The organism is Candidatus Accumulibacter necessarius (genome assembly GCF_036625085.1).
In genome coordinates, this window is sequence record NZ_JAZKUM010000001.1 from 114138 (window position 1) to 568957 (window position 454820).

Sequence of the window (454820 nt, forward strand, 5' to 3'; positions counted from 1 at the left end):
GGCTGACCTGACGTGAGTAGGCGGATTCGATCTGATGCTCGATCTGGAAGCGAGAGAACAGAGGGACGTCGTCGCGGTAGCGCTTGATGCGATTGACGGTCCCCGGCATTACATGTTCCATGAACTGCTGTGCCTGCTCGAAGACCTCGTCGGTATCGATCAGGATTTCGCCAATGTCGGGCTGGAAGTAGTCGCGGATGGCGCGGATGACTAGGCTACCCTCCTGGTAGATCAGGAAGGCCCCCTTCTGCTGCTGGGCCGCGGCTTCAATGGCTTTCCACAGTTGCAGGAGGTAATTGAGGTCCCATTGCAGTTCTTCGGCGCTGCGTCCGATCGCTGCCGTGCGGGCGATCAGACTCATGCCCTGCGGCACGTCCAGCTGGTCCATCACTTCGCGCAGTTCGGTCCTCTCGCTGCCCTCAACGCGGCGCGAGACCCCGCCGCCGCGCGGGTTGTTCGGCATCAGGACCAGGTAGCGGCCGGCGAGGCTGACAAAGGTCGTCAGCGCGGCGCCCTTGTTGCCGCGCTCGTCCTTGTCGACCTGGACGATCAGTTCCTGGCCTTCGCGCAGGGCTTCCTTGATCGTCGCACGACCCGCGTCTACGCCGGGTTGGAAAAAGGTGCGGGAGACTTCCTTGAAGGGCAGAAAGCCGTGCCTTTCCGATCCGTAATCGACAAACGCCGCTTCTAGGCTGGGTTCCAGGCGGGTAATGACCGCTTTATAAATGTTGCTCTTTTTTTGCTCCTTGTTGGCCGATTCAATGTCCAGATCAATGAGCTTCTGACCGTCGACAATGGCAACGCGGAGTTCCTCGGCCTGCGTTGCGTTGAAGAGCATGCGTTTCATAATTTGGGCTCCCGCGCGCTTTCACGGGGGCGGAGCCTTGTTCAGGCAGCAACAGATCAGTTGTCGGCGGGGCGCTTGGGGGGCTTTCCGGTACTTCAACCAATAGGGGTATCTCGCCGACTCGATTGCTCGTCGGGCCTTGAAAGACAAGGGCTCGGGAATCTGCCTGGGCCGCTCCACAGGTGCTAGGCGCGCGCAGTTCAAGTAGTATCGCTACTTTGTGGTGAGCGTACTTAACCAGGTGATTGACGTTGAGTGATCCTGCGCAAATGGCGCAAGCGAGGCGGCTGAGGCCTGCCGCAAAGGGCGTCGCAATAACTTCAGAATCGGCGTCGCTCGACGGTCTCACGGGTCAGCGCCTCTTTCAACTCAAGACGCAAATCAAGTGAAGTATATTCAAAATGGCCGAAGTTAGCAAAAACTCCGTTACCCATCAGCTAATCACCGAGAATGAGACCGGGCAGCGGCTCGATAACCTGCTGCTGAAGCAATGCAAGGGCGTGCCCAAGAGCCACCTCTACAGCATCGTGCGTAGTGGTCAGGTGCGAGTGAATGGCCGGCGCGTCGAGGTTTCCTATCGGCTGCAGAGCGGAGACCTGCTGCGTATTCCGCCCTTGCGGGTTGCCAGCGTCGAACAGGAAGTTGTCTCCGGCGCTGAACTGAAGGTGCATCTGCCGGTGGTGTACGAAGACGAGGGCTTGCTGGTGGTCGACAAGCCGGCCGGGATCGCCGTGCATGGGGGCAGCGGCGAGAGCTTCGGGGTCATCGAGGCGCTCCGACGGCAGCGGCCGCAGGCGCGCTTTCTCGAACTTGCACATCGGCTTGACCGCGAAACCTCGGGGATTCTGTTGCTGGGCAAGAAACGCTCGGCGCTGCTTGCACTGCACGAGATGTTCCGTGAAGGCGCGGCCGGCGGAGGACGCGGAGCCGACAAGCGCTACCTGGTTCTGGTTTCCGGCCGCTGGATGGATCCGCTGCGTCATGTTCGGCTACCATTGCTCAAGTATGTGCAGGCCTCGGGTGAGCGCCGGGTCCGCGTTTCGGAGGAGGGCAAGGCGGCGCATACGATCTTCAGGCTGCTAGCGCGCTGGGAACGCTTCAGTCTTCTGGAGGCCGAGTTGAGAACGGGACGAACGCACCAGATTCGCGTTCATCTCGCGCATCTCGGGTATCCGATCGCCGGTGACGAGAAGTATGGCGACTTCATGCTGAACAAGGCGCTGGCCAGAGAAGGGCTGAAGCGCATGTTCCTGCACGCCTCTAGGATGCGCCTGGCGCATCCGCTGGACGGCAGCGAGCTGGTCGTCGAGGCGGCTCTGCCGGTAGCGTTGAATGGCTTCGTGCAGGGTATTTCGGCGAAGGAAAGGCAGGAGTATGGCGAAAAGGTTTGAGCTGCTGGTGTTTGACTGGGATGGTACGCTGCTCGATTCTGCGGGCGCTATCGTCGCTGCCATCCAGGCCGCCTGTGGTGATCTTGGTCTGCCCGCTCCGCCGGACGAGCGGGCGCGGCACGTGATCGGACTTGGCCTGCGTGACGCCCTCGCGCACGCCCTGCCTGGTTTGCCTGAAGAACGATATCCCGAGATGGTTGAACGCTACCGCTGCCACTACCTGTCGCACGACCACGAGTTGCAGTTGTTTGACGGAGTTGAGGAGTTGATTGCCGAGCTCTCGGCGGCGGGCTTCCTGCTCGCGGTCGCGACCGGCAAGAGCCGGCACGGTCTGGACCGTGCCCTGCAGTTGAGCGGGCTGGGCAAGTATTTCCACGCGTCGCGCTGTGCCGACGAGTGTTTTTCGAAGCCGCATCCGCAGATGCTCGAGGAGTTGCTCGAAGAGTTGGCGGTTGGACCCGGGCGGGCTCTAATGATTGGCGATACGACGCACGATCTGGAAATGGCAAACAACGCTGGCGTTTCCTGCGTGGCCGTGGCTTATGGCGCGCATCCGGCGGATGCGCTGGCTGAGCAGCGGCCGCTGGCTCTCATACAGGGACTGGAGGAACTGTCCGAATGGCTGCGAACGCACGCCTGATCTGTCTCGCCGCCGATCTGGCTGACGGTGGTCCGGGGGTCCGCTTTACCGTTGACTGGCGCGGCACGGAAGAAGCGGCGTTTGCGGTGCGTTTTCAGGGTCGCGCGTTTGCTTACCTCAATCGCTGTGGGCATGTTCCGATCGAACTTGACTGGCAGCAGAACGAGTTCTTCGATGATTCCAAGTTATACTTGATGTGCGCGACACATGGCGCGATTTACTCGCCGCAGGACGGCCGCTGTCTGGGGGGTCGCTGTAACGGCAGAGGCCTGACGCCGCTACCCGTCGAAGAACGTGATGGCGAGGTTTATTTCACCCCGAGTGAGCAGATATCTTGAGTACCACTGAAAACGAACCACCCTGGGAACGGCAGTTGCTGGAAAAGGTCGCCTTCGCGGCGTTGCGGGAGCAGCGGGCAAAGCGGCGGTGGGGCATTTTTTTCAAGCTGGCCGGCTTGTCCTATCTGATTGCGGTGCTGGTCATGGTGGTTGATTGGGGCGGCTCCGAGCAGCTGGCCGACGCCAGGCACACGGCGGTCATTCATCTGCATGGCACGATCGAGGCGCAGGGGGAAGCCAGCGCGCAGAATATCAACAATGCGCTGGAAGAGGCATTTGCCGACAAGCGGACGGCCGGTGTCATCCTGCGGGTCAACAGCCCCGGTGGCAGTCCGGTCCAGGCAGGCATTGTCCATGACGAGATTCGTCGGCTGCGTACCAAGCACCCTCAGATCCCGCTTTATGCGGTGGTCGAGGATGTCTGCGCTTCCGGCGGTTACTACATCGCCGCTGCCGCGGACAAGATCTTCGTCGACAAGGCAAGCATCGTCGGTTCGATTGGGGTCTTGATGGACGCTTTCGGCTTTACCGGGACAATGGAGAAGCTCGGCATAGAACGTCGGCTACTGACTGCCGGCGACAACAAGGGCTTCCTCGACCCGTTCTCGCCCCAGGACGCGAAGCAGAAGGCGCACGCCCAAGTCTTGCTGCGCGAGATCCACGAGCAGTTCATCGACGTCGTTCGGCGCGGGCGCGGGGACAGGCTGAAGGATACGCCGGAGTTGTTCAGTGGCCTGATGTGGACCGGCAGTCAAAGTGTTGGCCTGGGTCTTGCCGATGGTCTTGGTACGGTGGGCTCGGTGGCGCGCGACGTGATCAAGGCCGACAGGATCGTCGAATTCACGATCAGGGAGAATATCGCGGAACGTTTTGCCAGGCGTTTCCGTGCCGACTCGACAGACGGTGTCGTGGGTTCCCTGCTTGGCGCTGGCCGCCTGATGTTTCGTTGATGACCGGTGACGCGACGCGTTCGCTAGGCCTGCAACAGGAAGACCGTCGGTCGGCGGTTGGTCTCCGGTAGCTGCTGGCGCCGCCAGTCGGCAACCGGGCGGGTGGTGATCTGCTCCTCTGCCAGCGTCAGATCCGTGGCAACACAGATGCGCGTGCCTGGCGCACAGGTGTTGATCAGCGACGCCAGCATTTGGCGGTTGCGGTAGGGCGTTTCGATGAAGATTTGGGTTCGTTGCTGCTGTCGCGATTCCTTCTCCAGTTCTCGCAGGCGCTTTTCCCTTTCCTGCGCTTCGCTTGGCAGGTAGCCGTGAAACGCGAAGCTCTGGCCGCTTAGTCCTGAGGCCATCAAGGCGAGCACGAGCGAGCAGGGGCCGACCATCGGGATGACCTGCACGCCCTCCCGATGGGCCAGCGCAACGAGGGCGGAGCCAGGGTCGGCGACCGCGGGGCATCCAGCCTCCGAGATCAGCCCGAGGTCGCTTCCGGACAGTGCCGGTGACAACAATTCCGGCAGGACGTTGGCCGGCGTATGTTCGTTGAGTTCGCGAATCGTGATCTGTTGCAGCGGCGAATCGCAAGGTAGTGCCTTGAGGAAGGCGCGGCCTGTCTTCGCGTTTTCAGCAACGAAGTGCTTGAGCCCGCGGGCCCTCGCAAGAACCGGTTCCGGCAGGCTGCCGAGCAGCGGACTCGGGCCGAGCGGAACCGGGATCAGATAAAGCCTGCCGGCTTTCATGAACGACTAGCCATCTCAGGCCTACGGCAATGACGGGATTACGGGCACGTTTTCGAGTCGCAGCAGATCGCAGAGCGCGATGAGCGGCAGTCCGATCAGCGCGTTGGGGTCTTCGCCATCGATCCTGGCAATCAAGGCGATTCCCAGGCCCTCCGACTTCGCGCTGCCAGCACAATTGTAAGGTTGCTCCTGGCGCAGGTAGCTTTCGATTTCAGTGTCCGTCAGGTCACGGAAGGTGACCAGCGTCGGTACGCCGCGCCGATGTGCCCTGCCACTGCTTGCGTCGAGAAGACACAGACCAGTGAAGAAGTTGACGCGGCGTCCTCGCATCGTCTGCAACTGGCGCACGGCATTTTCGTGCGTTCCCGGTTTGCCAAAAACTTGGCCGTCAAGACAGGCCACCTGGTCGCTGCCAATGATCAAGGCATCGGGGTGCAAGCTGACGACAGCACGGGCCTTCGCTTCCGAAAGACGCAGTGCACCCGCTTCCGGCTTTTCGCCTGGCAGGAGCGCCTCGTCGACCGCCGGGTTGGCGGCTTCAAAAGGCAAGCCAAGGCGGGCAAGCAATTGCCGTCGGAACGGAGAGGTCGAGGCGAGAATCAGCGGCGGTGTGGTCATCTGGGGGAGAAATGCAGCACAAACACATTGGCCAAGCGGAAAAAATCAGGATATACCTTGTTTTGAAGCGTCGCTGCTTTGACTTCAAAAGCCGAAAATAATATCATGCGCCCCTTATGTCGCGACGTGTCCTAATAGACAGCCGGAATTTTGGACGTGAAGGAGGTTCGCTGCAAGGCGAATTGCCCATCGCGACGCTGACGCGATTGTCGGATCTGTTGACTGATTCCGCCGGTTGCCTGGCTTTTAGGGTTGCGGGCAGGATTGGGACGAGCAAGCGCTCACAGTTGCTGCTTGAGGTCGATGGGGTGCTGGCATTATGTTGCCAGCGCTGTCTTGAGGCGATGGCGTACCGGCTGAAGCTGCGTAGCGTGCTGGAATTCGTCGATAGTGACGGTGATCTGACGCAGGAGGAACTGGAGGACGACTCCAGGGATTTTCTTCCCAATCAGCGAGAACTCGATGTGGCCGTTCTGATCGAGGATGAAATCCTCCTGGCGCTGCCGACCGCGCCGCGTCATGACGACTGCGCGCTGCCGGGCAGTGGGAAAGGGTCGGCGGCAGTGTCACCGTTTTCAGTCCTCGCCGGTTTGCACGGCAAGGCTTAGTGAATTTGATTCTAGGAGTCAGTTATGGCTGTTCAACAGAACAAGAAATCCCCATCCAAGCGTGGTATGCATCGTGCGCATGATTCGTTGCCCGGCGCGCCGCTGGCTGTCGAGCCGACGACTGGCGAGGTTCATTTGCGGCATCATATCAGCCCCTCGGGTTTTTATCGGGGCAAGAAAGTCGTCAAGGGTTCTGGCGAGTGATTTCTCCGGATTGGGCAGGTAGCTTTCCCGAATGGTGAGCTGCCTGCCTTTTCTTTTGTCCGTCAGCCGATGACCATTACCGTCGCTGTCGACTGCATGGGAGGGGACCACGGGCCCTCGGTGACCGTGCCGGCGGCGCTTGGTTTCGTGCGCGATCATGCCGACGTGCGCGTCATCCTGGTTGGTCTTGCCGAGAGCATTCGGCCCTTTCTTGGCGACGCTGCGGTCGGTCGCGTTGCCGTTCGCCATGCCACGGAAGTGGTCGCCATGGATGAGTCGCCAGCGCTGGCGCTCCGCAGCAAGAAAGACTCTTCGATGCGGGTCGCCATCAATCTGGTCAAGCAGGGCGAGGCGGATGCCTGCGTTTCGGCTGGCAATACCGGCGCGCTGATGGCCATTTCGCGCTTTGTCCTCAAGATGCTGCCCGGCATCGACCGCCCGGCGATCTGCGCAGTTCTGCCGACGCTTGCCGGGCACACGCACGTGCTCGACCTGGGTGCGAACGTCGATTGCAGTCCCGGCCACCTGCTGCAGTTCGGGATCATGGGCGCTTCCCTGGTCTCCGCGATCGAACACCGCGATCGACCAACGGTCGGGATCCTTAACATCGGTGAGGAAGAGATCAAGGGCAATGACGTGGTCAAGCGCGCAGCCGAACTGCTTTGGGACTCCGGCCTGAATTTTGTCGGCAATGTTGAAGGTGACGGACTCTACAAGGGCGAAGCCGACGTCATCGTGTGTGATGGCTTTGTCGGCAATGTCGCGCTGAAGGCTTCGGAAGGCCTGGCGCAATTGCTGGCCACTTTCCTGCGCCAGGAATTCCGGCACAGTCTGTTCACCAAGCTGGCCGCCGTGGTAGCCATGCCGGTGCTCAGGCGGTTCAAAAAGCGGGTGGACCATCGGCAGTACAACGGGGCTACCTTGCTCGGCCTGAAGGGCATCGTTGTCAAGAGCCATGGCTCGGCGGATGCTCTGGCCTTTACCTGCGCCCTGCAGCGAGCTGCCGAAGAGGCCCGAAGTGGTGTTCTAGCAAGGATCAGTGAACGGATGGCGCAACAACAACCGCTTCAGGAGATCGCATAGCATGTTCGCCCGAATTACCGGGATCGGCAGTTTTCTGCCCGGTCAGGCCGTCAGCAACGATGACCTCGCGCGTCGCGGCATCGAAACCAGCGACGAGTGGATTACGAGCCGCACCGGCATCAGTTTCCGTCACCTCGCCGAGGACGGCCAGACAGCCAGCGATCTGGGCCTAGAGGCCGGCCGTCGGGCATTGGTGGCCGCAGGACTCGAAGCGTCCGATCTCGACCTGATCATCGTCGCGACGTCGACGCCGGATTTCATTTTCCCAAGCACCGCCTGCCTGCTGCAAAGCAAGTTGGGCAATCATGGTGCAACAGCCTTCGACGTCCAGGCGGTGTGCAGCGGTTTCGTTTATGCTCTGACGATTGCCGACAAGTTTATCCGCTCAGGCAGTCACAAGCGGGCGCTGGTCGTTGGATCAGAGGTGTTTTCTCGCATTCTCGACTGGTCTGATCGTGCCACCTGCGTCCTTTTCGGCGATGGTGCGGGAGCGGTTGTGGTGGAGGCGTCCGAAACACCAGGAATTCTGGCCACTGCTTTGCATGCAGATGGCGCGCACCACGGCATCCTGTCGGTACCGGGCGGCGTTTGCGGCGGGCAGGTGACTGGCGATCCTTTCCTGCGCATGGACGGACAGGCCGTGTTTAAGTTTGCCGTGCGCGTTCTGGCGGAGGTGGGCGAGGAGTGTTGCGAGGCTGCCGGTATTCCTTCTTCGGGCATCGACTGGCTGATTCCGCACCAGGCCAACACTCGCATCCTCGAGGCCACCGCCAGGAGAATGAAGCTGCCGATGGACAAGGTCATCGTGACCGTTGATAGGCACGGCAATACGTCTGCTGCCTCGATCCCGCTAGCTCTCGATGAGGCCGTTCGCGACCAGCGCATTCAGGCCGGGCAGAAGGTCCTGCTCGAAGGCGTTGGCGGCGGTTTCACCTGGGGCGCTGTCCTGTTCGAGTTCTAAAGGGAGTCATCATGGCGTTCGCGTTTGTTTTTCCAGGTCAGGGGTCGCAATCGGCTGGCATGATGGCGGCCTATGGCGACTCTGCGGTTGTTCGAGCCACCTTCGACGAAGCCGCGGCAGTGCTCGGCCAGGACCTCTGGCAATTGCTTGCGGAGGGGCCGGCCGAAGCCCTGGCGCAGACGGTCAACACCCAGCCCATAATGCTGACCGCCGGTGTTGCGGTCTATCGCCTGTGGCTCGACAGGGGTGGAAAGGTCCCCGCTGTACTTGCCGGGCACAGCCTTGGCGAGTATTCCGCACTGGTTGCCGCTGGCGTTATTGCCTTCGCGGATGCGGTGCCGCTGGTGCGCCTGCGCGCGGCGGCGATGCAGGAAGCTGTGCCGGCAGGTGCCGGTGCGATGGCGGCCATTCTCGGCCTCGACGACGACAAGATTGCTGACGCCTGTGCCGAAGCCGAGGCCGCCGTTGGCGCCGGCGGGGTCGTTGAACCGGTCAATTTCAATGGGCCCGGGCAGACCGTCATCGCCGGAAGCAAGGCCGCGGTCGAGCGCGCCTGCGAAGCGTGCAAGGCGCGTGGCGCCAAGCGCGCCTTGTTGCTGCCGGTTTCAGCACCCTTCCACTCCTCGCTGATCCGGCCGGCGGCGGACAAGCTGGCCGCCCGTCTGGCGCAGTTGAGCTTTGCCACGCCGCATATACCGGTGATCAACAACGCCGACGTGGCCATCGAGTCAGACCCCGAGAGGATCAAGGATGCGCTGGTTCGTCAGGCCTACTCGCCGGTGCGCTGGGTCGAGACGATCCGCAAGATGGCGGCGATGGACATCACGACGGTGGTCGAGTGCGGACCGGGCAAGGTCCTCGCGGGTCTTACCAAGCGCTGTGCCGACGGCCTGACGAGTGTTGCACTGGCTGATCTGGCGTCGATTGAAGCCACCCTTGCCACCCTGGAGCCAGGGCAATGCTGAATGGACAGATTGCACTCGTCACGGGTGCCTCGCGCGGCATCGGTCAGGCCATCGCGCTCGAATTGGGCGCGCTTGGTGCCACCGTGATCGGAACGGCTACCAGCCCGGAGGGCGCTGCGAAAATCTCCGCGTTTCTGAGCGATGCGGGGAGCAAGGGCGAGGGCTGCGTGCTCGAAGTGCGCGATGCGACTCAGGTCGATGCGCTGATCCGCCATATCGAGAAAGCCCATGGCGCGGTCACGGTGCTGGTCAATAACGCAGGCATCACGCGTGACAACCTGGCCATGCGCCTGAAGGACGACGATTGGGACACGGTCATCGATACCGACCTGAAAGCTGTTTTCGGGCTTTCCCGGGCGGTCATCCGCGGCATGATGAAAGCCAGGCAGGGTCGGATCATCAATGTCACTTCGGTCGTCGGTCACGCGGGGAACCCGGGTCAGGCGAATTACTGTGCAGCCAAGGCAGGGGTCACCGGCATGAGCCGGGCACTGGCGCGAGAACTGGGCAGTCGCAACATCACGGTCAATTGCGTTGCGCCTGGCTTGATCGATACCGACATGACAAAGGCGCTCGACGACAGACAGAAGGATGCCATGCTGGCGAACGTTCCGCTGGGTCGTCTCGGTTCTCCGCTGGATGTGGCAGCGGCGGTGGCGTTTCTCGCTTCAGCCGGGGCGGCCTATGTCACCGGAACGACGATTCACGTCAACGGTGGCATGTTCATGGGCTGACGGAAGGGCCGGTCCCGTACGGGTGATTGCGGTTGGGTGTGAGAATTGGTAAGTTGCGGGCATTTTGTTAGAATGGCGCGTTTTGTTTTACATTTGAACCTTGGGAAGGAACCTATTGATGGAAAATATTGAGCAGCGTGTCAAGAAGATAGTCGCCGAGCAACTCGGTGTCAATGAGGCGGATATCAAGAATGAGTCATCGTTTGTCGATGATCTGGGAGCTGACTCGCTTGACACGGTCGAACTGGTGATGGCGCTTGAAGAAGAGTTCGAGTGCGAGATCCCTGACGACGAGGCCGAGAAGATCACCACCGTGCAGCAGGCCATCGACTACGTGACCGCTCACAAGAAGTAGTTGGCTGGCCGGAGTCCCTGCAGACAGGTCCGTGTAGTGGTCGTGTCCGGCAGGGAGTGCTGGTGAAAGGGAAGTTCCTGCTCACGCATGTCCTATTCGTCGGAGTTCAAGTTGGCACGTCGCAGAGTCGTCATCACTGGCCTCGGTATCGTTTCTCCTGTCGGCAACTCGGTTACCGAAGCTTGGCAGAACATCCTTGCAGGGCGTTCGGGGATTGGTCCGGTCACGCGTTTCGATGCCTCCACCTTTCCGGTGCGGATTGCCGGAGAAGTGCGGGGTTTTGATGTTGGTCAGTATCTTTCGCTGAAAGAGGCGCGCCGGATGGACGTATTTATCCATTACGGCATGGCGGCAGGGATTGAGGCCATACGGGATGCAGGACTTGACGGGCAGCCAATGGTCCCGGAGCGGATCGGCGTATCGATCGGTTCAGGGATTGGCGGTCTACCGATGATCGAAAGCACCTGCGACGACTTCGCCGCCGGTGGTGTGCGCAAGGTATCGCCCTTCTTCGTTCCTGGTTCGATCATCAACATGATCTCCGGCAATCTTTCGATCATGTGTGGCTACAAGGGGCCCAATATCTCGCTGGTCAGCGCCTGTTCGACGGGAACGCACAGCATTGGTGATGCCGGGCGTCTGATCGAGTACGGTGATGCCGACATAATGATTGCCGGCGGTGCCGAAGGTTGCGTCTCCCGGCTTGGTCTGGGGGGGTTTTGTGCGCCGCGTGCGCTCTCGACGCGAAACGACGACCCTCAGACGGCAAGCCGCCCCTGGGACCGGGATCGTGACGGCTTTGTGCTCGGTGAAGGTGCTGGTGTGCTGGTGCTTGAGGAGTATGAGCATGCGAAGGCGCGTGGCGCCCGGATCTACTGCGAACTGGCAGGATTTGGCATGAGTGCCGACGCCCACCACATCACCGCGCCGTGCGAGGATGGTGAGGGCGCGGCGCGCTGTATGACCAACGCCCTGCGGAATGCAGGCGTCAATGTGGACAACGTACAGTACGTCAATGCGCACGGAACCTCGACCCCGCTGGGCGACAAAGCAGAGACGGTTGCCGTCAAGCGCGCTTTTGGCCAGCATGCGAGCAAACTGGTGGTCAATTCAACCAAGTCGATGACCGGCCATCTGTTGGGCGCCGCGGGCGGCATCGAGGCCTTGTTTACGGTGCTGGCGATTCACCATCAGGTTTCGCCACCGACCATCAACATCTTCAATCAGGACGAGTCCTGCGACCTTGACTATTGCGCCAATGAAGCACGTCAGTTGAAGATCGACGTCGGGATCTCGAACTCTTTCGGTTTCGGTGGCACCAACGCTACGGTTGCCTTCAGGCGAATCTAGAACCGCCTCGGGGCGAGGTGCAGGAGCTGGTGGAAATTCCGATTCGTATCGGACTGCGCCGCTCTCGCCTGCTGTCCTGGCTCTTGGTCGTGCTGCATGTTCTGGCGGCCGGCAGTTTGTTCCTTACGCCCTGGCCGGCAGTGGTCAGCTACTCACTTCTGCCGCCTGTTGTGCTGTCGGCATGGCGCACGCTGCAACCTTCGACAATCGTCGGACTGCGCCTGGCGGAGAACGGTGAACTCGGGTTTCTCTCCCCAGATGGTGATTTGCGGTCGGTTACGGTGCAGCCAGACTCGGCAGTTTTTTCCTGGTTGATCGTTCTTCGCGTGCGGGACGTCGGTCAGGGTCGGTTGCACAGTCTTGTGCTATTGCGAGACAGCATGTCGGTAAAGCAGTTCCGTTTGCTGCGCGTATGGCTGCGTTGGCTGGCTAATCCTCAAGCCCACGTCGCGGACGGCGTCTGATCACCGTGTTGCGCGCGCGTGGCAGCGTTTCCGGATAATTGCGGCTGAAATGAAGCCCGCGGCTTTCGTGGCGACGTAGCGCGCAGCGGATGATCAGGTCAGCGGTCACCACCAGGTTGCGAAGTTCGATCAGATCGTGGCTGACCCTGAAATGCGAATAGAAATCGTCGATCTCGCGCGCCAGCAGGCGGACCCGGTTCTGTGCCCGTTGCAGTCGCTTGGTGGTGCGGACGATGCCGACGTAATCCCACATGAAGCGTCGCAGTTCATCCCAGTTATGAGCGATGACAATCTCCTCGTCGGGGTCGCTGACGCGGCTGGCGTCCCACGCTGGCAGCGGTGGCAGATCGCCTGCAGGCTGTTGCAGGATGTCACTGGCCGCCGCTTCAGCGAATACCAGGCATTCGAGCAACGAGTTGCTGGCCAGGCGATTGGCCCCGTGCAAGCCGGTGCAGGAAGCTTCGCCAGCGACGTAGAGACCTGCGATATCGGTGCGTGCACGCAGGTCGCTGACGACGCCACCACAGGTATAATGCGCGGCCGGGACGACCGGGATCGCCTGGCGGGCAATGTCGATACCCAGTTCGAGGCAGCGCGCCAGAATGTTCGGGAAGTGCTCGGCGAGAAAAGCCGCGGGTTTATGCGAGATGTCGAGATAGACGCAATCCAGCCCGCGCTTTTTCATCTCGAAGTCGATGGCCCTGGCCACGACGTCGCGCGGCGCGAGTTCGCCGCGTGGGTCGTGGCGGGGCATGAAACGGCTGCCGTCGGGCAGCAGCAGGCGTCCGCCTTCGCCGCGCACCGCCTCGGAGATCAGGAAGGATTTCGCCTGCGGGTGGTAGAGGCAGGTCGGATGAAACTGGATAAATTCCATATTCGCAACCCGGCAGCCGGCACGCCACGCCATCGCGATCCCGTCTCCGGTTGAAGTGTCCGGATTCGTGGTGTAGAGATAGACTTTCCCGGCGCCGCCGGCCGCGATAAGGGTGTTTCTGGCGCCCAGCGTCAACACCTCACCGCTGGTACTGTCGAGCACGTAAGCCCCATGACAGCGCTGCTCATTCAGCCCCAGCTTTCCTCCGGTAATCAGATCGACAGCGATGTGGTTTTCCAGGACGGTGATGTTTGGTTGCCGACGAATCAAGCTGGTCAGGGTGTTCTGCACCGCCAGGCCGGTGGTGTCAGCGACGTGGATCACGCGACGCGCGCTGTGACCGCCCTCGCGGGCAAGGTGGTAACCACCTTCGTCACGGGTGAAGGGAACGCCCTGTTCAATGAGCCAGTCGACCGCGCGCCGACCGTTCTCGATGACAAAGCGTGTGGCGCGTGCGTCATTGAGAAAAGCACCAGCGGTGATCGTGTCGCGGATATGGGCCTCGATCGAGTCGCGGTTGTCTAGCACGGCTGCGATACCGCCCTGCGCCCAACTGGACGCACTGTCCTCCAGGGTGCGCTTGCTGATCAGCGCTACCTTGCGGGTTCGCGCAAGCCGCAGTGCAGCGGCTTGTCCCGCCAGGCCGCTGCCAATGATGAGAACGTCGAAACGAAGCGTCAAGCGGAGATCGTCCGGCCAACAAGGGGCTGCAACTATAGCACGGGATGGTGCTGCGACAAGCCCGACGCGGCGGACTGAAGTGGGTCGGGGATCGGTGGCCGATCGTCAGCCGGGGACGGATCGGCGGGAGCGTGATCCCCCGAGTTTTCTGTGCAGAGCCGACACAGTGGCAGCAAACTGGCCTGCTTCAGACCGGCGCTGGTCGCCAATCTGCGCCACGGGGTGGCGTTTCGCCTGAGCTGGAGCGGCAGCCCGCGGCAGTTGTCGCGCCACTGCTGACGAACTGACGGCGGCGCCCTGCCGACAGCCGGCCCAGTGCCTGCCGAGTTTGCCGGCCTGATCTGCCGCTCCGGCCGGCGGGTGAAATTTATGCGCCGATTGCCTGCGCGAGCTTTTGCCGGTCCCTCAGCCAGGCGGAAAATTCGCGGCCGATTTCAGGGTGGACTTCCCCGAGGACGACGCTGGCCTGCATCAGACCGATCTTGCTGCCGCAGTCGTAGCGTTTGCCGTGATAGCGATAGGCAAGTACCTGTTCGCTGGCCAGCAGCGCAGCGATGCCGTCAGTCAGCTGGATTTCCCCGCCAGCACCACGCGGTTGCTCTCGGATCCGGTCAAACACGGCTGGGGTGAGGACATAGCGGCCGGCCACGGCCAGATTCGAGGGCGCGACGCTGGGGTGCGGCTTCTCGATCAGGCCGTCGATGTTGACCAGATCGGCGGACAGGGGCTTGCCCTTGACGATCCCATAGCGGTTGGTCTGATTCCTCGGCACTTCCTGCGCGGCCAGGATGCTGCACTGCCGCTCGGCGAACAGTTCGGTCATCTGTTGCAGGATCGGCGGCTCACCGATCATCAGGTCGTCGGCCAGCAGCACCGCAAAGGGCTCGCCGTGTACCAGCCGTTCGGCGCAGAGAACTGCGTGGCCCAGGCCCAGCGCCCGCGGCTGGCGTACATAGACACAATCCATGTCTTCGGGCTTGATCGAATGGACCAGCGACATCAGTTCGTTCTTACCCGCGACGGTGAGTTCGGCCTCGAGTTCGTAGGCGGTATCGAAGTGATCCTCGATGGCGCGCTTGTTGCGGCCGGTGACGAAGATCATTTCCCGGATGCCGGCTGCGTAGGCTTCTTCCACTGCATACTGAATCAGCGGCTTGTCCACCACTGCCAGCATTTCCTTGGGGCTGGCCTTGGTCGCCGGGAGGAAACGCGTTCCGAGACCGGCGACCGGGAAGACTGCCTTTTGAACTCTCTTCTGGACTTTCATTCGGATCACCATCCAATACGACTCGGGTTGATATACGAGCGGGGTGCCGGTTGGCCCCGCCGCTCACCTCTTTATCATTCTAGTTCAGCCCGATACCGGTCGCCGTGACTTTGTCCTCAATAATCGTTGCACAAACGATGAAGTCCTTTGCCGTCCCATCTGCCGTGCGGCGACCGCCACGCTCAAGCAAGGCGCGCGCTGCTCCACGACATGCCGCCGTACACCGCCAGCAGTGAGCCGATCACCAGCGCGATGCACAGGCTTCGGTACAGGGCGGGGTTGGCGGCCCGGTCGGCCAGCGCGAGAATGTGTAATGCCCCCCAGGCAACGAGCAGGCCGCCAATCAGCGGGATGCCGAGCACCTGCAGCTCGACCGCGTTGAGCGCCAGCATCCGGCTCTCGCGCCAAGGTACCGCAAGAAAGACGCCGAAGGTCCAGAACATGGCCGTACTGCCGGCTGCGACAATCGCGGACGCGCCGCGCGTGATCCACTTTTCCATTTAAGGTCCTTGTTTACCGGCTCGCCGGCTCAATTCGCGTGCAGGTGGTGCATCGGCTTGCGGGTCAATCGATGAAACGGGTCCGCAGCTCGTCCAGAAGATTCAGTTCATGCAGGATCTGTTCGAGCCGCACCGCAGCGTTGTGACGCGATGCGCCGGTGTATCTGGCGATGATCAGCTCGTTTTTCAGCGAGTGCTCCCAGCCGACGAGTTCCGTGACCGTCACCTGGTAGCCATGCGCTTCGAGCTGCAGGCAGCGGAGGGCATTGGTGACCAGGCTGCCGAATTCGCGGGTGTGGATCGGATGCCGCCAGAGTTCCGACAGCGATGTCCTGGCTAAGGATTCATTCTTCTTGCGGCGTAGCAGGGTGGCGACTTCGGCCTGGCAGCACGGCACGAGGACGATGAACTGCGACCGCTTCTGGAGGGCGAAGCGGATCGCATCGTCAGTTGCCGTATCGCAGGCATGCAGCGCAGTGACGATGTCGATGACTGCCGGCAGTACCTGCGAGTCGATCGCGTGATCGACTCGCAGGGCGAGGAAGGACATGCGCGTGAAGCCGAGGCGACTGGCCAGGCTGCGAGAACTTTCGACGAGTTCCTCGCGCGCCTCGACGCCGTAGATGTGGCCAGCCTGGCGGCGCTTGAAGAAGAGGTCATAGAGGATGAAGCCAAGGTAGGATTTGCCCGCGCCGTGATCGGCCAGGGTCAGGCTGCTACCGGCCGCGGAAAGTTCGGCGAGCAGTGGCTCGATGAAGTGAAAGAGGTGATAGACCTGCTTCAGCTTGCGCCGGCTGTCCTGGTTGAGCTTGCCGTCGCGGGTCAGGATGTGCAGCTCCTTGAGCAATTCGACCGACTGTTCCGGCCTGATTTCGGGGATCGCCGACAAGAATTTCCTGACGCTGGTGGGGAAGAGGGCTGCATTTTAGCGCTTTGCCGGCGCTTGTGGCCGCAGGAGGAGCAGCGAGGCGGGCGCACAGGTGGGATAATGACAACTTTCAGGCAGTCGGACCTCTCATGGCCATTCAGTGGTACCCCGGTCACATGACTTCGGCGCGCAAGAAGGCAGCCGAGACGATGGCTTCGATCGACGTCGTCATCGAGGTGGTCGATGCGCGTCTACCCGAGGCCAGCACCAATCCGATGGTGCACGAACTCCGCCTGCATCGCCAGCGTCCCTGCCTGAAGGTGCTCAACAAGGCCGATCTGGCCGACCCGTTGATCACGCAGGCGTGGATCGACTACTACAACCGCCAGGAGGGGGTACGGGCGGTGGCCGTGTCGTGCAAGAAGCCCGGCGACCTGGCACGCCTCCCCGCCCTCTGCCAGACCCTGGCGCCGCATCGCAAGGAAAGCACCAAGCCATTGCGGATGATGATAATGGGCATCCCGAACGTCGGTAAGTCGACGCTGATGAATGTCGTCCTCAAGCGCAAACTGGCCAAGGTTGGCGATGAACCGGCGGTCACCCGGTCACAGCAGACTTCGCAGCTCGACGTCCGGCATTCGATCACCGATACCCCCGGGTTGCTGTGGCCGAAGATCGAGCATCCGAGTGACGGCCTGATGCTCGCCGCCAGCAATGCCGTCGGTCGCAACGCGATGATCGACGAGGAGGTCGCGACCTTTCTTGCCGGCCTGCTGCTCGCCCGCTACCCGGCGCTGCTGGCGAAGCGCTACGGCCTCCCGGCCGAGGGCCACGCTGACATCGACGCGGTGGCGGTGATCGAGGGAATCGCCAAACGGCGCGGCCTGCGCATGCGCGGCGGCGAAGCCGATCTCGGGAAAGCGGCGAAAGTGCTGCTGCAGGACTACCGCGATGGCCTGCTCGGGCGCGTCAGCCTGGAGACGCCGATGACGCGCAGTGTCATGCTGGCGGCCGAACTTGGCCAGACGGAAAACCCGCAGCTGGCGCCGGACAGGGACTTGCCGGCCGGCCCGGAAACCGACGAGTAGCGGGGGCACGCCCGCCTGGCCGATGCTGAATTCTCTCCCCGCGCCGCTGATCGGCCTGTTCGCGTCCCTACTGCTGGCAGTCAACTCTTTGGGCTGGGTGCCCCTTCTCCTGCTTCTGGCCATGCTCAAGCTGATGCTGCCGTTCACGGCTGTCCGCCTGCGCCTCGACCCGCTGCTGGTGCGCATCGCGGAGGCGTGGATTGCATGCAACAGTGGCTGGATGGCGCTCACCCAGAAAGCAAGCTGGGATGTCGAGGGCATCGCAGGTCTCGATCCGCGCGGCTGGTATCTGGTCAACTGCAATCATCAATCGTGGGCCGACATCCTGGTGCTGCAGCACCTTCTGACGCGGCGCATTCCGCTGCTCAAGTTCTTCCTCAAGCAACAGCTGATTTGGGTGCCGGTGATGGGGCTGGCCTGGTGGGCACTCGACTTTCCCTTCATGCGTCGACACAGTGAAGAAGTCCTCAAGGCGCGTCCGGAACTGCGTGGCCGGGACCAGGAAGCAACCCGGCTGGCCTGTGAGAGGTTTTCGCTGATCCCGACGAGTGTCATGAATTTCTGTGAGGGTACCCGCTTCACTCCGGCCAAGCATCGGCAGCAGCAGTCGCCCTATCGCCACCTGCTGAAGCCCAAATCCGGTGGCATCGCGCTGGCGCTGAATGTCATGGGTGACAGGTTCCACGCCATTCTCGATGTGACCATCGTCTATCCCGACGGTGCGCCGAATTTCTGGCAGTTCCTCTGCGGCAGGATGAAGCGCGTGCAGGTTCGCGTGCAGGAACTGCCAGTGCCCAGGCATCTGGCGACTGGCGACTACGCCGGTGACCCGGCAGTTCGCGATGCCTTCCAGCAGTGGATGCAGCAACTCTGGCAGGACAAGGACGCGCAGATCGAAAGACTGCTCGACCTGGCGAAGCGCTGACGGACGACATCCTGTCGTTGCCTGTATGGCACCAGCCGGGCAGAGAATCAGCGCCGGAATGAATACGCACTTCCCTTTGCCTGACGTATCATCGCGTTCTTTCAGTTCACACGGCGCCGTTCAGTTCAGGTTGCGGCCGCCGGGTCAGGTTGACATGCCCTCCGTCCAGATCATCCGCAGCAAGCTGCATCGTCCTCGGGTCCCCGGTGACTTCGTTGCGCGCGGCGAGTTGCTGACCCGGCTGGAAGAGGGCAGCGCGCTGCCGTTGACCCTGCTTGCGGCGCCTGCCGGGTATGGCAAGACTTCGCTCATTGCGCACTGGCTGGCTGGCCGCGATGGCCTGTCCGCCTGGCTGTCACTCGACGCCGAAGACAGTGACCTGGTTGTTTTCGTCAACTATCTGGTCGCCGCTGCGCGGACGGTGTGTCCCAATGCCTGCGTTGACACGCTTGACTATCTCAACGTCGGGCAGCCACCGTCGCTGGCGGCTCTTGCCGGTTGCCTGAGCAACGATCTCGAAGCGCTGTCCGCACCGCTTGTGCTGGTGCTCGACGACTTTCATCGTATCCGTTCGTCACAGACCCATGCCTTGCTCGACCGCTTGCTGGCGCATCCGGCGGATGGGCTACACCTGGTGGTGATCACTCGTCACGATCCCCAGCTTGCGCTCGGAGCGCTGCGCGCTCGCGAGGCGATGAGCGAGGTGCGCATGGGCGACCTCCAGTTCAGTGAGCGCGAGACGGCCATCCTGATTCAACGTTGTTCCGGGCGTACGCTTGCAGGTGCATCCCTCGAGACCTTGCAGCATCGCAGCGAGGGGTGGCCGGTTGGTGTTCGTCTCGCGGCCCTGGCGCTGCGGCAGGGTATGAGCATTGATGAACTCGGGCGCGGGTTCAGTGGTGCCACACCACAGGTACAGCAGTATTTCACCGAGGAAGTGCTTTCACAGCAGTCTGACATGGCGCGCGACTGTCTGCTCAGAGCCTCGATCCTCGACCGCTTTTGTGTGCCCCTGTGCGATGAGCTGCTGGGGGTGGGCGGCCGGGTTGAAGGACAGCTGGATGGCCAGGAGTTCATCCAGCTGGTGGCGAGTGGCGCAATCCTTGGCATTGCCGTCGACGACAAACTTGAGTGGTATCGCTACCATCGGCTGTTTCAGGAGTTCCTGCAGCGCCAGCTTGGCAAACAGTATGCAGCAGTCGAGATTGCTGAACTCCATTGGCGGGCGGCAAGCTGGCTGGAATCGCAGTCGTTGCTTGAAGAAGCGATCCCGCAGGCGCTCGCCGGTCAGGGTGCGGTCGCCGCGGCGCGCCTTCTGGCCCGTCATCAAGGCGCACTCCTTGACCGGGGGCAGCGCCATCGGCTAGAGCGTTGCCTGCGCCTGCTGCCAGCGGACACGATCGAGAACGACCCCGAAATGCTGCTGCTGAAAGCCTGGTTGATTCATCACCAGGGGCGCCAGCTTGAGACTTCGGCGGTTCTGGATCGAATCGAGAGGCTCGTCGAGAGTGATGCCGGGGCGTTGGCGCTACCCGTTCTCGATCTGGTCTGCGGCAGCGTCCTGGCGCTACGCAGTCTGCAGAGCTATCTCGAGGGGCAGGCCGACCGTGCCATGGCGTGCGCTGAGCAGGCGCTGCAGCGCTTGCCTGCCGACTGCATGCAGGCACGTGTCACCGCCCAGGCGATGATTGCCGGCGCACGGCAGATGAGCGGCGACCTGGTCGGCGCGCGGCAGTGGATTCATCAGGTGCTGGCGCGTGCGTCGGGACCGATCGATACCTCGCAGGCGCCGCTGGTGGCGACGCTGTGTTTCCTCGACTGGATGGCGGCCGACCTGTCTGCGCTGCAATGGACCGCCAATCAGCGCTATAAGCTGGCCGAGACCGACATCGGCAGCGATGGCGGCCTTGGCCTCGGGCGGTACTTCCACGGTCTTGTCCAGTATCAACGCAACGAGCTGACACTGGCGGAGGCGACGCTGCTGCCGGCACTCGCGCCGCAGCAGGCGCCGCGTCTCGGCTACCGGACCGAAATCTCATTTGTCCTCGCAGCGGTCTATCAGGCGCTGGGGCAGGCCGACAGGGCGCGCGAGATCGTCGATGCAGTCTGCGAGCATCTGCTGCGCAACGGCGATTCTCCGGCGCTGTTTCGTGCCCAGGCCTGCCAGGCTGAGCTCGCACTGCGCCAGGGGCGCGTCGATGAGGCGCGGGCGTGGGCTCGGAACTTCGATCCGGGGCCGGTGCAGTTCGTCTATCACTTTTTCAATGCCCCCCACCTGACGCTGGCCCGGGTGTGGATCGCCGAAGGCACTGCCGAGAGCCGAGAGCAGGCTGCTCGTCTCCTGCAGTTGCTGGAGGCTGAACTCACAGCCAGGCATAACGTTCGCTTCCTCATCGAGGTGTTTGCCTTGCAAGCCGTACTGCAATATGCGCTGGGTGAACAGGACGCAGCCTGTGATCGGCTGGGTCGTGCCGTGGCTCTCGCGCAGCCCGGGGGCTTCATCCGGCTGTTCGTCGATCTGGGGCAGGAACTGCTGCAACCGCTCAAGCGCCTGGACCCTGGCGCAGGCAATGAGCGCTACGTCGCGCAGGTTCTTTCTGCGTTCAACGACGACTGGCTCGTGAGTGCGGGTCGGCAGCAAGTGGGTGCCGACCTCACCCGGCGCGAATTGAAGATCCTCAAACTGCTCGCTGTCAGGCTGAGCAACGTCGAAATTTCGGAGGAACTGTGCATTTCACGCGCGACGGTGAAGCGGCATACCCAGAACATCTACCGCAAGCTACGCGCATCGAGCCGCCGTGAAGCCGTGTTCAGGGCCAGGACACTCAACATTCTTGCCGACGGCTGAGCGCGCGCCATGCGTCACTCGCCGCACAAGCCTGGCCGCCAACGCTCCCCCGCGTCGCCTACCGGTCTGGCGCGTGTTCTTGCCCCGTCATGGCTTGCTCGCTTGCGGGCATTCATTGACTTAAGTCAGAAACCGGGTTGTTTGGCAAAAAATGGCCCATTTCATGGCCCTTTTGAAGACCAATTCGCCTTGTCCGTTTTTTTTTCAGTGGGATAATAATCAGTTATGCAGGTTCACATCAACAAGCTCCTCAAAAGGCATGTGTCATGTCAATGTCACTAGGTCGGGTCGTCGCCGTCGTCTCACAGAAAGGCGGGGCGGGAAAGACCACGGTGGCCATGCAACTTGGGGGGGGGTTCCACGCCATTGGTGCTTCAGTGCTGCTGGTGGACCTGGATCCGCAGGAAAGCGCGTTTCGCTGGGCCGAGTCGGCCCCTCTGCTCGATTCCGATCTGCAACTCGACGTGCGCAAGATGTCGGGTCTGGAACTGATCAAGCACGTTGCAGAACTGCAGCAGGAAGCGGATTACGTCGTACTCGACACCCCGCCGTCGATCTACCATCCATCGACTCTCGCCGCGCTTGCGGTGGCGCACCTGGCGTTGATCCCGGCGGTGCCGAGCCCAACCGACCTGTGGTCGACTCTTGCGGTCGAGCGCTTGATCCTCAATCGCATGGAGCAAAGCCATCGCCTGCACGGCTGCATTCTCCCCAATCGTGTGCAAAACACGGCGTTGGCAACGGATGTGCTGGAACTGTTGCATGAATTTACCTTGCCGATCCTCGATGCTATGCTCTGCCAGCGAAACGCTTATGCGCAAAGTGCGGTGATCGGGGCATCCGTCTTTCAGCTCGGTCCTGCCGCTGAGGCCGCACAGGAAGAAGTCCGCAAGCTGATCGCAGCCGTTCTTAAACAACTGGGAGACACCTGATGACGACACCTACACGTAACAGCAGCAACAAGACCGCTTTGCGGGCCAGCCTGAAAAAGGAAGACGCGTCGCTCGCCGAGCGTCTGGTGGCAACCGACGTTCCCATGGTCGTGCCACCGGAGCCCGAGGCTCCTGTTGCTGCCGCGCGCGAAGTCGAAGCTCCCGTTGTCGCGGCACCGCCGCGCAAGGCTGTTGCCAAGACTGCGGCCGCCAAGCCGCCTGCCAGCAAGCCCGGCAAGGCGCCAGCAGCCCAGACGACTGCCGCCAAACCGGCCGCGACGAAGTCAGTCGCGACCAAGGCCGCCACCAAACCGGCTGCCGACGTGACGCCGGTGACCGCTGCGAAAGCACCGAAGGCCAGCAAGAAGGCTGTAGCAAAAGAAGCCCCGCCGGCGGCTGGCACCACGCCTGCAGCGAAGGCGGTGAGCAAGAAGACCGCAGAGGCCAAAGCGAGCGTGCCCGAGAAGCCGGCCAAGACCGAGGCGGTAGCCGCTGCGCCAGCCCTGGCAAAGGAGCCCACAGGCAAGAAGGCCGTCAAGGCGGAGATCGAGGAAGCCGTCGAGAAGCTTGAAAAGGCGGCCAAGGAAAAGGGCGACAAACTCGTCCGCTATACGGTTGAGCTGCTGAAGAGCGAAGAGGCGGCGATCGAGGCCGTGCGCGCTGAACTGTCGAGGGCTGCGGGTTGGGCCGCGAGCAAGTCCGACATCCTGCGTGCCGGCGTACGCCTGTTTGCCGAGCAGAGGCTCGAGCAGATGAAGGAGTTGCTGGCCGCACTCTCGACCGTATCGAAAGGCAAGAAGAAGGGCTGAGGGGGTAGAGATCGGGGTGGATACTGGGGGCAATGGATGGTCTGCAGCGCTTCACCGGCAAGGTTTTTCTTGCGGGACGTCCATTGCCGCACTTGATTTTTGTAGTAGCTGACGTGGCGCCGACAATCGATCGGCGTGGGCAGCCTTAACTGAGTGGTGCTCGCAAGAGCAGATAACCAAGGGAGGTCGTATGTTTAGCAGTCTTATGCCGCAACGCAAGGAATTCTTTGAACTTCTCGCAGCGCATTCCGAACAGGTCGTCGCCGGGGCCAACGCGACGCTGCGTCTGGTCAATGGCTTGGGTGATGCGGGTGCAAACCTTGCGGCCTTGGTCGCCGAAGTCAATGAACACGAGCACAATGGGGATCAAATAAAGAACAAGGTCATCGAGCGCCTGCACCAGTCCTTCACGACGCCGATCAACCGGGACCAGATTCACTCGCTGGTCAGCGACCTCGACATGACCCTGAACGTTCTGCAGAGCGTTGCAAATGCCGTGGGCATGTACAGCATCAAGCAGTCGACGGTCGAAGCGCGCGAGATGGCTTCCCTGAGTGCCGACGCCTGCTTGCGTCTGAACCGTGCGGTCGCCGCTCTGGGAGACAAGGCTCGTGGCGCAGAGACGCTCAATCTGTGCAAGGAAATCGAGGAAATCGAGTCGAAGGCCGACAAGGTGCAGCACAAGGCGATCACCGCACTGTTTCAGGAGGGCGCCAACGTCTGGCAGACGATGAAGATGCGGGAGTTCTACTCGCTTCAGGAAGAGGTCCTCGACTGCTGTCAGGAAGCGGCGAAGATGATCGAAGAGATCCTGATCGAAAACTCCTGAGAGGTAGCCGAAAATGGAAGGCCTAAATATGAGCATCTGGACGCTGGCGCTGCTGATAGCAATTGCGCTGGCGTTCGACTTCATGAACGGGTTTCACGATGGCGCGAACTCCATCTCGACGATCGTCGCGACCGGTGCCCTGACCCCGAAACAGGCGGTGTTGTTCGCCGCGTTCTTCAACTTTGCCGCCCTCTGGGTGTTTCAGCTCAAGGTCGCGGCGACGATTGGCAAGGGGACGGTCGACCCGACCTTCGTCGATTACTACGTGATCTTCGGGGCCTTGATCGGCGCCTTGGCCTGGAACATCATCACCTGGTACTACGGCATTCCTTCGTCGTCCTCGCACGCGCTGGTCGGTGGGCTGGTTGGAGCGACGGTGGCCAAGGCCGGTTCGGGGGCGCCGATTGTCTGGGAGGGTTTTGGCAAGATCCTCGCGTTCATCATCATTTCGCCGCTGGTCGGGGTGATCATCGGTGGCTTGCTGATGGTGCTAGTCGCCTGGATCTTCCGCGGCACCTCGCCGTATCAGGCCGGGAAGTTCTTCAAGGGTGGGCAGTTGTTCGCTGCGGCCGCGTACAGCCTGGGCCACGGCGGCAACGACGCGCAAAAGACGATCGGCATCATCTGGCTGCTGATGATCACTGCCGGCGTGGCCACGAAGGACGTCGCGACGCTGCCGACCTGGGTGATCTACTCGTGCTACTTCGCGATCGCCTGGGGAACCTACCTCGGTGGCTGGCGAATCGTCAAGACGATGGGGACCAAGATCACCAAGCTCAATGCGATCAGCGGTTCGTGTGCCTCGATGGGCGGAGCAATCACGCTGGGGTTGGCGACGCTGGGTGGCATTCCGGTGTCGACGACGCATACTATCACCGGCGCGATCATCGGCGTCGGCGCGGCCACTGACGTCAAGGCGGTGCGCTGGGCGATCACCGCCAACCTGCTGGTTGCCTGGGTGCTGACGATTCCGGCCTCGGGTCTGATTGCTGCGATCTTCTGGTATATCGGTACCAAGTTCCTGTAAGCCGAGGCGCTGGCCGAACGGACGCCCCGGCAATGGGGGCGTTCGTTGAAGCGTGCCACCAGAATCAGTCAATGGTCATCACTACAGTCAATAAAGGAAGTTACCCATGTTACCGAAGAGGTCCGAGTTTTTTGAGTTGCTCGCGGCACACAGCGAGCGCGTACTGGCCGGCGCCAATGCCATGCTGCGCCTGGTCAGCAGTCTGGGGGTCAGCAAGCAGGACGTGGCGGCGCTGATCGAGGAAATCAACATGAACGAGGCCAGCTCGGACCAGATCAAGAACGACCTGATGACGATGCTGCACAAGTCCTTCGTCACGCCGCTCAATCGTGACCAGGTCTACGCGCTGACCCTGGACATCGACCGCGTGATGAACGCGGTGCAGGATGTCGCACAGGCGGTCAGCATCTACAATGTGACCGAGGCGAGCAAGGAGTCGCACGAACTGGCGTCGATGACCGTTGACGCCTGCAGTCGACTGACGCGGGCCATTGCCTCGCTGAAGGAACGGCAGCGCAATCAGGAGACGGTCAATCTGTGCCTCGAAATCGAACGCATCGAAGAGAAGTCGGTTGCGGTGATGTACAAGGCGATCAAGGCTTTGTTCGACGCTGAGGGCGATCACGCGGCAGCCTTGCGGGCGATGCGCATGCGGCAGTTCTATGCGCTGCAGGAGAAGGTTCTGCGGGCCAGCAAGAAATCGGCTCAGACGCTGGAAGAGATTTTGCTGCAGAATGCCTGAGATACAGGCGGATTGGTCGCAAGCTTGACGGACAGCATCCAGGCCTTTATGACTGCCCCACGATTCTCGATCGCCACGTGATTTTCGGGGACTGGCTGGATCGCTTGCCTGGACCGTCTCTTATTGCTCTCTCGTCCGCCACAACCAAACGCCCCGGCACAAGGGGCGTTTTCATTGTGGCCGCGCCGCTTCATCAAGCGATGGTTTCGCGGGACTTCGGTGCGAACAGTTGAATGGCAAGCCGAGGCTCGACGGGACGCTGTGCCCCCCGATTCCCTGCATCAATCCTATTTGACCAGCGTCACCGGCAGATCACTGAACTGGAGGACCCGACTGCTCACCGAGCCAAGCAATACGCTGGAGACCGCCCCCAGCCCGCGGGTTCCCATGACGATCCCGTCGCAGCCCCGTTCCCGGGCAATCTTGGCGATGGTCTCGGCGGCAGGGCCGATCTCGACCACCGGTGTAAAGCGAACGCCGGCAGCCTTGAGCACGTCGCGGTCCTGTTGCAGGGTGTCGCCACCCCTGCTTTCCTCCATGGCCTCGATTTCTTCTTTTTTCAGAACCCGGCGGACCCGCCATTCGTCGACTTCGGGCTGGACGTTGAGCAGAACGGCTTCGATCGACGGATAGATGCTCGCCAAAGACACGATGTGCCGCACGGCACGGTGAGCGGCGGCTGAGCCGTCTACTGGGACAAGCGCTTTGCGCATGGCGAATTCCTCCATCAGATGGGTTGGCCGAATAAGCTCTTTTCCAGCACGGACCATGCATCGAATGCCATGAGACTGACTATGGCATAATCAAATGGTCGCGCACAAACGAGCAACGTTACCACAAAACCGGGGTCCGGAGAGGAGCAATGTGATGCTGGATAGAGTCTGGAGCTTGCCCGTCATTCGCTTTCTGGCGGTGCCTTGGCTGTTGTCTTTGGCCCCCCCGGCCTGGGCCGCCGATGGCCCCGAACTTTTCGCTATCCCTGTGGACTTCATCCTGTTCGCGGCGACGCTGCTCGGCGTGGCGCTGTTCCATCACCATGTGCTGAAGGTGGCGCTGGGCGGTCTGGCGGTGATTGTGCTGTACAAGATCACGGTCACCGGCTTCAAGACCGGTGACGGCATCGCTGGCTTCGGGGCGCATATGGCGCACGAGTGGGTTCTGCTGGTCAATCTCTTTTGCCTGTTGGTCGGCTTTGCGTTGCTGGCACGCCACTTCGAGGACAGCGGCGTGCCGGACGTGCTGCCGAAGCTGCTGCCCGAAAGCTGGCTCGGGCCTTTTGTGTTGCTGGTGATCATCTGGGTGCTATCGGGTTTCCTCGACAACATCGCGGCGGCACTGATCGGCGGTACGGTGGCAGCCAGTGTCTTCAAGCGCCGGCTACATCTGGGTTACCTCGCAGCCATCGTCGCCGCGTCGAATGCCGGTGGTGCGGGGAGCGTCGTCGGCGACACGACGACGACGATGATCTGGATTGCCGGCATCAGCCCGCTGGAAGTGGCGCCGGCCTACGTTGCCTCTGCGGTGGCGCTGGTGGTCTTTGGCGTTCCGGCGGCTCTGCAGCAGAATCGGCACCAGCCGATCGTCCGTCACCTGCATGCCGTGCATCACGTCGATTGGGCGCGAGTCGGCGTCGTTCTGTTCATGCTGGTCGCGGCAGTCGTGACCAATGTGACGGTCAACATCAAGTTCCCGGATCTTGCCGACGATTTCCCCTTCCTCGGGGTGGCGGTGTGGATCGCCCTGCTGCTCGCTGTGCCGCTGCGCAAGCCCGAGTGGAGCCTGGTTCCGGAAGCCGTCAAGGGGACCGTCTTTCTCCTCGCGCTGGTCACCTGTGCGTCGATGATGCCGGTCGAGAAGTTGCCGCTGGCGTCGTGGCAGACGACGCTGGGGCTGGGTTTCGTTTCGTCGGTGTTCGACAACATCCCGCTGACCGAGCTGGCACTGAAACAGGGTGGCTATGACTGGGGTTTCCTTGCCTTTGCCGTCGGCTACGGGGGATCGATGCTGTGGTTCGGCTCGTCGGCCGGCGTGGCGGTGGCCAACCTCTTTCCCGAGGCAAGGTCGATCGGCAAATGGCTGCTGCACGGCTGGCATATCCCGATTGCCTACGTCGTCGGTTTCTTCGTCATGCTGCTCCTCATCGGCTGGAACCCCGGTGAGGGGCCAAAAATGTCGCCGGTCGTAGCGCCGGCCGTATCGATGACGCCAGCGAATGCAAACTGAGGAGATCCTGCCGAGAAAGGCGCCCAGGGGCGGGTGGGGTGGTGGAGCCGGCGACTGCGCCGTTCCCGACGGCCGCAGTCGGGGGGCGTCTGCGCGACGCAGGAATCAACAGGATCACTGAACTACTGGCGTGAGTACAATGGAGCGTTTCGTAATTCGTGAAGGCGAAAGGCGCCACCGCTGGATCGGCGTCGGCTGGGGTCTGGTCTTCAGCGCAGGCCTGATTGCCGTCGTTGCTTTCGACTATCAGCGGGATCCGCAGCTATCGGTTCGTGGTCTGCTGTGGTCGGTGATCATCGTTCTGACTATGGCCAATCTCGGCAATCTGTTCTTTCTGCTGCGCTACCTGCGAAAGATCCGCGACCACCATCTGGAACTCGAGCCAGGCAAGCTGCGCTTCGTCACCGGCGGCGAATGCTCGGAACTGGACCTTGCGCAGGTGGCGGCGATTCGCCTCTTCAAACGCTGGGGAAAGCTGCAGCACATCCAGTTGTTGCTCAAGAACAACCGCGGCATCCGCCTCGAAGGCTACCAGGATCTGCCGCATCTCGCTGAGCGTTTGCAGGCCGAGCTGCCGGCCGGGAAACTCCTCCGATGAGTCGGCGCAACGCATTGAAGCATCGACGATTTTTTGTGCATTTGGCGCAAGGAATGCTAGGCTGACGGGCCGCTTTGCGGGTAATCGAGACTACAATCACTGGTTTGAATCAGGGTGTGCTTTGAGTCGGTGAGCAGCCTTGCGTCTGGTCAGCTTGCGTTATCTGTGTCGGGTTTTTGACCTTTGACAAGGTCTTTTTTGCCAACGAAAGAGGAGAGTACATGTTATCCACCAACCCAATGGCGGCGCTGTTCGGCAAGTCGCCGTTCAAGCCGTTGCAGCAGCATATGCGGGTGGTCATCGAATGCGTTGCCGAAGTGCCGGCACTGTTCAACGCCGTGATCGAAAAGAATCAGACGCAGCTTGATGCCCAGAAGGACAAGATCTTTGCCAAGGAGCATGAGGCCGACGAGATCAAGAACGAGCTGCGCAACCATCTACCGAGAAGCATGCTGCTGGCGGTCGACCGGCGCGACCTGCTGGAGCTTCTGGCGATGCAGGACGCCATCGCGGACATCGCGCAGGACATCGCAGGCCTGCTGGTCGAACGTCGCATGGAGGTTCCCGCCGGCATGGCCGAGCCGCTGACACGGTTCGTCACCCGCTGCGTCGACACCTGCGAGCAGGCGCACAAGATCATCGAGGAACTCGACGAACTGCTGGAAATGGGTTTTCGCGGTCGAGAGGTCGAGCAGGTGGAAGCGATGATCCTTGAACTTGGGCACATGGAGAGTGATACCGACGTGATGGGCATTTCGCTGTCGCGCGCGCTGTTCGCGCAGGAAGACAGCATCAAGCCGGTTTCGGTGATGTTCTGGTACCAGTTGATCCAGTGGGTGGGCAACTTGGCCGACTATGCCGAAAAAGTCGGGGATCGCTTGCGGCTGATGATCGCCCGCTGATGAGCGGTATCAGGATGTGGGCGGACCGCCCCAGCCACCCAGTCACACGTTCATTGCAAAACTCTTATAGCTAAGGCTTGTACCATGGAAATCATTGCGCAACATTCAACCATATTCTACGTCCTAGCGTTTGGCTTCGGCCTCTACATGTGCTGGGGAATCGGCGCCAACGACGTCGCCAACGCCATGGGTACTTCGGTCGGTTCCGGGGCGCTCACGGTCAAGCAGGCACTGATCATCGCCGCAATCATGGAGTTTGCCGGCGCCTATCTGGCCGGCGGTGCCGTCGCAGCGACGATCTCAAAGGGCATCATTGACGGCAAACTCTTCGAGCCGGTGCCGCATCTGCTGATGTTCGGCATGATGGGGGCGCTGCTGGCCGCAGGGATCTGGCTGATGGTCGCGAGCATGCGGGGCTGGCCGGTGTCGACGACGCACTCGATCATCGGCGCGGTGTGCGGCGTAGGTGTCGCGGCGCTCGGTTTTGACGCGGTGAAGTGGGACAAGATGGGCGAGATCGTCGCCAGTTGGTTCATTTCACCGGTGCTCGGGGGGATCGTCGCGCTAATCCTGACGCTGAGCATCCGCAAGCTGATTCTCAACACCGATAATCCGATCGCCCAGGCGCGCAAGTGGGGCCCGATGTACGCCTTCCTGGTCGGCTGGATCGTCTCGCTGGTAACCATCACCAAGGGTCTCAAGCACGTCAACATTCACCTCAGCGACATGGAGGGGCAGATCCTGTCGATCGCGGTGGGCGTTGCGCTGGCGATCGCTGCCAAGGTCATGATGAACCGCATCAAGCTCGACGCCAGGGACGACCGTGATTTCCACTACGCCAGCGTCGAGAAGCTGTTCATTCCGCTGATGGTGTTTACCGGCGCGGCGATGGCCTTCGCACACGGTTCGAACGACGTGGCGAATGGCATTGGCCCGATGGCTGCCGTCGTGCAGATCATCGAAACTCAGTCGGTGAGCTCGAAGTCCGCGGTGACGCCGTTCATGCTCTTCGTCGGTGGTATCGGCATCGTCATCGGTCTGGCGACCTATGGCTACAAGGTGATGGCCACCATCGGCAACAAGATCACCGAGCTGACGCCAACCCGCGGCTATTGCGCGACGATTGCCGCCTCGATCGTCGTCGTCGCTGCCTCGGGTATGGGCCTGCCGGTTTCGACTACGCACATCGCGGTCGGCGCGGTGATGGGTGTCGGGATCGCCCGTGGTATCGGCGCCCTCGACCTGCGGGTCATCGGCGGTATCATCCTCTCGTGGTTTATCACCGTTCCAGTCGGCGCCATCCTGGCGGCGGTCACCTTCTACATTCTGCGGGCGATCTTCGGCTAGGATCACTGCACTGGTTCCAGGCGGCAGTGTCTTTGGGCTGCCGCCTGGCTATTGCCTAACGAGTGAAAGTGGCGCCATGCCGGAACTGTCAACCGAGTCCATTGAATCGCTGCAGAATTTCAAGGGAATCGACTTCCCCGGCGACATTCGCTTTCGCCAGATTCTGGTCACTGGTCCTCCCGGTGCCGGCAAGAGCACCTTGATCAGGCGTCTCGGCGGTTGGTCGGAGGAAGGCTATCTGGACCTCGCCCAGAAGCACTGGTGGAGATCGGAAATCCTCTCTGTGCGACCGCGGGAGATTCATCTCGGCATTCCCTTTTGTGGTCTGACCAACGCGGTATCGGTTTTTGATGCCCAGTTTCTCGACCGCGATCCGCTGCCGGCGGTTGCGTTCGACCGCATCGTGCTGCCGCCTCACAAACGCTATTTCTTCTCGGTTGACTGGTACCGCCGTTACGTATTCGAGTTTCTGCTGCCGCCCGCCGAGTTGGTTTTTCAGCGCCGGACGGCGCGGGCCCGGCATAGCACCCACCCGGTGGACGAACAGCTCAGCCTGGAGATCTGCATCGCACAGCTCGACGTGTTTCGCCGTCTTGCCGAGCACCTGCACAATCACGGGTTTTATGTCTATCTTCGCGAAGGGATGGAGACCCAGCCGCTGCGCTTCGTCGATTTGCGGTCGCTGCCGTGAACACAATTGCCAGGCGACGTCCCTGGGTGTTTTCCAGTCTGCTGGCGCGCTTTAGAGCGGTGGTTGCCAGACTGGGCTTCGGCTGGGGTCACAATCTCAAGCTGGGAGACGCGTATCGCCTGGGCAGCACCAAGGTGAGGGTTCCTCTCGATGGCATGCCGATCGAGATCACCCTTGGTTTGAACGACAAGAAGCTACATCTCTATCCCGAAACCCGACTCAACGAGCGGGGGCAGGCTACCCGCCAAGGGAGTAACTTCGTCATCATCGACCCGCTCTCCCATCCCGGCCAGATTGGCGGTTTTCTACGTCTCACTCCGAAGAGCTGGCTGTCTCTGGGGTCGGGGGATGTCCTCCAGCAGGCGATATTCCAATACCCTGCTGCGGTTGACGAGGAGCACCTGGTCGTCATCCATGGTCGGGACGCTCTGGTCTTTCGCAATCTGAGCGATTTGGGTGCGGCGATCGGTCCGGCGTTCAGGGAAACCAGGTGGATTCCTGAGAACAGGTTCCGGCGTCTGCGCGAGATTTTCGGCGGCCCGCTCGAACTGTTGCCGAAAGAAGATGCCTTGGGGCTCATTGAAGAGGTCAATCGGCTGTTGCAGCATGAGAGCTATCGTCCGAGAGATGACCACGGCATGCCGGGTGGGTTGCTGATGCTGCCCAGGAAGCTGACCCCGATTCTGGTTGCCGACCTGCATGCACAGATCGACAATCTGCTGACCGTGTTGAGCCAGAATGCTTTCCTCGACGCGCTCGAGGAGGGCACTGCCGCCCTGGTGATTCTGGGTGACGCGGTCCATTCCGAGGTGGACGGGCAGCTCAGGGAGATGGGAAGTTCGATGCTCCTCATGGATCTCATCTTCCGGCTCAAGCTGCGTTTTCCCGAGCAGGTATTCTACGTTCGTGGCAACCACGATTCGTTCTCAGAGGATATGTCGAAGGATGGGATTCCGCAGGGCCTGCTGTGGGCGAAGGAACTTGCCGATCGACGGGGCACGGTTTATCTGAAGGCCATGGAGGAGTTCTACCGGCGGTTACCCTACGTGGTTGCTTCACAGGACTTTATTGCTTGCCACGCCGCGGCACCCACGACCAGGGTCAGCAAGGAGATGCTGGTGAATATCCACCGTCATCCATCGCTGATCCTCGAATTGATCAACAACCGCCTGCGGCGGCCTAACCGGCCTCAGGGTTATGGCCGGAGCGATGTCAAGCATTTTCGGCGCGCGCTGCAACTCGACAAGGACACCCCCTTCATTGTCGGCCACACCCCGCTCGACCGCGAGGGGACTCTGTGGCTCAACGTCGATGGCATTAGCAATCACCACATACTGTTCAGTGCCAATCCGCAAGAGGTCGGCGTGTTCACCCGCGTTGACGACCTGATGGTTCCCCTGGTGTATCCGGTCGATGCCTTGACGCCGATCATCAACCGCCTCGAAGGCGAGCCGGGCTGATCCTGTACCGGAGATTCAGCCATGGAACAACGCCTTGTCGAAGTCGAGTCCCGGATCAGCCTGGCCGAGGATCTGATGGAAGAAGTCAATCTCACTGTTTACCGACAGCAGCAGCAGATCGAACTGTTGCAGCGGCAACTGCGCCAGCTGCAACAACAACTCCAGGACGTTCTGGCCGCTTCGGGCGAGCAGTCCCCGCGTGAGGAACTGCCGCCGCATTACTGAGCGGTGGTGAGCGTGACACCGGCTTCGGGTCGAGGCCGCCGGCGATTCACACTGTCGGCCATTTCTCGCTGAGGCGCAGCGTTCGCTGCTTCCTCAGCTTGCCGACGACGTGCATTTCGCAGGCCTTGCAGTCGAAGCGCAGGGTGAGCTTTTCGTTGCCGTTGATCAGGATCATCGGATCGGGGCGCAGTCCCTTGACCTGCTTCGGGCACAGATTGAAGCTGTAGCGCAGGCAGTGCCTGGTAATCATCAGCGATACCTCGCCCTTTTCCTGGCCGCATTCGTACGCGGGTTCGATCACCTGCACGCCGTGGCGGGCGTAGAAGGCGCGTGCTCTCTGGTTGCACACGCCGGCCAGGTAGTCAAGCGAGTGCTCGGGATAGGTCGGTGGTGGCTCGAGCGGCTGGCGGCGTGGCGGCCGCTGGTAGGCCGCGAGGCGGGCGGCGTCGAGAGCGGCAACGGCGTCACGCCGCAACTGGTTGAGCACCGTTGCCGGAAGAAACCAGTCCGCGGCGAACTCGACGACGATGCTCGTCGCGGCGTAGAGCGTGTTGCCCAGTCGGCCGAGCTGCTGGCGTACCGTCGTCCGCGCCTGTTCGCCGTCTTGCGCCACTTCCATGACGTGAGCAAGCCTGGCGGCACCGCTGACGCCTTGGTCATCGGTCATCGTCAGGGTGAAGCCCTCGGCATGGTCGGTCAGGCGCAGGCCAACCGGGACCCTGCGCTCGGCCGACTTCTTTGCCAGCTGACGTTCGAATGCCTGATCGCGATTGCGGTAAATCCGGGTGCCAACCTGAAGCTCGGGGGGAAGCGGTTTGCCGTCGCGCAGTTGCGGGAACAGGCGATAGCCGCGGTCGAATTTTTCGGCCCGGTTGATCGCCAGGCCATGGACTTCCTGCGCGGCGTCGAACCAGGTGATCCCATCACCATTGTGCAGTGGTGTCTGGCTGCTCAGCTCGAAGCTGTCGCGTCCCAGCCGGCTGACCGTGCCGATTTCATCGCCGATGAACTTGGGCGATTCAAAAGCGCCGATATCGCCCTTGCGGCCGGTCACGAAATAGTCGGTGGCGCCGCGGTTGAAGGTCTTCTCGGGCTGCGGCGTGAACAGGAAGCGGCTGTCACCCGATGAGCTGCGCCGGCGATCGGGGCGTTCGGCGAGGATTTCGTCGAGCTGCAGGCGGTAATACGCCGTGACGTTCTTGACGTAGGCGAGGTCCTTCAGGCGTCCCTCGATCTTGAACGAGCTGATTCCGGCATCGATCAGAGCGCGCAGGTTGTCCGCCTGATGGTTGTCCTTCATCGACAGCAGGTGCCGGTTGGCGGCAACGATTTGCCCCTGCTGGTCGGCCAGCGAGTAGGGCAGCCGGCAGGCCTGCGAACAGTCGCCACGGTTGGCGCTGCGCCCGGTCTGCGCGTAGCTGAGGTTGCACAGGCCGCTGTAACTGACGCAGAGGGCGCCGTGCACGAAGAACTCGAGCACGGCGCTGGTTTCTGCGGCAATGGCTCGGATCTGATCGAGCGCCAGTTCGCGCGCCAGAACGATCTGCGAAAAGCCGACGTCTGCGAGGAATCTGGCTTTTTCGACCGAGCGGATGTTGGTCTGTGTGCTGGCGTGCAACTGGATTGGCGGCAGGTCGAGTTCGAGCAGACCCATGTCCTGAATGATCAGGGCGTCAGCGCCGGCAGCGTGCAGTTGCCAGATCAGGCGACGTGCCGGTTCGAGTTCCTCGTCCTTGAGCAGGGTATTCAGTGCGACCAGGACGCGCGCATGGTAGCGATGCGCGTAGCTCGCAAGACGCTCGATGTCGGCGACCGAATTGTCCGCTCTGGCGCGGGCGCCAAAGGCTGGTCCGCCGATGTAGACGGCGTCGGCACCGTGGACGATCGCTTCGATACCGAAGTCCGCGTTCCTGGCCGGGGCAAGGAGCTCAAGGCATGGGTGGCTTTTCGGCATGCGTGTCCGCGACTGAGTCATGGCCGCATTCTATACGCTTGCGGCGTCGCCGGACGTTTCCGGGACGGCGACCGCAGCGCCAATCCACAACGATCGGCGCCTTCGATCGGCGATAGCGGTTTTCTTGATGGTTCTTGTCAACCGCTATCCGGAGCGAGCGTTATTCGGCCCATGGGTGGCATGCAGGTACACTTCGACAGGAGAACAAGATAATGGGTAGCTTAAGCAGCGAGTCTTTTGACCAGTTCCTCGATTCACTCAAGCAGGCGGGTGTGGAAATCAGCAATGAAAACGAGCTGCGCGAGCGGCTGGCTGAAGCGCAGCGCTGGCGCTTTGCTTTCGCCACCCTGGCTGCCAACGGTCGACCGCTCGGAATCCGCTTTCAGGATGGCAGTGGCGGCATCAACGAGGCAGATATCCACGATACCCTTGCACGCTTTCAGTTTCCGGAAGTTCTGCAGACCACTTTTGCTGCCAGCCTGCGGGCTCAGCACTGATCATTCGCCGGTTTCCTGCCGCGGTTACCGGCAGCATCGAGTCCGCCGATCCTTGGGTTACTCCGGGGTGTCGGGGAATTAAAAGGCCCGCCTCGCAGCGGGCCTTTTTCCTGCGCCTTTCCTCGTGCCGCACCGCCGCGATCGCTTTTTCCCGCAGCCGGGGCCGTTTCAGGTGGCCTTGGGCCGGTTATTGACCCTCTTGCCCGCCCGTAACGTTCATGCTTGTTGAACGACAGCGGCTGTGTGAGTCATAATGGCAGCATGAATGAAACGCCCCCTCTGGATCCGCGGCGTCGGCTCCGCGAACTTCTCAGCATCCCCGAGCGCGATCGCACTGACGAGCAATGGGATGAAATTATCGAGATCGAGATCACGCTCGCTCCGGGAAACCGTGAGTCGGACCGGCCTTTGGACAGACAGCCCGATCGGCAACAGGAGCGGCGCCAGGGTGCACCCGGCACCGGCCGGCGTCCGGAACAACGGAAGAGCGGACCACGGCCCCCTGGCCCGCGGCCCGACCCGCGGCCGCCCGCTGCCAGGCCTGAAACAGGCTCGGACGCCCAGCCTGAAGCCCGCTCGCCCGAAGCGCGCCCGCCGAAACGACACGTTCGACGGCCAAGGCGGACGCCCGAAACCCCCGGCGACAGCTGATTCACGGTACTTTCTCGCACGAACAGCGCTCTGTTGACGCCGGTCGCGGCGCGCGCTGCGTAAAGCTGGGGTGTGGGCGGCGCACCCTCGGTCGGCATGTGATCGAGCGATTGCTGGCAATCGCCTCACGTCGAATCAGCGACCGGTCCCGGTGTGCAGCCACAGACACTGGCCCTTGCTCGCCTGTTCGACGGCGGCCAATACCTGCTCGTGTTCGACGAGTTCATCCGGGCTGGCGCGCCTGACGATCTGCGTGCGGGCCTGGCTGCTGCACGACGTTCTGCGGGCCGCCTCAATCCCGCCCGAATGATCGTCACCGAGATCGATGATCAGACTTTCCTGGCCGCGGGTCATCGCGAGATAGACCTCGGCCAGAATCTCCGCGTCGAGCAAGGCGCCATGCAGGGTGCGTTGCGAGTTGTCGACGCCGTAGCGTTCGCAGAGTGCGTTGAGGTTGTTCTTCTTGCCGGGGTAAAGCTCCTTGGCCATGCGCAGGGTGTCGCAGATCGCGTGGCAGACCGTGTCCACGGGGGCCATGTCAAGCAGAGCGAGTTCGGCATTGAGGAAGCCGACGTCAAAGGCGGCGTTGTGGATGACCAGCTCGGCCCCGCGTACGAAGTCGAGAAATTCGGCAGCGATGTCGGCAAAACGCGGCTTGTCGAGGAGAAACTCGCGGCTGATTCCGTGCACCGAGAGGGCGCCGGTGTCGATCTCCCGTTCCGGATTAAGGTAGCTGTGGAAGTGGCGGCTGGTCAGTCGCCGGTTACGCATCTCGACGCCGGCGATTTCGATGATCCGGTGCCCCAGCTTGTGCTCCAGGCCGGTCGTTTCAGTATCGAGAAAGATCTGGCGCATGGGCCTCTCCATTGCCTGAGTTATTGGGAGTTGCGGGTGCGCTGCAATTCGTCCATGCCGCGATTGGCCAGAGCATCGGCCCGTTCGTTGCCGGCGTGTCCCGCGTGCCCCTTTACCCAGCACCATTTGATCTGGTGCCGGGCAGCCAGTTCGTCAAGGCGTTGCCAGAGGTCGGCGTTCTTCACCGGCTGCCTGTCGGCGGTGCGCCAGCCGTTTCGCTTCCAGTTGCGAATCCACTCGCTGATGCCTTTCTGCACGTACTGCGAGTCGGTATGCAGATGAACGGTTGCCGGTCGCTTGAGCGCTTCGAGTGCGCGTATGGCTGCAGTCAGCTCCATCCGGTTGTTGGTGGTGGCCGCTTCGCCTCCCCAGAGCTCCTTCTCGCGGTCTCCTGCTTGCAGCAGCGCCCCCCAGCCGCCGGGTCCCGGGTTGCCTCGGCAGCCGCCGTCGGCGTGGATGGTCACGACGTCTTCATCGCTCATGCGGTGCTTCCTTCTTGCTGACGGCGGACAGAGCCTTACGCGGCGACCTCTGCTGTTTCCAGCTCGGCAGTATCAGGCGCATGCCATGCACGCGCTTGATCGCGCGCAGGAGGTAAACGCCGCCGGCAAAGGTCCACCAGCGATCGCCGACGGATTCCATGAACTGCCAGCGCTGCAGCCAGCGTTCATGGGTGCACGGCGGCGCGTAACAGCCGAAGCTGCCCCGTTCAACCTCGAAGCCCAGCAGTTGCAGCCAGTCCTTGAGACGTCGCACCGACAGGTAATGCCCGCTCCAGGGGAAGTCGCCAGGGCAGTTGGGAAGCCGTTGGCGCAGGCCCCAGATCGAGATAGGGTTGAACCCGGTGATGATCAGTTCGCCTTCGGGAATCAGGACGCGCTCGACTTCGTGCAGAATCTGGTGCGGGTCGTCATGGAATTCGAGTGCGTGCGCCATCACCACCAGATCGATGCTGTGCGCGGCGAAGGGCAGTTGCCGCAGGTCACAGCGGACGTCAACCCTGCCTGAGTCGCTGACCACCTGGCGCAGGGGGATGCGGTTGTGGAGCAGCAGTGCGCGCTGCGGCAGACCCAGCTGGAGCGCGTGGTAGCCGAAAAGGTCGGCCACCACGGCATCGATCGTGGCTTGTTCCCAGGCCATGACATAGCGCCCTTGCGGGCTTTGCAGCCAGGTGTCGAGGCCGGGAATTGACATTTTCTGCAGTTCTTCCAAAATCCAGCAATGTTAAACGTCATTCGTATTCCGGCTTTCAAGGATAACTATATCTGGCTGCTGCGCAAAGGCGCATCAGCCGCGGTCGTCGATCCTGGCGATGCGCGCCCGGTGCTCGATCTGCTTGACCGGGAGGGGCTGTCGCTGGCCAGCATACTGGTCACCCATCACCATGCCGATCATCAGGGCGGGGTGGTGGAGCTGCTGGCGCACTATCCGGCCGAGGTCTTCGGCCCGGCGGCGGAGTCGATTACCGGCCTCAGCAGGCCGCTATCTGGCGGCGAGACGGTGCGCATCGCGGCCTGTGACGTCGAGTTTCAGGTGATCGCGGTGCCAGGACATACGCTGGGGCACATTGCGTATTATGGCGCAGGCTGCCTGTTCTGTGGCGATACCCTGTTCGCCGGCGGCTGTGGCCGTCTTTTCGAAGGGACAGCGGCGCAGATGGCCGATTCGCTGGCGCGGCTGGCGGAGCTGCCGGATGAGACGGCGGTTTATTGCGCACATGAATACACCCAGGCGAATCTGCGCTTCGCGCTGGCGGTCGAGCCCGGCAATCGTCGGCTGCAAAGACGGGTCCACGAGGTCACACGGGCTCGCGCCAGCGGCTTGGCGACGGTGCCTTCGACGATGGCGATTGAAAAGGCGAGCAACCCCTTCCTGCGGTGCGGCGAACAGGAAGTGGCAGCATCAGCGCGCCGCCGGGCGCCTGCGGCGGCCGATGAGGTGGCGGTATTTGCCGCGTTGCGCGAGTGGAAGAACAGCTTCTGAAGGCGGCTTCAGAGCGCTTGTGGTGACGCGGCGGGTCGCCTGGCTGACTGCCAGGCCCGGCCGATGGTGTCGAGCACCTTGCCGGGGTTGAATGGCTTGATGATCAGGCCACTGGCGCCGCCCTGAATCGATTCGCGGACGTTTTCCACCGTTGGGCTGTCGGTCAGCATCACGACGATGATTTCGGGGTGCATTGCCTTGATCGTCTGCAGCGCTTCGAGGCCACCCATCTCGGGCATGATCACGTCCATGCAGATGATGTCAGGCCGCAGGCGTTCGGCGAGTTCGAGCGCGCCGACCCCGTTCTTCGCTTCGCCGACGACCTGGTATTCGTTATCGCGCAGGATGCCGCGCAGCAACGTTCGCATCAGGTCGCTGTCATCGACGACGACGACCCTGGGCGGCAAAGACGAATTCATTGTCCCTGTTGCCGGGAACGGGTTGGCGTCAGCGCCTGGAGACCGCTGGTGGCCAGCGGGCGCCGGCCGCGCGATCCGCGGCTCGCTTTCAGGCGGGCAACGCCTCTTCGTGCTAAATTGACGCTTTCCCCAGCCAGCCTGTGGTCCGTTGCCATGACTGAAACAACCGCTGCATCCAGCGCGACTGCTTCCAGGAGCATCAAGAAATACGGGTTGCGCATCGCGCTGGTCTTGCTCGTCATCGGCGTGCTCGGGTTTCTGGTTCTGCCACCGGTCGTCAAATCGATCCTGGTCGACCAGCTTGCCAAGGCCTTGCAACGACCGGTGACCGTCGAAGGCCTGAGCATAAACCCCTACACGCTTTCGGTGCAAGTTGACGGCCTTGCGGTCCAGGAGAAGGACGGCAGCGGCAAGGCGGCGGGCTTTGAACAGTTGTACTTCAACGTCGAGTCCAGTTCGATCTTTCGTGGCGGGCCGGTGATCAGTGAGCTCAAGCTCGTCGGTCCGGCGTTGCGGGTCGTCCGCCTGCCTGACGGACGCTTCAACTTCTCTGACCTGATCGACGAGTTCCTGGCGAGGCCGCCGTCCGACGACCCGACGCCCGCGTTCTCGCTCAACAACATCCAGATCAGCGGCGGCAAGATCGACTTCGAAGACCAGTTGCTTGGCGAAAAGCACGTCATCAGCGATGTCACCATTGCCTTGCCCTTTGTCTCGAGCTTGCCCGCTGCCACCGAGATCTTCGTTGAGCCGGCGTTCTCGGCGTCGATCAATGGTTCTCCGCTGATCGTCCAGGGCAGGAGCAAACCCTTCGCCGAGGCCATGGAAAGCGAACTGGCGCTTGATTTTCGTGACCTGCAACTGGGCAAGTATCTCGATTACCTGCCGATACGCTTGCCAATCCAGTGGGTTTCCGGTGTGCTCGACAGTGATCTGAAGCTCAGCTTCCGGCGGCAGGCAGGTACTCCGTCGGCGCTCGCACTCTCGGGCAGCCTGGTGATCAACGATGTGGAGGTCAAAGATCCTTCCGGCGCGCCACTGGTTTCTCTCAAGCGTCTGGAGCTGCTCGTCGGTACGCTTGATCCGCTGCGGCAGCAGTTCGTGATCGACCGCGTGTCAGTCGATTCTCCCGAGATTCATGCGCGGGTCAGTCGGCAGGGAACAATCAACTGGATCGAGTTCTTCAGCCGGGAGCTCGCGGCGCGCGGGGCTGCCGCGCCCGAAACAAAAACTCCGGACAAGTCTGCGCCGCCAGAGTGGTCACTGGGTGAGCTGAAGGTGACGGGTGGCGCCCTCCGCTGGCTGGACGAGTCGCATGGCAAGCCGTTCAACGCGAGTATCGAAGGGCTTGATCTGAGCGTGCGAAAGCTCGCCCGCAAGGGTGGCACACCGGCCGAGTTCGATGCGGTGTGGCGCTTGCAGGCTGAGCCGTGGATCAAGGGCAACGCTGCTTCGGTCAAGGGAGGACGGCTCGATCTCGCGCAGCGCGAAGTGGTGATCGATGAAGTGGCCGGTCGTGGCGGCGGGCTGCTGATCCGGCGCGCTGCTGACGGCAGCATCGACTTCGTGCAGCCCCCTGCCTTGCGCGTTGTCGCGGCCTCGCAGAAGGATGCCGCGGCTCCCTGGAAGTTGACCGTCGGCAAGTTTCATGGGGAAGACATCGCACTGCGCTTCGAGGATGCTGCCGTGTCGCCGGCGGCGACGCACACGATTGAGGGGATGAGCGTCGACGCCGAGAATCTGTCCACCAAGCCCGGCAGCATCGCCAAGTTGACGACCCGTTTCAGGCTGAATGGAAAGGGCGAGATCGAGGCGGGTGGCAACATCCAGGCCTTCCCGTTTGCTGCAGACCTCAGGGTGGCGGTCAAGGCCCTGCAACTGCTCCCGTTGCAGCCTTACTTTACCGAGCACTTGAACATCGATGTCACGCGTGGCCAGGTGGCTCTGGACGGTGCCGTCCAGCTGCGTCAGGAGCCCACAGCGGCGGCAGATCGCACGGGGCTGAGTGGGGGGTTCACCGGGCAGGTGACGGTGGGCGATTTCTACGCGGTCGACAAAATCAATTCTGCCGATTTCCTGAAGTGGAAGTCCCTCTATCTGGCCAGGCTCGACCTGCGTCTGAATCCGGATTCGGTGTCGATCGGCGAAGTGGCGTTGGCCGATTTCTTCGCCCGTGTGATCATCAATCGTGAAGGCAAGCTCAACCTGTTGCAGATTGTTCGCCAGAGCGAAGCGGCACCGGTGGCGCCAGCGGTGGTTGCCGGGGAAGGCAAGGCCGTCGCACCGGTGGCTGCCACCGGCAAGTCGCCGCTGCCGGTAAAGATCGGGAAAATCACGCTGCAGGGTGGCGATATCAGGTTCAGCGACAATTTCATCAAGCCGAATTACTCGGCGAATCTGAAGAAAATCGGTGGCACCATCAGCGGGCTGTCATCGGCGGCTGACAGCGTCGCAACTCTCGAGCTGCGCGGCAGTTATGACAATATCGCGCCGCTGAACGTCAGCGGGCGACTCAACCCGCTGTCGGCTGTCCCCTATCTCGACCTGCAGGCCGATATCAAGGGCATCGAGATGACCTCGCTGTCGCCGTATTCGGCAAAGTATGCTGGCTATGCGATCGAAAAAGGCAAGTTGTCGCTGTTCGTCAAGTACAAGATCGAGAACAGGCAGCTGGTCGCCGAGAACCGGGTGTTTCTTGATCAGCTCACCTTCGGCGAAGCGGTCGCAAGCCCCGACGCCACCAAGCTGCCGGTTACCCTTGCCGTGGCCCTGCTCAAGAACCTGAGAGGCGAGATCGACATCAATCTGCCGATGGCCGGTTCGCTCGATGATCCGGAGTTCAGTGTCGGCGGTCTGGTCGTCAAGGTGATAATGAACCTGCTGGTCAAGGCAGTGACCTCGCCCTTTGCCTTGCTGGGGTCGGTTTTCGCCGGTGGCGAGGATTTGTCGCAAATCGAATTCGATGCCGGACGAGCGGCGATCACGCAGGCGTCGCAGCAGCGCCTGGAGAATCTGGCCAGGGCGTTGCTCGACCGGCCGGCGCTCCGGCTTGAAATCGAAGGGCATGCGGACTCGGAGAGCGACCCCGAGGGATTGAAGCGCGCTCGTCTGGAGCGCAAGGTGCGGGCGTTGAAACGCGAGGAACTGACCAAGAAAGCCGTCGAGAGCGGCTCGGCGGACGCGGTCGAGGTCAGTTCGAAAGAATATCCGGTATTGCTTGAGCAAGTGTACCGGGCCGAAAAGTTTCCCAAGCCGCGCAATCTGATTGGCCTCGTGAAGGGGTTGCCGGTAGAGGAAATGGAGAAGCTGATCCTGACCAACTCCACGGTCGATGAAGAGGATCTACGTCATCTTGCCGACCGGCGGGCAAAAGCCGTGCTTGACTGGCTGGTTGCGCATGAGGTTCCCTCGGAGCGTCTGTTCCAGCTGCCGGTGAAGCTCGTCGCGCCCGACGGCAAGGCGGAGTCGGCTGCACCGGGCAAGGAACGCCGGGTGGTCATGTCCTTGAAATAGGACCTCCTGGCAGTTGTCGGTCGATCAAGCCTTTACCTGAAAGAGGCGGCGCATGACTGAGGGCGGCCTGCTGTATGTCGCGCTGGCGATTGGCATCGTGGTGATCGCGCTGCAGGCGCTGGTGCTGGTACGCGCCGGGCTGGCGCGCGCAATGCTTGACTCGCGCTGGCGCGACATTCAGGGCGGTCTTGATCGATTCGAGCGCGAACTGCGCCAGGAACTGGCCCAGGGACGGCAGGAGGCGGCAAAAGCCGCGCGCGGCGACCGGGATGAGCAGTCGCTGTCGCTGAGCCGCCTGGCACAGACACTGGCTGCACAACTGGCCCAACTCGGCAAGTTGCAGGCGCAGCAACTGGAGTCCTTTGCGCAGCAACTGTCGCGCCTGACCAACAGCAATGAGCAGCGTTTCGAGAGCCTGCGGCTGGCCCTTGAGGCACGGCTCGCCGCGATGCAGAGCGACAATGCGCTACAGCTGGAAGAGATGCGTCGAACAGTCGATGAAAAGCTGCATGCGACGCTCGAGCAGCGGCTTGGTGAATCCTTCAAGCTGGTCAGCGATCGCCTCGAACAGGTCCATCGAGGGCTTGGCGAGATGCAGACGCTGGCCACTGGCGTTGGCGACCTGAAGCGGGTCCTGACCAACGTCAAGACGCGCGGTACCTGGGGTGAGGTGCAGCTGGAGGCGCTGCTGGATCAACTACTGATCGCCGAGCAATATGGCAAGAACGTGGCCACCCGGCCAGGCAGTCCCGATCGGGTGGAGTTTGCCATACGTCTGCCCGGGCTGGCGACGGGCGAGGACGAACAACGGCCGGTGTGGCTGCCGATCGATGCGAAGTTCCCGCTCGAGGACTATCAGCGCCTGCTCGATGCGCAGGAGCGAGCCGATCCGGCGGCGCTCGAGACGGCGATAAAGGCGCTGGAAGTGCGCCTTCGCGACGAGGCGAGAAAGATTCGCGACAAGTACGTCGAGCCGCCGTACACGACCGATTTCGCGATCCTTTATCTGCCGACCGAGGGGTTGTACGCAGAAGCGCTGCGGCGACCGGGGCTGGTTGATAGCCTGCAGCGCGATCTGAGAATCTGCATTGCAGGGCCGACGACGCTGGCCGCCCTGCTCAACAGTCTGCAGATGGGTTTCCGCACGCTGGCCATCGAGCGCCGCTCGTCCGAGGTGTGGGCGGTCCTGGGTGCGGTCAAGACCGAGTTTGGCAAGTTCGGCGAGGCCCTGGAGTTAACCCGGCGAAAGCTCGAGCAGGCAAGCCGGAGCATCGAATCGGCGGGCGTCCGGACGCGACAGATCGAGCGCAAGCTGAAAGGGGTTGAAGCGCTGCCGGTGATCGAAGCACAGTTGCGTCTCGGTGATCTCGAAGAGCTTGCGCCGGCAGAGGATGCACCGGCAGAGGAAGAGACATGAGCAAGCACGTTGGGCGTTTCGAGATCATGCGTGAGCTGGGTCGTGGCGCCCAAAGCATCGTTTATCTCGCACGCGATCCGCATCTGCAGCGGCAGGTGGCGATCAAGACGGTGCACTTCGCTCACCCGGATGCATCGCAGAACCGCCAGTTGCTGGCAGAGGCGCGGATGGTCAGCCAGTTGCGGCACCCGAGTATCGTTCCGATTTTCGAGGCGGCCGAGGAGCGGGGGGAGCTCTATCTTGTTTTCCAGTATGTGCCGGGCAAGAATCTTGCCGAGTACCTGAAGGCCGGCGGCGCACTGACGCCGACCCGGGCGATCGCGATCATGCAGCCGATCCTCGATGCGATCACCCACGCGCATGCGGCGGGAATCATTCATCGTGACCTCAAGCCGAGCAACATTCTGATCGACGACGAGGGGGTGCCGCGGGTGATGGATTTTGGTATCGCGGCGCGTGTTGAGGCGGTGGCGGACGATGGCGGCCAGTTGACCGGGACGCCCGCCTACATGGCGCCGGAATACATCTCGCAGCGCATGAGCAGCGAGCGGTCCGACATTTTTTCTGCTGGCCTGGTTTTTTACGAGTTGCTGACCGGTGAGCGCGCGGTTCCGGGCAATCACGTCCAGCAGGTGATGAAGCGCATAAGCAGCGAGGACATCCGGCTCCCGCCGGCAACCAGCAGCCTGTTTGACGAGCGCCTGGTGCATCTCCTGCATCGGGCGCTGGCTCGTGATCCGGAGAGCCGATACGAATCCGCAGCGCAGATGCGCGAGGCGCTGGACGACTACCTTGAGCCGGAAGCCGCGGCGGCTGCCACCGATTCCAGGCAGAGCACGATTGACTTCCTGCTGCGGCGGATGCGGCACAAGAGCGATTTCCCGGCTCTGTCTGAGTCGGTCGGGGCGATCAACCGGATTACCGCCTCGGAAAATCAGAGCATTTCCGAAGTGTCGAACGCGATCCTCAAGGATTTCTCGCTGACCAACAAGCTCCTGCGGATGGTCAACTCGGTCTACTACCAGCAGGCAGGGGGTGGCAACATCAGTACCGTCTCGCGCGCAGTGGTCGTTCTCGGCCTCGATGCAGTGCGCAGTATTGCCATCACGGTGCTCCTCCTCGAGCACCTGCAGCACAAGGACAACGCCACTCAGCTCAAGGATGAGTTCCTGCGGGCCAATCTGGCGGGTGTGCTGGCCAGGGAAATCGGCAGCAGCAGTGCCTCGCGCCAGGACATCGAGCAGGTATTCATCTGCTCGATGTTCCACAACCTGGGCCGTCTGCTGAGCCAGTATTACTTTCCCGAAGAAAGTGCCGAAATCAGGCGCGCGTTGTTGCAGAAAGGCTGCTCTGAAGAAGCTGCCGCGCTGCAGGTGCTGGGGATATCTTTCGAAGACCTTGGCGTCGGAATTGCCCAGGCCTGGGGATTTCCGAGGCTGATCGTCAACAGCATGCGCCGGCTTCCGGCGGGCAGTATTCGTCGCCCGCTCAACCCTGAGGATCGCTTGCGCGTTCTCTCGGCGCTGTCGAATGAGTTGTGCACGGTGATCGCTGATACGGCAGCCGAGCGGCAGCAGAAGGAACTACGGACGATCGCGACGCGCTTCGGCGAGGCCATCGCCCTCGACGAGCAGCAGTTGCGCAGATCCCTGGACAAGTCGCTTGAACAGATGGCGCAGTTTGCCCGCAGCATTCACCTGAATCTGCAGCAGACGCGCTTTGGCAGGCAGATCAGGGCCTGGGGCGGAGCCCAGAGCGGTTCGTCAACGGTCGAGGCGACGCCGGTCGCTGACGATGGGTTGAACGGCACGCTACTTTCGGACGTCATTCCAGCGGCGGCAGCGGGCGACCCGGTGGTCAAGCACGGCGTTGAAGCCGTTTCCGTGACTGCTACCGTCGCCAGCGAAGTGATTCTGTTGGCCGGCATACAGGAGGTGAGCAATGCCCTGGTCAGCGACTTCAAGCTGAACGATGTTCTGCGGATCACTCTCGAAACGATTTACCGGGCGAAAGGGTTCAAGCGCGTCATCCTGTGTATCCGTGAGGCGCGCAGCAATTCGATGTTGGGTCGCTTCGGCTTTGGTCCCGATGCGTTGGAGATTGCCAGGCGCTTCAGGTTTTCACTGGTGTTTGCACCGGATATCTTTCATGCGGCGCTTGCCAACGGGGTTGATATCCTGATCAGCGATACCAACGACCCCAAGATCTCGGCGCGCATCCCGGAGTGGTTCCGCAAGGCGGTGGCCGCCGAGACGTTCGTCGTTTTTCCGCTCTGCATCAAGGGGAATGCGGTGGCCATGATCTATGCCGACCGTGCCCTGGCAGGCGAGATCGTGATTTCCGAAAAGGAGCTATCCTTGCTGAGGACCCTGCGTAACCAGGCCGTCCTGGCGATCAAGCAGTCGGTCTGAAGCGGTCAACCGGTCGTGTAGCGATGAATCGTGCGGCATTGATTGCCTCTGCAGCAGCGGCGGGACGGCAGTCCTACCAGAGTTTCCACCACGGCTCCTTGCGCTCGAGGCCGCGAACATAGTATACGCTGTTGGGAAAGTTCTTTCGCATCACGCGTTCGGCGTCGTCACGCAGATCGGTGAGGCCGAGCGAGTCATAGGCCTTGACCATGATGAACAGCGCTTCCTCGGTTGCCGGCGCCTCCGGATAGTTCAAGACGGCGTACTGGGCCCGGTTGGCTGCCGCCAGATAGGCGCCGCGTTTCATGTAGTAGCGAGCGACATGCAGCTCGAGCGAGGCCAGGGCATTGACCAGGTACTTCATGCGCAGGAGCGCATCAGGCGTGTATTTGCTGTCGGGAAAGCGTGTGACCAGTTCGCGGAAGGCGTCAAACGATTCCCGGGCACCCTTGGGGTCGCGTTCCGTCATGTCCTGATTGCTGATGACCCCGAGCAGGCCGAGGTCTTCGTTGAAGTTGATCAGCCCTCTCAGGTAGTAGACGTAGTCGACGTTGGGGTGGTTCGGATGCAGCTTGATGAAGCGATCGCAGGCGGCAATCGCCGAAGCCGGCTCCTGGTCTTTCCAGTAGGCGTAGGCGATGTCGATCTGCGCCTGCTGCGCGTAGCGGCCGTAGGGATAACGCGATTCGAGCTTTTCAAAGTACTTGATCGACCTGGCGTAAGCACCCTCGTTGAGGGCGTCCTTGGCCTCCGCGTAAAGCTTGTTGGCCGACCAGCCGATGGTTTCATCCTTGCTTTCCGGGAGAAGTCCACAGCCCGCGATCAGAGACGCGACAAAAAGCGTTGCGATAACCGCTAAACTACGCATGATGAGAGATCCAGAGAAAAGAAAATCGCCGGCGGGTACGCCAAGGCAGAATATCGGGCCCGGCGATTATAGCGCAAACCTCCAAATTGCCTTGATCGTGCCCGCAGATTCCAGCGGACAACGGCTTGATCAGGTGCTCGCGCGCCTGCTGGCGCGGCATTCGCGTAGCCGCCTGCAGGGCTGGATACGCGAGGGGCGGGTCGCGGTGGGCGGGGCGCCAGTCGTTGAGCCACGACATAAACTCTGGGCCGGCGAAACCATCCAGCTCGCCGAGGCAAGCGATGAACGCGCAGAATCGTCTACGCCCGAGGATATCCCCCTGCAGGTGGTGTTTGAGGATGACAGCCTGATCGTCATCGACAAGCCGGCCGGTCTGGTTGTTCATCCGGGCAGTGGCAACTGGCGTGGCACCTTGCTCAACGCCTTGTTGTTCCATGCGCCGCAGCTCGACGTGGTGCCACGGGCCGGTATTGTCCACCGCCTCGACAAGGATACCAGCGGGCTGATGGTCGTCGCCAAGACACTTGAGGCGCAGACCGATCTGGTGCGGCAACTGCAGGCGCGCAGCGTCCAGCGCCACTATCGGGCGCTGGCGCGCGGCATCATCGACCGCTCAGGAACCGTTGATGCGCCAATCGGCCGCCATCCGACCCTTCGTACGAGAATGGCCGTGGTGAAGACGGGCAAGCCGGCGCGCACGCACTACCGGGTCCTGGAGCAGTTCGTCGCCTGCACGCTGATCGAATGCGCGCTTGAAACCGGGCGCACGCACCAGATACGCGTTCACATGACCGCCGTCGGACACCCCCTGGTGGGCGACCCTGCGTACGGCGGCGGTGCCAGCCGCGTGCCGCGGGGACCGTCGTTTCCTCGCCAGGCACTGCACGCGTGTCGCCTGGCACTGACTCATCCGCTGACGGGTCGAGCGATGTTCTGGAAATCGGAATTGCCAGAGGACATGTCGGCGCTGATCAAGACGCTGCGGCTGGCGGCCCTTGCCGCCCGTGGTCGCGAGGCGGGTGACGACGACGAAGATGGCGGTGAGGTTTGGGACGAGAATGCTGAAGTGATCGCGATTGGTTGCGATGAGACTGACGACGATGACCTGGGCGAGCAGTGACGCGACAATCCCGGCCGACGCCTTTGAGCCTTGCCCCTTGAACCCGAACTGGATCGTTCCCGACTGGCCGGCACCGGCGAGCGTGCGCAGTCTGATCACGACCCGCCAGGGCGGGGTGAGTGGTCATCCGTTTAAAAGCCTCAATGTTGGGGATCACGTGGGCGATGATCCTTTGGCGGTAGTCCGCAATCGTCAGCAGCTTGATCAATATGTGCCGGCCCCACCCTGCTGGTTACAGCAGGTGCATGGTACGACGGTCATAGATGCGGTTGCCGCTAGGCGCTCGGCCGATGTCGTGGTTGCCGACGGGGCCTTTGCACGCGACCCTGGCGTTGTCTGCGCGGTGATGACTGCAGACTGCCTGCCGGTCTTGCTCTGTGACCGGGCTGGCGCCGTCGTTGCTGCCGCGCACGCCGGCTGGCGCGGCCTGCAGGCAGGGATCCTGGAGCGGACAGTGGCCGTCATGGGCGTTCCCGGCCGAAGCCTGATCGCCTATCTGGGGCCTGCCATCGGCCCGCTGGCTTTTGAAGTTGGCAACGAGGTGCGGACGGCGTTCCTTGATGCGGATCGGGAGGCGGCAGCAGCGTTCAGGTCCGTGCCGATATCTGAACCGGGTTTCGTTGGGGGCGATCGGGGAGTGGAAAATCCACCGCGCGCCGCTGCGCCGGTGGGCAGATGGCTGGCCGATATCTACCTGCTCGCACGCCAACGCCTATGCCGTCTCGGTGTCGAGGCCATCTATGGCGGCGGCTATTGCACGGTGGTGCAGGAGGCGAGCTTTTTTTCGTACCGCCGTGACGGCGTCACGGGGCGCATGGCCTCGCTGATCTGGTTGTCGGCGGATTAGTCAAGGTCGGGCGTACGCACTTCGTCGTCTGCGCTGCCGGCCCGGGGATTCGCCGGCTCCGGCCTGCGGGCGGCGCGCCGACGCCGCGCCGGGCCACCGAAAAGCCACAGCAGCAGGGCCACCGGCAGCAGCCCGTAGAAGACCAGCGACAGGACGCCGGCGACGACACTGGTTTCGGTCAGTGCCATCAACACGGTCACGTACAGCCAAGCGATCACGATGATGTGCATGCCGACATTATAGCCGTCGAGGCGACCCGGTACTGGCGGCGGAGTGGCCAGTATAGTATGACCATGGGCTCGCCGCGTCCCGGGGCAGGGTTGTGGGCACTCTTGGCATTGACAGCGCTGATGCTGCAATGCAGAATCGGCAGTTGGCTGCGTTGATTGATCGGGGCTGCGATCGTCGCCGGGATTCCGGTCAGAGTCAGCGCCAGCTAGGTCGCCGGATGGGTGGCAAACAGTGCTCCTGCAGGGGGGGGTGCCGAAGTCGAGGTCCTGGATTTTCGGCAGGTGTTGTAATCCTGGCGGCGTAGTGCCGTCAATTGTTTCAATCGTCAACAGAAAAGGAAAGAGCTATGACGCAACGTGTTGCTTTGGTTACAGGTGCTATGGGTGGAATCGGCACGGCGATCTGCCAGGAACTGGCCAAGGCTGGCCACAAGGTGGTCGCCGCCTACCATCCGGAGTTTGACAAGCCGGCAGAGTGGACAAAGGCCATGGCGGAAGCTGGCTTCAACGACTTCATCTGCGTTGCCGGTGACGTTTCCGACTACGATTCCTGTGTCGCCCTGGCTGCCGAGGCCGAAGCGAAGGCGGGTCCGATCGACATTCTGGTCAACAACGCCGGCATCACCCGTGACAAGATGTTCGCACGCATGGAGCTGGCGCAGTGGAATGCCGTGATTTCAACCAACCTGAATAGCCTCTTCAACATGACCAAGCAGGTTTCGTCGAAGATGGCCGAACGCGGCTGGGGCCGGATCATCAACATCTCGTCGCTCAACGGCCTCAAGGGTCAGGCCGGCCAGACCAACTACTCGGCCGCCAAGGCGGGTGTGATCGGCTTCAGCAAGGCGCTGGCCGCCGAACTGGCAGCGAAGGGGGTGACGGTGAACGCGATTTGCCCCGGTTACGTGGCGACGCCGATGGTGATGGCGATCAAGCCGGAGATCCTGCAGGGCATCATCGACACGGTGCCGATGAAGCGGCTGGCCAAGCCGGAAGAGATCGGTGGCGCCTGTGCCTATCTCGCTTCGGACATCGCCGGCTTCATGACGGGTTCGACGATGAACATCTGTGGCGGTCTGTACTATCAGTAAGGGCAGGTTTTTGCTTCAGGGAGGTCAAAACAGGCTCCACTAGGGGCCTGTTTTTTTTGGCTGGCGTATAATTGTGCTGCATTGCACCAAAGAGCGTCGAGCAGCGCTCGCCGAGTCATCTGTACATGGAGGAAGGGTCGTCATGCCCGAGCAGCCGCGACTGATCAAGAAATACCCGAACCGTCGTCTTTACGACACCAAGACGAGCGCCTACATCACCTTGAGCGATGTCAAGGACCTCGTGCTTTCCCGGGAGGACTTCAATGTGCTGGACGCCAAGACCAGCGAAGACATTACGCGCAGCATCCTGCTCCAGATCATCCTCGAGGAGGAGGCGGCTGGTATTCCGTTGTTCACTACCGATCTACTCGCCCAGATGATTCGCTTCTACGGTCACGCGATGCAGGGAATGCTCGGCAAGTATCTGGAAACCAACATCAAGTCCTTCGTCGACTTCCAGAAAAAGCTGCAGGACCAGTCGCAGCAGCTCTACGGCGAAAACAGTACCCAGATGCAGAACGACATGTGGTCGCAGTTCATGAATTTCCAGGGTCCGGCGATGCAGACGATGATGGCGACCTATATGGAGCAGAGCCGGAAGATGCTCCATCAGATGCAGGACCAGCTCAAGACCCAGACCCGCACCCTGTTCACCAGCATCCCGCTTCCCGGCTTTCCGTCCGATGCCGGGAAGCCGGCGAGCGACGCCGAGAAGTAACGGACGAACAGCGGCTCTGTTTGTTCCGGTCGAACGATCAGCCTTGCTGGTCTGTCGGCATCAGACCGACAGACCCTGTCGCTCGAGAGCCCCTCGGCGCGGCTAGCGCAGCAGCGAGATGAAGGTCGCGGCGATGATCGCCGAGGTTATCACGCCACTGATATTCGCTCCAAGCGCCTGCGGCATGACGATCGCGCCCGCGTTGGCCGAGCTGGCAACCTTCTGGACGATTTTAGCGGTGGTCGGTACGCAACTGACCCCGGCGACGCCGATGATCGGATTGAATTTGCCGCCCGTCCAGAAATAAAGGATGTAGCCACCAAGCAGGCCGCCAAGGGCCGAGATGGTCAAGGCCAGCATGCCCAAGAGCAGCAGCTTCAGGACCGTCGGCTCGAGCAGGGTGTTGGCCTCACAGAGAACACCCAGCGTCAGGCCGAGGAAAAACGTCGCCCCGTAAAGGAAGACTTCGCCGAGCAGCTTGGTAAAGGGCTCGATGCCGCTTTCGCGAACCGCGACGCCAAGGAACAGCGAGAAGAACAGCGGCGCCGCGACTGGAAACAGCAGGCACAGCAGCGTACAGGCGATCACCGCGAAGGTCAGTTTCTGCGAACGGCTGATCTTCGGTCCGCGGTCGGCGGCCATGCTGATTCCCCGGATGTGTTTGGGTACCAGCCACTTGATCAGATACGGGTAGGCGCCATAGGTCAGGCCGAGATAGAGGTAGCCGACGACGGTGATCGGGACGAACAGGTCCTTGGCCAGTACCAGCGAGGTGAACAAGACCATCGGCCCGTCAGCACCCCCGATCGTTGCTACGGCCGCGGCTTGGCCGGGATTGAGGCCCAGCCAGACGGCGATCGGGAAGACGGCGATCGTCCCCAACTCGGCGAAGAGCGCGATGAACATGCTCTGGAAGGGCCTTGCCATCACGTAACCGACATCGAGCAGGACGCCGATCCCCATGAAAACCAGGCACGCGATCAGGCCATTGCTGAAGGTCAGCGTGTAGATTGGCTGTAGCCAGTCGATCTGCATGATGTTGATCAGCTCGACCGGATCGGACATCAGCGGGTCGACGAACAGCGTGCCCATCCTTTGGCCGTCGAGAAACATCACGCCGGCGTTTACCGCCGACATTCCCAGGCCCATCGGGATCATCAGCAGGGGCTCGAGAATGTTCTTCGAGCCCAGGTAGATCAGCAGGAAGCCAAGCAACATCAGGAAGATGCGACCGAACATGATCTTCGGCTCGGAGGCCACGAGCGTGGCAATGCCCTGGAACAGATCGAGAAAATGAATGCCTTCCATACGCTTCAGTCCTCGCGCCAGGCGAGCGCAGCAACGGCCCGCCGGCGCATCGAGTTGCAGACGGCAGGAGCTTGCTCCCGCCTGTTGGCCCAGCTCAGGCGATGGTCACCAGGGCCTGACCGCCCTCCACCGGGTCTCCTGGCGAAACCAGGACACGGGTCACATGTCCTGCGCGACTGGCAACGACCGGTGTCTTCATCTTCATCGCTTCGAGTACCAGCAGCCGATCGCCGACTGCGACCGTCTGGCCAACCTTTACATCAACTTCGACCACCACGCCACCCATCCCGGCGACTTCATCGCCTGCACCGGCGGCGGCCGTGGCTTGCTGCTGCGGCGCGGCCGCCGCCGGCGCCGCGCTGGTTGCGCTACCGGCGGCAGCTACCGCGGCGGGCGCTGGACCCGGTGACTGCGCTGCCTGGCCGGCTGTCAGTTCGAGGACGGTTACATCGTACTCGCGTCCGTTGACCGTCACCTTGAATTGTCTGGGCATGTCTTGCTCCTGTTATCGGGGGCCACGGCCTGCGGGCCCCGGCGTATGTGATGAATGCTGGGCGGCGCGTCCGCCGCTCGCCCAGCCATGGCTTGAGGGTGCGATGTGAAGTATGCGATGCGGTCCCATGGCGGCGAAGATGGCCGCTGACAGCGCCGCCACGTCCTCGTCGGGAACGCCCGGCCCGATCGGGCACACCGTTCCCGTCGGCATATCCACGGGCTTGGCTTTTTCGATCCGGGCGGTCAGGTACACCAGCACCTTGATCACTACGGCAACCAGCAGCGAGATGACGATGGCGATGCCGTAGACCTGGAAAGACTGGATGATGGCCGCAGTCAGCATGGTAGGGTTTCCTTTGCTCGCCGGTTACATGGGAATATTGCCGTGCTTCTTCGCCGGCCTGAGTTCACGCTTGTCGAGGATCTTGCGCAGCGCCAGCGCGACCATCCAGCGCGTGTCCTGCGGCTCGATGACGTCTGTGATGTAAAAGTTGCTCGCAGAAACGTAGGGCGAGGCGAACTCGTCACGGTATTCCTGCGCCAGCTCAGCCGCTCTCGCCTGACGATCCTCGGCCTGCTCGAGTTCCTTGCGATAGAGGATCTTGACTGCCGCTTCAGCGCCCATCACCGCAATCTCCGCGGTTGGCCAGGCGTAAACCATGTCCGCTCCCATTTCCTGGCTGCACATCGCGAGATACGACCCACCGTAGGCCTTGCGCAGGATCACCGTGATCTTCGGCGCGGTACACGAGCCGTAGGCGGAGAGCATTTTCGCGCCATGACGGATGATGCCGCCACGTTCCTGCTCGACTCCCGGCAGGAAGCCCGGAACATCGACCAGGGTGACCAACGGCACGTTGAAGATGTTGCAGGTCCGGACAAAGCGGGCCACCTTGTCGGCGGCATTGAGATCCAGCGCGCCGGCCATGACCATCGGCTGGTTGGCGACCAGGCCGACCACGACACCGCTGATGCGGGCGAAGCCGACAATGACATTGCGGGCAAAGCCGGCATGCACCTCGAGCAGCTCGCCGTTGTCCACCACCCGGCGAATGACCGCATACATATCCAGCGGTTCGGATGGGCTGTCCGGGATGCACTCGTTGATCCCGGGGTCTTCCATCTCCTCGATCGGCACAGACAGGTCATGCGGCGGGTCCTCGGTATTGTTCGCCGGCAGATAGGAGAGTATCTGCTTCACCAGGGTGATGGCATGCCGGTCGTCCTCAGCAACGAAGTGGGCGTTGCCGCTGACCGTCGAGTGCATCTCGGCGCTGCCGACTTCGGCCATCGTCGTCGCGCGGCCGGTCACCGCCTTGATCACCTCCGGCCCGGTGAGGAACATGTGCGCGTTGTTGCGCGTCATGATCACGAAGTCCATCAGTGCCGGTGAGTAGGCTGCACCGCCCGCGCAGGGACCACAGATCACGGCGATCTGCGGTACCACGCCGGACATCAGGACATTGGCGTAGAACACGTCGCCGTAGCCGGACAGGGCATCGACTCCCTCCTGAATCCGTGCGCCGCCGGAATCCTTGAAGGCGACCAGTGGCACGCCGGTCTTGAGGGCATGGCGCATGATTCGCGTGATCTTTCTCGCCTGCATCTTGCCGAGAGTGCCGGCAACGACGCTGAAGTCCTGGCTGAAAGCGGCCACCTGTCCCGGGCCCACGTAGCCGCTGCCAGCGATCACGCCGTCCGCCGGTAGAACGCGTCCCGCCATGCCAAAGGCGGTCGCCGCGTGCGCAGCGTAGAGGCCAAGTTCCTGGAAAGTGCCCTCATCAAAGAGCGTCTCAAGCCGCTCGCGAGCCGACAACAAACCTTTGGCGTGCAGCGCTTCCAGCTTCTCGGGACTGACGTTTTCGGTCAGCTTGGCGCGCTTGGCGCGCAGCTTTTCAATCAAATCCGGTCGTATCGTCATCGGGATTCCTAACAGTGTCTGAGGTAGAACTAATTCTCATTCTTGCACCAGGTCGCTGCTGGCGAGCTTCCGGCAGCGTAGTATCCATATTTTCGTGCGTGTTGGCTAGTGCCACGAAAATTGCTGGAATCGTTTCGCCGGTCGTAGTCGGTGCCTTTGGCGTCGCAGAAAGGACCGGCTGGTCCCGATCCTTTCCCGGACAGGCTGCGCGAGCATGGGCCGGCTGGCAGTTGTCCGGATCAAGGACCAAGCGCTGGCGTCTTCAGGGTAGGCGGTTTCGCAGGACGGGCCGCAGCGTTGCCGGGGCCGGGCAGCGACAGGCGGTGGGATGACAGATTGCCGGCAAGGACCCGTCTGTTGGCGTACAATGAAGGTAGGCCGGTCAAGGATCCGACGCTGCAGGGGTCAGTGCCTGAAGAAATTGAAGAGTCGCGCGCAAGAAAAGAAAAAGCCCTGATGAATCATCAGGGCATTACTTTTTTTTGCCTGGTGCCCAAGAGAGGAATCGAACCTCCACGGTGTTGCCACCACTAGGACCTGAACCTAGCGCGTCTACCAATTTCGCCACCTGGGCATTTCCAGCGAAGGCCGAATTCTATAGGAACATGAGGAAATGTCAATCATCAAACTGTCGGCTATACGCCGGCGCGACCCGTGCTTCGAGCGTGAGGTCAAGCGCTACGAGCAGCCCCTGCCGTCGCGCGAATACATCCTGCAGATTCTGCAGGAACAGGGCAAACCCGTCGCTTTCGACGATCTCTGCGTACTGCTTGATGTCCAGAAAATCGAGCTGGAGACGTTTCAGCGTCGCTTGCGGGCAATGGAGCGCGAGGCGCAGTTGCTGCGTAATCGCAAGGGCTCCTACATATTGCCCGAGCGCGCCAGCCTGATCGCCGGGCGCATCGAGGGCCATCCCGACGGCTATGGTTTTCTGATTCCCGACGACGGCAGCGAAGACCTGTCGCTCGAAGCCCGGCAGATGTCCAAGGTCCTGCATCGCGATCGCGCGCTGGTGCGCGTCGTCGGGATTGACCGCCGCGGGCGGCGTGAGGGAGTCATCGTCGAAGTGCTGGAACGGGCCAACAGCCGGGTCGTTGGCCGCGTCCTGCTGGAGCACGGAATCACGGTTGTCGTACCTGAAAATCGGCGGATCAACCAGGACATTCTGGTCGCCCCGGGCGGTGCGGTCAGCGCTCGCGCGGGCGAGGTGGTGACCGTCGAGATCATCGAACAGCCGGACCGGCACTCGAAACCGATCGGGCGCATCGTCGAGGTGTTGGGCAACTACGCCGACCCCGGCATGGAAATCGAAATTGCATTGCGCAAGCACGAGTTGCCGTTCGAGTTTTCCAGCGGTGCGCTGGCCGAGGCCGCTGTCCTGCCGGACATTCTCGAGCCACAGCAGTGGCAAGGCCGCGCGGACTTACGGGCCTTGCCGCTGGTGACCATCGACGGCGAGACGGCGCGAGACTTCGACGATGCGGTTTTCGCCGAAAAACAGGGCCATGGCTGGCGGCTGGTGGTGGCGATTGCCGACGTCAGTCACTACGTCCAGCCGGGAACGGCGCTCGATCGCGAGGCCCGGGAGCGTGGCAATTCGGTCTATTTCCCTCGCCGGGTGATACCGATGCTGCCGGAGAAGCTCTCCAACGGTCTGTGCTCTCTGAATCCGGATGTCGACCGCCTGGCGATGGTCTGTGACATGACGGTCGACGATCATGGCGAGATCACCGACTACCGCTTTTATCCAGCGGTTTTCCGCTCGCATGCGCGGCTGACCTATGATCAGGTGTGGAACTGGCTCTCAGGCGCCACGCCGCCGGAGGGCGAGGTCCACCGCAGGCTGCAACCGCAGGTGCAGACGCTCTACGACCTGTTCAAGGTGCTTGGCGAGGCACGCGGAAAACGCGGCGCCATCGACTTCGAAACGATCGAGACGATGATGCTGTTCAACGAGCACGGGAAGATCGAGAACATCGTTCCGGTGTACCGCAACGACGCGCACCGTCTGATCGAGGAATGCATGCTGGCTGCCAATGTCTGTGCTTCGGATTTTCTCCGGAGCAGGCGGCAGCCGTGCCTGTACCGGATTCACGAAGGTCCGACCGCGGAGAAGCTCGAGGCTCTGCGCAACTTCCTCAAGGAGTTCGGCCTCGGCCTCGGTGGCGGTGACGAACCGACCGCCAGGGACTATGCGCTGTTGCTGGACAGCATCAAGACCCGTCCCGATGCCCAGCTGCTGCAGACGGTGATGCTTCGCTCCCTGCGCCAGGCCATGTACAGCCCGGACAACGTGGGGCATTTCGGTTTGTCGTACGAACACTACACCCACTTCACGTCGCCGATCCGTCGCTACCCTGATCTGCTGGTCCATCGCGCGATAAAGGCAGTGCTGACGGGGACGCACTACACGCCGGGCAAGTGGGACGACATTGGGCTGCACTGCTCGATGACCGAGCGGCGTGCAGACGAGGCGACGCGCGATGTCAGCAACTGGTTGAAGTGCTACTACATGCTTGACCGAATCGGTGAGACTTTTGCCGGAACCATCGCAGCGGTGGTGCCCTTTGGCATCTTCGTCGCACTCGACGAGGTGTATGTCGAGGGCCTGGTGCATGTTTCGGAACTTGGCGAGGAATACTTCGCGTTCGACAGCGTCAAGCACCTGATGCTCGGCGAGCGGACCGGCAGACGCTATCGCCTCGGTGACCGTTTGCAGGTAAGGCTGGTGCGGGCCAACCTTGAAACCGGGCGGATTGACTTCGTGCTGGCCGACCCGACCTGATCCGGCTCAGGCGGTGACAGACCTTGTTGGACGCAGCCGCCCAGCCAGGCTGAACCCTCGCCCTGCGGTGCCATGTATTTCGATGGGCGTCTTCTGCGAAGGGCGTGCCTTGCCACACGGGCCGTCGACCGGGACGCAGGGAGCCGGGTCCATGGCTGATCGGGCCAGCCGCCGCAATTTTCTTCGCGGTCGCTTCTCGACGCCGAAGGTTGCCTTCCGTCCCCCCAGGGCCGCGGCCGAGGCTGCTTTCGTGACGGCATGCACGCGTTGCGGCGATTGTCGCCGGGCGTGCCCGAAACGGATCATTGGCCAAGGTGATGGTGGTTTTCGCGCGCTTGATTTCTTGGTCCGCGAATGTACTTTCTGCGCCGCCCCCTGCCCGACTGCTGCGATCGACCTTGGTCAGAGCTCCGATGCGTCCTGACGTCATCGCGCATCAGGCGGGCGCTGGTGAGCCGTCGCCGGAGAACCCGGCACGATTGCTGCGCGTGGTCGCGGTGATGGTCGAGGAGACTCGCCCGGGGCGAGTTGGACGGGTGAGCATGTCCAGCCATCTGGAGCGTGATCTGGGTCTCGACAGTCTGGCACGGGTCGAACTCCTGCTGCGTGTCGGCAGCGAGTTCGGCAAGCCTCTGCCCGAGGCTGCGCTCGCCGAGGCCGAAACGCCGCAGGATCTGCTGCGATTCATCGACCGCGCTGGTGCCGAGCGCTTTGCGGCGATTGACCCCGACCTCGGCATCAGCAGCGGCCCGATCAGCATTCCCGGACAGGCAGAGACGCTGGTCGAGGTTCTTGAGTGGCATGCGGAGCGTACCCCACAACGTCCGCATGTGCTGCTCTATGGCGGCGACCAGGAGGGCGAGTTTCGTGCCGATACCATCACTTATCGCCAGTTGCTGGATCAGGCGCGGCGTGTTGCCACCGGCCTGGTCTCGCGCGGCTTGCTGCCGCGGCAGGCCGTGGCCCTGATGCTGCCCACCGGCAGTGACTATCTGACCAGCTTTTTCGGCGTCATGCTCGCTGGTGGCATTCCCGTACCGATCTATCCTCCCGCGCGGCTGGCGCAGATTGAGGATCACCTGCGACGGCACGCGCGTATCCTGGCCAACGCCGAAACGGTGTTCATCATTACCGTGCCGCAAGCGAAGGGTGTGGCCGCACTCCTGCGCGCCGAGGCGCCGACCCTGACCGAGGTGCTGACCCCCGAGGATCTCGCCAGCGAACCGATGACCCTGCTTTACCGGGCGGCGCCCGAGGACATCGCTTTCCTGCAATACACCTCGGGCAGTACCGGCGATCCCAAGGGCGTCGTGCTCACCCACGCCAACCTGCTGGCCAATCTACGGGCGATGGGCGAGGCGGTCGGCGTTTGCAGCGACGACGTGTTCGTTTCCTGGCTACCGCTCTATCACGACATGGGACTGATTGGCGCCTGGTTTGGCTCGCTTTACTTCGGCATGCGGCTGGTGCTGATGTCACCGCTGGCCTTCCTGTCACGGCCGGCGCGCTGGCTGCGCGCCATCTCGCACCATCGAGGCACGCTCTCCCCGGCACCCAACTTTGCCTACGATCTGTGCGCGAGGAAGCTCGCCGACGCCGACCTCGAAGGTCTCGATCTCTCGTCCTGGCGGCTGGCGCTCAACGGCGCCGAACCGGTGAGTCCGGCCACACTGAAGGCCTTTGCCGAGCGCTTTGCCCCCTACGGCCTGCGAGCCGAGGCGATCACACCGGTCTATGGCCTTGCCGAGTGCTCGGTCGGGCTGGCCTTTCCGCCGCTTGGGCGTGGCCCGCGTATCGACCTGATCCAGCGCCAAGCCTTGGTCGACAGGAAATGTGCGCTGCCGGCGGCCAGCGACGATGTCGATGCAATGCAGGTCCCGGCCTGTGGTCGGGTTCTGCCACGGCACGAGATCCGTGTGGTTGACGAAGCCGGCGACGAGCTACCGGACCGGCGCGTCGGTCAGCTGCAGTTTCGCGGGCCGTCTGCCACCTCCGGCTACTATCGCAACCCGCTGGCGACGCAGGCCCTGTTTCGTGATGGCTGGCTGGACTCCGGCGATTTCGCGTATACCGTCGAAGGGGAGATCTACCTGACGGGCCGGGTCAAGGACTTGATCATCCGCGGCGGCCGCAACCTCTATCCCTATGAACTTGAACAGGCGGTCGGCAACCTGGCCGGCGTGCGCAGGGGGTGTGTGGCGGTGTTCGCCAGCAGGGACCCGGTGAATGCCATGGAACGTCTGGTGGTTCTGGCTGAAACGCGCGAGGACGACCCGGCCCGACGCGAGTCGCTGCGGCAGAAGATCAATGAGGTGGCCGTCGAGGCCATCGGCATGCCGGCGGACGAGGTTGTGCTGGCGCCACCAAATTCCGTCCTCAAGACATCGAGCGGCAAGATTCGGCGCAATGCCTCGCGCGATGCCTTCGAGCGTGGCTTGATCGGTGCCCGTGTCATGCCGGACCGACAGCAGATGTTGCGGCTTGTCGTGGCCGCCTGGCGCGCACGCCTTGCCGACGCCGCGGCGCGTCTGGGCAGGCGGGCCTATGGGCTGTGGTGCTGGACGGTTTTCCTGCTCCTTGCCGTACCGGTGATGCTCCTCGTTATCGCCCTGCGCGCGCCGGCGATAGGTCGTCGCATCGTTCATCGTGCAGCCCGGCTCTTCCTCTGGCTGGCGGGCATGCCTGTACCGACGACAGCAGCGGGAGACTTGCCGACCATGCCGCACCTGCTGCTGGTCAACCACTGCAGCTATTTTGACGCCCTGGTGCTGTGCGCTGCCTTGCCACCGAGCGAGATGTACAGCTTTGTCGCCAAGCGCGAGTTCGTCGAGCAGGTGGTCGTGCACGCTTTCCTGCGTGCGCTCGGCACCTTGTTTGTGGAACGTTTCGAGGCTTCACGCAGTGTCGAGGACGTGGACGAAATCGTCGCCGCTCTCCGGCGAGGTCAGAAGATGGTGATCTTCCCGGAGGGCACCTTTTCGCGGGAAGCCGGCCTCAAACCGTTTCGCATGGGCGCCTTCGTCGCCTCGGCCAGGGCCGGGGTGCCGGTACTGGTCGGCGGACTGCGCGGGACGCGTGCCGTTCTGCGGGATCGCACCTGGCTGCCGCGGCGGGGCGAGGTGAGCTTGGCACTCGGGTCGCTGCTTGGCCCGACTGGCGATGACTGGGCTGCAGCGGTGCAACTGCGCGATTCGACGCGCCAAGAGATGCTACGACTCTGCGGCGAGCACGATCTCGATCGGTGACTGTGTCGGCTTAGGTGCCCAGATCTCTTGGGGTATCGCCAATGCGCAATGGAATGTGGGAAGGCGCGCTGATCATCAACGTCCTACGCTTATGTCATTAGTGTCCGCGGTGGGCCACAACATCCGCCAGACGCCCCATTTCCTTCTGTTGATGCTCGATCAGCCTGGCCGGTTCGGCATGCCTGGTGCTTAGGGCTGTGACCACGTCGCTCTCTGCCATGAAAAATGCCCCTGTTCGTTGAAAAAAGACCATTTTCGTGGCGCTGGCGGTCAGGCGCTGGGGGCGGTTGCTCCACAATGCCGCGAATCCAGCCCGGCAACTTTCGCTCCGCTCGGTAGCAACTGGAGCAGTCGTGGAGGCAACGAAGCCTCTGGTGTAGAGGGTCCTGTAACGTCGGACTCCACATTTTCTCGCCGCAGGAGGCGACGATGAGGCGCCAGCGGCGAATTCGAGGTTTCAGTCCTTTCGATTCCAATCCCGCAACTGCCCGTCGCGACGAGCTGCATTCAGCCCGCCAGCCGCCTTCCCCGAAAGCACGTCGACTATGTATTGCTCCAACCATTCCTCCTCTTCCGGCAATCTTGACTTCTGTACTCGTACCAGCAGGTTTCGCACTCTTGGCTCCTTGTATCGAAGCTGAAGCCGTGTATTCCAGTCCGAGGACGGAAAGATTAGCGCGTCGACGAGTCGCGACGGAAGGAGACCCCTCGCATAGCAGTGAAACGCCCACTCATGGAGCGCAAGCAAATCTTGCCATCGTCCATTCTGCAAGGCGAACACTAGAACCAGCTTATCCTCAGTGGTGGGTTCGGACTGAGCATGAGTGATCGAGCATGGTGGATTGTCCTTTCGGGTTGGCTCCACAACGCGGTAAACGAGGGTGAAGTCGTCAGCGTCCCCGGAATGTCCCTGTACGATCGACTCGCTGTTTGTGCTGCACGAAGGCACTGTTGAATTTTTAATTCTGTCAGAGACGTCGCTTGGACCAATGTCTAAGCAACAAGAAGTAATGCTCCGAAGACCAACGAACTCATCTTCATTCCACTGGGCAGATGCAGCGGCGAAACACGGGAACTCCAACCGGCTGCTTGGTTTGGTCGAAAGGCTATTGACTCTGGCTCACCTTCTCCTCGCCAGGTGAAATTGTCCAGCCAGGGCCGTCAACGATCGCCACGTGGCCAGACGCATCGGCATTGGGAAATGCCACAGCAGCGATATCGCCAGGCTGCGGGATCTGTACGCTATCAAATCCGGGGATGTTCTTGCTCCGGTTTGCCCAATCCCCCGCAGATATCGGGCCTTGGCTCAACGACAATGTGCGACGAGGGCATTGCCCGAGTGCTTCCGTCAGAACATCGCAAATGAATAGGTTGCACTTGTTTCTTCCACGGCCGAATCCGACGCCAGCATCGCTGCTTCGGTCTGTCTTGCTGGCCCAATTTCTGCTCTGCAACTTGCTTCTAACCACCTCAATTATTTTGTGGCAATTGCACTGCGCTGCTAGGCCGAGCGGATCGACGTCGTTCAGAGGATTCCCGCCGACATACCCATATGTATTAACGCCCCCGGGCAACCCAATCGGATCCGATTGCACATACCTCCCGATCCCCGGATCGTAATCCCTGAAGTAGTTATAGTGCAGCTGCGTCTCCCGGTCCAAGTACTGCCCCGGGAAGCGGAGGTTGATCTTCGTCACCTGCCCGTCACCGTCTGGGTCCTCCTCGGGCAGCGCTATCCCGAAAGGCTCGGTCGTCGGCAGATTGCGCCAGATGACCATATTGGCTTCGTTCGTCGCGGCTCGCGGTGTGCCGAGGTGATCGCCATGCAGGTAGAGGATCGTCGGTCCCGCAGCAGTCACCGTGATCGGCACGACCTCGCTGGTGCGGGTTCCGCCAAGGTTGTCGGTCGTCTTGGCGGTCAGGCTGTAGCTCCCGGCCGGGACGTTGTTCCAGGCGACGGTGTACGGTGCCGCCGTGGCGCTGCCGATCAGCGTCGCGCCGTGGACGAACTCCACCTTTGCGATCGTCCCGTCGGTATCGACGCCGCTCGCCGTCGCCGCCAAAGTCACGGTGACCGGCAAGGTATGGACGGAGCCCTCGTCCGGCGCGGTAAGGCTGACCGTCGGCGGCGTGTGGATCACGGTGATGCTCACCGCATCGAGGGCGCTGGCCAGTTGTCCATCGCTGACGATCGGCTGTACGAAATAGTCGCCCGGACGGTCGGCGGTGAAGGTCGCGCCCGCACTGTTGGCGGCAGCGAGGACGGCGCTGCTGCCGACAGGCCTGCCGATCAGCGACCAGGTGTAGATGAGGGGCACTCCTTCAGGATCCAGGGAGGCGCTACCGTCGAGGACGACCAGCTTGCCCCGGGCAACACGCTGGTCTGGACCGGCGTTGGCCAGAGGCGGGCAATTGATGTTGAGCAGCACGCTGGCCGAGAACAGCCGCTTCAACATACCCTTGAAGCCCGCCGACACCCTTAGCCGCACCGGCGTGGTCTCGGTGAAGACAGCGTCGAGGGTGTAGACCTGGTCGCCAGCGATCGCGTCGCCGTTAAGCCCGTCATCGCGCAGCGGGTCGACGACCGCGACGACCGCCCCGGCGTCGCTGACGCGCTGCAGGTTGACGCTGGCGGGGATGGCAGTCGGATCGGTAATCGTGGCCGTCACGCGGACAGTCGTCGGCACGCCGGCTGCGATCGCGTTCGGTGTAACCTGCACCCCACCGATGCTCGGCGCAGCCCAGGCGGAGAATGCTGCCAGCAACAGGCCAGCGGCAGCCAGCACTTGGGCGAGCCTGGCCCACCGGAATGAACATGACGCCGCCGTCTTCAGTCTCAGCGTTGTTGTGGTAGGCACGAGCTCGATCAGGGCGAGCAAACGGCAGGTCGCGCGGTGACGCAGGTCTTGGCGGAGACTTTGCATGATCCGTCCCCTATCCTACTGAATGACGGCGAGCGGACTGCTTACGGATCGCTCGGGCAGCCATCGCACCCAGGGGCTCGGGTCGGCTGCCGGCGCCGCGGATCCCCGCGCTGGCGGCACGTCCGCCGCCAGGCCGTCGGTGCACAACAGCAGGCACAGCCCGCCAACAAGCGCTCCGACCAATCGGTACCGAGAGAAAACGTCAGTCAGCCTGCTGGGGCGACGAACGAAGCCCGGCCCGACCTGCCAGGCCCTTATCCGCGAAGGTGACCAGTGCGGTGGCATTGACCTACATCGTCGAGAAGCCTCAGGCACCTGACCCTGAAATCGTCGGCGCCAACCGTGGTTTCCATCAGGTATCTCCATTGTACTGTGGTCATAGGTAGCCGCGACGCAGCGCCGCGCGGGCGGCTCACTCGAAGAGGGCTGATGATATTCCATCGCCCTACCGTCGAGAATTGGCTTTTGAAAAGGCCCGGCGTGTCGTTCCGGGGATGGTGATCGGTCGCTCGCAGATCGCTTGTTGGCATAAGCGCGGCGAGCCTCGCCGCGCACCGGACCAAACTGCCGCAGCAGCCAGTCCACATCCAGCCACGGTGGCGGGGTTTCCCGTCCGACAACGAACGGAAAACTGCTCCAGGGCCAATCAAACAGATCGACGGGCTGGAAGCGGCTATCCTGGCCAAGGCAAAGCTACGCCCGGAGTACCAGTACCTGCTCACGGTGCGCGGGATCGGTCAGGTGCCGTCGCTGATGATTGCGCTGGAAACCGGAGACGTGAAGCGCTTTCCGACGGTGGGCGATTTCTCCTCGTATGGCCGTTGCGTTGGCAGCGAACGTCGATCGAATGGCAAGAAGAAAGAAGCGGCAACGTCAAGATTGTTCGCCCTGGTGACCGGAGCCGGCTAATGGGGGACCCCGAGTGGGCCAAAGAGCTTGACGTATGCACAAACATGCTTACACTCAGGCTGTGCGCTATACCAACGAGCCGAAGAAGCGTGTTGCGAACCTGAAGAAGCATGGCTACGACTTTGCGGACGCTCCCCAGGTCATCGAGAGCGACCGCACGGTCACCTTTGAGGATCGCCGCTTTAAGTACGGCGAGCAGCGGTTTATCACCCTGGGGATCTTGCGTGGCGATGTGGTGGTTATTGCCACTGCCGAAACGGATGAAGAAATCCGGTTGATCTCGATGCGGAAGGCGGAGCGAAATGAACAGGAAATCTACTTTGGCAACCTTTGACGACGACGCCCCAATCACACAGGGTGACATCGATGCTGGCCGGCTGGTCTTGCGCAAGCGTATCGAGGGGCGAGTGACGCCAACGAAGAAGCGCGTCACGCTGTATCTCGATGCCTCTCTGATTGAGCATTTCAAGGGAATGGCTGGCGAGCGCGGCTATCAGACGCTGATCAACGAAACCCTCAAGAGGTCACTGCAGCAATCCGATATTGAAACGATGATCAGGAAAGCCATCCGCGAGGAACTGATGAGCGGGAATGGAACGTAAGCGTCAAGCATGATCGTGATGCGAGTCTTCCCGGTCGATGGGATGACAGCACCCCGCGTGCCCTTGCTGAAGTCCTATTCCTTACGCATGGTATTCCTCCGCTTCGCCTTTGCTGACCTTGCGCGCAGAGATCAGCCGGGTTCGGCTCTCGCGCGGTGAATGGACGACCAGGACCCGTCCGAATGCGTCCATGCCTAGCGTTACGAAAGTCTGATCTCGCTATGCGCCCTGTGCTGTGTCCTGATCCGAAAGCAGGCGCCCGCACAGGTAGAGAGTGTCGGGCGAGATGTCGATTTGATCGGTCCAGGCGACCGTTCCCAAGACCACATGAGCCTTCATGAACAGTCCGCCCTCGGCCAGCGGAGCGAATGCCGGATAGCCGAGGTAGGGACGCATGTCGAGCACGCGTATCTCGCCGTTGGCGAAGACTGCTTCGAGCTGGTATTCGGGCAGGGGGGTGACACTCACCACGTCAGGCGTCATCGTAATTTCCTCAGCGCAGTGGATCGATCTTGTATGGCGTCTGACCGCTGGCAGCGATATCCAGTCCGCCATGAGCTCATCCTGGTGAATTTCAATCCAGGCCTGCACGAGCTTCATCTGGCGAGAAGGCAAGCTCCCTTCGAGCATGTTCCCGTCCGGAATACCGAGAACAATCCTGAATTCGTTGTAGCGCACGTGAATAAGTGGTGCGTGGTGCTTCTCGATGTCAAGCGCGTACATGGACACGAGAATGCCGTAAAACATGCTGATGGTCGGCGCACGCCACTCCTTCTCAGGGCGCGCGAACAGCGCCGAGGTTCAGTCAATGAACTCCGATCGTGCCACCATGCGACCGGGAAAACAAGAGACAGAATACCGAGGTGACCGAGACTCATGCGCTTGGCCCACGGCTTTCTCACGGTAAGGCAAAAGGAAAGCCCTCGAGCTTGCCGCGCCACATCGAAGTCGTGCGCAAGGATGCGAGATTGCCAGGTCCCGGAGGCGTGCTGAAGGAAGGTGTGGGAATGTTGGTCTTGATCCCGGCTGGGTTCCGGCTGGGTCCTCGAGTCGGCCGGGTCATGCGTCAGGGCTGGCAGGCGACGGTTGACGTACCAAACCTGTCATCCAATGATTTTAGGATCAATGTTTCTGCAAGAAGGAGAAGCGCATGCGGACCACAGTCGCACTCGATGATGACTTGCTCGCCAAAGCCCAGGCTCTGACAGGCGTTTCCGAAAGAACTGCCCTGCTTCGCGAGGCCCTGCGCGCCCTGATTCAGCGCGAAAGCGCGAAACGCCTCGCACTTCTCGGCGGTTCGGAGCCGCAACTGGACGACCTGCCGAGACGCCAGGCGGAGCCGGCATGATCCTGGTCGATACCTCCATCTGGACAAGAACGAAAACCTCAGCGCGGTCGTCGAGCGGAAGCCAAGAGTGCGGGGAACGAAAAATGAGTCGCGCCTACAGCGAAAAAATTTCTTCGCCCTGTTGACCGTAGCCGGCTAATGGGTGACCCGGGCTTTCCATGTGTTGTTGCATGTGCTCATGTGCAGCCAGAGCCGACGCTCACGGGTAGAATGGCTTCGTCACAGGAGGCAGAGATGAAGACGTTCGATCGCATCACCAGGGATCCGGCGATGTTGGGGGGCCAACCGACGGTGCGCGGCATGCGGCTCACGGTCAGGCGGGTAGTGGAAGCCGTGGCGCTATACCCAAATCGGGACGACCTGTTTGCCGAATATCCGGAACTCGAACCGGAGGACGTCCGTCAGGCGCTGGAGTTCGCCGCGCAGAACCTGGATGACCGGGTGATAGTCTTGGAGCTGGCTTGATCCGGCTGCTGCTGGACCAGGGGCTGCCGCGCTCCGCCGTCCGATTGCTGGGCGATGTCGGCTGGAACGTGGTACACGCGGGAGACATTGGCATGGCCCGCTCATCGGACAGCGACATTCTGGACTACGCTCGCCGGGAGCGTCGCGTCTGCGTGACCCTGGATGCTGATTTTCACGCCCACCTCGCCGTGAGCGGCGCTGCACGCCCTTCGACGGTCCGTGTCCGAATCGAAGGCTTGAACGGCTGCGCTCTGGCCGACCTGCTGAAGAAGGTGTGGCCGGTGATTGGCGATGCCCTGGACCGGGGCGCAATGGCGACGATCACTGAACGCGACATTCGCCTGCACCGCCTGCCGATCGGGCGGAGCGACGAGCAAGAACAATAGACGCCGGTGACTGCAAGCGGGTTCGCCAAAGGCCCGAAACTCCCGCAAGGACGGATGCTCACCGTATTCTCGTTGCGATCCAGTCATCCGAGGGTGGTGGAAGCAGCCGTCAATGGCCGCGCGAAACCCAGGGTTCGAAGGTGGAGTTGGAGCCACACGCGCGGCAAACAACCATCAGTCGCGCCTACAACGCGAAAGAAATTGGTTCGCCCTGTTGCCCCGATCCGTCTAATGGGTGGCCCCAATTCCTGCGCGATTCCCTGCGATCACCTCGTGATCGGCGTCGAGCGGTCGTAGAGCGTTTCGGGCGCAATGTCGATGTTCCCGGGCCATACGACAGTACCGTAATCGACCCTCGCCAGTGCAAACAGCCCAGCGTTCCTCAACCGATCGAACGGGCGCTTGTCCATGAGGAACTTCGCGTCGAATCGAAGCCATTCCCCGTTCTCGAACTCGAGGAGCAGCGTGTGATCCACGCCCGCCTCGACCTTCACCACATCCAGCAGCATTGTGCATCCCTCCTACTGCAGCGGCGCGATCCGAAATGGCTCGTCGCCCGCTATCGCCAGTTCCCAATCGGCGGCAAGCTCGTCCTTGTGGATCTCGATCCACGCCTGAACCAGCTTGAGCTGCTTCGGCGGAAAGTCGCCATCAAGCAGCCGGCCGTCGTCGATGGCGATTGAAGCGCTCTTGCCCTGGTAGCGAACGTGGATATGTGGCAGATAGTGTCGCTCATTGTCCCTGTAGAGATGAGCACCACAATTCCGTAGAACATGCTGATCGTTGGCACGAATCGCTCCGAAGGGGATGAAGACGACGTGCCCCTATCGTGCCATCGGTCATCAAGCGAGGCAAGAGAAACGTGGTCCCCGATTACCCCCGTGTTCCTTTCGGCGTTGGCATGTGAGACTCGCGCCCGGCCTGCCCCGGACCCTGCCGTCCGCGCCGTCCGGGAGCCGGCCGATGGGTGACCCCGGGAGGTTGGACGTGCAACTCGAGGTGCTAGACTGTGAGGCGTTCATTTCTGGCGGTCGCGGCCTTGGCAGGTACGATGCAGGTGACGACAATCATCGAGCGTGAGGGGGGCGAGTACGTTTTCGTCTGCCGGGAACTGGACATCGCCAGTCAAGGGCCCACAGTCGAAAAGGCACGCGACAATCTGCAGGAGGTGATCGAACTGTTCTTCGAGACGGCCGATCCCTCCGAGATCGCCATCCGCCCCGGCGAGGTGTGCGTCACCCGGCTTGAGATCGCGGTTGGTTGGTTCCGAGTCTTCTCGGCAAGGGAGTTGTGTCGGCTGCCCGGCGACCACGGTTTCGAACTGGTCGGGAGCGGCAGACCGAAGGCTGCTTGCTGCTGGCCAGAGCTTGGGGTTGACGGAACACGAGATTCATTGAACAACGTGGCGCCGGCTGGTGCATGCGCATAGGTCCAGACTGAGGCAGGACGAGCTGCCATCGCCCATCGTGGAACGACCCGTGCCATGGGCCATCCGCCCCGGTCCCGCTTGGCGGATGGCCCATGGCACTGAGTGGGGCGGGATTCGGACAACTTTTCAAGAGCCACCGGGGCGAAATTGAAGATTGACGCCCCTTGATGGAGGCTCATACACTCTTGATGGTGCCGTTGGATTTCCTATCCCTTGCAAGGAGGCTTGACCATGAGCGACAACGTCGACAATCTGGTTCTTGAGCACTTGCGCGCCTTGCGGGGTGGACAGGACCGCATCGAAAGCGAGTTGCGGGAGGCCGCCGCCCGGCTTACCAGCCTGCAAGCGAGCACTGCCGCTGGCCGACGCGATAGCGCGCACAACTACGAGGAAATCATCCGGCAACAGTCAAGTATCGATCAGATCAAGGCGCGAATTGACCGGATTGAAAGACGGCTGGAAATCGCTGGTTGAGAAATCACCGATCGGGCAAAAGAAAACCTGACCCTGCTCACCCACCTGCGTAAGGCAACAGGAAAGACCTGACCCCGAGTTGCCGCGTCGACGAGGAGGTGCAGGATTATCTTCCCGCCAAGGCCGACGCCAAGGGCGTCGAACTCGCCGATCTGGTCAACGACATGCTCAGGAAGAGAATCGAGTTGATCGAGATGGCGAGGTAACCCACCCGACGGCGATCGCCATCAGCATAAAGCGCCGCAATGCAGCCCTTTTCGATTGGGCAGCTACCCGCGCGGCGAGTGCGGGAGGTCTCTTACTTCTACCTACTCACTATCGTCGTCTCGTCAGCGCGGACTTTGACGGCTATGCGAATTCAATTCGAGCCTGGCCCCTTTTTCTTCGCTTTTTCTTCGCTTTTTCCCCTCCTTTTCGGTTTGCGGCTCGAACTGTTGCAGGTAGCGGATGAAGCGGCGCAGTGTCCCCATCCGGCGGTACCAGGTTTCGGGTGTGCCGAGCCCCCCTTTGCCCATTCGCACCCAGTCGGCCATCAGTTCAACGGTCAACGGTCCGTGGTGATGCCGATCGGCGACAAACTTCGCGAAGTCGGCCAGGAGGGTGTCCAGCGAGTGGAGTTCGAAACCAAGTCGATGGCGCTCAACCAGATAGCCGTCAACTCTCGTCTGTAGGCGGATTCGCGTGTTCATGATTCGCTCCCGGGCCACGGCAGCGGCACCGTCGAGAGCATCGGCGTGTCGAGCTTGGCATAGATGAGCGTCGTGTTCAGTGAGCGGTGGCGCAGAAGATCGGCGACCTCCTTGAGGGAACTTCCGTGCTCCACGAGACGGCACGCCAAGGTGTGGCGCAGGGCGTGCGATCCAGAATGCGGCAGGCCACTGCGTCGATAGGCGCGCGTGATCACTTTCTGGACTGCACACGATGTGATGGGTTGATCACGCGCCCCCAGTCGACGAACGAAGATGGCAGGGTTGGAAGTCGGCGGTCGCTCGTGCTGTAGATAGTCCGCAAGTGCCTGCCCGGTCTCGACTGGCAAGGGCAGAATATCCTGCCGAAATGACTTCGTACCCCTCAGCGTCAGAGTACCGGTGTGCCAGTTAATATCACTGATCGTCAAGCGGGCAATTTCTCCGGCCCGCAAGCCCAGGTCGAGGGCACAACGAGCAATGGCATAACCGCGTTTCGGCCACCGCCGGGCGAGCCTGAAGGAATTCAGGAACTGTTCAACCTCTTCCGCCGTCAGTGCGTGTGGCAAGGTCGCTAGCCGCCAATGTGCCGGCGATAGAATGACAGCAGTCACTGCATTGACTGAGTCCCCACAAGCGCTTCGATAGCGGAGATAACTGCGCAGCCCCAAGGCCAAAGTGGCCGCATTGGAGGGCGTTCGGCGAGCATCCAGTTGATCTGCAAGAAACTGTCGGACGTCGGCCGGACTCAGTCGGGCAACATCAACGACGCCGCTTCCAAATTTCTGACGCAGTAGCCGGCCTGCAATTCGCAAGTCATGTCGTCGGCTACCCGGTGACAGCCCACGCAGGTCGCGCAAGTACGCGTCGTAGCGCCGCAGTTCTTCTTCGATGTGATCGGTGGATGCAGCGTCGTCGCGTTCGGTCGACGCGGGCTGGGGTGTCTTGGCATTCATGGCAGTCTCCAAAGTGGAGCTACCACTTCAAAAGACTGGAGAAATTATGTCTACCTCGCCGCCAAGCTACTGCCAATCGTCTCGCTTCCTGCCTACCCCTGAACGTCCCTCACGACAGCGACTTTCCATAATCGCGGACTTTGCATAACGACCCACAGCGGTCTCATGACTTATAGTAATCATTCAGCCGCTCCATCCGCCATTGCCACCGTCCGGCCCAGACTTCTATAGGCAATGGATTGATCAATGCACTACGGCGCTGTTTCGGTTGCCCGGCAGGCCAACGGCGGTGGAACTTATCCCATCAAGATAATTCGACCCTGAAAATCATCTAGCCGGCCTCCCACCAAGTTGAAGCGGTGGGGTTAAAGTGAGTTTCGGAACTTGCATTAGCCACAGGAGGCTGGAGATGAAACAGAGCGGAATTGACCTGCATTCGAACAACAGCGTGTTGACGGGCGCTTAAGATCCGTCACCAGCCTGCCCGTTTTCCGTCTTCCACGCCGCTCGTCGTGCGCCACGCTCGCCGCCCGGTCGTAGCCGTAGGTTGGGCTGTGGAACGACGTCCCACAACCGGAGCAAATCCCGGGCATCTGGGCGCGGTAGAGACGCCGGCACCCCTGATCGTCTCGGGCTGGGGCTGACCGTCATGCGATGACGCGTGGTACAGTCATTGTTTTCTGGAGATCGCCTCAGTCGTCGTGCGCCGGACTTCCGGCCGACTCCGGCTCACGCGCGAAAAAAGTGATCCCTTTCCGATAGAGATGAACACTGATCTGCCCCCGTTCGCGTTGCTGATCGACGCCGATAACGTCGCGCGCGACGCACTCGCAGCAATCATCGAGGATCTCACGCGCGATGCCCGGATCGCCGTGCGCCGTGTCTATGGCGATTTCACCACGCAGCACCTCGCCGCTTGGCGCGATGTCATCGCGAACCACGGATTTCACCCAGTTCAGCAGTACCGCAACTCCGTCGGCAAGAACTCGAGTGACAGCGCGCTGATCATCGACGCGATGGATCTCCTCCATTCCGGTCGCTTTGCCGGTTTCTGCCTCGTCAGCAGCGACGGTGACTTCACGCGGCTGGCCACGCGCATTCGCGAAGACGGTCTGCGCATGTATGGCTATGGTCGCAATGACGCAGCAAAGAGCTTCGTCAATGCCTGCGAGCGCTTCACCTACGTCGAGCATCTCCTCGAACCGACCGGCCGTGCAACGCTCGCGCTCGACCGCGAAGAAGTATCGAAGGCAGTCGAGGCTGCCCCGCTGCCGACCGCCGGACTGGCAGTTGCAACAGCGGTCGCCGCGGGGACGCCCGGCACCCGCGCCGCGGTCACGGCCTCACCGCTAGATCCGCTGCGGCTGCAGACCCAGTTGTTGCGCGCCCATGCGAATGTCGCCGAGGAAGATGGCTGGGCTCTCATGGCGCGTGTTGCCCAATACGTGCGGGCCAATCAAAGCGATTTCGATCCGCGCCACTATGGTGCTAGCAGCTTCTCCCGGTTGCTCGAGGCCACCGCCGTCTTCGACGTCGTCCTGCGCACGAAAGGCAATGGTCAGACCCATTTCTGCCGGCCGAAGAAGACCCTGACGCAGCCGATCGCAACACATCACCTCAACCGCGCTGTGCCAGCGGACTACGTCCAGGCACTCAGGGACGCCGCGAGCAAGACTCAGGGACCCGACGGCTGGTCATCCGCTGTAGTTATCGGGCAACAGATGAAGGCAATGGGACGAGATCTCAAAGACAGTGGCTGCGCGACACTACACGAGGCGTTGGCTGCCGCCGGCCTGTTTGAGATGCGCGCGGCCAACGGCAGCAGGGAGTTCCGCCTGAGCGAGGTGCATCGCGGCTGAACACGGGCGCAATTACAGGGACAGGGCGCCATTACAGGCAATTACAGGGACAGCAGGCAATTACAGGGACAGTATTCTGATTAATTGTGACGATATGCGTCGCCCGAAACGCCGGTGAGCCAGGTGGCGTTTCCGACCGACGCCGCGGTCATCGACAGCGTCGGCAACAGCTCCTCTACCCGCTCGTCGCGGTGGATCTCGACGGGATAGATCGCCGCCGGACGTAGCACGATGGCGCCGTCACCGGTGGTGTCCACCAGCAGTGCGGTATCGCCTGCGAATGCGGGCTTCTTCAGGATCGACCGGAGAACCGACACCTGTCCCTTCGTGCCGCACCCTGCCTTCGGGATTCCTTTCGCAAACGGTCGCGACGCGGGACTGGCGGTAAGCGAAGACGCGATGTTCAGGTGGTAGCTGGTCGAGGAAGGCCGCCACTCGGGGCTGTTTCAGTTCTTCTTCACCGGCTTCTTGACCGCGTCACCCTTGAAGGTGTTATCGACCAGCGGCGGCGCGTCGACCTGCGGCACGTGACATTGCACGCAGTTGTATCGGCCGCCGGTGGCTTCGGCGTGCTTCTTGCCGTCGCGGTCGACGAAATGGCTGTCACCGATCTTCGGTGCCTTCTTCTTCTGGTAGGTTGCCGCCGAGTGGCAGTCCATGCACTGGTTGCCTTCGAGGTTGATCTCGTCGAAGTTTTCCACGGCATGTGGAATCACCGGTGGTTGCGTGCTGAAGGTGCGGGCGACCGGTGCCTCGGTGCCGGGCCGCTTGCCGACGTAGGTCTTGATGTCGGGCGCCTGATCGGGGGCGGCGACATCGGCGCCGCGCATCGAGGTGGCGCTGTCGGCGGCAAAGGCCAGGGACGTCAGGCAACTCGCCGCGATGGCGAGGCTGTGTTTCAGTGACTTGTTCATGATTGGCGTTCCCTCCAGGTCAAAGGATTGTGGCAATGTTTGTCGCGTGCTTCAGTGGCTGCCGGTCGCAGATGAGGTGGCCGGCGGCACTCCGCTTTCCGGTGGATTGTTGAAACGCAGGCCGAAGGTGAAGACATCTTTCGAACAGACGTCGATGCAGCGTCCGCAGTTGGTGCAGTTGGCGGAGAGGATGGCCGGGCCGACGCCCTTGCCGGCGCCTTTCAGCGCCGGACGAATGACCTGCGGTTCGGGGCAGACCTCGAAGCAGTCCATGCAATCGTTGCACTCCGCCCGCTTCGACGCCGTAATGCGCAGCGGACTCCATTTGCCGAGCAGGCTGTAGAAGGCGCCGACCGGGCAGAGGTGGCCACACCAGCCGCGGCTCATCACGAACAGGTCGAACAGGAAAATTGCCAGCACCACCGTCCACGCCGCGCCGAGGCCGAAGATCAGCCCGCGCTGCAGCATCGATACCGGGTTGACGAGTTCCCAGGCGATCGTGCCGGTCAGTATGGCCAGCAGCAGCGTCATCGCCAGGATCCAGTAGCGGCTGCTGCGCGCGACATGTGCGCTGCCCTTGATGCCCAGCCGGTCGCGCAGCCAGCCGGCGAGGTCGGTCACCGGGTTGAGCGGGCAGACCCAGGCGCAATAGACGCGGCCGCCGACGAGGAAGTAGCAGACGACAACGATCAGCGCGCCGATCAGACCCAGCCGCTCCGGTCGATGGCCGGCGAGCAGTGACTGTAGCAGCACATAGGGGTCGGTCAGCGGCAGCGTGTCGAGCGTCAGGCTGTACGCCAGATTGCCCTTGACGATCCAGATCCCGGCCAGCGGTCCGAGGAGGAAAAGGGCCAGGATCGCGGACTGGCAAATGCGCCTTGCCAGCAGCCATTGGTGTGCGCCGATCCAGCCTTTGGCGGTGACGGCTTCCGCTCCGGTCCGCCGCCTGGTCATCGGGCGGCCTCAGCGGGGAGGCGCTGGCGCACGCTGCCGGCCGCGGCATTCGCTGCCTTGCCGCCGGCAGCTCCCTCGAACCCGGGCGGCAGGCTGGGAACGACGTTGGCCGGGCCGCCCCCCGGCATTCCCGCCGGCAGTCTGTCGCTGCCCGGGTCGAAGTGGCCTTCGAGCTTCATGCCCTCGGGCAGGCGGTCAGGCAGATCGACGAGATCCTTGTCTTCGACCAGGGAATGGCCGCCGGCCCTGGTCTTCTCTTCCCAGCCGAGGCGGTAGTGCTCGCCGAGCGAGCCCTTGACCAGTTTGGCCGGGAGCACCCGGATCGACGCCTCGGCGGTGACGCAGGCATTCTCGCACTTGCCGCAGCCGGTGCAGTCCTCGGAGTGCACGGTCGGGATGAACATGGTGTGCCGACCGGTGCGGGTGTTCGGTCGCAGTTCGAGGGTGATCGCCTTGTCGATCAGCGGGCAGACGCGATAGCAGACGTCGCAGCGCAGGCCGAGGAAGTTGAGGCAGGTCTCCTGATCCGATAGAACCGCAAGGCCCATTCGCGACTGGTTGATATCCGTCAGGCGGTGGTCGAGGGCGCCAGTAGGACAAGCCTTGACGCAGGGGATGTCCTCGCACATTTCGCAGGGTCCGCTGCGCGCCGCGAAGTAGGGCGTGCCGGTGGCGACCGGCGATTCAGGCCTGGCAAGATCGAGGATGTGGTAGGGACAATCGCGCACGCACATGCCGCAGCGGATGCAGGCCCCGAGGAAGTCTTCTTCCGGGCCGGCGCCCGGCGGGCGGATAGCCAGTGGCGGCCTGGCGAGAGCTTGCTTGCTGTAGCCTGACAGCGCCAGCCCGAGGACGCCGACGCCGCACAGCAGTCGTGCGCTATCGAGCACAAACTGGCGGCGCCCCAGAGCGGGCGGATTCTCCTCGCGCGGGGCTATGCGACGGGGGTTGTCTTTTGCCTTAGGCATCAATGGTTGGTCGGAAACCGGGCGGAGGGTGAGCCGGCGGGCGAGCGCTGCGCTGTCCGCCTGGCGCTGTCTGGTGATCCGGGCTTACTCGTCGATCAGGCCTTGACCACCTTGCAGGCGCACTTCTTGAAGTCGGTCTCCTTTGAAATCGGACAGGTGGCGTCGAGCGTCAGCTTGTTCACCAGGCGGTGCTCGTCGAAGAACGGCACAAAAACCAGCCCGACCGGCGGCTTGTTACGGCCGCGGGTCTCTACCCGCAACTGGATCTCGCCGCGGCGGGTGCTCGTCTTCACCACGTCGCCCCGCTGCAGGCCGCGCTTCCTGGCATCGTCCGGATGCATGTAGATCCAGGCGTCGGGCATCGCCTTGTACAGTTCGGGCACGCGTCGGGTCATCGAGCCGGTATGCCAGTGCTCGAGCACGCGTCCGGTGCATAGCCAGAGATCGTAGTCCTTGTCGGGCATTTCGGCCGCCGGCTGGTAGGGCAGGGCGAAGATCACCGCCTTGCCGTCGGCATGGCCATAGAACTTGACCCCTTCGCCCTTCCTGACATAGGGGTCATAGCCCTCGCGGAACCGCCACAAGGTTTCCTTGCCGTCCACCACCGGCCAGCGCAGGCCGCGCGCCTTGTGATAGGTGTCGAAGTCGGCGAGGTCGTGCGCGTGGCCGCGACCAAAGGCGGCATATTCTTCGAACAGGCCCTTCTGCAGGTAGAAGCCGACGGCCTTCGACTCGTCGTTGTCGAAACCCTTGTAGGTCTGGTTGAGCGGGAACTTGTTTACCTGACCATTGGCGTAGAGCACCTCGTACAGCGTCTTCCCCTTGTACTCCGGGTTCTTGTCAAGCAGCGCTGCCGGCCACACCTCGTCGGTCTTGAAACGCTTCGAGAACTCGATGTACTGCCAGAGGTCGGAGCGTGCCTGACCCGGTGCCTTGACCTGCTGGCGCCAGAACTGCGTGCGCCGCTCGGCGTTGCCGAAAGCCCCTTCCTTCTCCATCCACATCGCCGCCGGCAGGATCAGGTCAGCGGTCATTGCCGACACGGTCGGGTAGGCATCGGAGACGACGATGAAGTTGTCCGGGTTGCGCCAGCCGGGGAAAATCTCGTCATTGACGTTCGGCCCGGCCTGCATGTTGTTGGTCGTCGTTGTCCAGTAGAAGTTGATCTTGCCGTCCTTGAGCAGGCGGCTCTGCGCGACAGCGTGCGCACCGATCCAGTCAGGGATGCTGCCGGCAGGAAGTTTCCACAGCTTTTCGCTCACCTCGCGATGCTTGGCATTGGTTACCACCATGTCGGCCGGCAGGCGATGCGAGAACGTCCCGACTTCGCGTGCGGTGCCGCAGGCCGAAGGCTGGCCGGTCAGCGAGAACGGGCTGTTGCCGGGTTCCGAGATCTTGCCGACCAGCAGATGCACGTTGTAGATCATGTTGTTGACCCAGGTGCCACGCGTGTGCTGGTTGAAGCCCATGGTCCAGAAAGAGGTGACCTTGATCTTCGGGTCGGCGTAGGCCTTGGCCAGCGCCTCGAGCCTGTCCTTTGGCACACCGGAGATTTCGTGTGTCTTGTCGAGCGTGTACTCGGCAACGAAGGCCTTGAATTCGTCAAAGGTCATCGGGCTGGCCGCGGCCGGGTTGCCCTTCGGCTTGCCGTCCTCGCCCGGATAGCCGTTGTTCAGCGCGACCTTTTCTAGCGGGTGGTTGGCCCGCAGGCCGTAGCCGATGTCGGTGACGCCGCGCTTGAAGTTGACGTTGCGGGCGACGAATTCCTGATTCACCGCGTTGTTCTGGATGATGTAATTCTACTTTGTCAGATTCGTATTCGCCTTCCTGTGATCTGCGTTTGTCATGTGCTAGAATGCCATACGTCGTGATTGTTTAATCTATTCATGGAGTTGTAAATGACAATGTCAACTCCATTACGTCGATAGCATATCTTCGCTGGTCGCTTCGGCACTCGAGCACTTCGATTCGCACTTCGCGCCCTATCTCCATTGCTTTCGAAGCCGGACCCGTTCGGTAGAAGACACCGCGCGCCGGTATCTGCACGGGCTGTTCCAGAGTTCGCGCCGTAACCTGGAGTGCATGGCGGAAACCGTATCCGACAGCCGCTATCAGCCACTGCATCATATGCTTAGCGAATCCAATTGGGATCGGCGCGCGGTGCGTCGGCAACTGGTGGTCGATGCCAACGCCCACTTCGGCTATCCCAGCGCTCTACTCCTGGACGAGAGCGCGTTCGGGAAGAAGGGAAACATGTCCGCGGGCGTGGCGCGGCAGTGGAACGGTCGCTTGGGGAAGGTCGATAACTGTCAGGTGGGCGTCTTCGCGGCGGTGACGCGCGATGGCGTAGCAAGCGTGGTGGATGCCGACTTGTATCTGCCGGAGAAGTGGGCCAAAGATACGACACGTTGCGAGGCGGTGGGGGTGCCTGAGGAGGCGCAGACGTTCCGCACCAAGGGCGAGATCGCTCTGGACATGGTAATTCGCCTGAGGCGGGAAGGCTTGCACTTCTCTTTCGTCGCCTTTGATGGCGGCTACGGGCACTTGCCCTGGCTGCTCGGGGAACTGGATGTCGAGGGAGAGATCTTCTTCGCTGAGGTGCATTCGGATCAGGCGATCTATCTCCAGGATCCCGCACCCGCGGTGGCGGCTCGTCGTTCGTCGAAGGGTCGAGCGCCCCGTCGGCTGCGGACCACGGCGGTGCCCATGACGGTGGCCGCGTGGGCAGCCACGCAGTCGGCATCCGCCTGGGGGCGTCTGTCGATCCGTGACGGCGAGAAGGGCGAGGTGATGGCCGACTATCTCACCCAGCGGGTGTGGGTCTGGGACGGCGAGGCGCCGTTGGCGAGCCGTTGGCATCTCCTGGTACGACGGGAACTCGATGGGACGAAACTCAAATTCGGCCTGTCCAATGCCAAGCCCAGGGCGTCTTTGCGCCGCTTGGCGGAAATGCAGGGAGCGCGCCATTTCGTCGAGCAGTCCTTCCGAGAGGCCAAGAGCGCCTGCGGCATGGCCGAGTATCAGGTCCGCCGCTGGCAGGCGTGGCACCATCACATGGCCCTGGTCATGATCGCCACCATGTTCCTGGCCAAGGAGCGCCTGGCCCATCGCGAGACGGCTGAACTGCTCTCCTGCCGTGACTTGATAGAGATCATGCGCCATCGGCTGCCTACCAAGATCGTCACCGACGAAGACCTCGCGGCATCCATCATCGATAGGCATCGACGGCGGCACAAAGCCATGGAATCCGCCTACAGAAAGCAAGCCGCCATGCTCTCAGCATTAGATTGAAAGACAATCTGACAAAGTAGAAGTAATTGCAGATGTAATTGAGGATCGCCAGATCGCTCTGCGGTTTGAAGATCAATTCACTGTCGGCCAGTTCAGTTGAGCGATGGCTGAAAGTCGACAGCACGTGAATCTGCACGTTCTTGCCGGTGAGACGACGATCGGTCACCCGCGACCAGAGGATCGGGTGCATCTCGGCCATGTTCGAGCCCCAGAGAACGAACGCGTCGGCGTGCTCGATATCGTCGTAGCAGCCCATTGGCTCGTCGATGCCGAAGGTGCGCATGAAGCCGGCGACCGCCGAAGCCATGCAGTGGCGGGCATTCGGATCAATATTGTTGCTCAGCAGGCCGGCCTTCATCAGCTTGGCGGCGGCATAGCCTTCCCAGATCGTCCATTGGCCCGAGCCGAACATGGCGATGTTGCGCGGGCCGCCCTTCTTGAGGGCGGCCTTGCACTTGTCGGCCATGATGTCGAAAGCCTGCTCCCAGGAAACCGCGGTGAACTCGCCGTTCTTGTCGAACTTGCCGTCCCTCATACGCAGCAGCGGTGTCGTCAGGCGGTCCTTGCCGTACTGGATCTTCGACAGGAAGTAGCCCTTGATGCAGTTCAGCCCCTTGTTGACCGGCGCATCGGGGTCGCCCTGGGTGGCGACGATGCGGCCGTCCCTGGTACCCACCAGCACGCCGCAGCCCGTGCCGCAGTAACGGCAGGTGCCCTTGTCCCAGCGCACGCCGTCATTCTTCGCCGGCGCCGCGGCTGCGAGGCCGGGAACGCTGATGCCGGCAACAATCGCGGCGGCGGCAACCGCATGGCTCTTGATAAAGTCACGACGTGTCAAAGTCAGTTTCATCTCATGCTTCCTCATCGGGATCGGGTTCGAACTGGTGATAGACCATTGCCGCCGAGAGCACCCCCGGCTGCTGATTGATCTGTGCGAACAGGTCTGCGATCGCCTGCACGGAGTCCCCTTCGATGGTGACGATCAAGCGGCCATCCTCGGTTGCGGCATGGACTTCAATGCCGTGCAGAGCCGCAAGGCCCTCGCGCAGCCGATGAAGCGCCTGTGGTCGGGCGTTGACCAGCACGCTGGAAAGGTTCATGGCTCGAGCTGCTCCCGTTCGCAGGCCGGCCGCCGCCGACTCGGGCGGGGCCTGTGTTGAGCGAACACTCTAAGCTTGTGGCTGGCGCTTTTTCTTGATGCAAATCAAGCTGAAAAAATGTTATTACGGGGACAGTATACTTAACTTCCCGAGGGTGCCGGGAGGCTCGGCATCGACGGCCGCTCCCGGCCGCGCGCTGCTGCACGCAGCCCTCAGTAACGGACAGCACTGCCTGGCTTGACACGGATTGCCGCTTCCGCGCATGCTGCGAGCGAAATGTCCCGGACCCCGATGCCAGCCAGTCTGCCGTCCCGCACGCCGTCGCCATGGGCGCCGCGCTGACCCCGGCTGGTCGCTCGCCCCGTACCCGGGCGAGACCAGCCTCCGAACCCGCACAGCGCTTCGTCGATTTCTCCATCCGCGCGTGGCTGGAGGGGTATTCCGTCGGCGTGATCGCCCATTCATCGCCGGTTGGTGGCATGCGCGCGCCGGTGTTCGTGCGTATTGGCGATTTCGACGCGCGGGCCTATCGCCTGCCTTTGCAGGCGGACTGGGCAGCGGCGGCGACGCTGGGCCGCGAACTCGCGCGCTGGCTGCTGCCGCCGCCGGTGTGGGCGCTGCTGGTCGACAGCCTGCGCGCCCTGGGCGCGGTGCCCGGCACCGGCCTGCGCCTGCGGCTGTGCCTCGCCGACGAGTTGATCGACCTGCCCTGGGAGTATCTCTACCGTCCCGACGTGACCGACCCGGCGCGGCCGCGCAGTGGCTTCCTGCTGATGGACAGCCGGCTGTCGCTGGTGCGCGAGCCACCGACGCTGCTTTCGCGCCCCGCGGCGGCGGCGCGAAAGCAGCGTGGCTTGTTCGTCGGCACACTGTGGAGCGACCACACCGATGGCTGGGGTGTCAAGCAGGAGTTCCGCAGCCTCAAGCGCTCGCTTGCGCCGCTGTCCGACCTGGTCGAAATCGACTCGGTCTGGGCCGACGATGCCGATGGCGTGCAAGCGCAACTGGCGCGCGGCTGCGACTTCTTCCACTACGCCGGCCATGTCGACATCGACGGCAGCCAGGCCAGCCTGGTCGCGCTGGTCAATCCGGCGGTTGCGCAAGCCACCGACGAGCAGATACTCGGCGGCCGCTTCGAGGACGGCTGCGCGGCTGGCGGATGGAACCGCGTCGAGCGCCTGGCACCACTGCTCAAGCACGCCGGCGTCCGCTGCGTCATGCTCAACGCCTGCAACAGCGGCTACTGGCCGGTGGCGGAGCATTTCCTGCGCGCCGGCATTGGCTGCCTGGTGGGTGTGCAAGGCCTGGTCAGCAACCTCGCTGCGCTGCACTTCGCCGAAAGGCTGTACCGTTCGCTGGCGCTCGGTTTGTCGGTAGACGAGGCGGTGTCGTGGGCGCGCCTGCACGTGATGGACGACTCGCGCAGCTGGTGGCCGTGCGACTGGGGCCGTTTCATGGTCTACATGCCGGCCGAGTCTTCGGTGCTCTTCCCGCTGGCCGCACGCAGCGGCGGTGACGAGCGCCGCGAGGCCGCCGTGGCCGCGCATGCCGCGACCGCCCTGCGCACCCAGCGGCGCGCCTCCCGGCACGACGCGCAGGCCTTCCAGCGCCAGCTCTCCGACATGGCGCAAGTCTGCGTGCTGATCCTCGGGCGCTTCACCGACGAGCGGAAGGCTGTGCTTGACGACATTCGCCGTGCCCTGACGCAACTCGACCGCGGCTACGTGCCCATCCTCTTCGACTTCGAAAAGGCACCCGAGCGCGACCTGATCGAATCAGTGCTGCGCTTCGCCGGCGTCTCGCGGTTCATCATCGCCGACCTCTCCGACCCGAAGAGCGTGCCCGCCGAGTTGCAGGCCATTGTGCCGGCGCATCCGTCGGTACCGGTCATTCCCTTGATCGAGGACTCACAGCGCGAGTATCCGGTGTCCGATCATATCCTGCGCCGTGAATCCGTCCTGCAGCCCGTCGTCCGCTACCGCGACCGGGCGCACCTGCAGCGCATCTTCGGCAGCGAGATCATCGAGCCGGCCGAACGCCTGGTCGCCCGGCTGCGGCCACCGCTGCTGGTCTGAGGGTGGCGCTGTCGGCCCGGGCCGGACCGACAGCGCCCGACCTCACTGGCTGGCAAAGGTCTCCGGCATCTGCAGGGCAACGACTTCGCCGCGCGCCGTAGCGACGCCATCGGCGTAGACCGTCGCTTCGACGACGACCTTGCGGCCCTTGATTTCCTTCACCCTGCCGCGAATTTCAAGCACCGGGCCGAGCGGCGTCGGCTTCAGATAGCTGACCTGCAGCGACCCGGTGACGAAGCGGAAGGCCGGCAGGCTGTCCATTGACCGGTTCTCGGCGCGATACATCGCCGCAGCTGCCGTGCTGGTGCCATGGCAGTCGATCAGCGAGGCCAGCAGGCCGCCATAGACAAAGCCGGGAATCGCCGTGTGCTCGGGCCTGGGCTGGAAGCGGGTGACGGTCTCGTCGCCCTCCCAGTACGTCTTGATCTGGTGGCCGTGCTCATTGAGCCGGCCGCAGCCGTAGCAATGGGCGACATTCTCGGGGTAGTAGTCCTGAAAAGCCTGCATACGATTTCCTTGTGCTCGGGTTGGGGGAGGATACTGCGATGATCAATCAGATATACGCGGTGGATTCCCGCTTGCGCGGGAATGGCGCAAGTATTGCGGTCGCAAGGCAAGAAATGACAAGCGCTCTGCGCCCCTGCAAAAGCGCTGCCGCGCCGCCGCTACAAAGCCTCGAGTTCGCGCTGATAGCGCTGCCAGTTGGCGACATAGTGTTCCGCACTGTGCAGCAGGCGGGCAACCTCTTCCTCGCTGAGCTGGCGAACCACCTTGCCCGGCGAGCCGACGATCAGCGAGTGGTCGGCAAACACCTTGCCCTCGGGGATCAGCGTGTTGGCGCCGACGATGCAGCCCTTGCCGATCACTGCGCGGTTGAGCAGCACCGAGCCGATGCCAATCAGCGAACCGTCGCCGACCGTGCAGCCGTGCAGCATCACCAGATGCCCGACGGTGACGTCGCGGCCAATCGTCAGCGGCACGCCCTCGTCGGTATGCAGCACGCAATTGTCCTGGATATTGCTGTTCTCGCCGATGCTGATCGGGTCGTTGTCGCCGCGAAGCGTCGTGTTCCACCAGATCGAGGCGTTTCTGGCCAGGTGCACGTCGCCGATGACGATCGCGTTCGGGGCGACCCAGCTTTGCGGGTCGAGCTGTGGGCGCCGGGCGCCGAGGGCGTAAAGGGGCATGGGATGGGTTCTCGCAGTGGGGTTGGCGGAGGAGAAATTGTAGCCTGTCCGGCTACTGATGGCGTAGCGCCTCGATCGGATCAAGGGCCGCCGCGCGGTGGGCCGGATAATAGCCGAAGAAGATGCCGATGCTGGCGGCGACCCCGAAAGCGACCAGCACCGAGCCGCCGGAAATGACGATGACCATGTTGCTCAGCAGATTGGTCAGCAGCGCGCCGCCGATCCCGAGGACGAGGCCGATCAGGCAGCCGGCGACCGAGATCATCAGCGCTTCAAGAAGGAACTGGGCCAGGATATCCTTCTGGCGAGCGCCGATAGCCAGCCGGATGCCGATCTCCCGCGTGCGTTCGGTGACCGAGACGAGCATGATGTTCATGATGCCGATGCCACCGACGAGCAGCGAGACCGAAGCGATCGCCCCGAGCAGGGCCGACATCACGCGGGTCGTCTCCGCCGCCGAGTCGGCAGCAGCGGCCAGGTTGCGCAGAAAGAAATCATTGTCCTGTCCTTCGCGCAGGCGATGCCGCTGGCGGAGCAGGGCGGTCATGCTCTTCTCAACCGCCGGCATCGCCTCGGCCGAAGTCGCCTGGACCATGATCAGGCGCACCGAGCCGGCAAAGGGCGTACCGAAAACCTTGCGCTGGGCGGTGGTCAGCGGAATGATCAGGGTATCGTCCTGGTCGCGTCCGTCGAGGTTCTGTCCCTTCTTGCCGAGCACGCCGATGATCACGAAAGGACTCTGGCGGATACGGATCGTCTTGCCCAGCGGATCCTCGGCGCCGAACAGATTGTCGGCTGCGGTCTGGCCGATCAGCGCCACGCGCGTCGCCGAGCGCACGTCCGAATCGCCGAAGGGGTAGCCGCTGACGATCTGCCAGGCGCGCGCATCGAGATAGGGCGGCGTCGTGCCGACCACCGTCGCGCTCCAGTTGTTCGAGCCATAGACCAGTTGCTGCGTGCCCTGGTGCACCGGCGCAACGTTCGCCACCCCATCGAGCTCGGCGATCGCCTCGGCGTCGGCGACGGTCAGCGTCGGGCCCCCGCCACCACCGCTGCGCAGGCCGCCGGCGGTAGTGGTGCCGGAGATCAGGATGTACAGATTGCTGCCCATGGTACTGATCGTCTGCGCCACCGAGTATTGCGCGCCCTGGCCGATGGCCATCATCAGCACCACCGAGCCGACACCGATCACCATCCCGAGCATCGTCAGCACGGTGCGCATGCGGTTGGCGCCCATCGCGTGCCAGGCTTCTCCGAGCATCGCTTTCAGCATGCCGCTGCGGCCAGAGCTGGCGCCGGCGTCGGCAGGTCGCTGACGATCAGGCCGTCGCGGAAACGCACCTGTCGCCGGGCATAGGCGGCGATGTCGGCCTCGTGCGTCACCAGCACGATGGTGATCCCCTCGCGGTTGAGTTCAACGAACAGGGCCATGATCTCTTCGCTGGTATGACTGTCGAGGTTCCCGGTGGGTTCGTCGGCCAGGATCAGTTGCGGCGAGTTGACCAGTGCGCGCGCGATTGCCACCCGTTGCTGCTGACCGCCCGAGATGCGGCTCGGCAGCGAAGCCGCGTAATCGCCGAGGCCGACCCGGCCCAGTTCCAGTCGTGCCCGTGCCCGCCGCGCCTCGCGCTCGAAGCCGGCATAGACCAGCGGCAGGGCGACGTTGTCCTCGAGCGTCATCCGCGGCAACAGGTTGAAGCCCTGGAAGACGAAGCCGATGGTCCGGTTGCGCAGCGCCGCCAGTTCGTCTTTGCCGAGTTGGGCGGCGTTGCGACCGACCAGGAAATAGTCGCCGCAGCTCGGCGTATCGAGGCAGCCGAGGAGGTTCATGAAGGTCGACTTGCCGGAACCCGACGGGCCCATGATGGCGACGAATTCGCCGGACTCGATCTCCAGATCGACCCCTCGCAGTGCCGGAAATGGCCCCGCGGCGGTGAGGTAGGATTTTCCGAGGCCCGCGACGCGAATGATCGCCTCGGCCATCAGAACAATCTCATCCCGACACTGCTCGGTTTGCCGCCGTTGCCCGCAATATTCTCGCCGATGATGACCTTGTCGCCGGCTTTCAACTCGCCGCCGAGCACCTCCGTATTGCGGCTGTCGGTGATCCCGAGCTGCACGCTCACCGGCTTCAGCTCGCCCTGGTCGATCACGTAGACCGTACCGCTGGCGGTGTCGCGCTTCTTGCCCTTGCCCCTCGCCTCGCCGGCGCCGCCGCTGCCACTCGTCGCACTCGAGCCGGCCGCCGGCGGCGCACCGCTGGCCAGCTTGTCGCCGTTGCTGCCGTTGGTCTCGCTGGGCTTGAAACGCAGCGCCGCGTTGGGCACCAGCAAGGCGTCCTGGCGGCTGGCGACACCGATGCTGACGTAGGCGGTCATGCCGGGCAGCAGGATATGATCGGGGTTCGAAAGCGAAACCCGCACGTTGTAGGTGACGACGTTCTGCTGCGTCGTCGGGTTGAGGCGAATCTGCTGCACCTGCCCCTGGAAACTGCGATTCGGGAAGGCGTCGACGGTAAAGCGTACCTTTTGTCCTTCGCGGATGCTGCCGATGTCGGCCTCGGCAAAGCTCGAATCGATGCGCATCTCCGAGAGGTCCTGCGCAATCTTGATCAGCGTCGGCGTTTGCAGGGTGGCAGCGACGGTCTGCCCGAGATCGACCACGCGGTCGATGACGGTGCCGGAAACCGGCGAACGGATCGTCGTGTAACGCAGGTTGACCTCATCCTTCTCGGCCGCTGCCGTCGCCTGGGCGAGCTGCGCTTCGCTCGAGCGGCGCGTCTGGATCGCCTGTTCGAGTTCCTGCCGCGAGATATATTCCTGTTCGAACAGGGCCTTCATGCGCGCTTCCGTGGCGCGCGCCAGATCGAGCGCGGCGCGCACATTGACCACGTTGGCCGCCGACTGCCGCGCCTGCGCGGCGAGCAGCCGGTCGTCGAGTTCGAGCAGCGCCTGACCCTTCTCGACCTGGTCATTGAAGTCGACATAGAGCCGGGTCACCGTGCCGGAGACCTGCGTGCCGACATTGACCAGCACCACCGGGTTAAGCGTCCCGTTGGCCGAGACTGTCTGCGTCAGATCACCCCGTTCGATGGTCTGCACCCGGTAGCGCTGTTCCAGCGACTGTTCGCTGCTCTGGCGGTACCAATAGGCACCACCGGCAGCCAGTGCGATCAGGAGGAGGGCGAGAGCGGATTTCTGGCGCGATATTTTCATGGCTTGCGGGTTTTCTGGCCAGTGCTGAGCGACAGCAGCCGGCTATCGAGGGTGCCGATCGCCCTGGCCAGCGCGGCGCGCGAGACATACCACTCGAGCACTGCCTGGATGCGTTGCAGGCGGGCGTTGGCGAGCGCGCTCTGGGCGTTGAGGACGTCGAGGATGTTGCCGACGCCAGCCTTGTAGCGGCCGAGCGCGACGCGCTCGGACTGCTCGGCGCTGGCCAGCAGGTCGGCGCTGGTGCGTATCGTCTGGGTGGCCGTCGTCAGGTTCTGGTAGGCCTCCCAGACGTCGAGCGCCACCTGCTGGCGGACGTTGTCGCGGCGGGCGGCCTGGACCTCGGTGCGCGCTTCGGCGGCGCGCACGCTGTAGGTGGTGCTGAAGCCGGAGAACAGCGGCAGGTTCACCACCAGCCCGATCGAGTTGCTGTTGGCCGAGGCGCCCCCGAGGTCTTCCCATTTCGGGCCGGCGCTCAGCGACAGCGTCGGCAGACCGGCGGCGCGCGCGTAATCGACGCCCGACTGTGCCGCTTTCAGTTCGGCTTCGGCAGCCTGGAGGTCAGGGCGGCGCTCGCGCGCTTCGGCGATCAGTGCCGCAACGTCACCCTCGAAGCTCGCTTCCGGGCTGGCCGCGGGGATGTCGTCGAGTAGCAGCGGCCGGTTGGCGTCGAGACCCATGACGTTGGCCAGGCGGCCGAGCGTGTTGCGTTGCACGCCCTCGGCCCGGATGCGGGTGAGCGTCGCCTGCGACCAGGCGGTCTGTGCCTGCAGCCGGTCGGCCGGGGTGCCGGTGCCGACCTGGTAGCGGACCTCGGCCGCCGAGAGACTTTCCCGGCTGGCCTTTTCCGATTCGCGGGCGGCTGTCACCGCCGCACGGGCCGCCTGGGCATTGTAGTAGGCCCGCAGCGCTTCGAGGAAGACATTCTGGACGGTCGCGTCGAGCGTCGAGACGGCGGCGCTCATCAACTGTCGCGCGACTTCGAGGTTGGCCGAACGGGCGCCGAAGTCGAACAGCAGCCAGGAGAGCGTCAGTGCGGCGTTGCTCTGGTTGGCGCTTCGCGCATCGACCCTCACCCGGCTGCCGGCGACGCGGCCGTCGAGGGCCGGCAGGAAATCGGCTTGCGCCAGACCGACCTGCGCCGCCTGCAGCCGCGCCGCAGACCAGACCTCGCGTGTGGTCGGATTGAGGCACAGCGCGAGGTCGACGACTTCCAGCACGCCGTAAGGGACGTCGGCCGCCAGCGGCTGGCAGGGCAGGGCGGCGCCATCGATGATCAGGGCCGGCGGCGGCGGGGTGAGCGCGCCGGTGGCGAAGGGATCGGCCACTTCGAAAGCCTGCAGCTCGCCGGCAAGTGCCGCCAGGAGCGTGGCGATGGCGAGTCGGCTGGGGAGTGTCCGGGTGTGCCGCAAAAGTGCTGGAGGTGTCGTGTAAGCCATTTTTCGCTAGTATAGCCAGCCTGGCAGCAATCTCGTGCGACGCGGGCATCCGGAAACGCATTTGCCGCTCGCGATTGCGTTAGCAAATGTTACAGGCCGCGGTGCTGGTCGGCTCGGGCAAGAACGCGCGGCACGAAGACACCCGGCGCCGCCCGAGCATCGCCCTGCCATTGCCCGCCGCCTGCGTCAGCCAGGTGAAGCGCTGTCTTGTGCCGGTTTCACTGACTGGCCATTGGGGAACACGTCATGCCGTGGATGGAAACGATCAGCCTGCTCGTTCTGCTTGCCCTCGCCTGGTTCTGGTTCGACAGCTTCCAGGCACGTGCGGCGGGGATGGCGGCGGCGCGTGCCGCCTGTGCGGCCGAGAACCTGCTGCTGCTCGATGACACCGTGGCACTCGGCGGGCTGCGCCCGGCGCGTGATGACAATGGCCGCCTGCGCCTGCGGCGTGTCTATCACTTCGAGTACAGCGATACCGGCGACAATCGCCGGCAGGGCTACGTCACCCTGCTCGGCAGCGATTTGCTGCTCCTGCACCTGCCGCATGCGCCAGCCCCCCGGCTACGGGTAGTGGCCAGTGGCAGCGAGCAAGTCCATTGACGGCTGCAACAGGATCCGGGGATACTGAAGGCCCGTGTCCACCACCCCGCCCCCATCCATACCGTGGTACGTCTGCCTCACCAAGCCGCGGCGAGAAGCGTTCGCGGTGCGCAAGCTCGAGGAGCAGGGGTACGAGGTTCTTCTGCCCCTGCTGACGCAATGGCAGAAAAGCAGGGATGGCTGGACGAAGAAGCAGCAGGTGATGTTCCCGCGCTACGGCTTTGTCCGCTGCGGCCGCCCCGGGCAAAGCATCGCCCCCATCCGCAGCACCCCCGGCGTGAGCGGGCTGGTTACCTTCGGTAACGTTCCCGCGACGCTCGATGAAGCCACCCTGGAAGCGATTCGCTCGTTGGCGGAACATCAGGCAAGGGCGCTGGATGAAACGCTGCTGCCCTTTCAGGCCGGCGACAGCGTGGCGATCGCTGACGGCCCGCTCAAGGGCATGTCGGGCATCGTTTCCGCCGTCGCCGAAGAACGGGTGACCGTGATGCTCAGCCTCCTGGGCCGCGAAAAGCCCGTGGCCATACCCACCGGCCACCTGACCCTGGCCTGAACCGCCGTGCCCGCACCCTCGCAGCCTGCCGCTCGCCTCGTGACTGCCGTGCCGTCCGGCAGGCAGCACGTTTACCTGATTTCCCACAGCCGATATCGACCATGACCTCGACCCTTGCAGCCAGAATAAGCCATCACGGCGCCGTTGATGGCGTCACCGGCTCCTGCCACCAGCTCAGCCTGCCCGACGGGCAATCGGTGCTGGTGGACTGCGGCCTGTTTCAGGGCGCCGAAACCTCGCGCGAAGGCGCCGGGGCCGAACGCCTGGACATCAGCTTCCCCATCGATCGGGTGCGCGCGCTGGTCGTCACCCATGTGCACATCGACCATGTCGGGCGCATCCCCAGGCTGCTGGCGGCCGGTTATCGCGGGCCGATCGTCTGCAGCCAGGCCTCTGCGGCGCTGCTGCCGCTGGTCCTCGAAGATGCCCTGAAGGTCGGATTCACCCGCGACCAGGCGCTGATCAGCGGCTTTCTCAAGCAAATCCGCCAGCAGACCATCGCCGTACCCTACAAACAGTGGCGCACGATCATCAGCGGCGAAGTGGCGCTGCGCGTCAGGCTGTCCCCGGCGGGCCACATCCTCGGCTCGGCCTACGTCGAATTCGATCTCAAGCGGGGCCAGGAGACACAGCGCGTCGTCTTCTCCGGTGACCTCGGCGCCCCCTACACCCCCTTGCTGCCAGCGCCCCGATCGCCCTACGGCGCCGACGTCGTCGTCCTCGAAAGTACCTACGGCGACCGCACCCACGAAAGCCGCAAGGATCGCCGCCAGCGCCTGCAGGCCCTCTGCGAACGCTGCTTTGGCAACAAGGGCAGCCTGCTCATCCCGGCCTTCAGCATCGGTCGCACCCAGGAACTGCTCTACGAACTGGAAGAGATCATCCACCGCAATCGCCAGCGTCCCGCCGCTCCGGGCGTCACCTGGGACGACCTCGACATCATCGTCGACTCGCCGCTGGCGGCGAATTTCACCGCCGGCTATGGCCAACTGCGCGAGCACTGGGACAGTGAAGCCCGGCGCAAAGTGGCCGCCGGGCGCCACCCGCTGGCCTTCGAACAGCTCACCACCATCGACGACCACGCCACCCACCTGGGGGCCGTCGAGTACCTGGCGCGTACCGCGCGCCCGGCGATCGTCATCGCCGCCAGCGGCATGTGCAGTGGCGGCCGCATCGTCAACTACCTCAAGGCGATGCTCGGCGACCCGCGCCACGATGTCCTGCTCATCGGCTACCAGGCGGCCGGCACGCCGGGCAGGCAAATCCAGCAGTATGGCCCGAAGGGCGGCCATGTCGACCTCGATGGTCAGCGCTACCCCATCCGCGCCGGCATCCACACCCTCGGCGGCTATTCCGCCCATGCCGACCAGAAGGACCTCCTCAACTTCATCGGCCGCATGCGCCACAAGCCACGGCAGGTACGCCTGGTGCACGGCGACACCGCTGCCAAACAGGCCCTCGCCGCCGCGATCAGGCAGTGCCACCCGAACATCGAAGTCATCGTCCCCTGACCGATTTCCCGTGTAGGAGCCCGATTCATCGGGCGACTTCTTCGCTCACCAACCGTGCAACCCGATCAACCCCATGCCCGAAATCTGCGACAGGGACGGTATTCGCAGTCTGGGCAGGTCTATCTGTTGACCCTGGTGACTGCCGGACGAGAGCGCGTCTTCCAGGATTTCCGCGCGGCGCGCAGGGCGGTCCGGGCCTTTGGTGAGCAAGCGGTACGCGACTACGGCACCACCCTGGCGTTTGTGGTCATGCCCGATCACGTCCATTGGCTGCTCGAGCTTGGGTCAGAGGGAGACGTCAGCGCGGCCGTGCGCGTCTATCGTGCCAAGGTCAGCCTGGCCCTGGGCCGGCGAGTCTGGCAGAAGGGATTTTACGATCGCGCACTGCGCCGCGAAGAAGATCTGGTTGCCGTCGCCCGCTATGTCGTCGGCAACCCGGTGCGTGCCGGGATCGTTGACCGTGTGGGCGATTACCCGCATTGGGATGCGGTTTGGATTTAGAAAGACGATCGCCCGATGAATCGGGCTCCTACATGGCCTGCCACCGGTTTCGGGATGCGGTGAGCATCGCCCGATGAATCGGGCTCCTACATTGCCTGCTACCCGTTTCGCGATGCGGTGATTTGGACCGCACACTGTAGGAGCCCGATTCATCGGGCGATCGTCCTTCCCCGATCGCGTATGGCGCCTACAACATTGCCGCTGCCGGGGACTTCCCGTATCATTCGTGTTCACGATTTGAACGACCACCATGACCCCGGCAGAACAGGCGCACCTGCGCATCCTCAGAATCGTCGAAGAAGCACCGCAGATCAGCCAGCGGCAGCTCGCCGAACGTCTCGGCGTCAGCCTGGGCAAGGCCAACTACCTGCTCAAGGCGCTGCTTGACCAGGGCTACATCAAGGCCGGCAACTTTCTCCGTGCCGAGGACAAGCTGAAATACGTCTACCTGCTGACGCCTGAAGGCATCGGTGCCAAGCTGCGCCTGACCCGCGACTACCTGGCCCGGAAAGAACAGGAGTACGTGGCGATGCAGGTCGAGATCGAAGACATGCGCGCCGAACTGGCCGCGCAGGAGCACATTGGATGAAGCGCGTCGCGCAGCCCTGCGGATGACCCGTGCCGGGCAACACTGCTGACTTGACGAATACCTTTGGCGGCTGCGGCCTGCCAACTGCGACCGGCAACAAGAAGCACGATTCCGGCGCTGCACGGGAACCCGCCGCCGCCAGTGGGAGGGAGACCGTCAGCGGCCAAGCCTTACCAAGTGCTGAATGCGCAAGTATTCGGGCATGGCGGTAGCGTGCCTGACTCCCCCCGGGCCCTGACCTGACCCCCGACGCTGACGAGCTTCACCTTGCCCATACAGCCGCTGGCCCAGCCACCAGACGACTGTCACCCATTCTCACCGAGCACCGAGCCACATGCCCATGACCCAGCCCGCCCACACCCCGCAAAGAAAAGTTGCCCTCATCACCGGCGTCACCGGCCAGGACGGCGCCTACCTGGCTGAACTCCTGCTCGCCAAGGGCTACGAGGTGCATGGCATCAAGCGCCGCTCATCGCTGTTCAACACTGACCGCATCGACCACCTGTACCAGGATCCGCACGAAAAGGATCGCCGCTTCATCCTCCATCACGGCGACCTCACCGACTCGACCAGCCTGATCCGCATCATCCAGCAGGTACAACCGGACGAAATCTACAACCTTGCCGCGCAAAGCCACGTCGCCGTCAGCTTCGAAGAGCCTGAATACACCGCCAACGCCGACGGCGTCGGCGCCCTGCGTATGCTCGAAGCGATCCGCATCCTCGGCCTGGAAAAGAAGAGCCGCTTCTACCAGGCCAGCACCTCGGAACTCTACGGCCTCGTCCAGGAAAGCCCGCAGAAGGAGACCACCCCCTTCTACCCGCGCAGCCCCTATGCCGTCGCCAAGCTCTACGCCTACTGGATCACCATCAACTACCGCGAGGCCTACGGCATCTACGCCTGCAACGGCATCCTCTTCAACCACGAAAGCCCGGTCCGCGGCGAGACCTTCGTCACCCGCAAGATCACCCGCGCCATCGCCCGCATCGCCCTCGGCCTGCAGGATTGCCTCTACCTCGGCAACCTCAGTGCCCTGCGCGACTGGGGCCACGCCCGCGACTACGTCGAAATGCAGTGGCTGATGCTGCAGCAGGACCATCCCGAAGACTTCGTCATCGCCACCGGCGTGCAATACAGCGTCCGCCAGTTCGTCGAATTCGCCGCCGCCGAACTCGGCATCAGCCTGCGCTTCGCCGCTGACGGCGTCGATGAGGTCGGCATCGTCGACAGCGTCAGCGGCAGCCAGGCCAAGGTCAAGGCGGGCGATGTCATCGTTCGCGTAGACCCGCGCTACTTCCGCCCGACCGAGGTCGAAACGCTGCTCGGTGACCCGGGCAAGGCCCGCGAAAGACTCGGCTGGACGCCGACCACCAGCCTGCACGAACTCGTCAAGGAAATGGTCCTCGCCGACTACAGTTCGGCCCGGCGCGACGCCCTGGTCAAGCTCGCCGGCTTCCAGACCTTCGACCATCACGAATGAGGGGTCGCCAGCATGCCTGAACCCCGGATCTTCGTCGCCGGCCATCGCGGCATGGTCGGTTCCGCCATCGTGCGGCAACTGTGCAATCCGCCGACGCGCAGCCCGGCCGCCGGCAACCCTGGCGCCGCGCCCGAGATCCTCACCCGCAGCCACGCCGAACTCGACCTCACCAATCAGTCGGCCGTCGATGCCTTCTTTGCCAAGGAACGCCCCGACCAGGTCTACCTGGCCGCCGCCAAAGTCGGCGGCATTCACGCCAACAACAGCTACCCGGCCGAGTTCATCTACCAAAACCTGATGATCGAGGCCAACATCATTCACGCCGCCTACACCCACGGCGTGCAGAAGCTGCTCTTCCTCGGCTCCAGCTGCATCTATCCCCGCCTCGCGCCGCAGCCGTTGGCGGAAGACGCATTGCTTACCGGTACCCTGGAACCGACCAACGAAGCCTACGCCATCGCCAAGATCGCCGGCATCAAGCTCTGCGAGAGCTACAACCGCCAGTACGGCACCGACTACCGCAGCGTCATGCCGACCAACCTCTACGGCCCCGGCGACCACTACGACCTGCAGAACAGCCACGTCATTCCGGCGATGATCCGCAAGCTGCATCTGGCCAGGCTCGCCGCCGAACACGACTGGCCGGCGATCGAAGACGACGAAGCCAGGCACGGCGCCATCCCCGAAGACCTCAAACGCCAGCTCCACGACACCTGCACCGGCCAGCTCGAGCCTCTCCTGACGCTCTGGGGCACCGGCACGCCCAGGCGCGAATTCCTCTACGTCGACGACATGGCCGCCGCCAGCGTGCACGTCATGAACCTCGACCGGGCCACTTATGCCGCCCACACCCAGCCCATGCTTTCGCACATCAACGTCGGCACAGGCGAGGACATCACCATCCGCGAACTGGCGACTACCATCGCCAGCGTCGTCGGCTACCGCGGTCGCATCGACTTCGACGCCAGCAAACCGGACGGCACGCCACGAAAGCTGATGGACGTCTCCCGCCTGCACGCCCTTGGCTGTCACGCCACCGTCGGCCTCGCCGAAGGACTGGCCAGGGCCTATGCCGGACTTCCGCGCCGCCTGAACCGGGCCGGCGATGCAATCCACGCAATCCGCACTTTCCACACAACGCGCTGCGAGTCATTGATGACGCCTCCTTCCTCATCGCCTGTCCATCGCCGCCAACGCAAGGGAATCATTCTCGCGGGAGGCTCCGGCACGCGCCTCTATCCGGCCACCCTGGCGGTTTCGAAGCAGCTGCTGCCGATCTACGACAAGCCGATGATCTATTACCCGCTGACCACGCTGATGCTGGCGGGAATCCGCGACATCCTGGTCATCTCCACGCCGCAGGACACCCCTCGCTTCGAGCAATTGCTCGGCGATGGCCAGCAGTGGGGGCTGAGCATCCGCTACGCGGTGCAAGCCAGTCCGGACGGCCTGGCGCAGGCGTTCATCATCGGCGCCGACTTCATCGGCAACGGCACGTCGGCCCTGGTGCTCGGCGACAACATCTTCTACGGCCACGAAATTGCCAACGATCTGCGGTCGGCCAACGCCCAGGAGAGCGGCGCCACCGTCTTCGCCTACCGGGTCCATGACCCCGAGCGCTATGGCGTCGTCGAGTTCGACAAGTCCGGCTGTGCGATCAGTATCGAGGAGAAGCCGGTAGCGCCAAAATCCCATTACGCAGTCACCGGCCTCTATTTCTACGACAACCGGGTGGTCGATGTGGCCCGCAACCTCAAGCCCTCAGCCCGGGGCGAGCTGGAAATCACCGACATCAACCGCCAGTACCTGCAGTGGGGTGAGCTCAGTGTTTCCATGATGGGCCGCGGCCACGCCTGGCTCGACACCGGCACCCACGAATCCCTGCTGGCAGCGAGCATGTTCATCGAAACCATCGAAAAGCGGCAGGGGCTCAAGATCGCCTGCCCCGAGGAGATTGCGTTCAGGGAAGAGTACATCAGCGCGGCGCAGCTGGCAGCGCTCGCCGAGCCGATGAAGAAGAACCTCTACGGGCAGTACCTGCTCGGATTGCTCAGGGAATGACACGGTCGGCGAGTCGTCATCGCTGCCACAAGGAACCCTCCTTGCCGAATGCCGCCCTTCCAACCTCCCTTTCCCGACATCGGCCCAGCCCATGAAACTTGTCCCGACCTCGCTCCCGGACGTCCTGATCATCGAACCCAGGGTCTTTGGCGACTCCCGCGGCTTCTTCCTGGAGAGCTGGAACCGCAGGACCTTTGCCGCTCTCGGTCTGAATCTGGATTTCGTGCAGGACAACCAGTCCCGTTCCGCGAAAGGCGTGCTGCGCGGCCTGCATTACCAGTTGCAGCAGCCCCAGGGCAAGCTGGTGCGGGTGACCCAGGGGGCCGTCTTCGATGTCGCAGTGGATATCCGCCGCTCGTCGCCCAGTTTCGGACGTTGGGAAGGGGTTGAGCTGTCGGCAGAAAACCAGCGCATGCTGTGGATACCGCCCGGCTTTGCGCATGGCTTTCTCGTCCTCTCCGACCTGGCCGACTTCTGCTACAAGGCCACGGCCTATTACGCACCGGAAGACGAGCGCTGCATCCAGTGGAACGATCCCGCAATCGGCATCCGCTGGCCGCTCGACGGCGAACCGACGCTATCGCCAAAAGACCGCGCAGGAACGCCGCTGCTGGCAGCCGAGGTGTACTGATCCGTCTGACCAGGCGTATTTGCAGGAGCCCGATTCATCGGGTGATGCCAACTGCCATGGACTCGGCTCAGCCGATGTGCGGCTGGCCATGCGCCGGATCAGGAAGCAGATTCAGGAGTGTATTTCCTATACTGTCCCCTTTTATCGTCCCATTTTATTCTGAGGGCTTCCGAGCGCCGCCTCGCGCCATGACCGAGGTCAGTTGAGGTTGGTGCGTGGGCCCTGCGCTAGAAGGTATTTAATATACTGTCCCTTTTATTGGTACAAGGACCACCGAGCCACGCCAGCACCCCGTAGGAGCCCGATTCATCGGGCGAATAAGGCCAATGAGTGGCTCAGGCGCTTGGCGAAACCGGCCTCGATGGCCTTCCCGACGCCTGTCCCTGACCGATAGGAAAAGAAGTCCTCAATGATGCCGGGCTACCGGATGCCTGAAGACACTCCTCGCGAGTAGCCAACACCGGGCGCCGCCACGTCACCAGGAGGACAAAGGCTTGCGCAGGACCAGCAGCGGTGCGGTGGCGGCTGCACGGCAATTGATCAACCGTCAGCAAGGCAGGAATCCACCAGCCGCAGGCGTGCTTTTGTAGTCAGCATCGTTGGCTGGCGCAGCACTTCGACACGACGGTCAGCTTCGTGAGCATGCGGGAACGAAGGCTTCCGAGCACCGCCCCAATCCTCGACAACCCTCGAAACCTCGCGCCATGACCGAGGTCAGCAGAGGTTGGTGAGTGGGCCCTGCGCTGGAAGGTATTTCATATACTGTCCCTTTTATTCGCAGTAGACTCCCATGCCTATACTGTCAGTCTTCTTCGGCATCATCGTTCGTATGTGGCATGATGACCATCCGCCGCCCCATATTCACGTCGAGTACCAGGGATTCGAGGCTTTTGTCGAAATTCGAACGGGCGAGATCAGCGAAGGGCGGCTACCAAGGAAAGCTGCGGCCCTCGTCAAGGAATGGTGCCTGCGGCATCAAGATGAGTTGATGACGAACTGGGAGCGCGCAGAGATTTGAATCGTTGCAACGTATAGCTGGAGCAGACCACGATGATTAAGGTGATTACGGCACGCTATCTTGGCAACTATCAAGTTGCACTTGTCTTCTCTGACAATAAAGAAGGGATTTTTGACGGTACAAGTTTGTTACAACGCCACGGAACGCTGATAGAAGCGCTGCGCGATGAGAACTTCTTCAAGCTCCTGTTTGTCGATATGGGCGCTTTATGCTGGCCGAACGGCCTGGAGCTCTCGCCGGCACGACTGTATGAGAACTGCAACATGACTGCAGTGGCCTGAGGCCTGGGACAAGGCCAACCAAGGCGCGGTCCATGTCGTTCTGCTGCGTGATGTATTCGAGCGTCACGCGATTTCCCAACCCCTCGTGTTGCGTTGGCTGGTGTGCCAGTTGCTCGGCAGCGCGGCGGGAACCTTCAGTATCAATAAATTCCAAATCGACCTGAAATCTCAAGGCATTGCTGTCGGCAAAGAGACCCTGCACAGCTACCTGAGCCATCGCGATGGCCACGAAGAACTGATTCAGATCTGCGCCAGTGTTGGATCACCCGGAGACCTTCGTTCGAGAAATCCGGGCCTTGCAGGATGCCGCCACGGAGTTCCTACGCGCCAGCAGGGCGCAGATCACGCTGGGCCAACCGGCTGTGCTGGAAGTCCCTGCCGGCGTGACCGTCGTTGCAGCCCGCGATTGGCTACTGGATGAAACAAGCGCGCGAGCGGCATGAAGCGAGCAACGACAATCCGTCGGGGGAGTGATGCTGCGGCTGGTGGGGCATGCAGGTTATCTTGCCGCGGCCAGGCCGGGTTTCCAGGCAAGCTGCTCTACGAACGCAACTGGGACAAGCAGCGCATCATCGATCTGTTCGGGGTCATTGACTGCCTGATGCAGTTGCCGACAGACCTTGAGCAAAGGCTGCTGTACGAAGTCTACACACTGGAAAGGAATGTCAGCATGCCCTACATCACCTCTGCAGAACGCTTCGGAATCGAGAAAGGCCGGCAGGAAGGCCGGCAGGAAGGCCGGCAGGAAGGCCGGCAGGAAGGCCGGCAGGAAGGCGAGGCTGCCCTCCTGAAGCGCCTGCTCGCGCGTCGCTTTGGCGCGCTCCCCGATGCGGTCCAGGTTCGGCTGACCACCGCGGATGTCGATCAGCTGGAAGAATGGGCGATCAAGGTGCTCGATGCCGAGTCCCTGGACGAAGTCTTCGATCAGCGCCCACAGTAGCAAGGGGGCAGCACACCCCAACCGGTTGCGATGTCGCAGGACCACCCACACGACTTCGTCATTGCCACTGGCGCGCCATACAGCGGTCGACAGTTCGTCGTCCAGTTCATCAAGTTCGCCGCCGTATCACCGGGGTGCGCCCGTGTGCTTTGCCGGTAAGGACCGAGAGCGTGTGAATTCCTGGCTGGCGAGGGTGACACTGAGGCATGGCGGTATGGAAACGGGTTATACGCAGTGCGTTAGCGCTTGCGCGGGAACGAGGGCTTCCGAGCGCCGCCCCAATCCTCGACAGCCCCCGACACCTCGCGCCATGACCGAGGTCAGCAGAGGTTGGTGAGTGGGCCCTGCGCTGGAAGGTATTTCATATACTGTCTTTAATTGTGCATTGTGGGGAGGTCGATATGAGCACCAGGTACGAAACCGATGTCGTGGCATGGGCCAACGAGCAGGCCAGCCTTCTTCGTGCCGGACGGTTGGAACTGCTCGACCGCGACCACCTCGCGGAGGAAATCGAAGACGTGGGCAAGAGCGAACAGCGCGAACTTGCGAGCCGGATGTCGGTTCTCATGGCTCATCTACTCAAGTGGCGATATCAGCCGGAGCGGCGGGGAGCCAGTTGGGAAAAGACCATCCTCGCACAACGCAAGGAGATTGCCTATGGACTGAGTGACACCCCAAGCCTGACCCCCAAGCTTCAGGAAACGCGATGGCTTGAGATGGTGTGGGCCAAGGCTGTTGCTCAGGCGGTTGGGGAAACCGGCCTCGATTGCTTTCCCGACGCTTGTCCATGGGCGATGGAAGAAGAAGTCCTCAATGATGACTGGCTACCAGATGTCTGAAGACGCGCATCGCGAGTAGCCGACCCCCGGCGCCGTCGCGTCGCCCAGCAGACAAAGCCTTGCGCAGTACCAGCGGAGGTGCGGTTGCTGCTGCAGGGCAATTGATCAACCGTCAGCAAGGCAGGAATACACCAGCTCCAGGCGTGCTTTCGTGGTGAGGACCACTGGCGGGCGCACGATTCCGACACGCTCATAGCGGCGGACCGCTTCGCGAGCACGCGGGAACGAGGGCTTTCGAGCGCCGCCCCAATTCTCGACAGCCCCCGACACCTCGCGCCATGACTAGGTCAGCTGAGGTTGGTGAGTGGGCCCTGCGCTGGAAGGTATTCCATATACTGTCCCTTTTATTCCGAACCTGATATGCACGCAGAATCTCTAGCATGGACACTAAACTAGCAGTCACACTGATTTATCTCGATATCTGCTGCTTCAACCGCCCATTCGACGATCAGAGTCAATTGCTTGTCCGGTTGCAGACTGAAGCCAAGCTCGACATCCAGCAATCCGTAAGAGAAGGGAAAATCGCCCTTGTCTGGTCAGCAGTGCTGGATTTGGAAAACACCGCAAATGCTGATATCGAAAGGAGCAAGGTCATCAATGGATGGAAACCACTCGCGGTAATCGACATGGAAGTGACACCACAAATTGAATCTCTGGCAGAAGAATTCGCCAGTATTGGTGTCAAACCCATGGATGCGCTCCATGTCGCAAGCGCAATCACCGCTGGTGCAACCTTCCTACTCACGACAGACAAGCAACTACTGAAAAGAATGGTTGTCGAACCACGCATTTGTGTCATTGACCCCGTAGATTTCATAAAAACGCAACAGGACACAAGCCATGAGAACTGATACAGAAATTCGCCATGAAGGTGTAGCGACGCTCATCAAAACCCTTGGCCCCGTCGAAGCCGAGCGATTTATCGCACTGATCAACCGGGAACGGCTTGATTACACCGAATGGCGCAGAAATCAATGGCTAGAAGAAACAGTTGCCTCCCTGGCCGATAAGGCAAGAAAACTTCGTTCGGCAAGTGAGGAATGAACCCTCAAGTTAAATAATCCCTCGTTCGGCTGATGCGGCTATTGCCCGCCGAAGGACACCAAGCAATTGCTGGCCAACTACTGCGATGTGCTCCGTTCACCCCTCCACCCCCGCAGATTGGCCACCAGCCCCCTCAGCGGTGCCTGCGGACGGACGCCGCCGTTCGTGACCGCTTTGTGCCGGGCGTCTGCTGTCCGGCGGCGATCAGACAAACTGCGCAAGCGTTTTTCCTCAACATGTTACCGATGTAATCCGAGAGACCAGGTGCGGTTTCGTTGGGTCTGAGCGTGAGGTGTATTGGACTAAGCGTCGTTGACCCCGGCCCAGCCCGTCTTGCCATACATCTGACCGACCACGATCTTCGCCAACTCGACCGCGATGCTCTGTCGCGGATTGGGGAAGAGGCGTTGCGGCCGTTGGCGGAGCGCCTGGTGGCCGATCTCAAGGACGCGCCGGACCGATTGAACCAGCACTCCCGCAATAGTTCGCGTCCGCCCGGCAGCAATTCGGTTTATCGCCAACCTCGTGGGGCCTCGGCGCGTGATCCGCCAACGGACACTGCGCCTGACGAGCCGCCGACGGCACGGGTCGACACCGGGCTGATCCCGATTTTTGACCGATCAGGCAAAGCCACCCTTGGCCATGCACTTGAAACAGCCGTGTTTCTGGAGCTGCGAGAGGAACCGAACCATGCCCTACATCACCTCGGTGGAACGTATCGGCATTGAGAAAGGCATTCAGCAAGGCATGCAGCAATGGGAGTCTGCCCTCCTCGAACGCGCCAACTCACCCGCCGCTTCGCTTCGGCCCGCACAGCGCGGAGACACTGCAACGGGGCGGCAGCGCGCAGCCGTGGCCGGTCCGTCCATTCCTGGAAATCGCCTTTGACGAATTTAGCATCGTCGCCGCCGTGACCGTCAACCAGGCCGAAGCCAAGGCCGGCGAGGTCATCGCCCCTTCATCCAGGCCAAGCGGGTTGGTGACCCGGCAAACAGCGCGCATTGCTAGGCGCCTGGACTTGATTTGCGCCGCAGCGGCTGGATCATCCACCGGGAAGAGCGCTTCCGGCGGCAGCGCTGAGGATGATGAACATTGAGACTTGTCCAGCTCTGTTCTCTTGAGAGTTTTCTATACTGTCCCCTTTTTTGCGGACGCCAGCATCCTGTAGGCGCCCGATTCATCGGGCGAATAAGGCCAATGAGTGGCGCAGGCGGTCGCGGAAACCGGCCTCGATGGCCTTCCCGACGCCTGTCCCTGACCGATGGGAAAAGAAGTCCCCAATGAGCCGCAGGCGTGCTTTTGTAGTCAGCATCGTTGGTTGGCGCACCACTTCGACACGACGGTCAGCTTCGTGAGCATGCGGGAACGAGGGCTTCCGAGCGCCGCCCCAATTCTCGACAGCCCCCGACACCTGGCGCCATGACCAGGTCAGCTGAGGTTGGTGAGTGGGCCCTGCGCTGGAAGCTATTTTATATACTGTCCCTTTTATTCCGGTACCGCACCCGCCAGCCACTTGCCAGGCCGAAATCCGCGTTTCCGAGGTCAGGTGGGCCATCGCGGAAAGAGATCTCGCCATGCTCCACGTACAGATCCGACCGCTTCGGAATAGAACGAGGACAGGAACATGGAGGCCGGGAGCTGTAGCAAAAAGGCGTCAACGTGTTCTCGGCGTCGAGAGAAAACCTATACTGTCCCCTTTTTACCTTACGTGTGGAGAGCATCACATGCAAGTAGAACGACTATTTGAGCAGGTCAAGGATCGGCATGTGCTGATTGAACTGCCCGATGCCTTCAATAATCGCCGCGTCGAAATCATTGTCCTCACTGCCGATGAACCCGTTGCGGTTCGTCGGCGCCCACACCCGCACATTGCCGGCCGAGTTCAAATCAATGGCGACATTCTCGGCAGCGTTCCCGAAATCGATTGGGACTTGCCTCGATGATCGTTCTCGACACACACATCTGGCTCTGGTGGATCAACGCGGATCAGATGCGTCTCCAATCGGCCTGGACCGCGCGTATTGAAAGCGCTGAGTCGGTTGGTGTTTCTGCCATTTCCTGCTTTGAAGTCGCCTGGTTGGCGCATCATGGCCGAATCGACCTGCCATGTGCGGAAGAGGCATGGTTCGAAAAAGCCCTCGATGGTTCGGGCATCACGCTGTTGCCGATCACCGCACGCATTGCCCGCATTGCCGTTCAGCTACCCGAACACCATCGCGATCCCCAAGACCGACTGATTATCGCCACGGCACTGACGCACGACGCCACACTCATTTCCATGGATGACAAGTTTCCACTGTATGCCGAACTCGCCGGGCATCTGCTCCGTTGAGGCCGCTGATCGCGCCCAGGTTGCGGGGCTGACCAGGCAGAATCACCCGCCTGCCACGCTCGTATCGACGTTGCAGAAAGACCCGAACGCGGCCCAGCTGTCCCCTTCTTGCCAGCCATCTGCGACCATGTAGCCGGCCAGAGCAACGCGATTCGCGTCAGGGCCGCAAAAAGCCCCTCCTCGCGCAGCGCAAGCAGAGAGCCCATGGACCACCCGTCCACCCCCGTAGGAGCCCGATTCATCGGGCGAATCAGGCCTCGGGCGAATCAGGCCTCTGGCGACGCATCAGGCGAATGAACCAAATGAGTGGCCTCCCGACGCCTGTCCCTCGGCGATGCCAGAACAAGTCCTCAATGATGCCTGGCGACCGGATGCCTGAAGACACGCATAGCGACCAGCCGCCACCCGGCGCCGTCACTTCACCAGGCAGCCAAAGGCTTCCGCAGCCCCCCGCGGCGGTGTAGCGAGCCCGCACCGCAGGGCAATTGTCCAATCGTCTGCCAAGCCCGCAACACGCCAGCCTCAGGCGTGTTTTCCTGGTCGGCAACCATCGCCCAGAAAGCCCATGGGCGACCCTGTCTGCAGCGGCACACGAGGCCCGCCGTCGGCTCCACTGAGGGGACTGCTCGGCGCAACGGGCGACCCAGCCGCCAGGCGCCAGCCAGAAGCTCCCGATCGTGCCGAGCATGTCGGCGCATGAAGGAGAGCCGCCGGGGCCAGTGCAGGTTTTCAGGTCGTTGGTAGTCTGCGGGAAATACATATACTGTCCCCTTATTAGCCTTATTAGCGAAGGCGGATTGCCATGCAAAGCACCATTGAAATAGAGTGCCCACGGGAAATCTTGTTGGGTTTGCACCTGGACGCAGACCAATTTGCCGAATTGGTCAAGGAGGAAGCCGCGATGGCCTTGTTTCGCGAGGGTCGCTTGTCGTCTGGCATGGCAGCAAACTGGCTTGGCATTCCGCGCGCCCATTTCCTCTTGAAAGCGATGCAGACAGGTGGCGCAAACCTGTTGGAAGACAACGATGACGACTTTCTCAGAGAGATTTCCTTGCTGTGATCGTTTTTTCCAATACCACGCCGTTTATTGCACTCGCCAGCATCGGCCAGTTGCATCTCTTGCCGCAGTTGTTCGGCACGGTGCACGTTGCAGAATCGGTCATCGGCGAATGCGCTGACGGCGGACGAATAGTTGTTCCCGCTTTGAGATCACTGGATTGGGTCATCCCCGTAGTAGATGAAGCGACATCGGGATTACCCGTCCTCCTCGAACTGGATCGCGGAGAAAAGCAAACCATCATCCTGGCGAGGAAGTACGCCGCGCACAGAGTGATCATCGACGAGCGCCTGGGCCGCCGCATCGCCGAGTATCTTGGGCTTAACGTGACAGGCACGCTCGGTGTGCTTGCCAAAGCCAAGTCGGCTGGCCTGATCCCGTCATTCCATGAAGCCGCGCAAGCGATGCGACAACAAGGCATCCACTACAATGCAGGGCTGATCAGTCGGGTTGCCCTGCACTTGGGCGAGGACCCCGGATCGAACTGAATGACCCGGTGCCCCCTTTTGTTGGCGCACTGCATGCAGGCCGCTGTCCGCTGCTGCTGTATCGATTTTCCAACCGCTTTCAACAGGGCAGAATCACTCGCACCCTTGAGACGAATCCAGCGAGGGTATTTAATATACTGTCCCTTTTATTCGTAAGAGATAGCCCAGGACCGCCGAGCCACGCCAGCATCCTGTAGGAGCCCGATTCATCGGGCGAATAAGGCCAATGAGTGGCTCAGGCGGTCGCGGAAACCGGCCTCGATGTCCTTCCCAACCCCTGTCCCTGACCGATAGGAAAAGAAATCCTCAATGATGCCTGGCGACCGGATGCCTGAAGACACGCATCGCGACCAGCCGCTCCCCGGCGCCGCCACGTCACCAGGAGGACAAAGGCTTGCGCAGTACCAGCAGCGGTGCGGCGGCGGCTGCACGGCAATGGATCAACCGTCAGCAAGGCAGGAATACACCAGCCGCAGGCGTGCTTTCGTAGTCAGCATCGTTGGCTGGCGCAGCACTTCGACACGACGGTCAGCTTCGTGAGCATGCGGGAACGAGGGCTTCCGAGCGCCGCCCCAATTCTCGACAGCCCCCGACACCTCGCGCCATCACCGAGGTCAGCTGAGGTTGGTGAGTGGGCTCTGCGCTGGAAGCTATTTCATATACTGTCCCTTTATTCGTGCACGTATAGCTGGAGCAGACCACGATGATTAAGGTGATTACGGCACGCTATCTTGGCAACTATCAAGTTGCACTTGTCTTCTCTGACAATAAAGAAGGGATCTTTGACGGTACAAGTTTGCTACAACGCCACGGAACGCTGATAGAAGCGCTGCGCGATGAGAACTTCTTCAAGCTCCTGTTTGTCGATATGGGCGCTTTATGCTGGCCGAACGGCCTGGAGCTCTCGCCGGCACGACTGTATGAGAACTGCAACATGACTGCAGTGGCCTGAGGCCTCGGACAAGGCCAACCAAGGCGCGGTCCATGTCGTTCTGCTGCGTGATGTATTCGAGCGTCACGCGATTTCCCAACCCCTCGTGTTGCGTTGGCGGGTGTGCCAGTTGCTCGGCAGCGCGGCGGGAACCTTCAGTATCAACAAATTCCAAATCGACCTGAAATCTCAAGGCATTGCTGTCGGCAAAGACACCCTGCACAGCTACCTGATCCATCTCGATGGCCACGAAGAGCTGATTCAGATCTGCGCCAGTGTGGATCACCCGGAGACATCCGTTCGAGAAATCCGGGCCTTGCAGGATGCCGCCTCGGAGTTCCTACGCGCCAGCAGGGTGCAGATCACGCGGGCCAATCGGCCGTGCTGGAAGTTCCTGCCGGCGTGACCGTCGTTGCAGCCCGCGATTGGCTACTGGATGAAACAAGTGCGCGAGCGGCATGAAGCGAGCAACGACGATCCGTCGAGGAGTGATGCTGCGGCTGCTGGGGCCTGCAGACCATGTTGCTGCGGCCAGCTCAAGTTTCCAGGTTGACTCCTCTTCGGGAGGTATTTCCTATACTGTCCCCCTTATCGCTCCGACTCTGCCAGGGGTCGGCCAATGAACTATACTGCAGCTATGAATTTTGAGTGGGATGAAGCAAAGAGCGACTTGTGCTTCAGAGAGCGAGGTTTTGATTTTGCTTACGCGGCGCAGGTGTTCTTTGATCCCGATCGAATGGTGCAGGCCGATACCAGATACAGCTATGGCGAGGAACGCTACCGGGTGATCGGTGTGATCGAGCAGCGATTGTTTGTGGTGGTTTACACCCCTCGTCATGACGCCATGCGCATCATTTCGGCACGCAAGGCCAACCAGCGTGAGGTTAGGTACTATGAAAACAGTTCGAGTGACGATTGATGCCGCCTCTGCAGGTGGGCTGACACTTGGGCGTATCGACCCGGCACGTGTGGACGCTACGACTGAAGAGAGCATCGCTGCACAGCGCGCGGCGGATGAATCCGAAGCCAGGCTGGATGCGGCCCGGTACGCACGCAGGGTCAGAACGCGCCTTGGTCTCAGCCAGGTCGAGTTTGCGCGGCGTATTGATGTCTCTGTCGAGACCATCCGCAATTGGGAACAAGGCAAACGCTCCCCGGCCGGTGCGGCAAAGGCATTGTTCAAAGTGTTGGACAAGGCACCCGAGCTAGCGCTGGCCGCACTCGAGTAGAACCATGGTTTCCAGATTGGCAATGATCGTTACCTGGGTGTCCCTTTAATGAGGCACACCGAAGTCGAAACCCTGCTCGGCGAGCCCGCCAAAGCCAAACTCGGCTGGACTCCCGCAATCAGCTTTGACGAACTCGTCGCCGAAGTGGTCCGCGAAGACCTCAAATCCGCCGAGCACGACGAACTCATCAAGAAGCATGGCGACAAGGCCATGGACTACTACGAGTAGACGGCAACGCTGCATGCCAGATTCCCCGACCACCCAACACCCCATACGTGTTGATAAAAACGTTCATACCTTCGCCTCGAATGGTGCAAAGAAGCGCTGGACCACCCCGTGCGCAAGGAAGTCCAGCCCGAGGACCAGCGAATCCGCCACTGGATATTCGTTCCGGAGCTGGGCAGGTATCTGCGGGCGGTGACCTTGGAAGACGGTGCTACCCTTCACAACGCGTTCCCCGACAGGAGATTCAAGCCATGAGACTCTCCTATGATCCAGAAACGATTCGCTGTACATCCACCTGAACGAAAACCCAAGCAAAGACAGCGATGAGGTTGCAGATGGCGTTGTGCTTGATCTTGACGAAAACCGCGGGCTGGTTGGCATTGATGTCCAACATGCCAGCAAGCACGCGGATATCAGCCGATTGATTCTGAGCAAGATGCCCCTCCGGGAACTGGAAGCAGCTTGACCCCCCAACTCACGACAGCCCGCACCGCCGCCGTGGTGGCGAGAGCGAACAGCGCGACCCTGCGAGCCGGCTGTCGCTTCTTCTGGCATATCTGCTCAAGTGGCGATATCAGCCGGAACGGCGGGGAGCCAGTTGCGAAAAGCCCCTCCTCGCGCAGCGCCATGAGATAGCCCATGGACCACCGAGCCACGCCAGCACCCTGTAGGAGCCCGATTCATCGGGCGAATAAGGCCAATGAGTGGCTCAAGCGCTTGGCGAAACCGGCCTCGATGGCCTTCCCCACGCCTGTCCCTGACCGTTGAAAAAGAAGTCCTCATTGATGCCTGGCGACCGGATGCCTGAAGACACGCATAGCGACCAGCCGCCACCCGGCGCCGTCACTTCACCAGGCAGCCAAAGGCTTCCGCAGCCCCCCGCGGCGGTGTAGCGAGCCCGCACCGCAGGGCAATTGTCCAATCGTCTGCCAAGCCCGCAACACGCCAGCCTCAGGCGTGTTTTCCTGGTCGGCAACCATCGCCCAGAAAGCCCATGGGCGACCCTGTCTGCAGCGACACACGAGGCCCGCCGTCGGCTCCACTGAGGGGACTGCTCGGCGCAACGGGCGACCCAACCGCCAGGCGCCAGCCAGAAGCTGCCGATCGTGCCGAGCATGCCGACGCATGAAGGAGAGCCGCCGGGGCCAGTGCAGGTTTTCAGGTCGTTGGTAGTCTGCGGGAAATACATATACTGTCCCCTTATTAGTCCCCTTGTCAGCGAAGGCGGATTGCCATGCAAAGCACCATTGAAATAGAGTGCCCACGGGAAATCTTGTTGGGTTTGCACCTGGACGCAGACCAATTTGCCGAATTGGTCAAGGAGGAAGCCGCGATGGCCTTGTTTCGCGAGGGTCGCTTGTCGTCTGGCATGGCAGCAAACTGGCTTGGCATTCCGCGCGCCCATTTCCTCTTGAAAGCGATGCAGACAGGTGGCGCAAACCTGTTGGAAGACAACGATGACGACTTTCTCAGAGAGATTTCCTTGCTGTGATCGTTTTTTCCAATACCACGCCGTTTATTGCACTCGCCAGCATCGGCCAGTTGCATCTCTTGCCGCAGTTGTTCGGCACGGTGCACGTTGCAGAATCGGTCATCGGCGAATGCGCTGACGGCGGACGAATAGTTGTTCCCGCTTTGAGATCACTGGATTGGGTCATCCCCGTAGTAGATGAAGCGACATCGGGATTACCCGTCCTCCTCGAACTGGATCGCGGAGAAAAGCAAACCATCATCCTGGCGAGGAAGTACGCCGCGCAAAGAGTGATCATCGACGAGCGCCTGGGCCGCCGCATCGCCGAGTATCTTGGGTTGAACGTGACAGGCACGCTCGGTGTGCTTGCCAAAGCCAAGTCGGCTGGCCTGATCCCGTCATTCCATGAAGCCGCGCAAGCGATGCGACAACAAGGCATCCACTACAATGCAGGGCTGATCAGTCGGGTTGCCCTGCACTTGGGCGAGGACCCCGGATCGAACTGAATGACCCGGTGCCCCCTTTCGTTGGCGCACTGCATGCAGGCCGCTGTCCGCTGCTGCTGTATCGATTTTCCAACCGCTTTCAACAGGGCAGAATCACTCGCACCCTTGAGACGAATCCAGCGAGGGTATTTCGTTGAAGTCGAAGACGCCGCCGTAAAACTCAAGCAGGAAAGAGAAGAATATACGTCGATGCCAAACTGGCACGGCTCAATGACCGCCGCAAGCAGTTTGAGGGCGAGGTATCCCGGCTTCCCGAAACGCAGCAAACAGTGCTGCGCCTGGCGCGCGATGTCGAGGTCTCCCCTTTATTCGGTACGGTGGGTGATGTGCGCATCATCGATAACGCTGTTGTTGCGCGGGCGCCGATAGGGGGCCAAGTCAAGTGCAATTCTCGGCATTTCCATCCTGCTCGGGCTGCTCGCCAGCCTGGTTGTCATCTGGTTGCTGCGTGTCTTGCGTATTGTGGTCGAAGACCCGGAAATCATCGAAGCGAAACTTGGCCTGCCGGTCTACGCCACGGTGCCGCATAGCAAATCGGAACTGGCGCTGAGTCGCAAACTTAAGTCAGGGCAGGCCGCAGGTGAGTTGCTAGCGGTCAGCCAGCCGGAAGACGATGCCATAGAAAGCCTGCGCAGCCTGCGAACCACGCTGCACTTTCCCCTGCTCGATGCACAACGGAGTTCATTACTGATTACTGGCTCCAGCTCCGCTCTTGGTAAAAGCTTCATATCGAAAAATCTGGGAGCAGTCCTCGCTCAAGCCGGCAAGCGCATCGTGATTGTCGATGCCGACTTGCGCCGCGGGCATATCAACAAAGAGTTTGCACTGGCTCGGGAGAGCGGTGTTTCGGAATACATTTCTGGTCAGGCCAGGCTGACGGACATCATCAAGCCCACCCTGATACCCAATCTATCGGTTGTCACTACCGGCCAAATCCCCCCCCAATCCATCCGAATTGCTCATGTATGAGCGCCTTGAAATGCTGCTTTCTGAACTGGGCAAACTTTTCGACGCCATCATCGTCGATGCCCCGCCAGTTCTCGCCGTTTCAGACGCAGCCATTATTGGCCGCCACGTCGGTGCAACGCTGATCGTGAAGCACCCGATTCAAGAGTTGGAGCAAGCCGTCAAACGATTGAATCAAGCGGGCGTACAAGTCAAAGGCTTCGTCTTCAATGATCTGAATACGGATCGCCAGCGCTATCGCTACGGGTACAAGGGTTACGTCTATCGTTATTCTTAAGTCAAATTGATCGTTGACCGTAGCCAGTTAGCGCACTTGACGGCTTTCTGTCAGGCGAGGGAGTAACGATCAAAATGAGTTCTATAAAAACTTACGTCTAATTATTCAAATACGGAATCGAAATGACAGCACAAAAAAAAGTAGCGTTAATCACAGGGGTCACCGGACAAGACGGCGCCTATTTGGCTGAGCTGCTATTGGGCAAGGGCTACGAAGTTCACGGCATCAAACGCCGCTCGTCGCTCTTCAATACCGACCGTATTGACCACCTCTATCAAGATCCCCACGAAACCGGGCGTAAATTCATTCTGCACCACGGTGACCTCACCGATTCCAGCAGCCTGATCCGAATCATTCAGCAGGTACAGCCGGACGAGATCTACAACCTGGCGGCCCAGAGCCATGTTGCCGTCAGTTTTGAAGAGCCGGAATACACCGCCAACGCCGACGGCATCGGTGCCCTGCGCATCCTCGAAGCCATCCGTATCCTCAAGCTGGAAAAGAAGACCCGCTTTTACCAGGCCAGCACCTCCGAACTCTATGGTTTGGTGCAAGAAACCCCGCAAAAGGAAACCACGCCTTTCTACCCGCGCAGCCCATACGCCGTGGCCAAAATGTACGCCTACTGGATCACCGTCAATTACCGTGAGGCCTACGGTATCTACGCCTGCAACGGCATTCTCTTCAACCACGAAAGCCCGGTGCGCGGCGAAACCTTTGTGACCCGCAAGATCACCCGCGCTATCGCCCGAATTGCCCTCGGCCTGCAGGATTGCCTCTACCTCGGCAACATGAGCGCCCTGCGCGACTGGGGCCACGCCAAGGACTACGTCGAAATGCAATGGCTGATGCTGCAACAGGAAAAGCCTGAAGACTTCGTCATCGCCACCGGCGTGCAATACAGCGTGCGCCAGTTCGTCGAATTCGCCGCCGCCGAACTCGGCATCGCCATTCGCTTCGAAGGTGAGGGCGAAACGAGATCGGCGTCGTCGAAGCGGTAAGCAATCCCGATGTCAAAGACAAAGCCAGGCGATGTCATCGTCAAGGTAGACCCGCGCTACTTCCGCCCCACCGAAGTTGAAACCCTGCTCGGTGATCCGACCAAAGCCCGTGAAAAACTCGGCTGGACCCCGCAAATCAGCGTGCAGGAACTGGTCAAGGAAATGGTCCTGGCCGACTACAGTTCAGCCAAACGTGATGCACTGGTCAAATTGGCCGGCTTCAAAACCTTCGATCACCGAGTTACAAGGTTCAAGTTGCAAGCAAACAAGGCAGTTGCAGCTCAAACCTTGAATCTTGAATCTTGCCCCTTGAATCTTGAGTCTTAAAATGAACCTTGAACCTAAAATCTTCGTCGCCGGCCACCGTGGCATGGTCGGCTCCGCCATCATCCGCGTGCTGGCGAGCCAGGGCCTGACCAACATCGTCACCCGCACCCACGCTGAGCTCGATCTCACCAATCAGGCTGCCGTGCGTGCCTTTTTTCGAAGCCGAAAAGCCCGACCAGGTCTATCTGGCCGCCGCCAAGGTCGGCGGCATCCACGCCAACAACACCTACCCCGCCGAGTTCATCTACCGAAACCTGATGATCGAAGCCAACATCATCCACGAGGCGTGGAAAGTGGGTGTGCAGAAGCTGCTCTTTCTCGGCTCGAGCTGCATCTACCCCAAGCTGGCGCCCCAGCCCATGCTGAAGATGCCCTGCTGACCGGCACGCTTGAACCCACTAACGAACCCTATGCCGTCGCCAAGATTGCCGGCATCAAGCTTTGCGAAAGCTACAACCGCCAATACGGCACCGACTACCGCAGCGTCATGCCGACCAACCTGTATGGCCCCGGCGACAATTACAACCTGCAAAACAGCCACGTCATCCCGGCGATGATCCGCAAGTTTCACCTAGCCAAACTCGCCGCCGAGCACAACTGGCCAGCCATCGAAGCAGATGAACAAAAGAACGGCCCCATCCCCGAAGACCTGAAAAGTGAGTTCCATGAAACTTGCACCTTGAATCTTGCCCCTTGCATCCGCCTTTGGGGCACCGGCACACCCATGCGCGAATTCCTCTACGTGGACGACATGGCTGCCGCCAGCGTCCACGTTATGAACCTCGACAAAGCCACCAACGACGCCAACACCCAGCCCATGCTCTCGCACATCAACGTCGGCACCGGCGAAGACATAACCATCCGCCAACTCGCCGAAACTATGGGTAAAGTCATCGGCTATCAAGGCCGCATCGAATTCGACCCGACCAAACCGGATGGAGCGCCAAGAAAACTGATGGATATCTCAAGACTGCGCGACCTGGGCTGGCAAGCCAAAGTAGAGCTGGAGCAAGGTTTGGCCCTGGCCCATGCCGACTTCCTGAAGCCTTAAACGGAAAGGCAATTAGATGAGCAAACTGGACTGCTGTGTTGCAAGCACCGAGTGACACCATCCACCAGCCGATAATATGGTTGAAAAGCAGCTATCCAGAAGCTCCTTCTGGGCGTAGTGAAATAATGCATCTCTGGCGATTACGAAAACGGTTGTCGAAGATTCACCCTCTAAATCAATAACTAAAATTAAGGATTTGTGAGTGTTGTATAAATTATCCTGCTGTTGCTAAGTTAGGCCTAGGTATTGGATTTTAATTCTATGGCAAACCCCATCCCTAGAAATCATTATTAATAACAAATGTATAAAAATATGGGAAGGTAGATGTTTGAAAAAATTAAAAAAGCGGGCTTACAAATACTAACCAGAAATGTAATTGGCATCATGCTGTCGATGATTTCCGTATATCTAATACTCAAGTATGTCAGTGCTGTTGAATATGCGGCAGTAGCGGCGCCTCAATTGATATTCTTCTATGCGGTAAATATTGGCATGCTCGGACAGGATGTACTGATATTGAAGTCGGGGAAAGAAGGGCCGGGCGAGCAAGTTGGTCTTATGTATCAGATTGCTGTTGTAGGCTCACTATTGACAATAAGTATTGCTAGCCTTGTACTGATTTACTACCTTGGCATTTCAAATGTAATCGTTTATTTGTTTGCGGGGTCATACCTTATAAAAGTTCTGTCTACGATACTAAATGCGTGCAAGGAGTCAAAACTTGATGTCTCATTGCAGATGAAGATGGAGGTAATTGGGCAAGTTGTTTATATAATCTCACTGGTAATATTGTTAGTTACTTTTGAAAAAGGTGTCTTTGGGATTGCGGCTGGGGTTTTTATCTCTAATTTGATAGTTTATATTGGAATAAAAAAGGGGAGCGTTATCAAGTACCATTGTGATTGGAGATGGCATGGTGCGGTAACATTGATCAAGACTGGGGCGCAGATTCAGTATAACTCATGGATATGGCAGTTCAGGGAGGCTATGATACCTGTCATATTAAAGGCTAACGGGCAAGATGAGCTGCTGGGTAGTTATGGCCTTGCTAATCAAGTAATTCAGAAATTGGGTTTTTTGCGCCAGATTGTCTGGAGATTAGCTATACCTGCCTTGTCCGGTATGGATAGAGGCGACAAACGTGACAGTGTTATAGCTCGGGCGAGCGAGTTGAATACTCTTGGAATGGCTGTGATATATATGGGTTTGGGACTTTTGTTGCCGTACTTGGCTGCAACCTATGGTAGAGACTGGTCAATGGTGTCGGTGGCCTACCTGTCGTTGGTTGTGCATTTATTACTAAATACAGTATTCACGCTATATTGTGCAGCATTTATTTCTGATTTGAAGCTGAAAGAGCTTATGGTTTTTCATAGTTCATTTGTAATGTTAAACGTGTTGGGACTTTATTATGGTTCCGCATACTTTGGGAGTTTTCAAATTGTAGCTGCAGAGTTATTATCAGGCTTGGCTTATGTGTACTTGTATGTGCGAATAAGGAAAAACTATACAAGTGTTTCAATGGGTGTTGCGCTGCTTTATTTTATTAGTGCGATGTTATCAATTTCTCTTGGCGTTATTGGTTGGTACCGAGCATCTGTCGCGGTGTTTGTTATGTTTGTGCTGATTGATCCCAACGTCAGGAGCAGCATTAAATTATTGAGCAAGAGGTGTCAATAGAATGTCAGATAATGTTTTAGTTTCTATCATAACCCCGTCATACAACAGGCTTAAATATATAAAAAATTGCGTTCGCTCAATACGGGAGCAAACATATAAAAATATAGAGCATATTGTTATCGATGGGGGTTCAAGTGACGGTACTCTAGAATATTTGGAAAGTCTATCAGGGAAGCCGGGGTTTCGATATGTATCAGAGCGTGATGATGGAATGTATGATGCAATAAACAAAGGATTGAGATTGGCGGTTGGTCAGGTTATTGCATACCTAAATACCGATGACAGATACTTTCCTTGGACAGTGCAAGTTGCGTTGGAGCAGATGAAAGATAAGGGCGCAGATGTTATTTTCGGGGATTTGTGCATAGTTGTTAATAATTCCGATTCCAGTAAGTGGTACTTGCAATTTTATCCTGAATTCAAAATGAATTATTACGTCAATTATTCGACAATTGCCCAGCCAACTGTGTTTTTGCAAAGGGATATTGTTGAAAAGTTGGGTGGATTTGGTGGCGGATTCAAGTTGATTGCGGATTGCGATTATTGGTTAAAATGCGCCCAAAGTGGGGCGCTAATATCTCATGTTGATGAAGTGCTGGCTTTGCAAATTGATCATGGAGAAACTCTTAGAGAAAAGCATTCAGAACTCCTCTCCAGTGAATTTGATAGATTAATAGAAAAGTATAACAAGAGTGGGTACAAATATAGCCCTTTTAAGAGAAGAGTAGTAAATGCGATAGTTTCAAGACTTGGAAAAATTAGGTATTTGGCAGCCATTTCATATAATTCTGGCAAGTCAGGGAGACATAAAAGGTTTATTAGCTGGTTAGGTCGTGATAGTTTATCCTTGCTTGGCATTCTAAAAGATATTTTCGCTGTCGTTTTTCCCGGTCGCGTGTCATTCATCGCCACAACTGTGGTTGGTGGCCGAAAATTACCTGATAAGATTAAAGAATTATCATAATGAGCACTTCGTTAAGATCCAAACAAGTATTTGCAAATTCAGTAAATATGGGCTTTCTCTATATTTTGCTTGCTTTTTTTATGGTGCCACCTGGTTATATTGCGATTATTATTCCAGGTTTAAGTGTATTTGGGCTGTCTTTATTTCTGGTTCTCATTTTGCTAGCGATGGTCGTAACCTCCGGAAGATTAAAAAGAATCGACAATACTTATCCCTTTTTATTCCTTCTCTTGCTAACTGCTTATCTTGTATATCCAAAATATGGGGATGTCTTTAGTGTAGGGTCACGGGGCCGTGAAACAATTGCAATCCTAGTCTTGTCATTTGTTGTTTCGGTGCTGGGCCAACAGTTGGTGCTTTTGGCTTCAAGGCCATTTCGTCTAGCCTCTTGGCTCAGAAGATCGGTAATTATTGCGGGTGTTCTTACTGCAATAATAATTCTTCTGGAGGATTGGGGAATTATTGACGACATTGATGGAGCTATGGCTTATGCTGGGTTTGGTAGTAGAGTGCATGCTGGTATATATACCGCCTTTGTAATGTTCTTGGCACTGATCGAACTGAAGTTCTTGAAGGGTGAACGCTGGTTACTCGCCCGTCTGATTTTGATGATATTCATCGCATTTCTGGCTTTTGCAAGTGTGATGTCGCTATCTAGAAATGCATGGGGTGTATTATTGCTTGCCTTTATTGTTTTCTATTATCATAGGCGTTCATGGGTTGGATTGATACGTCTAATGATTATTCCTGTGCTTTTATATTCGGTAATTCTGTTATATGCACCCGCCTCACAAAGGCTGGAAACTGAAGATTTCACAACGGGTAGGATGGTGTTATGGCTGCAATTGCTACCCAGTACATTTGACGAGCTGGTAATTGGTAGGGGTGTGGGTTATATGTGGTCCTTGACTGGATATGATATAAACAAATATGGTGGATATTCTTCAGAGTTTAATGAATCAATATACGCCCACAATGACTATCTATTTCTAGTTGCTGAGCTTGGACTTTTGGGTTTAATTATTTGGCTATTTATTATATACAGGGCTTTAAAATTGGGCCATGAATTAATGAGCGCGAAGTATGCTGCTGTACCAATTATACAGGAACAAGGACGATTGTTGCTATTTCTTGGGCTGATGATCGCATTTGTATCTGCTTTCGACACTTTGATATTCGGCCTGAGAAACTTCATGTTTGTTATATTCTTTGCTTCTGTTTCAATTGGCCTTGCTAGAAGACTGTTGGGCTCAAATTGTTAAATACAAGTTTTCGGTGAGGATAATGAAAATTTCGGTGGTAACGCCATCATATAATCAGGGCTTGTTTATTAAAAAATGTATCGAATCAGTGAGGCGCGAATCCAATTTTGCGCATGTTGAGCATATTGTCCTCGATAACTGTTCAATGGATAATACGGTGCATGAATTGCAGGTCTACCAGAGAACGCCCGGACGCGTTGATTTGAAAGTGTTTGTAGAGAAAGATGGGGGGCAAACTGCGGCTATCAACAAAGGCTTCAGTCTTGCATGTGGCGATATTGTTTGTTGGCTCAATACGGATGAGTGGTTTCATGAAGGTGCGCTTAAGCGTGTTTTGGCATTCTTTTCGAATAATCCAGAAGTCGATGTTGTATTTGGTGATTGCGATTTTGTTGACTCAAATGGTGTATTGGTTAAAAAAAAGCACGAGTATTTCTTTTCGTGTTCTATGCTGATTTATTATGGTTGTTTTATACCAAGTTGCGCTACTTTCGTTCGACGACGCGTAATTGAAGAGGGCGTGTTCCTGGACTCTGAGTTCAAGGTAACTATGGATTTGGACTGGTATGTCAGGATGGCTAAAGCAGGTTACAGATTTGCCCACTTGCCCATTTCGCTTGCTTCGTTCACTTGGCATGAAGCAAATATTAGTTCTATATTTGTTGGGCGACGGTTATTGGAAAGGCGGATGGTTCAAGACAGATATAGTGGTGTAGGTGGGCCTGCGTGGTTCAGGACCCTTTTTTATGGCGTCATGCGCTATTTCTGGCTTGCTCTTCGTGTGATACGGCGAAGGTTGGCCTAAGTGACAGAACGCGCACCCGAAGAAACATTTCTCCAGATACTCTTCGATCGCTTGAATGCATCAGGCATTCGTTATGCTGTAATGCGCAACCATGAGCCATTGCCTTACAGTTCCGGTGGCAGCGATCTGGACATCATAATTCACCCTAGTCACGGGACGCGTACCCGGGCACTCGTGCTGGAGTCCATTCATTCCGCTGGCGGCGTTCCCATCGGCATCGCGGTGTCCGTTGGTTTTTTCAAGGTGTATGCGCTTGGCAAGTCCGGTGATGCAACGGCCCCGTGGTGGGGCCTGAGATTGGATATCAACATCGGACTTTATTACCGCGGACAGCGTTTGCTGGATGAGAGCGTTGAGTGGCCTCTTATTTACCATAACACGATCCCGGTTTTGGCAGATGGTTTTGCGGGGGTGCTGGGGGTGCTGAAGGAAGCCCTAAACAACGATACATTCGCGGTCCGGTATGCGGCAGCAGCACGCGGGGCGGCACATGAACACTGGCCTCAAATTGAAGCTTTACTGGCGCCCATGGGAATGAGCGCGCTCACCAGGTTACGCGCCATGCTTCTTTCGGATGCACCTCCCGAAGAACTGCGGGGTGAATGCCGGAGGTTGAGGCAGCATGTTATTCATCATACGTTTGCCCATCAAGGACTACTGTCGTTTTGGCAGCGTGCATCCTACGAGTGGACCAAGGTGCGCCGGTACTTGAAGCCTTCGGGCGTGGTGATTGCGATCCTGGGAGTTGATGGCGCTGGTAAATCCACGTTGATCGACGCCATCCTGCCCATTCTGAATGCAGCAACACACAATGCCGTGGTTGTTCAACACCTACGCCCCACCTTGCTACCCCCGCTTGCGCGATTGAAAGGCAAGAAAAGGTTGCCACCCGGCCCGGTGTTGGAGCCCCATGGCTCGACGCCATCCGGCACGTTGGGTTCCCTGTTTCGCCTGGTTTATCTCACCATCGACTACCTGATCGGCTATTGGCTTTGGACACGGCCACAGGTTGCTAAACAACCCACGGTGGTGATTTTTGATCGCTACGCGTACGACATGGCTTTGGATCAGCGCCGCTTCCGTATCCGGTTGCCGAGTAGGGTGGCGTGGTGGTTCGCTGCTCTGGTGCCCAAACCCGACCTGATTATTTGTCTCCATGGCAACCCCGAGGTGATCGTCGCACGTAAGCAGGAATTATCACTGGAAGAAACCCGGCGGCAGTTGCTTACACTGGTTGACTTTGCAAGACGTCAACCAGGAGCCGTTCTGGTTTCGACCGAGGGGACAGTAGAGCAGGCACGTGATGAAGTACTAAACGCAATAAGACTTCGGGCAACTTCTTCTTGACGAGAATTCACAACAAGGATGGCTGTATGGACAAACAATATGAAGGATACGCAGCATCTAGATTGGATGGCGACTTCGGGGAGATGTCTTCTTGGAGGTTTGTCTATCCGTACCTCAAAAACAAGCGTGTTCTTGATGTCGGGTGCTCGGATGGTTTGTATCTGAAATATATGGCTGATGGCTCTAAAGGTATCGAGCAAGTCTCGTCCCTGGCAGAAGCTGGTAAAAACAGGGGTCTAAATATCATTAATGGCGATGTTCTCGGTTCTATTGCGGAATTGTCAGATGGCGAATTTGAGGGTGCATTATTTTCACATGTGATGGAACATGTTGACTCGCCTATTTTGTTGTTAAGGAATATTCAACGCGTTCTGGAACCGGGTGGCACGCTTGTCTTGGGTTTGCCCATTGAGAGAAATGTATTCCGCGATCTACTAAGGCTGGATTATTTTAACGGCACTCACATTTATGCTTTTAGTGTACGAAATGCGCGTAGATTGCTGGAAGAGACCGGGTTTAAAATTGACAAAATTTTTTTTCACTTGCCCAAATGTAGAGGCCCAGTAGGTCATACTATCGAGAGATTTTGGAATCTTGCAGGCTGGCCACTTCGTGAGTATTTTTCCATGGCGTACTGGATTGTCGCGAAAAAGATGTGACGGAATAGGTTATATTTTTTGTAATTCTGATGTCGCTATTTGAACTGGATTTCCGCTTCGGTTGGCGGTGGTTGCTGCCCGTTGCTGCGGGCAGCCGCTTGTATCTTTATGGTTTTTCAAACGAAGAAGTGCGGTTCTGGCGGGGAGTGTTACCGGTTTCTGAGTGCAATGCTGATACTGGCAGCGCTAAGGTGGTTCTGGTGGATGGTGTGCGCAGCAACGGGAAAATCACCCTTTCGCCAAGTGATATTCGAGCGGTATCTGTGGTCGCTATGATTGCTGGGCGGGCGCAAGCCAATCACTGGCGCTCAATCTTGCGCGAAGCCTATCCGCAGGTACGAGAGTACGGTTTGTTGCCGTCCGGGAATCCACGTGTTGTTGTGCCACTGACCTCCGCTCGTCATGCGGTCATGGCTTTGAGCCTCCATCGGCCCGGGAGACGGGTTGCGCGTTTGGGGGTGATGCTTGCGCGCACGTTGGCACGGTTCGGTTATCTGGATCTGCTGCGCGGCCGTGTTCTTCTGATCGCCACAAAGTCCCCCGGCTTTGTCCCTCATGGTGCGGTGCTGGCGGGTGTGCCTGAACGCGTTGGCCGCCAGGTTACCGATTACGCCCTGTATCTGGGCACGCCGGATGACAACCGTAAGACCGTTATAATGCCGCTGGGCGACGAACTCCCAAGCGTCATCCTCAAAGTGGCAGAAACTCCGAGGGCTTGCGCTTCACTCAACAATGAAGCCGCGGCCTTATCAGCATTATCAGACTCCCTCATTTCGAGTTTTGTGCCACGGTTGGTTGATGTGGTCACGTCAGATGCCGGGGTAACGCTTCATCAGGAATACCGACCGCGCCTGCGGGTATCTGCGCGTAAATTTGACCAATCCGTGGCCGATTTTCTTGGGCAACTGGCTTTAGTGGAGCTAGTAACGGTGCCGTTGGCGCACTATCTGGCACATGTTTCGGAATCTATGAATGAAACCTTGCCAGGCCAGGTGCTCCGTGCCTGCCGGGATTTGCACGATCGCCTTCAAAATCTGGGGGAGTCAGGTCAGGCCATTAATCTTCACCGTACTCATGGCGATTTTGCCCCCTGGAATTGCGCCTGGACTGACGAGGGGCTATTTGTATTTGATTGGGAGGCAAGCGAGGCGCGGGGCCTGGCCTTGAGCGACGCGTTTTATTACGCGATAGCCCCGGCGTTGTTGGTACAAAGTGATGCCAAAGCTGAATCAACTTTGGCGAAGGCGTTGCATGTGGGTGAAATGTTGGCAGTGAAAATGGCTAACGACAGCGGGGTTCAGCCTGATGCACGGCTTTATCTTGCGCTTTGGTTGTTAGGCCGCCATGACAAGGCTGGGCTTTACGGAGAATTGTTGGTGTTGCTGGCAAGGAGTTGGCGGTGAGCAGGCGCTTGAAGGTGTTGGTTTCGGCTTATGCGTGCAGCCCGTACAAGGGGTCGGAGCCCGGCGTTGGGTGGGGATTTGTGTCAGCCCTGGCCCAGCATCATGATTTGTGGGTGCTGGTGGAGGAAGAGAAATTCCGCGCGGACATTGAGCGTTACCTGGCCCAACACCCGGAATTTGCTAGGAATGTGCATTTCCATTTTCTGTGCAAACAGCGCAATCGTTGGCTGCGCAAGTTGTGGCCGCCGTCCTATTACTGGTATTACCGTCGTTGGCATGCACAGGTCTATGATCTGGCGCGGAAACTGCATGCCGAAGTTGGGTTTGATGTGGCACACCAGTTGACCATGGTGGGGTTTCGCGAGCCTGGATATCTGTGGGCGCTGGGCATCCCCTTCGTCTGGGGCCCAGTGGGTGGTATGGGGGGGTTTCCATGGCGTTACTTGTCGCGCTTAGGTGTCTATGGCGCTTTGTATTACCTGGGCTACAACTTGCTTAACTTGTGGCAAATGAACATTTCGCGGCGACCCCGCCTCGCTGCGCGCGCGGCTGGGGCCGGGCTCATTGCCGCCACCCCAGAAAACCAGACTGGCGCGGAACGCTATTGGCGGTGTGACAGCACCTTGATGAGTGAGGTGGGTTTGCCGCAGGTAGGCTTGGCTGTGACACCCAGTGTCCGGTTGCCGGATGAGCCCTTGCGGATTGCTTGGAGCGGGCAGCATACGCCAGGTAAAGCATTGGGCTTGGGACTGGATGCCTTGGCGGCATTGCCTAGCAGCGTGCGATGGGAGTTGCATGTATTGGGCAAAGGGCCGCGTACTACGGCATGGCAGGCCCAGGCCAGTGACCTTGGCCTAAACGATCGCTGCTATTTCCATGGCTGGCTGGAGCGCGAAGCCGCGCTGAAGTTGATGGCCGAGGCGCATGTGATGCTGATTACCAGCCTGCGCGATTTGACATCCACGGTCACGATCGAGGCCATGGCGATGGGGCTGCCCATCGTCTGCCTCGATCATTGCGGGTTTGCTGGCGTGGTGGATGAGTCATGCGGCATCAAGGTGCCGGTGACCCACCCGACAGAATCCATTGCTGGCCTGTCGCAGGCGTTGCGCCGTCTAGCTGAGGATGAGCCGTTGCGCCGTCGCTTGGCCCAAGGCGCCATGCATCGCGCCCAGGACTTCACTTGGGATAGAAAGGCTGTGGTGGTCGACAAGCTTTATCGCCAGGTTATTAGTGAATCTGCGCAGGTGGTGGCGTGAAGGTTTTGCTCGTGCATAACTTTTACGGTTCCGCCGCGCCTTCCGGCGAGAACCAAGTGTTTGAGGCGGAACGAACCCTGCTGCGGGCGCGGGGTCATGAGGTCGCGGAGTTCACTCGGCACAGTGATGAGATACGCGGGCAAGGTGCCTTGGGTGCCGTGCGCGGTGGATTGGCCACGCCGTGGAACCCGTGGATGACGTGGGCGATTCGGCGAGAAGTGAACCGGCTTCAGCCCGATGTGGTGCATGTACACAATACATTTCCGTTGATTTCACCGGGTATTTTTCATGCGATTGGCGACCGTGCCGCGCGGGTGTTGACCCTCCATAATTACCGACTGTTTTGTCCGGCGGGTATTCCCATGCGGGCCGGCAAGGTTTGCACCGATTGCCTGGATGCTCGTGGCAGCCTCCCTGCCATGCGGCATGGCTGTTACCGGGGCAGCCGTGTGGCCACGGCACCGTTGGCTTTCAGTGTGTGGCTCCGACGCGCCATGGGAACCTGGCGCGATCAGGTGGATGCATTTGTTGCCTTGTCCGACTTCCAGCGAAACACTGATGGCGGATGCCGGCTTGCCCTTGGCCAAGGTGCATGTAAAGCCCAACTTCTACCCCGGTATGCCACCGGTAATTCCTTGGCGTGAACGCGGCAACTATGTGGTGTCTGCCGGCCGGTTGACGCCGGAGAAGGGTGTGGCCACGTTGCTGAGAGCCTGGCGACTGTGGGGGCCGGCTGCACCAGAACTGCGTTTGGCGGGCGATGGCGAGTTGCGCCCTCAGCTTGAGGCCATGGCCAAAGGTTTGCCCGTGCGGTTTCTCGGCCAGCTTGGTGGTGCCGCGGCCCAGGCTCAGATTGCCGGGGCGCGCTTGTTGGTGTTGCCGTCGGAATGGTTTGAGGGCTTCCCAATGGTTGTCCGCGAGGCGTTTGCCTTTGGTACCCCGGCGGCGGTTTCCAACCTGGGGCCGTTGCCCAGCATTGTTCGGCATGGGCACAGCGGCGTGGTGTTTCAGGCGGCTTCGCCTGAGTCTTTACTGCAAGAAGTGCGCGCGTCCTGGGAGGCCGATGGCTGCTTGCAACGCCTGGGTCTGGGCGCCCGGCGCGAGTTTGAAGAGAAATATACCGAAGACGCCAATTACGCCGCGTTGATGGAGATTTACGCAGCAGGCCATGGCCGTTTCGCGTGCTGGAAGGCGGCAATGAAGGAGGTTGTTCTAGGTTATGGGGTCGAAGCGCTTTCGATTGAGGCGTGCGCGGACAGCCTTTTTTCCACAGTGCAAGGGGCGGATGTTCGGCGTTGCGCCTGGCTGGCCTGCCTGAACCCCCATTCATATGCAGTTGCATTGGATGACCCAACATTTTCTCGCGCCTTGCACGCGGCGGATTGGCTGATACCCGATGGCGCTGGCGTAGTGCTGGCTTCCCGTTTGCAGGGAGGGCGTATTACCGAGCGAGTGACGGGGTCGGATGTGTTTTTTGGCTTGCACCGGCGCATGACTGCGGCGGGTGGCATGAGCGTGTTCTTTTTGGGGGCAACCGAGGAAACGCTGGCAGCGATCCGTGCACGCATGGCAGTGGATCACCCGAAATTCGGGTTGCCGGGACGTATTCGCCGCCGTTCAAGCCGGAATATTCGGCCGAGGACAATAACGCGATGATCGCGGCAATCAACGCCAGCAAAGCCGATGTTCTTTGGGTTGGCATGACGGCGCCGAAGCAGGAGAAGTGGATTTTCGAGAATCGCGCCCGGTTGAATGTGAAATTTGCAGGCGCGATCGGGGCGGTGTTCGATTTCTATACCGGGCGGGTCAAGCGTTCGCATCCGGTTTTTCAACGCCTGGGGTTGGAGTGGCTGCCAAGGCTGGTTCAGCAACCTCGAAGGCTGTGGCGGCGGATGTTTGTGTCCGCGCCGATCTTCGTGTGGCATGTGTTGAAGCAGAAGGTTGGTTTTTTTGGGTAGAGCGGCGCTCTCGGATGGTTGGGTTACGTAAGGGGGACGCGCTGGATTGCCGCGTTGGTGCCGCCGCCTCGGAATGACGGGGCCGGGGGGTTGCCGTCATTCCGAGCGAAGCGCGGCACTCCAGCCTTTTCTCATGGAATAACGGACAGGAAAAAGCGAACAGTATAGGTTACCCCCCCAATCTATCTACCTGGTCGCTGGCGGCTTCTCGCAATTGCGACACTACCTCGCATTCCCTACCGAGTTGGGAATAGCCATCGAACTTGACCTCGTCAACGGCGCGGCCGGTTTCATCGGCATGCACACCGCGCAGAGCCTCCTGCGTCGCGGTGACACGGTCGTCGGCATCGACAACCTCAACGACTACTACGACGTTCGCCTCAAGCACGCCCGCCTGGCCTGCCTGGCGGGGCAGGGCGATTTTCGCTTCATCGAGATGGACATCGCCGACCGGGCGGCGATGGCCGCGTTGTTCGCCGGCGAAGGTTTCGAGCGGGTGATCCACCTGGCCGCCCAGGCCGGCGTGCGCTACTCGCTGCTCAACCCCAACGCCTACGTCGACAGCAACCTGGTCGGCTTCGTGAACGTGCTCGAAGGCTGCCGCCAGCACGCGGTTCAGCATCTGGTCTACGCCTCGAGTTCCAGCGTCTACGGCGGCAACACGCGCATGCCCTTCGCCGAGCGTGACAACGTCGATCACCCGGTCAGCCTGTACGCCGCGACCAAGAAGGCCAACGAGCTGATGGCGCACACCTACAGCCACCTCTATCGTCTGCCGACCACCGGCCTGCGCTTCTTCACCGTGTACGGCCCGTGGGGCCGGCCGGACATGGCGCCTTTCCTGTTCACCCGGGCGATCCTCGAAGGTCGGCCGATCGACGTCTTCAACCACGGCCGCATGCAGCGCGACTTCACCTACGTGGACGACATCGTCGAAGCCGTGCTGCGGGTGAACGACCGGGTGCCGGCGCCCGATCCCCGTACACTGCCGCCAACCCCGATCCGGCGACCAGTGATGCGCCGTATCGGGTGTTCAACATCGGCAACCATCAACCGGTCCCCTTGATGGACTTCATCGGCTGCATCGAGCAGCAGCTTGGGCGCCAGGCCGAGAAGCGCCTGCTGCCGATGCAGCCGGGCGACGTGGCGGCCACTTACGCCGACACCGCCGCCCTCGAACAGTGGATCGACTTCGCGCCGGGCACGCCGCTGGCCGAAGGCATCGCGCGCTTTGTCGATTGGTATCGCCACTACTACCAGGTTTGAAAGGAAAGTTAGCATCTCATGAAAGTCACCGTTATTGGCACCGGCTATGTCGGTCTGGTCACCGGCGCCTGCCTGTCGGAAATGGGCAACCACGTGCTCTGTCTCGATGTGGACAAGCGCAAGATCGAGATCCTCAACAGCGGCGGCATCCCGATCCATGAGCCGGGTCTGGAAGAGATGGTCAAGCGCAATGCCGCCGATGGCCGGCTGCAATTCACCACCGACATCGCCGCCGCGGTGCATCACGGGACGCTGCAGTTCATCGGCGTCGGCACGCCGCCCGACGAGGACGGTTCGGCCGATCTCCAGTATGTGCTGGCCGCCGCGCGCAACATCGGCCAGCACATGACCGACTACAAGGTGATCGTCGACAAGAGCACGGTGCCTGTCGGCACCGCCGACCGGGTGCGCGCCGCGGTGCAGGTGGTGCTGGCCGAACGCGGTGTCAGCGTGGACTTCGCCGTCGTCAGCAACCCGGAGTTTCTCAAGGAAGGCGCCGCGGTCGAGGACTTCATGCGCCTAGACCGCATCCTCATCGGCGCTGACGACGAGCGCGCCAGGTTGCTGATGCGGGCGATCTACGCGCCGTTCTCACGCAACCGCGACAAGCTGCTGCTGATGGATACGCGCAGCGCCGAACTCACCAAGTACGCGGCCAACGCCATGCTGGCGACGCGCATCAGCTTCATGAACGAACTGGCGCGGCTGGCCGAGCGCGTCGGCGCCGACATCGAGCTGGTGCGCCACGGCATCGGCAGCGACCCGCGCATCGGCACCCACTTTCTCTACGCCGGTACCGGCTACGGCGGATCTTGTTTTCCCAAGGATGTCAAAGCGCTGGTCCGTACCGGCCACGAGATGGGCATCGACCTGCGCGTGCTGACTGCGGTCGAGGCGGCGAACGATAGCCAGAAGCGGGTGCTGGTCGACAAGGTCGTTGCCCGTTTTGGCGAGAATCTGCAGGGACGCAGCTTTGCCCTCTGGGGCCTGGCCTTCAAGCCGAACACCGACGACATGCGCGAAGCGCCGAGTCGGGTGATCGTGCACGAGCTGCTGCGCCGCGGCGCGGCGATCCGGGCGTACGACCCGGTGGCGATGGACGAAGCGCGGCGTGTGTTCGGCGACCTGCCGGGGCTGAGCTTCGCCAGCCACCAGGCGGACGCGCTGCGCGATGCCGATGCGCTGCTGATCGTCACCGAGTGGCGCGCGTTCAAGAGCCCGGACTTCGAGCAGATGCGGGCGCTGCTCAAAGAGCCGCTGATCTTCGACGGCCGCAACCTCTTCGACCCCGCCCTGGTCCGCAGCCTGGGGCTCGAGTATCACGCCATCGGGCGCGGGGAAGCTTAATTTCGGGGACAGTATATGTATCTTGGCAGGCTTCTGGCCGACAGTGGGCGGATTGTTGTGGGCAGTTGAGGTGATCGGGAGGATCGTCACCTCACGGTCAGTTCAAATCGCCCGATGAATCGGGCTCCTACAGCGTAATGTGGGTAGAGGCTGCTTCAAGCCACCCCAGCGCGTTGTGCCGAGAATTCGAGAATTCGGGGACAGTATATTTATCTGGGGGTGCTTCTGGCCGAAAGTCGGCGGATTGTTGCTCGCGGTCGACGTGGCCGGGAGGATTTCCTAGGAATCGGGGACAGTATATATAACTCGAAGGGGTGCACCGCCAGTTCGCCGATTGTTGTTGGGGCGTTGGCGCTGGAGGGATAGCGGACGGTGGATGGTGAGCTGTGCGAGGTTGCAATCAGGGTGCTGTCACCTAGTCACGCTCGCAATGACGGCAGGGTTCGTCATCGCGAGCCCCAATGGGGGCGTGGCGATCCAGGGTGTCGGGGATCAAGGTCTGGGGGCGAGAGGCAATAATGAACGTGGGGTGGTACGTCCAATAACCCGTCGCACCGGCGAAGGCCGGTGCTCAGTTCGTTGACTTTTCTGGATTCCGGCCTTCTTCGGAATGACGGACCCGGATTGTTGGATGTGCCCTTGCATGGTTGCTGTTGATCATGTCTATGACTAACATGCAGTCATTGCTTGTATGAGGGGGGCGTATGGCGACCATGACGATTCGCAACATCGATGACCAGCTCAAGGCAAGGTTGCGGGTACAAGCAGCCATGCACGGTCGCTCGATGGAGGACGAGGCGCGGAACATTCTGCGCACGGCGTTGTCCGCCGAGCCCGCCAGCGGGCAATCCCTGGTGGATGCAATTCGGGCCAGGATCGAGCCACTGGGTGAGGTCGATCTGGAACTGCCGGCGCGCGAGCCGATGCGCGCGGCCGTGGACTTGGGCGCATGATCGTATTGGATACCAATGTGGTGTCCGAATGCATGCGGCCGGCACCGCACGGGAGAGTGATCGGTTGGCTTGCTCTGCAGCCGCGTTCCGGGCTATTCACTACGACCGTGGTGGAAGGTGAGATTCTCTATGGGGTCCGTGTGTTACCCGATGGTGCACGCCGGGATGCGCTGCTGCTGGCTGTGCGGGCCATCTTCGCCGAGGATTTCGCCGGCCGGGTGCTCAGTTTTGACCGTGACGCGGCTGACGTCTACGCGGAGATTGCCGCAGTGAGGAAGAAGGCGGGAAAGCCCATCAGCCAGTTTGACGCGATGATTGCCGCTGTGGTCCGTTCTCGAGGGGCATGCCTGGCAACGCGCAACACCAGGGATTTCGTGGACTGCGGCATCGAATTGGTTGATCCGTGGTTGACCTGAGGTTGCAGGTTGCAGGTTGCAGGTAATTCGGGGACAGTACACATATCTCTAGGGGCTTTTGGCCGACGGTCGGCGGATCGTTGCTCGCGGTCGAGGTGACCGGGAGGATCTCCCTCTCACGGTCAGTTCTTTCTGCAAGCGTGCCGATCCACGCGCTGGGCCCTGTGAAACAAGGGACAGCCTCTCAATCGTCCCGCGAGTTCAAATCGCCCGATGAATCGGGCTCCTACAGCGTAATTTGGCGAGTCCGGGATGGGGTCAGGCGGTACTTCGCTGGTGCGCCACGGCATTGGTGTCGCCGCCGACCTGAAAGTGGTCTGAACCTGACGATTTGAATCTGGTGAAGAAGCGCCCTGTTGCCGTGCATCTTCTTCCTGCTTTTCTTATCGCCGCTGTCGCTTCTTCCGCTCCCTCCGTCTTCTTCGGTTTTCTTCGTTATTGCTTGGCAACGCCGCACCATAGCCGGGATGAATTCCTGTCGCGAGGTTCGGGATGGGTCGAGAAGCGGAGCGTAAGTGCCTGAATTGCGGTAAGTCGTTCAAACCGGACGCGCGGAACGTGCGGCACCAGCAGTATTGCTCGGCCACCTTGTGCCAAGGGGCGAGCAAGCGGGCCAGCCAGGCGCGTTGGCTGGCCAAAGCCGAGAATCGGGGCTATTTCATGGGCGCGCAAGCCGTCGCCCGGGTACAGGTGTGGCGTGCGGCACACCCGGGCTACAGCCGGCGAGGGCCGACGGGGGAGCAACCGCCCCCGAGCTCTGAAGCGTTACAAGAAGTCTTGCCGGCCCAACCCTCTGAATCCTCGATGATTTCTTGTAACGCCCCGGAACCCGTCACAGCACCGTTACAAGATGTCTTGAGCCGGCAACCGACTGTAATCATTGGGCTTATTGCCCATTTGTGGGATAGCCCGTTGCAAGAGGACATCGCGGCGATCCTCCATCGTCTGCTACAACTAGGCGAGGATATCGAAGGAGGACGCCATGAACATTCGCAAACGCTTGCTGGTTCCGGAACGTCGGCGGGAGTTGCCGGCACATTTCAGCTGGCTCGACCACCGGCTGGTGCAGGAGCATCACATCGAGCGGGCTGAGGTCAGCGCCTGGGCGCTGTATCTCTTCCTGGTCACTGTCGGTGATGCCGACGGCCTGAGCTACTACTCGGACGCCGCACTGGCGCGACGGCTGGGCCTGGATCTTTCGCGTCTGGTGCGCGCGCGCAAGGCGCTGCTGGGACTCGACCTGATCGCGTTTGAGCCGCCGCTGGTTCAGGTCCTGAGCCTGGAAACGCCGGTGCCGATCGCTGACCGCTTCGCGCATCTGCGGGCGGTACTGCAGGGATCGACGGGAGCGCAGCCATGATCGATTACGCCACCTGGTGTGCCATCCGCGACGGTGCGGCCCGTCATCTCACCCCCGCGCAACTGGCCGAGGAACTGGGTCTCGATATCAAGACTGTCCGGCGCTGGATCGACCGGCCGTATGCCCCTCGGCAAACCGCCAGACGTGCAAGTCAGCTCGATCCGTTCAAGGGCCGCATCGTGCGCTGGCTGGAAGCGCACCCCTTATCCGCCCAGCAGGTCTTTCAGCGCTTGGGCGAGGAAGGGTTCGCCGGCGGGATCAGCATCGTCAAGGACTACGTGCGCCTGGTTCGCCCGCGTCCACGCGAAGCGTTTCTGACGCTCTCCTTCGCCCCCGGCGAATGTGCACAAGCCGATTGGGGCGAGTTCGGCACCTTGGCAGTGGGTTCGGCCCAGCGTCGCCTGTCGTTCTTTGTCATGGTCCTCGCCTATAGCCGACAGTTGTACGTCGAGTTCAGCCTGGCGCAGACGATGGAGTTCTTCCTCGGGGCGCAGATCAATGCCTTCAACGCCTTTGGCGGTGTCCCGAAGAAAGTGATGATCGACAACCTGCGCTGCGGGGTTGTGCAGCACCGGCGCGGCGAGCCGCCGGTGTTCAACCCGCGCTATCTGGATTTCGCCCGCCACTACGGCTTCGAGATCGTTGCCTGCAATGTTTGCCGAGGCAATGAGAAGGGGCGTGCCGAACGCGGCGTGGGGTACGTCAAGCATAATTTCCTGCAAGGCCGCGAACTGCCCGAGTTCGCGGCGCTCAACTCGGCGGCGGCGCTGTGGCTGGAGACGGTGGCGAATGTGCGCGTGCATGGGGAGACGCATCGCCGTCCGGTCGATCTGTGGACCGAGGAACGCGCCTTCCTGCAGGCGGTGAATCCGCGTCCCTTTGATGTCGGAAGGGTGATGACGGCGCGCGCCGATCGCCAGTTCCGGGTGACCTTCGAGGGCAATCGTTATTCGGTGCCGGCGCGCTTTGCCGGTTGTCCCGTGGTGCTCAAGGCGTATCCGGATCGACTCTGCGTTTATCGCGAGGAGCAGTTGATCGCACGGCATGCCCGCTGCTTCGATCGCCATCAGGAGCAGGCGGACCCGGATCATGCCAAGCCCCTGCTTGCGCAGCGCCGACATGCGCGGGCGCAACACGCGCTGACGCGCTTTCTGGCGCTATCCGCCGAAGCCAGGGCGTATCACGCCGGTTTGCTCGAACGGCGGGCTCATGCCGACGCGCACGTGCAGAAGATTCTGGCGCTGCTCGAGATCCACGGGGAAGCACCGGTGCTGCGGGCAATCGCCGATGCGCTGGCTTTCCAGGCGTTTAGCAGCGAGTACATCGCGCACCTGGTCGAGGCTCGCCAGCGCCAGTTGCCGGAAGCGAGCCCACTGCACTTGACACGCCGGCAGGACTTGCTGGACCTTGAATTGCCACCGCCCGACTTGTCGCGCTATCCGGTCCCGCCGCTCGATGGAAGTCCCTCATGAAATCCGAGATCCTGCTGGAGCAGGGCCTGGCGCGCCTGCAGTTGCCGTTCTTCGCCAAACATCATGCCGCGATCAGTAGCGAGGCGGCGCAGGCAGCCTGGAGCCATGCCCGCTTTCTGGAAACGTTGGTCGTCGGGGAAGTCGCTCGTCGCGATGAGGCGCTGATCCAGCGCCGGGTGAAGGCGGCTCGCTTGCCGGGGATCAAGACGCTCGATCAGTTCGACTGGAGTTTCCCGCACAAGATCAACCGCGCCCAGATTCAGCACCTCTTTCGCTTGGGCTTCCTGAAGGAACACACCAATGTGATCCTGCTCGGCGGCGTCGGTGTCGGCAAAACGCATCTGGCAACCGCCCTGGCGCACACGGCGTGCCTGCATGGCCAGACGACGCTGTTTACCAGCGCGGTCGATATCGTCAATTCGCTGGCCGCCGTTCAACTCGCGGGGGGCATCAAGCGCGAGATGGCGCGGCTCGCGAAGCCTTCTCTCCTCGTCATCGACGAACTGGGCTACCTGCCAATCGACAAGTTCGGTGCCGATGCGCTCTTTCAGGTGATCAGTCAACGCTATGAGCGAGGCTCCATGGTCTTGACTACGAATCGAGCCTTCAAGTCCTGGCCGGAGATCTTCAATAACGACAGCTCGCTGACCTCCGCTCTCCTCGATCGCCTCCTCCATCACGCCGAAACCGTCGTCATCGAGGGGCCGAGCTATCGGATGCGTGAGCCGCTCGAACACTGAAACCGCCAGCTGCCCGGCTTGCGGGTCTCCAGGCATCCGGGCATCAAGGCTCCCAGGCCTCCAGGCATCCGGGCATCAAGGCTCCCAGGCCTCCGTGTAGCCCGCCCACCCGGATGTCTCCTCCCGCGTCGTCACCAGTTCGCCCTAATCACCCCCCTCCACCAATACAACCGCAGCCGCTTTCGTATCGTCAGTTTCGCACCACTTTCACGCCGGCGGCGACAATTGGCAGCGATCCGCGCATCGGCACGCACTTTCTCTACGCCGGCACCGGCTACGGGGGGTCGTGCTTTCCCAAGGATGTGAAGGCGCTGGTCCGCACCGGCCACGACATGGGCGTTGATCTGCGGGTGCTGACTGCGGTCGAGGCGGCGAACGATAGCCAGAAGCGGGTGCTGGTCGACAAGGTCGTCGCGCGTTTTGGCGAGAATCTGCAGGGACGCAGCTTTGCCCTCTGGGGCCTGGCCTTCAAGCCGAACACCGACGACATGCGCGAGGCGCCGAGTCGGGTGATCGTGCACGAACTGCTGCGCCGCGGCGCGGCGATCCGGGCGTACGACCCGGTGGCGATGGACGAAGCGCGGCGGGTGTTCGGTGACCTGCCAGGGCTGAGCTTCGCCAGCCACCAGGCGGACGCGCTACGCGATGCCGATGCGCTGCTGATCGTCACCGAGTGGCGCGAGTTCAAGAGCCCGGACTTCGAGCAGATGCGGGCGCTGCTCAAGCAGCCGCTGATCTTCGACGGCCGCAACCTCTTCGACCCCGCCCTGGTCCGCAGCCTGGGGCTGGAGTATCACGCCATCGGGCGCGGGGAGACGTAATTCGGGGACAGTATATTTATCTCTGGGTGCTTCTGGCCGCCAGTCGGCGGATTGTTGTGGGCAGTTGAGGTGATCGGGAGGATCGTCACCTCACGGTCAGTTCAAATCGCCCGATGAATCGGGCTCCTACAGCGTAATGTGGGGCGTGCCCGCCAAGCGCTGCCCTGAGGTTGCTTCAATCCACCCCAGCCCGTCGTGTCAGCGGGGGGTATGACCAATTACCCCGCGGGTGGTTGTTGCGAAGGTGGCGCTGGAGGGGTGAGGGCGGCGGCGGGTGAGCTGTCCGAGCTTGCCATTGAGTATACCGTCACCGAATTAGCAATTCGCAAGGGTCACTGGTTACCCCATAGCCCAGTTGGCGTGATCCATTCGGGCCGCCGCGGACAGGAATGCGGTCGGCCCGTCGCAGCAGGGGGTGTTCAGGATCGCTCGACGAACACGGCGTCCAGGGTCTGTGCGTCGAGCACGTGCTTCGCCCACGCCTCCAGGCGCTCCGGTTCAGCGCCTGCGAGCTGGCTCTCAACCCAGGGCGGTAAGGCTCCGAAGCGCCAGGTCAACAACTGCTTCAGCAGCCGTGCTTCGCCTTGCTCGATTCCCTTCTCGATTCCCTGCTCGATTCCCTTTTCAATTCCCCTTTCGATCCCTTTTTCGATCCCTTTTTCGATCCCTCTCTCCATCGCCTGTTGTTCCCATTGCTCGGCAATCGTCAGCATCAGTTCACCTCCACCACTCAAAGTTTCTGTCACTACCTGGCGCAACTCGTCACCGCTCAAGCGGTCGATGCTCGCCGCCTGCGCCAGGTACCGTAAAAGTGTACGGACATAGTCCAACCCGATTGAGCTCTGCGCGAGGTCCCGCAGCAGTCCCAGAATTTCCGGCAGCCGCTCGCTCAACTCGTTCCGGAAGATGTACTTCAGGGTCAGCAGCGCCGTATGCAGCATGACCGCACCCTGCAGCTCGTCGTCCCGGTATCCGCTCAAGTCGATCAGGTGATAGATACAGGCCGGCACATAGGCGCGCAGGGCCGGAGCGTCTTCTACCTCATCGGCGAATTGCCGGCTGACGCGCCAGGTCGCCGTGCCGTGATAGACCACGACCGGTACGACAACGGGCAGGCGGCCGGAATTCCCGGCGTTCAGCCATTGTTCCCAGATCCGCACGCGGTAACGCAGGAGGTCCAGGCCGATTCGCGACTCGACGTAGCTCTTGTGTTCGAACAGCACGTGTACATAGCCGGTTCCGCCGCTGCAGAGATCAACGGTGTACAGCAGGTCCGCGGGATGCAGCGCAAGTTCCGGATCGAGAAACGAATCCTTGGCCGTGCGCAAGGTCTTCCAGTCCAGTGCCTGTCCGGCTGCCGCCGGCAGATAACGTTCCAGGAACTCCGCCGCTACCTCGGTCCGCCCGAACACCGCCTTGAAAAAGCGGTCGTGAGGGCTATTCAACGCCGTCATGTGCGATCTCCGCCAACTCGCTGAAGCTTCATCCTATCACTGTCAGGACTGACGTCGCCACTCTGAACAAGAGAAAACTCGGGGCCGGTGCACTCAACTGACCACCAGCCCTCGCAACCTGGCCTACGCGTTGCGCCAGGGGGATACGCTGTTATTCGCCACCGAATGAAGTGATTTCAAGGAATACCGTGACAGTATCCATAACTCTGGGAATACGGTGCGGAATACGGTGACAGTATCCATAACTCGAAGTGGTGCGAAGCCCAGGCAGCGAGCGGTCGGCCGGCACCAAAGGCCAGATGCTTGATCTGCTCACCGACACCCTGCAGCGGGCCGATGTAATGGGAGTCGGTGATCAGATGGTCGAAGAGTCCCTCCAGCGGCGTGCGGCGAACCGCCCGCAGTTCAACCGGGCGTAGGGCGTCGAGACGTCTTTCCAGTGGCGTTCGGTCCACCCCCGCCGGCAAGCGGCCGGCGCCGAGCGATGGCGTTGTTCGGCGGGCGGTGGCGTACCGCGGGCAGGCGGATGTGTTCGGCCCGGTGGAGGACGAGCAGCAAACTGCAGCTGAGTTCGACGAAGGCTGGTGACTGCGGCGAGGTCCGCTCGCCTCCGGCCCGATCTCGATCTCCGATGTCAGCACCTTGAAGCTGCGTCCGATGTCTGCGAGCGACCTGTAACTTGTGACCACCGCGTCGGGTGGCACTGGATTGCCACGTCGGCTGCGCCTCCTCGCCATGAGGGTGGGTATCGGTAATCGGAGCGGCGTGGCCCTGCCGGTGCTGTAGTCAGCCTTCGGCAACTTGGGTTGCCAGTTCGAGCAGTGAGACGGCCTGGATGTCGTGGGCCATTCGATAGCGTTCCTGGCCGGGATAGACGACGAACTTGCGCGCGGGGGCCAGGTCTTCACAGGCGGCATGAAAGCCGCGTTCGACTTTTGGATTGAGGCTGCGCTTGATTTCGACCGCCCATAGGCTGTTGTCCGGCCAGGCCAGCAGCAAGTCGATTTCGGCACCGCCGCTGGTGCGATAGAAGTAACCTTGTGCCTTGCCGGCAGCGGCGATGAGCAGGTTTTCCATGACCATGCATTCCCAGCTTTGCCCGACCACCGGATGTGCCAGCAGGGTTTCCTTCTCGGGGATGGCTAGCAGGGCATGGACCAGGCCGCTGTCGCGGACATAGACCTTGGGCGATTTGACCAGACGCTTGCCCAGGTTGGCATGCCAGGCGGGCAGACGGCGCACGAGGTACAAGTCCGCCAACAGGTCGAGATAGGCCGCGGCGGTCTTGGCGTCTACGCCCAGGTTGCGCGCGAATTGGGCGATGTTGAGCAGGCCGCCCTGATGATGGGCCAGCATGCCCCAGAAGCGACGCAGGGTTTCGGCGGCGATGCGAGGCCCGAACTGTGGAATATCGCGCTCCAGATAGGTGCGGATGAAATCCTGGCGCCATCGCAGGCTGCGGGCTGCATTGGCCGCGAGCAGGCTGTCCGGAAACCCACCGCGTAGCCAGAGTTCATCGGTTGGCAGATTGGGTGTTTCCAGTACGCTGAAAGGCGCCAGTTCAAGATAGCTGATGCGTCCGGCCAGGCTTTCGCCTGACTGCTTGAGCAGATCAGGTGACGCGGACCCCAGCAGCAGATATTGACCGGTTGTGCGACCTGCTCGCCGAGCGCGGTCGATCAATCCGCGCAGTACCGGAAACAACCCGGGGGCGCGATGCACTTCGTCGATGATGACCAGCTTGTCTTGATGGTCTGCCAGGTAGAGCTCGGGTTGGGCGAGCTTGGCGCGGTCCTGTTCCGACTCGAGATCAAGATAGAGTGCGTTGATCTGGCGGCCGATTTCCAGGGCCAGCGTGGTTTTCCCGACCTGGCGCGGCCCAAGCAGCGCCACGGCGGGGGTGTAGTCGACTGCGGCCTTGAGTTTGGTAGCCAGTGTTCGCTTCATCATGCTTGCAATTGTGGAACTTGGGTGCATTGATTGCAAGGCTTGAATAGGGAAACGGGGACAGTATAGTTAACTGCCCCACCAGCCCTCGCAACTTCCCCGGCGTTGCGTTAGCCGGATACGCTGTTGATCGCCACTGAATGCGTCTACAGCGGCATGCCCTTCGCCGAATGCGACAAGGTCGATCACCTGGTCAGCTGCGACCAGGAAGGTCAACGAGCTGATGGCGCACACCTACAGCCATCTCTGTCGCTTGCCGAACACTGGCCTGCGCTTCTTCACCGTAAACCGGTGCCCCTGATGGACTTCATCGGCTGTCTCGATGAGCGGGTTGGGCGCCAGGCTGCGAAGCGCATGCTGCCGATGGAGGCGGGCGACGTGGCGGCCACGTGCGCCGACACCGCCGCCCTTGAACCATGGATCGACTTCGCGCCGAGCACACCGCCGTCTGCGGGCATAGTGCGCTTGGTCGATTGGTCTCGCCACTACTACCAGGTCTGAAAGGAAAGTTTTCCTCCGAGGAAAGTCACCGTTATTGGCACCGGCCAGGTTGGCCTGGTCACCGGCGCTTGCCTGTCGGAAATGGGCAACCACGCGCTCTGTCTGGATGTGGACGAGCGCAAGAGCGAGATCCTCAACAACGGCGGCATCCCGATCCATGAGCCCGGTCTGGAAGAGATGATCAAGCGCAATGCCGCCGATGGCCGGCTGCAATTCACCATCGACATTGCCGCCGCGGTGCATCACGGGACGCTGCAGTTCATCGGCGTCGGCACGCCGCCCGACGAGGACGGTTCGGCCGATCTCCAGTACGTGCTGGCCGCGGCGCGCAGCATCGGCCAGCACATGACCGACTACAAGGTGATCGTCGACAAGAGCACGGTGCCGGTCGGCACCGCCGACCGGGTGCGCGCGGCGGTGCAGGCGGTGCTGGCGGAACGTGGCGTCGCATGTAATTCGGGGACAGTATATGTATCTCCGGGTGCTTCTGGCCGACAGTCGGCGGATTGTTGCTCGCGGTCGACGTGGCCGGGAGGATTTTCGCCTCACGGTCAGTTCAAATCGCCCGATGAATCGGGCTCCTACAGCGTAATTTGGCGAGGCCGGGATGAGGTCAGGCGACACTTCGCTGGTGCGCCGCGGCATCGGCAGCGACCCGCGCATCGGCACGCACTTTCTCTACGCCGGTACCGGCTACGGCGGATCGTGTTTTCCCAAGGATGTCAAGGCGCTGGTCCGTACCGGCCACGAGGCCACGACAGGGGGGCGTTGATCTGCGGGTGCTGACTGCGGTCGAGGCGGCGAACGATAGCCAGAAGCGGGTGCTGGTCGACAAGGTCGTCGCCCGTTTTGGCGAGAATCTGCAGGGACGCAGCTTTGCCCTCTGGGGCCTGGCCTTCAAGCCGGACACCGACGACATGCGCGAAGCGCCGAGTCGGGTGATCGTACACGAACTGCTGCGCCGCGGCGCGGCGATCCGGGCGTACGACCCAATCCTCACAAGTTAGCATATAGGCATAATCACTTATAGGCGTGCGACAGGTGCGGTTTCGGCTGCGGTTTTCGAGGTTGGGAGCGATTGGGGACGAACTTCTGGAGGTTCAGCGCGATTTCCTCGAGGATGGGCTTGAGGCGGCGAGTGGTGGCGGTTGCAGCCAGGAGCCAACGGCCTATCTGTCGCTTGATCTTGTCGATTTCCAAGGTGCGGTTGATCTTGTAGGTCGAACCGGGGTCGAGAAGGGTGTTGGTAGCGACATAGGCGGCCAGTGCATTGAGGTTGTCGAAGACCTGTCGCCGAAATCCTGGCGCGCCGCATGCCAAGACAAGCCGGAGGTATGCTCCAGTTGCAGCCGGTGCTTGATCCGTTTGAACGCCTCTTCGATCCGCCAGCGGCCGTGGTACAGCTCGGCAAACGCAGCGGCTGGAAAGGTCACTGGATCGAGGAGCGATGTCATCACCACATGCACCCGTCCGTTCGGTGTCGCCACCCGCACCAAGCGAACCGTGGTCGGCGTGGCCGGGCATTCATAGTCCCTGGCATCACGGGCATTGGGCGCGCGCAAGACGACGACCTGCTCGCTTCGACCGTGTAATTCGGGGACAGTATATGTATCTCAGGCTGCTTCTGGCCGACAGTCGGCGGATTGTTGCTCGCGGTCGACGTGGCCGGGAGGATTTTCGCCTCACGGTCAGTTCAAATCGCCCGATGAATCGGGCTCCTACAGCGTAATTTGGCGAGGCTAGGATGGGGTCAGGCGACACTTCGCTGGTGCGCTGTCGCGGCATCGGCAGCGACCCGCGCATCGGCACGCACTTTCTCTACGCCGGTACCGGCTACGGCGGGTCGTGCTTTCCGAAGGATGTGAAGGCGCTGGTCCGCACCGGCCACGAGGCCACGACAGGGGGCGTTGATCTGCGGGTGCTGACCGCGGTCGAGGCGGCGAACGATAGCCAGAAGCGGGTGCTGGTCGACAAGGTCGTCGCCCGTTTTGGCGAGAATCTGCAGGGACGCAGCTTTGCCCTCTGGGGCCTGGCCTTCAAGCCGGACACCGACGACATGCGCGAAGCGCCGAGCTGGGTGATCGTGCACGAACTACTGCGCCGCGGCGCGGCGATCCGGGCGTACGACCCGGTGGCGATGGACGAAGCGCGGCGGGTGTTCGGCGACCTGCCGGGGCTGAGCTTCGCCAGCCACCAGGCGGACGCGCTGCGCGATGCCGATGCACGGCTGATCGTTACCGAGTGGCGCGAGTTCAAGAGCCCGGACTTCGAGCAGATGCGGGCGCTGCTCAAGCAGCCGCTGATCTGCGACGGCCGCAACCTCTTCGACCCCGCCCTCGTCCGCAGCCTGGGGCTGGAGTATCACGCCGTCGGGCGAGGTGAGGCGTAATTCGGGGACAGTATATGTAACTCGAAGGGCTGGGCGGTTCGGGCTTGCGGGCTTGCAATTGAGTATACTGTCACCGAATTCCGTCCACCGTATTCGCTACCGCGGGCGGGAAAAAGGCGACAGTATACTTAATTTCGTCTTCGCCGAGCGCCAGGCATCCTCTCGCGAGCTATCGTGGCGGCGTTTTCCTGCAACCGCTAGAAACCATTGCTCGCGGCTACGCGCACCGCCGAAGTCGAGCCGGTGATCCTGGATGATCGCGACCGCTTTGACCCGGTGCTGGTGCGCGAGCCGGGTGTGGAGTACCCCACGGGAGGGTGTGGGGCGTGGTTTCCTGGGGGGCGCAGCAGCGGCTGGGCGGTCGAAGTGGGCCATCGCTATCGCTATTGGTATTGAATATACTGTCACCGTATTAGGGCGTCACCGTAATAGGGCTGATGGTCCGCCATCGTTCCAAGGTGGCCTCGGCAACGCTCCAGCGCTTGGCCAGTTCTTTCTGGGTCATCAACTTCTCTTGCATGTCAGCGTCTCTTCAGGAGTGTCGTCATGTCCCGGATTTACGCGCTGCAAGCCCAAGAAGCCAAGCGACATGATGCTGGTGGTTCGCAACGTGGTCTTTACGGCTGCCAGCGATTGACCCAAGCCGTCAGGGTTGGCATAATCTGCCAATAGCCATGAGATGGAGGTTGGCATGCCTACGCGCAATGTTGTGCTCACCGAGCACCAAGCCTCGCTGGTCGAGCAGTTGGTCACCAGCGGTCGTTACCAAAACGCCAGTGAAGTTCTGCGTGAGGGTCTTCGTCTCGTTGAGCAACGCGAGGCCGAAGATGCTTGCCGTCTTGAGGCCCTTCGGTCTGCTGTGCAAATGGGGATTGCAGACATTGAGGCTGGCCGATTCAAGACCTTTGAAGCCAAAGAATCGCTGCGGGGCCAACTCAAATTCATCACCGACAAAGCGATCGCTGCTGCATGAGCTTTGTCTGGCAGATTCGGTTGGCAGAGCGAGCCGAACTGGATTTTCTCGACATCGCCGCATGGACTGCTGAGAACTTCGGCGCTCGCCAGGCAGAGTACTACGCCGAGACTGTGACGCTGGCGATTGAGGCCTTGCATGATGGGCCAGAAATTCTGGGGGCCCAAGCGCGGGACGATATTGGATCAGGCATCCGCACCTTGCATGTGGCTCGGCAAGGCAGAAAAGGTCGCCATTTTGTGGTTTTCAAGGAAGCGGAAGGTCGAAGCATCGATGTCCTCCGATTGCTTCATGACAGCATGGACTTGGCCAGGCATGTTCCTGTGGCCGGTCGGTAATTCGGGGACAGTATATTTATATCTGGGTGCTTCTGGCCGACAGTCGGTGGATTGTGGCTCGCGGTGGACGTGGCCGGGAGGATTTCCACTTCACGGTCAGTTCAAATCGCCCGATGAATCGGGCTCCTACAGCGTAATTTGGCGAGTCCGGGATGGGGTCAGGCGACACTTCGCTGGTGCGCCGCGGCATCAGCAGCGATCTGCGCATCGGCATGCACTTTCTCTACGCCGGTACCGGCTACGGGGGGTCGTCCTTTCCCAAGGATGTGAAGGCGCTGGTCCGCACGGGCGACGATATGGGCATCGACCGGCGCGTGCTGGCGGCGGTTGCGGCGGCGAACGATACTCAGAAGCGGGTGCTGGTCGACAAGGTCGTCGCCCGCTTCGGCGAGGATCTGCAGGGACGCCAATTCGCCCTCTGGCGCCTGGCCTTCAAGCTGGACACCGACGACCTGCGCGAAGCGCCGAGTCGGGTGATCGTGCACGAGCTGCTGCGCCGCGGCGCGGCAATCCAGGCCTACGACCCGGTGGCGATGGACGAGGCGCGCCGGGTGCTTGGCGACCTGCCGGGGCTGAGCTTCGCCAGCCACCAGGCGGACGCGCTGCTGATCGCCACCGAGTGGCGCGAGTTCACGAGCCCGGACTTCGAGCAGATGCGGGCGCTGCTCAAGCAGTCGCTGATCTTCGACGGCCGCAACCTCTTCGACCCGGCCATGGCCCGCAGGCTGGGACTGGAGTATCACGCGATTGGGCGAGGGAGGCGCCTCGCGGGGTGGCTCTGGAGGGGTAGAGGGCGGCGGCAGAGGCTGGGCGGCCCGGGCTTGCTATTGGGTATACTGTCACCGAATTTGGACGACAAGACACACCTGTGTCAGATACCGCGAGAGCGGTTTGACTTCCTGGGTTACACCTTCGGGCGGTGCTACAGCCAGAAGACCGGGCGCGCCTACATTGGCACCCGGCCCTCGTCGAAGAGCATCAAACGGCTGGTGGAAAGTATTACTCAGGAAACCGACCGCAGCCGAATTCTCCTGGACGGGGAGGATGTCGTGGGACGGCTGAACCGGAAACTGATCGGCTGGGCGAACTACTTCTGCCTCGGTCCAGTCAGACCGGCGTATCGGGCGATCAACGCCCATGTCACCCAACGGCTCCGCCGGTGGTTGTGCAAGAAACACAAGGTTCCCGGCAATGGGTGGGCGCGCTACCCCAACCAGTACCTCCACGAGCAGTTGGGACTGGTCAATCTGCCGGCGAGAATCCGCGACCTTCCGTGGGCGAAAGCATGACCTGATTAGCAACGATCGTCAGCTGGGCGCATCTGGTGAGCCCGGCTGGGCTTATCCTGAACTCTGTCACCACAGGGAGGTCAGGGCCATGGCAATGAATCGAATTCAGTTTCAACGCGGTTTGTCGATGCCAGAGTTTGCTAAGCGCTTCGGAACCGAGTCGCAGTGCGCAGCAGCGCTGGAGGCGGCGCGGTGGCCGAACGGGTTTTCCTGTCCGCGCTGCGGTGGAGCGGGACACTGTGTTCTGCGCGGGGGTTCCTGCAAGGTTTTCCAGTGCAACGCCTGTCGGCATCAAACGTCGCTGATCGCCGGGACGGTGTTTCAAGGCACCAAGCTGCCGCTGACCGTGTGGTTCCTGGCGATCTACCTCATCAGCCAGGCCAAGACGGGTCTGTCGGCGCTGGCGCTGAAGCGACATCTGGGCGTGAGCTACCCCACCGCCTGGCTCATCCACCACAAGCTGATGCGGGCAATGGAACAGCGAGAAGAGCGCTATGTGCTCGAAGGTCAGGTGCAGGTCGACGACGCCTACCTGGGAGGCGAGCGTACCGGCGGCAAGGTCGGGCGCGGTTCGAAGAACAAGGTGCCCTTCGTTGCAGCCGTCTCGTTCAGTGAGGAGGGCCACCCCTTGCGTGCCAAACTCACGCTCGTTCCCGGTTTCACCCTGACGGCAATTGCCCAGTGGGCCAAGAGCAACCTCGCTCCGGGATCGACGGTGCTGTCGGATGGTCTGGCTTGCTTCAACGCCGTCATCGACGCAGGCTGCGTTCATCAGCCGACCGTTGTCGCCGGGCGAAAGCCCAAGGACCTGCCAGAGTTCAAGTGGGTCAACACGGTCTTGGGTAATCTCAAGACCAGCCTTTCGGGCTGTTATCACGCGCTTGCCTTCCGAAAGTATGGTGCTCAGTACCTCGCCGCTTTCGCCTACCGATTCAACCGCCGATTCGATCTCAGGACCTTGAACGCGCGGCTCCTGCTCGCCGCCGTAGCCTGCTCGCCGCTGCCCCAGCGCTCGATTCGGGCGGCTGACGTTCATTGCTAATCAGGAAGCATGATGTCTTGTCCGAGAGCCGGATGCGCGAGAAGCGCCTGTCCGGTTCGATGAGCGGGATGTGGAAACGGGGTTATGGCAAGGCTACTTGGGCACCGTCAGACGAAAGGGACGGAAACAGACAAGCCGAACTTATCGCCACCGCGCCACATCTCGACTCTACCCAATTAAGGTCTGTCACCAAATTAAGGTCACCAAATTAAGGCCAAAAACCACTTGTTTGTTAAAAAAGGGGACAGTATAGTTAACTCCACGGGATCACACAGACGGCCAGGAGGACGACGGTGGCGAGAATTGCGAGGGTGGTGGCATCGGGTTATCCGCATCACGTGACACAACGGGGTAACCGGCGCCAGCAGACTTTTTTCTCCGAGGACGATTATCGCGAGTACCTGCGCCTGATGTCAGCTTCGTGCGCGCGTAGCGGGACCGAGGTCTGGGCTTACTGCCTGATGCCAAACCATGTCCACCTGATCATGGTGCCGCAGCATGCCGATGGGCTGCGAAGTGCGGTGAGTGAGGCGCATCGGCGCTTCACGCTTCGGATCAACGTCCGCGAAGGATGGCAGGGCCATCTCTGGCAGGAGCGCTTCCACTCATTCCTGCTGGATGAGACGCACCTGGTGGCTGCCGTACGGTATGTCGAAAACAACCCGGTTCGTGCCGGGCTGTGCGCGCACGCCGAAGACTGGCCATGGTCCAGTGCGCGCGCACACTTGCGGGGTGAGGATGATGGGTTGGCAAGGGTTGCGCCGATGCTGGCTGTGGTTGCGAACTGGCCAGAGTACCTGAGCGAAGCGACGCATCAGTCGCTGGCCGAAAAAATCCATGCTCACACCCGGACCGGGCGGCCGTTGGGCGAAGAAGCCTTCGTCGGAGAACTGGAAGCGCGGCTCGAGCGCACGCTGCGGCCGCAGAAACGCGGTCCAAAGCCGAGATCGGAGACCGGCGAGTAGCGCGTTCTGATCGGTGCTGCGGTGGAGTTAACTATACTGTCCCCGAATTGCGCTTCGCGATTACCAGGCATTGTAGGAGGCGGCGCTCCGCCTCGCTCGCTTCTCCCGCGGCGTCGATGCCGAGGTAATGCCGCCTAAACGCGGCCATGGCGGCTGCCGGATTGGCGACGTCGTAACCGATGGCCTGCAGGGCAACCAGGGGGTCGGAAAGATCCGGGATCGGTGTCAGTGGGGGCTCGTCGCACCACAAGCCAAAGCCCGCACTCGCCAGACGTTGCCAGGGGAAATAACGACTCGGATCGACCTTTCGGCCGGGGGCCACATCGCCGTGCCCGAGGAAATTGCCCGTCGGAATCCGGTAACGTTCCTTCAAGCCCTTCAACAGCTCAAGGAGACGCACGATCTGTGCGTCCGGGTAGGGTTCGGCACCCGTATTGTCGAGCTCGATGCCGATTGACGCTGAGTTCAGATCGGTGTTTCCTCCCCACCAGGATGCCCCGGCGTGCCAGGCGCGCCTTTCTTCGTCGACCAGCTGGTAAAGGGTGCCGTCGCGTCCGATGAGGTAATGCGCGCTGACCTGGCGGGCCGGGTCGGTGAGTGTCCTGAGGGCAGGCGCGACGCTGTCGTTGCTGGTGTCGTGGATGATCACGAAGTTTGGCCGACGGGCATTGTGGTTTGGCGAAGGAACCGCAATGGCATCCGCCTCTGGACCAGTCGGAAAGCCGCCGCATCCGGCCAGCAAGACGCATGCGAAAACGAAACAAACGCCAGGTGAAAGGCGGGGAATCAACTCAGGCTCCCGGGGTCGGGGGGTCGCCGGCGAGGTGATTTGCCTCTGGCCACGTGCCGGGCTGCAGGTTGATCGACAAAAAAGGTCATCTGCTGGGCTCCACTTTGATCCGTACCTGCTTGCTTGCCGTGCAGCGGCGTATCCTTTTCGCTGGCCGCCGCACAGGCCCTGCAGTCCAGAATTGACGACGGCTGCCTTGGCCGGCGATACTTGGTGAACCCGGGTCGATTCCCCATTCTCTATCGCCACCTTGATGATCAACCGCGCCCTGCTCCTTACTCTCCTGCTTTCAGGCTGCGCCGATACCATGCTTGTGGGCTATGGTGGCGACACAAACTACCTGACCTTCGATCACCCGAATTCCGAAAAGGCCATTGCGGACGTTCGTACGAGGGCCGAAAGACTCTGCCAACAGCGGAAACAGGTGGCGATCAGGACGGCAAGCGTCTGCTCCCTGACAAAGTGCGTGACCGACTATCAGTGCGCTGATGAGGCCGATGTGATCAGGTATGGGCTATAGCGCACGGCAACGTGACGCGACCCCGTCAATGGTCAGCGCCCGGACTCCATTTGTTCGGGCCCTCGGTTGTTGGCGCTCGAGCTCTTCCATCCCCCCGCCGCTGCTCACTCGTCCATGACGACGCTGGTGTAAACCTCCTGCACGTCGTCGAGGCTTTCGAGGACGTCGATCAGCTTCTGCATGCGCACTGCTTCGTCACCGCTGAGCTGCGTTTCGTTTTCGGCCTTCATCGTCACGCCGCCATACTCGGCCTTGAAACCGGCGGCTTCGAGGGCATCCTTCACCGCCATGTAGTCATTCGGCGCGGTAATCACTTCGACCGAGCCGTCGTCGTTACTCAAGACGTCGTCGGCTCCGGCTTCGATTGCTGCATCCATCAGCGCCGCTTCGTCAGTTCCGGGAGCGAACAGCAACTGGCCGCAATGCCTGAACTGGAAGGCGACGCAGCCATCGGTGCCGAGGTTGCCGCCGTACTTGTTGAAGGCATGGCGGACGTCGGCGACGGTACGCGTCTTGTTGTCGGTCAGGCAATCGACAATCACGGCGGCGCCGCCGATGCCGTAGCCTTCATAACGGATCTCGACGTATTCGACCCCTTCGATCTCGCCGGTGCCCTTCTTGATCGCGTTGTCGATCTTGTCCCTGGGCATGTTGACGCCCTTGCCCTTGTCGATCGCCAACCGCAGACGCGGGTTGAACGACGGGTCGCCGCCGCCCATCTTGGCCGATACGGTGATTTCCTTGGCGATCTTGGAAAAGGATGCGCTGCGCTTCTCATCCTGGCGACCCTTGCGGTGCTGGATGTTGGCCCATTTCGAGTGTCCTGCCATGCTGCCCTCTTGTGATTGCTGGTCTGCTGCGGTTGTCGCCCGAGGCAACAAAACCGGCTGCAAATGGTTGATAATCAAGCCCGGCATTCTACCACTTCCCGTTCTGCCGCCCGTCGCTGTCATCATCCTCCGGAGTCGATCATGGTTACACCCCTCGTCATTGCCAAACACGAAGAGACCGAACTGGCGCTGCTGCCGGCGCTCGCCAACCGGCACGGCCTGATCACCGGTGCCACCGGCACCGGCAAGACGATCACGCTGCAGCTGCTGGCTGAGCGGTTTTCGGCGATCGGCGTGCCGGTGTTCATGGCCGACGTGAAAGGGGATCTTTCGGGTCTCGCTGCGCCGGGCAGCCTGAGCCCGAAGATGCAGTCGCGCCTTGATATGCTGGGCGTCACGGATTACGCGCCGGCGAAATGTCCGGTCGCTTTCTGGGATGTTTTCGGTGCACAGGGGCATCCGGTGCGCGCGACGATTTCGGACATGGGGCCGGTGTTGCTGGCGCGGCTGCTGAATCTGAACGACACGCAGGCGGGTGTGCTGCAGCTGGTGTTCAGGATTGCTGACGACAATGGCCTGCTGCTGCTGGATCTGAAGGATCTGCGGGCAATGATTCAATACGTCGGCGAGAACGCCAAGAGCTTCACGACGGAGTACGGCAATGTCTCGGCCGCGTCGATCGGTGCCATCCAGCGCGGCTTGCTGAACCTGGGCGAGCAGGGGGGCGAAGTCTTCTTCGGCGAGCCGATGCTGGACATTGCCGACCTGATGCAGACCGACGATGGCAAGGGCATGGTCAACATTCTCGCCGGCGACAAGCTGATGGCCTCGCCACGCCTGTACTCGACCTTCCTGCTCTGGCTGTTGTCGGAGTTGTTCGAGCAACTGCCGGAAGTCGGCGATCTCGACAAACCCAAGCTGGTGTTCTTCTTCGACGAGGCGCACCTGCTGTTCAACGAAGCGCCGGCGGCGCTCCTGGAGAAGATCGAACAGGTGGTGCGCCTGATCCGCTCGAAGGGGGTCGGCATTTATTTCGTGACGCAGAATCCGCTCGACATCCCCGATACCGTTCTCGGGCAGCTCGGCAACCGGGTGCAGCATGCGCTGCGGGCGTTCACGCCACGTGACCAGAAGGCGGTGAAAGCGGCTGCCCAGACCTTGCGGGCAAATCCCCGCTTCGATGCCGAGACGGCGATCACCGAACTCGGCGTCGGCGAGGCGCTGGTTTCCTTTCTCGACGAGAAGGGCCGGCCAAATGTCGTCGAGCGCGCCTTCATTCTGCCGCCGGCGTCGCGTATCGGTCCGCAGACTGCCGACGAGAGGCAGGCAGTGATCCGGAGCTCGGCGATCTACGGCCATTACGAGAAGGCGGTCGATCGCGAGTCGGCTTACGAGAAGCTGAAGGGCAGCGCTACCCAGGCGAACGGCGGGACGCAGCCGCCTGCCGGCGAGCCGGCGCCGGCAGCTGCCGGTGGCGGCTGGCTGGGCGGTCTCGGCGACCTGTTCGGCGGCGGCTCCGCTGGCGGCCGGACACGGGGCGGCGATTCGGTGATCGAGACGGCCGCCAAGAGTGCTGCGCGGGCGATCGGCTCGCAGGTCGGTCGCGAGATCATTCGCGGTGTGCTGGGGTCCATCCTCGGTGGCGGTTCACGGCGGCGCTGAGCGGCCCTGCGACGGGTGTGACTGATGGCCGGTCAGGCGTTGCCAGGCGGTCGTTGGCCTGTCCATCGGCAGTCTTGGTTGTGCAATTACTGTGCTGGTTGATCCCATGGCTGATATCCCGCTGCGCGAACGTCCCTTCGACACTTTCCTGAGTCATGCCCACGCCGACAAGGCGGTGGTGGACCGCGTACACGCGTGGCTGGAGCGCGCCGGGCTCAAGGTCTGGTACGACGCGACGCATCTGGGTGCCGGTGCGAAGATTGCCAGCGAACTCGGCCAGGCCATCGCCCAGTGCCGCTCGGCCTTGGTGGTGATGTCCCGCGCTTCGGTCGAATCGGGCTGGGTCGAGGATGAGTGGAACCTGGCATCGGTGGAACGTAACCGCAAGGCCACGCGTGACTTCCGGGTCATCCCGCTGCGCCTCGAGGACTGCGAGCTGCCCCGTTTTCTGGAGTCTACGAAGTGGGTCGACCTGGTCGGTCGACTGGACGAGGTGGCTGCCTGGGCTGAGGTTCTGGATGCGATGGCCGGTGACGACACCGACCTGGATGCGGTGCGGCCGCTGGATGTGTATGTCAGTCGCAGCTGGCAGCTCGGCCGCGAGCAGACCCTGGCCGACCAGGTGCTGGCCCGCCTGGCGGCGCCCGACCTGCGCCTGATCGGCGACTCGCCCGAATGGCCGAGCTTCAGCGGCGACCGTATTCGCTCGATCATGCGCAGTTGCGGCGGCGTCGTCTGCATCATTCCGAACCGGCCGCGCAGTGCCGACAACGACCGGCTGAAGTACTTCATTCGCGAGGCCCGTACGGCAGGGCAACTCGGGCTGCCGTTGCTGGTGGTGGCCGAGGACGGCGCCGACCTGCCGGTCGACCTGCCGGTGCGCTTGCGTGCCGGCGCCGATGGCGTCAATGCACACCCCGAGTTGACCACCGACCTCGCCGAGGGGGTGGAGGAGTTCCTTGAACGCTGCCGCAGCCGGCCACGCGCCGGCCATGTGTTCCTGGCCACCGATTTCGACGAGGCCGCGCGCGCGCGCAACCACCTGCTGCGCCGGGTCATCCAGCGCTGCAGTGGTCTGCGCTGCGTGGTCGGCGAGCAGGTCGGCGGCGATAGCGTGCACAGCTCGATCATCAGCCTGATTCGTGACGCGGTGTGGGTGCTGGCCGACGTCAGCGGCAACAATCTGAACACCTGTATCGAGGCCGGCGCTGCTTGCGGTGCGGCGGTCGATTGCACGCTGGTGGCGCGCAAACCCTACCAGCAGCAGCCCTTCATGCTGCGCGGCATGGAACTCAAGACCTATGACGATGCGGTGGACCTGCTGGCCATCGCGCACCGGGCGGCGAGGGCTTATCGGCGCAAGGTGCTGCGCATTGGCAACGACTGAGGAGTTGGCCACGTGCCGTCGCCGACTGCGCTGCGCCTGCTGGCTGGGCAGGTCAGCGACCTGCCGAGAGTCGCCGCAGCACGCCACTCAGCACCGCAAAAGCAACCAGCAGGAGGCCGCACAGGGGACTGAAAGGCTGGTCGAGCGAGAGCGCCAGGGCGAATGCGAGGACGTAGATCGCGACGCCGGTCGCCGTCGCAAGGAGCAGGCATTGACGCCAGCCACCACCCCAGGCAAAGGCCACCAGCGGTGGCACGAAGATCAACGCGAAGGCACCCATCACGCCCAGGCTCATGGTCGCCAGCGCCAGCGCGCCTGCGACCAGTAGATCGAAGCCGATCTGCGCGCGTCTTCCGGACAGCCCGCGGGCACGCAGGAAGTCGGGAAAGAAATGCGCCAGCAACAGGCGTTGCGAGAGCAGTCGCATGACGAACAGGGAAGCGAGCGCCAGGGCAGCGGCCGAGATCAGGTGGGACTGGTCGGTGAAGTAGAGCTGGCCGTCGAAGAGGGCTTGCCCGATACGTTCCGCCAGCGGCAGATTGCTCACCATGAGCACCGAGGCTGCCCAGCCAAGCAGGAGCAGCAAGCCATAGGCGGCCCCCTGCGTGGTGTGCGACGAGCCATCGAAGGCGTGTTTGAGACTGCCGGCCAGGCCGGCGGCAGCCAGCCCGCCGAACACCATCGGCAGGCCGGCGAGCATCGCCAGCAGCGAGCCGGCAGCCGCCGTCTGGGCAAAGGCCAGGGCGGCCAGCCACTCGCCGCGCAGGCGAAGGTAGCAGCCGAGCAGTGGCAGCAGCATGGCGAACATCAAGCCGGTCAGGAAAGGCCCGGCAAAGAGCGGGTCGAGTAGCAGGGCAGGGTTCATCCGAGGCTGATCTTCCGGTGGCAGACGGCATTGATGAAGCGTTGGTCGTGGCTGACCACGAGCAAGCCGCAGCCGGCGTCGGCGCGCCGCTGCAGCACCCGCTCGAGAAAGATCGTGCCTTCGGGGTCGAGGTTGTTGGTCGGCTCGTCGAGCAGGACGACGTCAGCCGCTGCGAGCAGGCAGGACCAGAGGTAGAGAAACTGGAGCTGTCCTCCGGAGAGCCTGTCGAGCCGTTTGCCGAGCTGTGTCGAGAGCCAGGGTGGCAGCTCCTCCGGACTGGCGCCGGTCAGTGCCAGCAGGTCGGTGGCATTGATCGGGAGACCATCGATCGCCGGCGGCTGTTGCTGCTGCAGCGAGATCTGCAAGCCGGCCGCCTTGCCGATCTGGCCCGAGAAGATCCTTGCCGATCCGGTCAGGGCAGCCAGCAGCGTCGACTTGCCGCAGGCATTGGGCCCGACGACGCCGAGGATCTCGCTGCGGGCGAGGCGAAACGAGAGCGGGCCAACCACCGGCCGGGTGTAGCCGGCGGTCAGCGCGTCGATGTCGAGCAGTGGCTTCGGCACGCTACAGCGCCCTGAGGAGGCGGTTGATGGTGTCGTCGTAGAGCGAGAAAAGGTTGGTCGCCTCGGGCGTGCCGCCGATGGTGAACGGCAGTACGACGACCGGAATTCCCGTTCGCTCGGCGATCCAGAGTGAGGGCGCGGCATGTTGGTAGGCGGCGCGGAGGACCATTCTGGCTGGCTGAGCGGTCTGCTGGGCGACGATCCCGGCCAGCCACGAGCTGGTCGGTTCAAGCCCGGGTTTTGGTTCGAGCGTGCCGGTTTCCTTCAGGCCGAGCCAGTTCTGCAAATAGGGAAAGGCCTTGTGCTGAACCAGCACCGGTACGCCGCGCAGCGGCGCAGCTTGTTTCTCCCAGCGGACCAGCGCGGTTCGCAGGCGTTCGGCGAATGCCTGGTAGTTGGCGACGTAAGCGGTGGCATTGGCCGGGTCGAGCTCGGCCATGCGTCGGGCCAACGCCTCGCCGACCTTCAGCAGATTGCGCGGATCGGTCTGGATATGCGGGTTGCCTGCAGCATGCACGTCGCCGAGAGTCCGGTCGAGCACCGGGGGGATTTCCAGCATGCTGACGAAACGTGCGGCTTCGAAGTAGCCGGGTCGGCCGAACTGGATGGCGGCGTTGCCCGACTCGCGAACGACCAGCGGTAACCAGCCGATCTCGAGATCGGCGCCGGTCGCCACCACCAGCTGCGCTGTGCGTGCGCGGGCGATCAGCGAGGGTTTGGCCTCGATTCGGTGGGGATCCTGCAGGCCGTGCGTGGCCGTGTAAACACTGACCTTGTCGCCGCCGACTTCCTGCGCCAGCGCTCCCCATTCCGGGACAGTGGCGAAGATGTTGAAGGCGGCATGCGCCGGCAGCGAGACTGCGAGCAGGATCAAGAGGGAAAAGAAACGTGTCACGATAACTCCTTGGCGGTGAATGTCGCGCCGGGCGGCAAGAGCCAGCCGACCGGCGCCGCTGGTCCTAGAACTTGTGGGCGCCATGGCTGCCCATGCTCATGATGTATTGCAGGGTCACCTGGTTGTCGGTCACTCCCTGCATCGACCGGTCCTGCGCATACTGCAGGCGCATGCGTGCGAACTCGCTCCAGCTGTAGTCGGCCATCACCGTGGCGCGCTGCGGGCGATAATCGGCGACCAGCAGGTTGTTCTCGTTGACGCCGAAATCGCGCCTGCCGGAATCGAGCCGGTCATAACGCAGACCGGCACGCCAGTTGGGCGTGAACTGATAGACGCCCTGCAGATACCATCCGGACTGGCGCGTGTCATAGTTGCTGAGGACCGTGGCGCCGCTCATCGCCGGATCGCAGGCGTTGCCGACGCCCTCTTCATCCAGGCAGTCGAGCTCGCCCTTCTCCGTTCGCCGGAAGTACTCGCCCTGCAGCTTGAAGTTGCGATCGCTCGGGTTGCCGTCAGGCGCCCACTTCCAGACGAAGTCGGCAATCCAGGTCTTCGTCGTGCCATCGAACAGGCCCTGTGCCGCGAGGCCGTTGACGTCCTCGAATTCCGCTTCGCGGTCCTTCGCCGAGGTCTGCAGATACGACAGGCCGGCGAGCCAGCTGTTGGCCACCCCGACATCGCCGCCGAACTTGACGTAGGCCGCGCCGGCGTTGGCGCCGTTCGCGTTTTCGTCCGTTCCGGGGTAAGTGGAGCCGCGGCCAGCCTCAAGACCGATCTCGACGAAGAGCTTGCTTGGTGCCACCCATTTCAGCTGAGCGCCATCCTGGGTGTAGCTGGCATGGCTGCCAAACAGCACCTGATACATCAGGGGTGCATCGGCGAAATCCCAGGCGTGCGGATGTTTGTCGTTGAGGTAGCCGATCCCCGAACGGAAACGACCGCCCTTGAGGCCCAGGCCGTGACCGATTGCCAGCGACTGGAACCAGGCCTCTTCGACCTCGACTTCGTTGTCCTGAATACCCAGCGTCAGATTGCCGCGCCAGTAGGGGTCGATGCCGGCGGTGAACACCAGTTCGCTATGATCGATCGAGAATCCTCTCTGCTCGGCGCTGTGGTCATCGCCATGGCTGTGCCCGTTGGCCGGCCAGAAGCCGGTGATTCCACGTTCCGGGATGTCCTTCATGTTCTTGTACTGGCCCTGCAGGATCACCGATATCTCGGGGTTGAAAGCACTCATCGCGGCGGCTGGCGCAGCCGGTGGCGGTGCTGTTGCCACCTGCACGGCGGTGGCTTCGGCCTTTGCTGCGGTCTTTTCGGCGTCGGCAAGGCGGCTTTCGAGCGCTGCGATGCGTTGTTCGTAGCTTTCCTTCATTTGTTTGACCTGGGCACGGATCTCGGCCAGAGCGGCGTCGTTGGCAGCATCCGCCGACGGGGCAAAGCAGAGCACCGCAGCCAGGGCGGCGGTAAGTGTGGTACGCATGACGATTCCTCCAGTGAGCACTGCACTTCACCCGGCGGGGGCTGGGCGATGGACTGTTCGGGGCAGGCGGTCAGGCGGCGGGAGGAGCGCGGGCGCATTCGCGCGGGTTCTGCGGCGAACAACGGCCATGGCTTGTCCCGGCCGGCGACGCGAGAGGGGAAAACGGCTCGGGCAACGCCTTGGCAAGCGCGGGCAGGGGTGCATCCAGCGCGTGCACGGCGAGGCAGAGGGTGCACACCGGTTCGCCCCCTTCATCGGCGGCAGGCTGCAGGTGTTCGAGTGAATGGAGAAGCGCAGCCGACTGGGCAAACAGCAGCAGGACCGCCAGGAAGGCTGCGCGGGCGAACGTCATTCGCGCGTCCTTACCGCGCCGGCAGGACGGGTGCGTCAGTGCAGCCAACCTGCAGGGAGATGATGTCCGGATTGGCAGGCTGGTCGATAGTGGCGGCGGTCTTCATGGCGGCCAATTTAAGCACAGGGGACTTCTACTTGCAACACAGTTGCAAGTAGAAGTCCCTCAAGGAAGAATGCCCGCTTGACTTCGGTTTTCAAGGCCAGCGATACTCGTGCAGCGGCGCGGCGGTTTTTGCCGGCGGTGTCCGGTGAGTGCCAGCCAGCCGGGCTGACCCAGTCAATGCGCCTTCCCAAGCAAGGCGTCTGTCGTCGAGGAGAAGATTGATGCAACCCTTGTGTTTCGTTTTGATGCCTTTCGGCAGGAAGACCATTGCCTCGGGGGCCACCATCGACTTCGACGCGGTCTATCAGGAGCTGATTGCTCCGGCCATTGCAGCGGCGGGCATGGAGGCGCTGCGCGCCGACGAGGAGGTCACCGGTGGTGTGATCCACAAGCCGATGTTCGAGCGGCTGATCCTTTGTGATTTCGCGGTCGCCGATCTGACCGGTGCCAATGCCAACGTTTTCTACGAACTTGGCCTGCGCCATGGTGTTCGCCCGGCTACCACGGTGCTGCTCTGCGCCGGCCCGATGCCCTTCGATGTCGCGCTGCTGCGCGCGCTACCCTATCAGCTTGGCGCGGATGGCCGGCCGACCGCCGTGCCGATCGCCGTCGAGGGCCTGCGCAAGCTGCTCGATGCGGCCCGGCGAACGCAGGGGGAGGCGAACCTGGACAGCCCGGTCTTCCAGCTGGTCGATGGCTACACGCCGCCAGACATTGCCCGGCTGAAGACCGATGTGTTCCGTGATCGAGCCCATTATGCGATCGCGGCACGCAACCGCCTGGCGGCTGCCCGCCGCGTCGGTAGCGCCGCGCTGGCCGAGGTGGCGAGCACCCTGGGCGACATAGGGGATCTCGAATCCGGGGTGGTCATCGACCTGTTTCTCTCCTATCGCGCACTCAGCGACTGGCAGGCAATGATTGATCTTGCCGTGCAGATGCCGGCGCCCCTGGCACGCAGCGTGATGGTCCGGGAGCAACTTGGCTTCGCCCTCAACCGTCTGAAACGTCGCGATGAGGCCGAGCAACTGCTGCGCGAGCTGATCAGGGAGCGCGGGCCGAGCAGCGAGACCAATGGTCTGCTTGGCCGCGTTTACAAGGATCGCTGGGAGGATGCGCGCACTGCCAACGATCTGCTCGGCGCTGCCGGCTGGATCGGCAAGGCGATCGAGGCTTACCTGCAGGGTTTCGAGGCCGATTGGCGCGACGCCTATCCGGGGATCAATGCGGTGACGCTGATGGAACTGAAGAACCCGCCCGACCCGCGGCGGCTCGAACTGCTGCCGGTGGTCAGTTACGCGGTCAAGCGTCGCCTGGCCAGGGGTACGCCCGATTACTGGGACCACGCGACGCTGCTCGAGCTGGCTGTTCTGCAAAAGGACGAGTCGGCGGCAACCGAGGCCGCTGCCAACGCACTGGCAGCGGTTCGTGAGAACTGGGAGCCGGAAACGACGGCGCGCAATCTGGCTCTGATACGCCAGGCACGCTCTTCTCGCGGCGATGCTGTCGCCTGGGCGTCCGTGCTCGAGGAGGCTCTCGCCAAGCGCGCTGGCGGCTGACGCGGGCTACTACGGTGACGCCGGCGGTCGCCGGTCAGCTTGCCCGGGCGGCCCGGGATTTCAGATCAGTTGCCGGCTGGCAAGCTCATCCTTCAGCCAGGCATAGCAGATCGGTGCGGCGACCAGTCCGGCAAGACCGAAGGTGCTCTCCATGAACAGCATTGCGGTCAGCAGCTCCCAGGCCTTGGCCCTGATCTGGGCGCCGACGATGCGTGCGTTGAGGAAGTACTCGAGCTTGTGAATCAAGATCAGGAAAGTCAGCGAGGAGATGGCCACCATTGGCGAGTGAGCCAGGCTGACGACGAAGATCACCGTGTTGGAAACCAGGTTGCCAACCACCGGCAGCAGGCCGGCGATGAAAGTGACGACGATCATCGTCTTGGTAAGTGGTAGGTGAATGCCAAACAGCGGCAGGAGGACGGCCAGATAAAGCGCACTGAACAGGGTGTTCAGTGCCGAGATCCTTACCTGGGCGAACACGATCCGGCGGAAGGCATCGCCAAGGCGAGAGATCCTGTCGGCCAGAGCGAGCGCCAGCGGCCCGGTGGTTTCGTCATGGTTGGCCTCGCGCAGCGACACCATGCCACCGATGACCATGCCGATGAGCACGTGCGCGAGTATGTGGCCGGTTTCCTTGCCGATCATCTGCAGTTCGGCCGAATGTTCTCGCAGCCATTGGCTGGCAGATTCACGCATCGCTTTGCCGTCTCGCGGCAGCAGGTCGGCCAGCCATGCGGGCAGCGTCGAGCGAGAGGTTTCGATGATTTCAGCCATCTTCGCCAGCAGCGCAGCGAAACTGCCTCCCTCGCTATTCATGAAGGCAATGAGCCCGAGCACTGCCCCGCTTACCGCGCCGAGTACAAGTAGTACCACCAGGCCGACAGCCAGCCCCCGGGCGCGCGCACTCGAGAGGTGTCGGGCGAAGAACGGCGCCAGCACGTGCACCAGTTCGTACACCAGCAGACCGGCAATCAATGCCGGCAACAGGTGGACCGTGAGGATCATCAGCATTGCCAGCAGGGCCAGGCAGCAGGAGACGTACTCATATGCGGTGGCTCTGCCGAGGCGGTTGTCTGGCGCAATCATGACTGCCTCCCGTGAGATGAATCGGTCGGGGTGTCAGCGCTGCTGTATTGATCGTTGAGCCACGCCAGTACGCCAAGGCCGGCCGCGCGGCCGCTGGCAAGACACGCGCTGAGGAGATAGCCGCCGGTCGGCGCTTCCCAGTCGAGCATTTCGCCGGCGCAGAACACGCCCGGGAGCTGCCGCAGCATCAGTCGTTCGTCCAGCGCTTCGAAGCACACGCCGCCGGCGCTGCTGATCGCCTCGTCCAGCGGTCGCGCTGCGATCAGGCGAACCGGCAGGGACTTGATGGCGGCGCCAAGGGACTCGGGATGGGCGAAGTTGCTTGCCGCGACGCATTCGTGCAGCAAGGCAACCTTGGCACCCTTGAGCTGCAGGCGGCTTTGCAGGTGGCTGCTCAGCGAGCGCGCCCCGCGCGGCCGTGCCAGCTCGCTGACGACACGGGCGAGGTCGTGCCCGGGTAGCAGGTCGAGGTGCAGGGTTGCCGATCCACGACTGGCGATCTCGTCGCGCAAGACGGCGGAGAGGGCGTAAATCAGGCTACCTTCGAGCCCGCTTGCGGTCAGCACGAATTCACCCTGGCGACGATGCTGGACACCCGCCGAGTCAACGAGAGAGGCGACCACAGGCTTGATTGCTGCGCCGGCAAAGCGTTCGCTGAGGTACGGGCTCCAGCCGACGTCAAAGCCGCAGTTTGCCGGACGCAGTGGTGCTACGGGTATGCCCGCCTGTTCGAGGAGCGCGCACCAGCGTCCGTCGGAACCGAGCTTCGGCCAACTGCCACCACCGAGCGCCAGGACGACCGCCGCTGCCTCGCGCTGCTGTTCGCCATCGGGTGTCGCGTAATCAAGCCGCGTACTGCCGGTGCTGGAACGTGTCCAGCCGCACCAGCGGTGGCGCACGTGGAAAACCACGCCGGCACCGCGTAGGCGCTGCAGCCAGGCGCGCAGGAGCGGCGCGGCTTTCATGTCGGTGGGGAAAACGCGTCCGGAGCTGCCGACGAAGGTTTCCACGCCAAGGCCTCGCGCCCATTCGCGCAAGGCCGCTGGACCAAAGGCGTCGAGCAGTGGCGTCAGCTGATCCTGCCGGCTGCCATAGCGGGAGCGAAACATGGCTGCCGGTTCCGAGTGCGTGAGGTTCAGACCACCCTTGCCGGCGATCAACAGCTTGCGGCCGACCGAGGGCATGGCATCGTAAAGATCGACCGTCGCTCCGCCAGCGCTGAGCGCTTCAGCCGCCATCAGGCCTGCCGGCCCACCGCCGATGACGGCGACCCGGGCAGGTGGGGAACTGCTTCGATCTTTCAAGCGACGACCAGGCGCGCTGCGCTGCTGCTGCGCCGGCTCAGCCAGTTCAGGCCGAGGGCGGGAAGGGCGGCCTGCAGTCGTTCCGGCTGGGCGGTTGCCAGAAGTATCAGTCGGCCCTGCCCGTGGGCGTCGGTGCCGGCGAGGCGCACGCACTGGCGGGCGACGGCGTCGGCGACGTCGACCAGGGTCGCCTTGTTGGCCACGATCGTTTCAAGTACCGGACACAGAAACGCGTAATGGGTGCAACCGAGAACGATCTGGTCCACCCCGGCGGCGAGCAGGGGGGCCAGATGTTGCCGGGCTTCTTCGACAAAGTCCGGTTCATCGAGGCGTAGCGTCTCCACTCTGGTGGCCCAACCAGGGCAGGCTTCGACCCTGACCTGTACTGATCCGGCGTGTCGCCGGATCAGGTCGGCCAGCCGCTCGCTGCGCGCCGTGGATTCCGTTGCCAGGACGGCGATGCGGCCACTGCGCGACAGCGCCGCGGCCGGCTTGACACCGGGCTCGACGCCGACCACTGCCAGGCCGGGAAAGGTCTCGCGAAAGGCCGCCACGGCGGCCGCGGTGGCGGTGTTGCAGGCAACGACGATGACGCGGCAGCCTTGGTCAACCAGGTGACTGCCGATCCGCAGCACACGGCTGCGGATGTAGGCGTCGTCCTTGTCACCATAGGGCAGATGCGCGGTGTCGGCAAGGTAAACCAGGTCGGCGCGGGGCAGCGCGCGGGCGATGGCTGCCAATACCGAGAGGCCGCCGAGGCCACTGTCGAAAACGCCAATCATCGAGTCAGACGAAAGCTCCGCGATGGGCCATCAGCCAGAGCTGTCCACCGGCGACGGCTGAGGCTTGTGGGGAGATGCTCTGCGGCGCCTCTAGCGGGCAGCGACGACGGCGATTTCAATGAGGAAGTCGTGATGGGCCAGTTTGGCTTCAACGCAGACCCGTACCGGCGCTGTCCCGTGTGGAATCCATCGGTCCCAGACCGCGTTGACGGCAATGGCGTCGCCGATATCCCGCAGGTAGATGGTGACCATCAGCAGGCGCGTCTTGTCGCTGCCTGCCTGTTCCAGCAGTTTTTCGATGCCGGCGAGAACCTCGTGTGTCTGGGTGGCGACGTTGCTGTCAAGCGTCTGCGGCGTCTCGACGAGGTAGATGGTGTTGCCATAGGCGCAGATATCGGAATATCGCTGCGTCGTGCCGTGCCGCTCTATCGCCATGGGTGCCTTCTCCAGAAAAGGCGAGGCTGGCCGAAAACCAAATCCCCGCCTGGCCACTCCCGGAAACTCAGGCAACCGCGACCGGGATCTTGCCGATCCTGGCCTGCCATTCCTTCGGGCCGGTGTCATGCACCGATGTGCCGCTGGCATCCACCGCCACGGTCACGGGCATGTCCTTGACATCGAATTCGTAAATTGCCTCCATGCCGAGGTCGGCGAAACCGACCACCCTTGCTGTCCGGATGGCTTTCGCGACGAGATAGGCGGCGCCACCGACGGCCATCAGGTACGCCGACTTGTGTTTTCTGATGGCCTCGATCGCCGTCGGTCCCCGCTCGGCCTTGCCCACCATCGAGATAAGGCCGGTTTCGGCCAGCATCATCTCGGTGAACTTGTCCATTCGCGTTGCGGTCGTTGGGCCAGCCGGGCCAACGGCTTCGTCACGCACGGGATCAACCGGTCCGACGTAATAGATCACCCGATTGGTGAAGTCGACCGGCAGTTTCTCACCTTTGGCCAGCATGTCCTGGATCCGTTTGTGCGCCGCATCGCGCCCGGTCAGCATCTTGCCGTTGAGAAGCAGCGTCTGGCCAGGTTTCCATGCGGCGACTTCGGCGGGGGTCAGCGTGTCGAGGTTGACTTGTGTCGAGGTCGCGGTGTTTGGCATCCAGTTGACCTTGGGCCATTCATTCAGGTCCGGTGGTGTCAGGACAGCCGGTCCGGAGCCGTCGAGATGGAAATGCGCGTGGCGGGTTGCCGCACAATTGGGGATCATGGCCACCGGCAGGCTGGCGGCATGGGTCGGGTAGTCGAGGATCTTGACGTCGAGGACGGTGGTCAGGCCGCCGAGACCCTGCGCGCCGATGCCCAGCGCATTGACCTTTTCGTAGAGCTCGAGGCGCAATTCCTCGACTCGATTGCCCGGTCCACGAGCGATCAATTCATGGATGTCGACCGGCGCCATCAGCGATTCCTTGGCCAGCAGCATCGCTTTCTCCGGCGTGCCGCCAATGCCGATGCCAAGGATTCCCGGCGGACACCAGCCAGCGCCCATGGTTGGCACCGTCTTGAGAACCCAGTCGACGATCGAGTCGGACGGGTTGAGGGCGTAGAACTTGGACTTGTTTTCCGAACCGCCGCCCTTGGCGGCGCAGATGACTTCCAGGTGGTGGCCGGGAACGATCTCGTAATGGACGACGGCGGGGGTGTTGTCGCGCGAGTTCTTGCGCGCGCCGGCGGGGTCGAGCAGGACAGAGGCGCGCAGCTTGTTGTCAGGGTTGTTGTAGGCGCGGCGAACACCCTCGTCGCACATTTCCTGCACCGACAGGCTGGCGTCCCATTTGACCTCCATGCCGACCTTGAGGAAGATGACCGCAATGCCCGTGTCCTGGCAGATCGGGCGGTGCCCTTCGGCACACATGCGGCTGTTGGTGAGAATCTGGGCGATGGCATCCTTGGCCGCCGGACTCTGTTCGCGTTCGTAGGCGGCGCCGAGCGCCTTGATGTAGTCAAGTGGGTGATAGTAGCTGATGTACTGGAAGGCGTCGGCAACGCTCTGGATAAAGTCTTCCTGCTTGATAGTGGTCATTTCAGGCTCTCTCGGTTGGGTGGCGGGGCGTCCCCCGCTGGGGATCAGTTCAGTGCTTGCCGGCAGGTGTCGACCGGCTCAGCGCCAGGGTCTGGGTCATCACCCGGTCGACCCAGACCATGGACAGTGCCGAGAGGAGGAAGACGGCATGGATGATGACCTGCCACATGATCGTATGCTGGTTCATGTTTTGAGCATTGATGAAGGTCTTCAGGAGATGAATCGAGGAAATGCCGATGATTGCGGTCGACAGCTTGATCTTGAGCACGCCGGCGTTGACATGCGAGAGCCACTCGGGCTGGTCGGGATGGCCGTCAAGGTCGAGGCGGGAAACAAAGGTTTCATAGCCGCCGATGATGACCATGATCAGCAGGTTGGCGATCATCACCACGTCGATCAGGCCGAGAACGACGAGCATGACTTCGGTCTCGTTGATGCGGGTGGCGCTGAAAAAGAGGTTGTGGACCAGATGCGACAACTCGAGCATGAAGAGATAGACATAGGCCCCCTGGGCAATGATCAGGCCAAGGTAGAGCGGTGCCTGCAGCCAGCGACTCCAGAAGATGAACATCTCGAGTTTGTCTACGGTGGGTTTCAGTGAGGACATGGTTTCAACGTTGGGCGTTTGGGATGCTTGATTCTAGCACCAAAAAAAGGCCTGTTTCCGTCGCGCTGCAAGGCCATGCCGTAAGTGGTGTGTAAGATTGGCGGGGTCTAATCCGAGGAGATTGGCGTGCCACCAGGCCATCCCTGAAGCGTATCATTTGCCTTCGGCGACGCGGAATTCACAAACAATGGGTTCTTTTCGCCACTTGCTGCATCGCTTTCTTGAATCTTCCACAAATACTGAACAGGAGACGGGATATGTCACTGAACGAGGCCCTAGACTTTTTTGAGCCCTCCGCCGAGTTTGTCAAACAGGCGACGATTTCGGGCATGGATGCTTACAAGGCACTGTGCGCCGAGGCTGAGAAGGATTACACGGGTTACTGGGGTCGCCTTGCCCGCGAGCACATTTCCTGGAAACAGCCGTTCACGCAGGTGCTTGACGAGTCCAACGCTCCGTTCTTCAAATGGTTTGCCGACGGCAAGTTGAATGCTTCGTACAATTGTCTCGACCGTAACGTCGAAGCCGGTCTTGGCGACAAGGTGGCGATCGTCTTCGAAGCCGATGACGGCGAGGTCAAGCGGATCACCTACAAGGAACTGCTGTCGCGCGTCAGCCAGTTCGCCAACGGCCTGCGGTCGCGCGGCATCAAGAAGGGTGACCGGGTACTGATCTACATGTCGATGGGCGTCGAGGGCATCGTGGCAATGCAGGCCTGTGCGCGCATCGGCGCCATTCACTCGGTGGTCTTTGGCGGTTTCTCGGCGCAGTCGGTGCGTGACCGGGTCAACGATGCTGGTGCCGTGGCGGTGATCACCGCCGACGAGCAATGTCGCGGTGGCAAGAAGATCCCGCTCAAGCCGGCGGTCGACGAGGGCATTGCGCTGGGTGGTTGCGAGTCGGTGAAGGATGTGATCGTTTTCCGGCGTACCGGTGGCGCCTGCAACATGGTCGCCGGTCGTGATATCTGGTGGCACGACGTGATCGCCGGTCAGTCCGATGTCTGCGAGCCGGAGTGGGTCGAAGCCGAGCATCCCTTGTTCCTGCTGTACACCTCGGGCTCGACCGGCAAACCGAAGGGCGTCCAGCATTCGACGGGCGGTTACCTGCTGCACGCTGTGCTGACGATGAAGTGGACCTTTGACCTGAAGCCCGACGATCTTTTCTGGTGTACCGCAGACATCGGCTGGGTCACCGGTCACACTTACATCACCTATGGGCCACTCGCCTGTGGCGGAACGGAGATGGTTTTCGAAGGCATCCCGACCTATCCGGATGCCGGTCGCTTCTGGAAGATGATCCAGGACCACAAGGTCACCATCTTTTACACGGCGCCGACGGCCATCCGCTCGCTGATCAAGGCTGCCGACACCAATCCGTCGGTTGCGCCGACGCAGTATGACCTGTCGTCGCTGCGCCTGCTGGGCACGGTTGGCGAGCCGATCAACCCGGCCGCCTGGCAGTGGTATTACAACAGCGTCGGCGGCGGTCGCTGCCCGATCGTTGATACCTTCTGGCAGACCGAGACCGGCGGCCACATGATCACGCCGCTGCCGGGCGTTACGCCGCTGGTACCGGGCTCATGCACCTTGCCCTTCCCGGGCATCCAGGCTGCCGTGGTCGACGAAACAGGCACCGAACTCGATTGGGGCAAGGGCGGTCTGCTGGTCGTGAAGAAGCCTTGGCCGGCGATGATCCGCAACATCTGGGGTGATCCCGAGCGGTTCAAGAAGTCGTATTATCCGGACGATTTCGCTGGCAAGCTGTACCTCGCCGGCGATGGTTCCATACGGGACATCAACACCGGCTATTTCACGATCACCGGTCGTATTGATGACGTGCTGAACGTTTCCGGTCACCGTATGGGAACCATGGAAATCGAGTCGGCGCTGGTTTCGCACCCGATGGTGGCGGAAGCGGCAGTGGTGGGTCGCCCGGATGACCTGACAGGCGAGGCGATCTGTGCCTTTGTCGTGCTGAAGGGTCCGCGGCCGACGGGTGAAGCGGCGAAGAAGATGATCAAGGAACTGCAGGATCATGTCGGACGGGAGATTGGCCCGATTGCCAAGCCGAAGGATCTGCGTTTTGGCGAGAACCTGCCAAAAACCCGCTCCGGAAAGATCATGCGTCGTCTGCTGCGCTCCCTGGCCAGAGGTGAAACGGCCGCGCAGGACGTTTCGACGCTTGAGAATCCGGCCATTCTGGAGCAGCTGCGGGGTGGATGATCGAAAGGCGGTCGCGCGGTCCGGCGCGTTCTGAAGCATCGGGCCGCAGCGGCGGGCTGCTCACGGCGACCCCCCGCGTGTCGCCCTGTCTGACTTTGGCTGGGCGGCAAAGTCGGACACGAGCAGAACTGGCGGCTGAGCCTCTACCAAGCGGGCCGGCGCTCTAGGTGCCGGCCTGTTCTTTTGTGCCGATCGAGGAGCAGGCATGAGCAACAGTGCGACAGAGATACTGGTCTCGGCATGCATCCGCTTCCTGCAGGCTTACCCACCATTTGATCGAATGGAGGGCGAGGCGCTGCGCTTTCTCGCCGAGCATGTCAGGCTTGCTCATTACCCGAGGAGCGCCCTGATTCTGTCGAGCGAGATGGGCGTCGCGCGTGCTCTTTACATCATGCAGCGTGGCAGGGTGCGGGTGAAGGCGGGCGCCGGGCTTGCTCACAGTGAGCATTCGCCGACCAACCTGGGTCCTGGTCAGTGCTTCGCCATCGCGGCGCTGATGGCGCAGCGGCCGACATCCAGTGCCTATACGGCTGCCGAGGACGTCTTCTGCTACGAATTGCCGGCCAGTGACTTCTTCACCCTGACCCAGAAGAGCACGGTCTTCAACCTTTTCTGCACGCAGTACATCGCCGATCTGCTCAAGCAGTCGCAGCAGCAGTTGCAGCTTCAACTGGCCCAGCGCGCTGGCGAGCAGAGGACGATGAATTCTCCGCTGGCCTCGATTGTCAAGCGGGAGCCGGTTTCGGTGGGGTTGGCAGCGTCCATCCGCCAGGTGGTCGAGTTGATGGCCGCCAGCCACCTCGGTTCGATGGTGATTGTCGATGACCTGCAGCAGCCGGTCGGCATCTTCACCCTGTCGGACGTGCTCAAGCGGATTGTCTTGCCCGGCACTTCGCTGGATCAGCCGATTTCGACGGTGATGTCGCCTGTGCTGCAGACCTTGCCGATGGCTGCCAACGCTCACGATGCGGCACTGGCGATGGCCATGCACGGCATCCGCCATGTGCTGGCGGTGGACGAGGGTGGTCGCCTGAAGGGCGTGATTTCCGAGCGCGATCTGTTCAAGCTGCAGGGGGCTGGCCTGCGACAGATCCGGCACGCGATCGATGCCGCGAGCAGTCTCGAGGTGCTGCAGCATGCTCGCGCGGATGTTCGGCAGCTGTCGCTGACGATGCTCACCGAGGGGGTCGGCGCGCAGGAGATCACCCAGTTCATTTCGACGCTGAACGACACCGTGACCCGCCGCATCATCGAGCTGAATCTCGATCGGCATGACCTCTACGGAATCGACTGGGCGTGGCTGTCTTTTGGTTCGGAGGGTCGTGACGAACAGACCTTCACCACCGACCAGGATAACGGGATCGTTTATATCTGTACCGACATCATGGATCGCGAGCTGACGCAACTGCGTTTTCTTGAGTTCGCGCGTGACGTCAATGCCGATCTCGACCAATGTGGTTTCCCGTTGTGCAAGGGGAACATCATGGCCAGCAACCCGGATCTGTGTCTGACGCTCGAGGAGTGGGAGGAAAGATTCGCGCGTTGGGTGCGCACGCCGGAGCCGCAGGCTTTGCTCAACGCGACCATCTTCTTCGATTTTCGACCGCTCTACGGCCGCTTCAATCTCGCCCACCGGTTGCGCCTTTCATTGCTCAGGCAGACGCGTGGAAATCCACTGTTCCTGCGCATGCTGGCGCAAAACGCGCTCGCCGTGTCGCCGCCGCTGGGCAGGATCCGTGACTTCGTCACCGGTTCTGATCCAGACCATCCGGGAACCATCGATCTCAAGAAATATGGTGTCCGCCTGTTTACCGATGCAGCACGGGTTTTTGCGCTGGCACATGATGTCGAGGCGACCAACACCGTGCAACGTCTCAAGCGCGCGGCTGCGGTGATGAATATTTCTTCGGATGACCTGGCTGCGAGTCTCGAGGGTTTCAACTTCATTCAGCTTTTGCGCCTGCGGCACCAGCATTTCGAGCAGGAGCACGGGCGTGCCGGAGACAATCTCATTCGACCGGAGGAACTGAACGAGATCGAGCGACGTATCCTGAAAGAGGCCTTCCGGCAGGCACGCAAGCTGCAGGCACGCCTGAAACTCGATTACCAACTCTGACCATGACCTGGTTTTCGCGAATTTTCTCCGGTCAGCAGGCCCCTGGCCAAGCACTGACAGCCAGGCAGCAGCAGCTGATCGCCGGTTGGCAGCATTTGCCTGAGGCGGATCTGCGCCGTTCGCACTATCGCTGTCGCTACGTGGTGGTGGACGTCGAAGCGACCGGAAGCAACGTCACCAGCGATCGCCTGTGTTCGATTGCCGCGCTGGCCCTGGTCGATGGCCAGATTGACTTCAATGATGCCTTTCAGCTGCTGTTGGCAGATGTCGAGCAGGGCGTCGATTCTGCACCTTCGCCGGCTGAGCAGCCGACGCCGGAGCCGACGGTCGCCGGGCCGTCGGTCGAACCGTTGATCGACTTCCTGCAGTTTGTCGGCAAGGCGCCTCTGGTTGCCTATAACGCCCCGTTTGTTGCCAGGATGATCGACGACGCGCTGGCAGAGCATTTGGGAATCAAGCTGGGCCTGCCGTGGATCGATCTGGTGTGGGTTCTGCCCGATCTCTTTCGCGATGCCAACGATGCGCAGGGCGGGCTGGACGGCTGGCTTGCACACTTTGGCGTCGACAGCATCGACCGTCACAATGCTCTGTCGGATGCTTTCGCTAGTGCTCAATTGTTGCAGATCACCATTGCCTACGCGGCACGCAAAGGTTTCGACACGCCGGCCAGTCTGCATGCGCTCGAAAAGGCGCGGCGCCACCTGCACCAGAGCGGCTAGGTTAAGGTTAGGCCGGCGATGGCTGATCACGACACGCCGTTGCGTCAATATTACGCTTCCTACACCGCCGCCTTCTTCCTTGTCGTCCTTCTGCTGGCCGTGCTCGAGCGCTACGGCATGCCGCCGCGCTGGATAGGCTACTCTTTCCTCTTTCTGACCATCCTGCTCTACGCGACTATCGGTGTGCTGGCACGCACCACCAGTGTCACCGAGTACTACGTGGCGGGCCGGCGGGTACCGGCAGTATTCAACGGCATGGCCACCGGTGCAGACTGGATGAGCTCCGCCTCGTTCATGGGGCTGGCCGGGACCTTGTACCTGTCGGGCTATCAGGGCCTGGCCTACGTCATGGGCTGGACGGGCGGTTACGTTCTGGTTGCGCTGTTGCTGGCGCCTTATCTGCGTCGTTTTGGGCAATACACGATCCCCGACTTCCTCGCCGCCCGCTATGGCGGCAATCTGGCGCGACTGGTCGGGGTCTTTGCAACCGTCCTGGCGTCTTTTGTTTACGTCGTGGCGCAGATCTATGGCGTCGGGCTGATTACCAGCCGCTTTGTTGGCCTGCAGTTCGAGATCGGGGTGTACGTCGGCCTTGCCGGCATCCTCGTCTGCTCCTTTCTTGGCGGTATGCGCGCGGTGACCTGGACACAGGTGGCGCAATACGCCATCCTGATCGTTGCCTACCTGGTTCCGGTGACCATTCTCTCCTACCAGGTGACCGGCATTCCGCTGCCCCAGTTGACCTATGGCCAGGTGCTGCAGAAGGTACAGGTTCTTGAGGAGAAGATCTTCGAGAACCCCGCCGAGGTCGAAGCGCGCCGCCTTTTTCGCGAGCGTGCCGACGGCTACTACGAACGAATACTGACACTTCCGGCTTCGCTCGAGGAGGAGCGCCGCAGCCTGTCAGTACAGATCGATGAGTTGAAGAGCAGCAATGCGCAAATGCGCGAGGTGGTCGCACTCGAGCGGCAGCGTCGGGAGTTGCCGAAGAGCAGCGAAGATGCCCGCAGCTACTGGGACGGACTGATGCGCCAGGCAGGGCTGCGTGGGGCACCACCCGATCACCACCTGACTCCCTATCCCGGCAAGGGCGACGAGGTAAACGCCGCCGCGCGCCTGAACTTCCTCACCCTGGTCTTCTGTCTGATGATCGGCACGGCTGCCCTGCCGCACGTGCTGACGCGCTACTACACCACCCCCAGCGTACGCGAGGCGCGGCGCTCGGTTTTCTGGTCGCTGTTCTTCATCCTCGCGTTGTATCTGACGGCGCCAGCTTATGCGGCTTTTGCCAAATACGAGATTTACTCGAGTCTGATTGGCTCATCGATCGCGCAACTACCGCTCTGGGTCAGTTCATGGGGCAAGAACGGCATGGTGTCGATAGAGGACATCAACGGCGACGGTATCCTGCAACTCGCTGAATTGGCGCTCAACCCGGATGTGATCCTGCTGGCGACCCCCGAAATCGCCGGTTTGCCGTACGTCATTTCCGGCCTGGTGGCTGCCGGTGCACTGGCAGCCGCCCTGTCCACTGCCGATGGGCTGTTGCTGACGATAGCCGGGGCCCTGTCGCATGACGTCTATTACAAGACCTTTCGCCCACAAGCGACAACGCAGTGGCGGCTGGTGGTTTCGAAATCCCTGCTGCTGGTGGTCGCCGTGCTGGCGGCCAGTGTGGCCTCGCAGAAGCCTGCCACCATTCTCTTCATGGTCGCCTGGGCCTTCTCACTGGCCGGCGCCGCTTTCTTCCCAGCCCTGATTCTTGGGGTTTTCTGGAAGCGGGCGACGCCGGCCGGTGCCGTGAGCGGCATGGCGATTGGTCTTCTGGTGACCGTCTATTACATGGTGAGCCTCTTGCAAAACTCACCCGGACAAATTGCTGCGCCGCACCATTCGCTCTCGGGGAGCGATTTTTTTCGCGAGGGAGGTCTCCTTGGCTGAGCGGCTAACCGTATGGCATGGTTTGCCTCATGCGGGGCGAGCGCCCTCCTGCATTCCGCGAATGCACAGCGGCCGGAGAGGGAACGCTGGCGGTCATCGTCGTAATCGCATCAACTGGTCAGCGGACAGCGCCAGGATGCCGAACATCAGGTGAGCCATCACTTTGGTGTCGCCTTTGACCCGGATGGTCTGACCGCCGAATTCATCCTTCAGCCGGGCGTTGCTCCGCTCGGCGGCGGTCCGTTCGTTGTAGCGGATCGCTTCAGCCGGGGAGAATTCGATCTTCTCTCCGCGGCGCGGATTGTGATCGATCAGGGGGACGTGGCCCAGGCTCTGGCTGTGCTCGCGCAAGTCGGCGCTGCAATAGGCCGCATCCATGAGGTCGTAAAGGTTGGTGACGCGATCGGCGCTGATCAGCGACAGCGGAATGGCGGCCAAGCTGTCGTGCATCGAGGCGCTGGAGAGCAGCGCCGCAATGGGGACGCCGCAGTCGGCGGTGTCGAGATGCAGCTTGTAGCCGCGCCAACTGTTCTTGTAGCCTTGGGCATTGCACTTCGTGCCGCGATCACACGCGGTGGGAATCTCTTCGAGCATTTGAGCCAACGTTTGCTCGCGCTGGCGCTTGATCGGGGCGGCCTTCGCAGCCGGACGTGCTTCGCCGCGCCGCGGGCGGCCTCTCTTGCGTGCCGGTGCGGGCGTTTCAGGCACGCTCGTCTCGGCAGGGCGCTCTTCCTTCGGCAACAGGGCGGCCTGTGCCGTGGCGGCCGCTTCCGATGCGGGCGTTTCCTTCCGGGACGGACGTTCGCGGGCTTCGATGGCCGTGCCGTCACGATTGAGATGCCCGATCAGCTGATCTCCCAGATGTTCCTTGATCAGGGCTTCATGCACGCGCTGGCTCAGGCCCCCTTCGGCAAACTCGTCGAAGGCGCGCGAGAAGGTCGCCTCGGAAGGCAGCGTCTTGTGTAGCGGGAAACCACAGATGCGGCGCAGCGCACGGTCGATCATCAGGCGTTCAATCAGCCCCACGGTCGTCGTCAGGCCCAACACGGCCTTGGCCACAAAGGCGTTCGCCAGCCACGCCCGTTCAAACGGCGGACGCCCTACGCCACACCACGAAACCGCCGTGAATTCCTCGATACGTACCCATTCCAGCGTGTGGATGACCTTCTCCAGCTTCGGCGTCAGCGGACCCACTTGCGCCTTCAACTCGGGCAGTAACTCGTGCTGAACCACGTGCCACCGTTGCATGATCAGCTGGGGTTGGGTAGTATTCATTTGGCGGGCGTTATGATATTGGTCTCGATAACCATATCATGCCAGAAGTGGCCGCCCGCGTCCTCCGCTTTCGCCTCCAGCCGCGAAAAAATCAGCCCTGCAGGGTGAGTTTTGCAAGAGGCTCATGGTGAGAGTGCATTTTGATGCTATCCCCTGGCTAGGTATTCAGGGGATCGGCATGGAGCCCTGGCTGGGGATTCAGTCAACCTCGGCCGGGGTGTGGGGCGTTGCCGCCGGCTTTCTGACGATCGTCGTGGTCAGCCTGCTGGGCAAGCCGCCCAGTCAGGAAACGCAGGATTTCGTCGAAAGCGTTCGTTATCCGGAGTTTGACCGCTGGTGATGGCTCGCCTGGCGCCGAGGGCCTTGCCCACGCCCGGGTTGAGCTGGCTGCCGGCAGCGAAGGAGGTTCAATGCGGCTCGGTCGCAAGCATCGGGATTACTGGCGGCGCAACCTCAAGCTGACGGCGTCTTTGCTGGCGGTGTGGTTTGTCGTCACCTTCGTCGTCAGCTACTTTGCGCGCGATCTGGCAGATGTCACCGTGCTCGGCTTTCCTCTCGGCTTCTACATGGGCGCCCAGGGCGCGCCGGTGATCTACCTGTTGATCATCTGGTGGTACGCCCGCTATATGAACAATCTCGACCGCGAGTACGGGGTGAGTGACGGTGAAAGCGAGGAGTGAGGCAAACGGGCTCCCGACCGGCGCTGATCTATCCCAAGCTCGATGGCTGAGTCCTCGGGGAGAGCAGGCGAGCGACCAATCGGTGCTATTCCAGAATCAAGGCACTGCCGAGCCCAAACATCGTCATGCTGATCAGCAAATCGAGAGCCCGCCAGGCGATGGGCTTTGCGAACAGCGGGGCCAGAAAACGCGCCCCGTAACCGAGTGCAAGGAACCAAGCAAAGCTCGCGCCAACAGCTCCTGCGCCAAAAATCCATCGTCCCTCTTCTCGTTGGCTGGCCAGCGAACCGAGAAGGATGACAGTATCCAGATAAACGTGCGGATTGAGGAAGGTAAGGGCGAGACAGGTCGCGAGGGCAGCACCGAGCGGTAACCCGGTCCCGGCGCCGACGATGAGCTGTTCCGCTTTGAGGGCACGTCGTGCCGACGCCAGTCCATAGACGAACAAACACGCCGCGCCGCCGTAGCGGGCAAGGTTGAGAAACACGGGCTGGGCTTGAATCAATGCCCCCAGCCCAGCAATACCGGCTGCGATCAGCAGGGCGTCGGCGCTTGCGCAGAGGAGCACAAGTGGCAGGATGTGTTCGCCCCGGATGCCTTGGCGAAGCACGTACGAATTTTGCGCACCAATGGCGACGATGAGGACTGTACCGGACAGGAATCCGGCAATCAGGTCAGCGGGCATGACTTGTCAGTGAAGTTGGCAATGTAGTCAGGTTATGGTGCGCCGCGAGATCAGTACAGTTAAAATTCCTGATGATTCATTAGACTGGCTAATTTATGAAGGTTGACAACGCTCAATTGGCCGCGTTTGCCGAAGCCATCCGCGAGGGCAGTTTCGAATTGGCCGCGCGGAAGTTGAACGTGACTCCGTCGGCGATTAGTCAGCGGATCAAGTTGCTGGAGGAGCGCATGGGGCAGATTCTGATCCAGCGCTCCGCGCCCTGTCAGGCGACCGTCGCCGGACGCCCTCTGCTGCGCTACGCTGAAGAACTTGCCCTCCTGGAGTCGGAGGTTCTCTCCGCACTTGGCGTCTGCGACGCCAGCGCCACAGTGGCCGTACGGATCCCGATGGTGATCAACGCCGATTCCCTGGATAGCTGGTTCGTTGAGGTGTTCGATGGGCTTGCCAGCAGCGCGGCCGTTACCCTTGACCTCAGGGTCGAGGATCAGGATCACTCGGTGACGTTGCTGCGTGAAGGCAGCGTCATGGCTGGCGTCAGTGCCAGTGCCCACCCGATTCAGGGCTGCCGGATCGAACCGCTCGGCGTGATGCGCTATCTGGCCCTGGCCTCGCCGTCCTATTTCCAGCGGCACTTTGCCGCTGGAGTCAATGCCGAATCGCTGCACGCTGCCCCGATGCTGATGTTCAACAAGAAGGATGGCTTGCAGCAGGCCTTTCTCTCCCGGCTCACGGATGCCGTCATGAAACCACCGACGCACTACGTACCCACCACACGATCTTTTGGTGAAGCGGTGTTGCGCGGCATGACCTGGGGAATGATTCCGGAACAGCTGGCAGAGGCGCATCTGAAAGCGGGGCAAGTCATCGAGCTGGCTCCGCAGCATTGGGTGGACGTGCCACTGTTCTGGCATCGCTGGCGGATTGGTTCGTCGGCCCTGGCGTCCCTTACGGAACTGGTGCATAAGGCAGCACGAAAGGCGCTGCGCCAACAACAAACCATGGACAGATAGCAGGCACGGTCACGAAAGAACGGTCCGGAGCGGCTGAAGACTGAGGGTGAGCAATGATCGAAGCGCTTTCGCGTCAGTGGTGTGAGCCAGGCGCTTCGTCCATTGGCGAATGGATTCGAATGGATCATCATCTGCACTTCCTTTCCGGGACCCGGATGCGCTGTTTGCCATGAGACGAAATGACGCACCCGGATAGCGACGATGCGGCATAGAATGACGGCCTTTGGGCAGATCTTCAATCCCCCCGAGACAGACTTGAGCGAAACGTCGAGCCTGGTCCGCACCGCCTCCGCGTACTATGAATTGCCAAGGATTGTCCGGCAGCCATTCTGGCAGACTGGTCTCTTCCTCCTGGCCGTTGCCGGCCTGCACCTGCTGGGGCTGTTGCTGGCGTTTGGGGTGGCCAGGGCACCCCAGTCTCCTGAATTTCTGCCGGTATTGACCGTGCGGGTGCTCGAGCCCGTGGCCGTAGCGGCCAGGATCGAGGAAGCGAGAAAGCGCGCTCCGCCGACAAGGGTCGTACGAGCGAGGCCGGCGCCGACAGCACCACCGCAGCGGAAAGCGTCTGCGCCGCCGCCGGTGTTGACGGCGATTGCCACCGCGCCAGCGACGGCTTCGTTTGCCGTCGCGCCGCAAGCAGCGGCAAGGTCGGAGGAGTCGCTCCCGGTGGCACCGCCGCCGGTGGTGGGGGCGCGCTTTGACGCCGATTACCTGCACAATCCCAAGCCGGCTTATCCGGCGGCGTCGCGGCGTCTGGGTGAGCAGGGGCGGGTTGTGCTGCGGGTCAGGGTGAGTGCGCACGGGCTGCCGCTGGCGGTGGAGATCAAACAATCGAGCGGCTTCCCGCGTCTGGATGAAGCCGCCCGGGCAGCCGTCGAGCGTTGGCGATTCATCCCCGCCAGACAGGGATCTGAGACGGTCGATTCCTCGGTGCTGGTGCCGTTGCAGTTTGCTCTCGAAACTTGAACAGGAAAGCGGCATGCGAATGGAGACAGGTTTGGCCCATTTCTGGGCGCAGGGTGATTGGCTGACGCACGCGGTGGCGATCCTCCTCGCCCTGCTGTCGGTGGCGAGCTGGTACGTGATTGCGGTGAAGGCTTACGGTGTCTGGCAGGCGAAGCGTTGCCATGCGCGCGCTCTGGCTTCGTTCTGGGGCGCGCCAAGCTTGCCGGCGGCCATCGAAGCGATCGGGTGCGAGGACCGGAGCGGCATTCTTGCCAGTCTGGCCATTGCGGGCGCCAATGCCGCCGAATTGCATCGCCTGCATGCCGATCGAGGGATCGGCGCCGGTGTCAGTGTCAGCGAGTTTGTCACGCGCGCGCTGCGCAGCCAGATCGTGGAGGCCCAGGCGAGTATCGAATCCGGGCTCACCTTTCTTGCCTCGGTGGGTTCGACGGCACCCTTCATCGGCCTGTTCGGGACCGTCTGGGGAATCTACCACGCCCTTGTTGGTCTTTCCGGCGCGACGCAGGTGGTCCTCGACAAGGTGGCCGGGCCCGTTGGCGAGGCGCTGATCATGACTGCGGCCGGTCTGTTTGTCGCCATTCCGGCGGTCCTGGCCTACAACGCCTGCGCCCGCGGTAACCGGCTGACGCTTGCACGGCTCGACGGGTTTGCTCACGACCTGCACGCCTACCTGACGACTGGTCTGCGCGGTCGGCCGGGTGACAAGCTGGTTGACCTTGGCGCCGTGCGCGTCAGCCGCAGCGGCTGAAGAGGGGGGGAGATGGCTTTTGGTTCATTCGACAACGGCGGCGCCAGTCAGCCAATGGCCGAAATCAACACGACGCCGCTGGTCGACGTCATGCTGGTGTTGTTGGTGATCTTCATCATCACCGCGCCGCTGTTTCATCAGGCGGTTCCGGTGGATCTGCCGCGAGTCGAAGCGAGCAGCCTCGATGACCGACCACAGGTCATTGCCGTGGCGATTGACGCCTCCGGGAAGGTTTTTCTCGATGGCCAGGCGGTCGAGCGCAGCGAGCTTGCGGCGCGTCTGGCTGAACTTGGCGCGCGCGGCGGGCAGCCGGAACTGCACCTGCGCGCCGACCGCGGGACACGCTACGAGCGAGTGACCGAGGTGCTTGCTGATGCGCAGCGAGCCGGGCTGGTGAGAATTGCCTTCGTTACCGAGCCGCCGCGCTAGGGGTGAATGCCCGGGTCGGGTCCAGGATCGTGGGGATCGTCGGCTGTCTGGTCGCACCTTGCAAGCAGCCGCTCAGCGGCTAATGCCGATCGTCCCTGCGTTGTCGGGCGGGGCGGGAGCGATCCGACAGCCCGCCCCGCTCGGGTCGTAGTCTTCCTATTTCCGGCCCTTCTTGGTCGACCCCTGGGCTTCAGAAGCGCCTTGCACGCCCAGATTGCCGCCGGTACCCAGCCCGCCCCGGACCTCCTGCGCCTTGTAGTTGCGCACCGCTCGCACCATGTTGTTGTATGAGTCGGTAAACGCCGCGACGATTACCTTGCCCTCTGCGGTGTTGGCATAGCCGCCCCCCACCCCGCCGGCGCCGCCGCCGAAAAGGGCGCCCATGGCGCCGAAGTCCATGTTCTTGGCGCTGCCTTCGGCGGCGGCGAGCTGAACGCCGGAACGGTTGTCAACCAGGGTCAACAGGGTGCTGGCCTCCTTGACGTTCATGCTGCCAGCAATGGCACCGAGGACGCCTGCGCTGCGGCTGAAGCCGCCAAGGCCCCCAGCCATGCCTCCCGCATTGTTGTTGCTGAAGGTGATTGATGGGCTCATCGAGTAGTCCGCGGATACCATCTGGCCCTTGCCGAACTTTGACCCCTTGCGTAGTTCCCCGCTATCTGCCAGGGCACGTTCCTGCATCATGTTGTTCATGGCGCGGCCACGGTCGACGACGACAAAGCAGTTGGACTGCTGGATCAACAACTTGAGGACTGGGGTGGTGGAACCCAGCTTCATCTGACCGGTCAGGACTCCGTACCACGGCGCATGGGTGTCCTCAACCACGGCGACTGTACCGAGAGAGCTGCTGCACTTCTCGAGTTGGCTGCTCGCGTTGTCGGTGGTTGAACCGGCCGCCGAACCGGTGGCCGTCGTCTTCGCATCCGGCGACCCCATCTGCATATTTGAACAGCCCGCAAGCAGGGCCGCTGCGGCCGTGGCAAGGGCAATTCGCAAGTTACGATCAGAATTCAGCAACGACATCGAAGTCTCCTCTCAATTGGTTGGTTAGTTGATTTCTGGCGCCAAGGGTCGCTGAACATCGCCAACTTCCCACAAGAGGGTGACATTATGCCAAAAAAAAGAGCGTTGACCGCAAGCCGGATTGCCCTCGTCGGGGGGCTGTGGTCAGGCGAGATCGCTGTTCTTCTGCGTGCCAGCGGCGAGAGTGACGCGGCACGCGATCCCCGAGCGACAGGCCCGACTTTCCTCGACGCCGACTGCACATGCGGGGGGCCGTGCCGGGTGTTAGAGTTCGCTCACCGGGACGGTCCGTCCCTCTGGATAAAGCAATGACGCGATGAATGCGGACGACTTGCAACTGCTGCTGACCTGCACTATGCCCTATGGCAAGTACAAAGGCCGTCTGATCGCCGATCTGCCCGGCAATTACCTGAACTGGTTTGCCCGCCAGGGTTTTCCCGCCGGCAAGCTGGGTCAGCTTCTGGCTTTGATGCACGAACTCGACCACAATGGCCTGTCTTCCCTCCTGCAGCCGCTGCGCCGGCAGTGATCTCCCTGATGCCGACGGTCCTTCCGGCCGCCCGATCCCGGGTCGCGCCCGAGTCCCATTTTCCCGCCGCAGCCAGACGACGGCCTGTCGCTTCGCCGAGGTCGGCACGTCCCGGTTGCCACGCTGGCGCAGAGAAGGTGCGGTCTGACGGTCTTGCCGGCCAACGAGCCCGTCAGGCAGATCGCCGAGGGCTGGCGGCGGCCAACTTCCGCCGCCAGCAGGCCGGTTTCTGCAAGGCTGAAATATCCAGGCGCTGGCTGCCAAAAATCTCTTGCGCCTGCGCCCAGCGATGACGGTCGTGCCGAGAAACCCCCGCAATTTGCTCAAACCACTGCTGAATGCGATTCATGGTGAGTGACTCCTCCGTAAGGGTCGATTGATCGGAATTCAAGGCAATGCAAACAAGCTTATCACAAAGCTGTACAAAACAACAGTACTTGTGGCGTGTAGAATGCGGCCGATGAATCGAATATCGAGTACCGGCGTTCCCCGGCTTCGGCATCGGGCAGTCGACGCAATCATATGGCGCGAAGGCGTGGCCCCGGCATCAACGCCTGCCAGATCGGCCTGACGATGACCAGCCGCGCCCAGGGCAAGCAATTGCTCCCCTTGACCAGCGACGAGCGGTTTGCACGATGAACCGCCCGCGGATTACCGGTGTCATTTTGGCGGGTGGCCTTGGTCGCCGCATGGGCAGTCTCGACAAGGGTTTGCTGGCGCTGCGCGGTCGGCCCATGGTCGCCTGGGTGATCGAGCGCTTCGGCCCACAGGTCGATGAACTGCTGATCAATGCCAACCAGCACGGCGAGCGTTACGCCGCTTTCGGTCAGCGCGTCGTCCCCGACCAGATCCCGGATTTCGCCGGCCCGCTGGCGGGGCTGCACACCGCGCTGCAGGCGGCCACGCATCCGCTGGTCGCCACCGTCCCCTGTGACTCTCCTTTCCTGCCGGCCGACCTGGTTGTCCGCCTGCTGCAGGCCCTGACCGTGAACGGCGCCGATCTTGCAGTCGCCCGCACCTTTGATCGGCCGCAGCCAGTTTTCTCTCTGTGCCGGCGTCAGGTATTGCCTTCCCTGACCGAGTTTCTCGCCGGTGGGGGGCGCAAGGCCGATCGCTGGCAGGCCGCGCAGAAGATGGTTGCAGTCGCTTTTGATGACCAGGCCGAGGCCTTCGAGAACATCAATACGCGTGACGACCTCGGGCGCTGGGAGGCAGGCGGATCCCCGGACGTCTCGCCATAGCCTGCTCCTCTCGGGTCACCAGGCATCGGAGTGCGCGCCAGCCTTCCCCCGGGATCGAGTTGAAGCCCCGCAACGGGAACGTCAAGGAAGCCCAACTCAGCTGTTCACACGGCCCTTGGCAAAGGCGTGTATCCTGTTCGCGTAACCACCAACGAGGAGAATCATCATGACCCTGTGCCCAATCGCCATTGTCGCCGGTTGCAGGAAATGCCCGGCGTTCTCGATCTGCCCCCTGAAGACCATCATCGGCGATGCCCCGAAGCAGGATGAAGCGCCGACTACCCAGGAAACGCAGCAGAAGAAGTAGCGGCGAGTCCAATCTCTCGGCCGGTCAGGCTTGCATGCAGTCACACACGCAGCCAACGCGGTGACCGGTGGCTCAGGGTGCTGTCGATTCTCCGTCGAGCGGGCGAAAGACTCCCTGGACAACCTCCTTGCCCTTCTCAAGCTGTACCACCTGGCCGCTGATCTCGACCGGGATGAGCTTGCCGTTGTCAGCGAGCACTTCGCTGCGCACTGACTCGGCGCCTGCCGTCCGGGCCAGCAGCTTGAAGAGGTCGCGCGTGTCCAGGTCCTTGCTGCCGGAGCAAAGCTCGCTCTGCAGAACGCCAAGAAGCTGCTGCAATCGCCGTCCGAACAGTTTTTCCGCCTGCGGGTTGGCATCGAGAATATGCCCCGTTTTGGCGTCTGAGATCAGGATGGCGTCACGCGCACTGTTGAACAAGGCCCGTCGCAGGCTGTTGGCATCGCGCAGTTCTGCTTCCTTTGACAGCAGTTGGTGCTGCAGCAGGGCGACGCTGACCAGACTGGCGACGGCATGGGCGAATAGTCGTTGCACCGAGGTCCAGGCTGAGTGCGGACCGACCCGCTCGATGCAGAGCACGCCCTGCAGTTCGCCATCGGCATGAATCGGCGAGTTGATCAAGGCGCTGATGCCGTTCATCAGCAGGTGGTCGCTGGCAAACTCCTGGGTAGACGGATGCGTCATTGCGTCATCGGCGACAATCGGCTCGCCCTGCTGCAGCGCCCGAAAGTACTCGGGGTAGGCCGCGGCCGGCAGTGTCAGACCGCTGCTGTGCCGGTCGCGGGAAAGCTCGTAGAGGTCGATGCATTCCAGGTGCTCACGTTGCGCTGTCAAACCCCACAGACTGACGCGCTCGATGTTGAGCATCTGGCCGGTGGTCGCGGTGAGATGGCGCAAGGTCTCGTCCAGGCGGTCGCCGGCAAATCCGCGTCTTGAGAGTTGCGCAAACGCGCCCTGCAGGTCAAGGGAACTCGAGAGTGGACGAAAGGGTGGCAACATAGGGGTCCAGTTGCGCCCGCCTGAGGTGGGCCGGGATGCCAAAAAGTGTCACTATGGTAGGTGCGAGCTAGCCTGTCGGGCTGTGCGGTAAGTCACGAAGCAGAGGAATCAGCCGGCCGGGGGTAGCCGAAAAACGCCTGCGGGTACTGCCGGGATGGCTTGCTATAATCGCCGCTTTGCCAAGAATCCAGCCATGCTCAAGCTCCGATCCCTCTTTCTCGTTCTCCTTTGCTTTCCGGTTCTCGTTATTGCGCAGCAATTGCCCACGCCTCCGGCGCTGGCCGCCAAGTCCTGGCTGCTGGTCGAGATGGCATCCGGGCAGCAACTGGCCGCCCAGGCGCCTGACCAGCGCCTCGAGCCGGCTTCATTGACCAAGCTGATGACGGCTTACCTGAGCTTTGCGGCCATCAAGCAGGGCACGATCAAGCTTGACCAGGCCGTGCCCGTCTCCCAGAAGGCCTGGAAGACCGGGGGGTCGCGAATGTTCATCCAGATCGGCACCCAGGTGAAGGTCGAGGACCTGTTGAAGGGCATGATCGTCCAGTCAGGCAACGACGCCTGTGTCGCCCTGGCCGAAGCCATTGCCGGCGACGAGGAGAACTTCGCGCAGATGATGAATCGCGAGGCGCAGCGACTGGGCATGAAGGGGTCGAGTTTCCGCAACTCCAGCGGCCTGCCTGACCCACAGCACTACACCACGGCGCAAGACCTGGCGATCCTGGCCGGCGCCCTGATCCGCGACTTCCCCGAGGAGTATGCCAAGTACTACTCGATGAAGGAGTTCCGCTACAACAACATCACGCAGCCGAATCGCAACCGCCTGCTGTATATCGACCCGACCGTCGATGGCCTGAAGACGGGTCATACCGAGGCAGCAGGCTATTGTCTGGTCTCGTCGGCGAAGCGCGGGTCACGCCGCCTGCTGTCGGTGGTCCTGGGCGCGGCATCGGACAGCACGCGCGCGCAGGAGTCGCTCAAGCTGCTGAATTTCGGCTTCCAGTTCTACGACGCCGTGCAGTTGTACGCGAAGAACGAGGCGGTCTCCAGCCTGAAGGTCTGGAAAGGCAAGGAGGCCACGGTCAAGCTCGGCTTTGCCAATGACCTCGTGATCGCGGTCCCCAAGGGCTTCGGACCAAAGATCAGGACCGAACTCGTCTCGCAAGAGCCGCTGATTGCGCCGATCGCGCAGGGGCAGGTGCTCGCGACCTTGAAGGTGAGCGTCGATGACAAGCCGTACGGCGATTACCCGGTGCTGGCGCTTGAAGCGGTGCCGGTCGCCGGCATCGTTGGCCGGATCGTCGATACCGTTCGTCTGTGGTTCAAGTAGCGTTCCGGGGATGGGCTGGCACCTCGCCTGTTTCGCCTTGAGCCGCCGCGGTCGTGACGAATCGGCGAGGGGCCCCGATGTCTGATGAGCGTGAAAGCCTGCTCGAATTCCCATGTTCCTTCCCGCTCAAGATCATCGGGCTGGCTGGGGACGCCATGGCGCGGGGTGTCCTCGAGGTCGTCCTGCGGCACGCACCGGATTTTGAAGCGGCAACGATGGAAACGCGTTCCTCAAGTGCCGGCCGGTACCTGAGCCTCACGTGTACCATCAATGCCACCAGTCGGGCGCAGCTGGACGCGCTGTACCGGGAACTGAGCAGTCATCCGTTGGTCACGATGGTCCTGTGAAGAACGCAGAACTGGCGCTTGCGGCTGGCGAGAACGGCTGCGCCGGCGAAGAGGTCTTGCTTTCGGCGCGAGGTGGGTTGCCGCTGCGGGTCCGCCACCTGGGTCGGACGGACTATTCGCAGACCTGGCAGGCGATGGTTGCCTTCACTGCTGCGCGCAACGCTGAAACACCTGATGAACTTTGGTGTTGCGAGCATTCGCCGGTGCTCACCCTTGGCCAGGCCGGCAAGCCGGAGCACTTGCTGCTCGACCTGGGGCTGCCGCTGGTAAAGACCGATCGGGGAGGGCAGATCACCTACCATGGCCCCGGCCAGGTCGTGATCTACCTGCTGCTCGATCTGGAGAGACGGAAGTTGAGAGTGCGCGAGCTGGTCTCGGCCATCGAGCAGGCGGTGATCGATCTCCTCGCCGCGCATGGCGTCGCAGCCGAGCGCCATGGCGGTGCGCCGGGGGTCTATGTTGGCCCGGCCAAGGTGGCGGCTCTCGGTCTGCGGGTCCGCAAGAGCTGCTGCTATCACGGCGTCAGCCTGAACGTTGAGATGGATCTGTCACCCTTCTCGGCCATCAACCCCTGCGGCTACCCCGGCATGCCGGTGACTCAGACCCGGGATCTTGGTATTTCGCTGACGCCCGCGCAGGCAGCGACGGCGCTGGTCCAACAGATTGCGGTACAACTGGAGCGCAAGCCATGAGTAGTCAGGATAAGGGTGAGGACAAGGGTCAGGGTGCGGCACGACCGCCTGGGAGGATCGCCGGGGTGAAGGAAAAGGGCGAACTGAAGACCGCTCGTATCCCGATCAAGATCGTCCCCCAGGCGCCACAGCGCAAACCCGAGTGGATCCGCGTCAAGGCCGGCAATGACGCAGGTCGCTTCGGCGAGATCAAGAAGATGCTGCGCGAGCAGAAGCTGCACACCGTCTGTGAGGAAGCCGCCTGCCCCAATATCGGTGAGTGCTTTGGTCGTGGTACGGCGACCTTCATGATCCTCGGCGACATCTGCACGCGCCGCTGCCCGTTCTGTGACGTCGGTCATGGCAAGCCGCTGCCGCCCGATGACAACGAGCCGGCGAATCTGGCCGACAGCGTCGCCCGGCTCAAGCTGCGCTACGTGGTGATCACCAGCGTCGACCGGGATGACCTGCGCGATGGTGGTGCGCAGCATTTCGTCGACGTCATCGCCGCAGTACGCCAGCGGTCACCGGGCACCACCATCGAGACACTGGTTCCCGATTTTCGTGGCCGCATGGATATCGCTCTCGACGTGCTTGGCCAGTCGCTGCCGGACGTCCTCAACCACAATCTGGAAACGGTTCCGCGGCTCTACCGGCAGGCAAGGCCCGGCGCTGACTACGCGCATTCGCTGGCGTTCATGAAGGGCTTCAAGGCCCGCTATCCGCAGGTGCCGACCAAATCCGGACTGATGGTTGGTCTGGGTGAGACCGACGAGGAGATCCTCGAAGTTCTGCACGACCTGCGTGCCAACGATGTCGAAATGCTCACCATTGGCCAGTACCTTGCACCTTCCAGCCACCATCTGCCGGTTGCCCGCTACGTTCATCCGGAGACCTTCAAGCGGTACGAGCAGGCGGCGCTGGCCATGGGCTTTACCGGCGCCGCCTGTGGGCCGATGGTCCGTTCCAGCTACTGGGCGGATGTCCAGGCACACAGTGCGGGCGTCACCTGACCTGTTACAGGCAGCGATCAGTTATAGCGGATGAAGCGCGCCGGGTAATGGGCCGTGGCCCAGGCCAGAAAAAGATACTTGACCGTCTTGCCGATCCCGACGGCCACCAGGATGCCAGGGGTCGATACGCCGGCCAGGGCACAGAAGAGCAGGGCCGGAGTCTGCGGCATCGGTGATCCGGCGATGATCAGCATGGCCAGCAGGCCCCAGTCCTGCAACCAGTCGCTGGCCGTTTGCCAGGCTTGCGTCTGCATCAGATCGGGGTAGCGCGCGACGATAAACTCCGATCCCAGGTACTGGAAGATCTCGACCAGAACGGCGGCGCCGAGGCCGCTGGCAAGGCCACAGGACAGGCCAAGGGTTCGCCAGCGCCGGGGTGACAGCAGCACCGCCGGGATCAGCACGGCGACGAAGGGGAAGCTGAAGGTGATCGTCGATCCGAAGGCAATGGCTGTCACGACCAGCGAATAGTAGCGATGCGCGACGCTGTGCATCAGCAGCCGGCGCAACCAGTCGGGAAGAACGTGAGTTTTCATTCGCCCCGGCGCTCAGGACGACCCGAGGGGCAGGCTGCCCGATGATCGCCGCGAGCGCCGGGGGGCAAGGTGATTGCCGGGCGGCTTGTGCGCGCGACCGCGGGCAGGCTATGCTTAGACTTTTCGCGCTTGATCATTGCCAATTGCCACCGAAGGGTTTCCTTTCCATGCGCCAGTTTGCACGAGTCATTGCACCAATCGTTGGAATTGTAAGCTGTCTGATCATCAGTTTGCCGGTCGTCCACCTCGATGTCGGCGATCTGTCCAGGCAGGAGACCGGCTCTGGCCCCGTGCTTTCAGTAGTCGGGTCGGCAGGGCATGCGCAGGCAGCCCGACGTCTGGCCAACCCCCCGTCCGTCGAGAAGGTCGAACGGTGAGGCTTTCCGCTGGGCGTAGCGTGCACGACATCCCTCACTGGTGGCCACCTTGAGGAGCGATCGGCGGTGAGATTTGCATTCGCGGTGCTCGCTGTGCTGATTTCCGGATTTGCCATCGGTGAATCCTTTCCTTCGCTTGGTACCCACGGCTCTTTGCCAGAGATGCCGCAAATCGTTTCCGGCAGAGCCAGCTTCTACAGCAAGGCGTTTCATGGCCGAAAGACCGCTTCCGGTGAGCGTTACGCTCACGATGTCATTTCGGCGGCGAGCAATCGCTTTCCCATGGGGTCGCTGGTGGCGGTTCGCCGTGTCTTGTCCGCCCGTTGCGTGGTGGTCAGGATCAACGACCGGATGGGACATCGGAGTCGGGTGATCGACCTGTCGCGCGAGGCGGCCGTGCGTCTGGGGATGATTGACGTGGGAGTGACCGAGGTGGAAGTTGCGCTGCTGCCGAAGTACCTGATCGGTCACGAACACGCGTGCTCGCTGGCGTTCCAGCCGCCGGTGCACCTGCATGCCGAAGAGGGGCAGGGCTTGACCAGCGTCAGGCGATGATCTGTCAACCGGCGACCTGGCGTCGGTCATCGGGGCGATTGATGGCGAGCCCAGCGGGCGTCCGCAGTTGACCTGGTTTGCCAAACTCGGGAATACTCGTGCATGGAGCACGGGATTTCCGGTGCGCTGCGGCTCGATGAGAAGGGGAGATCATGGACGAGGTTCTGGAAAGGGAGTTGCCCAAGGTCAAGAAATCCGTCGCGCTATCGGGAGTGGTTGCCGGCGATAGCGCCATCTGTTCGGTCGGGCGTGCTGGTAACGACCTCTACTACCGTGGTTACGATGTGATTGCCCTGGCCGAGCATGCCACTTTCGAGGAGGTGGCCTATCTGTTGCTCTACGGCCGTCTGCCCAGTCTCACCCAGCTCAATCAGTACAAGAAGAAACTCAAGACCTTGCGTGGACTGCCGGTGCGGCTGCGACCGATGCTGGAGAATCTTCCCGCCTCGGCACACCCGATGGATGTCCTGCGCAGCGGCTGTTCGGCCCTTGGCACGATCCTGCCTGAGGCACAGGATCACAACCCGGGTGCGGCGCGCGAGATTGCCGACCGCCTGATAGCCAGCTTCGGTTCGATGCTGCTCTACTGGTATCACTGGTCGCACAACGGCCGCCGGATCGAGACCGAGACCGATGACGACTCGATCGCCGGCCACTTCCTGCACCTCTTGCGGGGCAAGGCTCCGTCGGCCCTGCAGGCGAGCAGCCTCGACCAGTCGCTGGTGCTCTACGCGGAGCACGAGTTCAACGCCTCAACCTTTGCCGCGCGCACGATCACCGGCACCGGGGCAGACCTCTATGCAGCGATCAGCGGCGCCATCGGGGCGCTGAGCGGTCGCCGGCACGGTGGTGCCAACGAGGTTGCTTTCGAGATTCAGAGTCGCTATAACGACGCCGAGCACGCCGAACAGGACATTCGCCGTCGCCTCGACAACAGGGAGATCATCATCGGGTTCGGCCATCCGCTGTATACCATCGCCGATCCGCGCCACAAGGTGATCCGTGCCGTCGCCCAGCAATTGTGCTCGGACGGCGACAACATGGTCCTGTTCGACATCGCCAGTCGGATCGAGGCCGTGATGTGGGAGCAGAAGCGGATGTTTCCCAACGTTGACTGGTTCTCGGCTGTGGCGTACCACATGCTGGCCGTACCGACGCCGATGTTTACACCGCTGTTTGTCATTGCCCGGACCAGCGGCTGGTCAGCACATGTCATCGAGCAACGCATCGATGGCAAGCTGATTCGTCCTTCGGCCAACTACATTGGGCCGGATCCGCAGGAGTTTGTCCCGCTGGCGCGACGAAGCTAAGTATCCGACGACCTGACGACGGTGTTTTTCCGAGTACCTGTGACGGCAGCGCCGAGCACGAAGAGAAGCCTTATGAGTACGCGAATTCCCGCCTCCCGCCCTGATCCCGACCAGGTCCTGGTCGACATTGCCGACTACGTCCTGAACTTCAAGGTCGAGTCGAGGGAAGCCTTCGAGACGGCGCGCTATTGTCTGATCGACGCCCTCGGCTGTGGACTCGAAGCGCTCGCCTATCCGGCCTGCAGCAAACTGCTGGGGCCGGTTGTCCCCGGCACCGTCGTACCCCATGGGGCGAGAGTTCCCGGCACCGAGTTTCAGCTCGACCCGGTGCAGGCCGCCTTCAACATCGGCACCCTGATTCGCTGGCTTGATTTCAACGACACCTGGCTGGCGGCCGAGTGGGGCCATCCCTCAGACAACCTCGGCGGCATTCTTGCCACTGCCGACTGGCTGTCGCGGACCCGCCTTGCCGGCGGACAGGCGCCCCTGCTGATGCACCAGGTGCTCGAAGCGATGATCAAGGCCTACGAGATCCAGGGCGTACTGGCGTTGGAGAACAGCTTCAATCGCGTCGGGCTTGACCACGTGGTGCTGGTCAAAGTGGCGACGGCGGCAGTATGTACCTGGCTGATGGGCGGTGGACGCGAGCAGATCATCAACGCCGTCTCGCAGGCGCTGGTTGATGGCCAGCCGCTGCGCACCTATCGCCACGCACCGAACACCGGTTCACGCAAGTCGTGGGCTGCCGGCGATGCGACCGCGCGTGGCGTGCTGCTGGCACTCATGTCACTGAAGGGCGAGATGGGTTATCCGAGCGTGCTGACCGCCCCGACCTGGGGTTTCTACGAGGTCCTGTTCAAGGGCCGGACGTTCCGCCTGTCACGGCCCTATGGCAGCTACGTGATCGAGAACGTGCTGTTCAAGATCAGTTACCCGGCGGAGTTCCACGCCCAGACGGCTGTAGAGTGCGCGCTGGAACTGCATCCACAGGTGGTTGGACGGCTCGAAACGATCGACAGAGTGGTGATCCGCACGCACGAGTCGGCGCTGCGCATCATCGACAAGAAGGGCCCCTTGCACAATCCTGCTGACCGCGACCACTGTCTGCAATACATGGTCGCCGTCGCGCTGGTCAAGGGCCGGCTCACCGCCGAGGACTACGAGGACGAAGCGGCGGCAGACCCGCGTATCGACTCGCTGCGTGCACGGATGGAGGTCCGCGAGGAGCCGCGGTTTTCGGCTGACTATCTGGACCCGGGCAAGCGCTCGATTGCCAACGCCGTGCAGATATTCTTCACCGACGGCCGCCGGACAGCCGAACTCGTCTCGGAGTATCCGCTTGGCCACTGTCGTCGGCGCACCGAGGGAATTCCGGTGCTGGTTGAAAAATTCAGGACCCATCTGGCGCGCTGGTTTTCCCCGCCGCAACAAGGCAAGATCCTCGAGTCTTCACGCGACGTGCACAAACTGGGGATGCTGGCAGTGAATGATTACCTGGATCAGTATGTGCCTTGATGCCCGCGGCCGTCGCTGGCGCATCGCCAGGTGCCTGGCCCTATCGGCCATCGGAGCGCAATCGTTTTGCAGACTCGGGAGGAAGTGAAATGAGGGGAAACCTTGGCGCCATCGCGCTGATTCTGATCGGCATCCTGGCGCTGGCGATCAACCTGGGCCTTCTGGAAGTGGATTTTGCTCAGTTGCTGCGCACCTGGTGGCCTGTGCTGCTGATCATCGTCGGGGTCGGAATGTTTCTCGCCCCCGATACTGACGCACCCAGGAAGCGGAACTAGAGTCTGCCGATGGCCTGTATCTGCGGTTTCACGCGAGCGAGCTCCGGTTCGGCATCGATCGGTCGCTGCTCCTTGCCGCGGCACCCACACCCGGGCGCTGTCCGATGATGAACTCCGCCCTGGCTGCGGCGGTGCAAAGCCTGCGTGGCCGCCGTCGGTGGGTGGCGAGTCTGGACGGTCTGGGCGGCATTTCCGTCCCCGCCGAACGTGTGCGGACCTTGTACAGTGCCGGTGATTTTCGCGCCATGCTGCTCCAGTTGATCGCCAACGCCAGGCAGCGAATTGTGATCGCGGCGCTCTACGTGCAGGATGACGAGGCCGGCAGAGAGGTTCTTACCGCGCTTTATGCGGCCAAGTCAGCGTGTCCGGGTCTGCAGATCGCTGTCTTCGTCGACTGGCACCGCGCCCAGCGGGGGCTGATTGGCAAGGCTGCGAGTTCCGGCAATGCCGCGCTGTACAGCGAGATGGCTGACCGGCTCGGTTCTGGCGTCCCGATCTACGGCGTGCCGGTGCAGACGCGGGAGTGGATGGGTGTGATGCACCTGAAGGGTTTCATCATCGACGACCGTGTTCTTTATAGCGGCGCCAGCATCAATGATGTCTACCTGCATCGGTTTGATCGCTACCGCCTCGATCGCTACCATCTGATCGACAGTTGTCAACTGGCCGACAGCATGGCCATCCTGATGACCGGCGTTCTCCAGACCAACGCGGCGGTCTGCCGTGTGGACTCCGCCCTGAGGCCAAAAACACAATCGCTGCGCAGCGCCATCATCCGCTTTCGCCGGGTTCTCGCCAAGAGCCGCTACGGCATCGCTCCCGGCGCGGTCGGCCAGCGCGAGGTGGCGATCACCCCCTTGCTGGGTTTCGGCAGTCGTGACAACCAGCTGAATTCGGTCATTCTGCAGATGATCCACCGTGCCGAGCAGCGCCTGGTGCTGTTCACGCCCTACTTCAACCTCCCGGGGCCAGTCCGACGCGCCATCGGCGAGAAGATCCGGCAGCGCTGCCGGGTGACGATCGTTGTTGGCGACAAGACGGCCAACGATTTCTACATTCCCCCGGAGCAACCTTTCTCGACGATTGGTGCACTTCCTTACCTCTATGAAGCCAACCTGCGCCGTTTCTGCAAGGCCCACCAGGACGCAGTCGACCGGGGGCTGCTCGATCTGCATCTCTGGCGCCACGAGAAGCACACGTTTCACCTGAAGGGCCTGCTGGTTGACGACGATTACGCGCTCATCACCGGTAGCAACCTCAATCCGCGCGCCTGGCGTCTGGACCTCGAAAACGGGCTGCTGATCCACGATCCGCAGCGCCGCCTGCTGGACCAGCACCAGGCCGAGCTGGAGAGCATCCTGGCGCACACGCGCCGGCTCGACCACCACCGCGCACTGGATGCCACCGACACCTACCCGCTGCCGGTCCAGCGCATTCTCAAACGCCTCGCCCGCACTCGCGCCGATCGCCTGGTGAATCAGGTGCTGTGATGAGTGTTGTCGCCGCCTTCACTGGGTTCAGGAACTGGTCGGTCAGCACAAGCCGCTGCCATCCCTGCTAAGGCGCTGACCGAGAAACGGCAGTGAGGTGAGATCGCCTCTCTGATCAACCGCCTGCTTCCGCCGTCGCTGCGATGTAATGACTTGAGCGGAAGAGGAACCGTTTCTCGACGAGATGCCACATGGCGATCGCGCCAGTTGCTGTTATCAAAATCGCTGAAGCGAGGAATAACCAAGGGTCGTAGCTGAACCAGCCAAAATGAATCAGCAGTTGGATAAGAGGGCAATGAAGAATGTAGGCACCATACGAGAAATCGCCGTATTTTCCGAAATTGCCTACATACAGGAACAGAGAGAAGAAGATGACCGCGACGGCAAGTGCAAACGGCACGAGTATCGGCAGGGGGAAGAAGTGGTTGGTCACAAAAACTGCGACCGAAACAGTCAAGAAATATCTGATCCGGCGTTCGAACAGAGGCAAGAAATAGTAGAGGGAGGCCCCAGACATAAAGTACGAGAGCTGACCGGGCAGCTGGCGCCCAAGTTCTGCGTAAAGTTGGGATCCGCTTCGTTCGGCCATGGTCGTCATGATTTCAGCGTAAAACACCGAAGCACAGTAGGTCAGCACAAGGACCCAAAGGCGGCCAAATTTTCTGAACAACAACACGAACATGGGGACAACCAGGTAAAACATGACCTCGATCTTGATGGTCCAAAGCGCGCCATTCACGGCGGTCAATCTGTTGTTCTCGAACACCCCTGGCAGTGTGTGCTGAAAGAAGTTCATGAAAGAGCCTCTTGCAAAACTCACCCGGACAAATTGCTGCGCCGCACCATTCGCTCTCGGGGAGCGATTTTTTTCGCGAGGGAGGTCTCCTTGGCTGAGCGGCTAACCGTATGGCATGGTTTGCCTCATGCGGGGCGAGCGCCCTCCTGCATTCCGCGAATGCACAGCGGCCGGAGAGGGAACGCTGGCGGTCATCGTCGTAATCGCATCAACTGGTCAGCGGACAGCGCCAGGATGCCGAACATCAGGTGAGCCATCACTTTGGTGTCGCCTTTGACCCGGATGGTCTGACCGCCGAATTCATCCTTCAGCCGGGCGTTGCTCCGCTCGGCGGCGGTCCGTTCGTTGTAGCGGATCGCTTCAGCCGGGGAGAATTCGATCTTCTCTCCGCGGCGCGGATTGTGATCGATCAGGGGGACGTGGCCCAGGCTCTGGCTGTGCTCGCGCAAGTCGGCGCTGCAATAGGCCGCATCCATGAGGTCGTAAAGGTTGGTGACGCGATCGGCGCTGATCAGCGACAGCGGAATGGCGGCCAAGCTGTCGTGCATCGAGGCGCTGGAGAGCAGCGCCGCAATGGGGACGCCGCAGTCGGCGGTGTCGAGATGCAGCTTGTAGCCGCGCCAACTGTTCTTGTAGCCTTGGGCATTGCACTTCGTGCCGCGATCACACGCGGTGGGAATCTCTTCGAGCATTTGAGCCAACGTTTGCTCGCGCTGGCGCTTGATCGGGGCGGCCTTCGCAGCCGGACGTGCTTCGCCGCGCCGCGGGCGGCCTCTCTTGCGTGCCGGTGCGGGCGTTTCAGGCACGCTCGTCTCGGCAGGGCGCTCTTCCTTCGGCAACAGGGCGGCCTGTGCCGTGGCGGCCGCTTCCGATGCGGGCGTTTCCTTCCGGGACGGACGTTCGCGGGCTTCGATGGCCGTGCCGTCACGATTGAGATGCCCGATCAGCTGATCTCCCAGATGTTCCTTGATCAGGGCTTCATGCACGCGCTGGCTCAGGCCCCCTTCGGCAAACTCGTCGAAGGCGCGCGAGAAGGTCGCCTCGGAAGGCAGCGTCTTGTGTAGCGGGAAACCACAGATGCGGCGCAGCGCACGGTCGATCATCAGGCGTTCAATCAGCCCCACGGTCGTCGTCAGGCCCAACACGGCCTTGGCCACAAAGGCGTTCGCCAGCCACGCCCGTTCAAACGGCGGACGCCCTACGCCACACCACGAAACCGCCGTGAATTCCTCGATACGTACCCATTCCAGCGTGTGGATGACCTTCTCCAGCTTCGGCGTCAGCGGACCCACTTGCGCCTTCAACTCGGGCAGTAACTCGTGCTGAACCACGTGCCACCGTTGCATGATCAGCTGGGGTTGGGTAGTATTCATTTGGCGGGCGTTATGATATTGGTCTCGATAACCATATCATGCCAGAAGTGGCCGCCCGCGTCCTCCGCTTTCGCCTCCAGCCGCGAAAAAATCAGCCCTGCAGGGTGAGTTTTGCAAGAGGCTCGAAAGTCAGATTCGCAATGACATACCTGACCCAGGTTCCTGAAAAATACTCAGTAACGCTGTGCGAACTGACAGCGACCATGCCGAAAGCGCAAAGCATGACGACGGTGAAATACGCGGGATAGATTCGCCTGATACGCTTCATGGCGTACGACGAAAGGGAGGTTGAACGCTCGAAGCTCATGAAAATCAAGAAGCCGCTGAGCACGAAGAAGCCCTTTACCGCCATACCGGATGACAAGACTTGACTTATCACGGCCAACTCTGAAAATCCTGAGAGTTCGTAAGCGTGAACGAGGCACACCGTTCCTGCAAAGAGCAATCGCAGGAGGTCGAAGTTGTTCTCAGTCAGTCGGGAACTTAAGGGTTGTTGCATGGCTGACTTATGGGGTGCTGCAAACGGCAATAAGCCACTACGACCTTGTTGAGCCGACTCAATGAGTTGATCATTGGCTTGAGCTCCCTGTTCCAGTGCAACCATCACCAGCGGAAAATACCGGCTGATACTCGGGCACCCAGCGCATCAAGGTCTGGCGCACCTGGATGTCGTTCTGGTTGCCGCCCTCCAGCCAGGAACGCAAGCCAGGCAAGAAGTCGTCGTCGACGGCGCGGGCGCCCGCAATGCGCAACTTGGGGTGCGGCGTGGCGCGGGTCTGCTCGGCATCGGCCAGCAGTTCTTCGAAGAGTTTTTCGCCGGGGCGCAGGCCGGTGAACTCGATGCGAATATCCTTTTGGGTGTAGCCGCACAGCCGGATCATGCGGCGCGCCAGATCGACGATCTTCACCGGTTCGCCCATCTCCAGCACGAATATCTCGCCCCCGTGACCCATCGCCGCGGCCTGCATCACCAGTTGCGCGGCTTCGGGGATCGACATGAAATAGCGGGTAATGTCGGGGTGTGTCACCGTGACCGGTCCGCCGCGCGCGATCTGCTCCTGGAACTTGGGGATTACGCTGCCTGTGCTCCCGAGGACGTTGCCGAAACGAACGGTCTCGAACTGCGTATTCCCACCCTGCCGGTGCAGCCCCTCGCAGACCATCTCCGCCAGCCGCTTCGTCGCCCCCATCACGTTGGTCGGATTCACCGCCTTGTCCGTCGAAATCAACACGAAACGTTCGGCATCGAAGTGGGCCGCACACTCGGCGACCCGCAGCGTGCCCAGCGTGTTGTTGCGCACCGCTTGCCAGGCATTGCCGATCTCCATCAGCGGCACATGCTTGTACGCCGCCGCATGAAAGATAACCTGCGGTCGCCATTCCCCAAATACCTCGTCGAGGCGCTCCGCGTCCTTCACGTCGCCGGCCAGCACCACCAGCTCAACATCGGGCATGTGCAGCGCAAACCATTGTTCGAGGGTATACAGCGCATACTCGCTCTGCTCGAAGAGCAGCAAACGGGCCGGACCGAAACGCGCCAGTTGCCGGCACAACTCGCTACCGATCGAACCACCGGCCCCGGTGACCAGCAAGGTCTTGCCAGTCACCAGGGCGGAGACATGCGGCGTGTCGATCCAGATCGCCTCACGACCAAGCAGATCTTCGATCTCGATGGGCCGGATCGACGAAACAGCCACCCGCCCCCCCATCACATCCTCAATCCCGGGCACTGTGAAGACGTGCGCTCCAGCTTCCACGGCGAGGTCGGCAGCTCTCCGACACGCCTCGGCAGACGCCGAGGGCATGGCCAGGATCACGTGAGCAGCTTTTTCCGAGGCCAGGACCTCGGGCAGGCTCTCGATGCCGCCTATCACCGGATTTCCGGAAAGCTCACGCCCCCATTTGCTGCGGTCATCATCTACCAGCGCCACCACCCTCCAGTCCGGGCTGCGCTCAAGCTCGCGAACCAGCATCGCCCCACCGCGCCCGGCTCCGACGATCACCACCGGCTTGCCTTGGGCGATCAGCCCACCATAGAGGTGATGTTCCTTCCACATGCGATAGGCGGCTCGGCCGCCACCCATGTAAATGACCAGCAAGATCGGATAGAGTATCAAGAGGGAGCGCGGGACCGCCATTCCCCCATAGCGATAGAAAGCGAAAAAAGCCACCATGGCAGCCGTCGAAAACGCAACCGCGCGCAAGACCCGCTTCAAGTCCGGTAAGCTGGCAAACATCCAGATCCCGCGATAGAGGCCGGCCAGGCCGCAGGCCAGGGCATGCGCAGGTACCAGGAACACCAGACCCCATCCCAACAGGGGAACAAAGCTGCCTGGCAGATCGAGGTTGAAGCGCAGCAAAATCCCGCCAGCCCAAGCAACAATGACGGCCGAGAGATCGAACAAAAAAACGAAGAGGGAAAGAAAGGCCTTGGTCACTTGAAAGCGCAGTGAAAGCTGCAGCAAGCCTGAATCAAAGGAGAATTGTAACCTTTCCGCCAGGCTCCCCGGGGAATCATCGGGTTTCGGCGGCAGCAGAATGACCTGTCGGCCTAGTGGGAGACACCATCCCGCTTGAGTACCTTGACGACGGTCAGCCACAGGATACGGATATCGAACAGGAGCGAGCGACGAAGCAAGTACTCGGCATCCAGCGCCACCTTCTGCGGAATCGGCAGTTCGTCGCGCCCGTTGACCTGTGCCCATCCCGTCAGTCCCGGCATCAGTTCATGCACTCCGCGCTCCGTGCGCAAGGCCACCAGGTCATCCTGATTGAACAGCGCGGGGCGCGGGCCAACAAAGCTCATGTCGCCGGCAAGGATGCTCCACAATTGCGGAAGTTCGTCGAGGCTCGTCTTGCGCAGGAAGGCACCGATCGGTGTAAGCCAGGCTTCCGGATTCTGCAGCAGGTGAGTTGCCACCGCCGGCGTGCCGGTGCGCATACTGCGGAATTTTGGCATGTGGAAAATCCGGTTGTAGCGGCCCACGCGGTCGGACCAGTAAAGCACCGGACCGGGCGAGGTCAACTTTATTGCAATCGCAACCATGAGGAGCGGCAACGCCAGGACAGCGGCAGCCGGCACAGCCAGGCAAAGATCGAGCAGACGTTTCATTTTCCAAGCATCTCCGCAAGCCCGTCGGCAAGCGACACCTTTGCTCGCCAACCTAGCTCCCGTTCTATCCGTGCCGGGGAAAACCAGGCCGAACCCAGCAAGCGATCGAGAACTTCGCTGTCGAATGGCATTCGCCGTCTCGTCAGCATCTCCAATGCATCGCCACCGATGGCTGCAAAACGCAGCAAAAATGCAGGCACCTCCCAGGAACATCGTGGCATCTCGAGCGTCGACCGCAGAGCGTCGAACAACTCCCGTCCCGATGGTGCCGCATGCGAAGCAACGATATAGGTCCGCCCGGAAGCCCGCGGATCGTTGGCAACCAGACGTATCGCCGCGGCAACATCATCGACATGCACAAGGGAACGGTGATTGGCCGTTTCCGGCAACGGGGGAAACAAACCGCGCTTGACCAGCCGCCCCATGCGTTCGAGGTTCCCACGGCCGCCTGATCCATAGACCATGGCAAGGCGCAGATTGACCACGTGCATCCCGTAGCGGCCACCGGCCTCCAGCACAGCCGCCTCAGCAGCACGCTTTGCTTGCCCATAGGCGGTTTCCGGCTGCCCGGGGAAATCCTCATCGGCACAGCAGCCTCCCGGCTCGGCCATCGCCTTGACACTGGAGAGGAAGACAAAGCGTCGCACGCCCGATTGCCCCGCTGCCTCAACCAGATTGCGCGTTCCCTCGAAGTTTACTTGCCATTGAATCGTCGCATCGTCGCTCGCAAGGGAGCCAAATGCGTGCGCATAGCCAGCACAATGAAACAGCCGGTCCACACCAGAGCATGCTGCGGTCAACGCCGCTTTGTCAGCCAAGTCAGCGACAAACGCATCGGCGCATGAAATGGGTTGTCGCGACAGGCGGCGGCAAGTTGCACCGTCTGCCTCAAGTACCCTGATCAATCGTTGGCCAATGAACCCGGTTGCGCCGGTCACCAGATTCATGGCTCGACTTCCGGAACCCTGGGCAGCCGTCCCCGGTGCTTCCAGAGAAAACGCGCCATGCTCATCAAGTGCCAGCGCAGATGGCGCAGACTCCGACGACTGTCACGCTGCGCATCATGAATGACACACCCCCGTGGGCACGCCAGTACCTTCATCCCCTTCTGCCATACCCGGGCGCATATATCGACGTCCTCGTAGTAAAGGAAGAAGTGCTCATCGAAACCACCCAAATCATGGAAATCGCGGCTACGAAACAGCATGAACATTCCAGCCACCCATTCCGGAGCAAAATCCGCCTCGTCTTGCCGGACAACATAGCGACCATCGCTCCCCGCGAGTGCCTTCATGAGCAATGAACCCGGCGTCGGGAAGCGCCGCATGCTGTCTTCGATCTCCCCATCGGGTGATCTCACCAGCGGTGCCACAAGGGCTACGCGATCGTCACCGAGCGCGGCGGACAGGACAGGAAACGGATTCCGGTCGAATTCAATATCCGGATTCAACGGGCAAAAGAACGTCTGGGTGCAAGCAGCAAAAGCCGCATTGTGATTGGCGCCGAAACCCTTTGGCTCCGCATTGCTGATGACCGTCACACGAGCGTTATCCGGCAATGCCACCGATTCCGGAACATTCAAGGTCAGAATGATCTGGGCGACTTCCGGGAATGCCAGGAGCTGTCCGACGAGCCTCCCCACCATGTCGCCGTGTCCATGGCTGACGATCGAAACCGCTATCAATCAAGCACCCCTAACCGACTCAAGCAGCCAACGTAACCCTTGGGCACCGTCAAAAACGTACCGTGAAAATGCCAATGCCGTCATGCCGCCCCGCGAAGCTTCTCGAAGAGCTTCCTGTACTGCCCGTTGCGAGCGAACGATGAGACCAGTTCATCGTCGAGCAACGCGGGATAATCACGAGGCCGGAGACTGCACAGCGCCTGCGAGGCACGTTCAGGCGCCTGGGAGTCCAGCCACTCACCAACCTGCCATTGTTTGACCAGACGCGCCGCCTCGGTATTCTCTGGCGAGAAACACAGGATAGGCCGCCTGGCCTTGATATAGTCAAAAAACTTTCCGGTGATCACTTCGTCGCTGCTGGCCGGATCCGTATGCAAGATCAGAAGATAGTGCATTCCCTGCATAACAGTGAACACCTCGTCATGCGCCACGGAAGCGTTTGCTTCAACAAAAGGAAAGTCCTTGAGATCAATGCGGGACAGGCGCAGCGAGCCGTAGAAGCATAGGCGGATAGCGATCCCGGTCTTTATCGCTCCGGCGATAGCGCGGAAGAGTGGCTCAATATTTCGATACCCCTTCTCATCGTCGTCCGCCATACCGAAATAACCGATACGCAAGTCCACGGAGTCACTCGCCCCGCGAACCGGACAAGGCTCGCCGGCATATCCGTTCATCATCATCAGCCCCTTGCTCTCGAGAGGCAGCTCCGGAAACAAGCGACTCAATTTCGCGAGCATCGGTTGCGAAGCAAAAGTGATGAGATCGGCCCTCTTCAGACTGAACCGTTCGAGCCTGCGCGAAATCATCGAAGCTAAGGTACCCCTGGGCGAGAATATCGTGCTCCCGTTCCAGCTATCCCGATAATCAGCGACCAGATCGAGTCGCCCGTCAAATTTCTTCTTCAATAATCCACCTACCAGCTGCATGCTGTGGGGCGGGGTGGAGACTATCAAGGTGTCAAAGCCCCTTGATTCAATCAGTGCAACAGCGGCGCGATAGTACTTCGGCACCATGAAGAGGCCAAGATCCGGGATCACCAGGGAAGTTACAACGCGCTTGACAACCCGCAGCCGGGACAACCAGACGCTGGCCGAACCGGCAGGGTGATGTGCGATTCTCATCAGGCTGTTCTGGACCGATCTTTTCAATGGATCCGTCAGATAGGTGACACCCAGCCCGGTCAGTAGCTCTCCCAGGCCAAGATCTCCGAAGTCCGCGCCGTCGGAGGTCAGAATATTTACCTCGCAGCCCTGATCCTTCAGGTAACGAGCCAGGTGCACAACGCGAGCAACGCCACCCACGGAAGCCGCATAGGGGACAAAATACTGACAGATGATCAGCACCTTTCGGGGTACAGACAAATCAGACAAGCCGTTCGATCTCATGCAGTAGACTCCGGCCACCAACCTCGAAACTCAGTTCCTTGGCGGCACGGCCGGCAGCACGCTTGCAGGCCGCAATGGAGTCATCGGTAAGTTTTTCAAGCGACTCAGCCAGGGCGCTGGGTTCAAAGGAATCAGCAACCACCCCGAGCGAATAGTCCTGGACAATACGCGCCATCTCGGGGGATGGGCCGATCGCCACAGCCAGTCTCGCCTGAATGAACTCAAACAATTTGTTGGGCAAGGCATGCTCATAGTTGAAATTGACCGGGGGCAGAAGAAATATACCCACATCGTACTTGTTGATCGTCCGGCAGATGTCGGCCATGGGGACCGCAGGAATGAAACGGATCCGGTCATCGCCGGCGGCGCGGCAGCGCAAGTCGCGCATGCAGGCCGCATCAGTCTCGACCAACATGAAATCGAGCGTGAAACGCTTGTCGAGGTGCTTCATCACGTCAATCATCGCTTCGAGGTGCCTGGAGGGAATCGCCGCGCCGTGGTGAATCAGCCTAATCTGGCCGGGTATTGTCGGGGAGGGGAGCAATCTCTGATCCACTGGAGCATTATGAACCACGAGAGGATTGACGCTGTAATGACGGGCATATTCGTCGGCGATACCCTGGCAAACAGTGATCATCACCGCTGCCCTGGGCAGGTAGCGTCGGCAGAGCTCGTGGTGATAAGGGCCAAAGAGTACGCGCCACAACCACTTGTCCTCAAACTCCCGGGGCGAGTATTCATGGGCATCGACCAGAACCGGTGCTTTTCCGGCCAATTGGAGTGCAAGAGGAAGTGCAGCAATGTCGTTGGCAATCAACAGGTCAAAGTTTCGGCCCCGAATTGCCTTGAACCCATTGCGCACCTGCGGAAGGTTCCAGTAGTAGCTATCGAAAAGTCTGGAAAGCAGCTTGATTGCCCATGTCGCCTTTTGCAGGAGACTGGCTCGTGGACTCTCTAGCTCGATAAACTCAATGTCAGCATCCGGTCTTGGCCCAAAGCCGCACACAGTAACGCGGTAATTCCTTTCCAGAAGTCTGACCTGTCGCATTACTCTCGGATCGCTGCGGATCAGCGAAAATGAAAGTATGAATATTCTTTTCATGTTCTTCCGGATCGTTTGCGTCAGGCCAGGAAGTGGCTGTGCCATCGCGAAAAGTTGATCCAGCGCCAGACTTGCCAGGAAAACGGCTTCTTGCCCGTCGCGATCAGATCGAACTCCTTTAGAACCTCGGCTTGAAGAAGGAATGGCAACTGAAGGTCGACCCGCAGCCAGCCACGAACGGTGTCAGCCATTCCCAGAAGCCACTCCTTCTCAGGAGTTTCAAAGCCGATCTTGTCGCGTCGGTCCAGAACATCATCCGGAACGATACCCCGCATCGCCGCGCGAAAGACGTGCTTGGTTTCGCCTCTCGGCGAAATCAGGTAGGCCTCAGGCAGCGAAAGCAGCAACTCTACAAGTTCCAATGTCAAAAACGGCACCCGGCTCTCCACCGAGAAATGCATCGAATTGCGGTCGCCGTGACGCAGCAGTGCAGGCAGACCACGCCTGGTGAGAGAAAGCGCCAACTCGGCGGCCAGTCGTCTACACGACTCGCCCTGCGTCGAGCGGTCTTGCGGATGGCGACGGACAATCCCCCTTTCTTCAAGGGGAGTTGCATTCATCCAGGCAGGTACGGTCTGCATTCCACTGATCCACCGCAGGAAATCATTGAGAAGGGTTCCCTGAGTCAGTTCGGCAACGGCTCGCTTGCCCCCGGCCAGGCGGCTTCGACCGGGCCACCTGGCCCACTCATCAAGGAAATGCCAAGCCTCAGCATAACTCCCTTGCTCAACCAAGCTGCGGATGCGCTGTCCGGGATAACCGTTGTAGCCGGCAAGCATTTCATCGGCCCCCTGACCATCCAGGGTGACAGTGACACCTTGTTCCTTCGCCAGCCGGAACACCCGGTACTGTGCATAGATGCTGGTACTGCCAAATGGCTCGCCTTGAGCCTGAATCATATCGTCCAAGTCCGCTGCGAGTTCATTGGCGCTGACTACCACCTTGTGCGGCACGGCACCCACATGCTGGTTGATGCGATCGACCCATCTCTCTTCGGAGACCTCGCTGCCATGAGCGATGTAGCTGAACGTGTTGATCGGTGCATCCGGGGCCACATGGCGCATCGCACACACCACGGCCGAAGAGTCGATCCCCCCAGAAAGGGCAGCGCCCAGGGGAACGTCACTGCGCAGATGCAAACGAATGCTGTCCAGAAAGCGCTCGCGCAGTTGCTCGGCCGCTTCGGCGAAACCGAGATCGCGCCGCTCGGCGATCCGCGGTTGCCACCAGCGCACTGCTTTGGCCAGCCGTCCGCTGGCAATGTCCAGCTCAAGAACGTGGCCAGGCTCGAGGTGGAATACCCCATCCAGGAAGGTGCGGGGGCCGCTGTCGTAGTCGCCATGAACGAGATAGTCATAGGCTCGTTGCCAGTCAAGTTCGACCTTTTCCTGTTTCAGTTCCTTGATCGCAGGAATTTCCGAAGCAAACAGGAAATTGCCCTGCTCCAGCGAGTAGAAAAAAGGCTTGATGCCGAATGCGTCGCGCACACAGGTGATCGTTCCTTGCCCGCGATCGAAGACCACGAATGCGAACATGCCCACCAGACGCAGCAGGCAGCCTTGCCCCCACTGGCGCCAGGCCGCCAGCAGGACCTCGGTATCGGAATCGGATGCGAAACGATGACCCAACCGCTTCAGTTCTCCCCGCAATTCCCGGTAGTTGTATATCTCGCCGTTGAACACGATGGAAACCGCCCGATCCGCTGACTGCATGGGCTGATGGCCACCAGACGTCAGATCGATGATCGACAGGCGCGTGTGACCCAGCGCTATCGTTGCCCCCCCAAACTGGAAGGTTTCCTGCCCGTTGTCATCCGGCCCCCTAAAACGCAATGCACGGGCCGCATCACTCAACACGGCTTCAAGGCGATGGACACCATTGCGCCAGACGCCACCAAAGATGCCGCACATTGCTTCAGTCGTCCCTTAACGCTGAATAGACAATGGCGAGGAAAAGAAATAACCTCTCGCCGTTATTCAGCACGCCGCAAGAAAACGAAATAAATAAGCATATTGATAGGCGGCTTGCGCTCTCTAATTCGAGAGACTCGATGTCAGGCCGTCGTACAAGCGGACAAGCTTGGCTCTCTGACTATCCCAGCCATAGCACGAAATGATTGCTGAGATTTGATCGTCCGTTGGGCGATACTTATCGGCTTCTCGCGAAAGCCTTTGCATCGCAAGGGCAATGCTCTTCGGCGAACTTTCATCCATCTCAATGCCGACCGGAAATTTCTCAAGGAAAGATTTCAGTTCTTTCAATCGCGCGATCGCCACCGGCAGGCCTCCGACAACGCTCTCCAACAACTTGTTTGGCATGCAATAGTAATAACTCAAGCACACGTTCTGGATCGGAATCAGGCTAAAGGTTGCTGACCGGATGAATGGAACCACCAGACTCCCTGGTACGGGATCAACAAGGTGAAGTCGTTCGGATACGCCCAACTCATCGGCAAGGCGGACGAGAAGTTCTTCAGTCACCGAGTAACGTGATCCAACGAGGGCCATATGGATACCAGGCGCGTACTGCAGCGCTTCAACGCAATTCTCCAAACCTCGGTCGATGGTAACCGCTCCCACATATACGGCCAATTTTTCGCTATCTCCTAGTCCCAGATGGCTACGCAGCGTTTCGGTGCACGTGCCCCCGCTCCCCGAAGTATCAAGAGCTGGCGTATTTAGAATAACCGTGGGCCGAGCGATCCCATATTTTCGTGATAACCAGTCTGCGATGCTCTCACAGACGGTGATCACTGCTGCCGCGCGACGAATCAATGCATTTTGATAGCGATCAATAAATAACCATGTCAAACGTCTCAGCTGATAGTTGGTATGAGTTTCCAGTTCATGGGCATCATAAATAAATGGGACGTCGAGTTTTCGCGCGGCCAAATAACCTCCACTCAAGCACACCATATCATGTATATGCACAACATCTGGCTGCCAACTGACAATTGAAGCAGTGCAACTGACGGCATAATCATTCAAGTGAACAAGTGGCTCAACATAACTTGCGACCGCTTCCCGAATCTTGAATCGCAGTGTGATCTCGGCGCTGAATCTCCTAAACGACTGAAGCGCGTTCCGAAAAATTCTTCTCAATGACATCGGGAATACAACGCGAATGATGACAATAGACCGTATGGCTTGCGAGATTAATACCGCAATAATCTTTATCACTGCGAATGGCACCGACACAAGAGCCAATATCACCATTAGCTTCAGTGACCCCCAAGTCTCCCTAAGACCACAGCGCCAGCCGATTTTAAAACGATCGGCCAGCCACAGAGAATAGATCCGTAGGTGCACTAGAAACAATGCAACCAGTCGACGAGGATTTACGGCAGCACTCCGCGGCAAGGATTTGTACACCACTCCATTTTGCGTCTCAGTCAGTTGTTGCCCTACTTGACCACGACAAACGACAAGAACTTGATTACCCGCACGAACTAGGGCCTCCGCTTCGCGGATTACCCGAGAGTCGATCTTCCACTCGTGCTGCAAAGTCATTGCGATGCGCATCAATGGATTCCATCACGCCACGCGCCGGAAGCACGCAACGAAAACCATTCATTAAGACTGATCCAGCGCCACAAAGCCCAGGAATTATTGGCACTACCACTCTGATGGGCGTCCCAAAGATCTCGAAGTGCGTTTTTCTGATAGCCAGGCACTTCCAATATCGGTCCGCTAAACAAGCGATCGAGACACCATTGCTTCAACTCGCCTCGCAGCCATATATCGAGCGGTGCCGCATACCCCACCTTGTCGGCGCGCCACTGTATTTCTACAGGAATCAGGCCGTCGGCAGCCTTGCGCATGATTAATTTCTGCCAGCCGTCTTTTATCCATAAGCTATCCGGCAAGGATATGCAGTAATCCACCAAATCGTAGTCCAGGAAAGGCAAGCGAGCTTCCCGTGAAAAAGCCATCGAGTTTCGATCCGCATAGCGCAACAGTTGAGGCAGGCAGTTGTACTGCAACGCTTCGGCCAACTGCCGCCTCAGGCGTAACCCGGGGCGAGCGTCCGGAACCCCGACGTCGTACGGCCCCTTGTATAGCGCAGGACGTTTTATTCCTGCCATACCAATAATTTCCGGAAGCGAAAAAGCGACTCTCGGATTAAAACGCCTGGCACTATCCTTGAAACCTCGACTGGCCCGTCGCAAGCGCCCGTTGAATACTATTGTCTCTCGAATGGCACTCCAGTATTCGCGCTTATCCAGAAGGTCAAGTTGGAAGCTTTTGAAATAATGCTGATATCCCGCGAGAACTTCGTCGGCACCTTGTCCATCAATAAGAACGATTGTGTTGTTTTCCTGCGCCAATCGTGCGACACACCACTGCAGATATATTGAAGCTGAGAGAAACGGCTCCTCCTGGTGCCAATGCAATCTCAGTGACTCCTCCATAAGTCGTTGCGGGCTAGGTGAAACCGAAAAAGGATGGGCGCCTGCCTGCTTCACCACCGCATCGATCTGCGGCCCCTCGGAAATCGTCAAGTCATCATCGAACCTGGCTGAAAACGTATTCTGTGTGAAAGAAGTTTCGGTCTCGCGCAGCTTTGCAAGGAAACCAACCAAGGTGGACGAATCCAGCCCGCCAGAAAGACTGGAGCCAAGCGCCACGTCTGCACGCATTCGCATACGGACGCTGCGTTCGAGCAACTCACGGAAACGCTCGACGGCAGCACCTTCACCGATTGAGGCGTCAATGGGGTTATAGTCGGGCGTCCAGTAGCGCCAATGGCGCAACTGATTGCCTCCACTGTCAAAGACCATCGCATGAGCAGGAGGTAAACGCTGAATGTCCCGGAAAAATGTTTCAGGACCATCTTCATAATATGTGCCTGCCACATATTTTGCCAAGACATCTTCATTGGTTGCGTCGGAAACGCCCGGGAGGCAGAGTAGAGCCTTCATTTCTGATGCAAAGGCAACGCACCCGTCCTTGGGGCGCGCCCAGAATAGAGGCTTTTCGCCAAAGCGATCCCTGGCCACGAACAGCCGGTGCTGAACTGCATCCCACAAGGCAAATGCAAACATGCCATTCAATCGGCTTAGACACTCAACACCCCAATGCATATAACTTGCCAAAAGAACTTCCGTATCACTGCCCGTACGAAATGTGTGGCCCGCTCTGGCGAGCGTTTCCCGCAGCTCAAGGTAGTTGTAGATCTCCCCGTTATATGTAATCACGAACCGCCCGTCTTCACTCTGCATTGGCTGGTTTGCCTCCGCAGAGACGTCAATAATGGCTAAGCGACGGTGCCCAAACGCCAGTTTCTTGTCGTCGCGCACCCAAAGACCCCCATGGTCGGGACCGCGATGGATCAGGCGATCGCGCATACGAATCACCAAACCAGAATCGATTGGCGAATCACTAAGCAGAGCAACTAGACCGCACATACACGTCCCAAGAAAGGTTAGGAAATTATCAAAGCAGCGAGATTGTTGACGCTCGAAACCAAATTTTGGCGCCGAAGAGGGACACTTGCCACCGCACACGCCAAAGCTGTTATCTTACCAACCGCTTGGCTATAATGGCAAATTCATCCCGGCGCAAGACATGTCAAGCAAATCATCACCCGTGCTAGTGCTGTCGCTATCAGACATCCGGCGCGACCCGCGTGTTTTCAGACAGATCGATGTCCTTAAGGGCCAGCGCGCTGTTCTGGCAGCAGGCACCGGAATTATGGCGATCGACGGGGTCACCTCCTACACGATTCCGATCCAACGCCGAACTCCAGTCGGTCGTGCTCATGCCTTGTTCTGCCTCAAGACAGGACGTTTCGAGCAATTCTATTGGTCCCAGGGTCACGTCATTCGCGCACTTGCTGACCTTGGGCACGCGAGGTACCCCTTTGTCATTGCCAACGACATTCAAACGCTCCCGCTGGCGCTGCACCTTGCGCGAGGAGCACCCGTCCTTGTCGACCTCCACGAATACTCCCCAAGGGAACTGGAAGATCGTTGGCTTTGGCGTTTCCTGTTCCAGAAATATAGCGACTATCTATGCAGGCAGTACCTGCCGAAAGCCACCATGGTGACAACCGTTTGCGCTGGCATTGCCGAAGAATACACTCGGCAGTATGGTGCTCGCCCGACTGTGATAACGAACGCACCAAGATTCCACAGTCTTCCTGTACACAAGACTGATCCGTCTCGGATTCGGGTGATACACCACGGTGTTGCAGCCCGCTCACGCCGCATCGAAAGCATGATCGAATTGGCGAATTTGCTTGATGCGCGCTTCACGGTCGACTTCATCCTCATTCCTGGCGACGCCAAGTATATCGTGCAATTGATGCGACAGGCCGCTGGCAGCCGCAACATACAGTTTCTCCCCCGCGTAGAGATGAATCAGATCGTGCCCTTCTCTGCGCAATATGACGTGGGTTTGTTCTTGCTGGAACCAACAAACTTCAATTACCTTCACGCGCTACCGAACAAGTTTTTTGAATTCCTGCAAGCGCGGCTTGCCGTTGCCATTGGCCCATCACCGGAAATGGCCCGCATCATCTCTCAATTTGGTTGCGGCTTGGTTTCCCAATCGTTTGAACCGCAAGCTTTGGCTAAAGAATTAAACCGCCTTGATGCCGGCACTCTCGACAAAATGAAAGCTCAGTCGTCACAAGCTGCAGCCGTTCATTGTGCAGAGCGGAACGCCGACTTACTCAAGACTGCTTTCGCTTGCCTTCTTTCCGGACCAACCTGAGTCGCGAGTCATGGCTATCGAATCCAGAGTTGCAATTCTGCTCTAATTCTTGCCCGGAGCGCAACGGGAACAAGAATCCACAACCAGCGGGCAAATCGGAATGAGGTTTTGGAAAATCGAGACCTCGCGGGGACTGGCGGTTCTTCAATGACCGGCAGTTCTTCAATGACTGGCGGTTCTTCAACAACTATCTCCGGGAATACATTCGGCTTTCCATGACGAGAAAGCTTTCCCAATGACGAAATGTTTGCCGACTTGATCAATTCCGCTAACCGAGTATAGAAGATTTTGCTAACATTTTCCCAGTGAAACCGCTCTAGAAAAAAGGCAGCAGATCTCTCTGCATAGGCCATTCGGAGCGCCGGGTCCAGTGCCAGCCGGTCAATCTCCCTGACCAGTTGGAAACGATCAGCGAAATCAACCACGACACCTGCGCCAGACTCCGAGATGATTTGGCTAACATAACTCGTTCTCGACGCCAGAATAGGCAAGCCCGCCGCCATATACTGGGAAATTTTGTTCGGGCAACAATTGGAATAATTAAGTCCGGTAGGTGTGTAAGGAACAAGCCCCACATCGAATTCAGCCGCAGCCGTTACCAACTCTGTTTCGTCAATCGCTTCAAGAAATAGAACACGGATCGCATAAAGCCCCAACGAGATGGCTAGGTCGACCATCTTTTTTTTGTACTCGTTATCCGGACCTCGGAGGACAAGTATTGCCGATGGGTGCGTATGCGGCCAAGCACTGATCAGCAAATCGATCCCCCTGGCATTCGCGAATCCGCCTTGAAAAAGAAAGCGACATTCAGTTCCGGTATGCTCTCGTCTTGTTTTCTCTTGGTCTTCGGCTACACGTGAACCTAAGGGCTCAGCATTGGGTACAGATTCAAAGGGAACACCGTACAGTCGTGCCATGTGGTCCGCCAGTCCTGGCGATACGGTTTGTGCATAGTCCACATGACGGACCAGACGCCCTTCAAGCGTAACCCAGAAATCATGTTCGAAAGCCTCCTGCTCAACATCTGCGGCTGGCCAGAATTCATGTGCGTCGTATATAAGTGGAACCCCCCAGCGTTCTTTGAGAACCATACCTGCGAGTAGGGTATCCAAATCTGTCGCAATGACCGCACAAATTCCGGAAAGTTCTTCTGCATGATCGACCAAAGAATAGGTCATTTGCAGCAAGTACTTGACGTACCACCGAAACGCTACCATTCGGCCCAAATTTTCACAACCTAGAATTGCCAGCAATTCGCCATCGTCAAGTGACAAAATTGCCATCAAGCTTGAAAGCTCGAGCAGCGCAGCCGAATTATTACGCGAAAATATATTTTCCCTAATGACTCCAAGATTCCTGCTTGTTTCAATTCGAGGATACGACCAAACCCATCCTTTGTCGTCTGAACCAGACGCACTAGGTTTGTCATTGGCGACGCGGCTAATCCCCAACTGATGGATAATAAAATTTTCGCGACCGCCAGAAGCGATCCAGTTTAAACGTGGGTCGCGTTGGGGTTCATGCGCCACCAGCAGAAGAACATGGTATTTTGCATCTGAGTCTTGCTTCGAAACGGGATTCAGTTCATACATCGACAAATCATCCTAAACCTTCGTTCGCACCCCTAAAATCTGATGCAATGAACTTCTTCACGGCAAACGCCTCACTGCGAATTGCGACGGACTTAGAGTCTACCCGACCGCATTGCTGCCTTTGCCACCGAGAAAACCCATAGCCCTGAGACAAATCTTGGCTAGCGTAAATGGATTCTGCATACCGATTCCTACATATGTAAACGATATTCACCATCAATATGAACGCGATGCCAGAGTTCCAAACACAAAATGCCCCACACAACGCGCCCAAACTCCTTCTGGTTGTTTAACGCATTCTCCACTTCACTGAAGTTGTAGATACCACGTCGGCGCGCACGATCCGAAAGCAATGTATCGCGAACAAAATCTCGCGCCACTCCCTGGGTCCACTGCGTGATAGGGGTTGGAAATCCCATTTTGTCCTTACGCTCAAGAACTACCGAAGGAACAGTATTTTTTACCGCTTCCTTGAATAAATGCTTCATGCGCCCACCTGCAAACTTGATATTGGGAGGAATGCGCGCCATGAACTCGACGATGCGATGATCCAGAAAAGGCACCCGTGATTCAATGGATGCTGCCATACTGGTTCGATCCTCAACATGCAGCAACGCAGGCAATGAAGCTTTCAAATCAAAATACGTCATACGGTTGATAAGCGACCCCAGAGCATTTCGGTTGAATATCTTCAAAAAGGATTCATATGGAGAATAGTTGCCATCAAAAAGCCCTCGCGCTAACAATGTGGACATTCCCTCGCTGCGGTCAACCAGTTTGAAGTAGCGGCTATCCGATGATTCGAATAGGCCGTCCTTCCAAAGCCCTTGCAACATGGGCTTATATGTCTGCAACAAAGGCAAATTCGGTACGATGGATGCAAGCGTCACTGCATATGGGTTTCGGTTAGCCGTTTCAAAAATCGCGCCCGATAAACATTTTTCCAGGTACGCGACCAAATAACGAGCATAACCGATAAACAACTCATCACCGCCTTGTCCGCCTAACACCACCTTCACATGCTTGGCGGCCAGTTTGGAAACATAGTATTGGGGAATCACTCCCGGCCCCGCTAATGGCTCGTCCATGTAATACATGAGTTGTGGAAGCACGTCCGCCAAATCCGAGCCTGGAATGTAGACCTCGTGATAGTCCGTACCAGCAAAGGCGGCAACGGCCTTGGCGTAGGCAGTCTCGTCGAATTGAGGTCCTTCGGAAAAAGCACCCGTAAACGTCTTGATGCGCTCTCCCTTCAAGCAATCCGCTGCTATGCAAACGAGCACACTGGAATCGAGACCGCCAGACAGGTGTGCCCCCAACGGAACATCCGATCGCAAATGAATGCGGGTCGCATCCTCAATCAATCCGGCAAGATGATCGACAAACCACGCTTCCCCATGGCTGTCGTCGATCTCATAGCTGACGTCCCAGTATTGCCGTGTCTCAACCGAGAGTGAGTCGTCACCTATCTGTACAGTCATGCAACAACCCGGCTCCAATTTCTCGACACCTTTGAACAGCGTCTTTTCACCCAAACAGAACTGGAATGTCAGGTAATCCTGTAGGCCCGCCATATTGGGTGTAGCTTGGACGTAGCCGGAGGCGAGAATCGCCTTGATCTCGGAAGCAAAAATCAGCGACTTTGCGTCGAAAGCGTAATAGAACGGCTTGATCCCAATCCTGTCGCGGGCGCAGAAAAGCCGACGATTGCCGCGATCAAAGATGGCAAAAGCGAACATGCCCAGGAAACGGTCGACGCAACGGTCCCCCCATTCCCGGTAGGCATAGAGCAGCGCCTCCGTGTCAGAATAGGAGCGGATCGGATGCCCTTTGCCAATCAACTCGCGACGCAGTTCCAAATAGTTGTAAATGGCACCGTTGAAAACCACTGTCACTTGGCCATCTTCACTCGTCATGGGCTGCTTGCCGTGTTCCGGGTCAATAATCGCAAGGCGACGGTGGCCCAAATATATGCCGCAATCCAAAGCGTTGAAAGTACCGCCGCCATCGGGGCCGCGATGCTCCAGCACAGCCATCATCTGCTGCAGTGAAGAATTTGCGCGCTCCGGCGAAAGCGAGATGTCAGCAATTCCAACAAGACCACACATCTAGAGAACTCCCCGTTCATCTTTGCTTATTGAATAACGCTGCATCGTCATGTAACGGAAATCGGGCCCATGGTACGGGTGTAACAACCTTATTCGACTTTCCTTGGCACTTGCGGTGAATCTAATCTCCCAAGGTTCGGCTGATCCGCCGGAAAAGTCGAAGACATGGCTGGAAGCCCCGCGCAGCTTTCCATTGTCAAGTTCGGCTCGCAAGTCGAACCTCCTATCGTTTGCCGTGATGTATCCGTGCAAGTCTTTCGGGACCAAAGAGAAGACATAATCCGCGCCAGCAGATAGCCCGGTAACGATCCACTCCTGGTTTTGATTCGGACTCGCTGCCCCGATGTAGTCCGCCCCCTGATTGCTTGGTCCAAACATGGGTGCGTCTAAGACATTTTTTATGGCAAGGTTCAATTGTAGCGGAAAAAGCATTCTTCTATCTGGTCCAACCACCCCCACCGGATTTGCGGAAAGAAATATTCTTGGATCGGAATATGCTTCGAACCATGTCCAGGGCTCATTTCTCGCCAACATCGCCAGACCGGCATTGTCTTTATCAACGTCCAAGGGATTTGGATAGCGGACGAACCGGTGTGCTCTCTTGACAACCGCCCCGCGAGTTAGCAGGGCTCGTATCTCACTGAGCCCAAGCTTTGTGCCTTTGGCGTCAGTATAAAAAGAACCATAGGTTGGATCGACAAGAACCCAGCGTGCGCCAATTTCAAGCTCAGCCATGACATGTCCATCGTCCTTCGGGTAGTTATAGAGCCCAATCACTCTCCCCCCTATGCCTTGCACCACTGCGAGAGCCAAGAGAACGTTGACAAAATTGCCGCATGCGCCGACGCGCTCGCGAACGGCCGTATCGGGTGTCGCATCGCTTGCATAGCCAACCCTGAAGCCGGCGATGAAATCCAGGAACCTCGATATCTTCTCTTCGTCTGATGTCGCGCCAGCCGTCAGTTCATCAGACAAGGCCGCGATTCGTTGGGTAACCGGAAAACGAAAGATTCTTAGCGGATTACCCGGGTCAGTCGCCGAAAGCAATGTGCCGTCGAGTTCTTCAATCGGTCCACGACTTCCGGCGGTCGGTCGGTTTGCCGCCTCAAACTTCGAGCGTCCGCGCGTTGAATTGGGAATTCCCTTGAGTTGGTTGTCAAGGAAATGGCGATGCCGTTCCGCATACTGGTAGAAGAACCAGTCATTGGTCAGGTTTGCGATACGCCGAATTTGCTCAGCTTCATAGGACTGGTATACCGCCCCCTTGTACCAGCCGATGTCCTGCGGCCGCACGACGAACACAGCCTCCTTCCATTGACCATCTCCTTTCATGGGCCAGACTCCGGCGCGTAGAGGGGCGAAAGCAAGCTGGTTTCCACTGTCGATAGCGTGAATCTTGACTGCCATTTGGCCTTGCGAGACATCCTTGTAACGGATGACCAGCCTGTGCGCCGGCACGTCGAAGTAGTCACCAAACTCGCCGTCAGGCAGGTTCATTACCAGATAAGCATTGTGACGCGTGCCGCCCGCGTCCAGACTCGGTTCGGTGCGCAGAAGATAGCCATTACCGAACGAGCGACCTGTCTTGCCATCCACGTTTTGCTGGCCCAGCCATTCGGCGCCATGGATGTGGGCCAGGCCCACCGTATCGCCCGCCCAGCCCACATCAAGGCGCACGAAATTGCCCGTCTGCGGATTCTCCAGCAATACTTCGTCAATCAGCGGTGCTTTCGCGCCAGACAGCCAGTCGATCTGGAACAGCAGTTCCTTTCGTGGGTTCAAGTCATAACGCAGCCAGTAACCGCTATCGAAGCGATGGAGATGCTCGCGCAGTGCCCGTATTCCCGACTCGGACAGTAGCTGAATGTCGGTTGACTTCAGGTAACGGGATGCGTGGGCAAGTTCGACAACGCTCGCTAGATGAGCGTTAAGGACATGTGTGGCGTTGGGCACCTCTTCATACCAGACGAATCCCTTGCGGTCGCTGGTGGTTATCCCTCCCTCCGAAAAGGACATTTCAAATGCTCTGGCGGCTCTGAACAGCCCCGCGTTTACGCGGCTCCGGGGTGAGTAATAGTTATTTTCTCCCGCATAACGTAAAGCCTTTAGGGCATATGCCTGTAAAAATGAAGACTGCCAAGGAGCCTTGCTGAAAACATCGTTGTATGCGTTGTCAATCGGGAACGTATAGATCGCGGCTTCGCCTTTGGTCAGATAGTTCTTGCCATCGAGAAGCCACTCCAATGCGGGTTTTCGTCGCAGATCAGTCCTGGAGAAACGGGTTACTGCGTTGGCTGGGATGGCCTGTCCTAATGTTAGAGCCTGGTCCGCAATGATGAAGGGGTGATAAATACCGCCTTGTCTAATGACGCCATTCTTGTCACGGTCGAAAATTTCCGGGGGTGGCGTTTGCTGTGGCAATTGTGCAGGATAGGGCGTTATTGCCCTACCCGTTCCCACATCCTTGTCTGCCAGAGCTGCATATCCTCTCGCAATACCTGCCCACGGCTCGAACCTCTCGTCCCAGCGGGCAATCTTCTCCAGATACTCGGTGTGCTTTTCCGCATATGACCGCCCCACCCAATAGCCCAAGTCCGTTGATCGCAACGGGACAATCCAGCGCCGCCATTGCCCTGCACCGTCAAGATGCAAATCACCATCGCGAAGGTCACGGAAGGTCTGCCCTGGGGAGATGGCGCGCTGCTGGATGGTAATATCCGCCGCGCCATCGTCATAATAGTCGACGATGAGTTCATACCACTGGTCACGCAGGTTGTCTCTCCATTCATTGGGGAGGCTAAGGTAGAAATAGGTGTGCGGTGCCCCCATTTCGTCCGGCTTGTTCTCAAGTTCGCTCGGGACCAGCCGACGGACGGTTCGGCCTGACAACTGCTCAATCGGTCCCCAGTGCGTCCCGGCAAAGCGGTTAGCACCCTCTGCATCACCTTGATTCCCAACATCGACCGAGACTTCCCTCTTGCTAATGGGATCCCGCAGAGTGATCTTGTCTACTGCAAGGGGATGGTTGGGTAAGCCATACGGATTGGCGAAGCGGAACAACAAGTCTGTCTTTCGCGGGTTCAGGTCATAGCGCAACCAATAGCCCGAATCAAAAAGCGGGAGCCAGCGGTAAAGCGTGTCGGTTCCACGCTTGAGCCAATGTTGAACGTGACTCTCGCCAGTCGCATCCGCCAACTCCTTGAGCGCGAGCAACACACGCATATGGCCATTTAGAATGTGGCTCGGGTTCTCTGCTGGACTTGGGATCTCTTCAAACCAGATATCTCTGCCGGATTCAAACAGGAAGCCACCATAGCTTAGTGGTGAATACAACGCCACTGCCGCCTTGCCGGCCAATTCCAGATATTTCTTATCGCCTTTTTCCCTGTAGGCAGCAAGAAATGCCTGAATTCCAGTCGCCTGCGCGAAGGCACTTGACCACGGTGCCTTGATTGAGACGTCATTGTAGGTACTGTCAAAACCGTATTCCCAAACCCATAAGCCATTCGCCTGCTCCCTCAGATTTCTCTCAAGCCAGTTTACGTTAGCTGAAAATTTCTCGGCATTCTTTAGATTGGCGAGTCTTGGGTCATAAGTCTCGACGCCAGCGTACGCCAAAGCGTATATGGCAACCCAAGCCGGATGGTATTGCTTGCCAATGCCCACGATTTCAAGATAGGGCACTCCGTCACGGTCGAGCAGATGTACAGCGCGGTCTACATCGGTTTGACCCGACGCAGAGGTCGATAGCGGATCATGCGTTTGGTGGTAAACGCCATATCCGCCCGCGATTCCGAACAAGACAACCGCCAGTAAGGCCAATGTGCGAGAGGATAGCCACAGCCGCCAGTTTTTCATCCAGTTGCGCTCCCGTTCTCACGTAGCGAAATCTCGGGCAGGATGGCTGCAAACAGATCCGAATGCGGCCGTTGCTGCTCATTGCCACTGATCTGCGCGAGCAATTGTGGCTGCCGAACAGTCAGATCGTAAGCGTGACTGTTGATCACAATCACGTCCGCATCTCGCGGACCGGTTTTCGTGAGTTTGGCCCCGCCAGTCACGCTTTGGATAGCGCGATACCAAAACCCGCCGCGGCCAATCGCCGGCATCGCCAAGCCGATAGGGGCTCCGTGGTGCTCAGCCTGAATCAGCCGACATTGTTGCACGAAGATATGGTAATCGAGGTGCTGGCTGTGGCAGTGGCAGTGGCAGTGGCAGTGCATCAGCTTGCGCTCATTGCTTGTCTTTACTCCTGAACAGCTGGAGTGATGCGACATGGCCGCGCAGTCTCCTGAACAATGTAACCTCAGGCAGTTGCCTTAGCGAAGCAAGCTCCGACTTCAGCAAGGCAAGTTCTTCCTGCAGTGCACAACGCTCTGCCAGCGCGAGTTGCTCAATCTCGTCGAGCAACTCGCGCCATACCTGGCGTTCAACCCCGTGAAGCGAACCCTTCAACCAGTCAGGATTAAACCAAAATGGGGCTGTCACCTGTACAAACCCTGCAGTTCCGCCAAGATCTATAGCGTGGTATGCGGGCGAACCGGACTTCCCTTTTGAGAGATCGAGCCCTGCCGGTCCGCAATCCGGTTCCAGACTGAGGACCGCGTCCACCTTCGGCATGCGCACAAGCAATCCGTAGTAACTTGCTACTACTGTGCGGTGAAAGACGATTTTGGATCGCCCTGCTGGGTCCGGAATGACAACGCCAGAATAGACTTGGCCTACCCCATCTTCGATGGTCAACTGAATTGAACAGTTCGATTGACGCAGCCAATCTATTACAAGACCCGTAGGGCTTCCATACAACGGAAACTGTACGACCAATCCGCCATTGACCGACTGAACTGCCCGAGCACTTGCCGTGTATGGCCACAGATCTAACTCGGGACGCTCTACCGCTGACACCCTCACGACGCTGGCATTTCTGGGTGCAACCTGAGCCGGGGAAAGCGGCAAACCTCGTAAGCTATTGGAATATTCTCCGCGCTTGAACAGCACAAGTATCTCACTGTGCAGTCGATGGGCTCCGTTGGTTCTCAAATCTTTGTAAATCACCTTGCCAAGCATTTGAGCAAGTTTCGAGGAAAGAATTTCCGGTTGATCTACTCCCTTGCCCAGCCCACCACATTGTGGACAGATTGAATTAGACCAGCCAGCATATTCACCAAGTACTTGCCTACGGAAGCTGGTTTCGATGGGATGACATGGCGACCATGGTTCGCCGGTTAGAACCATCGAGTCTACGCTCCAGCCTTGAGGTTTGCGTTCAAGCAACTTCAACCAGTCATAAGACCGCATATGCCAATTAACGTTGTAGGTCGCACCGCAACCTGGACAGCGCGCAGTACCGTCAAGCAACTCTTCCCGAAACGGAACGGCAACCATCACGTAATGCGCCGCAACGCGAAACAACTCATTCCACGATTTCTCTTCAATCGACGCCGGCAAGTGTTCAAGCATGTCGGTGGTCAAGACCAAGTCAAATGTCCGATCTCCAAAGGAAACAGCAGTTGCGTCTCCAACCACCGTTTCAAAGTTGCAGCGAGACAAGGCCTCTTGACTCGAATCTAGACCCACTATCTTCTTCTGGGTTTCTTTGATCAGATGTCCGGTAATCTTTCCATCACCACAACCAACATCAAGAGCATTGTCTATATCATTCGGCACGAAATCGATGATGGCTTCGACCAGGTTTCTTTGGCCTAACTGCAATTCCTGATCCCAGACATCTCGTGATTCGTAGAGATTCTTGTTTTGACTCACCACTGAATCTCCCAAGTCGCCGGTTGATTAACGATACCTATTTCAACTCCTATGCCATCAGGCGGCAGGATTTTCAGTGCATAGCAACGATCATGAAGATCATAGGCCTTGGGTTCTTGGCTGGCGGCAAGATTGAGCTCTTTGAAAAGCGCAACAGAGACGACATAATCCCCGGGTCCAAGCAATAGCGGACTGAAAACAGCCTTAATACGCCCTCCCTCTTCCAAAGTACCCAAACGCATTCCGCTCCTACTGGAAATTACTTGAAGAGCGCATGCACCATCGGGTCTATAGATGGCGATCACTGCCACAGGATCTTTCACAGCTTCGGCGGCGACAAAAGTCATGGTGGCTGAGGCAACCTCGCCGCTCACAAGGGTGTGCCGGTACTCGCCCCCGGAATCAAAAAAACCGAACCCGGTAATCTTGATGGGCCCACTCCCATAGCGGTCAACCGACGATAGTACGAGCAGTTCGGATTGTGACGAGACATCCTTTGCCACTGCCTCTTCATCTCCGTCATTACTGGCCAGCATTACCCGAACAGTGCTCCATTCGGTCAGGCCACCTGACGCAACGACTTCCGTGAGATGAACAAATCTTTGCTTAATAGGGTCGAATTCGTCCAACGAGAGAGCCACCTTACTACTTGCCAGATAGACAACCTCGACCCACCTTTCGCTTGTTGCAACACCAGACCAATCAATCTGCCACGGAGCGTGAACAAAACGCCCACCCAGATCAGCAAACTTTCTCGCAGGGCAGCCATTAACAATCTCAACGTTCGACCAATTTGTCGCTCCCAACTCGACGATCATTCGCGATGGAGCTTTGTCCCTGCCGGGATGAATTGTGCCCGCAATTCGATCGCCGCAACCAAAGCGAATTTCGGAGACGGCGAAAGCCTGAGAGGGTGCGCGGCCATCCGTTCCAATCAGACGAAAGAGCGAAATGGCCGCGGACTCAGTACTCGCGGCCCTAACCATAGCCTTCGACAACGACATGCTCCGCGCACGTGTGCGAATCTCCTCGTCCTCCCTGACGCTCGCTAGATACAACTTGCTTACGCTAAGGACATCACCATCTGCCCTGACGCGGCCACGATCAATCCAGACACCACGATCACAAAGCAACTGGACTGAGCTCATGTCATGGGACACGAACAGAACAGTCGCACCTTCACTGGTCAGGTTCCTCATCCGCTGAATGCACTTGCCAACAAAATAGGCATCACCAGCGCCCAGAATTTCGTCGACTATTAGAATGTCTGGTACAACCGCGGTGGCCACCGCGAATGCCAGCCGCGCGTACATTCCGGCAGAGTATTCACGGATCGGACGGTGTATGAAGTCTTCCAACTCGGTGAAATCAACGATCTCGTCGATAGCTCTGTCTACTCGGGCTTGTGACAACCCCTGAAAGGCGAGCGCGGATCTTATGTTGTCGATACCGGTGAAATCAGGATGAAAACCTGTGCCCAGTTCCATCAGAGCTTGAACATTCCCAGCAATCTGGACCCGTCCGGAATCCGGCCGCATTTGCCCACAGATGACGCGCAAAAGGGTGCTCTTACCCGCGCCATTTCGACCAATCAGTGCTACCTTTTCGCCACGCTCAATGGACAAGCTCACCTTGTGGAGTGCGACAAACTCATCATACTTAGACTTCGGGACACGAATGCCCAATGCGTCAAGCGCCCGCCACCCAGGGTGTTGAAACCGGTGAAACGTCTTGACGACGCTATCGATAGAGATGGTCTGCTCAGACATAGTCGGAAAACACTGGTTTTAGGCGGGAAATCACCCGGTAACCAGCCGCCAGCATCACGATGCTGAACCCCAAGAAGACGAAAAATTCGGTCACCGGAATAATGCCGTCAATCAGGCAAGCACGATAAAGCTTCATTAGCCAGGCAAGCGGATTCAGAATCAGCAAAGGGCGCATCCCTGCTGGAACCATGGATTCTGTATAGCCAATTGGAGAGACCAACATCAGGAACAGAATCAGGATTGGGGTTGCTTGTTGCAGATCGCGAAAGAACACGGTTATTGTGGATGTGATCCAGACGATGCCAAGTACCATCATTATCTGAAATACTAGGATGACGGGTACCAATAGATGTGTCCAGTGCAGGTGTCCAAAATAGACGACACCGATCCAGACAAGTACAAACCCGAGTACCATGGTGACATGCCCGACTATCACATCGCGCGCAACGACCAGTTCGATCGGGAAAAGTGTATTTCGTAGGAGTCCGCGATTCGCCACAATACTTCCCGTGCCGGTGCCAAAAGCCTCGGAGAAAGCAAGAAAAGGAACGAGGCCGCAGAAGACTACCAAGACATAATCGGGCGTAGCAAGCCCGGGAACGCGCACGCCCAGAATAAATACGAATACGACTGCATACATCCCCAAGAACAGCAATGGATACAGCGCAAACCACATAGCTCCCAAGGTACTGCCTATCATCCGGGCTCGGAGGGTCTGAATGGCTGTTGCAGTGAGCAGCGCGTGGTTTTTCCACAACAACCGAATAGGGTCAGTCAATACAGTTCTCCAAGATTGCTGAAATAATACGAGGCGTCGCCGCTCCATCGCCGTATGGTCTTGAAGCCATTACTCCAATAGAGAGGTTCCGGACCGCTGCGATAATTCGTTCATATTCCGCCCCCACAACCTTATTCCAGCCCAGTTCGACCGTTTCCACCCACTCTGTCTCGTCACGCATGGTGACGCACGGAACACCATAGAAAAACGCTTCCTTCTGAACACCGCCGGAATCGGTAAGTATGACCCGTGCGGCTTGCTCGAGAGCGACCATATCGAGAAACGGAATCGGGTCGGCAACGATCACCGATCCGAGTTTGTCATCCAGGCCGTTTCCCGCAATCAGTTTGCGGGTGCGCGGGTGAAGTGGAAGCACGACCGGCATTTGTTTGGATATCTCTGCTAACGCCGAAACGATTTCAGAAAGCCGTTTGGGGTCATCCGTGTTCTCGGCACGATGGCAGGTCGCCAGGGCAAAACCGCCGCTTGCCAGGCCAAGGTCCCTGAGCACGCTACTCTGGCGTTTTGCCTGCTCGCGGTAGTAGAGGGCAACGTCATACATGACATCGCCAACGTTATGGACGCCGGTCAGAATGCCTTCATTGGCTAGGTTCCGTACTGCCGTCTCGGTTGGACAGAACAGGAGGCTCGATACACGGTCAGACACGATGCGGTTGACCTCTTCCGGCATACGCATGTTGAACGACCGCAAGCCAGCTTCCACGTGAGCAACCGGAACATGCAACTTGACGGCCGCAAGGGCCCCGGCCAGCGTGGAATTGGTATCGCCGTAGATCAACACCCAGTCCGGCGTTTCGCCCAGCAAGACCTTTTCCACCGCTTCCAGCATGCGACCGGTCATGGCACCGTGATGCCCGCCGGATATCTCCAGGTTGTATTTCGGGTGGGGGATGTCCAGTTCTTCGAAGAAGACCGTGGACATGTTGTCATCGTAATGCTGGCCAGTATGAACCAGGATTTCAGTCACCCGGTCGGCGAATTCGTTGCGCAGGCACCGGGAAACGGCTGCCGCCTTGATGAACTGGGGCCGGGCGCCAACGATGGTGACGATTTTGATCACTTGTTTAGTGCCTCGATCATCAGCACGACGATTTGGTCCTGCTCCCGCTGCGAGAGATCGGCGCTCATCGGTAGGCTCATGACCCTGCCGGCCATGGCATCCGACGACGAGACATTACTGCTGATCCTGCTCAGCGCCTGATAGGCCGACTGACGATTCAGCGGAATGGGGTAATGCACTGCCGTCGGCACCCCTGCCGTCTTGAGTTTTTCCTGAACCTGTTCGCGGTTCTCGACGAAGACGGTGTATTGCGCGAAGACACTGGTCCGGTCAGGACGCTGAGTAACCGTCGGCACCTTGCCGGCAAACAGTTCGTTATAGCGTGCACCGATTCTAAGGCGCTGTTCGACTTCCCACTCGAAGCGCTCCAGCTTGCCCAGTACCACGGCACACTGCAGGGTATCCATGCGGCCACCGACGCCTATGCGGGTGTGCACGTAACGCCTTTCCTGGCCGTGCACACGGATCTCGCGCATGGCCTTGGCCAGCTTGTCGTCACTGGTGAAGATTGCCCCGCCATCGCCATAGCAGCCGAGCGGCTTGCTCGGAAAGAAACTGGTGCAACCGATGGTGGATAGATTGCAGCTCTTTCGGCCCTTGTACTCGGCGCCAAAGCTCTGGGCGGCATCCTCGATGACCGTCAGGCCGTGCCTGTCGGCGATGGCGTTGATTTCGTCCATATCCGCCGGTTGGCCATAGAGGCTGACCGGCATGATGGCGCGGGTCCTGGGGGTGATTGCGACTTCGATCTTCCTGGCGTCGATGTTGCAGGTATCCGCTTCGATATCGACGAAAACTGGCGTGGCGCCGAGCAAGGCGATGACTTCGGCGGTGGCAACGAAGGTGAACGGAGTGGTGATGATTTCGTCGCCCGGCTTGACATCGATGGCCATCAGGGAAATAAGCAGAGCCTCGGTACCGGAGGCGACCGTAATGCAGTGTTTCGCCCCCGTGTATTCGGCCAGCTTGCCTTCCAGTTCAGCCACTTCGGGGCCCATGATGTACTGGCCGTGGTGGAGTACGCGATGGACGTTGCGCTCCAGTTGCGGGCGCAAATTGTCTTGCTGCCCGGCCAGATCGATAAAGCTTAGGGGTTTCGCCTGCTGTGGAGCCTGGAGGTATTGCTGCGGAGTGATGGTGTGCTGCGGGTAGCGTTCGCACAGCTTGCCGTCACGTGTCAGAAGCTTGATGCTGTCCGCCGTAAAGCGTGAAAGCGCACGGACAAGTTGCTCGTCCTCAGGATCCTGGCTGTCAAACACATTGCCTTCTCCCGCTAAAGAGGCAAGCCAGTGTTTATCCTGCGCGAATACTTTCAACGCGCGCCGGGCGAGAGCGGCGCAGTGACGTTTGTCGATCTGCGTATTTTGAGCTTCCGCTTTGCGCATTACCTCTCGTACCATGTTGAATTCCATGGTTTGCACGCTGCCTGCATAGAGCCAAAGTTTTGCGCCTTGATCTTTGCAATGTTGCAGGGCTGCCGCTGAAATTGGCGCAAAGGGCATGCGATTAGCGCATACGTCAAGCACGATATTGACATCGATGAGTAAGTCCATGGCTTTAAACCGGGCGCCCCTGTTCTTTGCGAATTTGTGCCCGAAGGTCAATGGCCTCCAGGCGCTCTTGGTACTCTGCGCCTAATTCCGGCAAATCTGCATCGGGTGGCAACGGCGCATTGAGAATGGATTTGTACTGTTCAAGCATGGCCTGGCCCCGCGAGATGGTTTCCGTGGGCAAATTGTATTGAGGTATTTGCGAATCTATTTCATCATCCGGCACATCGACGATCACGCGAACATAGTCATGCTTGAGGCGTAACGGTTGCGTGAATTCAATGCGACCGTGGCTATAGATGGCTTCAACTTGCATGATCCGTCCTTTGCATGAATGAGGGTGCTATCTTGAACTGCATTGCTTACGCCATTAGCGAGACTGGCCCTTGCCGCGCAAGGCTTCCGAGTCCCAAGGCGCTGTTTAGCCAGCCCTTCAGGTCGATTAACTGGATTTCCGTGGCTTCTCTCAATGCCGTGATTTCATGACGATTGCTGCGGCGAGGGCTCGCGAGGTGGTCCACTTGCCGCCGAAGACATTGATCAGCCTGCCCTGACGTTCGATGACCGATTCCCGACTGGCTGAAGAGAAATCGGATTTGCTCGCGACGATCGGACGGATGCCGGCAAAGCTGCTAATTATATCCTGACGCGACATCCCTCTACTAAAGCAACGGTTGTAGTTGGCGATGAGATAGTCGATTTCCTCGTTGCTCGGCGCGCAATGATCGGGGTCGGCCTGACTGACTTCAGTGGTGCCCAGCAGGGTGTTTTCCCCGTGCGGGAGAACAAACAGGATGCGTTTTTCGCCGGGTACCTGCAGAACGCAACCCTGCTCGCGCTTGCCGGGCACGACGATATGGCTGCCGCGGATCAGCTCAAGCCGGTAGGCACTGGTCACGCCTGACCCGGCGAGTAGTCTCTCCGCCCAGGGGCCAGCCACATTGACGACACGGTCGTAACAGGCTTCGGATCCGTTCGTAGAAACTTCTCCCGTTGCGGGGTCGACCTTGAGAACGGGGGTCCATTCGTGGATTCTGGTACCCGATTCCCTGGCTCTTTCTGCGGCCCACAAGCCGAGTTGGTAGTCATCCATTCGGGCATCCCAGTATGCGTAGGCACCCAACAACTGGTCGCGTTTCAAGCCAGGAAAGCGTTCGGCAACCGCGTCGGCACTGTACCAGCGGCCACGCGGGAACCCGGATCCCGTTGCCAGCAGATCGTAGAGCCTGATCCCCGCCCCGACCAGCCACTTCGCTCGCTCACCGTTGCGGTAGATCGGGATCAGCAACTCGAGTGGCCGAGTCAGCTGCGGCGCCTGCCTGATCCACCAGGAGCGCTCCTGCAGCGCCTCGCGAACCAGCCTCAGATGACCATGTTCGAGGTAGCGCAAGCCGCCATGCAACATCTTGCTGGAGGAGCGGCTGGTGGCGGACATCAACTGGCCTTTCTCGTACAGATCAACGGCTTCACCGCTTCGGGCAAAGGCCCAGGCGGTCATGACACCGTTGATTCCACCGCCAATGACTGCAACCTTCATTCAACCGCCAGTGTCGTCCCCGTCAGTTTGTAGGTCTTGCCCGTCACCGGGCATCGTGCGACCCCTTCTCCCTCTAGGGGCAGCCCAAGACGTTCCCCATGCTCACTTATCCAGCCGATCTGCCTGGCTGGCACACCGGCCATCAGTGCATAGGGCTTGACGTCACGATTGATCACCGCACCAGCGGCGACAAAGGCGAAATCGCCAACCGTTACACCGCAGACAATCGTACTGTTCGCCCCAAGCGTTGCGCCCCGCTTGATCGTCGTCTGGCGATACTCATCCTTGCGCGTGACCGCCGACCGCGGGTTGTAGACGTTGGTGAAGACCATGCTCGGGCCACAGAAAACGTCGTCCTCGATATGCACGGCATCGTAGATGGAGACGTTGTTCTGCACCTTGACGTTGTTGCCGATGGTCACGTCATTGCCGACGAAGACGTTCTGGCCGAAGGAGCAGCCTTCCCCGATCCTGGCCCCGGCGCAAATGTGGGCGAAGTGCCAGACGCGGCTGCCGTCGCCGATTTGAGCGCCCTGATCGACGATCGCAGATGGATGGATGGTCACGGTCATGATCAGTAATCCAGGGGCAACGCAATACGCTTGCCGTCACGAGCAGCAAGGTATGCGGCAATCAGTGTTTCGAGCGACTTGAGACCTTCACGGCCATCGGTCTCCGGCTCTGCTTCGCCGCGCATGACCTTGATTACGTTGTCGTAATACAGAGGATGGCCGAACCCATAGACCGATGTTGTCTCGTAATTGGCTGCCGAAATTTTTTCGTCTTCCGGCAGTTTCTCGGCGAATTCCCAATGCTGGATTTCGTTGACCGCGACGCCGCCGATACGCACCGTCCCTTTCTCACCCAGAATCGTGATGCTGCCTTCAAGATTCTTCGGGTAAGTGAGCATGGTGACGTTCATCGAACCGAGCGCCCCAGAGCGCCAGCGAATGCTCAAGACGCCGCTATCCTCAACCTGGATATCCCGCTCCAGCGTGGCTGTATAGGCCTGGATGCTCTCGATGGGACCGATCAACCAGTCGAGCAGGTCGACGTAGTGGCTGGCCTGGTTCATGAAGGCGCCGCCGTCGTACTCCCATGTGCCTCGCCACTTTGCGCTGTCGTAGTATTCCTGTGGTCGGGTCCAGAAGACGTTGATATTGACCATGTAGATGCGACCAAAGCGCTTCTGCTCGACAGCACGCTTGAGCAGCTGCAGCGTGGCATTGCGGCGGTTCTGCTTGACGACGAACATCCTCACTCCGGCTTCGTCGCATGCCTTGACCATGCGCAAGCCATCGTGCCACCGTGTCGCCATCGGTTTTTCAGTCATGACATGGCGACCGGACTCGGCGATTTCTACTGACTGTTGTGGATGCAGACCGCTGGGCGTCGCCAACACGACCATATCGGCAGTACTTGTCTTCAGCATTTCAGTCAGGCTTGAGTGCCCCTTCGCCGCCGTGCGCTTGACGGCCTTGTCGAGCGCTATCGGATCGACATCGCAGACGTCTACGATTTCAACGCGGTCCGCGTGTTGTTCCATGGCGCCAAAGTGGTTGGCGGAAATTCGTCCGCAGCCAACGAGGGCCAGGCGAATCTTGCGATCGGTAATGACGGGATAGTTGCGCATGGTATTCGCTGATATCCAAAGACTACGGTTGGAAGGCGGTGAAACCAGCCGCTGCTGCCTTGTAGCGGCAATGGATGCACTTCATGTTGCCGAGCGCAGGCGTCCTGCCCACGCGTCGCGTTCGCAGCCCACCTCGTGCAAGTCGGCGATAGCGTTCATGCGCGGCGGCGCTACAGTGAGCGAATCAACGGGATTGAGCAGATTTATCGAGTCCAGGCGGATTTCGTGTTCCTGCGCCACATCATCTGAGCCGGCCCATGGGCCAGGCGCCGCGGCCTCGCCGCTCTCCCAGGTTGCCAGTTCAGAGACGCTGCCCATGGAGCTAACCCTCTTAAAACCACAATTTTAGCGTAGACGCCTCAGCTTTTCGGAACGGGCGGAGAGGAAAAGCAACGATGCGTCGGTTTCCAGCCATGCTTGGATGGTAACGATGTTCTAACCAAACCGTGGCCCCGAACGGGCTGACTGGTCCATCATTCGGCGACCACCACCACTCCTCCACGCCTGCGATCACCAGCGCCGGACAGGTAACCGTTGCTGCTGGCGACGCAGTTGACGCCGCCAAAGAACATGCTAGTCGAGTCGAAGTGCGTTGCACCCGGCCAGGCGGTCTGCAGGGCGTCGGCCGCTCCGGCGGCGAGGCCGACATCCTCAAACCACAGCTTCCTGCCTTCGACATGCAGGCGGGCGGAGTTGACCGCCTCGTCGAGCGGACGCCGATAGAGCAGCAGGTTGAGCAGCGCCTGCAGGATTGCGCTGCGGATCCTGTTCGAACCGCCGCTACCGAGCGCGAAGCACGGTCGATCGCCGGCGAGGACGATGGTCGGTGACATCATCGTACTCATCCAGGTTCCCGCTGCCAGTCGATGGAAGCCGCCCGGGTTGATGTCGTCCTCGCCTAGGAAGTTGTTGACGTGGATCCCCAGCCCCGGGAGTGCATGGCCACAACCTTCGCCGTTACTGGTGGTCATCACCGCTGCCATGCCTTCGGCATCGATTACCGAAATGTGCGTCGTCGCCCCGAGGGGGTTCTCGGTGCGCAGGGAGCGAGCGCGTCCGACCCATGCCGGGAGAGCGTCACCGGCTAGCAACGAGCGGATTGCCCCCGGGTCGGTGCGAAGCAGTTCGTCGTAGCCCGTCTGGCGGAAGTCCGATACGGTCGCCAGGACCGCTGCCAGCGCGAGCTGGTGCTCGCGTGACAGGAATTCCTCTCTCCCGAGACCAAGGCCCTCGGCGATACGCATCCCGACGCCGATCAGGCCTCCCCCCGCGGCGGGCGGCGGGTTGGTCAGAACGGTGTGGGCGCCGAAGGGGACACGCAACGGCTCACGCACCACCGGGGCGTAGGCGGCGACATCCTGCGCCGTGATCAGACCGCCGTGGGCCGGGCCGAAGTGGTCGACCAACGATTCCCAGTACTTCGCCACCTGTGTGTCGGGATCGTCTTCACCAAGGGCGTGCAGGAAGTCGCCAAGTTCCGGGTTGGCCAGCCGATCGCCGGCTTTCGGCAGCTGTCCACCAGGAAGGAAGAGGCGTGCCACGGTGGGCGAGTGTCTGGTGATCGGGGCGATCAGGCCGGCAATCATCGCGATCTGAGGACTGACCCTGAAGCCGTCGCGTGCCCAGGCTGCCGCCGGTGCCACGACCTCGCGCAGTGACCGGCGGCCGGCGCGACGATGCAGGGCCAGGAGGCCGACCAGTTCGCCGGGAATTGCCGCTGCCGCTTTGCCGATGTGAAAGACCTGTGTGGCCTGTCCAAAATCGACGGTGATCGGCGCAAAGTCCAGCTTCGGCAGCGTGGCAAGTCCGCGCCCCGGCGCCGCGGCAAAGAAATCGAGCACTTCGTAGCCATCGTCGGCATCGCCCCAGAGGCAGACGCCGCCGCCGCCAAGCGATGTCAGCGGGAGTTCGGTCACTGTCGCCGCGAGCTTGGCAGCGACGATCGCGTCGATCGCGTTGCCGCCGCGGCGCAGCAGGCGCGCGCCGGCAGCCGCCGTATGCGCCTCTGACGCCGCGATTACCCCACGTATGCTGCTCATTTACGGAGAATACGCGATGGCCCGGCGATCGGGAAGCCGGCCTGAAGACTAAAGTACGGGAACAGTCTTCCTGTCTGGCCGAGTCACGGCGCGCCTGCAAAATCGCGGGCGATGGCGGCACTCAATGTCTTTGCTTCCACTAGAATGGGCGCTTTGCCAGACTGCGACCAGCAATCATGATCCGCACCCGTTTTGCGCCTTCTCCAACCGGTTTCCTGCACATCGGTGGTGCGCGCACCGCACTCTTTTCCTGGGCTTACGCCCGCCGCCACTCGGGTTGCTTTGTGCTGCGCATCGAGGATACCGACCTTGTCCGGTCAACGCCGGAAGCCGTGCAGGCGATTCTGGACGGCATGCGCTGGTTGGGCCTGAGCTACGACGAGGGTCCCTTCTACCAGACGCAGCGGATGCCTCGCTATCGCGCCGTGATCGAGGACATGCTTGCCGCCGGCAGTGCCTATCACTGCTACATGACGCCGGACGAACTGGAGCGCTTGCGCGAGGAGCAGCGCAACGGGGGGCTCAAGCCGCGTTATGACGGTCGCTGGCGGCCGGAGCCGGGCAAGACGCTACCGACTCCGCCAGCGGGTGTGCCGCCGGTCGTTCGTTTCAGAAATCCGGCTACTGGCGTGGTGGCCTGGGATGACCTCGTCAAGGGTCGTATCGAAATCGCCAACAGCGAGCTCGACGACCTGGTCATCGCGCGCGCCGATGGCACGCCGACCTACAATTTCTGTGTGGTTGTCGATGATTGGGAAATGGGCATTAGCCATGTCATCCGGGGCGACGACCACGTCAACAATACGCCTCGCCAGATCAACATCCTCCGGGCACTCGGTGCGCAGGTGCCGCTCTATGCACACCTGTCGATGATTCTTGGCGACGATGGGCAGAAACTGTCGAAGCGTCATGGCGCGGTCAGTGTCATGCAGTACGACGATGACGGTTACCTGCCGGAAGCCGTGCTCAACTATCTCGGACGTCTGGGCTGGTCGCATGGCGATGACGAGATCTTCTCGATGCAGCAATTCTGCGCCTGGTTCGATCTCGACCATATCACCGCTTCGGCAGCGCAGTTCAATAGCGAAAAGCTGAACTGGCTCAATGCGCACTACCTCAAGCGCGCCGACACGTCGCGACTCGCCGCGCTGGTGAAGCCACGACTTGAGGCGCGTGGCGTGACGGTCGCGGCCGCACCGTCGCTCGTGGCAATCATCGATCTGCATAAGGAGCGTGTCGCGACCCTCAACGAGCTGGCCGACTTCGCGCAAACGTTCTATATCGATCCGCAGCCGAAAGCAGAACTTTTGGCCAGGCACCTGACTCCCGAGGCGTTGCCGCTGCTGGCTGATTTCGTCGCCCGCCTGCCGGATATCGCCTGGGAGGTGGCCGCCATCGGCGCCCTGATCAAGGAATGCGTCACCCGACACGGTTTGAAGATGCCCAGACTCGCGATGCCAGTCCGTGTGCTGCTGACTGGTCTGGAGCAGACGCCGGCGGTCGATGCCCTGATCGCCGTCTTTCCTCGTGAGACGGTTCTTCGGCGACTGGCCGTTGCCAGGGAGGCGACCCTTCCCCAGTCTGTCCTGCGCTAATGCGGGTTCGGTGGCCCCCGGGTGACGAAGTTCAAGCCGCGCGTGGCGCTTTACAGAGGGAGTGCTACTCCCTATAATCCCGTCTTCTTTCGCGGGGGTATAGCTCAGCTGGGAGAGCGCTTGCATGGCATGCAAGAGGTCCGCAGTTCGATCCTGCGTACCTCCACCAAACGCCGAAAGAAAAAAGTTCCGGGTCCCCATCGTCTAGAGGCCCAGGACACTACCCTTTCACGGTAGGTACCGGGGTTCGAATCCCCGTGGGGACGCCACTTACGGCAGCAACGGCTCACTTGAGAAAGTTGAGCCGTTTTGTTTTGGGCAGACGCCAGGACGCGTTCAGCGGGTCACTCCGGTTGGCGGGAATCGATGCTGATAGTCACCGGCCCGTCGTTGACCAGGTGGACCCGCATCTCGGCACCGAAAACGCCAGTCTGCACGTGGCGCCCGAGGGCGCTTTCAAGCTGCCCGACAAAGCGTTCGAACAATGGTTGGGCGAGTTCTGGTGGTGCGGCGCGACTCCAGGAGGGACGATTGCCTTTCCTGGTCGACGCGAAGAGCGTGAACTGGCTGACTGCCAGGATCTCTCCTTCAGTGTCGCTGACGCAGCGGTTCATGACGCCTCCGGCATCGGGAAATATGCGCAGCCGGACAAGCTTGGCCGCGGTCCACGAGAGATCGTGGTCAATGTCGCTGGCTTCGAAGCCGGCCAGGATCAAGAGCCCCGGGCCGATCTTGCCCATCACTTCGCCGGCAACCTCAACCCGCGCCGAGGTGACCCGCTGCACGACTACCCTCATGACGGTTCAGACTCCTTGCAGACGGCCCTTCTCGCCGGCCGGCAGCCAGTGCACCGGGGAGCTCAAGGGTTCTGGCTGCAGCGTCACATGCGTGATGCCCTGCTCAGCGAGCACGTGCCGACCGGCGGCGAGGACCGTCGGCCATTGTTCCAGCGATTCGACGATGAGATGCGCCGAAAGGGCAACCCGTTTCGATGACAAAGTCCAGATGTGCAGATCATGTACTGAGGCGACGCCCGGCAGGCTGGCCAGCACCCGCCCGACCTGTTCGGTAGACAGGCTGGGTGGCACACCTTCCATCAGCGCCTGCAGGACTTCGCGCAGCAGACGCAGACTCGAAGCCAGCATCAGAGCGCAGATCAACAAGGAGAGCAGCGGGTCGGCCGTCATCCAGCCGGTCCACATGACGATTGCGCCGGAGACCAGCGCGGCGACCGAGCCGAGCAGATCCCCGAGCACGTGCAGCAGGGCTCCGCGGGTATTCATCGTCTGCTCGCCGTGCATGAGCAGCCAGGCAACAGCGATGTTGAGGGCCAGGCCGAGCGCCGCAACCAGGGTCACCGCTTCGCCGTTCACCGCCGCAGGTTCGAGGATGCGGCCGACGGCGGCGACCGAGATGCCGACCACCACCAAGACCATGAACAGCACATTGAGCAGTGCTGCCAGCGTCTCGACGCGGCCATAACCGTAAGTGTGACGTCGGGTCGGCGGCCGTTGCGAGAGCCAGGCGGCAAAAGCCGCCAGAGCGAGCGAGGCACTGTCGGTGACCATATGCCCGGCATCTCCGAGGAGAGCCAGCGAGCCTGCCCAGAAGCCGGTCACCGCCTCGACTCCGGCGAAGCCGAGCGTCAGGAGCAGGGCCCAGAGCAGGCGTGGACCGGCATCGGCATGCTGATGATCGGCATGGTCATCATGCTGGCCGTGTTCGTGGCGGTGTTGATCGCTCATGGTGCGGGCATTCTACCCGAGATCGATGCCGCGTTCGCTCAGGGATGCGGGCGGAAGACGGCACCACTCAGTACGCCGCGTACCGTTCCTGCCAGAGTCACAAGCCAGAGAATCAACAACAGACCCCAGCAGGCGATCCCGACCCATTCCACCCCCGGCAGACCGGACGCGCGCCCGAGTCGGAAGCTGGCCGAGACGAAGGCGCCGAGCGGGAAGATGAAGCCCCACCAGGAAAGCGCAAACGGCAGCATTCCCCGACGCTGAGCTGCCGCCGTCAGCAGGGTGGCCATCACCACCCACCAGGCGCCAAAGCCCCAGAACAGCAAACCCGGGAAGAGCAGCGTGCCGGTCGATATCGCGATCGGCAACTGCTCGGCCAGATTGAGAAGGCTGACCGGAATGACCGCAACTGGTGCCAGATGGATCCATACCGTCGGCGTCAGGATGCCGAACGCCGGCTTCACCAGATACTTTCGCTGCAAAGTCATTGCCAGCAGACCAAGGTACATCAGCGTACCGGCACCGAGAGCAACGACATTGACCAGTAGCGCCAGATCGCGTACGCCACCCGTCAGATGGCCGACCAGCGGGCCACCGGCAATCGGGATGACGACCAGGCCAACTGCCGGAATGAACTTGGCCGGCGTCACATGTTCCAGTCCAACGTGCTCACCATTGAACATCGCGTAGAGCACGGCGAAGCCAAGAGTGAAGGTGAGCGCCGCACCCGGCCACCAGAACCACAGTGCCAGGTTTGTCTGCGCGCCAAAGGCCATGAATTGCGCGGCGATGACCAGCATGGCAATCGAAAAGGTTGGATAGAAACTCGCCTGCACCGGATGTTGCAGTGTTGCCAGCGCCGCCCGGGGATGAATGACCCAGCGTGCCAGCCACGGCACTCCCAACGCCGAGAACAGCAGCAGGTTGAAGTAATGCAGACCCCAGGCGAGCGCTTCGAGGATCGGCCAGTGTGCGGCAAGGGCAAGCGTCGTGAGGCTCAGGACACCGGTCCCCATGACCGAGGCGAACCACCCGGGAGAAAAGTTGCGGACGATTTCGGAGAAGCTCAGGGGCGGCAACGGGGCAGTGGACATGCGATGGCGTCCTGGTGCATTAGCAAAGGCTGATTATCCTCCAGGATCCGCTTCTTTGCTGCGTTATGAATGAACGGGAAAAAATACCCCTGCCGTGCCATGGTCAGTATTGCTATCATCACATGAGCCTGATTCTCCGGAGAGAGATCGGCTGGCTGGTTGGCTCAGGAGCGCGCGCTATCCGCTGACGATATCTCGCAACCGCTCGCTACTGGCCAGCCCAAAATGCAGGAGGGAGAAGTCCATGGCAAGCCATCGTGAGAGTCGCAGCATCGCACTGCCAGCTGAATGGCTGTTCGATATTGTTGCCGATGTCGAGCGTTATCCGGAATTCCTGCCGCTGATGCGCGAAGCGAGGATCGTCGACCGTCACCAGGACACTTATCAGACCGAGCAGAGTCTGGCGCTGGGAATGCTGATGCATCGCTTCCGCACGCAGACCGAACTGGTCCGTCCACACGCGATCACCGTCATTTCCGACGATCGCTCCTTCTGCCGGTTCGACATCCGCTGGGCTTTCTCACCACTGGGCGACGACCACTGCCACGTCGATTTCGCGCTTGACTGCGCCACTCGCTCGTTGTTCCTGAGGCCGGTCATCGACATGCTGGTCCTGCCGATGGCCACCAGTATGGTCGCTGCCTTCGAGGCCAGGGCGCACGCGCTGGCAGCGAAGGCAGGCGTTGCGGACTCTGTTCGGCAGTCGACGGTGGCTTCGTCCGATCCGGACTTGACCAAGGGCGGACCGGGTGGCCTTTAGCCGCCAACCAGCCACGCCTCCCGCGTCAGCGAACAGCTCTGCGGCAAGCAGCGGACCTCGCGATGCCCACGGCCAATCACGGGTTGACGCCGGGCGCCGGAGCGACAGGCACGGCAGCCAGTTCCACCCAGAAGGCCTCGGCCAGGATCGATGGCCACTGGCTCCTCGGTACAGGACGTGAATTCTGACGGTTCTGCGACCATGGCCGGTTAAAATGCGAGGCTTCTCGAATCAAGGACTGCACCGTGAGCCAGGAGCCAACCATTAGTGCGTCAAATTCATCCGCACTCGCCAGCACCCACTTCATCCGTAACATCATCGAAGCCGATCTCGCCGCCGACAGGCACGCGCTGCGCAGATGGTCCGGTCACCCGGGCCCGGCAGCGCAGCAACTCGCCGGTCCGCTTGACCCGGCAAGGATCCGTACGCGTTTTCCACCCGAGCCGAACGGCTACCTCCACTTCGGCCATGCCAAATCGATCTGCCTGAACTTTGGGCTGGCGCAGGATTACGGTGGTCGCTGCCACCTTCGTTTCGATGATACCAATCCGGAGAAGGAAGAACAGGAATACGTCGACTCGATCGTCGATTCCGTGCGCTGGCTCGGCTTCTCGTGGGATGGCTCGGGCGAGGCGGGGGAGAGTGAGTGCAACCTCTATTTCGCCTCGAACTATTTCGACTGGATGGTCCAGTTTGCCGAATACCTGATTGCCAGCGGGCACGCCTACGTCGATAGCCAGAGCGCCGAAGCGATGCGAGCCACGCGCGGCACGCTCACCGACACCGGAACCGACTCACCGTTTCGCCAGCGTGGCGTCGAGGAGAACATGGATCTCTTCAAACGCATGCAGCAGGGCGAGTTTCCGGATGGCGCGCACGTCCTGCGCGCGAAGATCGACATGGCGTCGGCGAACATCAACCTGCGTGATCCGGCGATCTATCGCATCCGCCATGCCAGCCATCACAACACCGGCGATCGGTGGTGCGTTTATCCCATGTACACCTATGCCCACCCGATCGAAGACGCGCTTGAGAACATCACCCACTCGATCTGCACGCTCGAATTCGCCGACCAGCGGCCGTTTTACGACTGGCTGCTCGAGCGTCTCGCCGAAGGCGGCCTGTTGCAGCGCCCGCTACCGCAGCAGATCGAGTTCTCCCGCCTCAATCTGACCTATATCGTGCTCTCGAAGCGCAAGCTGATCCAGCTCGTCGAGGAAAAGCACGTCGCCGGTTGGGATGACCCGCGTCTGCCGACGCTTGTCGGCGCGCGTCGCCGTGGTTACCCGGCCGAAGGTTTCCGCCTCTTCGCCGAGCGAGTCGGCGTATCAAGGTCCGATTCCCTGATCGAGTACACGCAACTCGAAGACACCATGCGCGAAGTGCTCAACGACTCCGCCGAGCGCCGCGTCGCCGTGCTGGACCCGCTGCGGCTGATCATCGACAACTACCCGGCCGGCCAGAGCGAAGACTGCTTCGCTCCCAACCATCCGCTCAAGCCCGAGACAGGCAAGCGCGCGATGCCCTTTGGCCGGGAGCTGTGGATCGAGCGTGAAGACTTCATGGAGCACCCGAGCAAGGGCTACCATCGCCTTTACCCGGGCAACATGGCGCGCCTGCGCTACGGCTATGTTGTCCGCTGTATCGGCTGCGAGCGTGACGAGAGTGGCGCCGTCAGCGCCGTGCACTGCGAGTACCTGCCCGACTCGAAGAGTGGTACGGCAGGCGCCGACGGCTACAAGGTCAAGGGCAATCTGCACTGGGTTTCAGTTGCCGACGCCTGTCTGGCCGAGGTGAGGCTATACGATCGTCTGTTCACCGTTCCGTCTCCCGGCGCCAGGCGCGAAGACGATCCCGAAGGCGTCGAGCGCGACTTCCTCGCCGACCTCAACCCGGACAGTATCCGCGTCATCCATGCCTGGCTAGAGCCTGCCCTGAAGACTGCCCGCGCGGAAGAGCGTTTCCAGTTTGAACGTCACGGCTATTTTGTGGCCGATCGCGTCGACTCGACGGAAGGCGCTCCGGTATTCAACCGGACGGTGACGCTCAGGGATTCCTGGTCGGCACGACCCGGTCAGCGGAAATGAGGTGCAGAGCGGCTGCGGTCGGCTGATCGAGAAAACCGGCTGCGGGCGCCAGTGACCGCGACGCCGGACCTGGAGGCTCCCCTACGCCAACAGTTCCAGCACCTTCTCGGGCGGCCGTCCGAGCACCGCCCTGTTGCCGCGCACGACAATCGGACGCTCGATCAGAACCGGGTGCGCGATCAGCGCGTCCAGCCACTCCTCGTTGCTCAGGGTGCGTCCCGCGTAGTACTTCCTGAACACGGATTCGCCGCGGCGCACGAGTTCATGCGCCTGCATGCCGAGCTTGCCCAGCAATGCGCGCAGCTCTTCACGGCTCGGTGGGATGGTCAGATAGTCGATGATTTCGGCAGGAACGCCGCTTTCGGCGATCAGCTGGCAAGCGGCGCGGCTCTTCGAACAGCGCTTGTTGTGATAGATGCGGACGGGCACATCAGTCATCTGGTTCTCCCGGGCAAGAGTTGATCGGCAAATCGCCGCCTGTCGGTGTTGTGCTCAACGCCACAAACTCAACGGCGGGTCAGCAATGATCGCACGCAGGATGTCGCTGCGCGAGACGAAGCCGACCAGCGCCTCCGTTTCGTTGACGATCGGTACGCCAGCGACCTGGTGTTCGAGCATCACCTGCGCAATGCGCCGGATGTCGGTGACCGGGTCGGCCGTGACGACCGGTGTGCTCATGACGTCGCTGACCCGTTTTGTCAGCACATCCCGAACTCGCCCCTCGTCGACGTTAAGCACGGTCAGCAGATCGCGCTCGCTGACGATGCCAACCAGGCGGTAGCCCGGGTCGAGCACCGGCGCCTGGTGAATGCGCCGCGCGAGGAGGATTCGCCAGGCCCGTTCGACCGCGTCATCGCTGGCCACCGAGACCACTTGGCGCTGCATGATCTGGTAGGCATGGTAGAGCGGACCACGATCATGCTCCGCGCGCAACATTTCGCGGTAGGCTCCGATGGCCTGCACAGTCGGGGCACTGGACGGGAGTGGCTGCTCTTCCCCGGCGATTGGTTGGACAGCGGTGCTGGGGAAGACCCCTGGGACCTCACTGAGTCGTTCGAAAGTGCCGCGGAAGATGGGACCACTCAAGCCATATACTGAAAACACGCTTCACTCCTCATTTTGCGTTGCCCAAGCAGCGAAACCCCGCTCGGGGGCCGTCCCGTCAAGGTGCCTCATTCTGCGCGCAAGGCTTCGACCGCGTCCAGCCGTGCGGCGCGTGTGGCGGGCAGCACCCCGGCCAGCAGGCCGATCGCAATTGCGATGCCTTCGGCCAGAGCGACGAAACTGAGTGGGGTGTGCACCGGCAGAGCCGGTACCAGCAGATGGATCAGTTGTGCGAGACCGATGCCGAGCAGCAGGCCCAGCAGCCCGCCAAGCGCCGAGAGGGCGACGGCTTCGCCAAGAAAGAGACCGAGAATGGTGCGGCGCGGTGCGCCAAGCGCTACCAGCAGCCCGATTTCGCCGGTCCGTTCGGTGACGGCGATGGTCATGATGGTGACAATGCCGACGCCGCCGACCAGCAGCGAAATGCTGCCGAGTGCGCCAACCGCCATGGTCAGGACATCGAGGATGTTCGACAGCGTGCGCAGCATGTCTTCCTGCGTGGTGATGGTGAAATCCTCACGCCCGTGGCGCGCCTTGAGCGTTGCCTTGACCAGGGCACTGACGCCGGCGGCAGGGACGCCTTCCTCGTACGACAGATCAATCTTCATGATTCCGTCGCGGTTGTAGAGTTCGAGCGCGCGGGCGGTCGGGATGTAGGCGGCGTCGTCGAGATCGATGCCAAGGAACTGGCCCTTGGCCTCGAGGACGCCGATGACGCGAAAATGCAGACCGCCGATGCGCATCCGCGCCCCCAGCGGATTGTCGGTCCCGAACAGCTCTTCCTTGAGCTTGGCGCCGAGAACGACGAAGGCACGCGAGTTGTCGGCGTCCTCGGCCGGCAGGAACTGGCCGCTGCGGACCCGGATGCTGAACACCTTGAGCATGTCTGCGCTGACTCCGTTGACCGTCGTGCGCCGCAGACGGCCATTGGCATTCACCTCGGTATTGCCCCAGACGGTTGCAGTCATGCCGGTGACGTGCGGCAGATGCGCGAGTGCGCGGGCGTCTTCGAGCGTTAGCGGCCGTACCGAAGTCGGGATGCCGGTCGGCGAGTGGCCGGAGGTCGTGGTCTTGCCCGGCGCGATGCTGATGACATTGGTGCCGAACTGGGTAAACTCGGCGAGGACGAAACGGTGAATGCCCTCGCCGATCGAAGTCAGCAGGATCACCGCGGCGATGCCGACGGCGATTCCGAGCAGGGTCAGAAAGCTGCGCAAGCGGTGCGCGGTGATCGCGCGCAGGGCGAGTTGCAACGAGTCACGCGTGCGGATCATCGCATGCAGCTCCCGCGCTCAGCGTCTCGACAAGGACTGTACGGGATCAAGCCTCGCCGCTCGTCGCGCCGGCAGGACGCCGAAGAGGATGCCCGTGGTCAACGCCGTGCCCAGTCCAGCGAGCACTGCCCAGTCCGGCGGAAAGGCCGGAAAGGCCGGGTAGAGCTGCCGGATGATCGCCGCGCCGGCCTGGCCCAGGACGAAGCCAAGCAGGGCGCCGGCCACCGACAGCATCGCCGCCTCGGTCAGAAAAGCGTTGCGGATGGTTGCGCCGGTTGCGCCGAGTGCTTTGAGGAGGCCGATTTCCGCTGTCCGCTGGGTGACCGAGACAAGCATCACGTTCATCACCAGGATGCCGGCGACGGCGAGGCTGATGGCGGCGATGCCGGCAACCGCCAGAGTCATGGTGCCGAGCAGGCGGTCGAAGGTGGCGAGGACAGCATCCTGGGTGATGACCGTTACATCCTGTTCGCCTTCGTGACGGAGCCGGATGATGTCGGTGACCTGCACCTTGGCCGGTTCGATGGTATCCCGGCTCGTGGCTTCGACAAGGATGCGGAACAAGGTGTTGCTGTTGAACATCGCCTGTGCCAGGGCAACCGGGATGATCACCAGTTCGTCGGTGTTCATCCCCAGCCCCTGGCCGGTCGATGCGAGGACGCCGACGATGCGGAAACGACGGTCGCCGATGCGCACCAGCTGGCCGAGCGCCTCCTCGCGGGCGAACATCTCATCGCGTATCCTGGCGCCGATGACTGCTTCGGACACGCCGCGACGCCAGTCACCCGGCGGCAGGAAACGCCCCTGCGCCAGCGTCAGGCGGCGCACTTCGATGAAGTCGGCCGTGGTGCCGGCAACCATCACCTCGCGCAGCTTGCCGCCGACAGAGATTTCCGACGTGCCGACGGCCAGGGGTGCGACGCGGTGCACGGCGCTGGCTCGCCGCAACGCCTGAGCGTCATCGACGGTCAGATCGCGCGGCGTGCTGGTGATGGCGTTGCCGGGATTGAAGCCGCCGGTCTGCGAGCGGCCAGGCAGAACGATCACCAGATTGCTGCCGATTGAAGAAAACTGGTTCAGCACGTAGCGGCGTGCACCATCGCCGAGTGCCGTCAGAACGACCACAGCGGCAACTCCAATGGCCATCGCGATGACCAGGAGGAAGGTGCGCAAGGGGCTGCCGGTCGCCGCGTCGCGGGCGAAGCGGATCAGGTCGGGCGTGCGCATCGGTCGGCAGCCGTCTCGCTGCTGCGCCACCGGTCACGCTGCAGGGCGCCATCCTCCATCAGCAGTTGGCGTCGCGCGCGCGCGCCGAGGCTGGTATCGTGAGTGACGACCATGAGGGTGACGCCGCGTTGGTTGAGTTCTTCGAGCAAGCGCATGACCTCCTCTCCGGTGGCGCGATCGAGGTTCCCGGTGGGTTCGTCGGCGAGGATCAACGCCGGCTGCATGACCGTTGCGCGGGCAATCGCAACGCGCTGGCGCTGCCCGCCCGAGAGCTGATCCGGGCGATGACCGGAGCGGTTCTCGAGGCCATAGTCCCTCAGCGCGAGGGCGACGCGTTGAGCGCGCTGGGCCGGCGCGATACCCGCCAGAATCATCGGCAGGGCGATGTTTTCGGCGGCGGTCAGGCGGGGTACCAAATGAAAACTCTGGAAGACGAAGCCGATGCGCTCACTGCGTACGCGTGCCTGTTCCTCGGCCGAAAGCGTGGTGACGTCGCGCCCCTCGAGCCGGTAGGTGCCGGCATTCGGACGGTCGAGCAGGCCGAGCAGATTGAGCAGGGTCGACTTGCCTGAACCGGACGGGCCCATCACTGCCACGTATTCCCCGGCAGCGATGCAGACGTCGACGCGGCGCAGCGCATGGACCTCGCTGTCACCGAGTCGGAAAACCCGCTCGATGCCGGCAAGTTCGATCAGCGGAGCACTCATCAACTACTGGCCGCTCGCTGCCTGCCTGCCGTCGACCGAATAGTGTGCACCGGCCGCGACGCCTGCACGTTCGAGCGAGGTGACCACCCGCTCACCGGTGGTCAGACCTTCGAGCACTTCGGTAAATTCCCAGTTGGCAAGGCCAGTCCTGAGCTTGCGTTCTTCGAGCGTGCCGTCAGCCGCCGCCACCAGCGCCCGGCCGCCTGCGAGCAGCGCCGACGAGGGAATACGGATGACGTTCTCGCGAACGGCCAGGATCACTTCGATATCGGCGCTATAGCCAACCAGGAGCTTGCCCGGTGCTGCCGGGTCATCGAAGGTCGCCTCGATGTCGACGGTGCGCGCCTGTTTTTCGACCGCCGAGACATACGGCGCCACGCGCCTGACCTTGCCCGGGAAGGTCTGCCGGGGCAACGCATCGAGGCTGATCCGCACTGGCTGCCCGGCGGCGATTCGCGGCGCATCAACTTCATCCATCGGTGCCTTGACATAGAGACAGGAGTCGTCGATCAGGTCAATCGCCGGCGGCGTCGGCACTCCCGGCGGCGACGGCGTCGAGTACTCGCCAACCTCGCCAACGATCTTGGCGATGGTGCCCGCGAATGGCGCGTAGAGAACCGTCCGCCCCTGCTCGACGCGGCTCATGCTGACTCTCGCCTCGGTCTGTGCCACGTCTGCTTTGGCCGCCTCGCAGCCGGCGCGCCGGGCAAGCGCCTCACTGCGCGAACTCTCCTCTCTGGCGCCTGAAACAAAACCCTGGGCACGCAACGCTGATTGACGATCGGCTTCGCGTTCGGCGTTGGTTGCCACGGCGCAGGCTTCGCTGACGCGTCTACGAGCCGTCACCACCTGCGACGCCAGCCACGCACTCTGCGCCTGTTGATCGTCGTTCCAGAGTTTCATCAGCAGTTGGCCCTTGCTTACCCGGTCCCCCTCCTTCACCGCCAGCAGTTCGATGCGGCCACCGCTGATCGTCGACAGCCGGGTACGCTGACAAGCCTCAACCGTTCCCGCGCGGGTATTCGAGATCGTCGATTCGACGAGGCCACGTTCGATTTCCTTCAGCACGACGGCAACCGGTTTCGGTCGGGTTGCCCACCAGATGCCTGCGGCAGCCAACAGCATCACCAGAAGCGCGACAAGCAGACGGCGAAAGAGGGGCGACAGCATGGCAGGGCTCAGGTCAGCAGTTCAGAAACATGGGCCGGGCAACGGGACACGCCATCGAGGTCCGATAGGTTGCCGCTCTTCCAGCCGTCTGCCTGGACTTGCCGAACGGTCTCGTCCTCGGACCTTATTTGCTTGTGCTGCCCGACGGCGCGCTGTCGAACTCACGCAGTTTCGACAGCTTGAACTGCGTTGCCTTGTTCGAAGGATCCAGTTGCAGGGCCTGGTCATAGGAGTGGCTGGCAAGCCTGGCGTAAACATCGCCAAGGTTCTCGTGGGCGATCGCGTAGCCAGGATGAGTCCTGACGGCCATCTCGAGTACCGTCAGCGCCATGTTGTACTGCTTCTGCTGGGCGTAGAGAACGGCAAGGTTGTTGTAGGGTTCGGGCTGCTCTGGAAAGTCTTCGGTCAGCTCCCTGAAGACGCCAATTGCTTCCGCCGAGCGGCCCATCTCAACGAGGATCAGCCCTTTGAGAAATCGTCCCTGCAATTGTTTCGGTTGTTTCGCTATCTGCGCGTCGACTTTTTGCAGTGCTTCCGACGTCTGCCCCTGCTTCAACAAACGGCGAACATCGGAAAACTCGTCGGCGCTGGCCAAGGAGAACACGCAACACATGACCAGACCGAAGATCCAGGCTGGAAACGTCGCCGGCAAAGGCTTCGGAGAGTTCGAACGCATGATGAAAGTCTTTTTGGTCGGGCAGCGGATGGGCATCACAGAAGCTTCTGATTCTAACAAGAAACAACCCCAAACCAAAGTGCTGTAGCCCGCCTTGACCGGGATGCAAACGCCCGGCAAAGCATGCGGTTGCTCGCCCGGGCGTGCTTGGGGCGGCAGTGGTGCCACCGCTGGTATGCGCAGAATGAGCAGCAGATAGCCGTTGCGGGAGCGTTGAACGGCGCTTGGTCCGGATTGAAATTGCAGTGTGTGGAACGATGTGTTACAAGGAGAATTCATCGCGAAAACGTCTGCACTTCTCTTTGCCCATGGTTTTTTCGTTTTTCAAGAAGCAGCCACCGGAAAAGAAGATGGTTGCCCGGCCGGCAGCCAGTCCTCGCTCCATGGACGATAAGGGCGGTACTCCCGGCGTTCCGCCGGAAGACAAGCCCAGGGTGTCGGCTGCTGCGCCGGTCGGCTTGGCACGGGCGGACGTTCCGTTCGCCACACCGGTGGCGAGGACCGATACGCAACCGCTGGATTTGAGTGAATTCCTGTTTAGCGAGACGGCGCCAGATTTTCAGGTCGAAGCCGAAGTGGATCCGATCGATGCCGAGGCGGAAGAAGCGGCCATGCTGTATGCCAATGGGCAGGATGGTGCAGTCCGCTTACTGCTCGAGAACGCGACGCGCGCCTATCGATCCGGTCCAGGTGAGCGCTTGTGGCTGATGCTTTTCGACCTCTTCCGACTGACCGGTCAGAAGGCCGCTTTCGAGGCTTTGGGACTCGAATACGCCGAGTCGTTCGAGAAGTCCCCACCAGGCTGGCGGGAGGCCGTCGGTGGGGCGCAGGTACAGGCCAAGGTGCCGGGTACGGTGTTCTTCAAGGGTGACCTGACCGGCGACAACGACGCCGGATTCGAGGCTGTGCGCCAGGCAGTCGAGCGGAACCCGCTCCTTCGTCTGGATCTGTCAAGGGTGCGCAAGCTTGATGCTGCCGGTTGCGAGCGGCTCCTGGCTCTGATGCAACAGGCTCGCAGAGGTCGACGGGAGATTGAGTTGCTCGGCCGCGATTACATCACTGCTCTGCTCGATAACCGGGTCGTGCCCGGTCGACCGGAAGATCGGGCCTGCTGGCTGCTTAAGCTCGAGTTCTGTCAACTGCGCGGGCAACTGGATACTTTCGAGGATGTGGCGATCAACTATGCCGTGACTTTCGAAATTTCCCCACCGTCCTGGGAGGCCGGGCGGGTAACCGAGCCCGGGCCGGAGCCACTCGTTGCCGCCGTCGCCGATGCGTGGGCACCCGAGGCGTATGTCGTCAAAGGCGATGTCAAGGCCTCGCGTTTCGGCGACTTGCTCGCGTACGCTGCTGCCAACGATCCGGTGCTGATCGACTGCTCAGCGGTAACGCGGATGGACTTCCTCAGTGCGGGTGCCCTGCTCAACCTTCTCACCACGGTGAAGAGGCAGGGGAGACAGGTCATATTCCGTCATCCCAACTACCTGCTTGCCGAGTTGTTCCGCGTCGTCGGGCTGAAGGCCGTTGCCGAGGTCGTTCTCGCCAGAAATTAGGACCACCAACAGGAGTTGCGTATGGACCAGTACCACGGTACGACGATTCTGTCCGTTCGCCGCGGCCAGTGTGTTGCCATGGGCGGTGACGGGCAGGTCACCCTTGGCAACATCGTCATCAAGTCCAGCGCGCGCAAGGTTCGGCGTATCCATCAGGGCAGGATTCTGGCCGGTTTTGCCGGCGGCACGGCCGATGCCTTTACCCTCTTTGAGCGCTTTGAAGCGAAGCTGGACAAGCATCAGGGAAATCTCCTCCGCTCGGCGGTTGAACTTGCCAAGGACTGGAGAAGTGACCGTGCCCTGCGCCGGCTCGATGCCATGCTGGCGGTGGCCGACCGGGAGAATTCCTTGATCATTACCGGCAATGGCGATGTCCTTGAACCTGAATACGGCATCGTCGCCATTGGCTCGGGTGGCGCTTTCGCACACTCGGCGGCGCGCGCGCTGGTTGAGAATAGCGAACTCGACGCTGCCGAAGTGGTCCGTAAGTCGCTGCAGATTGCCGGTGATTTGTGCATCTATACCAATCAGAACTTGACCATCGAGGTGCTGGAATAATCATGTCGTCCATGACCCCGCAGGAAATTGTTCACGAACTGGACAAGCATATCGTTGGACAGGGCAAGGCCAAGAAGGCCGTGGCCATCGCGCTGCGCAACCGCTGGCGGCGGGCGCAGGTGGCCGAGCCATTGCGGCAGGAGATCACGCCGAAGAACATCCTGATGATCGGACCGACCGGTGTTGGCAAGACCGAAATCGCGCGCCGCCTGGCGCGCCTGGCCAACGCGCCGTTCATCAAGATCGAGGCCACCAAGTTCACCGAGGTCGGCTACGTCGGCCGAGACGTTGAGACGATCATCCGCGATCTGGTAGAGATTGCTGTCAAGAGTGGGCGCGAGCACGCGATGAAAGCGGTGCGCGCACGTGCCGATGATGCGGCCGAAGATCGCATTCTCGACGCGTTGTTACCGCCCGCTCGCGGCAACTTCTTCAATGACGCGCAAGCGACCGAGGACAGCGCGACACGGCAGAAATTCCGCAAGCGGTTGCGCGAGGGCGAACTTGACGACAAGGAGATCGAGGTGGAGGTCGCGGCGCCTTCAATGCAGGCCGAGATCTTTGCACCGCCAGGCATGGAGGAGCTGACGGCGCAGATCCAGGGCATGTTCCAGAACATGGGTGGCGGCCGGAAGAAATCGCGCAAGCTGAAGATTCTCGAGGCTCGCCGGATGCTGGTCGAGGAGGAAGCGGCGAAGCTGGTCAATGACGAGGAGGTCAAACTCGATGCGGTCAGGAACGTCGAGCAGAACGGCATCGTCTTTCTCGATGAAATCGACAAGATTGCCTCCCGCAGCGATACGCACGGCGTTGACGTCTCGCGTCAAGGGGTGCAGCGCGACCTCTTGCCACTCGTCGAAGGGACCACGGTCTCGACCAAATACGGGATGATTCGCACCGATCACATCTTGTTTATCGCCAGTGGTGCGTTCCACTTGGCCAAACCGTCGGATTTGATTCCTGAGTTGCAGGGTCGCCTGCCGATTCGCGTCGAGCTGGATTCGCTTTCGGTGGCCGATTTCGAGTGCATCATGACACAGACGGACGCCTGCCTGACCAAGCAGTATCAGGCGCTGCTTGCCACCGAAGGGGTGGCGCTCGACTTTGCGGCCGACGGTATCAGGCGTCTGGCAGAGATCGCCTGGTCGGTCAACGAGCGGACTGAAAACATCGGCGCCCGCCGGCTGTACACAGTGATGGAGCGCTTGCTTGAAGAGGTGTCGTTTTCTGCCAGCAAGGGAGGAGTCGAGAGGCTTGCCATTGATGCCGGGTATGTGGACAGCCGGCTCTCCGAACTGGCGCAGAACGAGGATCTGTCACGCTACGTCTTGTAGCAGACCAGCACGAAGATTGCTCGCTCAGCGCCACTCCAGCCTACTTGACCACCACGACCGGCAGATCGGTGAGGTGGACCACACGCTGTGTCACCGAGCCGAGCAGTACTCCGGTCACTGTCCCCAGACCGCGAGCTCCCATCACGATCAACATGCAGCCACGCTCTCTGGCGAAGTCGACAATCGTCGGGGCGGGCTCGCCGACCAGGATGTGCTGAGAATAGGCGACCCCGGCTGCCTCCAGCTTGGCGCGAGCGTCAGCCAGGGCGGCATCGCCCGTCTCACGGTGGTAGTCATGGATGACCGTGCTGCTGACGAAGCGGGTGACGTCTGAGGGCAGGGGGGGTTGCACGTTGATCAGGACGACTTCCAGCCCAGAGGCGTCTCTGAGCACTTCCTGGACGACATGGTCGACGGCGCGCAGGGAAGCCTGCGAGCCGTCGACGGGCACCAACCATAACGAGGGCATTGCTAGTTTCCTTTCTCCGTTTTTTCGGCGCCTGTTGCGGCCAGTTCAATGATTGCATGTGGCGCGCGTTGCCGGCTTGCCAGCCACTTGCCAGCCACGACCACCAGCAGCGCGCCAAGTCCGGACGCCAGGTAAGCGGTGTGCGGAACAATCTCTCGCCAGACTGACGGAAATGCCGGGTCAGTGACCAACATGCCACCGCCGATCCAGCCGAGAAGCGCCCCACCGGCAGTGATCACGACCGGGAATCGATCCATCAGGGCGAGGACCAGTTTGCTGCCCCAGACCACGATCGGGATCGAGACCGCTATGCCGAAAACGACGAGAACAATCGATCCGTGGGCAGCACCAGCCACCGCGATCACGTTGTCCACGCTCATCACCGCGTCGGCGACGATGATCGTCTTGATCGCTCCGGCCAGCGTGCTACTTCCCTGTACATTGCCGTGCTCATTCTCGTCTTCCGGCAGGACCAACTTGATCCCGATCCAGAACAACAGCAGTCCGCCAACGATCTTGAGGTAGGGAACGGCAAGCAGTTGGAGGGCGAAATAGATCAGAATGACGCGCAGACCAATGGCACCGAAGACGCCCCAGAAGATTCCTTTGTTGCGCTGTGCGTCGGGCAGTTTGCGGCACGCCAGGGCAATCACCACGGCGTTGTCTCCCCCGAGCAGGATGTCAATGGCTATGATCTGGAGGACCGCAATCCAGAAAGTCGGCGAAGCGAGATCGGGCATGAAGCTTATCCTGTCTTGCGGGCACGCCCGCCTGATAGTGGCTTGTTGTGTGAGTCCGTGACGCCCAGCAGTCGGCCAGGCAACGACAGGACTTGGCGTCAATAGCTCAGGATTGTCTCACACGTGGCTGCAAAGACGAATCGTCCCGGCTAGCCCGGAGCGCCAGGAAGAAACCAGAGGTCGTGAGCAGTGGCCACGCTCGCTGTGTCTCGGTCGTGCCGTTTCACAGCAACTCGAGTGGTGACGTCGAGCCGGGAGCCGCTGCCGTAGCACTGCCTTGCACCGCTGCCTGACCCAATTTCGCGAGTGCCTTGTTGGCTTCGCGCAGGCGGTTGAGCACCTTGACCAGCAAAACCTTGTTGAAGCGTTCGCGGACTTCGTCAGAACTCAAGTCCAGGGCGGCACTATTGATGTCAAGAAAAAGGGTGGGTTCCAGCGTGACCACCGTTGCTTGACGGCAGCTATCGCTTGGGTGCAGGAACGCCATTTCGCCGACCACTTCTCCCGAACCGAGGCGGCAAATCACCCGCCCGCTGGCGGAGACCTCGACAAAGCCGTCCACCACGATACCAAACCGGCGATGATGGTCGCCCTCGCGGATCAGGGTCACTTTTTCCGAAAGCTCCCGCCAGACGCTGATGCGCAACACTTCCCAGAGTTCGATGTCCTCGAATTCAGCAAAGAAGGCAACCTTGCGCAGCCTTTCGAAGTGAGTCATGTCCTGCTGCGTCTGATCTTCCTCCTGCATCTGGTAGCGTACTGCCGACAGATCCTTTGCGAACTCGGCGCCATTGCGATAGCGGCTGTAAAGATCCTTTTCTAGCGCCTTCTTGATGATCGGATCGAGGCCGGGCGGCAAGTTAGGATTAAGTGCGCAGACCGATGGCGAGTCCATGTTGACGATCTTGTAGACCAGCGTCGCGGGGTTGTTGGCGCGAAATGGCAGGCGCCCGGTGAGCAACTGAAAGAGCAGGACGCCAAGCGAATAGAGGTCAGTCTTGTGGCTGAGAGGATAGTTCTTGACCTGCTCGGGAGACATGTAGGCCGGTGATCCGACACCCATGACAAAAGTGGAGTCCTGGCCCATATCCTTGCGCAGATTCAGGCCGAGGCCGAAATCGGTGATCTTCGGGTTGTCGTTCGCATCAATCAGGATATTCGCCGGCTTGATGTCACGGTGCACGATGCCCTGGCGGAAGGCGTGGTCGAGGGCCAGGCAGCACTTGAAGATGATCCCGATCACCCGGTGCATCGGCAGCAGACGATTGATGGCGCAGAACTTGTCGAGTGCTGCGCCGTCAACAAACTCCATCGCCAGATAAGCACGTTCCGGCTCAACCACTGCGTCGTAGATCTTGACGATGTTCGGATGATCGAGGCGCCGACCAATCGAATCCTCGGTCTGGAACAGCTTGCGCAGACGTCGCGACATGGCTGCATTGTCCTCACCGAAACGGATCAACTTGATGGCGACGAGTCGGTCCAAGTCCGGATCGCGGGCCAAGTAGACGATAGCAGTCGCGCCCTTGCCAAGGGAGCGAATGACTTCATACTTGCCGATTTTTTCCAGCATGCCAGTACCAGACTCCATCCAGGACCAGTGGGGATCAAATGCTATCAGCAGAAGCGTTGCCCGGATGAAAAATTATCCATCAAATGTATTGCCGGTTACGACCAGCCCGACCAAGAAAAGACTTGAAATTGCCAAACTCGCCCCAAACTCTCTTCCGTTTTTCAGGGAGATCACCATCTATGCAAGTGAATGACAGCGTACCCAATGAGATTGGCGCCGCAGACCAGCCGCCAGACACGACCGACGCGGCGGCCGATGGCAGGTTGACTGGAGAGGAAATCCCCAGTGTCGAGCAGGCCCTCCACCAAGCGCAATTGAAGTCCGACGAATACCACGACGCGTGGCTCCGTGCCAAAGCCGAAACCGAGAATGTTCGCCGCCGGGCTCAGGAAGACATTGCCAAGGCTGCAAAGTTCGCAATCGATCGCTTCGCGCGGGAGTTATTGGCCGTGAAGGATAGCCTTGAAGCCGCTCTGGGTATCGAAACGGCCAGTGTGGAGAGTCTTCGCTCGGGCACGGAACTCACCCTCAGGCAACTGGCCGCCGCTTTCGAGAAATCAGCACTGACTGAAGTCAATCCCATTGGCGAAAAATTCGATCCGCATCGCCATCAGGCGATCAGCGTCGTTGAATCCGAACAGGAGCCGAACACCATCGTGACCGTCCTGCAGAAGGGCTATCTATTGGCTGACCGCGTGCTGCGCCCGGCGCTGGTCATCGTTGCCAAGGGAAGCAGCTTGAAATCGGCGCAATGATCCCCAGCTAGAGGGCGTGAGCAAGCCGTCTGGTGCTTGGCAAATATCAATACAAAACAAAGAGATACTGAAAGGATTGTGAAATGGGCAAGATCATCGGGATTGACCTGGGCACGACCAACTCCTGTGTTGCCGTGATGGAAAACGGCAAGCCAAAAGTCATCGAAAACTCTGAAGGCGCGCGGACTACGCCGTCGATCGTTGCCTATGCGGAGGATGGCGAGATCCTCTGCGGCGCGCCGGCCAAGCGTCAGGCGGTAACCAATCCACGGAATACCCTGTACGCCGTCAAGCGACTGATTGGGCGTCGCTTTGAAGAGAAGGAAGTACAGAAAGACATCTCGCTGATGCCCTTCAAGATCCTCAAGGCGGACAATGGCGACGCCTGGGTGGAGGTGCGAGGCAAGAAGATTGCCCCGCCACAGGTCTCCGCCGAAGTGTTGCGCAAGATGAAGAAAACCGCCGAGGATTACCTTGGGGAGGAAGTCACCGACGCGGTCATCACCGTGCCTGCCTATTTCAACGACAGTCAGCGTCAGGCGACCAAGGACGCGGGGCGAATCGCCGGTCTTGAGGTGAAGCGCATCATCAATGAGCCGACGGCTGCGGCCCTGGCCTTTGGTATGGACAAGAAGCAGGGCGACAAGAAGATCGCAGTCTATGACCTCGGGGGCGGCACCTTCGATATCTCCATCATCGAGATCGCAGAGGTCGAAGGTGAGCATCAGTTCGAAGTGCTGTCGACCAATGGCGACACTTTCCTCGGTGGCGAAGACTTCGACCAGCGTCTGATCGACTACATCATTGACGAATTCAAGAAGGAGTCCGGCGTTAACCTGAAGGCCGACGTTCTTGCCCTGCAGCGCCTCAAGGATGCTGCCGAAAAAGCCAAGATCGAGCTGTCGTCCGGCCAGCAGAACGAGATCAACCTGCCGTACATCACGGCTGACGCATCGGGCCCCAAGCACCTGACACTGAAGATCACCCGGGCCAAGTTCGAGTCGCTGGTGGACGATCTGATCGAGCGCACCATCGAGCCGTGTCGCATTGCACTCAAGGATGCCGGCTGCAAGATCGGTGACATCAACGACGTCATCCTGGTTGGTGGCCAGTCCCGGATGCCCAAGGTTCAGGAGAAAGTGAAGGAGTTTTTCGGCCGCGAACCGCGTCGGGACGTCAACCCGGACGAAGCCGTTGCTGTCGGTGCAGCGATCCAGGGCGGCGTCCTGCAGGGCGAGGTCAAGGACGTTCTTCTGCTCGACGTGACGCCCCTGTCGCTGGGTATCGAGACGCTGGGTGGCGTGATGACCAAGCTGATCAAGAAGAACACAACCATTCCGACCAAGGCGACACAGGTTTTCTCGACGGCTGACGATGGCCAGTCCGCGGTCACGATTCACGTTCTGCAGGGTGAGCGCGAAATGGCTGCCGGCAACAAGAGTCTCGGCCAGTTCAACCTCTCGGATATTCCGCCGGCGCCCCGCGGCATGCCGCAGATTGAAGTCACCTTTGATATTGACGCCAACGGCATCCTGCATGTTTCGGCCAAGGACAAGGCGACTGGCAAGGAGAACAAGATCAGGATCCAGGCCTCGTCGGGCCTCAGTGAGGCGGAAGTGCAGCGCATGGTGCAGGACGCCGAGATGCACGCGGAAGAGGATCGGAAAGCTCATGAACTGGCGGAGGCACGCAATCAGTGCGACGGTATGATTCACACCGTCAAGAAGTCGCTGGCCGAATATGGCAAGGAACTCTCCGACAGCGAGAAGGCGGTCATAGAAAAGGCGATGAAGGAAGCCGAAGAGGCCATCCGCGGCAGCGATCTCGAAGAGATCAAGGGAAAGAGTGAGGCGCTTGGGACAGCGGCACAGAAGCTTGGCGAGAAGATGTACGCCAAGCAGCAGGAGCATTCCGGTGGCGCCGAGGGCTCTGGCGGAGCTGGCGGCGAGGCAAAAAAGGACGACAGCGACGTGGTGGACGCCGAATTCACCGAAGTCAAGGACAAGAAGTAGGCATCCACCTGAAGGGCGGGGCGTATAATCGCGCCTCGCTCCGTCCCTCAATGCATTGAAGAACCCATGGCCAAACGCGACTTTTACGATATTCTGGGGGTCAATCGAGACGCCTCGGATGATGAAATAAAGAAGGCTTACCGCAAGCTGGCAATGAAATATCATCCGGACCGGAACCCGGATAACCCCAAGGCCGAGGAACACTTCAAGGAAGTCAAGGAAGCCTACGAGATTCTTACGGACGGGGAGAAGCGCGCCGCCTACGACCAATACGGTCATGCCGGCATTGATCCGCAGGCGGGTATGGGGGCTGCTGGAGCGGCTGGTTTTTCGGACGCTTTCGGCGGCATCTTCGACGAGATTTTCGGTGGCCGGCGAGGTGGCCGGTCGAACGTCTACCGTGGCGCCGATCTACGCTACAACCTCGAGATCACGCTAGAACAGGCGGCCTTCGGCACCGAAACCAAGATTCGCATCCCAACGATGGAGGTTTGCGACGCCTGCCATGGGAGTGGCGCCAAAGCCGGTACGCAGCCGAAGACCTGCCCGACCTGCCAGGGTAGCGGTCAGGTACGTCTGCAACAGGGTTTCTTCTCTATCCAGCAGACCTGCCCAAAGTGTCACGGCACCGGACGTTACATTGCCGATCCGTGCACTGCTTGTCACGGGGCTGGGCGGGTCAAGCAGCACAAGACGCTGGCGGTCAAGATTCCCGCCGGCGTCGATGAGGGCGATCGCATTCGGCTCTCGAGCGAAGGCGAGCACGGCATCAACGGCGGCCCTTCGGGAGACCTTTATGTCCAGATTCACCTCAAGGCGCATCCGGTTTTTCAGCGCGAACAGAATGATCTGCACTGTGAGATGCCCATCAGTTTTACAACCGCCGCTCTCGGTGGAGAAATCGATATCCCGACCCTTGACGGCGTAGCGAAGATTCGTGTTCCGCCGGAGACTCAGTCCGGAAAGACCTTTCGTTTGCGTGGCAAAGGCATCAAGGGAGTTCGCAGCAATGCTCACGGTGACCTGCTGTGTCACGTGGTGGTCGAAACACCGGTTCATCTCACGGAACGGCAAAAAGAGCTGTTGCGTGAGCTGGAGGAGTCCAGTCGAGAGAACTCTGCGCACCATAACCCGCGCGCAAAGTCCTGGATGGATCGGGTACGCGACTTTTTTGCAGCCACCTGAGGCGCATCGTTTCTGCCTTGTGAGGCGCGGCAGGCCTCTGCAGCGTCCGCAGCATTCAGTAGCAGTTCCATCGTGTAAGCACAGTGTCAGCTTGTTTCGCCATCCTTCTCTGGTGCTGGCCGTGGTCAGTAAGTCACGGTGGGGGACGTACACACTGGGAGGGGGGCGGCATGGGGCTTGCTAGAGCGCTGCTGTTTGGCTTGCTGAGCTGGATCGGCGGGGTTGTCGCGGGTGAGGTCGGCGTCACCGACAGGAGTATCCTGATCGGCATGACAGCCCCGTTTTCGGGCCCGAACGGGGCTTACGGGCTGGACATGAAAATGGTCATCAACGCCTATTTTCGTCAGCTCAACGATGCGGGCGGCATCCATGGCCGAAGGCTTGAACTGCGGGCGCTGGACGATGGCTACGAGACCGAGCGGGCGGTCGCCAATACCAGGGCACTGATCAGCCAGGAGCAGGTGTTTGCCTTGCTCGCGTCGTACGGATCCAGTCCAACAACGGCGGCAATGAACGAGGTTTTCGGTGTGGCCAGGGTGCCACTGGTCGGAACCATTTCCGGTGCCGATTCGATCCGGCAGTCACCCAAAGACAACCCGAACAATCGCTACATGTTCAACGTACGCGCGAGTTACGCGAACGAGACCGAAGCGATCGTCAACCAGCTGACCTCGCTCGGTTTCAAGAACATTGCCGTCCTCTACCAGAATGACGGCTTCGGCAAGTCAGGCCTCGATGGCGTCGTCGCGGCGCTCGGGAAACACAATCAGTCGCCGTCAGCAGTCGCTACGGTGGAGCGTAACTCGGTCGATGTCGGCCAGGCGGTTCAGACAATCACGAGGGCAAACCCGCAAGCCGTGATCATGGTGACGCTCTACAAGCCGACTGCGGCTTTCGTGCGGGCGATGCGGAAGGCCAATCAGACGCCGCAGTTCATGACGCTCTCGCCGGTTGGCGCTGACCTGCTGGTCCAGGAGCTCGGCGACGAAGCCCGCGGCATAGGGATTTCGCAGGTCATGCCCTACCCCTGGAACGACACCACGCCGATGGTGCGCGAATACCAGAAACTGCTCGGTAAACAGGGTAAACCCACCTACTATGGCGTCGAGGCCTACGCTATGGCGAAGGTGCTGGTTGATGCGCTCCGGAAGTCTGGCAAGGATCTCACCCGCGAAAAGCTGATAACCAGTCTGGAGAGCATGCAGAACCACGATCTGGGCGGCTACCGCGTCAGCTACTCGGCCAGCGAGCGATTTGGCTCCCGGTTTGTCGACCTGACGGTGGTTGGCAGCGGCGGCCGGGTTCTTCGTTAGGACCTCAGCAGTCTGCGGCAGCCGTGCCGGGCGAGGGGCCAGTGTCTCGTCCGATAGCGGCGGGGCAATCAGGCGCGACGCCAGCTTGTTCCCTTGACGCCATCCTCCAGGACGACTCCGGCGACTGCCAGTTCGGCGCGGATTCTGTCCGCTGCAGCGTAATCCCTGCCCTGTTTTGCGGCCGCGCGCGCCGCGATGAGTGTTTCAATGCGCTCGGCGGGCATTTCTTCACCGCTGCTCGGCGTCGCCTGCAGGAACACCTGCGGGTCACGCCTGAGCAGGCCCAGCAACCCAGACAGACCACGCAACTGGCTGGCCAGCTCGGCAGACTTGCTACGGTTTACCTCGGCAGCCAGATCGAACAAGACGGCACAGGCTTCGGGGGTGTTGAAGTCGTCATTCATTGCCGCACCGAAGCGAAGCGCATGTGCCTCGGTCCAGTCGACCTCGGAATTCCCGGGTTGCGCAGCCTTGAGCGCGGTATAGAGCCGGCTCAAGGCATGGCGGGCATCGTCGAGGTGGGCATCAGAATAGTTCAGCGGGCTGCGATAGTGCGCACGCACAATGAAGAAACGCAGCACCTCGGGATCGTACCTCTTGAGGATTTCCCTGATGGTGAAAAAATTGCCGAGCGATTTCGACATCTTCTCGTCATCGACGCGAACGAAACCGTTGTGCATCCAGTAGTTGACGAAGCGGCAGGCGTGCGCTCCTTCGGACTGCGCAATCTCATTTTCATGGTGAGGAAACTGCAGGTCCTGTCCTCCGCCATGAATGTCAAAGTGCTTACCCAGCAGCTCCGAACTCATCGCTGAACACTCGATGTGCCAGCCTGGCCTTCCATTGCCCCAGGGCGAAGCCCAGAAAGGCTCACCCTCCTTGGCCTGTTTCCAGAGCACGAAGTCGAGCGGATCCTCCTTGCCTGCGTCGACGTCGACGCGCTCACCGGCCTGCAGGTCGTCAAGCGACTTCCCCGAGAGCTTGCCGTAGCCGGGAAACTTGCGCACCGAAAAGTTCACGTCACCAGCCGCAGCTTGGTAAGCAAGCCCATTTTTTTCGAGCTGCCCAATCAGCGCGAGCATCTGCGGCACGTGCTCGGTTGCGCGCGGTTCATGGTCCGGCTTTTCCACCCCCAGCGCTGCCGCGTCCTCATCCATGAAGCGGATGAAGCGTGCGGTCAGTTCGCCTATGCTTTCGTTGTTTTCCCGCGCCCGTTTGATGATTTTGTCATCGATATCGGTGATATTCCGGACATAGCACACCTGCAGCCCGCTCGCTCGCAGCCAGCGCTGAACCAGGTCAAAAACCACCAGAACTCGGGCATGACCCAGATGGCAGTAATCGTAGACGGTCATTCCACAGACGTACATCCGCACACTGCCTGGCGTGATCGGTACGAAGTCCTGTTTTTCCCTTGTCAGCGAGTTGTAGATCTTCAGCATTCCTGGGCCCACGGCGGTCCTCCGCGGCGAGCAGATCGCGTGCGGAGTACTTTGGTTTGGTCGCGCTTCTTGTTAGAATCGTTCGGTTAAGTGACATCCAACCGCTGCGTGGCCGAGTATACCATAACGATGCGTTCGAACTTTCCGCCGCCTGTGCGGGCTTCCTTGCCAGCCGTCGTTATCGGCTGTCTCATGAGTTGCGCTGCCTTCATTGCCATGGCAGACAGCCTTTCAGATGCCCAGCGGCTGATGAAGCAGGGTGATCCTTCACGGGCACTCGAAGCGATCGAAGTCCATGTTGCGAGCAAGCCCGACGATGCCCAGGGGAGATTCACCAAGGGACTGATCCTTGCCGAGATGGGTCGTCCAGCGGAAGCGATAGCCGTGTTCGGCAAGCTCGTCGAGGACTATCCCGAGTTGCCTGAGCCCTACAACAACTTGGCTGTCCTCTATGCCCAGCAAAAGCAGTACGACAAGGCTCGTACGGCGCTGGAGATGGCCATCAGGATTCATCCGGCCTACGCCACGGCCTTCGAGAACCTCGGCGACCTTCATTCCAGGCTGGCTAGCCAAGCGTACGAGAAAGCCTTGCAGCTTGATCCGTCGAGGCGGATGACACAGTCCAAGCTGACCAGGCTTCGTGACCCGGCCGGCCCGCTATCGAACCGTGTCGGCGGACAGGGTGAGGCGATGCGGCTGACCGGCGAAACCAGCAACACGGCCAATGCCGCGGCGGCAGCAGCGTCCGCCGGCGCTGGCGTAGCAACCGCCAAGCCGACGGAAGGGGTTTCGCCGGCGGCTCGAGTCGGTGACGAGGCGGGCGTGACGAAGACCCTGCAGGGCTGGGCCAACGCCTGGTCACGCAAGGACGCCAAGGCCTATTTCGCTTACTATGCGGCTGATTTCCGTCCGCCCGGCGGAGTGGCTCGCAAGGCATGGGAAGAGGGGCGCACGCGAGCGATGAAGAAGCCGGGCAAACTCCTGGTCAAAGTCGAAGACATCAAGGTGTCGTTTGCCGACGACAAGGCGACGGTGCGGCTCAGGCAGAACTACAGTTCGCCATACCTCGATTCTTTGGTGACCAAGACAATGGTCCTCGTCAGGGCCAAGGGAAAATGGCTGATCCAGCAGGAACGCGTCGGTTGACGACGCGCCCGGAACCGTCCTGGTCGGCCAGCCGCGAGTGGCCGGGCGGTGAGCCGGGACCGTCGATGAAACCGGAAAATGAGACGGCAGCGGTACTCTATCGTGCAGTCCGCCTCTCGAAAACCACTTGTGAAGGAGTTGTGTGATGTACAGGAAACTTGCCCTGATTGCCGGCGGATGGCTTGCCGTTACGGCGCTGGCTGCTCCAAGCGTCGAAATGCAGACCAACATGGGCCGGATCGTGATCGAGCTCGATTCCGAAAAGGCACCAAAGACCGTCCAGAATTTCGTCCAGTACGTCGACGAGGGGTTCTACACGGGCACAGTCTTTCACCGCGTCATTCCTGGCTTCATGATCCAGGGCGGTGGTTTTACCGTTGAAATGGCACAGAAGCCGGCGGCCAGGAAAGTGCAGAATGAAGGCAAGAATGGTCTGAAGAACGAACGCGGAACGATCGCAATGGCCCGCACCGCAGACCCGCACTCGGCGAGTTCCCAGTTTTTCATCAATCACCGCGACAACGCGGCACTCAACTATCCCGCCTCTGACGGCTGGGGCTACACCGTTTTTGGCAAGGTCACTCAAGGCATGGACGTGGTGGACAAGATCGCCGGGGTGGCGACCGGAAGCCGCTCGATGCACCAGAATGTTCCGCTTGAGCCGGTCATCATTCAGTCGGTCAAGATCATTACCGAGAAAGGAAAACCATGATCAAGCTGCACACCAGTTTTGGCGTTATCGGTATCGAAGTGGATGCCGAAAAGGCGCCCCTGTCGGCCAAGAACTTCCTCGATTACGTTGCCGCCGGCCACTACGACAATACGATTTTCCATCGTGTGATTCCCGGCTTCATGGTTCAGGGCGGCGGTTTCGCTCCGGGCATGAAGCAGAAGCCGTGCAAGGCGCCGATCGCGAATGAAGCGGACAACGGCCTCAAGAACGACGCCTACACGGTCGCCATGGCCCGCACAGCGGAGCCGCACTCGGCGACCGCCCAGTTTTTCATCAACCTGGTGAACAATGACTTTCTCAACTTCCGTGCGCCCAACGCGCAGGGCTGGGGCTACTGCGTGTTCGGCAAGGTGGTTGAGGGGAGCGAGGTCGTCGACCGGATCAAGGCCGTCAAGACAGGGTCTTCCGGTCTTCACAGCGACGTGCCGGTGGCGGATGTCCTGATCGAGCGGGCAGAGGTTTGCTGAAACGCCATACCGCCCCTGAGCTGTCGTCGCATTGATCCTGTTCGTTTCCGATCTCCACCTGGCGCCGCAAGCTCCGGGCGTGACGCGAATCTTTCACGATTTTCTTGGCGGACGCGCGCGCGCGGCCGAGCAGTTATTCATCCTTGGCGATCTGTTTGAAGCGTGGCCGGGTGACGATTGCCTCGACGACGGCGAGGATCCGTTCGCCGGGGAAACCGTCGATGCCCTGCACCAGCTGGTGTTGGCCGGTGTCCCCGTATCGATCATGCACGGCAACCGCGATTTCCTGCTCGGTGAGCGCTTTGCTGCCCGTAGTGGTGCCCGTCTCGTACCCGACCCTTTCGTCCTGTCTTTGCCAACCTGGCAGTTCGTGCTCTCGCATGGCGATGCGCTCTGCACCGACGACCAGGAGTACCAGTCGTTTCGTGCGCTGGTTCGCCAGGCGGACTGGCAACAGGCCTTTCTCGCTCGCCCGCTGGTCGAGCGCAGGGCGATTGCCAGGGATCTGCGCCAGAAAAGCGAGTTCGCCAAGCGCGACAAGGCGGATTACCTGATGGACGTCAATGCGGTTGCGACCGAAGATTTCCTGCGACTGCATGGCTACGCAAGCCTGATTCACGGCCACACGCATCGTCCCGCGACGCACGACCACATGGTCGATGGCATCCACGTCGAGCGCTGGGTGCTGGCCGACTGGAATGAAACGCAAGGCGAATGTCTATGCTGGAACGGAGAGCATCTGGCCCGGGAGCGTTTGCGCTGATCGACTGTCGGCTTCGCCGTCGGCCAGGGCCCCCTGTCCTGCACGTCCGGCGAAGCCCCGCTGGCGCTGCAGCGGGCGACCGGCGTCTGCGGCAATGACTTCGCGCGCAGTCGACACGCTGCATCGCGTGTTTGGCTATTCCTCGTTTCGTGGTCAGCAGGCGGAGATCGTGGACCAGATCGTTGCTGGCGGTGACGCGCTGGTGCTGATGCCGACCGGCGGTGGCAAATCGCTCTGCTATCAGATCCCGGCACTCTTGCGAGAGGGTGTCGGGGTTGTCGTTTCGCCCTTGATCGCACTGATGCAGGATCAGGTTGACACATTGCAGCAGGCGGATGTGAGAGCCGCTTTCCTGAACTCTTCGCAGGATTTCCGATCGTTGGTCGATACCGAACGCCGCTTGCTGAATGGCGAACTGGATCTGATCTACGTGGCCCCGGAGCGGCTGCTCAGCGACCGTTTCATCAGCCTGCTGGAGCAACTGGTTGCTCGCCGGCAGGTTGCCCTGTTCGCCATCGACGAGGCCCATTGTGTTTCACAGTGGGGACACGACTTTCGCCCGGAGTATATCCAGCTCTCGCAATTGCACGAGCGATTTCCCACCGTACCGCGCATTGCACTGACGGCGACTGCCGATCAGCAGACGCGGCAGGAAATCATCACCCGCCTCCGCCTTGAAGACGCGAGGCTGTACGTCGACAGTTTCGACCGGCCAAACATCCGTTACACGATCGTTGAGCGGGACAACCCGCGCAAGCAGCTGCTCACGTTTCTGGGTGCCCATCACGGTGAGGCGGGGATCGTCTATTGCCTGTCGCGGCGCAAGGTTGATGAGACGGCGGCCTGGTTGAGCGCGCAGGGAATCCCCGCCTTGCCCTACCACGCGGGTCTGACGGCCGCTGACCGTCAGCGCCACCAGTACCGCTTTCTGCGTGAAGACGGCCTGGTGATGGTGGCGACGATTGCTTTCGGAATGGGCATCGACAAGCCGGATGTGCGCTTCGTCGCACACCTCGATCTGCCCAGGAGCGTCGAAGCCTACTATCAGGAAACCGGGCGCGGCGGACGCGATGGTGATCCGGCGGAAGCCTGGATGACCTACGGGCTCAATGATGTGGTGATCCACCGTCAGATGATCGAGGACTCGTCGGCGCCCATCGAACAGAAGCGCGTCGAAAGGGAGAAACTCGACAGCATGCTCGCCTACTGTGAATCGGCGAGTTGCCGCCGGGTTGTCCTGCTCAACCATTTCGGTGAGCAGGCCGAGCCTTGCGGTAACTGCGATGTCTGTCTCGACCCGCCGCTGGTCTGGGATGGAACGGTGGCAGCGCAGAAGGTGCTGTCGGCAGCGCTGCGTACCGGCCAGCGTTTCGGCGCCGGGCATCTGATAGACATTCTGCGTGGCAAGAGTACGGACAAGGTGAGGCAGTTTGGCCACGATCGTCTGCCGACCTTCGCGGTGGGTGCGGAGATGGACGACATGGCTTGGCGGTCGGTGTTCCGGCAGCTTCTCGCGGCTGGCGTGCTGGAGGCTGACGCCACGGCCTACGGTGCGCTGAAGCTGACAGACAGCGCGCGCCCGATCCTCAAGGGCGAAATCAGCCTCAAGCTGCGCCGCCGGGTCGAACGACCAAAGAGCAGGGAAGCCAGGAGCAGAGTCGCGTCGGGCAGTGCCAGCAGCGCGCCAGCAAACGCTTCGCCACTGTTTGCCAGGCTGCGCAGCTGGCGGAGCGAGAAAGCACACGAGCAGGGAGTGCCGGCCTACGTGATCCTGCACGATCGGGCGTTGCATGAGATCGCTTCGCTGCTGCCTGATTCGCCGCAGGCGCTGCTCGCGGTACCGGGAATCGGTCTTGCCAAGGCGCGGCGCTACGGCGATGAATTGCTCGCCCTGGTCAGCGGACGCCCTTGATTTCAGGCGTCTGGCGCGGGATGGGGATAAAGGCTGTCGAGTGCGACGCTCTGCCCGGAGGGCTGGACGATGCGCACATGTTCGCGTCGAAACTCGCGTGCGTGACGCAGACCGCAGGAGTGGGCGATCATTTCGATTTCCTTGTTCATGTTTCGACAGTAGGATGCTACCCGCGCTGCCTTGTCCTCGACCACGAGGCCGCGTTGCAGGCGTGGGTCGTGAGTGGTGACCCCGGTTGGACAGGTATTCGCATGGCAGCGCAAGGCCTGGATGCAGCCCAGCGAGAACATGAAGCCGCGCGCCGTATTCACGAAATCAGCTCCCGCCGCAAGCGCCCAGGCGACGCGGGCCGGCGTCACCAGCTTGCCGGCAGCGATGACCCGAATCCGTTCCTTCAGACCGCTGGCAAGCAGCGCATCGGTGACCAACGGCAGCGCCTCGTCGATCGACAGCGCCATGTGATCTGCCAGCGCCTGTGGTGCGGCACCGCTGCCACCCTCGCCGCCATCGATGGTGAGAAAATCGGGCGCCGCCTGCAGCCCCCGCCGCGCCACCGTCGCCGTGAGCTGATCCATGAAGCTGCAGCCGCCGATCGCGGTTTTAACGCCGACCGGCTTGCCTGTTATTGCACGAACATGTTCGACTCGGTCGAGCAGCTCATCGATGTTGGCGATGTCGCGGTGACGGTTCGGGCTGAGGGAGTCCCGCCCCAGCGGGATGCCGCGGATCTCGGCGATCTCGGGCGTGACCTTGTTGCCCAGCAGGACGCCACCCTTGCCCGGCTTGGCGCCCTGCGACAACTTGATCTCGAAGGCGCGTACGGTCTCGTGGGCGGCCAGTTGGCGCAGGTGGTCGTCGGACAACTGGCCGCTTGCGTCACGCACGCCGTATTTCGCTGTCCCGATCTGAAAGATGATGTCGCAGCCACCCTCGAGGTGATACGGAGAAAGCCCGCCCTCGCCGGTGTCCAGCCAGCAGCCGGCCGCCGCCGCGCCGCGCGACAATGCCTGCACGGCCGGTCTGGAAATGGCGCCGAAACTCATGGCGCTGATGTTGACCAGCGACCGGCCGGCGAAGGGTATCCGGCAATAGCCTTCGCCAATCAGGACCGCGGGTGTTGCCTGCTGCTCGTCCTCAAGCACTGGAAACGGGGCATTGACGAAAACGAGGGCACCGGGCTCATGAATCCGGTAGGTCGAACCGAAGCCGATGATGCCGCCTTCATTCTTCGCCATGCGGTATACCCAGCTGCGAGTGGCCCGGTCAAAGGGCATCTCGTCGCGGTCGCCAAGAAAAAAGTACTGGCGAAAATATTCGCCAAGGCGCTCGAAGAAGTAGCGCAGATGGCCGACCAGCGGAAAATTCCGCAACACGGCGTGCTTTTCCTGCGTGACATCCTGTACATAAAGGTAGACCAGCGCGCCGATGAAGGAAAGGGCAAGCAGGACGCCCAGGGCAACCAGCAGCAGGTCGAGCATTTGAAGCTCCGGTGGTGTTAGAATTCTATCGTTCGCCTCCTAGTGTACGGGAATTCTCATGACCTTTGCAGCCATGCTCGACGCTGAAATCGAGCGTAACGTCTCGGCGGCGCTCACTGAGGATGTCGGGAGTGGCGACCTGACCGCGCAACTCGTTCCCGTCGGCGCGGTCGGTCGGGCGACCGTCCTCTCGCGCGAGAAGTCCATTCTCTGTGGTACTGCCTGGTTCGAGCGCTGCTTCAGAAAGCTCAATCCGGCCGTCGTTGTCACCTGGAAGGCGCAGGATGGCCAGGAGGTAAGCCCTAGTCAGGTGGTGTGCGAAATTGCTGGGCCGGCGCGCGCGCTGCTCACCGGTGAACGGAGCGCGCTCAACTTCCTGCAACTGCTTTCTGCTGTGGCCACCAAGGCCCGGCAATACGCCGATCTGGTGGCAGGTACACGGGCGCAGGTGGTTGACACGCGGAAGACGGTTCCTGGCTTGCGGCTGGCACAGAAGTACGCGGTCAGATGCGGTGGCGGTGGCAATCACCGCCTCGGCCTTTATGACGGCATCCTGATCAAGGAAAATCATATCGTTGCTGCCGGCAGTATTGCTGCCGCGCTGGCTGTCGCGCGGCAGATCGCCGCGAACGCGGCCGGCAGCTGCCAGTTTGTGCAGATCGAAGTCGAAACACTGGCCGAGTTGCGGCAGGCGCTCGCCGCCGGTGCAGAAATGATTCTGCTCGACAACATGAGTCTCGACCAGATGCGCGAAGCAGTGGCGATTGCCGCCGGCGCTGCCGTGCTCGAAGCTTCGGGCAACGTCAGCCTGAAAACCGTACGTGCCATCGCCGAAACCGGTGTCGATCGGATTTCGATTGGTGGCCTGACCAAGGACGTACGTGCCGTCGATCTGTCGATGCGTTTCCAGGCCTAGCAAGCCGCAGCCGTCGCAGGAGAAGTCCGGAGCCGTTGAGCCAGGGCCCTGCGCGTTCAGGCAGCAGGATCTGTGACAGGAACAGCAGGAAAGCCGTTATATAATCCGGCCCGAGCAACGCAAAGCAGGCTGGCCGTTGCGGCTTGCGCAAAAGAATGGAGAAGAGGGTATGACGCTATTTCTGCTGTTTTACGTAGTGGCGATCACGATTCTGATCATGCACTTTACGGGATTCCTGGCCCGGCATAATCTTGAATGGCTGGTGCTGTTGCTCGCGGTTGCCGTCTTTCCAGCCGTAATTTACCTCTAACGGGGGATTCTACGCTCAGCACGTACTGCTGGAGGCGGAGCCTGCCAACCATCAGCAGACGTGATCCTTGATGAATTGCTTCACCACATCAACACTGACGTCCACGACCGCCACCCGTTGCGGCAGGTTCTCGATTCCCTCCAGGCTGGCTGGACGTTCCGGTTTGCGGCCGAGGGCCTCGACAATGGTTTCCTCGAACTTGGCTGGCAAGGCTGTCTCGAGGACCACCATCGGCATTTCGGGCGTCCGCAACTCGCTGCCGACCTTGAGCCCATCGGCCGTATGCGTGTCGATCATCAAGCCATATTTGTCATAGGTTCGACGGATTGTTGTCAGGCGATCGGCGTGCGTGCTCTTGCCTGAAACAAAACCGAACTCTGGCAGTCGGGCGAAAAAAGGTGTGCCGGACAGGTCAAAGCTGCGGCCGGCATCGACCTCGGACCACAACTTGCGAATCATTGCCGGATCGCGGCCAACAAGATCAAAGACAAATCGCTCGAAGTTGGAAGCCTTCGAGATATCCATCGAGGGGCTCGACGTGGCGCAGGTTTCGGTAGTGGCGCGTGGCCGGTAGACGCCCGTACGGAAGAACTCGTCAAGGACGTCATTCTCGTTGGTCGCCAGGACCAGGCGGCCGATTGGCAGGCCCATCATGCGCGCAATGTGACCGGCGCAGATATTGCCGAAGTTGCCGGAGGGGACCGCAAAGGCAACCTGCTGGCTGCTCTCCATGCCAGTTTCGCCAGTCGCCGCGAAGTAGCCCTTGAAGTAGTAGATGACCTGCGCGGCAACACGTGCCCAGTTGATCGAGTTGACTGCGGCGATCTGGTACTTTGCCTTGAAGGCGTGATCATTGGACACCGCCTTGACGATATCCTGAGCATCATCAAAGGTGCCACGCACCGCGATGTTATGAATATTGGCATCGTGCAGGGAATACATCTGGGCACGCTGAAACGTGCTCATCCGCTCGTGTGGCGAGAGCATGAAGACCCGCACACCTTGTTTGCCGCGCATCGCATATTCCGCTGACGAACCGGTGTCCCCGGAGGTGGCGCCGAGAATATTGATGTTCTCCCCTCGTTTTGCCAGCACATACTCGAAGAGGTTGCCGAGTAACTGCATCGCCATGTCCTTGAAGGCGAGGGTCGGGCCGTTGGACAGCTCGAGGATTGCCAGTCCCCCTTCGCCGCGTGCCGGGTCGGGCGGTTCCAGCCAGCGCAAGGGGGTGATGTCGCTGGCCTCGGTGCCGCCGCGGCCGTTGCAGTAGACTTCCGCGGTGTAGGTGCGGCGGACCAGAAGCTCCAGGTCGGCTGCCGGGATGTCGTCGATGAAGCTGGAAAGCACGGCGTAGGCCAGATCAGCATACGATAGCCGCCGCCACTGCTCGAGTTGGGCAGGGCTGACCAACGGATAGGACTCCGGGAGGTAGAGACCGCCGTCCGGTGCCAGTCCACCAAGCAGAATCTCGGTGAACGTCCGGCCGGATGAATCGGGAGTCCTGGAGGCGTGACCGCGAGTCGAGATATAGCGCATGGTGATGACCGTAATGGGAATGCGGAGAGAGGGCAGCGAACGAGCAGTCTACCATGCTCCCGGCTTGTCGCCGGAGGGTGGCGGCCTGCCGACCGGAGAACGCTCAGCCCTTGACGACGCAATTCTTGCCCGCGTGCTTGGCCGCATAGGTCGCCGCGTCTGCGCGCAGAATCGAGTGCTCGAGCGATTCGCTGGGTTGCTGGACAACGACGCCTGCACTGAAGGTCAGGACAGCATCCTGCCCCGGGATGGCATGCGTCGCGAGTTGCCGCTGAAAGCGTGCAATCGCCGCCGCCGCGTCGTTGAGTGGCGTATCCGGCATCAGTACGACAAACTCCTCGCCGCCGAAGCGGCAGAGAATATCCGAGGGGCGCAGTGCCTTGCGCAGAACACTGACCAGATGGACCAGTGCCGCGTCGCCCACTTGGTGTCCGAGGGTGTCATTCAGGCGCTTGAAGTCGTCAAGATCGATCAGCGCCAAGGCCAGTTGGCCGCCACGACGGCGCGAACGTGCCAGTTCCCGCTGGTAAGCCTCGTCAAAGCCCCGACGGTTGAGCGCGCCGGTGAGGGGGTCGGCCAATGCGGTGGCACGGGCGTCGCTCAGGGCCTGTTCGAGAACCCGAATATGCGCTTCGGCTGCCAGTAGTTCCAGCATCGCCGTCTGCGCTCCGGAAGCATTGCTGCGGCGAACGTGCGGGTAGTGCATACGGCCGCCAGTTGTTGACAGGACAGCTTGCGGCGGTATGGCAAGCGTCATGGCCAGGAGAGCGGGGCGCCGGTGCAGGCGGCCGGACGCACGCCGGGACGAATGGACCAGGGATGAGTGCTCATGCTTCAACATTTTGCTGTCTCCGACACGGATGTCTTCCAGGGTGAGTCATACCCTGATCAACGGACCCTGCTAGGAGATCTTAAGACGCATTTTACGAAAATCGTTTAGTAATATGTTTATATGGCAAAAACTAGCCGTCCTCAGGATCCCGCGCGGGGCTCGATCCGAGCAGCGAGCGAATCAGCACGATCATGAAGGACAGTAGGCCCAGAACTGCTGACCAGATCCCCTCGCCGATTCCCAAGCCCAGCAAGATACCGCCAAGGCCAAACAAGAGCGCGCGTAGGACGCCGCCGCGGCGCAGCGCCGCGTGCATTCGCTCACGGGCTGGCGTACGTTTGCCGCGGTGTAACCAGACGGGTAGTAGCTGCGTCAGGGCGCCGGTGACCATTGCCAAGAGAAAGGCGACGACAAACGCCGGCACCGCGTCTCGGCCAGCGAGAATTCCCAGACCATGGGCCATACCCAGGGCAAGGAGCAGCAGGAAGCCGCACAGTGCCCCGACCAGCGGCGCCGTAACCCCATCGGACGCAAGCGCCCTCGCTCCATAGCGCCGCAGCCAGGAGACAAGGATCCTGAACCCGACATAGGCCAGGAGGGCCGCACCGGCCAGCGCCAGCGGCAGCCAGAAGGCAGCACCGAAGCCAGCCATCAGAACCCCGCCGATGGCGTACGGCAAATCATGCTGCAGCCGTTTTGCGGCATCGGCATCGGGACCCCCCAGCACCGTGGGCAGCAGAACCTGCAGGGTGCCTAGTGCGGTCAGGCCGACAAAGCCGAGCGTATTGAGATGCAGATGCAGCAGGCGCAATTCTGGTCGCGCCTGCGGCCACCAGTTCATGGCCGGGACGAGAATCAGGGCCATGGCCAAAAAGAAAACGGCCGCGAGGTACCAGCGCCAGCCAGGGTGAGCTCGCCCGAGCGTGCGCCTGGCGCGCAGCACCAGCCATCCGCCAAGGAAGACGGTGATCACCAGCGCGCCGATTGCCGCGGTCACCGCGGCTGGCATTTCACCCCTGAAATCGAGAAAGGCCAGCCAACCTGCCAACTGCAGGCCGAGAGGTGCCAGCAAAAGGCTTCGGGGTGCCCTGCCACTGCGGGTCAGGACGGGGACGAAATGGGTGATGGCACCGACGATCAGCGGCATGATGCCGATCACGAACACCAGGTGGGTGACTGCCGCTGGCGACGCCTCGCCAAAGCGCAGCAGGACGAGCGCCGCGAGGACGGTGGCGATGGCGGAAAAACCCAGGTAGATCAGCACGACCTTTTCCTGCTCGATGAAGTGGTACCTCGACCCCGACAGGTTTCTTCCCGGCGGTTCCGCTTGCTCCTGGACGGGCTCTTGCCCGGCCTGCGGGCGCAGGACGCCGGTGTCAGGCTTTCCGGGCTAAGTCGATGACGATGGCCCCGTGCTCGCGCTGCAGGTAGCTGATTGCCAGCGTATCACCGTAGCGGCTTTGCAGTTGGGCGAGCAAGGGGAGGGGATCGTGGTCATTGCAGAAACGCATGGTTTCTCCCGGCATCAGCGCGTCGAGCGCGCCGAAAATCGCCGCATGGCGAAAACGCTTGGCGATGCCGCGGGCGTCGAAAGGATAGATGGCGTCGATGGTGGGCTGATCACAGGCATGCATGAGATTCTCCGTGGGAAGAGTGCTAGGGGAAGCAGGATTATCCGGTTCATCCTCTGCTGTGTCTTTGATGTCGGCAGGCAATACCCGCACCCATGTCATGGGAGTCAAAGCAAGGAACAAAGTGCAGGCCGTCCCGACAAGCCTCGCTGTGCCTGGCCAAACGGTTTCCTCGCACTTTGCCGGGCGTCGGCCAGAAAACCCCAGTGGGCATGCTCCACTATGGTTTCTGGGATAATTCGGAGCATGCGCCGCCAGCTGAGAAAATACCTCCCAGACCATGAGTCCATTCGCCGCAATCCTTGGTTGCGGCCGTTCCAGTCGTCCTTGCTGCACCCGCGGCTGTGGCATCTCAATCGTCACTCGGCTGCCGGGGCGGTCGCGGCCGGCCTGTTCTGCGGGTTGATTCCCGGGCCGCTGCAAATGATCGGGGCAGCGGTCAGTGCGCTGACCTTCCGCGTCAACCTCCCGTTGGCGCTGCTGGTCACGCTCTACACCAACCCTTTCACCATTGTTCCTCTCTATCTGGTGGCTTACCAGATTGGCCGTTTGCTCATCGGCGACGGTAGCGGATTCCTCGTTCCGCCCGCCTTCAGCATTGCGGCCTTTACCGATTGGACCGAGGCGATGCAGACCTGGATGCTCGCCGTTGCCAAACCGCTGGCGGTGGGCCTCATAGCTCTTGCCAGTAGCCTTGCGATCGTTGGCTACACGGCAACCAAGGCTGCCTGGCGCCTGTACCTGATCAAGGCCTGGCGACGGCGCAGACGGCAGTCCTCAAGCTGATGTGTCTTCGCAGGATGGCGCCAGGGTGAACGGTTGAGTGACGCGAGAGGATCGGCGCATTGCTCTCGGCGCAAAGCCGCCGGCCAGTCGGCCTGGTATGCAGATCCTCGTTGCCGGGTCAGTTGCCGATGTGCATCTGGTACTTGGCGCCGTTGGCAAACGAGCAGGTTCCCGCCCCCTGGTAGGGTGTGTTCATCTGATACTCGCACGACATGTACATGCCACCAGGGCTGAAGGCGCTCGCTACGCCCCGCTTTTCCTCAGTGGATACGCGTGTTGCCTCCCCGTTCAATACCTCGCCCAGGTAATTGACGATGAAACGACCCTTGCCGGTCATCATGTTGGTTACATTGCCGCTGATGACCCCGGTATGAGTCGCCTGCTGATTGACCGGATACAGCTTGACCGGGAGTGTCGCGGGCGCCGGGCCGGCTGCCGGCGGTGGCAGCGGCGTTCCGACTGGCGGCAAGGGGTAGTGGGCGTATTGAATGGTACCGTCAGGCCCCGCCATCGGGACCACATAACATGCGGACGTGACGCTCACCGCCAGCGCCAATGCCAGGAGGGTAGGCCAGGCGGGGGCCTGTATTCCGTGGGACATCGATTTCTCCCTTCACCGAGCGTTCAGATGCGAGCCAGCCGACAAACAAAGTATAGTCGACACGCCTTGCTTTGGCGTCCGGATTGGCTGCGGGTGCCGAGCACGTGCGCCATTTAGCCGCGCGCCAGTTGCAGAGCGAAGCTCTTGATGCCTCGTAGCATCATTTCAATCGACATCGCCACCAGCACCAGGCCCATCAGGCGTTCAAGGGCGACCACGAAGCGATCGCCCGCCACGCGCTGAATGCGCTCGGCAAGTACCAGTATGATGGCGCTTACTGCCATGGTGATGCAGAGGGCGCCAATCCACTCCATGCGCCGGTCTGGCGCCTGCGAGACCAGCAAGAGCACCGTGGCTAGCGCCGAGGGCCCGGCGATGGCCGGGATTGCCAGCGGCACGATCAGCGGTTCGCCGGCGGGCTCTGCTGTGTCAGCGCGCGGTGGCGGGAAAATCATCCGCAGCGCGATCAGGAACAGGATGACGCCGCCACCGATCTGCAGCGACAACTCGCTCAGGTTCATCAATTGCAGAAAGCCTTCGCCGATGAACATGAAGGTCAGCAGGAGAACGAAGGCAATCAAGACCTCGCGCAGGATCACCCATGGTCGACGCTGCGGAGCGACGTGCCGGAGCGCATTGGCGAAGATCGGGATATTCCCGATCGGGTCGGTGATCAGAATCAGCAGGATGGTCGCTGAAGCAAAGGTGTAGGTCATGGTTACAGGCTCCCGGTAGCCGTGTGGCGGTCTGAAGCCCAACCCGGCGGACGCTGCCGGCAGCGAAGCCGCCGAGTGGGATCGGCATACCGGCGGTCGGGGCGAGGGGGCTGCATCCTTGCAGGATAGCAGGCCTGCGCCAGTTCTCCGATTTCACTGCATGTCCGCATTCGTGGCCCGGCGCGCGGTTACAAGCATCAAGTCCGGGACCGAGGGCAAAAAAGCGGGGCCGAGAATTCAAGGCTGGACCTGGTCGATCAGCAGGCGCAGCTTGTGGCTGCCGGGTTTGACGCCGGTCAGCGTGCCGAAGAGGTCGCCACTCGAGCTTTGCGCCTGACCCGCCTTGACGATACGCGCCTCGATGCTAACGGTAGCGAAGTCCGAGAGCTTATTGCCGCCCGCCAGCGCCATCGAGTCATCGAAGCGGAAGCTTAGCGGCAAATCGGCGACCGTCGCCCGCATCGCAGCCAGCGGCATGCGAGGCCCCTCTTGCGAACGGGCAAAGACGAACAGCACATCGTCAGGCTTTACTTGCCCCGCTAGTTTGCCGCTCAGCGTCACCTCCCCGCTGACCGCGCCGGTAGTGGCTGCTGGCTTGCCGGCAGATCTGCCGTCGCCAGCCTGCGTGGCTGCGATCTCGCGCGCCTTGCTGACGGCAGCTTCGAGGGCTTTCGCGTCATCGGACCCCGGCTCAAGCTGGACCAGCAGACGCGACCAGTGTTCGGCGGCGGCCGCAAAGTCCTGCCGCTCGCTGGCGGCGGCGCCGGCGAGCAGAAGCGCCTGCGGTTCGTTGGCGTCAAGCTTCAGCGCCCGCTCGATGAGCTCGGTCGGCTTGCCCTGCAGGTTGCCGCCGTTGATCTGGCTGAGGACCTCGGCATAATCGGCAAGCAATGTCGCGTCCTGGTTGACGAGCGCGCCGGCACGACCGTAGGCGTTGGCAGCCTCAGGGAAGCGCCCAAGGACCTTGTATGAACGCGCCAGCATCACCCAGCCCTTGCTGTCGTCAGGGTTCTTCTTCAGCTTCTCGACCAGGCCGGCGAGCATCCCCTCCATCTGTTCCGGAGCGATGCGGGCCTGCCTCTGCAGCGGGTCAAGCGCGCGTGGGTCGCCGAGCAGGAGATAGCCGGTAGCGGCGGCGAGCGGGATGATCAGGAGCAGGGCGAAGGCGGTCTTGCGGCTGGCCTGGGTGCGGGTTGCTGCCGGCGCCGGCAGCGCTTCGACCTCGTCGAGCAGGCGGCGCTGCAGTTCTGCCTGCGCCTGCACGAAGTCGGCTTCAGCGAGCGAGCCATCCTCGCGCTCACGCTCGAGTTCGGCGACCTGATCACGAAAGATCGCCAGGTTGGCTTCCCGGCGGTCGCCGCTGCCCGAGGGCTTTGGCAGACGCCAGAGCGGTGGCAGCAGGATGGCGATGATGGCGACGACCAGCATTGCCGCGACGATGATGAAAGCGCTCATGGTTGTCCCTGGCGAGAATCCTGGTCCTGCAGCAGGGCCTCGGCCCGGCGCTGTTCTTCGGCAGTCAGCGGCGTGTCCTTGATCGCCCGGTCGCGCCGGCGCAGGTACAGCACCAGCGCCAGCAGGCCAGCGACGAACAGCAGACCGGGGCCGAACCACAATAACAGCGTGCTGCCTTTCAGCGGCGGCCGGTAGCGGACGAAGTCGCCGTAGCGGCTGACCATGAATTCCATGATCTCGGTGTCGCTCTTGCCGTCGTTGATCAGTGTGCGGATTTCGCGCCGCAGGTCCACGGCCAGTTCGGCATTGGAACCGGCGAGCGACTCGTTCTGGCAGACCAGGCAGCGCAACTCGGACGAAATGGCAACCAGGCGTTTCTCGGTCAGCTCGTTCTCAGCCCGCGGCCTGGCTTCGCCCGCGTGCAGCCCGTGCCAGCCCGTGCCAGCCAGGGCGAGCAGCAGGATCATCAGCCAGCGCTTCATTTCGACAGCTCCGCCAGCAGCGGCAGAATCCTGCCGGAGAAGACCTCGGGGGTGATCGGCCCGGTGTGTTTCATGCGGATGATGCCTGCCTTGTCGATGACGTAGGTCTCTGGTACGCCATAAACGCCATAGTCGATCCCGACACGTCCGTCCACGTCAAGCACCGACAGGGTGTAGGGGTCGCCGTGTTGTCGGAGCCAGCCGGCAGCACGCTCGATGACCATTCGCTTCTCGTCGCCGGGGGCCACCTTGTCGCTGTCGATCGCGCCGTCGCCGCGCACTTCCTTGTAGTTGAGACCGACCAGCGGCACGGTCTGGCGTTTCGCCAGTTCGACCAGCACCGGATGTTCCTGGCGGCAGGAGACGCACCACGAAGCCCAGACGTTGAGCAGCCAGACCTCGCCGAGCATTTCCCTGGGCGAGAACTCCTTGTCAGGCGTGTCGAGGCGCGGCAGCGCGAAGGCCGGGGCCGGCTTGCCGACCAGCGGCGAGGGCACGTCGCGGGGGTTGAGCCGGAGTCCGACGGCGAGCAGTACGACGAGGACGACAAAGCCGACCAGCGGCCAGAGAAATCGGTTCATCGGCAGTCCCCTAGGTGTTCTGCGGCAGCGGCGCGGTGGCGGATGGCGTCGCCGGCGACCTGGTGCGTGCCTTGATCCGATAGCGGCGGTCGCTCATGGCGAGCAGGCCGCCGAGGCCCATCAGCACGCAGCCCCCCCAGATCCAGTCGACGAATGGCTTGTGGTAGACGCGAACTGCCCAGGCGGCGTCCGGCCTCGCCTTGTCAATCGGTTCGCCAAGCGAGACATAGACATCGCGCAGCAGGCCGGTATCGATCGCCGCTTCGGTCATCGGCATCGACGAGACGATATAGAAACGCTTCTCGGGGAACATCTTGCGAAGCGTCCGGCCGTCCTTGATCAGGTCTACATCGCCGACCAGCGCCCGGTAATTCGGGCCTTGCCGTTGGCTGACGCCGTTGAAGCGGAAACTGTAACCGCCGACGCTGACTGTGTCGCCAATCTCCATCTTGACGTCCTTTTCCGCATGGTAGCCGCCGACCATCGCGACGCCGACGATGAACACCGCGATGCCGGTGTGAGCTACATGCATGCCGATGAAACTGCGCGGCTGGCGGCGCACGGCGGCCAGGAACGACTGGCCGGCACGCGTCGATTGCACGCGCTCGACAAGATTCAACAGCGCACTGAAGACAATCCACGCGGCCAGCAACAGGCTCAGCGCAACCATCGGCTTCCAGTCGCCGTAAAGGAAGGGCGCGCCGACGCCGACCACCGTCGCCGCAACGAAGGCCCAGCGCAATGTCCGCGCGAGTTCGCCGAAGCTGGTCTGCTTCCAGCGTGCAAATGGCGCCACGCCCATCAGGAATACCGCCGGCAACATCAGCGGCACGAAGACGGCGTCGAAGTAGGGCGGGCCGACCGACAGTTTGCCTGCACCAAGAGCATCGATCAGCAACGGATAGAGCGTACCGAGCAGGACCGACGCGCAGGCGACGACCAGCAGCACATTGTTGGTCAGCAGCAACGACTCGCGCGAGAGCAGGGCGAAGCGGCCGCCGAGGCCGACCTTGGGCGCGCGCCAGGCAAACAGAGCCAGCGAGCTGCCGATCACGGCGACCAGGAAGACGAGGATGAAAATGCCACGGGTCGGATCGGTCGCGAAGGCATGGACCGAAGTCAGCACGCCGGAGCGGACGAGGAAGGTGCCGAGCAGCGACAGCGAAAACGCCGAGATCGCCAGCAGCACGGTCCAGTTCTTGAAGCTACCGCGCTTTTCGGTCACTGCCAGCGAGTGCACCAGTGCCGTGCCGACCAGCCAGGGCATGAACGAGGCGTTCTCGACCGGATCCCAGAACCACCAGCCGCCCCAGCCGAGTTCGTAGTAAGCCCACCACGAGCCGAGGGCTATGCCGAGGGTCAGAAAGACCCACGCGGCGGTGGTCCATGGCCGTGACCAGCGCGCCCAGGCAGCATCGAGCTGCCCCGAGAGGAGTGCGGCGATGGCAAAAGCAAAGGCAACCGAGAAGCCGACGTAGCCCATGTACAGCATCGGCGGGTGAATGATCAGGCCTGGATCCTGCAGCAGCGGGTTGAGGTCGCGCCCCTCCTCGGCACCCGGCAGCAGTCGACCAAAGGGGTTCGAGGTCAACAGGATGAAGAGCAGAAAGCCCGCGCTGAGCAGTCCGAGAACGCCAAGCACGCGGGCGACCATGTGATCGGGCAACTGCTGCGAGCGCAGCGCAACCGCCAGCGCCCACAGCGCCAGCATCAGCACCCACAGCAGCAGCGAGCCCTCGTGTCCGCCCCAGACGGCGGCGATGCGGTATTGCAGCGGCAACAGCGTGTTCGAATGTTGCGCGACATAGACCACCGAGAAATCGTTCTGGACGAAGGCGGTGGTCAGGCAGCCGAAGGCAACCGCCAGCAGCAGCGCCAGCGCGATGGCCGCCGGACGCGCCAGCGCAATCCACTGTGCTCGGTTGGTGTGCGCGCCGATCAGTGGCAGTGTGCCCTGCGCCAAGGCGACGCACAGCGCGAGGACGAGGGCGAAGGTACCGAGTTCCGGGATCATGGGTGTCTCATCCGAATTACTGCTTGATGGTCCTGGCAGTTGCTTCCGCCGCCGCCTTGTTGGCTGCTGCCCGCTCGTGCGCATCGCCGACAGCCTTGGCGGCTTCGGGCGGCATGTAGTTCTCGTCGTGCTTGGCGAGCACCTCGCTGGCGGCGAAGACGCCATCATCGCCGAGCTTGCCCTGCGCGACGACACCCTTTCCTTCGCGGAAGAGGTCCGGCAGGATCCCCTTGTAGGCGACCATCATGTCCTTGTCGGTGTCGGTGACAACGAAGCGCATCGTGACGCCGTCGCTCTCGCGCTGCAGAGAACCTTCCTTGACCATGCCCCCGATACGGAAGCTCTTGCCTCTTGGCGCCTCGCCGGCGGCGACCTGGGTCGGCGAGAAGAAGAAGACCAGGTTGCTCTGGAAGGCGTTGAGCACCAGCGTCGCGACCAGGCCGAGAATCGCCAGGCCGCCGATGATCAGCGCAATGCGTTTGTGACGTGGTTTCAATCCCTGCTCCTGCCGGTGTTGGTCTGGCTCTTCAGCCTGGCTTCCGATTGCTCGGCACGGTACTGGCGTTTGAGGCGTGCGATCAGTCTCTTCCGACCCTGCAGCAGCAGCGTCGGTTCCGCCAGCATCAGCAGAGCCATCACCGCCACCGATCCCCAGACGTAGAGGCCGTGGCTGCCCATCGCCAGAAAGTCGGCCAGGCTGTTCCAGTGCATGTCCTTACTCCTTCTCGGCGAGCAGCGCCCGCACCCAGTCGGTGTGCCGCTCGCGTTCGAGCATGATCGTTCGTACCCGCATCAGGGCGATGGCGATGCTGTACATCCAGCAGGCCAGGGCGCAGAGCAGCATGCCCCAGAGCATCAAAGCGGCCATGCTGGGCGCTTTCGTCAGGCTGACCGACGCCCCCTGGTGCAGCGTATTCCACCACTTGACGGAAAAATAGATGATCGGAATGTTCACCACGCCGACCAGCGCCAGAATGGCGCCGGCCTTGTCGGCCCGGCGCGGATCGTCGATCGCCGCCTGCAGGGCGATGAAGCCGATATACAGAAAGAGCAGGATCAACTCGGAGGTCAGGCGCGCGTCCCAGACCCACCAGGTGCCCCACATCGGTTTGCCCCACAGGGCGCCGGTCCACAGCGAGAGGAAGGCGAAGAGGGCGCCGGTCGGTGCCAGTGCCGACGCCATCATGCCCGACAGGCGGGTGTTGAAAGCCAGGCCCATGGCCGCCCAGAAGGCCATCACCAGGTAGATGAACATCGACATCCACGACGCCGGCACATGCAGGAAGATGATTCGATAGCCTTCCCCCTGCTGTGCGTCGGTCGGTGCGACGAGGAAGCCGATCGTCAGGCCGGCGACGCCAAAGATCGCCGCCAGCGCCCAGAACCACGGAATCAGCCTGCCGGCCAGCGGGTAGAAGGTCTGCGGGCTGGCGTATCGGAACCAGTTGATCACTCTGTTACTCATCTATTCCAGGGCAACTCTAAGCGCCGCGGCCGTCGGCCACGGCGCAAAAAACACGCCGCCCAGCGCGAGAGCGCCAAGCAGCGACAGGTGGGCTTGCGGCCCGAGGCCGCTGACCGTCGCGTCGACCGCGCCGGCGCCGAAGATCAGCACCGGAATGTACAGCGGCAGCACCAGCAGCGACAAGAGAACGCCGCCGCCGCGTACCCCCAGCGTCAGTGCCGCACCGATCGCTCCAATGCCGGACAGGGCCGGCGTGCCGATCAGCAGCGACAGGGTCAATACTGCCAGCGCATCGCCGGCGAGGTCGAACTGAATGCCCAACACCGGTGCCAGCAGCACCAGCGGCAGGCCGGCAACCAGCCAGTGCGCGATCACCTTGCCGAGCACGACCAGGCCTAGCGGTTGTGGCGCCAGCGCCAGTTGTTCGAGGGTGCCGTCACGATGATCTTCGGCGAACAGCCGCGGCAGCGAGAGCATCGTCGCCAGCAGCGCCGCCACCCATAGAACGCCGGGTGCCAACTTGCGCAGCTGATCTGGTTCGGGCCCGACGCCGAGTGGAAACAGGCTGACGACGATGATGAAAAAGAACATTGCCGCGACGATGTCGGCCTGCCGCCGCATCGCCAGTCGCAAGTCGCGGCCGATGACGGCACGGATCAATATTAGCATCTTGTTAACTAGAAGCGTTGCTGCGTTGCATCATCGGCGCCAAGCCAGAGTTCACGCACCGCCGCCGCCGGGACGGCGACCGCCTGGTGGGTGGTCAGCACAGCCAGTCCGCCGCGCTGCAGGTGAGCGCCAACCAGGCCGGCGATAAGCTGGATTGCCGCCCGGTCGAGCGCCACGTAGGGTTCATCGAGTATCCACAGGGCACGCTTTTCGTGCACCAGGCGAGCGAGCGCCGCGCGCCGCTTCTGCCCCTGCGACAGATAGCGGCAAGCGAGATCCTCGCGGCCGTGCAGTCCGACCAGTTCAAGCGCATCGAGCGCGGCTTCCTCGTCGAGTGACTCCTGCGCCAGCCTGGCCGACGACAGGATGTTCTCGAGCGGCGTCAGTTCCTCCTTGATCGCGTTATGGTGGCCGAGGTAGCAAAGTTCGCTCCGGAAGGTCTCGCCGAGCTTGCCGATCGGATGGCTTCGCCAGCGGATCTCGCCACTCGCTGCTGGCGTCAGGCCGCACAACATGCGCAGCAGGCTGGTCTTTCCCGAGCCATTCATGCCCTGCAGGTAGAGCATTTCGCCCCCTTCAAGCCGGAAGCTGACGTCGGCGAACAGGCGGCGTTCACCGCGTACGCATTCCAGATTGGAAGCTTCAAGCATGCAGGAGGAGATCCGGGAAGTGGCCAAGGCCGGCGAGGGCGTATTGTGAACCCGCGAGTTTAGCCCCGGATTGACGAAAATCAAAATCGATTCAAAGGCTTTTAGTATTCTTTGCAGACACTTTTTAAGGAGTGTGGCGGTGGAACCCGGGTCTCTGGCGCTGACACTGACGTGGGACGGGAAGCAGATCGTTGCTGCCGATGTCGTCTCGACGCGGCCAGCGGTGGCGCGCGCGCTCAGTGGACTGCCGGCTGCGCGCGTCCTCGAGTTGATTCCGCGCCTGTTCGGCCTCTGCCCGCGGGCGCAGGAAGCAGCCGCACGACTGTCCCTGGCGGCGGCGCGCGGCGAACAGGCGGCGAGCAGCGCTGCGGCCCCCGCCTTGGCCGTTGCGCTCGAGGCGATCGGCGAACACCTCTGGCGGCTATTGCTCGACTGGCCGCCGCTAGCTGGTCAGCCCGCCAGGCAGAGCGAATTCCTCGGCTGGCGGCAGCGCCTCAAGAGAGTGGCCGATCAGGCGGAGGCGGCAGCGCTGGGCGGCGAGCTCGCTGCCTGGCTTGGATCGGAAAGATCGCCAGCGCTGGACGACGACGCGGCCGTGGCTGCAGGAGTCCTGTTGCCGATGCTGTCGGCAGCCGAATGGGCGGCACACATCGGTGCCGAGTCTTTTGCCGAGTTGCCGACCTTCGCCGGCCAGCCGGCTGAAACCGGGGTGCTGGCACGCCGTGCCGGCGATGCCGCGGTGGCCGGACTGCTGGCCGCTGGCCACCGCCTGCAGGCGCGGCTGGTCGCTCGCTACGCTGACTTGCGCTGGCTCGCGCAAGGTCTGGCCGACCGGCAACGTCTGGTCACCTGGCTTGATTCGACGACGCTTGGCGACGGCTGCGGGCTGGCCTGCGTCGAGACGGCACGCGGCACCTTGCTGCACCAGATCCAGCTCGATGGTGACCGGATAGGGCGGTACGTCATCGTCGCCCCGACCGAGTGGAACTTCCACCCCCAAGGCTCGTTCGTCCGCGAGATCGACGCTCGACCGGCGGCCAACCGTGCCAAAGCGGTAATGGCGGCTCGTCGTCTGGTCTTGTCGCTCGATCCCTGCGTCGCTTGCGAACTGAGGATCAGGGATGCATGAGATGTCACTGGCCATGGGTATCCTGCAGATAGTCGAGGAGGCCGCGCGCGAACAGCGGTTCGGGCGCGTCAGGTCGGTGTGGCTCGAAATTGGTGATCTGGCTGCGGTCGAGGCCGATGCGATGCGTTTCTGTTTTGACGCGGTCAGTCGCGGTACGCTGGCCGAAGGCGCCACCTTGACTGTAATCAGGGTGTTAGGCCAGGGTTTGTGCTTTAATTGTAATCAGACGGTGCCGCTGGCGGCGCTGTACGACCCCTGTCCTGTCTGCGGCGGGCACCCGGTTCAAGCAACCGGCGGTACCGAGATGCGGGTCAAGGAGCTTGAGGTCGAATAATAAACAGGAGACAGCAGATGTGTACGACTTGCGGTTGTGGAACCGGGGAGACTCGCGTCGATGGAAAGGCCTTGTCCGAGCCGGGGAACGGGCATGAAGGCAACGGCGGCAACCTGCCCCCGAAGCCACTTGGGAACGACCAGGGGCACGGTCCCTCCGGAATGATCTACAGCGCCGTCACCGCTCTCGGTGGCCATGCGCATCACCATGCTGGCGGCCGCCAGCAGGCCCATGGCCACGAACACGGCACCGGGCATGACCACCGGCACGATAGCCTGCATGAGCATGGCCATGGCGAGGTGGGTAGGGAGGCGTCGACGACGCAGTCGCGGCTGGTGCAGATCGAGCGCGACCTCCTGGCCAAGAACGACGGCTTCGCCGCCGCCAACCGTAGCCGTTTCGAGGAGCAGGGGATCTTCGCGCTCAATCTCGTCTCCAGCCCGGGTTCGGGAAAGACGACCTTGTTGTGCCGTACCGTCGAGGCGCTGCGGACAGAGCTGTCGATCGCCGTCATCGAGGGTGACCAGCAGACCAGCCGCGACGCCGAACGCATCCGCGCGACCGGTGCGCCGGCGGTGCAGATCAATACCGGCAAGGGCTGCCACCTCGACGCGCATATGGTCGGCCATGCCCTCCCCGAGCTTTCGCCGGCCGACGATTCGCTGCTCCTGATCGAGAACGTCGGCAATCTTGTCTGTCCGGCGGCTTTCGATCTCGGTGAGGCGCACAAGGTGGTGATTCTGTCGGTTACCGAAGGCGAAGACAAGCCGCTCAAGTATCCGAACATGTTTCATGCCGCGTCGCTGATGCTGCTCAACAAGGTGGACCTGCTCCCCCACCTTGCCTTCAGCAGAGAGCTGGCGATCAGCTATGCCCGACAGGTCAATCCGGCATTGCAGGTGATCCAGCTTTCGGCGACAACGGGTGAGGGCTTTGACCAGTGGCTGGCCTGGCTGAGGGCAGGCTGCACGGCAACCCAGGAGAAGAAAAGGGCGACCATGGCTTCGTTGCGGCGGCGGATCGCCGAACTTGAAGCGCGGATTTCGGCTGCGTCGGGAGGCTGACATGTCGGAGCAGACGGTTTGTCAGAACATCCGCGTCAGTGGTGTCGTTCAGGGTGTCGGTTTTCGTCCCTTCGTCTGGCGGCTGGCCAGGGAACTGGGCCTTGCCGGCTGGGTGCGCAACGATTCGCGCGGCGTCGAGATAGAGGTTCGCGGCGCTGCTGCCCAGGTCAGGAATCTCATTGAACGTCTGGAGCAGGATGCGCCGCCGCTTGCCCGGGTCAATTCGGTGGTCGCCCGCGATACGGCACCGGGCCGGATCAACGAAGGCTTCGTCATAATCGACAGCCGCAGCGGCCGGGCGGCGACGATGATCGGCCACGATACGGCCGTCTGCCGTGACTGTCTGGCCGAGATGTTCGACCCCGGCAGCCGCCGCTGGCGCTATGCCTTCACCAATTGCACCAACTGCGGACCACGCTATACGATCAGCCGCGGCCTGCCCTACGACCGGGCGCGCACCAGTCTCAAGGCCTTTGCCATGTGCCCGCGGTGCCAGTGCGAGTACCGGTTGCCTGACGACCGGCGTTTTCACGCCGAGGCCAATTGCTGCCCGAAGTGTGGTCCGCAGCTTTTCCTGCTCGATGGCGAGGGACACCGGCTCGCCGACGACCCCATCGCCAGTGCCCTGGAGCTGCTGCAGCAGGGGAAGATCGTCGCCATCAAGGGCCTGGGTGGTTTTCACCTGGCTTGCGATGCCCGCAATGCGGTCGCCGTCGCCCTTCTGCGCGAGCGCAAGCAGCGCGACGAGAAGCCCTTCGTGGTGATGGTCGCCAACGCCGCTTCGGCCGCTTCGTATGTTCAGATGGGCATCGGTGAGCCGGGTCTGCTGACCCTGCCGACGCGCCCGGCGATCCTGATCAGAAAGCGTAGCAGTTGCGACGCCGCGCTACCCGGGGTCGCCCCCGGACTGGCCTGGTTGGGCGTCATGCTGCCATACACGCCGGTACACTTTCTGCTCTTCCACGAAGCGGCAAGACGTCCGGCGGGTGTCGGCTGGCTGGAAAGGGCGCAGGATCTGGCGCTGGTGATGACCAGCGCCAACCCTGGTGGTGAACCGCTGGTGGTCGGCAACAGTGAAGCCCTGCTGCGCCTCTATGGCATTGCCGACGCATTCCTGATGCACGACCGCGACATCGTGACCCGTTGCGATGACAGCGTTGCGCGCATCACGACTGGCGGTCTGCAGTTCATCCGTCGCGCGCGCGGCTACACGCCGCGGGCGATCAAGCTGCCGTTTTCCGGACCTTCGGTACTGGCCGTCGGCGCCTGGTTCAAGAACACGATCTGTGTCACGCGCGGCGACGAGGCCTTCGTTTCGCAACACATCGGCGATCTCGACAACGCCGCCGTTTGCGACTTCCTCGACGAAAGCGTCGCGCAGCTGGTGAAACTGCTGGGTGTCGAGCCGGCGATCGTAGCCCACGACCTGCATCCCGATTTCCACTCGACGCGTTTTGCCGCCGATTTTGCCCAGCAACGCCGTTTGCCCATGCTGGGCGTGCAGCACCACCATGCGCACGCCGCTGCCGTACTCGCCGAACACGGCCTGCGCGGCAGCCATCTGGCGCTCTCGCTCGACGGCGTCGGCATCGGAACCGATGGTGCTGCCTGGGGTGGCGAGCTATTACGCGTCGATGGCGCCAGCTTCGAGCGGCTCGGTCATCTCGCGCCGCTGGCGCTGCCGGGGGGCGATCGCGCGGCCAACGAGCCCTGGCGGATGGCGGCCGCGGCGCTGCATCGTCTGGGTCGCAACGATGAGATCGGCGAACGTTTCGCCGGTCAGCAGGCCGCCCGGGCGGTGGCGCAGATGCTTGCCGGCGATATCCATTGCCCGCCGACATCGAGCATGGGCCGGATGTTCGATGCCGCCGCCGGTCTGCTCGGCATCCGGTCGGTAATGGCTTACGAAGGACAGGCGGCGATGCTGATGGAAGGAATGGCGCAGCGCTACGGCGATATTCTGCCCCTTGACCAGGGTTGGAAGATCGACCAGGGCAGGCTTGATCTGCTGCCGCTGTTTGCCGTTCTGGCGGATGAAAGGGACCCCGAACGCGGTGCCGCGCTGTTCCACGCAACGCTGGTCGCCGCCATCGAGGATTGGGTGCGCATCGTGGCTCCGGGCGAAGCAGCCGTTGTTGGCAGCGGCGGCTGCTTTCTCAACCAGGTCCTTGTGCGCGGCCTGCGCAGCCGCTTCGGCGCGAAAGGGGTGCAACTCATCGAAGCTCGCCAGGTACCGCCCAACGATGGTGGTCTCGCCGTTGGTCAGGCATGGATCGCCCTGCAGCATCTGGTGGGTGGCTAGGAGAGTCGGCGATGTGTCTCGCACTGCCATGCCGCATTGTCGAACTGCTGCCCGGGGATCAGGCGATGGTCGACGTCGCCGGTGTCTGCCGGGAGATTTCGCTGGCACTCGTTGATGCTGTTGCGGTCGGCGACTATGTCATCGTGCATGTCGGCTACGCGCTGACCCGGCTCGATCCTGACGAAGCCGAAAGGACCTTGGCGCTGTTCGCAGAGTTGGGCGAGGGGATCTCGTCCGAGGCGAACGCGGTCGGAGCGTGAGCCCGCAAGGTCCTTCGGAGATGTAGGCAGAGTGGGTCATCAGCGGATGACGCGCTTGTCCACGCCATCCTCGCCCAGCGCCTGGGCACCGACCCACCGCGAGTTGCCCGCCCCGCCTACAGCTTGAAGCTTACCCCGGTATAGACCGAGCGGCCCATGCCGGGAACCGCGATACCCCAGGGAATCGTGTTCAGCATCATCGTTGTTCCCTGACCCGTGTAGGCACCCCCGAGCGGCAGGTAGTAAAGCCTGTCGAACACGTTGTCGATGCCGACGTCGAGGCGAGCCTGCTTCCACGAATAGCTGGCGCGCAGGTTCAGCAGTCCGTAGCCGGGTGTGCCGATTTCGTTGCGCACGTCGGACAGGTGATCCTTCGATGTCGCGCCGACGAACTCGACCGCGTTGTCCCACCCACCGTAGCGGTGGCTGAGCGTCAGCCGGGCGTTGAACGGCATGATGTTGTACAGGCCGTCGCCGGTGTCGCGGTTCTTGCCGTAGGTGTACGAAAGGACTCCGTTCAGCCCGAAGTTGCCGATGTCGCTGCGCGCCAGCGGCAACTCGCCGGAGACGTCGATGCCGTAGAGCTCGGCCGACTGGTTGGCGTACTGCAGGATGACGAACTGGTTGGTCGTCGTTGCATTCGGCGGTGGACAGGTCGTCGTGTTGTTGCAGCGGATCGCGTCGATGTAGTCCTTGACCCGCGTGTAGTAGGGAGTTGCCCGGAGTTGCCAGCTGCGGTCGGTCGCATGCCAGTCCACCGACGCCGAGATCGTGTACGCAACCTCCGGATCGAGGTCGATGTCGCCGTAGTAGCCGTTGCCATCGCCGGCGAAGTTGTTCATCGCCGCCGCCATCGACCAGGTCGACCAGGTGTAGCGCTCGTACAGGTTCGGCGAGCGCGTCTTGCGTGCCACCCCGACTTCAAGGTCGGTCTGGGTGTCGAGTGCGTAGCGGGCGAGGGCGGTGAGATCCCAGTTGTTGTCGTTCTGCTTGCGGTTCTGCGCGTTGAAGGCTGCCGCATCGGCCTTCTGGTTGTTCCACATCACATTCGGGGGCATCCCCGTGGAGTTGATGTTCGGGTTGTACCCCTGCACCGGGCCGGCATCGGTCGTGACGTGTTCGTAGCGGACACCGAGCAAGGTCGTCCACTGCGCGTCGAGCCGCGACTCCCACTCACCAAATACGCCAAGGCGGTCGCGCGTACCATCGTTGATGTTGTCGAAGGTCAGCGGCCACATGCCGCCACCCGATGCCGGCCAGTAGTCGTCGAGCCGGTAGTGCTGGTAGAGGCCGCCGACGCGCAGCAGGTCGTTGACACCGAGGTTGACGTCGGCGCGGACGGTGACGCCGCTGGTGTTGCTGTCGGTCTTCATCGGCATGCCGGCGGCACAGGTCGCGCTGATCGGCGAGCAGGGCATGCCGTTCACGGCGTTGTGGCCACCGGAAGCCATGCCGTAGTAGAAGCGCTTGTCGGGGCCGAAGTCCATCAGGTGGTCCACCGTCTCGTAGTACGCGCGTGCCTCCAGTTGGCCCCAGTCGTACTGCCCCAGATAGCGCAGGTTGAAGCGGTTTGCGGTATTGCCCAGCATGTCCATCCGCTGGTTCGGGAACAGTTGCTCGGGCATGTCCTGATACGCGTACTTGAACTCCAGGCGATGATCGCGCTGCCGGTAGGCGAGTCCGAACTGGTAGTTGTGCGTCTCGTAGGCCGTCGATCCGACCTCGTCGCGAGCCAGCGTGTGTCCCGGATTGCCGGTCGCGGTGAAGTTCTTGAAGTCGCCACCGGCCGTGTAGTTGTCTGCCTTGGCCGTCGTCGCACTGAAGTTGGCACTGAGGTTCTCGTTTGCCAGCACCCCCGACAGGTTGCCGCCCCAGGCATTGCCGTTGCTGCGGTAGAACGCCCCGACCTCGCCGCTCACCAGCAGGTCCTGGCCCGGAGCAGCGAAGCGCGGCGCCAGCGATTCGGCGATGATCGTGCCGCCGATGCTGTCGCCGCCCAGGCTGACCGGCGTGACGCCGGCAATGACGCGCAGCTTGCTGACCCCGTTCGGGTCGAGATACGAGAGCGGCGGGTTCATGTGGTTCGGGCACGACGCGATCAGGTCCATTCCATCGACGATGATGCGGTTGCGGTCGTCGGCGAGGCCGCGGATCACCGGCAGGCTGGAAACCCCGCCGGCGCCCTGCAACTGGACACCCGGGACGTCGCGCAGCAGGCTCGCGGTGTCGCTGGTCGCCGGGCGCAGGGCACGCAGTGTTTCTTCACCCACCTGGCTCGCTGCTGGAACGGGCTGCAGGCGGGTGTCCTTAACGACCACCGGTTCGAGCTGTGCGGGCTGCTCGCTGCCGGCAGCAGCCACCCCGTCGGCGGCGGTAGCCGGCACCATGCTGCTTGCTCCGAGCATGGCGATCGCCGCGGCCATTTGATTGATCCGGAATTTCATGTCCACCCTTCTCACTCGTCCCTGTTGTCAGCCAGCGATTCTCGCAGAGGCGGATGACGCACGGAATGCGACATGGTGTCGCGCGGCAATCGGCCACGGTGAACCGTCCCGGCCAGCGGACCGCCGCAGCCGCAGCGGCTGCCGCCTGCCGCCTTGCTGCAATCCCTGATGCACTTGGGGGTGTGGTAATCGGGCATCTGGGCTATGCTTCGCTGGTGACCGGCGCGAGGAGACGACAGCCACTTGCTGGAGTCGCGGATGGCGGTCCGCGCCAGCGAATTGAGCGAGGTCTGCGCCTGGCAGGCAAACCGGAGGTCCCGAATGAAGTTCATCGACGAGTTTCGCGACGGCAAGCTGGCCAGGGGCCTGGCGGTGGCCATCCGACATTCGGTACGGGAGGATCGCGACTACCACTTCATGGAGTTCTGCGGTGGACACACGCACGCCATCTCGCGTTACGGGGTGAGCGACCTGCTGCCGGCCAATGTGCGCCTAATTCACGGCCCCGGCTGTCCGGTCTGCGTGCTGCCGATCGGGCGGATCGACATGGCGATCCGTCTCGCCCGTGATGCCGGGGTGATCCTCTGCAGCTACGGCGATACCTTGCGCGTGCCGGCCTCCGGTGGGCTTTCGCTGCTCAAGGCGAAAGCGGGGCTGGGCTGTCGGTCGGGCAGCCACGGCGACATCCGGATGGTCTATTCGGCGGCGGACGCGCTGGCGGTCGCCCAGCAGAACCCCGATCGGCAAGTAGTCTTCTTCGCCATCGGTTTCGAAACCACGACGCCACCGACAGCGGTCGTCATCAAGCAGGCGCAGGCGCTCGGTCTGAGGAACTTCTCGGTGCTCTGCTGCCATGTGCTGACCCCGTCGGCGATCGCCAGCATCCTCGAATCGCCCGAAGTCCGCCAGTGGGGCAGCGTGCCGCTCGATGGCTTCATCGGCCCGGCGCACGTGTCGACGATCATCGGTTCTCGGCCGTACGAGTTCTTTGCCGAAGAGTACCGCAAGCCGGTGGTGATCGCCGGCTTCGAGCCGCTCGACGTCATGCAGGCGATCCTGATGCTGCTCAGGCAGGTCAATGACGGTCGGGCGCTGGTCGAGAACGAGTTTTCCCGGGCGGTGACGCGCGATGGCAATCGCAAGGCGCAGCAACTCGTTGCCGAGGTCTTCGAGCTGCGCCGCTCGTTCGCCTGGCGCGGTCTCGGCGAGCTGCCCTACAGCGCGCTGCGCATCCGCAAGTCCTTCGCCGACTTCGACGCCGAGCGTCGTTTCGCCATCGGTTACCAGGCGGTCGCCGACCACTCGGCCTGCGAGTGTGGCGCCATCCTGCGCGGCGTCAAACGGCCGCAGGAGTGCCGGATCTTCGGTAGCGTGTGCACACCGGAAAACCCCGTCGGCTCCTGCATGGTGTCGTCGGAAGGAGCTTGTGCGGCGCACTACTCATTCGGCCGTTTTGCCGACGCGGCGGCGGTGCAATGAGCGGCGCGCGCAAGGGCTACGTGCGGCCTCTCGACCTGCGGCAGGGCCGGGTCGACATGACGCATGGCGGCGGTGGGCGGGCGATGGCGCAGCTGATCGAGGAGCTGTTTGCCAGGCGGCTGGGCAACGCCTATCTCGGGCAGGGCAACGACGCGGCCGTGCTGCCGATGCCGCCGGGCCGGCTGGTGATGTCCACCGATGCGCATGTCGTCTCGCCGCTGTTCTTCCCGGGCGGTGACATCGGCTGCCTGGCGGTAAACGGCACGATCAACGACGTCGCGGTGATGGGCGCCAGGCCGCTCTACCTGGCAGCCAGTTTCATTCTCGAGGAAGGTTTTCCACTCGGCGACCTGGCGCGGATCGTCGACTCGATGGCCAGCGCCGCCAGCGCTGCCGGTGTGCCGGTGGTGACCGGCGACACCAAGGTCGTCGAGCAGGGCAAGGGCGACGGGGTCTATATCACCACCACTGGCGTCGGTGTGGTGGTCGAGGGTGAGGACTATGCCGGCGACCGTGCCCGACCCGGCGACCGGATCATCGTTTCGGGCAGCATCGGCGAGCACGGCATGGCGATCATGGCGCAGCGCGAAAGCATCGGCTTTGCCGCGGCGATCGTTTCCGACACTACCGCGTTGCATGGCCTGATCGCCGCGATGCGCGCCAGTGGCGCCGCCATCCGTGTGCTGCGTGATCCGACTCGCGGCGGCGTGGCCACGACGCTGAATGAAATCGCCCGCCAGTCGGGAGTCGGCATGATGCTCCAGGAAAGCGCCCTGCCGGTCCAAGCCGAGGTCGCCGCCGCCTGCGAGTTTCTCGGCCTCGATCCGCTGTATGTCGCGAACGAAGGCAAGCTGCTGGCGATCGTCGCCCCCGAGGACTGCGCTGCGCTGCTCGCCGCGATGCAGGCGCACCCGCTCGGCCAGCGCGCGGCGGTGATCGGCAGCGTGCATCAGGATGCACAACACTTCGTGCAGATGACCACCGCCTTTGGCGGTCGACGCATCGTCGACTGGCTGACCGGCGAGCAGTTGCCACGTATCTGCTGATGCTGGCGCGACCTTCCCTCCGACCATGCGCATCCTCCTGCTCTGTCACGCCTTCAACAGCCTGAGTCAGCGCCTGTACAGCGAGCTCGCTGCGCGCGGCCATCGCTTGTCGGTCGAGTACGACGTCGCCGATACGGTGGCTGAAGAGGCCGTCGCGCTGTTCCGGCCCGAACTGATCATCGCGCCCTACCTTCGCCGCGCGATTCCGGAGTCGATCTGGCGGCAGCACCGCTGCCTGATCGTCCATCCCGGAATCGTCGGCGACCGCGGCCCTTCGGCGCTCGACTGGGCGATACAGGAGGGCGAGCGGACCTGGGGCGTCACCGTTCTGCAGGCGACGGGTGAGATGGACGGCGGCCCGGTCTGGGCCGCCGAGGCCTTTCCGATGCGCCGGGCGAAGAAGTCGAGCCTCTATCGTCATGAGGTGAGCGAAGCGGCGACGCGCGCTGTGATCAGGGCCGTCGAGCGTTTCACTGCCGGCGGCTTCGTCCCGATGCCGGTCGACGATACCGATCCGGCGATCCGCGGCCGGGCGCGGCCGTTGATGCGGCAGGCCGATCGCGCCATCGACTGGCAGCACGATGCGACGGCACACATCCTGGCCAGGCTCAACGCCGCCGATGGCTTTCCCGGTGTCGCCGACGAGTTGTTCGGCGAGCCCTGTCTGCTGTTCGACGGCTCGCCCGAAGACACCCTGCGCGCTGGCAAGCCCGGCGAGGTCATCGCCTGGCGCGAGACGGCGATCCTGCGCGCGACGGTCGATGGCGCGGTCTGGATCGGGCACCTTCGCCGGCGCGCTGCGGTCGATTCGCTCAAGCTGCCGGCGACGCAGGTCCTCGCCGAGCAACTGGCGACGATTCCCGAAGCCCCGCTCGACAGCTATTCCCCGTCAGCTGGCAGGACCTGGCAGGACATCCGCTACGAGGAAGCCGGGCGGGTCGGTTTTCTCCACTTCGACTTCTACAACGGCGCCATGAACACCCGCCAGTGCCGGCGTCTGCAGGCGGCTTACCGGTGGGCGCAGCAGCGGCCGGTCAGGGTGCTGGTGCTGATGGGCGGGCGCGATCACTGGTCGAACGGTATCCACCTCGCCAGCATCGAGGCGGCCGAGTCACCGGCTGACGAGTCGTGGGCAAACATCAACGCCATCGACGATCTGGCCGAAGCGATCATCACCAGCGCAGACCAGATCACTGTCGCCGCGCTGCAGGGCAACTGCGGCGCCGGCGGTTGCTTTCTGGCGCGCGCTGCCGACCTCGTCTGGGCGCGTGCCGGTGTGCTGCTCAATCCGCATTACCGCAACATGGGCAACCTCTACGGCTCCGAGTACTGGACCTACCTGTTGCCGGCGCGGGTCGGGAGCGAAGGGGCGCAGGCGATCATGCGCGACCGCTTGCCGATGAGCGCCGTGGCCGGCGTCGCGGCCGGCTTTCTCGACGTCTGCCTGACGGGCGATGCCGAGGCCTTCCGCATCGATGTCGCGCGCCGTGCTGCCGAACTGGCCGCCGCTCCCGACTTCGCCGTGCGGCTGCAGGCCAAGCGTGCGCAACGGTTTGCCGACGAGGCGGCACAGCCGCTGGCGAGCTATCGGGCGGCGGAGCTTGCCGAGATGCAGCGCAACTTCTACGGCTTCGATCCGAGCTATCACGTCGCCCGTTTTCATTTTGTTCACAAGACGCCGAACTCGTGGACGCCGCGCCATCTGGCGATTCATCGGGACCTCGGCTGGAGCGTGCCACAATGACCGCCAACCCGAAACGGCGACTACCGACGGTGCTCGTCGTCGATGACGAGCTGCGCTCACAGGAAGCCCTGCGGCGGACGCTCGAGGACGACTTCGAAGTGTTCACCGCGTCGAATGCCGAGCAGGCGCAGCGGATCATGGAGACCGAGTGGGTGCAGATCATCGTCTGCGACCAACGCATGCCGGGGATGACCGGGGTCGAGTTTCTCAAGACCGTACGCAGTCAGTGGCCGGATACCCTGCGCATCATCCTGTCCGGCTATACCGATGCCGAAGACATCATCGCCGGGGTCAACGAGGCCGGCATCTACCAGTATCTGATGAAGCCCTGGCAGCCAGAGCAGCTGCTGCTGACGCTGCAGACCGCAGCCAGCGTCCATCGCCTGCAACAGGAGAACCAGCGCCTGTCGCTTGAATTGCGCACCGCCGAGCCGGTCCTCGCCAGGCGCGTCGAAGCAAAGAACGAGCGCGCCAGACGCGAGTTCGCCCTCGACGGACTGATCCGCACACCCGGTAGCCCGCTCAATGCCGTCTGCGACCTGGTCGAGAAGATCGCCCCCTTTGACCTCTCCGTCCTGATCAGCGGCGAGTCGGGTACCGGCAAGGAAATGCTGGCGCGTGCCATCCACTACTGCAGCCGGCGCGCCGACAAGGCCTTTGTCATCGAGCATTGCGGTGCGCTGCCCGACCAGTTGCTCGAAGCCGAGCTGTTTGGCTACAAGCGCGGTGCGTTCACCGGCGCCTACGAAGACCGCAGCGGCCGCTTCCAGCAGGCCGACGGCGGCACCATCTTTCTCGACGAGATCGGCGATACCAGTCCGGTGTTCCAGGTCAAGCTGCTGCGCGTGCTTCAGGAAGGCGAGTTCCGGCCGCTCGGTGCGGCGCGCCCGCTGTCGGTCGATGTGCGGGTGGTAGCGGCGACCCATCACGATCTCGAGGCCGACGTCCGCGCCGGCACCTTTCGCGAGGACCTCTACTACCGGCTGGCGACCATGACCCTGCATGTTCCCGCGCTGCGCGAGCGCGCAATGGACATCCCGCTGCTCGCCGGCCGCTTGCTCGACGCAAGTCAGAAAGCGCTTGGCAAGACGGTCGACGGCTTCAGCACCGAGGCGCTGGCCTGTCTCGCCGCCTATCCGTGGCCGGGCAACGTGCGCGAGCTGCAGAACGAGATCCTGCGCATGCTGGCGCTGTCCGATTCGCCGCGTCTCGGTGCCGACCTGCTGGCGCCACGCATCCTGCGCACACCGGCGGTCGATCAGCAGCCGGACAACCTGCTCGACCTGATCGCCGTCGATGGCGGGCTCAAGGAGCGCATCGAGGCGCTCGAGGCACGGGTGCTCAAGGAGACACTGATCCGCCATCGCTGGAACAAGTCGCGGGCGGCGAGCGAGCTCGGCCTGTCTCGCGTCGGTCTGCGCAACAAGCTGCTGCGTTACGGGCTGGAGCGCACATGAAGATCCTCTGGCTGCAGGCGGCGGGTTGCGGCGGCTGCACGCAGTCACTGCTTGGCGCCGAGAACCGCAGCGGGATGCTGGCGCAGTTCGCCGACAGTGGCCTCGAGTTCGTCCTCCATCCCGGCCTGTCGGAAGCCAGCGGCGACGAAGCCCTGGCGCTGCTGCAGGCCGCTGCCGCTGGCCACCTGCCGTTCGACATTCTCTGCGTCGAAGGTGCCCTGCTGCGCGGACCGAACGGCAGCGGCCGTTTCCAGATGCTCTCCGGCAGCGGCCGGCCGGTGATCGACTGGGTCCGCGAACTCGCCGCCCGCGCCCAGCATGTCCTCGCCATCGGCACCTGCAGTGCCTACGGCGGTATCATCTCCGCCGGCGAAAACGTCACCGAGGCCTGCGGCCTGCAGTTCGACGGAGACCAGGAAGGCGGTCTGCTCGGCAAGGACTTTCGCGCCGCTTCCGGCCTGCCGGTGATCAACGTCGCCGGCTGCCCGACGCACCCGGGCTGGATCGTCGACACCCTGCTCTCGCTGGCTCTCGGCGCGCTGGCCGAGAGCGATCTCGACGCCTGGCAGCGGCCGCGCTTCTACACCGAGCAACTGGTCCATCATGGCTGCCCGCGTAACGAGTTCTACGAATTCAAGGCCAGTGCACAGAAACTCTCCGACCTCGGCTGCCTGATGGAAAACATGGGTTGCAAGGGCACGCAGGCCAACGCCGACTGCAATCTGCGCTTGTGGCATGGCGTCGGCTCGTGCGTGCGGGGCGGTTTTGCCTGCATTTCCTGCACCGAGCCGGGCTTCGAGGAGCCTGGGCATCCGTTCATGGAAACCGCCAAGATTGCCGGCATCCCGACCGGTCTGCCGGTCGACATGCCGAAAGCGTGGTTCGTCGCGCTCGCCGCGCTGTCGAAATCGGCGACGCCGAAACGGGTGCGCGAGAACTCGCGCTCCGATCATCCGCTGATCGCGCCAGGCATCCGCAAGAGCGGTCAAAAGTGAGCCGTCGGCTGACCATCGGCCCGTTCAACCGCGTCGAAGGCGACCTCGAAGTGACGCTCGACGTCGCCGATGGCCGCGTCGCCTCGGCGCAGGTCAGTTCGTCGCTCTATCGCGGCTTCGAGCATATCCTGCTCGCCAAGCACCCGCTCGACGCGCTGGTGATCGTGCCGCGCATCTGTGGCATCTGCTCGGTCTCGCAATCGTCGGCCGCCGCGACCGCGCTGGCTGCAGCAGCCGGCCTCGAGATGCCGCCGAATGGCCGCCTGGCGAGCAATCTGATCCTCGCCTGCGAGAACCTGGCAGACCACCTGACGCACTTCTACCTCTTCTTCATGCCGGACTTCGCCCGCGAAGCCTATCGCGGCCACTGCTGGCATGACCAGGCGGAAAAGCGTTTCAAGGCCACTGTCGGCGAAGCGCAGCGCGAGGCGCTGCCGGCGCGGGCCGACCTGCTGCGCCTGATGGGCTATCTCGCCGGCAAGTGGCCGCACAGCTTGGCGCTGCAGCCCGGCGGAACGACCCGCGCCGTCACCGCGACCGAGAAGGTTCGCCTGCTCGCCGTCCTGCGCGAGTTCCGCGCCTTCCTGAGCACCATCGTGTTCGGCGACGCACTCGAAAACGTCGCCGCGATCAGCAGTGTGGACCAACTCGCTGCCTGGGCGCAGGGTCGGCCGGCCGACTTTCCCCGTTTCCTGGAAATCGCTGGCGATCTGGGTCTCGCCCGCGTCGGACGCGCCAGCGACGGCTTTCTCAGTTACGGCGCTTACAGCCACGGCGGCGAGGATGGCCAGCCTCTCTTCGCTCGCGGCCTCTGGCGCGGCGCCTGGCAGCCATGCGACGAGGCGCTGATCACTGAAGATGTCAGCCATGCCTGGCTGCACGGTGATCGCCCGCGGCATCCGCAGCAAGGTGAAACGCGGCCGTTCACCGGCGAGTTCAGCGATCGGCCGGACGCCTACACTTGGTGCAAGGCCCCGCGCTACGCCGGTCAGGTCTTCGAGAGCGGTGCCCTGGCCCGCCAGATGGTCGCCGGCCACCCGCTGCTGCGGGCACTGGTGGCGACCGACGGCGGCAGCGTGCTGGCGCGGGTCGTCGCCCGCCTGCTCGAACTCGCCCTCGTGGTGCCGGCGATGGAGCGCTGGGTCCGCGCGCTGACACCCGGCGAACCCTTCTGCAGGCAATGGCAGTTACCCCAGCAGGCCAGTGCCGTTGGCCTCGGCGAAGCCGCGCGTGGCGCCCTCGGCCACTGGTTGCGCATCGAGCGCGGCAGGATCGCGGGTTACCAGATCATCGCCCCGACCACCTGGAACTTCTCGCCGCGCGACGCGGCCGGCGTACCCGGGGCGCTGGAGCAGGCGCTGGTCGGTCTGCCGGTGGGTGAAGGCGAAAGCGCTCCGCTCACGGTTCAGCACGTGGTGCGATCGTTTGATCCGTGCATGGTGTGCACGGTGCAATGAACGACAGCATGGCAGTGGTCTACAAGATCGACCACCTGTCGCGCTCGCTGGCCGATTTCGCGCGGATGGTCGATGTGTTCGACCGGCATCGCGTGCGCTTCAGCGCGGTCACCCACCGGATCAACTCGGCCGCCTCGATGGGGCGGCTGATGCTCAACGTGCTGCTGTCCTTCGCCCAGTTCGAGCGCAAGGAATCGTTATGCCGGAACAGTGGGGTGTGGCGCACGCGCTGATCGCCACCGATGGCATCGAACGGCGGCGGGACACCAACGACCGCCAGCGGCAGTGAGGTCGCCCAGCGCGAAGGTCTGCGCCATTGGACGATCAATGGACTGCTGCGCTTGACCCTGCTGGAGCCTGCCATCATCCACGTCATCGTGGCTGGGCAGCAGCCCTGTTGCATGAGTCTGCTTTGGTTCCAGCGCAACCTTCTGCCGACCGACTGGTTCGCCCAGCGCGAAGTGATGACGGCGTTTGATGCCTGAAATCAGGCCATCACGATCTGGGTATGCACCTCGACCTTGAGCGCACGCTTGATGGCGGCAAAGATGGCCGAGATGTTGCTCATGGTCGGGTTGCCCGACTGTGACAACATCCGGTGCAAGCTCTTGGCCGGTTTGTGAATTTCCTCGGCCAACGCCTCGAAACCAACGGTCGCGTTGACGAGATCACGCAGGATCAGCTTGGCCGATTCGGGCTCGCCATTGACGAACAGGGTGATGGCCTCGTCCAGAAGCGCCTGCGCAAAGGCCGGATCGTTCCGCACGCGCACGGCCACGATTTCTTTGAAGTCACGGGTTAGTGCCATGTTCACTTTCCTTTCTGGGTTGATGCCTTGCGGCACTTGTAGTCTTCCCACAGCGTCACCGCTCGGTCGATGTCCTGCTGCTGACGCTTCTTGGTGCCGCCGCCGATCAGGATGATGATCTTCAGACCATCCTTGGCCAAGTAGATGCGCAACCCTGGACCCCAATCGATCTTGTACTCACCAATGCCTCGAAACCACTCGATGTTGGACAGGTTACCCTGTTCCATTCCGCTCACCGCCACGCGCACCTTGGCGGCAGCAACGGCTTCCAGCGACCCGAACCACTCGGCAAAGGGACTGTCTCCATCGTCCAGAAGCAGTTCTTTGATCTGGTAGGCCATGCAAAAAATGGTAACATATAAGTTCCTATTGTGCCAGTGATGCGGAGCGGATGATGGGATGGAGGCACGACCGGTCGCCTTGGTTGACGATGAACCGCTGCGCATAAGCTGTTGCGTCTGCCAGTGCAAGAACTGCAGCTACCCGTACGCCAAACGGAGAATCGAGACAGAATTGGAGCCGAAAACCTTGAAAACAGGACATTTCGGCAGATTGTCACCCGCAGCATGTCGGGCCGGAACCCCGCGTGGCGCGGGGATTGCAAGGAAAAAAAAGGGGCCCGGAGACTATCCGAGCCCTTCGATTCGGTGGTGGATGGCTGACCATGGACCGACTGGCCTTCCGAGCTCATGAGCATTGGCGCGGGTTGCTCCGGATGGCTGCGAGTGGGTTGTCCTCGCTGATGCAGTCGATGATGTCGGCGCGGTCTTGCTCGGCCGCAGAGGCCCAGAAGACTCTCATGCGCCAGTACGCCTGTCACATGTGGTGGCCAACCTGCCCGTCGCCGTGTCGCCGGATGCCCTGCAGGGCCTCGGCATCAGCAGCGTGGAGTACTAACGCTTGACCCAGCGACGCGCATCCTTGAGGAGCAAGAGCAATTGCTGCTCGCGCAGCGGTGAGGCAATGAAACCGAAGCGCGTGGAGAACCTCGCAGCTTCCTCATCGATGGGGTGGGTGAGCATTGCCCGAATGGCAGCCTGTTCGGCAATCAGCATCGTGCGGCGAAAGGCATCCTGCACCAGGCCGAAGCCAACGCTGCGACCTTGATCCTGTGTGGAGACGGCCAGCCGCGCCAGGATCACTACCGGAACCGGGTACTGGCCCATCCCCTTGCGGATGCGCTCGGGTGCCTCCAGCGTATCGACCTGGCCGACGGTCAGACTGAAATAAGCCACCACCCGATCAGCGTCAGCCACCACGAAAGTCCTGGCTGATCCGCTGCCCTGAGCTTGCCGGGCGTGGCGCAGAAGCCAGTCTTTCGGGGCGGGCTTGCCGCAATCGAAGCCATCCAGCCGATGTTGCGCGCCCAGCGGTGCCGGGCCCTGCAAGCTCAAGCGTTCTCCCAGGGGGCTTTACGCGCGAACAGGTCGCGCAAGCCTTCGTTGGGCTGTCCCGGCTGTTCCAGCAAATCCATCAGGGCCTGGTACTGGCTGCCCGAGACCATGAACAGGCACTGCTCCAGCAGGGGCTGCTCGGCGGCCAGACGGGCGCTCTCCAGAATGAATTCGGTCAGTGACTTGTGCGCCACCTCGGCAGCACGGCGCAACAGCACTTCCTGTTCAGGCGTGGCGCGTAGCCCCAAACGGGCGGAACGGGCAGCAGGTGAATGGGCGTTAGCAGTCATGGCGGACCTCAGTTTGTTAGATCAACGATCGCAATGTCAGTACAAATGACGCACGGCATTCAATGGCAGGTGGTGAGAGGTGCCCGCGGCACCCATCGAGGAACTCGTGACCCAGCAGGTCGGCAACTCCTCAAGAGGCTCGGGCGGGCAGGCGCTTGGGTTGGCTTCGGAACGATACGGCCGCCCACGGTTCACCCGTCTGAAGTAGCGATTGCGCAGATGGACCCAGAGGGCTTGGATAGGCAGCAATGCTTGGTGGTGGGCTTCGGCCTTCTCGCGACCTGTGGTTTGTCCGAGGCGGATCACCTTTGCGGAGTACGCGGCCATTTCAATGCTCCTTGCTTGGTATTGCGCCAAAAAAATCGTTAATGTGGCACAACAAATCCGGTTCGCGCCAAATAATATGGCACTATACTGGCATGTACGCCACAACGACGCGCGGATGCCATGCCGAAAATCGTTTCCAATGCGGAGCTGAATGAAATTGCCGAACTGATCGCAGGCCACCCGGACGGCATCGGTTTGGCAAGCTTGTTGCGCGCTGTGGGCAATGGAATTTCCCGTCGCACCGTCCAGCGCCGCCTGGCCTCACTTGTCGCCTTGGCGCGTGTTGTCACCGCTGGCGAAGGCAGGGCAGTGAAATACCGGCTGGCGCCGATTGCGGGCGAGGCGGATAGCGTCATCGCGCCAATTTCCGGACAGGCCCCTGGCGAAATCTATGTCCCGGTTTCCCCCGCGGGCGAAGCCATCAAGGCCCACGTGCGCCAGCCGCTGCATCAACGCCAACCGGTGAGTTACGACCTCAGGTTTCTCGAAGCCTATCGCCCCAACGAAACGCTCTACCTGCCCGAGGTCCTGCGTGCTCAACTGCATTCGCTGGGGCGTTCGCCAGCCGAGCAATCCGCCGCCGGCACCTTCGCCCGCGACATCATGAATCGGCTGCTGATCGACCTCTCGTGGGCCTCGTCGCGGTTGGAGGGCAATACCTACACCCGGCTCGATACCGAGCGTCTGATCGAATTCGGTCAGGCCGCCGAGGGCAAGGATGCGTTCGAAACCCAGATGATCCTCAATCACAAGGCCGCTATCGAATACCTGGTGCGCGAGGTGGATCGTGTCGGCGCAAACAGCGAGACCATTCTCGCCCTGCATGCCTTGCTTTCCGATGGCCTGTTGCGGGATCCCCAGGCTGGCGGCCGGGTGCGCCACCGGGCCGTGGAAATCGGCGGCAGCGTCTATCTGCCGGTCGCGTTGCCGCAACGTCTGGAGGAGTTGTTCGGCATCGTCCTCGACTTGGCGGCGGAAATCCGCGATCCGTTCGAGCAGGCGTTTTTCCTCATGGTCCATCTGCCGTATCTGCAACCCTTCGAGGACGTGAACAAACGCGTTTCACGCCTTGCGGCAAACATTCCGCTGATCCGCTGCAACCTCTGCCCGCTGTCATTCATCGACGTGCCTACGCAGGCCTACATCGATGCCATGATCGGCGTCTATGAACTGAACCGGATCGAATTGCTCCGCGATGTTTTCGTCTGGGCCTACGAGCGTTCCTGTCAGCAGTACGTGGCGGTGCGGCAACAATTGGTCCCGCCCGACATCTTCCGTCTACGCTATCGAGCAGAGCTGACCGAAGCGGTGCGGGCGATCGTGCGTGGTGGCCAGGCAGCCAGCGCGGAGGCCATGCGTACTGCCATTCCGGTCACTGTCGCCGAGGGCGATCGAGCGAAATTCTTCGCCCTGATCGAAGAAGAATTCAAGAATCTGCATGAAGGCAATGCCATCCGCTTCGGGCTCGGACCCTTGGAGTTCGCCGCCTGGAAGCGGGATGGTTGACCATGTGCCACTGGCCTTCCGAGCTTATGAGCATTGGCGCGGGTTGCTGCGGGCCCGCAGGTGGCGACACAGCTTACGGTCACCTTGCTGGCCACATTCGCGCTGTGTGCACCAGCGCCAAAACCCACACGGTGTCGCCCTGAACTTCGTACACCAGCCTGTAGCTTTCGTGCGGAATCAGCTCGCGTGTGCCCGGAATTTGGCCAGCTTGTCCAAGGTGCGGATGGTTGGCCAAGCGGCCAGCCGCCTCAGCAAAAAGCTCATCCATCCGGATGGCTGCGAGTGGGTTGTCGTCGCTGATGTAGTCGATGATGTCGGCGCGGTCTTGCTCGGCCGCAGAGGCCCAGAAGACTCTCATGCGCCAGAACGCCCCTCCTTGGCCAACAACTGCGCGCGTCGTGCAGCGAACCGTGCATCGACATCTTCAGCGCTGGCGTACTCGCCGGCACGGATCTGTTCCCGAGCCACTACAACCTTGCTGCGCACGAACTCGTCGTACTCGCGCGCCTCACGCTGCCGCTGCACGAACTCGCGCATCAATTCACGCAGGATCTGCGAGGCAGGTCGATGGGTAGCCTCTGCCTCGGCCATGAACTCGGCACGCAGCTCTGGCTCCAGCTTCATGGTGAAAACGGCTTCTTTGGACATAACGCAACCTCGGCTATTTGACGTACTGACTAAATATATACTTCGTCAGTACGCCTGTCACATGTGGTGGCCAACCTGCCCGTCGCCGTGTCGCCGGATGCCCTGCAGGGCCTCGGCATCAGCAGCGTGGAGTACTAACGCTTGACCCAGCGACGCGCATCCTTGAGGAGCAAGAGCAATTGCTGCTCGCGCAGCGGTGAGGCAATGAAACCGAAGCGCGTGGAGAACCTCGCAGCTTCCTCATCGATGGGGTGGGTGAGCATTGCCCGAATGGCAGCCTGTTCGGCAATCAGCATCGTGCGGCGAATGGCATCCTGCAACAGGCCGAAGCCAACGCTGCGACCTTGATCCTGTGTGGAGACGGCCAGCCGCGCCAGGATCACCACCGGAACCGGGTACTGGCCCATCCCCTTGCGGATGCGCTCGGGTGCCTCCAGCGTATCGACCTGGCCGACGGTCAGACTGAAATAAGCCACCACCCGAACAGCGTCAGCCACCACGAAAGTCCTGGCTGATCCGCTGCCCTGAGCTTGCCGGGCGTGGCGCAGAAGCCAGTCTTTCGGGGCGGGCTTGCCGCAATCGAAGCCATCCAGCCGATGTTGTGCGCCACCTCGGCAGCATGGCTTGGTGGCGGGCTTCGGCCTTCTCGCGACCTCTGGTCTGTCGGAGGTGGATCAACTTTGCGGCGTGCGCGGGCAGTTCAATTCTCCTTGGCGGAATCGACCCCCGTCCACCCTGACCATCCTGCGGCGAACAGGCCCGTTGGTTGCCGCATGAAATGCGGCGAGTGACTTGCGCCAGCGGAGAATGCGGCCCATAGTCTCCGCATGAACGGCGGCGCTTGCACCTACCGCTGGCAGGTAAGCGAGTGGCCAGGCTGGCGGGCTACGACCCGGCGTCACTGGCACACTTGTTGGCCGAGGTCGCGGCCGTGCGCAGGGTCTGTTGATTGGGCTGCTGGCGCGACGATGCCACCGGTCCGATCCAGGTGGTTTCCGGCACGCCTGGTTGCCAGCGGGTGCATTTTGCAGCGCGTCGGCCGATCGGCTGGCGACCGAGACCGACTGGCTTCTTTTCTGCGGCAATCGAATGCGGGTGGACGCAGTCGCAGCTACCAGCTGAACGACTCATCAGCGTAGGCCAAAGGAGGGTTTTGCCATGGACGACGATCTGATCACCCCGGCCGTGCTCGAAAGTCTCGCCAGCAGCAGCGCCTTCCGGCGTGGCGAAGCGTATTTTTCCGTCGGCGCGGTCGGGCGATTGCGGCTGACTGATGACCGGATCGCCGCTCTGGTCGAGGGCAGCCAAAGCTATCAGGTCGAACTGCGCGATGACCGTGGCGAGCTGGCTGGCGACTGTAGCTGCCCGCGTGCCGCAGCCGGCCATTTCTGCAAGCATTGCGTCGCCGTCGGCCTGGCATGGTTGGCAGAGCAGGCCGCGCAGGGTAAGCCCGCGGCAAAGGCGGGAAAGGCCAGGCGGCGGGATCCCTGGCGTGACATCGAGGCGTATCTGACGGCGCAGCCACCGGCAGCCTTGATCGAGCTGTTGCTGGGCGTCGCCCGGCGGGATGACCAGCTTTATCAGTCGCTGCGGCTCGACGGCGAGCGCACGGCCGGAGGCGGCGATGTCGCCGCCGCCTTCCGGCGGGCAATCGACGACGCGCCGCGCCGCCATGGCTTTGTCGATTGGCGGCAGGCCGCGACCTTCGCCCGTGCCATCGACCAGGTTGCGGATTCGCTGACGGAGCTGCTCAAGCCGGACACCGCCGCCATACTGGTCGAACTGCTCGAGTATGCCATCGAGTGTGTCGAGACTGCCCTGGAAGAGGTCGATGACTCGAATGGCCAGGTCGGCGGCATCGTCTATCACCTGGGTGATCTGCACCACAAAGCCTGCGCGATGGCCCGGCCGGAACCGACAGAACTCGCCGAGCGGCTGTTCCGCCTCGAAATGACGCTGCCCTTCAGCCTGTGCAGTTTCGATGCCAATGACTATCGTGACGTTCTCGGCAAGGCAGGCCTGCGCCGCTACCGGGAACTGGCGGAGGCGGAATGGGGCAAGGTCAAGCCAGGCGACAGCAAGGACCACTACGATGTCAGTCGCGCCCGCATCACGCACGTCATGGAGCAGCTGGCCACGGCGAGCGGCGATGTCGAGGAACTGGTGGCGATCAAGTCGCGGGATCTTGCGTCCGGCCATGGTTATCTCGAGATCGCCGAAATCTGGGTCAAGGCCGGGCAGCCGGACACGGCGCTGGCATGGGCGGAACGTGGTCTGCAAGCGTTTCCCGAGCGTCCCGACAACCGTCTGCGCGACTTTCTCGTGGCCGCCTACCTCGACTGCCAGCGCAACGATGAGGCGCTGGCTCTGACCTGGGTTCAGTTCGACGAGACCCCCAGTCTGCAAACATTCAGCAAGCTGCACGAGGTCGCCGGCAAGCTCGGCATCTGGCCGGTACAGCGGGAACGGGCACTGAGCAGACTCGACGACAGCATCGCCCGCGAGGCGGCGATGACGAACCGCTGGAAGCGAACGCCGTCGGTCCCCAACCATTCGCTGCGGGTCGAAATCGCCCTGTGGGAAGAAGACCTCGATGCGGCCTGGGCGGCGGCCCATCAGGGCACCTGCGACCGCCACCTGCTGATCGCCCTCGCCGGTAAGCTGGAAGCCGAGCGCCCGGAGGACGCCGTCAGCCTTTATCGCCGCGTCGTGCCACTGATCGTGGAAGACACCAACAACGCGGCCTACGAGGAAGCGACGAGGTCGTCGTCATCGCAGCCGAAGAGTTCCGCCGTCTCAACGGCGTTCGCACTGGCCAAGCATTGATCGACGCGTTGCAAGCCTCGCCGCACTGCGACATCGACATCGAACCCGTGCGCGTACCGATGCCGGTGCGGGACGTGAGCCTGTGACGGGTTGGCTGCTCGATACGCATGTCCTGTCCGAACTGCGGCGTCCCCGGCCCGCACCGCAAGTGGCGGCCTTCGTCGCGGGGCAACCGCTCGATCTCCTTTTTGTCAGCATCGTCACTCTGGCCGAAATCCGCTTCGGCATTGAACTGGTTGCCGATGCCAACCGCCGCGCCGAACTAAACGGATGGTTGACTCCTAAGAAACAGAACGAGTTCAGATTGTTTTCATGCTGGCGCGGGCGTCGGATTGATGTCGAAGCCCAGGGCGGCGGCGCGACGCTTGAGGGCGGCGATGCTCCGCTGGCGCTGCTGTTCTTCGTAGCGCTGCTGTCCCTGGTCAACGAAGTCTTCGCCGCGGGTCAGCATGAAATACACCATGCGTGCGAGCTTGTGCGCCGCGGCGGTGTTGGCGCGGGGCTTGTCCATGCGGCTGCACAGGCGGCGATAGAATGCGCCGAGCGCGGAGTCGCTGTGTGACAGGCTCATCGCCGCCATTTTCAGCGCCTGGCGTACCCGGTTGGCCGAGTGCTTGGTTTTGGCGCAGAGGACCTTGCCACCGCTGATCTTGGTACCAGGGCACAGTCCAAGCCACGAGCAGAAGTGCTTGACGGTGGCGAAGCGACTGAGGTCGGGACCTAGCTCAGAGAGGATCTTCATGACCGCAGTCAAGCCCAGCCCATTGATGCGCGTGAGATCCACGCCAGCCCAGTTGGCGAGTATCTGGCGGGCGTCGAATTGCTCGCGCAGCTTGCTGCCCGTGCGAGGGGCCTTCCCAAGATCGACGTTGCACTGACCGAGAGCGCGCAGCAGTGCCTGCAGCTTCGAGTCACACTCGGTCAGGTGCCGGGCGATGTCGTCGTACATGGCCAGCGCCTGGCAGAGCACGAACAGGTGCTCGTCACGCCAGTTGCCGGTCAGCGCCTTGGCAATCTCCTCAGCGCTGGCCTTGACGCGGCGGTTGCGGTGCTTGGCCAGCGCCTTGGGATCGCGTTCGCCAGCCACGATGGCGCGGATGATCGCCTGGCCGGTCGTACCCATGACGTCGGTGAGCACCTCGGTGAGTTGGATGTTCATCTGCACGAGCGACTTCTGCATACGCTGAACCCAACTGGCCTGCTCGGCGAGTAGGATTTCGCGCTGGCGGGCCACCGCGCGCACGACGCACACATCGCCTTCAGGGCGCCAGGCCGCGCGCAGGAACCCCAGGCTCATCAGCTTTTGCAGCCACTGGCAATCCTGTATGTCGCTTTTACGCCCAGGAACGTACTTCATCTGCCGAGCGTCCACCAGCCAGACCTTCAGACCGCGCTGTTCGAGCACCTCAAACACCGGGATCCAGTACACGCCGGTGGACTCAAGTGCCACCGTGTCTACACCACTCGCGACCAACCAGTCGGCCATGGCGTTCAGGTCGTCGGTCATTGGGCCAAACTCGCGTACCGGGTCTTCCGTCGCGTCTCGGGGTACGGCCACCCAGTGGCTTGAAGCCCCGACGTCAATCCCCGCCGCGTGGGGAAACACTACCTCTTCATCTCGCCTGCGCATGGCCATGATGTGCTCCACGATGGTTAATGAATGGCAGCACCAGGGGAAACGTCGAAATTCGACTCGATCTCCTAAACGGGATGCCCATCGCTGCGCTCACCACTGTCGCCGACGATTCCCAGACCATGCTCACAAACGGGCTCGCTTGAGCTCACACCAATGGTAGGTCGGTCATATCGCTGCTGCCGCTAACCATGTGGGGCAACTACCATGGAGCGCAAGTGGGCGACACAAACCCTGTTTCTTCGCGAACGCCTGGCCCGCGGGCGGGGTTGGGAGACTCACAAGGTGCGGCCCATGTTCGAGGAGCGAATTCTTCCCGTCACTGAAGACATCATGTTTACTTGGCGGCTGCTGGTCGAAGAGGGCCGAAAGACTGGCCATACGTTTTCGCAGCCCGACCTCATCATTGCCGCAACGGCGCTGCATCATCCTAGATTCCTCTGTTGGGCCTTCACCGGATCTGGTGAACGCCATGATTGGCAAAGGCTTTCGGCCGATTTTTGCGACTGCGCAACAGTTCCTTTTGGGTGTCCTGGAGACGTTCTAGAAATCCAATCTTCATAGCAACTTAGCCGCCACTCCTGGCTTCAACCGAGGAATCTAGGATCATGGCCTGACGGTAGTCACGCGGGACAGCGGCGACTATGCGAAGACGCGAGTTGCGCTATTCGACCCGTGGCGCGAGTGTGAATAAGTCTCGCGCTGCGCCTGGCTTCGACGCTTTGCGTCATGCCGATCCGCAGGGCTTGCGGGGCCGGGAACGGCACGGCATGGCCCTGACCATCAGGCATTGGTCGATGGCGCAGGCGAACGTGGCAGGTCTGTTCGACCCGCATGCTGTAGTGCTTTACGGGGGGCGATCGCCAGGCTGTTCAAGTAGCCCCCGCGTTGCCAACGCCGGGATGGCACTGACGCGATTGCCGGAAAGTGCGTTGGACGGGCCCGTGGCGCAGCAAACTGTCTTGTCGGGAATGTTCTTGCCAAGTGGGCATGCGGGCAGCGTCACTACGCAAAGTCTTGCGTGTGACAGCTCCGCCACTTCACGTCGGGGGTCTTCATTTTGACTGGGTGGAACCCATCGTGCACCACCTCGCGCCCGCGGGCGTGGCCGGCTTCGTGCTTGCCAACGGCTCGATGTTGTCCAACCAGTCGGGCGAGGGCGAGATCGGCAGCCATCGTGAGGCAGAATGCCACGCATGGGCGATACCGTCACTGCCTGACGGGCGTACTGTGGAACAACAATGCGCGGTGGGAGTGACATCAGCCATGCCGAATTCCAGGCATTGCCCTCGCAAACCGTCCAGGAGTGCCACAAGCGGGAACCCAGTCCGGACTCTGTCCTGCATCGGGCCGAACGGTGGCTCCCCGCTTTCGCGGGGATGACGGCTGTCATTATCGATACCTCCATCTCCGGAAATCGCCTTAGGCCGGCCACGCCCGACGCTTGAAGCTGGTAACGCACTTGTCGAGGGCCTTGCAGGGGGCGGTCTGGATGCGCTGCATGAGTTCCAGCGGTACTTCGGGCAAGTCGAAGTCGCTCTGCAGCTTGTGCTCCATGCGCAGCCAGAGCAGGGCGGTCATTTCGGCATCGGCCAGTGCCCGGTGGTACTGGCCGGTGGCTTCGATGCGCACGTGCCGGATCAGCGTTTCGAGCCGGTGATTGGGCGCTTCGGGATAGACGCGGCGGGCCACTTTCATCGAACAGAGCAGCTCGGTCGGACAGGCTTCGCCGATGCGGTCGAGTTCGGCGCCGAGGAAACCGTGGTCGAAGGCGGCGTTGTGGGCGACCAGGGGACGCCCGGCGATGAAGTCCAGCAACCGGCGCATCACCTCTTCGGCCCTCGGGGCCTGGCGGATCATCGCGTTGCTGATGCCGGTCAGATCCTGAACAAAGGGCGGTATGCGGCGACCGCCGTTCATCAGGCTCTGGAAGCGGCCGACGATGCCCGTTTCGTCGATCACCACTGCGGCGACTTCGGTCGCCCGGTCGCCCTGCATGGCTGAGAGGCCGGTGGTTTCAAAGTCGATGATTACCCGTTCGCCCATGCTTCCTGTGGTTCCTTTCGTGGCGGTCTGAATGCCTGTGTTCGATGCCGGGAAGACGCTGCTGCCGCTTGCCGGCTTTCGATGCTGCCGAGCGCCGGCCGGTGAACTGCCGCCATCAACGTTTCGGCAGCGTCGTCACACGCTCGATCCACGGTTCGAGGCGCTGGCCGATCGCCAATTGCACCTCGTAGCGCGGCGCCTGCTGGTCGGGTGCCGGGCTGGGGGCGTTGCGCAGCGGTTCGAGCACCGGCCGCAACGCGAAGGGCACGTTGACCTGGGCGATGGCGATCTGGCTGACATGGCCGGCGAGGTGGTGATCGCCGTTGCGACCGCGCTCCGCTGGTCGCACGCTGCCACGTACGATCAGGTGGCGGCTGCGATCCGGGTAGCGGCGACGCAGGGCATCGGCATCGAGACCGGCGTCGATGGCGAACAGGCGGCTGGCATGCGTCTCCTCGAGCGCAAGACGTTTGCGGCCGGCGTCGGCCTGTTTGGCAAACTGCTCGCTGCCGGGATTGGCGGCCGCGGCCGCGGTCTGGCGGGCGGCGTTTTCCCGTGCGCGGATGACCGCCTGCTGCCACGCCGGTCCTTCGAGCTCGAGCACCAGCAGAACCTGCCGCGGCAACTGACGCGTGAAGCGCTGGCGTGCGTCGCTGGTGGCTGCGCCGGCCGTGGTGTCGAAGCCCAGGCTCGTCAAGAGAGCTGCATCCAGCCACGCTGGCTGGCCGCCGTGGCGGGCGTAGCCGTAGTCCCAGTGGTCGGGGTCCTCGTCGAGGACGCGCCAGTTCAGCTGCAGCGCCAAGCCACTGTTCTCCGCCTGCCGGTAGCCGCCGTAGGGTAGCGTCAGTTCGCGCTCGCTGAGCGTTACCCGGCTTTCCGCGTCAGCATTCCGGTTCAGGAAGGCGCCGGCGAGGGCGATCGCGTTGGTCAATACGATCAGCGCCCCTCCGGCGGCGAGGGTGTGCGCGCGTGTCCAGGCTTTCATGCGCGTTCTCCCGTGTCACTCCGACCGATGACGCCGCGTAGCCGCTTGAGTATCAGGAGAACCAGCAGCGCGGTCAGACCCAGCACCAGAAAGAAGAGATACTTGGGCATCACGTCCCACCACCAGTCGTAGAACTTGGTGTACAGGAACAGGACGAAAAAGGTGATGCCGGTGTTGACCGTTTCCGGCCAGTCGCGGCGCGTGCCGATCCAGATGGCCAGGGCGCTGGCGGCTAAGCCGGCGACCTGGTAGCCACCCTCGATCAGCTTCGGCTGCAGGTCGAGGTAGCTGATCTGGCCCCAGTGGCTCAGGATCAGCATCGGGATGAAGACCGTCAGCAGGCCGAATACGCGGTAGATCGCAGCGAAGCCGGGATAGTGGCGATGCAGCGACAGTTGCGGCAGGGCGAGCAGCAGCGCGGCGGCGACGAAGAAGTTCTCCGGCCGCTCCCCGGCGTGCAGCCAGTAGATGCCGCTCCAGGTGCCGATGCGCGCGGCGACGAAGGCGATCACGCAGGCAATGCCGGCGGCCAGCAGCAGGCGAAGGTCGCAGGCATAGGCGAGGAGGAAGGCCATCGCTGCCCAGGGCAGCAGGGCCTTGTCCGACGGCGTGATGTTGAAAATTTGGCCGATCATCGAGATGTTCAGCACGAAGCAGGCAAAGGCGACCAGCGCTGCCAGCCTGGTGAAGTAGCCGCTGGCGTCGCGCCCCTGGACCCAGACCGTCAGGCCAAGGCTGCCGAGTGCGCTGATGATCAGGATGGCGACCTGCGCGGCTTCGGAAAACCGCCCCCAGAACTGGTAGAAGAGGAAGAAGGCGCTTCCCGCCAGCGCCAGCGCACCGAGGAAGGAGGCCACCCGCATGCCGAGGGAAATCTGACTGGCGCGGTGGTCGCGGTCGATGTCGTAGGCGCTGGCGTAGGTCGCCAGCAGCGCTTGATGGTAGTCAGCCAGTGCGTGCCGCTGCGTCTCGTCGAGGACGAGCACCTGTGCCGCTTCCAGGCGCGCCAGCTCGGCCTGGAAGGCCCGGATTTCGTCTGCCCGCTGTTGCGCCTGGCGGCGCGCCGGCGGGGGCTTCGTCTGGTCGCTCATGATGGTGAGCGATTATGCCGGGTTTGTCGGGCGTCGGCCACGTGTGGATGCTGGCAGATTCTGCGGGCTGCCGGGCGGTGGCGGAGCTTCGGTCTTGCATGACACGGCCCCTGGCCAGCGAAGCACTCTGACCAGGGGCCGGGGAGGGTGACGGCGTGTCGGGGTTGCCGGATGCCGTTCAGCACCCGGAACCGACTTCGTGCAGGACTTACAGGATCTTGACCTCGACCTTGCGCGGCTGCGCGTGTTCGGCCTTGGGGATCACGAGCTTGAGCACGCCCTGGCTGAACTCGGCGCTCACTTTGCTTGCGTCGAGTTCCTTCGACAGGGAGAACACCCGCCGGTAACGCGAGAGATTGACTTCTGCGTGGCTGGCCTCAATGCCGCCCGGCATTTCGAGGTCGATCTCACCCTCGATGGTCAGGGTATCGGCTTCCACGTGCAGCTGCAATTTGTCTTTGGGCACACCCGGCAGGTCGGCGTAAAGAGTGATCCCTGAAGCATCCTCGATGACGTCCACCGGGGGCTGCAGCGCTGCTTCATCCCGGGCGCTTGGTTGCTTGTCTTGGCTATTGTCCGACATCTTCGATCCTCCTTACTGAACGGTGATCCGGCGTGGTTGGGCGGACTGCTTGCGAGCGATGCTGATGCGCAGCACGCCATCGCGGTACTTGGCGTCGACCGCATTCGGGTCAACATCGTCGGGCAGCGTCACGACGCGCCGGAAGCGACCTTCAAAACGCTCGTCGATATGCACCGTGGCTTCCTCGCCGGCTGCCTGCCGCTGGCGCTCGCCGGCGACGGTGAGCACGCCCTTCTCGATTTGTACGTCGAGGGTGGCGGGGTCGATACCCGGCGCGAAGGCGTAGATTTCGACCGACTGTGGCGTGCCGCCGACGTTCATGGCCGGAAAACCGCCGCGCGCGATGCCGCGAATACTCGGAGAAAGACGGAAACCCTGCTGCATCTCGCGCTGCAGCCGATCCAGTTCCGCCAATACGTCGCGGGGAAACAGGGAGCGATATATCATGTTCAATCCTCCATACGATGGTGAGGGGCGCCACGACCGGCGCTTCGAATCCTATCTGGGGGCTGTTCCGTAGACTTCAATATCTTGATTCCACCACGCATCAGTACTATTTTGTTGCTTATCCAGTCACGCTTTCAGATCGAGGACCATAGATGGAATTCAAGGACTACTACCAGATTCTGGGGGTCCCCCGCGAAGCGACCGCGGATGAGATCAAGAAGGCCTTCAGGAAACTGGCGCGCAAGTATCACCCGGACGTTTCCAAGGAAGTGGACGCCGAGGCACGCATGAAGGAACTCAACGAGGCCAACGCGGTGCTTTCGGACCCGGAGAAACGGGCTGCCTACGACCAGTTGGGGCGCGGTTACCAGCCTGGACAGGAATTCCGCCCGCCGCCCGATTGGGATGCCGGCTTCGAGTTTTCCGGGCGCGGTTCTGCGCCGGGCGAGGCAGCCGATTTCTCGGACTTCTTCGCCGAACTGTTCGGTCGCATGGGGGGCGCACGCGGCTTCGATCCCGGCCAGCGGGCGCACTTCCAGGCGCGCGGCGAGGATCATCATGCCAAGGTGCTGCTGGACCTCGAAGACGCCTTTACCGGCGCGACCCGGCAGATCTCCTTGCGTGCGCCGCAGACCGACGCGCAGGGGCGCGTGACGCTGGCTACGCGGACGCTGAACGTCAAGATTCCGCAAGGTGTGCATGCTGGCCAGATCATTCGCCTGGCCGGTCAGGGCGCACCGGGCATGGGCGGCGCGCCGGCCGGTGACCTGATGCTGGAGGTGCGCTTCAACCCGCATCCGCGTTTCCGTGCGCATGGCCGTGACCTGCATCTGACCTTGCCGGTCGCGCCGTGGGAGGCGGCTCTGGGCACGGTGCTGGCGGTCGACCTGCCGCAGGGCAGTGTCAAGGTGCGCATCCCGGAAGGGGCGCAAAGCGGCCGTCAGTTGCGCGTGCGTGGCAAGGGCATACCGGGTCCACAAGCGGGCGACCTGCTGCTCGATATTCAGGTGGTGCTGCCGCCAGCCGACACGGCCAGGGCGCGGGCACTCTATGAGACCATGGCGCAGGAACTCGCCTTCGATCCGCGCCGGCAAGGGAGGGCATGACGCCATGCGAGACGATGAGATCCTGATCGGCAGTCTGATGGAAAACAGTTGGCTGACGCTGGAGCAGGTGGCTGCTGCTTGCACCGTCGACCCGGGTTGGCTGATGCGCCACATCGAGGAGGGCCTGTTTCCGCACGCCGAGAGCGTCGCCGGCGTGTGGTGCTTTTCCAGCACCAGCCTCCTGCGCGCGCGGCGGATGCGGCAACTGGAGAGGGACTTCGAAGCCGTGCCGGAACTGGCTGCGCTGATGGCCGACCTGATGGAAGAGCTGGACGATCTGCGTGCTCGCGTTGGGGCTGCCGCTTCCAGATGACTTTCCCGGTGCGCGCCGGGGAGCAGCCCGCGGTGCCAGCAGGTCTCATCAGGCAGGTCGGGTGGCGCTAAGATTGCGTTAAGGATGGCAGCGTAGAGTGGCGTTCGTGCTTGTCGTCGGGGTTCCGTTGCGGGGCCGCGTCGCAAGCCGAAGACACTATCTCCCGGCAATCCTTACTGAAAGACCCATCGAATGAACAAGTCCACCGCTTTTTGCTCCGCTGCCCTCCTGGTCATCGCCTCCAGCCTGGCTGGTACCACTTTCGCTGCCGACACCAAGCCGGCCGCCCCGGCCGCCGCCGTTCCTGTTGCGGCTGTCCCGGCACGTGAAATCACCAAGGAGCAGGCCGTCGAGATGGCCCTCAAGGCGCACCCGGGCGAGGTCACCAAGGCCTACCAGGACACCAAGAAGGGCAAGCAGACCTGGGAAGTGAAAATCAACGGCACCGACGGCAAGAAATGGGAAGTTCACTACGAAATCAAGACCGGCGCCCTGGTTTCTGAAGAAGGCAAGTAGGCTGCAGGTGATCAACGCCTGATCCATTCACACGCCTCCCGGCCGTCGGTCGGGAGGCGCTGCCAGAAGATTGCGATGCGTATTGTCGATACAACTGAAGTTCCGGTTTGGGACCCTCTGGTCCGTCTCTTCCACTGGACCCTGTTCATCAGCTTCTGCGCTGCGTGGTTCACCGAGGGCGAGTTGTTCGAAGGTCTTCAGGACCGGCTGAGTGGCGAGTGGTTGCAGCTGGTCCATATCTGGGCGGGCTATACCATTGCCGGCCTGCTGGTGTTCCGCGTGCTCTGGGGCTTCGTCGGTCCGCGTTACGCGCGATTCAGCGATTTTGTTTACAGCCCTGGCATCGTCCTGGCTTATGTAAGGGATGTCCTGACACTGCGCGCGCGCCGCACCCTGGGACACAATCCGGCCGGCGGCGCGATGATCGTGGCCTTGCTGCTGGGCCTGACGGCGACGATCGTCACCGGTCTGGCTCTGTACGGCGCCGATAAGGGCCTGGGGCCGCTGGCCGCGATTCTGGCGGAGAGCAGTGATGAGGCGATCGACACGATCAAGGAGGCACACGAACTGGCGACCAACTTCACCTTGCTGCTGGTCGCAGGACATCTGCTTGGCGTCGTCTGGGAAACGCTTCTGCACCGCGAGAATCTCGTTCGTGCCATGATCACCGGCCGCAAGCGGGTCTGAGTCAGGCCGCTGAGGACCAGCCCGGGGAAGCTTCAGGACTGGGCTCCGGGCTTTGGCCAGCGGCCGAAAAGTGGCGATTGACTTCGCTTGCCGGACGGGCATACTCTCACCAGTGCTGTTGAACGTGGAACGACATCGGGGGGAGCAATCATGGCAATACTCAAGGAATTCGATGAACTGGTGGTGACATCGCGGCCCGGGCAGGCTGCTGGCGGGCCGTTGCACGAGATGCGCGAGAACTCGGTGCGTTGCCTGGGGCCGCATGGCCTGCACCGGATGGCCTACACCGAGTGGGGCGATCCGGCAAATCCGCGCGTCCTGATTTGCGTACATGGGCTGACCCGCAACGGCCGGGACTTCGACGTGCTGGCCAACGCGCTGGCCAGCGATTACCGGGTTGTCTGCCCGGACGTGGTGGGGCGCGGCCGCAGCGATCGTCTGTTCTTCTCCGACGACTACGCCGTGCCGATCTACGCCAACGACATGATGACGCTGATTGCCCGCCTGGGGGTCGAGTCGGTGCACTGGCTGGGAACCTCGATGGGTGGCCTGATCGGCATGTTTCTTTCCAGCCTGCCGGGTTCGCCAATCAGCCGGCTGGTGCTCAACGACGTCGGACCAGCGATCAGCATCGAGGCGCTGCAACGAATCGGTGAGTATCTCGGCAAATCGCCCGATTTTGCCGATCTCGCTGCGGCCGAAGCCTATGTACGGGTCGTCTGCGCCCCCTTCGGCGCCCTTACTGACGCGCAATGGCGGTACATGACCGTGGTCGGTACGCGCGCCAAGGCTGACGGCGGTTTCGAGATGAACTACGATCGCGCGATTGCCGAGCCTTACCAGAAGGCCTTTCTCGAAGCCAAGGAAATCAATCTGTGGCCAATGTACGAGGGGATTCGCTGCCCGACGCTGGTGCTGCGCGGTGCCCACTCGGACATCCTGTCGTCTGAGGTCGCCGCCGCGATGACCAGCAGGGGGCCAAAGGCGACGCTCGTCGAGGTGCCGGGAGTGGGGCATGCGCCGATGTTCCTCGAAGAGTCGCAGGTGCGTATCGTCCAGAATTTCCTGCTGTCCGCTCCGGGCTGAGCATCGCCGCCGGCATGACCGGCCCGCCTGCTCTTGGCTGGGTGGCGGGCTGGCGTCGCCGGGCTTTCCGACCATGAATGTGGGTCATCTGCTGGCCCGCGCCGAGCGCCATGTCGTCCACGAATCCGGTAGTTTTGACCCGCGGGAGATCGTGGCCTTGTCGCAGCACGGCCGAAGAACAACTACGGCAAGGCACTGAAGACCGAATCGCGGCGCCAATGGAAATCGTCAGGAGAGAACTGAAGATGGGCGGACGTTTGCAAGACAAGGTGGCGATCGTCACCGGCAGTGGTTCGGTCGGGCCTGGGTGGGGCAACGGCAAGGCGATGTCGGTACTCTTTGCGCGCGAGGGTGCCAGCGTGGTCGGCGTCGACATCGACGCCGAGGCCGCCGCGGCAACGCAGAAGATCATCAGCGACGAGGGGGGCAGCGCTATCACCGTGGTTGCCGACGTGACCTGCGGCGCCGACGTTGCGCGAGTGGTGGCGATGGCGCTCGAGGCCTACGGGCGGATCGACATCCTGGTCAATAACGTCGGCATCGCCGTTGTCGGAGGTCCGGCGGAACTCGATGAGGCGACTTGGGACCGGCTGATGTCGGTCAATATCAAGAGTGCCTATTTGACCTGCCATCACGTGCTGCCGGTGATGATTCGCCAGCATGCCGGGGCGATCGTCAACAACGCTTCGGTTGCCGTGCTCGGCTGGGCTGGCGTGAACTACGGTTTCTACGCTGCAAGCAAGGGGGCGATGGTGGCGATGACCCGCACCATGGCCATCCGGCACGCGCCCGACGGTATCCGCGCCAACTGCGTTCTGCCCGGGTTGATGAACACGCCGCTGGTGCATGCCGCGCTGACCCGCGTCTACGGTGAGGAAGGGGACATTGCCAACCTGATCCGCACGCGTGACGCGCAGTGTCCGCTGGGCCACATGGGCGACGCCTGGGATACGGCTTACGCGGCGCTGTTCCTGGCGTCCGATGAGGCCAAGTACATCACCGCCACCGAACTCGTCGTCGATGGCGGCTTGTCGGCACGCTTCGCGTAGCGCTTACACGGCGGTTTGGAGCTGAAACTGGTCCGGTAGAAGTTGCCAAAACCCGAGCCGAAAAGAACGAAAAAAGCGGAACAAAAAAAAGCGCTGAACCAGAGGTTCGGCGCTTTTCAATCTTGTCCCCGCGAGTGCCGCCAGGCCGGCATCCTGAACCTGAGTTCAGTTAGGTCACTTCCCTTCCGCATCAGGTACACCCGACATTAGGGGCACACACAACAGCGGTTTCTATGGTCTGCGACCAATGCCAATATGCATTGGTTCAAGGAATTATGACCTTGACAAACACCGCAGGGAACTCTCTTGGAGGCCAGCGTAACGTCTACTCCGACTTCAGAACGGCATCAAGTTCCGCCTCCATGAAAAAGATTCTACCCCTAAGCGCGTCCATGTCCAGCCCTATTTCAGATTCAATTTTCTGATGCTGCTCTGGCGATTCCTGATTGAGACCAAGGTGCTCGTGGGCAATATTGAGCGCGGCCATGACCGCGATTCGCTCGGCGAGATTGCTCTTGGTCTTCTCGGCAATATCGCGCATCTTGCCGTCAACATAGGCTGCCGCACTGAGCAGTGCGGCACGCTGATCAGGTGGACAGGCGACCCGGTATTCCTTGCCAAGCAGGGTGATGTCGAGGAAATTGGCGTCGTTGGGCATCGGGTCGGGGTTCTCAGGCCTTGGCTTCGGGCAGTTGTTGGGCCAGTTGCTCAAGCCGGGCACAGGCGGCTGCCATGCGCTCGGCGAGGCGTTCCTTGTCGGCCTGGGCAGCGACGAGTTGCTCGCGCAGTCCGTCATTCTCGGTCCGCAGGGTGCGGCACAGCGCGACCACCTGGACCACCTTGCTCTCGAGGGCGTTTAGTTCATTCAGCATGGGCCAGACTATAGATTCAAAAACCCTGTCCGGTCAAGGCGTAAGGGTCGCTTGTGAAGGTTGTTTGTGCCACCGGGGGTGCTTTCTGTTGCAAAGGAGGATCGCCGTCCTTCGGGCAGGCTATAATCGGCGCTTCCGCTGGTTTCAGCGGTGGAAAGTATCGTGCAAGGTGCCGCCATGCAGGTTTTCTGCAGCGGTTAAACGGGAAACAGGTGCGTGTTCGCGCAACACCATGCCTGTGCTGCCCCCGCAACGGTCAGCGAGTGTGGGCGTGTCGAAATGCCACTGGGCGAGAGCCTGGGAAGGCGACATGTCAGGACTTGCGAGCCCGGATACCGGCCTTCGCACACCACTGGACGGACGTGCCGCGGGGAAGCGGACACCGAACGCTCGGCGCTCGCGCCTGCTGTTCTCCCTCGCGCAATTCCGCGTTTATGGCTCGCCGGCTTGCGGGGACGCTTGTCGGCAACAGGGAGAAATCCGTCATGCATCCAGACCAACCGCGTGCCGCTGCCGCCGCGACGCTTACCTTGACTGTCGCTGCCTTGTTCTCGACGGCGCTTTCCGCCGCTGACCAGCAGCTCGATCCGATTGTCGTCACTGCGACCCGCCAGGCAACCCGCACCAACGAGTTGACGAGTGACGTCTCGGTCATCTCGCGCGAAGAAATCGACCAGGCCGGGGTATCAACCCTGGCGCAACTGCTGGCGCGCCAACCGGGAATACAGTACGTTGCGAATGGAGGGGAGGGGACCAACAGCGGTGTGTTCATCCGAGGTGCCAACACCAACCAGTCGATCGTGCTGATCGATGGTCAACGCATCGGTTCTGCGACCACCGGCAGCGCAGCGCTGTCGCGCATTCCGCTGAACCAGATCGAGCGTATCGAGATCCTGCGTGGCCCGGCTTCATCGCTCTACGGTGCCGACGCCATCGGCGGCGTGATCCAGATCTTCACCCGGCGCGGCGAGGGGCCGGCACGGGTGAACGCCAGTACCGGCTATGGCTCCTTCAATACCAGCGACACCACCATCGGCGTGTCGGGCGGCAGCGATCTCATGTCGTACAGCGTGCAGGCAGGCTACCTCAACACGGATGGCTTCAACGCGATCCACAACAAGCAGAGTGTCTTCTATGACCCGGATCGGGATGGGTATTACAACAGGAACCTGAGTGCCAACTTCGCCGTACGCCCGGCAAAGGGTCATGAGATCGGCGTCAATCTGCTGGCCAGCAAGGGCAGCAACCAGTACGACGGAAACGACTTCACTGCCTTGGGTCCGGCGAAGAACTACAATAACGACCAGATGGTCGGTTCTTACTCGATCTATTCGCGCAATCGACTGCATCAGGCGTGGACCAGTACCTTGCGCCTCGGCCGCAGTACCGATCAGGCAAAGGACTATGCCGGTAGTTTCCGGGCCAGCACTTTCCGCACCGATATGGATCTGGCGTCGTGGCAGAACGACATCAGGTTGCCGGTTGGTGAGGCGCTGCTGGCGGCGGAGTACACCCGTCAGAAGGTCTCCGGCACCACCGACTACACGGTCAGCGAACGGACGATTCGCTCGCTGCTGGCGGGCTGGAACGCCAGTATCGATCAGCACCGGCTACAGTTCAATCTGCGCCGTGATGACAACTCGCAGTTCGGCGGCGAAACCACAGGGTCCGCTGCGTACGGCTATCAATTTACCCCGGAATGGCGGGCGCATGTCTCGTATGGAACGGCGTTTCGTGCCCCGACCTTCAACGAGCTGTATTTTCCGGCCAGCTTCTTCTTTGCCGGCGGCAATCCCGATCTGAAGCCGGAGACCGCCAAGAACACCGAGGTCGGCGCCAACTGGGAAAAGGCCGGCCATCGCGTCTCGGCAGTGATCTACAACAATGAGCTCTCTGACCTGATTGAGTATCGACCGCCGACCTTCGCTCCGGTCAACGTCAGCGAGGCACTGCTGCGCGGCGCCACTTTCACTTACGACGGACGTTTTTCGGAGTGGGGCATGGGGCTTGCGGTTGACTTCCTGGATCCGCGTAACGAGGAGAGCGGGCCGAACAAGGGCAATCGCCTGGCGCGTCGCGCCGAGCAGCAGCTGAGCAGCTACCTCACGCGAACCCTAGGCAACTGGGAGTTTCGAGGCGAGTGGAAGCTGGTTGGCGATCGTTACGAAGATCCGGCCAACCGTATCCGCATGGGTGGCTATGGCCTGGTCAACCTTTATGCCGACTACCGTTTCGAGCGCGACTGGGCGTTGTTCGTCCGCGCCAACAACATCTTCGACAAGGACTACGAGACGGCCAATGACTACGCCACCGCCGGGGCGAACGTCTTTGTCGGTGTTCGCTACGCGCCGAGGTAGCACGCCGCATGCCCACCCGTCGCCGTGCCCTGCTGATTCTTGCCGCCCTGGCCGGGCTGTCGCAGTTGAGCATCGCGCTGGCGCTGATGGTAGGCAGCATTCCGATCAGTCCGGCCGAGGTACTGGCGTCGCTTTTTGGCGACGACGTCAGCATGACCGGCGACGTCGTCCGCAGCCTGCGTTTGCCGCGGGCACTGACCGGCTTTGCCTGCGGTGGCCTGTTGGCGCTGGCAGGTGCGCTACTGCAGGTATTGCTGCGCAATCCTCTCGCCGACCCCTACGTTCTCGGCATCTCGGGTGGCGCCGGTATCGGCGCGCTGCTGGCGATCGTTCTTGGTCTTGGCGTCGCCGGCGTCAATGGTCTGGCCTTTGTCGGTGCGCTTGGAGCGATGCTGCTGGTTTTCGGACTGGCGCATGGCGAGGGTGGCTGGACGCAGTCGCGGTTGCTGCTCACTGGCGTCATCGTCGCCGCGGGTTGTGGCGCGGTCGTCACGCTGATGCTGGCAATCGCTCCCGAGGAGCGATTGCGCGGCATGCTGTTCTGGCTGATGGGTGACCTGTCGCAGACCGGTGACCCGCGACTCGTGCTGATCCTGCTGGTGGTGGCTTTGCTGACGACGCTACCGTTTGCTCGTGAACTCAATCTGCTGGCGCGTGGCGCCGATATCGCCCAGGCGCTGGGTGTTGCCGTCGGTCCCTTGCGCCGCGGTGTTTACGTCCTGGCGTCGCTGGCGACTGCGGCTGCGGTCACCCATGCCGGGGCAATCGGATTCGTTGGACTGATCGTGCCACATCTCGTCCGGCTCGCTGCCGGCAATGATCAGCGCCTGTTGTTGCCCGCCTCGGTGCTCGCCGGCGGCAGCCTGCTGGTGATCGCCGACACCCTTGCCCGGAGTGTGCTCGCGCCGCAGCAATTGCCGGTGGGTGTGCTGACGGCGCTGATCGGCGTCCCGGTCTTCCTCTTCCTGCTCAGCCGGGCGGCACCCGGCCGGGACTGACATGACTCACCGCACACCTCTTCTGAGCACCCGTGGTCTCGACGTGGGCCTGGCTGGCCGCACTTTCTGTCGTCAGCTGACCCTGAATGTGCAGCCGGGCGAGTGCCTCGCCATTCTTGGCCGAAACGGTGCCGGCAAGTCAACCCTGTTGTCCGTGCTGGCGGGTCTGCGGCCGCCGGACGCCGGCGAGGTGCTGGTCAATGGGGCGAGCTACGGCAGCCTGGGCGCGCGCGCCAGCGCCCTTGCTCGCGGCTGGTTGCCGCAGAGCCGAAGCGAGGCCTTTTCTTCAACGGTGCTTGAAACAGCACTGGTCGGACGTCACCCGCATCTTGCGCGTTGGGATTGGGAAACGGAGAAGGATGCGCGCATCGCCCGCCAGGCACTGGCGGCGGTCGGCCTGGCCGAACTCGCACAGCGTGACATTCAGACGCTGTCGGGTGGCGAACGGCAGCGGTTGTCGATTGCCACGCTGCTCGCTCAGGCGCCGCAGCTCTACCTGCTCGATGAACCCCTGGCTCACCTCGACCTGAATCACCAGATTGCCACGCTCGAACTTTTTTCAGCACTCGCCCGTGAGCGAGAGATCGCCTGCGTGATGGTTCTGCACGAGCCCGGTCTGGCAGTTCGCTTCTGCAGCCACGCACTGCTCCTGTTCGGTGACGGATCGACGCAGCAGGGTGGCTGCGACGAGGTGATCAGCAGCGAATCGCTGAGCAGGCTTTACGGCTACCCCTTGCGCGAGGTCGGCGGCAAGGGGCAGCGCTGGTTCATGCCGGCGTAGCAGGCCAGTCGGAGGTCGCTCCGGGGTTCGCCAGGGAATCACTCACGCTCGCGCGATAGCCTACCCTGCCCATCCTGCGCGCCCCGGCTTTCTCGCCTGTTTGCGCCGGTACATGTCGGCATCGGCATACTGAACCAGGGACTCGACGTCCTCTCCATTCTCCGGGTACATTGCCAGACCGACTGCGGCACCCGCCGCTGCCCCTCGCGCGACGGAATCGATCGCCGCCAGTGGCGCGTGGAGAAGTTGCTCGAGGTTGCTGCGAGCGCTTTCGGCGTCGTGGCGATTATGGACCGCATCAAGCATGACGACGAATTCGTCGCCGGCGTAGCGCGCCACCACATCCCGGCTGCGTAGCCCGGTGAGCATGCGCTGGGCCATTTCCTGCAGGACCTTGTCACCGATGTCGTGACCGAAACTGTCGTTGATGTGCTTGAAATCATTGAGATCGATGAACAGGACCGCGAAGGGGTGCGGCTCGGCGAGCACCTGCTGTTGCGCCAGGCGGTCTTCAACGCGTCGCAGGAAGGCCTCGCGGTTGGCGAGACCGGTCAGGCGATCGCTCAGCAGTCGGGTCTGCATGGCGCGGAAGCTCTTGGCCAGGTCACCGATCTCGTCACCGCGTGCGACGTCGAATGTCGCGCTGAGGTCGCCGTTGCCGACGCTGCGTGCTGCACTCGCCAGTTCCCTGAGGTCGCGGGCGACCACCGAAAGGACCACCAGGCCAATGACGATGGTCATCAGGGACGCCAGCAAGGCAAGCACCAGCGTGCGCCTGAAATTTTCCGCGACCCCCAGCAGGAAGTCGCTGCGCGGTACGGCGACGACGATTATCCAGTCCAGCCCGGCGGCATCCTGGATGCAGGCGTAGGCAGCCTCGACCTGCTGCCGGCCGCCGGTTTCGAAGACGACGGTACGCGGTTGCGACGGGTCGGTGGCAGTGAGCAGCAGCTTCTCGATTTCCCGGTAGCTGACCACCACCAGCGGATCCTCGCTGGTGGCCACGTTCATTCGCACATTGCCACCGGCAGCGTCCTTGCGCAGGTGCGGCCCGCGCGAGCTGCCGATCAGATTGCCATCCTTCTCGACCACATAGGCGATGCCGTTCGCCGTCAGTTGCAGGGAGCGCAGAAAGTCGTTGACGCGTTGCAGCGACAGGTCGGTGGCGACGACGCCCTGGAATTCTCCTTGCGCGTTGTTGACCCGCCGCGCCAGCGTCGCAACCAGTTCCTCGGTCCTGAAATCAACATAGACCGACGTCCAGACGCGCGCGGTGGAAGTCTGGCCCGACTTGAACCATGGGCGTTCGCGTGGCTCGAAGACGCGCTTCTCGTGGACCGGGTCTTTCAGCTCGCCGGCGATCCCGGAGAAGCGATAAATGGTGCGCGCGCCGGAGCCCGTGCGGCGGAGTCTCAGCTCGGCGGCGGTTTCGGAATGGCGCCAGAGCCCGAAAAACTGGCCATTGCGGTCGCCATAGTAGGCGTAGTTGTTCGGCTCGCGATGGACTGAGGTCGCCAGCCAGAAGCGGGTGCGCAGGTTGTCGAAGTCGTCTTCAATTCTGGCCGGGGCGGGAACACCGCCGGGAAATGCGGTTTCGAGGACCGCTTCGGCACCCAGTACATGGCGTTCGGCGGCCTGCGCAATGCGGTAGACCATCTCCGACAACAGCTGGTTCGAAAGGGTATCGACCGCCGTGCGCCCTGCGGAATACGACAAGCCACCAATGGCGCCTGCGAGAAGCAGAACCAGTACGACGTACGGCACGGTGAGCATCTGCCGAAGGGAAGGAGAGCGGAACAACTGCATGGATTGTCGCCCAGACAAGTCAGTGGAAAGCATGCGCGGGGAGGTCGGGCACGCGGCGCGGAGGCACAGCGGTTGCGCCCATCGTGCAGCACGACGATGGCGGCGAAAGGTGCGAGGCCGAGAGGAAGCCTACTGCGGTCGGGGATTTCTCGCGGTGAAGGATGTCACGGATAACACGTGCGAGTCGTTCCTGTCGTGTCGCTCGCTGAACCGACGGCAGGCGGGCGACGAGCCTCTGGCCGCCGCCTCCGGACTTACCCGAAAGCGGTCGAACCCTGCTTCGGTCTGAGTCTGTGCGCGCTCATTCCGCTTTCGCGCCCGCCGCAGAAGCCGCCTTGACAGTGGGTACGTAGTCGAAGTCGGTAACCAGGATGTGGTTGTAAAACCAGCCGTTGATCAGGTACTTGACCTCATCGGCAATCTCGTCGAGCGTCATTTGCTTGGCGTTCTCAAGCAGTTCGAAAAGCATGCGGCGAAATTCGCCGTGCAGTCGCCGATGCGCCTCCAGGGCGGGGTAGTGGCAGGATGCCATCAACTCCTCTTCCTCGCGGAAATGCACCTTGACGTATTCGGTAAGCATCGCCAGCGATTTCAAGACCCGGATCTGGTCACCAGCGCCCCTGAAGGTGGCGGCAAGATCGAACAACTGCCGATGCTGCTCATCGATCATCGGCAGCCCGACCTCGATCTTCGATGACCACTCAGCCAACTCAAATTCCATCTGTTGCTCCATCTACTGTAAGGGAACTGCCCGATAGCTTTACGACTGCAGCGGTCGTGTTGCCGTGTCTATCTGTTCGGAAAGGGTCAGCCATCTGTCTTCAAGAGCAGACAGTTCCGCCGCGATCTGGTTCAGTCGCCGGCCGACACTGGCCAGCTCCTGGGCCGCCAGCGCGGTCGCCAAGCGGGCTTCCAGCGAGTGCTGTTCCGTCTGCAGTTCGAGCAGGGTTCTTTCGACCTGTCCCTGGTCACGCTGCAGCGCCTTCAACGGGCCAGGCGGTTTTTTGGCCCTGCCGCCGCCTGGCGGAGGCGCCTGCATGATCGGTTGCTTCTCCCGTTTGACGGACTCCCTGAGGCTTTCACGGCTGCGTCTTGCCTCGTCCAGCAGGTAGCGCTGGTAGTCGTCGAGGTCGCCAGCAAAGTCTTCCAGGCCACCGCGAGTGACGAGCCAGAACTCGTCGCACACCGAACGCAACAACGAACGGTCGTGGCTGACCAGCATCACCGTTCCCTCGAATTCGTTGAGGGCCATGGCCAGCGCTTCACGCGTGGCAAGGTCCAAATGGTTGGTCGGCTCGTCAAGCAGCAGCAGGTTGGGGCGCTGCCAGACGATCATGCACAGCACCAGGCGCGCCTTCTCGCCGCCACTCATCGTGCCGACCGTCTGCTTGACCATCTCGCCAGTGAAATTGAAGGTGCCGAGGAAGCTGCGCAGGTCCTGCTCGCGGTCGCTTTGTCCGCCGGCCGGGCTTTCCTTGGCCAGTCGCACCATGTGCTGCAGAGGGGTTTCGTGAGGCCGGAGGACGTCCAGTTCCTGCTGGGCGAAGTAGCCGATATTGAGCCCCTTCCCTTCGCTGACGGTGCCGCTGATGCAGGTCAGAACGCGGGCGATGGTCTTGACCAGCGTTGATTTGCCCTGTCCGTTGGCGCCGAGGATGCCGATGCGCTGGCCAGCCAGTACCGATCTGTTGACCTGGCGGACAATCACGGTCGGCGGGGTGCTGGCGGGGGCATCGATCGCTGGCGGGTAGCCGAAGCAGGCCCCCGCCATGACCAGCATCGGGTTGGGCAGGTTGGCCGGTTCCTTGAACTCGAAAGTGAAGTCGGCACTGGTCAGTACCGGCGCCAGGCGCTCCATCCGCTCAAGCGCCTTGACCCGGCTTTGCGCCTGCCTGGCTTTGGTTGCCTTGGCCTTGAAGCGGGTGATGAAGCTTTGCAGATGGGCGATCTTGTCCTGTTGTTTGAGGTAGGCGTTCTGTTGCAGGTCGATCTGCTGGGCGCGGGTTTCTTCAAAGGTGCTGTAGTTGCCGCCGTAGCGCGTCAGCTTGCCATTTTCGAGATGAAGGATGGCGGTAGTCACTGCGTCAAGGAACTCGCGGTCGTGACTGATCACGACCATCGTGCCTTCGTAGCGCTTGAGCCAGGTTTCCAGCCAGACCAGCGCATCCAGATCGAGGTGATTGGTCGGTTCGTCGAGCAGCAGGAGATCCGACGGACACATCAATGCGCGCGCCAGTTGCAGACGCATCCGCCAGCCGCCGGAGAAGCTGTCGACCGGATGGTTCAATTCGGTGGTCTTGAAACCGAGACCGAGGATCAGCGCCTGGGCGCGGGCCTGGGCATCGTGCGCGCCAGCGTCGTGCAAGGCCATGTAGGCGTGGGCCAGGCATTCGCCGTCGCCGTCGGCTTCGGCCAGGCGCACTTCCGCCTGGGCGGCGAGCAGCGTGCTGTCGCCTTCGATCACGAAGTCGGTGGCACTCTGGCTGCTTGACGGCATCTCCTGCACGACCTGCGCCAGGCGCCATTGTGCTGGGCGCGCGAACTCGCCGGCGTCTTCGTGCAGGCTGCCGTCGAGCAGTCCGAACAAGGTGGTCTTTCCGGCGCCGTTGCGACCGACCAGTCCGACCCGCTCGCCCGGGTTGACGGACACTGACGTGTTGTCCAGCACGGTCCTGGTTCCGCGGCGCAGGCTCACGCCCTTGAGGGTGATCATGCCGGTGACGCTCCGCTTGATCGTCCGGCAGCAGCCGGGCAACCGCGAGCTGTCGGCCGGTCAAAAGCAGCTGCGGAGAATCTCACCGGAAAATCACGGTCTTGTTGGCGTGTACCAAGACACGGTCCTCGAGGTGATAACGCAGCCCGCGCGCGAGGACCGCTTTCTCGATGTCCTTGCCGTAGCGGACCATGTCTTCGACCGAGTCGGAGTGATCGATACGGATGACGTCCTGCTCGATGATTGGCCCCTGATCGAGGTCTCGGGTGACGTAGTGGCAGGTGGCGCCGATCAACTTGACGCCGCGCTGGTAGGCCTGATGGTAGGGCCGGGCGCCAACGAAGCTGGGCAGAAAGGAATGGTGGATATTGATCATCTGCCCCGGGTAGCGATCACACAGCTCGGGCGGGAGAATCTGCATGTAGCGCGCGAGGACCATCGTGTCGCCCTTGACCTCGTCGTAGATGCGACCGATTTCGGCGTAGGCCGCCTGCTTGTTGTCGGGGTTGACGGGCACGTAGTGGAACGGGATGCCGTGCCATTCGACGAAGGCCTTGAAGGTGTCGTGATTCGAGATGATGCACGGAATCTCGATGTCCAGTTCCCTGGCTTGCCAGCGGGACAGCAGGTCATAGAGGCAATGCTCCTGTTTGCTGACCATGATCACGACGCGGCGCTTCACCGCCGAGTCGCTGATCTTCCAGTTCATCGACAGATCTTCCGCGAGCGGACGGAAGCGCTCGCGGAACTCGGCCAGGTGAAACGGCAATGAATCGGCCTTCACCTCCATGCGCATGAAATAGCGGCTGTCATTCTCGCCGCTGCCGTCGTCGGCGTGATAGCTTGACTCGAGGATCCAGCCTCGATGCTGGGCAATGAAACCGGAGACGCGTGCGATGATGCCAATCTGGTCCGGGCAGGACCCCGACAAGGTGTAGAAACGCTTTGATTGCATCGCGTGCTAGCCTTTCTCGGCGGTCGCACAGGCGAGAAAGGCCTTGTCGATCTCGGCGCGGAGTTCTGCATAGGACTGCGTCACCGGGAATTGGGGGAATTCCCGGATCACGTTCTCGGGCGGGTGGAAAAGGATGCCTGCGTGCGCCTCGCGCAGCATCGCCGTATCGTTGTACGAATCGCCCGCGGCGACCACCGTGAACCTGAGCTCCCTGAGGCGGCGAACCGCCTCGCGCTTCTGGTCGGGCATGCGCAGGTGGTAGCGCACCAGCATTCCGTCGGCGCCGGCTTCGAGGCTGTGGCAGAACAGCGTCGGCCAGCCTAGCTGGCGCATCAGCGGGTGCGCAAACTCGTAGAAAGTGTCGGACAGGATGATCAACTGATAGTCCTCGCGCAGGCCATCGACAAAGGCGCGTGCGCCATCGAGCGGTCCCATTGCGGCGATCACCTTCTGGATATCCGGCAGCCCGAGCCCGTGTTCGGTCAGGATGGCGAGGCGATACTTCATCAGCTTGTCGTAGTCCGGCTCGTCGCGGGTCGTGCGGCGAAGCTCCGGAATGCCGGTGCGCGTGGCGAACTCGATCCAGATTTCCGGGACGAGGACGCCTTCGAGGTCGAGACAGACGATTTGCACGGCAAGCTCCCAGGGGATGATTTTTCAGCGAAAGGCGGGATTCTACCAAATCCACGCCGCAAGGGCCGTCAGCCGGCCGTGCCGGTGGCGCTGCCGGTCACCGCGCTGGCGGGCAAACGCGCTCTGGTCTCGCCCTGCCTGACCCTTGCCTGCGGCGCCTCCGTGCCCGCTGCCAGCCTCCACAAGGTTGGACTGCCAGCAGCCCGGCGCCGGCGTCGCGGCGATGGCCCTGCCAGCCGTGGTTGGCGTGTAAAATCCACCCTGGCCAGGCGCCCGGCAGGACAGTCGGCCGCCGCATCGCTGGCGCCGTTCGACTTTCGGTGTCCGCCTGCCCCTTTGCGTTCAACCCATACCATGCGCGTGTTACTCGTCGAAGACGACCCGATGATCGGCAAGAGTGTTCAGCAGGGCCTGCGGCAGAATGGCTACACGATCGACTGGGTGCGCGATGGCCAGGCGGGCGAACTCGCTCTGGCAACCACGGATTACGAGATGCTGCTGCTCGACCTCGGCCTGCCCGGCAAGTCCGGGCTGGAGGTGCTGGCCAGACTGCGGCGTGCCGCCAATCGCATCCCGGTACTGGTGATCACCGCCCGCGATTCGGTCGCTGACCGGATCAAGGGACTCGACACCGGGGCCGACGACTACCTTGTGAAACCCTTCGATCTCGACGAACTGTCGGCACGCATGCGGGCGGTGTTGCGCCGTCACGCCGGCCGCGCCGATCCGGTGATCGCGCTTGGCGACCTGCGCATGAATCCGGCAACCCATGAGCTGACACAGAACGGCCAGCCGGTGCAACTCTCGGCGCGTGAGTTTGCGCTGCTGCGGGCGTTGCTCGAACAGCCGGGGACGCCTCTGTCGCGGGCGAAGCTCGAGGAGCGGCTATACGGCTGGGGCGAGGAAGTCGAAAGCAATGCCGTCGAGGTGTATATCCATTCCCTGCGGCGAAAGCTCGGTGCCGAACGGATCAGGAACATCCGCGGCGTTGGCTATCTGGTGCCGCTAGTTTGATGAAATCAATCCGCCGCCAGTTGCTGATCGCGCTGCTGTCCGCGATCATGCTGACCACGCTGCTCGGTGCGCTCGTCACCTACCGCACGGCGCGCGCTGAAGCCAACACGCTGTTCGACTATCAACTCCGCCAGTTGGCATTGTCTCTCCGCGACTATGCTCTCCAGAACGGGCCGCAGCATGAATTCGGGATTGACGAAGACGCGCAGGATTTCTCGATTCAGATCTGGGGCCCGGATGGTACACGCCTCTATCTCTCGCACCCTCGCCAGGAGCTTCCCCACCAGGCACCGATCGGCTTTGCAACGGTCAATAGCGGCCGTGGCGAGTGGCGTGTTTTCGGCATGCAGCAGGGAAGCCAGATCATCCAGGTGGCACAACCGATGCAGGTGCGAGACCAGTTGGCGCTTGCGGCCGCCTGGCGCACCGTGGCTCCTTCCCTGCTCATGCTGCCGATGCTCGGGGTGCTGATCTGGATGGTCGTCGGCCGCGGCCTGCGACCTCTCGACGACGTCGCGCGAGCGGTGACCACGCGCACCGCCGTCGCCCTGGATCCCTTGTCGGAAAGCCGCGTGCCGGCCGAGGTGGTGCCTCTGGTCCGGGCGCTGAACGACCTGCTGGTTCGCCTCAAGCGCGCGCTCGAGGCGCAGCGCGAATTCATCGCCGATGCCGCGCACGAGCTGCGCACGCCCTTGACAGCGCTGACACTGCAGGTGCAGCTCGCCGAGCGTGCCGACGATGCCGCGTCGCGTGCCGAAGCCTTCGCCGAACTCAAGGGGGGGCTGCAACGCGCCACGCATTCGGTGCAGCAACTGCTGACGCTGGCCCGGCAGGAGCCCGGCGGTGGTGAGCGGCCGCTGGCAGCGGTGAATCTTGCCGAGCTGGCGGCACAGGTTATCGCCGATCATCTGCTACTGGCAGAAGCCAGGCAGATCGATCTTGGGGCGATACCGTCTGCGGGCGCGTGTGTGGTCAGGGGGGAACGCGATGCGTTGCGCATCCTGCTCGGTAATCTGGTGAGCAACGCGCTCTGCTATACCCCGCCGGGAGGCAAGGTGGACCTCGCCACCGGTCAAGACGAGGTCGGACCTTTCATTGAGGTCTGCGATTCCGGCCCGGGAATTCCGCTCGAAGATCGGGAACGTGTTTTCGACCGTTTCTATCGTCGGGGGCAAGCGGGCGGACCAGGCAGCGGTCTCGGGCTGGCGATCGTCAAAACCATCGCTGATCGCCATCAGGCGCGGGTCGTCCTCGACGATTCCCGCCTTGGTGGCCTCCGCGCCCGGGTTGAATTCCCGGCAGCGGGGTCGTCTTAAGTCAGATTTAAGTCGCTGTCTTCTATCGTTCGCCCATCGGAAGTCAGGCACTTCCGTTTATCGAACCAACCAGGAGATAGTGATGCAAGCAACAACCATCAAACGCAGTCTGCTCGGCGTCACGGTCATCGCCGCTTTGGGCGTGGGCTACGCAAAATTTGGCAGCCAGGCCGTCGGCCCCGCCGAGGCAATTGCCACCCCACTGGCGCCCGCCGCCGCACCGCCGGCGCGGCTGGCTGCAGCGCTACCCGACATCAGCGCCATCGTCGACAGTGCGGGTGGGGCGGTGGTCAATATCAGCGTCAGCGGCCGGCAGAAGACAGGCATGGATCCGAACGATCCGATGTTCGAGTTCTTCCGTCGTTTCGGCACGCCGCAGCCGCAGGAGCGGGGGCCCGCGCGCGGTATGGGTTCCGGTTTCATCGTCAGCAGCGATGGCCTGATCCTGACCAACGCCCATGTCGTCGCTGATGCGGACGAGGTGACCGTCAAACTGACCGACAGGCGCGAATTCAAGGCCAAGGTGATCGGGCTGGACAAGTTGACCGATGTCGCGGTGCTGCGCATCGACGCCAGGGATTTGCCAGTCCTTCGCCTCGGCGACCCGGTGCGTGCGCGGGTCGGTGACTGGGTCGTCGCCATTGGTTCGCCATTCGGCTTCGAGAACACCGTGACTGCCGGTATCGTCTCGGCAAAATCACGTTCGCTGGCTTCCGACAGCTATGTCCCGTTCATCCAGACCGACGTGGCGATCAACCCCGGCAATTCGGGTGGGCCGCTGCTTAATCTGGAGGGCGAAGTGATTGGCATCAACTCGCAAATCTATAGCCGCAGTGGTGGTTATCAGGGGGTCTCCTTTGCCATCCCGATCGATGTCGCGATGAACATCAAGGAGCAACTGGTTCAGCATGGGAAGGTCAGTCACGGCCGAATTGGTGTCACGATCCAGGAGGTTTCGCAATCGCTGGCGGAGTCCTTCGGCCTGAAGAGTACGGCCGGGGCCCTGATCAGTTCGGTCGAGAAAGGCAGCCCGGCCGCTGCTGCCGGTCTCGAGCCAGGGGACATCATCGTCAAGCTGAACGATACCGCGATCGGGCGTTCGTCGGAGCTGCCGCCCCTGGTCGCCAACATCAAGCCGGGAACACAGGTCAAGCTGGAGGTTTGGCGGAAGGGAGCAAGCAAGGAGATCGCGCTCGCCGTCGGTGAGATTCCGGGACCAAAACTGGCGTCAGGCGACAGCGAGGCCGCCGACAAGTCCCGTCTCGGCCTTGCGCTTCGTCCGCTGACCCCGGAAGAGCGCCGGCAGGTCGACAATCCGAACGGGCTCCTGGTCGAAAACGTCAGCGGACCTGCGGCGCGCGCCGGCGTGCTGCCCGGCGACGTCGTCCTCTCGCTGAATGGACAGGCGGTCCGTGATGTGCCGCAACTGCGCAGCCTGCTCGACAAGGCTGGCAAGAATGTGGCGCTGCTGATCGAACGCGACAATGCGAAGATCTTCGTCCCGGTCGAACTCGGCTAAGGCGATGATCAACGCAGTGTTCGGCCTTCTCGGCATGTTCCGTCAAAGCGGCGATTCCGTCTAGGCCGGATGCCTTGCAGGCAGTACCTGGCAGGCGACTCCTGATGATATCGTTTCCTTGCAGCTCCTCGGTCTGGTTTGCTACCCGGAGCGGGCGACACGTCGAAGCCATCATTGGGGTCGCCTGCCTTCCTTCGTGCCCGGGAGGCTCCGTACCTGACCTGCTCCGGTTTGAGAGCTCGGAAGAACCGCAGAAACGTCTCATCGAAGGCAAGGTAGCCCCGTAGGCCAGGGCCGGCGGCGAAGGGCAGCGGCAGGGACCCAGACTCAGAGTCTGTGAAAAATTGGTGCGCCGCGCGCGCGAATCCCGAAGTCTTCAGCAAGATCGGACCACTCGCTTTCCCGCAAGGCTAAAATGGGCGCTGTAGGCTGTCACAGGCCGTCGCTAAGAAGCAGCGCCGCCATCTCCGGTGGGCTCCTGGCGCCGGCAAGCATTCCAGCAAATCACCTTCCCGAAAGACCATTCCAATGCCTTCTCCCCCTCTCGCCGGCCTTCGCGTGCTTGATCTGACGCGACTGTTGCCGGGACCTCTGGCCAGCATGCATCTCGCCGATCTCGGTGCCGACGTGATCAAGATCGAAGACACCGGCGCTGGCGATTACGCGCGCAGTGCCGGTGCCGTCCACGGTGATATCAGCTACTTCCAGCTCGTCAATCGCAACAAGCGCAGCCTGACCCTCGACCTCAAGCAGGCCGCCGGTGTCGACGCCTTCATGCGCCTCGCCGCGCAGGCGGATGTCATCCTCGAGGGCTTCCGTCCCGGCGTGGTGGACAAGCTCGGCATCGGCTACCAGGCCGTGTCGTCGCTCAATCCACGCATCGTCTACTGTGCGATCACCGGCTACGGGCAGGATGGGCCGTACCGTGACCGCGCCGGCCACGACCTGAACTACCTGGGCTACTGCGGACTGCTTGACCAGATTGGCACCTCGGGAGGCGCGCCGGCGATTCCGAACTTCCAGATTGGCGACCTGTTTGGCGGCTCACTGAGTGCGCTGGTCGGCGTCCTCGCGGCAGTCCTCGGTGCCCGGGCCAGTGGCCAGGGACGCTACGTCGACGTGGCAATGACCGACGCCGTTTTCGCACACACGCTCTTTCCGCTGCTGGCCGTGCTCGGCCTGGGCCAGGCGCTGCCGCGTGGCGAGGATGTGCTCACCGGCGGCATGCCCAGCTACGGTGTCTATGCGACCAGCGACGGCCGCTACTTCGCGGTCAGCGCCATGGAGGCGAAGTTCTGGCAGATGCTGTGCGCGGCGATCGAGCGTCCGGACCTGAAGTCCTTCGCCTTCGCGACCGGCGCCGAGGGACAGCGCATCCGCCGCGAATTGGAGGCGGCCTTCGCGCAGCGCACTTTCGCCGAATGGACGGCGCTGTTCGACCGCGTCGACTGCTGTGTCACGCCGGTCCTGCGCTTCGAGGAGAGCCTCGAAAACGAGCAGCTGCTGGCGCGCGGCATGATCGTCGAGGTCGATGGCGTCAGACAGTTCGCGCCGCCCTTCAAGATCAGTGACCTGCCTTTCGAAGCGCGTCTGCCACCACCTGCCGCGGGTGAGCACAGCGAGGAGATTCTTCGTCAGAGTGGTTTCAGCGTCGACGAGATTGGCCACTTGCGCGCGCAGAAAGTGATCTGACCGCGCGCGGCAGGATTCGCTGCGGGATCAGCCATCCTGCCGCTGCTTCCCGGATTCGGCAGGCAAAGTGACTTGATCCGGACCGGATCGGCGGACGACCTTTGCTCGTCCGAATATATTGCCGAACCAGGGTGTTTTCCCGCTCATCAAGCATTGCGCCGCGTGATGCGAATTCGGTATTATCAGGCAGAGAAACTTTCCACGAAGTTCCCACGAACTTCCCACCAAACCACTCCTACGGAGCTCGATCATGGCAAAAGCCGAAAAAGTCAAGAAAGCGAAAAAAGTCGAACAAGTTGAACAGGTCGAAGAGGCGGCCCCGGTCGTTACCCCTGACTTCGTCAAGATCACCAAGGTCGTCGGTCGGCAGATCCTCGACTCACGCGGCAACCCGACCGTTGAGGTCGACATCACGCTCGACAACGGTTTCATGGCCCGTGCCGCCGTACCCTCCGGCGCTTCGACCGGTGAATTCGAAGCCTGCGAACTGCGCGATGGCGACAAGAAGGTCTATCTCGGCAAGGGCGTGCTGAAGGCCGTTGAAGCGGTCAATACGAAGATCGCCAAACTGCTCAAGGGCAAGAACCCGCTCAACCAACGCGAACTCGACGAGGCGATGATCGCGCTCGACGGCACTGCCAACAAGTCGAGTCTCGGCGCCAACGCAATCCTCGGCGCTTCGATGGCCATCACGCTGGCGGGTGCCAGCGTCAGCAAGATGCCACTGTGGAAATACATCGGCAAGATTCACAAGAACCGCGATTTCGCCTTGCCGACGCCGATGGCCAACATCATCAACGGGGGCAAGCACGCCGACAACCTGATCGACTTCCAGGAGTTCATGATCATGCCGGTCGGCGCCGAGTCGTTCTCGCAAGGCCTGCAATGGATCACCGAGGTGTTTCACGCGCTGAAGGGCATCCTCAAGAAGGGCGGGCATGTGACGGCGGTCGGCGACGAAGGCGGCTTCGCGCCTAACCTGACCAACGACGAATCGCTCGAAGTCGTCATGCAGGCAATCGTCGCCGCTGGTTACAAGCCCGGCAAGCAGATCGCCATCGCACTCGACTGTGCTTCTTCCGAACTCTTTGATGAAGGTGGCCGCAAGGGCTACAAGTTCTGGAAGTCGAATCCCGACAAGCTGTTTACTGACGACGAGATGATTGCGGTGTACACCGACTGGTGCAAGAAGTACCCGATCGTGTCGATCGAGGATGGCCTCGACCAGAGCGACTGGGAAGGCTATGTCAAACTGACCAAGGCGCTCGGCAGCAAGGTGCAAATTGTCGGCGACGACTTCTTTGTCACCAACCCGACCCGCCTGAAGCAGGGCATCGACATGAAGGCGGCCAACGCAATCCTGATCAAGGTGAACCAGATCGGCACCGTCACTGAAACGCTCGACGCCATCAAGATGGCGCAGAAAGCCGGCTATGGCGTGATCTCTTCGCATCGCTCGGGCGAGACCGAAGACTCCTTCATTGCCGACCTCGCCGTCGGAACCGGTGCCGGGCAGATCAAGACCGGTTCGCTGTCGCGCACCGACCGCATCTGCAAGTACAACCAGCTGCTGCGCATTGAGGAGCAACTGGGCAGCAAGGCCGTCTACAAGGGCCTGAAGTCAATCAAGGGCGCCGGCTTCTAGACTGCGCCGCAAGACGGGAAAAGGCATCGCTGCGGCGATGCCTTTTTTCATTCCGGTCTGGCCCATCACAAGCCCGCCTTGTCCAGTCGTTTGATGAAGGCGAGCTTGCGCGCGTGCGCCTGGCGCAGCGACTCGAGGCGCAGCCGAAAGTCGCCGCCCCTGCCGCGCGTAGCGAGGTCTCGCAGGTCGACCAAGTGCCGCACGGCTTGATCATAGCCGGCCGCCTGCGTGGTCGCGACGAGCGTTTCGATTTCGGCCCACAGTCGGGCCTCACGCCCGACGAGGCTGTCCAGGTGCTTCTCCCTGGCGGCTGCCGCCTCCCGCTCGCGCCGTACCCTTTCCGCGGTCTGTTTCTCGGCCTCGATGCGTTTCCTCTGCTTGGTGTGCGCCGCTGCAGCCGCGAGCAGTTGCCCGACAGTCCTGCCGCTGGTCACCGGCCCTGCGCCGGCAGCGCTGCGTTGCCGTAGGAAGCGTTGCAGCAGCTCCGCGACAGCGGCCTGATCCGACTCGACGACGAGTTTCGTGATCAACTCGTCCTTTTCGGCGGTGGCCAGCGTGCCAACCCAGGCAAGAAACTCGTCACGATCGAGCGCAAGGTCCGGGAGTGGCGAACTTGCCTTCGCGGCAACGTGGAGTAAGTCGCCGTCAATACGCAGGAAGTCCGCCAGACTGTCGAGAGAGGCACTGAGTTGGCCAAGGCCCGGCGGCACCGGCGGCTCCGCTTCCTTGCTGTCGATCTCTCCCGCTTGCACCCGCAGCAGCCAGCCGAGGTAGAGCGCTCGCAGATCACCGCGTGCCAGCTCGGCACGGACCGAAATTAGCGACGAGAGCTGTCCTTCGCCCTCGACCCACTCACCGCCATCCTCGTCGTCGGAGGAGAAAGAGAGGATGACCTTGCCGGACTTCACATTGACGAAGGCGCTGTCGCTGCCGAAGTAGGCGAGGGCGGTTGCCGGATTCAGCAGGCGCGGCGGCAGGCGCAGCTTCAGGATGTGCGTGCCCCAGTTGGCGAGGTAGAGGAAGGCGTCGAAGTAACGCTCCATCCAGACGTCAGGCTGACCCTTGAAGTCGCCCCACGCATACTCGTTCACGAAACTCGTCGGCGTGATGCGCGCCCGCGTCGAGACCGCCCGCAGCTCGCCCATTTCGGCGGTGGTGAGCGGTCGGTCTATGGCCTGGAATTCGTAGTATTGGTATTCGCTCATGGGTTTGAACTGGCGGTGAAGTTGCGTCCGGATACAACGGCTGGAGTATAGGTAGCCTGAGTGAAACCCCTCAATCGCGCCTGACGGGCAGGTGATATAGGGGTGCGCGGTTTGCGAGCTGTATCGTCACCCAGAGCGATGGCCATCAGAGAAGCTTCCCGGATCGCGGTCAAGGGGCACGGTTGAAATCGCCATTGATCGCGCCGCCTGCGCTACTCCCCGAGGTCGTCGAGCTTGATCGGCTTGCTCCTAGGGCCGAGGTTGCGTGGCAGCAGCAGCGACAGCAGGCCGGCGATGAGCACGAAGGCCGACGATGCCCACAGGCAGGCGATCAGACCGTTGCTCGGTCCGCTCTGCAGACCCCACTGATAGAGGGCCCCGGACAGCACCGTGCCGGCGAGACGACCGGCGGCATTGGCCATGTAGTAAAAGCCGACGCTCATCGCGACCTTGTCGCTGTCGGTGTAGGCGAGAATCAGGTAGGAGTGCACCGCCGAGTTCAAGGCAAAAACCGCCCCGAAGATGATCAGTCCGGCGACGACGACAATGCTTGGCGCGACCCCGGCGCCGAGAGCGAGGGCGATGCCGGCCGGCAGCGCGGCGAGGACGAAGGCGAGAATTGTCGCCGTCCGCCCATCGGGCTCATGCCTCTCCTCGACGCGGCTACGCAACAGACCCGGCGTCGCCGCCTGGACGATGCCGTAACCAATCACCCAAACCGCGAGAAAGCCGCCTGACTGCCAGAAAGTCCAGCCGAGCACGCTGGAGAGGAAAACCGGCAGACCGACGACGAACCAGACGTCGCGCGCACCGAAGAGAAAAATGCGCGCCGCGGCAAGCTTGTTGACCGCGCCGTTGCGCGAGAACATCTGCCCGAACTTGGCCTTCTTGTTGGCCTGGCCGAGGCCGCCGCGCATCAGGATGGCGGTGAGGATCAAGGTCGTGCCGACCAGTGCAACCAGCAGCTTGAGCGCTGTCTGGAAGTCGAGCAGGGTCAGCAGCAGACCGCCGAGGAAGAAGCCCACCCCTTTCAGTGCATTCTTCGACCCGGTCAGGACCGACACCCAGCGGTACAGCGTTGCCGAGGCATTCTCGGGAACGATCAGCTTGACCGCGCTCTTCGAACTCATCTTGGTCATGTCCTTGGCGATCCCGCTCAGTGCCTGCGAGGCCATGACCCAGGCGACGATCAGCCAGGCCTGGGGCGCAAAGGCGAGCATCGACAACGCCACGAGCTGCGTCCCGAGCCCGATGAACAGCGTCGTCTTGAGCCCGAAACGGGCGCCGATGTAGCCACCGAAGAGGTTGGTCAGGATGCCGAAGACTTCATAGAAGATGAACAGCGACGCAACCGCAAGTGGTGTGTATCCGAGGTTGTAGAAATAGAACAGGACCAGCATGCGGGTGGCGCCGTCGGTCACCGTATCGGACCAGTAGGCGGCGGTGACCAAGACGTAGTTGCGCAGGCCGGCGCGCGCCGTGGCTGTCTTGTCGGCGGAGGGATCGCTCATGCTCTTCCTTCAATGGGGGTGGGGTGCCAGTGCAGCGAGGCCATCGCCCGCTAGGCAGCGGCGACGGCCCCGGCGACACCAATCGACCGAAGCGTGCTTACAGCGACGCCGCCAGCTTGCGTGCCAGTTCGACGTAACGGTTGGCGTAACCCCATTCGTTGTCGTACCAGGCGTAGATCTTGACCAGCGTGCCGTTGATCACCAGGGTGTGCGCCGCATCGACGATCGACGAGCGCGGATCGCCGCAGTAGTCCATCGACACCAGAGGCCGCTCTTCATAGCCGAGGATCCCCTTGAGGGCCCCTGCGGCAGCCGCCTTGAGCAGGCCATTGACCTCTTCGACCGTCGTTGGACGCTGCATCTCGAAGACGCAGTCGGTAATCGACGCGTTGAGCAGCGGTACGCGCACTGCGTGGCCGTCGAGTTTGCCTTTCAGCTCGGGGAAGATCAGCGCGATCGCCGTCGCCGAACCGGTTGTCGTCGGCACCAGCGACAGGCTCGAAGCGCGTGCGCGACGCAGGTCCTTGTGCATCTGGTCGTGCACGCTCTGGGTATTGGTCGAACTGTGGATGGTGGTGATCATGCCGTGCGAAATGCCGATCGCCTCGTGCACAACCTTGACCACCGGTGCCAGGCAGTTGGTGGTGCACGATGCCGCAGTGACGATGTGGTCACGGGCCGGGTCATAGAGCTGGTCATTGACGCCCATGACGATGTTCAGCGTATCGCCGCCCTTGACCGGCGCGGCAACGATCACTTTTTTCACGCCCGCCGCCAGGTAGGGTGACAGTTCCTCAACCGTGCGCCACTTGCCGCTGGCTTCGAGAACGATGTCCACGCCGGCCTCGCTCCACGGACCACCAGCAACATCCTTGGCGGTGCTGTAGCCAATCGTCTTGCCGTCGATCACCATCCGCCCGTTGCTGGCGCCAACCTCGTGCGGCCAACGGCGATGCACAGAATCGAATTCCAGCAGGTGCGCCGCGGAATCGACCGGCCCGTTCGGCTCGTTGATATGCACGAACTCCAGCTCCGGGCAGTCCCACGCTGCGCGCAGCGCCAGTCTGCCGATGCGACCGAAACCGTTGATGCCAACCTTGACTGTCATTTCTCGTTTCCCCGAATGGTGAGTGGTGCTCGGCTGGGCGCCCAGCGAGCCGAAGAATTGAACGCCGCGAGCGGCGTCACGGTGATATACGTTTCTATATTGCTAGAAACATTGAAATTTGTAAACTGCTCTTTTCGCGACTGACAGCCGACATCAGGAGTTCATTGCTGATGCCTTGCTCGCGGTAGTTTTCGAGGGCGGTGACCCGCGTGGTCATGCGCGCCGAGCTTTTTTCGGCTGGGGAACTCGTGCGACTGAATCAACTGGCTCCGGACCGGGCGGTGCTCACTGCCCAGGCACAGGATCAGGCCGACCTGTTTGGCGAGGTCATGCCGTGATTGGGGTCGCCGCGATCGTCGAGGGCGTCGGCGAGGTGGCCGCGCTGCCGATTCTGCTGCGACGGATCAACGACTGGCGCTCTCCGGATGTCCATTTGCAGGCGCTGCCCCCGATTCGCGTTCATCGGGATCGATTCCTGAATCGGGACGATGAGTTCCGCCGGCACTTGCTGCTGGCAGCCGCAAAGTGTGGCGAAAGCGGTTGGATACTCGTGTTGCTCGACGCCGATGATGACTGTCCGGCTGAGTTGGGGAAAGAGATTCTCGAGCGAGCAACTGCATACGTTCCGCACCGTCGGGTGTCGGTCGTACTGGCCAACAGGGAATACGAGGCTTGGTTCATCGCTGCGGCTGAATCGCTCGCTGGTCAACGCGGTTTCGCATTCAAGCCGGCTGAAGCGATTGATGCCGAAGGTCCGCGCAACGCCAAGGGGTGGATCACGGCGCACATGTGCGGCGGCAGTTACGGGGAAACGACCGACCAGCCGGCTCTTTCGGCTCGCATGGACCTGCAGCAGGCATTCGCCCGCAGCCGATCTTTTCGGAAGCTCTGCAGCGAGCGGGCAAGGCAGATGGCCTTCGCATGAACAGGGGCGATGAGACCTCGTTCGCGGGGTTCTCGATCATTTTTCGTCCAGACAGAGGTGGCCCCGTCGGATGTCGGTTTTTCGACTCTCTTGCGGAGGCTAATAGCTGTTGGGAGTGGAAACGTTTTGCGAGCTGACCATTATTTCGGTATTGTTGGAAGGATGACAAATACCGATGCCGTGGCCGCGCTCGCCGCGCTGGCACAAGACAGTCGCCTGGCGATCTTCCGACTGCTGGTACAGAACGCGCCTGCCGGCCTGACCGTGGGCCTGATCGCCGAGCGGCTGCAATTGCCCGCGCCGACCTTGTCCTTCCACCTCAAGGCGCTCACCCACGCCGGTCTGATCAGTACCATCCAGGAAGGTCGCTTTGTACGCTGTCATGCTTCGATGGAGCGAATCGATGCCTTGGTCGGCTTCCTGACCGACAACTGCTGCGGCGGGCATCCAGAAATCTGCAAGCCCCGCGCGCTGCAGGCCGTCGATTCTCCCGGCTGATTGTTCGCTGCCAGATTTTGGTTTTGATAATACTGGAAATGTAGTATCCTCAGTTGATTGATGGCTGACCGGCCTCGACACGCCCCAATCGACATGAGCAATGCATTCCCCGCTGCCCGCGCCAGCGAACGAAGCGCCGAACCCCGCAAGATGAAGAGCCTCTTCGAGCGCTACCTGAGCCTCTGGGTCGTTCTCTGCATCGTCGGCGGGATCCTGCTCGGCAAGGTTGCACCCGAGATGGCACAAGCGCTCGACCGCATGGCGGTGTACGTGGACGGCGCGCCGGTTGTGTCGATCCCGATCGCTGTCTGCCTCTTCTTCATGATGTACCCGATCATGGTCAAGATTGACTTTGCCTCGGTGATCCAGGCGGGACGCAGCGGCAAGCCGGTGTTGCTGACGCTGTTCGTCAACTGGGCGGTGAAGCCCTTCACGATGTATGCCATCGCTTTCCTCTTCCTTGGCGTCGTGTTCCGGGCGCTGATCGGTGAGGAGGCGGTCGATCTGGTCAAGCTGCCCTTTGGCCTCGACCTGCCGCCGGGCGCGACGCACGGGGCCGGCGTCGTGGTGCTGCATGAGGGCGTGAAGATGCTGGAAGTGCCGCTCTGGCGCAGCTACCTCGCCGGCTGCATCCTTCTTGGCGTCGCTCCGTGCACGGCGATGGTGCTGGTCTGGGGCTATCTGGCACGCGGCAACGACGGATTGACGCTGGTCATGGTGGCGATCAACTCGCTCACCATGCTCCTGCTCTACGGCGTGCTGGGCGGCTTCCTGCTGGGCGTCGGTCGCCTGCCGGTGCCGTGGCAGGCACTGCTGCTGTCGATCGGCATCTACGTCGCCTTGCCGCTGGTTGCCGGCTACCTGTCCCGCAAATGGATCATCCGGGCGAAAGGGGAAACCTGGTTCAAGGAACGCTTTCTGCACGTTCTGACCCCGATCACCATCGTCGCCTTGCTGATCACACTGGTGCTGCTGTTCTCCTTCAAGGGCGAGGTGATCGTCGCCAACCCGCTGACCATCGTCTGGATCGCGATCCCTCTGTTCCTGCAGACCGTGTTCATCTTCGCCCTTGGCTACGGGCTGGCACGCTGGCTGCGGCTCGCCTATGCGGATGCGGCGCCAGCAGCGATGATCGGCGCATCGAATCACTTTGAAGTCGCGATTGCCACGTCGGTGATGTTGTTCGGCCTGTCTTCCGGGGCAGCGCTGGCGACGGTCGTCGGCGTGCTGATTGAAGTGCCGGTGATGCTGATGCTGGTGGAGGTCTGCAAGCGAACTGCACACTGGTTTCCAGCGGCGCCGGCAAGGAACTGAGCGGCGAACTTCGCGTCTAGCCGGCCGATCGGCTTGGCAGCGAGTCGGGCAGACCGTAGACTGTTGGTGAATCGAAGTCTGCCACCGGACACGATTTTGGCACACTCGGCATCACCGGAAATCACCATGACCCTCCGTTGCCTGGCGCTGGGCAGGCTGCTCGGCCTGCTGTGCTCGCTCGCGCTCGCTGCCAATGCCGCCATGGCAACCGCCGCCGAGCTGCCGATCTGGATCGACCACGACGCTGCCGGTGCCCGCCGGGTTCATCTCTACTTCTTTTGGACCCGTACCTGCCCGCACTGTCAGGCAGCCCGGCCCTTCGTTGACGCGCTGCCGGCGCGCCATGCCTGGCTGGTTGTCCACAGCCACGACCTCACCGCCGATCAGGAAGCTGCCGACCGCTACGTGACGATCGCCGAGTCCTTGGGAGAGGACGCGAGCAGCGTTCCGGCGTTCCTGTTCTGTGGCCGCATGGAGGTGGGTTTCGATCGGCCGGAAACTACCGGCAAGGCTCTGGAAGACGCCCTGCAGTCCTGTCGTGAGGCCGCGACACGAGACCATGGCGACCTCATCCCCGGAGCGCAGCAGGCGCCCGGCATCGACCTGCCCGGGTTCGGCCGAATGACTCCTGACCGGTGGTCGCTGCCGGTGTTTACCCTGGTCATCGCCAGCCTGGATGCCTTCAACCCCTGCGCCTTTTTCGTTCTCCTGTTTCTGCTCTCGTTGCTGGTCCATGCCGGCAGCCGTGCGCGCATGCTGTTCATCGGCAGCGTCTTCCTGTTCTTTTCCGGCCTCATCTACTTCCTGTTCATGGCCGCCTGGCTCAACGTCTTCCGCTGGCTGGGCGAGATCGCCCTGGTCACCACCCTGGCTGGCATGCTGGCGATCGTCATCGCGCTGATCAACATCAAGGATTACTTCCGGTTCAAGCAGGGGGTTTCGCTGAGCATTCCCGATTCTGCCAAGCCCGGGCTCTACCAGCGAGTGCGCGGGCTACTGCGAGCCGACAGCCTGCCGGCCCTGACGCTCGGGACCATCGCCCTGGCGATCGCCGCCAATTCCTACGAGTTGCTATGCACGGCCGGATTCCCCATAGTCTACACCCGGCTGCTGACCCTTTCCGACCTGCCGCCGTGGCAGCATTACGCCTATCTGGCGCTTTACAACGTCGTCTACGTCATTCCGCTGATGGTCATCACCCTGATCTTTACCTATACCCTCGGTTCGCGGAAACTGTCGGAAGTCGAGGGGCGATTGCTCAAACTGCTTTCGGGGATCATGATGCTGTCACTGGGCGTGCTGCTGGTCGTTGCCCCGGCGGCGCTCAACGACCTGCGCGTGGCGCTGGCCCTGCTGACCGGCTCGGTGGGCATTGCCTGGCTGGTCCATCGGCTGACGGGGCCTGGGCGGAGGGCGAGGAACTGACGGGCGACCGGGACGGAAGGGGCTCGCGATGCGGGCAGGCATGAAAAGGGGATTGATCATCACGTCGCTACTGTTTGTCGCTGCGGCCGCCCACGCCCGCGGGCCCGTGCGGGCCAGCGAGGGCAATACCCGCGGCTGGCAGTTGATGACGCCGGAGGAGCGGATCGAGCATCAAGCGAAAACTCGTGGCTTCACGACTTACGAGGTGTGCCGCAGCTACCAGGTGGGCCATCACCAGCTCATGGAGGAGCGAGCCAGGCAGCGCGGCATGGTGCTGCCGCAAGGAAGGCGCGACATCTGCGAGCATCTGCGGCCGGTCGCGGGCTCTCACCCGCTCGCCGACTGATCACTGCCTACGCTCATGCCATCCATCGTTCGCTGGTTGTCGATTCCGCTGCTCGTCCTCGCTGCCACGGCAGGCCCTGTCTACTGGGCGTTTCCGGAAGGGCTGTCGGTGGCGCGCAGTCTGGGCATTGTCCTGGGCTGGGCAGGCTGCGGCCTGCTGCTCGCCAGCCTGCTGCTGATGCTGCGCGAAACCTGGCTGTCCCGCTGGCTGGGGGGGCTGGAAAGGATGTACCAATGGCATCACCGGACCGGCATGGCCGCTTACGTCCTGCTGCTGGCACATCCGCTGGTGCTGGCAGCCGATGCCTGGCGCGATTCTTCCGTTCTGGCGTGGCAGACACTTTCGCCCTTCAGCCAGGGTTGGGCTGTCGGTCTTGGCTGGCTTTCGCTGCTGCTCCTGATGCTCGGCCTGGCGGCGACTTTCGCGACGCGCCTTTCCTATCGGGTCTGGCGTTGGCTACATGTTTCGCTGGGGATCGGCGTCCTGCTCGGGCTTTGGCACCTGCTGCAACTCGGCATCGAAGAACCGGTACTGCCGATCCTGGCGCTGGCCAGCCTTTTTCTTGGCTGGCGGCTGATCGGGGAGGATTTCGGACTGGCCGCCCGGCCGTACCTCGTGCAGTCGGCCGCTCCGGTTGCCGACGGCATGGTTGAAATCTCCCTCAAGCCGCTGGCAGAACCGATTGCCGCAGCGGCCGGGCAGTTCGTTCTGGTCGCCTTCTTCGCCGGGCCGACGTTCCGGGGTTGCGGCGAATTTCATCCTTTCACCGTCAGTTCGATTGGTGCCGACCGTGCACTCCGGGTTGGCGTCAAGGCACTGGGCGATTGCACCCGACGCATCCAGGCCATCGAGCCGGGTGTCCTGGCGCGGGTGCATGGCGCTTTCGGGACCTTCCTGGCCGATCGGCCAGCGGCCGCGCAACTGTGGCTGGCCGGCGGTATCGGCATCACGCCGTTCCTGGCGCTGCTGCGGGCGGGTCCGGTCAGCCAGCCGACCACCCTGGTCTATCTCTATCGCGCCGAGGGTGACGCTGCTTTCCTGCCGGAACTACGCGAGCTGGCCGAACGCGATCCACAGCTGTCGCTGCAGGCTCTGGCCACCGGCAACGAACCGCCGAATCCGGGCTCGTTCCTGCCCGCGCCAGGTCAGTTGGGCGGCAGCGAGTGCTATCTGTGCGGGCCGCCGGGAATGGTTGCGACGCTCAGGCAGGCTCTGCGCACGCGCGGCATCACGCCCCGTCATATCCACTTCGAGAATTTCGGGTTCCGCTGATGCGCCGACTGTATCTGTCCGCGACGGCCGTCTTCTGGCTATTGGTGATTGTTTACTGGGCCGGGAGCCGGTGGTGGCCAGCTGTTGAGGAGCGCCCGGCAGTCATCACCGATCGGATGATTGCGCCGGCCGAGCTGGCCAGGCATGCGCTTCCCGAGGACTGCTGGATGGCGATTCGCGGCCATGTCCATGATGTCAGTGCCTACTTGCCGGAGCACCCCTCTCGTCCGAGCGTTGTCCTGCCCTGGTGCGGCAGGGAGGCAACCGAGGCGTATGACGCCAAGAACAAGGGTCGCCCGCATTCTGCGCAGGCGGACGAGTTGCTCGCCAGATACCGGATCGGCACGTTGCTTGTGGACAAGCCACGGTGAGCAGGTGCTCCCGGTACCGCGCGACTTTATCCCCGGAACGTATCGATTCCCCGGGCGTTGGGGCAGACGACCGGTCCGCGCCGGAGCGATCAGGGGCATCCTGTCACCGATGGCCGCCGCCGATTGACTCAGCGCGTCTGGGTTGCCATCGCGCTTGCCGCGGGTAGCACCTGTGCCGCGAGCCGGGTGTCCGCCTTCAGCAGGCCGATCTCGTCGCTCAGGATCTTGGCGCTTTCGGTCAGCAGCACGTCCTTGGCCTTCTTCTGCTCTTTTTCTTCAGCCAGATCGGCGCTCAGGGCACGTTCGTTGGCGAGCAGGCCATCGTCCCGACGGAGCGCTTTCTGTGCGGCTGACGGGTTGTTTCCGGCACGCAACTTCTGCTTTGCCTCCTGCTTTTCGATCTCGGCGCGACGTTCCGTCTCGTTGAGCGAAACCTGGCTGTTCTTGCGCTGGACGTTGGCTTCGGCGACATCTTCGAGGAGGTAACGAAAGGCCGGGTCTCTTGCCACGCGCGCGTCGTGCCGCGCGCGCAAGGCGGGAACAAGTGTTGTCACCTGCCCGGCGGGGGAAAACTCGGCAGCCTTGATCTGCGTCCAGGGCAGTGCATTTTCCGAGCTCGACTCGCCGAACTGCTCCGGGTCGGTCGTGCTCGGGAACGCGATGTCCGGGCTGACGCCGCGGAGTTGCGTGGTACCCCCATTGATGCGGAAGAACTGGGCGATGGTCATTTTCAGCTCGCCCAATTGCGCCTTGTCTTCCTTGGCGACCTCGTTGAGGTCGACCACCGTCTGTACAGTGCCCTTGCCATAACTCGTTTCGCCGATGACGAGGCCGCGCCCGTAGTCCTGGATCGCCGCCGCAAAAATCTCCGATGCCGACGCCGAGCCTCGATTGATCAGTACGGCGAGCGGACCGCCCCAGGCGAGGCCGCCTTGCTGGTCGCGCTCGATCCGCACCTCGCCTCGCGCGTTGCGTTGCTGGACGACAGGACCCTCATCGATGAACAGGCCCGTCAGGTCGACCGCTTCGCTCAGCGAGCCGCCGCCGTTGTTGCGCAGATCGATCAGGATGCCGTCGACCTTCTCCTTTTTCAATTGAGCCAGTAGGCGCGAGACATCACGGGTCGCACTCCTGTAGTTCGGGTCGCCTTTCCGGCGCGCGGCAAAATCCTCATAGAAAGCCGGCAGTGAAATGACACCGATCCGGCGGTTTGCTGTGCCGTCCCTGGCCTCGATGATCGACTTCCTGGCGGCTTGTGCTTCAACATTGATTTTCCTGCGGCCGAGGGAAATCAGGGTCGGCTTGCCGTCGGGTCCAGCGTTGGCAGGGAGGACGGAGAGCACCACGGTGGTGTCTGTCTTGCCGCGAATCAGGGCAACGACGTCGTCAAGACGCCAGCCGAGCACGTCCGTGATCGGTGCCTGGACCCCTTGCCCAACGCCGATGATCCTGTCGCCGACCTTCAGTTTTCCCGACGCAGCAGCCGGGCCGCCTGGCACCAGCTCGCGAATCGTTGTGTACTCGTCGCGTTCCTGCAGCACGGCGCCGATGCCGACCAGCGAAAGCCGCATGGAGATGTCGAAGTCTTCTGCCGCGCGCGGCCCCAGGTACTGGGTGTGCGGGTCCATGGCCGTCGAGTAGGCGTTCATGAAGAGCTGGAAGATATCGTCGCTCTTGAGCCTGGCGCTGCGCGTCAGGTAGTTCTCGTAGCGCTTGTCCAGCGTCGTGCGGATCGCAGCCTCGTCTTTCCCCGCCAGTTTCAGTCGAAGCCAGTCATTTTTCACCCGCTTGCGCCACAGATCCCGGAGCTCGTCTTCGCTCGTTGCCCAGGGCGCCTTCTCGCGGGAGTGCGGGTAGCTTTCCTTCAACGTGAAGACAGGCTTCTGATTGACGAGCTCGCGGGCCTGGGCTACCCGCTCGGCAAGACGCTGCCGCTGAAGGTTGAACATGGCAAACGGAATGCTCAGGTCCTGCTTGAGAATCGCGTCATCGAGTTGCGTGCGCGCACTGGCGAAGCGTTCGATGTCGGACTGGAGAAAGAACAGTCTTTCGCGATCCAGCGAGTCCACGTAGTTGGCGAAGATCCTTTCCGACATTGCGTCGTCAAGTGGTGCCGCCCGGTAGTGGTAACGCGTGAGGATCTGCGCCGACCACAGGGCCGATTGCGCTTGCTGCGGCAGCGGCATGAGCAGCGCCGGCTCGGAACTTTGTGATTCGAGTGCAGCACTCTGGGCTGTAATCAGCCAGGCAAGCAGAATGCACCATAGCTTCTTAGTCATTTACTCTCCGGAACTCCTCAGGGAAAAATGCCGGCGGCTGTTCTCTTCCACTTTCGGGGACGATTGGGCGATCCGTCTGGCAGCATCGCCCTTGTCGACACAACTGGGTTTTGAGTCGAGTCGTCGGCTGGGCCGCCGTCTGCGATTCGATGCTTTGCTCGGCGGCTTGCCAGGCGCAATGCTGAGGCAGGGCGATGGCTACTTCTTGTCCATATCCCGAGCGGCCCGGATCATGTCTGCATCGAGCACGGAAGTGTCGGTGCCATAGCAGCGGACCATCTCGATCTCCTCGAATTCCGGGGCTTCCTCGTCAGCCTCGGCAGTGCCAGAGGTGCCGGCGCCGTAGTGCTGGCCCCGCCAGCGCGCGATCAGCATTTCCTGATCGCTCAGCCCGGTCTTCATGCCCTCCGGGACATTGGCACCCAGTTCGACCAGGGCCTTGACCACCTCGGTTCGGTTGCCGCGAATGGCCATCGACAGGGGTGATGTCGGCAATGCATTGTCCAGGGTGTTGACTTTCGCCCCGCGACGGACCAGCTCGCGGACGATGTCGGCATACCCCATGAAGCACGCCACGCCCAGCGGCAAGCCGGGGTCGCCACGACCGTCGATGAACTCGACAGGAGCGCCTGCATCGAGGACCGCTTGGACTTCCTGCAGACGGCCCGTGCGAATGGCTTTCAGCAGCTCAATGGCAGCGTTCACAAGTAATTCTCCAATTTCTGAAAGTTCAACGCAGCGGGCGAAGTATCTTCCCTGTCAGAGCTCCGGTCAATTGTTAGCTCAGGCGTTGGTCACTGACGACTACGCCATCGCCGTCAACGTAGATCCACTCCCCGGGTCTGAAGGTGACGCCGCCGAAACTGACCGCCACGTTGCGGTCGCCAATACCTTTCTTGATGCTCTTCAGTGGATGGGTGTTGAGCGCTCGCAGGCCGAGGTTAATGTGGCTGATGTCTTCCGAATCACGAATGCAGCCGTAAACGACGATTCCTTCCCAGCCGTTCTTCTGGGCCAGGATGGCCAACTGGTCACCAACCAGCGCGCAGCGCAGGGAACCTCCGCCGTCGATCACCAGTACCTTGCCGTGGCCTTCGTCTGCGAGCGCTTCCCGTACCAGGGAGTTATCCTCAAACACCTTCAGGGTGACGATCTGACCGCTGAACGACGGGCGACCGCCGTAATGTTGAAACATCGGTGCGACCACTCGGACGCGACCGTCCTGAGTCCTGGCTTCGTTGTTGTCGAGCAGGTCGGGGGTCTTGAAACTCATGTGCTGGCCTTGCTTGTCGATGTGGGCGAACGGCCATGTCTGGCAACATGGCCCTGAATGGTCGCTGTGTTCAGGCGACGACCTCGGGTTCTTCTTCGAAGATGAGCTTCACTTTCTTGTCCTCGTCGAGGTCGACGGTGACGTGGCCGCCGTTGGCCAGTCGACCAAACAGCAACTCGTCGGCCAGAGAGGCCCGAATGGTGTCCTGAATGAGCCGAGCCATCGGGCGGGCGCCCATCAGCGGGTCAAAGCCCTTCGCGGCGAGATGCTCTTTCAGCGCCCCCGTGAACACTGCTTCCACCTTCTTTTCGTGCAGTTGCGCCTCGAGCTGCATCAGGAACTTGTCTACCACCCGCAGGATCACCTCGTGGTCAAGTGCCCTGAACGAGATCGTGGCGTCGAGCCGGTTGCGGAACTCGGGGGTAAAGATTCGCTTGATCTCGGCCATCTCGTCGCCGGCCTGCCGGGAAGGGGTGAAACCCATCGTTGTCTTCTGGATCGCTTCCTGTCCGGCGTTGGTAGTCATGATGATCACCACGTTACGGAAATCTGCCTTGCGACCGTTGTTATCGGTCAGCGTGCCGTGGTCCATGACCTGTAGCAGGATGTTGTAGATGTCGGGATGCGCCTTTTCGATTTCGTCGAGCAGCAGAACGCTGTACGGCTTCTTGGTGATGGCCTCGGTCATCAGTCCGCCCTGATCGAAACCCACGTATCCGGGCGGCGCGCCGATCAGGCGCGATACCGCGTGACGTTCCATGTATTCCGACATGTCGAAACGTACCAGGTCGTTGCCGAGGCAGTACGCCAGTTGCTTGGCAACCTCGGTCTTGCCGACCCCGGTCGGACCTGAAAAAAGGAAGCTGCCAATGGGCTTGGTGGGATTGCCCAGCCCGGAACGGGCCATCTTGATGGCCCTCGCAAGCGCGTCGATGGCCGCATCCTGGCCAAAAACCACCGCTTTCAGGTCACGGTCCAGGTTCCTCAGGTTGGTTCGGTCATCGGATGAGACGTGGGTCGAGGGTATGCGTGCAATCTTGGCGACGATCTCTTCGATGTCGATCTTGCCAATCAGTTTCTTCTGCCTGGACTTGGGCAGGATCCGTTGCGCAGCTCCTGCTTCGTCGATGACGTCAATCGCCTTATCCGGCAGGTGGCGGTCGGTGATGAAGCGAACCGAAAGCTCGACGGCCGATGTCAAGGCCGCAGCGGAGTACTTGATGCCATGGTGGGCTTCGAAGCGAGACTTGAGTCCCTTCAGAATCTCGACCGCTTCGGCGCTGGATGGCTCGTTGACGTCGATTTTCTGGAATCGGCGTGACAAGGCGTGGTCTTTTTCGAAGATGCCGCGGTATTCGTTGTAGGTCGTCGCGCCAATACACTTCAGCTGACCCGTCGACAGCGCCGGCTTGAGCAGGTTGGAGGCATCGAGGGTGCCGCCTGAAGCCGATCCTGCGCCAATCAGGGTATGAATCTCGTCAATGAACAGGATCGCCTGTGGGTTCTCGGTCAGTTGCTTCAAGACGCCTTTCAGGCGCTGTTCGAAATCGCCGCGATACTTCGTACCAGCCAGCAATGAGCCCATGTCGAGACAATAGACGTTCGCTTTCGCCAGGATCTCGGGAATGTCACACTCGACGATGCGTCGCGCCAGCCCTTCGGCAATTGCCGTCTTGCCGACGCCGGCTTCGCCGACCAGCAGCGGATTGTTCTTGCGCCGACGACAGAGCGTCTGGATTACCCTTTCAAGCTCGCGGTCACGGCCGATAAGCGGGTCGATCTTGCCCTGCAGAGCCAGCGCGTTGAGGTTGATGGTGTAGCTCTCGAGCGGGCCGGCTGCGGCTGGCTGCTCACTTTCAGGCTCGGCTTCCGGCTCGCCGCGAGGTGCGTTCTGTGGCACCTTGCTGATGCCGTGCGAGATGAAATTGACGACATCCAGGCGGGTGACTCCCTGCTTCTGGAGGTAGTAGACAGCATGCGAGTCCTTTTCGCCGAAGATTGCGACCAGGACATTGGCGCCATTCACCTCCTTTCGGCCAGAAGACTGGACGTGCAGTATGGCGCGCTGAATGACCCGCTGGAAGCCCAGCGTCGGTTGCGTATCGATCTCATCGTCACCGGCGATGGTGGGCGTGTGTTCGCCGATGAAGCGGCTCAGATCCTTGCGCAGCTGTTCGATGCTGGCGCCGCAGGCGCGCAGGGCTTCGGCTGCCGAGGGGTTGTCGAGCAGTGCCAGCAGGAGGTGTTCAACGGTGATGAACTCGTGACGCTTTTGCCGCGCCTCGACAAACGCCATGTGCAAGCTGACTTCAAGTTCCTGCGCAATCATTCAGTTTTCCTCCATTACGCACGCGAGGGGATGCTGGTTGTTGCGTGCGTATCCTGTGACCTGTTCAACCTTGGTGGCCGCGACGTCGCGCGGGTAAACGCCACAAACTCCCCGACCCTCGGTGTGGACTTTCAGCATGATTCGCGTCGCGTGTTCTCGATCCATCCCGAAGAATCTCTGCAGAACGATGATGACGAAATCCATGGGAGTGAAATCGTCGTTCAGCAACAAGACCTTGTACAGTGGTGGTGGCGCGAGTTGCGTGCGTTTTGGTTCGAGCAGGGAGCTGTCTTGATGCTTTGTTGCCATGCGTGAATTCTAACCAGTCTATAGGGATGCGCAATACCGCTCTTGGCCAATCTTCCGTGCCGAGACCGCGAGCTGGGTGCTGGGACGATGAAAATGCTTGACGCGTCCAGCTTGTTTAGCGTAAAAAGGATGCATGCTCTAAGTTTCTGCCGCTGGGTGGTGGTTCTGCATGTCTGAAATCATCTCTTGGTTGTCGTTGAATTAGAAGCATGCAAGTCGGGCGATACCCGGATTTAGTCTTTTTTCAAGGAAGTGGCAATATGGCAACTGGTACAGTGAAGTGGTTCAATGACGCCAAAGGTTTCGGCTTCATTACTCCGGACGATGGTAGCGAAGATCTTTTCGCTCATTTCTCCGCGATCACCATGGGTGGATTCAAGACCCTCAAAGAGGGCGAGAAGGTTTCTTTCGACGTGACGCAGGGCCCCAAGGGCAAGCAAGCTTCGAACATCTCGCGCGCTTGATTTTTTCGGGTGTGCAACAGGGACCCGCCTCTGGCGGGTTTTTTTTGTCCGCGAAACGCGGTTGCGGGCTCGCCTAGTGGCTATCCGGCAGTGAGAACCGCCTCATCGAGCCGCTTGTCGCCTTTGGTGTCTGCCCATTCGACGGCAATCCGGTCACCGGCCTTGAGGCCTTTGGCATGGAAGGCGAAAAGTGGATTGCGCGAAATCGAGGTATTCAGTTGGCCGCTAACCAGCAGATTGCCGTTGGCGCTGAGCGAAAAGGTCTGTATGAAGTGCGTTGGGACGACTTTCCCGCTCTCCGGGTCCCTGCGCTGACCGGTTTCCATCGGATGTGGCATGAGGACGCGAATCTCGGTGATGTCGCCCTGCAAAGTGGCGCGAATCTTGATTGGTTCAGCCATCGTCGGTTTCCGTTTCTCAGCCGCCGCAGCCGCCGAGCGTCACCTTGACCTCGCGACTGGCGTGATAAGTCTTGCCGTCAGCGGCTCTGACCACGATGCGTATGCGCGACGACTCGGCCATCTTCAGTTGCAGGCGGACGCGCGCCAGGGCCCCTTTCGCGAAGCTCAGACTGGCGGCCAGCGGGAGCGGATTCTTGTCGACGAAGACAGCGATGGTTTGACTGCCAGCAATGTTGCTGACCACCTCGAGCGGGACCTGCGCCCCGTTTTCGGCGATATCGACCGTCTTGATGACGATGCCGCTGCTCTCGGCCGAACCGGTCAGGCCGCTGGCCTTGATGGCATCCGGCAGGCTGGTGGCGGTGAAAGCTGGCCGGTTCCAGTCGGCGGCAAGGACGCCGGTCGGTCTCAGCAGTCCGGAAGCCAGCAGCACACCAATCGCGCCGCTGGCGCTCGCCGACTTCAGGATGATCCGGCGTAGCGGGTCGATCTTGCGGGTAGTTGCGGGCACGGTTTCAGCTCCCTGTCCAGCGTTCCGACTTGCCGCCGGTTTTCTCAAGCAGGCGAACGCCGTCGATCCGCATGCCACGATCGATCGCCTTGCACATGTCGTAGATCGTCAGCAGGCCAATACTGGCGGCGCAAAGCGCTTCCATCTCGACGCCCGTACGACCGAAACACTCCGCCTGAGCCAGGCAGTGCACCGAATTAGCCTCGCGGTCGATTTCAAAGTCGACCGTAACCCTGCTCAAGGCGATCGGATGGCACAGGGGAATCAGCTCGGAAGTGCGTTTGGCCCCCTGAATCGCGGCAATCCGCGCAACTCCGAGAACGTCCCCTTTGCTGGCCGTACCTTGCAGTACCAGGTCCAGGGTCTCCGCCCGCATCGAGATATGGCCGGCGGCTCGCGCCAGACGGTGGCTTTCGGCTTTGGCACCGATGTCGACCATCTGCGCCTTGCCTTGCGGATTGAAATGGGTGAGTGGACTGGCAGGCATGAAGGTCACCAACTCTGATGGGCAGCTTCGTATTTGGCATCAAGCCGGTCACGCTTGGTAACAATGCAGCAGGCCTGAAGCCTTTATCATACCATCATCCTTGTTTGTCCATGAGCGAGAGCCTTGTTGAACAGAATGACCCCTGCCGCCGTCTTTTTGGCCATGGCGGCTTCATTTGGCAGTTCTTCTCCAATCCTGGCCGATGACCTTCCAGATCTCGGCGAGTCGGCGCGTGCCGAGTTCTCGCCGCAGCTCGAACGGAAAATCGGCGAGCGGATTCTCAACGAGATCCGCTTGCGCGAGCCAAGCTACGTTGACGACCCCGAAATCTCCGACTATCTGAATCGACTGGGCAGTCGTCTGGTCGCAGCCAGTGCCAGTCCGGCTGCCGATTGCTACTTCTTTCTTATCCGAGATAACACCGTCAACGCGTTTGCGATGTTCGGTGGATTCATCGGCGTGAACAGTGGGACGTTGCTCACTGCCCAATCGGAGTCCGAGTTGGCCGGGGTTCTTGCGCACGAGATCTCGCATGTCACACAGAACCACCTTGCGCGTCAGATTGTCCGGGAGAAGCAGAGCTCGATCGCGATGATGGCTGCAATGGCCATCGGCGTGCTCGCTGCCCGTTCGAATTCGCAAGTGGCCAGTGCTGCGATTGCCTCGGCCCAGGCCGGTTCGATTCAGGCGCAATTGGCTTTCAGCCGTGATTTTGAACGGGAGGCGGATCGCCTGGGGTTTCAGACACTGACCGGGGCGGGCTATGATGTACGCGGCATGGGCGAATTCTTTGGCCGTCTGCAGCTGGCGGGGCGGGTTTATGAGAACAATGCGCCGGTCTATTTGCGCTCGCATCCCCTGACCGTCGAGCGCATTTCCGACATGCAGAACCGTGCGCAGGGTGCCCCCTATCGGCAGGTGGCCGATAGCCTGGACTTCCAGCTTGTCAGGGCCAAGCTTCGCGCACAAATGGGCACGCCGCAAGAGGCGGCCAGCGAGTTCGGCAAGCAGTTGCAGGAGAAGAAGTACGGATCGGAGGTCGCCACCCGCTACGGGCTGGCCTACGCGCTGTTCAAGGCGAAGCAATTGGCTGCCGCGCAGCGAGAAGTCGAGGCGCTTGCTGCGCTCAAGGCGTCGTCGCCGATGATCGCTGGCCTGGCCGCTACAATCCGTATTGCGGCTGATGATTTGCCTGGCGCAGTGGCGATCTACCGCGATGCCATGCAGCGCTACCCGCAGTCCAGGTCGCTGGTCTATGGGTACGCCGAAGCGCTGCTCGCCGCAAGGCAATACGAGCAGGGCTTGCGCTTTCTGGACTCGCAAGTCCAGACCTACGGTTCGGACTATAAGCTGTATGGCCTGCAGGCCAGAACCTTCGCCGCGAGCGGCAAGCGCCTGCAGCAGCATCGGGCCCAGGCGGAGTTCTATCTCCTGCAAGGGCAGCTCGGACCAGCCGTCGAACAACTGCAGTTCGCGCAACAGGCGGTCGATGGAAACTTCTTCGAACAGTCGGCAGTCGACGCGCGCTTGCGTGAATTGCGCAAGCTGCAGGCAGAAGAAGCGAAGCAGAAGAAGAATGGCGTTTAAAATACGCGCTCAGTTTCTTTCTGGACCAGAGGCCATGCATTTCGACCGAGAACTCGACGTCAAAGGGCTGAATTGCCCGCTCCCGATTCTGCGTACCAAGAAGACGTTATCGGAGATGTCACCAGGGGAAGTCCTGCACGTCGTGGCAACCGATCCGGGTTCAGTCAAGGATTTCGAAGCCTTCGCCAAGCAGACCGGAAATGAGCTGCTGTCCAGCGTTGAGGCGAACAAGGTCTTTGAGTATTACCTCAAGCGCAAGTAGGGGCAGGATTCGCTGGGCGGTGTCGCGGCGTCCGCCGCGATGCACCTGCCGCCAGAACGCAGAGTGATGCCTGCCAGCGGCTGTTTCGCACTGTTTGACGGCGACGCTGGAAGTGCCCTGCTGCTGACTAGCTGCTGTCGTTCGTTTCAGCTGAACACATTGGTGGACCCGGTGCCGGTGTTCGTGGCGGTGGAAGCGGCACTTGCTGCTGGTCAATGGGTTGCTCTGGCGGCAGACTATGCGCTCGGCGCCAGCTTCGAGCGGGCCATAGCGGCAGTACCTCCGGGTCGGCCGGTGTTGCGGGCCTGGGCGTTTGCCCATGCTGAACGGCTCGACGCGGAAGCTGTCCAGGCTTTCCTGGCCGGGCGGTTGGCGGCGATCCCCGAGGAGCAACGGGCGGCGGGAATTGCCGAGTTATTTGCCTCCGTCGGTCCAGGCAGGCATGCGGCGCAGGTCAGGCAGGTGTGTCGCTGGATTGCCGACGGGGACTGCTACCAGGTCAACCTCACGTTTCCTCTGACCTTCCGGATCTACGGTCATCCGCTGGCGCTCTATGCGCGCTTGCGCGCTCGACAGCCGGTTCGCTATGGCGGCTACGTCGAGATCGGCGAGGAGGCGATTCTTTCCTTCTCGCCGGAGTTGTTTTTTGAGCGCCACGGCAGCCGCGTGCGGACGCGACCGATGAAAGGGACGGCGCCGCGTGGCAACACCCCGCGTGAAGACGAGGGGATGCTCGCTGCGCTGCTCTCTTCGGCCAAGGAGCGCGCCGAGAACATCATGATTGTCGACCTGTTGCGCAATGATCTGGGGCGCCTGGCGCAGCCGGGCAAGGTGCACGTCGAAGCGTTGTGTGAGGCCGAGGCCTATCCCACCCTCTGGCAGATGGTGTCAACGGTGGCGGCAGAGTTGCCCGGGACCGGCCTGGCGGAATTGTTCGGCGCGCTGTTCCCCTGCGGTTCGATTACCGGCGCGCCGAAGATACGCGCCATGCAACGCATTGCCGAGTTGGAAGACTCGCCGCGCGGGTTGTACACCGGTGCCCTCGGCTGGTTGGCGCCCGGGGGGGACTGTCGTTTCAGCGTCGCCATTCGGACCGTTGAGGTTGACCCCGGGCGTTGCGCAAGGCTCGGCGTTGGCAGTGGCATCGTCGCCGACGCCGACCCCGACCGTGAGTATGCCGAGTGCTTGCTGAAGGCGAGGTTTCTCACCGGCTTTGATCCCGGATTTGAGCTGCTGGAAACGCTTCGCCTGGAAGCCGGCAGGTATCCCCTGCTGTCGTTGCATCTTGAACGCTTGCAGGCTTCGGCACACAGCCTGGGTTTTGCCTGCCCGTTGCAGGCGTTGTCGTCGGCGCTAGCGGCCGAAGCGCTTGCCCGACCGGCCGGCGTCTTTCGCGTTCGCCTGACCCTGGCGCATGACGGTGGCCATCAGGTTGCTGCGTCGCCGCTGGTCGAAGACAAGGGCACGCACTGGCAGGTGGTGCTGGCGGCCGAGGCGCTTTCTGCCACTGACTACCTGCTGCGCCACAAGACCACGGCGCGCGCCCGCTATGATCGCGCGCTGGCAGCACTGGCAGCCCGGCCAACGGTTTTTGATGCGATCTTTGTCAATACTCGCGGAGAGGTTTGCGAAGGGGCTCGCAGCAACGTCTTCATCGAGCGCGATGGGATATTGCTGACGCCGCCGCCAAGCTGCGGCTTGCTACCGGGGGTGATGCGCAGGCAGTTGCTCGCGTCGGGTCGGGCCATTGAACAGGTGCTGCGGCTGGATGACCTCCGCCTGGCTTCCGCCCTGTATGTGGGCAATGCCGTGCGCGGCCTGATTCCGGTATCGCTTGAACTGTGAGCGCCAGAGCCGGGCTGGGCGGAGGTCCGCCGGGAGGGCCTAGGCGCTCCTGAGGCGCTCGCGTTGCGGCTTGAGTTTTCCGAGCGTGGCAATGAAGTCCGTGAGACGTCTTCTCTCCTGTTCGACCACGGCTGTCGGAGCGCGGGCAACAAAGCTTTCGTTGGCGAGCTTGGCCTCCGCCTTGCCGATCTCGCCCAGCAGTCGCGCAATCTCCCTGTCGAGTCGCTCACATTCCACAGCCAGGTCGATCTGCACTTGCAGCATGAGCTTGGTTTCGCCCACGACGGCTGTCGGTGCGCTGGCGTCGGCCGGCACTTCGTCAACGATCTGCATCTCCGAGAGCTTGCAGAGTGCCTTGAGGTAGGGAGCGAACCTGGTGAGTGCCTGACTGTTGCCGCTGGCAAGCAGCGGCACGCGTAGCGCCGGCGAGAGGTTCATTTCACCGCGCAGGTTGCGGCAGGCGTAAGCCAGGTGCTTCAATTGCTGGACCCTGTCTTCGCTTTCCGGGTCAATTCTTTCCGCTTGCGCCTGCGGATAGGCGGCGAGCATCACCGAATCGTGCGTCTTGCGGCCAGCAATCGGAGCCACCGCCTGCCACAACTCTTCGGTAATGAAGGGCAGCAGCGGGTGAGCCAGGCGCAGGACCGTTTCCAGCACCCGCGCCAACGTCCGGCGTGTCGCACGCACTGCCTGCTCGGAGCCCTGCTGCAGCTGAACCTTGGCCAACTCGACATACCAGTCACAGAACTCGTCCCAGATGAACTCGTACACCGCGCGGGCCAGGAGGTCGAAGCGGTAGTCGGCGTAGTGCTGCGCGACTTCGGCTTCTGTTCGCTGCAACCTGCTGACAATCCAGCGGTCCGCGAAGGAGAAGCTGAGCGCCGATCCGCAGTCGTTGGGGGCGCAGGCGGACAGGCCGAGGTCGTGACTGGCGGTGTGCATCAGGACAAAGCGGCTGGCGTTCCATAGCTTGTTGCAGAAGTTGCGGTAGCCCTCGCAGCGGCCGAGGTCGAACTTGATGTCGCGACCTGGACTGGCCAGTGACAGGAAGGTAAAGCGCAGCGCGTCGGTGCCGAAAGCCGGGATACCGCCGGGGAATTCCTTGCGCGTGCGCTTCTCGATCTGTTCCGCCTGTTTGGGATTCATCAGGCCGCTGGTGCGCTTGTCGACCAGGGCCTCGAGACCGATGCCGTCGATGAGGTCGATCGGGTCGAGGACATTGCCCTTCGACTTGCTCATTTTCTGGCCTTCGGCGTCGCGAATCAGCCCGTGTACGTAGACGTGCCGGAACGGGATCCTGCCAGTGAGATGCCGGGTCATCATGACCATGCGTGCGACCCAGAAGAAGATGATGTCGAAACCGGTGACCAGCACGGTCGACGGTAGGTACAGTTCCAGCGCCGGGTTGGTTTCACCGGGCCATTGCGGCGTCCAGTCGAGTGTTGAGAATGGCCACAGTGCCGAAGAGTACCAGGTGTCGAGCACATCCGGGTCGCGCGTCAGCGGGCCGTTGTAGCCCTGCGCAGCCGCTTGAGCCCTGGCCTCTGCTTCGTCATGAGCAACGAAGAGCTGTCCGCCTTCTCCGTACCAGGCCGGGATCTGATGTCCCCACCACAATTGCCGTGAGATACACCAGTCCTGAATGTTATTGAGCCACTGGTTATAGGTATTGACCCAGTTCTCGGGGAAAAACCTGATCTCTCCCGAGGCGACGCAGGCCAGCGCTTTCGCGGCAATGCTGCTGCCGTCGGCAGCCGGTTTGGTCATCGCGACGAACCACTGGTCGGTGAGCATCGGCTCGATGACGACGCCGGTACGGTCGCCACGCGGCACTTTCAATGGATGTGGATCGATCTTCTCAAGCAGGCCCGCGATTTCAAGGTCGGCGATGACTTGCCTGCGCGCGTCGAAGCGATCCATGCCCTGATAGCGAAGTGGGGCATTGTCGTTGATCTTCGCGTCAAGCGTCAGGACCGGAATCATCTGCAACTTGTGACGCTGGCCAACGGCGTAGTCGTTGAAGTCGTGCGCGGGGGTGACCTTGACACAGCCGGTGCCAAAGGCAAGGTCAACGTAGGCGTCAGCGATGATTGGAATCTCGCGTCCGCAAAGGGGCAGGGTGACCATCCTGCCGACCAGGTGGCGGTACCGTTCGTCGTCCGGATGAACCATCACCGCGGTGTCACCAAGCATGGTTTCCGGGCGTGTGGTGGCAACGGTCAGCGTGCCGCTGCCGTCGGCTAGCGGATAACGAATGTGCCAGAGATGGCCTTGCTCTTCTTCCTGCACCACCTCAAGGTCGGAAACGGCGGTCTGCAGCACCGGATCCCAGTTGACGAGCCGCTTGCCGCGGTAAATCAGACCTTCGTTGTAGAGGCGAACGAAAGTTTCGGTGACCGTCCGCGACAGCCCGGCGTCCATCGTGAAGCGCTCGCGCTTCCAGTCGGGCGAGGTGCCGAGGCGGCGCATCTGCCGCGTGATGGTGCTGCCCGAGAACTCCTTCCACTGCCAGACTTTTTCGAGAAATTTCTCGCGCCCGAGGTCATGGCGCGAAATCCCCTGCGCGTCGAGTTGACGCTCGACGACGATCTGCGTCGCGATGCCGGCGTGGTCGGTCCCCGGTTGCCACAGCGTGTTGTCACCCCGCATGCGATGATAGCGGGTAAGTGCGTCCATGATCGCCTGGTTGAAGCCGTGTCCCATGTGCAGGGTGCCGGTGACGTTGGGCGGTGGCAGCAGAATACAGAAAGAGCGGGGTCGGGATGGATCCAGGCCGGCGCCAAAATAGCCCCTGGCTTCCCATTCGGGGTACCAGCGACGTTCAATCTCTGCTGGTTCAAAGGTCTTGGCGAGTTCCATGGGGAGCGTCGAGGGTGGCAGGAGCGCGCATTATACCGGATCGCCGTGGCGCCCCGCTTCGACGCCTACGCCTGATCAGCAGCGGCTTCGTCGCCGGTCACACGATCTTCCAGGGGCAACCGAAGCTGACCGCGTTCGGCAAGGAAATCCTGCATGGCTGTTTCGATGACCGTGTCGATTCCATGTCGCAACTGCCCGGCGGCATTGAGCAGGGTGACTTCGAGCAGCAGCGGCAATTCGCTGCTCAGTTGCCGACCAATATGGTCAGCGAGGTCCGCGGCAAGGGCCGGACGCAGGTTGTCGCCGATGCTGGCCAACTCCTCCTCTGGCGCAGGTCCGGTAGTCCGAACAACCTCGGTGAGAACGGGCAAGTCGTCATCGTCGCTGGCCGCCCGGGTAGGTGGCGACGACACGTTTGAGGTGTCTTTCGCATCAGTCGAAGCAAGGAAACTGCGCCGCCGGCGCATTCGACGTGAGATCTCCCGGCTGCTGCCGGCCGTTCCGGCGTCAGCGTTGATCAGGGAGTTGGCACGGCTGATCAGATCGCTGTCGTCGCTCATCAGGCTTTCCCCGACAGATCGAGGTAATTGACCTCGTAGCCCCGATCCGTGTAGAACCTGGCACGCTTGCGGCCGGCAAGGCGCTCTTCGTCACCCCGACCGACGACCTCGATGAGGCTGGCAAAACGGGAGAACCCGGGAGGGACCTCGGCAGAAAGGTTGACCAGACGTTCATCCTGCGTGACCGAGTCGAGCTTGCCGGCAATCACTACCAGGGTTTCCTCCGCCAACGGCGAATTGACATCCACGTGCGGGATGAAACCTGTCGGCGGGTGAGTCCACAGTTGTCGGTCAAGTGCCGAGGCGACCTCTGCATCGGGTGCGTAAACCAGCAGAGCCTTTTTCTGGGTGACCGCCTTGCCGATCAGGGCTGACGTCGCCGCGATCCGGTCCGCAGCATTGTGATAGAAGAAAACCCGCGTCAATTGAGTTTCCCTGCGCGCTTGAGCAAATAGTGCATGAGGAGAGGTACTGGTCGGCCGGTTGCTCCTTTTTCCGTGCCCGACTTCCAGGCTGTGCCGGCGATGTCGAGGTGCGCCCAGACATACTTTCTGGCGAAGCGGGCGAGAAAGCAGGCGGCGGTTATGCTGCCGCCCCAGCGGCCGCCGATGTTGGCCATGTCGGCGAAGGGACTCTTGAGCAGTTCCTGGTAGTCGTTCCACAACGGCATTTGCCATGCCCGGTCGTGTGCCTCATCGCCAGCCTGGACGAGTTCGCGGGCCAGGGCGTCGTTGTTGGCAAACAGGCCGGTCGCGACGTGGCCAAGGGCGATAACGCAGGCGCCGGTGAGCGTTGCGACGTCAATCACCGTGTCCGGTTCGAAACGTGCTGCGTAGGTGAGTGCATCGCAGAGGATGAGGCGACCTTCGGCATCGGTGTTGAGGATTTCGATCGTCTGGCCCGACATCGATGTGACGATGTCTCCCGGGCGGGTGGCGCCGCCGCCGGGCATGTTTTCCGCGGTCGGCACGACCACCGTCAGGTTGAGCGGCAGTTTCATCAGCGCTGCGGCCTTGATCGCCCCGAGCACGCCGGCTGCACCGCTCATGTCGTACTTCATTTCGTCCATTTCCGGTGCCGGCTTGAGGGAAATCCCCCCGGTGTCAAAGGTGATTCCCTTGCCGACAAGCACCACTGGTTTGTCATCGCCCTTGCCGCCCTTGTGCTGCAGGACAATCAGCTTGGCCGGTTGATGCGAGCCTTGGGCGACGGCAAGCAGCGAGTGCATGCCCAGCGTCGCCATCTCATCCTGCTCAAGAATCTGGCACTCCAACTTGTGTTCGGCAGCCATCTTCTGAGCCGTTTCGGCCAGATAAGCGGGAGTGCACACATTAGCCGGCAGGTTGGCGAGATTCTTTGCCAGGCACACCCCCTCGGCAATCGCCTGTCCCTGGCTCAGTGCCAACTCGGCAGTGGCCAATTCGTTTCGACGATCGACGACGAAAGTCAGTTTGCGCAGTGGGCGCCGAACCTTGTCCTTCTTGCTCTTGAACTGATCAAAACGATAGATTGTTTCCTGCGCGACCATGGTGGCCTGGCGTACGCGCCAGGCGGTGCTGCGCTTCCTGACAGCGGTCTCGGTCAGGAAGACGGTGCCGTCAAACGAACCAGTTTCGTTGAGGGTGCGTACGGCACTGCGTATGGCGTCACAGTACTCCTTGTCACCGAACTCTTTCTCCTTGCCTAGTCCGACCAGTAGAACCCGGTCGCAGAGCGTACCCGGCACATTGTGCAGGAGCAGTGTGGAGCCCGTCTTTCCCTCCATGTCGCCGCGGCGGATGATGTCGGAAAGATGGTTGCGCGCCGCGTTGTCGAGCAGTTCAGCGGCCAGTGTCAGCTTGCGCGGCTCGAAAATGCCGACCACGACACAGGCGCTACGTTGCTTCTCCGGGCTACCACTTTTTATGCTAAATTCCACTGACCCCTCCTCAGGCAACGCGAGCTTTTCCCCAAAAGCCGATTATCACTGCAGTTTTTCACCAAAGTCAAAAAATGATCTTCGAGCGTGCTGTTCGGCGCGAATTCACCCACTCCGCCGCCGGTGTATTCACTGCGCTTTTCGCCATCATGATGACGACCCAGTTGATCCGGCTGCTGAACGAAGCGGTGCAGGGCAGCATCGAGCCAGATGCGGTCGCTGCCTTGCTCGGCTTTGCCGCGCTGAACTATCTGCCACATCTGTTGGCGCTGGCGTTGTTTATTGCCATCTTGTTGACTCTTTCGCGCGGCTATCGCGATTCCGAAATGGTTGTCTGGTTTTCTTCCGGCCTGTCGCTGACGGCCTGGATTAGGCCGGTGATGACGTTTGCTGCGCCGCTGGTGGCGACGATCGCCGTGCTGGCATTCTTCCTTTCTCCCTGGGCGCTGTCCGAGAGTGCAGCATTCCGGAGCAAGCTGAGCACCCGAAAGGATGCGGGTCAGGTTTCTCCTGGCGCCTTTCAGGAATCGTCAAATGGCGAGCGCGTGATTTTTGTCGAAGGCATCGCTGATGACACCAGTCACGTTCGCAATGTGTTCGTCAGCGAAACCCGGTCAGACCGTCTGGGGGTCACCATGGCAGCTACCGGGCATCAGGAAATCGCCGCAAACGGCGATCGCTTCATCATTCTGCAAAATGGCCGTCGTTATGAGTTTGCCCCCGGTGCGGCAGAGTTCAGAATCCTCGAGTATGCACGCTATGCTGTTCGCCTGGAAACCAAGGAGGCGCGCGGCATAGAGCGAACGCCGCGACACCTGCCCACCCTGGAGCTGTTGTCACTCGAGTCACCGCACCATCGGGCCGAACTGCTGTACCGTCTCAGCCTGCCGATGTCGGCTGTCGTGCTGGCCTTGCTGTCGATTCCACTTTCCTTTGTCAATCCGCGCGCTGGACGCTCCGCGAACATGCTGCTGGCGATTATGGCCTACCTGATCTACAACAACCTGGTGACCATCAGTCAGGGCTGGGTGGCGAACGGGAAAATCTCGTTTGTCGTCGGCGTCATTGGCGTCCATCTGCTCATGCTTTGCCTCCTCCCGATCATGTTTTACCATCGCATTGCGGTTTCGTCGTTCCTGCGGCTGTCTCGATGAAGATCTATCAGCGTTACATAGCGCGCGAGGTTTCGGCAGCCATACTGCTCGTCCTGCTGGCCTTCCTGGCCCTGTTCGCCTTTTTCGACATGCTCGGCGAAGTCAAGAATTTTGGCCAGGGAGGGTACCAGATCCAGCATGCTTTCGGGTATGTCATGCTGCGCTTGCCGGGGCGTACCTATGAACTGATGCCGCTGGCGATCCTGATCGGCACGCTTTACGCATTGTCGGCGCTGTCTCGTCATTCCGAGATCACTGTCTTGCGGGTTTCCGGTCTGTCTACCGCGGCCTTGCTGCGGGGCTTGTTCCAGATAGCCGGCCTGTTTGCCTTGCTCACTTTCCTGATTGGCGAGTATGTGGCGCCACCTGCCGAACAGGCTGCGAATCAACTGCGGTTGAAGGAAAGAGGCCGAACGGTTCGGGATTTGCGGTCTGGTTTGTGGGTCAGGGATGAGAGGAGCTTCATCAACGTGCGCTTTGTTCTGCCGGACATGCGCTTGCAGGGCATCCGGATATTCGACTTTGACGAGCGTGCGCATTTGCGCTCGGTTACAGACGCTGCGGCCGGAGAGTATGTCGCGCCGGACGGTTGGCGATTGACAGAGGTGGTCAAGACTATCCTGCACGACGGCAGCGCCGAGGTGGAGAAACTTCCGGAGATGAGATGGGAATCAGCCCTGAATCCGGACATTCTCGCTGTCCTGATGGTTTCGCCCGACCGGATGTCGCTGCGGCATCTGTCGGCTTATACCAAACATCTGTCGGAGAATCATCAAAAGACCAACCGATATGACATCGCCTTTTGGAAAAAGGTAATCTACCCGCTGGCAGGGTTGGTCATGGTCGCACTTGCACTACCGTTTGCCGGCGGACACTACCGGGCCACTGGTATCAGTCTCAAGATTTTTTCCGGAGTCATGGTCGGCATCCTGTTTCACATGCTGAACGGCTTGTTCTCGAATCTCGGGGCGATCAATAGCTGGTCACCGCTGATGAGCGCGGCAACGCCATCGGCGTTGTTCCTGCTGGCGGCGGCGACAATGATCTGGTGGGTCGAAAGGCGCTGATTGACGCTCAGGTCATCACCAGTTGGGTACCCGCCAAGCGGTCGTGGAGAAACTGGTGATCACGGTCGACCAAGGCCCAGAGGATACCGATTCCGCCGAGAACGATGCTGGGCCAGCAAAAGAGAAAGCGTAGAAAGGCCTGCGCTGGGCGCACGGTCTGGCCATCACGGGAAACCAGCCGGATTCGCCAGGTTTTCATGGCCAGCGTTTGCCCGCCATTGCTCCAGAACCAGAGAAAATAGATCAGCAGGACGATGAAACAATGAGCCTGCAGGATGATCTGCGCTGCAATGACATGGGCGAAGGCCCCCAATAGGACGTGCGGCAGAATCAACAGTACGGCCAGTACAGCGAGCAGGAGCAGGGACTCATAGAACATGCTGGCTAGACGACGCAGAATGCTTGGCCGTCTGAGGGGTTGCTGCGTCGGCATCAGCGGCTGGTTTCCGCTTCGGATGAGGACGAGGTTCCACTGGCAGGGGTGGCTCCAGCGGCGGGCTGCGGCGGCGGACCTGCCGTTGCCGTGGTCGAAGGAGGGTTGGGGAGGCTGGCTGCCGGTGGTGCGTAGGGAGTCGGTACCGGGGCGCCGGCCGGCGTCGGGCTCGTCGGTGCCCGTCCCGGTCTAGGCACTGGCTTGCTCGCGGCTTGTTGCTTTAGTCTTTCCTTTTCTTCTTCCGGCAGGCTGGAGTATTGCTCCCACTTTTGCCTGAGTTCCTGTTTCTTCTCGGTTGGAAGCTTGTTGGCGGTCATGAAATTCTCGCGTGCCAAGCGCCGCTGTTCGGGCGTCAGCTTGCCCCATTCCTGCATCTGAACCTGAATTCGGCGTTGCTCTTCGGGTGTCATGCTGGCGAAGCGGCGCGTGATGCCCAGCCATTTTTTCTGGCGGTTGTATTCCATTGCATCCCAGTCGTCGCTCAACGGCGCAAGGATGGACTTCTGCTCCACGGTCAGTTCGGTCCACTGCGGCTGCGGCGGGGTGACAATGGCGGACGGGCTGGGCACCTCTGCCCAGGCCGCAAGCGCAAGGAAAGAACTGAGAATTACTGCGACGCTGAGCTTTTCAGCCATGCATCAAAGCCCTTGTCGGTGAAGGCAGCGATCGGCAGATCGTCTGAGAGCAGTGCGCTGTCGATCACCTCAAGCTCGGCAATGCTCTGTTCCGCATACCAGTAGGTGTAGGCGGTGATGCCGAGCACAACCATCAGGGCCAGCAACAGTTGCTTCAGACGCAGTTGCTCGACGTGTTGCTGCAGGAAGCTGCCCGCCCCGGCCAGTACGGACTGGTGGACCACCACCCTTTGTCTGGCGAGTGCGCACTGCCGCGCAACCTCCAGGCGGCTGACGGAACTCGCTGGCAGTTCGTGCAGTCCGCGGTTGAGTTGTTGTCTGATCTTGTAGGCAAAATGCATTTCGTTCATAGGGTGATTCCTTTTGCTTTCAGTGCTGCTGCCAGCGTGTGATTGGCACGCGAACAATGCGTCTTGACGCTGCCCTCCGAGCAGCCCATGGCAGACGCCGTTTCGGCAACATCCATATCTTCCCAGTAACGCAGGAGGAACGCTTCCCGTTGACGGGCCGGCAGCAATTCTATTTCTTTCTCAATTACAGCAAGGACTTGTGACTGCTGCAACTGGTCGTGCGGGGTCTGTGGACTATATGACCCAGCTTCGCTGCTGATGGTTTCGAGCGGATCGTGATCCTCCTCGTCGTTTGGCGAAAGCGACGAGAGCAATGTGGTCCAAAGCGAGCGGACCTTGCTTCGACGATAGTAGTCGCGGATCGTGTTCTGCAGAATGCGCTGGAAGAGCATCGGCAGTTCCGCGGCGGGGCGATCACCGTATTTTTCGGCGAGCTTCATCATCGCGTCCTGGACAATGTCGAGCGCGGACTCTTCGTTGCGCACCGCGAACATGGCCTGTTTGAAAGCACGACGTTCGATTGCGACCAGAAAATCTGACAGTTCGCGTTGGCTGGCCAGAGCGAGAATCCTTGCTGTTGTCGGGTCGGAAGCAGTTTCCGCCGCTGCCGGTTTTCCTGAATACCTTGACCAATCCCAGGCAAAGCTTTAACGTTGCAGCCTTTTTTCGAGCAATTTGCTTGCTGGGGCGACGGCAATGACGATGATGACCGGTGCGGAGATTGTAATCAGGTGCCTGCAGGAAGAAAAGGTCGAATATGTATTCGGCTATCCGGGCGGCGCGGTGTTGCACATTTATGATGCCCTGTTCAAGCAGGATCAGATCAAGCATGTTTTGGTCCGCCACGAGCAGGCAGCAGTGCATGCGGCTGATGGCCTGGCACGTTCGTCGCACAAGGTGGGCGTGGCGCTCGTCACTTCCGGACCTGGCGCGACCAATGCCGTGACCGGTATCGCCACTGCCTACATGGACTCGATCCCGCTGGTTGTGATCTCGGGCCAGGTGCCGAACGAGTATATCGGCCAGGATGCCTTCCAGGAATGCGATACCGTCGGCATCACCCGGCCCTGCGTCAAGCACAATTTCCTGGTCAATGACGTGCACAAGCTGGCGGTGACGATCAAGAAGGCGTTCTATATTGCCAACAGCGGTCGCCCGGGGCCGGTGGTAATTGACATACCGAAGGACGTGACCGCCGCCAAGTGCAAGTTCGAGTATCCCGAAACCATCCAGCTCCGTTCGTATAATCCGGTCGTCAAGGGGCACCTTGGCCAGATCAAGAAGGCAGTGCACCTGCTGCTCGAGGCCAAGCGGCCGATGATCTATACCGGCGGTGGCGTCATCCTGAGCAACGGATCCGAGCAGCTGACCAGGCTGACGCGTCGCCTCGGCTTTCCGATCACCAATACCCTGATGGGCCTTGGCGCTTATCCGGCAACCGACCAACAGTTCCTTGGCATGCCCGGCATGCATGGGACAGTGGAAGCCAACCTGGCAATGCAGCACTGCGACGTGCTGCTGGCCATTGGCGCCCGTTTTGACGACCGGGTGATTGGCAACCCCGAAAACTTCTCGTCCATCCCGCGCAAGATCATCCACGTGGACATTGATCCCTCTTCGATTTCGAAACGGGTCAAGGTCGACTTGCCCATTGTTGGCAATGTCCCCGACGTTCTCGAGGAGATGCTGAGATTGCTGGATGCTGCCAACGCCGGTCCCGACGGCGAGGCCCTGGCAGCCTGGTGGACGCAGATCGCTGGCTGGCGAGCCAAGGAATGCATGAAGTACAGGATGAAGAAGAGCGTCATCATGCCGCAGTACGTCATGGAGAAGCTCTACGAGGTGACAGGTGGCAAGGCGATCGTCACTTCCGATGTCGGTCAGCACCAGATGTGGGCAGCGCAGTACTACAAGTTCGACGAGCCGCGTCGCTGGATCAACTCCGGCGGTCTGGGCACCATGGGGGTCGGTCTGCCTTACGCCATGGGTGCGGCGCTGCAGCGCCCGGAGATGCAGATCGTCTGCGTCACCGGCGAAGGCTCGATCCAGATGTGTATTCAGGAACTGTCAACGGCCAAGCAGTTTCGCCTGCCGATCAAGATCATCAACCTCAACAACCGTTACCTGGGCATGGTTCGGCAGTGGCAGGAGATGTTCTACGGCAGTCGTTACTCGGAGTCCTATATGGATTCGCTGCCAGACTTCGTCAAACTGGCCGAGGCTTACGGCCACGTCGGCATCCGCGTCGAGCGGCCGGAAGACGTCGAGGCCGCACTGCGCAAGGCCTTTGTCGACCACAAGGACGATCTCGTATTCATGGATTTCATCACCGACCAGAAGGCGAATGTCTTCCCGATGGTGGCCGCCGGCAAGGGCCTGGCCGACATGATCCTGACCGAAGACCTGTAGGGGAAAGGCAAGATGAGACACATTATTTCGATCCTGCTGGAGAACGAAGCCGGCGCCCTGTCGCGAGTGGCTGGTCTTTTCTCGGCACGGGCCTACAACATCGAGACGCTGACCGTGGCTCCGACCGAGGACGTCTCACTGTCACGGCTGACCATTGTCACTTCGGGTACCGATGCTGTGGTGGAGCAGATCACCAAGCAGCTCAACAAACTGATCGATGTCATCAAGGTCGTCGATCTGTCCGAGGCTGCCCATATCGAGCGCGAGTTGATGTTGATCAAGGTTCGTGCTACCGGCAAGGATCGTGAGGAACTGAAGCGTCTGGCGGACATCTTCCGTGGCCACATTCTTGACGTGACCGAATCGACCTACGTCATTGAGCTGACGGCGAGCGGTGCGAAACTCGATTCCTTCATTCAGGCGATCGACGCCGGGTTGATTCTCGAGACCGTGCGGACCGGTGTCTGCGGCATCGGCCGTGGCGAGCGTATTCTAAAAGTCTAATCAGACGACCAGTAAAAGAGGAAACCCCGATGAAAGTTTTTTACGACAAGGACGCCGACCTCTCCCTGATCAAGGGCAAGAAAGTCACCATTGTTGGTTACGGCTCACAGGGCCATGCGCACGCGCAGAATCTCAGCGACTCCGGCGTCAAGGTGACGGTCGGCCTGCGCAAGGATGGTGCTTCCTGGAGCAAGGCCGAGAACGCCGGCTTGAAGGTCGAGGAGGTTGCCAGGGCAGTCCGGGGCGCCGACGTGGTGATGATGCTGCTCCCGGATGAGAGCATCCCGCAGGTATATGGCGCCGACGTGGCGCCAAACATGAAGAAAGGCGCTGCTCTGGCCTTTGCCCACGGCTTCAACGTCCATTACAACCAAGTGGTGCCGCGTGACGATGTTGACGTGATCATGGTTGCGCCGAAGGGTCCGGGACATACCGTTCGCTCGGAGTACCTCAAGGGTGGAGGTGTTCCATCGCTGATCGCTGTGCACCAGGATCGCTCCGGCAAGGCCAGGGACATCGCGCTTTCCTACGCGGCAGCCAACGGCGGGACCAAGGGCGGTGTGATCGAGACCAACTTCCGTGAGGAGACCGAAACCGATCTTTTCGGAGAGCAGGCAGTGCTCTGTGGTGGTGCCGTCGAGCTCGCGAAGATGGGTTTCGAGACACTGGTGGAGGCGGGCTACGCACCCGAGATGGCGTATTTCGAGTGTTTGCACGAACTCAAGCTGATCGTCGACCTGATGTACGAGGGTGGCATTGCGAACATGAACTACTCGATTTCGAATAACGCCGAGTACGGCGAGTACGTGACCGGACCCGAGGTGATCAACGAAACGTCCCGGGCCGCCATGCGGGCGGCACTCAAACGGATCCAGAACGGAGACTATGCGAAGATGTTCATCCTTGAAGGGAGAACCAACTATCCGGCGATGACCGCACGCCGCCGTTTGATTGCCCAGCACGAGATCGAAACCGTCGGCGCCAGGCTGCGCGACATGATGCCGTGGATCAAGAAGAACCGTCTGGTCGATCAGAGCAAGAACTGACCTGGTGGCTGGCTAGCCGAGGACGCAGGGGCGGCGGCCAGGTGCCGTCCGCGGCCTTCTTGCCGCTTGCCCATGTTTTTCTACGGTCTGCCAGCCGATCGCATGGCTGGCAGACCGTAGTCCCTGTCGACGGAGAGGCCCGTGCCGAGGTTCACTCGGTTTGAACTGGCCCGAGCCAGTTTCCAGTCAATCACACAATGCCCGAAATCAAGCCTCGCAAGACCCTGTTCAACCCCGAGTTGCGACGTCGAGGCATTTATGTTCTGCCGAACCTGTTCACCACTGCGGCGCTGTTCTGTGGCTTCTTTGCCATCGTTCAGGCGATGAAGGGAAGTTTTGAGCAGGCCGCGGTTGCCATCTTTGTGGCCATGGTGCTCGATGGTCTCGATGGGCGAGTGGCGCGCATGACGCGCACCCAGAGCGCCTTTGGGGCGGAGTACGACTCACTGTCGGACATGGTCTCGTTTGGTGTCGCGCCGGCGCTGGTCATCTACGCATGGGCGCTCAAGGACATGGGGCGACTCGGCTGGATCGCCGCCTTCATTTACTGCGTCGGCGCAGCGCTACGGCTGGCACGCTTCAATACCACGCTCGAAGTGATGGATCGTCGGTTCTTTCAGGGCTTGCCCAGCCCGGCCGCGGCGGCGCTGGTGACCGGCTTCTTCTGGGTCATGATTGACAAGGACATCGCGGCTGCTGACGTGCGCTGGTTTGCCTGTGGACTGGTAATCTTTGCCGGCATATCAATGGTGTCGAATACCCGCTTCTACAGCTTCAAGGACATCAACCTCCGACGCAGTGTGCCCTTCATCTTTGTTGTCGCCATCGCTCTGGGGTTTGCTGTCGTCTCCTACGACACGCCGGTTGCCCTGTTTGGTCTTTTCGTGGCTTATGGCCTCTCGGGGTATGTCCTGGCGCTGACGCGAATAGTCAGGCGCAAGCCACCGCCGGTCACCTGATACCAGCGCTGGCCATTCGGCCAGACAACGGCAATCGCCCGGCCGAGCTGTTTTCACTCTATTGACACCGTGATTCGAAACTGTCTATAGTCCTCCACATGACTTTGTACCGCCTCCCCTCCTGCTGCATCTCGCTTCGTGTCTTGCTGCTGGCAAGGCCGCTGCTGCGCGTCAAGCGCTAAGAGAACCCTCTCCCAATTTGAGCAGTTTCGGCCGGTTGCCCAGCGAGGGCTGCCGTTGCCGGGTCTTACACCCTTCCATCCGGAGTCAGGACATGAAAGAGCATCTGGTAATTTTTGACACCACCTTGCGTGACGGCGAGCAGAGCCCTGGCGCCTCGATGACCAAGGACGAGAAGCTGCGGGTAGCGCGCCAGCTGGAGCGTATGCGGGTTGACGTGATCGAGGCCGGCTTTGCAGCTGCATCACCCGGTGATTTTGATGCCATCAGGACGATTGCCAGGGTGATCACGGGTTCGACGATCTGCTCATTGGCCCGTTCCAACGAGAACGACATTCGTCGTGCGGGCGATGCGATTGCCCCGGCCGCACGTGGTCGCATTCATACCTTTATTGCCACCAGCCCGATTCACATGGAGAAAAAGCTGCGCATGACGCCCGATCAGGTCGTCGAGGCGGCAGTCAGGGCGGTACACTGGGCCCGCGAATACACGGCGGATGTCGAGTTCTCGGCCGAGGACGCGGTGCGTTCGGACGTCGACTTTCTCTGCCGGGTTTTCGGCGCCGTCATCGAGGCCGGGGCGACCACCATCAACGTTCCCGATACCGTTGGCTACAGCATACCGGGGGTATGGGGCGACCTGATGCACACGCTGATCGAGCGAGTACCGGGCGCTGAGCGGGTGGTATGGTCCACCCACTGCCATAACGATCTCGGCATGGCGGTTGCCAACTCGCTGTCGGCCGTGCTGGCCGGCGCCCGCCAGGTCGAATGTACGATCAACGGCCTTGGTGAGCGGGCAGGTAACGCCTCACTCGAAGAAGTGGTGATGGCGGTACGAACCCGCAGTGATCTTTTTCCGGTCCAGACGCGCATCGATGCGACGCAGATTGTTCCGGCGTCCAAGCTGGTGTCGCAGATTACCGGCTACCCGGTTCAGCCTAACAAGGCGGTTGTGGGTGCCAATGCCTTTGCACACGAATCCGGGATCCATCAGGACGGCGTCCTCAAGCATCGGGAAACCTACGAGATCATGCGTGCCGAAGATGTCGGCTGGGCACAGAACAAGCTGGTGCTCGGCAAGCACTCGGGGCGCAACGCCTTCAAGTCGCGGTTGTCGGCCCTGGGTATCGTGCTCGACAGTGAAGAGGCGCTGAATGCCGCGTTTACCCGCTTCAAGGAACTGGCGGACAAAAAGCACGAGATCTTTGACGAAGACCTGCAGGCACTGGTGTCTGATGAAGACCTGACGCCGGATGGCGAGCATTACAAACTGGTCTATTCTCGTGTCTGCTCTGAAACCGGCGAGACCCCGGCTGCAGATGTCACGCTGACGGTCGGTGGCGTCGAGAGGAAGGCGTCGGGGATTGGGAGTGGGCCGGTCGATGCGACCTTCAAGGCGATCGAATCGATCGCCAGCAGCGGGGCGCAATTGCTGCTCTATTCGGTGAATGCGATTACCACGGGTACCGATGCACAGGGTGAAGTGACCGTCCGCCTGGCAAGGGAAGGCCGGATCGTCAATGGCAACGGTGCCGACACCGATATCGTCATTGCGTCCGCAAAGGCCTATCTCAACGCCCTGAACAAACTGCAGTTTCCCGATCGGCTGGACCCGCAGGGCGACGTCTGAAGTCGGAGGTGGCGGCGTGCGGAAGGGGTGCGGGTTCCTCTCGTGCTCTCCGCTCTCACCCTGCTGATGGGCGGGTAAGCCTGGCATAGCCGACGCTGGCGCAAAAGAAGATCAGCGAAAGAACGGTCTCGCTGATCGCCAGCGCCTGTGCTGTTCCGTGCTCTGTGGTGGCGCGCACGATGCCCTCGGTGAAGTACAGCAGGATGAACATCGAGGCCCACTGGTAGGTGTAGCGGCGGCCGTTGAGGATGCCGAACAGTGGTAGCAGCAGCGGCAGACACTTCAGGGCCAGCCATGATCCCCCCGGCTGGATCGGCGCCAGGCGTAGCTCCCAGGCAAGACACAGGAAAATCAGCGCAATCAGGCTGCTGCAGGCTGCCAGATAGAGGCTGCGGATCATCGGCAAGCAAGTTTGAGGGCGATGGTTGCGAGTCTGCGTCCCTGAGCGAAGGCGAGCTGGCGCTCATCGTCAGTGAGTATCGGACTACCTTCCGTGCCGGCCAGATGGCTGGCGCCATAGGGAGTGCCCCCACTGCGTGTGCAGGAAAGCGCGGTTTCGGTATACGGCAGGCCGACCAGCAGCATTCCGTGGTGCAGAAGCGGCAGCATCATCGATAGCAGCGTGCTCTCCTGGCCGCCGTGGGCACTGGCGGTGGAGGTAAACACGCAGGCCGGTTTTCCGGCCAGTGCCCCGGCGGACCATTGGCTCGCAGTACTGTCCCAGAAGAATTTCATTGGCGCCGCCATGTTGCCAAAGCGGGTAGGGCTGCCGAGTGCCAGCCCAATGCATTGTTCAAGGTCGGCTGCCTCGACGTAGGGTGCTCCGGCAACAGGGACCTGCGGTTCGCTGGCGGTGCACACCGTGGAGACCTTGGGAACCGTTCGCAAACGAGCCGCCGCGCTCCCTGTAGACTCTATGCCGCGGGCGATCTGCTGGGCGAGGGCCTGTACCGACCCCCGATGGCTGTAGTAGAGAACGAGAATTTCTGGCATGGCGCTATTTTATCCGTCCGATCCGGACTCTACGCTTCCTGTGGGTTCGCTGCATGGTACTCGTCTCGCGGTGCTCGCGCGAGGGGGCGGCCGCATCAGCGTCGGCCTTGCGTTCACCACACTCACCCCCCAGGCAAGGCTGCTAATCAGACTCGATTGACAGGATCTCGACACTGCTGGTCTGTTCGTGAACACGGGTGCAATGGACCTCGCGGACGAAGACGTTTTCGTCCTCGATGACCAGGATCAGTTTCTGATGCTGTGTTGGCAAGACCCCTGATGCAACCACCAGCAACTCGCTGGAACGTAACCTCGGGATCGCCGGCAGGATGAGGACTCGAAAGTACTCGGTTCCTTCCTGGTTGGAAGGTTGCGCGAGAATGGCGGGCACGGCCCTCGGCGCCAGGATCTGCAGCCCCAGTTCAAGATGCTCCGGGTTTTCCGATACCCCCCAACGAACGATGCCAATCTGCCAGTTCGGGTCAGAGCCTGTCCGGACTGCGGCCACATCGCCGACCGACAGCGCCCCGGTGTGGCCAGAAACATGCATCACAGCATAGCCATCGGGACTTTCGTTGCCAATCAACCAGGTCGACAATTCAACGTCTGCCGCCTCACCTTTACGGCTCAGTAGCCACACGCCTTCGATGCCTGTTGCAACCAGTGTCCGGTGGTCTTGTCTGCGCCGTGGAAAGCGACGTTTTCCGGCATCGCTCCAGCGCTCCGCCAATCGGTGGAGAACGCCACGCCCTGCCGACGTGCCTGCGAACGCCGGCAGGTTGATTTCCTGCGGTAGGATGCCGGCGTCGAGTTGAGCGACCTGTGTCTTGAGCAGGAGGCAAAGGCGGGCGCAAGAAAAACCATCCAGAGGCACTGTCGGAGGAGAAAGCCTGCGCAAGCACGATATGGCCGGTCCATCGCGCGCGGGATCGATCCAGAACGTTCCCGCAGCGGCTGCGGCAGTCGTCGGAAGCGGTTCGATTTGGCCGGTAAACCGTTCAAGGTAGGCAGCGAGGAACAGCATTTCCGGTGGCGTCATCGACGGTGGCTGAGCACAGCCGAGCAGGATGGCTGAACGGTAGATGTCCCGTACACTGCGTGACAGGTCCTTGGGAACGTAGGCGTGCAATTGCAGCCGTCGCGCCGTCGCATAGGTCTGGTGCAACTGCTGCCAGGCCCCGCTTCGAGCCGGCGCGGCAATCAGGCTGCTGACCAGAATCTGTTGCGCGATCGCATTCAGGCTTCGCCAGACGGCAAGACCGGGTGCCTGACGAGGGTCAGACAGCTCTTGGCCCTTTCCCGCTTCCAGCAGTGCCAGCGTGTCATCCGCCAGCATCTGCAGCAGGTCGAGAATGCTTCGAACGATTCGGCGCTCCTTGCGGGGCACCGGCAACACCAGGTCGGTGGCGAGCGATGGCAGCAGCTGGGTGATGACCGTGGCGCTGCGCTCGTACAGCCCGTCCAGTGCTCGAGCGTGTTGCAGCGGTGTTCCTGCAAGCTCGCGCAAAGCCTTCAGATGCGATCGCAGCGACGGGAGTTCGTCGGCAGGATGAGGCGCCAGGGGCAGTTCCAGCCACTGAAGAATCGTTCGTATACCGGGCTCAGGCACAGCGTCCTTATGGGTACCAGAAGTGTTGAAAGCGGTGTCGGTCATCAGGCCACCTACCAAAGGGTTTGCGTCGTGACACTGTCAGTGTTCCCGTTGCGTGCTTCCCGGCGCTCCAGTGCAACCGCGCTGCCGACAGGGCGCAAGTCATAAAATCAATGATTTGCCAGCCAACTGCCGTGGCCCTGATTATACCTGCGAGGTGCGCATGTGGGGGCGGCGAAGTTCGCGCTGCGACAGCCAGGGTGTCGCTGGCAGATGCTCGTAGCCTTGGTCGGCTCGAAGATGCGCTTCATTTCTCGTGCTTTCTTGCTATAATTCCTCCCTTTTCCTGGATTTGGAAGAGACTGACATGGTTGTTATTCGCCTGGCCCGTGGTGGTGCCAAGAAACGCCCCTTCTACAACATGGTGGTAGCCGACTCACGCGCGCGCCGCGACGGTCGCTTTATCGAGCGCGTTGGTTTCTACAACCCGCTCGCTTCAGGCAAGGAGCAGGGCCTGTACGTTGCCATGGACCGCCTTGGTTATTGGCAGCAGCAGGGTGCGCAGGCTTCGCCGACCGTCGCGCGCCTGCTCAAGCAGTCAGCCGCCAAGGTGGCAGCCTAAGCCTTGCCTGCCGGCTGCGCGCCAGACACGACTGCGTCGGCGGTGTTGGCAATCGATGCCCCGGCCAGCGACATCATCGTTCTTGGCAAGATCACGGCAGCCTGCGGTTTGCATGGCGAGTTGCGTGTCTACCCGTTTGCCGATGATCCACTGAGCTGGGCAGCACTGCCTTACTGGTGGGTCGGGCGGGAGGGCGATTCGCCCGATCTGTGGCGTCAGACGAGACTGATCCAGTGCAGGGTCCGCAATGAACTGCTGATTGCCCGCTTGGCGTGTGCGGCCGATCGGACTGCCGCTGAAGAGATGCGTGGCCTCCTGGTGGGGGCCCCGAGAGCAGCGTTGCCGCCGACGGGCGCGGGTGAATACTACTGGGCCGACCTGGTTGGCCTGGAAGTGATCAATACCCGAGATCAATCCCTCGGGCGGATACTTGGTCTGATCGACACGCCGGCCAACACCGTCTTGCGGGTGGGCGATGGCGACAGTGCCGAAAGGCTGTTGCCCTTTGTCGCGGCAGTGGTGCTGGATGTGGGCCTGGAAGCCGGGCGCGTTCGCGTTGAATGGGAAATGGACTGGTGACTTCGTCAGCCGAAGCGCGACCACCGGTGGCGGGGCCGTTTGTTGCTGATGTGGTGACCCTGTTTCCCGAGATGTTTGTCGCCGTGACGCATTCGGGAGTGACCCGCCGGGCCCTGGAGTTGGGGCGCTGGCGCCTGCAGTTGTGGAATCCGCGTGATTTCACCCGGGACAGGCATCGCACGGTGGATGATCGTCCCTATGGCGGTGGGCCGGGCATGCTGATGATGCCGCAGCCACTGGAGGCGGCGATTATCGCCGCAAAAGCCCGTCAGCGGGCGAGTGGCGCGGTCAACAGCCGCGTCATCTGCCTGTCGCCACAGGGTTCACTGCTGACGCATGCGCGGGTGCTGCGCCTGGCACAGGCTGGCGAAGCGGTGGTACTGGTTTGCGGGCGCTATGAAGGAATTGACGAGCGGCTCATCGGCCGCTGTGTCGATGAGGAGATTTCAATCGGGGATTTCGTCCTCTCGGGAGGCGAAATCCCGGCGATGGCTCTGCTGGATGCCGTCGTCAGGCAGCTGCCGGGCGTACTGAACGACGCCGAGTCGGCAGAACAGGATTCCTTTGTCGCGGGTCTGCTGGATTGCCCGCACTACACGCGGCCCGAGGAATACGAAGGGTGGCGGGTGCCGGACGTGCTGCTGTCCGGTCACCATGAGGAAATTCGACGCTGGCGCCTGCAGCAGGCGCTGGGTCGGACGTGGGAGCGGCGCCCCGATTTGCTGGCGGGGCGGTCGTTGTCAAAATCGGAAACGCAACTCCTGGTGCAGTTTCAGGAGCAATGCGGTCAGGAAAATAAAGCGTAAATCGCATGCATGGAGTTCAAAAATGAATCTGATCGAGCAACTTGAGCAGGAAGAAATCGCCCGTCTGGGCAAGGTAATACCCCCATTTGCACCGGGCGACACGGTGGTCGTCCAGGTCAAGGTGAAGGAAGGAACGCGCGAGCGTCTGCAGGCTTACGAAGGCGTCGTGATCGCCAAGCGCAATCGTGGTCTCAACTCGAGTTTCATCGTTCGCAAGGTGTCGTCAGGCGAGGGTGTGGAGCGCACGTTCCAGACCTATTCGCCGCTGGTGGCCTCGATAGAAGTCAAGCGCCGTGGCGACGTTCGGCGTGCCAAGCTGTACTACCTGCGCGAGCGCTCGGGCAAGTCGGCGCGGATCAAGGAAAAGCTGGTCCGCAAGCAGCGCTGAACCGCTGCGTTGCCGAACTGAGCCAAGCGGGGGCAGAGTCGGGAGACTTTGCCCCCGCCTGTTTTCTGGCGACTCAGACGCCTGTGCTCACACGCTTGTCGTTCTCGATCAGCGCGTACGCCGAATGATTGTGGATTGACTCGAAGTTCTCGGATTCCACCACATAGGCATCGATCCGCTGCTCCGCGTTGAGGCAAGCCGCGACGTCGCGCACCATATCCTCGACGAACTTCGGGTTGTCGTAAGCACGTTCGGTGACGTACTTCTCGTCCGGGCGCTTGAGCAGGCCGTAGAGCTCGCAGGATGCCTGACCTTCCACGATGGCGACCAGTTCTTCAATCCACAGGTGGTCGTTGATGCTCACGGTGACGGTCACCTGCGAGCGCTGGTTGTGCGCGCCGCGCTCGGAGATCTCCTTGGAACATGGGCAGAGACTGGTGACCGGAACCGCCACCTTGATTCTTGACTCGATCCGGCCGCGGCAGATCTCGCCTGTCAGCGTCACGTCGTAATCCATCAGGCTCTGGACGCTGGACACCGGTGCCGCCTTGTTGATGAAATAGGGAAAGCTCATTTCGATGTGACCGGTCTCGGCTTCCAGCCGGCCGACCATTTCACGCAACATGGCAGGAAAGTTCTCGACCGAAATCTCCCGTTCGTGGCTGTTGAGAATCTCCACGAAGCGCGACATGTGGGTGCCCTTGAAGTTGTGTGGCAGGCCGACATACATGTTGAACATCGCGATCGTATGCTGGATGCCGCCGGATTTGTCGAGTACCTTGACGGGGTGACGGATCGCTTTGATCCCCACTTTGTTGATCGCGAGCTGGCGGGTATCGGCCGAGCCTTGCACGTCCGCCATTGCGGCCGGGGTTTGTGGGGTTTCGGGGGCGTTCATTGCTACTCCTGGTGGTTATTCTGTGCGCGGACCCGTTGCTTCGCCCGCATCCGCCATGCTGTCCTGGCTCGCTCGCACGGTCCGGACAATGCCATCCCGGTCGAGGCCGATTTCAGCCAGCAGCAGCGCCTGGTCACCGTGATCGATGAATCGATCAGGGATTCCCAGTCGCACGAGGCGAGTCGGGCTGGCGATCTCTTCGAGCACTCGGGCGATCTCGGAACCGGCGCCGCCGATCAAGGCATTCTCTTCGACGCTGATCAGCAGGGAATGTTCCGCTGCCAGGCCAAGGATCAGGTCGCGGTCGATGGGTTTGACAAAACGCATGTTGGCCACCGTCGCGTCGAGTTCTTCGGCCGCTGCCAGCGCGGGTGTCAGCATGCTGCCAAAAGCAAGCAACGCCACCTGCTTCCCGCGGCGGCGGATTTCGCCCTTGCCAACCGGCAGGTCAAGGAGCCGCTTGTCAATTGCCAGGCCGGCGCCGCCGCCACGCGGGTAGCGCACCGCACTCGGGCCGTTGAGGCGGTAGGCCGTGGTCAGCATCTTGCGGCACTCGTCTTCGTCGGACGGTGTCATCACTACCAGGTTGGGAATGCTGGTCAGGAAAGAGAGGTCGAAAGCGCCATGATGGGTAGGCCCGTCGGCGCCGACCAGGCCGCCACGATCAAGCGCGAAGACCACCGGCAGGTTCTGCAGCGCGACATCATGGATCAATTGATCGTAGCCGCGTTGCAGGAAGGTCGAGTAGATCGCGAGGACCGGTCGCAGACCCTCGCAGGCCAAGCCGGCGGCGAAGGTGACGGCATGCTGCTCGGCAATACCCACGTCGTAATAGCGTTCCGGGTAGCGTTCACTGAAGCGCAGCAGGCCCGAGCCCTCGCGCATCGCCGGGGTGATGCCGACCAGTTTCGGGTCGGCCGCCGCCATGTCGCAGAGCCAGTCGCCGAAAACCTGGGTGTAGGTCAGCTTGCCGCCGCTCGGCCCCCCGGCGATGCCGACCTCGGGCTGGAACTTCGATACCCCGTGGTAGAGAATCGGATCCACTTCGGCCAGCTTGTAGCCCTGGCCTTTCTTGGTGATGACGTGCAGGAACTGCGGCCCCTTCAGGCTCTTCAGATTCTGCAGCGTCGGTATCAGCGACTCGAGGTCGTGACCGTCGATCGGGCCAATGTAGTTGAAGCCCATTTCTTCGAACAGGGTGCCGGGTGTCAGCATGCCCTTGACGTGCTCCTCGGCCCGCTTGGCAAACTCGCGCAGCGAGGGTGAGAAATCGAGGATTTTCTCGCCCGCCTTGCGGGCGGCATTGAAGCTGCTGCCGGAGAAGAGGCGCGCGAGGTAGCGGTTGAGTGCACCGACCGCCGGCGAGATCGACATGTCGTTATCGTTGAGGATCACGAGCATGTCGGCGTCCGCCACGCCGGCATTATTCAGCGCTTCAAAAGCCTGCCCGGCCGACATCGCGCCATCGCCGATGATCGCCACCACCTTGCGCGTCTCGCCCTTGATCTTGGCGGCCAGCGCCATGCCCAGCGCAGCCGAGATCGAGGTCGATGAATGACCGACGCCAAAGGTATCGTAGGGGCTCTCGCTACGCTTCGGAAAACCGGAAATGCCGCCGTGCATGCGCAGCCGCGCCATGCCGGCGCGACGGCCGGTGAGCACCTTGTGGGCGTAAGTCTGGTGGCCGACGTCCCATACCAGGCGATCATGCGGCGTATCGAAGACATGATGCAAGGCCACCGTCAGTTCCACCGTACCGAGGTTCGAGGACAAGTGGCCACCGGTCCTGGCAACGGATTCCACCAGGAAAGTGCGCAACTCGTCGGCCAGTTGCGGCAGTTGTCGGCGGTCAAGCTTGCGCAGTTGTAGCGGACTGTTGATGGTGTCGAGAAGAGGATAACGGCTCATGGGTATTTCTTGTCCTGCAGAAGCGCCTGGTGCTGACCAGAAGGAGCAGTCAGAACTTGCGCTGAGTGATGAAATCGGTCAGTTCGACCAGGCGCTGGCTGCGTTCGCCAAACATGGCGAGGGGGACCAATGCCTGCTGCCTGAGCTCGGCAGCCAGCTCGCGCGCCCGTTGGAGCCCGAGCAGACTGACGTAGGTCGGCTTTTCGGCAGCAGCATCCTTGCCCGCCGTCTTGCCCAGGGTGGCGGTGCTGGCCGTGCAGTCGAGAATGTCGTCAACCACCTGGAACAGCAGGCCGGCACGCTTGGCAAAGCGATCCAGTGCGTCGCGCTCAGCCGTGGTCAGCGCCGTTCCGCAGAGGCCGCCGAGCAACACCGCAGAACGGATCAGCGCACCGGTCTTGAGCGCGTGCATCAGTTCGAGCTCGGGCTGGTTGAGTGGCTTGCCGACCGATTCGAGGTCGATCGCCTGTCCGCCAGCCATGCCACAGGAGCCGCTGGCCCGTGCCAGCAGGCGCACCATTTCCAGCTGCCGGTGGCTGTCGCCGAAATCCGCGCGCGCAAGGATCTCGAAGGCCAGCGACTGCAGGCTGTCGCCAACCAGCAGGGCGGTCGCCTGGTCGTACTCGACATGGCAGGTTGGCCGGCCGCGTCGCAGCACGTCGTCATCCATGCAGGGCAGATCGTCATGGACCAGCGAATAGCTGTGAATCAGTTCGACCGCGCTGGCGACGACTTCCAGTCGCTCCGCGGCGCTGTCGGTCAACTCGCCGGCGGCGAAGACGAGCAGTGGGCGAACCCGCTTGCCGCCGCTCAGGCTGGCATAGCGCATCGCCTGGTGCAGACGGTTGGGAATCGCTTCGCCAGGGGGAAGGCAGCGAGCCATGGCCGCTTCCACCTGCGCCTGGACACCCTGCATCCAGTCCGCAAAGGACGGACGAACGAGGTTGGCCGGATGAACGGGTGGCTGGCTCATCTGGCGTCGCCGGCTTCCGGCTCGAAATCATGCAGGGTGCCATTCTCGAGGATCTGGACCTGACGTTCGGCATTGCCGAGTTGCTGCTGACAGTGCTTGAGCAGTTCGCTGCCGCGTCGATACGCCGCGAGCGACTCCTCGAGCGGCAGTCGGCCACCCTCCATGCTCTGGACAATCTGTTCAAGTTCGGCAAGTGCCGCTTCGAATTTCAGGCCGCCAATGGCTGCACCTGCCTCGTCGGAGGTGACCGCGTCGACAGGGGATTCAGAGGTTGGTTGTAGCATGGGAAAGGCTCGGATCAAACCGGCGAAAATAGCCTATTAGTGGGCTTGCGGTCAAATGAAAAACATACCGGGGTGTATGTCCCCTCGGCCTGCCGCGGCCTGCACCACGGCAGACCGCGGCACGGCGCCATCGCGCTAGGGCAGGCGCAGGCTTTGCCCGGCATGCCAGCCGCGCCGCTCCGCTGGCTGCCGAAGCGCCATGGCGGTCGGATTGCGTGCTGCAGACCTGCTGAGCGGGTCTGATGCTAAACTTGCTGATCGGAAAAGGGGAGTCTGCCATGATTGTCATAGAACACCAGCCCAAGCGCGTCGAGATCACAGTCTACGCGGAATTCACGCTTGCTGATTACCAGGAGTTCGAAAGCGCGGCCAATGACGCGATCCAGTTCGAGGGGCCAGTCGATCTGCTGTTTGATCTGCGTGAAATGGCCGATTTCACGCTCGACGTGGCCTGGGAGGATATTGTCTTCGCGCGCGCACACGCCAATGATTTCAACCGCATCGCGGTCCTCACCCATAGTCAGTGGGTTGCCTGGAGCGCGTGGTTGTCACAGATGTTCGTCCGCGCCGAGATGCGCGTCTTCGACGAGGAGCCTGAAGCGCGATCCTGGCTGGCGGAAGCGGCGGGAGAGGAACCGGCGTGAGCTTTTCAACCCTGGTCAGCGCGGCCGTCCTCGCGGGTCACCTGGACGATCCGGGCTGGCGCGTCTTTGATTGCCGCCACCTCCTGACTGATCCTGAGGCCGGTAGCCGGGCCTACGCTGCCGCTCATCTGCCGGGGGCCTGCTTTCTGCATCTGGATCGGGATCTCTCGGGACCGATGAATGGCCGTAATGGGCGGCACCCCTTGCCCGATCCGCTGCTTCTCGCCGACAGGCTGGGCGAGGCGGGCGTCTCGGCCGAGACGCAGGTCGTCGCCTATGACGACGCCGGAGGCGCTTTTGCCAGTCGTCTGTGGTGGTTGCTGCGTTGGCTCGGACACGATCGCGTGGCGGTGCTCGACGGTGGCATCGATCGCTGGCTGGCAGAAGGCAGGCCCTTGGTGACCGATCTGTCGGGTTTCGTGCCAACGGTGTTGGAGGTGGATCTGCGGGACTGGGTAGTGAGCAGCGAGGCGGTACGCCGCAACCTCGACGAGCAGTGCTTCTGTCTGATTGACGCGCGCAGTCCGGATCGCTTTCGTGGCGAGAACGAAACCCTCGACCCTGTTGGCGGACACATTCCCGGTGCGCGCAACCGCTTCTTCCGCGACAACCTCGATGCCGACGGATGCTTCCGTCCGGCTGCCGAACTGCATCGCGAGTTCCTCGCGCTGCTCGCCGGCGGTGAGCCCGAACAGGTCGTCATGTCCTGTGGTTCCGGCGTCACCGCCTGTCACAATCTGTTGGCGATGGCGATCGCGGGGCTGCACGGAGCGCGACTGTATGCCGGGTCGTGGAGCGAGTGGTGCAGCGATCCGGCGCGGCCGCTGGTCTGCCCGATGACCGCTGCTTCAGCCCAGTAAGAGGTCGGCGGCAGCTTCGGCGATCTCGTCGAGCGACAGTTCCCCACCTGGACGGTACCATTGGCTCGTCCAGTTCAACATGCCGAAAAGGAACAGCCTCAGTGGCCGGGACGAGCTGCGGAGCCGGCCGCTGGCCGCCAGCTCGTCCAGCGTCGCTTGCCACGGCAACTGGTAGCGATCGCTGACGGCAGTGATTTCGGCCTTGGCCGTGGCGTCGAGCGAACGCGATTCGTAGAGCAGCATCGGTACCTGGCAATCGCCTTCGAGCAGATTGCCGAGATGGGTGCGGATCATCACCCGCAAGCGCTGCTCCGGGTCGACGAGGCCGGCGCTGGCGGCCTGCAGGCGCCGGTAGCCGGTCTCCAGCCCTTCGATCATCGCCGCCTTCAGCAGCTCCTGCTTGCTGCGGAAATGGTAGAAGGGGCTGCCAGAGCGCATGCCCACCGCCTCGGCGATGTCACGCGTTGTGGTCGCGGCAAAACCTTTCTCGACAAACAGGCGGGCCGCCGCGCTCAGCAGGGCCGCGCGGCGGTTCGCTTCGAGTGCTGCGCCTTGCCGCTTGCGGACCGCCGGCACGGTGCTCAGAGCGTCGCCGCCAGGCGCGTTCCCTGATCGATGGCGCGCTTGGCGTCCAGTTCGTTGGCCACATCGGCACCGCCGATCAGCGACACGGGCACATTGGCGGCGCGCAAGCCCTCTTCGAGATCGCGGCGCGGTTCCTGGCCGGCGCAGATGATCACGTGATTGACCGGCAGGCATTGCGGCTGGCCGTCGACGACGATATGCAGGCCGGCGTCGTCGATCCGCTCGTAGGTCACCCCGGAGAGCATCTGCACGCCACGCTTCTTGAGCAGGGTGCGGCGAATCCAGCCGGTCGTCTTGGCCAGACCGTCGCCAACCTTGGCCGCCTTGCGTTGCAGCAGCCAGACCTGGCGTTGCCCGGTGGCACGGGTCGGCGGTTTGAGTCCGCCGCGGTTGGCAAATTCCGCGTCGATTCCCCACTCGCTCTGGAAGCGTTCGAGTTCGTCCTGGTCATCGTCGGTGTGAGTCAGGAACTCCGCGACGTCGAAGCCGATGCCGCCGGCGCCGATGATCGCCACGCGTTCGCCGGCAATGCGATAGCCCTCGATCAGGTCGGCATAGGAGATCACCTTCTCGTGTTCGATGCCCTGTAGCTCTGGCCGCCGCGGCACGATCCCGGTGGCGAGAACGACGTGCTCGAAACCGGCCTCGGCCAGTTCCGGCGCCGTGCAGGTCCTGCCCAGTTCGAGCGTCACCCCGGCCCTGTCCAGACTGCGATCAAAGTAGCGCAGTGTTTCGCTGAACTCCTCCTTGCCGGGAATGCGGCGCGCCAGGTTGAACTGGCCGCCGATTTCCGGCGCAGCGTCGAACAGGGTGACCCAATGGCCCCGTTCGGCCGCGGTCAGCGCGCAGGCCATGCCCGCCGGTCCGGCGCCAACAACAGCGATCCGCTTTGGTGCGGCGGTCTTCTCGATCAGCAGTTCGGTTTCCCGGCAGGCGCGCGGGTTGACCAGGCAGAAAGTCAGCCGGCCCTCGAAGATCTCGTCCAGACAGGCCTGATTGCAGGCGATGCAGGTGTTGATCTCGTCGGCACGGCCGGCCGCCGCCTTGTTGACGAAGTCGGCGTCGGCGAGGAAGGGTCGGGCCATCGAGACCATGTCGGCAGAGCCCGAGGCGATGACCTCCTCGGCCACCTCAGGCGCGTTGATGCGGTTGGTAGTGACCAGCGGGATGCCGACCTCGCCCATCAGGCGCCTGGTGACCCAGACGAACGCCGCGCGCGGGACCATCGTGGCGATGGTCGGGATGCGGGCCTCGTGCCAGCCGATGCCGGTGTTGATGATCGTCGCCCCGGCGGCCTCGACCGCCTTGGCCAGGGTCACGATTTCATCCCAGGTGCTGCCGCCCTCGACCAGGTCGAGCATCGACAGGCGGAAGATGATGATGAAGTTGGGCCCGGTCGTCGCTCGCACGCGGCGAACCGTTTCGAGTGCGAAGCGGCTGCGGTTCTCGAAACTGCCGCCCCAGCCGTCCTCGCGGAAATTGGTCTGTTGGGCGACGAACTGGTTGATCAGATAGCCTTCCGATCCCATCACCTCGACGCCGTCGTAACCGGCAAGCTGGGCCAGACCGGCGCAACGCGCATAATCGTTGAGCGTCCGTTCGATGTCCTCCTCACTGAGCTCGCGCGGGCGGATCGGCGAAATAGGTGCCTGTACTGCCGACGGCGCTACGGCGCCACGATGGTAGGCGTAACGGCCGGTGTGCAGGATCTGCATGGCGATCTTGCCGCCCGCCTGGTGCACCGCGTCGGTGATCTGCCGGTGCTTTTCGGCCTGCGCTTCGTTCTCGAGTGCAGCCGCTCCGGGCATCACCACGCCATCCTGGTTGGGTGCGATGCCGCCGGTGACGATCAGGCCGACGCCGCCACGCGCACGCTCGGCATAAAAGGCGGCGAGACGGGCAAAGCCCTTCGGCGCCTCTTCGAGACCGGTGTGCATCGAGCCCATCAGGACGCGATTCTTCAGCGTCGTGAAGCCAAGGTCGAGCGGGGCGAGCAGGTGGGGATAGGTGTGGTGACGCATGCGAGGGGTCTCCTGGGACGGGTTGAACGTGGAGCGAGTGACCGACAGTGACTAAAAATTAAGCAAGCAATCGCTTGTTGGATTATCGGTCATTGGCTCCTTGCCCGCAAGCACTCGTCGACTGGTCTGCCTGTGGACGGCATCGGTTTCTCGCTCCCGCGCTGGGTTCGCCGGATCAGAACGAAGCCGTTGCCGAAGCGGGGGCGAGCTAAGCGACGCGAAAAGGCTCGTGCCGATCAGATGTCTGATCTGCATCGGCCACTGGCTGTCCGTTCAGCAGGGTCCCGAAAAGACCCGATGTCGTGCATTCGATCACGCCAGCCTTCGGCCGACCATGGTATCCTGCGAGGCCTTGTGCTGGTCGGGAATCCGTCCGCCAAACCACCAACGTGTCGTCACGAGGGAGAAAGCGCGTGCTGAGGGTCAATACTGCTTGGTGTGGGACAAGTCCCGGGGTTGTCGTAACAGCCCCTGCTTCGGTCCCTGCGCCGCCAGTTAGGTCGGCAAGGAGGGCGATTGCCGGCTCCGGCCGTTCATCGGTGCAGTTTGTGCTCGCCGTGTTGCTCGGCGGACTGGGGCTGTCGCCGGCCAGCGCCGCCACCGTCGGCAACGTCTTTGTCTCTTACTCCGCCGACGGCGTTCCCAGCTACGCCAGTCAACGCCTCGATTCCAGCTACCGGCTGTTCATCCGTGGTGAGAGTCCGCCAGAGAGTCGTGGCAAGCCAGGAAGAAAGCCTGCCGGCGAGAGTCAGTCCGCAGGCAAGCTGGAATTGACGCCACTGATCGAACACTACGCGCGCCTCCACGACGTGACGCCGGAACTGGTGGCGGCGGTGGTGCGCGTCGAGTCGGGTTACAACGCCCGTGCCGTGTCGCCGAAGGGCGCTACCGGCGCGATGCAGTTGATGCCGGCCACAGCTGCGCGCTATGGGGTGACCAACCCCGAAGATCCCGCGCAGAACATCGATGCCGGGGTGCGTCACCTCAAGGATTTGCTGACGCAGCACCGGGGCAACGTCGCGCTGGCACTCGCGGCGTACAACGCCGGCCAGGGAGCGGTGGCCCGGCACGGCGGCCGTATCCCGCCGTATCGTGAGACGATGCTTTATGTCCCGGCCGTTCTGGCGGCGGCAGCTCGCGGGGCCAGGCAGTGACCAGGCCCCTGGCGACGGTTCGGCAGAGCCGGGTGACACGGTCGCGCGCGTCGGCAGTCGTGCCCGCGGCTTCACGTTGCTCGAACTGCTGGTGGTGTTGACGATCATTGGCTTGCTGGCAGCTGACTTCGTTCCGAAGTCTTTCTCGCCATCTCGATCGGAAGCGGCAATAGTGTCGAAGGGGAGATCCGGCAAGGCCGGTTTTACAGGCTGGCGGCTTTTCTGCCTGAGCATTCTAGCGGGGCTGCTGCTGTCGGGCTGCGCGGCGCAGAACGCCTACCGGGAGGGGCAGACGCTGCTCGCCGAAGACCAGGTCGATGCCGGACTGGCCAAGATCCAGGAAGCGCTGGCACTGGACCCGTCTTCCGCCGAGTATCGCATCGCCTATGTGCGAGCCCTGGACCGCGAGATCAATGCCAGCCTCGGGCGGGCCGAGCGCGCCCTGATCGAAATGCGCTACGGCGATGCCGAGGCTGCCTACCGCCGCGTGCTCGCGCTGCAGCCCAGCAATGACCGGGCGCTGGCCGGCCTGCGCCTGATCGAGACCGCCCGTCGGCACGACACCCTGTACCAGGAAGCCGAAGCCGCCTGGGCGAAGCGGGACGTCGACGGCGCCCAGGGCCGGCTGCGCGCGATCCTCGCCGCGAACGGCAAACACGAGCGTGCACTGGCCCTGCAACGGCTGATCGAAGAAAACACCGCCCAGATGGCCAAGGCCTCGGCGCTGTCTGCCGCGTTCCGCAAACCGATCACCATCGAATTCAGGGACACCCCGCTGAAGATGGTCTTCGAAGTCATTTCACGCACCGCCGGACTCAACTTCGTCTTCGACAAGGACGTGCGCACCGACCAGAAGACCACCATCTTCCTCCGCAACAGCACCATCGAGGCCGCGATCAACGTCCTGCTGCTCACCAACCAGCTCGAACAGCGCGTGCTCGATGGCAACTCCATCCTGATCTACCCGAACACACCGGCCAAGCAGAAGGACTACCAGGCACTGATGGTCAAGACCTTCTACCTCGCGAATTCGGATGCCAAGACCGTTGGCGCCACGCTCAAGACGATCCTCAAGACCAAGGACATCGTCGTCGACGAGAAGCTCAACCTGGTGATGATCCGCGACAGCCTCGAAGCGATCCGCCTGGCCGACAAGCTGGTCGCCCTGCAGGACGTCCCCGAACCCGAAGTGATGCTCGAAGTCGAGATCCTCGAAGTCAAGCGCTCGCGCCTGCAGGCGCTCGGGATCAACTGGCCGGATGCCATAGCCCTGCGGCCGCTGCCGCTGGACGGGCTGACGGTGAAGGACCTGCGCAACCTCAACTCCTCGACCATCGGCGCCACGGTTGGTCCGACGACCATTCGCGCCAATCAGACCGACGCCGACGTCAACCTGCTGGCCAACCCGCGCATCCGCGCACGCAACCGCGAAAAGGCCAAGATCCTGATTGGCGACCGCGTACCGAACATCACCTCGACGATCACCGCGACGGGCTTCTCCTCCGAATCGGTGACCTACATCGACGTCGGCCTCAAGCTTGATGTCGAACCGACGATCTATCTCGACAACGAAGTCGCGATCAAGGTGACGCTCGAAGTGAGCAACATCGTCGACAAGATCACCACCAAGACCGGCACGGTCGCCTACCAGATCGGCACGCGTACCGCGACCAGCGTGCTGCGCCTCAAGGACGGCGAGAACCAGCTGCTGGCCGGGCTGATCAGCGACGAGGACCGGCGCAATGCGAGCAAGCTGCCGTTCCTTGGCGACATCCCGCTGCTCGGCCGGCTGTTCGGCAGTCACAGCGACGAGGGGATCAAGACCGAGATCGTGCTCTCGATCACGCCGCGGATCCTGCGCAACCTGCGGCGTGCCGAGCTTTACCTTGCCGAATTCGATGGTGGTACCGAAACCAGTTTCCGTGGCCGGCCCGAGGGTGGTGGTGGCGCCGGTCCGGTGGCCGCCGGGCTTGGCGGCCGCGGCGCCGCCGCGCCTGCTGCCGTCGCGGCGCCTGTCGCGGCCCCTGGCACAGCACCTGGCACAGCACCTGGCACAGCACCTGGCACAGCACCTGGCACAGCACCTGGCACAGCACCTGGCACAGCACCTGGCACAGCACCAGCAGCGCCCGCCGGGCAGAACAACCCGGCCTCGTCGGCACCGGCGGCGCTCGGTTCGCCGCCTGGCGCGGCGGTCAATCGACAGCTCCCGTCGCCAGCCAGCGCCACGCAGGGCGACCCGTTGCTTCCGCCAGACGCCCCGGAGCGCGCCCCTTGACCATTGCTTCCCGCGCGATGAAGCAGTCGCCGGCGTCGCCCCTCTCGCTGCTCTAGTTTTCTCTGAGCGCTTCCCGGGCGCGGCGCAGCGTTTCCGGCATCGGCTGCGCTGCCGTTGCCCCGGGTGCATAGCGCGAGTGGTTGCAGATGGCGAACAGGATGGCGTACGCTTCCAGGCGGCGGTCATCGACCCCTGCCGGGCGCAGGACGCGGGCCACGATCTCTTCGGTGATGGCCGCTGGGTGGACGCCATGGCGGGTAGCCAGATGCCCCTGGAGCGCACGGAACACCGCGGTATGAAAGGCGGCCGGGTCGTTCGCCGCGATCCCGCGTTCGGCCTCGGCAAGCCAGTCTGCGACGGACGGTCCTGCTGATGCCGAGGCGACCGGCGGTGGCTGGCGGGAGTGCCCTGATCGACGCCTCGCCCGCTGAATGACGACGATCAGCAGGAGCACAGCGGCGACGATGGCTGCCGCAACGGCGGCCAGGGGTGCCAGGGGCGTTACGTTGACCGGCGGTGGGTCGCTGGTTTCCGGCGCCATGGCGACGACGGCGGCTGCGGCGGTGACTGCGGTTGTCGGGGCAGCGCTCACCGGGCTCGTCGCTGGCGATATCGGGATCTCGATCGCCTGGCTCGTCAGCGTCTGATAGCGCTCGCGCCGAGGGTCGAAGTAGCTGACGCTCAGCACCGGTATCTCGACCGCCGTGGCCGTTTCGGGAATGAGCACCTGCTCACAGACCAGGCTGCTTTCGGTAAAACTCGCAACCGGAGGATAAGCGCGCACGCCCGGCAAGGAAAGCGCCGGGCAGGAAAAACCGTCAATATTTCCGGCCCCTGCGATGCGCGTCGTCAGGGTGACGGGATCGCCACTCTGGATCGCCTTCGGCGAGACTTCCCTGGCCAGGGTGAAGCGCCCGACCGCGCCGCCGAAACCGGCGGGCTTCCCCTTCGCCGGCAGCGGCAGGACGGTGAAACGGACCGGCTGCGAGCGGACGGTCACCGGGCGGGGCTCGCTGTCACCGAAAAAGGCGGCCGCACCGCTGCCCGGTGCCAGCAGGTCAAACTGCAACTCGGCCGGCCCAAGTTCGATTTCTCCGCTGCGGCTTGCCACCAGCGTCGTCGAAAACTCGTAGGCCGCGTATTCGCGGTCGTTGCGGGTGGTGCTGGCCTGTCGCGGGGGGGCATAGTCGGCGGTCCGGAAGGCCTCGCCGACCAGCCGGGGATACTGGACGTTGCGAATCGACACCGGGCCGGCGAGCAGGGTCACGGTCAGCGGTACCGCTTCGTGCACATAAGCCCGGGTCTTTTTCGGAAGGACCTCGAGGATGAACTGGTCGTCGGGAGCATCGCTCGCCGATGCCGCCGCGGCGCTCTGGCCGAACGGGCCTGTGCCAAGCAGCAGCGCCACGAGCATGGCGCGAATTACCCTCCCGCTCAGCCATCGACTCATTGCTTCACCAGTCCTTGTCCGGTTGCGCCAGCTTGCCGGCGGGATTCCCGGCATGCGGCATGCCTGCCGGCCTTTCGCGCCCGCGAGCCTCATTGAGCAGACGTTCGACCTCCGGCTGCGTCAGATCCCGGCGTGGTTTCCCCTTGCCGAGCGCATCATCGGCGCCGTCAGCCGCTTGCGCGGCGTCCGCCGTCGTTGCCTGCGGCGGGCTGGACGAATCCGCCTTTGTCCGCTCGCCCGCGGTCTTGCTGTCCTGGTCTTTGGCCGCTTCACTGGCCGGTTTTTCGTCGCTTGCCGGCGGCCGGCGGCTGCCTTCTGGCGAGACTTGCTTGTCCAGTGCCGCGAGCCGCAGCCGGACCGCGGCGAGATTGCCGGCAGCATCGGTGGCGTCCGGCTCGCCGGCCAGCGCCTGGCCATAGTCGGCCATGGCTTCGCTCAACAAACTCCTGGCGGCCTGCGGATCACTGGCCGCGAGAAGCTCGCCCTGGCGGAACCGGCTGTTGCCCCGGTTGTAGTGGATGGCTGCGGACAGATCAGGGCCAGCCGTGGCGAGGGCGGTGGCAAACTGCTGTTGCGCGCGCACGAAATCCCCCTTGCGATAGAGGCTGACGCCGAGATTGTAAGCCAGCGGCGCGGCGTCGCTGCCAAGGCTGATCGCCCGATTGAACGCCGACTCGGCGCCGCTCGGGTCGCCGGACTGCAGGCGTGCCGTGCCCTGAGACAGGGCCAGGCTGCTGAGGTCCTGGCGCAGCGTGACGGTCAGTCCGGCCACCGCCAGCAGGCCCAGCAGCGTGTTTGTGAGCGCCCGCATCATGGCTTCTGGCGCCAGGCGAGCAGAGGTTCGCCGAGCAACAGGAGCAAGGCCAGAGCGAGCGGGAACTGGAAACGCTCGGCGAGTTGCTGGCGCGTGGTCGAGCTTGCCTGCCGCTCGCTGGCAGCCAGTTCGTTTCGGTAGAGCGTCTCGAGTGCCTTCGGGTCGGTGGCAAGGTCGAAGACGCGGCCGCCGCCGGCAGCGGCGAGTTGCTGCAGGGCTTCGGTCTGCAGGCGGGTCTTGACCAGCGCGCCCTGGCGGTTCCTGACGAATTGGCCGTCGGCAAGCCGGATCACGCTGCCCGCCGGCGTGCCGGCGGCGAGGCTGTGCACCGTGATGCCGGCGTCGCCCAGGCCGGCAACGCTGCCGAGATCACCGCCGTGGTCTTCGCCGTCGCTGACCACGATCAAGGTGTTGCTGCTCCCCTGATGGGCAGCAAAGACCCGCCTGGCCTCGCTGATGACGCTGCCCAGCGAGGTGCCGCCGAGGGGAAGGGTGTCCGGGCCGGCCTCGGCGAGCATCGCGGCGAAAGTGCCGTAATCGCTGGTCAGCGGGCAGACCAGGAAGGCGCTGCCGGCAAACGCGATCAGGCCGATCCGGTCGCCCTGCAACTGCGAGAGCAATCCGGTCACCGCGTCCTTGGCCGCCGCCAGCCGGGTCGGCTGCAGATCTTCGGCCAGCATGCTGCGCGAAACGTCGAGCGCCACCAGGATGTTCAGCCCGGTGCTCTGCTGCGGCAGCGCGATCAGCCCCCACTGTGGCCGACAAAGCGCGGCAACGATCAGCAGGAAGGCAGCCGCCGGCAACAGGGCGCCGAGGACCGGTCGGCAGGCCGGGCGCTGCGCCAGCGAATCGTCGCCGGCCAGCTGAAGCAGGTCCAGCCGTCGCCGTCGGGCCGTCCGGCGCAGGAGCATCGCTGCCGGCACGAGTAGCAGGCACAGCCAGGCGTAGGCAGGGTCGGCCCAGTTCATCTCAGGGCAAGGTCCGCAGCAGGGTCGTGCGCAGGCCCAGTTCGGCCACGCCGAGCGCCAGCGCGACGAGGAGCAGCGCGGGGAACAGCTCCTCGTACGAAAAAAAGACCTTCTCTTCGATGCGCCGTTTTTCGAGCCGGTCGATGTCGGCAAACGCTTTCGCCAGGACGTCCCGATCGTCGGCCCGGAAATAGCTGCCACCGGTACTGCTGGCGATCTCGCGCAGCGTGCTCTCGTCGAGGTCGGCCTGTACCGCCCGGTAGCTTGTTCCGCCCAGGGGGTCGTCGACCGGGATCACCGCCGGACCGCTGGCACCGATACCGATGGTATGAACCCGGACCCCCAGCGTCCTCGCTGCCGCCGCCGCCAGCTCGGGGGTACTGCTGCCGGCGTTGCTGCGGCCGTCGGTCATCAGGATGATCGCCTGGCTTTTCGCCTGCCCGGCGTTGCCTTCGTCCGGCCCGCTGCGCAGGCGGTTCAGCGCCGCCAGCATCGCGTCGCCGATGGCCGTCCCGTCTTCGATCACGCCGGTCTGCAGTTGCGCCACCGCGGTCTGCAGCCAGTCATGGTCAAGCGTCAGCGGTGCTGCCGGGTAGGGACGGGCAGCGAAGGCGAGGAGGGCGATCCGGTCACCCCGCCGGCCCTGCAGAAAGCCGGCCAGGACCTCCTTCGCGATCGTCAGCCGGTTCTTCCGCGGTTCGCCGCCAGCCAGATCTTCGGCCAGCATGCTGGTCGACAGATCGAGTGCCACCACCAGGTCGACCCCCTCGCTGTGCACCTTGACTTCGCGTTCGATCAGTTGCGGTCGGGCCAGCGCCACGATCGCCAGCGCCAGCAGCAGAACGCGGAGCAGGGGAAGCGCTCGCGCGCAGCGTGCGCGCAGCGTATCGGGCAGCGCCTCGATCCGGGCACCAGTCGCCATCAGAAGGGAAGGCGCTGTGCGCTCCCGGCGGCGGCGCAGCAGCGCCCAGGGCGGCAGCAGCAGCAGCAGGAAGAGCATCTGGGGGTCGGCGAACCGCATCAGGCCGGTCCTGCCAGCGAGCCGTCGAACAGGCTGGCGGCTGAAGTCAGCGCGCCGTCGATTTCGCTCGCATCGGGTTGATGGGCGGCAAACTTGACCCGGTCGCAGAGCGCCACGAGGGGCTTGAGCAAGCCTTGTCCCCGATCGTCGAGGAAAGCGGCGGCCTGCAGCAGCAGTTCGGATGAAGTGAGCCGCTGCGCCGCGATGCCGGTCCGGTCGGCGAGCGTGCTGCGCAGCAGATCGTCGAGGCAGACGATCAACTGGCTGCCTGAGCAGGCGCCCCGTCGGTAGTCGGCGGCAAGGCGTGCCAGCACCGCGCTGGCCTCGGGTTGCCCGTCCGCCCCAGGCGACCCGACGGTGGCTTGCCGGCGGCGCAGCTTGCGTTGCAGCCAGAACGCGCTGCCGGCCAACAACAGGGCGCCGCCGGTCAGGGCGAAAGGCGGCAGACTGTCCACCGCCACCGGCCCGCGGATGTCGTGGATGGCGGCCGCCGCGGGTGGCGCGGGTGGCGCGGGCGTGCCCGGCGGGCTCTCGGCGGCGCCGAGGCCGGCCGCCGCAAACACCAGCGGGATCAGAAAGCGCCGCATGGTCAGCGACTCAGCCGCTGCCGGCGACTGTGGAAGAAGCGGCCGAGGGCCTGCAGCGGCGGCACAACGCTGTCGACGATCAGGTGCTCGACGCCGGTATCGGCACAGACCTGGTTCAACTGGATACGTCGCGTCACCGCATGCTGCCGATAGCGCTCGCGTACCTCGGCCGCAGCGGTGTCGACCAGATGCCGGGTGCCGCTCTCCGGGTCGGCGACGCGCAGCAGGCCGACCGCCGGTAACTGGTCATCGCTCGAGTCGCTCACCGAAACGGCGATCACCTCGTAATGCCGGGCAACCGCGGCCAGCGGCAGGCGAAAATCGCCCACGAGAAAATCCGAGACGACAAAGAGCAGGGAGCCACGCCGTTGCACACGTTCGAGGTAGCCGAGGGCTGCGGCGAGGTCGGTTCCCTGTCCGCCCGGGGATTGCAGCAGCGCGGCGACGAGTCGCTGCGCGTGGCGCGAACCCTTGGCCGGCGGGATGTAACTTTCGATGCGGTCGGTGAAGGTGATCAGCCCGACCCGGTCGTTGCTGCGCACGGCGACGAACGCCAGGAGGGCACAGATTTCGGCGGCCAGCGAACTCTTTGCTCGCCGGGGAGTACGGCAATCGAGCGAGGCGGACTGGTCGAGGAGGATCATGACGGTCATTTCCCTCTCCTCGACGAAGCGCTTGACGAACGGCCGCCCGCAGCGGGCCGTGACGTTCCAGTCGATGCTGCGGATGTCGTCCCCTGGCTGGTATTCCCTGACCTCCTCGAACTCGATCCCGCGTCCGCGGAAAACGCTGCGATACGCGCCGGCAAAGATGCTCGTCACCAGATGGGATGAAAGCATCTCCAGACGGCGCACGTCGGCCGCCGACCAGGACGACACTTCGCGGGGCTGCTCGCTCCTGGCCATCGGCTCACGGTACCTCGGTCTCGGCCAGCAGCCGGTTGATCAGCCAGTCGACCGTGATCCCCTCGGCGTCGGCTTCGTAGCTCGGGATGATCCGGTGGCGCAGGACTTCAGGCGCGATGTCCTTGACATCCTGGGGGACGACATAGCCGCGACCGCGCAGAAAGGCCATCGCGCGGGAGGCGAGGACCAGGTTGATGCTTGCCCGCGGCGATGCACCGTAGGTGATGAAGCGCGCGAGTTCGGCGAATCCGTAGTCCGCCGGTTGCCGCGTGGCAAAGACGAGGTCGATGATGTATTTCTCGATCTTCGGGTCGAGGTAGATCGCGTCGACCAGGGCCCGCATGCGGATGATGTCGTCGGGACGAATCAGCGGCGTCAGTTCGGCCGGCTTGCCGGTGCGTCCGGCGCGCCGCATGATCTCGCGCTCTTCGTCGCGCGAGGGGTAGGTGATGACGATCTTCAGCATGAAGCGGTCCATCTGCGCTTCCGGCAGCAGGTAGGTCCCTTCCTGTTCGATCGGGTTCTGCGTCGCCAGGACCAGGAACAGGTCGTCGAGCGGGTACGAGCTGTCGCCGATCGTTACCTGCCGCTCTTCCATCGCTTCGAGGAGCGCGCTGTGCACCTTGGCGGGTGCCCGGTTGATCTCGTCGGCGAGGACGACGTTGGCGAAGATTGGTCCCTTGCGGGTGGTGAACAGACCGTCTCTCGGATTGTAGATCAGGGTGCCGATGAGGTCGGCGGGGAGCAGGTCGGGCGTGAACTGGATTCTCTGGAAACGGGCGTCGACCAGCTTTGTCAGGCCCTTGACCACCTTGGTCTTGGCCAGGCCGGGCACCCCTTCGATGAGCACGTGCCCATTGGTCAGCAGGGCGACGAGGATCCGCTCGACGAGAAAGCGCTGACCGACGATCACCGTTTCCAGGGCAGCCATGATCCGGCCCAGGAAAGCAGCCTCCTGTTGCACCTCGGCGGTCACGGTTTCAATATCGATAGTCATCTTTTTGTTTTCAGGGGAGTGGCCGGCCCAGTCGCGGCTGGCTTGCCGGGTGGTATCTGGGTGGCATTTGGGTGTTATGTGGGTGTTATCCGGGTTCAGGAGCGTGCGCGCTGTTCATTCCGACCGAAGGGGCTTGCTCAATCCCCGCGAACGAATCGCTGACCGGCCCAGGTGAGCAGCGCGCCCGCGATACCGGCGAGCAACCAGGGAAACGACACCAGGCTGGCGATGACAATGCCGTCCACCAGCGAGATGCCGGCCAGCATGGCCGGGATGACCGGAAACGCGAAGGGGGCCGGACGAGCGTTCTCATGCCGTGCAACGAGGCTGATCAGGACGACATAGACGAACTGGATGCCGCCGGCGACCAGGACCGGTGGCGCCAGCTGGCCGGTCAGGGCGAGCGCGGCGACGACGAAGACCAGCAGGCGGCAGAGAGCCATCAGCAGGACGCTGAAGGGGTTGCCCTTGTGGTGAAAGTCATAGGCCACGATCGCCAGCAGCAGGAGTACTGCGGCCGCCAGGCCGCTCGGCTTCGGTGCCGCCGCGAGCAGCAGGAAACCGGCGGCAAAGAGCGTCAACGTGAGCAGGCGCGCGCCATTCAGCGACACCCGACCGGACGGGATCGGCCGTCCCGGTCGATGCTGCCGATCATGCCCGGCGTCACACAGGTCGTTGAGGCACATCCCCGCCAGGTAGAAGCACGACAGCGCCAGCGCCAGCAGCAGGAACGATGCGGCTTCGCAGCCGCCGCCAGCGAGCAGGCAGGCGGCCAGGACATTGGTCCATACCGTCGGCAGGTTGCTGACCCGACAGAGCGCCAGATAGGCCTTGAACGAGTTCATCGGCTAAGCGGAAAAGACATGGCGCAGCAGCAGATCATGGACGTCGGTGGCAGCGATCACGTCCTTGCCCAGCAGTTGCGGGGCGTTGCTCATGAGCAGGGGTCCGTCGGCGTCATCGTCGGTGAGGCGGCCGTGCGAGCCCTTGACCAGCGTCGCATCGAGCGGGATCACTTCCATCAGATAGCGGAAGCCCAGCAGCTTCCTGGCCAGCGTCGTGGCGATCTTCAGCCGGGGAAACGCGATCGCCGGATCGAGGAACAGTTCGCACGGGTCGTAACCCGGCTTGGCATGGATATTCACCGTCCGGGCATAGTCCGGCGCCATCGAGTCATCGCGCCACCAATAATAAGTAAACCAGCTATCCGCGGCCGCCAGCAGCACCAGCTCGCCGGAACGCTCGTGGTCAAGGCCGTGGGCTCGCTTGCCGGCGTCGTCAAGCACCTGTTCGACGCCCGGCAGGCCGGCGAACAGCTCGCGGACGCGCGCGATGTCCTTCCGGTCGCGCACGTACACATGGCACAACTGATGGTCGGCAACGGCGAAGGCGCGGCTGCTGCCCGGGTCGAGCGTCTCCCGGCCAAGGTCGACCTTCAGCGAAATCAGTCCGGCCTGCCGGAGAATACGATTCGGATGGATCGGCCGGCTGACCGGCGTGATGCCGTATTCGGAGAGGATCACGACGCGGCAGTTGCGCTCCTCGAAGAAGTCGAGCAGGCGGCCGCAGAGCGCATCGATCGCCGCGAGGTCCTTGGCGATGTCGCCCTGTGGTCCCAGTTTCTGCAGGCAGTAGTCCAGGTGCGGCAGGTAGACCAGTTGCAGGCTCGGCCGGAACTGCTCTTCGATGGCCATGGCCGCCCTGGCGATCCACTCGCTGGAAGCGATCGAGGTGGCTGGCCCCCAGAACTGGAAGAGGGGAAAGGGGCCGAAGTCGCTGGTGAAGCGCGCCCGCAAGTCCAGCGGAAAGCTGTAGCAGTCCGGCAGCTTGCGGCCGTCCGCGCAGTACAGCGGGCGTGGCGTGACGGTGTAGTCGGCGTCGGTGTTCATGGCGTACCACCAGAAGGTGTTGGCCACGGTGAAGGCGGCGTCACGACGGCGCGCTTCATCCCACAGCTTCTCCCCCTGGACCAGGCGATTCGACTGGCGCCAGAAGAGCACTTCGCCAAGGTCGCGAAAATACCAGCCATTGGCGACAATGCCGTGGCTCGACGGCAGCCGCCCGGTCAGGTAGGTCGACTGGACCGAACAGGTCACCGCCGGAATGATGGTCCGGATCGGCGCGCTGTTCGGCAGCAGGGCCGACAGCCGCGGCGTCTGCTGGCCGCTGAGCAGACGCCGGCTGAGCCCGACGACGTCAAGGACGACCGTGCGGTGCATCAAGCTGCGCCTCCAGCCAGTGAAGTTCGCGAATGATCGACGCCGTCACCGAACCGCTGCGGAGCTCGGGCGGCAGGACCTCCCAGGTGTAGGTTTCGACCTCCAGCAGCAGCTGTGGCGGCAGCAGCGGCAGGATCTCCTCGATGAACGAACGCGTCGTGCCATGGCCGCCGGCCTCGGCAACAAAGATCGGCACGTGGAAATGGCAGCGCCATTCGTCGCCGGTCGCCACCGGGTGCCGGGCGATCGCCTCGGGCAGATCCTGGTAACGCGACAGGTCGCCGTTCCGGCTTCTGACCACCACCTGATGCAGATAGCGGGGCTCGTCGAAAGGCTTCAGCGCTGTCGGCGTCGGCGCCAGGAGCCTGAGCGCCGAGGAGACCTGGACCTTGGCGATCCGTACTCCGGCAGCTGCCAGCCGCGCCAGCGAAGCGGCGGGCGTCTCGAATTCGACCGCCTGATGGCAGCAGTCATAGCAGACGCCGATCAGGTCACGCAGGTCGGGCGGCAGAGCGAGCGCGGCAAGGAAGTCGCAGACCTCGTCGGTGGTTTCCAGCAGGCATCCGGGTTCCGGCTCCAGGGCGAGGACGATCCGCACTCCCCGGGCCCGGCGCAGCGCCTGCAGATGGCTGAGCACGGTGAGGATCTGTTGTCTGACCGCCGTCAAGTCCTGCTCGCTGAAGCCGCCCTTGAGGCCGACCGGGACGGTCGAGATCGACCCGGTCATGCCCTCCGGCAACCATCCGGCGAGCAGGTCGGCCAGGCAAATGGTATAGGCCGCACGTTCCGGACGTCGCCAGTCCGGCAGGTAAACCTGTTCCTTGACCCGTTCCCCGTGGAAGGAACCGTAGGGGAAACCGTTGACCGTCGGGACAAAACAGTCGTTCTCGCGCAGCCAGTCGGTGAAGCGCCGCTTTTCCCCCGTCGTCAGTTCGACTGCCGCCCGCTGCGAAAGCCGCAGGCCGATCGGAAACGGCTGCTCCGGTGACACCGCCGCCTTCACCGCCGGGACGTGCTGTCGCAAGGCGGTGAAGGTTTCCGCCCAGCTGTCGCCGGGATGGATGTTGCTGCAGTAGGTGATCAGTCGGCCTGAAATTTTGGACATTGGCCAAGGAAGCTCTTGGGATTCTCGTAGAAGACCTGATTGACCGCCGGCTCCGGATGTCCGCGGCGACGCATCTCGTTCGCGCACTTGAGAACCGACAGCGGGTCGCTGACACTCCAGTCGGCCGAGGAATTGATGCAAATCCGGTCGGTGCCGTAGATTTCGACGGCGTCGATCGCCCGTTCGGGACTGCCTTTGGAATTCGGATACAGGGTCAGCCCGAACCAGAAACCACGGTCCTTGATCTCGCCGATCGTATGTTCCTCGGCGTGATCGATCAGCACGCGGGCCGGATCAATCCTGGGCTCCGCGCGGATGATATCCATGATGATCCGCGTCCCCTTCAGTTTGTCCTCGAGATGCGGCGTATGGATCAGGATCAGTTCGTTGCGCTCGGCGGCCAGCGCGAGTTGTTTTTCCAGCACCGCGATCTCGTTGCGGCTGTTCTTGTTCAGCCCGACCTCGCCGATGCCCAGCGCGGTTGGCCGGTCGATGTACTCCGGCATGATCGCCAGCACGTCTTCGGCAAGCTTCAGGTTCTCCGACTCCTTGGAGTTGAGGCCGATCCAGCAATAGTGCCTGATCCCGAAGCGCGCTGCCCGCGCCGGCTCGGTCACCGTCAGCTGATGGAAATAGTCGCGAAAACTGTCGGCCGAGCTGCGGTCAAACCCGGCCCAGAAAGCCGGTTCGGCGACGGTGTGGATGCCGCTGATGGCCATTTTCAGATAGTCATCGGTGGTCCGCGAAACCATGTGAATGTGCGGGTCAATTGCCTTCATGCTGCGCTCCTTCCCACGCGCCCCAGGCCTTCAGCCCGACCGCGCTGTCGAGCGGCTCGCTGGTCGGATCGCTGAGCGACAACTGAACTGCCCTGGTCCGCTCGCCCGGCGACTCGACGAGCAGTCGCAGCGTCTGCATTAACGCCTGGTAGCGGTATTCGGCCCGGGCCTCGTCAGCGCCCGCGTAGCGGTCGATCCTGTCGAGGAACGAGGCGATATCGAGCACTCGCGAGCGGTTCTCGATGAAATATAGATCGAGCACTTGAGGCGCCGTCAGCGGACGGTAGGGGTCATTCATCTGGGTTCTCCTTGGGCAGGGTGATCCGACGCTGCCGGCCGTGGTCGGATGGTCACCCCGGAAATGAAACCCGCAGTTGGCAGGCGGCTCATGGCCGTCAACGGCGTGGTGGTTGTCTGGCGTGAAGCATGGGAAATTCGATCACGCGGGCAAAAGTATATGCTGCGGCGAAGACTCCGGTCAATCAGGCGGCGAAATGGGCTCCGGTGGCAGGCGAACGCCACGGCGCCGCGGTGATCAGTTGCCGGGTGCCTTCTCCGGAGGCCGATCCAGGCCGACCCTCTGGGAAAATACGCCAGCCCTCGACGCGGCGCGCGGGCAGGGGGTACGCTCGAGCGTTCGCGCCAACTGGTTATTTCTTCTGGGCAGTGGCGCCGGCCGAGGCGCCTCCGGTGGGCTGCCCCGGTCTGATATAGACCATCTGCTTCTTCCCGTCGGCCTCGACCTGCAGGCGGACAACTTCTCCTCGTGCCAGGCTCGCGCTGACCTCGGTGGGCCCTTTTGCGTCGCGTTCCGGTTGGCCCGGGAAGAAGCCCGATACCCGGGCGTCGCCCGGCAAATCGAGCAGTGGGATCAGGGCTTGACTCAATTCGGCCTCGCTCGCCCCCGGAGTGGCGGCAACGCGGCCGATGGTCTTCAGGACTTCGGGCGTTGCCTCGATCGCACGCGGGAGGCGATGGCCTTCCGGTTGAGCCGGAATCGTGGCTGCCGCCACCGGCGGGGTGCCGCCACCGGCTCCCCACTCGAGATTCACGACGCGGGGTCCCTTCGGTGTCTCCAGGCGAATCCCGGTTGGCAGAATCTTTGCGACCGAGCCAATGTCGGGGAGCTTGTCGCCGGCCCGGACGATCTGTTGCTCGCCGTTCGGAAACTCGATCACGGCCCATTCGGACTCGCCTGGCACCATGACCACGCCGGTGAGGCGTATCCCCGACGGATCGCTGCCCGCAGCTACTGCCGTGGCGCTGGCGAATGCCAGCCCCAGGGCGATCAGGCGGCATATACGGTGGGTGTGGCGGAGCATTGGCGTGTACATGGAGTCGGGGTCAGGCAAAGCCAGCCAGGACAAGCGGGCGGGAGTGGTGGGTGACGCGGGTAGCGGGCGGCGCGCGAAGCGCGCGCCGCGTCCAGGACAAGGGGATCAGCTCCTGCGCCGGCGAGCGACACCGAGACCGACCAGACCGAGGCTCAGCAGGGCGAGCGATGCCGGCTCGGGGATGTCAGCGGTCTGGGAGAAGCGCTGGTCAAAGGAGAAAAGGTTGGCATTTTCGGTCCCGGCCGTAGCCCACACCAGAATGTTCTTGGTGACGTAGACCGAGCTCTGCCGGGCGAAGGAGTCCGAGTCTTTCAGTTTGGCCGTCTGACCTTGCCCGTCCAGATAGCTGAACTCGACGTCGATGACAGCCAGGTCGTCCGACCCGGCGGCGGTACCGACCGACTCCAGGATGAAGCTGCCGACATCCTCATTGCCCTGACCTGGCGCAGAAAACCCATAGCTGGCGCCATAGTTGTCCATGGATACGCCAGCGATTTTCAGGTTGGGATCGAGCGCGGTGACCATGAAACCGAACGAGTAGTCAACGAAGGCATAAACGCCATCGCCAGTTACCGAGAAGTTATCGCCCGAGAGGGCGAAACGCAGGCCATAGTCACCGCCGTCGTCAAGAGCCGTAACGCTGATGTTGGCGGTGTTGAAGGGGCGGCCATCAGACGAAATGACCGGTTTGTCCGTCCAATTGTCGAACCGCTTGTCACCGACGGTGATACTGCCGCCCGCAAGCAGGGCCTGCAGTGTAGTCTGAGTGTCGATGGCCTGGGCGCCGCCGGCGGCGACCGCCAGGGCCAGGGCTAGAAGAGTTTTTTTCATGAGGGTAGCTCCTTAAAGGCTTAAATCTGTAATACCCCCGGCGGGGCCGGGGGGAGGCAGAGAAGGTTATGGCTTGGGCGGCAGCGGCGCCTCGATCGCGCAGTTCAGCCGCGTGCACCTCGGGATGCAGACCTTGACGTCGGCAGGCGTGATCAGGCCGTCACCGTTGGCGTCGCGCTGATCATTCGGGCCGCTGGCTTTCTGGCCGCGGGCTTTGCTGATGATGCTGAGGTCCTTCTGGTCGATGTCGGTGTCACCATCCGCGTCGCAACGTGGGACGATGTCGCAGGCATCGCCGACGCCGTCGCCGTCAGTATCTTTCTGGTCGGGGTTGGGCACGGCCGGGCAGTTGTCGACGGAGTCGCACACGCCGTCGCCGTCGCTGTCGACACAGCCACCACCAACCGAGCGCTGCAGCACGAGCAGGGCATAGGCCTGGGCGGAATAATCATTCCAGCGGCTCGTACCGTTGGCGTCGACGTACTGTCCGCCCAGCACCTGGTGAGTCAGGATCGTGTAAGCGTAGTCGAAGTAAACCCGCTTTGGCTCAGCCGCATCGCAGTAATAGCCGTTACCACCGGCACCGAACAGCGGCACACGCGGGATGGTATTACAATCGAGGTGGACTTCACGATCTGCAAAAGCCGGCGCAGCGCCTGGCGGCAGAATGCCGATCTTGGCCGGGGTGAGGTTCGTGTCAGGAATCGGCGTTGCACCGGAATCCTCGATGAAGGAGTACGCCTTGGACGAACTCCACAGGTAGTACCAGTACGACTGCCAACCGGTCGAGGTCGGCTCTATGTTCGTGTAGCGGTAGCGGTTGCGCTGCCACTCCAGGTAGCCCTGAACGCTCGGGTCGTTCAGCGTAGCGCCGCCGACGATTTGAATCCAGGTCCCGGAGGCGGTCTGTTGGGCGGAGTTACAGTTCCCCACGTTATAGCCATGGCCGCGCTCCGTCGGCGTCAGGATTCCGCCAGCGGAGCACGCCTCGCCGGCGAGGCCATTGGCTACGTAAGCATTCTTGGCAGCGGTAGCCGCTGTATTCAGCTGAGCCAGCCTGCCAGCGTCAGCATAGCTCCCGGAGGAATAAACACTGCGCACTGACGCGAGGCCTGCCACGACCAACTGGGTAGTCGAGGAGTCGAGACAATCCAGATAGCCGTAGATGGCGCCATAGCACCAGTAACCGCCTCCATTCTGAGCCGCTATCGTGCGGTCAAATATGGTGTTGATGGCCGCCGGAACCCCCGGATTGGGGCCGCCGGTGAGCAGGTAGACCGACAGGGCCATCATGTCGGCCCCGTCACGGTAGGCATACTGGGCTGCCGTCACGTGATTAGCCAGAATCCAAGCCACGGCGCTGTCCATGCGCGTCTTGTCGGCCGCCGACGCCGCGGCGTAACCCTGGCTCAGGGCATTGGGATCGTTGCCCTGGCGCTTCTCGAGCAGAGCCAGCAGCGACAAGCCGGTGGCATCCCCGGCGCCGCCCGTGTAGGCGCCGTTGGCGTCCTGCCAGGCGAGTCCATTGTCGATGGACGTTGCCACGTCAGTGCTGAAGTTGGTAACAACGGCGTTAGCGCCGCTGCCCACCGTCAGCAAAACGGCGGCGGCAAGCGCACTTATCTTCAAACTTGATTTCATTATATTTACCCTTTCTGTCCCTGTTGCTGAAGTCCGCCCTCGTGGGCAGTGTTCCCGCGTCGTCGCACCGCCCGGATACGTAACCGGCGCTCCCGGAAGTCAAAGCAAGTTTCGTGCCCATTTCGTTTCCGACATTTAGTCGATTGATTTAACGATGAAGTGTGGTTTAGTCATCGTGCGGTGCGCGACTCAAGTGTAAGGTTTTCCGACACCCTTTTCGCTCTTTGAGGACCCAGTCGGAGATGTTGGCTGCGGCGCAGGGTTGGGATCAGGGCTGAGGCAGCCAGGACAGGCCACCCGGAAGCACGGGCGGCGCGCCCGGATCTGGCGCGCCGCACCGGAGACAATGGAAGGAAATCAGCTTCTGCGTCGGCGAGCGACACCGATGCCGAACAGACCCAGGCTCAGCAGGGCGAGCGATGCCGGCTCGGGCACGTCCTGCTGCGAGAAGCGCTGCTCGATCCCGCCCAAGGTGGCCGTGTCCGTCACGTCCATGGACCAGACGAGGAAGTTCTTCTTGACCCGGATCTCGTCCTGCGGCGCGAACGCCGCCGAGTCTGGCCAGTTGCGAGTCTGCACGTCGTCCAATACGCTGAATTCGATGAACTTGTGGGCCAGCTGGTTGCCCTGGAGGTCGTACACCCACTCCTCGACCGCAATCCCGAGGTCGTTGAGGCCGTCAACGGTCCACGTCAGAACGCTGGGAGGATTGCCGAAGTCGAGCAAGTTGTCTTTGATCTGCTTGCTCCCGATCGTCGATACGTTGAATTCGATCGTGAAATCGCGATAGGCATAGACACCGTCGCCCGTCACCGTCATCTGGTCAGTGAAGTCGATATTGATGCCAGGCCCGGGGTTGTCTCCACCGTCGGAAAGTGGCGTCACGAAGATGTTGTTGAGTTGGATTGCGCCCTGGGGATCAGACGCGCCGAAGAATGTCTGCTTCCATTGGCTGAACACCTTGTCGCCAGCAGTGATGCTGGTGACGTTATTGGGGTCGTCATAGATCAGGTCATACAGGCTAATCGCTCCTGGCACTGTGTTAACGGCCTGGGCGCCGCCGGCGGCAACCGCCAGGGCCAGGGCGAGAAGAGTTTTTTTCATGAGGGTAGCTCCTTAAAGGTTTAAATCTGTAATACCCCCCGGCGGGGCCGGGGGGAGGCAGAGAAGGTTATGGCTTGGGCGGCAGCGGCGCCTCGATCGCGCAGTTCGGCCGCGTGCACTTCGGGATGCAGACCTTGACGTCGGCAGGCGTGATCAGGCCGTCACCGTTGGCGTCTCGCTGATCATTCGGGCCGCTGGCTTTCTGGCCGCGGGCTTTGCTGATGATGCTGAGGTCCTTCTGGTCGATGTCGGTGTCACCATCCGCGTCGCAACGTGGGACGATGTCGCAGGCATCGCCGACGCCGTCGCCGTCAGTATCTTTCTGGTCGGGGTTGGGCACGGCCGGGCAGTTGTCCTTGTCGTCGCAGACGCCGTCGCCGTCGCTATCCGAGCAGGCGCCGCCGGTCGAACGCTCAAGCACCAGCAGCGCGTAGGCATGGTCGACCGCTGTGTTCCAGGTTCCATTCGGGTTCGGGAACTGCCCGCCCGCGTTCTGCAGCGACATCAGCCGATACGCATAGTCGTAGTACCAGCCCTTCGACGTTCCGAGATAGTAGCCCGCCCCGCCGGCGCCACGTGTCAGTGGCCGCGTGTCAGTGGCCGGGTCGCGATTCGCCTTACGTGCGTACCCGCAGGCGTTCAGGGCAGGCAAGGTGCCCATATCTGCCGGGTCTACGTTCGTGCCAATCGCCGCGACCTTGGACTTCTCGATGGTCTCGAAGGCCTTGGCTGACGACCACAGGGCATAGAAGTAGGCCTCCGCCCACCCCTGGTTGACGGTGTTGGTGTCGTAGTTGTAACCGTTCTGCAGCCAGCGCAGGTATTGCTGCACCGCCGGATTGTTGACGTCCTTCCCCGAAGCCATCAACTGTACGAAGGTACCCGAGCCGGTTTGCTGGCTCGACGCGCCGTAGCCGTTGACCTGGTAGCCATGGCCGGCGCAGCCCCCGGCACCGCAGGTCGCCGCTTCCCACAGGCAGCCCGAGGTGACCTTGCCGTTCGCCGCGTAGCCGTCGGAGACGCGGGTCAGGGCGGCATCGAGGCCCGGAATCCGGTTCTTGTCAGCGGATTCACCCATGGCGCTGTAGAATGCTTTGGCCGCCGCCAGCCCGGCACTGGTGAACTGGGTGGTGGACGAGTCACAGCCCGGATTGGTGTAATTCCAGAAGCCCGCACACGATCCCGCCGCAGGCGTGCCGGCACTCTGTTGCGCCAGAGCGCGGTCGACCACCGTGTCGATCGTGGCCCGCGCGGATCGACCCGCACAGTTGTAGCCCGCCGGCGCCGCAGGAACATCGGGACCGCCCGTGCTCAGGTAGACCGACAGACCCATCAGGACCTGGCCGTCGTAGTAGGAGTAAAAGCTGCCCCGGTCGCCGTAGCTGCCGTCGTCGATCAGGATGCAGGCCGCGTTTTGCGCCAGCGTCTGGTCACCCGGTACCGTCAGCCCGGCGTAGCCGGCGGGGATGGTCTCCTTCTGCAGCAGAGCCAGCAGCGACAATCCGTTGCCTGCCGTATACGCGGTAAAGTAGCTATTGGCGCGCGCGAATTGCAGGCCGGCGTCGATGGCGTCGTTGACGTCCTGCTCGAAGTTGGTCAGCGCCTGTGCGCCCGTCGCGCCCGCGAAAAGGAACGCGGCGGCCAGCGCCTTGGTGATGCTTCGTTGTTTCATGATAAGTACCCTCTCAAATCTTTCTTTTCAAGACCGCCCTGATGGGCAGCGTTCCCGCGTCGTCGCTCCGCCAGGGCACGTAACCGGCGCTCCCAAAAGACCACGCATGTTTCGTGCCTACTCTCTCTTCGCCATCTATGTAATTGATTTAGAGAAAAGGCTGGAGTCTCTCTGCAGCGGCACCGGATTGAGGTGTAAGATTTTCCGACAGAGTAATTAAAGTAAATTCAGGGACAGTATATTCAACTTCCCGGGATCACAAACACGGCCAGGAGGGCCAAGATGGCGAGAATTGCGAAGGTGGTGGCATCGGGTTATCCGCATCACGTGACACAACGGGGTAACCGTTGCCAGCAGACTTTTTTCTCCGATGACGATTATCGCGAGTACCTGCGCCTGATGTCAGCTTCGTGCGCGCGTACCGGGACGGAGGTCTGGGCTTACTGCCTGATGCCAAACCATGTCCACCTGATCATGGTGCCGCAGCATTCCGATGGGCTGCGAAGTGCGATCAGTGAGCGCAGTTCGACCGCAGGCTGCGGCCGCAGAAACGCGGTCCAAAGCCGAGATCGGAAACCGGCGAGTAGCGCGTTCCTTGCTGATCGGCGCCGCGGGTCGAGTTAACTATTGTCTGTCCCCGAATTGCCTTCGACGAACACGGCGTCCAGGGTCTGTGCGTCGAGCACCTGCTTCGCCCACGCCTCCAGGCGCTCCGGTTCAGCGCCTGCGAGCTGGGCCTCGACCCAGGCCGGCAGGGAGCCGAAGCGCCAGGTCAACAACTGCTTCAGCAGCCGTGCCTCGCCTTGCTCGATTCCCTTTTCGATCCCTTTCTGGATCCCTTTCTGAATCCCTTGCTGGATCCCTTTCTGGATCCCTCTCTCCGTCGCCTGTTGTTCCCATTGCTCTGCAATCGTCAGCATCAGTTCATCTCCACCGTTCAAAGTTTGCGTCACCGCCTGGCGCAACTCCTCACCGCTCAGTCGGTCGATACTTGCCGCCTGCGCCAGATAGCGTAGAAGCGTACGTACATAGTCCAACCCCATCGAGTTTTGCGCCAAGTCCCGCAGCAGTCCCAGAATTCCCGGCAGCCGTTCGCGCAACTCATCCCGGAAGATGTACTTCAGGGTCGAAATTCAGGGACAGTATATGAAACTTCGCGGGATCACTAACACGGCCAGGAGGACGAAGGTGGCGAGAATTGCGACGGTGGTGGCATCGGGTTATCCGCATCACGTGACACAACGGGGTAACCGGCGCCAGCAGACTTTTTTCTCCGATGACGATTATCGCGAGTACCTGCGCCTGATGTCAGCTTCGTGCGCGCGTACCGGGACGGAGGTCTGGGCTTACTGCCTGATGCCAAACCATGTCCACCTGATCATGGTGCCGCAGCATTCCGATGGGCTGCGAAGTGCGATCAGTGAGCGCAGTTCGACCGCAGGCTGCGGCCGCAGAAACGCGGTCCAAAGCCGAGATCGGAAACCGGCGAGTAGCGCGTTCCTTGCTGATCGGCGCCGCGGGTCGAGTTAACTATTGTCTGTCCCCGAATTGCCTTCGACGAACACGGCGTCCAGGGTCTGTGCGTCGAGCACCTGCTTCGCCCACGCCTCCAGGCGCTCCGGTTCAGCGCCCGCGAGCTGGGCCTCGGCCCAGGCCGGCAGGGAGCCGAAGCGCCAAGTCAACAACTGCTTCAGCAGCCGTGCCTCGCCTTGCTCGATTCCCTTTTCGATCCCTTTCTGGATCCCTTTCTGAATCCCTTGCTGGATCCCTTTCTGGATCCCTCTCTCCGTCGCCTGTTGTTCCCATTGCTCCGCAATCGTCAGCATCAGTTCATCTCCACCGTTCAAAGTTTGCGTCACCGCCTGGCGCAACTCCTCACCGCTCAGTCGGTCGATACTTGCCGCCTGCGCCAGGTAGCGTAGAAGCGTACGTACATAGTCCAACCCCATCGAGCTTTGCGCCAAGTCCCGCAGCAGTCCCAGAATTCCCGGCAGCCGTTCGCGCAACTCATCCCGGAAGATGTACTTCAGGGTCAGCAGTGCCGTGTGCAGCATGACCGCACCCCGCAGCTCGTCGTCTCGGTAGCCGCTCAAGTCGATCAGGTGATAGACACACGCTGGCACATAGGCACGTAGCGCCGGGGCGTCCTCGACCTCGTCGGCGAATTGCCGGCTGACGCGCCAGGTCGCCGCGCCGTGATAGACCACGACCGGTACGACAACGGGTAGGCGACCGGAATTCCCGGCGTTCAGCCATTGTTCCCAGATCCGCACCCGGTAACGCAGGAGGTCCAGGCCGATTCGCGACTCGACATAGCTCTTGTGTTCGAACAGCACGTGCACATAGCCGGGGCCGCCGTCGCGGAGATCGACCGCGTACAGCAGGTCCGCGGGATGCAGCGCGAGTTCAGGATCGAGAAACGAATCCTTGGCAGTCCGCAAGGTTTTCCAGTCCAGTGCCTGTACTGCTGCCGCCGGCAGATAACGTTCCAGGAACTCCGCCGCCACCTCGGTTCGCCCGAACACCGCCTTGAAGAAGCGGTCGTGCGGGCTGTTCAAAGCTGTCATCTGCGATCTCCATCAATCGCTCGAATTCTATCCTACCATCGGCAGCGCAATACGCTGACAGTAACGGCGACTGCAGTAAATTCGGGAGTAAATCCGGGGACAGTATACTCAGCCGCCCGGGATCACGAATACGGCCAAGAGGACGAAGGTGGCGCGACTTGCGAGGGTGGTGGCATCGGGCTAGCCGCATCACGTGACACAGCGGGGTAACCGTTGCCAGCAGACTTTTTTCTTCGAAGAGGATTATCGGGAGTACATGCGCCTGATGTCAGCGTCGTGCGCACGTACCGGGACGGAGGTCTGGGCTTACTGCCAGATGCGGAATCACGTCCACCTGGTCATGGTGCCGCAGCATCCCGATGCGGTGCGAAGTGCGATCAGTGAGGCGCATCGGCGCTTTACGGTTGCGAACTGGCCAGAGTACCTGAGCGAAGCGACGGATCAGTCTCTGGCCGAAAAGATCGATGCGCACACCCGGACGGGTTGGCTGTTGGGCGGAGAAGCCTTCGTCGGCGAACTGGAAGCGCACCTCGACCACCGGCTGCGGCCGCAGAAGCGCGTTCCGAAGCCGAGATCGGAAACCGGCGAGTAGCGCGTTCCTTTCTGATCGGCACTATGGGTAGAGTTGACTATACTGTCCCCGAATTGCGAAATAAAGGGACAGTATACGTAATTCCAAGAGGCGCTGATCATCATCGGCCAGCGGGTCACAATGACCCGCATGGTCATACCAATGGAGTCGCCAAGGTCACCGAGACCAGCGCGGCCACTTTCAGACAGCAGGTGAGCGAGATGCTCGATCAGGTACGTTAGCGGCATGACTGCCTCGTTATCTTTCGATGCAGAGTGTGCTTGATCCGAACGGCGCTACTTGGTCCACCCGGTCACCGGCGTCACCGGCACGAGTTCCATATCGACATAGGGCCGAAACGGCGCCTGAATCTCTTCCAGCAGGGCCGGGTCCTCGGTTTCGAGCAGCGCGAAGGTGCGTGATCCGTCGTTGGCCGCCCAGTCCTTGTGCAGCACGAGTCCGGGCGGGATGCCATCGTAGAAGCCTTGCGCCAGCTTGCCAAGTTGCGCGAAATCGTCGCCGGTGAGGCCGGGGCGGGTGCGGCTGATCAGCATATAGAACATGTGGGTGTCTCCAGGAGGATTGGTCAGTCGGATGTTGCGACCTTGACGGTGCGCGCTCTTCGCCGCCACAGCCACCAGGCGACTGCAGGCAGGGCCATCGGGATGAGCAGACCGGGACCGGCCAGCGCGCCGGGCAGCAGAGCGGCGCCATTGCCGGCGAGTACCACCGCGTAGATCGCGTTGCCGGCGGCGCAGGCGCCGACGAAGGGCCAGAACGCGACGCGTTCCGCCCCCGCGGCGATGGCCGCGGCTTCGGCCAGCACCGGCACCGGTCGGCTGAGAAACAGGACCGTCAGGGTCGGCGTCTCCGGCAGGGGCGTCCGCAGGCGGCCCAACAACAAGCGGCCGCCGGCATAGGCGAGGAGATTGCCGGCGAGCATGCCAAGCCAGGCCGAGAGCGCGCCGGCGAGGAAACCGAGGCGGGCGCCGAGCAGCGTGCCGAGGATGCTGGAAGGGACCGGCAGCAGCGCGTCGGCGGCGAGCAAACCGGCGCCGGTCAACGCGAACTGCAGCGCGTTGTCGTCGGCGGCCGACAGCCAGCGCTCGCCCGGCAATTCGCCGAGCAGGACGAAGGGCACGACCGGAATCAGCACGGCCAGCAAAACGACTATAATCAGACGCAAACGCGCAGGCATGGGGTGGGCCGGTTTCCCGCAGTCATCTCAACGCAAAGCGTCAGCGATTCTAACAGCAACCGTTAACCCTGGATAGCGAGGCGCAGCATGACGCTCAGCACTTTACCCCCTTCCGCTCGCTTCAAGCTGGAGATGATGTTTCACGGCATCCGCTACAGCGCGGCGCTGGGCAAGGCAGCCGAGCATGCCTTCCCGAACTATTATCCCTACCGCTTTCAGCCGGGCGAACCCGATCCCACCGGCACTGGCAAGGCCAGCATTCCCTACCTGCTGACCCTCGAGGATGACACGCTGATCCGCATCAAGGGCAACGGTGACTCGCCCTGGGTGGTGAGCGGCGACCGGGAGGCGGGCTACCGCCTGTGCAAGGACGGCGAGCCAGCGGTGCCGGTGCCGGTGCAGTTTACGCCGCTGCCGCGCTGGATGCAGGCCAAGACCAGCGACGGCTTTCCGATGGCCCGGACCGGCATCGAACTGCTTGGTGACATGGCGGTGATCAACCTGGCGCCCGGGTGCGAGTATTTTCTGCACAAGATCGACGGCGTTTCGATGCGCTGCGCCTTCTGCGCCTACGGCGCGCCTGACGAACGGGTGGCGCATCTCGGCCAGAAGACGGGCCAGGTTTCCTTGCCCGAGCAAACCTATGCCCGCATGCAGGAAACCCTGCGCGCCGTGCTGGCCGAGAGCGACATCCGCCACCTTTACCTGGTCGGCGGGGCATTGCCGGACTGGCGTCAGGAGGGCCGCCGTTACCTGGAAGTGGCCCGGCAGGTGCAGGCGGTCAATCAGCGGCGAATTCCGGTGTCGTGCGGCTCCGGCGCCCTGCCCGAGGATATCCTGAAGGAATTGCACACCGAGAAACTGGTCGACAATGTCTGCTTCAACCTGGAGGTCTGGTCAGAAGCCCTGTTCGCCAAAATCTCTCCGGGCAAGCACCATTTCGTCGGCTATGACCGCTGGATCCGCGCGCTCGAGCAGGCTGTGGCGCTCTGGGGGGCGGGGCATGTCTATAGCGCGATGGTCGGCGGCATCGAACTGGAACCCGAGCACGGGATGTCCGGAGAGCAGGCGGTAGCGCTGGCACTGGAAGGCGCCGAAGCCCTGTGCTCGCGCGGCATCATTCCGATCTACTCGCTGTACTGGCCGGTCGGCGGACGCGATCATCCCGATTATCTTGACCGCCTGCACCAGTACTTCGAAACCCTGAACCTGGGCTGTCACGCCATCCGCCGGAAACACGGGCTGCACATCTGGGACGGCTTCATGTGCCACCGCTGTGCCGCGATGCAACTGGAGTGCGACGTCGATCGGGCTGACGCCGGGAGCTAGTTGGGCTGACGCCCGGAGCTGGCGGGATCGCTCCGGGCCGTCAGAGACTTACAGGCCGCGATAGAGGATTTCCATGGTCAGCGTCGCGTAGGCGGTGACCAGATGGGGGTCGCTTTCCATGTAGCGGGCGCTCTCCTTGTTCACCCACGAACCGTCGGCATTCTGCAGATTGAGCAGACGCTTGGCCAGTTCCTGACGCCAGTTGACCTTGCTGCCGTCCTTCATCACCAGGGTATCGATGCCGGCAATGGTGAGCGCCTTGGCCATCGTGTGGTAGTAATAGAACAGCCCATCCTTGCCGAGGCCCGGGTTCTCGTTGAGCGAGTAGTTGCGGGTCAGCCATTCCTTGACGGCGACGACGCGCGGATCGTTCTTGTCCATCTGGGCGTAGATGAAACTTAGCAGACCGTTGTAGCTCGCGCTGCCATAGGAGCGGAAAGCCACCTTGCCATCGGCAACCGGCATTTCTCCCGCCTTGCTGTTCTCGGGGAAGTAAATGAAGCCGCCCTTGTTTTCGGCATCGCCGCTGACCCAGGGCTGGTCATTCTGGCCCGGCAGGTTCTGGCTGCGCGTGATGAACTGCGCGGCGGCCTTCCAGTTGAGGTCCTTGGCGTCCGGATCATTGGCCACGTCGCTCTTCAGGTAGCGGGTGTAGTACAGCGCCTCGAGGGCGGCGGTGGTGTTGTTGATGTCGGAATTCTTGGCACCGCGGCCGCCGTAGCCGACGCCGCCATCCAGCGGATGATCGCCCATCCCCTTCTCGCCGAAGTCGTCCTGCTGGCTGATCAGATACTTGCGAGCATTCTTCAGGATCGGCTCGTAGGCCTTGTTGTTCGCCACCATGAATGCCGTCATCGAAATCGCGGTGTTGTAGTTTGGCAGGCCCTTGCTGTAGATGCTGCCGTCAGGCTTGACGTTGGTGGCCAGATAGTCATAGCCCGCCTTGATGTTCTTCTGGTACTTCTTCTGGTAGAACTTCGAGGGGTCGCCCTGGAAAGCGGTAAGGATCAACGCGGTCACTGCCGGGTGCTCGCTTTGGGCCCAGTAACCTTCCGGGTTCTGCTTGCCAGCCAGCCAAGTGAGCCCCTTACCGATCGAATTCTCGACCTCGACTCGCAGGGAGAGGTCCGGCGTGGTTTGTGCGACGACCTTTTCGGCGGCGATCGAGCCCAGGGGCAGGAACGCCATCACAGCTAGAGGCAACAGGACCGAGTACTTTCGCATGAGAATCTCCAGTGGGGGGGTTACTTGGCAGGGGTGATGATCACCTGGACCGGGGTTCCGACGGCGGGCGCAGTTCCCTCTTTGACAAACCAGATGGCGTTGCTGTGGCCTCCCGGCGAGGCATTATCAATCATCGCAACCGGGTCATGCCAGATCGAGACGATCGAGCCGGTTTCCTGGGACATGAAGCGGTCCTGGTAAACAACGGACCCGCTATAGACCCAGTTCAGGGGCTCGACGTCTCGCGCGACGCCGCCGAACCGGTTGATCAACCATTTTTCAACCGGGATGACCTCCTTTCGGGAGCCGGTATCCGCGCTGAGGGTGATGCGTACGCGCTCGCCGCTGGGCGTTGCTGGATCGCCTTGCCCGGCCAGCGGCTTGTCCGTCGCCTCGAAGCCCAGCAGCAGGAAAGCGACCTTCAGGTTGTAGGGTTCGACCGATGTTCGCAACAGGCTTTCATGCGTTTTTCCCTTCCGGTGCACGAGCAGGTACTCGAGCATGCCTTTGTCCATGTTGACTTCGGCGGGAAAGGTGATCGAGCGCTCGGCTTTGTTGATCAGGACGTCACCGATTCGAAAAACGCCCTTGGCGGTTTCGACCGGGGCAAGCTGCGCGCCTGCGTCCCCCGGGCCGGCGGGCGCTGCCGGCGCCGCGGCATCGGCAGCGCGGCATGAGAGGGAGGCGATGGCGCCGCTGAGCAGGAGTGCACTGACGGCGATTCTGACGGGCTTCACGGGGTCTCCTGGTCGCGTAAACTCGGGGGGTGTTGCCTGTTCGGCAGACGAAAGTGAGCGGTGTCTCGCCGACTACTTGCGGGCGGTGGCGAAACTGTGCGGCATCGGCGGCGGCAAGGGTTTCACCTGGATGTCGGTGAAACCGGCCTCCTGCAGCCAGCCGGTCAATTCCGAATCGGCAAACACCCAGCCGTTTTCGGTGGTCAGCGCCATATTGACCGCGAACAGCGCGCTGAACTTCGGTCTGGTGTGGCTGCTGTCGGTCATCATGTCCATCACATTGACGATGCCGCCGGGCTTCAGGGCGGCATAGGCCTTGCCAAGAAGCGCACGGATGCTGTCCGGCGACTCCTGGTGGAACATGCCAAAGAAGTTGATGACATCGTTGCCGGCAGGGAAAGGCGTGCTGCGATAGTCTCCGGCAAGCGTCCTGACCTGTGCCGCGCAGCCCTGCTGCTCGATCAGCTCTTCCGCCACCTTGACCACATCCGGCAGGTCGAGAACGGTGCAGGCGATGGCCGGATGACGTCGCGCAATCAGGACGGAGTAGGTGCCGGGACCACCGCCGACATCAAGCAGGGTTTTGCACTGGGTCAGATCGAGTTCTTCGAGGACTGCCCGGCCGATGGCTAGCGCCCGATGATGCATGGAGAGAACGAAGGTTCGCGTCCGTTCCGCATCCTGGCCGAGGTGGAACTCCGGTTTCTCAACGGGTTTGCCGGTCCTGACCAGCGTATTGAGTTTGCCCCAGGCGGCATAGACGTCGCGATTGTAGCGAATCGCCGCGGACAGATCGCCGGGCGATCCGGGCACGAGGAAGATGGCGGTCTCCGGGGTATTCGAGTAGATCTCCGCCTCCTTGTTGAGCAGTTCCAGCGCCACGCAGGCATCGAGCAGCAGACGTGTTCCCCGCTGATCGAGTTGCAGTGCCGAGGCCAGGCTGGCTGAATCCATCGGGCCCGACTCAGCCAGGCTGGCGAAGACGCCGAGATCCGAGGCGGTAAACAGCACGCAGGAATCGAAGAAGGAACTCGTCATTCCGATGATGCGATCAGGTTTCAGCATTGAGCGACTCCGAATAGACCCCGCATTAAACCCGTCCACGGGCCGATGGTAGCGACCGGCCGCCCGCTCTCGAGGATGGCCTCGTGAGCCTGATCGGGCATCGACAGCGGGTGTCTGGCGACCTCATGACGGAAAAAGGCTGGATCAGGCTTCCGTGGCAGCGCGGCGAGTATAGCTTCTCGCCCGAGCGACGGTCAATCTTCGGAAACTCGCTGTCGCCCAGTCGCGGGCTTCAGGGCCGACTCAAACGCCGACGCGTTGACACAGGGTTCTGCCGGTCCCAGCATCTGAGAACCGCAGGACGCTGCCGGGAGTGTCGATTTTTCTTACAGTCACTTGTACCCGGCCCGGTCCATTTCTCCAGCTCGCGTCGTAGGCCCCTAATAAAATGGCGTTTTATATTTTTGGCACGATCCATGCTTCGTGCTTGGTGAGTCGCCCTGCCATGGGGTGATCCGGGATCATGGCCCGCGTACGCAGGCATCGCCACCTCGACGCCGACGCACGGCCGGGAAGTCAATCATGATCAGAGTCAAGTTGTTGGTTGGGCGAGGCGCAGCCGTTCACCAAACCGCCCCCATCCTGGGCCCCCTGCGCCTGGCCCAAGCCTGTGACCCTGTCAGGGTCCGATCCTCCGCCTTTGGGGAAAGCCATGCAAGTCCTCCAGCAGCAATTCAGCGTCAATTACTCTTTCCCGGTCATTTTTGCCGAGGATGTCTTTGACTTGCATAACTCCTTGCTGGCCGACGTGATCCGCCAGGGTGGCCACGAGCACAACCGTGCGCTGGTGGTCATCGATAGCGAGGTCGTGCGCCTGACCCCGGGTTTGCTGGAGCGAATCAGCCAGTACGGTGAGGCGTATGGATCGGTCATGTCCTTCGTCAGCCCGCCGTTTCAGATCCGCGGCGGTGAAATCTGCAAACATGAGCCGACCGAGATGGAGCGCATTCACGCGCTCGTCGAGCGGCACAAGATCTGCCGCCACTCCTTCATCATCGCGATCGGCGGCGGCGCCGTGCTGGACGTTGCCGGTTACGCTGCTGCCACCGCGCACCGGGGGGTGCGACTGATCCGCCTGCCCACCACCGTGCTTGCCCAGAACGATGCCGGCATCGGCGTCAAGAACGGCGTCAACGCCTTCGGCCGCAAGAACTTCCTCGGTACCTTTGCGCCGCCGTTCGCGGTCATCAACGACGCGACCTTTCTGCAGACGCTGTCCGAGCGTGACCTGCGCGCAGGTATTTCCGAAGCGGTCAAGGTGGCGCTGATCCGGGATCGCGATTTCTTCGATTTCCTCTATGACGAACGTGCCAGTCTGGCCCGCTTCGCACCGGCGGCGATGCACAAAATGATCGTCCGTTGCGCCGAATTGCACCTCGAACACATTGGCCACGGTGGCGACGCCTTCGAAACCGGTTCGTCGCGGCCGCTGGACTTCGGCCACTGGCTGGCTCACCGGCTGGAGGAACTGTCGGCCAGCGAAGTCAAGCACGGCGAGGCGGTCGCCATCGGCATCGCGCTCGACTCGCTGTACTCCCAGCATCTGGGCATCCTCGGCGAAATCGATCTGCATCGGATTCTGACGCTGCTGGACACCCTGGGCTTTACGCTCAGCCATCCGGCGCTGTCCTGGCTGGATGTCGAGAAAGCGCTCTGCGAGTTCCGCGAACATCTCGGTGGCGTCCTCTCGATCCCCCTGCTGGAGGGGATCGGCCGGAAGGTGGAAGCGCACGAAATCGATATCCCGCTGATGAAGCGCTGCATCACGCTGCTCGGCGAGCGTACTGCCGGCAGGGCGGGCCAGGGGGTCAGGCAGGCCTTCCCGGCGAATGCGTTCGGCCAAGCGTACGCGGGGCGCGCGCTGTCCTCGTAGCAGACGCTGGCAAGCAGCTCGGAGGGAGCTACTGGCAAACTGCCAGGGATGCCCGGCAAGGCTGCGTGCTGCGGGTTCAGCCAGCGTGACGCTGCCGCCCCGAACGTCGCAGACCGGCAACGACACGGCAAAAGTTCGCTAAATCAGCATCGGGATAAGCTCGCCCTTGCCCGGTAGGCCTATAATGCCGGCCAGGGCGCGGCCGTACGGGAGAGTGCCGGCCGCCGAATCGCGAGACGATGCGCCATCTGCCGGCAGTTCTGCCGGCATCAGCACGGGACGAATGCAGTGAATAGATCAGAAAACGGTGACTTGTGGACTGTTTGGCGGAACAGTGAAGAAGCGGTCGCGCACCCGGGCAACCCGGCTGCTGCTGGCGCGGGCCGACGCTACCGCGCCGGTGGGCGCCGCGCCCGGGGCTTCACGCTGCTCGAACTGCTGGTGGTGGTGACGATCATCGGCCTGCTGGCAGCCTACGTCGGCCCGAAATACTTCTCGCAGTTGGGCAAATCGGAGCAGGGGGTGGCCAAGGCGCAGGTCGAGGCCTTTGCGCGCGCACTCGACACCTATCGGCTCGATGTCGGTCACTATCCGACCACCGAAGAGGGCCTCAACGCGCTGCTGACCAAGCCGGCCAATGCCGCCAAGTGGAACGGGCCGTATCTGCAGAAAGCCGTGCCGCTGGATCCCTGGGGCCGGGCGTATGTGTACCGCGCTCCGGGCGCCAACGGCGACTTCGACATCACCTCCTATGGCAAGGATGGCCAGCCCGGTGGTACCGGCGATGCGGCCGACGTCAGCAATCAATGAGCGTGCGCTGGAGCCGTCATGCGCTTTGAAGTTCGTGCCCTGTCTGCCGACAACCTGATCGAGACGCACAGCGTCGAGGCGTCGGACGCGGGGGAAGCGGGCAGGCTGCTCGAGCAGAAGCGACTGCAGCCGTTGTCGATCACGGCTGCCCGCGGGTCAGCCAGCCAGTCGGCAGCGTTTCCTGGTCGCAGCAACAAGTCGTTCTCGCTGCTGTTGTTCAGCGCCGAACTGCTGGCGCTGCTGGAAGCCGGGCTAAGTCTGGTCGAGGCCTTCGAGGCGCTGCTCGAGAAGGAGTCCTCGCCGACCGCGCGTTCGGTGCTCGAACGCCTGATGCGCGACCTGCGCGAGGGCCTGCGTTTCTCGGCCGCGCTGGCGCGGCAGACCGACGTCTTCCCGCCGCTCTACGTCGGCATCGTCAGGGCCGCCGAGGGAACCAGCGACCTGCCGCGGGCCCTGTCGCGCTACATCGACTACCAGACACGGCTCGAAACGGTGCGCAACCGGGTGGTCAGTGCTGCGATCTACCCGATCATCCTGTTGGTCGTCGGCTGCGGCGTGACCCTGTTTCTGATGGGCTACGTCGTACCGCGCTTCGCGGGGGTGTATCAGGGCAGCGGCCGTTCCCTGCCCTGGCTGTCGCAGTTGCTTCTCGACTGGGGTCAGTTCGTTGGCCAGCATACCGATACCGTGTTCACGAGCGTGCTGCTGCTCGCGCTGGCGGCCGCTTACTGGCTGCGACGCTTCATCGGCAGTGGCCGCTGGATCGTTTTCCTGACACGGTTGCCAGGCATCGGCGAACGCGTCCGGATCATCGAGCTGTCACGCCTGTACCTGACCACCGGCATGCTGCTCGAAGGCGGCATTCCCATCCTGGCGGCCCTCGATATCGTCGGCCACACCGTGTCACCGAATACGCGCGCGGGCCTGCTCGCTGCGCGCGGCATCATTTCGGACGGTGGCACACTGTCGCAGGGCTTCGAGAGCAGCGGTCTGGCGACGCCGATTGCCCTGCGCATGTTGCGCGTCGGTGAGCGATCGGGTCAACTGGGAGCCATGCTGACCCGCTCCGCCTTGTTCTACGAAGGCGAGAGTTCACGCTGGATCGAGCGCTTCACGAAGGTTTTCGAGCCGGTGCTGATGACCGCCATCGGTCTGCTGGTCGGCCTGATCGTGATCCTGCTTTACATGCCGATTTTCGACCTGGCGGGGACGCTTCAATGAACGCACCCGGTCTTGGCGTCCGCGACAGCTTTGATGACGCAGTCCTGCAGCAGGCCAGGCGTCTGGCGCTGGCATCGAGGCGGCCGGTGGTCACCGAACTCGAGGCGCTGACCGGCATCGAGCCGCGGCAGGTGGTTGATCATCTGGCGCAGCGTTTTCGCCTCGCGGTGATGGATACCACGGCGATGCTGGCCTGCGCGCCGGCTTTCGACCTGCTGCCGATGGTCAAGGCACAGACGCGTGGCTGCGTGCTGCTGCGCTCGCCGCAGGCGGCTGCCGACAGTCAGATCATCGGCGTCATCCCGGACCCCTTCGATACCGACTGCATGGTCTGGCTGAGCAGCCTGGCCGGCACGCCGGTGCACTATTGCCTGGCGCTGGCCGCAGACATCCAGGCCTACCTGTCGAAGCATGAGGAGTCAGTGCACGCGGTGCGTTCGCTGGTGCACGAGGCGGGCAACGCGCCCGAGCGCCGCACGGCCGAGGTCCTCAGTTTCGCTTCGGTCAGCGAAGCCTCGAGCCCGGCGGTGAAGCTGGTCAACTCCACCGTCTATGACGCGGTCAAAGCGGCGGCGAGCGACATCCACCTGGAAAGCACGCCCAGCGGCATCGCCATCAAGTACCGCCTCGACGGTGTTCTCGATACGGTGGCGCAGATCAGCGGCGTGGCGCTCGCCGAGCAGGTGATTTCCCGACTGAAGGTCCTGGCCGAACTCGATATTGCCGAGCGGCGAACGCCGCAGGACGGCAGTTTCCGGGTCGAGGTGGCGGGGAGGGACATAGACCTGCGGGTGTCGATCATGCCGTGCATCCATGGTGAGGACGCGGTCGTGCGTATCCTCGACAAGCGCGGCGTGATCGAGGCGCATGGTTCGCTGACGCTGAATTCGCTGGGTTTCGATGAACTGTCGCTGAAAGCGCTGCGGCGGCTGGTCGAGGAACCCTACGGCATGCTGCTGGTCACCGGACCGACCGGTTCGGGCAAGACGACGACACTCTACGGGGCGATCTCCGAGATCAACAACGGTCGCGACAAGATCATCACCATCGAAGACCCGGTCGAATATCAGTTGCCCGGCGTCCTGCAGATTCCGGTCAATGACAAGAAGGGGCTGACCTTCGCGCGCGGCCTGCGCTCGATCCTGCGTCACGACCCGGACAAGATCATGGTCGGGGAGATCCGCGACCGCGAAACCGCCGAAATCGCCGTCCAGTCGGCTCTGACCGGGCATCTGGTGCTGACCACGGTACACGCCAACAACGTCTTTGACGTCTTCGGTCGTTTCACACACATGGGTATCGACCCCTACGCCTTTGCCTCGGCGCTCAATGGCATCTGGGCGCAGCGCCTGCTGCGCGTCAATTGCCAGCGCTGCAGTGAAGCCTACACGCCGAGCGAGGCCGAAATCGAGCGCTTCCATCTCGACGCCGGCGACCTGGCGCGCTTCGCCTTCCGGCGCGGTAACGGCTGCGGTGACTGTCGCGGCACCGGCTATCGCGGCCGCAAGGCGGTGGCCGAGATCCTCAATCTGAACGATGAGTTGCGCGAACTGATCATCGAAAAGCGACCGATTCGGCAGTTGAAGGAAGTGGCCTACCGGAACGGAACCCGTAGTCTGACCGAAGCCGCCCTGCGCCTGGTGGCACGGGGCGAAACCACGCTCGAAGAGTTGCGCCGTGTCACGCTCTCCGGCTAGGCGCCTGCTGTTTGGCGGCAGTGCCGGCAGCATCGCCTTGCTGTCGGCGCCGACGACGCCAACGGTCGCGACCAGCCTCGTCGAGACGCTCGTCGCTCTGCCAGTCACCGCTGCGGGCAACGCTGCCGTGGCGAACCTGTGTGGCGTCCTGCAGGGCCTCGAAGCTGGCGCGCCGCCGCCGGCTCGCGGCACGACCGGCCTGTCGGTGACGCTCGATGACGGCCTGACGCGCAGCTTTGTCGTGACCCCGCCCAGCGGGGCCCACGGGTTACGCGAACTGCAGGCGTGTGCGGCGGCACGCTTTGCCGCGCTCTATGGCGAGTCGACCGAGCAATGGCGACTCGCCGCTGACTGGCAGGTGACCGTGCCATTCGTTGCCTGTGCGTTGCCGCGGGAGCTCTTTGGCGCGCTCGAGGAACTCGCCGGGCGGCAGCGCTGGCGACTGGACTCGGTGTGCCCGGCGCTGATCCGGGTCTGGAACCACGTGCAACGGTCGATTCCGGCCAACGGCTGGCTGCTGGTCGGCTATGGGCAGACGCTGACCGTGGTTCATAGCTGCAATGATCAGGTGGCGGACGTGCGAACCCTGCACCTGCCGGGCGCGCCCGACGTCGCCGAACTCGAGATGCTGCTCGAGCAGGAGCAGTTGCGGACGCCGGTGCCGGGTGACGGGCGCCCGCCGCAGGCGCTGTTGTGGGCCGGCGGCGCCGACTGGCTGCCGGTAGCGGCGACGATTGCCGGCCTCGCTTCGCGCGTCATTCGCGTGCCGGTGGAGGCCGCAGCCGGCGATCGCTCAGCCGCCTGGCAACTGGCGCTGGCCGGAGCGTGCGGATGAGGCGCTTGCGCATCGACTTCGTTCAGCCACCGCTCTGGCGCCTGCCGGTGGCGGGGCGCGACCGGCGGCTTCTGCTCGCCTTCAGCGCGCTGGCCGCGCTCGCCGGCGTGGCGCTGGCTTGGCACTGGCTCGAGACGGCGCGCGAGATTGACGAAGCGAAGCAGGCGATCGCCGTTGCCCGGCAGGAACTGGTGCAGCGCACGCCGCCGCCAGCGCCGCCACTGCTGCTCTCCGAGTTGCAGGCCCGGGCGACCAACAGCGCCATTGCGCAGCTCAATACGCCGTGGCCGGCGGTTCTCGACGGCTTTGAGCGCGTCGCGACTGGCGAAGTCGCCTTGCTGCAGATCGAGCCCGACCACCGCCGCGGTCTGGTCAAGGGTGTTGCCGAGGCGAAGAATCATCAGCAGATGCTGCTCTACCTGGCGGTGCTCGGCGCGGTCGATCCTTTCGCCGGCGCGATGGTGAGAAAGCAGGAAATCAACGAGAAGGACGTGAACCGGCCGCTTCGCTTCATGTTCGAGGCGCTGCTCGACGAGCCCGCCATTCCCGACGCGGCTGTCCGCGGCCCGGCTGGGGACGACGGATGAACGAGTTCAGGCTGAGTAGCGACCGCGTCCGGCTGGCGGCGGACATCTGGCTACACCGGCATGGTCCATGGTGGCTGCTGCTCGCCGTCCTGGTCCTGGTGTTGCTTGCCCTGGCGCTGCTCGTGATACCGGGGCGGCAAGCGGAGCTGGCCAGGCAGCAGGCCATGCTCGGCGACCTGCAGGCACGGGCGAGCGAGCCGCTGCCGGTGGCCGCTGCCACCTCCACCAGCGTAGACAACTACCATCGCTTCCGCGCGACCCTGGCCGACGAGGAGCAGGTCCTGCGGACCCTGCAGGCGATTCTCGATGCAGCAGCCAGCCATCAGTTGATCGCCACGCGTGCCGAGTACCTGCGCGGGCGAGATGCCAATGCGCAGGCGGATACCCTGCAGATGACCGTGCCGGTGAAAGGGCGTTACACCGATGTCCGGCAATGGGTCGAAGAAATCCTGGCGACGCAGGCCTTTGTGGCGGTCAATGAACTTGGCTTCAAGCGCGAGGACATCGGCGTCAACCAGATCGAGGCCAAGGTTCGCCTGACGATCTGGTACCGACCGGCAGGCGCCGGCGGCGGGATACCGACCGGCTACGTGGACCCATGAGTGCCCGTCGTCTGGTCCTGCTGGCGCTCCTGATCGTGGCCATGTGGCTGGCGCTGTTTGGCGACAAGACGCCCTCCGAGTCAGCGACCGGCGAGGTCGTCGAGGCGGCGGCACCGGCTGGCGGTCGCCCCGCCACCGAGCCATCATCGCCGCCTGCTCGCGAGATCCGGCCGGCGGCTGCCGCCAGTGGCAGCGGCAACCGGCCTGCCGAAGTCGAAGTGGCGGCCTTGATTCCCCGTGACGAGTTGATCCCGGAGGCTGGCGAAGGCCAGGAGCATCCCGATCTGTTTCCCGCGCTGAGCTGGACGCCGCCGCCGCCAAAGCCACCGCCACCGGCCAAGCCACCACCACCGATGGCGCCACCGGTGCCCTTTGCATTCGTTGGCAAGAAACTCGAAGGCGGGCAATGGGAAGTCTATCTCGCACGCGGCGAACAGTTGTTGATCGTTCGCGAGGGCATGAAGCTGGATGGCATCTACCAGGTCAAGAATATCAGCCCGCCGACGTTGACCCTGGTGTACCTGCCGCTGAAGCAGTCGCAGACCATCTCGATCGGAGGAGCGCAATAGTGTCGAAGGGGAGATCCGGCAAGGCCGGTTTTACAGGCTGGCGGCTTTTCTGCCTGAGCATTCTAGCGGGGCTGCTGCTGTCGGGCTGCGCGGCGCAGAACGCCTACCGGGAGGGGCAGACGCTGCTCGCCGAAGACCAGGTCGATGCCGGACTGGCCAAGATCCAGGAAGCGCTGGCACTGGACCCGTCTTCCGCCGAGTATCGCATCGCCTATGTGCGAGCCCTGGACCGCGAGATCAATGCCAGCCTCGGGCGGGCCGAGCGCGCCCTGATCGAAATGCGCTACGGCGATGCCGAGGCTGCCTACCGCCGCGTGCTCGCGCTGCAGCCCAGCAATGACCGGGCGCTGGCCGGCCTGCGCCTGATCGAGACCGCCCGTCGGCACGACACCCTGTACCAGGAAGCCGAAGCCGCCTGGGCGAAGCGGGACGTCGACGGCGCCCAGGGCCGGCTGCGCGCGATCCTCGCCGCGAACGGCAAACACGAGCGTGCACTGGCCCTGCAACGGCTGATCGAAGAAAACACCGCCCAGATGGCCAAGGCCTCGGCGCTGTCTGCCGCGTTCCGCAAACCGATCACCATCGAATTCAGGGACACCCCGCTGAAGATGGTCTTCGAAGTCATTTCACGCACCGCCGGACTCAACTTCGTCTTCGACAAGGACGTGCGCACCGACCAGAAGACCACCATCTTCCTCCGCAACAGCACCATCGAGGCCGCGATCAACGTCCTGCTGCTCACCAACCAGCTCGAACAGCGCGTGCTCGATGGCAACTCCATCCTGATCTACCCGAACACACCGGCCAAGCAGAAGGACTACCAGGCACTGATGGTCAAGACCTTCTACCTCGCGAATTCGGATGCCAAGACCGTTGGCGCCACGCTCAAGACGATCCTCAAGACCAAGGACATCGTCGTCGACGAGAAGCTCAACCTGGTGATGATCCGCGACAGCCTCGAAGCGATCCGCCTGGCCGACAAGCTGGTCGCCCTGCAGGACGTCCCCGAACCCGAAGTGATGCTCGAAGTCGAGATCCTCGAAGTCAAGCGCTCGCGCCTGCAGGCGCTCGGGATCAACTGGCCGGATGCCATAGCCCTGCGGCCGCTGCCGCTGGACGGGCTGACGGTGAAGGACCTGCGCAACCTCAACTCCTCGACCATCGGCGCCACGGTTGGTCCGACGACCATTCGCGCCAATCAGACCGACGCCGACGTCAACCTGCTGGCCAACCCGCGCATCCGCGCACGCAACCGCGAAAAGGCCAAGATCCTGATTGGCGACCGCGTACCGAACATCACCTCGACGATCACCGCGACGGGCTTCTCCTCCGAATCGGTGACCTACATCGACGTCGGCCTCAAGCTTGATGTCGAACCGACGATCTATCTCGACAACGAAGTCGCGATCAAGGTGACGCTCGAAGTGAGCAACATCGTCGACAAGATCACCACCAAGACCGGCACGGTCGCCTACCAGATCGGCACGCGTACCGCGACCAGCGTGCTGCGCCTCAAGGACGGCGAGAACCAGCTGCTGGCCGGGCTGATCAGCGACGAGGACCGGCGCAATGCGAGCAAGCTGCCGTTCCTTGGCGACATCCCGCTGCTCGGCCGGCTGTTCGGCAGTCACAGCGACGAGGGGATCAAGACCGAGATCGTGCTCTCGATCACGCCGCGGATCCTGCGCAACCTGCGGCGTGCCGAGCTTTACCTTGCCGAATTCGATGGTGGTACCGAAACCAGTTTCCGTGGCCGGCCCGAGGGTGGTGGTGGCGCCGGTCCGGTGGCCGCCGGGCTTGGCGGCCGCGGCGCCGCCGCGCCTGCTGCCGTCGCGGCGCCTGCCGCGGCACCTGGCACAGCACCGGCAGCCGCCGGCGGGCAGAACAACCCGGCCTCGTCGGCACCGGCGGCGCTCGGCTCGCCGCAGGGCGCGGCGGTTGACCCGCTGCTGGCCGCGCCAGCCGGCGGTGCCGCCGTCGGCGGCGCGACCCTGCCCTTCGGCACCCAGGCGGCCGCTCAGGTGGGCGGATCGGCGCAGCTTCTCTGGCAGGGTCCGGCCCAGGCCAGGGTCGGTGACACCTTTGCCCTGCAGCTGGTGATGCAGGCCGATCAGCCAGTGGTCAGCGTGCCCCTGGCGATCGGTTTTGACCCTCGGCTGCTGCAGGTGGCCAACGTCAACGAGGGCGGCTTCCTCAGACAGGGCGGCGCGCAGACCAACTTCAGCTTTCGCGTTGACCCGGCCGGGCAGGTGCTGATGACCGCCACCCGCTCGGGTAGCGGCGGTGCCAGTGCGGCCGATGCGATTGCCACGATCGAATGGCGGGCGCTGGCGGCTGGCGCCGCGCGCGTCGAGCTGATCACCATTGCCCCGGTCGGGGCGGGCGGGGCGACGATCAACGCCGTCGCCCCGGCAGCGTACGCCCTGACCATTGCCCCGTGAGCGATGAAGCAGCCGCTGGCGTTTCCCGCGTTCCCTGTCGAGACCCGGCGGCGGCAGGCGGCTGGCCGGCGGCCGCGAGGCTTTTCGCTGATCGAACTGCTGATCACGCTGGCGGTCGTCGCCGTCCTCGCCGGAGTGGTCGTTCCTGTGGCTCAGACGGCCATGCAGCGCAGCAAGGAGCAGGATCTGAGGCTGGCGCTGCGCGAATTGCGCGGCGCCATCGACCTGTACAAGAAAGCCAGCGACGAGGGGCGCATCCGCAAATCGATTGCCGACACCGGCTATCCCAAGAACCTTCAGATCCTGGTCGATGGCGAAGAGGATCTGCGCGACCCGAAGCACCGCAAGATCTACTTTCTGCGGCAGATTCCGCGCGATCCGATGCATCCTGATGCCCGGGTGCCGGAGGCGGATACCTGGAGCCTGCGCGCCTACGCCAGCGAGCCCGATAATCCCCAGCCAGGCGATGACGTGTACGACGTGCATTCGAAATCGAGCGGCATCGGGCTGAACGGCGTCCCCTATCGCAAATGGTGAGGATCAGGAAGCCACCGGCGCAGCACGCTTTCCCGGCCGCCGTCTTCGGCCGCCGGGCGGGCCTGATCGGGCGCGGGTTCACGCTGATTGAACTGCTCGTCGTGCTGTCGATCATCGCCCTGCTGCTGACGCTTGCCGTGCCGAGGTACATCCACAGCGTCGACGTCGCCAAGGAAGCCGTGCTCAGCGAGAACCTTCATCTGGTCCGCGAAACGATCGACAAGTTCTACGGCGACAAGGGCCGCTATCCCGAGAGTCTCGAGGAACTGGTCAGCGAGCGGTACCTGCGATCATTGCCGCGCGACCCGATCACCGACAGCACCAGCACCTGGACGATCATTTCCCCCGAGACCCCCGAAGCCAAGGGAAACGTTTACGACATCAAGAGCGGTGCGCCCGGGTCCACCCGCGATGGCCGGCCCTTCGCGGATCTCTAGCCGTGTCGCGCGATCGTCCTGCCGCGCGCGCCGGCCGCCGTCACGCCGGCTTCACCTATCTCGCGCTGATGATCCTGGTCGCCATCCTGGCCCTGGCGACCAGCGCGACGGTGACGCTGGGCAGCATCGCCCAGCGGCGTCAGGCGGAGCAGCGCCTGCTCGAGGTCGGTGACCTCTATCGTCAGGCGATTACCAGCTATCTCAACAGCAGCCCGGGGGGCAACCGCCGTTACCCCGGCTCGCTCAACGACCTGCTCAAGGATCCTCGCTATCCTGGCGTTCGCCGTCACTTGCGGCAGCTCTACCCGGATCCGATCACCGGCAAGAAGGAATGGGGTGTGGTCCCGGCGCCCGGTGGCGGGATCATGGCGGTGCACAGTCTCTCCGAAGCCAAGCCGATCAAGATTGCGGGTTTCGAAGCCGAGAACCAGTTGTTCGAAGGAAAACTGCGTTACTCGGAATGGGCCTTCGGCGCCCTGGCGATGCCGGCTGCGGGAGGCGTGGCGCCAGGCGCTGGCGGCGGGGGCGTACCGGGTGCAAACCCGGCCGGGCTTTCACCACAGGGTGCTGGTTCCGTGCCGGCGCCAACGCCAGCTCTGTTCCCGGGGCAGGTCCCGGCGCAAGTTCCTGGCTCCCTTCCGCCACAAACGCCAACGCCCTCTCCAGGGCAGAGTCGCGCGCCCACCGCCTCGCCGACGGTGCCGACGCGCTGAGCCCGGCTGGTCTGGTCCGGGCTTCTGGCACTCGCCTGCAGGGCAGGGGAATTCGCATACCGTCCCCGTAACTTGTGGCACATGACGGGACGGTATCCTGATGATGATTGGGGCGTACACTCCTTGTCACTGTGGGTGCTACTGTTTCGTGAGCTGACCCTTGACGAACATTTGCCGTATCCACTAGGCTCATGCTTTGACGGATACTCTGTGAACTTCCGATGCCGGCACTGTACCGCTCCCATCCATCAGCCCTGATGGTGCTTCTCGCCGACCTGGAAAACCACGCCCGCGGGCAGTCCAAGGTCTTCGTCGGCACGCCCGGGAGCGTGCTGGAGCGTAGCAATGCGGCTGGGTTTCGCTTTTTCGCCCACCAGTTCTACGACGGCGACGGCAAGAAGCGGGAACGTTACCTGGCTGGCCCCGTCGGGGCACCCGAAGCGGATGCGATGGCCCAGGCTATGCGGCTGGCCATCGCCGACACCAAAGCCGCCTCGACTTCGCTGCGGCTTCTAGGGCGCGAAGGGTTTGCGCTGGCCGACGCCAAGACTTACGCGACCCTGGCCAGCCTGCATAACCACGGGGTATTTCAGGCGGGTGGGGTGCTCATTGGCTCGCATGCTTACGGCTTGCTCCTGAACCAACTGGGAGTGGCCGGCGCACCCTATGCCACGGAAGACATAGACATCGCACGACGCGAGAAACTGGCCTTTCCCGAACTTCCAGAAGCCAGCTTCCTGCAGATGCTGCAATCCACCGGCATTCCCTTCGTCGAACTACCGCAAATGGATCCTCGACAGCCCTCCACCTCGTTCAAGGAGAGGGGCCGAAGCCGCTTCCATGTGGACCTCCTGGTGCCCTCCGCTGCAGAGGATTTTCAGGTGGTACCGGTGCCGGAGCTGCAAGCCCACGCCACGGCCTTGCCTTACCTGAGTTATCTGCTGGCCGATTCGCAAATGACCCTCCTCATTGCAAGGGAGGGGTGCTGCATGGTTCGGGTGCCTTTGCCAGAGCGCTTTGCCCTGCACAAGCTGATGGTTTCCCAGCTACGGGCAAATCGAGGGGGCAAATCGGAAAAGGACCTCTTCCAGGCCGCGGTGCTTCTTGCCGTGCTTGGAGAAAAGCATCCCGGTGCCATCGAGGAGGCATTGCGACGGGTTCCATTGTCCATCCTTGGTCGTTTGCAGTGTGCCGCTGGCCAGGTCCGGCACTTGTTGGAGAACGATCACGCCCGTGCCTGGGAAGAACTCAACCCGGAATAGTCGCCGCTCAGTTCGCCGAATGCCCCGACGCGCCGAGTCCAGCTGGTCTGGTCCGGGGTTAAGCTTCTGGCCCTCGCCGGCAGGGGAATTCATATACTGCCCGAGCGCATTGGCGACGGGGGATCCCGCACCTCATCAAGCAATGGCTCAAAGCTCCGGTCATCGGCGAAGAGAGTGGCCGTCGGTGCGGTGGGTAGCGCACACCCGCACTGCGTTACCCACCGCACAGACGGTTACTCGCCAGCGCATTAGCGTTGGTCCAGCAGATCAGTGGGTCCAGTCGAGAGTGTACCGTGTTGCATCCTTGTTGTTCGTCGTCGCCACCTCTCATCCAAAAAGGTGCTAGCCATGGAATTCCGTCAATCCAACCCTGTCATTCCGGCCAAGCAAACAGCGGAGTCGACGGTGATTGAAATTCGCACAGGCCAGGCGCCGGGACGTCTCGCACGTGCAGAGTTCAGCGTCCGTTTTCGTGCCGCCTTCATCGATCCTGCATTCCGCGGCGAAGACCGGTCCATCGAGCGTCTTGAAGAAATCGCCTGGCAGGCGTATACGGGTGGCCGCAAGGCGCCATTCACGCAGAAGGCGGGCCTGGCTACAGCGATCCGGACTATGACCTGTCAAGCGAGTGGATTGCCACGAAACAGCGTATCGACGAAGCGCAAAAGCGCTGGTCCCAGCCCTCGACTCCCTCTCGTGTTTTGCTGATCTGCGGCTCGGCACGCAACGATGGCACCTGCCCGGGCGAAATCTCGAAATCGTTTCGTCTCCTGGGAATCGCCCGCGAAACGCTGGAGCATGCCGGCATCGAGGCCGATGTCCTCGACCTGAGTCTGCTCACCTCCGAATACGCTCGCAACATCCATCCGTGCAAGGGCTGCGTATCGACGGCCATGCCCCTGTGCCACTGGCCGTGCAGTTGCTACCCGAATCACTCTCTCAACCAGACCAATGACTGGATGGCCGAAATCTACGAACGCTGGACGTCCGCACACGCTGTGATCATTGTCACTCCGGTGTATTGGTACCAGAGTCCCGGCCCTCTGAAATTGATGATCGACCGCCTGGTCTGCGCCGACGGCGGCAACCCTGACCCGACGCTGACCTCGGGCAAGAAGGCCGACAAGGCGAAAAAACTCGAAATGGCCGGTTGGAACTACCCACAACACCTCGCCGGTCGCGTCTATGGGTTGATCGTGCACGGCGATGTAGCCGGGGTCGAAGGCTCGCGCCGCAACTTGTCGGATTGGCTCGACTGGATGGGCTTCATCGATGCCGGAGCGCACGCCCGGCTCGATCGCTACATCGGTTACTTCGAGCCATATGCCACCAGTCACGACACCCTGGACAAGGATGAACTGATTCAGGAAGAGACGCGCAACGTCGCGCGCGCCGTGGCCAACGCTCTCGTCGAACTGCGTGCCGGGCGACTTCAGGCGGTACAGGCGAAGCTAACGCGTCCGCGGCCGAAGTAATGGTCAAGACGAAGGCGCGACCAACCGGTGGACGCGCCTATTCAGAAATTCAAAAATCACCGGGACTTGCGTTGTTCGGAGCGTTCAAGCCTGCCTGTTGCGCCCTGCCGTCGGGTTCACGGCGAGTAGCAGCGATGGAAAGAGAAATGCAAGTGCGGACAACTGGCGTGCGCATCGGCTGGCATGGCGCATTTCCCAGCTGGAACGCAAGTCTGAGCAAATGCGCCGAATGTCTGACACGCACCTTTGCAGCGAGAAAGCCAGCATTCGCCGGAGCCACCAGCCAGAAAGGTACGAGGGGAAAAGCGAGCAGCAGCAGGAACAGCGCGCCCAGTGAAAGCCACAGATCGCGCTCTTTTCTGCACAGGAAGAATGCGGGCTTTAACCGGATCCGATTACTGTTCCCGCAACTACCCAATGCCCAGGTAGCGATGCCAGACGCCGTGATCGGCGTCGAGTGCGGCCGAGCTGCCCTGCCAGACGACCTGGCCACGCTGGATGATGGTGTGGCGGTCGGCGAGGGCGATCAGCTTCTCGACGTACTTGTCGACCACCAGAATACTCTGTCCGGCGACACGCAGGCGGGTGAGGCAGGTCCAGATTTCCTCGCGCACCATCGGCGCGAGGCCTTCCGTCGCCTCGTCGAGGATCAGCAGGCGCGGGTTGGTGACCAGCGCGCGGCCGATCGCCAGCATCTGCTGTTCGCCGCCGGAGAGCTGGTTGCCGAGGTTTCTTGCGCGCAGCCGCAGTGGCGGGAAGAGTTCGCAGACGCGGGCCGGCGTCCACGGGTCGCGGACGCCGCGCCGGTTGGCGAAAAAGGCCAGCAAATGCTCTGCTACCGTCAGGTTGGGGAAAACCTGCCGTCCCTCCGGCACCAGCGCGATGCCGGCACGGCCGATGCGGTCCGGCCGCCAGCCGTCGATCCGTTCGCCGGCGAAGCGGATGCTGCCGGTCTTGACCGCCTGCAGGCCGCAGATCGCGCGCAGCGTCGTGGTCTTGCCCATGCCGTTGCGGCCGAGCAGGGTGGCCGCCTCGCCTTCGGCCATCGCCAGGGCGACGCCGAAGAGGACCTGGCTGGGGCCGTAGGCCACCTCGAGGTCACTCACTTCGAGCAGCCCGTTCACAGGTGATCGCCGAGGTAGGCCCGGCGCACTTCGGGGTCGGCACGCACGGCTTCCGCCGTGCCGGTGGCAATCAGGCGGCCGTTGAGCAGCACCGAAATGCGGTCGGCGAGCCGGAAGACGGCGTCCATGTCGTGTTCGACCAGCAGGATGGTGACCTGCCGGGCCAGCCGCGCGATCAGTTCGACCATCCGTTCCGACTCTTCCGGGCCGCTGCCGGCCATCGGCTCGTCGAGCAGCAGCAGCTTTGGCCGGGTGGCGAGCGCCATCGCCAGTTCCAGGGCGCGCTGTTCGCCGTGCGCGAGATTGCCGGCCACGCGGTCGCTGCGGGCGGTCAGCCCGACCTGTTCGAGAAAGCCGCGCGCTTCGTCGAACAGCCGCTGTTCGCTGCGCACCGGTTGCCAGAAGCGGAAGCTGGAGCCGGCATCCTGGCGCCCCTGCACGGCCAGCGCGACGTTGTCGAGCGCCGAGAGACCGAGGAAGAGATTGCTGATCTGGTACGAGCGGGCCATGCCGGCGGCGACGCGCTGATGCATCGACAGGCGCGTGAGGTCGCGCCCGGCAAAGAACACACTGCCCGAGTCGGGCTGCAGTGCACCGGAGACGTGCTGGATGAAGGTCGTCTTGCCGGCGCCGTTGGGCCCGATCAGGGCATGCAGTTCGCCGGCTTCGACGATCAGATCAACCGCCTGCAAGGCGTCGACGGCGGCGAAGCGACGCGACAGCCTGCGCACTTCGAGTAGCACCTCAGCCACCTGCTTTTCCGAACAGGGCGGCGACGCCGCGCGGCGCGAAGAGCACGATGGCGAGCAGCAGCAGGCCGAGCCCGATCGGCCAGTGCTGCGTGAAGCCGGAAAGCACTTCTTCCAGGCTCAACAGGACGACCGCGCCGACGACGCCGCCGTAGAGATAGCCGACACCGCCGATGATGACCATGACCAGCAGGGTGCCGGACTGGGTCCATTGCAGCAGGTTGGGGCTGGCCAGTCCGGTCAGGTTGGCGAGCAGCGCGCCGGCGAGCCCGGCCAGGGCACCACCGAGCGCGAAGCAGACCAGGCGGTAGCGGAAAACCGGGTAGCCGAGCGCCTCCATGCGCGTTTCGTTTTCGCGGATGGCCTGGATGGTCCGCCCGAAACGCGCCCCGGCGAGGCGGCCGAGAAAGACGACAGCCAGCGCCAGACAGCCCAGCGCGGCGTAGAACAAGGCGCTGTCGCTGCCCAGGCTGAGGCCGGCCAGCGTCATCCGGCCAGGCAGCGGCAGACCGTCGTCGCCACCCCAGGCGCGCGCCGAGATGAACAGGTAATACGCCATCTGGGCGAAGGCCAGCGTGATCATGATGAAATAGACCCCGCGCGTGCGCAGGCTGATGGCGCCGACCAGCAGCGCCAGCGCACCGGCGACGAGCATCGCCAGCGGCAGGGCAAGCAGGGCCTCGCTGATGCCGGCGCGCATGCAGATCGCCGCCGCATAGGCGCCAGCGCCGAAGAAAGCCGCATGGCCCAGTGAGAACATGCCGCCGAAGCCGAGCACCAGATTGAGGCTGCTGGCCGCCAGGGCGAAGATCAGCAGGCGGGTCGCGAAGCCGATATAGAATTCGTGGCCGAGGGCCGCCAGCGCCGGCGGCAGGGCGAGCAGGGCCAGCAGCAGCGCGCCGGCGACCGGCTTCTGATAGCGGGCAGGCTGGTAGAAAGCCATCAGGCGCGCGCCGGGAAGAGGCCTTGCGGCCGGAAAAACAGGATTGCTGCCATCAGCAGGTAGATCAGGATCGAAGCCAGCGCCGGACCGAGCGTCGATGCCGTGTCGGCCGGCAGCGTCGCGCGCAGCAGCGTCGGCAGCAGCGCCCGGCCCAGCGTATCCGCCGTGCCGACGATCAGGCTGCCGACCAGCGCGCCGCGCACCGAACCGATGCCGCCAATGATGATGACGACAAAGGCGAGGATCAGCACGCTTTCGCCCATCCCCACCTGTACTGCCAGCAGTGGCCCGAGCAGTCCGCCGGCGAGTGCGCAGAGCGCGGCGCCGAAGACGAATACCGCCGTGAACAGCCTCTGGACGTCGATTCCCAGGGCCTCGGTCATTTCCCGGTTGGCGGCGCCGGCGCGCACCCACATGCCCACCCGGCTCCTGGCGACCAGCAGGTAAAGCAGCCCCGCGACGGCGAGACCGAAGGCGATGATCACCAGGCGGTACGCCGGGTAGGAGAAGCCGGCGATTTCAAGTGGGCCGGCCAGAGCTTCCGGTGCGTTCAGCATCACCGGCTGGGCGCCCCAGATCATGCGCACGGTCTCGTTGGCGATCAGGATCAGGGCAAAGGTCGCCAATACCTGCGACAGGTGGTCGCGCCGGTAGAGCCGACGGAACAGCGACAGCTCGAGCAGCAGCCCGAGCAGCGCCGCGCCCGCCACCCCGACGGCCAGGCCGATCCAGAACGAATCGGCTGCCTGCGTGGCAGCCGCGACCAAGTAGGCACCGACCATGTACAGCGAGCCATGCGCCAGGTTGATGCAGTCCATGATGCCGAAGACCAGGGTCAGTCCGGCCGCCAGCAGGAACAGCATGAGGCCGAACTGCAGGCCGTTGAGCGCTTGCTCGAGGATGAGCTGGGTCATGCGCGCTCACCGTCATTCCCGCGAAAGCGGGAATCGATTCCTTGCCTGTCCCTGGCTTCCCGCTGCCGCGGGAAGGACGTTTGGGCTGTTGGCGAGCAGGCTTTCACTTCATCCTGCACTGCCCGACATAGGCGTCCGAATGATTGGTGAAAATCGTCCCCATGCTCTTGTTGGTGACGCGGCCGCTGGCGTCCTTGCCGATCACCCGCAGGTAGTAGTTCTGCACCGGGTAGTGGTTGCTGTTGAACCGGAACTCGCCACGGACCGACTTGAAGCGCTTGGCCTCCAGCGCCTTCCTCAGCGCCGCCTTGTTCTCGACCTTGCCCTGCACGTCACGCACGGCGGCGTCCATCAGCCGGGCCGCGTCGTAGCCTTGCGAGGCGTAGAGCGAGGGCAGGCGGCCGTATTCCTTCTGGAAATCGGCGACGAAGCGCCGGTTTTCCGGGTTGTCCATGTCGTGCGCCCAGTGCGAAGAATTGAACATGCCCATCATCGCCGGGCCGACTGCCTTGATCACGTCCTCGTCGGCCGAGAAACCGGGCGCGAAAAGCTGCGTGTCGCGCGACAGGCCGGCGGCGACGAACTGCTTGACGAAGTTGATGCCCATGCCGCCGGGCAGGAAGAAGAACAGCGCATCCGGCTTGATGGCGCGCACCTGCGCGAGTTCGGCAGCGTAGTCGAGTTGCCCGAGCCGGGTGTAAATCTCCTCGGCGACCATCCCCTTGTAGTAGCGCCGGAAGCCGGCGACGGCGTCCTTGCCGCCGGGATAGTTCGGGGTGACGATCACCAGCTTCCTGAAACCCTTGTCCTGGACGTACTTGCCGACGGCTTCGTGCAGGTTGTCGTTCTGCCAGGCGACGTTGAAGAAGTAGGGGTTGCATTGCTCGCCGGCGTACTGCGACGGGCCGGCATTGGCTGAGATGTAGAAGGTCTGGTTCTCGAACACCGTCGGCCCGACAGCGAGCATGATGTTCGAGAAAACGATACCGGTCATGAAATCAACCTTGTCTTTCTTCAGGAACTTGTCCGTCATCTGCCTGGCAACGTCCGGGCTCTGCTGGTCGTCGGCGATGATCACTTCGGCCGGCAGGCCGCCCAACTGACCGTTGAGCTGCTTGACCGCCAGGTTGAAGCCGTCGCGGATGTCGACGCCGAGGCCGGCGCCGGCGCCGGAGAGCGTCGAAAGCAGCCCGACCTTGATCCGATCGGCCGCGTGCAGGGAACTGGCGAGCAGCAGGGCGGCGGTGAAGGCAGCGACGTGACGCAACATCGGGATCTCCGGGAAGGTTCGCAATGGCACGGATTCTAGCTCAGGAAGCGGGCGCTGTCGGTCTCCACGCGGTCGGCTGGCGCCTGCCGCCGATGCCGCGCAGTCGGTACGGTCGGCCGGTCAGAAGGCCGCGATGCCGGTTTGCGCGCGGCCAAGGATCAGCGCATGCACGTCGTGCGTTCCCTCGTAGGTGTTGACCACCTCGAGGTTGACCAGATGACGGATGACGCCGAATTCGTCCGATATCCCGTTGCCGCCAAGCATGTCGCGTGCCGTGCGGGCGATGTCGAGCGCCTTGCCGCAGGAGTTGCGCTTCATGATCGAGGTGATCTCGACCGCCGCCGTGCCCTCGTCCTTCATTCGCCCGAGGCGCAGGCAACCCTGCAGGCCGAGGGTGATCTCGGTCTGCATGTCGGCCAGCTTTTTCTGCACCAGCTGGTTGGCGGCGAGCGGACGACCAAACTGTCTGCGGTCGAGCGTGTACTGGCGCGCCGTGTGCCAGCAGAACTCGGCGGCACCGAGCGCCCCCCAGGCAATGCCGTAGCGCGCCGAGTCGAGGCAGGTGAACGGTCCCTTGAGTCCCCGCACTTCCGGGAAAGCGTTTTCCTCGGGCACGAAGACCTCGTCCATCACGATCTCGCCGGTGATCGAAGTACGCAGCCCGACCTTGCCGTGGATCGTCGGGGTCGACAGTCCGGGCATCTCCCGGTCGAGCACGAAACCGCGAATCGACCCCGCATCGTCCTTGGCCCAGACGATGAAGACGTCGGCAATCGGCGAGTTGGTGATCCACATCTTCCTGCCGGAGAGCAGATAACCGCCGTCCACCGCGCGCGCGCGGCTTTCCATGCTGCCGGGATCCGATCCGTGGTTGGGCTCGGTCAGGCCGAAGCAGCCAATCCATTCACCCGTCGCCAGTTTCGGCAGGTACCGGCGACGCTGTACTTCGCTGCCGAACTGGAAGATCGGCAGCATCACCAGCGAGGACTGCACGCTCATCATCGAGCGATAACCCGAATCGACGCGCTCGACTTCGCGGGCGACCAGGCCATAGCTGACGTAGTTGAGCCCGGCGCCGCCATACTCGGCCGGAATCGTCGGACCGAGCAGGCCCATTTCACCCATTTCAGGGTAGATTGCCGGATCGCTTCGCTCGTGCCGGAAGGACTCCTGCACGCGCGGCAGGAGACTGCCCTGGCAGTAGTCGCGCGCCGCATCACGCAGCAGGCGCTCGTCCTCGTTCAGCTGTGCCTCGAGGAGGAGGGGGTCTTGCCAGCAGAATCTCGCCTTCGCCGCCTTCGCCATTCACTTTTCCTTGCCTGTTCTTGCCACCGGCCTGGTGACAGCGGGGATTGTAAGCAAAGCTCACTGCGCTCGGCGAAAACTTCGCCAACCGCGGTCCCGCAGCGCTGACTTGTGCTCGAAGCACCCGACCCGTCTCCCAGGTCGGACGCTGTCATTTTCCCCTCGCGAAAGCAGCGGCCCGGGGGAATCACCGCGTTGGCGCGAATGTTTTCGGGAACCAGGGGTCCACGGATCAGAAGGCTGCCGGCGCCGGCATGACGGTTTGCTCAGGACGTTGCAAGGCAGGGCGATTGACTCGCGGCGGCAAGGTCGGGATACTCGCGGCGTCGGCGGCGGGATGGCGGCGACGCAGGGGAGGGGAAGCCGGTAGACGCTGCCGCTACGCAGCCGTCTTCCCGCTGTGGCCGTGACGGTCCTGACTGGGAGGTGTCTCGATGGGTCTGCGACTGAAGTTCAACCTGGTGTTGTTCGCTGTCTTCCTGGCCGGCTTTGCCGTTGCCGGCTATGTCTCGCGCACGCTGCTTGACCGGCATGCGCGCGCGCAGGTACTCGGCGAGGCACGCCTGGTAATGGAGGCTGCGCTGGCCGTGCGCGGCTACACTGTCGACAAGGTTCGGCCGCATCTGATCGACCAGATGGACAGGCAGTTCCTGCCCCAGACAGTGCCGGCCTTTGCCGCCACCGAGACGCTCAACGAGCTGCGCAAGAAGTACAGCAACTACGCCTACAAGGAAGCGACACTCAATCCGACCAATCTGCGCGACCGGCCTGCCGACTGGGAGGCGGATCTGATCCACAGTTTTCGCAACGACGGCGGGCGCAGGGAAATCACCGGTCAGCGGGAAACGCCGACCGGTCCGGTGCTCTACATTGCGCATCCGATCCGCATCGAGTCGCCGGCCTGCCTGCAGTGCCACAGCACGCCGAACGCCGCGCCGCCGTCGATGATCAGGATCTACGGCTCGGCCAACGGCTTCGGCTGGAAGCTCGACGAGGTGGTCGGTGCGCAGGTGGTCTCGGTGCCGATGTCGGTGCCGCTGGCGAACGCCGCGCAGGCCTTCCGGACCTTCATGATCTCGCTGGCGGCGGTGTTCGCGGCGGTCTTCGTCGCTCTCAACCTGCTGCTCTCGTGGCTGATCATCCGCCCGGTGTCGCGCATGTCGGCGGCGGCGGACAAGATCAGTACCGGCGATTTCGACCAGCCGGAGTTTGCCGAGACGGGCAATGACGAGGTTGCCGTGCTTGCCAGATCCTTCAACCGCATGCGTCGCAGCCTGGAAAAGGCGATGCAGATGATCGATGGCTGAGCGGCCGGTGAGCGAGTCGACCGACAGGCCGCCGAGCAAGGCAACCGACGAGCAGCGTCCTGCCGGCGGCGACCTGCTGGCCCTGCCGGCGGGCTATGCGATCAACGAGTACCGTATCGACCGGGTCCTTGGCTGCGGCGGCTTCGGCATCACCTACCTGGCCCACGACACCCACCTCGACTGCCCGGTGGCGATCAAGGAATACCTGCCGCGGGAAATGGCCGGACGCGATCCCGGCCTCGCCGTACGTCCGCATTCCGGCGCTAGCGCCAAGTCGTTCGGGTGGGGGCTGGAGCGCTTCCTGCTCGAATGCCGGGCGCTCGCCAGTTTCCACCATCCGGGCATCGTGCGCGTGCTCCGCTATTTCCGCGCCAACGATACCGCCTACATGGTCATGGAGTACGAAAGCGGCGAGCCGCTGGACCAATGGCTGGCCGGCCATCCGGCGCTCGACAGCGCGACGCTGCTGCGCATCGTGCGGCCACTGCTCGATGGTCTCGAGACCATCCACAACACGGGTTTTCTGCACCGCGACATCAAGCCGCGCAACATCTACATCCGGGCCGACGGCTCGCCGGTGCTGCTCGACTTCGGCTCCGCGCGCCGTCTTGGCCTGGCGGGGCAAGAGCACTTGCTGACTGCGGTGGTCACGCCCGGCTTTGCCCCCGCCGAGCAGTATCAGCCGGACGGCAAGCAGGGGCCATGGACCGACCTCTACGCCCTGGCCGGCGTGATGTACTGGCTGGTCACCGGCCAACTGCCAACCGAGAGCCTGGCGCGCCTGCGCGAGGATCCAATGCCCGCCGCGTCGGCGATCGGCAAGCCGGAGGTGTTCGGCAAGGCGATGCTCCGAGCCATCGACTGGGCGCTGACGCCGGACGAGAACCAGCGCCCGCTGCGCGTGGCGGATTTTCGCCGTGCCTGTCTGCCGGCGGCGGGTGGCGATGCGCCGCCACTGGCCGGCGCTCCGCGGGGGCCGGCGGCGACGCAGCCGCCCGCCGGCATCTCGCTGGCCGAGGGCTGCAGCTTCATCGGTGCCGTCCTGTTCGCCGACGTGGCTGTCGCCGACCCCCCTGACGAGGCCGAGCACCAGGAGCAACGCAGCCGGCTGGCGACGATCGTCAGCCAGGCGGTCGCCACGGTTCCGGCGAGTAGTCGCCTGGCGGCGAACACCCGCGAAGGCTGTGCCGTCTGCTACGTTGGCGATCCCGAGGATGCACTTCGCACTGCCACGCTTTTGGGCGCGTCGGCGACCGAACGAGGGCTCGGGCTGCAGATCGGGATCAATCTCGGGCCGGTGCTGGTGCAACCAGCGCCAAGCGGACGCTCGCGCTTGCTCGGCGACGGCGTCGCCACGGCTTTCCGCGTCATGCGCTTGTCCGAGCCTGGGCAGGTGCTGGTCACCCGCGCCTACGTCGAACTCATCGCCCAACTCGGACGCAGCGCCTCCGCCGGCTTCAGCCTCCTCGGCCAGCGCCGCGACCCGCAGGACCGGGAGCACGATCTCTACCACTATACCGGCGACAGCCAGATGGCCGCATCATCGCATCCGGTCTCGGGCGGTCATCTGTCAACGACCGGCTCGGACATCTCGCCCGAGGTCGCCGACACTGCCGAGCGACTGCTCACGCGGCACATCGGTCCGCTGGCCCGGATCCTCGTGCGCAAGACGCTGCCCCGCGCCGCGAGTCGCGAAGAACTGCATCGCCTGCTGGCGGCGATGATCCCCGATCCGGCAGCCCGGGCTGCATTCCTCGCCGGCGTGGCGCTCCCTGCGCAGCCGCACTCGACCGGGGCAGGGCCAAACAGCGCCCGGGTCGCGGCTGCCTCTTTGCACGCGTCGCCTTCGGCGCCGGTGACTGCCGCAGCTTCCGGGTTGCCGACCGGTGTGTTGTTTTCCGATGCAGACCTCGATCGCATTGGCAAGCTCTTTGCCCGTTACATCGGCCCGATGGCCAAGGTGCTGCTGCGCCGCGAGGCCAGCCAGGGCGGCGACCTCGATGTCCTCTGCCGGGCGCTGGCCAGGCACATCGATAGCGCAGAGCAGCGGCAGCATTTCCTCAGGGAGGCGGGCGTCGGCTGAATGGGGGCGGCGATACGGGCGGTGCCAAGGTCCTCACCGCATGTCACGCGGCGACTGCTGGACCAGCGACAGCCGGACCAAACCGCCGCACTCGACCTCGGGCTCGTCCGCGTCCATCCTCATCGCGCTGCCGCGAGCCTGTCGGAATACGGCACAGCGTGCCTGACGTGCCGGGCGCAACAGCCCGAAGCCCTCGATCCCATTCTCATCCGCAACATCTCAAGCCATGACCCACCTTACCCGCAACCTCGCCGACATCCTCAAGAACGTCTGCCGCCCTGGTGATTTCTCCACCACCGGCCGCTGCGAGATCTTCGCGCCGCGGCTGGAAGTGGACGGTGTCGGCCTCATTGCGCTGCCGCTGTTGCCGGCACAGGCCGAAGCGCTTGTCGCCGTCGCCGAACAGGCGCCGTATGGCCGGGGTGGCGATACCCTGATCGACACCGCAGTGCGCCGGACGTGGCAGATCGGTGCCGACCGTGTGCACCTCGGCGGACGTCACTGGGACAAGCACCTGGCCGATATCGTCGCGCGCTGCAAAGCCGGTCTGGGTGTCAGCGAACCCGTCTCGGCCGAGTTGTACAAGCTGCTGGTCTACGATACCGGCAGTTTTTTCGTCAGTCATCGTGATACCGAAAAGGCGCCGGGGATGTTCGCCACCCTGGTGGTCGTCCTGCCGTCGATCTACACCGGCGGCGAGCTGTGCATCCGCCACCGCGAGCGCGAGGTCTGCCTCGACCTCTCTTCGCCGGAGCCGTCGGAAGTCGCTTACGCCGCTTTCTACGCCGACTGCCGGCACGAGGTCCGCCCGATTACTGCCGGCTGCCGGTTGGTCCTGGTCTACAACCTGATTCGCCAGGGCTCGGGCCGACCGCTCGGGCCGCCGGCGTACGATGCAGAGATCGAGCGGATCAGCGATCTCCTCCGAAGTTGGGACGCCGAGCCGGCCGCAGCCGAGCGATCGTCCCCGAGCAAGCTGATCTATCCGCTCGAGCATGCCTACACGCCGGCAGAAATCGGCTTTCGGACGCTCAAGGGCGCCGATGCCGCGGTTGCCTCGGTACTCGTCAGCGCCGCCGGCCGGGCGAATTGCGAAGTCTACCTTGCCTTTCTGGCGATCAGGGAAAGTGGCAGTGCCGAGTACTACGGTTCGTGGTCGCGTGGCAGGCGCCATTCGGAGCCGGACGACGATGATTTCGAGGTGCTCGAGATCAGCGACAGTGCGAGTACGCTCTCCGGCTGGCAAGCGCCCGACGGCAGCCGCCCGAGTCTCGGCGAAATGTCATTCGCCGACGCGGAACTCTGCCCGCCGGGCGCGATGGAGGACGAGGAGCCCGACGAACAGCACTTCTTCGAAGCCACCGGGAACGAGGGCGCGAGCTTCGAGCGCAGCTATCGGCGAGCCGCTCTGGTGCTCTGGCCACAAGCCGGCAAACTGCAGGTGATCGCCGCCGCCGGCCACGGGGTGTCGCTGCCCTACCTGGCAGCGCTGACCGAGCGCTGGGTCGAGTACGGCGGCGGTCAGGCGTCACCGTTATGGCACGAGGCGCAGCAACTCGCCCGGCTGATCATCGCGCGGCGGGAAGACTGGCCCACTTCCGGCTGGCTGTCGTCCAGCCCGACAGGAAACGCCGCTCCGCTGCTGACGACGCTGCGCCGGACGGAAGATGCCCGCAATATTGAAGCCTTACTCGCCGAAGTCAGCGCCGAGGGCTGCTACGACGCCGGCGACAACGAGGCGCTGGCCGACGCCGCGATGCTGCTCCCGGCAGAGCGGGCCGCCGAGCTCGTCCAGCGCATCATCGCCCGAAATGCGCCGCGGCAGATCACCGCCTGCGCCGAGCTGCTGCAACGGATGGCGGCGCGATTCCTCGCCCGTTCGGCCGCCGGCGCGGGTTGTTCTAGCGAGCTGCTCGAACCCGCTGCGCAAACTCTGCTTGCCGCGCTGCCGGGAGACCCGGCGGCGGCGATTCCAATGGCAGGCTGGCAACGCCCCTTGCCGGTGACACCGGCTCTCGTCGTCGACCTGCTGACCGCGCTTTGCCATCTCGGCGTCCGATCGCTTGGCGAGCAGGCGGTGGACCATCTGCTGAACTGGCCTGACCCCTTCGCCGTCGACACCATTCTCGTCCCTGCCACCTGCCTGCTGACCGAGCAGGGCTGGCCAGCGAGCGACTGGCCGCCGACGCGGCGGCTACGAGATCATTGTCTGGATCATCTTGCGCGACGAATCGCCCAGCCGCTGGTCCCGCCAGTCGACTTCGCTCGCGAAAGCCGTGTCGATTGCAGTTGTGCTTACTGCCGGGATCTCGCGGCGTTTCTCGCTGACCCGCTGCGCTCCGTCTGGGTCTTGAAGGCCGCGCAGCAGCATCGAAGCCACGTCGAGTATTCGATCCGTCGCGACCACTGCGATGTTAGCCACGAGACCGAGCGTCGTGGCAGCCCGCATGCGCTGGTCTGCACCAAGAACCAGGCGAGCTTCGAGCGGCGCGTTGTGCAACGGCAGAAGGACCTGGAAGACCAGGCGCGCTTGCTTCAGCCACCCGGGCAATGATGCGGGCGAGCAGGTCTTCGACCTTTTGTGTCAGAGGTGGAGAGTCACGCCGCGCGGCGCCATGGCGCAGCTTGCAGGCGACCACGGTCCTGGTGCATGGTGCAGATCTCCTCGGACTCCAGCCGGGCCAGGCGTTGCGTGACCGGTCCGCGGGGAGCCCGGATCAGTTGCGACAGAATGTTGGTGTCGAGCAGGTAGCGCGCTGGCATCAGAACGCGTCCTCGGGTGCCGGCGGCAGGTCGGCGACGTCGGGAAATTCCTCGTCCCGCGGCTCCCAGCCTGCCAGCAGTGCCAGCAACTGCTTGCGGGGTGGTACCGGCTCAACGATCAGACGCTCGCCTTCCTTGCGGATAATCGCTTCGGTACCTGCCAGTTCGAATTCGCGCGGAATCGGGATGGCCTGGTTGCGCCCATTGCGAAACAGGGAAACGTGGCGTTCATTGATCATGACGGACTCCTCTCCTTCTGGCCTAGGGTTGAGCCTGTGCTGCTCTGTCCAGGCTGTCAAGGAATGGCGCGGGCAGACCGTCGTGGTCTTGTATCGGGGTTGGGGTCTCCCCAGCTCCGGGAAGTAATGATCCCTGAAGTAGTTGTAGTGCGCCTGCGTTTCCGGGTCGAAGTACTGCCCCGGGAAGCGCAGGTTGATCGTCGTCAGCCGGCCGTCGCCATCGGGGTCCTCCTCCGGCAAGGCCATGCCGAAGGGCTCGGTGGTGGGCGGGTTGCGCCAGACGACGGTCTGGCTCTCGTCCGTCGCGACGCGCGGTGTCCCGAGATGGTCCGCGTGCAGATAGAGGATCGTCAGTCCGGCGCTGGCGGCAGCGTTGACCGTGATAGGTACCGCGCCACTGCTCTGGCTCGCCCCGAGACGGTCGGTGGCCTGCGCGGTCAGGAGGTAGCTACCGGCGGCAACGTCGTTTCAGACGACGCGGTACGGACTGCTCACCGCACTGCTGATCAGCGTCGCGCCGTGGAAGAAGTCGACCCGGGCCACCCCGTCGGGATCGGGCAGTGTAACTTCTTTTCTGTAAATCGGCGCGAGGCGATTTATTTCGGGTGAGGTAATCACGGTTGCAGGTTGAGATAGATTTTCCCGGTCATCCATTCCTCGTCGCATTCTGCCAGAAGCGCGGAGACAAGGCGCAGGCAGGATGCCGTGTTCGGAAAGATGGATGCCACGCGGGTCCGGCGTTTGATCTCGCGGTTGATCCGTTCGAGACCGTTGGTCGTGCGCAGACGCATACGTTGCGCGTGAGGCGAATCGAACGCTGTAAAGCCCTCGGGCAGATTGTCTTCCGCCCATTGAGCAAGTGTAGTGCGCCTGCGTCTCCTGGTCGAAGTATTGCCCCGGGAAACGCAGGTGAATCGTCGTGACCCGGCCGTGGCCATCGGGGTCCTCTTCCGGCAGCACCATGCCGAAGGGCTCGATCGTGGGCGGGTTGCGCCAGACGACGGTCTGGCTCTCGTCGGTCGCGACGCGCGGCGTCCCGAGATGGTCGGCGTGCAGATAGAGGATCGTCAGTGCGGCGCTGGCCGGCGCATTGACCGTGATCGGTACCGCCGCGCTGGTCTGGCTCGCCCCAAGACGGTCGGTCGCCTGCGCGGTCAGGAGGTAGCGGCTGGCAGGAACGAGGTTCCAGACGACGCGGTACGGACTGCTCACCGCGCTGCCGATCAACGTCGCACCGTGGAAGAAGTCGACCCGGGCCACCCCGTCGGGATCGTTCGCGTCAGCGGTGAGCGTGACGGTTGCCGGCGCCGTGAAACTCTGGTTGGCCCCCGGGCTCGTCAGGCTCACCGTCGGCGGACGGTTGCCCTGGACGGTAATGTCGTGCGCCGCGCTGTCGGTGGCCCGGGCGGCCAGGTCGTAAGCCTCGGCCGTGGCGTTCGGCGAGTCGGCGGCCTAAGGACTGTCGCCGGCGGTGGCGATGGCCGTGGTGTTGGCCAGGAACTCGACGTGGGTCACAGGCGTTTCGCGCAGTGCATATCGTCACGGTTAATTAGCATACTGTCACCGCAATTACGAATGTTCTTGGCCACTCAACAGGCCCCAGCATGATCGGGTTACGATCGCTGGCCGGTCTTTGCTCAGATCTGCGAGCCGGCGACTCAGTGTGTACTTGCCTTGCCACGCTACTGCTGTCTTGCCGTCGTGAAGGACAAGGACGTCAATATCGCTCTTGCGTGGTCTGCATCCCAGGACGGGCAGGCTGCTTCCAGCCGGTAACGTTCCAAGGACCTGGATCGACCGACCAGCTACAGTATCTGGATCAACTAGTTGTACCTCTTCGATCGCGATCAATGAAATGACCTCCGTTCTTGAACCGGAATCACTACAGCCGCACAGCGAGGCAGTGAGTATCAGAAACAATGAGACGCGCATCTCATTCCCCGAATCGACGCCGAATGGCGTCGAAGATCGGCCGAACCGGAGGTATGGCGAAAGTTCTGTTACCTGGGGCCTCATACGCCGTCTGACCATCGGCACGCGGAGACCTTTCAATGATATCCATGACATCACTCGGGAGAACGCGCCTCTTGTCCTTTGCGTCGACTAGGTTCAACGCTTCCAAACAACACAGCCAGGGATTACCGCAGTTGTTCGTGACGCTGCTGTACGACCGTTGCTCACGACACAAGCAAGCGACCAACCAGGTTTCTTCGGCCGGCGTCAACCGAAGAATGACGCCCCGACCATCACGACGGATATCCTCAACGGAATTACGGGGACATACGAGCAAATGAACTCACGAGCAGAAGGGTGACGATCACTGCTCCCGTGATATTGAGGGCAACGGATGCACGAAAAAGCTTCTCAGCACAAGGGTCCTGCTTTTTGGATACCAGAATGCCAAGGAGGCAAATGACCAAAAACACGGTTGCTACGACGAAGAAAAAAAGGACTGTCTCCCTGTTCAGGATGATGGGTGAAGCGCCATCGAAACCAAACTTGTACGCTTTGAACAACGCAGCTCCGGCTCGTTCCAGAACCAGGACAAGTTGAAATGATGCCAGCACAAGGCCACAAAGGCCGAATAGCCGGAGAGAACTCGGCACCGTCATCGTCTTCCGCTCAATTCGAATTGATCACAACGATTCGCCCATACCGCCTCAGTTGCTCAGTCGATGGCGACCATGGACGTCGTGACTTACTTTGGACGGTTACATGATCAGTTTGGGTCTGGCGAATTAGATCTCGTACCTGAGTCCAGTTGTCGACGTCCTCAGCCGCGATACAGCCAATAGTCCGACCCGGCCGGTGCAATCGGAAGTTGTTCCGCGCGGTCCGATCACTGGTATCGTCACCATAGGAGTCATCTACAGGCTCCAAGCGGTAGAAATCAGAGTCTGGATGCTGCAGAATGTCGTAAATGCCATTGGGAATCGCATCTCCAAAAGGACGCCCGCCTGAGACAAACGGTCCCGATATTGATTGACCGGTCTCCAAGTCGTTGATATTTATTTGCCCAGTGGCGTTGTTGTAGACCCCATAGACCCACAGCCCCAAAGGATCACTATAACTGAGCGGTTTCCCTTTGGCATAGCCGTAAGTATTGATCCCCCCCGCCAACCCAATCGGATCACTCTGCCCATACCTTCCCAGTTCCGGGAAGTAATGATCCCTGAAGTAGTTGTAGTGCGCCTGCGTCTCCTGGTCGAAGTACTGCCCCGGGAAACGCAGGTTGATGGTCGTGACCCGGCCGTCGCCATCGGGGTCCTCCTCCGGCAAGGCCATGCCGAAGGGCTCGGTGGTGGGCGGGTTGCGCCAGACGACGGTCTGGCTCTCGTCCGTCGCGACGCGCGGTGTCCCGAGATGGTCCGCGTGCAGATAGAGGATCGTCAGGCCGGCGCTGGCCGGCGCATTGACCGTGATCGGCACCGCCGCGCTGGTTTGGCTCGCCCCAAGACGGTCGGTCGCCTGCGCGGTCAGGAGGTAGCGGCCGGCTGGAACGTGGTTCCAGGCGACGCGGTACGGACTGCTCACCGCGCTGCCGATCAGCGTCGCCCCGTGGAAGAAGTCGACCCGGGCCACCCCGTCGGGATCGTTCGCGTCAGCGGTGAGCGTGACGGTCGCCGGCGCCATGAAACTCTGGTTGGCCCCCGGGCTCGTCAGGCTCACCGTCGGTGGCAGGTTGCCCTGGACGGTGAGGTCGTGCGCCGCGCTGATGGTCGTCGCGCCGGCGCTGTCGGTCGCCCGGGCGGTGAGGCGGTAGACCCCCGCCGCGGGCGGCGTCCAGTCAAGACGGTAGGGAGCCGTCGTGCTGCCGCCGATCAGCGTCTGACCGTGGTAGAAGTCCACCCGGCTGATCGGGGTGTTGACTTCCACGTCGCTGGCCGTCGCCATCAGGGTCACGGTCGCTGACAGGGGATAGGCCGCGCCGTCGAGCGGTGCGGTGAGACTGACCGTCGGCGGCGTGTTGTGGCTGTCGACAATGATCCGGCGCGCGCCGCTGGTCGTCGCCGCGCCGGCACGGTCGGTCGCCCGCGCGCTCAGCTGGTAAGTCCCCGCCGCGACGTTCGGCCAGTCGACCGTATAAGGGCTGTTGCCGACGGTGGCGATGACCGTTGCGTCGGCCAGGAACTCGACCCGGGTCACCGGCGTGGCGCCGCTGGCATCCGCCGCCAGCGTGATCGTCGCCGGCGCGAGGTAGCGTGCGTCAGCGACCGGCGCGGTGAGGCTGACGGTCGGTGGCGTCGGGCTGACGCGGGCGCAACGAGGTAGCGTACAGCGCAGGACGCAGACGCGGGCATCGAGAATGTCAATGCGGCCGTTGCGATCCGGGTCGCGGGGATCGTCCGGGCCGCTGACCTTGGGACGGCCCGGTAGCGAGCGCTGGAGTTGGGTAACATCGTCCAGGTCGACGTCGCCATCCTGGTCGAGGTCGCAGGGGGTGGCCCAGGCCTGGCCGGCCAGGAGGACCAGGCAGAGGGAGCAAAGGCCACCGATCAGGCGGGCAAACCACCGGCGCAGGGAGCTTGCGGGGGTGAGGCAGTCGTTCGGCTTCATTGCAGCACCGCGACGGGCAGGTCTTCGAGCCACAGGTATTCGCGCTGGACGGTGCCGTCGGCGGCGCTTTCGGCGATCAGGCGACCTTCGGGGTCGTAACCGTAGACGGTGTCGGTGACGTCGATCTTGCGGACGCGTTCGCCGAGGCCGTTGTACTCGTAGCGGGTGATTCCGGCGGCGGTGGTGGTCTGGGCGAGGCGGCCCTGGCCGTCGTAGGCGAACTGGCTGGCTCCATCGCTGACCAGGCTGCCGTTGGCGTCCCAGCTGTAGTGCTTCGGCGGGGTGCTGTCGACACGCTGCAGGCGGTTGCTGGCCGGGTCGAGGGTGTAGGAGCGGGTCGTGCCGCCGAGGGTGTGACTCAGACGGTTGCCGGTGGCGTCCCAGGTGTAGCCGTAGCGGGTGTGGGGCAGGCTGGCGCTGGTCAGGCGGTCCAGGCTGTCGTAGCCGTAGGTCGCGCTGCGCGCTGCCTGCGCGGCGTCGAACTGGGCGCTGAGGCGGCCGGCGGCATCGTGGCTGAGCAGCCAGTGCTCGTTGCCGAGAGTGTAGCTGCTCGGACGGCCGTCCTGGTCCTGATTGCGGGTGTGCTTCTGGCCGGCACCGTCGCGGTAGCTGTGGACGCCGCCGAAGGGGTGATAGCTGATTTCGCTGGCGATCAGCCGCGTGCGGCCGTCGCCGCCGGGGGCGCTATCGGTCAGGTGGATTGCGCTGATGCGGCCGTTGCTGTCGCGGCTGTAGGCGAGGTGGCGGCCGCTGGCGGTGGTGAAGCCGGTGAGGCGGCCGGCTGACCAGGTCCAGGTGAGGGTGTGGCTCGCCTGGCCGACGCTGCGGGTCTGGCGGATCAGGCGGCCCGGCGGGTCGTAGGTGTTCTCGAGACGGCTGATGAGCTGGTCGTTCTGCCGGTCTTCGATGCGGCTCAGGCGGCCGATGCCGTTGGCGCCCTGGTCCCAGAGGACATCGCTGCGCCGGCCGTCGGCGTAGTGGATGCGGCTGAGGCGGTTGAGGGCGTCGTAGTCGAAGGTGGTGGTCTGGCCCTTGCCGTCGGTGCGGCTGATTTCGTTGCCGGCGGCGTCATGGCGGCTGCTGGTCAGGCCACTGTCGGGGCTGTGCTGCTGTGTCCGGTTGCCGAGGCCGTCGATGGTGTAGGTGGTGGCGAGGTTTCTCGGGTCGGTGACGCGGCGCAGGCGGTCCTGGCCGTCGTACTGGTAGTGGGTCTGGCCACCGGCGGCGTCGGTGACCTGGCGCAGGCGGTCGAGGGCGTCGTAGGCGAGGACGGTCTGCTGGTTGAGCGGGTCGGTGATGCGGCTACGGTTGCCCTGGGCGTCGTGTTCGTAGGCGGTGATCTGGCCGCGGGCGCCGATCTCCTGGGCGAGACGGCCGAGCTTGTCGTAGAGGCGTTGGCGGGTCTGGGCGAGCTGGCCGGTGGCGTCGTGGATTGCTTCGTGCAGGCGGTTGCCCTGGGCGTCGAGGGTGTAGCGGATCTGATTGCCGAGGCCGTCGCTGAGGGTGGTGAGGCGATGCGCGGGGTCCCGGGTGTAGTCGAGGTGGCTGCCGTCGGGGAGGGTGATGCGGGTGATCTGTCCGGCGGGGTCGTAGGTGATGGTGGTGACTTCGCCGTCGACGCTGCGGCTGGTGAGGCGCTGGCGGGGGTCGTAGCCGAGCGTGGTGACGCTGCCGTTGGCGTCGATGAGGGTGAGCGGCTGGCCATGTTCGTTGTAGGCGGTGATCTCGGTGCGTTGTCCGAGGGCGTTGGTGATGCTGGCGAGCTGGCCGCGCCGGCCGGGGTCGGGATCGTCGAGGTCGTAGTAGCGGTAACTGTTGAGGTCGGCGAGGTCGATGCGCGGGCCGTCGGCGCTGAGGATCTGGCCCTGCTCGTTGTAGCGGTAGGTCCAGGTGCGGGGCTGGCCGGTCAGGGTGGCGTTGAAGCCGCTGCTGCCGTCGGTGTCGGTGGTGGCCTGTTCGCTGTGCTGGCAGACGAGGGCGAGCGGCTGGGGATCGGGGGCGCAGCTGACGGGGCTGCCGGCGAGGGGGTCGCCGTGGTAGGTCCAGGTGCTGAGGCGATTCGGTTCGGCCCGCTGGACGGGGCGGCGCCAGGTGGCGTGCCACTGCGTGGAGACGGTGCGCATTTCGGCCTGGCCGGTGGCTTCGCTGCGGCGGGTTTCGAGGTTGCGGCTGAGGTCGTGCTGGGTGGTGTCGAGGCGGCCGTTGAAGTCGGTGCGGCGGCTGAGGTTGCCGTTGGCGTCGTAGGTGTAGGTCTGGCTGAGGCCGGGAAGCAGGGGGTGGCTGCTGCGGCTGACTTTGTTGACGCCGAGGATGGCCTGGTAGCTGTGCTGGCTGACGGCGTTGAGGGGGTGGGTGAGGGTGACGCCGGTGATCTGGTCCCCGCTGGTTTGGTAGGTGAGCTGGTGCCGGTCGACGCCGCCAGCGTGTTCGCTGCTGGTGGCGCGGGCGTTGGCGTCGTAGGTCCAGCTGGCGTAGGGGGTGGCGTTTTCGTCGATGAGGCCAGTGAGCAGGGCCGGTTGGCGCTGGCCGGCGACGGTGACCTGGGTGTAGGTGTAGCGTCGTTCGCTGTGATCGGGGTAGCGGACGGTGTCGAGTGAGCCGTCGGGGTCGTAGCGGTAGGTGGTGGCCTGGCCGGCGGGGTCGGTGAGGGTGCTCAGGCGACCGTCGGGGTCGTAAGTGAGTTGCAGGCGGCGGTCGGCCGGGTCCCTGACTTCGCTGAGGCGACCGGTTGCGTCGTAGGTGTAGCTGAGGCGGCGGCCGTCGGCGAGGGTGCGGCTGAGGCGGCGGCCGCTGCGGTCGAAGGTTTCGCGGGCGTCGTCGGGGCCGTGCCAGGTCCAGCCTTGGCCGGTCTGGCTGAGCTGGCCGACGAGGTCGGCGTCGGCGGTCCATGGGCCATTGCCGGATTGGCGGTAGTGGTGGATCTGGCCGTCTTCGCGCTGGACGACGACGAGGCCGGGGACGCTGGGGTTGAGACTGACTTCGTGGTTGTGCCGCCAGCGGTTGCCGAGCGGGCGCGGCGGTGCGCTGAAGTCGTGGTAGGGGTTCTGGCTGTCGTAGTGGCGGACGAAGTCGAGTGGTGAGGTGCCGGCAGCGCGGTAGTCGGTTTCTTGCTGGCGCTTGCAGCCCTGGCCGGGGACGATGGGGTTGCCGATACAGCTTTGCGCTTCCTTGATCTGGGCCGGTAGATGGCACAGGTTACTGTCCAGTTCGGCGACGGCATCGCGCAGGTAGGTTTGCGGGGTGTCGCCGAGCGGCAGGTGGAGGGGGCTGGGGAAGACGCCGAGGTGGGGCGTCGGCTGGACGGGATAGCGGTTGACGTCGACGCCGGCGACTTCGCCGCGGTACGTCCGGTGGATGCCGAGGTAGTGCAGGCGGCACCAGCCTTCAAAGGCTTTGAGGTTGAAGAGGAAGGATTTCTGGAGGGCTTCCCGGATGGCGGTCGGGGTGTACCAGCCCATTTCGTAGCCGTCGGAAAAGCCGAGGCCGCTGTCGTGGATGACGCTGCCACTGGCGTTGCAGCGCAGGGGCGAGACGGCGAAGAGGTATTTGCCGGTGCTGTCAGGGCCCTGGCGAGCGGAGATCTCGAAGCCGATTGCGAAGTTGGGGTAGCTGCAGGTGGCGCTCCAGGCGGCCGGGGCGCCGAGCAGGGCGGCGATGGCGAGAAGGGCACGGGGGGTCCAGTGGGGCCAGCGCGGTATGGTCGGAGACGGGGCGCGGGGTCTCTTCATCCTGGGGGTCCTGGCGTCTGGAGCTGGCTGTCCTGTGGGTGAGCAGTTTGCGGCGTTTTCCCTGAGGCGCTGTTGAGCAGCCCGAGGGTATCCGGTCTCCGGTTCGCTGTTGTCAGCGGCCAATCTTCAGAGCGGAAAAACCCTAAGGCGACACCGGGAATTTCACCTTATCTGCCAGGGAATTGCAAGAGGGCAGCCGCTTTTTTGCGTTCAGCTGCGCACGACATCTCGATGCTGCTCCCTTTTCCCTCCTTTCCCTCTAATTACTATACTGTCCCCGCAATACTCCCCGCAATACTCACTTGCCAATACAAAAGCGCCCGAAAATCTCGGAATTAAAGGGACGAATTAAAGGGACAGTATCCTTAACTCCTGACCCGCATGGCATCCATCTTTCCGAACACGGCATCCTGCCTGCGCCTTGTCTCCGCGCTTCTGGCAGAATGCGACGAGGAATGGATGACCGGGAAAATCTATCTCAACCTGCAACCGTGATTACCTCACCCGAAATAAATCGCCTCGCGCCGTTTTGCAGAAAAGAAGTTGCACTGCCTGGCGGAATAGCGGCTACACACGCGCGGACAGGACGGCGCGCTGGGCGCGGAAGCGCGTGTGTCAAGGCACGGGAAGTTCGACTGGAACGAAAGCGGCAGGCGCAGAAGCAAGCGGAGTCGAAACCATTCAGCGCTGAGAGTGTCCATGGCTTTAGTGGCTTTAGTGACAAATGGGGCGGGAATGAGTTGAGGATGCCACGGCGCAATAATTCGGCGTCAATTTAGGATACTGTCCCCGAATTAACCGATGGAATGATCGAAAGAGAAGGGCGGTCCCTTTCGGGCCGCCTTTCTCGCTTGAACGCAGTGGTCTGGTGGTTACGGTCTGTCTTTCCGGAGGAGGACGCCCAGCAAGCCCAGTCCCAACAAGATCCACGTGGCTGGCTCGGGAACTTCCTGAGGACTATACGCATAGCCATCCAGTTCCAGGATTCGTGGGCCTGAGGCATGAAAATTGGCATCCCCAAATTGTTCGAATGACGCCCGCCAGGTTTGCGCCGTCGTGGGGGCGACAACATCGTATAACTCATACACCCAGTTGGCCGGGTAATTCAGGCCTCCACCATAGACCGGGTGCGTTACACCATCGCCAAGAACAGCCGTTGTACCAATGTTTGCCTTGGAATATAGCGTCTGCCAGGTGCTGGTGGCGTCTTTGTATTCAAGCTTGATCGCACCAAAGCCGCGATAATTCTGGTCACGGTAGCCGTTGGTATAGGGGTCATTGGGGTTGTAATTGGTGCCATCATGCGAGGCAACCAGATTGAAGCTCCCCAGCGTCATCGGTGAACTCAACGTCCATTCGACCGTGTGCCACGTACCTTTCGCGGAGCTATCGTTGAATACGGTGTTGGTCTTTTCCGTATTGTTTGAAGTGAAGCCAAACATGTTAAGGGCATTCGAGTCCCCGTGAATTGTACTGGCTGAAGACGATTGAATGTTTGTGTACTCCCAAGCGTCACTATTGCTGATAACCAGCGCTTGTACCGGTGAGGCAAGAACAGCCATGGCCAGTGGAAGCGCCGACAAAATCCTTTTCACTGCTTTCTCCTTCGCGTTTTAGGAAGCACTGCCGTTAAGAAATCCAGAAGCCCAAAAGCAAGACCCACCATGGTTAGTGACCGGAATGACTGTTATCCAATTGCGAGCATTGTTCGTGCCAAGTTTTCTTGGTTGTTGATAAAACAAGATGTTTCCGAAACGCCGCAAAAACCCTGCTGCCAAGTGTAAAATTTTTCGACATTCGTGATGAATTCCGCGCTGCAATCACTCTAATCATCGTATTGCCCGTGGAAGACCATTGGCAGTGGCCCGGTTTCCATGCTGCTCCCGAAGAGTCGGGAATAGATGCATGAAAGAACCGGATTGACGCATGTGCAGGCAAGATGGTTCTGCTCATATTTCTGGAAGAAAAGGTTACCGACCCCCAGGCTCCCTCAGTTTGTCGAGCGCGGCAGCGAGCAGCACGTTGAGCGTGAACCAGCCCATCGAGCAGCCTCCTGGCCTTGTAGCCGCGGCGGTCAGGGCAAAGAAGACAAAGAGATAAAGGGACAGTATTCGGAATTTCTGACGAGCATGGCGGGGAGGACGAAAGTGACGAGGCTTACGCGGGTGGTTGCAGGGGGTTTGTCCTCATCAGGCGACACAACAAAGTGAGCGCTGTCAGCAGGCTTTTTTCTCTGATGATGACTATCGGGAGTACTTGGCCTGATGTAGGCTTCCTGCGTCAGTTCGGTCCGGGACCAATAGTATGGGCGTACTGCCTGATGCGCTACCATGTTCAGCTGATCATGGTGCCGCAAGACACCGATGGGCTGCGCCGTGCCATTGGCGAAGCCCCCCGACGTTTCAGCCGGCTGATCAATCACCGTGAAGGGGCCTACTCTGGCAGGAACACTTCCCCTCATTCTTGCTGGCTGAACCTTACCTTTTGGCCGCCGTCTGGTGTATTGGGAACCAATCCTCGCAAGTTAGCACCAAAGCATAACTATTGTGCGCGGTTGCGCCGATCGCACCTGTCTTGCATAATGGCGGTATAAAGCGTTGTTTATAAAGGAGAACCACATGACAGCCTGAATATTCGAATATGCTTATGAAGCTCTCTAACTATCTGTTGTCAAGAGAGTTCATGGAAGTAGCTCGGCTCGACCCCAAACACTTTACCCGCCAACGCACCCTGACGCTGCCGACCGTCCTGAGCTTTCTGCTCTCCGGAGTCCAGGCCGCGGTACAGTCCGAACTTGATCAGTTCTTCGCCAATCTGCGCAATCGCGCCGACTCGGTGCGCGAAGTAACGGCACAAGCCTTTTCGCAGGCGCGCTACAAGATCAATGCGCTGGTGTTTGGCGAAGTCAATCAGGAGCTGATCCGCTTGGCGGAGGAGCACCTGCCCTTCCCGAGATGGAAAGGGCTCCGCGTGGTCGCCGCGGATGGGAGCGACGTTCGCCTGACCATGATGAAGGACGGGGTCCGGTCGATCGTTAAAGGCATGGCGTTTGGCCTGTACTTGCCAGGGATCGAACTGTTTCTGGACTTCCGGCTGCATGAGCCTTTGTCCAATGAGCGCCAGATGTTCTTCGAGGCGATCGACTGTCTGCGCCCCGACGATCTGCTGCTGATGGATCGAGGCTTTCCGTGTCGTTGGCTGGTGTCGGTACTGACCGCGCGCCAGCTCCATTTTTGTATTCGTTGCGATTTGTCGCGAGGATTCAAGGTGGTACGTGAGTTCCTGCGGTCCGGCCAAAGCGAGCAGGTGGTCGTCTTGCGCGCCCCGAATGCCCGCGATGCCAAAGACTATGAATGTCCGGCGACGCCGACCACTGTTCGCCTGGTGCGGGTAGTGACACCGAATGGACGGATCCATGTGGTGATGACCTCGCTCCTCGATCCGGTGGCGTTTCCCGCCGCCGAGTTCGCCGATCTGTACCACGGTCGGTGGCGGATCGAGGAGGCATACAAGCGGGTCAAGCATCGCCTCCAACTGGAGCATACCTCCGGCCTGTCTTGGCACGCGGCGCGCCAGGACTTTGGTGCCAAGGCGGTCTTCGACAACCTCAACGCCCTGGCGGCCTATGTCGCCACGGCGGCTCATCTGGACCCGGAATCCTTGTACAAAATCAACCGCACCCTCGCGATCGACAAGATCAAGCGGCAACTCGGTCGCTGGCTTTTGGCCGCTCAGGCTACCACTCGCCGCCTCAAACCGCTCCTCGCAGAAATCGCTCTGAACCTCCAGAAGTTTGTTCCCGACCGTTCGCAACCTCGCAAACCTCAGCCGAAACCCCACCTGTCTCACGCCTATAAGTGATTATGCTTATATGCTAACTTGGGAGGATTGTATTGGGAACAACCACGGTTCGAGGCGGGCTGCGCACTCTCCCCGAGGATTGGCCGCGGTCCCGATCCCGCCTGCACTTGAGCGGCGAGGATGATCTGATGGTGCGGGTGGCGCCAATGGTCGATCTAATTGCGATCTCGCGAGAGCATTTGCACGAAGTAGCCGACGAATCCTTGGCGGAAAAACGGCATGCACACACGTGGGCTGGTCGGCCGCTGGGCGCGGATGCGCTGGTCAGGGTACGGGAAGCTCGACGGGAACGCAGGCGGCAGGGACAGAAACGAGGATCTTAGTCGAAACCATCCCGCGATGAGCGTGTCCACATGGTTGGGGACGGTCGGGCTGCGAGGCTTAGGGGATTTGCTGGACGAGCGATCTGGCGTTAATTTACTATACTGTCCCCGAATTTACCTGTCCCCGAATTTACCTGAATTTACCTGTATTTCCTGGTTCGTGGATTCCTTCACGGTATTCCGGAAGCGGTGCTGTTAAGCTGGTTTTGAGTCAAAGGCAGGTGGATGTTGCAGGGTAGGTGTCGGAGACCGCTGTTTCTGACCGTAGTGCCGCTTTTAGAAGAAAAACCTAACTTTTGGTATGGACTTTCTCTATAATGATGTTGCGCTGCAACAATAGCCAGCTGACGAGGTCACCTTTGGTCTGTCGCAGTCCTTGGCCTCGTTGGTATTTCTGGAGTACTCGCATGAAAGCACCAAAGATCTTACCGTGGATCGCCCACAAGACCGGCATCAGTGAGGAGCTCGCGCTCAAGCTGTGGCGGCGGGCAGCGGGCGAAGCTGAAGTCATCGCGGGCTGCTGCAACAGTTCAGACTATTACCGCTTGGCCGTCGAACGTTTTATCGACTTCGCGGAAGCTGAAGGCAATCGCTCGGTGGTACGCGAGACGGTCGGTTCGAGGACATGCATTTCCTGGCTGTGGCGCCACCAGAACCGGATCTCGAAGCTTAATCTGATCGCGGCGCATAACCTCGTCAGGCTATGGCAAGCCAACCTCAGCGACTTGCTCGGCGGACAGAAACACGCTGCCTGAGAAGGGGCGCCGAGCACACTGCCCGATGGGCGAGCATTCTGCTGTTGCAGTGCCGGCCTGCACGCGTCCGCACGGCGGCTAGACTGCCGCCATGCGAGCAGACTGGAGCGACGAACGACTGATGCTGGCCTACCGTGCGGGTGACGCCGAGGCATTCACGGCACTGTACCAGCGCTATCGCGGCTCGCTCTATCGCTATCTGGCGCGGCAATGCGGCAATGCGGCAATTGCCGAAGAGCTCTACCAGGATATCTGGATCAAGGTGGTCAACGCGCGCGCCGACTATGAACCGCTGGCCCGCTTCTCAACCTGGATTTTCCGCATTGCCCATCACCGGCTGATCGATCACTACCGCAGGCACGCCCACCAGTTGCTGGCGCAGTTTGCGCCGAACCCTGGTGATGACGACCCGGATGGCGCCGATGAAATGATCGCGATGCTGCCTGCGCCGGGCCACGAGACGCCGCACGCCCTGCACGAGCGGCAGACAACGGCACAACGGATCTGTCTGGCGTTGGCCGCTTTGCCGCCTGTCCAGCGCGAAGTCTTTCTACTCGCCGAAGAGGGCGGCATGACGCTGGAGGAGATCGCGGTCGCCACCGACACCGGCCGCGAAACGGCCAAGAGCCGGCTGCGCTACGCGCTGAGCAAACTCCGGCAGTCGCTGCAGGATCTGTTATGACCGAGCCGCGCCCGGATTCTCCAAGCGATCCCGAGATCTCGCGACTCTATCGGCAGCATTCGACCGACGAGCCGTCGCCGGCCGTCGACCAGCGTATTCTGGCTGCGGCGCGGGCGGCGCTGGCCGGGCGGCCGGCAAACCCCCGCGGCGGTTGGTGGCAGCGCTGGCGTACGCCCCTGGCTCTGGCGACGACGCTGCTGCTGACCGTCACGCTTTCCTTGCTGCATGAACGGCAGCCCGCCGAACTGCCTGCGGAGCGGGGGCTGCGGCAGTCGCTACCGCAAGTGCGTGGCGATGAACCGCAGAGCAGCAAGGTAGAGCAAGCGGCTTCCGCTGCCGCCCCGAAAGCCGCCAGACCCGCCACCGCCGCCGGGCCCGCGAGCTTGCCGGCGGCGAGCCGTGCCGAGGTGCTACCGCCTGCTGCCAAGAAGACTGAGCGTGATGCTCCCGTGACCGCTGACAACGCGGCTGCCGGGGGGCGATCAGCGGCCGCGGAGCGCAAGGCGGCACCGGCTGCGATAACCCAGGAAAACTCTCCTGCCGCCCCCGCTGCGCCTGCCCCGGCTTCGGTCGGCACGGCCGGCAGCGAGGCGCGCGAGCGCTTCGAAGCGACGCCGGCGGCTGCGCCACCGGCCGCCGCCAGGTCGCGGGCGGAAGGCGTTCGCACGCCAGCAGTCTGGCTCGAAGAGATTCGTTCGCTGCGCCGCGCGGGCCAGACGGACGAGGCCGAACGGCAGCTCCGTGAGTTCCGTCGGGTGCACCCCGATTACCCGTTGCCGGAAGAGTTTCGGCAGTGATCTGAACTGCGCTTAACCCCATTTGCTGGCAGCCGGCGTTTACACGGTCATCTACTCACCTCACTCAAGGAGACCGTGATGAAAAACTTCGCCGCCCTGCTCGCCGCCCTTCCTCTTGCCGGCTGCATCAGCCTGGCCGACGCCGGTGCTCTGGTCGACGTCAGCGTCCTCGACCGCAGCAGTGGCCAGGAACTGGAGGTCTACCGCCACCGCGGCCGCCTCTACGTCGCCGGGAAGCCCGGCAATCGTTACGCCGTGGTCCTGCGCAACAAGGGTTCCGGCCGCGTCTTGACCGTGCTCTCGGTGGACGGCGTCAATGCACTCAACGGCCAGACCGCCGCCACTTCGCAATCCGGCTACGTCCTGTCGGCCGGGCAATCGGCGGAGATCGCCGGCTGGCGCAAGAGCATGGACGACGTCGCCGCCTTCTATTTCACCCGCCTTGAAGACAGCTATGCCGGCCGCACCGACCGGCCGCAGAACGTCGGCGTGATTGGCGTCGCGGTCTATCGGGAAGCCGCGCCACCGCCGCCACAGGTGACGATGCCGTCACGTGAAGCGGACGCCGCGGGCAAGGCCGAGAGCGCCTCGCCGAACGCAGCCGCCAAGGCCGCCGCGCCGGCCAGTGAGGAAGCTCGCGACCGGCAGGCGGCAAGTCGTCTGGGCACCGGCCATGGGGAACGGATCAGCGCGCCGACCCAGTACACCGAGTTTCGCCGCGCCAGCGATTCGCCTGCCGAGATGCTCACCATTTACTACGACAGCCGTGCCCGGCTTCTTGCCCAGGGCATCATCCCTCGCCCAAGGCCGACGCCGAATCCCTTGCCAAATCCCTTCCCGGGTGGCTTCACCCCCGATCCCCGCAGTTGACCAGGCGACTTTCCAGGCGGCGGCGGAGCAGGGCAAAGCGCGTATGCGTATAATTCAGGGCTTCGCCCATCTCTGGATCATGACCGGCCATGCAGGAAAAGTATCAACCCGCGGACGTGGAAGTCGCCGCTCAGGAATTCTGGAACAGCAGCGGTGCGGCGCGTGCCGTCGAGGACCCGGGTCGGCGCAAATACTACTGTCTGTCGATGTTCCCTTATCCCTCGGGCAAGCTGCACATGGGGCACGTGCGCAACTACACGATCGGCGACGTGCTCGCGCGCTTCCATCAGATGCTCGGTTACAACGTTCTGCAGCCGATGGGTTGGGACGCCTTCGGCATGCCGGCAGAGAACGCGGCGATCCAGAACAACGTGCCGCCGGCGCAATGGACCTACGCCAATATCGACTACATGCGGACCCAGCTCAAGCGCCTGGGCTTCGCCATCGACTGGGAGCGCGAAATCGCCACCTGCCGGCCGGCGTACTACCGCTGGGAGCAGTGGCTGTTCACCCGCCTCTACGAGAAGGGCCTGATCTATCAACGGCTGGGAACGGTCAACTGGGACCCGGTTGACCAGACCGTGCTGGCCAATGAGCAGGTCATCGACGGTCGCGGCTGGCGTTCGGGGGCGCTGATCGAGAAGCGCGAGATCCCGATGTATTACATGAAGATCACCGCCTACGCCGAAGAACTGCTGGCCGACCTCGACAAGCTGGAGGGTTGGCCCGAGCAGGTCCGGCTGATGCAGAAAAACTGGATCGGCAAGAGCACCGGGGTGCGCTTCGCCTTTCCCTACCAGCTCGATGGCGAGCCCGGCCAGTTGTGGGTGTTCACCACCCGTGCCGACACGATCATGGGCGTCACCTTCTGCGCCGTTGCTGCCGAGCATCCGCTGGCCAGCTACGCGGCGGCGCGCAACCCGAGCGTGGCGGCTTTCGTCGAGGAATGCAAGCACGGCGGCGTCGCCGAAGCGGACCTCGCGACGATGGAGAAGAAGGGGCTGCCGACCGGCATCTTCGTCACCCATCCGCTGAGCGGTGAGCAGATCGAGGTCTGGATCGGCAACTATGTGCTGATGGGCTACGGCGACGGCGCGGTGATGGCGGTGCCGGCGCACGACGAACGCGATTTCGCCTTCGCCAGGAAGTATGGCCTGCCGATCCGGCAGGTGATCGCGGTCGACGGTGAAGCGTTCTCGCTGGACGCGTGGCAGGAGTGGTACGCCGACAAGCAGCGGGGCGTCTGCGTCAATTCCGGTCCATACGACGGTCTGACCAGCGCAGCGGCCGTTGATGCGATTGCTGCCGACCTGGCTGTCAAGGGTTTGGGCGGCAAGAAGGTCCAGTTCCGTCTGCGCGACTGGGGAATTTCCCGGCAGCGCTATTGGGGCTGCCCGATCCCGATCATTCACTGTGCCAGCTGCGGCGACGTGCCGGTGCCGGACCAGGATCTGCCGGTCGTTCTGCCAGAGGACGTCACCATCACCGGTGCCGGTTCGCCGCTCGCCCGCATGCCCGAGTTCTACGAAACCAGCTGCCCCCGCTGTGGTGGCAGGGCGAAGCGTGAAACCGATACGATGGACACCTTCGTCGAGTCCTCGTGGTATTTCCTGCGCTATTGCTGCCCGGACAACGAGCGCGCGATGGTTGACCAGCGGGTGGCCTACTGGTGCCAGGGTGGCATCGACCAGTACATTGGCGGCATCGAACACGCCATCCTGCACCTGCTCTACTCGCGTTTCTGGACCAAGCTGATGCGTGACGTCGGCCTGTTTGGCGATCACCTGCTGGGCGAGCCGTTCGCCAATCTGCTGACGCAGGGCATGGTCGTCGCGCCGACTTTCTACCGCGAGGACAGTCACGGCAAGAAGCAGTGGATCAATCCGGCCGAGGTCGATGCCGTGCATGACGAACGCGGTCGCGCCAGTGGCGCGAGCCTGCGCGCCGATGGCTTGCCGGTGGTCGTCGGCGGCATCGAGAAGATGTCCAAATCGAAGAACAACGGCGTTGATCCGCAGGCGTTGATCGATCAGTACGGTGCCGACACGGCGCGCCTGTTCATCATGTTCGCCAGTCCGCCGGACCAGTCGCTCGAGTGGTCCGATGCCGGCGTCGAGGGGGCTTTCCGCTTCCTCAAGCGACTCTGGCGCATCGTTCATGAGCACGTCTCGGCGGGTCTCGTCGCGCCGACCACGGACGCGGTGTTGTCGGCGGAATTGAAGGCCTTGCGTCGGCAGTTGCATCAGACGATAGCGAAGGTCGCCGATGATTATGGTCGGCGCAAGCAGTTCAATACGGCGATCGCCGCGGTGATGGAGCTGCTCAACACCCATGGCCGGATCGTCGACGACTCGGCGGCCGCTCGTGCGGTCAGGCAGGAGACGCTGGAGGCGGTGACGCTGATGCTCAACCCGATCGTTCCGCACATCTGCGAAGCACTCTACGCGGCGCTCAGGCCAGGCCACACGGCCACCGGCCAGGCCTTTCCGCAGTCCGATGCGAGCGCGCTGGTGCAGGACGAAATCGAGCTCGTATTGCAGATCAACGGCAAGCTGCGCGGCAGCCTGCGGGTGCCGGCAGGTGCCGACCGGGCGACCATCGAAGCCGCCGCACTGGCCTGCGAAGCGGCGTCCAGGCATCTGGCCGGTGCCGCGCCCAAGAAGCTGGTCGTCGTTCCCGGCCGCCTGGTGAACATTGTTGCCTGAGATTTCGAGGAAAAGCATCATGCGTGCTGCGCTGCGGTCGATCTGGCTGGTCCCTGCCCTGGCGCTGCTCGCCGCTTGCGGCTTTCAGTTGCGGGGTGCCTACACCCTGCCTTTCGAAAGCCTGTACATTGCTGTGCCCGACTATTCGGTGGTCGGTGCGCACCTCAAGCGCGCCATCCGCGCCTCGGGGTCCACGCGGCTGGCGTTGACGGCGAGCGACGCGCAGGCCACCTTTTTGCCCGGCGCCGAGTATCGTGACCGGGTGGTCCTCTCGGTTTCGGGTACCGGCCGAGTCAGCGAACTGCGTCTCCGTTACCTCTTTTCCTACCGGTTGACCGACGACAAGGGCCGCGATCTGGTGGCGCCGGGTAGCGTCGAACTGATCCGTGATCTGACTTACGACGACTCCAACGTGCTTGCCAAGCAGCAGGAGGAAACACTGCTCTGGCGTGATATGGAGAGTGATCTGGTGCAGCAGTTGATGCGCCGGCTGGCGGCTGCCAAACCGGTGTTTCAGGCCGCTGCCGAATAGCGAACAGGGTCGCTGGCGATGCAGATCAAGGGTGAACAGCTCGCAGCGCATCTCGAACGCGAGCTGCAGGCGGTCTACCTGGTCTATGGCGACGAACCGCTGCTGGTCATCGAAGCTGCCGACGCGATTCGCGCGGCCGCCCGCCGTCGCGGTTTCGACGAGCGCGAAGTGCTCACCGCGATCGCCGGCTTCAACTGGAACGATCTCTATCATGCAGCTGGCAGCCGGTCGCTGTTCGGTGGGCGCACGCTGATCGACCTGCGCGTGCCGAGCGGCAAGCCTGGGCGTGAAGGCAGCGCGGCGCTGCAGGCGTATTGCACGCGCCCGTCGCCGGATTCGCTGCTGCTGGTGAGTATGACCGGCGTCGACTGGCGGGAGGAAAAGGCTGCCTGGATGAGTGCCATGCTCGCTGCCGGTGCAGTCGTCAAGCTGGTGTCGCCAGGTCTGGCCCAACTGCCGGCCTGGATTGCCGGCCGCCTCGGTCGTCAGCAGCAAAGCGCCAGCGCGGACGGCCTGCTCTTCATTGCCGAGCGTGTCGAGGGAAATCTGCTCGCCGCACATCAGGAGATTCTCAAGCTTGGCGTGCTTTACGCGGAGGGCGCTCTGAGCGTCGAGCAGATACGCAACGCCGTGCTCAATGTCGCCCGTTATGACCTCGACGGTCTACGCGAAGCGCTGCTTGCCGGCGACGTGGCGCGCCTGATGCGCACCCTTGACGGTCTGCAGCAGGAGGGGGAGGCGCCGCTATTGGTTCTCTGGGCGATGACCGAAGACCTGCGCGCCCTGGCGCAGATCAGGCTGGGGCTGGCCAGACGCCAGCCGCTGGATGCGCTGCTCAAGGAGGCGCGGGTATGGGGAGCGCGTCAGACGCTGATCAGGCGCGCCTTGCAGCGGCTCGATGGGCAGCGGGCGGAGGCGGCGCTGGCGCATGCTGCGGCCATCGACCGGATGATCAAGGGGGTGGTTGACGGTGACCCCTGGGATGAGTTCCGGCAACTGGGGCTGCAGATCGCGGCTGCCTGAACCGGTGCTGGTCAGGCCGGGCGCCGGTTCAGGAACTGGCGGTGTCCGGGTCGGCTGCCGGCGCGTCGGGAGCCAGATGCTCCCAGAGACAACCGGCCTTTTCGCCACGCACGTCGTTCAGGCCACGGCTGTTCTTGGCTTGCACCAGGCACTCACCCTCACAATCTTCGCCGACGACCACCAGGCGCAGTTCGCTATCGACCCTTCGCTCGCCGTCCCAGTAACTGCAGGTGGCACAAACCTTCACTTCAGCGGGCAGGATCAGTTTTTTCATGGTCGGCAAAGGTAATAGGCAGGATCAGGCTAAGAGTGTGTTTTTTTCCAGAGGTTCCGTTGACGCTCGCGCACCGTCGGTGACTATAATCGGGCTTTCAGCAGCGCCGGGCAAGTCTCATGGACATCGAGCAGTACATGCAAACCGTCGGCAGGAACGCGCGCGAGGCGTCGCGCCTCATCGCCCGCGCCGACAGCCATGCCAAGAACAGCGCCTTGCGCGCCGTCGCGGCGGCGATCCGGCGGGAGAACGACGCGCTGGTTGCCGCCAATCAGGATGATCTTGCCGCGGCGCGTGCTGCCGGTCTCGAACCGGCTCTGCTCGATCGCCTGACGCTTTCAGCGAAGGGCGTGGCGGCGATGGCCGAGGGCGTCGAGCAGGTCGCCGCCTTGCCCGACCCGGTCGGCGAGATCAGCGACCTCAAGTTCCGGCCGAGTGGCATCCAGGTCGGCCGGATGCGCGTACCGCTCGGGGTGATCGGGATCATTTACGAGGCCCGCCCGAACGTCACCGCCGACGCCGCCGCCCTGTGCCTGAAGTCGGGCAACGCCTCGATCCTGCGCGGCGGCTCCGAAGCGATCCGTTGCAACCAGGCGATCGCGGCGCTGGTCCAGGAGGGACTGGCCGGCGCCGGCTTGCCGGCCAATGCCGTACAGGTGATCGGGACCACCGACCGCGCGGCCGTCGGGCACCTGATCAGGATGCGCGAGTTTGTCGACGTGATCGTGCCGCGTGGCGGCAAGGGGCTGATCTCGCGATTGCTGGCCGAGGCGCGCGTGCCGATGATCCAGCACCTCGATGGCAACTGCCACGTGTACGTCGATGACGCGGCCGATGGCGAGAAAGCACTGCGGATCGTTGAGAACGCCAAGACACAGCGCTACGGCACCTGCAACACGGCCGAGTCGCTGTTGCTGGCACGCTCCGTTGTCGCCCGCCTGCTGCCGCCGATCGCCGCGATGCTGACGCAGAAGGGCGTCGAGATACGAGGCTGTCCCGAGACCGTCAGCTGGGTCAAGGAGGCGAAGGCCGCGAGCGAAGAAGACTACGCCACCGAGTTTCTGGCGCCGATCATTTCGCTCAAGGTGGTAGCCGGACTTGATCAGGCGATCGAGCATATCAATCAGTACGGGTCGCATCACACCGACGCCATCGTCACCGAGAATTACACGTCGGCGCTGCGCTTCCTGCGCGAAGTCGATTCGGCCTCGGTGATGGTGAACGTCTCGACCCGTTTCGCGGATGGTTTCGAGTACGGTCTCGGTGCCGAAATCGGCATCTCGACCGACAAGATTCACGCGCGCGGCCCGGTCGGTCTGGAAGGGCTGACCAGCCAGAAGTGGATCGTTTTGGGCAACGGCGAGGTGCGCCGCTAGCCGTTGCCGGTTTCTCCAGATTCATCAAAGCAGCTTGACCCAAAAAGCAAAGGAGATTGTATGAAGCGCTTGCTGATGGCGGCCGTTGCCGCCCTGTCCCTCAATCTGGCGGCGGCTGTCGAAGTGGCCGGTGTGAAGTTCGACGACAAGATCCACGTCGGCACTGGCGACCTGGTGGTCAATGGTGCCGGTTTGCGCAAGAAAGCGGTCTTCAAGGTCTATGCGATCGCTCTCTACCTGCCCGAGAGGCGCGGCGACGCCGATGCGGTGCTGGCGGCCAAGGGGAGCAAGCGGATTGCGATCAGTCTGTTGCGCGACCTCTCGGCGCAGCAGTTCGTCGAAGCGCTGCAGGAAGGGGTGGCCAACAACCATTCGGAAGCTGAAATGGTGGGGCTCAAGGATCGCCTGAAGCAGTTTTCCGACACGCTGCTTGCCGCCGGTGAGCCCAAGACCGGTACCAGTGTCGTCATCGACTGGCTGCCGGAGAGCGGCACACGACTAACCATCAACGGCCAGGTCAAGGGCAAGGACATCGCCGGCGAGGATTTCTACAAGGCGCTGCTGAAGATCTGGCTCGGCAACAAGCCGGTGCAGGATGACCTCAAGCAGGCGCTGCTTGGCAAGGCATCCTGAGGGCTGCTGCCGGCCGTGATGCGCCCGCTGGCCGAGCCCGCCGCGACCGACTACCAGGCGGTGGTCGCTGCTGCCGGTTTCAGTCTCGGCGTGCGCTGCGACGAGGACGAAATCCACCGGATCGATTTCCTGCCGCCGACGGCCGAAGTCGCTCCGCGCAATGCCCTGGCGGCGGAAGCGGCGCGTCAGATCGGCGCTTACCTGGCGGACGCCGAATTTGCTTTCAGCTTGCCTCTGCGACCATCGGGGACACCGTTCCAGCGCCGCGTCTGGCAGCAGATCGCGGCCATCCCGACGCACCAGACGCGCAGCTACGGCGACATTGCCAGGGCCTTGCACAATGCCCCGCGGGCGGTCGGCCAGGCCTGTGGCGCGAATCCCTTCCCGGTCGTCGTTCCCTGCCATCGGGTCCTGGCGGCAGCTGGCGGACTCGGCGGATTCGCACGGCACAGGGCGGGCTTTCTGCTCGATGTCAAGCGCTGGTTGCTGGCGCATGAAGGTCGCTGAGCCCGACCCCGCCGATCTCGCCGAGATCGATTCCTTCTGCGACACGTTGTGGCTGGAAGACGGCCTGGCCAGGGCGTCGCTGGCGAGCTATCGCAGCGACCTGCTACAACTGGCGACTTGGCTCGGCGAGCAGCAACTCGGCAGCCTGTGCCGCATTGATGAGGCCACCCTGCTGCGTTTCGTCGCCACTCTCGCGCAAACGCTACGCGCGTCGTCGCAGGCCCGCTACCTGTCGACCCTGCGCCGCTTCTACCGGTACCAGTTGGCGCATGGCGGGCGGAGCAGCGACCCGACGCTGAAGATCGCCATGCCGGCGAGGCCCTCGCGACTGCCGAAAGTGATTTCCGAAGCCCAGGTCGAGCGCCTGCTCGCCGCGCCCCAGGTCGAAACGATGCTCGGGCAGCGTGACCGGGCGATGCTCGAAACGCTCTACGCCACCGGCCTGCGGGTGACCGAGCTGGTCGGGCTCAGGCTGCACGAATTGAATCTTGACATGGGCGTCGTGCGCATTTTCGGCAAGGGCGGCAAGGAGCGGCTGGTGCCGCTGGGCGAGGAGGCGCGTGACTGGCTGCGACGCTATCTGACTGACGGTCGGCCGGCGTTGCTCGAAGGACGCCAGAGCGACGACCTGTTCGTCACCGGTCGCGGCTCGGCGATGACCCGGCAGGCTTTCTGGCAGCTGATCAAACGTTATGCGCTGCAGGCGGAAATGGATCCCGCCCGCCTGTCACCGCACGTGCTGCGCCACGCTTTTGCCACCCACCTGCTCAACCATGGCGCCGATCTGCGCGTCGTCCAGCTCCTGCTTGGCCATTCGGACATCTCGACGACCCAGATCTACACCCACGTCGCGCGCGAGCGGCTCAAGGTTCTGCATGCCCAGCACCATCCGCGTGGCTGACGACGGCCTGCTTCGCTGGGCGCCGACTTGCCAGGGCTTTCCTCTCAGCGGTTGAGGTAGCGCAGGACGCCCGGCGTCGCTGGCTGGCCCTGCATCCGTCGCGACTGATCGTCGCCGGTGGCGTCGATTTCTAGCAACGTGATGCTGCCGAAAGCGAGCGGCAGCTGGCTCCAATCGCCGATCGGCAACTGCAGCCAGTAGCCGAGCAGGGCACGGATGGCGCCGGCGTGGGTGACCAGCGCGACGCAGTCTCCGCGCAGACCGCGGACGCAGTCGACGACGCGCGCCTGCAGTGCGGCCGCCGAT

431 protein-coding genes, 3 tRNA genes, 26 pseudogenes and 1 riboswitch (2 of these 461 cut by a window edge) are annotated in these 454820 nt (G+C 62.1%); of the genes and pseudogenes, 252 read left to right on the forward strand and 208 right to left on the reverse strand.

Going from position 1 to position 454820, the window contains the following annotated elements; genetic code table 11:
• A protein-coding gene (locus V5B44_RS00580; RefSeq protein WP_332357202.1) for an Rne/Rng family ribonuclease crosses the window boundary here: on the reverse strand, window positions 1-847 show its start. 1952 nt of this gene lie to the left of the window's left edge; only the first 847 of its 2799 coding nucleotides appear in the window; the start codon lies at window positions 845-847; its stop codon lies off the left edge, out of view.
• A 401-nt stretch (window positions 848-1248) separates the two neighbouring features.
• On the opposite strand from V5B44_RS00580, the gene V5B44_RS00585 reads away from it, so the two are divergent.
• From V5B44_RS00585 to V5B44_RS00600, 4 genes are read left to right on the forward strand one after another with little or no spacing between them, the layout of a single operon-like run.
• Window positions 1249-2238 (forward strand): RluA family pseudouridine synthase, encoded by a 990-nt coding sequence (locus V5B44_RS00585; RefSeq protein ID WP_332357203.1) that lies wholly within the window; start codon window positions 1249-1251, stop codon window positions 2236-2238.
• A complete protein-coding gene (locus V5B44_RS00590) occupies window positions 2222-2878 on the forward strand; it encodes an HAD family hydrolase (protein ID WP_332357204.1) in 657 nt (218 codons plus the stop codon). Before V5B44_RS00585 ends, V5B44_RS00590 begins: the two co-directional genes overlap by 17 nt.
• Entirely contained in the window at window positions 2857-3216 is a 360-nt protein-coding gene (locus V5B44_RS00595) for a Rieske (2Fe-2S) protein (protein WP_332357205.1), read from the forward strand. Before V5B44_RS00590 ends, V5B44_RS00595 begins: the two co-directional genes overlap by 22 nt.
• On the forward strand, window positions 3213-4166 hold the full coding sequence (locus V5B44_RS00600) for a S49 family peptidase (protein WP_332357206.1): 954 nt from the start codon (window positions 3213-3215) through the stop codon (window positions 4164-4166). Before V5B44_RS00595 ends, V5B44_RS00600 begins: the two co-directional genes overlap by 4 nt.
• Window positions 4167-4189: 23 nt before the next feature.
• Here the strand turns inward: V5B44_RS00600 and V5B44_RS00605 are convergent, their stop codons facing one another.
• Both V5B44_RS00605 and V5B44_RS00610 read right to left on the reverse strand, forming a co-directional pair.
• Window positions 4190-4900, reverse strand: coding sequence for an SAM-dependent methyltransferase (locus V5B44_RS00605; RefSeq protein WP_332357207.1), 711 nt, complete (start codon window positions 4898-4900; stop codon window positions 4190-4192).
• 21 nt (window positions 4901-4921) lie between these two features.
• A complete protein-coding gene (locus V5B44_RS00610; RefSeq protein WP_332357208.1) occupies window positions 4922-5518 on the reverse strand; it encodes a Maf family nucleotide pyrophosphatase in 597 nt (198 codons plus the stop codon).
• A 182-nt stretch (window positions 5519-5700) separates the two neighbouring features.
• Between V5B44_RS00610 and V5B44_RS00615 the strand changes: the two genes are divergently transcribed.
• From V5B44_RS00615 to V5B44_RS00655, 9 genes are all read left to right on the forward strand, one after another.
• Entirely contained in the window at window positions 5701-6126 is a 426-nt protein-coding gene (locus V5B44_RS00615) for a YceD family protein (RefSeq protein ID WP_332357209.1), read from the forward strand.
• 24 nt (window positions 6127-6150) lie between these two features.
• On the forward strand, window positions 6151-6330 hold the full coding sequence (gene rpmF, locus V5B44_RS00620; RefSeq protein ID WP_332357210.1) for a 50S ribosomal protein L32: 180 nt from the start codon (window positions 6151-6153) through the stop codon (window positions 6328-6330).
• A gap of 69 nt (window positions 6331-6399) precedes the next feature.
• The gene (gene plsX, locus V5B44_RS00625; RefSeq protein ID WP_332357211.1) at window positions 6400-7413 is read left to right on the forward strand and encodes a phosphate acyltransferase PlsX; all 1014 of its coding nucleotides are present in this window, start codon (window positions 6400-6402) and stop codon (window positions 7411-7413) included.
• Window position 7414: 1 nt separating this feature from the next.
• Entirely contained in the window at window positions 7415-8374 is a 960-nt protein-coding gene (locus V5B44_RS00630; protein WP_332357212.1) for a beta-ketoacyl-ACP synthase III, read from the forward strand.
• 11 nt (window positions 8375-8385) lie between these two features.
• Window positions 8386-9339 carry an ACP S-malonyltransferase gene (fabD, locus tag V5B44_RS00635; protein WP_332357213.1) on the forward strand — a complete coding sequence of 318 codons (954 nt, stop codon included), beginning with the start codon at window positions 8386-8388 and terminating at the stop codon, window positions 9337-9339.
• Window positions 9333-10073 carry a 3-oxoacyl-ACP reductase FabG gene (fabG, locus tag V5B44_RS00640; RefSeq protein WP_332357214.1) on the forward strand — a complete coding sequence of 247 codons (741 nt, stop codon included), beginning with the start codon at window positions 9333-9335 and terminating at the stop codon, window positions 10071-10073. Before fabD ends, fabG begins: the two co-directional genes overlap by 7 nt.
• A gap of 118 nt (window positions 10074-10191) precedes the next feature.
• A complete protein-coding gene (gene acpP / locus V5B44_RS00645; RefSeq protein ID WP_034899680.1) occupies window positions 10192-10428 on the forward strand; it encodes an acyl carrier protein in 237 nt (78 codons plus the stop codon).
• Between the two features lie 111 nt (window positions 10429-10539).
• On the forward strand, window positions 10540-11778 hold the full coding sequence (fabF, locus tag V5B44_RS00650; RefSeq protein WP_332357215.1) for a beta-ketoacyl-ACP synthase II: 1239 nt from the start codon (window positions 10540-10542) through the stop codon (window positions 11776-11778).
• Between the two features lie 17 nt (window positions 11779-11795).
• The gene (locus tag V5B44_RS00655) at window positions 11796-12242 is read left to right on the forward strand and encodes a protein YgfX (RefSeq protein WP_332357216.1); all 447 of its coding nucleotides are present in this window, start codon (window positions 11796-11798) and stop codon (window positions 12240-12242) included.
• Here the strand turns inward: V5B44_RS00655 and nadB are convergent.
• The 4 genes from nadB to V5B44_RS00675 all read right to left on the reverse strand — a co-directional run bounded on the left by nadB (window position 12208) and on the right by V5B44_RS00675 (window position 16453).
• Entirely contained in the window at window positions 12208-13797 is a 1590-nt protein-coding gene (gene nadB, locus V5B44_RS00660; RefSeq protein WP_332357217.1) for an L-aspartate oxidase, read from the reverse strand. The genes V5B44_RS00655 and nadB overlap by 35 nt on opposite strands.
• 367 nt (window positions 13798-14164) lie before the next feature.
• Complete coding sequence (gene galU / locus V5B44_RS00665) at window positions 14165-15064, reverse strand: UTP--glucose-1-phosphate uridylyltransferase GalU (RefSeq protein WP_332357218.1); 900 nt, start codon at window positions 15062-15064, stop codon at window positions 14165-14167.
• 182 nt (window positions 15065-15246) lie between these two features.
• Window positions 15247-15564, reverse strand: coding sequence for a hypothetical protein (locus tag V5B44_RS00670; protein ID WP_332357219.1), 318 nt, complete (start codon window positions 15562-15564; stop codon window positions 15247-15249).
• A gap of 64 nt (window positions 15565-15628) precedes the next feature.
• Window positions 15629-16453, reverse strand: a complete 825-nt coding sequence (locus V5B44_RS00675; RefSeq protein WP_332357220.1) for a class I SAM-dependent methyltransferase — start codon at window positions 16451-16453, stop codon at window positions 15629-15631.
• A gap of 128 nt (window positions 16454-16581) precedes the next feature.
• On the opposite strand from V5B44_RS00675, the gene ylqF reads away from it, so the two are divergent.
• The 8 genes from ylqF to V5B44_RS00715 all read left to right on the forward strand — a co-directional run bounded on the left by ylqF (window position 16582) and on the right by V5B44_RS00715 (window position 25632).
• Window positions 16582-17520, forward strand: a complete 939-nt coding sequence (gene ylqF / locus V5B44_RS00680) for a ribosome biogenesis GTPase YlqF (RefSeq protein WP_332357221.1) — start codon at window positions 16582-16584, stop codon at window positions 17518-17520.
• A 22-nt stretch (window positions 17521-17542) separates the two neighbouring features.
• Window positions 17543-18445, forward strand: coding sequence for an acyltransferase (locus V5B44_RS00685; protein WP_332357222.1), 903 nt, complete (start codon window positions 17543-17545; stop codon window positions 18443-18445).
• A gap of 154 nt (window positions 18446-18599) precedes the next feature.
• Window positions 18600-21293 carry a LuxR C-terminal-related transcriptional regulator gene (locus V5B44_RS00690; RefSeq protein WP_332357223.1) on the forward strand — a complete coding sequence of 898 codons (2694 nt, stop codon included), beginning with the start codon at window positions 18600-18602 and terminating at the stop codon, window positions 21291-21293.
• A 338-nt stretch (window positions 21294-21631) separates the two neighbouring features.
• A complete protein-coding gene (locus V5B44_RS00695) occupies window positions 21632-22225 on the forward strand; it encodes a chromosome partitioning protein ParA (RefSeq protein WP_434735397.1) in 594 nt (197 codons plus the stop codon).
• Complete coding sequence (locus tag V5B44_RS00700; RefSeq protein WP_332357224.1) at window positions 22225-23034, forward strand: hypothetical protein; 810 nt, start codon at window positions 22225-22227, stop codon at window positions 23032-23034. Before V5B44_RS00695 ends, V5B44_RS00700 begins: the two co-directional genes overlap by 1 nt.
• Before the next feature lie 190 nt (window positions 23035-23224).
• Window positions 23225-23863: a DUF47 domain-containing protein gene (locus V5B44_RS00705; RefSeq protein ID WP_332357225.1), complete on the forward strand. Its 639-nt coding sequence runs from the start codon at window positions 23225-23227 to the stop codon at window positions 23861-23863.
• Between the two features lie 13 nt (window positions 23864-23876).
• Window positions 23877-24890: an inorganic phosphate transporter gene (locus V5B44_RS00710; protein WP_332357226.1), complete on the forward strand. Its 1014-nt coding sequence runs from the start codon at window positions 23877-23879 to the stop codon at window positions 24888-24890.
• A 106-nt stretch (window positions 24891-24996) separates the two neighbouring features.
• Entirely contained in the window at window positions 24997-25632 is a 636-nt protein-coding gene (locus tag V5B44_RS00715; protein WP_332357227.1) for a DUF47 domain-containing protein, read from the forward strand.
• Between the two features lie 287 nt (window positions 25633-25919).
• Here the strand turns inward: V5B44_RS00715 and V5B44_RS00720 are convergent, their stop codons facing one another.
• The gene (locus V5B44_RS00720; RefSeq protein WP_332357228.1) at window positions 25920-26345 is read right to left on the reverse strand and encodes a universal stress protein; all 426 of its coding nucleotides are present in this window, start codon (window positions 26343-26345) and stop codon (window positions 25920-25922) included.
• Between the two features lie 154 nt (window positions 26346-26499).
• Here V5B44_RS00720 and V5B44_RS00725 point away from each other — a divergent pair, with 154 nt between their 5' ends.
• The 7 genes from V5B44_RS00725 (at window position 26500) to V5B44_RS00755 (ending at window position 33078) form a co-directional block, all read left to right on the forward strand.
• Window positions 26500-27855, forward strand: a complete 1356-nt coding sequence (locus V5B44_RS00725; protein ID WP_332357229.1) for a citrate transporter — start codon at window positions 26500-26502, stop codon at window positions 27853-27855.
• Window positions 27856-27994: 139 nt separating this feature from the next.
• On the forward strand, window positions 27995-28453 hold the full coding sequence (locus tag V5B44_RS00730) for a hypothetical protein (RefSeq protein ID WP_332357230.1): 459 nt from the start codon (window positions 27995-27997) through the stop codon (window positions 28451-28453).
• Between the two features lie 221 nt (window positions 28454-28674).
• The gene (locus V5B44_RS00735; RefSeq protein ID WP_332357231.1) at window positions 28675-29355 is read left to right on the forward strand and encodes a TIGR00153 family protein; all 681 of its coding nucleotides are present in this window, start codon (window positions 28675-28677) and stop codon (window positions 29353-29355) included.
• 84 nt (window positions 29356-29439) lie between these two features.
• Window positions 29440-30702: an inorganic phosphate transporter gene (locus tag V5B44_RS00740; RefSeq protein WP_332357232.1), complete on the forward strand. Its 1263-nt coding sequence runs from the start codon at window positions 29440-29442 to the stop codon at window positions 30700-30702.
• Between the two features lie 76 nt (window positions 30703-30778).
• A complete protein-coding gene (locus V5B44_RS00745) occupies window positions 30779-31393 on the forward strand; it encodes a serine/threonine protein phosphatase (RefSeq protein WP_332357233.1) in 615 nt (204 codons plus the stop codon).
• Window positions 31390-32853 (forward strand): metallophosphoesterase, encoded by a 1464-nt coding sequence (locus V5B44_RS00750; RefSeq protein WP_332357234.1) that lies wholly within the window; start codon window positions 31390-31392, stop codon window positions 32851-32853. The genes V5B44_RS00745 and V5B44_RS00750 overlap by 4 nt, the downstream gene beginning before the upstream one ends.
• Before the next feature lie 21 nt (window positions 32854-32874).
• Window positions 32875-33078: a SlyX family protein gene (locus V5B44_RS00755; RefSeq protein WP_332357235.1), complete on the forward strand. Its 204-nt coding sequence runs from the start codon at window positions 32875-32877 to the stop codon at window positions 33076-33078.
• Between the two features lie 46 nt (window positions 33079-33124).
• On the opposite strand, the gene V5B44_RS00760 is transcribed toward V5B44_RS00755, so the two are convergent.
• A complete protein-coding gene (locus V5B44_RS00760) occupies window positions 33125-35032 on the reverse strand; it encodes a peptidase U32 family protein (RefSeq protein ID WP_434735398.1) in 1908 nt (635 codons plus the stop codon).
• Between the two features lie 212 nt (window positions 35033-35244).
• On the opposite strand from V5B44_RS00760, the gene V5B44_RS00765 reads away from it, so the two are divergent.
• Window positions 35245-35529 carry a hypothetical protein gene (locus V5B44_RS00765; protein ID WP_332357237.1) on the forward strand — a complete coding sequence of 95 codons (285 nt, stop codon included), beginning with the start codon at window positions 35245-35247 and terminating at the stop codon, window positions 35527-35529.
• A gap of 786 nt (window positions 35530-36315) precedes the next feature.
• On the opposite strand, the gene dnaQ is transcribed toward V5B44_RS00765, so the two are convergent.
• The 3 genes from dnaQ to V5B44_RS00780 are packed head-to-tail and all read right to left on the reverse strand — an operon-like array spanning window position 36316 to window position 38229.
• Window positions 36316-37035, reverse strand: a complete 720-nt coding sequence (gene dnaQ, locus V5B44_RS00770; RefSeq protein ID WP_332357238.1) for a DNA polymerase III subunit epsilon — start codon at window positions 37033-37035, stop codon at window positions 36316-36318.
• A 20-nt stretch (window positions 37036-37055) separates the two neighbouring features.
• Window positions 37056-37517, reverse strand: a complete 462-nt coding sequence (gene rnhA, locus V5B44_RS00775) for a ribonuclease HI (RefSeq protein WP_332357239.1) — start codon at window positions 37515-37517, stop codon at window positions 37056-37058.
• Entirely contained in the window at window positions 37507-38229 is a 723-nt protein-coding gene (locus V5B44_RS00780) for a class I SAM-dependent methyltransferase (protein ID WP_332357240.1), read from the reverse strand. The genes rnhA and V5B44_RS00780 overlap by 11 nt, the downstream gene beginning before the upstream one ends.
• 27 nt (window positions 38230-38256) lie before the next feature.
• Between V5B44_RS00780 and gloB the strand changes: the two genes are divergently transcribed.
• Window positions 38257-39018: a hydroxyacylglutathione hydrolase gene (gene gloB, locus V5B44_RS00785; protein ID WP_332357241.1), complete on the forward strand. Its 762-nt coding sequence runs from the start codon at window positions 38257-38259 to the stop codon at window positions 39016-39018.
• A gap of 8 nt (window positions 39019-39026) precedes the next feature.
• Here the strand turns inward: gloB and V5B44_RS00790 are convergent, their stop codons facing one another.
• On the reverse strand, window positions 39027-39437 hold the full coding sequence (locus tag V5B44_RS00790) for a response regulator (RefSeq protein ID WP_332357242.1): 411 nt from the start codon (window positions 39435-39437) through the stop codon (window positions 39027-39029).
• A 153-nt stretch (window positions 39438-39590) separates the two neighbouring features.
• Here V5B44_RS00790 and V5B44_RS00795 point away from each other — a divergent pair, with 153 nt between their 5' ends.
• The 3 genes from V5B44_RS00795 to V5B44_RS00805 are packed head-to-tail and all read left to right on the forward strand — an operon-like array spanning window position 39591 to window position 46778.
• Window positions 39591-42950: a DUF748 domain-containing protein gene (locus V5B44_RS00795; RefSeq protein WP_332357243.1), complete on the forward strand. Its 3360-nt coding sequence runs from the start codon at window positions 39591-39593 to the stop codon at window positions 42948-42950.
• A gap of 52 nt (window positions 42951-43002) precedes the next feature.
• Window positions 43003-44367, forward strand: coding sequence for a DNA recombination protein RmuC (rmuC, locus tag V5B44_RS00800; RefSeq protein WP_332357244.1), 1365 nt, complete (start codon window positions 43003-43005; stop codon window positions 44365-44367).
• The gene (locus V5B44_RS00805; RefSeq protein WP_332357245.1) at window positions 44364-46778 is read left to right on the forward strand and encodes a protein kinase domain-containing protein; all 2415 of its coding nucleotides are present in this window, start codon (window positions 44364-44366) and stop codon (window positions 46776-46778) included. The genes rmuC and V5B44_RS00805 overlap by 4 nt, the downstream gene beginning before the upstream one ends.
• A 73-nt stretch (window positions 46779-46851) precedes the next feature.
• On the opposite strand, the gene V5B44_RS00810 is transcribed toward V5B44_RS00805, so the two are convergent.
• On the reverse strand, window positions 46852-47646 hold the full coding sequence (locus V5B44_RS00810) for an outer membrane protein assembly factor BamD (protein ID WP_332357246.1): 795 nt from the start codon (window positions 47644-47646) through the stop codon (window positions 46852-46854).
• 1 nt (window position 47647) lies between these two features.
• Here V5B44_RS00810 and rluD point away from each other — a divergent pair, with 1 nt between their 5' ends.
• Window positions 47648-48766: a 23S rRNA pseudouridine(1911/1915/1917) synthase RluD gene (gene rluD, locus V5B44_RS00815; RefSeq protein ID WP_332357858.1), complete on the forward strand. Its 1119-nt coding sequence runs from the start codon at window positions 47648-47650 to the stop codon at window positions 48764-48766.
• Window positions 48747-49613: a peptidoglycan editing factor PgeF gene (gene pgeF, locus V5B44_RS00820; protein WP_332357247.1), complete on the forward strand. Its 867-nt coding sequence runs from the start codon at window positions 48747-48749 to the stop codon at window positions 49611-49613. The genes rluD and pgeF overlap by 20 nt, the downstream gene beginning before the upstream one ends.
• Here pgeF and V5B44_RS00825 read toward each other — a convergent pair.
• The gene (locus V5B44_RS00825) at window positions 49610-49843 is read right to left on the reverse strand and encodes a hypothetical protein (RefSeq protein ID WP_332357248.1); all 234 of its coding nucleotides are present in this window, start codon (window positions 49841-49843) and stop codon (window positions 49610-49612) included. The genes pgeF and V5B44_RS00825 overlap by 4 nt on opposite strands.
• Window positions 49844-50190: 347 nt before the next feature.
• Here V5B44_RS00825 and phbB point away from each other — a divergent pair, with 347 nt between their 5' ends.
• Window positions 50191-50934, forward strand: coding sequence for an acetoacetyl-CoA reductase (phbB, locus tag V5B44_RS00830; protein ID WP_332357249.1), 744 nt, complete (start codon window positions 50191-50193; stop codon window positions 50932-50934).
• Between the two features lie 142 nt (window positions 50935-51076).
• A complete protein-coding gene (gene phaR / locus V5B44_RS00835; RefSeq protein WP_332357250.1) occupies window positions 51077-51652 on the forward strand; it encodes a polyhydroxyalkanoate synthesis repressor PhaR in 576 nt (191 codons plus the stop codon).
• Between the two features lie 102 nt (window positions 51653-51754).
• Here phaR and V5B44_RS00840 read toward each other — a convergent pair whose 3' ends face one another.
• From V5B44_RS00840 to V5B44_RS00860, 5 genes are all read right to left on the reverse strand, one after another.
• On the reverse strand, window positions 51755-52960 hold the full coding sequence (locus V5B44_RS00840) for a sodium ion-translocating decarboxylase subunit beta (RefSeq protein WP_332357251.1): 1206 nt from the start codon (window positions 52958-52960) through the stop codon (window positions 51755-51757).
• A gap of 94 nt (window positions 52961-53054) precedes the next feature.
• Entirely contained in the window at window positions 53055-53453 is a 399-nt protein-coding gene (locus V5B44_RS00845) for a biotin/lipoyl-containing protein (RefSeq protein ID WP_332357252.1), read from the reverse strand.
• Window positions 53454-53465: 12 nt separating this feature from the next.
• Window positions 53466-53798, reverse strand: a complete 333-nt coding sequence (locus V5B44_RS00850; RefSeq protein ID WP_332357253.1) for a hypothetical protein — start codon at window positions 53796-53798, stop codon at window positions 53466-53468.
• A gap of 24 nt (window positions 53799-53822) precedes the next feature.
• Window positions 53823-55376, reverse strand: coding sequence for an acyl-CoA carboxylase subunit beta (locus V5B44_RS00855; RefSeq protein WP_332357254.1), 1554 nt, complete (start codon window positions 55374-55376; stop codon window positions 53823-53825).
• 487 nt (window positions 55377-55863) lie between these two features.
• Window positions 55864-55950, reverse strand: a tRNA-Leu gene (locus V5B44_RS00860).
• A gap of 39 nt (window positions 55951-55989) precedes the next feature.
• Here V5B44_RS00860 and rnr point away from each other — a divergent pair.
• Together rnr and V5B44_RS00870 are read left to right on the forward strand one after the other, a co-directional pair.
• Complete coding sequence (rnr, locus tag V5B44_RS00865; protein WP_332357255.1) at window positions 55990-58161, forward strand: ribonuclease R; 2172 nt, start codon at window positions 55990-55992, stop codon at window positions 58159-58161.
• Window positions 58162-58574: 413 nt separating this feature from the next.
• Window positions 58575-61406 (forward strand): AMP-binding protein, encoded by a 2832-nt coding sequence (locus V5B44_RS00870; RefSeq protein ID WP_332357256.1) that lies wholly within the window; start codon window positions 58575-58577, stop codon window positions 61404-61406.
• A gap of 1106 nt (window positions 61407-62512) precedes the next feature.
• On the opposite strand, the gene V5B44_RS00875 is transcribed toward V5B44_RS00870, so the two are convergent.
• Window positions 62513-64330 (reverse strand): RHS repeat-associated core domain-containing protein, encoded by a 1818-nt coding sequence (locus tag V5B44_RS00875; protein WP_332357257.1) that lies wholly within the window; start codon window positions 64328-64330, stop codon window positions 62513-62515.
• A 714-nt stretch (window positions 64331-65044) separates the two neighbouring features.
• Between V5B44_RS00875 and V5B44_RS00880 the strand changes: the two genes are divergently transcribed.
• Genes V5B44_RS00880 through V5B44_RS00890 form a run of 3 tightly spaced genes read left to right on the forward strand, consistent with a single transcriptional unit; the run spans window position 65045 to window position 65841 of the window.
• Window positions 65045-65239: a transposase gene (locus V5B44_RS00880; RefSeq protein ID WP_332357859.1), complete on the forward strand. Its 195-nt coding sequence runs from the start codon at window positions 65045-65047 to the stop codon at window positions 65237-65239.
• Between the two features lie 34 nt (window positions 65240-65273).
• Window positions 65274-65573 (forward strand): BrnT family toxin, encoded by a 300-nt coding sequence (locus V5B44_RS00885; RefSeq protein ID WP_332357258.1) that lies wholly within the window; start codon window positions 65274-65276, stop codon window positions 65571-65573.
• Window positions 65560-65841, forward strand: a complete 282-nt coding sequence (locus tag V5B44_RS00890; RefSeq protein WP_434735390.1) for a BrnA antitoxin family protein — start codon at window positions 65560-65562, stop codon at window positions 65839-65841. Before V5B44_RS00885 ends, V5B44_RS00890 begins: the two co-directional genes overlap by 14 nt.
• Before the next feature lie 219 nt (window positions 65842-66060).
• Here V5B44_RS00890 and V5B44_RS00900 read toward each other — a convergent pair whose 3' ends face one another.
• Complete coding sequence (locus V5B44_RS00900; RefSeq protein WP_332357260.1) at window positions 66061-66588, reverse strand: DUF4160 domain-containing protein; 528 nt, start codon at window positions 66586-66588, stop codon at window positions 66061-66063.
• Window positions 66589-66991: 403 nt separating this feature from the next.
• On the opposite strand from V5B44_RS00900, the gene V5B44_RS00905 reads away from it, so the two are divergent.
• The 3 genes from V5B44_RS00905 (at window position 66992) to V5B44_RS00915 (ending at window position 68040) form a co-directional block, all read left to right on the forward strand.
• The gene (locus V5B44_RS00905; RefSeq protein ID WP_332357261.1) at window positions 66992-67189 is read left to right on the forward strand and encodes a type II toxin-antitoxin system VapB family antitoxin; all 198 of its coding nucleotides are present in this window, start codon (window positions 66992-66994) and stop codon (window positions 67187-67189) included.
• 234 nt (window positions 67190-67423) lie between these two features.
• Complete coding sequence (locus tag V5B44_RS00910; RefSeq protein WP_332357262.1) at window positions 67424-67654, forward strand: DUF433 domain-containing protein; 231 nt, start codon at window positions 67424-67426, stop codon at window positions 67652-67654.
• Window positions 67651-68040: a DUF5615 family PIN-like protein gene (locus tag V5B44_RS00915; protein ID WP_332357263.1), complete on the forward strand. Its 390-nt coding sequence runs from the start codon at window positions 67651-67653 to the stop codon at window positions 68038-68040. The genes V5B44_RS00910 and V5B44_RS00915 overlap by 4 nt, the downstream gene beginning before the upstream one ends.
• A 266-nt stretch (window positions 68041-68306) precedes the next feature.
• Here the strand turns inward: V5B44_RS00915 and V5B44_RS00920 are convergent, their stop codons facing one another.
• A complete protein-coding gene (locus tag V5B44_RS00920) occupies window positions 68307-68516 on the reverse strand; it encodes a DUF2442 domain-containing protein (protein ID WP_332357860.1) in 210 nt (69 codons plus the stop codon).
• A gap of 45 nt (window positions 68517-68561) precedes the next feature.
• A pseudogene (locus V5B44_RS00925) lies at window positions 68562-68830 on the reverse strand (DUF4160 domain-containing protein).
• Window positions 68831-69091: 261 nt separating this feature from the next.
• Here V5B44_RS00925 and V5B44_RS00930 point away from each other — a divergent pair.
• Window positions 69092-69301: pseudogene (locus V5B44_RS00930) on the forward strand (type II toxin-antitoxin system HicB family antitoxin); the annotation flags it as partial.
• Window positions 69302-69700: 399 nt separating this feature from the next.
• Window positions 69701-69943 (forward strand): hypothetical protein, encoded by a 243-nt coding sequence (locus tag V5B44_RS00935; protein WP_332357264.1) that lies wholly within the window; start codon window positions 69701-69703, stop codon window positions 69941-69943.
• A gap of 329 nt (window positions 69944-70272) precedes the next feature.
• On the opposite strand, the gene V5B44_RS00940 is transcribed toward V5B44_RS00935, so the two are convergent.
• Window positions 70273-70632 carry a hypothetical protein gene (locus tag V5B44_RS00940; protein ID WP_332357265.1) on the reverse strand — a complete coding sequence of 120 codons (360 nt, stop codon included), beginning with the start codon at window positions 70630-70632 and terminating at the stop codon, window positions 70273-70275.
• A complete protein-coding gene (locus tag V5B44_RS00945; RefSeq protein ID WP_332357266.1) occupies window positions 70629-71585 on the reverse strand; it encodes a tyrosine-type recombinase/integrase in 957 nt (318 codons plus the stop codon). Before V5B44_RS00945 ends, V5B44_RS00940 begins: the two co-directional genes overlap by 4 nt.
• A 764-nt stretch (window positions 71586-72349) precedes the next feature.
• Here V5B44_RS00945 and V5B44_RS00950 point away from each other — a divergent pair.
• Window positions 72350-73444: an NYN domain-containing protein gene (locus tag V5B44_RS00950; RefSeq protein WP_332357267.1), complete on the forward strand. Its 1095-nt coding sequence runs from the start codon at window positions 72350-72352 to the stop codon at window positions 73442-73444.
• Window positions 73445-73524: 80 nt separating this feature from the next.
• Here V5B44_RS00950 and V5B44_RS00955 read toward each other — a convergent pair whose 3' ends face one another.
• The 5 genes and pseudogenes from V5B44_RS00955 to napA form a co-directional block, all read right to left on the reverse strand.
• On the reverse strand, window positions 73525-73761 hold the full coding sequence (locus V5B44_RS00955) for a hypothetical protein (RefSeq protein ID WP_332357268.1): 237 nt from the start codon (window positions 73759-73761) through the stop codon (window positions 73525-73527).
• A 129-nt stretch (window positions 73762-73890) separates the two neighbouring features.
• Window positions 73891-74358 carry a nitrate reductase cytochrome c-type subunit gene (locus V5B44_RS00960; RefSeq protein ID WP_332357269.1) on the reverse strand — a complete coding sequence of 156 codons (468 nt, stop codon included), beginning with the start codon at window positions 74356-74358 and terminating at the stop codon, window positions 73891-73893.
• Window positions 74359-74409: 51 nt separating this feature from the next.
• Window positions 74410-75312, reverse strand: a complete 903-nt coding sequence (napH, locus tag V5B44_RS00965; protein WP_332357270.1) for a quinol dehydrogenase ferredoxin subunit NapH — start codon at window positions 75310-75312, stop codon at window positions 74410-74412.
• Window positions 75309-76280, reverse strand: a complete 972-nt coding sequence (napG, locus tag V5B44_RS00970; RefSeq protein WP_332357271.1) for a ferredoxin-type protein NapG — start codon at window positions 76278-76280, stop codon at window positions 75309-75311. Before napG ends, napH begins: the two co-directional genes overlap by 4 nt.
• A 95-nt stretch (window positions 76281-76375) precedes the next feature.
• Window positions 76376-78079: pseudogene (napA, locus tag V5B44_RS00975) on the reverse strand (nitrate reductase catalytic subunit NapA); the annotation flags it as partial.
• Window positions 78080-78218: 139 nt separating this feature from the next.
• Between napA and V5B44_RS00980 the strand changes: the two are divergent.
• A complete protein-coding gene (locus V5B44_RS00980; protein WP_332357861.1) occupies window positions 78219-79571 on the forward strand; it encodes an IS701 family transposase in 1353 nt (450 codons plus the stop codon).
• A 22-nt stretch (window positions 79572-79593) separates the two neighbouring features.
• Here V5B44_RS00980 and V5B44_RS00985 read toward each other — a convergent pair.
• Both V5B44_RS00985 and V5B44_RS00990 read right to left on the reverse strand, forming a co-directional pair.
• Window positions 79594-80421 (reverse strand): annotated as a pseudogene (locus tag V5B44_RS00985) (molybdopterin-dependent oxidoreductase); the annotation flags it as partial.
• A 1-nt stretch (window position 80422) separates the two neighbouring features.
• A complete protein-coding gene (locus V5B44_RS00990) occupies window positions 80423-80671 on the reverse strand; it encodes a chaperone NapD (protein ID WP_332357272.1) in 249 nt (82 codons plus the stop codon).
• A gap of 326 nt (window positions 80672-80997) precedes the next feature.
• Between V5B44_RS00990 and V5B44_RS00995 the strand changes: the two genes are divergently transcribed.
• Complete coding sequence (locus V5B44_RS00995; RefSeq protein WP_332357273.1) at window positions 80998-82746, forward strand: CHAT domain-containing protein; 1749 nt, start codon at window positions 80998-81000, stop codon at window positions 82744-82746.
• Window positions 82747-82788: 42 nt separating this feature from the next.
• Here V5B44_RS00995 and V5B44_RS01000 read toward each other — a convergent pair whose 3' ends face one another.
• From V5B44_RS01000 to V5B44_RS01025, 6 genes are all read right to left on the reverse strand, one after another.
• Window positions 82789-83253: a PaaI family thioesterase gene (locus V5B44_RS01000; RefSeq protein ID WP_332357274.1), complete on the reverse strand. Its 465-nt coding sequence runs from the start codon at window positions 83251-83253 to the stop codon at window positions 82789-82791.
• 158 nt (window positions 83254-83411) lie between these two features.
• A complete protein-coding gene (locus tag V5B44_RS01005; RefSeq protein WP_332357275.1) occupies window positions 83412-83933 on the reverse strand; it encodes a gamma carbonic anhydrase family protein in 522 nt (173 codons plus the stop codon).
• 52 nt (window positions 83934-83985) lie between these two features.
• On the reverse strand, window positions 83986-85206 hold the full coding sequence (locus V5B44_RS01010; protein ID WP_332357276.1) for an ABC transporter permease: 1221 nt from the start codon (window positions 85204-85206) through the stop codon (window positions 83986-83988).
• Entirely contained in the window at window positions 85200-85916 is a 717-nt protein-coding gene (locus V5B44_RS01015) for an ABC transporter ATP-binding protein (protein ID WP_332357277.1), read from the reverse strand. Before V5B44_RS01015 ends, V5B44_RS01010 begins: the two co-directional genes overlap by 7 nt.
• On the reverse strand, window positions 85916-87148 hold the full coding sequence (locus V5B44_RS01020; RefSeq protein ID WP_332357278.1) for an efflux RND transporter periplasmic adaptor subunit: 1233 nt from the start codon (window positions 87146-87148) through the stop codon (window positions 85916-85918). The genes V5B44_RS01015 and V5B44_RS01020 overlap by 1 nt, the downstream gene beginning before the upstream one ends.
• A complete protein-coding gene (locus tag V5B44_RS01025; RefSeq protein WP_332357279.1) occupies window positions 87145-88584 on the reverse strand; it encodes a TolC family protein in 1440 nt (479 codons plus the stop codon). Before V5B44_RS01025 ends, V5B44_RS01020 begins: the two co-directional genes overlap by 4 nt.
• A gap of 246 nt (window positions 88585-88830) precedes the next feature.
• Between V5B44_RS01025 and V5B44_RS01030 the strand changes: the two genes are divergently transcribed.
• From V5B44_RS01030 to V5B44_RS01295, 53 genes and pseudogenes are all read left to right on the forward strand, one after another.
• A complete protein-coding gene (locus V5B44_RS01030; RefSeq protein ID WP_332357280.1) occupies window positions 88831-89184 on the forward strand; it encodes a DUF3301 domain-containing protein in 354 nt (117 codons plus the stop codon).
• Between the two features lie 34 nt (window positions 89185-89218).
• Window positions 89219-89737 (forward strand): transcription termination/antitermination protein NusG, encoded by a 519-nt coding sequence (nusG, locus tag V5B44_RS01035; protein ID WP_332357281.1) that lies wholly within the window; start codon window positions 89219-89221, stop codon window positions 89735-89737.
• A gap of 101 nt (window positions 89738-89838) precedes the next feature.
• Window positions 89839-91248 (forward strand): MBL fold metallo-hydrolase, encoded by a 1410-nt coding sequence (locus V5B44_RS01040; RefSeq protein WP_332357282.1) that lies wholly within the window; start codon window positions 89839-89841, stop codon window positions 91246-91248.
• Window positions 91249-91302: 54 nt separating this feature from the next.
• Entirely contained in the window at window positions 91303-91749 is a 447-nt protein-coding gene (locus tag V5B44_RS01045) for an REP-associated tyrosine transposase (RefSeq protein ID WP_434735391.1), read from the forward strand.
• Between the two features lie 250 nt (window positions 91750-91999).
• A complete protein-coding gene (locus V5B44_RS01050) occupies window positions 92000-92338 on the forward strand; it encodes a MarR family EPS-associated transcriptional regulator (RefSeq protein WP_332357284.1) in 339 nt (112 codons plus the stop codon).
• Between the two features lie 340 nt (window positions 92339-92678).
• Complete coding sequence (gene gmd / locus V5B44_RS01055; RefSeq protein WP_332357285.1) at window positions 92679-93818, forward strand: GDP-mannose 4,6-dehydratase; 1140 nt, start codon at window positions 92679-92681, stop codon at window positions 93816-93818.
• Window positions 93819-93830: 12 nt separating this feature from the next.
• Window positions 93831-94634, forward strand: a pseudogene (locus V5B44_RS01060) (GDP-L-fucose synthase family protein); the annotation flags it as partial.
• 339 nt (window positions 94635-94973) lie between these two features.
• Complete coding sequence (gene rfbA, locus V5B44_RS01065) at window positions 94974-95879, forward strand: glucose-1-phosphate thymidylyltransferase RfbA (protein ID WP_332357862.1); 906 nt, start codon at window positions 94974-94976, stop codon at window positions 95877-95879.
• A gap of 91 nt (window positions 95880-95970) precedes the next feature.
• Window positions 95971-96510: a dTDP-4-dehydrorhamnose 3,5-epimerase gene (gene rfbC / locus V5B44_RS01070; RefSeq protein ID WP_332357286.1), complete on the forward strand. Its 540-nt coding sequence runs from the start codon at window positions 95971-95973 to the stop codon at window positions 96508-96510.
• Between the two features lie 790 nt (window positions 96511-97300).
• Complete coding sequence (locus V5B44_RS01075) at window positions 97301-97528, forward strand: DUF4160 domain-containing protein (RefSeq protein ID WP_332357287.1); 228 nt, start codon at window positions 97301-97303, stop codon at window positions 97526-97528.
• Window positions 97529-97560: 32 nt separating this feature from the next.
• The gene (locus V5B44_RS01080) at window positions 97561-97809 is read left to right on the forward strand and encodes a DUF2442 domain-containing protein (protein WP_332357288.1); all 249 of its coding nucleotides are present in this window, start codon (window positions 97561-97563) and stop codon (window positions 97807-97809) included.
• A 439-nt stretch (window positions 97810-98248) separates the two neighbouring features.
• Window positions 98249-98749, forward strand: coding sequence for a DUF4351 domain-containing protein (locus tag V5B44_RS01085; protein ID WP_332357289.1), 501 nt, complete (start codon window positions 98249-98251; stop codon window positions 98747-98749).
• A gap of 401 nt (window positions 98750-99150) precedes the next feature.
• The gene (locus V5B44_RS01090) at window positions 99151-99588 is read left to right on the forward strand and encodes a DUF29 domain-containing protein (protein ID WP_332357290.1); all 438 of its coding nucleotides are present in this window, start codon (window positions 99151-99153) and stop codon (window positions 99586-99588) included.
• Between the two features lie 380 nt (window positions 99589-99968).
• Window positions 99969-100439, forward strand: coding sequence for a PIN domain-containing protein (locus tag V5B44_RS01095; protein ID WP_332357291.1), 471 nt, complete (start codon window positions 99969-99971; stop codon window positions 100437-100439).
• On the forward strand, window positions 100429-100632 hold the full coding sequence (locus tag V5B44_RS01100) for a hypothetical protein (protein ID WP_332357292.1): 204 nt from the start codon (window positions 100429-100431) through the stop codon (window positions 100630-100632). The genes V5B44_RS01095 and V5B44_RS01100 overlap by 11 nt, the downstream gene beginning before the upstream one ends.
• Window positions 100633-100919: 287 nt before the next feature.
• Window positions 100920-101360 carry a DUF6444 domain-containing protein gene (locus tag V5B44_RS26520; RefSeq protein WP_434735399.1) on the forward strand — a complete coding sequence of 147 codons (441 nt, stop codon included), beginning with the start codon at window positions 100920-100922 and terminating at the stop codon, window positions 101358-101360.
• Window positions 101323-101520: a hypothetical protein gene (locus V5B44_RS01105; RefSeq protein ID WP_332357293.1), complete on the forward strand. Its 198-nt coding sequence runs from the start codon at window positions 101323-101325 to the stop codon at window positions 101518-101520. The genes V5B44_RS26520 and V5B44_RS01105 overlap by 38 nt, the downstream gene beginning before the upstream one ends.
• Window positions 101521-102356: 836 nt before the next feature.
• On the forward strand, window positions 102357-102575 hold the full coding sequence (locus tag V5B44_RS01110) for a hypothetical protein (protein ID WP_332357294.1): 219 nt from the start codon (window positions 102357-102359) through the stop codon (window positions 102573-102575).
• A complete protein-coding gene (locus tag V5B44_RS01115; RefSeq protein WP_332357295.1) occupies window positions 102572-102964 on the forward strand; it encodes a type II toxin-antitoxin system VapC family toxin in 393 nt (130 codons plus the stop codon). Before V5B44_RS01110 ends, V5B44_RS01115 begins: the two co-directional genes overlap by 4 nt.
• 802 nt (window positions 102965-103766) lie before the next feature.
• Entirely contained in the window at window positions 103767-104024 is a 258-nt protein-coding gene (locus tag V5B44_RS01120) for a UPF0175 family protein (protein ID WP_287696200.1), read from the forward strand.
• On the forward strand, window positions 104021-104509 hold the full coding sequence (locus tag V5B44_RS01125; protein ID WP_332357296.1) for a DUF3368 domain-containing protein: 489 nt from the start codon (window positions 104021-104023) through the stop codon (window positions 104507-104509). The genes V5B44_RS01120 and V5B44_RS01125 overlap by 4 nt, the downstream gene beginning before the upstream one ends.
• 703 nt (window positions 104510-105212) lie before the next feature.
• Complete coding sequence (locus V5B44_RS01130; protein ID WP_332357288.1) at window positions 105213-105461, forward strand: DUF2442 domain-containing protein; 249 nt, start codon at window positions 105213-105215, stop codon at window positions 105459-105461.
• Between the two features lie 109 nt (window positions 105462-105570).
• The gene (locus V5B44_RS01135; protein ID WP_332357297.1) at window positions 105571-105846 is read left to right on the forward strand and encodes a hypothetical protein; all 276 of its coding nucleotides are present in this window, start codon (window positions 105571-105573) and stop codon (window positions 105844-105846) included.
• 231 nt (window positions 105847-106077) lie between these two features.
• Window positions 106078-106359, forward strand: coding sequence for a BrnT family toxin (locus V5B44_RS01140; protein WP_332357863.1), 282 nt, complete (start codon window positions 106078-106080; stop codon window positions 106357-106359).
• Window positions 106334-106669, forward strand: coding sequence for a helix-turn-helix domain-containing protein (locus tag V5B44_RS01145; protein ID WP_332357298.1), 336 nt, complete (start codon window positions 106334-106336; stop codon window positions 106667-106669). Before V5B44_RS01140 ends, V5B44_RS01145 begins: the two co-directional genes overlap by 26 nt.
• Window positions 106670-106720: 51 nt before the next feature.
• A pseudogene (locus tag V5B44_RS01150) lies at window positions 106721-106897 on the forward strand (GDP-mannose 4,6-dehydratase); the annotation flags it as partial.
• 292 nt (window positions 106898-107189) lie between these two features.
• Complete coding sequence (locus V5B44_RS01160) at window positions 107190-107360, forward strand: DUF2283 domain-containing protein (RefSeq protein WP_332357864.1); 171 nt, start codon at window positions 107190-107192, stop codon at window positions 107358-107360.
• Window positions 107361-107409: 49 nt separating this feature from the next.
• Window positions 107410-107565 (forward strand): annotated as a pseudogene (locus tag V5B44_RS01165) (DUF29 family protein); the annotation flags it as partial.
• A 563-nt stretch (window positions 107566-108128) separates the two neighbouring features.
• Window positions 108129-108386: a UPF0175 family protein gene (locus tag V5B44_RS01170; protein WP_287696200.1), complete on the forward strand. Its 258-nt coding sequence runs from the start codon at window positions 108129-108131 to the stop codon at window positions 108384-108386.
• On the forward strand, window positions 108383-108871 hold the full coding sequence (locus V5B44_RS01175) for a DUF3368 domain-containing protein (protein WP_332357299.1): 489 nt from the start codon (window positions 108383-108385) through the stop codon (window positions 108869-108871). Before V5B44_RS01170 ends, V5B44_RS01175 begins: the two co-directional genes overlap by 4 nt.
• A gap of 453 nt (window positions 108872-109324) precedes the next feature.
• Entirely contained in the window at window positions 109325-109840 is a 516-nt protein-coding gene (locus V5B44_RS01180; protein ID WP_332357300.1) for a hypothetical protein, read from the forward strand.
• Window positions 109833-110114, forward strand: coding sequence for a tyrosine-protein kinase family protein (locus tag V5B44_RS01185; RefSeq protein WP_332357301.1), 282 nt, complete (start codon window positions 109833-109835; stop codon window positions 110112-110114). The genes V5B44_RS01180 and V5B44_RS01185 overlap by 8 nt, the downstream gene beginning before the upstream one ends.
• Before the next feature lie 122 nt (window positions 110115-110236).
• Window positions 110237-111442: pseudogene (gmd, locus tag V5B44_RS01190) on the forward strand (GDP-mannose 4,6-dehydratase).
• 1 nt (window position 111443) lies between these two features.
• Window positions 111444-112493 (forward strand): annotated as a pseudogene (locus V5B44_RS01205) (GDP-L-fucose synthase family protein).
• Between the two features lie 324 nt (window positions 112494-112817).
• Window positions 112818-114173, forward strand: a complete 1356-nt coding sequence (locus V5B44_RS01210; RefSeq protein ID WP_332357302.1) for a hypothetical protein — start codon at window positions 112818-112820, stop codon at window positions 114171-114173.
• A 1-nt stretch (window position 114174) separates the two neighbouring features.
• A complete protein-coding gene (locus V5B44_RS01215; protein WP_332357303.1) occupies window positions 114175-115137 on the forward strand; it encodes a glycosyltransferase family 2 protein in 963 nt (320 codons plus the stop codon).
• Window positions 115137-116399 (forward strand): O-antigen ligase family protein, encoded by a 1263-nt coding sequence (locus V5B44_RS01220; protein ID WP_332357304.1) that lies wholly within the window; start codon window positions 115137-115139, stop codon window positions 116397-116399. The genes V5B44_RS01215 and V5B44_RS01220 overlap by 1 nt, the downstream gene beginning before the upstream one ends.
• 22 nt (window positions 116400-116421) lie before the next feature.
• Complete coding sequence (locus V5B44_RS01225) at window positions 116422-117204, forward strand: glycosyltransferase family 2 protein (protein WP_332357305.1); 783 nt, start codon at window positions 116422-116424, stop codon at window positions 117202-117204.
• The gene (locus V5B44_RS01230) at window positions 117205-118551 is read left to right on the forward strand and encodes a hypothetical protein (RefSeq protein ID WP_332357306.1); all 1347 of its coding nucleotides are present in this window, start codon (window positions 117205-117207) and stop codon (window positions 118549-118551) included.
• A gap of 26 nt (window positions 118552-118577) precedes the next feature.
• Complete coding sequence (locus V5B44_RS01235) at window positions 118578-119210, forward strand: class I SAM-dependent methyltransferase (protein ID WP_332357307.1); 633 nt, start codon at window positions 118578-118580, stop codon at window positions 119208-119210.
• Window positions 119211-119239: 29 nt separating this feature from the next.
• Window positions 119240-120613 carry a phosphotransferase gene (locus V5B44_RS01240; protein WP_332357308.1) on the forward strand — a complete coding sequence of 458 codons (1374 nt, stop codon included), beginning with the start codon at window positions 119240-119242 and terminating at the stop codon, window positions 120611-120613.
• Window positions 120610-121872, forward strand: coding sequence for a glycosyltransferase family 4 protein (locus V5B44_RS01245; RefSeq protein WP_332357309.1), 1263 nt, complete (start codon window positions 120610-120612; stop codon window positions 121870-121872). Before V5B44_RS01240 ends, V5B44_RS01245 begins: the two co-directional genes overlap by 4 nt.
• Window positions 121869-122516: a glycosyltransferase gene (locus V5B44_RS01250; RefSeq protein ID WP_332357310.1), complete on the forward strand. Its 648-nt coding sequence runs from the start codon at window positions 121869-121871 to the stop codon at window positions 122514-122516. The genes V5B44_RS01245 and V5B44_RS01250 overlap by 4 nt, the downstream gene beginning before the upstream one ends.
• Window positions 122491-122859: pseudogene (locus tag V5B44_RS26525) on the forward strand (glycosyltransferase); the annotation flags it as partial. The gene V5B44_RS01250 and the pseudogene V5B44_RS26525, both read left to right, overlap by 26 nt.
• A 210-nt stretch (window positions 122860-123069) precedes the next feature.
• Window positions 123070-123830, forward strand: a pseudogene (locus V5B44_RS26530) (WecB/TagA/CpsF family glycosyltransferase).
• A gap of 298 nt (window positions 123831-124128) precedes the next feature.
• Window positions 124129-125096 (forward strand): annotated as a pseudogene (locus V5B44_RS01260) (NAD-dependent epimerase).
• A gap of 18 nt (window positions 125097-125114) precedes the next feature.
• Window positions 125115-126443 (forward strand): UDP-glucose dehydrogenase family protein, encoded by a 1329-nt coding sequence (locus V5B44_RS01265; RefSeq protein WP_332357311.1) that lies wholly within the window; start codon window positions 125115-125117, stop codon window positions 126441-126443.
• A gap of 704 nt (window positions 126444-127147) precedes the next feature.
• On the forward strand, window positions 127148-127396 hold the full coding sequence (locus tag V5B44_RS01270) for a FitA-like ribbon-helix-helix domain-containing protein (protein ID WP_332357312.1): 249 nt from the start codon (window positions 127148-127150) through the stop codon (window positions 127394-127396).
• Window positions 127393-127812, forward strand: coding sequence for a type II toxin-antitoxin system VapC family toxin (locus V5B44_RS01275; RefSeq protein ID WP_332357313.1), 420 nt, complete (start codon window positions 127393-127395; stop codon window positions 127810-127812). Before V5B44_RS01270 ends, V5B44_RS01275 begins: the two co-directional genes overlap by 4 nt.
• Before the next feature lie 982 nt (window positions 127813-128794).
• Complete coding sequence (locus V5B44_RS01280; protein WP_332357314.1) at window positions 128795-129172, forward strand: hypothetical protein; 378 nt, start codon at window positions 128795-128797, stop codon at window positions 129170-129172.
• Complete coding sequence (istA, locus tag V5B44_RS01285; RefSeq protein WP_332357315.1) at window positions 129169-130644, forward strand: IS21 family transposase; 1476 nt, start codon at window positions 129169-129171, stop codon at window positions 130642-130644. Before V5B44_RS01280 ends, istA begins: the two co-directional genes overlap by 4 nt.
• Window positions 130641-131384 carry an IS21-like element helper ATPase IstB gene (gene istB, locus V5B44_RS01290; protein ID WP_332357316.1) on the forward strand — a complete coding sequence of 248 codons (744 nt, stop codon included), beginning with the start codon at window positions 130641-130643 and terminating at the stop codon, window positions 131382-131384. Before istA ends, istB begins: the two co-directional genes overlap by 4 nt.
• A 224-nt stretch (window positions 131385-131608) precedes the next feature.
• Window positions 131609-132205: pseudogene (locus V5B44_RS01295) on the forward strand (UDP binding domain-containing protein); the annotation flags it as partial.
• Window positions 132206-132624: 419 nt separating this feature from the next.
• Here the strand turns inward: V5B44_RS01295 and V5B44_RS01300 are convergent.
• The 3 genes from V5B44_RS01300 to V5B44_RS01310 form a co-directional block, all read right to left on the reverse strand.
• Entirely contained in the window at window positions 132625-133659 is a 1035-nt protein-coding gene (locus tag V5B44_RS01300) for an Rpn family recombination-promoting nuclease/putative transposase (protein ID WP_332357317.1), read from the reverse strand.
• A 176-nt stretch (window positions 133660-133835) separates the two neighbouring features.
• Entirely contained in the window at window positions 133836-134114 is a 279-nt protein-coding gene (locus V5B44_RS01305; RefSeq protein WP_332357318.1) for a hypothetical protein, read from the reverse strand.
• 331 nt (window positions 134115-134445) lie between these two features.
• Window positions 134446-135609, reverse strand: a complete 1164-nt coding sequence (locus tag V5B44_RS01310) for an ATP-binding protein (protein ID WP_332357319.1) — start codon at window positions 135607-135609, stop codon at window positions 134446-134448.
• Window positions 135610-135732: 123 nt separating this feature from the next.
• Between V5B44_RS01310 and V5B44_RS01315 the strand changes: the two genes are divergently transcribed.
• The 3 genes and pseudogenes from V5B44_RS01315 to V5B44_RS01325 all read left to right on the forward strand — a co-directional run.
• Window positions 135733-136107, forward strand: a complete 375-nt coding sequence (locus V5B44_RS01315; protein WP_332357893.1) for a hypothetical protein — start codon at window positions 135733-135735, stop codon at window positions 136105-136107.
• A gap of 33 nt (window positions 136108-136140) precedes the next feature.
• Window positions 136141-136540: pseudogene (locus tag V5B44_RS01320) on the forward strand (UDP-glucose 6-dehydrogenase); the annotation flags it as partial.
• A 192-nt stretch (window positions 136541-136732) separates the two neighbouring features.
• Window positions 136733-137102: pseudogene (locus V5B44_RS01325) on the forward strand (UDP binding domain-containing protein); the annotation flags it as partial.
• 174 nt (window positions 137103-137276) lie between these two features.
• Here V5B44_RS01325 and V5B44_RS01330 read toward each other — a convergent pair.
• Entirely contained in the window at window positions 137277-137600 is a 324-nt protein-coding gene (locus V5B44_RS01330) for a transposase (protein ID WP_332357867.1), read from the reverse strand.
• Between the two features lie 263 nt (window positions 137601-137863).
• Between V5B44_RS01330 and V5B44_RS01335 the strand changes: the two are divergent.
• The 8 genes and pseudogenes from V5B44_RS01335 to V5B44_RS01370 form a co-directional block, all read left to right on the forward strand.
• A pseudogene (locus tag V5B44_RS01335) lies at window positions 137864-138496 on the forward strand (UDP binding domain-containing protein); the annotation flags it as partial.
• Between the two features lie 207 nt (window positions 138497-138703).
• Window positions 138704-138892: a hypothetical protein gene (locus V5B44_RS01340; RefSeq protein ID WP_332357320.1), complete on the forward strand. Its 189-nt coding sequence runs from the start codon at window positions 138704-138706 to the stop codon at window positions 138890-138892.
• Window positions 138893-139187: 295 nt separating this feature from the next.
• On the forward strand, window positions 139188-139469 hold the full coding sequence (locus V5B44_RS01345) for a type II toxin-antitoxin system ParD family antitoxin (protein ID WP_332357321.1): 282 nt from the start codon (window positions 139188-139190) through the stop codon (window positions 139467-139469).
• Window positions 139466-139807 carry a type II toxin-antitoxin system RelE/ParE family toxin gene (locus V5B44_RS01350; protein ID WP_332357322.1) on the forward strand — a complete coding sequence of 114 codons (342 nt, stop codon included), beginning with the start codon at window positions 139466-139468 and terminating at the stop codon, window positions 139805-139807. The genes V5B44_RS01345 and V5B44_RS01350 overlap by 4 nt, the downstream gene beginning before the upstream one ends.
• A 164-nt stretch (window positions 139808-139971) precedes the next feature.
• Window positions 139972-140562 (forward strand): annotated as a pseudogene (locus V5B44_RS01355) (UDP binding domain-containing protein); the annotation flags it as partial.
• A 234-nt stretch (window positions 140563-140796) separates the two neighbouring features.
• A pseudogene (locus tag V5B44_RS01360) lies at window positions 140797-141096 on the forward strand (group II intron maturase-specific domain-containing protein); the annotation flags it as partial.
• An 88-nt stretch (window positions 141097-141184) separates the two neighbouring features.
• The gene (locus V5B44_RS01365; RefSeq protein WP_332357323.1) at window positions 141185-142138 is read left to right on the forward strand and encodes an IS1595 family transposase; all 954 of its coding nucleotides are present in this window, start codon (window positions 141185-141187) and stop codon (window positions 142136-142138) included.
• 293 nt (window positions 142139-142431) lie between these two features.
• Window positions 142432-143103, forward strand: a complete 672-nt coding sequence (locus V5B44_RS01370; RefSeq protein ID WP_332357324.1) for an REP-associated tyrosine transposase — start codon at window positions 142432-142434, stop codon at window positions 143101-143103.
• A gap of 31 nt (window positions 143104-143134) precedes the next feature.
• Here V5B44_RS01370 and V5B44_RS01375 read toward each other — a convergent pair whose 3' ends face one another.
• Both V5B44_RS01375 and V5B44_RS01380 read right to left on the reverse strand, forming a co-directional pair.
• Window positions 143135-143893 carry an N-acetylmuramoyl-L-alanine amidase gene (locus tag V5B44_RS01375; protein WP_434735392.1) on the reverse strand — a complete coding sequence of 253 codons (759 nt, stop codon included), beginning with the start codon at window positions 143891-143893 and terminating at the stop codon, window positions 143135-143137.
• A gap of 624 nt (window positions 143894-144517) precedes the next feature.
• Window positions 144518-145243 carry a YebC/PmpR family DNA-binding transcriptional regulator gene (locus V5B44_RS01380; protein ID WP_332357326.1) on the reverse strand — a complete coding sequence of 242 codons (726 nt, stop codon included), beginning with the start codon at window positions 145241-145243 and terminating at the stop codon, window positions 144518-144520.
• A gap of 141 nt (window positions 145244-145384) precedes the next feature.
• Between V5B44_RS01380 and V5B44_RS01385 the strand changes: the two genes are divergently transcribed.
• Window positions 145385-146905, forward strand: coding sequence for a helicase HerA-like domain-containing protein (locus V5B44_RS01385; protein ID WP_332357327.1), 1521 nt, complete (start codon window positions 145385-145387; stop codon window positions 146903-146905).
• 106 nt (window positions 146906-147011) lie between these two features.
• Window positions 147012-148292 carry a toll/interleukin-1 receptor domain-containing protein gene (locus V5B44_RS01390; RefSeq protein ID WP_332357328.1) on the forward strand — a complete coding sequence of 427 codons (1281 nt, stop codon included), beginning with the start codon at window positions 147012-147014 and terminating at the stop codon, window positions 148290-148292.
• A 52-nt stretch (window positions 148293-148344) separates the two neighbouring features.
• On the opposite strand, the gene V5B44_RS01395 is transcribed toward V5B44_RS01390, so the two are convergent.
• The 5 genes from V5B44_RS01395 to V5B44_RS01415 form a co-directional block, all read right to left on the reverse strand.
• Complete coding sequence (locus V5B44_RS01395) at window positions 148345-149157, reverse strand: metal ABC transporter permease (protein WP_332357329.1); 813 nt, start codon at window positions 149155-149157, stop codon at window positions 148345-148347.
• Entirely contained in the window at window positions 149154-149720 is a 567-nt protein-coding gene (locus tag V5B44_RS01400) for an ATP-binding cassette domain-containing protein (RefSeq protein WP_291911064.1), read from the reverse strand. Before V5B44_RS01400 ends, V5B44_RS01395 begins: the two co-directional genes overlap by 4 nt.
• Before the next feature lies 1 nt (window position 149721).
• The gene (locus tag V5B44_RS01405; RefSeq protein WP_332357330.1) at window positions 149722-150615 is read right to left on the reverse strand and encodes a metal ABC transporter substrate-binding protein; all 894 of its coding nucleotides are present in this window, start codon (window positions 150613-150615) and stop codon (window positions 149722-149724) included.
• 64 nt (window positions 150616-150679) lie between these two features.
• The gene (locus V5B44_RS01410) at window positions 150680-152095 is read right to left on the reverse strand and encodes a TonB-dependent receptor (protein ID WP_332357331.1); all 1416 of its coding nucleotides are present in this window, start codon (window positions 152093-152095) and stop codon (window positions 150680-150682) included.
• Window positions 152096-152165: 70 nt separating this feature from the next.
• A complete protein-coding gene (locus tag V5B44_RS01415) occupies window positions 152166-152447 on the reverse strand; it encodes a hypothetical protein (protein ID WP_332357332.1) in 282 nt (93 codons plus the stop codon).
• Between the two features lie 326 nt (window positions 152448-152773).
• Between V5B44_RS01415 and V5B44_RS01420 the strand changes: the two genes are divergently transcribed.
• Window positions 152774-154108, forward strand: coding sequence for a TRAFs-binding domain-containing protein (locus V5B44_RS01420; RefSeq protein WP_332357333.1), 1335 nt, complete (start codon window positions 152774-152776; stop codon window positions 154106-154108).
• Window positions 154109-154168: 60 nt separating this feature from the next.
• On the opposite strand, the gene V5B44_RS01425 is transcribed toward V5B44_RS01420, so the two are convergent.
• The 6 genes from V5B44_RS01425 to V5B44_RS01450 form a co-directional block, all read right to left on the reverse strand.
• Complete coding sequence (locus tag V5B44_RS01425; RefSeq protein WP_332357334.1) at window positions 154169-155194, reverse strand: AI-2E family transporter; 1026 nt, start codon at window positions 155192-155194, stop codon at window positions 154169-154171.
• Window positions 155191-156498 carry a TIGR03862 family flavoprotein gene (locus V5B44_RS01430; protein ID WP_332357335.1) on the reverse strand — a complete coding sequence of 436 codons (1308 nt, stop codon included), beginning with the start codon at window positions 156496-156498 and terminating at the stop codon, window positions 155191-155193. Before V5B44_RS01430 ends, V5B44_RS01425 begins: the two co-directional genes overlap by 4 nt.
• Window positions 156495-157280, reverse strand: coding sequence for a glutamate racemase (gene murI / locus V5B44_RS01435; protein WP_332357336.1), 786 nt, complete (start codon window positions 157278-157280; stop codon window positions 156495-156497). The genes V5B44_RS01430 and murI overlap by 4 nt, the downstream gene beginning before the upstream one ends.
• Window positions 157281-157370: 90 nt before the next feature.
• Entirely contained in the window at window positions 157371-157715 is a 345-nt protein-coding gene (locus tag V5B44_RS01440; protein WP_332357337.1) for a RidA family protein, read from the reverse strand.
• Window positions 157716-157782: 67 nt separating this feature from the next.
• Window positions 157783-159303, reverse strand: coding sequence for a fumarate hydratase (locus V5B44_RS01445; RefSeq protein ID WP_332357338.1), 1521 nt, complete (start codon window positions 159301-159303; stop codon window positions 157783-157785).
• A 49-nt stretch (window positions 159304-159352) separates the two neighbouring features.
• Window positions 159353-159910 carry a TIGR00645 family protein gene (locus V5B44_RS01450; protein ID WP_332357339.1) on the reverse strand — a complete coding sequence of 186 codons (558 nt, stop codon included), beginning with the start codon at window positions 159908-159910 and terminating at the stop codon, window positions 159353-159355.
• Between the two features lie 257 nt (window positions 159911-160167).
• Here V5B44_RS01450 and acs point away from each other — a divergent pair, with 257 nt between their 5' ends.
• The 4 genes from acs to V5B44_RS01470 all read left to right on the forward strand — a co-directional run bounded on the left by acs (window position 160168) and on the right by V5B44_RS01470 (window position 166911).
• Window positions 160168-162135 (forward strand): acetate--CoA ligase, encoded by a 1968-nt coding sequence (gene acs, locus V5B44_RS01455; RefSeq protein WP_332357340.1) that lies wholly within the window; start codon window positions 160168-160170, stop codon window positions 162133-162135.
• A 205-nt stretch (window positions 162136-162340) separates the two neighbouring features.
• Window positions 162341-164251, forward strand: a complete 1911-nt coding sequence (locus V5B44_RS01460) for a DUF294 nucleotidyltransferase-like domain-containing protein (protein ID WP_332357341.1) — start codon at window positions 162341-162343, stop codon at window positions 164249-164251.
• Window positions 164252-164253: 2 nt separating this feature from the next.
• Window positions 164254-164970 carry a 3'-5' exonuclease gene (locus V5B44_RS01465; protein ID WP_332357342.1) on the forward strand — a complete coding sequence of 239 codons (717 nt, stop codon included), beginning with the start codon at window positions 164254-164256 and terminating at the stop codon, window positions 164968-164970.
• Between the two features lie 18 nt (window positions 164971-164988).
• Window positions 164989-166911, forward strand: coding sequence for a sodium:solute symporter family protein (locus V5B44_RS01470; protein WP_332357343.1), 1923 nt, complete (start codon window positions 164989-164991; stop codon window positions 166909-166911).
• Between the two features lie 93 nt (window positions 166912-167004).
• Here V5B44_RS01470 and V5B44_RS01475 read toward each other — a convergent pair whose 3' ends face one another.
• Entirely contained in the window at window positions 167005-168186 is a 1182-nt protein-coding gene (locus V5B44_RS01475) for a transposase (RefSeq protein ID WP_332357344.1), read from the reverse strand.
• Between the two features lie 124 nt (window positions 168187-168310).
• On the opposite strand from V5B44_RS01475, the gene V5B44_RS01480 reads away from it, so the two are divergent.
• On the forward strand, window positions 168311-168526 hold the full coding sequence (locus V5B44_RS01480; RefSeq protein WP_332357345.1) for a hypothetical protein: 216 nt from the start codon (window positions 168311-168313) through the stop codon (window positions 168524-168526).
• A 70-nt stretch (window positions 168527-168596) separates the two neighbouring features.
• Window positions 168597-168866 carry a DUF4212 domain-containing protein gene (locus V5B44_RS01485; protein WP_332357346.1) on the forward strand — a complete coding sequence of 90 codons (270 nt, stop codon included), beginning with the start codon at window positions 168597-168599 and terminating at the stop codon, window positions 168864-168866.
• 85 nt (window positions 168867-168951) lie between these two features.
• Here V5B44_RS01485 and V5B44_RS01490 read toward each other — a convergent pair whose 3' ends face one another.
• Window positions 168952-169551, reverse strand: a complete 600-nt coding sequence (locus tag V5B44_RS01490; RefSeq protein ID WP_332357347.1) for a LysE/ArgO family amino acid transporter — start codon at window positions 169549-169551, stop codon at window positions 168952-168954.
• Window positions 169552-169646: 95 nt separating this feature from the next.
• Here V5B44_RS01490 and V5B44_RS01495 point away from each other — a divergent pair, with 95 nt between their 5' ends.
• The 4 genes from V5B44_RS01495 (at window position 169647) to V5B44_RS01510 (ending at window position 172704) form a co-directional block, all read left to right on the forward strand.
• Window positions 169647-170561: a LysR family transcriptional regulator ArgP gene (locus tag V5B44_RS01495; RefSeq protein ID WP_332357348.1), complete on the forward strand. Its 915-nt coding sequence runs from the start codon at window positions 169647-169649 to the stop codon at window positions 170559-170561.
• Window positions 170562-170762: 201 nt separating this feature from the next.
• On the forward strand, window positions 170763-171527 hold the full coding sequence (locus tag V5B44_RS01500) for an energy transducer TonB (RefSeq protein WP_332357349.1): 765 nt from the start codon (window positions 170763-170765) through the stop codon (window positions 171525-171527).
• Window positions 171528-171540: 13 nt separating this feature from the next.
• A complete protein-coding gene (locus V5B44_RS01505; protein WP_332357350.1) occupies window positions 171541-172275 on the forward strand; it encodes a MotA/TolQ/ExbB proton channel family protein in 735 nt (244 codons plus the stop codon).
• 12 nt (window positions 172276-172287) lie between these two features.
• Window positions 172288-172704, forward strand: a complete 417-nt coding sequence (locus V5B44_RS01510; RefSeq protein ID WP_332357351.1) for an ExbD/TolR family protein — start codon at window positions 172288-172290, stop codon at window positions 172702-172704.
• A gap of 156 nt (window positions 172705-172860) precedes the next feature.
• Here V5B44_RS01510 and V5B44_RS01515 read toward each other — a convergent pair whose 3' ends face one another.
• The gene (locus tag V5B44_RS01515) at window positions 172861-173727 is read right to left on the reverse strand and encodes a CsgG/HfaB family protein (RefSeq protein ID WP_332357352.1); all 867 of its coding nucleotides are present in this window, start codon (window positions 173725-173727) and stop codon (window positions 172861-172863) included.
• Window positions 173728-174043: 316 nt separating this feature from the next.
• Between V5B44_RS01515 and V5B44_RS01520 the strand changes: the two genes are divergently transcribed.
• The 3 genes from V5B44_RS01520 (at window position 174044) to V5B44_RS01530 (ending at window position 175804) form a co-directional block, all read left to right on the forward strand.
• On the forward strand, window positions 174044-174256 hold the full coding sequence (locus V5B44_RS01520; protein WP_332357353.1) for a DUF3820 family protein: 213 nt from the start codon (window positions 174044-174046) through the stop codon (window positions 174254-174256).
• Window positions 174257-174891: 635 nt separating this feature from the next.
• Entirely contained in the window at window positions 174892-175497 is a 606-nt protein-coding gene (gene mobA, locus V5B44_RS01525) for a molybdenum cofactor guanylyltransferase MobA (RefSeq protein WP_332357354.1), read from the forward strand.
• Between the two features lie 166 nt (window positions 175498-175663).
• Complete coding sequence (locus tag V5B44_RS01530) at window positions 175664-175804, forward strand: hypothetical protein (protein ID WP_332357355.1); 141 nt, start codon at window positions 175664-175666, stop codon at window positions 175802-175804.
• A gap of 72 nt (window positions 175805-175876) precedes the next feature.
• Here the strand turns inward: V5B44_RS01530 and V5B44_RS01535 are convergent, their stop codons facing one another.
• On the reverse strand, window positions 175877-176800 hold the full coding sequence (locus tag V5B44_RS01535) for a GAF domain-containing protein (RefSeq protein WP_332357356.1): 924 nt from the start codon (window positions 176798-176800) through the stop codon (window positions 175877-175879).
• A gap of 193 nt (window positions 176801-176993) precedes the next feature.
• On the opposite strand from V5B44_RS01535, the gene V5B44_RS01540 reads away from it, so the two are divergent.
• The 4 genes from V5B44_RS01540 (at window position 176994) to lipA (ending at window position 180158) form a co-directional block, all read left to right on the forward strand.
• On the forward strand, window positions 176994-178127 hold the full coding sequence (locus V5B44_RS01540) for a D-alanyl-D-alanine carboxypeptidase family protein (protein ID WP_332357357.1): 1134 nt from the start codon (window positions 176994-176996) through the stop codon (window positions 178125-178127).
• Window positions 178128-178204: 77 nt separating this feature from the next.
• A complete protein-coding gene (locus V5B44_RS01545) occupies window positions 178205-178474 on the forward strand; it encodes an HP0495 family protein (protein WP_332357358.1) in 270 nt (89 codons plus the stop codon).
• 77 nt (window positions 178475-178551) lie between these two features.
• A complete protein-coding gene (gene lipB, locus V5B44_RS01550) occupies window positions 178552-179166 on the forward strand; it encodes a lipoyl(octanoyl) transferase LipB (protein WP_332357869.1) in 615 nt (204 codons plus the stop codon).
• Window positions 179163-180158, forward strand: a complete 996-nt coding sequence (gene lipA, locus V5B44_RS01555) for a lipoyl synthase (protein ID WP_332357359.1) — start codon at window positions 179163-179165, stop codon at window positions 180156-180158. The genes lipB and lipA overlap by 4 nt, the downstream gene beginning before the upstream one ends.
• 17 nt (window positions 180159-180175) lie before the next feature.
• On the opposite strand, the gene V5B44_RS01560 is transcribed toward lipA, so the two are convergent.
• Window positions 180176-180694, reverse strand: a complete 519-nt coding sequence (locus V5B44_RS01560) for a YqaA family protein (protein WP_332357360.1) — start codon at window positions 180692-180694, stop codon at window positions 180176-180178.
• Between the two features lie 443 nt (window positions 180695-181137).
• Between V5B44_RS01560 and V5B44_RS01565 the strand changes: the two genes are divergently transcribed.
• The 5 genes from V5B44_RS01565 to pssA (V5B44_RS01585) all read left to right on the forward strand — a co-directional run bounded on the left by V5B44_RS01565 (window position 181138) and on the right by pssA (V5B44_RS01585) (window position 186216).
• Window positions 181138-181626: a septal ring lytic transglycosylase RlpA family protein gene (locus V5B44_RS01565; protein WP_332357361.1), complete on the forward strand. Its 489-nt coding sequence runs from the start codon at window positions 181138-181140 to the stop codon at window positions 181624-181626.
• A 152-nt stretch (window positions 181627-181778) separates the two neighbouring features.
• On the forward strand, window positions 181779-182936 hold the full coding sequence (prpC, locus tag V5B44_RS01570) for a bifunctional 2-methylcitrate synthase/citrate synthase (RefSeq protein WP_332357362.1): 1158 nt from the start codon (window positions 181779-181781) through the stop codon (window positions 182934-182936).
• A gap of 72 nt (window positions 182937-183008) precedes the next feature.
• Window positions 183009-184451: a bifunctional 2-methylcitrate dehydratase/aconitate hydratase gene (locus V5B44_RS01575; protein ID WP_332357363.1), complete on the forward strand. Its 1443-nt coding sequence runs from the start codon at window positions 183009-183011 to the stop codon at window positions 184449-184451.
• An 89-nt stretch (window positions 184452-184540) separates the two neighbouring features.
• Entirely contained in the window at window positions 184541-184726 is a 186-nt protein-coding gene (locus V5B44_RS01580) for a LiaI-LiaF-like domain-containing protein (protein WP_332357364.1), read from the forward strand.
• 104 nt (window positions 184727-184830) lie between these two features.
• Window positions 184831-186216, forward strand: a complete 1386-nt coding sequence (gene pssA, locus V5B44_RS01585; protein ID WP_332357365.1) for a CDP-diacylglycerol--serine O-phosphatidyltransferase — start codon at window positions 184831-184833, stop codon at window positions 186214-186216.
• Between the two features lie 115 nt (window positions 186217-186331).
• Here the strand turns inward: pssA (V5B44_RS01585) and V5B44_RS01590 are convergent, their stop codons facing one another.
• The 12 genes from V5B44_RS01590 to asnB (V5B44_RS01645) form a co-directional block, all read right to left on the reverse strand.
• A complete protein-coding gene (locus V5B44_RS01590) occupies window positions 186332-187012 on the reverse strand; it encodes an acyltransferase family protein (protein WP_332357366.1) in 681 nt (226 codons plus the stop codon).
• A 191-nt stretch (window positions 187013-187203) separates the two neighbouring features.
• A complete protein-coding gene (locus V5B44_RS01595; RefSeq protein ID WP_332357344.1) occupies window positions 187204-188385 on the reverse strand; it encodes a transposase in 1182 nt (393 codons plus the stop codon).
• 91 nt (window positions 188386-188476) lie between these two features.
• On the reverse strand, window positions 188477-188989 hold the full coding sequence (locus V5B44_RS01600; RefSeq protein WP_332357870.1) for an acyltransferase family protein: 513 nt from the start codon (window positions 188987-188989) through the stop codon (window positions 188477-188479).
• Window positions 188955-190823: a polysaccharide biosynthesis protein gene (locus V5B44_RS01605; protein WP_434735400.1), complete on the reverse strand. Its 1869-nt coding sequence runs from the start codon at window positions 190821-190823 to the stop codon at window positions 188955-188957. The genes V5B44_RS01600 and V5B44_RS01605 overlap by 35 nt, the downstream gene beginning before the upstream one ends.
• 113 nt (window positions 190824-190936) lie before the next feature.
• Complete coding sequence (locus V5B44_RS01610; RefSeq protein ID WP_332357368.1) at window positions 190937-191497, reverse strand: sugar transferase; 561 nt, start codon at window positions 191495-191497, stop codon at window positions 190937-190939.
• Window positions 191494-192444, reverse strand: a complete 951-nt coding sequence (locus tag V5B44_RS01615; protein WP_332357369.1) for an NAD-dependent epimerase/dehydratase family protein — start codon at window positions 192442-192444, stop codon at window positions 191494-191496. Before V5B44_RS01615 ends, V5B44_RS01610 begins: the two co-directional genes overlap by 4 nt.
• Window positions 192441-193181 (reverse strand): glycosyltransferase family 2 protein, encoded by a 741-nt coding sequence (locus V5B44_RS01620; protein WP_332357370.1) that lies wholly within the window; start codon window positions 193179-193181, stop codon window positions 192441-192443. Before V5B44_RS01620 ends, V5B44_RS01615 begins: the two co-directional genes overlap by 4 nt.
• An 80-nt stretch (window positions 193182-193261) precedes the next feature.
• Window positions 193262-194566, reverse strand: coding sequence for a glycosyltransferase (locus V5B44_RS01625; protein WP_332357371.1), 1305 nt, complete (start codon window positions 194564-194566; stop codon window positions 193262-193264).
• Window positions 194544-195668: a glycosyltransferase gene (locus V5B44_RS01630; protein ID WP_332357372.1), complete on the reverse strand. Its 1125-nt coding sequence runs from the start codon at window positions 195666-195668 to the stop codon at window positions 194544-194546. Before V5B44_RS01630 ends, V5B44_RS01625 begins: the two co-directional genes overlap by 23 nt.
• Window positions 195669-195688: 20 nt before the next feature.
• Entirely contained in the window at window positions 195689-197578 is a 1890-nt protein-coding gene (asnB, locus tag V5B44_RS01635; RefSeq protein ID WP_332357373.1) for an asparagine synthase (glutamine-hydrolyzing), read from the reverse strand.
• A gap of 123 nt (window positions 197579-197701) precedes the next feature.
• Window positions 197702-199189: a glycosyltransferase family 4 protein gene (locus tag V5B44_RS01640; RefSeq protein ID WP_332357374.1), complete on the reverse strand. Its 1488-nt coding sequence runs from the start codon at window positions 199187-199189 to the stop codon at window positions 197702-197704.
• The gene (gene asnB, locus V5B44_RS01645; RefSeq protein WP_332357375.1) at window positions 199189-201075 is read right to left on the reverse strand and encodes an asparagine synthase (glutamine-hydrolyzing); all 1887 of its coding nucleotides are present in this window, start codon (window positions 201073-201075) and stop codon (window positions 199189-199191) included. The genes V5B44_RS01640 and asnB (V5B44_RS01645) overlap by 1 nt, the downstream gene beginning before the upstream one ends.
• A gap of 85 nt (window positions 201076-201160) precedes the next feature.
• On the opposite strand from asnB (V5B44_RS01645), the gene V5B44_RS01650 reads away from it, so the two are divergent.
• On the forward strand, window positions 201161-202384 hold the full coding sequence (locus V5B44_RS01650) for a hypothetical protein (RefSeq protein ID WP_332357376.1): 1224 nt from the start codon (window positions 201161-201163) through the stop codon (window positions 202382-202384).
• 14 nt (window positions 202385-202398) lie between these two features.
• Here V5B44_RS01650 and V5B44_RS01655 read toward each other — a convergent pair whose 3' ends face one another.
• The 3 genes from V5B44_RS01655 to V5B44_RS01665 all read right to left on the reverse strand — a co-directional run bounded on the left by V5B44_RS01655 (window position 202399) and on the right by V5B44_RS01665 (window position 209942).
• A complete protein-coding gene (locus V5B44_RS01655; RefSeq protein ID WP_332357377.1) occupies window positions 202399-203976 on the reverse strand; it encodes a glycosyltransferase in 1578 nt (525 codons plus the stop codon).
• 191 nt (window positions 203977-204167) lie between these two features.
• Window positions 204168-206084 (reverse strand): asparagine synthase (glutamine-hydrolyzing), encoded by a 1917-nt coding sequence (gene asnB / locus V5B44_RS01660; protein WP_332357378.1) that lies wholly within the window; start codon window positions 206082-206084, stop codon window positions 204168-204170.
• Window positions 206085-209942: a D-glucuronyl C5-epimerase family protein gene (locus V5B44_RS01665; protein ID WP_332357379.1), complete on the reverse strand. Its 3858-nt coding sequence runs from the start codon at window positions 209940-209942 to the stop codon at window positions 206085-206087.
• A 71-nt stretch (window positions 209943-210013) separates the two neighbouring features.
• On the opposite strand from V5B44_RS01665, the gene V5B44_RS01670 reads away from it, so the two are divergent.
• Window positions 210014-210340 carry a hypothetical protein gene (locus V5B44_RS01670; protein ID WP_332357380.1) on the forward strand — a complete coding sequence of 109 codons (327 nt, stop codon included), beginning with the start codon at window positions 210014-210016 and terminating at the stop codon, window positions 210338-210340.
• On the opposite strand, the gene V5B44_RS01675 is transcribed toward V5B44_RS01670, so the two are convergent.
• From V5B44_RS01675 to V5B44_RS01725, 11 genes are all read right to left on the reverse strand, one after another.
• Window positions 210318-211847 carry a class I SAM-dependent methyltransferase gene (locus V5B44_RS01675; RefSeq protein WP_332357381.1) on the reverse strand — a complete coding sequence of 510 codons (1530 nt, stop codon included), beginning with the start codon at window positions 211845-211847 and terminating at the stop codon, window positions 210318-210320. The genes V5B44_RS01670 and V5B44_RS01675 overlap by 23 nt on opposite strands.
• Window positions 211844-213616: an ABC transporter ATP-binding protein gene (locus V5B44_RS01680; RefSeq protein WP_332357382.1), complete on the reverse strand. Its 1773-nt coding sequence runs from the start codon at window positions 213614-213616 to the stop codon at window positions 211844-211846. The genes V5B44_RS01675 and V5B44_RS01680 overlap by 4 nt, the downstream gene beginning before the upstream one ends.
• Window positions 213609-214394, reverse strand: a complete 786-nt coding sequence (locus tag V5B44_RS01685; RefSeq protein WP_332357383.1) for an ABC transporter permease — start codon at window positions 214392-214394, stop codon at window positions 213609-213611. Before V5B44_RS01685 ends, V5B44_RS01680 begins: the two co-directional genes overlap by 8 nt.
• Entirely contained in the window at window positions 214387-215472 is a 1086-nt protein-coding gene (wecB, locus tag V5B44_RS01690; RefSeq protein ID WP_332357871.1) for a non-hydrolyzing UDP-N-acetylglucosamine 2-epimerase, read from the reverse strand. The genes V5B44_RS01685 and wecB overlap by 8 nt, the downstream gene beginning before the upstream one ends.
• On the reverse strand, window positions 215472-217028 hold the full coding sequence (locus V5B44_RS01695) for a DegT/DnrJ/EryC1/StrS family aminotransferase (RefSeq protein ID WP_332357384.1): 1557 nt from the start codon (window positions 217026-217028) through the stop codon (window positions 215472-215474). The genes wecB and V5B44_RS01695 overlap by 1 nt, the downstream gene beginning before the upstream one ends.
• A 4-nt stretch (window positions 217029-217032) precedes the next feature.
• A complete protein-coding gene (locus tag V5B44_RS01700; RefSeq protein WP_332357385.1) occupies window positions 217033-217341 on the reverse strand; it encodes a hypothetical protein in 309 nt (102 codons plus the stop codon).
• A gap of 150 nt (window positions 217342-217491) precedes the next feature.
• Window positions 217492-218562 carry a glycerol-3-phosphate dehydrogenase/oxidase gene (locus V5B44_RS01705; protein ID WP_332357386.1) on the reverse strand — a complete coding sequence of 357 codons (1071 nt, stop codon included), beginning with the start codon at window positions 218560-218562 and terminating at the stop codon, window positions 217492-217494.
• Window positions 218559-219134, reverse strand: a complete 576-nt coding sequence (locus tag V5B44_RS01710; RefSeq protein WP_332357387.1) for an acyltransferase — start codon at window positions 219132-219134, stop codon at window positions 218559-218561. The genes V5B44_RS01705 and V5B44_RS01710 overlap by 4 nt, the downstream gene beginning before the upstream one ends.
• A 2-nt stretch (window positions 219135-219136) precedes the next feature.
• Entirely contained in the window at window positions 219137-220195 is a 1059-nt protein-coding gene (locus V5B44_RS01715) for a Gfo/Idh/MocA family protein (RefSeq protein ID WP_332357388.1), read from the reverse strand.
• Between the two features lie 81 nt (window positions 220196-220276).
• Window positions 220277-220513 carry a hypothetical protein gene (locus V5B44_RS01720; RefSeq protein ID WP_332357389.1) on the reverse strand — a complete coding sequence of 79 codons (237 nt, stop codon included), beginning with the start codon at window positions 220511-220513 and terminating at the stop codon, window positions 220277-220279.
• Between the two features lie 155 nt (window positions 220514-220668).
• A complete protein-coding gene (locus V5B44_RS01725) occupies window positions 220669-222234 on the reverse strand; it encodes a gamma-glutamyltransferase (RefSeq protein ID WP_332357390.1) in 1566 nt (521 codons plus the stop codon).
• Window positions 222235-222410: 176 nt separating this feature from the next.
• Between V5B44_RS01725 and gltX the strand changes: the two genes are divergently transcribed.
• From gltX to V5B44_RS01740, 3 genes are all read left to right on the forward strand, one after another.
• A complete protein-coding gene (gltX, locus tag V5B44_RS01730) occupies window positions 222411-223829 on the forward strand; it encodes a glutamate--tRNA ligase (protein ID WP_332357391.1) in 1419 nt (472 codons plus the stop codon).
• 93 nt (window positions 223830-223922) lie between these two features.
• Window positions 223923-223998, forward strand: a tRNA-Ala gene (locus V5B44_RS01735).
• A gap of 24 nt (window positions 223999-224022) precedes the next feature.
• Window positions 224023-224098 (forward strand) — tRNA-Glu (locus V5B44_RS01740).
• Between the two features lie 75 nt (window positions 224099-224173).
• On the opposite strand, the gene dtd is transcribed toward V5B44_RS01740, so the two are convergent.
• From dtd to V5B44_RS01755, 3 genes are read right to left on the reverse strand one after another with little or no spacing between them, the layout of a single operon-like run.
• On the reverse strand, window positions 224174-224626 hold the full coding sequence (dtd, locus tag V5B44_RS01745; protein ID WP_332357392.1) for a D-aminoacyl-tRNA deacylase: 453 nt from the start codon (window positions 224624-224626) through the stop codon (window positions 224174-224176).
• Window positions 224627-224632: 6 nt separating this feature from the next.
• Window positions 224633-225574: a cation diffusion facilitator family transporter gene (locus tag V5B44_RS01750; protein ID WP_332357393.1), complete on the reverse strand. Its 942-nt coding sequence runs from the start codon at window positions 225572-225574 to the stop codon at window positions 224633-224635.
• A 38-nt stretch (window positions 225575-225612) separates the two neighbouring features.
• Window positions 225613-226668, reverse strand: coding sequence for a C4-dicarboxylate ABC transporter (locus V5B44_RS01755; protein ID WP_332357394.1), 1056 nt, complete (start codon window positions 226666-226668; stop codon window positions 225613-225615).
• 244 nt (window positions 226669-226912) lie between these two features.
• Here V5B44_RS01755 and V5B44_RS01760 point away from each other — a divergent pair, with 244 nt between their 5' ends.
• Both V5B44_RS01760 and V5B44_RS01765 read left to right on the forward strand, forming a co-directional pair.
• Window positions 226913-227428, forward strand: a complete 516-nt coding sequence (locus tag V5B44_RS01760; RefSeq protein WP_332357395.1) for a type II toxin-antitoxin system RatA family toxin — start codon at window positions 226913-226915, stop codon at window positions 227426-227428.
• A 245-nt stretch (window positions 227429-227673) separates the two neighbouring features.
• Window positions 227674-229515: a glutamine--tRNA ligase/YqeY domain fusion protein gene (locus V5B44_RS01765; RefSeq protein ID WP_332357396.1), complete on the forward strand. Its 1842-nt coding sequence runs from the start codon at window positions 227674-227676 to the stop codon at window positions 229513-229515.
• An 81-nt stretch (window positions 229516-229596) separates the two neighbouring features.
• Here the strand turns inward: V5B44_RS01765 and arsC are convergent, their stop codons facing one another.
• The 7 genes from arsC to V5B44_RS01800 all read right to left on the reverse strand — a co-directional run bounded on the left by arsC (window position 229597) and on the right by V5B44_RS01800 (window position 235952).
• A complete protein-coding gene (gene arsC, locus V5B44_RS01770; RefSeq protein WP_332357397.1) occupies window positions 229597-229953 on the reverse strand; it encodes an arsenate reductase (glutaredoxin) in 357 nt (118 codons plus the stop codon).
• A 54-nt stretch (window positions 229954-230007) separates the two neighbouring features.
• Complete coding sequence (locus tag V5B44_RS01775; RefSeq protein WP_332357398.1) at window positions 230008-230451, reverse strand: CBS domain-containing protein; 444 nt, start codon at window positions 230449-230451, stop codon at window positions 230008-230010.
• A gap of 236 nt (window positions 230452-230687) precedes the next feature.
• A complete protein-coding gene (locus tag V5B44_RS01780) occupies window positions 230688-231893 on the reverse strand; it encodes an ABC transporter permease (protein WP_332357399.1) in 1206 nt (401 codons plus the stop codon).
• 18 nt (window positions 231894-231911) lie between these two features.
• Window positions 231912-233120 carry an ABC transporter permease gene (locus tag V5B44_RS01785; RefSeq protein WP_332357400.1) on the reverse strand — a complete coding sequence of 403 codons (1209 nt, stop codon included), beginning with the start codon at window positions 233118-233120 and terminating at the stop codon, window positions 231912-231914.
• Entirely contained in the window at window positions 233102-233827 is a 726-nt protein-coding gene (locus V5B44_RS01790; protein WP_332357401.1) for an ABC transporter ATP-binding protein, read from the reverse strand. The genes V5B44_RS01785 and V5B44_RS01790 overlap by 19 nt, the downstream gene beginning before the upstream one ends.
• Window positions 233828-233830: 3 nt before the next feature.
• Window positions 233831-234997 carry an efflux RND transporter periplasmic adaptor subunit gene (locus V5B44_RS01795; RefSeq protein WP_332357402.1) on the reverse strand — a complete coding sequence of 389 codons (1167 nt, stop codon included), beginning with the start codon at window positions 234995-234997 and terminating at the stop codon, window positions 233831-233833.
• A 124-nt stretch (window positions 234998-235121) separates the two neighbouring features.
• Window positions 235122-235952 carry a tetratricopeptide repeat protein gene (locus V5B44_RS01800; protein WP_332357403.1) on the reverse strand — a complete coding sequence of 277 codons (831 nt, stop codon included), beginning with the start codon at window positions 235950-235952 and terminating at the stop codon, window positions 235122-235124.
• A 29-nt stretch (window positions 235953-235981) separates the two neighbouring features.
• Between V5B44_RS01800 and V5B44_RS01805 the strand changes: the two genes are divergently transcribed.
• Genes V5B44_RS01805 through hslU form a run of 3 tightly spaced genes read left to right on the forward strand, consistent with a single transcriptional unit; the run spans window position 235982 to window position 239118 of the window.
• The gene (locus tag V5B44_RS01805; protein ID WP_332357404.1) at window positions 235982-237226 is read left to right on the forward strand and encodes an STAS domain-containing protein; all 1245 of its coding nucleotides are present in this window, start codon (window positions 235982-235984) and stop codon (window positions 237224-237226) included.
• 21 nt (window positions 237227-237247) lie between these two features.
• The gene (gene hslV / locus V5B44_RS01810) at window positions 237248-237784 is read left to right on the forward strand and encodes an ATP-dependent protease subunit HslV (RefSeq protein WP_332357405.1); all 537 of its coding nucleotides are present in this window, start codon (window positions 237248-237250) and stop codon (window positions 237782-237784) included.
• 2 nt (window positions 237785-237786) lie between these two features.
• On the forward strand, window positions 237787-239118 hold the full coding sequence (hslU, locus tag V5B44_RS01815; RefSeq protein WP_332357406.1) for an ATP-dependent protease ATPase subunit HslU: 1332 nt from the start codon (window positions 237787-237789) through the stop codon (window positions 239116-239118).
• A gap of 40 nt (window positions 239119-239158) precedes the next feature.
• Here hslU and V5B44_RS01820 read toward each other — a convergent pair whose 3' ends face one another.
• From V5B44_RS01820 to V5B44_RS01830, 3 genes are all read right to left on the reverse strand, one after another.
• Entirely contained in the window at window positions 239159-239587 is a 429-nt protein-coding gene (locus tag V5B44_RS01820; protein ID WP_332357407.1) for a universal stress protein, read from the reverse strand.
• A gap of 2 nt (window positions 239588-239589) precedes the next feature.
• The gene (locus V5B44_RS01825; protein ID WP_332357408.1) at window positions 239590-240327 is read right to left on the reverse strand and encodes a TerC family protein; all 738 of its coding nucleotides are present in this window, start codon (window positions 240325-240327) and stop codon (window positions 239590-239592) included.
• 223 nt (window positions 240328-240550) lie between these two features.
• Window positions 240551-241900, reverse strand: a complete 1350-nt coding sequence (locus tag V5B44_RS01830) for a serine/threonine-protein kinase (protein ID WP_332357409.1) — start codon at window positions 241898-241900, stop codon at window positions 240551-240553.
• A 179-nt stretch (window positions 241901-242079) separates the two neighbouring features.
• Here V5B44_RS01830 and grpE point away from each other — a divergent pair, with 179 nt between their 5' ends.
• The 4 genes from grpE to V5B44_RS01850 all read left to right on the forward strand — a co-directional run bounded on the left by grpE (window position 242080) and on the right by V5B44_RS01850 (window position 247165).
• Entirely contained in the window at window positions 242080-242655 is a 576-nt protein-coding gene (gene grpE / locus V5B44_RS01835) for a nucleotide exchange factor GrpE (protein WP_434735401.1), read from the forward strand.
• Between the two features lie 83 nt (window positions 242656-242738).
• Entirely contained in the window at window positions 242739-244667 is a 1929-nt protein-coding gene (dnaK, locus tag V5B44_RS01840) for a molecular chaperone DnaK (protein ID WP_332357411.1), read from the forward strand.
• A gap of 66 nt (window positions 244668-244733) precedes the next feature.
• The gene (gene dnaJ, locus V5B44_RS01845; RefSeq protein WP_332357412.1) at window positions 244734-245852 is read left to right on the forward strand and encodes a molecular chaperone DnaJ; all 1119 of its coding nucleotides are present in this window, start codon (window positions 244734-244736) and stop codon (window positions 245850-245852) included.
• 170 nt (window positions 245853-246022) lie between these two features.
• Window positions 246023-247165, forward strand: coding sequence for an ABC transporter substrate-binding protein (locus tag V5B44_RS01850; protein WP_332357413.1), 1143 nt, complete (start codon window positions 246023-246025; stop codon window positions 247163-247165).
• A gap of 68 nt (window positions 247166-247233) precedes the next feature.
• Here the strand turns inward: V5B44_RS01850 and cysS are convergent, their stop codons facing one another.
• Complete coding sequence (gene cysS / locus V5B44_RS01855) at window positions 247234-248607, reverse strand: cysteine--tRNA ligase (RefSeq protein ID WP_332357872.1); 1374 nt, start codon at window positions 248605-248607, stop codon at window positions 247234-247236.
• Window positions 248608-248799: 192 nt separating this feature from the next.
• Here cysS and V5B44_RS01860 point away from each other — a divergent pair, with 192 nt between their 5' ends.
• The 5 genes from V5B44_RS01860 to recQ all read left to right on the forward strand — a co-directional run bounded on the left by V5B44_RS01860 (window position 248800) and on the right by recQ (window position 253628).
• Window positions 248800-249753 (forward strand): tetratricopeptide repeat protein, encoded by a 954-nt coding sequence (locus tag V5B44_RS01860; RefSeq protein WP_332357414.1) that lies wholly within the window; start codon window positions 248800-248802, stop codon window positions 249751-249753.
• A gap of 145 nt (window positions 249754-249898) precedes the next feature.
• A complete protein-coding gene (locus V5B44_RS01865) occupies window positions 249899-250465 on the forward strand; it encodes a peptidylprolyl isomerase (protein ID WP_332357415.1) in 567 nt (188 codons plus the stop codon).
• On the forward strand, window positions 250462-250953 hold the full coding sequence (locus tag V5B44_RS01870) for a peptidylprolyl isomerase (RefSeq protein ID WP_332357416.1): 492 nt from the start codon (window positions 250462-250464) through the stop codon (window positions 250951-250953). Before V5B44_RS01865 ends, V5B44_RS01870 begins: the two co-directional genes overlap by 4 nt.
• Window positions 250954-250984: 31 nt before the next feature.
• Window positions 250985-251716 (forward strand): UDP-2,3-diacylglucosamine diphosphatase, encoded by a 732-nt coding sequence (locus tag V5B44_RS01875; RefSeq protein ID WP_332357417.1) that lies wholly within the window; start codon window positions 250985-250987, stop codon window positions 251714-251716.
• Between the two features lie 94 nt (window positions 251717-251810).
• Complete coding sequence (recQ, locus tag V5B44_RS01880) at window positions 251811-253628, forward strand: DNA helicase RecQ (RefSeq protein WP_332357418.1); 1818 nt, start codon at window positions 251811-251813, stop codon at window positions 253626-253628.
• 2 nt (window positions 253629-253630) lie between these two features.
• Here recQ and V5B44_RS01885 read toward each other — a convergent pair whose 3' ends face one another.
• Window positions 253631-255106 (reverse strand): FMN-binding glutamate synthase family protein, encoded by a 1476-nt coding sequence (locus tag V5B44_RS01885; RefSeq protein ID WP_332357419.1) that lies wholly within the window; start codon window positions 255104-255106, stop codon window positions 253631-253633.
• Window positions 255107-255164: 58 nt separating this feature from the next.
• On the opposite strand from V5B44_RS01885, the gene nadC reads away from it, so the two are divergent.
• Window positions 255165-256022: a carboxylating nicotinate-nucleotide diphosphorylase gene (gene nadC, locus V5B44_RS01890; RefSeq protein WP_332357420.1), complete on the forward strand. Its 858-nt coding sequence runs from the start codon at window positions 255165-255167 to the stop codon at window positions 256020-256022.
• A gap of 169 nt (window positions 256023-256191) precedes the next feature.
• Window positions 256192-256332, forward strand: coding sequence for a hypothetical protein (locus V5B44_RS01895; protein ID WP_287634894.1), 141 nt, complete (start codon window positions 256192-256194; stop codon window positions 256330-256332).
• Between the two features lie 51 nt (window positions 256333-256383).
• Here the strand turns inward: V5B44_RS01895 and thrC are convergent, their stop codons facing one another.
• From thrC to V5B44_RS01915, 4 genes are all read right to left on the reverse strand, one after another.
• Window positions 256384-257868, reverse strand: coding sequence for a threonine synthase (thrC, locus tag V5B44_RS01900; RefSeq protein WP_332357421.1), 1485 nt, complete (start codon window positions 257866-257868; stop codon window positions 256384-256386).
• Between the two features lie 103 nt (window positions 257869-257971).
• Window positions 257972-258574 carry a GGDEF domain-containing protein gene (locus V5B44_RS01905; RefSeq protein WP_332357422.1) on the reverse strand — a complete coding sequence of 201 codons (603 nt, stop codon included), beginning with the start codon at window positions 258572-258574 and terminating at the stop codon, window positions 257972-257974.
• Between the two features lie 256 nt (window positions 258575-258830).
• Entirely contained in the window at window positions 258831-259964 is a 1134-nt protein-coding gene (locus V5B44_RS01910; RefSeq protein WP_332357423.1) for a hypothetical protein, read from the reverse strand.
• A gap of 112 nt (window positions 259965-260076) precedes the next feature.
• On the reverse strand, window positions 260077-260334 hold the full coding sequence (locus V5B44_RS01915; protein ID WP_332357873.1) for a DUF2249 domain-containing protein: 258 nt from the start codon (window positions 260332-260334) through the stop codon (window positions 260077-260079).
• Between the two features lie 243 nt (window positions 260335-260577).
• Between V5B44_RS01915 and V5B44_RS01920 the strand changes: the two genes are divergently transcribed.
• The gene (locus V5B44_RS01920) at window positions 260578-261117 is read left to right on the forward strand and encodes a DUF2062 domain-containing protein (RefSeq protein WP_332357424.1); all 540 of its coding nucleotides are present in this window, start codon (window positions 260578-260580) and stop codon (window positions 261115-261117) included.
• Between the two features lie 118 nt (window positions 261118-261235).
• On the opposite strand, the gene V5B44_RS01925 is transcribed toward V5B44_RS01920, so the two are convergent.
• From V5B44_RS01925 to ccmA, 11 genes are all read right to left on the reverse strand, one after another.
• Window positions 261236-261718: a hypothetical protein gene (locus V5B44_RS01925; protein WP_332357425.1), complete on the reverse strand. Its 483-nt coding sequence runs from the start codon at window positions 261716-261718 to the stop codon at window positions 261236-261238.
• 113 nt (window positions 261719-261831) lie between these two features.
• Window positions 261832-262434 (reverse strand): MarC family protein, encoded by a 603-nt coding sequence (locus V5B44_RS01930; protein ID WP_332357426.1) that lies wholly within the window; start codon window positions 262432-262434, stop codon window positions 261832-261834.
• Window positions 262435-262671: 237 nt separating this feature from the next.
• A complete protein-coding gene (gene ccmI, locus V5B44_RS01935) occupies window positions 262672-263889 on the reverse strand; it encodes a c-type cytochrome biogenesis protein CcmI (RefSeq protein ID WP_332357427.1) in 1218 nt (405 codons plus the stop codon).
• A complete protein-coding gene (locus V5B44_RS01940) occupies window positions 263886-264371 on the reverse strand; it encodes a cytochrome c-type biogenesis protein (protein ID WP_332357428.1) in 486 nt (161 codons plus the stop codon). Before V5B44_RS01940 ends, ccmI begins: the two co-directional genes overlap by 4 nt.
• Window positions 264368-264952 carry a DsbE family thiol:disulfide interchange protein gene (locus V5B44_RS01945; protein WP_332357429.1) on the reverse strand — a complete coding sequence of 195 codons (585 nt, stop codon included), beginning with the start codon at window positions 264950-264952 and terminating at the stop codon, window positions 264368-264370. The genes V5B44_RS01940 and V5B44_RS01945 overlap by 4 nt, the downstream gene beginning before the upstream one ends.
• A gap of 10 nt (window positions 264953-264962) precedes the next feature.
• Window positions 264963-266966: a heme lyase CcmF/NrfE family subunit gene (locus V5B44_RS01950; protein WP_332357430.1), complete on the reverse strand. Its 2004-nt coding sequence runs from the start codon at window positions 266964-266966 to the stop codon at window positions 264963-264965.
• Window positions 266967-266982: 16 nt separating this feature from the next.
• Entirely contained in the window at window positions 266983-267462 is a 480-nt protein-coding gene (gene ccmE, locus V5B44_RS01955) for a cytochrome c maturation protein CcmE (RefSeq protein ID WP_332357431.1), read from the reverse strand.
• Entirely contained in the window at window positions 267459-267677 is a 219-nt protein-coding gene (gene ccmD / locus V5B44_RS01960) for a heme exporter protein CcmD (protein ID WP_332357432.1), read from the reverse strand. The genes ccmE and ccmD overlap by 4 nt, the downstream gene beginning before the upstream one ends.
• A 4-nt stretch (window positions 267678-267681) precedes the next feature.
• Entirely contained in the window at window positions 267682-268431 is a 750-nt protein-coding gene (gene ccmC, locus V5B44_RS01965) for a heme ABC transporter permease CcmC (RefSeq protein WP_332357433.1), read from the reverse strand.
• Entirely contained in the window at window positions 268432-269100 is a 669-nt protein-coding gene (ccmB, locus tag V5B44_RS01970; protein WP_332357434.1) for a heme exporter protein CcmB, read from the reverse strand.
• An 8-nt stretch (window positions 269101-269108) separates the two neighbouring features.
• Window positions 269109-269750, reverse strand: a complete 642-nt coding sequence (ccmA, locus tag V5B44_RS01975) for a cytochrome c biogenesis heme-transporting ATPase CcmA (protein ID WP_332357435.1) — start codon at window positions 269748-269750, stop codon at window positions 269109-269111.
• A 139-nt stretch (window positions 269751-269889) separates the two neighbouring features.
• On the opposite strand from ccmA, the gene V5B44_RS01980 reads away from it, so the two are divergent.
• From V5B44_RS01980 to V5B44_RS02000, 5 genes are read left to right on the forward strand one after another with little or no spacing between them, the layout of a single operon-like run.
• Window positions 269890-270879, forward strand: coding sequence for a nickel-dependent hydrogenase large subunit (locus tag V5B44_RS01980; protein WP_332357436.1), 990 nt, complete (start codon window positions 269890-269892; stop codon window positions 270877-270879).
• On the forward strand, window positions 270872-271213 hold the full coding sequence (gene hypA, locus V5B44_RS01985; RefSeq protein ID WP_332357437.1) for a hydrogenase maturation nickel metallochaperone HypA: 342 nt from the start codon (window positions 270872-270874) through the stop codon (window positions 271211-271213). Before V5B44_RS01980 ends, hypA begins: the two co-directional genes overlap by 8 nt.
• 17 nt (window positions 271214-271230) lie before the next feature.
• Entirely contained in the window at window positions 271231-272277 is a 1047-nt protein-coding gene (gene hypB, locus V5B44_RS01990; protein WP_332357438.1) for a hydrogenase nickel incorporation protein HypB, read from the forward strand.
• 1 nt (window position 272278) lies between these two features.
• Window positions 272279-274579 (forward strand): carbamoyltransferase HypF, encoded by a 2301-nt coding sequence (hypF, locus tag V5B44_RS01995; protein ID WP_332357439.1) that lies wholly within the window; start codon window positions 272279-272281, stop codon window positions 274577-274579.
• Window positions 274580-274590: 11 nt separating this feature from the next.
• Window positions 274591-274839 carry a HypC/HybG/HupF family hydrogenase formation chaperone gene (locus tag V5B44_RS02000; RefSeq protein WP_332357440.1) on the forward strand — a complete coding sequence of 83 codons (249 nt, stop codon included), beginning with the start codon at window positions 274591-274593 and terminating at the stop codon, window positions 274837-274839.
• A gap of 116 nt (window positions 274840-274955) precedes the next feature.
• On the opposite strand, the gene V5B44_RS02005 is transcribed toward V5B44_RS02000, so the two are convergent.
• Window positions 274956-277283 carry a TonB-dependent receptor gene (locus V5B44_RS02005; protein WP_332357441.1) on the reverse strand — a complete coding sequence of 776 codons (2328 nt, stop codon included), beginning with the start codon at window positions 277281-277283 and terminating at the stop codon, window positions 274956-274958.
• A gap of 11 nt (window positions 277284-277294) precedes the next feature.
• Window positions 277295-277615 (reverse strand): hypothetical protein, encoded by a 321-nt coding sequence (locus V5B44_RS02010; protein WP_332357442.1) that lies wholly within the window; start codon window positions 277613-277615, stop codon window positions 277295-277297.
• On the opposite strand from V5B44_RS02010, the gene hypD reads away from it, so the two are divergent.
• The 8 genes and pseudogenes from hypD (at window position 277605) to V5B44_RS02050 (ending at window position 285946) form a co-directional block, all read left to right on the forward strand.
• Window positions 277605-278762, forward strand: coding sequence for a hydrogenase formation protein HypD (gene hypD / locus V5B44_RS02015; protein ID WP_332357443.1), 1158 nt, complete (start codon window positions 277605-277607; stop codon window positions 278760-278762). The genes V5B44_RS02010 and hypD overlap by 11 nt on opposite strands.
• A complete protein-coding gene (gene hypE, locus V5B44_RS02020) occupies window positions 278759-279808 on the forward strand; it encodes a hydrogenase expression/formation protein HypE (protein ID WP_332357444.1) in 1050 nt (349 codons plus the stop codon). The genes hypD and hypE overlap by 4 nt, the downstream gene beginning before the upstream one ends.
• 25 nt (window positions 279809-279833) lie before the next feature.
• The gene (locus tag V5B44_RS02025) at window positions 279834-281552 is read left to right on the forward strand and encodes a hydrogenase maturation protein (RefSeq protein ID WP_332357445.1); all 1719 of its coding nucleotides are present in this window, start codon (window positions 279834-279836) and stop codon (window positions 281550-281552) included.
• Window positions 281549-283009 (forward strand): sigma-54-dependent transcriptional regulator, encoded by a 1461-nt coding sequence (locus V5B44_RS02030; protein ID WP_332357446.1) that lies wholly within the window; start codon window positions 281549-281551, stop codon window positions 283007-283009. Before V5B44_RS02025 ends, V5B44_RS02030 begins: the two co-directional genes overlap by 4 nt.
• On the forward strand, window positions 283006-284004 hold the full coding sequence (locus tag V5B44_RS02035; RefSeq protein WP_332357447.1) for a HupU protein: 999 nt from the start codon (window positions 283006-283008) through the stop codon (window positions 284002-284004). The genes V5B44_RS02030 and V5B44_RS02035 overlap by 4 nt, the downstream gene beginning before the upstream one ends.
• Entirely contained in the window at window positions 284001-285461 is a 1461-nt protein-coding gene (locus V5B44_RS02040) for a nickel-dependent hydrogenase large subunit (protein WP_332357448.1), read from the forward strand. Before V5B44_RS02035 ends, V5B44_RS02040 begins: the two co-directional genes overlap by 4 nt.
• A gap of 8 nt (window positions 285462-285469) precedes the next feature.
• A pseudogene (locus V5B44_RS02045) lies at window positions 285470-285682 on the forward strand (recombinase family protein); the annotation flags it as partial.
• A 21-nt stretch (window positions 285683-285703) separates the two neighbouring features.
• On the forward strand, window positions 285704-285946 hold the full coding sequence (locus V5B44_RS02050) for a hypothetical protein (RefSeq protein ID WP_332357449.1): 243 nt from the start codon (window positions 285704-285706) through the stop codon (window positions 285944-285946).
• 2 nt (window positions 285947-285948) lie between these two features.
• On the opposite strand, the gene V5B44_RS02055 is transcribed toward V5B44_RS02050, so the two are convergent.
• The 5 genes from V5B44_RS02055 to V5B44_RS02075 all read right to left on the reverse strand — a co-directional run bounded on the left by V5B44_RS02055 (window position 285949) and on the right by V5B44_RS02075 (window position 288280).
• The gene (locus tag V5B44_RS02055) at window positions 285949-286269 is read right to left on the reverse strand and encodes a DNA-binding protein (protein ID WP_332357874.1); all 321 of its coding nucleotides are present in this window, start codon (window positions 286267-286269) and stop codon (window positions 285949-285951) included.
• A gap of 2 nt (window positions 286270-286271) precedes the next feature.
• A complete protein-coding gene (locus tag V5B44_RS02060) occupies window positions 286272-286610 on the reverse strand; it encodes a type II toxin-antitoxin system RelE/ParE family toxin (RefSeq protein WP_332357450.1) in 339 nt (112 codons plus the stop codon).
• 552 nt (window positions 286611-287162) lie between these two features.
• The gene (locus tag V5B44_RS02065) at window positions 287163-287663 is read right to left on the reverse strand and encodes a GNAT family N-acetyltransferase (RefSeq protein WP_332357451.1); all 501 of its coding nucleotides are present in this window, start codon (window positions 287661-287663) and stop codon (window positions 287163-287165) included.
• Entirely contained in the window at window positions 287660-287953 is a 294-nt protein-coding gene (locus V5B44_RS02070) for a DUF1778 domain-containing protein (protein WP_332357452.1), read from the reverse strand. The genes V5B44_RS02065 and V5B44_RS02070 overlap by 4 nt, the downstream gene beginning before the upstream one ends.
• Before the next feature lie 36 nt (window positions 287954-287989).
• A complete protein-coding gene (locus V5B44_RS02075; protein ID WP_332357453.1) occupies window positions 287990-288280 on the reverse strand; it encodes a hypothetical protein in 291 nt (96 codons plus the stop codon).
• A gap of 120 nt (window positions 288281-288400) precedes the next feature.
• Between V5B44_RS02075 and V5B44_RS02080 the strand changes: the two genes are divergently transcribed.
• Window positions 288401-289786 (forward strand): Fic family protein, encoded by a 1386-nt coding sequence (locus V5B44_RS02080; RefSeq protein ID WP_332357454.1) that lies wholly within the window; start codon window positions 288401-288403, stop codon window positions 289784-289786.
• Between the two features lie 79 nt (window positions 289787-289865).
• Here the strand turns inward: V5B44_RS02080 and V5B44_RS02085 are convergent, their stop codons facing one another.
• The 3 genes from V5B44_RS02085 to V5B44_RS02095 form a co-directional block, all read right to left on the reverse strand.
• Window positions 289866-290144 (reverse strand): type II toxin-antitoxin system RelE/ParE family toxin, encoded by a 279-nt coding sequence (locus V5B44_RS02085; RefSeq protein WP_332357455.1) that lies wholly within the window; start codon window positions 290142-290144, stop codon window positions 289866-289868.
• Window positions 290141-290434 (reverse strand): antitoxin of toxin-antitoxin stability system, encoded by a 294-nt coding sequence (locus V5B44_RS02090; RefSeq protein WP_332357456.1) that lies wholly within the window; start codon window positions 290432-290434, stop codon window positions 290141-290143. The genes V5B44_RS02085 and V5B44_RS02090 overlap by 4 nt, the downstream gene beginning before the upstream one ends.
• Window positions 290435-290568: 134 nt before the next feature.
• Window positions 290569-291027, reverse strand: coding sequence for a GNAT family N-acetyltransferase (locus V5B44_RS02095; protein WP_332357875.1), 459 nt, complete (start codon window positions 291025-291027; stop codon window positions 290569-290571).
• A gap of 565 nt (window positions 291028-291592) precedes the next feature.
• On the opposite strand from V5B44_RS02095, the gene V5B44_RS02100 reads away from it, so the two are divergent.
• Window positions 291593-293260: an SWIM zinc finger family protein gene (locus V5B44_RS02100; RefSeq protein WP_332357457.1), complete on the forward strand. Its 1668-nt coding sequence runs from the start codon at window positions 291593-291595 to the stop codon at window positions 293258-293260.
• A 310-nt stretch (window positions 293261-293570) separates the two neighbouring features.
• On the opposite strand, the gene V5B44_RS02110 is transcribed toward V5B44_RS02100, so the two are convergent.
• Entirely contained in the window at window positions 293571-294896 is a 1326-nt protein-coding gene (locus tag V5B44_RS02110) for an IS110 family transposase (protein WP_332357458.1), read from the reverse strand.
• Between the two features lie 204 nt (window positions 294897-295100).
• On the opposite strand from V5B44_RS02110, the gene V5B44_RS02115 reads away from it, so the two are divergent.
• Window positions 295101-295457: a hypothetical protein gene (locus V5B44_RS02115; protein WP_332357459.1), complete on the forward strand. Its 357-nt coding sequence runs from the start codon at window positions 295101-295103 to the stop codon at window positions 295455-295457.
• Between the two features lie 858 nt (window positions 295458-296315).
• Here V5B44_RS02115 and V5B44_RS02120 read toward each other — a convergent pair.
• From V5B44_RS02120 to V5B44_RS02140, 5 genes are all read right to left on the reverse strand, one after another.
• Window positions 296316-296939 carry a 3'-5' exonuclease gene (locus V5B44_RS02120; protein ID WP_332357460.1) on the reverse strand — a complete coding sequence of 208 codons (624 nt, stop codon included), beginning with the start codon at window positions 296937-296939 and terminating at the stop codon, window positions 296316-296318.
• 115 nt (window positions 296940-297054) lie between these two features.
• Entirely contained in the window at window positions 297055-297924 is an 870-nt protein-coding gene (locus tag V5B44_RS02125; protein WP_332357461.1) for a DUF4824 family protein, read from the reverse strand.
• Window positions 297921-299015 carry a DUF2157 domain-containing protein gene (locus V5B44_RS02130; protein ID WP_332357462.1) on the reverse strand — a complete coding sequence of 365 codons (1095 nt, stop codon included), beginning with the start codon at window positions 299013-299015 and terminating at the stop codon, window positions 297921-297923. Before V5B44_RS02130 ends, V5B44_RS02125 begins: the two co-directional genes overlap by 4 nt.
• Window positions 299016-299223: 208 nt before the next feature.
• Window positions 299224-299598, reverse strand: a complete 375-nt coding sequence (locus V5B44_RS02135; RefSeq protein WP_332357463.1) for an Hsp20/alpha crystallin family protein — start codon at window positions 299596-299598, stop codon at window positions 299224-299226.
• A gap of 12 nt (window positions 299599-299610) precedes the next feature.
• Window positions 299611-300045 carry an Hsp20/alpha crystallin family protein gene (locus V5B44_RS02140; RefSeq protein ID WP_287634372.1) on the reverse strand — a complete coding sequence of 145 codons (435 nt, stop codon included), beginning with the start codon at window positions 300043-300045 and terminating at the stop codon, window positions 299611-299613.
• A 152-nt stretch (window positions 300046-300197) separates the two neighbouring features.
• Here V5B44_RS02140 and V5B44_RS02145 point away from each other — a divergent pair, with 152 nt between their 5' ends.
• The 6 genes from V5B44_RS02145 (at window position 300198) to V5B44_RS02170 (ending at window position 304802) form a co-directional block, all read left to right on the forward strand.
• Window positions 300198-301151: a DnaJ C-terminal domain-containing protein gene (locus tag V5B44_RS02145; protein WP_332357464.1), complete on the forward strand. Its 954-nt coding sequence runs from the start codon at window positions 300198-300200 to the stop codon at window positions 301149-301151.
• A gap of 4 nt (window positions 301152-301155) precedes the next feature.
• Window positions 301156-301464: a chaperone modulator CbpM gene (locus V5B44_RS02150; protein WP_332357465.1), complete on the forward strand. Its 309-nt coding sequence runs from the start codon at window positions 301156-301158 to the stop codon at window positions 301462-301464.
• A gap of 192 nt (window positions 301465-301656) precedes the next feature.
• The gene (locus V5B44_RS02155) at window positions 301657-301980 is read left to right on the forward strand and encodes a PepSY domain-containing protein (protein ID WP_332357466.1); all 324 of its coding nucleotides are present in this window, start codon (window positions 301657-301659) and stop codon (window positions 301978-301980) included.
• 75 nt (window positions 301981-302055) lie between these two features.
• Window positions 302056-302667 carry a cytochrome b/b6 domain-containing protein gene (locus V5B44_RS02160; protein WP_332357467.1) on the forward strand — a complete coding sequence of 204 codons (612 nt, stop codon included), beginning with the start codon at window positions 302056-302058 and terminating at the stop codon, window positions 302665-302667.
• Window positions 302668-302817: 150 nt separating this feature from the next.
• On the forward strand, window positions 302818-303753 hold the full coding sequence (locus V5B44_RS02165; RefSeq protein ID WP_332357468.1) for an alpha/beta fold hydrolase: 936 nt from the start codon (window positions 302818-302820) through the stop codon (window positions 303751-303753).
• A gap of 245 nt (window positions 303754-303998) precedes the next feature.
• Window positions 303999-304802 (forward strand): SDR family NAD(P)-dependent oxidoreductase, encoded by an 804-nt coding sequence (locus V5B44_RS02170; protein WP_332357469.1) that lies wholly within the window; start codon window positions 303999-304001, stop codon window positions 304800-304802.
• A gap of 325 nt (window positions 304803-305127) precedes the next feature.
• On the opposite strand, the gene V5B44_RS02175 is transcribed toward V5B44_RS02170, so the two are convergent.
• Both V5B44_RS02175 and V5B44_RS02180 read right to left on the reverse strand, forming a co-directional pair.
• Window positions 305128-305460, reverse strand: coding sequence for a cell division protein ZapA (locus V5B44_RS02175; protein ID WP_332357470.1), 333 nt, complete (start codon window positions 305458-305460; stop codon window positions 305128-305130).
• 13 nt (window positions 305461-305473) lie between these two features.
• Window positions 305474-305674, reverse strand: coding sequence for a hypothetical protein (locus tag V5B44_RS02180; RefSeq protein WP_332357471.1), 201 nt, complete (start codon window positions 305672-305674; stop codon window positions 305474-305476).
• A gap of 153 nt (window positions 305675-305827) precedes the next feature.
• A riboswitch (cobalamin riboswitch) is annotated at window positions 305828-306032 on the forward strand.
• 127 nt (window positions 306033-306159) lie between these two features.
• Here V5B44_RS02180 and V5B44_RS02185 point away from each other — a divergent pair.
• Genes V5B44_RS02185 through V5B44_RS02195 form a run of 3 tightly spaced genes read left to right on the forward strand, consistent with a single transcriptional unit; the run spans window position 306160 to window position 309810 of the window.
• Window positions 306160-308031, forward strand: coding sequence for a TonB-dependent receptor domain-containing protein (locus V5B44_RS02185; protein WP_332357472.1), 1872 nt, complete (start codon window positions 306160-306162; stop codon window positions 308029-308031).
• 8 nt (window positions 308032-308039) lie between these two features.
• Window positions 308040-309029, forward strand: a complete 990-nt coding sequence (locus tag V5B44_RS02190; RefSeq protein WP_332357473.1) for a FecCD family ABC transporter permease — start codon at window positions 308040-308042, stop codon at window positions 309027-309029.
• A gap of 1 nt (window position 309030) precedes the next feature.
• Entirely contained in the window at window positions 309031-309810 is a 780-nt protein-coding gene (locus V5B44_RS02195) for an ABC transporter ATP-binding protein (protein ID WP_332357474.1), read from the forward strand.
• 60 nt (window positions 309811-309870) lie between these two features.
• Here V5B44_RS02195 and V5B44_RS02200 read toward each other — a convergent pair whose 3' ends face one another.
• The 5 genes from V5B44_RS02200 to thrH all read right to left on the reverse strand — a co-directional run bounded on the left by V5B44_RS02200 (window position 309871) and on the right by thrH (window position 315917).
• On the reverse strand, window positions 309871-311616 hold the full coding sequence (locus V5B44_RS02200) for a sensor domain-containing diguanylate cyclase (protein ID WP_332357475.1): 1746 nt from the start codon (window positions 311614-311616) through the stop codon (window positions 309871-309873).
• Between the two features lie 301 nt (window positions 311617-311917).
• The gene (locus V5B44_RS02205; protein WP_332357476.1) at window positions 311918-312337 is read right to left on the reverse strand and encodes a bacteriohemerythrin; all 420 of its coding nucleotides are present in this window, start codon (window positions 312335-312337) and stop codon (window positions 311918-311920) included.
• A 39-nt stretch (window positions 312338-312376) separates the two neighbouring features.
• The gene (locus V5B44_RS02210; RefSeq protein ID WP_332357477.1) at window positions 312377-314329 is read right to left on the reverse strand and encodes an ABC-F family ATP-binding cassette domain-containing protein; all 1953 of its coding nucleotides are present in this window, start codon (window positions 314327-314329) and stop codon (window positions 312377-312379) included.
• Window positions 314330-314411: 82 nt separating this feature from the next.
• Complete coding sequence (gene purU, locus V5B44_RS02215; protein ID WP_332357478.1) at window positions 314412-315284, reverse strand: formyltetrahydrofolate deformylase; 873 nt, start codon at window positions 315282-315284, stop codon at window positions 314412-314414.
• Between the two features lie 6 nt (window positions 315285-315290).
• Window positions 315291-315917: a bifunctional phosphoserine phosphatase/homoserine phosphotransferase ThrH gene (thrH, locus tag V5B44_RS02220; protein WP_332357479.1), complete on the reverse strand. Its 627-nt coding sequence runs from the start codon at window positions 315915-315917 to the stop codon at window positions 315291-315293.
• Window positions 315918-316271: 354 nt separating this feature from the next.
• On the opposite strand from thrH, the gene V5B44_RS02225 reads away from it, so the two are divergent.
• The 5 genes from V5B44_RS02225 (at window position 316272) to eno (ending at window position 323103) form a co-directional block, all read left to right on the forward strand.
• Window positions 316272-316931, forward strand: coding sequence for a response regulator transcription factor (locus tag V5B44_RS02225; protein WP_332357480.1), 660 nt, complete (start codon window positions 316272-316274; stop codon window positions 316929-316931).
• Window positions 316931-318247, forward strand: a complete 1317-nt coding sequence (locus V5B44_RS02230; RefSeq protein WP_332357481.1) for an ATP-binding protein — start codon at window positions 316931-316933, stop codon at window positions 318245-318247. Before V5B44_RS02225 ends, V5B44_RS02230 begins: the two co-directional genes overlap by 1 nt.
• An 82-nt stretch (window positions 318248-318329) precedes the next feature.
• Window positions 318330-319766 carry a DegQ family serine endoprotease gene (locus V5B44_RS02235; protein WP_332357482.1) on the forward strand — a complete coding sequence of 479 codons (1437 nt, stop codon included), beginning with the start codon at window positions 318330-318332 and terminating at the stop codon, window positions 319764-319766.
• Between the two features lie 528 nt (window positions 319767-320294).
• Window positions 320295-321458, forward strand: a complete 1164-nt coding sequence (locus tag V5B44_RS02240) for a CaiB/BaiF CoA transferase family protein (protein WP_332357483.1) — start codon at window positions 320295-320297, stop codon at window positions 321456-321458.
• Between the two features lie 250 nt (window positions 321459-321708).
• Window positions 321709-323103 (forward strand): phosphopyruvate hydratase, encoded by a 1395-nt coding sequence (gene eno, locus V5B44_RS02245; protein ID WP_332357484.1) that lies wholly within the window; start codon window positions 321709-321711, stop codon window positions 323101-323103.
• Between the two features lie 65 nt (window positions 323104-323168).
• On the opposite strand, the gene V5B44_RS02250 is transcribed toward eno, so the two are convergent.
• From V5B44_RS02250 to V5B44_RS02260, 3 genes are all read right to left on the reverse strand, one after another.
• Complete coding sequence (locus V5B44_RS02250; protein ID WP_332357485.1) at window positions 323169-324308, reverse strand: hypothetical protein; 1140 nt, start codon at window positions 324306-324308, stop codon at window positions 323169-323171.
• A 212-nt stretch (window positions 324309-324520) separates the two neighbouring features.
• On the reverse strand, window positions 324521-325819 hold the full coding sequence (gene arsJ, locus V5B44_RS02255) for an organoarsenical effux MFS transporter ArsJ (RefSeq protein ID WP_332344303.1): 1299 nt from the start codon (window positions 325817-325819) through the stop codon (window positions 324521-324523).
• A gap of 97 nt (window positions 325820-325916) precedes the next feature.
• Window positions 325917-326927 (reverse strand): ArsJ-associated glyceraldehyde-3-phosphate dehydrogenase, encoded by a 1011-nt coding sequence (locus V5B44_RS02260; RefSeq protein ID WP_332357486.1) that lies wholly within the window; start codon window positions 326925-326927, stop codon window positions 325917-325919.
• 200 nt (window positions 326928-327127) lie between these two features.
• Here V5B44_RS02260 and V5B44_RS02265 point away from each other — a divergent pair, with 200 nt between their 5' ends.
• From V5B44_RS02265 to V5B44_RS02300, 8 genes are all read left to right on the forward strand, one after another.
• Window positions 327128-327265: a hypothetical protein gene (locus V5B44_RS02265; RefSeq protein ID WP_332357487.1), complete on the forward strand. Its 138-nt coding sequence runs from the start codon at window positions 327128-327130 to the stop codon at window positions 327263-327265.
• Entirely contained in the window at window positions 327262-327852 is a 591-nt protein-coding gene (locus tag V5B44_RS02270) for a DUF4276 family protein (protein ID WP_332357488.1), read from the forward strand. Before V5B44_RS02265 ends, V5B44_RS02270 begins: the two co-directional genes overlap by 4 nt.
• A 162-nt stretch (window positions 327853-328014) precedes the next feature.
• A complete protein-coding gene (locus tag V5B44_RS02275; RefSeq protein ID WP_332357489.1) occupies window positions 328015-328350 on the forward strand; it encodes an ArsR/SmtB family transcription factor in 336 nt (111 codons plus the stop codon).
• A gap of 150 nt (window positions 328351-328500) precedes the next feature.
• Window positions 328501-329664, forward strand: a complete 1164-nt coding sequence (arsB, locus tag V5B44_RS02280) for an ACR3 family arsenite efflux transporter (RefSeq protein ID WP_332357876.1) — start codon at window positions 328501-328503, stop codon at window positions 329662-329664.
• 126 nt (window positions 329665-329790) lie between these two features.
• The gene (locus tag V5B44_RS02285) at window positions 329791-331089 is read left to right on the forward strand and encodes a thioredoxin family protein (RefSeq protein ID WP_332357490.1); all 1299 of its coding nucleotides are present in this window, start codon (window positions 329791-329793) and stop codon (window positions 331087-331089) included.
• 52 nt (window positions 331090-331141) lie between these two features.
• Window positions 331142-331435 carry a hypothetical protein gene (locus tag V5B44_RS02290; RefSeq protein WP_332357491.1) on the forward strand — a complete coding sequence of 98 codons (294 nt, stop codon included), beginning with the start codon at window positions 331142-331144 and terminating at the stop codon, window positions 331433-331435.
• A 15-nt stretch (window positions 331436-331450) separates the two neighbouring features.
• A complete protein-coding gene (locus V5B44_RS02295; protein ID WP_332357492.1) occupies window positions 331451-332707 on the forward strand; it encodes a ferredoxin reductase family protein in 1257 nt (418 codons plus the stop codon).
• Complete coding sequence (locus V5B44_RS02300; protein ID WP_332357493.1) at window positions 332707-333078, forward strand: cytochrome b5-like heme/steroid binding domain-containing protein; 372 nt, start codon at window positions 332707-332709, stop codon at window positions 333076-333078. Before V5B44_RS02295 ends, V5B44_RS02300 begins: the two co-directional genes overlap by 1 nt.
• A gap of 128 nt (window positions 333079-333206) precedes the next feature.
• Here the strand turns inward: V5B44_RS02300 and V5B44_RS02305 are convergent, their stop codons facing one another.
• The 5 genes from V5B44_RS02305 to clpS form a co-directional block, all read right to left on the reverse strand.
• The gene (locus V5B44_RS02305) at window positions 333207-335357 is read right to left on the reverse strand and encodes a carboxy terminal-processing peptidase (RefSeq protein WP_332357494.1); all 2151 of its coding nucleotides are present in this window, start codon (window positions 335355-335357) and stop codon (window positions 333207-333209) included.
• A 198-nt stretch (window positions 335358-335555) separates the two neighbouring features.
• Entirely contained in the window at window positions 335556-336062 is a 507-nt protein-coding gene (locus tag V5B44_RS02310) for an ankyrin repeat domain-containing protein (protein WP_332357495.1), read from the reverse strand.
• Between the two features lie 73 nt (window positions 336063-336135).
• Complete coding sequence (gene rraA / locus V5B44_RS02315) at window positions 336136-336630, reverse strand: ribonuclease E activity regulator RraA (RefSeq protein WP_332357496.1); 495 nt, start codon at window positions 336628-336630, stop codon at window positions 336136-336138.
• Window positions 336631-336700: 70 nt separating this feature from the next.
• A complete protein-coding gene (gene clpA, locus V5B44_RS02320) occupies window positions 336701-338959 on the reverse strand; it encodes an ATP-dependent Clp protease ATP-binding subunit ClpA (RefSeq protein ID WP_332357497.1) in 2259 nt (752 codons plus the stop codon).
• Window positions 338960-339268 (reverse strand): ATP-dependent Clp protease adapter ClpS, encoded by a 309-nt coding sequence (clpS, locus tag V5B44_RS02325; RefSeq protein WP_332357498.1) that lies wholly within the window; start codon window positions 339266-339268, stop codon window positions 338960-338962.
• Window positions 339269-339528: 260 nt separating this feature from the next.
• Here clpS and V5B44_RS02330 point away from each other — a divergent pair, with 260 nt between their 5' ends.
• Window positions 339529-339732, forward strand: a complete 204-nt coding sequence (locus tag V5B44_RS02330; RefSeq protein ID WP_015768464.1) for a cold-shock protein — start codon at window positions 339529-339531, stop codon at window positions 339730-339732.
• A gap of 80 nt (window positions 339733-339812) precedes the next feature.
• Here V5B44_RS02330 and soxZ read toward each other — a convergent pair whose 3' ends face one another.
• From soxZ to moaC, 3 genes are read right to left on the reverse strand one after another with little or no spacing between them, the layout of a single operon-like run.
• Window positions 339813-340133 carry a thiosulfate oxidation carrier complex protein SoxZ gene (gene soxZ, locus V5B44_RS02335; RefSeq protein WP_332357499.1) on the reverse strand — a complete coding sequence of 107 codons (321 nt, stop codon included), beginning with the start codon at window positions 340131-340133 and terminating at the stop codon, window positions 339813-339815.
• A gap of 16 nt (window positions 340134-340149) precedes the next feature.
• A complete protein-coding gene (gene soxY, locus V5B44_RS02340) occupies window positions 340150-340644 on the reverse strand; it encodes a thiosulfate oxidation carrier protein SoxY (protein WP_332357500.1) in 495 nt (164 codons plus the stop codon).
• A gap of 4 nt (window positions 340645-340648) precedes the next feature.
• Window positions 340649-341131 carry a cyclic pyranopterin monophosphate synthase MoaC gene (gene moaC / locus V5B44_RS02345; RefSeq protein WP_332357501.1) on the reverse strand — a complete coding sequence of 161 codons (483 nt, stop codon included), beginning with the start codon at window positions 341129-341131 and terminating at the stop codon, window positions 340649-340651.
• Window positions 341132-341266: 135 nt separating this feature from the next.
• On the opposite strand from moaC, the gene V5B44_RS02350 reads away from it, so the two are divergent.
• The 3 genes from V5B44_RS02350 (at window position 341267) to pabB (ending at window position 344825) form a co-directional block, all read left to right on the forward strand.
• The gene (locus tag V5B44_RS02350; RefSeq protein ID WP_332357877.1) at window positions 341267-342718 is read left to right on the forward strand and encodes a beta-barrel assembly-enhancing protease; all 1452 of its coding nucleotides are present in this window, start codon (window positions 341267-341269) and stop codon (window positions 342716-342718) included.
• Between the two features lie 34 nt (window positions 342719-342752).
• Window positions 342753-342980 (forward strand): sulfurtransferase TusA family protein, encoded by a 228-nt coding sequence (locus V5B44_RS02355; RefSeq protein ID WP_332357502.1) that lies wholly within the window; start codon window positions 342753-342755, stop codon window positions 342978-342980.
• A 66-nt stretch (window positions 342981-343046) separates the two neighbouring features.
• On the forward strand, window positions 343047-344825 hold the full coding sequence (gene pabB, locus V5B44_RS02360; RefSeq protein ID WP_332357503.1) for an aminodeoxychorismate synthase component I: 1779 nt from the start codon (window positions 343047-343049) through the stop codon (window positions 344823-344825).
• A 39-nt stretch (window positions 344826-344864) separates the two neighbouring features.
• On the opposite strand, the gene V5B44_RS02365 is transcribed toward pabB, so the two are convergent.
• The 4 genes from V5B44_RS02365 to V5B44_RS02380 all read right to left on the reverse strand — a co-directional run bounded on the left by V5B44_RS02365 (window position 344865) and on the right by V5B44_RS02380 (window position 350162).
• Complete coding sequence (locus V5B44_RS02365; RefSeq protein ID WP_332357504.1) at window positions 344865-347684, reverse strand: valine--tRNA ligase; 2820 nt, start codon at window positions 347682-347684, stop codon at window positions 344865-344867.
• A gap of 65 nt (window positions 347685-347749) precedes the next feature.
• Window positions 347750-348244: a hypothetical protein gene (locus V5B44_RS02370; RefSeq protein ID WP_332357505.1), complete on the reverse strand. Its 495-nt coding sequence runs from the start codon at window positions 348242-348244 to the stop codon at window positions 347750-347752.
• Window positions 348244-348669 carry a DNA polymerase III subunit chi gene (locus V5B44_RS02375; protein WP_332357506.1) on the reverse strand — a complete coding sequence of 142 codons (426 nt, stop codon included), beginning with the start codon at window positions 348667-348669 and terminating at the stop codon, window positions 348244-348246. The genes V5B44_RS02370 and V5B44_RS02375 overlap by 1 nt, the downstream gene beginning before the upstream one ends.
• On the reverse strand, window positions 348666-350162 hold the full coding sequence (locus V5B44_RS02380; protein WP_332357507.1) for a leucyl aminopeptidase: 1497 nt from the start codon (window positions 350160-350162) through the stop codon (window positions 348666-348668). Before V5B44_RS02380 ends, V5B44_RS02375 begins: the two co-directional genes overlap by 4 nt.
• Before the next feature lie 74 nt (window positions 350163-350236).
• On the opposite strand from V5B44_RS02380, the gene lptF reads away from it, so the two are divergent.
• On the forward strand, window positions 350237-351316 hold the full coding sequence (lptF, locus tag V5B44_RS02385) for an LPS export ABC transporter permease LptF (RefSeq protein ID WP_332357508.1): 1080 nt from the start codon (window positions 350237-350239) through the stop codon (window positions 351314-351316).
• Window positions 351313-352383 (forward strand): LPS export ABC transporter permease LptG, encoded by a 1071-nt coding sequence (gene lptG / locus V5B44_RS02390; RefSeq protein WP_332357509.1) that lies wholly within the window; start codon window positions 351313-351315, stop codon window positions 352381-352383. Before lptF ends, lptG begins: the two co-directional genes overlap by 4 nt.
• Window positions 352384-352390: 7 nt before the next feature.
• Here the strand turns inward: lptG and V5B44_RS02395 are convergent, their stop codons facing one another.
• From V5B44_RS02395 to V5B44_RS02410, 4 genes are read right to left on the reverse strand one after another with little or no spacing between them, the layout of a single operon-like run.
• Complete coding sequence (locus V5B44_RS02395) at window positions 352391-352816, reverse strand: RDD family protein (RefSeq protein WP_332357510.1); 426 nt, start codon at window positions 352814-352816, stop codon at window positions 352391-352393.
• Window positions 352816-353451 (reverse strand): DUF3106 domain-containing protein, encoded by a 636-nt coding sequence (locus tag V5B44_RS02400; protein WP_332357511.1) that lies wholly within the window; start codon window positions 353449-353451, stop codon window positions 352816-352818. Before V5B44_RS02400 ends, V5B44_RS02395 begins: the two co-directional genes overlap by 1 nt.
• Window positions 353424-353801 carry a DUF3619 family protein gene (locus V5B44_RS02405; RefSeq protein ID WP_332357512.1) on the reverse strand — a complete coding sequence of 126 codons (378 nt, stop codon included), beginning with the start codon at window positions 353799-353801 and terminating at the stop codon, window positions 353424-353426. Before V5B44_RS02405 ends, V5B44_RS02400 begins: the two co-directional genes overlap by 28 nt.
• Window positions 353798-354361 carry an RNA polymerase sigma factor gene (locus V5B44_RS02410; protein WP_332357878.1) on the reverse strand — a complete coding sequence of 188 codons (564 nt, stop codon included), beginning with the start codon at window positions 354359-354361 and terminating at the stop codon, window positions 353798-353800. Before V5B44_RS02410 ends, V5B44_RS02405 begins: the two co-directional genes overlap by 4 nt.
• Window positions 354362-354497: 136 nt before the next feature.
• Between V5B44_RS02410 and ilvB the strand changes: the two genes are divergently transcribed.
• The 5 genes from ilvB to V5B44_RS02435 all read left to right on the forward strand — a co-directional run bounded on the left by ilvB (window position 354498) and on the right by V5B44_RS02435 (window position 360532).
• Window positions 354498-356210 (forward strand): biosynthetic-type acetolactate synthase large subunit, encoded by a 1713-nt coding sequence (gene ilvB, locus V5B44_RS02415; RefSeq protein ID WP_332357513.1) that lies wholly within the window; start codon window positions 354498-354500, stop codon window positions 356208-356210.
• A gap of 12 nt (window positions 356211-356222) precedes the next feature.
• Complete coding sequence (ilvN, locus tag V5B44_RS02420; RefSeq protein ID WP_332357514.1) at window positions 356223-356714, forward strand: acetolactate synthase small subunit; 492 nt, start codon at window positions 356223-356225, stop codon at window positions 356712-356714.
• A gap of 29 nt (window positions 356715-356743) precedes the next feature.
• Entirely contained in the window at window positions 356744-357760 is a 1017-nt protein-coding gene (gene ilvC / locus V5B44_RS02425; protein WP_332357515.1) for a ketol-acid reductoisomerase, read from the forward strand.
• 197 nt (window positions 357761-357957) lie between these two features.
• Window positions 357958-358719, forward strand: coding sequence for a CDP-diacylglycerol--serine O-phosphatidyltransferase (pssA, locus tag V5B44_RS02430; protein ID WP_332357516.1), 762 nt, complete (start codon window positions 357958-357960; stop codon window positions 358717-358719).
• A gap of 274 nt (window positions 358720-358993) precedes the next feature.
• Window positions 358994-360532, forward strand: coding sequence for a 2-isopropylmalate synthase (locus V5B44_RS02435; RefSeq protein WP_332357517.1), 1539 nt, complete (start codon window positions 358994-358996; stop codon window positions 360530-360532).
• Between the two features lie 55 nt (window positions 360533-360587).
• On the opposite strand, the gene V5B44_RS02440 is transcribed toward V5B44_RS02435, so the two are convergent.
• From V5B44_RS02440 to V5B44_RS02450, 3 genes are all read right to left on the reverse strand, one after another.
• Complete coding sequence (locus tag V5B44_RS02440; protein ID WP_332357518.1) at window positions 360588-360932, reverse strand: DUF2069 domain-containing protein; 345 nt, start codon at window positions 360930-360932, stop codon at window positions 360588-360590.
• Window positions 360929-361525, reverse strand: a complete 597-nt coding sequence (gene wrbA, locus V5B44_RS02445) for an NAD(P)H:quinone oxidoreductase (RefSeq protein ID WP_332357519.1) — start codon at window positions 361523-361525, stop codon at window positions 360929-360931. Before wrbA ends, V5B44_RS02440 begins: the two co-directional genes overlap by 4 nt.
• A 142-nt stretch (window positions 361526-361667) precedes the next feature.
• Window positions 361668-363179: a hypothetical protein gene (locus tag V5B44_RS02450; protein ID WP_332357520.1), complete on the reverse strand. Its 1512-nt coding sequence runs from the start codon at window positions 363177-363179 to the stop codon at window positions 361668-361670.
• A 304-nt stretch (window positions 363180-363483) separates the two neighbouring features.
• On the opposite strand from V5B44_RS02450, the gene rpsP reads away from it, so the two are divergent.
• From rpsP to rplS, 4 genes are read left to right on the forward strand one after another with little or no spacing between them, the layout of a single operon-like run.
• Complete coding sequence (rpsP, locus tag V5B44_RS02455) at window positions 363484-363738, forward strand: 30S ribosomal protein S16 (RefSeq protein WP_332357521.1); 255 nt, start codon at window positions 363484-363486, stop codon at window positions 363736-363738.
• A gap of 3 nt (window positions 363739-363741) precedes the next feature.
• On the forward strand, window positions 363742-364317 hold the full coding sequence (rimM, locus tag V5B44_RS02460; RefSeq protein WP_332357522.1) for a ribosome maturation factor RimM: 576 nt from the start codon (window positions 363742-363744) through the stop codon (window positions 364315-364317).
• Entirely contained in the window at window positions 364314-365123 is an 810-nt protein-coding gene (gene trmD / locus V5B44_RS02465; RefSeq protein WP_332357523.1) for a tRNA (guanosine(37)-N1)-methyltransferase TrmD, read from the forward strand. Before rimM ends, trmD begins: the two co-directional genes overlap by 4 nt.
• Before the next feature lie 22 nt (window positions 365124-365145).
• Entirely contained in the window at window positions 365146-365511 is a 366-nt protein-coding gene (gene rplS / locus V5B44_RS02470; protein ID WP_287635174.1) for a 50S ribosomal protein L19, read from the forward strand.
• 73 nt (window positions 365512-365584) lie between these two features.
• On the opposite strand, the gene folE2 is transcribed toward rplS, so the two are convergent.
• Genes folE2 through V5B44_RS02490 form a run of 4 tightly spaced genes read right to left on the reverse strand, consistent with a single transcriptional unit; the run spans window position 365585 to window position 369574 of the window.
• Window positions 365585-366409 carry a GTP cyclohydrolase FolE2 gene (gene folE2 / locus V5B44_RS02475; RefSeq protein ID WP_332357524.1) on the reverse strand — a complete coding sequence of 275 codons (825 nt, stop codon included), beginning with the start codon at window positions 366407-366409 and terminating at the stop codon, window positions 365585-365587.
• Window positions 366410-366424: 15 nt separating this feature from the next.
• A complete protein-coding gene (gene dxs, locus V5B44_RS02480) occupies window positions 366425-368317 on the reverse strand; it encodes a 1-deoxy-D-xylulose-5-phosphate synthase (RefSeq protein WP_332357525.1) in 1893 nt (630 codons plus the stop codon).
• A 49-nt stretch (window positions 368318-368366) separates the two neighbouring features.
• The gene (locus tag V5B44_RS02485; RefSeq protein WP_332357526.1) at window positions 368367-369290 is read right to left on the reverse strand and encodes a polyprenyl synthetase family protein; all 924 of its coding nucleotides are present in this window, start codon (window positions 369288-369290) and stop codon (window positions 368367-368369) included.
• Window positions 369287-369574, reverse strand: coding sequence for an exodeoxyribonuclease VII small subunit (locus tag V5B44_RS02490; protein ID WP_332357527.1), 288 nt, complete (start codon window positions 369572-369574; stop codon window positions 369287-369289). Before V5B44_RS02490 ends, V5B44_RS02485 begins: the two co-directional genes overlap by 4 nt.
• A gap of 278 nt (window positions 369575-369852) precedes the next feature.
• Between V5B44_RS02490 and V5B44_RS02495 the strand changes: the two genes are divergently transcribed.
• Window positions 369853-370218: an STAS/SEC14 domain-containing protein gene (locus V5B44_RS02495; protein WP_332357528.1), complete on the forward strand. Its 366-nt coding sequence runs from the start codon at window positions 369853-369855 to the stop codon at window positions 370216-370218.
• The gene (locus V5B44_RS02500; RefSeq protein ID WP_332357529.1) at window positions 370215-371078 is read left to right on the forward strand and encodes a sulfurtransferase; all 864 of its coding nucleotides are present in this window, start codon (window positions 370215-370217) and stop codon (window positions 371076-371078) included. Before V5B44_RS02495 ends, V5B44_RS02500 begins: the two co-directional genes overlap by 4 nt.
• On the opposite strand, the gene V5B44_RS02505 is transcribed toward V5B44_RS02500, so the two are convergent.
• Window positions 371067-371654 carry a TetR/AcrR family transcriptional regulator gene (locus tag V5B44_RS02505; protein ID WP_332357530.1) on the reverse strand — a complete coding sequence of 196 codons (588 nt, stop codon included), beginning with the start codon at window positions 371652-371654 and terminating at the stop codon, window positions 371067-371069. The two genes, V5B44_RS02500 and V5B44_RS02505, sit on opposite strands and share 12 nt — an antisense overlap.
• A 5-nt stretch (window positions 371655-371659) precedes the next feature.
• Window positions 371660-373684, reverse strand: coding sequence for an NADPH-dependent 2,4-dienoyl-CoA reductase (locus tag V5B44_RS02510; protein WP_332357531.1), 2025 nt, complete (start codon window positions 373682-373684; stop codon window positions 371660-371662).
• 539 nt (window positions 373685-374223) lie between these two features.
• On the opposite strand from V5B44_RS02510, the gene V5B44_RS02515 reads away from it, so the two are divergent.
• Together V5B44_RS02515 and V5B44_RS02520 are read left to right on the forward strand one after the other, a co-directional pair.
• On the forward strand, window positions 374224-374838 hold the full coding sequence (locus V5B44_RS02515) for a lytic transglycosylase domain-containing protein (RefSeq protein WP_332357532.1): 615 nt from the start codon (window positions 374224-374226) through the stop codon (window positions 374836-374838).
• Window positions 374792-377116, forward strand: a complete 2325-nt coding sequence (locus tag V5B44_RS02520) for a secretin and TonB N-terminal domain-containing protein (RefSeq protein ID WP_332357533.1) — start codon at window positions 374792-374794, stop codon at window positions 377114-377116. The genes V5B44_RS02515 and V5B44_RS02520 overlap by 47 nt, the downstream gene beginning before the upstream one ends.
• A 52-nt stretch (window positions 377117-377168) precedes the next feature.
• On the opposite strand, the gene V5B44_RS02525 is transcribed toward V5B44_RS02520, so the two are convergent.
• The 17 genes from V5B44_RS02525 to V5B44_RS02605 all read right to left on the reverse strand — a co-directional run bounded on the left by V5B44_RS02525 (window position 377169) and on the right by V5B44_RS02605 (window position 394543).
• Window positions 377169-378566 carry a hypothetical protein gene (locus V5B44_RS02525; RefSeq protein ID WP_332357534.1) on the reverse strand — a complete coding sequence of 466 codons (1398 nt, stop codon included), beginning with the start codon at window positions 378564-378566 and terminating at the stop codon, window positions 377169-377171.
• A gap of 4 nt (window positions 378567-378570) precedes the next feature.
• Window positions 378571-379380 carry a tetratricopeptide repeat protein gene (locus V5B44_RS02530; RefSeq protein ID WP_332357535.1) on the reverse strand — a complete coding sequence of 270 codons (810 nt, stop codon included), beginning with the start codon at window positions 379378-379380 and terminating at the stop codon, window positions 378571-378573.
• Window positions 379377-380348 carry a VWA domain-containing protein gene (locus V5B44_RS02535; protein WP_332357536.1) on the reverse strand — a complete coding sequence of 324 codons (972 nt, stop codon included), beginning with the start codon at window positions 380346-380348 and terminating at the stop codon, window positions 379377-379379. Before V5B44_RS02535 ends, V5B44_RS02530 begins: the two co-directional genes overlap by 4 nt.
• A 1-nt stretch (window position 380349) precedes the next feature.
• Window positions 380350-381369 (reverse strand): VWA domain-containing protein, encoded by a 1020-nt coding sequence (locus V5B44_RS02540; RefSeq protein ID WP_332357537.1) that lies wholly within the window; start codon window positions 381367-381369, stop codon window positions 380350-380352.
• On the reverse strand, window positions 381369-381956 hold the full coding sequence (locus V5B44_RS02545) for a hypothetical protein (RefSeq protein ID WP_332357538.1): 588 nt from the start codon (window positions 381954-381956) through the stop codon (window positions 381369-381371). Before V5B44_RS02545 ends, V5B44_RS02540 begins: the two co-directional genes overlap by 1 nt.
• A 2-nt stretch (window positions 381957-381958) precedes the next feature.
• Window positions 381959-382834, reverse strand: a complete 876-nt coding sequence (locus tag V5B44_RS02550; protein WP_332357539.1) for a DUF58 domain-containing protein — start codon at window positions 382832-382834, stop codon at window positions 381959-381961.
• A 31-nt stretch (window positions 382835-382865) separates the two neighbouring features.
• Window positions 382866-383858, reverse strand: a complete 993-nt coding sequence (locus V5B44_RS02555; protein WP_332357540.1) for an AAA family ATPase — start codon at window positions 383856-383858, stop codon at window positions 382866-382868.
• Between the two features lie 137 nt (window positions 383859-383995).
• On the reverse strand, window positions 383996-384703 hold the full coding sequence (locus V5B44_RS02560; RefSeq protein WP_332357541.1) for a UbiA family prenyltransferase: 708 nt from the start codon (window positions 384701-384703) through the stop codon (window positions 383996-383998).
• A 3-nt stretch (window positions 384704-384706) separates the two neighbouring features.
• The gene (locus V5B44_RS02565; RefSeq protein WP_332357542.1) at window positions 384707-386077 is read right to left on the reverse strand and encodes an alkaline phosphatase family protein; all 1371 of its coding nucleotides are present in this window, start codon (window positions 386075-386077) and stop codon (window positions 384707-384709) included.
• Entirely contained in the window at window positions 386055-387182 is a 1128-nt protein-coding gene (gene eboE / locus V5B44_RS02570; RefSeq protein ID WP_332357543.1) for a metabolite traffic protein EboE, read from the reverse strand. The genes V5B44_RS02565 and eboE overlap by 23 nt, the downstream gene beginning before the upstream one ends.
• Window positions 387158-387961: a TatD family hydrolase gene (locus tag V5B44_RS02575; protein WP_332357544.1), complete on the reverse strand. Its 804-nt coding sequence runs from the start codon at window positions 387959-387961 to the stop codon at window positions 387158-387160. Before V5B44_RS02575 ends, eboE begins: the two co-directional genes overlap by 25 nt.
• The gene (locus V5B44_RS02580; RefSeq protein ID WP_332357545.1) at window positions 387948-388259 is read right to left on the reverse strand and encodes a hypothetical protein; all 312 of its coding nucleotides are present in this window, start codon (window positions 388257-388259) and stop codon (window positions 387948-387950) included. The genes V5B44_RS02575 and V5B44_RS02580 overlap by 14 nt, the downstream gene beginning before the upstream one ends.
• A 352-nt stretch (window positions 388260-388611) precedes the next feature.
• Window positions 388612-389283, reverse strand: a complete 672-nt coding sequence (locus V5B44_RS02585) for a hypothetical protein (protein ID WP_332357546.1) — start codon at window positions 389281-389283, stop codon at window positions 388612-388614.
• A 117-nt stretch (window positions 389284-389400) separates the two neighbouring features.
• Window positions 389401-390126 (reverse strand): PEP-CTERM sorting domain-containing protein, encoded by a 726-nt coding sequence (locus tag V5B44_RS02590; RefSeq protein ID WP_332357547.1) that lies wholly within the window; start codon window positions 390124-390126, stop codon window positions 389401-389403.
• A gap of 66 nt (window positions 390127-390192) precedes the next feature.
• Window positions 390193-391767: a hypothetical protein gene (locus V5B44_RS02595; protein ID WP_332357548.1), complete on the reverse strand. Its 1575-nt coding sequence runs from the start codon at window positions 391765-391767 to the stop codon at window positions 390193-390195.
• A gap of 357 nt (window positions 391768-392124) precedes the next feature.
• Window positions 392125-392871 carry a PEP-CTERM sorting domain-containing protein gene (locus tag V5B44_RS02600; protein ID WP_332357549.1) on the reverse strand — a complete coding sequence of 249 codons (747 nt, stop codon included), beginning with the start codon at window positions 392869-392871 and terminating at the stop codon, window positions 392125-392127.
• Between the two features lie 67 nt (window positions 392872-392938).
• Window positions 392939-394543 (reverse strand): hypothetical protein, encoded by a 1605-nt coding sequence (locus V5B44_RS02605; protein WP_332357550.1) that lies wholly within the window; start codon window positions 394541-394543, stop codon window positions 392939-392941.
• Between the two features lie 282 nt (window positions 394544-394825).
• Here V5B44_RS02605 and V5B44_RS02610 point away from each other — a divergent pair.
• Window positions 394826-395062 (forward strand): annotated as a pseudogene (locus V5B44_RS02610) (transposase); the annotation flags it as partial.
• 101 nt (window positions 395063-395163) lie between these two features.
• Here V5B44_RS02610 and V5B44_RS02615 read toward each other — a convergent pair.
• Window positions 395164-395643, reverse strand: a complete 480-nt coding sequence (locus V5B44_RS02615) for a DUF4351 domain-containing protein (protein WP_332357551.1) — start codon at window positions 395641-395643, stop codon at window positions 395164-395166.
• Window positions 395644-395731: 88 nt separating this feature from the next.
• On the opposite strand from V5B44_RS02615, the pseudogene V5B44_RS02620 reads away from it, so the two are divergent.
• Window positions 395732-395968, forward strand: a pseudogene (locus V5B44_RS02620) (transposase); the annotation flags it as partial.
• 101 nt (window positions 395969-396069) lie between these two features.
• Here the strand turns inward: V5B44_RS02620 and V5B44_RS02625 are convergent.
• A complete protein-coding gene (locus V5B44_RS02625; protein WP_332357552.1) occupies window positions 396070-397110 on the reverse strand; it encodes an Rpn family recombination-promoting nuclease/putative transposase in 1041 nt (346 codons plus the stop codon).
• Between the two features lie 316 nt (window positions 397111-397426).
• On the opposite strand from V5B44_RS02625, the gene V5B44_RS02630 reads away from it, so the two are divergent.
• A complete protein-coding gene (locus V5B44_RS02630; RefSeq protein ID WP_332357553.1) occupies window positions 397427-397702 on the forward strand; it encodes a hypothetical protein in 276 nt (91 codons plus the stop codon).
• A 275-nt stretch (window positions 397703-397977) separates the two neighbouring features.
• On the opposite strand, the gene V5B44_RS02635 is transcribed toward V5B44_RS02630, so the two are convergent.
• Entirely contained in the window at window positions 397978-398244 is a 267-nt protein-coding gene (locus tag V5B44_RS02635; RefSeq protein WP_332357554.1) for a DUF3303 domain-containing protein, read from the reverse strand.
• Between the two features lie 23 nt (window positions 398245-398267).
• The gene (locus V5B44_RS02640; RefSeq protein ID WP_332357555.1) at window positions 398268-398879 is read right to left on the reverse strand and encodes a hypothetical protein; all 612 of its coding nucleotides are present in this window, start codon (window positions 398877-398879) and stop codon (window positions 398268-398270) included.
• A gap of 87 nt (window positions 398880-398966) precedes the next feature.
• Between V5B44_RS02640 and V5B44_RS02645 the strand changes: the two genes are divergently transcribed.
• Window positions 398967-400208, forward strand: coding sequence for a radical SAM protein (locus V5B44_RS02645; protein WP_332357556.1), 1242 nt, complete (start codon window positions 398967-398969; stop codon window positions 400206-400208).
• A gap of 48 nt (window positions 400209-400256) precedes the next feature.
• Here V5B44_RS02645 and V5B44_RS02650 read toward each other — a convergent pair whose 3' ends face one another.
• The 3 genes from V5B44_RS02650 to V5B44_RS02660 all read right to left on the reverse strand — a co-directional run bounded on the left by V5B44_RS02650 (window position 400257) and on the right by V5B44_RS02660 (window position 403234).
• Window positions 400257-401432 (reverse strand): prenyltransferase/squalene oxidase repeat-containing protein, encoded by a 1176-nt coding sequence (locus V5B44_RS02650; RefSeq protein ID WP_332357557.1) that lies wholly within the window; start codon window positions 401430-401432, stop codon window positions 400257-400259.
• Between the two features lie 20 nt (window positions 401433-401452).
• On the reverse strand, window positions 401453-402169 hold the full coding sequence (locus V5B44_RS02655; RefSeq protein WP_332357558.1) for a YdjY domain-containing protein: 717 nt from the start codon (window positions 402167-402169) through the stop codon (window positions 401453-401455).
• Between the two features lie 72 nt (window positions 402170-402241).
• A complete protein-coding gene (locus V5B44_RS02660; protein ID WP_332357559.1) occupies window positions 402242-403234 on the reverse strand; it encodes a class I SAM-dependent methyltransferase in 993 nt (330 codons plus the stop codon).
• Between the two features lie 652 nt (window positions 403235-403886).
• On the opposite strand from V5B44_RS02660, the gene V5B44_RS02665 reads away from it, so the two are divergent.
• The 14 genes and pseudogenes from V5B44_RS02665 (at window position 403887) to V5B44_RS02730 (ending at window position 418293) form a co-directional block, all read left to right on the forward strand.
• Entirely contained in the window at window positions 403887-405107 is a 1221-nt protein-coding gene (locus V5B44_RS02665) for a 3-dehydroquinate synthase (RefSeq protein ID WP_332357560.1), read from the forward strand.
• Between the two features lie 288 nt (window positions 405108-405395).
• On the forward strand, window positions 405396-405917 hold the full coding sequence (gene gspG / locus V5B44_RS02670; RefSeq protein WP_332357561.1) for a type II secretion system major pseudopilin GspG: 522 nt from the start codon (window positions 405396-405398) through the stop codon (window positions 405915-405917).
• Between the two features lie 18 nt (window positions 405918-405935).
• Entirely contained in the window at window positions 405936-407138 is a 1203-nt protein-coding gene (locus V5B44_RS02675; RefSeq protein WP_332357562.1) for a type II secretion system F family protein, read from the forward strand.
• On the forward strand, window positions 407135-408835 hold the full coding sequence (locus V5B44_RS02680) for a GspE/PulE family protein (protein WP_332357563.1): 1701 nt from the start codon (window positions 407135-407137) through the stop codon (window positions 408833-408835). Before V5B44_RS02675 ends, V5B44_RS02680 begins: the two co-directional genes overlap by 4 nt.
• The gene (locus tag V5B44_RS02685) at window positions 408816-409670 is read left to right on the forward strand and encodes a hypothetical protein (RefSeq protein ID WP_332357564.1); all 855 of its coding nucleotides are present in this window, start codon (window positions 408816-408818) and stop codon (window positions 409668-409670) included. Before V5B44_RS02680 ends, V5B44_RS02685 begins: the two co-directional genes overlap by 20 nt.
• Entirely contained in the window at window positions 409667-410257 is a 591-nt protein-coding gene (locus tag V5B44_RS02690; RefSeq protein ID WP_332357565.1) for a hypothetical protein, read from the forward strand. Before V5B44_RS02685 ends, V5B44_RS02690 begins: the two co-directional genes overlap by 4 nt.
• Window positions 410254-410859, forward strand: a complete 606-nt coding sequence (locus V5B44_RS02695; protein ID WP_332357566.1) for a hypothetical protein — start codon at window positions 410254-410256, stop codon at window positions 410857-410859. The genes V5B44_RS02690 and V5B44_RS02695 overlap by 4 nt, the downstream gene beginning before the upstream one ends.
• The gene (locus V5B44_RS02700) at window positions 410856-411428 is read left to right on the forward strand and encodes a hypothetical protein (RefSeq protein ID WP_332357567.1); all 573 of its coding nucleotides are present in this window, start codon (window positions 410856-410858) and stop codon (window positions 411426-411428) included. Before V5B44_RS02695 ends, V5B44_RS02700 begins: the two co-directional genes overlap by 4 nt.
• Window positions 411428-413869, forward strand: coding sequence for a secretin N-terminal domain-containing protein (locus tag V5B44_RS02705; RefSeq protein WP_332357568.1), 2442 nt, complete (start codon window positions 411428-411430; stop codon window positions 413867-413869). Before V5B44_RS02700 ends, V5B44_RS02705 begins: the two co-directional genes overlap by 1 nt.
• A gap of 3 nt (window positions 413870-413872) precedes the next feature.
• A complete protein-coding gene (locus V5B44_RS02710) occupies window positions 413873-414406 on the forward strand; it encodes a type II secretion system protein (protein WP_332357569.1) in 534 nt (177 codons plus the stop codon).
• Window positions 414400-414843 carry a type II secretion system protein gene (locus V5B44_RS02715; protein WP_332357570.1) on the forward strand — a complete coding sequence of 148 codons (444 nt, stop codon included), beginning with the start codon at window positions 414400-414402 and terminating at the stop codon, window positions 414841-414843. The genes V5B44_RS02710 and V5B44_RS02715 overlap by 7 nt, the downstream gene beginning before the upstream one ends.
• Before the next feature lie 2 nt (window positions 414844-414845).
• Entirely contained in the window at window positions 414846-415556 is a 711-nt protein-coding gene (locus V5B44_RS02720; RefSeq protein ID WP_332357571.1) for a type II secretion system protein, read from the forward strand.
• Between the two features lie 221 nt (window positions 415557-415777).
• Window positions 415778-416818, forward strand: a complete 1041-nt coding sequence (locus tag V5B44_RS02725; protein ID WP_332357572.1) for a GSU2403 family nucleotidyltransferase fold protein — start codon at window positions 415778-415780, stop codon at window positions 416816-416818.
• A 405-nt stretch (window positions 416819-417223) separates the two neighbouring features.
• Window positions 417224-418293 (forward strand): annotated as a pseudogene (locus V5B44_RS02730) (flavodoxin family protein).
• 410 nt (window positions 418294-418703) lie between these two features.
• On the opposite strand, the gene V5B44_RS02735 reads toward V5B44_RS02730, so the two are convergent.
• The 6 genes from V5B44_RS02735 to V5B44_RS02760 all read right to left on the reverse strand — a co-directional run bounded on the left by V5B44_RS02735 (window position 418704) and on the right by V5B44_RS02760 (window position 424598).
• Window positions 418704-419417 carry an ABC transporter ATP-binding protein gene (locus V5B44_RS02735; RefSeq protein WP_434735393.1) on the reverse strand — a complete coding sequence of 238 codons (714 nt, stop codon included), beginning with the start codon at window positions 419415-419417 and terminating at the stop codon, window positions 418704-418706.
• Complete coding sequence (locus V5B44_RS02740) at window positions 419414-420169, reverse strand: ABC transporter ATP-binding protein (protein ID WP_332357573.1); 756 nt, start codon at window positions 420167-420169, stop codon at window positions 419414-419416. The genes V5B44_RS02735 and V5B44_RS02740 overlap by 4 nt, the downstream gene beginning before the upstream one ends.
• Window positions 420162-421109: a branched-chain amino acid ABC transporter permease gene (locus V5B44_RS02745; RefSeq protein WP_332357574.1), complete on the reverse strand. Its 948-nt coding sequence runs from the start codon at window positions 421107-421109 to the stop codon at window positions 420162-420164. Before V5B44_RS02745 ends, V5B44_RS02740 begins: the two co-directional genes overlap by 8 nt.
• On the reverse strand, window positions 421109-422023 hold the full coding sequence (locus V5B44_RS02750; protein WP_332357575.1) for a branched-chain amino acid ABC transporter permease: 915 nt from the start codon (window positions 422021-422023) through the stop codon (window positions 421109-421111). Before V5B44_RS02750 ends, V5B44_RS02745 begins: the two co-directional genes overlap by 1 nt.
• A 103-nt stretch (window positions 422024-422126) precedes the next feature.
• Complete coding sequence (locus V5B44_RS02755; RefSeq protein ID WP_332357576.1) at window positions 422127-423293, reverse strand: ABC transporter substrate-binding protein; 1167 nt, start codon at window positions 423291-423293, stop codon at window positions 422127-422129.
• 120 nt (window positions 423294-423413) lie between these two features.
• Window positions 423414-424598, reverse strand: a complete 1185-nt coding sequence (locus tag V5B44_RS02760; RefSeq protein ID WP_332357577.1) for an acyl-CoA dehydrogenase — start codon at window positions 424596-424598, stop codon at window positions 423414-423416.
• A gap of 434 nt (window positions 424599-425032) precedes the next feature.
• Between V5B44_RS02760 and V5B44_RS02765 the strand changes: the two genes are divergently transcribed.
• From V5B44_RS02765 to V5B44_RS02775, 3 genes are all read left to right on the forward strand, one after another.
• On the forward strand, window positions 425033-425905 hold the full coding sequence (locus V5B44_RS02765; RefSeq protein WP_332357578.1) for a c-type heme family protein: 873 nt from the start codon (window positions 425033-425035) through the stop codon (window positions 425903-425905).
• Entirely contained in the window at window positions 425898-427988 is a 2091-nt protein-coding gene (locus V5B44_RS02770) for a protein kinase domain-containing protein (RefSeq protein WP_332357579.1), read from the forward strand. The genes V5B44_RS02765 and V5B44_RS02770 overlap by 8 nt, the downstream gene beginning before the upstream one ends.
• Window positions 427989-428214: 226 nt before the next feature.
• Window positions 428215-430542 (forward strand): 2OG-Fe(II) oxygenase, encoded by a 2328-nt coding sequence (locus tag V5B44_RS02775; protein ID WP_332357580.1) that lies wholly within the window; start codon window positions 428215-428217, stop codon window positions 430540-430542.
• Window positions 430543-430586: 44 nt separating this feature from the next.
• On the opposite strand, the gene V5B44_RS02780 is transcribed toward V5B44_RS02775, so the two are convergent.
• The 7 genes and pseudogenes from V5B44_RS02780 to V5B44_RS02805 form a co-directional block, all read right to left on the reverse strand.
• A complete protein-coding gene (locus V5B44_RS02780; RefSeq protein ID WP_332357581.1) occupies window positions 430587-430751 on the reverse strand; it encodes a hypothetical protein in 165 nt (54 codons plus the stop codon).
• The gene (locus tag V5B44_RS26535) at window positions 430751-431236 is read right to left on the reverse strand and encodes a hypothetical protein (RefSeq protein WP_434735394.1); all 486 of its coding nucleotides are present in this window, start codon (window positions 431234-431236) and stop codon (window positions 430751-430753) included. Before V5B44_RS26535 ends, V5B44_RS02780 begins: the two co-directional genes overlap by 1 nt.
• Before the next feature lie 36 nt (window positions 431237-431272).
• Window positions 431273-431431, reverse strand: a pseudogene (locus V5B44_RS26540) (hypothetical protein); the annotation flags it as partial.
• Between the two features lie 173 nt (window positions 431432-431604).
• A pseudogene (locus V5B44_RS02790) lies at window positions 431605-431850 on the reverse strand (transposase); the annotation flags it as partial.
• 304 nt (window positions 431851-432154) lie between these two features.
• Window positions 432155-432337 (reverse strand): annotated as a pseudogene (locus V5B44_RS02795) (Ig-like domain-containing protein); the annotation flags it as partial.
• A 1275-nt stretch (window positions 432338-433612) separates the two neighbouring features.
• The gene (locus V5B44_RS02800; protein WP_332357582.1) at window positions 433613-435547 is read right to left on the reverse strand and encodes an Ig-like domain-containing protein; all 1935 of its coding nucleotides are present in this window, start codon (window positions 435545-435547) and stop codon (window positions 433613-433615) included.
• Entirely contained in the window at window positions 435544-439275 is a 3732-nt protein-coding gene (locus tag V5B44_RS02805; RefSeq protein WP_332357583.1) for a DUF6531 domain-containing protein, read from the reverse strand. Before V5B44_RS02805 ends, V5B44_RS02800 begins: the two co-directional genes overlap by 4 nt.
• 375 nt (window positions 439276-439650) lie before the next feature.
• On the opposite strand from V5B44_RS02805, the pseudogene V5B44_RS02810 reads away from it, so the two are divergent.
• A pseudogene (locus V5B44_RS02810) lies at window positions 439651-439770 on the forward strand (transposase); the annotation flags it as partial.
• A gap of 377 nt (window positions 439771-440147) precedes the next feature.
• Here the strand turns inward: V5B44_RS02810 and V5B44_RS02815 are convergent.
• On the reverse strand, window positions 440148-440870 hold the full coding sequence (locus V5B44_RS02815) for a PEP-CTERM sorting domain-containing protein (protein WP_332357584.1): 723 nt from the start codon (window positions 440868-440870) through the stop codon (window positions 440148-440150).
• Window positions 440871-441921: 1051 nt separating this feature from the next.
• Here V5B44_RS02815 and V5B44_RS02820 point away from each other — a divergent pair.
• From V5B44_RS02820 to holA, 8 genes are all read left to right on the forward strand, one after another.
• Window positions 441922-443136, forward strand: a complete 1215-nt coding sequence (locus V5B44_RS02820) for an IS4 family transposase (RefSeq protein WP_332357585.1) — start codon at window positions 441922-441924, stop codon at window positions 443134-443136.
• 730 nt (window positions 443137-443866) lie between these two features.
• Entirely contained in the window at window positions 443867-444214 is a 348-nt protein-coding gene (locus V5B44_RS02825; protein WP_332357586.1) for a hypothetical protein, read from the forward strand.
• Window positions 444215-444305: 91 nt separating this feature from the next.
• The gene (locus V5B44_RS02830; protein WP_287693830.1) at window positions 444306-444896 is read left to right on the forward strand and encodes an RNA polymerase sigma factor; all 591 of its coding nucleotides are present in this window, start codon (window positions 444306-444308) and stop codon (window positions 444894-444896) included.
• The gene (locus tag V5B44_RS02835) at window positions 444893-445693 is read left to right on the forward strand and encodes a hypothetical protein (RefSeq protein ID WP_332357587.1); all 801 of its coding nucleotides are present in this window, start codon (window positions 444893-444895) and stop codon (window positions 445691-445693) included. Before V5B44_RS02830 ends, V5B44_RS02835 begins: the two co-directional genes overlap by 4 nt.
• Before the next feature lie 78 nt (window positions 445694-445771).
• On the forward strand, window positions 445772-446563 hold the full coding sequence (locus V5B44_RS02840; RefSeq protein ID WP_332357588.1) for a hypothetical protein: 792 nt from the start codon (window positions 445772-445774) through the stop codon (window positions 446561-446563).
• A gap of 89 nt (window positions 446564-446652) precedes the next feature.
• On the forward strand, window positions 446653-449268 hold the full coding sequence (gene leuS / locus V5B44_RS02845) for a leucine--tRNA ligase (RefSeq protein ID WP_332357589.1): 2616 nt from the start codon (window positions 446653-446655) through the stop codon (window positions 449266-449268).
• 19 nt (window positions 449269-449287) lie between these two features.
• Window positions 449288-449800: an LPS assembly lipoprotein LptE gene (gene lptE / locus V5B44_RS02850; RefSeq protein ID WP_332357590.1), complete on the forward strand. Its 513-nt coding sequence runs from the start codon at window positions 449288-449290 to the stop codon at window positions 449798-449800.
• An 18-nt stretch (window positions 449801-449818) separates the two neighbouring features.
• A complete protein-coding gene (gene holA / locus V5B44_RS02855; protein WP_332357591.1) occupies window positions 449819-450823 on the forward strand; it encodes a DNA polymerase III subunit delta in 1005 nt (334 codons plus the stop codon).
• Between the two features lie 28 nt (window positions 450824-450851).
• Here holA and V5B44_RS02860 read toward each other — a convergent pair whose 3' ends face one another.
• Window positions 450852-451097: a hypothetical protein gene (locus V5B44_RS02860; protein WP_332357592.1), complete on the reverse strand. Its 246-nt coding sequence runs from the start codon at window positions 451095-451097 to the stop codon at window positions 450852-450854.
• Window positions 451098-451216: 119 nt separating this feature from the next.
• On the opposite strand from V5B44_RS02860, the gene V5B44_RS02865 reads away from it, so the two are divergent.
• From V5B44_RS02865 to xerD, 4 genes are read left to right on the forward strand one after another with little or no spacing between them, the layout of a single operon-like run.
• Window positions 451217-452473, forward strand: coding sequence for a glutamate-5-semialdehyde dehydrogenase (locus V5B44_RS02865; protein WP_332357593.1), 1257 nt, complete (start codon window positions 451217-451219; stop codon window positions 452471-452473).
• A 60-nt stretch (window positions 452474-452533) separates the two neighbouring features.
• Window positions 452534-453106 carry a chalcone isomerase family protein gene (locus V5B44_RS02870; protein ID WP_332357594.1) on the forward strand — a complete coding sequence of 191 codons (573 nt, stop codon included), beginning with the start codon at window positions 452534-452536 and terminating at the stop codon, window positions 453104-453106.
• Window positions 453107-453124: 18 nt separating this feature from the next.
• Window positions 453125-453613 carry a methylated-DNA--[protein]-cysteine S-methyltransferase gene (locus V5B44_RS02875; protein ID WP_332357881.1) on the forward strand — a complete coding sequence of 163 codons (489 nt, stop codon included), beginning with the start codon at window positions 453125-453127 and terminating at the stop codon, window positions 453611-453613.
• Complete coding sequence (gene xerD / locus V5B44_RS02880; protein ID WP_332357595.1) at window positions 453600-454514, forward strand: site-specific tyrosine recombinase XerD; 915 nt, start codon at window positions 453600-453602, stop codon at window positions 454512-454514. The genes V5B44_RS02875 and xerD overlap by 14 nt, the downstream gene beginning before the upstream one ends.
• Window positions 454515-454558: 44 nt before the next feature.
• Here the strand turns inward: xerD and cobC are convergent, their stop codons facing one another.
• Window positions 454559-454820, reverse strand: partial view of an alpha-ribazole phosphatase family protein gene (cobC, locus tag V5B44_RS02885; RefSeq protein WP_332357596.1) — the 3' portion only. Its footprint extends 323 nt past the window's final position; only the last 262 of its 585 coding nucleotides appear in the window; its start codon lies beyond the right edge, outside the window; its stop codon occupies window positions 454559-454561.

Coding starts and splice junctions, on each gene's coding strand:
- V5B44_RS00585 (WP_332357203.1), top strand. CDS start 1,249: ATGGCCGAAGTTAGCAAAAACTCCGTTACCCATCAGCTAATCACCGAG.
- V5B44_RS00590 (WP_332357204.1), top strand. CDS start 2,222: ATGGCGAAAAGGTTTGAGCTGCTGGTGTTTGACTGGGATGGTACGCTG.
- V5B44_RS00595 (WP_332357205.1), top strand. CDS start 2,857: ATGGCTGCGAACGCACGCCTGATCTGTCTCGCCGCCGATCTGGCTGAC.
- V5B44_RS00605 (WP_332357207.1), bottom strand. CDS start 4,900: ATGAAAGCCGGCAGGCTTTATCTGATCCCGGTTCCGCTCGGCCCGAGT.
- V5B44_RS00610 (WP_332357208.1), bottom strand. CDS start 5,518: ATGACCACACCGCCGCTGATTCTCGCCTCGACCTCTCCGTTCCGACGG.
- rpmF (WP_332357210.1), top strand. CDS start 6,151: ATGGCTGTTCAACAGAACAAGAAATCCCCATCCAAGCGTGGTATGCAT.
- plsX (WP_332357211.1), top strand. CDS start 6,400: ATGACCATTACCGTCGCTGTCGACTGCATGGGAGGGGACCACGGGCCC.
- V5B44_RS00630 (WP_332357212.1), top strand. CDS start 7,415: ATGTTCGCCCGAATTACCGGGATCGGCAGTTTTCTGCCCGGTCAGGCC.
- fabD (WP_332357213.1), top strand. CDS start 8,386: ATGGCGTTCGCGTTTGTTTTTCCAGGTCAGGGGTCGCAATCGGCTGGC.
- fabG (WP_332357214.1), top strand. CDS start 9,333: ATGCTGAATGGACAGATTGCACTCGTCACGGGTGCCTCGCGCGGCATC.
- acpP (WP_034899680.1), top strand. CDS start 10,192: ATGGAAAATATTGAGCAGCGTGTCAAGAAGATAGTCGCCGAGCAACTC.
- galU (WP_332357218.1), bottom strand. CDS start 15,064: ATGAAAGTCCAGAAGAGAGTTCAAAAGGCAGTCTTCCCGGTCGCCGGT.
- V5B44_RS00670 (WP_332357219.1), bottom strand. CDS start 15,564: ATGGAAAAGTGGATCACGCGCGGCGCGTCCGCGATTGTCGCAGCCGGC.
- ylqF (WP_332357221.1), top strand. CDS start 16,582: ATGGCCATTCAGTGGTACCCCGGTCACATGACTTCGGCGCGCAAGAAG.
- V5B44_RS00685 (WP_332357222.1), top strand. CDS start 17,543: ATGCTGAATTCTCTCCCCGCGCCGCTGATCGGCCTGTTCGCGTCCCTA.
- V5B44_RS00690 (WP_332357223.1), top strand. CDS start 18,600: ATGCCCTCCGTCCAGATCATCCGCAGCAAGCTGCATCGTCCTCGGGTC.
- V5B44_RS00695 (WP_434735397.1), top strand. CDS start 21,632: ATGCAACTTGGGGGGGGGTTCCACGCCATTGGTGCTTCAGTGCTGCTG.
- V5B44_RS00700 (WP_332357224.1), top strand. CDS start 22,225: ATGACGACACCTACACGTAACAGCAGCAACAAGACCGCTTTGCGGGCC.
- V5B44_RS00705 (WP_332357225.1), top strand. CDS start 23,225: ATGTTTAGCAGTCTTATGCCGCAACGCAAGGAATTCTTTGAACTTCTC.
- V5B44_RS00710 (WP_332357226.1), top strand. CDS start 23,877: ATGGAAGGCCTAAATATGAGCATCTGGACGCTGGCGCTGCTGATAGCA.
- V5B44_RS00715 (WP_332357227.1), top strand. CDS start 24,997: ATGTTACCGAAGAGGTCCGAGTTTTTTGAGTTGCTCGCGGCACACAGC.
- V5B44_RS00720 (WP_332357228.1), bottom strand. CDS start 26,345: ATGCGCAAAGCGCTTGTCCCAGTAGACGGCTCAGCCGCCGCTCACCGT.
- V5B44_RS00725 (WP_332357229.1), top strand. CDS start 26,500: ATGCTGGATAGAGTCTGGAGCTTGCCCGTCATTCGCTTTCTGGCGGTG.
- V5B44_RS00730 (WP_332357230.1), top strand. CDS start 27,995: ATGGAGCGTTTCGTAATTCGTGAAGGCGAAAGGCGCCACCGCTGGATC.
- V5B44_RS00735 (WP_332357231.1), top strand. CDS start 28,675: ATGTTATCCACCAACCCAATGGCGGCGCTGTTCGGCAAGTCGCCGTTC.
- V5B44_RS00740 (WP_332357232.1), top strand. CDS start 29,440: ATGGAAATCATTGCGCAACATTCAACCATATTCTACGTCCTAGCGTTT.
- V5B44_RS00745 (WP_332357233.1), top strand. CDS start 30,779: ATGCCGGAACTGTCAACCGAGTCCATTGAATCGCTGCAGAATTTCAAG.
- V5B44_RS00755 (WP_332357235.1), top strand. CDS start 32,875: ATGGAACAACGCCTTGTCGAAGTCGAGTCCCGGATCAGCCTGGCCGAG.
- V5B44_RS00760 (WP_434735398.1), bottom strand. CDS start 35,032: ATGCCGAAAAGCCACCCATGCCTTGAGCTCCTTGCCCCGGCCAGGAAC.
- V5B44_RS00765 (WP_332357237.1), top strand. CDS start 35,245: ATGGGTAGCTTAAGCAGCGAGTCTTTTGACCAGTTCCTCGATTCACTC.
- dnaQ (WP_332357238.1), bottom strand. CDS start 37,035: ATGCGCCAGATCTTTCTCGATACTGAAACGACCGGCCTGGAGCACAAG.
- rnhA (WP_332357239.1), bottom strand. CDS start 37,517: ATGAGCGATGAAGACGTCGTGACCATCCACGCCGACGGCGGCTGCCGA.
- V5B44_RS00780 (WP_332357240.1), bottom strand. CDS start 38,229: ATGTCAATTCCCGGCCTCGACACCTGGCTGCAAAGCCCGCAAGGGCGC.
- gloB (WP_332357241.1), top strand. CDS start 38,257: ATGTTAAACGTCATTCGTATTCCGGCTTTCAAGGATAACTATATCTGG.
- V5B44_RS00790 (WP_332357242.1), bottom strand. CDS start 39,437: ATGAATTCGTCTTTGCCGCCCAGGGTCGTCGTCGTCGATGACAGCGAC.
- V5B44_RS00795 (WP_332357243.1), top strand. CDS start 39,591: ATGACTGAAACAACCGCTGCATCCAGCGCGACTGCTTCCAGGAGCATC.
- rmuC (WP_332357244.1), top strand. CDS start 43,003: ATGACTGAGGGCGGCCTGCTGTATGTCGCGCTGGCGATTGGCATCGTG.
- V5B44_RS00805 (WP_332357245.1), top strand. CDS start 44,364: ATGAGCAAGCACGTTGGGCGTTTCGAGATCATGCGTGAGCTGGGTCGT.
- V5B44_RS00810 (WP_332357246.1), bottom strand. CDS start 47,646: ATGCGTAGTTTAGCGGTTATCGCAACGCTTTTTGTCGCGTCTCTGATC.
- rluD (WP_332357858.1), top strand. CDS start 47,648: ATGAGAGATCCAGAGAAAAGAAAATCGCCGGCGGGTACGCCAAGGCAG.
- pgeF (WP_332357247.1), top strand. CDS start 48,747: ATGACCTGGGCGAGCAGTGACGCGACAATCCCGGCCGACGCCTTTGAG.
- V5B44_RS00825 (WP_332357248.1), bottom strand. CDS start 49,843: ATGCACATCATCGTGATCGCTTGGCTGTACGTGACCGTGTTGATGGCA.
- phbB (WP_332357249.1), top strand. CDS start 50,191: ATGACGCAACGTGTTGCTTTGGTTACAGGTGCTATGGGTGGAATCGGC.
- phaR (WP_332357250.1), top strand. CDS start 51,077: ATGCCCGAGCAGCCGCGACTGATCAAGAAATACCCGAACCGTCGTCTT.
- V5B44_RS00840 (WP_332357251.1), bottom strand. CDS start 52,960: ATGGAAGGCATTCATTTTCTCGATCTGTTCCAGGGCATTGCCACGCTC.
- V5B44_RS00845 (WP_332357252.1), bottom strand. CDS start 53,453: ATGCCCAGACAATTCAAGGTGACGGTCAACGGACGCGAGTACGATGTA.
- V5B44_RS00850 (WP_332357253.1), bottom strand. CDS start 53,798: ATGCTGACTGCGGCCATCATCCAGTCTTTCCAGGTCTACGGCATCGCC.
- V5B44_RS00855 (WP_332357254.1), bottom strand. CDS start 55,376: ATGACGATACGACCGGATTTGATTGAAAAGCTGCGCGCCAAGCGCGCC.
- rnr (WP_332357255.1), top strand. CDS start 55,990: ATGTCAATCATCAAACTGTCGGCTATACGCCGGCGCGACCCGTGCTTC.
- V5B44_RS00870 (WP_332357256.1), top strand. CDS start 58,575: ATGCGTCCTGACGTCATCGCGCATCAGGCGGGCGCTGGTGAGCCGTCG.
- V5B44_RS00875 (WP_332357257.1), bottom strand. CDS start 64,330: ATGCAAAGTCTCCGCCAAGACCTGCGTCACCGCGCGACCTGCCGTTTG.
- V5B44_RS00885 (WP_332357258.1), top strand. CDS start 65,274: ATGCACAAACATGCTTACACTCAGGCTGTGCGCTATACCAACGAGCCG.
- V5B44_RS00900 (WP_332357260.1), bottom strand. CDS start 66,588: ATGTTTTACGGCATTCTCGTGTCCATGTACGCGCTTGACATCGAGAAG.
- V5B44_RS00905 (WP_332357261.1), top strand. CDS start 66,992: ATGCGGACCACAGTCGCACTCGATGATGACTTGCTCGCCAAAGCCCAG.
- V5B44_RS00910 (WP_332357262.1), top strand. CDS start 67,424: ATGAAGACGTTCGATCGCATCACCAGGGATCCGGCGATGTTGGGGGGC.
- V5B44_RS00935 (WP_332357264.1), top strand. CDS start 69,701: ATGAGCGACAACGTCGACAATCTGGTTCTTGAGCACTTGCGCGCCTTG.
- V5B44_RS00940 (WP_332357265.1), bottom strand. CDS start 70,632: ATGAACACGCGAATCCGCCTACAGACGAGAGTTGACGGCTATCTGGTT.
- V5B44_RS00945 (WP_332357266.1), bottom strand. CDS start 71,585: ATGAATGCCAAGACACCCCAGCCCGCGTCGACCGAACGCGACGACGCT.
- V5B44_RS00950 (WP_332357267.1), top strand. CDS start 72,350: ATGAACACTGATCTGCCCCCGTTCGCGTTGCTGATCGACGCCGATAAC.
- V5B44_RS00960 (WP_332357269.1), bottom strand. CDS start 74,358: ATGAACAAGTCACTGAAACACAGCCTCGCCATCGCGGCGAGTTGCCTG.
- napH (WP_332357270.1), bottom strand. CDS start 75,312: ATGACCAGGCGGCGGACCGGAGCGGAAGCCGTCACCGCCAAAGGCTGG.
- napG (WP_332357271.1), bottom strand. CDS start 76,280: ATGCCTAAGGCAAAAGACAACCCCCGTCGCATAGCCCCGCGCGAGGAG.
- V5B44_RS00990 (WP_332357272.1), bottom strand. CDS start 80,671: ATGAACCTTTCCAGCGTGCTGGTCAACGCCCGACCACAGGCGCTTCAT.
- V5B44_RS00995 (WP_332357273.1), top strand. CDS start 80,998: ATGGGCGCCGCGCTGACCCCGGCTGGTCGCTCGCCCCGTACCCGGGCG.
- V5B44_RS01000 (WP_332357274.1), bottom strand. CDS start 83,253: ATGCAGGCTTTTCAGGACTACTACCCCGAGAATGTCGCCCATTGCTAC.
- V5B44_RS01005 (WP_332357275.1), bottom strand. CDS start 83,933: ATGCCCCTTTACGCCCTCGGCGCCCGGCGCCCACAGCTCGACCCGCAA.
- V5B44_RS01010 (WP_332357276.1), bottom strand. CDS start 85,206: ATGCTGAAAGCGATGCTCGGAGAAGCCTGGCACGCGATGGGCGCCAAC.
- V5B44_RS01015 (WP_332357277.1), bottom strand. CDS start 85,916: ATGGCCGAGGCGATCATTCGCGTCGCGGGCCTCGGAAAATCCTACCTC.
- V5B44_RS01020 (WP_332357278.1), bottom strand. CDS start 87,148: ATGAAAATATCGCGCCAGAAATCCGCTCTCGCCCTCCTCCTGATCGCA.
- V5B44_RS01025 (WP_332357279.1), bottom strand. CDS start 88,584: ATGGCTTACACGACACCTCCAGCACTTTTGCGGCACACCCGGACACTC.
- V5B44_RS01030 (WP_332357280.1), top strand. CDS start 88,831: ATGCCGTGGATGGAAACGATCAGCCTGCTCGTTCTGCTTGCCCTCGCC.
- V5B44_RS01040 (WP_332357282.1), top strand. CDS start 89,839: ATGACCTCGACCCTTGCAGCCAGAATAAGCCATCACGGCGCCGTTGAT.
- V5B44_RS01050 (WP_332357284.1), top strand. CDS start 92,000: ATGACCCCGGCAGAACAGGCGCACCTGCGCATCCTCAGAATCGTCGAA.
- gmd (WP_332357285.1), top strand. CDS start 92,679: ATGACCCAGCCCGCCCACACCCCGCAAAGAAAAGTTGCCCTCATCACC.
- rfbA (WP_332357862.1), top strand. CDS start 94,974: ATGACGCCTCCTTCCTCATCGCCTGTCCATCGCCGCCAACGCAAGGGA.
- rfbC (WP_332357286.1), top strand. CDS start 95,971: ATGAAACTTGTCCCGACCTCGCTCCCGGACGTCCTGATCATCGAACCC.
- V5B44_RS01075 (WP_332357287.1), top strand. CDS start 97,301: ATGCCTATACTGTCAGTCTTCTTCGGCATCATCGTTCGTATGTGGCAT.
- V5B44_RS01080 (WP_332357288.1), top strand. CDS start 97,561: ATGATTAAGGTGATTACGGCACGCTATCTTGGCAACTATCAAGTTGCA.
- V5B44_RS01085 (WP_332357289.1), top strand. CDS start 98,249: ATGAAGCGAGCAACGACAATCCGTCGGGGGAGTGATGCTGCGGCTGGT.
- V5B44_RS01090 (WP_332357290.1), top strand. CDS start 99,151: ATGAGCACCAGGTACGAAACCGATGTCGTGGCATGGGCCAACGAGCAG.
- V5B44_RS01095 (WP_332357291.1), top strand. CDS start 99,969: ATGGACACTAAACTAGCAGTCACACTGATTTATCTCGATATCTGCTGC.
- V5B44_RS01100 (WP_332357292.1), top strand. CDS start 100,429: ATGAGAACTGATACAGAAATTCGCCATGAAGGTGTAGCGACGCTCATC.
- V5B44_RS01105 (WP_332357293.1), top strand. CDS start 101,323: ATGCCCTACATCACCTCGGTGGAACGTATCGGCATTGAGAAAGGCATT.
- V5B44_RS01110 (WP_332357294.1), top strand. CDS start 102,357: ATGCAAGTAGAACGACTATTTGAGCAGGTCAAGGATCGGCATGTGCTG.
- V5B44_RS01115 (WP_332357295.1), top strand. CDS start 102,572: ATGATCGTTCTCGACACACACATCTGGCTCTGGTGGATCAACGCGGAT.
- V5B44_RS01120 (WP_287696200.1), top strand. CDS start 103,767: ATGCAAAGCACCATTGAAATAGAGTGCCCACGGGAAATCTTGTTGGGT.
- V5B44_RS01130 (WP_332357288.1), top strand. CDS start 105,213: ATGATTAAGGTGATTACGGCACGCTATCTTGGCAACTATCAAGTTGCA.
- V5B44_RS01140 (WP_332357863.1), top strand. CDS start 106,078: ATGAATTTTGAGTGGGATGAAGCAAAGAGCGACTTGTGCTTCAGAGAG.
- V5B44_RS01145 (WP_332357298.1), top strand. CDS start 106,334: ATGAAAACAGTTCGAGTGACGATTGATGCCGCCTCTGCAGGTGGGCTG.
- V5B44_RS01170 (WP_287696200.1), top strand. CDS start 108,129: ATGCAAAGCACCATTGAAATAGAGTGCCCACGGGAAATCTTGTTGGGT.
- V5B44_RS01185 (WP_332357301.1), top strand. CDS start 109,833: ATGTATGAGCGCCTTGAAATGCTGCTTTCTGAACTGGGCAAACTTTTC.
- V5B44_RS01210 (WP_332357302.1), top strand. CDS start 112,818: ATGTTTGAAAAAATTAAAAAAGCGGGCTTACAAATACTAACCAGAAAT.
- V5B44_RS01215 (WP_332357303.1), top strand. CDS start 114,175: ATGTCAGATAATGTTTTAGTTTCTATCATAACCCCGTCATACAACAGG.
- V5B44_RS01220 (WP_332357304.1), top strand. CDS start 115,137: ATGAGCACTTCGTTAAGATCCAAACAAGTATTTGCAAATTCAGTAAAT.
- V5B44_RS01225 (WP_332357305.1), top strand. CDS start 116,422: ATGAAAATTTCGGTGGTAACGCCATCATATAATCAGGGCTTGTTTATT.
- V5B44_RS01235 (WP_332357307.1), top strand. CDS start 118,578: ATGGACAAACAATATGAAGGATACGCAGCATCTAGATTGGATGGCGAC.
- V5B44_RS01240 (WP_332357308.1), top strand. CDS start 119,240: ATGTCGCTATTTGAACTGGATTTCCGCTTCGGTTGGCGGTGGTTGCTG.
- V5B44_RS01265 (WP_332357311.1), top strand. CDS start 125,115: ATGAAAGTCACCGTTATTGGCACCGGCTATGTCGGTCTGGTCACCGGC.
- V5B44_RS01270 (WP_332357312.1), top strand. CDS start 127,148: ATGGCGACCATGACGATTCGCAACATCGATGACCAGCTCAAGGCAAGG.
- V5B44_RS01275 (WP_332357313.1), top strand. CDS start 127,393: ATGATCGTATTGGATACCAATGTGGTGTCCGAATGCATGCGGCCGGCA.
- V5B44_RS01280 (WP_332357314.1), top strand. CDS start 128,795: ATGAACATTCGCAAACGCTTGCTGGTTCCGGAACGTCGGCGGGAGTTG.
- istA (WP_332357315.1), top strand. CDS start 129,169: ATGATCGATTACGCCACCTGGTGTGCCATCCGCGACGGTGCGGCCCGT.
- istB (WP_332357316.1), top strand. CDS start 130,641: ATGAAATCCGAGATCCTGCTGGAGCAGGGCCTGGCGCGCCTGCAGTTG.
- V5B44_RS01300 (WP_332357317.1), bottom strand. CDS start 133,659: ATGACGGCGTTGAATAGCCCTCACGACCGCTTTTTCAAGGCGGTGTTC.
- V5B44_RS01310 (WP_332357319.1), bottom strand. CDS start 135,609: ATGATGAAGCGAACACTGGCTACCAAACTCAAGGCCGCAGTCGACTAC.
- V5B44_RS01345 (WP_332357321.1), top strand. CDS start 139,188: ATGCCTACGCGCAATGTTGTGCTCACCGAGCACCAAGCCTCGCTGGTC.
- V5B44_RS01350 (WP_332357322.1), top strand. CDS start 139,466: ATGAGCTTTGTCTGGCAGATTCGGTTGGCAGAGCGAGCCGAACTGGAT.
- V5B44_RS01365 (WP_332357323.1), top strand. CDS start 141,185: ATGGCAATGAATCGAATTCAGTTTCAACGCGGTTTGTCGATGCCAGAG.
- V5B44_RS01380 (WP_332357326.1), bottom strand. CDS start 145,243: ATGGCAGGACACTCGAAATGGGCCAACATCCAGCACCGCAAGGGTCGC.
- V5B44_RS01385 (WP_332357327.1), top strand. CDS start 145,385: ATGGTTACACCCCTCGTCATTGCCAAACACGAAGAGACCGAACTGGCG.
- V5B44_RS01390 (WP_332357328.1), top strand. CDS start 147,012: ATGGCTGATATCCCGCTGCGCGAACGTCCCTTCGACACTTTCCTGAGT.
- V5B44_RS01395 (WP_332357329.1), bottom strand. CDS start 149,157: ATGAACCCTGCCCTGCTACTCGACCCGCTCTTTGCCGGGCCTTTCCTG.
- V5B44_RS01410 (WP_332357331.1), bottom strand. CDS start 152,095: ATGCGTACCACACTTACCGCCGCCCTGGCTGCGGTGCTCTGCTTTGCC.
- V5B44_RS01415 (WP_332357332.1), bottom strand. CDS start 152,447: ATGACGTTCGCCCGCGCAGCCTTCCTGGCGGTCCTGCTGCTGTTTGCC.
- V5B44_RS01420 (WP_332357333.1), top strand. CDS start 152,774: ATGCAACCCTTGTGTTTCGTTTTGATGCCTTTCGGCAGGAAGACCATT.
- V5B44_RS01425 (WP_332357334.1), bottom strand. CDS start 155,194: ATGATTGCGCCAGACAACCGCCTCGGCAGAGCCACCGCATATGAGTAC.
- murI (WP_332357336.1), bottom strand. CDS start 157,280: ATGATTGGCGTTTTCGACAGTGGCCTCGGCGGCCTCTCGGTATTGGCA.
- V5B44_RS01440 (WP_332357337.1), bottom strand. CDS start 157,715: ATGGCGATAGAGCGGCACGGCACGACGCAGCGATATTCCGATATCTGC.
- V5B44_RS01445 (WP_332357338.1), bottom strand. CDS start 159,303: ATGACCACTATCAAGCAGGAAGACTTTATCCAGAGCGTTGCCGACGCC.
- V5B44_RS01450 (WP_332357339.1), bottom strand. CDS start 159,910: ATGTCCTCACTGAAACCCACCGTAGACAAACTCGAGATGTTCATCTTC.
- acs (WP_332357340.1), top strand. CDS start 160,168: ATGTCACTGAACGAGGCCCTAGACTTTTTTGAGCCCTCCGCCGAGTTT.
- V5B44_RS01460 (WP_332357341.1), top strand. CDS start 162,341: ATGAGCAACAGTGCGACAGAGATACTGGTCTCGGCATGCATCCGCTTC.
- V5B44_RS01465 (WP_332357342.1), top strand. CDS start 164,254: ATGACCTGGTTTTCGCGAATTTTCTCCGGTCAGCAGGCCCCTGGCCAA.
- V5B44_RS01470 (WP_332357343.1), top strand. CDS start 164,989: ATGGCTGATCACGACACGCCGTTGCGTCAATATTACGCTTCCTACACC.
- V5B44_RS01475 (WP_332357344.1), bottom strand. CDS start 168,186: ATGAATACTACCCAACCCCAGCTGATCATGCAACGGTGGCACGTGGTT.
- V5B44_RS01480 (WP_332357345.1), top strand. CDS start 168,311: ATGGTGAGAGTGCATTTTGATGCTATCCCCTGGCTAGGTATTCAGGGG.
- V5B44_RS01485 (WP_332357346.1), top strand. CDS start 168,597: ATGCGGCTCGGTCGCAAGCATCGGGATTACTGGCGGCGCAACCTCAAG.
- V5B44_RS01490 (WP_332357347.1), bottom strand. CDS start 169,551: ATGCCCGCTGACCTGATTGCCGGATTCCTGTCCGGTACAGTCCTCATC.
- V5B44_RS01495 (WP_332357348.1), top strand. CDS start 169,647: ATGAAGGTTGACAACGCTCAATTGGCCGCGTTTGCCGAAGCCATCCGC.
- V5B44_RS01500 (WP_332357349.1), top strand. CDS start 170,763: ATGCGGCATAGAATGACGGCCTTTGGGCAGATCTTCAATCCCCCCGAG.
- V5B44_RS01505 (WP_332357350.1), top strand. CDS start 171,541: ATGCGAATGGAGACAGGTTTGGCCCATTTCTGGGCGCAGGGTGATTGG.
- V5B44_RS01510 (WP_332357351.1), top strand. CDS start 172,288: ATGGCTTTTGGTTCATTCGACAACGGCGGCGCCAGTCAGCCAATGGCC.
- V5B44_RS01515 (WP_332357352.1), bottom strand. CDS start 173,727: ATGTCGTTGCTGAATTCTGATCGTAACTTGCGAATTGCCCTTGCCACG.
- V5B44_RS01520 (WP_332357353.1), top strand. CDS start 174,044: ATGAATGCGGACGACTTGCAACTGCTGCTGACCTGCACTATGCCCTAT.
- mobA (WP_332357354.1), top strand. CDS start 174,892: ATGAACCGCCCGCGGATTACCGGTGTCATTTTGGCGGGTGGCCTTGGT.
- V5B44_RS01530 (WP_332357355.1), top strand. CDS start 175,664: ATGACCCTGTGCCCAATCGCCATTGTCGCCGGTTGCAGGAAATGCCCG.
- V5B44_RS01535 (WP_332357356.1), bottom strand. CDS start 176,800: ATGTTGCCACCCTTTCGTCCACTCTCGAGTTCCCTTGACCTGCAGGGC.
- V5B44_RS01540 (WP_332357357.1), top strand. CDS start 176,994: ATGCTCAAGCTCCGATCCCTCTTTCTCGTTCTCCTTTGCTTTCCGGTT.
- V5B44_RS01545 (WP_332357358.1), top strand. CDS start 178,205: ATGTCTGATGAGCGTGAAAGCCTGCTCGAATTCCCATGTTCCTTCCCG.
- lipA (WP_332357359.1), top strand. CDS start 179,163: ATGAGTAGTCAGGATAAGGGTGAGGACAAGGGTCAGGGTGCGGCACGA.
- V5B44_RS01560 (WP_332357360.1), bottom strand. CDS start 180,694: ATGAAAACTCACGTTCTTCCCGACTGGTTGCGCCGGCTGCTGATGCAC.
- prpC (WP_332357362.1), top strand. CDS start 181,779: ATGGACGAGGTTCTGGAAAGGGAGTTGCCCAAGGTCAAGAAATCCGTC.
- V5B44_RS01575 (WP_332357363.1), top strand. CDS start 183,009: ATGAGTACGCGAATTCCCGCCTCCCGCCCTGATCCCGACCAGGTCCTG.
- V5B44_RS01580 (WP_332357364.1), top strand. CDS start 184,541: ATGAGGGGAAACCTTGGCGCCATCGCGCTGATTCTGATCGGCATCCTG.
- pssA (WP_332357365.1), top strand. CDS start 184,831: ATGATGAACTCCGCCCTGGCTGCGGCGGTGCAAAGCCTGCGTGGCCGC.
- V5B44_RS01590 (WP_332357366.1), bottom strand. CDS start 187,012: ATGAACTTCTTTCAGCACACACTGCCAGGGGTGTTCGAGAACAACAGA.
- V5B44_RS01595 (WP_332357344.1), bottom strand. CDS start 188,385: ATGAATACTACCCAACCCCAGCTGATCATGCAACGGTGGCACGTGGTT.
- V5B44_RS01600 (WP_332357870.1), bottom strand. CDS start 188,989: ATGGTTGCACTGGAACAGGGAGCTCAAGCCAATGATCAACTCATTGAG.
- V5B44_RS01610 (WP_332357368.1), bottom strand. CDS start 191,497: ATGAAACGTCTGCTCGATCTTTGCCTGGCTGTGCCGGCTGCCGCTGTC.
- V5B44_RS01615 (WP_332357369.1), bottom strand. CDS start 192,444: ATGAATCTGGTGACCGGCGCAACCGGGTTCATTGGCCAACGATTGATC.
- V5B44_RS01625 (WP_332357371.1), bottom strand. CDS start 194,566: ATGAGATCGAACGGCTTGTCTGATTTGTCTGTACCCCGAAAGGTGCTG.
- V5B44_RS01630 (WP_332357372.1), bottom strand. CDS start 195,668: ATGAAAAGAATATTCATACTTTCATTTTCGCTGATCCGCAGCGATCCG.
- asnB (WP_332357373.1), bottom strand. CDS start 197,578: ATGTGCGGCATCTTTGGTGGCGTCTGGCGCAATGGTGTCCATCGCCTT.
- V5B44_RS01640 (WP_332357374.1), bottom strand. CDS start 199,189: ATGCGCATCGCAATGACTTTGCAGCACGAGTGGAAGATCGACTCTCGG.
- asnB (WP_332357375.1), bottom strand. CDS start 201,075: ATGTGCGGTCTAGTTGCTCTGCTTAGTGATTCGCCAATCGATTCTGGT.
- V5B44_RS01655 (WP_332357377.1), bottom strand. CDS start 203,976: ATGTATGAACTGAATCCCGTTTCGAAGCAAGACTCAGATGCAAAATAC.
- asnB (WP_332357378.1), bottom strand. CDS start 206,084: ATGTGTGGTCTTGTTGGAATTGCTGACATCTCGCTTTCGCCGGAGCGC.
- V5B44_RS01665 (WP_332357379.1), bottom strand. CDS start 209,942: ATGAAAAACTGGCGGCTGTGGCTATCCTCTCGCACATTGGCCTTACTG.
- V5B44_RS01680 (WP_332357382.1), bottom strand. CDS start 213,616: ATGTCTGAGCAGACCATCTCTATCGATAGCGTCGTCAAGACGTTTCAC.
- V5B44_RS01695 (WP_332357384.1), bottom strand. CDS start 217,028: ATGGACTTACTCATCGATGTCAATATCGTGCTTGACGTATGCGCTAAT.
- V5B44_RS01700 (WP_332357385.1), bottom strand. CDS start 217,341: ATGCAAGTTGAAGCCATCTATAGCCACGGTCGCATTGAATTCACGCAA.
- V5B44_RS01705 (WP_332357386.1), bottom strand. CDS start 218,562: ATGAAGGTTGCAGTCATTGGCGGTGGAATCAACGGTGTCATGACCGCC.
- V5B44_RS01710 (WP_332357387.1), bottom strand. CDS start 219,134: ATGACCGTGACCATCCATCCATCTGCGATCGTCGATCAGGGCGCTCAA.
- V5B44_RS01715 (WP_332357388.1), bottom strand. CDS start 220,195: ATGCGCAACTATCCCGTCATTACCGATCGCAAGATTCGCCTGGCCCTC.
- V5B44_RS01720 (WP_332357389.1), bottom strand. CDS start 220,513: ATGGGCAGCGTCTCTGAACTGGCAACCTGGGAGAGCGGCGAGGCCGCG.
- V5B44_RS01725 (WP_332357390.1), bottom strand. CDS start 222,234: ATGAGCAGCATACGTGGGGTAATCGCGGCGTCAGAGGCGCATACGGCG.
- gltX (WP_332357391.1), top strand. CDS start 222,411: ATGATCCGCACCCGTTTTGCGCCTTCTCCAACCGGTTTCCTGCACATC.
- dtd (WP_332357392.1), bottom strand. CDS start 224,626: ATGAGGGTAGTCGTGCAGCGGGTCACCTCGGCGCGGGTTGAGGTTGCC.
- V5B44_RS01750 (WP_332357393.1), bottom strand. CDS start 225,574: ATGAGCGATCAACACCGCCACGAACACGGCCAGCATGATGACCATGCC.
- V5B44_RS01755 (WP_332357394.1), bottom strand. CDS start 226,668: ATGTCCACTGCCCCGTTGCCGCCCCTGAGCTTCTCCGAAATCGTCCGC.
- V5B44_RS01760 (WP_332357395.1), top strand. CDS start 226,913: ATGGCAAGCCATCGTGAGAGTCGCAGCATCGCACTGCCAGCTGAATGG.
- arsC (WP_332357397.1), bottom strand. CDS start 229,953: ATGACTGATGTGCCCGTCCGCATCTATCACAACAAGCGCTGTTCGAAG.
- V5B44_RS01775 (WP_332357398.1), bottom strand. CDS start 230,451: ATGTTGCGCGCGGAGCATGATCGTGGTCCGCTCTACCATGCCTACCAG.
- V5B44_RS01780 (WP_332357399.1), bottom strand. CDS start 231,893: ATGATCCGCACGCGTGACTCGTTGCAACTCGCCCTGCGCGCGATCACC.
- V5B44_RS01785 (WP_332357400.1), bottom strand. CDS start 233,120: ATGCGCACGCCCGACCTGATCCGCTTCGCCCGCGACGCGGCGACCGGC.
- V5B44_RS01790 (WP_332357401.1), bottom strand. CDS start 233,827: ATGAGTGCTCCGCTGATCGAACTTGCCGGCATCGAGCGGGTTTTCCGA.
- V5B44_RS01795 (WP_332357402.1), bottom strand. CDS start 234,997: ATGCTGTCGCCCCTCTTTCGCCGTCTGCTTGTCGCGCTTCTGGTGATG.
- V5B44_RS01800 (WP_332357403.1), bottom strand. CDS start 235,952: ATGAATTCTCCTTGTAACACATCGTTCCACACACTGCAATTTCAATCC.
- V5B44_RS01805 (WP_332357404.1), top strand. CDS start 235,982: ATGGTTTTTTCGTTTTTCAAGAAGCAGCCACCGGAAAAGAAGATGGTT.
- hslV (WP_332357405.1), top strand. CDS start 237,248: ATGGACCAGTACCACGGTACGACGATTCTGTCCGTTCGCCGCGGCCAG.
- hslU (WP_332357406.1), top strand. CDS start 237,787: ATGTCGTCCATGACCCCGCAGGAAATTGTTCACGAACTGGACAAGCAT.
- V5B44_RS01820 (WP_332357407.1), bottom strand. CDS start 239,587: ATGCCCTCGTTATGGTTGGTGCCCGTCGACGGCTCGCAGGCTTCCCTG.
- V5B44_RS01825 (WP_332357408.1), bottom strand. CDS start 240,327: ATGCCCGATCTCGCTTCGCCGACTTTCTGGATTGCGGTCCTCCAGATC.
- V5B44_RS01830 (WP_332357409.1), bottom strand. CDS start 241,900: ATGCTGGAAAAAATCGGCAAGTATGAAGTCATTCGCTCCCTTGGCAAG.
- grpE (WP_434735401.1), top strand. CDS start 242,080: ATGCAAGTGAATGACAGCGTACCCAATGAGATTGGCGCCGCAGACCAG.
- dnaK (WP_332357411.1), top strand. CDS start 242,739: ATGGGCAAGATCATCGGGATTGACCTGGGCACGACCAACTCCTGTGTT.
- dnaJ (WP_332357412.1), top strand. CDS start 244,734: ATGGCCAAACGCGACTTTTACGATATTCTGGGGGTCAATCGAGACGCC.
- V5B44_RS01850 (WP_332357413.1), top strand. CDS start 246,023: ATGGGGCTTGCTAGAGCGCTGCTGTTTGGCTTGCTGAGCTGGATCGGC.
- cysS (WP_332357872.1), bottom strand. CDS start 248,607: ATGCTGAAGATCTACAACTCGCTGACAAGGGAAAAACAGGACTTCGTA.
- V5B44_RS01860 (WP_332357414.1), top strand. CDS start 248,800: ATGAGTTGCGCTGCCTTCATTGCCATGGCAGACAGCCTTTCAGATGCC.
- V5B44_RS01865 (WP_332357415.1), top strand. CDS start 249,899: ATGTACAGGAAACTTGCCCTGATTGCCGGCGGATGGCTTGCCGTTACG.
- V5B44_RS01870 (WP_332357416.1), top strand. CDS start 250,462: ATGATCAAGCTGCACACCAGTTTTGGCGTTATCGGTATCGAAGTGGAT.
- recQ (WP_332357418.1), top strand. CDS start 251,811: ATGACTTCGCGCGCAGTCGACACGCTGCATCGCGTGTTTGGCTATTCC.
- V5B44_RS01885 (WP_332357419.1), bottom strand. CDS start 255,106: ATGCTCGACCTGCTGCTGGTTGCCCTGGGCGTCCTGCTTGCCCTTTCC.
- nadC (WP_332357420.1), top strand. CDS start 255,165: ATGACCTTTGCAGCCATGCTCGACGCTGAAATCGAGCGTAACGTCTCG.
- V5B44_RS01895 (WP_287634894.1), top strand. CDS start 256,192: ATGACGCTATTTCTGCTGTTTTACGTAGTGGCGATCACGATTCTGATC.
- thrC (WP_332357421.1), bottom strand. CDS start 257,868: ATGCGCTATATCTCGACTCGCGGTCACGCCTCCAGGACTCCCGATTCA.
- V5B44_RS01905 (WP_332357422.1), bottom strand. CDS start 258,574: ATGCACTACCCGCACGTTCGCCGCAGCAATGCTTCCGGAGCGCAGACG.
- V5B44_RS01915 (WP_332357873.1), bottom strand. CDS start 260,334: ATGCATGCCTGTGATCAGCCCACCATCGACGCCATCTATCCTTTCGAC.
- V5B44_RS01920 (WP_332357424.1), top strand. CDS start 260,578: ATGCGCCGCCAGCTGAGAAAATACCTCCCAGACCATGAGTCCATTCGC.
- V5B44_RS01925 (WP_332357425.1), bottom strand. CDS start 261,718: ATGTCCCACGGAATACAGGCCCCCGCCTGGCCTACCCTCCTGGCATTG.
- V5B44_RS01930 (WP_332357426.1), bottom strand. CDS start 262,434: ATGACCTACACCTTTGCTTCAGCGACCATCCTGCTGATTCTGATCACC.
- ccmI (WP_332357427.1), bottom strand. CDS start 263,889: ATGAGCGCTTTCATCATCGTCGCGGCAATGCTGGTCGTCGCCATCATC.
- V5B44_RS01940 (WP_332357428.1), bottom strand. CDS start 264,371: ATGAAGCGCTGGCTGATGATCCTGCTGCTCGCCCTGGCTGGCACGGGC.
- V5B44_RS01945 (WP_332357429.1), bottom strand. CDS start 264,952: ATGAACCGATTTCTCTGGCCGCTGGTCGGCTTTGTCGTCCTCGTCGTA.
- V5B44_RS01950 (WP_332357430.1), bottom strand. CDS start 266,966: ATGATCCCGGAACTCGGTACCTTCGCCCTCGTCCTCGCGCTGTGCGTC.
- ccmD (WP_332357432.1), bottom strand. CDS start 267,677: ATGCACTGGAACAGCCTGGCCGACTTTCTGGCGATGGGCAGCCACGGC.
- ccmC (WP_332357433.1), bottom strand. CDS start 268,431: ATGAGTAACAGAGTGATCAACTGGTTCCGATACGCCAGCCCGCAGACC.
- ccmB (WP_332357434.1), bottom strand. CDS start 269,100: ATGCTAATATTGATCCGTGCCGTCATCGGCCGCGACTTGCGACTGGCG.
- ccmA (WP_332357435.1), bottom strand. CDS start 269,750: ATGCTTGAAGCTTCCAATCTGGAATGCGTACGCGGTGAACGCCGCCTG.
- hypA (WP_332357437.1), top strand. CDS start 270,872: ATGCATGAGATGTCACTGGCCATGGGTATCCTGCAGATAGTCGAGGAG.
- hypB (WP_332357438.1), top strand. CDS start 271,231: ATGTGTACGACTTGCGGTTGTGGAACCGGGGAGACTCGCGTCGATGGA.
- hypF (WP_332357439.1), top strand. CDS start 272,279: ATGTCGGAGCAGACGGTTTGTCAGAACATCCGCGTCAGTGGTGTCGTT.
- V5B44_RS02000 (WP_332357440.1), top strand. CDS start 274,591: ATGTGTCTCGCACTGCCATGCCGCATTGTCGAACTGCTGCCCGGGGAT.
- V5B44_RS02005 (WP_332357441.1), bottom strand. CDS start 277,283: ATGAAATTCCGGATCAATCAAATGGCCGCGGCGATCGCCATGCTCGGA.
- hypD (WP_332357443.1), top strand. CDS start 277,605: ATGAAGTTCATCGACGAGTTTCGCGACGGCAAGCTGGCCAGGGGCCTG.
- V5B44_RS02010 (WP_332357442.1), bottom strand. CDS start 277,615: ATGAACTTCATTCGGGACCTCCGGTTTGCCTGCCAGGCGCAGACCTCG.
- hypE (WP_332357444.1), top strand. CDS start 278,759: ATGAGCGGCGCGCGCAAGGGCTACGTGCGGCCTCTCGACCTGCGGCAG.
- V5B44_RS02025 (WP_332357445.1), top strand. CDS start 279,834: ATGCGCATCCTCCTGCTCTGTCACGCCTTCAACAGCCTGAGTCAGCGC.
- V5B44_RS02030 (WP_332357446.1), top strand. CDS start 281,549: ATGACCGCCAACCCGAAACGGCGACTACCGACGGTGCTCGTCGTCGAT.
- V5B44_RS02035 (WP_332357447.1), top strand. CDS start 283,006: ATGAAGATCCTCTGGCTGCAGGCGGCGGGTTGCGGCGGCTGCACGCAG.
- V5B44_RS02050 (WP_332357449.1), top strand. CDS start 285,704: ATGGCATCGAACGGCGGCGGGACACCAACGACCGCCAGCGGCAGTGAG.
- V5B44_RS02055 (WP_332357874.1), bottom strand. CDS start 286,269: ATGGCACTAACCCGTGACTTCAAAGAAATCGTGGCCGTGCGCGTGCGG.
- V5B44_RS02060 (WP_332357450.1), bottom strand. CDS start 286,610: ATGGCCTACCAGATCAAAGAACTGCTTCTGGACGATGGAGACAGTCCC.
- V5B44_RS02070 (WP_332357452.1), bottom strand. CDS start 287,953: ATGACTGCTAACGCCCATTCACCTGCTGCCCGTTCCGCCCGTTTGGGG.
- V5B44_RS02075 (WP_332357453.1), bottom strand. CDS start 288,280: ATGGCCGCGTACTCCGCAAAGGTGATCCGCCTCGGACAAACCACAGGT.
- V5B44_RS02080 (WP_332357454.1), top strand. CDS start 288,401: ATGCCGAAAATCGTTTCCAATGCGGAGCTGAATGAAATTGCCGAACTG.
- V5B44_RS02085 (WP_332357455.1), bottom strand. CDS start 290,144: ATGAGAGTCTTCTGGGCCTCTGCGGCCGAGCAAGACCGCGCCGACATC.
- V5B44_RS02090 (WP_332357456.1), bottom strand. CDS start 290,434: ATGTCCAAAGAAGCCGTTTTCACCATGAAGCTGGAGCCAGAGCTGCGT.
- V5B44_RS02100 (WP_332357457.1), top strand. CDS start 291,593: ATGGACGACGATCTGATCACCCCGGCCGTGCTCGAAAGTCTCGCCAGC.
- V5B44_RS02110 (WP_332357458.1), bottom strand. CDS start 294,896: ATGGCCATGCGCAGGCGAGATGAAGAGGTAGTGTTTCCCCACGCGGCG.
- V5B44_RS02115 (WP_332357459.1), top strand. CDS start 295,101: ATGGAGCGCAAGTGGGCGACACAAACCCTGTTTCTTCGCGAACGCCTG.
- V5B44_RS02120 (WP_332357460.1), bottom strand. CDS start 296,939: ATGGGCGAACGGGTAATCATCGACTTTGAAACCACCGGCCTCTCAGCC.
- V5B44_RS02125 (WP_332357461.1), bottom strand. CDS start 297,924: ATGAAAGCCTGGACACGCGCGCACACCCTCGCCGCCGGAGGGGCGCTG.
- V5B44_RS02130 (WP_332357462.1), bottom strand. CDS start 299,015: ATGAGCGACCAGACGAAGCCCCCGCCGGCGCGCCGCCAGGCGCAACAG.
- V5B44_RS02135 (WP_332357463.1), bottom strand. CDS start 299,598: ATGTCGGACAATAGCCAAGACAAGCAACCAAGCGCCCGGGATGAAGCA.
- V5B44_RS02140 (WP_287634372.1), bottom strand. CDS start 300,045: ATGATATATCGCTCCCTGTTTCCCCGCGACGTATTGGCGGAACTGGAT.
- V5B44_RS02145 (WP_332357464.1), top strand. CDS start 300,198: ATGGAATTCAAGGACTACTACCAGATTCTGGGGGTCCCCCGCGAAGCG.
- V5B44_RS02150 (WP_332357465.1), top strand. CDS start 301,156: ATGCGAGACGATGAGATCCTGATCGGCAGTCTGATGGAAAACAGTTGG.
- V5B44_RS02155 (WP_332357466.1), top strand. CDS start 301,657: ATGAACAAGTCCACCGCTTTTTGCTCCGCTGCCCTCCTGGTCATCGCC.
- V5B44_RS02160 (WP_332357467.1), top strand. CDS start 302,056: ATGCGTATTGTCGATACAACTGAAGTTCCGGTTTGGGACCCTCTGGTC.
- V5B44_RS02165 (WP_332357468.1), top strand. CDS start 302,818: ATGGCAATACTCAAGGAATTCGATGAACTGGTGGTGACATCGCGGCCC.
- V5B44_RS02170 (WP_332357469.1), top strand. CDS start 303,999: ATGGGCGGACGTTTGCAAGACAAGGTGGCGATCGTCACCGGCAGTGGT.
- V5B44_RS02175 (WP_332357470.1), bottom strand. CDS start 305,460: ATGCCCAACGACGCCAATTTCCTCGACATCACCCTGCTTGGCAAGGAA.
- V5B44_RS02180 (WP_332357471.1), bottom strand. CDS start 305,674: ATGCTGAATGAACTAAACGCCCTCGAGAGCAAGGTGGTCCAGGTGGTC.
- V5B44_RS02185 (WP_332357472.1), top strand. CDS start 306,160: ATGCATCCAGACCAACCGCGTGCCGCTGCCGCCGCGACGCTTACCTTG.
- V5B44_RS02190 (WP_332357473.1), top strand. CDS start 308,040: ATGCCCACCCGTCGCCGTGCCCTGCTGATTCTTGCCGCCCTGGCCGGG.
- V5B44_RS02195 (WP_332357474.1), top strand. CDS start 309,031: ATGACTCACCGCACACCTCTTCTGAGCACCCGTGGTCTCGACGTGGGC.
- V5B44_RS02200 (WP_332357475.1), bottom strand. CDS start 311,616: ATGCAGTTGTTCCGCTCTCCTTCCCTTCGGCAGATGCTCACCGTGCCG.
- V5B44_RS02205 (WP_332357476.1), bottom strand. CDS start 312,337: ATGGAATTTGAGTTGGCTGAGTGGTCATCGAAGATCGAGGTCGGGCTG.
- V5B44_RS02210 (WP_332357477.1), bottom strand. CDS start 314,329: ATGATCACCCTCAAGGGCGTGAGCCTGCGCCGCGGAACCAGGACCGTG.
- purU (WP_332357478.1), bottom strand. CDS start 315,284: ATGCAATCAAAGCGTTTCTACACCTTGTCGGGGTCCTGCCCGGACCAG.
- V5B44_RS02225 (WP_332357480.1), top strand. CDS start 316,272: ATGCGCGTGTTACTCGTCGAAGACGACCCGATGATCGGCAAGAGTGTT.
- V5B44_RS02230 (WP_332357481.1), top strand. CDS start 316,931: ATGAAATCAATCCGCCGCCAGTTGCTGATCGCGCTGCTGTCCGCGATC.
- V5B44_RS02235 (WP_332357482.1), top strand. CDS start 318,330: ATGCAAGCAACAACCATCAAACGCAGTCTGCTCGGCGTCACGGTCATC.
- V5B44_RS02240 (WP_332357483.1), top strand. CDS start 320,295: ATGCCTTCTCCCCCTCTCGCCGGCCTTCGCGTGCTTGATCTGACGCGA.
- eno (WP_332357484.1), top strand. CDS start 321,709: ATGGCAAAAGCCGAAAAAGTCAAGAAAGCGAAAAAAGTCGAACAAGTT.
- V5B44_RS02250 (WP_332357485.1), bottom strand. CDS start 324,308: ATGAGCGAATACCAATACTACGAATTCCAGGCCATAGACCGACCGCTC.
- arsJ (WP_332344303.1), bottom strand. CDS start 325,819: ATGAGCGATCCCTCCGCCGACAAGACAGCCACGGCGCGCGCCGGCCTG.
- V5B44_RS02260 (WP_332357486.1), bottom strand. CDS start 326,927: ATGACAGTCAAGGTTGGCATCAACGGTTTCGGTCGCATCGGCAGACTG.
- V5B44_RS02275 (WP_332357489.1), top strand. CDS start 328,015: ATGACAAATACCGATGCCGTGGCCGCGCTCGCCGCGCTGGCACAAGAC.
- arsB (WP_332357876.1), top strand. CDS start 328,501: ATGAAGAGCCTCTTCGAGCGCTACCTGAGCCTCTGGGTCGTTCTCTGC.
- V5B44_RS02285 (WP_332357490.1), top strand. CDS start 329,791: ATGACCCTCCGTTGCCTGGCGCTGGGCAGGCTGCTCGGCCTGCTGTGC.
- V5B44_RS02295 (WP_332357492.1), top strand. CDS start 331,451: ATGCCATCCATCGTTCGCTGGTTGTCGATTCCGCTGCTCGTCCTCGCT.
- V5B44_RS02300 (WP_332357493.1), top strand. CDS start 332,707: ATGCGCCGACTGTATCTGTCCGCGACGGCCGTCTTCTGGCTATTGGTG.
- V5B44_RS02305 (WP_332357494.1), bottom strand. CDS start 335,357: ATGACTAAGAAGCTATGGTGCATTCTGCTTGCCTGGCTGATTACAGCC.
- rraA (WP_332357496.1), bottom strand. CDS start 336,630: ATGAGTTTCAAGACCCCCGACCTGCTCGACAACAACGAAGCCAGGACT.
- clpA (WP_332357497.1), bottom strand. CDS start 338,959: ATGATTGCGCAGGAACTTGAAGTCAGCTTGCACATGGCGTTTGTCGAG.
- clpS (WP_332357498.1), bottom strand. CDS start 339,268: ATGGCAACAAAGCATCAAGACAGCTCCCTGCTCGAACCAAAACGCACG.
- V5B44_RS02330 (WP_015768464.1), top strand. CDS start 339,529: ATGGCAACTGGTACAGTGAAGTGGTTCAATGACGCCAAAGGTTTCGGC.
- soxZ (WP_332357499.1), bottom strand. CDS start 340,133: ATGGCTGAACCAATCAAGATTCGCGCCACTTTGCAGGGCGACATCACC.
- moaC (WP_332357501.1), bottom strand. CDS start 341,131: ATGCCTGCCAGTCCACTCACCCATTTCAATCCGCAAGGCAAGGCGCAG.
- V5B44_RS02350 (WP_332357877.1), top strand. CDS start 341,267: ATGACCCCTGCCGCCGTCTTTTTGGCCATGGCGGCTTCATTTGGCAGT.
- V5B44_RS02355 (WP_332357502.1), top strand. CDS start 342,753: ATGCATTTCGACCGAGAACTCGACGTCAAAGGGCTGAATTGCCCGCTC.
- pabB (WP_332357503.1), top strand. CDS start 343,047: ATGCCTGCCAGCGGCTGTTTCGCACTGTTTGACGGCGACGCTGGAAGT.
- V5B44_RS02365 (WP_332357504.1), bottom strand. CDS start 347,684: ATGGAACTCGCCAAGACCTTTGAACCAGCAGAGATTGAACGTCGCTGG.
- V5B44_RS02370 (WP_332357505.1), bottom strand. CDS start 348,244: ATGAGCGACGACAGCGATCTGATCAGCCGTGCCAACTCCCTGATCAAC.
- lptF (WP_332357508.1), top strand. CDS start 350,237: ATGATCTTCGAGCGTGCTGTTCGGCGCGAATTCACCCACTCCGCCGCC.
- lptG (WP_332357509.1), top strand. CDS start 351,313: ATGAAGATCTATCAGCGTTACATAGCGCGCGAGGTTTCGGCAGCCATA.
- V5B44_RS02395 (WP_332357510.1), bottom strand. CDS start 352,816: ATGCCGACGCAGCAACCCCTCAGACGGCCAAGCATTCTGCGTCGTCTA.
- V5B44_RS02400 (WP_332357511.1), bottom strand. CDS start 353,451: ATGGCTGAAAAGCTCAGCGTCGCAGTAATTCTCAGTTCTTTCCTTGCG.
- V5B44_RS02405 (WP_332357512.1), bottom strand. CDS start 353,801: ATGAACGAAATGCATTTTGCCTACAAGATCAGACAACAACTCAACCGC.
- ilvB (WP_332357513.1), top strand. CDS start 354,498: ATGACGATGATGACCGGTGCGGAGATTGTAATCAGGTGCCTGCAGGAA.
- ilvN (WP_332357514.1), top strand. CDS start 356,223: ATGAGACACATTATTTCGATCCTGCTGGAGAACGAAGCCGGCGCCCTG.
- ilvC (WP_332357515.1), top strand. CDS start 356,744: ATGAAAGTTTTTTACGACAAGGACGCCGACCTCTCCCTGATCAAGGGC.
- pssA (WP_332357516.1), top strand. CDS start 357,958: ATGCCCGAAATCAAGCCTCGCAAGACCCTGTTCAACCCCGAGTTGCGA.
- V5B44_RS02435 (WP_332357517.1), top strand. CDS start 358,994: ATGAAAGAGCATCTGGTAATTTTTGACACCACCTTGCGTGACGGCGAG.
- V5B44_RS02440 (WP_332357518.1), bottom strand. CDS start 360,932: ATGATCCGCAGCCTCTATCTGGCAGCCTGCAGCAGCCTGATTGCGCTG.
- wrbA (WP_332357519.1), bottom strand. CDS start 361,525: ATGCCAGAAATTCTCGTTCTCTACTACAGCCATCGGGGGTCGGTACAG.
- V5B44_RS02450 (WP_332357520.1), bottom strand. CDS start 363,179: ATGACCGACACCGCTTTCAACACTTCTGGTACCCATAAGGACGCTGTG.
- rpsP (WP_332357521.1), top strand. CDS start 363,484: ATGGTTGTTATTCGCCTGGCCCGTGGTGGTGCCAAGAAACGCCCCTTC.
- rplS (WP_287635174.1), top strand. CDS start 365,146: ATGAATCTGATCGAGCAACTTGAGCAGGAAGAAATCGCCCGTCTGGGC.
- folE2 (WP_332357524.1), bottom strand. CDS start 366,409: ATGAACGCCCCCGAAACCCCACAAACCCCGGCCGCAATGGCGGACGTG.
- dxs (WP_332357525.1), bottom strand. CDS start 368,317: ATGAGCCGTTATCCTCTTCTCGACACCATCAACAGTCCGCTACAACTG.
- V5B44_RS02485 (WP_332357526.1), bottom strand. CDS start 369,290: ATGAGCCAGCCACCCGTTCATCCGGCCAACCTCGTTCGTCCGTCCTTT.
- V5B44_RS02490 (WP_332357527.1), bottom strand. CDS start 369,574: ATGCTACAACCAACCTCTGAATCCCCTGTCGACGCGGTCACCTCCGAC.
- V5B44_RS02495 (WP_332357528.1), top strand. CDS start 369,853: ATGATTGTCATAGAACACCAGCCCAAGCGCGTCGAGATCACAGTCTAC.
- V5B44_RS02510 (WP_332357531.1), bottom strand. CDS start 373,684: ATGCGTCACCACACCTATCCCCACCTGCTCGCCCCGCTCGACCTTGGC.
- V5B44_RS02520 (WP_332357533.1), top strand. CDS start 374,792: ATGTCCCGGCCGTTCTGGCGGCGGCAGCTCGCGGGGCCAGGCAGTGAC.
- V5B44_RS02525 (WP_332357534.1), bottom strand. CDS start 378,566: ATGAGTCGATGGCTGAGCGGGAGGGTAATTCGCGCCATGCTCGTGGCG.
- V5B44_RS02530 (WP_332357535.1), bottom strand. CDS start 379,380: ATGATGCGGGCGCTCACAAACACGCTGCTGGGCCTGCTGGCGGTGGCC.
- V5B44_RS02535 (WP_332357536.1), bottom strand. CDS start 380,348: ATGAACTGGGCCGACCCTGCCTACGCCTGGCTGTGCCTGCTACTCGTG.
- V5B44_RS02540 (WP_332357537.1), bottom strand. CDS start 381,369: ATGCGGTTCGCCGACCCCCAGATGCTCTTCCTGCTGCTGCTGCTGCCG.
- V5B44_RS02545 (WP_332357538.1), bottom strand. CDS start 381,956: ATGCGGCGCTTTCTGATCCCGCTGGTGTTTGCGGCGGCCGGCCTCGGC.
- V5B44_RS02555 (WP_332357540.1), bottom strand. CDS start 383,858: ATGACTATCGATATTGAAACCGTGACCGCCGAGGTGCAACAGGAGGCT.
- V5B44_RS02560 (WP_332357541.1), bottom strand. CDS start 384,703: ATGAACTCGTTCAAGGCCTATCTGGCGCTCTGTCGGGTCAGCAACCTG.
- V5B44_RS02565 (WP_332357542.1), bottom strand. CDS start 386,077: ATGCACCGCACGGTCGTCCTTGACGTCGTCGGGCTCAGCCGGCGTCTG.
- eboE (WP_332357543.1), bottom strand. CDS start 387,182: ATGTCCAAAATTTCAGGCCGACTGATCACCTACTGCAGCAACATCCAT.
- V5B44_RS02575 (WP_332357544.1), bottom strand. CDS start 387,961: ATGAAGGCAATTGACCCGCACATTCACATGGTTTCGCGGACCACCGAT.
- V5B44_RS02580 (WP_332357545.1), bottom strand. CDS start 388,259: ATGAATGACCCCTACCGTCCGCTGACGGCGCCTCAAGTGCTCGATCTA.
- V5B44_RS02585 (WP_332357546.1), bottom strand. CDS start 389,283: ATGCTCCGCCACACCCACCGTATATGCCGCCTGATCGCCCTGGGGCTG.
- V5B44_RS02590 (WP_332357547.1), bottom strand. CDS start 390,126: ATGAAAAAAACTCTTCTAGCCCTGGCCCTGGCGGTCGCCGCCGGCGGC.
- V5B44_RS02595 (WP_332357548.1), bottom strand. CDS start 391,767: ATGAAATCAAGTTTGAAGATAAGTGCGCTTGCCGCCGCCGTTTTGCTG.
- V5B44_RS02600 (WP_332357549.1), bottom strand. CDS start 392,871: ATGAAAAAAACTCTTCTCGCCCTGGCCCTGGCGGTTGCCGCCGGCGGC.
- V5B44_RS02605 (WP_332357550.1), bottom strand. CDS start 394,543: ATGAAACAACGAAGCATCACCAAGGCGCTGGCCGCCGCGTTCCTTTTC.
- V5B44_RS02625 (WP_332357552.1), bottom strand. CDS start 397,110: ATGACAGCTTTGAACAGCCCGCACGACCGCTTCTTCAAGGCGGTGTTC.
- V5B44_RS02630 (WP_332357553.1), top strand. CDS start 397,427: ATGCGGAATCACGTCCACCTGGTCATGGTGCCGCAGCATCCCGATGCG.
- V5B44_RS02635 (WP_332357554.1), bottom strand. CDS start 398,244: ATGTTCTATATGCTGATCAGCCGCACCCGCCCCGGCCTCACCGGCGAC.
- V5B44_RS02640 (WP_332357555.1), bottom strand. CDS start 398,879: ATGCCTGCGCGTTTGCGTCTGATTATAGTCGTTTTGCTGGCCGTGCTG.
- V5B44_RS02645 (WP_332357556.1), top strand. CDS start 398,967: ATGACGCTCAGCACTTTACCCCCTTCCGCTCGCTTCAAGCTGGAGATG.
- V5B44_RS02650 (WP_332357557.1), bottom strand. CDS start 401,432: ATGCGAAAGTACTCGGTCCTGTTGCCTCTAGCTGTGATGGCGTTCCTG.
- V5B44_RS02660 (WP_332357559.1), bottom strand. CDS start 403,234: ATGCTGAAACCTGATCGCATCATCGGAATGACGAGTTCCTTCTTCGAT.
- V5B44_RS02665 (WP_332357560.1), top strand. CDS start 403,887: ATGCAAGTCCTCCAGCAGCAATTCAGCGTCAATTACTCTTTCCCGGTC.
- V5B44_RS02675 (WP_332357562.1), top strand. CDS start 405,936: ATGCGCTTTGAAGTTCGTGCCCTGTCTGCCGACAACCTGATCGAGACG.
- V5B44_RS02680 (WP_332357563.1), top strand. CDS start 407,135: ATGAACGCACCCGGTCTTGGCGTCCGCGACAGCTTTGATGACGCAGTC.
- V5B44_RS02690 (WP_332357565.1), top strand. CDS start 409,667: ATGAGGCGCTTGCGCATCGACTTCGTTCAGCCACCGCTCTGGCGCCTG.
- V5B44_RS02695 (WP_332357566.1), top strand. CDS start 410,254: ATGAACGAGTTCAGGCTGAGTAGCGACCGCGTCCGGCTGGCGGCGGAC.
- V5B44_RS02700 (WP_332357567.1), top strand. CDS start 410,856: ATGAGTGCCCGTCGTCTGGTCCTGCTGGCGCTCCTGATCGTGGCCATG.
- V5B44_RS02710 (WP_332357569.1), top strand. CDS start 413,873: ATGAAGCAGCCGCTGGCGTTTCCCGCGTTCCCTGTCGAGACCCGGCGG.
- V5B44_RS02715 (WP_332357570.1), top strand. CDS start 414,400: ATGGTGAGGATCAGGAAGCCACCGGCGCAGCACGCTTTCCCGGCCGCC.
- V5B44_RS02725 (WP_332357572.1), top strand. CDS start 415,778: ATGCCGGCACTGTACCGCTCCCATCCATCAGCCCTGATGGTGCTTCTC.
- V5B44_RS02745 (WP_332357574.1), bottom strand. CDS start 421,109: ATGGCTTTCTACCAGCCTGCCCGCTATCAGAAGCCGGTCGCCGGCGCG.
- V5B44_RS02750 (WP_332357575.1), bottom strand. CDS start 422,023: ATGACCCAGCTCATCCTCGAGCAAGCGCTCAACGGCCTGCAGTTCGGC.
- V5B44_RS02755 (WP_332357576.1), bottom strand. CDS start 423,293: ATGTTGCGTCACGTCGCTGCCTTCACCGCCGCCCTGCTGCTCGCCAGT.
- V5B44_RS02760 (WP_332357577.1), bottom strand. CDS start 424,598: ATGGCGAAGGCGGCGAAGGCGAGATTCTGCTGGCAAGACCCCCTCCTC.
- V5B44_RS02765 (WP_332357578.1), top strand. CDS start 425,033: ATGGGTCTGCGACTGAAGTTCAACCTGGTGTTGTTCGCTGTCTTCCTG.
- V5B44_RS02770 (WP_332357579.1), top strand. CDS start 425,898: ATGGCTGAGCGGCCGGTGAGCGAGTCGACCGACAGGCCGCCGAGCAAG.
- V5B44_RS02775 (WP_332357580.1), top strand. CDS start 428,215: ATGACCCACCTTACCCGCAACCTCGCCGACATCCTCAAGAACGTCTGC.
- V5B44_RS02780 (WP_332357581.1), bottom strand. CDS start 430,751: ATGCCAGCGCGCTACCTGCTCGACACCAACATTCTGTCGCAACTGATC.
- V5B44_RS26535 (WP_434735394.1), bottom strand. CDS start 431,236: ATGGCCTTGCCGGAGGAGGACCCCGATGGCGACGGCCGGCTGACGACG.
- V5B44_RS02800 (WP_332357582.1), bottom strand. CDS start 435,547: ATGAAGCCGAACGACTGCCTCACCCCCGCAAGCTCCCTGCGCCGGTGG.
- V5B44_RS02805 (WP_332357583.1), bottom strand. CDS start 439,275: ATGAAGAGACCCCGCGCCCCGTCTCCGACCATACCGCGCTGGCCCCAC.
- V5B44_RS02820 (WP_332357585.1), top strand. CDS start 441,922: ATGAAGCTCTCTAACTATCTGTTGTCAAGAGAGTTCATGGAAGTAGCT.
- V5B44_RS02825 (WP_332357586.1), top strand. CDS start 443,867: ATGAAAGCACCAAAGATCTTACCGTGGATCGCCCACAAGACCGGCATC.
- V5B44_RS02830 (WP_287693830.1), top strand. CDS start 444,306: ATGCGAGCAGACTGGAGCGACGAACGACTGATGCTGGCCTACCGTGCG.
- V5B44_RS02835 (WP_332357587.1), top strand. CDS start 444,893: ATGACCGAGCCGCGCCCGGATTCTCCAAGCGATCCCGAGATCTCGCGA.
- V5B44_RS02840 (WP_332357588.1), top strand. CDS start 445,772: ATGAAAAACTTCGCCGCCCTGCTCGCCGCCCTTCCTCTTGCCGGCTGC.
- leuS (WP_332357589.1), top strand. CDS start 446,653: ATGCAGGAAAAGTATCAACCCGCGGACGTGGAAGTCGCCGCTCAGGAA.
- lptE (WP_332357590.1), top strand. CDS start 449,288: ATGCGTGCTGCGCTGCGGTCGATCTGGCTGGTCCCTGCCCTGGCGCTG.
- holA (WP_332357591.1), top strand. CDS start 449,819: ATGCAGATCAAGGGTGAACAGCTCGCAGCGCATCTCGAACGCGAGCTG.
- V5B44_RS02860 (WP_332357592.1), bottom strand. CDS start 451,097: ATGAAAAAACTGATCCTGCCCGCTGAAGTGAAGGTTTGTGCCACCTGC.
- V5B44_RS02865 (WP_332357593.1), top strand. CDS start 451,217: ATGGACATCGAGCAGTACATGCAAACCGTCGGCAGGAACGCGCGCGAG.
- V5B44_RS02870 (WP_332357594.1), top strand. CDS start 452,534: ATGAAGCGCTTGCTGATGGCGGCCGTTGCCGCCCTGTCCCTCAATCTG.
- V5B44_RS02875 (WP_332357881.1), top strand. CDS start 453,125: ATGCGCCCGCTGGCCGAGCCCGCCGCGACCGACTACCAGGCGGTGGTC.
- xerD (WP_332357595.1), top strand. CDS start 453,600: ATGAAGGTCGCTGAGCCCGACCCCGCCGATCTCGCCGAGATCGATTCC.